At 66.4% G+C, this 461373-nt stretch carries 392 protein-coding genes, 8 tRNA genes, 1 other RNA gene and 2 riboswitches (2 of these 403 only partly in view); of the genes, 198 read left to right on the forward strand and 203 right to left on the reverse strand.

From position 1 onward, the window contains the following. From lapB to cmk, 5 genes are all read right to left on the reverse strand, one after another. Positions 1–997, reverse strand: the 5' portion of a protein-coding gene (gene lapB / locus SOM47_RS01330) for a lipopolysaccharide assembly protein LapB (RefSeq protein WP_042615400.1). It extends 182 nt beyond the left edge of the window; 997 of the gene's 1179 nt are visible here — the first part of the coding sequence; the start codon lies at positions 995–997; its stop codon lies off the left edge, out of view. Positions 998–1003: 6 nt separating this feature from the next. Beyond that, positions 1004–1285: a lipopolysaccharide assembly protein LapA domain-containing protein gene (locus SOM47_RS01335; RefSeq protein WP_042615401.1), complete on the reverse strand. Its 282-nt coding sequence runs from the start codon at positions 1283–1285 to the stop codon at positions 1004–1006. A 75-nt stretch (positions 1286–1360) separates the two neighbouring features. After that, a complete protein-coding gene (locus SOM47_RS01340; RefSeq protein WP_042615402.1) occupies positions 1361–1666 on the reverse strand; it encodes an integration host factor subunit beta in 306 nt (101 codons plus the stop codon). 87 nt (positions 1667–1753) lie between these two features. Then, positions 1754–3436, reverse strand: coding sequence for a 30S ribosomal protein S1 (rpsA, locus tag SOM47_RS01345; protein ID WP_042615403.1), 1683 nt, complete (start codon positions 3434–3436; stop codon positions 1754–1756). A 212-nt stretch (positions 3437–3648) separates the two neighbouring features. Further along, on the reverse strand, positions 3649–4326 hold the full coding sequence (gene cmk / locus SOM47_RS01350) for a (d)CMP kinase (protein WP_042615404.1): 678 nt from the start codon (positions 4324–4326) through the stop codon (positions 3649–3651). 209 nt (positions 4327–4535) lie between these two features. On the opposite strand from cmk, the gene ykgO reads away from it, so the two are divergent. The 6 genes from ykgO (at position 4536) to SOM47_RS01380 (ending at position 9469) form a co-directional block, all read left to right on the forward strand. Continuing rightward, positions 4536–4661, forward strand: a complete 126-nt coding sequence (gene ykgO, locus SOM47_RS01355) for a type B 50S ribosomal protein L36 (RefSeq protein WP_005409283.1) — start codon at positions 4536–4538, stop codon at positions 4659–4661. A 129-nt stretch (positions 4662–4790) separates the two neighbouring features. Beyond that, on the forward strand, positions 4791–5120 hold the full coding sequence (locus SOM47_RS01360) for a hypothetical protein (protein ID WP_042615405.1): 330 nt from the start codon (positions 4791–4793) through the stop codon (positions 5118–5120). A gap of 42 nt (positions 5121–5162) precedes the next feature. Beyond that, positions 5163–6206 (forward strand): agmatine deiminase family protein, encoded by a 1044-nt coding sequence (locus SOM47_RS01365; protein WP_320504572.1) that lies wholly within the window; start codon positions 5163–5165, stop codon positions 6204–6206. 567 nt (positions 6207–6773) lie between these two features. Continuing rightward, positions 6774–7661 carry a carbon-nitrogen hydrolase gene (locus SOM47_RS01370; protein ID WP_192083765.1) on the forward strand — a complete coding sequence of 296 codons (888 nt, stop codon included), beginning with the start codon at positions 6774–6776 and terminating at the stop codon, positions 7659–7661. A 22-nt stretch (positions 7662–7683) separates the two neighbouring features. Then, positions 7684–8214 (forward strand): GNAT family N-acetyltransferase, encoded by a 531-nt coding sequence (locus tag SOM47_RS01375; protein ID WP_042614928.1) that lies wholly within the window; start codon positions 7684–7686, stop codon positions 8212–8214. Positions 8215–8218: 4 nt separating this feature from the next. Then, positions 8219–9469, forward strand: coding sequence for a TraB/GumN family protein (locus SOM47_RS01380; protein WP_320504573.1), 1251 nt, complete (start codon positions 8219–8221; stop codon positions 9467–9469). A 120-nt stretch (positions 9470–9589) separates the two neighbouring features. On the opposite strand, the gene SOM47_RS01385 is transcribed toward SOM47_RS01380, so the two are convergent. Genes SOM47_RS01385 through SOM47_RS01395 form a run of 3 tightly spaced genes read right to left on the reverse strand, consistent with a single transcriptional unit; the run spans position 9590 to position 17351 of the window. Continuing rightward, a complete protein-coding gene (locus tag SOM47_RS01385) occupies positions 9590–12670 on the reverse strand; it encodes an efflux RND transporter permease subunit (protein ID WP_192083768.1) in 3081 nt (1026 codons plus the stop codon). Continuing rightward, entirely contained in the window at positions 12667–16200 is a 3534-nt protein-coding gene (locus tag SOM47_RS01390; protein WP_320504574.1) for an efflux RND transporter permease subunit, read from the reverse strand. Before SOM47_RS01390 ends, SOM47_RS01385 begins: the two co-directional genes overlap by 4 nt. After that, positions 16197–17351: an efflux RND transporter periplasmic adaptor subunit gene (locus SOM47_RS01395; protein WP_192083770.1), complete on the reverse strand. Its 1155-nt coding sequence runs from the start codon at positions 17349–17351 to the stop codon at positions 16197–16199. Before SOM47_RS01395 ends, SOM47_RS01390 begins: the two co-directional genes overlap by 4 nt. A gap of 203 nt (positions 17352–17554) precedes the next feature. Here SOM47_RS01395 and SOM47_RS01400 point away from each other — a divergent pair, with 203 nt between their 5' ends. Both SOM47_RS01400 and SOM47_RS01405 read left to right on the forward strand, forming a co-directional pair. Next, positions 17555–17962, forward strand: coding sequence for a c-type cytochrome (locus tag SOM47_RS01400; protein ID WP_042614923.1), 408 nt, complete (start codon positions 17555–17557; stop codon positions 17960–17962). Between the two features lie 11 nt (positions 17963–17973). Further along, complete coding sequence (locus SOM47_RS01405) at positions 17974–18438, forward strand: c-type cytochrome (RefSeq protein ID WP_042614922.1); 465 nt, start codon at positions 17974–17976, stop codon at positions 18436–18438. Positions 18439–18590: 152 nt separating this feature from the next. On the opposite strand, the gene SOM47_RS01410 is transcribed toward SOM47_RS01405, so the two are convergent. Next, complete coding sequence (locus SOM47_RS01410) at positions 18591–20486, reverse strand: ATP-binding cassette domain-containing protein (RefSeq protein WP_042614921.1); 1896 nt, start codon at positions 20484–20486, stop codon at positions 18591–18593. Between the two features lie 37 nt (positions 20487–20523). On the opposite strand from SOM47_RS01410, the gene dbpA reads away from it, so the two are divergent. Then, on the forward strand, positions 20524–21900 hold the full coding sequence (gene dbpA, locus SOM47_RS01415) for an ATP-dependent RNA helicase DbpA (protein ID WP_320504575.1): 1377 nt from the start codon (positions 20524–20526) through the stop codon (positions 21898–21900). 80 nt (positions 21901–21980) lie between these two features. On the opposite strand, the gene SOM47_RS01420 is transcribed toward dbpA, so the two are convergent. The 5 genes from SOM47_RS01420 to SOM47_RS01440 form a co-directional block, all read right to left on the reverse strand. Beyond that, the gene (locus SOM47_RS01420) at positions 21981–22517 is read right to left on the reverse strand and encodes an adenine phosphoribosyltransferase (protein ID WP_042615061.1); all 537 of its coding nucleotides are present in this window, start codon (positions 22515–22517) and stop codon (positions 21981–21983) included. An 80-nt stretch (positions 22518–22597) separates the two neighbouring features. Next, positions 22598–24166, reverse strand: coding sequence for a protein adenylyltransferase SelO (locus tag SOM47_RS01425; protein ID WP_320504576.1), 1569 nt, complete (start codon positions 24164–24166; stop codon positions 22598–22600). Between the two features lie 42 nt (positions 24167–24208). Next, positions 24209–24898 (reverse strand): glutathione S-transferase, encoded by a 690-nt coding sequence (locus SOM47_RS01430; protein ID WP_320504577.1) that lies wholly within the window; start codon positions 24896–24898, stop codon positions 24209–24211. 182 nt (positions 24899–25080) lie between these two features. After that, positions 25081–25290 carry a cold-shock protein gene (locus tag SOM47_RS01435; RefSeq protein ID WP_042615064.1) on the reverse strand — a complete coding sequence of 70 codons (210 nt, stop codon included), beginning with the start codon at positions 25288–25290 and terminating at the stop codon, positions 25081–25083. Between the two features lie 284 nt (positions 25291–25574). Continuing rightward, on the reverse strand, positions 25575–26477 hold the full coding sequence (locus SOM47_RS01440) for a pseudouridine synthase (RefSeq protein WP_320504578.1): 903 nt from the start codon (positions 26475–26477) through the stop codon (positions 25575–25577). Between the two features lie 42 nt (positions 26478–26519). Between SOM47_RS01440 and SOM47_RS01445 the strand changes: the two genes are divergently transcribed. The 3 genes from SOM47_RS01445 (at position 26520) to SOM47_RS01455 (ending at position 30392) form a co-directional block, all read left to right on the forward strand. Beyond that, positions 26520–27068: a YaeQ family protein gene (locus tag SOM47_RS01445; protein WP_320504579.1), complete on the forward strand. Its 549-nt coding sequence runs from the start codon at positions 26520–26522 to the stop codon at positions 27066–27068. 5 nt (positions 27069–27073) lie between these two features. Beyond that, positions 27074–28258 (forward strand): BaiN/RdsA family NAD(P)/FAD-dependent oxidoreductase, encoded by a 1185-nt coding sequence (locus SOM47_RS01450; RefSeq protein WP_320504580.1) that lies wholly within the window; start codon positions 27074–27076, stop codon positions 28256–28258. A gap of 64 nt (positions 28259–28322) precedes the next feature. Next, entirely contained in the window at positions 28323–30392 is a 2070-nt protein-coding gene (locus SOM47_RS01455) for a GGDEF/EAL domain-containing response regulator (protein WP_042615067.1), read from the forward strand. A 49-nt stretch (positions 30393–30441) separates the two neighbouring features. Here SOM47_RS01455 and fabV read toward each other — a convergent pair whose 3' ends face one another. From fabV to queA, 6 genes are all read right to left on the reverse strand, one after another. Continuing rightward, positions 30442–31701 (reverse strand): enoyl-ACP reductase FabV, encoded by a 1260-nt coding sequence (gene fabV, locus SOM47_RS01460; RefSeq protein ID WP_320504581.1) that lies wholly within the window; start codon positions 31699–31701, stop codon positions 30442–30444. Positions 31702–32020: 319 nt separating this feature from the next. Continuing rightward, complete coding sequence (gene secF, locus SOM47_RS01465) at positions 32021–32995, reverse strand: protein translocase subunit SecF (protein ID WP_320504582.1); 975 nt, start codon at positions 32993–32995, stop codon at positions 32021–32023. A 19-nt stretch (positions 32996–33014) separates the two neighbouring features. Next, complete coding sequence (gene secD, locus SOM47_RS01470; RefSeq protein ID WP_320504583.1) at positions 33015–34868, reverse strand: protein translocase subunit SecD; 1854 nt, start codon at positions 34866–34868, stop codon at positions 33015–33017. Positions 34869–34930: 62 nt separating this feature from the next. Next, a complete protein-coding gene (gene yajC / locus SOM47_RS01475; RefSeq protein ID WP_042615071.1) occupies positions 34931–35275 on the reverse strand; it encodes a preprotein translocase subunit YajC in 345 nt (114 codons plus the stop codon). A gap of 131 nt (positions 35276–35406) precedes the next feature. Next, positions 35407–36537 carry a tRNA guanosine(34) transglycosylase Tgt gene (tgt, locus tag SOM47_RS01480; RefSeq protein ID WP_042615072.1) on the reverse strand — a complete coding sequence of 377 codons (1131 nt, stop codon included), beginning with the start codon at positions 36535–36537 and terminating at the stop codon, positions 35407–35409. A gap of 452 nt (positions 36538–36989) precedes the next feature. Then, positions 36990–38054 (reverse strand): tRNA preQ1(34) S-adenosylmethionine ribosyltransferase-isomerase QueA, encoded by a 1065-nt coding sequence (gene queA / locus SOM47_RS01485; RefSeq protein ID WP_320504584.1) that lies wholly within the window; start codon positions 38052–38054, stop codon positions 36990–36992. A 212-nt stretch (positions 38055–38266) separates the two neighbouring features. On the opposite strand from queA, the gene SOM47_RS01490 reads away from it, so the two are divergent. Both SOM47_RS01490 and SOM47_RS01495 read left to right on the forward strand, forming a co-directional pair. After that, complete coding sequence (locus tag SOM47_RS01490) at positions 38267–39763, forward strand: aminotransferase class III-fold pyridoxal phosphate-dependent enzyme (RefSeq protein ID WP_320504585.1); 1497 nt, start codon at positions 38267–38269, stop codon at positions 39761–39763. Positions 39764–39874: 111 nt separating this feature from the next. Continuing rightward, positions 39875–40468 (forward strand): LOG family protein, encoded by a 594-nt coding sequence (locus SOM47_RS01495; RefSeq protein WP_057687281.1) that lies wholly within the window; start codon positions 39875–39877, stop codon positions 40466–40468. On the opposite strand, the gene SOM47_RS01500 is transcribed toward SOM47_RS01495, so the two are convergent. Continuing rightward, the gene (locus SOM47_RS01500; RefSeq protein ID WP_320504586.1) at positions 40465–43293 is read right to left on the reverse strand and encodes a bifunctional diguanylate cyclase/phosphodiesterase; all 2829 of its coding nucleotides are present in this window, start codon (positions 43291–43293) and stop codon (positions 40465–40467) included. The genes SOM47_RS01495 and SOM47_RS01500 overlap by 4 nt on opposite strands. Before the next feature lie 245 nt (positions 43294–43538). Here SOM47_RS01500 and SOM47_RS01505 point away from each other — a divergent pair, with 245 nt between their 5' ends. The 5 genes from SOM47_RS01505 (at position 43539) to SOM47_RS01525 (ending at position 47641) form a co-directional block, all read left to right on the forward strand. Continuing rightward, on the forward strand, positions 43539–44057 hold the full coding sequence (locus tag SOM47_RS01505) for an RNA polymerase sigma factor (protein ID WP_042615415.1): 519 nt from the start codon (positions 43539–43541) through the stop codon (positions 44055–44057). Continuing rightward, positions 44054–44968: a hypothetical protein gene (locus SOM47_RS01510; RefSeq protein WP_320504587.1), complete on the forward strand. Its 915-nt coding sequence runs from the start codon at positions 44054–44056 to the stop codon at positions 44966–44968. The genes SOM47_RS01505 and SOM47_RS01510 overlap by 4 nt, the downstream gene beginning before the upstream one ends. A gap of 52 nt (positions 44969–45020) precedes the next feature. Next, positions 45021–45626: an IMPACT family protein gene (locus SOM47_RS01515; RefSeq protein ID WP_320504588.1), complete on the forward strand. Its 606-nt coding sequence runs from the start codon at positions 45021–45023 to the stop codon at positions 45624–45626. Then, positions 45619–47382: an ABC transporter transmembrane domain-containing protein gene (locus SOM47_RS01520; protein ID WP_042615413.1), complete on the forward strand. Its 1764-nt coding sequence runs from the start codon at positions 45619–45621 to the stop codon at positions 47380–47382. Before SOM47_RS01515 ends, SOM47_RS01520 begins: the two co-directional genes overlap by 8 nt. 67 nt (positions 47383–47449) lie before the next feature. Next, positions 47450–47641 (forward strand): hypothetical protein, encoded by a 192-nt coding sequence (locus SOM47_RS01525; protein ID WP_192083785.1) that lies wholly within the window; start codon positions 47450–47452, stop codon positions 47639–47641. Positions 47642–48102: 461 nt separating this feature from the next. On the opposite strand, the gene SOM47_RS01530 is transcribed toward SOM47_RS01525, so the two are convergent. From SOM47_RS01530 to hrcA, 6 genes are all read right to left on the reverse strand, one after another. After that, complete coding sequence (locus tag SOM47_RS01530; protein ID WP_320504589.1) at positions 48103–49218, reverse strand: prephenate dehydrogenase; 1116 nt, start codon at positions 49216–49218, stop codon at positions 48103–48105. After that, a complete protein-coding gene (pdxY, locus tag SOM47_RS01535; RefSeq protein ID WP_042612300.1) occupies positions 49215–50123 on the reverse strand; it encodes a pyridoxal kinase in 909 nt (302 codons plus the stop codon). Before pdxY ends, SOM47_RS01530 begins: the two co-directional genes overlap by 4 nt. 130 nt (positions 50124–50253) lie before the next feature. Then, positions 50254–51384 carry a molecular chaperone DnaJ gene (gene dnaJ / locus SOM47_RS01540; RefSeq protein WP_042612301.1) on the reverse strand — a complete coding sequence of 377 codons (1131 nt, stop codon included), beginning with the start codon at positions 51382–51384 and terminating at the stop codon, positions 50254–50256. Between the two features lie 155 nt (positions 51385–51539). Beyond that, on the reverse strand, positions 51540–53462 hold the full coding sequence (dnaK, locus tag SOM47_RS01545; protein WP_042612302.1) for a molecular chaperone DnaK: 1923 nt from the start codon (positions 53460–53462) through the stop codon (positions 51540–51542). A gap of 167 nt (positions 53463–53629) precedes the next feature. Further along, positions 53630–54139, reverse strand: coding sequence for a nucleotide exchange factor GrpE (gene grpE, locus SOM47_RS01550; protein ID WP_320504590.1), 510 nt, complete (start codon positions 54137–54139; stop codon positions 53630–53632). 63 nt (positions 54140–54202) lie between these two features. Continuing rightward, a complete protein-coding gene (gene hrcA, locus SOM47_RS01555; protein WP_320504591.1) occupies positions 54203–55267 on the reverse strand; it encodes a heat-inducible transcriptional repressor HrcA in 1065 nt (354 codons plus the stop codon). A 115-nt stretch (positions 55268–55382) separates the two neighbouring features. Between hrcA and recN the strand changes: the two genes are divergently transcribed. Next, positions 55383–57044 (forward strand): DNA repair protein RecN, encoded by a 1662-nt coding sequence (gene recN / locus SOM47_RS01560; RefSeq protein WP_320504592.1) that lies wholly within the window; start codon positions 55383–55385, stop codon positions 57042–57044. A 169-nt stretch (positions 57045–57213) separates the two neighbouring features. On the opposite strand, the gene fur is transcribed toward recN, so the two are convergent. Next, complete coding sequence (fur, locus tag SOM47_RS01565) at positions 57214–57630, reverse strand: ferric iron uptake transcriptional regulator (protein WP_042612306.1); 417 nt, start codon at positions 57628–57630, stop codon at positions 57214–57216. A gap of 103 nt (positions 57631–57733) precedes the next feature. Here fur and SOM47_RS01570 point away from each other — a divergent pair, with 103 nt between their 5' ends. Further along, positions 57734–58126, forward strand: coding sequence for an outer membrane protein assembly factor BamE (locus SOM47_RS01570; protein WP_192083788.1), 393 nt, complete (start codon positions 57734–57736; stop codon positions 58124–58126). Positions 58127–58252: 126 nt separating this feature from the next. Here the strand turns inward: SOM47_RS01570 and SOM47_RS01575 are convergent, their stop codons facing one another. Then, the gene (locus SOM47_RS01575) at positions 58253–58516 is read right to left on the reverse strand and encodes an RnfH family protein (RefSeq protein ID WP_042612308.1); all 264 of its coding nucleotides are present in this window, start codon (positions 58514–58516) and stop codon (positions 58253–58255) included. A 4-nt stretch (positions 58517–58520) separates the two neighbouring features. Then, positions 58521–58949 carry a type II toxin-antitoxin system RatA family toxin gene (locus SOM47_RS01580; protein WP_192083789.1) on the reverse strand — a complete coding sequence of 143 codons (429 nt, stop codon included), beginning with the start codon at positions 58947–58949 and terminating at the stop codon, positions 58521–58523. A 57-nt stretch (positions 58950–59006) separates the two neighbouring features. Between SOM47_RS01580 and smpB the strand changes: the two genes are divergently transcribed. Next, positions 59007–59510: an SsrA-binding protein SmpB gene (smpB, locus tag SOM47_RS01585; RefSeq protein ID WP_042612310.1), complete on the forward strand. Its 504-nt coding sequence runs from the start codon at positions 59007–59009 to the stop codon at positions 59508–59510. Between the two features lie 223 nt (positions 59511–59733). On the opposite strand, the gene SOM47_RS01590 is transcribed toward smpB, so the two are convergent. Then, positions 59734–60255 (reverse strand): hypothetical protein, encoded by a 522-nt coding sequence (locus tag SOM47_RS01590; RefSeq protein ID WP_320505043.1) that lies wholly within the window; start codon positions 60253–60255, stop codon positions 59734–59736. A gap of 267 nt (positions 60256–60522) precedes the next feature. Between SOM47_RS01590 and ssrA the strand changes: the two genes are divergently transcribed. Then, positions 60523–60915: a transfer-messenger RNA gene (gene ssrA / locus SOM47_RS01595) on the forward strand. A 251-nt stretch (positions 60916–61166) separates the two neighbouring features. Here the strand turns inward: ssrA and SOM47_RS01600 are convergent. After that, positions 61167–61289: a hypothetical protein gene (locus tag SOM47_RS01600; RefSeq protein WP_265182983.1), complete on the reverse strand. Its 123-nt coding sequence runs from the start codon at positions 61287–61289 to the stop codon at positions 61167–61169. A 316-nt stretch (positions 61290–61605) separates the two neighbouring features. On the opposite strand from SOM47_RS01600, the gene SOM47_RS01605 reads away from it, so the two are divergent. Together SOM47_RS01605 and SOM47_RS01610 are read left to right on the forward strand one after the other, a co-directional pair. Continuing rightward, positions 61606–62058, forward strand: a complete 453-nt coding sequence (locus tag SOM47_RS01605; RefSeq protein WP_042612360.1) for a response regulator — start codon at positions 61606–61608, stop codon at positions 62056–62058. A 214-nt stretch (positions 62059–62272) separates the two neighbouring features. Further along, positions 62273–62656: a VOC family protein gene (locus SOM47_RS01610; protein ID WP_192083791.1), complete on the forward strand. Its 384-nt coding sequence runs from the start codon at positions 62273–62275 to the stop codon at positions 62654–62656. Between the two features lie 69 nt (positions 62657–62725). Here the strand turns inward: SOM47_RS01610 and SOM47_RS01615 are convergent, their stop codons facing one another. Beyond that, a complete protein-coding gene (locus SOM47_RS01615) occupies positions 62726–62899 on the reverse strand; it encodes a DUF1328 domain-containing protein (RefSeq protein WP_042612362.1) in 174 nt (57 codons plus the stop codon). Positions 62900–63264: 365 nt separating this feature from the next. Between SOM47_RS01615 and SOM47_RS01620 the strand changes: the two genes are divergently transcribed. The 10 genes from SOM47_RS01620 to SOM47_RS01665 all read left to right on the forward strand — a co-directional run bounded on the left by SOM47_RS01620 (position 63265) and on the right by SOM47_RS01665 (position 71583). After that, positions 63265–64116: an FAD-binding oxidoreductase gene (locus SOM47_RS01620; protein WP_192083792.1), complete on the forward strand. Its 852-nt coding sequence runs from the start codon at positions 63265–63267 to the stop codon at positions 64114–64116. Between the two features lie 61 nt (positions 64117–64177). Beyond that, positions 64178–65446 carry a beta-ketoacyl-[acyl-carrier-protein] synthase family protein gene (locus SOM47_RS01625; protein ID WP_320504593.1) on the forward strand — a complete coding sequence of 423 codons (1269 nt, stop codon included), beginning with the start codon at positions 64178–64180 and terminating at the stop codon, positions 65444–65446. Positions 65447–65448: 2 nt separating this feature from the next. Further along, positions 65449–66279: a MaoC family dehydratase gene (locus SOM47_RS01630; protein ID WP_320504594.1), complete on the forward strand. Its 831-nt coding sequence runs from the start codon at positions 65449–65451 to the stop codon at positions 66277–66279. Then, a complete protein-coding gene (locus SOM47_RS01635; RefSeq protein ID WP_192083795.1) occupies positions 66266–66532 on the forward strand; it encodes an acyl carrier protein in 267 nt (88 codons plus the stop codon). Before SOM47_RS01630 ends, SOM47_RS01635 begins: the two co-directional genes overlap by 14 nt. Before the next feature lie 46 nt (positions 66533–66578). Next, the gene (locus SOM47_RS01640; RefSeq protein WP_320504595.1) at positions 66579–67469 is read left to right on the forward strand and encodes a diiron oxygenase; all 891 of its coding nucleotides are present in this window, start codon (positions 66579–66581) and stop codon (positions 67467–67469) included. After that, positions 67469–69004: a phytoene desaturase family protein gene (locus SOM47_RS01645; RefSeq protein ID WP_320504596.1), complete on the forward strand. Its 1536-nt coding sequence runs from the start codon at positions 67469–67471 to the stop codon at positions 69002–69004. The genes SOM47_RS01640 and SOM47_RS01645 overlap by 1 nt, the downstream gene beginning before the upstream one ends. Positions 69005–69063: 59 nt before the next feature. Next, positions 69064–69819, forward strand: a complete 756-nt coding sequence (fabG, locus tag SOM47_RS01650) for a 3-oxoacyl-ACP reductase FabG (protein WP_320504597.1) — start codon at positions 69064–69066, stop codon at positions 69817–69819. Between the two features lie 34 nt (positions 69820–69853). Further along, complete coding sequence (fdxA, locus tag SOM47_RS01655; RefSeq protein WP_192083799.1) at positions 69854–70192, forward strand: ferredoxin FdxA; 339 nt, start codon at positions 69854–69856, stop codon at positions 70190–70192. Positions 70193–70205: 13 nt separating this feature from the next. Continuing rightward, positions 70206–70640 carry a hypothetical protein gene (locus SOM47_RS01660; protein WP_192083800.1) on the forward strand — a complete coding sequence of 145 codons (435 nt, stop codon included), beginning with the start codon at positions 70206–70208 and terminating at the stop codon, positions 70638–70640. Between the two features lie 91 nt (positions 70641–70731). Beyond that, positions 70732–71583, forward strand: a complete 852-nt coding sequence (locus tag SOM47_RS01665) for an endonuclease/exonuclease/phosphatase family protein (RefSeq protein WP_320504598.1) — start codon at positions 70732–70734, stop codon at positions 71581–71583. Positions 71584–71876: 293 nt separating this feature from the next. Here SOM47_RS01665 and SOM47_RS01670 read toward each other — a convergent pair whose 3' ends face one another. From SOM47_RS01670 to SOM47_RS01695, 6 genes are all read right to left on the reverse strand, one after another. Then, on the reverse strand, positions 71877–73295 hold the full coding sequence (locus SOM47_RS01670; protein ID WP_320504599.1) for an efflux transporter outer membrane subunit: 1419 nt from the start codon (positions 73293–73295) through the stop codon (positions 71877–71879). Beyond that, entirely contained in the window at positions 73289–74026 is a 738-nt protein-coding gene (locus SOM47_RS01675; protein WP_320504600.1) for an SDR family oxidoreductase, read from the reverse strand. The genes SOM47_RS01670 and SOM47_RS01675 overlap by 7 nt, the downstream gene beginning before the upstream one ends. A gap of 69 nt (positions 74027–74095) precedes the next feature. Further along, positions 74096–77266 (reverse strand): efflux RND transporter permease subunit, encoded by a 3171-nt coding sequence (locus SOM47_RS01680; RefSeq protein WP_042612371.1) that lies wholly within the window; start codon positions 77264–77266, stop codon positions 74096–74098. 98 nt (positions 77267–77364) lie between these two features. Next, complete coding sequence (locus SOM47_RS01685) at positions 77365–78612, reverse strand: efflux RND transporter periplasmic adaptor subunit (RefSeq protein WP_042612409.1); 1248 nt, start codon at positions 78610–78612, stop codon at positions 77365–77367. A 112-nt stretch (positions 78613–78724) separates the two neighbouring features. Next, on the reverse strand, positions 78725–79495 hold the full coding sequence (locus tag SOM47_RS01690) for an SDR family NAD(P)-dependent oxidoreductase (RefSeq protein ID WP_042612372.1): 771 nt from the start codon (positions 79493–79495) through the stop codon (positions 78725–78727). Further along, positions 79492–79719, reverse strand: a complete 228-nt coding sequence (locus SOM47_RS01695) for a hypothetical protein (RefSeq protein ID WP_042612373.1) — start codon at positions 79717–79719, stop codon at positions 79492–79494. The genes SOM47_RS01690 and SOM47_RS01695 overlap by 4 nt, the downstream gene beginning before the upstream one ends. Before the next feature lie 146 nt (positions 79720–79865). Between SOM47_RS01695 and SOM47_RS01700 the strand changes: the two genes are divergently transcribed. Further along, entirely contained in the window at positions 79866–80885 is a 1020-nt protein-coding gene (locus tag SOM47_RS01700) for a LysR family transcriptional regulator (RefSeq protein WP_101098414.1), read from the forward strand. A gap of 81 nt (positions 80886–80966) precedes the next feature. On the opposite strand, the gene SOM47_RS01705 is transcribed toward SOM47_RS01700, so the two are convergent. The 6 genes from SOM47_RS01705 to SOM47_RS01730 all read right to left on the reverse strand — a co-directional run bounded on the left by SOM47_RS01705 (position 80967) and on the right by SOM47_RS01730 (position 89063). Continuing rightward, positions 80967–81662 (reverse strand): YiaD family glycine zipper/OmpA-like lipoprotein, encoded by a 696-nt coding sequence (locus SOM47_RS01705; RefSeq protein WP_042612375.1) that lies wholly within the window; start codon positions 81660–81662, stop codon positions 80967–80969. Positions 81663–81797: 135 nt separating this feature from the next. Continuing rightward, positions 81798–83213 carry a cryptochrome/photolyase family protein gene (locus SOM47_RS01710; RefSeq protein WP_320504601.1) on the reverse strand — a complete coding sequence of 472 codons (1416 nt, stop codon included), beginning with the start codon at positions 83211–83213 and terminating at the stop codon, positions 81798–81800. Positions 83214–83378: 165 nt separating this feature from the next. Then, positions 83379–83981: an inorganic diphosphatase gene (locus tag SOM47_RS01715; RefSeq protein ID WP_414715764.1), complete on the reverse strand. Its 603-nt coding sequence runs from the start codon at positions 83979–83981 to the stop codon at positions 83379–83381. Between the two features lie 26 nt (positions 83982–84007). Next, positions 84008–85390 carry a purple acid phosphatase family protein gene (locus SOM47_RS01720; RefSeq protein ID WP_414715765.1) on the reverse strand — a complete coding sequence of 461 codons (1383 nt, stop codon included), beginning with the start codon at positions 85388–85390 and terminating at the stop codon, positions 84008–84010. Further along, positions 85384–86505 (reverse strand): NHL repeat-containing protein, encoded by a 1122-nt coding sequence (locus tag SOM47_RS01725; RefSeq protein WP_320504603.1) that lies wholly within the window; start codon positions 86503–86505, stop codon positions 85384–85386. Before SOM47_RS01725 ends, SOM47_RS01720 begins: the two co-directional genes overlap by 7 nt. Further along, entirely contained in the window at positions 86505–89063 is a 2559-nt protein-coding gene (locus SOM47_RS01730; protein WP_320504604.1) for a TonB-dependent receptor, read from the reverse strand. The genes SOM47_RS01725 and SOM47_RS01730 overlap by 1 nt, the downstream gene beginning before the upstream one ends. Before the next feature lie 166 nt (positions 89064–89229). Between SOM47_RS01730 and upp the strand changes: the two genes are divergently transcribed. Beyond that, positions 89230–89865, forward strand: coding sequence for a uracil phosphoribosyltransferase (gene upp, locus SOM47_RS01735; RefSeq protein ID WP_192083810.1), 636 nt, complete (start codon positions 89230–89232; stop codon positions 89863–89865). Positions 89866–89946: 81 nt separating this feature from the next. Here the strand turns inward: upp and SOM47_RS01740 are convergent, their stop codons facing one another. The 6 genes from SOM47_RS01740 to rsmD form a co-directional block, all read right to left on the reverse strand. Beyond that, a complete protein-coding gene (locus SOM47_RS01740) occupies positions 89947–90834 on the reverse strand; it encodes an MBL fold metallo-hydrolase (protein WP_042612380.1) in 888 nt (295 codons plus the stop codon). A gap of 80 nt (positions 90835–90914) precedes the next feature. Continuing rightward, on the reverse strand, positions 90915–92636 hold the full coding sequence (ggt, locus tag SOM47_RS01745; protein WP_414715743.1) for a gamma-glutamyltransferase: 1722 nt from the start codon (positions 92634–92636) through the stop codon (positions 90915–90917). Then, entirely contained in the window at positions 92633–92914 is a 282-nt protein-coding gene (locus SOM47_RS01750; RefSeq protein ID WP_042612382.1) for a YfhL family 4Fe-4S dicluster ferredoxin, read from the reverse strand. Before SOM47_RS01750 ends, ggt begins: the two co-directional genes overlap by 4 nt. Positions 92915–93070: 156 nt before the next feature. Beyond that, positions 93071–93565: a hypothetical protein gene (locus SOM47_RS01755; protein ID WP_042612383.1), complete on the reverse strand. Its 495-nt coding sequence runs from the start codon at positions 93563–93565 to the stop codon at positions 93071–93073. A gap of 82 nt (positions 93566–93647) precedes the next feature. Continuing rightward, positions 93648–94157, reverse strand: a complete 510-nt coding sequence (coaD, locus tag SOM47_RS01760) for a pantetheine-phosphate adenylyltransferase (protein WP_042612384.1) — start codon at positions 94155–94157, stop codon at positions 93648–93650. A gap of 26 nt (positions 94158–94183) precedes the next feature. Continuing rightward, on the reverse strand, positions 94184–94762 hold the full coding sequence (rsmD, locus tag SOM47_RS01765; RefSeq protein ID WP_320504605.1) for a 16S rRNA (guanine(966)-N(2))-methyltransferase RsmD: 579 nt from the start codon (positions 94760–94762) through the stop codon (positions 94184–94186). 662 nt (positions 94763–95424) lie between these two features. Here rsmD and htpG point away from each other — a divergent pair. The 4 genes from htpG to SOM47_RS01785 all read left to right on the forward strand — a co-directional run bounded on the left by htpG (position 95425) and on the right by SOM47_RS01785 (position 100214). Then, complete coding sequence (htpG, locus tag SOM47_RS01770) at positions 95425–97332, forward strand: molecular chaperone HtpG (protein WP_320504606.1); 1908 nt, start codon at positions 95425–95427, stop codon at positions 97330–97332. A gap of 122 nt (positions 97333–97454) precedes the next feature. Beyond that, the gene (ftsY, locus tag SOM47_RS01775) at positions 97455–98798 is read left to right on the forward strand and encodes a signal recognition particle-docking protein FtsY (protein ID WP_192083814.1); all 1344 of its coding nucleotides are present in this window, start codon (positions 97455–97457) and stop codon (positions 98796–98798) included. Then, the gene (gene mutY, locus SOM47_RS01780; RefSeq protein ID WP_414715744.1) at positions 98791–99888 is read left to right on the forward strand and encodes an A/G-specific adenine glycosylase; all 1098 of its coding nucleotides are present in this window, start codon (positions 98791–98793) and stop codon (positions 99886–99888) included. The genes ftsY and mutY overlap by 8 nt, the downstream gene beginning before the upstream one ends. 56 nt (positions 99889–99944) lie before the next feature. After that, a complete protein-coding gene (locus SOM47_RS01785) occupies positions 99945–100214 on the forward strand; it encodes an oxidative damage protection protein (protein ID WP_042614005.1) in 270 nt (89 codons plus the stop codon). Here the strand turns inward: SOM47_RS01785 and SOM47_RS01790 are convergent, their stop codons facing one another. The 10 genes from SOM47_RS01790 to SOM47_RS01835 form a co-directional block, all read right to left on the reverse strand. Beyond that, a complete protein-coding gene (locus tag SOM47_RS01790) occupies positions 100215–100652 on the reverse strand; it encodes a DUF6491 family protein (protein ID WP_042614006.1) in 438 nt (145 codons plus the stop codon). Positions 100653–100758: 106 nt separating this feature from the next. Further along, on the reverse strand, positions 100759–101472 hold the full coding sequence (gene lolD / locus SOM47_RS01795) for a lipoprotein-releasing ABC transporter ATP-binding protein LolD (RefSeq protein WP_042614007.1): 714 nt from the start codon (positions 101470–101472) through the stop codon (positions 100759–100761). Next, the gene (locus SOM47_RS01800; RefSeq protein WP_320504607.1) at positions 101465–102706 is read right to left on the reverse strand and encodes a lipoprotein-releasing ABC transporter permease subunit; all 1242 of its coding nucleotides are present in this window, start codon (positions 102704–102706) and stop codon (positions 101465–101467) included. Before SOM47_RS01800 ends, lolD begins: the two co-directional genes overlap by 8 nt. 35 nt (positions 102707–102741) lie before the next feature. Further along, positions 102742–103107: a hypothetical protein gene (locus tag SOM47_RS01805; RefSeq protein ID WP_320504608.1), complete on the reverse strand. Its 366-nt coding sequence runs from the start codon at positions 103105–103107 to the stop codon at positions 102742–102744. 25 nt (positions 103108–103132) lie between these two features. Further along, the gene (locus SOM47_RS01810; RefSeq protein WP_042614010.1) at positions 103133–103381 is read right to left on the reverse strand and encodes an FAD assembly factor SdhE; all 249 of its coding nucleotides are present in this window, start codon (positions 103379–103381) and stop codon (positions 103133–103135) included. Between the two features lie 70 nt (positions 103382–103451). Continuing rightward, positions 103452–104237 carry a succinate dehydrogenase iron-sulfur subunit gene (gene sdhB, locus SOM47_RS01815; protein WP_042614011.1) on the reverse strand — a complete coding sequence of 262 codons (786 nt, stop codon included), beginning with the start codon at positions 104235–104237 and terminating at the stop codon, positions 103452–103454. Between the two features lie 69 nt (positions 104238–104306). Continuing rightward, on the reverse strand, positions 104307–106097 hold the full coding sequence (sdhA, locus tag SOM47_RS01820) for a succinate dehydrogenase flavoprotein subunit (protein ID WP_042614012.1): 1791 nt from the start codon (positions 106095–106097) through the stop codon (positions 104307–104309). Positions 106098–106128: 31 nt separating this feature from the next. Beyond that, on the reverse strand, positions 106129–106515 hold the full coding sequence (gene sdhD, locus SOM47_RS01825; RefSeq protein ID WP_042614013.1) for a succinate dehydrogenase, hydrophobic membrane anchor protein: 387 nt from the start codon (positions 106513–106515) through the stop codon (positions 106129–106131). Continuing rightward, on the reverse strand, positions 106512–106907 hold the full coding sequence (gene sdhC / locus SOM47_RS01830; protein ID WP_042614014.1) for a succinate dehydrogenase, cytochrome b556 subunit: 396 nt from the start codon (positions 106905–106907) through the stop codon (positions 106512–106514). The genes sdhD and sdhC overlap by 4 nt, the downstream gene beginning before the upstream one ends. A 57-nt stretch (positions 106908–106964) precedes the next feature. Then, the gene (locus SOM47_RS01835) at positions 106965–107138 is read right to left on the reverse strand and encodes a DUF1674 domain-containing protein (RefSeq protein ID WP_080335156.1); all 174 of its coding nucleotides are present in this window, start codon (positions 107136–107138) and stop codon (positions 106965–106967) included. A 39-nt stretch (positions 107139–107177) separates the two neighbouring features. Here SOM47_RS01835 and ygfZ point away from each other — a divergent pair, with 39 nt between their 5' ends. Beyond that, positions 107178–108050 (forward strand): CAF17-like 4Fe-4S cluster assembly/insertion protein YgfZ, encoded by an 873-nt coding sequence (gene ygfZ / locus SOM47_RS01840; protein ID WP_320504609.1) that lies wholly within the window; start codon positions 107178–107180, stop codon positions 108048–108050. A 103-nt stretch (positions 108051–108153) separates the two neighbouring features. Here ygfZ and SOM47_RS01845 read toward each other — a convergent pair whose 3' ends face one another. Next, the gene (locus SOM47_RS01845) at positions 108154–109242 is read right to left on the reverse strand and encodes an ABC transporter ATP-binding protein (protein ID WP_042614016.1); all 1089 of its coding nucleotides are present in this window, start codon (positions 109240–109242) and stop codon (positions 108154–108156) included. Positions 109243–109584: 342 nt separating this feature from the next. On the opposite strand from SOM47_RS01845, the gene zwf reads away from it, so the two are divergent. The 5 genes from zwf (at position 109585) to eda (ending at position 115563) form a co-directional block, all read left to right on the forward strand. Further along, positions 109585–111021 (forward strand): glucose-6-phosphate dehydrogenase, encoded by a 1437-nt coding sequence (zwf, locus tag SOM47_RS01850; RefSeq protein WP_320504610.1) that lies wholly within the window; start codon positions 109585–109587, stop codon positions 111019–111021. Then, the gene (glk, locus tag SOM47_RS01855; RefSeq protein WP_101099858.1) at positions 111018–112025 is read left to right on the forward strand and encodes a glucokinase; all 1008 of its coding nucleotides are present in this window, start codon (positions 111018–111020) and stop codon (positions 112023–112025) included. The genes zwf and glk overlap by 4 nt, the downstream gene beginning before the upstream one ends. After that, positions 112025–112747 carry a 6-phosphogluconolactonase gene (gene pgl / locus SOM47_RS01860; RefSeq protein WP_042614019.1) on the forward strand — a complete coding sequence of 241 codons (723 nt, stop codon included), beginning with the start codon at positions 112025–112027 and terminating at the stop codon, positions 112745–112747. The genes glk and pgl overlap by 1 nt, the downstream gene beginning before the upstream one ends. A 41-nt stretch (positions 112748–112788) precedes the next feature. Continuing rightward, complete coding sequence (gene edd / locus SOM47_RS01865) at positions 112789–114705, forward strand: phosphogluconate dehydratase (RefSeq protein WP_320504611.1); 1917 nt, start codon at positions 112789–112791, stop codon at positions 114703–114705. A gap of 198 nt (positions 114706–114903) precedes the next feature. Next, entirely contained in the window at positions 114904–115563 is a 660-nt protein-coding gene (eda, locus tag SOM47_RS01870) for a bifunctional 4-hydroxy-2-oxoglutarate aldolase/2-dehydro-3-deoxy-phosphogluconate aldolase (RefSeq protein WP_042614021.1), read from the forward strand. A 134-nt stretch (positions 115564–115697) separates the two neighbouring features. Here the strand turns inward: eda and SOM47_RS01875 are convergent, their stop codons facing one another. The 3 genes from SOM47_RS01875 to ispG form a co-directional block, all read right to left on the reverse strand. Continuing rightward, positions 115698–116345, reverse strand: a complete 648-nt coding sequence (locus SOM47_RS01875; protein WP_042614023.1) for a response regulator — start codon at positions 116343–116345, stop codon at positions 115698–115700. A gap of 194 nt (positions 116346–116539) precedes the next feature. Then, positions 116540–117265 (reverse strand): phosphatase PAP2 family protein, encoded by a 726-nt coding sequence (locus SOM47_RS01880; protein ID WP_320504612.1) that lies wholly within the window; start codon positions 117263–117265, stop codon positions 116540–116542. Further along, positions 117246–118511 carry a flavodoxin-dependent (E)-4-hydroxy-3-methylbut-2-enyl-diphosphate synthase gene (gene ispG, locus SOM47_RS01885; RefSeq protein WP_123699359.1) on the reverse strand — a complete coding sequence of 422 codons (1266 nt, stop codon included), beginning with the start codon at positions 118509–118511 and terminating at the stop codon, positions 117246–117248. Before ispG ends, SOM47_RS01880 begins: the two co-directional genes overlap by 20 nt. 113 nt (positions 118512–118624) lie before the next feature. Here ispG and SOM47_RS01890 point away from each other — a divergent pair, with 113 nt between their 5' ends. Next, positions 118625–119854, forward strand: coding sequence for an ATP-binding protein (locus SOM47_RS01890; RefSeq protein ID WP_042614038.1), 1230 nt, complete (start codon positions 118625–118627; stop codon positions 119852–119854). Next, the gene (locus SOM47_RS01895) at positions 119851–120432 is read left to right on the forward strand and encodes a response regulator transcription factor (RefSeq protein ID WP_057508156.1); all 582 of its coding nucleotides are present in this window, start codon (positions 119851–119853) and stop codon (positions 120430–120432) included. The genes SOM47_RS01890 and SOM47_RS01895 overlap by 4 nt, the downstream gene beginning before the upstream one ends. Before the next feature lie 220 nt (positions 120433–120652). Here the strand turns inward: SOM47_RS01895 and pgi are convergent, their stop codons facing one another. Then, the gene (gene pgi / locus SOM47_RS01900) at positions 120653–122164 is read right to left on the reverse strand and encodes a glucose-6-phosphate isomerase (protein ID WP_320504613.1); all 1512 of its coding nucleotides are present in this window, start codon (positions 122162–122164) and stop codon (positions 120653–120655) included. Beyond that, positions 122161–122541, reverse strand: coding sequence for an aspartate 1-decarboxylase (gene panD, locus SOM47_RS01905; protein ID WP_042614028.1), 381 nt, complete (start codon positions 122539–122541; stop codon positions 122161–122163). The genes pgi and panD overlap by 4 nt, the downstream gene beginning before the upstream one ends. Positions 122542–122712: 171 nt before the next feature. On the opposite strand from panD, the gene SOM47_RS01910 reads away from it, so the two are divergent. Continuing rightward, a complete protein-coding gene (locus SOM47_RS01910) occupies positions 122713–123315 on the forward strand; it encodes a hypothetical protein (RefSeq protein WP_320504614.1) in 603 nt (200 codons plus the stop codon). Positions 123316–123352: 37 nt separating this feature from the next. On the opposite strand, the gene panC is transcribed toward SOM47_RS01910, so the two are convergent. The 4 genes from panC to pcnB are packed head-to-tail and all read right to left on the reverse strand — an operon-like array spanning position 123353 to position 126909. Further along, positions 123353–124192, reverse strand: coding sequence for a pantoate--beta-alanine ligase (gene panC, locus SOM47_RS01915; RefSeq protein WP_042614030.1), 840 nt, complete (start codon positions 124190–124192; stop codon positions 123353–123355). Continuing rightward, positions 124189–125004 carry a 3-methyl-2-oxobutanoate hydroxymethyltransferase gene (gene panB / locus SOM47_RS01920; protein ID WP_320504615.1) on the reverse strand — a complete coding sequence of 272 codons (816 nt, stop codon included), beginning with the start codon at positions 125002–125004 and terminating at the stop codon, positions 124189–124191. The genes panC and panB overlap by 4 nt, the downstream gene beginning before the upstream one ends. Before the next feature lie 31 nt (positions 125005–125035). After that, on the reverse strand, positions 125036–125524 hold the full coding sequence (folK, locus tag SOM47_RS01925; RefSeq protein ID WP_042614032.1) for a 2-amino-4-hydroxy-6-hydroxymethyldihydropteridine diphosphokinase: 489 nt from the start codon (positions 125522–125524) through the stop codon (positions 125036–125038). A gap of 5 nt (positions 125525–125529) precedes the next feature. Continuing rightward, positions 125530–126909 carry a polynucleotide adenylyltransferase PcnB gene (gene pcnB, locus SOM47_RS01930; RefSeq protein ID WP_320505046.1) on the reverse strand — a complete coding sequence of 460 codons (1380 nt, stop codon included), beginning with the start codon at positions 126907–126909 and terminating at the stop codon, positions 125530–125532. Between the two features lie 53 nt (positions 126910–126962). Between pcnB and SOM47_RS01935 the strand changes: the two genes are divergently transcribed. Beyond that, positions 126963–127037 (forward strand) — tRNA-Glu (locus SOM47_RS01935). 117 nt (positions 127038–127154) lie between these two features. Here SOM47_RS01935 and SOM47_RS01940 read toward each other — a convergent pair. The 3 genes from SOM47_RS01940 to xylB are packed head-to-tail and all read right to left on the reverse strand — an operon-like array spanning position 127155 to position 131493. After that, the gene (locus SOM47_RS01940; RefSeq protein ID WP_042614033.1) at positions 127155–128579 is read right to left on the reverse strand and encodes a sugar porter family MFS transporter; all 1425 of its coding nucleotides are present in this window, start codon (positions 128577–128579) and stop codon (positions 127155–127157) included. Positions 128580–128611: 32 nt separating this feature from the next. Next, complete coding sequence (gene xylA, locus SOM47_RS01945; RefSeq protein WP_042614034.1) at positions 128612–129952, reverse strand: xylose isomerase; 1341 nt, start codon at positions 129950–129952, stop codon at positions 128612–128614. Beyond that, positions 129949–131493 carry a xylulokinase gene (xylB, locus tag SOM47_RS01950; protein ID WP_320504616.1) on the reverse strand — a complete coding sequence of 515 codons (1545 nt, stop codon included), beginning with the start codon at positions 131491–131493 and terminating at the stop codon, positions 129949–129951. Before xylB ends, xylA begins: the two co-directional genes overlap by 4 nt. A gap of 451 nt (positions 131494–131944) precedes the next feature. Between xylB and fdxA (SOM47_RS01955) the strand changes: the two genes are divergently transcribed. Next, positions 131945–132268, forward strand: coding sequence for a ferredoxin FdxA (gene fdxA, locus SOM47_RS01955; RefSeq protein WP_042615187.1), 324 nt, complete (start codon positions 131945–131947; stop codon positions 132266–132268). A gap of 82 nt (positions 132269–132350) precedes the next feature. Here fdxA (SOM47_RS01955) and SOM47_RS01960 read toward each other — a convergent pair whose 3' ends face one another. Both SOM47_RS01960 and dapA read right to left on the reverse strand, forming a co-directional pair. Continuing rightward, positions 132351–132905, reverse strand: coding sequence for a hypothetical protein (locus SOM47_RS01960; protein ID WP_320504617.1), 555 nt, complete (start codon positions 132903–132905; stop codon positions 132351–132353). 28 nt (positions 132906–132933) lie between these two features. Then, positions 132934–133827, reverse strand: a complete 894-nt coding sequence (gene dapA, locus SOM47_RS01965; RefSeq protein ID WP_192083831.1) for a 4-hydroxy-tetrahydrodipicolinate synthase — start codon at positions 133825–133827, stop codon at positions 132934–132936. A 164-nt stretch (positions 133828–133991) separates the two neighbouring features. Here dapA and SOM47_RS01970 point away from each other — a divergent pair, with 164 nt between their 5' ends. From SOM47_RS01970 to SOM47_RS02010, 9 genes are all read left to right on the forward strand, one after another. Next, positions 133992–134552, forward strand: a complete 561-nt coding sequence (locus tag SOM47_RS01970; protein ID WP_042615184.1) for a glycine cleavage system transcriptional repressor — start codon at positions 133992–133994, stop codon at positions 134550–134552. A 98-nt stretch (positions 134553–134650) separates the two neighbouring features. Then, positions 134651–135130, forward strand: a complete 480-nt coding sequence (locus tag SOM47_RS01975) for a peroxiredoxin (RefSeq protein WP_320504618.1) — start codon at positions 134651–134653, stop codon at positions 135128–135130. Positions 135131–135215: 85 nt separating this feature from the next. Continuing rightward, the gene (locus SOM47_RS01980) at positions 135216–136613 is read left to right on the forward strand and encodes a PhoH family protein (RefSeq protein ID WP_042615182.1); all 1398 of its coding nucleotides are present in this window, start codon (positions 135216–135218) and stop codon (positions 136611–136613) included. After that, entirely contained in the window at positions 136610–137104 is a 495-nt protein-coding gene (locus tag SOM47_RS01985) for a hypothetical protein (RefSeq protein ID WP_192083833.1), read from the forward strand. Before SOM47_RS01980 ends, SOM47_RS01985 begins: the two co-directional genes overlap by 4 nt. A 50-nt stretch (positions 137105–137154) precedes the next feature. Next, complete coding sequence (gene thiD, locus SOM47_RS01990) at positions 137155–137964, forward strand: bifunctional hydroxymethylpyrimidine kinase/phosphomethylpyrimidine kinase (RefSeq protein ID WP_320504619.1); 810 nt, start codon at positions 137155–137157, stop codon at positions 137962–137964. Next, entirely contained in the window at positions 137961–138815 is an 855-nt protein-coding gene (locus tag SOM47_RS01995) for an alpha/beta hydrolase family protein (protein WP_320504620.1), read from the forward strand. The genes thiD and SOM47_RS01995 overlap by 4 nt, the downstream gene beginning before the upstream one ends. Positions 138816–138878: 63 nt before the next feature. Beyond that, positions 138879–138955 (forward strand) — tRNA-Arg (locus tag SOM47_RS02000). 56 nt (positions 138956–139011) lie between these two features. After that, positions 139012–139088, forward strand: a tRNA-Arg gene (locus SOM47_RS02005). A gap of 54 nt (positions 139089–139142) precedes the next feature. Continuing rightward, positions 139143–139219: transfer RNA gene (locus SOM47_RS02010), tRNA-Arg, on the forward strand. Positions 139220–139313: 94 nt separating this feature from the next. On the opposite strand, the gene SOM47_RS02015 is transcribed toward SOM47_RS02010, so the two are convergent. After that, entirely contained in the window at positions 139314–140228 is a 915-nt protein-coding gene (locus SOM47_RS02015) for a LysR family transcriptional regulator (RefSeq protein WP_320504621.1), read from the reverse strand. Positions 140229–140368: 140 nt separating this feature from the next. Between SOM47_RS02015 and SOM47_RS02020 the strand changes: the two genes are divergently transcribed. Then, positions 140369–141070 (forward strand): pirin family protein, encoded by a 702-nt coding sequence (locus SOM47_RS02020; RefSeq protein WP_320504622.1) that lies wholly within the window; start codon positions 140369–140371, stop codon positions 141068–141070. A 77-nt stretch (positions 141071–141147) separates the two neighbouring features. Here SOM47_RS02020 and SOM47_RS02025 read toward each other — a convergent pair. The 15 genes from SOM47_RS02025 to rlmE form a co-directional block, all read right to left on the reverse strand. Beyond that, positions 141148–141240: transfer RNA gene (locus SOM47_RS02025), tRNA-Ser, on the reverse strand. Between the two features lie 81 nt (positions 141241–141321). Beyond that, positions 141322–141522 carry a carbon storage regulator CsrA gene (gene csrA / locus SOM47_RS02030; RefSeq protein ID WP_042615469.1) on the reverse strand — a complete coding sequence of 67 codons (201 nt, stop codon included), beginning with the start codon at positions 141520–141522 and terminating at the stop codon, positions 141322–141324. A gap of 145 nt (positions 141523–141667) precedes the next feature. Beyond that, entirely contained in the window at positions 141668–144319 is a 2652-nt protein-coding gene (alaS, locus tag SOM47_RS02035) for an alanine--tRNA ligase (RefSeq protein WP_320504623.1), read from the reverse strand. Positions 144320–144424: 105 nt separating this feature from the next. After that, positions 144425–144919, reverse strand: a complete 495-nt coding sequence (recX, locus tag SOM47_RS02040; RefSeq protein ID WP_042615467.1) for a recombination regulator RecX — start codon at positions 144917–144919, stop codon at positions 144425–144427. 108 nt (positions 144920–145027) lie between these two features. Further along, positions 145028–146068, reverse strand: coding sequence for a recombinase RecA (recA, locus tag SOM47_RS02045; RefSeq protein ID WP_042615466.1), 1041 nt, complete (start codon positions 146066–146068; stop codon positions 145028–145030). 154 nt (positions 146069–146222) lie between these two features. After that, positions 146223–146867, reverse strand: coding sequence for a transcriptional repressor LexA (gene lexA / locus SOM47_RS02050; RefSeq protein WP_042615465.1), 645 nt, complete (start codon positions 146865–146867; stop codon positions 146223–146225). A gap of 493 nt (positions 146868–147360) precedes the next feature. Continuing rightward, entirely contained in the window at positions 147361–149040 is a 1680-nt protein-coding gene (locus tag SOM47_RS02055; RefSeq protein WP_042614902.1) for an ABC1 kinase family protein, read from the reverse strand. A gap of 36 nt (positions 149041–149076) precedes the next feature. Beyond that, positions 149077–149571, reverse strand: coding sequence for a CinA family protein (locus tag SOM47_RS02060; RefSeq protein WP_042614903.1), 495 nt, complete (start codon positions 149569–149571; stop codon positions 149077–149079). 73 nt (positions 149572–149644) lie between these two features. Next, complete coding sequence (gene hflX, locus SOM47_RS02065) at positions 149645–150955, reverse strand: ribosome rescue GTPase HflX (RefSeq protein ID WP_042614904.1); 1311 nt, start codon at positions 150953–150955, stop codon at positions 149645–149647. A 14-nt stretch (positions 150956–150969) separates the two neighbouring features. Then, on the reverse strand, positions 150970–151248 hold the full coding sequence (gene hfq, locus SOM47_RS02070) for an RNA chaperone Hfq (protein WP_042614905.1): 279 nt from the start codon (positions 151246–151248) through the stop codon (positions 150970–150972). Between the two features lie 102 nt (positions 151249–151350). Next, complete coding sequence (miaA, locus tag SOM47_RS02075) at positions 151351–152304, reverse strand: tRNA (adenosine(37)-N6)-dimethylallyltransferase MiaA (RefSeq protein WP_320504624.1); 954 nt, start codon at positions 152302–152304, stop codon at positions 151351–151353. Continuing rightward, positions 152304–153200, reverse strand: coding sequence for a dihydropteroate synthase (gene folP, locus SOM47_RS02080; RefSeq protein WP_320504625.1), 897 nt, complete (start codon positions 153198–153200; stop codon positions 152304–152306). Before folP ends, miaA begins: the two co-directional genes overlap by 1 nt. A gap of 92 nt (positions 153201–153292) precedes the next feature. Continuing rightward, entirely contained in the window at positions 153293–153478 is a 186-nt protein-coding gene (locus tag SOM47_RS02085; RefSeq protein WP_042614908.1) for a hypothetical protein, read from the reverse strand. Positions 153479–153600: 122 nt separating this feature from the next. Further along, positions 153601–155550, reverse strand: coding sequence for an ATP-dependent zinc metalloprotease FtsH (gene ftsH / locus SOM47_RS02090; protein WP_042614909.1), 1950 nt, complete (start codon positions 155548–155550; stop codon positions 153601–153603). 63 nt (positions 155551–155613) lie between these two features. Then, entirely contained in the window at positions 155614–156246 is a 633-nt protein-coding gene (gene rlmE / locus SOM47_RS02095) for a 23S rRNA (uridine(2552)-2'-O)-methyltransferase RlmE (RefSeq protein ID WP_042614910.1), read from the reverse strand. A gap of 65 nt (positions 156247–156311) precedes the next feature. On the opposite strand from rlmE, the gene yhbY reads away from it, so the two are divergent. Next, positions 156312–156617, forward strand: coding sequence for a ribosome assembly RNA-binding protein YhbY (gene yhbY / locus SOM47_RS02100; RefSeq protein WP_042614911.1), 306 nt, complete (start codon positions 156312–156314; stop codon positions 156615–156617). 15 nt (positions 156618–156632) lie between these two features. Then, positions 156633–157007 carry an Mth938-like domain-containing protein gene (locus tag SOM47_RS02105; protein WP_042614912.1) on the forward strand — a complete coding sequence of 125 codons (375 nt, stop codon included), beginning with the start codon at positions 156633–156635 and terminating at the stop codon, positions 157005–157007. Between the two features lie 485 nt (positions 157008–157492). On the opposite strand, the gene SOM47_RS02110 is transcribed toward SOM47_RS02105, so the two are convergent. Both SOM47_RS02110 and SOM47_RS02115 read right to left on the reverse strand, forming a co-directional pair. Then, complete coding sequence (locus SOM47_RS02110) at positions 157493–159595, reverse strand: phosphoglycerol transferase I (RefSeq protein ID WP_320504626.1); 2103 nt, start codon at positions 159593–159595, stop codon at positions 157493–157495. A gap of 233 nt (positions 159596–159828) precedes the next feature. Beyond that, entirely contained in the window at positions 159829–161469 is a 1641-nt protein-coding gene (locus SOM47_RS02115) for an ABC1 kinase family protein (RefSeq protein WP_320505047.1), read from the reverse strand. A 188-nt stretch (positions 161470–161657) separates the two neighbouring features. On the opposite strand from SOM47_RS02115, the gene SOM47_RS02120 reads away from it, so the two are divergent. After that, complete coding sequence (locus SOM47_RS02120) at positions 161658–162599, forward strand: DUF808 domain-containing protein (protein ID WP_320504627.1); 942 nt, start codon at positions 161658–161660, stop codon at positions 162597–162599. A gap of 83 nt (positions 162600–162682) precedes the next feature. Here SOM47_RS02120 and SOM47_RS02125 read toward each other — a convergent pair whose 3' ends face one another. After that, a complete protein-coding gene (locus SOM47_RS02125) occupies positions 162683–164212 on the reverse strand; it encodes a GGDEF domain-containing protein (RefSeq protein ID WP_320504628.1) in 1530 nt (509 codons plus the stop codon). A gap of 112 nt (positions 164213–164324) precedes the next feature. On the opposite strand from SOM47_RS02125, the gene SOM47_RS02130 reads away from it, so the two are divergent. From SOM47_RS02130 to SOM47_RS02140, 3 genes are read left to right on the forward strand one after another with little or no spacing between them, the layout of a single operon-like run. Further along, complete coding sequence (locus SOM47_RS02130) at positions 164325–164957, forward strand: Rossmann-fold NAD(P)-binding domain-containing protein (protein WP_320504629.1); 633 nt, start codon at positions 164325–164327, stop codon at positions 164955–164957. A gap of 10 nt (positions 164958–164967) precedes the next feature. Beyond that, a complete protein-coding gene (locus SOM47_RS02135; protein WP_320504630.1) occupies positions 164968–165675 on the forward strand; it encodes a helix-turn-helix transcriptional regulator in 708 nt (235 codons plus the stop codon). 57 nt (positions 165676–165732) lie between these two features. Continuing rightward, positions 165733–166122, forward strand: a complete 390-nt coding sequence (locus tag SOM47_RS02140) for a VOC family protein (protein WP_042615248.1) — start codon at positions 165733–165735, stop codon at positions 166120–166122. Between the two features lie 105 nt (positions 166123–166227). On the opposite strand, the gene SOM47_RS02145 is transcribed toward SOM47_RS02140, so the two are convergent. Genes SOM47_RS02145 through pdhA form a run of 4 tightly spaced genes read right to left on the reverse strand, consistent with a single transcriptional unit; the run spans position 166228 to position 170107 of the window. Further along, on the reverse strand, positions 166228–167613 hold the full coding sequence (locus tag SOM47_RS02145; protein WP_320504631.1) for a dihydrolipoamide acetyltransferase family protein: 1386 nt from the start codon (positions 167611–167613) through the stop codon (positions 166228–166230). Continuing rightward, complete coding sequence (locus tag SOM47_RS02150; protein ID WP_042615246.1) at positions 167610–167963, reverse strand: SH3 domain-containing protein; 354 nt, start codon at positions 167961–167963, stop codon at positions 167610–167612. The genes SOM47_RS02145 and SOM47_RS02150 overlap by 4 nt, the downstream gene beginning before the upstream one ends. Before the next feature lies 1 nt (position 167964). After that, positions 167965–169032, reverse strand: a complete 1068-nt coding sequence (locus SOM47_RS02155) for an alpha-ketoacid dehydrogenase subunit beta (protein ID WP_101099354.1) — start codon at positions 169030–169032, stop codon at positions 167965–167967. Beyond that, positions 169025–170107: a pyruvate dehydrogenase (acetyl-transferring) E1 component subunit alpha gene (gene pdhA, locus SOM47_RS02160; RefSeq protein ID WP_042615244.1), complete on the reverse strand. Its 1083-nt coding sequence runs from the start codon at positions 170105–170107 to the stop codon at positions 169025–169027. The genes SOM47_RS02155 and pdhA overlap by 8 nt, the downstream gene beginning before the upstream one ends. Before the next feature lie 397 nt (positions 170108–170504). On the opposite strand from pdhA, the gene SOM47_RS02165 reads away from it, so the two are divergent. The 4 genes from SOM47_RS02165 to SOM47_RS02180 all read left to right on the forward strand — a co-directional run bounded on the left by SOM47_RS02165 (position 170505) and on the right by SOM47_RS02180 (position 174845). After that, a complete protein-coding gene (locus tag SOM47_RS02165; protein WP_320504632.1) occupies positions 170505–171359 on the forward strand; it encodes a tryptophan 2,3-dioxygenase in 855 nt (284 codons plus the stop codon). A gap of 166 nt (positions 171360–171525) precedes the next feature. Further along, the gene (locus tag SOM47_RS02170) at positions 171526–173025 is read left to right on the forward strand and encodes a peptide MFS transporter (protein WP_320504633.1); all 1500 of its coding nucleotides are present in this window, start codon (positions 171526–171528) and stop codon (positions 173023–173025) included. 12 nt (positions 173026–173037) lie between these two features. Further along, positions 173038–173631: a thioredoxin family protein gene (locus SOM47_RS02175; protein ID WP_042615241.1), complete on the forward strand. Its 594-nt coding sequence runs from the start codon at positions 173038–173040 to the stop codon at positions 173629–173631. 101 nt (positions 173632–173732) lie between these two features. Continuing rightward, positions 173733–174845, forward strand: a complete 1113-nt coding sequence (locus SOM47_RS02180) for a hypothetical protein (RefSeq protein ID WP_320504634.1) — start codon at positions 173733–173735, stop codon at positions 174843–174845. 65 nt (positions 174846–174910) lie between these two features. On the opposite strand, the gene SOM47_RS02185 is transcribed toward SOM47_RS02180, so the two are convergent. Further along, positions 174911–175399 carry a MarR family winged helix-turn-helix transcriptional regulator gene (locus SOM47_RS02185; protein WP_042614260.1) on the reverse strand — a complete coding sequence of 163 codons (489 nt, stop codon included), beginning with the start codon at positions 175397–175399 and terminating at the stop codon, positions 174911–174913. Between the two features lie 126 nt (positions 175400–175525). On the opposite strand from SOM47_RS02185, the gene hppD reads away from it, so the two are divergent. Further along, positions 175526–176638, forward strand: a complete 1113-nt coding sequence (hppD, locus tag SOM47_RS02190) for a 4-hydroxyphenylpyruvate dioxygenase (protein WP_042614261.1) — start codon at positions 175526–175528, stop codon at positions 176636–176638. Between the two features lie 63 nt (positions 176639–176701). After that, complete coding sequence (gene hmgA, locus SOM47_RS02195; RefSeq protein WP_320504635.1) at positions 176702–178000, forward strand: homogentisate 1,2-dioxygenase; 1299 nt, start codon at positions 176702–176704, stop codon at positions 177998–178000. A gap of 20 nt (positions 178001–178020) precedes the next feature. On the opposite strand, the gene SOM47_RS02200 is transcribed toward hmgA, so the two are convergent. After that, entirely contained in the window at positions 178021–178611 is a 591-nt protein-coding gene (locus SOM47_RS02200; protein WP_320504636.1) for a hypothetical protein, read from the reverse strand. 123 nt (positions 178612–178734) lie between these two features. Between SOM47_RS02200 and SOM47_RS02205 the strand changes: the two genes are divergently transcribed. Together SOM47_RS02205 and SOM47_RS02210 are read left to right on the forward strand one after the other, a co-directional pair. Beyond that, complete coding sequence (locus tag SOM47_RS02205; protein ID WP_192085202.1) at positions 178735–179358, forward strand: hypothetical protein; 624 nt, start codon at positions 178735–178737, stop codon at positions 179356–179358. Positions 179359–179503: 145 nt separating this feature from the next. Beyond that, positions 179504–180460 carry a sodium:calcium antiporter gene (locus tag SOM47_RS02210; RefSeq protein WP_042614264.1) on the forward strand — a complete coding sequence of 319 codons (957 nt, stop codon included), beginning with the start codon at positions 179504–179506 and terminating at the stop codon, positions 180458–180460. A gap of 86 nt (positions 180461–180546) precedes the next feature. Here the strand turns inward: SOM47_RS02210 and SOM47_RS02215 are convergent, their stop codons facing one another. The 8 genes from SOM47_RS02215 to SOM47_RS02250 all read right to left on the reverse strand — a co-directional run bounded on the left by SOM47_RS02215 (position 180547) and on the right by SOM47_RS02250 (position 188311). Next, positions 180547–180981, reverse strand: coding sequence for a Na+/H+ antiporter subunit G (locus SOM47_RS02215; RefSeq protein WP_042614265.1), 435 nt, complete (start codon positions 180979–180981; stop codon positions 180547–180549). Next, positions 180978–181262, reverse strand: coding sequence for a K+/H+ antiporter subunit F (locus tag SOM47_RS02220; protein WP_042614266.1), 285 nt, complete (start codon positions 181260–181262; stop codon positions 180978–180980). Before SOM47_RS02220 ends, SOM47_RS02215 begins: the two co-directional genes overlap by 4 nt. After that, positions 181259–181765: a Na+/H+ antiporter subunit E gene (locus SOM47_RS02225; RefSeq protein ID WP_042614267.1), complete on the reverse strand. Its 507-nt coding sequence runs from the start codon at positions 181763–181765 to the stop codon at positions 181259–181261. The genes SOM47_RS02220 and SOM47_RS02225 overlap by 4 nt, the downstream gene beginning before the upstream one ends. Further along, a complete protein-coding gene (locus SOM47_RS02230; protein WP_320504637.1) occupies positions 181762–183297 on the reverse strand; it encodes a monovalent cation/H+ antiporter subunit D in 1536 nt (511 codons plus the stop codon). Before SOM47_RS02230 ends, SOM47_RS02225 begins: the two co-directional genes overlap by 4 nt. Continuing rightward, a complete protein-coding gene (locus SOM47_RS02235; protein WP_042614269.1) occupies positions 183294–183671 on the reverse strand; it encodes a Na+/H+ antiporter subunit C in 378 nt (125 codons plus the stop codon). Before SOM47_RS02235 ends, SOM47_RS02230 begins: the two co-directional genes overlap by 4 nt. Then, positions 183671–186499: a monovalent cation/H+ antiporter subunit A gene (locus SOM47_RS02240; protein ID WP_320504638.1), complete on the reverse strand. Its 2829-nt coding sequence runs from the start codon at positions 186497–186499 to the stop codon at positions 183671–183673. The genes SOM47_RS02235 and SOM47_RS02240 overlap by 1 nt, the downstream gene beginning before the upstream one ends. A 331-nt stretch (positions 186500–186830) precedes the next feature. Next, a complete protein-coding gene (locus tag SOM47_RS02245; protein ID WP_320504639.1) occupies positions 186831–187313 on the reverse strand; it encodes an Mpo1 family 2-hydroxy fatty acid dioxygenase in 483 nt (160 codons plus the stop codon). 71 nt (positions 187314–187384) lie between these two features. Further along, entirely contained in the window at positions 187385–188311 is a 927-nt protein-coding gene (locus SOM47_RS02250; RefSeq protein WP_042614272.1) for a phosphoribosylaminoimidazolesuccinocarboxamide synthase, read from the reverse strand. A 142-nt stretch (positions 188312–188453) separates the two neighbouring features. Here SOM47_RS02250 and SOM47_RS02255 point away from each other — a divergent pair, with 142 nt between their 5' ends. From SOM47_RS02255 to SOM47_RS02300, 10 genes are all read left to right on the forward strand, one after another. After that, entirely contained in the window at positions 188454–188783 is a 330-nt protein-coding gene (locus SOM47_RS02255; RefSeq protein ID WP_042614273.1) for a J domain-containing protein, read from the forward strand. 38 nt (positions 188784–188821) lie between these two features. After that, positions 188822–189493, forward strand: coding sequence for a ribulose-phosphate 3-epimerase (gene rpe / locus SOM47_RS02260; protein WP_042614274.1), 672 nt, complete (start codon positions 188822–188824; stop codon positions 189491–189493). Between the two features lie 60 nt (positions 189494–189553). Next, positions 189554–190027 carry a GNAT family N-acetyltransferase gene (locus SOM47_RS02265; protein ID WP_042614275.1) on the forward strand — a complete coding sequence of 158 codons (474 nt, stop codon included), beginning with the start codon at positions 189554–189556 and terminating at the stop codon, positions 190025–190027. Between the two features lie 181 nt (positions 190028–190208). Beyond that, on the forward strand, positions 190209–191150 hold the full coding sequence (gene yegS, locus SOM47_RS02270) for a lipid kinase YegS (protein ID WP_320504640.1): 942 nt from the start codon (positions 190209–190211) through the stop codon (positions 191148–191150). A 77-nt stretch (positions 191151–191227) separates the two neighbouring features. Then, positions 191228–191554 (forward strand): hypothetical protein, encoded by a 327-nt coding sequence (locus SOM47_RS02275; protein WP_042614277.1) that lies wholly within the window; start codon positions 191228–191230, stop codon positions 191552–191554. 457 nt (positions 191555–192011) lie between these two features. Beyond that, a complete protein-coding gene (gene trpE / locus SOM47_RS02280) occupies positions 192012–193502 on the forward strand; it encodes an anthranilate synthase component I (protein WP_320504641.1) in 1491 nt (496 codons plus the stop codon). Positions 193503–193568: 66 nt separating this feature from the next. After that, on the forward strand, positions 193569–194147 hold the full coding sequence (locus SOM47_RS02285) for an anthranilate synthase component II (RefSeq protein WP_320504642.1): 579 nt from the start codon (positions 193569–193571) through the stop codon (positions 194145–194147). Positions 194148–194175: 28 nt separating this feature from the next. Continuing rightward, complete coding sequence (gene trpD / locus SOM47_RS02290; protein WP_042614280.1) at positions 194176–195207, forward strand: anthranilate phosphoribosyltransferase; 1032 nt, start codon at positions 194176–194178, stop codon at positions 195205–195207. 56 nt (positions 195208–195263) lie between these two features. Beyond that, positions 195264–196058, forward strand: coding sequence for an indole-3-glycerol phosphate synthase TrpC (gene trpC, locus SOM47_RS02295; RefSeq protein WP_320504643.1), 795 nt, complete (start codon positions 195264–195266; stop codon positions 196056–196058). Then, positions 196055–196771 carry a haloacid dehalogenase-like hydrolase gene (locus SOM47_RS02300; RefSeq protein WP_320504644.1) on the forward strand — a complete coding sequence of 239 codons (717 nt, stop codon included), beginning with the start codon at positions 196055–196057 and terminating at the stop codon, positions 196769–196771. Before trpC ends, SOM47_RS02300 begins: the two co-directional genes overlap by 4 nt. A 53-nt stretch (positions 196772–196824) precedes the next feature. Here SOM47_RS02300 and SOM47_RS02305 read toward each other — a convergent pair whose 3' ends face one another. Then, complete coding sequence (locus tag SOM47_RS02305) at positions 196825–197586, reverse strand: sulfite exporter TauE/SafE family protein (RefSeq protein ID WP_042614282.1); 762 nt, start codon at positions 197584–197586, stop codon at positions 196825–196827. A gap of 127 nt (positions 197587–197713) precedes the next feature. Beyond that, complete coding sequence (crp, locus tag SOM47_RS02310; RefSeq protein WP_042614302.1) at positions 197714–198403, reverse strand: cAMP-activated global transcriptional regulator CRP; 690 nt, start codon at positions 198401–198403, stop codon at positions 197714–197716. Between the two features lie 149 nt (positions 198404–198552). Between crp and speD the strand changes: the two genes are divergently transcribed. After that, positions 198553–199347: an adenosylmethionine decarboxylase gene (gene speD / locus SOM47_RS02315; RefSeq protein ID WP_042614283.1), complete on the forward strand. Its 795-nt coding sequence runs from the start codon at positions 198553–198555 to the stop codon at positions 199345–199347. A gap of 163 nt (positions 199348–199510) precedes the next feature. After that, positions 199511–199831 carry a quaternary ammonium compound efflux SMR transporter SugE gene (gene sugE, locus SOM47_RS02320; RefSeq protein ID WP_042614284.1) on the forward strand — a complete coding sequence of 107 codons (321 nt, stop codon included), beginning with the start codon at positions 199511–199513 and terminating at the stop codon, positions 199829–199831. A gap of 33 nt (positions 199832–199864) precedes the next feature. Here sugE and coq7 read toward each other — a convergent pair whose 3' ends face one another. Continuing rightward, complete coding sequence (gene coq7 / locus SOM47_RS02325; protein WP_042614285.1) at positions 199865–200509, reverse strand: 2-polyprenyl-3-methyl-6-methoxy-1,4-benzoquinone monooxygenase; 645 nt, start codon at positions 200507–200509, stop codon at positions 199865–199867. A 196-nt stretch (positions 200510–200705) separates the two neighbouring features. Here coq7 and rplM point away from each other — a divergent pair, with 196 nt between their 5' ends. Next, positions 200706–201134: a 50S ribosomal protein L13 gene (rplM, locus tag SOM47_RS02330; protein WP_042614286.1), complete on the forward strand. Its 429-nt coding sequence runs from the start codon at positions 200706–200708 to the stop codon at positions 201132–201134. Positions 201135–201136: 2 nt separating this feature from the next. Then, the gene (rpsI, locus tag SOM47_RS02335; RefSeq protein WP_042614287.1) at positions 201137–201529 is read left to right on the forward strand and encodes a 30S ribosomal protein S9; all 393 of its coding nucleotides are present in this window, start codon (positions 201137–201139) and stop codon (positions 201527–201529) included. 333 nt (positions 201530–201862) lie between these two features. Here rpsI and SOM47_RS02340 read toward each other — a convergent pair. Both SOM47_RS02340 and SOM47_RS02345 read right to left on the reverse strand, forming a co-directional pair. Next, a tRNA-Gln gene (locus SOM47_RS02340) sits at positions 201863–201937 on the reverse strand. 51 nt (positions 201938–201988) lie between these two features. Further along, positions 201989–202065: transfer RNA gene (locus SOM47_RS02345), tRNA-Met, on the reverse strand. A gap of 120 nt (positions 202066–202185) precedes the next feature. On the opposite strand from SOM47_RS02345, the gene SOM47_RS02350 reads away from it, so the two are divergent. From SOM47_RS02350 to bfr, 3 genes are all read left to right on the forward strand, one after another. Then, positions 202186–202800 (forward strand): RNA pyrophosphohydrolase, encoded by a 615-nt coding sequence (locus SOM47_RS02350; protein WP_042614288.1) that lies wholly within the window; start codon positions 202186–202188, stop codon positions 202798–202800. Between the two features lie 116 nt (positions 202801–202916). Continuing rightward, entirely contained in the window at positions 202917–203126 is a 210-nt protein-coding gene (locus SOM47_RS02355) for a (2Fe-2S)-binding protein (protein WP_042614303.1), read from the forward strand. A 102-nt stretch (positions 203127–203228) separates the two neighbouring features. Then, positions 203229–203699, forward strand: a complete 471-nt coding sequence (bfr, locus tag SOM47_RS02360; RefSeq protein WP_042614289.1) for a bacterioferritin — start codon at positions 203229–203231, stop codon at positions 203697–203699. Between the two features lie 45 nt (positions 203700–203744). Here bfr and SOM47_RS02365 read toward each other — a convergent pair whose 3' ends face one another. From SOM47_RS02365 to SOM47_RS02375, 3 genes are read right to left on the reverse strand one after another with little or no spacing between them, the layout of a single operon-like run. Then, positions 203745–205931 (reverse strand): ATP-binding protein, encoded by a 2187-nt coding sequence (locus tag SOM47_RS02365; RefSeq protein WP_320505048.1) that lies wholly within the window; start codon positions 205929–205931, stop codon positions 203745–203747. Between the two features lie 58 nt (positions 205932–205989). Beyond that, on the reverse strand, positions 205990–207894 hold the full coding sequence (locus tag SOM47_RS02370) for an EAL domain-containing protein (RefSeq protein ID WP_197974454.1): 1905 nt from the start codon (positions 207892–207894) through the stop codon (positions 205990–205992). Continuing rightward, positions 207884–208498, reverse strand: coding sequence for a DUF4126 domain-containing protein (locus SOM47_RS02375; protein WP_042614305.1), 615 nt, complete (start codon positions 208496–208498; stop codon positions 207884–207886). Before SOM47_RS02375 ends, SOM47_RS02370 begins: the two co-directional genes overlap by 11 nt. A 220-nt stretch (positions 208499–208718) precedes the next feature. On the opposite strand from SOM47_RS02375, the gene SOM47_RS02380 reads away from it, so the two are divergent. The 5 genes from SOM47_RS02380 to ampE all read left to right on the forward strand — a co-directional run bounded on the left by SOM47_RS02380 (position 208719) and on the right by ampE (position 212227). Next, positions 208719–209462 carry a DUF6776 family protein gene (locus SOM47_RS02380; protein WP_320504645.1) on the forward strand — a complete coding sequence of 248 codons (744 nt, stop codon included), beginning with the start codon at positions 208719–208721 and terminating at the stop codon, positions 209460–209462. A gap of 4 nt (positions 209463–209466) precedes the next feature. Next, positions 209467–209937, forward strand: a complete 471-nt coding sequence (locus SOM47_RS02385) for a bactofilin family protein (protein WP_320504646.1) — start codon at positions 209467–209469, stop codon at positions 209935–209937. A gap of 31 nt (positions 209938–209968) precedes the next feature. Continuing rightward, positions 209969–210358, forward strand: a complete 390-nt coding sequence (erpA, locus tag SOM47_RS02390; RefSeq protein WP_042614293.1) for an iron-sulfur cluster insertion protein ErpA — start codon at positions 209969–209971, stop codon at positions 210356–210358. Positions 210359–210428: 70 nt separating this feature from the next. Next, positions 210429–211340, forward strand: a complete 912-nt coding sequence (gene nudC, locus SOM47_RS02395) for an NAD(+) diphosphatase (RefSeq protein ID WP_042614294.1) — start codon at positions 210429–210431, stop codon at positions 211338–211340. Beyond that, on the forward strand, positions 211340–212227 hold the full coding sequence (gene ampE, locus SOM47_RS02400; protein ID WP_042614295.1) for a regulatory signaling modulator protein AmpE: 888 nt from the start codon (positions 211340–211342) through the stop codon (positions 212225–212227). The genes nudC and ampE overlap by 1 nt, the downstream gene beginning before the upstream one ends. A 48-nt stretch (positions 212228–212275) precedes the next feature. Here the strand turns inward: ampE and SOM47_RS02405 are convergent, their stop codons facing one another. The 5 genes from SOM47_RS02405 to yccS all read right to left on the reverse strand — a co-directional run bounded on the left by SOM47_RS02405 (position 212276) and on the right by yccS (position 218181). Further along, positions 212276–212701: a DUF2752 domain-containing protein gene (locus SOM47_RS02405; protein WP_042614296.1), complete on the reverse strand. Its 426-nt coding sequence runs from the start codon at positions 212699–212701 to the stop codon at positions 212276–212278. 46 nt (positions 212702–212747) lie between these two features. Continuing rightward, on the reverse strand, positions 212748–213026 hold the full coding sequence (locus SOM47_RS02410; RefSeq protein ID WP_042614297.1) for a CD225/dispanin family protein: 279 nt from the start codon (positions 213024–213026) through the stop codon (positions 212748–212750). A 33-nt stretch (positions 213027–213059) separates the two neighbouring features. Further along, entirely contained in the window at positions 213060–213350 is a 291-nt protein-coding gene (locus SOM47_RS02415; RefSeq protein ID WP_042614298.1) for a CD225/dispanin family protein, read from the reverse strand. A 153-nt stretch (positions 213351–213503) separates the two neighbouring features. Then, positions 213504–215390, reverse strand: coding sequence for an MFS transporter (locus SOM47_RS02420; RefSeq protein ID WP_320504647.1), 1887 nt, complete (start codon positions 215388–215390; stop codon positions 213504–213506). A 592-nt stretch (positions 215391–215982) separates the two neighbouring features. Next, positions 215983–218181 carry a YccS family putative transporter gene (gene yccS, locus SOM47_RS02425; protein ID WP_320504648.1) on the reverse strand — a complete coding sequence of 733 codons (2199 nt, stop codon included), beginning with the start codon at positions 218179–218181 and terminating at the stop codon, positions 215983–215985. A 249-nt stretch (positions 218182–218430) separates the two neighbouring features. Between yccS and SOM47_RS02430 the strand changes: the two genes are divergently transcribed. After that, complete coding sequence (locus tag SOM47_RS02430) at positions 218431–219207, forward strand: S1 family peptidase (protein ID WP_320504649.1); 777 nt, start codon at positions 218431–218433, stop codon at positions 219205–219207. A gap of 105 nt (positions 219208–219312) precedes the next feature. On the opposite strand, the gene SOM47_RS02435 is transcribed toward SOM47_RS02430, so the two are convergent. From SOM47_RS02435 to SOM47_RS02445, 3 genes are all read right to left on the reverse strand, one after another. Next, on the reverse strand, positions 219313–222435 hold the full coding sequence (locus SOM47_RS02435) for an efflux RND transporter permease subunit (protein ID WP_042614915.1): 3123 nt from the start codon (positions 222433–222435) through the stop codon (positions 219313–219315). A gap of 31 nt (positions 222436–222466) precedes the next feature. Further along, positions 222467–225721 carry an efflux RND transporter permease subunit gene (locus SOM47_RS02440; protein WP_042614916.1) on the reverse strand — a complete coding sequence of 1085 codons (3255 nt, stop codon included), beginning with the start codon at positions 225719–225721 and terminating at the stop codon, positions 222467–222469. Between the two features lie 75 nt (positions 225722–225796). Continuing rightward, positions 225797–227038, reverse strand: coding sequence for an efflux RND transporter periplasmic adaptor subunit (locus SOM47_RS02445; RefSeq protein ID WP_320504650.1), 1242 nt, complete (start codon positions 227036–227038; stop codon positions 225797–225799). Positions 227039–227222: 184 nt separating this feature from the next. Here SOM47_RS02445 and SOM47_RS02450 point away from each other — a divergent pair, with 184 nt between their 5' ends. The 7 genes from SOM47_RS02450 (at position 227223) to SOM47_RS02480 (ending at position 236157) form a co-directional block, all read left to right on the forward strand. Then, a complete protein-coding gene (locus SOM47_RS02450) occupies positions 227223–228542 on the forward strand; it encodes a M20 family metallopeptidase (protein WP_320504651.1) in 1320 nt (439 codons plus the stop codon). A 482-nt stretch (positions 228543–229024) separates the two neighbouring features. Continuing rightward, on the forward strand, positions 229025–229843 hold the full coding sequence (gene queF, locus SOM47_RS02455; RefSeq protein ID WP_042615108.1) for an NADPH-dependent 7-cyano-7-deazaguanine reductase QueF: 819 nt from the start codon (positions 229025–229027) through the stop codon (positions 229841–229843). Between the two features lie 92 nt (positions 229844–229935). Beyond that, entirely contained in the window at positions 229936–230226 is a 291-nt protein-coding gene (locus tag SOM47_RS02460) for a LysM peptidoglycan-binding domain-containing protein (protein WP_042615109.1), read from the forward strand. 56 nt (positions 230227–230282) lie between these two features. After that, the gene (locus SOM47_RS02465) at positions 230283–230792 is read left to right on the forward strand and encodes a hypothetical protein (RefSeq protein ID WP_042615110.1); all 510 of its coding nucleotides are present in this window, start codon (positions 230283–230285) and stop codon (positions 230790–230792) included. Between the two features lie 310 nt (positions 230793–231102). After that, positions 231103–233334: an NADP-dependent isocitrate dehydrogenase gene (locus SOM47_RS02470; protein WP_320504652.1), complete on the forward strand. Its 2232-nt coding sequence runs from the start codon at positions 231103–231105 to the stop codon at positions 233332–233334. 162 nt (positions 233335–233496) lie between these two features. Continuing rightward, complete coding sequence (aceK, locus tag SOM47_RS02475) at positions 233497–235227, forward strand: bifunctional isocitrate dehydrogenase kinase/phosphatase (protein ID WP_320504653.1); 1731 nt, start codon at positions 233497–233499, stop codon at positions 235225–235227. Positions 235228–235404: 177 nt separating this feature from the next. Then, positions 235405–236157: an energy transducer TonB gene (locus tag SOM47_RS02480; RefSeq protein ID WP_320504654.1), complete on the forward strand. Its 753-nt coding sequence runs from the start codon at positions 235405–235407 to the stop codon at positions 236155–236157. A 108-nt stretch (positions 236158–236265) separates the two neighbouring features. On the opposite strand, the gene SOM47_RS02485 is transcribed toward SOM47_RS02480, so the two are convergent. The 6 genes from SOM47_RS02485 to trxA form a co-directional block, all read right to left on the reverse strand. Beyond that, complete coding sequence (locus SOM47_RS02485) at positions 236266–237834, reverse strand: sensor domain-containing diguanylate cyclase (protein WP_320504655.1); 1569 nt, start codon at positions 237832–237834, stop codon at positions 236266–236268. A gap of 619 nt (positions 237835–238453) precedes the next feature. Beyond that, positions 238454–239485 (reverse strand): cupin-like domain-containing protein, encoded by a 1032-nt coding sequence (locus SOM47_RS02490; RefSeq protein ID WP_414715745.1) that lies wholly within the window; start codon positions 239483–239485, stop codon positions 238454–238456. Positions 239486–239491: 6 nt separating this feature from the next. After that, positions 239492–242482 (reverse strand): TonB-dependent receptor, encoded by a 2991-nt coding sequence (locus SOM47_RS02495; RefSeq protein ID WP_320504656.1) that lies wholly within the window; start codon positions 242480–242482, stop codon positions 239492–239494. Between the two features lie 317 nt (positions 242483–242799). Next, the gene (locus SOM47_RS02500; protein WP_320504657.1) at positions 242800–243813 is read right to left on the reverse strand and encodes a LacI family DNA-binding transcriptional regulator; all 1014 of its coding nucleotides are present in this window, start codon (positions 243811–243813) and stop codon (positions 242800–242802) included. Positions 243814–244114: 301 nt separating this feature from the next. Continuing rightward, on the reverse strand, positions 244115–245896 hold the full coding sequence (rho, locus tag SOM47_RS02505; RefSeq protein ID WP_320504658.1) for a transcription termination factor Rho: 1782 nt from the start codon (positions 245894–245896) through the stop codon (positions 244115–244117). 226 nt (positions 245897–246122) lie between these two features. Next, complete coding sequence (trxA, locus tag SOM47_RS02510; RefSeq protein ID WP_042612690.1) at positions 246123–246452, reverse strand: thioredoxin; 330 nt, start codon at positions 246450–246452, stop codon at positions 246123–246125. 524 nt (positions 246453–246976) lie between these two features. On the opposite strand from trxA, the gene rhlB reads away from it, so the two are divergent. The 5 genes from rhlB to ung all read left to right on the forward strand — a co-directional run bounded on the left by rhlB (position 246977) and on the right by ung (position 252162). Then, on the forward strand, positions 246977–248716 hold the full coding sequence (gene rhlB, locus SOM47_RS02515; protein ID WP_042612689.1) for an ATP-dependent RNA helicase RhlB: 1740 nt from the start codon (positions 246977–246979) through the stop codon (positions 248714–248716). Positions 248717–248953: 237 nt separating this feature from the next. Then, a complete protein-coding gene (gene ftsE, locus SOM47_RS02520) occupies positions 248954–249640 on the forward strand; it encodes a cell division ATP-binding protein FtsE (RefSeq protein WP_042612688.1) in 687 nt (228 codons plus the stop codon). Next, complete coding sequence (ftsX, locus tag SOM47_RS02525) at positions 249637–250611, forward strand: permease-like cell division protein FtsX (RefSeq protein WP_320504659.1); 975 nt, start codon at positions 249637–249639, stop codon at positions 250609–250611. Before ftsE ends, ftsX begins: the two co-directional genes overlap by 4 nt. Positions 250612–250621: 10 nt before the next feature. Then, on the forward strand, positions 250622–251461 hold the full coding sequence (locus SOM47_RS02530; RefSeq protein ID WP_042612686.1) for a response regulator: 840 nt from the start codon (positions 250622–250624) through the stop codon (positions 251459–251461). Then, positions 251461–252162, forward strand: a complete 702-nt coding sequence (ung, locus tag SOM47_RS02535; RefSeq protein WP_197974447.1) for a uracil-DNA glycosylase — start codon at positions 251461–251463, stop codon at positions 252160–252162. The genes SOM47_RS02530 and ung overlap by 1 nt, the downstream gene beginning before the upstream one ends. A gap of 110 nt (positions 252163–252272) precedes the next feature. On the opposite strand, the gene SOM47_RS02540 is transcribed toward ung, so the two are convergent. Next, positions 252273–252635: a helix-turn-helix domain-containing protein gene (locus SOM47_RS02540; protein ID WP_080335052.1), complete on the reverse strand. Its 363-nt coding sequence runs from the start codon at positions 252633–252635 to the stop codon at positions 252273–252275. A gap of 375 nt (positions 252636–253010) precedes the next feature. On the opposite strand from SOM47_RS02540, the gene SOM47_RS02545 reads away from it, so the two are divergent. From SOM47_RS02545 to rpoH, 4 genes are all read left to right on the forward strand, one after another. Next, the gene (locus SOM47_RS02545; RefSeq protein WP_320504660.1) at positions 253011–255104 is read left to right on the forward strand and encodes a hypothetical protein; all 2094 of its coding nucleotides are present in this window, start codon (positions 253011–253013) and stop codon (positions 255102–255104) included. A gap of 117 nt (positions 255105–255221) precedes the next feature. Next, the gene (locus SOM47_RS02550; RefSeq protein ID WP_320504661.1) at positions 255222–270335 is read left to right on the forward strand and encodes an Ig-like domain-containing protein; all 15114 of its coding nucleotides are present in this window, start codon (positions 255222–255224) and stop codon (positions 270333–270335) included. A gap of 3 nt (positions 270336–270338) precedes the next feature. Further along, on the forward strand, positions 270339–273989 hold the full coding sequence (locus SOM47_RS02555; protein WP_320504662.1) for a hypothetical protein: 3651 nt from the start codon (positions 270339–270341) through the stop codon (positions 273987–273989). Between the two features lie 340 nt (positions 273990–274329). Beyond that, a complete protein-coding gene (gene rpoH / locus SOM47_RS02560) occupies positions 274330–275205 on the forward strand; it encodes an RNA polymerase sigma factor RpoH (protein ID WP_042612682.1) in 876 nt (291 codons plus the stop codon). Positions 275206–275309: 104 nt separating this feature from the next. On the opposite strand, the gene purD is transcribed toward rpoH, so the two are convergent. The 5 genes from purD to prmA form a co-directional block, all read right to left on the reverse strand. Further along, positions 275310–276593: a phosphoribosylamine--glycine ligase gene (gene purD / locus SOM47_RS02565; RefSeq protein ID WP_320504663.1), complete on the reverse strand. Its 1284-nt coding sequence runs from the start codon at positions 276591–276593 to the stop codon at positions 275310–275312. Between the two features lie 86 nt (positions 276594–276679). Next, on the reverse strand, positions 276680–278263 hold the full coding sequence (gene purH / locus SOM47_RS02570; protein WP_192085181.1) for a bifunctional phosphoribosylaminoimidazolecarboxamide formyltransferase/IMP cyclohydrolase: 1584 nt from the start codon (positions 278261–278263) through the stop codon (positions 276680–276682). Between the two features lie 76 nt (positions 278264–278339). Further along, complete coding sequence (fis, locus tag SOM47_RS02575) at positions 278340–278615, reverse strand: DNA-binding transcriptional regulator Fis (protein WP_042612679.1); 276 nt, start codon at positions 278613–278615, stop codon at positions 278340–278342. 117 nt (positions 278616–278732) lie between these two features. Beyond that, on the reverse strand, positions 278733–279506 hold the full coding sequence (locus SOM47_RS02580) for a DUF3426 domain-containing protein (protein WP_320504664.1): 774 nt from the start codon (positions 279504–279506) through the stop codon (positions 278733–278735). A gap of 49 nt (positions 279507–279555) precedes the next feature. Continuing rightward, on the reverse strand, positions 279556–280476 hold the full coding sequence (gene prmA, locus SOM47_RS02585; RefSeq protein WP_320504665.1) for a 50S ribosomal protein L11 methyltransferase: 921 nt from the start codon (positions 280474–280476) through the stop codon (positions 279556–279558). A gap of 159 nt (positions 280477–280635) precedes the next feature. Here prmA and SOM47_RS02590 point away from each other — a divergent pair, with 159 nt between their 5' ends. From SOM47_RS02590 to SOM47_RS02605, 4 genes are all read left to right on the forward strand, one after another. After that, the gene (locus SOM47_RS02590) at positions 280636–281610 is read left to right on the forward strand and encodes a hypothetical protein (protein WP_042612676.1); all 975 of its coding nucleotides are present in this window, start codon (positions 280636–280638) and stop codon (positions 281608–281610) included. Then, a complete protein-coding gene (locus SOM47_RS02595) occupies positions 281607–281981 on the forward strand; it encodes a hypothetical protein (protein ID WP_042612675.1) in 375 nt (124 codons plus the stop codon). Before SOM47_RS02590 ends, SOM47_RS02595 begins: the two co-directional genes overlap by 4 nt. A gap of 143 nt (positions 281982–282124) precedes the next feature. Further along, positions 282125–282862, forward strand: coding sequence for a fimbrial biogenesis chaperone (locus SOM47_RS02600; protein ID WP_320504666.1), 738 nt, complete (start codon positions 282125–282127; stop codon positions 282860–282862). 214 nt (positions 282863–283076) lie between these two features. Beyond that, on the forward strand, positions 283077–284177 hold the full coding sequence (locus SOM47_RS02605; protein WP_192085178.1) for a fimbrial protein: 1101 nt from the start codon (positions 283077–283079) through the stop codon (positions 284175–284177). A gap of 38 nt (positions 284178–284215) precedes the next feature. On the opposite strand, the gene accC is transcribed toward SOM47_RS02605, so the two are convergent. From accC to SOM47_RS02625, 4 genes are all read right to left on the reverse strand, one after another. Then, positions 284216–285583: an acetyl-CoA carboxylase biotin carboxylase subunit gene (gene accC / locus SOM47_RS02610; RefSeq protein WP_192085177.1), complete on the reverse strand. Its 1368-nt coding sequence runs from the start codon at positions 285581–285583 to the stop codon at positions 284216–284218. A gap of 10 nt (positions 285584–285593) precedes the next feature. Beyond that, a complete protein-coding gene (accB, locus tag SOM47_RS02615) occupies positions 285594–286076 on the reverse strand; it encodes an acetyl-CoA carboxylase biotin carboxyl carrier protein (protein ID WP_042614743.1) in 483 nt (160 codons plus the stop codon). 62 nt (positions 286077–286138) lie between these two features. Beyond that, on the reverse strand, positions 286139–286582 hold the full coding sequence (gene aroQ / locus SOM47_RS02620) for a type II 3-dehydroquinate dehydratase (RefSeq protein WP_042614744.1): 444 nt from the start codon (positions 286580–286582) through the stop codon (positions 286139–286141). Between the two features lie 177 nt (positions 286583–286759). Continuing rightward, a complete protein-coding gene (locus SOM47_RS02625) occupies positions 286760–289312 on the reverse strand; it encodes a TonB-dependent receptor plug domain-containing protein (protein ID WP_320504667.1) in 2553 nt (850 codons plus the stop codon). A gap of 394 nt (positions 289313–289706) precedes the next feature. Between SOM47_RS02625 and SOM47_RS02630 the strand changes: the two genes are divergently transcribed. The 3 genes from SOM47_RS02630 (at position 289707) to SOM47_RS02640 (ending at position 293452) form a co-directional block, all read left to right on the forward strand. Next, on the forward strand, positions 289707–291998 hold the full coding sequence (locus SOM47_RS02630) for an ATP-binding protein (RefSeq protein WP_320504668.1): 2292 nt from the start codon (positions 289707–289709) through the stop codon (positions 291996–291998). A gap of 62 nt (positions 291999–292060) precedes the next feature. Further along, positions 292061–292660 (forward strand): TetR/AcrR family transcriptional regulator, encoded by a 600-nt coding sequence (locus tag SOM47_RS02635; RefSeq protein WP_320504669.1) that lies wholly within the window; start codon positions 292061–292063, stop codon positions 292658–292660. Between the two features lie 108 nt (positions 292661–292768). Next, positions 292769–293452, forward strand: coding sequence for a type 1 glutamine amidotransferase domain-containing protein (locus tag SOM47_RS02640; RefSeq protein ID WP_320504670.1), 684 nt, complete (start codon positions 292769–292771; stop codon positions 293450–293452). Positions 293453–293476: 24 nt separating this feature from the next. On the opposite strand, the gene SOM47_RS02645 is transcribed toward SOM47_RS02640, so the two are convergent. Continuing rightward, positions 293477–294790, reverse strand: coding sequence for an acetamidase/formamidase family protein (locus SOM47_RS02645; protein WP_320504671.1), 1314 nt, complete (start codon positions 294788–294790; stop codon positions 293477–293479). 134 nt (positions 294791–294924) lie between these two features. On the opposite strand from SOM47_RS02645, the gene SOM47_RS02650 reads away from it, so the two are divergent. Further along, entirely contained in the window at positions 294925–299676 is a 4752-nt protein-coding gene (locus tag SOM47_RS02650; RefSeq protein ID WP_320504672.1) for an ATP-dependent helicase, read from the forward strand. 12 nt (positions 299677–299688) lie between these two features. Here the strand turns inward: SOM47_RS02650 and SOM47_RS02655 are convergent, their stop codons facing one another. Further along, on the reverse strand, positions 299689–300303 hold the full coding sequence (locus tag SOM47_RS02655) for a DNA-3-methyladenine glycosylase (protein WP_320504673.1): 615 nt from the start codon (positions 300301–300303) through the stop codon (positions 299689–299691). A 124-nt stretch (positions 300304–300427) separates the two neighbouring features. Here SOM47_RS02655 and SOM47_RS02660 point away from each other — a divergent pair, with 124 nt between their 5' ends. From SOM47_RS02660 to SOM47_RS02675, 4 genes are all read left to right on the forward strand, one after another. Further along, complete coding sequence (locus SOM47_RS02660; RefSeq protein ID WP_414715766.1) at positions 300428–301174, forward strand: DUF72 domain-containing protein; 747 nt, start codon at positions 300428–300430, stop codon at positions 301172–301174. Beyond that, positions 301167–301895 (forward strand): DNA-formamidopyrimidine glycosylase family protein, encoded by a 729-nt coding sequence (locus SOM47_RS02665; RefSeq protein WP_042614525.1) that lies wholly within the window; start codon positions 301167–301169, stop codon positions 301893–301895. Before SOM47_RS02660 ends, SOM47_RS02665 begins: the two co-directional genes overlap by 8 nt. Continuing rightward, positions 301892–302479 (forward strand): GIY-YIG nuclease family protein, encoded by a 588-nt coding sequence (locus tag SOM47_RS02670; protein ID WP_320504675.1) that lies wholly within the window; start codon positions 301892–301894, stop codon positions 302477–302479. Before SOM47_RS02665 ends, SOM47_RS02670 begins: the two co-directional genes overlap by 4 nt. 151 nt (positions 302480–302630) lie before the next feature. Next, positions 302631–303890 carry a carbohydrate porin gene (locus SOM47_RS02675; protein WP_320504676.1) on the forward strand — a complete coding sequence of 420 codons (1260 nt, stop codon included), beginning with the start codon at positions 302631–302633 and terminating at the stop codon, positions 303888–303890. Between the two features lie 6 nt (positions 303891–303896). Here the strand turns inward: SOM47_RS02675 and SOM47_RS02680 are convergent, their stop codons facing one another. Next, the gene (locus SOM47_RS02680) at positions 303897–304550 is read right to left on the reverse strand and encodes a response regulator (RefSeq protein ID WP_320504677.1); all 654 of its coding nucleotides are present in this window, start codon (positions 304548–304550) and stop codon (positions 303897–303899) included. Next, positions 304547–307585, reverse strand: coding sequence for a sensor histidine kinase (locus SOM47_RS02685; protein WP_320504678.1), 3039 nt, complete (start codon positions 307583–307585; stop codon positions 304547–304549). Before SOM47_RS02685 ends, SOM47_RS02680 begins: the two co-directional genes overlap by 4 nt. A gap of 103 nt (positions 307586–307688) precedes the next feature. Here SOM47_RS02685 and SOM47_RS02690 point away from each other — a divergent pair, with 103 nt between their 5' ends. The 8 genes from SOM47_RS02690 to SOM47_RS02725 all read left to right on the forward strand — a co-directional run bounded on the left by SOM47_RS02690 (position 307689) and on the right by SOM47_RS02725 (position 315354). Beyond that, the gene (locus SOM47_RS02690; RefSeq protein ID WP_042614520.1) at positions 307689–308030 is read left to right on the forward strand and encodes a hypothetical protein; all 342 of its coding nucleotides are present in this window, start codon (positions 307689–307691) and stop codon (positions 308028–308030) included. A gap of 80 nt (positions 308031–308110) precedes the next feature. Beyond that, a complete protein-coding gene (locus SOM47_RS02695) occupies positions 308111–308500 on the forward strand; it encodes a helix-turn-helix domain-containing protein (protein ID WP_042614519.1) in 390 nt (129 codons plus the stop codon). 30 nt (positions 308501–308530) lie between these two features. After that, positions 308531–309187 carry a hydrolase gene (locus SOM47_RS02700; RefSeq protein WP_101101405.1) on the forward strand — a complete coding sequence of 219 codons (657 nt, stop codon included), beginning with the start codon at positions 308531–308533 and terminating at the stop codon, positions 309185–309187. A gap of 2 nt (positions 309188–309189) precedes the next feature. Next, complete coding sequence (locus tag SOM47_RS02705) at positions 309190–309618, forward strand: DoxX family protein (protein ID WP_192085165.1); 429 nt, start codon at positions 309190–309192, stop codon at positions 309616–309618. 122 nt (positions 309619–309740) lie between these two features. Then, the gene (locus SOM47_RS02710; protein ID WP_320505050.1) at positions 309741–311588 is read left to right on the forward strand and encodes an amidohydrolase; all 1848 of its coding nucleotides are present in this window, start codon (positions 309741–309743) and stop codon (positions 311586–311588) included. Next, entirely contained in the window at positions 311567–312865 is a 1299-nt protein-coding gene (locus SOM47_RS02715) for an alginate export family protein (RefSeq protein ID WP_320505051.1), read from the forward strand. Before SOM47_RS02710 ends, SOM47_RS02715 begins: the two co-directional genes overlap by 22 nt. Beyond that, positions 312859–314493, forward strand: a complete 1635-nt coding sequence (locus tag SOM47_RS02720; RefSeq protein ID WP_320504679.1) for an MFS transporter — start codon at positions 312859–312861, stop codon at positions 314491–314493. Before SOM47_RS02715 ends, SOM47_RS02720 begins: the two co-directional genes overlap by 7 nt. Positions 314494–314529: 36 nt before the next feature. Then, positions 314530–315354, forward strand: a complete 825-nt coding sequence (locus tag SOM47_RS02725) for an alpha/beta fold hydrolase (RefSeq protein ID WP_320504680.1) — start codon at positions 314530–314532, stop codon at positions 315352–315354. Here the strand turns inward: SOM47_RS02725 and SOM47_RS02730 are convergent, their stop codons facing one another. Further along, entirely contained in the window at positions 315355–315588 is a 234-nt protein-coding gene (locus tag SOM47_RS02730) for a hypothetical protein (protein WP_320504681.1), read from the reverse strand. It lies immediately after the preceding gene. Positions 315589–315730: 142 nt separating this feature from the next. Here SOM47_RS02730 and SOM47_RS02735 point away from each other — a divergent pair, with 142 nt between their 5' ends. Beyond that, positions 315731–318295, forward strand: coding sequence for a methyl-accepting chemotaxis protein (locus SOM47_RS02735; protein ID WP_320504682.1), 2565 nt, complete (start codon positions 315731–315733; stop codon positions 318293–318295). Positions 318296–318314: 19 nt separating this feature from the next. On the opposite strand, the gene SOM47_RS02740 is transcribed toward SOM47_RS02735, so the two are convergent. Beyond that, positions 318315–319073: an SDR family NAD(P)-dependent oxidoreductase gene (locus tag SOM47_RS02740; protein WP_320504683.1), complete on the reverse strand. Its 759-nt coding sequence runs from the start codon at positions 319071–319073 to the stop codon at positions 318315–318317. Positions 319074–319174: 101 nt separating this feature from the next. On the opposite strand from SOM47_RS02740, the gene SOM47_RS02745 reads away from it, so the two are divergent. Next, positions 319175–320080, forward strand: a complete 906-nt coding sequence (locus tag SOM47_RS02745) for a LysR family transcriptional regulator (RefSeq protein WP_042614509.1) — start codon at positions 319175–319177, stop codon at positions 320078–320080. A 183-nt stretch (positions 320081–320263) separates the two neighbouring features. On the opposite strand, the gene SOM47_RS02750 is transcribed toward SOM47_RS02745, so the two are convergent. From SOM47_RS02750 to SOM47_RS02765, 4 genes are all read right to left on the reverse strand, one after another. Next, complete coding sequence (locus SOM47_RS02750; protein ID WP_320504684.1) at positions 320264–320827, reverse strand: redoxin family protein; 564 nt, start codon at positions 320825–320827, stop codon at positions 320264–320266. After that, positions 320824–323211: a protein-disulfide reductase DsbD domain-containing protein gene (locus SOM47_RS02755; RefSeq protein WP_320505052.1), complete on the reverse strand. Its 2388-nt coding sequence runs from the start codon at positions 323209–323211 to the stop codon at positions 320824–320826. The genes SOM47_RS02750 and SOM47_RS02755 overlap by 4 nt, the downstream gene beginning before the upstream one ends. Positions 323212–323240: 29 nt before the next feature. Continuing rightward, on the reverse strand, positions 323241–323579 hold the full coding sequence (gene cutA, locus SOM47_RS02760) for a divalent-cation tolerance protein CutA (protein ID WP_320504685.1): 339 nt from the start codon (positions 323577–323579) through the stop codon (positions 323241–323243). 69 nt (positions 323580–323648) lie between these two features. After that, complete coding sequence (locus SOM47_RS02765; RefSeq protein ID WP_320504686.1) at positions 323649–325442, reverse strand: endonuclease; 1794 nt, start codon at positions 325440–325442, stop codon at positions 323649–323651. A 268-nt stretch (positions 325443–325710) separates the two neighbouring features. On the opposite strand from SOM47_RS02765, the gene SOM47_RS02770 reads away from it, so the two are divergent. Together SOM47_RS02770 and groL are read left to right on the forward strand one after the other, a co-directional pair. Next, the gene (locus tag SOM47_RS02770; RefSeq protein WP_042614504.1) at positions 325711–326001 is read left to right on the forward strand and encodes a co-chaperone GroES; all 291 of its coding nucleotides are present in this window, start codon (positions 325711–325713) and stop codon (positions 325999–326001) included. A gap of 89 nt (positions 326002–326090) precedes the next feature. After that, on the forward strand, positions 326091–327740 hold the full coding sequence (gene groL, locus SOM47_RS02775) for a chaperonin GroEL (RefSeq protein ID WP_042614503.1): 1650 nt from the start codon (positions 326091–326093) through the stop codon (positions 327738–327740). Positions 327741–328325: 585 nt separating this feature from the next. Here groL and SOM47_RS02780 read toward each other — a convergent pair. Both SOM47_RS02780 and SOM47_RS02785 read right to left on the reverse strand, forming a co-directional pair. After that, positions 328326–329939: an FGGY-family carbohydrate kinase gene (locus tag SOM47_RS02780; RefSeq protein WP_320504687.1), complete on the reverse strand. Its 1614-nt coding sequence runs from the start codon at positions 329937–329939 to the stop codon at positions 328326–328328. Position 329940: 1 nt separating this feature from the next. Further along, positions 329941–330669, reverse strand: coding sequence for an SDR family oxidoreductase (locus SOM47_RS02785; protein ID WP_320504688.1), 729 nt, complete (start codon positions 330667–330669; stop codon positions 329941–329943). A 556-nt stretch (positions 330670–331225) separates the two neighbouring features. Between SOM47_RS02785 and SOM47_RS02790 the strand changes: the two genes are divergently transcribed. After that, a complete protein-coding gene (locus SOM47_RS02790) occupies positions 331226–331816 on the forward strand; it encodes a hypothetical protein (RefSeq protein ID WP_320504689.1) in 591 nt (196 codons plus the stop codon). 710 nt (positions 331817–332526) lie between these two features. On the opposite strand, the gene SOM47_RS02795 is transcribed toward SOM47_RS02790, so the two are convergent. The 8 genes from SOM47_RS02795 to SOM47_RS02825 form a co-directional block, all read right to left on the reverse strand. Then, positions 332527–334656, reverse strand: coding sequence for a hypothetical protein (locus SOM47_RS02795; RefSeq protein WP_320504690.1), 2130 nt, complete (start codon positions 334654–334656; stop codon positions 332527–332529). Continuing rightward, complete coding sequence (locus SOM47_RS02800) at positions 334656–337004, reverse strand: ATP-binding protein (RefSeq protein ID WP_320504691.1); 2349 nt, start codon at positions 337002–337004, stop codon at positions 334656–334658. Before SOM47_RS02800 ends, SOM47_RS02795 begins: the two co-directional genes overlap by 1 nt. A gap of 488 nt (positions 337005–337492) precedes the next feature. Then, on the reverse strand, positions 337493–338650 hold the full coding sequence (locus SOM47_RS17635) for a cysteine desulfurase family protein (protein ID WP_414715746.1): 1158 nt from the start codon (positions 338648–338650) through the stop codon (positions 337493–337495). Positions 338651–338662: 12 nt separating this feature from the next. Next, a complete protein-coding gene (locus SOM47_RS02805) occupies positions 338663–339502 on the reverse strand; it encodes a phosphoadenosine phosphosulfate reductase domain-containing protein (RefSeq protein ID WP_320504692.1) in 840 nt (279 codons plus the stop codon). After that, complete coding sequence (locus SOM47_RS02810) at positions 339495–342839, reverse strand: hypothetical protein (protein WP_320504693.1); 3345 nt, start codon at positions 342837–342839, stop codon at positions 339495–339497. The genes SOM47_RS02805 and SOM47_RS02810 overlap by 8 nt, the downstream gene beginning before the upstream one ends. Further along, entirely contained in the window at positions 342805–343737 is a 933-nt protein-coding gene (locus SOM47_RS02815; RefSeq protein WP_320504694.1) for a DUF4007 family protein, read from the reverse strand. Before SOM47_RS02815 ends, SOM47_RS02810 begins: the two co-directional genes overlap by 35 nt. A 666-nt stretch (positions 343738–344403) precedes the next feature. Then, complete coding sequence (locus SOM47_RS02820) at positions 344404–346542, reverse strand: hypothetical protein (RefSeq protein ID WP_320504695.1); 2139 nt, start codon at positions 346540–346542, stop codon at positions 344404–344406. A gap of 384 nt (positions 346543–346926) precedes the next feature. Then, positions 346927–347457 (reverse strand): aldehyde dehydrogenase family protein, encoded by a 531-nt coding sequence (locus tag SOM47_RS02825; protein WP_320504696.1) that lies wholly within the window; start codon positions 347455–347457, stop codon positions 346927–346929. Positions 347458–347626: 169 nt separating this feature from the next. On the opposite strand from SOM47_RS02825, the gene SOM47_RS02830 reads away from it, so the two are divergent. The 5 genes from SOM47_RS02830 (at position 347627) to SOM47_RS02850 (ending at position 353812) form a co-directional block, all read left to right on the forward strand. Beyond that, positions 347627–348097 carry an NIF family HAD-type phosphatase gene (locus tag SOM47_RS02830; RefSeq protein ID WP_320504697.1) on the forward strand — a complete coding sequence of 157 codons (471 nt, stop codon included), beginning with the start codon at positions 347627–347629 and terminating at the stop codon, positions 348095–348097. Between the two features lie 2 nt (positions 348098–348099). Further along, on the forward strand, positions 348100–348918 hold the full coding sequence (locus tag SOM47_RS02835; RefSeq protein ID WP_320504698.1) for a metallophosphoesterase: 819 nt from the start codon (positions 348100–348102) through the stop codon (positions 348916–348918). A gap of 1388 nt (positions 348919–350306) precedes the next feature. After that, positions 350307–351323 (forward strand): hypothetical protein, encoded by a 1017-nt coding sequence (locus SOM47_RS02840; RefSeq protein WP_320504699.1) that lies wholly within the window; start codon positions 350307–350309, stop codon positions 351321–351323. 773 nt (positions 351324–352096) lie between these two features. Then, positions 352097–353191, forward strand: a complete 1095-nt coding sequence (locus SOM47_RS02845) for a 3-deoxy-7-phosphoheptulonate synthase (protein WP_320504700.1) — start codon at positions 352097–352099, stop codon at positions 353189–353191. 222 nt (positions 353192–353413) lie between these two features. Continuing rightward, a complete protein-coding gene (locus SOM47_RS02850) occupies positions 353414–353812 on the forward strand; it encodes a DUF6984 family protein (RefSeq protein ID WP_320504701.1) in 399 nt (132 codons plus the stop codon). 11 nt (positions 353813–353823) lie between these two features. On the opposite strand, the gene SOM47_RS02855 is transcribed toward SOM47_RS02850, so the two are convergent. The 4 genes from SOM47_RS02855 to SOM47_RS02870 all read right to left on the reverse strand — a co-directional run bounded on the left by SOM47_RS02855 (position 353824) and on the right by SOM47_RS02870 (position 361997). After that, the gene (locus tag SOM47_RS02855; protein ID WP_320504702.1) at positions 353824–356886 is read right to left on the reverse strand and encodes an efflux RND transporter permease subunit; all 3063 of its coding nucleotides are present in this window, start codon (positions 356884–356886) and stop codon (positions 353824–353826) included. Further along, positions 356883–359999: a multidrug efflux RND transporter permease subunit gene (locus tag SOM47_RS02860; protein WP_320504703.1), complete on the reverse strand. Its 3117-nt coding sequence runs from the start codon at positions 359997–359999 to the stop codon at positions 356883–356885. The genes SOM47_RS02855 and SOM47_RS02860 overlap by 4 nt, the downstream gene beginning before the upstream one ends. Then, a complete protein-coding gene (locus tag SOM47_RS02865) occupies positions 359996–361162 on the reverse strand; it encodes an MdtA/MuxA family multidrug efflux RND transporter periplasmic adaptor subunit (protein WP_320504704.1) in 1167 nt (388 codons plus the stop codon). The genes SOM47_RS02860 and SOM47_RS02865 overlap by 4 nt, the downstream gene beginning before the upstream one ends. A 217-nt stretch (positions 361163–361379) precedes the next feature. After that, entirely contained in the window at positions 361380–361997 is a 618-nt protein-coding gene (locus SOM47_RS02870; protein ID WP_042614497.1) for a trimeric intracellular cation channel family protein, read from the reverse strand. Between the two features lie 81 nt (positions 361998–362078). Next, positions 362079–362172, reverse strand: a riboswitch (glycine riboswitch). A gap of 12 nt (positions 362173–362184) precedes the next feature. Then, positions 362185–362275, reverse strand: a riboswitch (glycine riboswitch). A 40-nt stretch (positions 362276–362315) separates the two neighbouring features. Here SOM47_RS02870 and SOM47_RS02875 point away from each other — a divergent pair. Further along, the gene (locus SOM47_RS02875; protein WP_320504705.1) at positions 362316–362579 is read left to right on the forward strand and encodes a GIY-YIG nuclease family protein; all 264 of its coding nucleotides are present in this window, start codon (positions 362316–362318) and stop codon (positions 362577–362579) included. Positions 362580–362670: 91 nt separating this feature from the next. Here SOM47_RS02875 and SOM47_RS02880 read toward each other — a convergent pair whose 3' ends face one another. Then, the gene (locus SOM47_RS02880; protein ID WP_042614495.1) at positions 362671–363954 is read right to left on the reverse strand and encodes an NAD(P)/FAD-dependent oxidoreductase; all 1284 of its coding nucleotides are present in this window, start codon (positions 363952–363954) and stop codon (positions 362671–362673) included. 103 nt (positions 363955–364057) lie between these two features. Between SOM47_RS02880 and SOM47_RS02885 the strand changes: the two genes are divergently transcribed. Together SOM47_RS02885 and SOM47_RS02890 are read left to right on the forward strand one after the other, a co-directional pair. After that, a complete protein-coding gene (locus tag SOM47_RS02885) occupies positions 364058–364894 on the forward strand; it encodes an NYN domain-containing protein (protein ID WP_320504706.1) in 837 nt (278 codons plus the stop codon). A 60-nt stretch (positions 364895–364954) separates the two neighbouring features. Further along, positions 364955–365575 (forward strand): glutathione S-transferase family protein, encoded by a 621-nt coding sequence (locus tag SOM47_RS02890; RefSeq protein WP_320504707.1) that lies wholly within the window; start codon positions 364955–364957, stop codon positions 365573–365575. Positions 365576–365769: 194 nt separating this feature from the next. Here the strand turns inward: SOM47_RS02890 and SOM47_RS02895 are convergent, their stop codons facing one another. Further along, positions 365770–367947 (reverse strand): primosomal protein N', encoded by a 2178-nt coding sequence (locus SOM47_RS02895; RefSeq protein ID WP_320504708.1) that lies wholly within the window; start codon positions 367945–367947, stop codon positions 365770–365772. 416 nt (positions 367948–368363) lie between these two features. Here SOM47_RS02895 and SOM47_RS02900 point away from each other — a divergent pair, with 416 nt between their 5' ends. From SOM47_RS02900 to sppA, 4 genes are all read left to right on the forward strand, one after another. After that, a complete protein-coding gene (locus tag SOM47_RS02900; protein WP_320504709.1) occupies positions 368364–369365 on the forward strand; it encodes a hypothetical protein in 1002 nt (333 codons plus the stop codon). Then, positions 369358–369930, forward strand: a complete 573-nt coding sequence (locus tag SOM47_RS02905) for a DUF3106 domain-containing protein (protein WP_320504710.1) — start codon at positions 369358–369360, stop codon at positions 369928–369930. Before SOM47_RS02900 ends, SOM47_RS02905 begins: the two co-directional genes overlap by 8 nt. 182 nt (positions 369931–370112) lie before the next feature. Beyond that, positions 370113–371477 (forward strand): MATE family efflux transporter, encoded by a 1365-nt coding sequence (locus SOM47_RS02910; protein ID WP_042614490.1) that lies wholly within the window; start codon positions 370113–370115, stop codon positions 371475–371477. A gap of 121 nt (positions 371478–371598) precedes the next feature. Then, complete coding sequence (gene sppA / locus SOM47_RS02915; protein WP_042614489.1) at positions 371599–373521, forward strand: signal peptide peptidase SppA; 1923 nt, start codon at positions 371599–371601, stop codon at positions 373519–373521. A gap of 50 nt (positions 373522–373571) precedes the next feature. Here the strand turns inward: sppA and SOM47_RS02920 are convergent, their stop codons facing one another. Then, positions 373572–373787, reverse strand: a complete 216-nt coding sequence (locus SOM47_RS02920) for a hypothetical protein (protein ID WP_192085152.1) — start codon at positions 373785–373787, stop codon at positions 373572–373574. Positions 373788–373861: 74 nt separating this feature from the next. Here SOM47_RS02920 and SOM47_RS02925 point away from each other — a divergent pair, with 74 nt between their 5' ends. Further along, entirely contained in the window at positions 373862–374638 is a 777-nt protein-coding gene (locus tag SOM47_RS02925) for an SDR family oxidoreductase (protein WP_042614487.1), read from the forward strand. A 6-nt stretch (positions 374639–374644) separates the two neighbouring features. Here SOM47_RS02925 and SOM47_RS02930 read toward each other — a convergent pair whose 3' ends face one another. From SOM47_RS02930 to SOM47_RS02975, 10 genes are all read right to left on the reverse strand, one after another. Then, positions 374645–375865: a M60 family metallopeptidase gene (locus tag SOM47_RS02930; RefSeq protein ID WP_320504711.1), complete on the reverse strand. Its 1221-nt coding sequence runs from the start codon at positions 375863–375865 to the stop codon at positions 374645–374647. Positions 375866–376236: 371 nt separating this feature from the next. After that, complete coding sequence (locus tag SOM47_RS02935) at positions 376237–376917, reverse strand: hypothetical protein (RefSeq protein WP_192085149.1); 681 nt, start codon at positions 376915–376917, stop codon at positions 376237–376239. 29 nt (positions 376918–376946) lie between these two features. Further along, a complete protein-coding gene (locus tag SOM47_RS02940; protein ID WP_414715747.1) occupies positions 376947–377651 on the reverse strand; it encodes a DUF4124 domain-containing protein in 705 nt (234 codons plus the stop codon). Between the two features lie 39 nt (positions 377652–377690). Continuing rightward, positions 377691–378251: an L-threonylcarbamoyladenylate synthase type 1 TsaC gene (tsaC, locus tag SOM47_RS02945; RefSeq protein ID WP_042614483.1), complete on the reverse strand. Its 561-nt coding sequence runs from the start codon at positions 378249–378251 to the stop codon at positions 377691–377693. A 144-nt stretch (positions 378252–378395) separates the two neighbouring features. Further along, a complete protein-coding gene (locus SOM47_RS02950; protein WP_101101344.1) occupies positions 378396–380870 on the reverse strand; it encodes a DNA topoisomerase I in 2475 nt (824 codons plus the stop codon). A 190-nt stretch (positions 380871–381060) separates the two neighbouring features. Then, positions 381061–381990 carry an RDD family protein gene (locus SOM47_RS02955; RefSeq protein WP_320504712.1) on the reverse strand — a complete coding sequence of 310 codons (930 nt, stop codon included), beginning with the start codon at positions 381988–381990 and terminating at the stop codon, positions 381061–381063. Between the two features lie 52 nt (positions 381991–382042). After that, positions 382043–382777 (reverse strand): GYF domain-containing protein, encoded by a 735-nt coding sequence (locus SOM47_RS02960; RefSeq protein WP_042614481.1) that lies wholly within the window; start codon positions 382775–382777, stop codon positions 382043–382045. Positions 382778–382816: 39 nt separating this feature from the next. Then, on the reverse strand, positions 382817–383290 hold the full coding sequence (locus tag SOM47_RS02965; RefSeq protein WP_042614480.1) for a DUF494 family protein: 474 nt from the start codon (positions 383288–383290) through the stop codon (positions 382817–382819). 16 nt (positions 383291–383306) lie between these two features. Then, positions 383307–384458, reverse strand: a complete 1152-nt coding sequence (gene dprA, locus SOM47_RS02970) for a DNA-processing protein DprA (RefSeq protein WP_320504713.1) — start codon at positions 384456–384458, stop codon at positions 383307–383309. Positions 384459–384548: 90 nt separating this feature from the next. Next, positions 384549–385688, reverse strand: a complete 1140-nt coding sequence (locus SOM47_RS02975; protein ID WP_042614478.1) for a LysM peptidoglycan-binding domain-containing protein — start codon at positions 385686–385688, stop codon at positions 384549–384551. A 131-nt stretch (positions 385689–385819) separates the two neighbouring features. Between SOM47_RS02975 and def the strand changes: the two genes are divergently transcribed. From def to SOM47_RS03000, 5 genes are all read left to right on the forward strand, one after another. After that, positions 385820–386332, forward strand: a complete 513-nt coding sequence (gene def / locus SOM47_RS02980) for a peptide deformylase (RefSeq protein ID WP_042614477.1) — start codon at positions 385820–385822, stop codon at positions 386330–386332. Between the two features lie 119 nt (positions 386333–386451). Next, on the forward strand, positions 386452–387375 hold the full coding sequence (gene fmt / locus SOM47_RS02985; RefSeq protein WP_320504714.1) for a methionyl-tRNA formyltransferase: 924 nt from the start codon (positions 386452–386454) through the stop codon (positions 387373–387375). A gap of 4 nt (positions 387376–387379) precedes the next feature. Further along, positions 387380–388711, forward strand: coding sequence for a 16S rRNA (cytosine(967)-C(5))-methyltransferase RsmB (rsmB, locus tag SOM47_RS02990; RefSeq protein ID WP_320504715.1), 1332 nt, complete (start codon positions 387380–387382; stop codon positions 388709–388711). Between the two features lie 25 nt (positions 388712–388736). Beyond that, entirely contained in the window at positions 388737–390458 is a 1722-nt protein-coding gene (locus SOM47_RS02995; RefSeq protein WP_320504716.1) for a glycosyltransferase family 39 protein, read from the forward strand. A 163-nt stretch (positions 390459–390621) separates the two neighbouring features. Then, positions 390622–391872 carry an O-antigen ligase family protein gene (locus tag SOM47_RS03000; RefSeq protein ID WP_042614531.1) on the forward strand — a complete coding sequence of 417 codons (1251 nt, stop codon included), beginning with the start codon at positions 390622–390624 and terminating at the stop codon, positions 391870–391872. A 6-nt stretch (positions 391873–391878) separates the two neighbouring features. On the opposite strand, the gene SOM47_RS03005 is transcribed toward SOM47_RS03000, so the two are convergent. After that, positions 391879–392673, reverse strand: a complete 795-nt coding sequence (locus SOM47_RS03005) for a glycosyltransferase family 2 protein (protein WP_320504718.1) — start codon at positions 392671–392673, stop codon at positions 391879–391881. Between the two features lie 100 nt (positions 392674–392773). Here SOM47_RS03005 and SOM47_RS03010 point away from each other — a divergent pair, with 100 nt between their 5' ends. Beyond that, a complete protein-coding gene (locus SOM47_RS03010; RefSeq protein WP_101101328.1) occupies positions 392774–393808 on the forward strand; it encodes a CDP-glycerol glycerophosphotransferase family protein in 1035 nt (344 codons plus the stop codon). Between the two features lie 22 nt (positions 393809–393830). On the opposite strand, the gene SOM47_RS03015 is transcribed toward SOM47_RS03010, so the two are convergent. The 4 genes from SOM47_RS03015 to SOM47_RS03030 all read right to left on the reverse strand — a co-directional run bounded on the left by SOM47_RS03015 (position 393831) and on the right by SOM47_RS03030 (position 398024). Beyond that, positions 393831–395375, reverse strand: a complete 1545-nt coding sequence (locus tag SOM47_RS03015; protein ID WP_320504719.1) for a PH domain-containing protein — start codon at positions 395373–395375, stop codon at positions 393831–393833. Next, positions 395372–395845, reverse strand: coding sequence for a PH domain-containing protein (locus tag SOM47_RS03020; protein ID WP_042614471.1), 474 nt, complete (start codon positions 395843–395845; stop codon positions 395372–395374). The genes SOM47_RS03015 and SOM47_RS03020 overlap by 4 nt, the downstream gene beginning before the upstream one ends. A gap of 84 nt (positions 395846–395929) precedes the next feature. Further along, positions 395930–397045: a GTP cyclohydrolase II RibA gene (ribA, locus tag SOM47_RS03025; RefSeq protein WP_320504720.1), complete on the reverse strand. Its 1116-nt coding sequence runs from the start codon at positions 397043–397045 to the stop codon at positions 395930–395932. 61 nt (positions 397046–397106) lie between these two features. Further along, positions 397107–398024 (reverse strand): lauroyl acyltransferase, encoded by a 918-nt coding sequence (locus tag SOM47_RS03030; RefSeq protein WP_320504721.1) that lies wholly within the window; start codon positions 398022–398024, stop codon positions 397107–397109. Between the two features lie 60 nt (positions 398025–398084). Between SOM47_RS03030 and dtd the strand changes: the two genes are divergently transcribed. The 4 genes from dtd to SOM47_RS03050 all read left to right on the forward strand — a co-directional run bounded on the left by dtd (position 398085) and on the right by SOM47_RS03050 (position 401899). Then, complete coding sequence (gene dtd / locus SOM47_RS03035) at positions 398085–398525, forward strand: D-aminoacyl-tRNA deacylase (protein ID WP_320504722.1); 441 nt, start codon at positions 398085–398087, stop codon at positions 398523–398525. A 91-nt stretch (positions 398526–398616) separates the two neighbouring features. Next, complete coding sequence (gene rpoD, locus SOM47_RS03040) at positions 398617–400467, forward strand: RNA polymerase sigma factor RpoD (RefSeq protein ID WP_101101316.1); 1851 nt, start codon at positions 398617–398619, stop codon at positions 400465–400467. A gap of 332 nt (positions 400468–400799) precedes the next feature. Beyond that, entirely contained in the window at positions 400800–401711 is a 912-nt protein-coding gene (locus SOM47_RS03045) for a cyclic nucleotide-binding domain-containing protein (protein ID WP_192085138.1), read from the forward strand. Positions 401712–401823: 112 nt separating this feature from the next. Next, a tRNA-Ile gene (locus SOM47_RS03050) sits at positions 401824–401899 on the forward strand. 31 nt (positions 401900–401930) lie between these two features. Here the strand turns inward: SOM47_RS03050 and SOM47_RS03055 are convergent. The 4 genes from SOM47_RS03055 to SOM47_RS03070 form a co-directional block, all read right to left on the reverse strand. Next, a complete protein-coding gene (locus SOM47_RS03055; protein ID WP_320504723.1) occupies positions 401931–402509 on the reverse strand; it encodes a GNAT family N-acetyltransferase in 579 nt (192 codons plus the stop codon). Positions 402510–402520: 11 nt separating this feature from the next. Further along, positions 402521–403135, reverse strand: a complete 615-nt coding sequence (locus SOM47_RS03060) for a hypothetical protein (RefSeq protein ID WP_320504724.1) — start codon at positions 403133–403135, stop codon at positions 402521–402523. A 386-nt stretch (positions 403136–403521) separates the two neighbouring features. Next, positions 403522–404295, reverse strand: a complete 774-nt coding sequence (locus SOM47_RS03065; RefSeq protein ID WP_320504725.1) for an EAL domain-containing protein — start codon at positions 404293–404295, stop codon at positions 403522–403524. 80 nt (positions 404296–404375) lie between these two features. Then, complete coding sequence (locus SOM47_RS03070) at positions 404376–405155, reverse strand: hypothetical protein (protein ID WP_320504726.1); 780 nt, start codon at positions 405153–405155, stop codon at positions 404376–404378. Between the two features lie 52 nt (positions 405156–405207). On the opposite strand from SOM47_RS03070, the gene SOM47_RS03075 reads away from it, so the two are divergent. Continuing rightward, positions 405208–405642: a BLUF domain-containing protein gene (locus tag SOM47_RS03075; protein ID WP_320504727.1), complete on the forward strand. Its 435-nt coding sequence runs from the start codon at positions 405208–405210 to the stop codon at positions 405640–405642. Between the two features lie 21 nt (positions 405643–405663). Here the strand turns inward: SOM47_RS03075 and treA are convergent, their stop codons facing one another. Then, positions 405664–407283, reverse strand: coding sequence for an alpha,alpha-trehalase TreA (gene treA / locus SOM47_RS03080; RefSeq protein ID WP_320504728.1), 1620 nt, complete (start codon positions 407281–407283; stop codon positions 405664–405666). A 352-nt stretch (positions 407284–407635) separates the two neighbouring features. On the opposite strand from treA, the gene SOM47_RS03085 reads away from it, so the two are divergent. The 5 genes from SOM47_RS03085 to SOM47_RS03105 all read left to right on the forward strand — a co-directional run bounded on the left by SOM47_RS03085 (position 407636) and on the right by SOM47_RS03105 (position 412315). After that, positions 407636–408322, forward strand: coding sequence for a hypothetical protein (locus SOM47_RS03085; RefSeq protein ID WP_320504729.1), 687 nt, complete (start codon positions 407636–407638; stop codon positions 408320–408322). A gap of 251 nt (positions 408323–408573) precedes the next feature. Further along, positions 408574–409215 carry a hypothetical protein gene (locus tag SOM47_RS03090; RefSeq protein WP_320504730.1) on the forward strand — a complete coding sequence of 214 codons (642 nt, stop codon included), beginning with the start codon at positions 408574–408576 and terminating at the stop codon, positions 409213–409215. 318 nt (positions 409216–409533) lie between these two features. Next, a complete protein-coding gene (locus SOM47_RS03095; RefSeq protein ID WP_320504731.1) occupies positions 409534–410244 on the forward strand; it encodes a hypothetical protein in 711 nt (236 codons plus the stop codon). Positions 410245–410432: 188 nt separating this feature from the next. After that, positions 410433–411194 (forward strand): meso-2,3-butanediol dehydrogenase, encoded by a 762-nt coding sequence (gene budC / locus SOM47_RS03100; protein WP_042614454.1) that lies wholly within the window; start codon positions 410433–410435, stop codon positions 411192–411194. A 173-nt stretch (positions 411195–411367) separates the two neighbouring features. Next, entirely contained in the window at positions 411368–412315 is a 948-nt protein-coding gene (locus SOM47_RS03105; RefSeq protein ID WP_320504732.1) for an LAPAL motif-containing putative phage structural protein, read from the forward strand. A 29-nt stretch (positions 412316–412344) separates the two neighbouring features. Here SOM47_RS03105 and SOM47_RS03110 read toward each other — a convergent pair whose 3' ends face one another. Next, on the reverse strand, positions 412345–413301 hold the full coding sequence (locus SOM47_RS03110) for a LysR family transcriptional regulator (RefSeq protein WP_320504733.1): 957 nt from the start codon (positions 413299–413301) through the stop codon (positions 412345–412347). A gap of 164 nt (positions 413302–413465) precedes the next feature. On the opposite strand from SOM47_RS03110, the gene SOM47_RS03115 reads away from it, so the two are divergent. The 11 genes from SOM47_RS03115 to hemC all read left to right on the forward strand — a co-directional run bounded on the left by SOM47_RS03115 (position 413466) and on the right by hemC (position 427174). Continuing rightward, positions 413466–414587 (forward strand): MFS transporter, encoded by a 1122-nt coding sequence (locus tag SOM47_RS03115; protein ID WP_414715767.1) that lies wholly within the window; start codon positions 413466–413468, stop codon positions 414585–414587. A 66-nt stretch (positions 414588–414653) separates the two neighbouring features. Then, complete coding sequence (lexA, locus tag SOM47_RS03120) at positions 414654–415259, forward strand: transcriptional repressor LexA (RefSeq protein WP_320504735.1); 606 nt, start codon at positions 414654–414656, stop codon at positions 415257–415259. 1 nt (position 415260) lies between these two features. Continuing rightward, a complete protein-coding gene (imuA, locus tag SOM47_RS03125; protein WP_101101239.1) occupies positions 415261–415887 on the forward strand; it encodes a translesion DNA synthesis-associated protein ImuA in 627 nt (208 codons plus the stop codon). A 9-nt stretch (positions 415888–415896) separates the two neighbouring features. After that, positions 415897–417315, forward strand: a complete 1419-nt coding sequence (locus SOM47_RS03130; RefSeq protein ID WP_320504736.1) for a Y-family DNA polymerase — start codon at positions 415897–415899, stop codon at positions 417313–417315. Then, positions 417312–420527: an error-prone DNA polymerase gene (locus SOM47_RS03135; protein ID WP_320504737.1), complete on the forward strand. Its 3216-nt coding sequence runs from the start codon at positions 417312–417314 to the stop codon at positions 420525–420527. Before SOM47_RS03130 ends, SOM47_RS03135 begins: the two co-directional genes overlap by 4 nt. 186 nt (positions 420528–420713) lie before the next feature. Continuing rightward, on the forward strand, positions 420714–420887 hold the full coding sequence (locus SOM47_RS03140) for a hypothetical protein (protein ID WP_320504738.1): 174 nt from the start codon (positions 420714–420716) through the stop codon (positions 420885–420887). 391 nt (positions 420888–421278) lie between these two features. Further along, a complete protein-coding gene (gene mdoH / locus SOM47_RS03145) occupies positions 421279–423189 on the forward strand; it encodes a glucans biosynthesis glucosyltransferase MdoH (RefSeq protein WP_320504739.1) in 1911 nt (636 codons plus the stop codon). Between the two features lie 39 nt (positions 423190–423228). Further along, positions 423229–423888 carry an alpha/beta hydrolase gene (locus tag SOM47_RS03150; RefSeq protein WP_042614446.1) on the forward strand — a complete coding sequence of 220 codons (660 nt, stop codon included), beginning with the start codon at positions 423229–423231 and terminating at the stop codon, positions 423886–423888. Between the two features lie 3 nt (positions 423889–423891). After that, positions 423892–424935 carry a sensor histidine kinase gene (locus SOM47_RS03155; protein ID WP_042614445.1) on the forward strand — a complete coding sequence of 348 codons (1044 nt, stop codon included), beginning with the start codon at positions 423892–423894 and terminating at the stop codon, positions 424933–424935. Then, entirely contained in the window at positions 424904–425674 is a 771-nt protein-coding gene (locus SOM47_RS03160) for a response regulator (protein WP_200888426.1), read from the forward strand. The genes SOM47_RS03155 and SOM47_RS03160 overlap by 32 nt, the downstream gene beginning before the upstream one ends. Positions 425675–426265: 591 nt before the next feature. Further along, positions 426266–427174 carry a hydroxymethylbilane synthase gene (gene hemC / locus SOM47_RS03165; protein ID WP_320504740.1) on the forward strand — a complete coding sequence of 303 codons (909 nt, stop codon included), beginning with the start codon at positions 426266–426268 and terminating at the stop codon, positions 427172–427174. Between the two features lie 51 nt (positions 427175–427225). Here hemC and SOM47_RS03170 read toward each other — a convergent pair whose 3' ends face one another. Together SOM47_RS03170 and SOM47_RS03175 are read right to left on the reverse strand one after the other, a co-directional pair. After that, positions 427226–428002 (reverse strand): DUF481 domain-containing protein, encoded by a 777-nt coding sequence (locus tag SOM47_RS03170; RefSeq protein WP_042614557.1) that lies wholly within the window; start codon positions 428000–428002, stop codon positions 427226–427228. 100 nt (positions 428003–428102) lie between these two features. Continuing rightward, the gene (locus SOM47_RS03175; RefSeq protein WP_320504741.1) at positions 428103–428777 is read right to left on the reverse strand and encodes a hypothetical protein; all 675 of its coding nucleotides are present in this window, start codon (positions 428775–428777) and stop codon (positions 428103–428105) included. An 83-nt stretch (positions 428778–428860) separates the two neighbouring features. On the opposite strand from SOM47_RS03175, the gene SOM47_RS03180 reads away from it, so the two are divergent. Both SOM47_RS03180 and SOM47_RS03185 read left to right on the forward strand, forming a co-directional pair. Then, complete coding sequence (locus SOM47_RS03180) at positions 428861–429826, forward strand: helix-turn-helix transcriptional regulator (RefSeq protein WP_042614559.1); 966 nt, start codon at positions 428861–428863, stop codon at positions 429824–429826. Positions 429827–429851: 25 nt separating this feature from the next. Then, the gene (locus SOM47_RS03185) at positions 429852–430643 is read left to right on the forward strand and encodes a MetQ/NlpA family ABC transporter substrate-binding protein (RefSeq protein ID WP_320505054.1); all 792 of its coding nucleotides are present in this window, start codon (positions 429852–429854) and stop codon (positions 430641–430643) included. Positions 430644–430688: 45 nt separating this feature from the next. On the opposite strand, the gene glpK is transcribed toward SOM47_RS03185, so the two are convergent. The 4 genes from glpK to SOM47_RS03205 form a co-directional block, all read right to left on the reverse strand. Continuing rightward, entirely contained in the window at positions 430689–432179 is a 1491-nt protein-coding gene (gene glpK / locus SOM47_RS03190; RefSeq protein ID WP_320504742.1) for a glycerol kinase GlpK, read from the reverse strand. A 57-nt stretch (positions 432180–432236) separates the two neighbouring features. Then, positions 432237–433070 carry an MIP/aquaporin family protein gene (locus SOM47_RS03195; protein WP_192082856.1) on the reverse strand — a complete coding sequence of 278 codons (834 nt, stop codon included), beginning with the start codon at positions 433068–433070 and terminating at the stop codon, positions 432237–432239. Between the two features lie 21 nt (positions 433071–433091). Next, positions 433092–434597: a glycerol-3-phosphate dehydrogenase gene (glpD, locus tag SOM47_RS03200; RefSeq protein ID WP_320504743.1), complete on the reverse strand. Its 1506-nt coding sequence runs from the start codon at positions 434595–434597 to the stop codon at positions 433092–433094. A 159-nt stretch (positions 434598–434756) separates the two neighbouring features. Further along, the gene (locus SOM47_RS03205) at positions 434757–435410 is read right to left on the reverse strand and encodes an OmpW/AlkL family protein (protein ID WP_042614563.1); all 654 of its coding nucleotides are present in this window, start codon (positions 435408–435410) and stop codon (positions 434757–434759) included. Between the two features lie 155 nt (positions 435411–435565). Here SOM47_RS03205 and SOM47_RS03210 point away from each other — a divergent pair, with 155 nt between their 5' ends. The 3 genes from SOM47_RS03210 (at position 435566) to lpdA (ending at position 439963) form a co-directional block, all read left to right on the forward strand. Then, the gene (locus tag SOM47_RS03210) at positions 435566–436120 is read left to right on the forward strand and encodes a DNA-deoxyinosine glycosylase (protein ID WP_042614564.1); all 555 of its coding nucleotides are present in this window, start codon (positions 435566–435568) and stop codon (positions 436118–436120) included. Between the two features lie 181 nt (positions 436121–436301). After that, positions 436302–438041: a dihydrolipoyllysine-residue acetyltransferase gene (gene aceF / locus SOM47_RS03215; RefSeq protein WP_320504744.1), complete on the forward strand. Its 1740-nt coding sequence runs from the start codon at positions 436302–436304 to the stop codon at positions 438039–438041. 107 nt (positions 438042–438148) lie between these two features. Beyond that, a complete protein-coding gene (gene lpdA / locus SOM47_RS03220) occupies positions 438149–439963 on the forward strand; it encodes a dihydrolipoyl dehydrogenase (RefSeq protein ID WP_320504745.1) in 1815 nt (604 codons plus the stop codon). 88 nt (positions 439964–440051) lie between these two features. On the opposite strand, the gene SOM47_RS03225 is transcribed toward lpdA, so the two are convergent. Continuing rightward, the gene (locus SOM47_RS03225; protein ID WP_320504746.1) at positions 440052–440870 is read right to left on the reverse strand and encodes a porin family protein; all 819 of its coding nucleotides are present in this window, start codon (positions 440868–440870) and stop codon (positions 440052–440054) included. A gap of 527 nt (positions 440871–441397) precedes the next feature. Here SOM47_RS03225 and SOM47_RS03230 point away from each other — a divergent pair. From SOM47_RS03230 to SOM47_RS03280, 11 genes are all read left to right on the forward strand, one after another. Continuing rightward, positions 441398–441763 carry a hypothetical protein gene (locus tag SOM47_RS03230; RefSeq protein WP_182657364.1) on the forward strand — a complete coding sequence of 122 codons (366 nt, stop codon included), beginning with the start codon at positions 441398–441400 and terminating at the stop codon, positions 441761–441763. A 32-nt stretch (positions 441764–441795) separates the two neighbouring features. Further along, a complete protein-coding gene (gene atpB / locus SOM47_RS03235) occupies positions 441796–442584 on the forward strand; it encodes a F0F1 ATP synthase subunit A (protein ID WP_192082861.1) in 789 nt (262 codons plus the stop codon). A 65-nt stretch (positions 442585–442649) separates the two neighbouring features. Continuing rightward, positions 442650–442952 carry a F0F1 ATP synthase subunit C gene (atpE, locus tag SOM47_RS03240; RefSeq protein WP_042614569.1) on the forward strand — a complete coding sequence of 101 codons (303 nt, stop codon included), beginning with the start codon at positions 442650–442652 and terminating at the stop codon, positions 442950–442952. 114 nt (positions 442953–443066) lie between these two features. After that, on the forward strand, positions 443067–443537 hold the full coding sequence (locus tag SOM47_RS03245) for a F0F1 ATP synthase subunit B (RefSeq protein ID WP_042614570.1): 471 nt from the start codon (positions 443067–443069) through the stop codon (positions 443535–443537). Position 443538: 1 nt separating this feature from the next. Continuing rightward, on the forward strand, positions 443539–444066 hold the full coding sequence (locus SOM47_RS03250) for a F0F1 ATP synthase subunit delta (RefSeq protein ID WP_057508091.1): 528 nt from the start codon (positions 443539–443541) through the stop codon (positions 444064–444066). Positions 444067–444110: 44 nt separating this feature from the next. After that, positions 444111–445658, forward strand: a complete 1548-nt coding sequence (atpA, locus tag SOM47_RS03255) for a F0F1 ATP synthase subunit alpha (RefSeq protein WP_042614572.1) — start codon at positions 444111–444113, stop codon at positions 445656–445658. 58 nt (positions 445659–445716) lie between these two features. Continuing rightward, the gene (gene atpG, locus SOM47_RS03260; RefSeq protein WP_042614573.1) at positions 445717–446580 is read left to right on the forward strand and encodes a F0F1 ATP synthase subunit gamma; all 864 of its coding nucleotides are present in this window, start codon (positions 445717–445719) and stop codon (positions 446578–446580) included. Positions 446581–446617: 37 nt separating this feature from the next. Further along, complete coding sequence (gene atpD / locus SOM47_RS03265; protein WP_320504747.1) at positions 446618–448024, forward strand: F0F1 ATP synthase subunit beta; 1407 nt, start codon at positions 446618–446620, stop codon at positions 448022–448024. Positions 448025–448137: 113 nt separating this feature from the next. Then, complete coding sequence (locus SOM47_RS03270) at positions 448138–448560, forward strand: F0F1 ATP synthase subunit epsilon (RefSeq protein ID WP_042614575.1); 423 nt, start codon at positions 448138–448140, stop codon at positions 448558–448560. Positions 448561–448828: 268 nt separating this feature from the next. Continuing rightward, complete coding sequence (aroQ, locus tag SOM47_RS03275) at positions 448829–449302, forward strand: gamma subclass chorismate mutase AroQ (RefSeq protein ID WP_320504748.1); 474 nt, start codon at positions 448829–448831, stop codon at positions 449300–449302. 66 nt (positions 449303–449368) lie between these two features. Next, positions 449369–451522: a putative glycosyltransferase family protein gene (locus SOM47_RS03280; RefSeq protein ID WP_320504749.1), complete on the forward strand. Its 2154-nt coding sequence runs from the start codon at positions 449369–449371 to the stop codon at positions 451520–451522. A 178-nt stretch (positions 451523–451700) separates the two neighbouring features. On the opposite strand, the gene SOM47_RS03285 is transcribed toward SOM47_RS03280, so the two are convergent. After that, on the reverse strand, positions 451701–452084 hold the full coding sequence (locus tag SOM47_RS03285; RefSeq protein WP_042614576.1) for a GtrA family protein: 384 nt from the start codon (positions 452082–452084) through the stop codon (positions 451701–451703). An 83-nt stretch (positions 452085–452167) separates the two neighbouring features. Between SOM47_RS03285 and glmU the strand changes: the two genes are divergently transcribed. Continuing rightward, positions 452168–453535 carry a bifunctional UDP-N-acetylglucosamine diphosphorylase/glucosamine-1-phosphate N-acetyltransferase GlmU gene (gene glmU, locus SOM47_RS03290; protein ID WP_320504750.1) on the forward strand — a complete coding sequence of 456 codons (1368 nt, stop codon included), beginning with the start codon at positions 452168–452170 and terminating at the stop codon, positions 453533–453535. Positions 453536–453584: 49 nt separating this feature from the next. Here the strand turns inward: glmU and SOM47_RS03295 are convergent, their stop codons facing one another. From SOM47_RS03295 to SOM47_RS03320, 6 genes are all read right to left on the reverse strand, one after another. Next, on the reverse strand, positions 453585–454931 hold the full coding sequence (locus tag SOM47_RS03295) for a sensor histidine kinase (protein WP_320504751.1): 1347 nt from the start codon (positions 454929–454931) through the stop codon (positions 453585–453587). Next, on the reverse strand, positions 454928–456271 hold the full coding sequence (locus tag SOM47_RS03300; RefSeq protein WP_320504752.1) for a sigma-54-dependent transcriptional regulator: 1344 nt from the start codon (positions 456269–456271) through the stop codon (positions 454928–454930). The genes SOM47_RS03295 and SOM47_RS03300 overlap by 4 nt, the downstream gene beginning before the upstream one ends. 111 nt (positions 456272–456382) lie before the next feature. Beyond that, complete coding sequence (locus SOM47_RS03305) at positions 456383–457597, reverse strand: ABC transporter permease (protein WP_042614580.1); 1215 nt, start codon at positions 457595–457597, stop codon at positions 456383–456385. A 21-nt stretch (positions 457598–457618) separates the two neighbouring features. Beyond that, positions 457619–458923, reverse strand: coding sequence for an ABC transporter permease (locus SOM47_RS03310; protein WP_320504753.1), 1305 nt, complete (start codon positions 458921–458923; stop codon positions 457619–457621). An 8-nt stretch (positions 458924–458931) separates the two neighbouring features. After that, positions 458932–459648, reverse strand: a complete 717-nt coding sequence (locus SOM47_RS03315) for an ABC transporter ATP-binding protein (RefSeq protein ID WP_042614582.1) — start codon at positions 459646–459648, stop codon at positions 458932–458934. 30 nt (positions 459649–459678) lie between these two features. Continuing rightward, the gene (locus SOM47_RS03320; RefSeq protein ID WP_042614583.1) at positions 459679–460956 is read right to left on the reverse strand and encodes an efflux RND transporter periplasmic adaptor subunit; all 1278 of its coding nucleotides are present in this window, start codon (positions 460954–460956) and stop codon (positions 459679–459681) included. 204 nt (positions 460957–461160) lie between these two features. Here SOM47_RS03320 and glmS point away from each other — a divergent pair, with 204 nt between their 5' ends. Then, a protein-coding gene (gene glmS / locus SOM47_RS03325; protein ID WP_320504754.1) for a glutamine--fructose-6-phosphate transaminase (isomerizing) crosses the window boundary here: on the forward strand, positions 461161–461373 show its start. It continues 1626 nt past the right edge of the window; only the first 213 of its 1839 coding nucleotides appear in the window; the start codon lies at positions 461161–461163; its stop codon lies beyond the right edge, outside the window.

A 461373-nucleotide genomic window follows, 5' to 3' on the forward strand; every position in this document is an offset into this window, starting at 1 on the left:
CGGCCAGGGTGAGGTCGATCAGCGCCGACTCGCCACGTACCGACGGGCGGTCCTTCAGCTGCCGGCCCAGATAGGCACGGGCGGGCGAAATGCCCTCTTGTTCTTCCATCAGGCGGGTCAGTGCCAGCACCGGGGCGATGCCGCGGTAATGCTCGGTCATTTCCGACAGGAAGCTGCGGGCGCCGCCCATGTCACCGACCTTGCGATAGTTCTGCATCAGCGGCTGCAGCACTTCGGGCAGGTATTCCGGATCATTGCGTGCGGCGCGCTCGAAGGCGCGCACGGCGGCTTCGGCATTGCCCGCGTCGGTTTCCAGCCTGCCTTCGATGATGCCGGCACGCACCGACATCGCATCAGCCTGGTAGGCGCGCGCAATGGCCGCCCTCGCCTCCTCGACGTTGCCGGCACCACGATGGCGTTCGGCCAGTTCACATTCAAACTGTCCCACCAGTTTGCCCATCGGCTCGCCGGTCACTTCCTCAAAGCGCAGGGCGTTGTCGATCGCCTTTTCCCAGTCGCGCTCAGCCTGGTAGATGCCGATCAGGTGCTTGAGTGCCTGCGGGGCGCGCTGGTCGATCTGCGCCAGCTCGCTGAACACCGTTTCGGCGCGGTCCAGCAGGCCTGACTTCATGTAGTCCTCGCCGAGCGCCAGCAGCGCCTGTACACGCTGGGCATCACTCAGGTCGGTACGGTTGACCAGCCCCTGGTGCAGGCGGATGGCACGGTCGACCTCGCCACGACGGCGGAACAGATGGCCCAGCGCGACCTGGGTCTCGAAGGTTTCCTTGTCCAGCTCGGCGATGTGCAGGAACAGCTCGATCGCCTTGTCCGGCTGCTCGTTGAGCAGGTAGTTCAGGCCACGGAAATAGGTGCTGGACAAGCGGCTGACCTGGTTGTCACCGTGCCGCTGCCCGCCGCGACGGCCGATCACCCAGCCGGCGACGGCGGCCAGCGGTACGCAGAGAAAGAACCAGAAGTACTGGGAAACGAATTCCATGCGTGATCAGCGTCCGGCAAAAGGAGGATTGGGGGTCGCCACCGGGGTCACCAGGGCGGCCTTGTTGGCGCGGCGCAGCTGGGCATAGAGCGGAACGACCACGCTCACCAGCACCAGACCGGCACCGACCACGACCCCGACCAGCAATGCGGCGATCATCGCCACGCCAACCGAGGTATGCAATTGGGTAAATACAAGATTGATCGACATCTCGGTCATGTTGACCGCGCCGATGATGAGTCCAAGGACCAGAACGGCCAGCAGGACCAGCAAACGGAAAACCTTCATGCGACAGCTCCAGTCATGCCCGGTCTGTAGCTTATCCGACCCGGCGGGGGGATCGCACGCGCAACGTCACTGCCGTCAGGCAGGATCAGCATCCTGCGGAACCACGTCGCTGACGCGTTCGCGCAGCTCCTTGCCCGGCTTGAAATGCGGTACATGCTTGCCCGGCAGGGCGACCGACTCCCCCGTCTTGGGGTTGCGGCCCAGTCGCGGCGGGCGGTAATGCAGGGAAAAACTGCCGAAACCACGGATCTCGATCCGGTCACCGGCCGACAACGAACCACCCATCATTTCCAGCAACGACTTGACCGCCAGATCGACATCATCGGCCTTCAGGTGCGCCTGCCGGCGCGCGAGGATTTCGATCAGTTCCGATTTGGTCATTGCAGGCTCTGCTTGGGGGGCTCCAACCCTGAAACGGCCCGGACAAATGTCCGGGCCGTCCAGGAAACTACGACAGCGTAAGGCCGATTACTCGGACTTGTTGCCGCCCAGCTGTGCACGCAGCAGCGCGCCAAGCTGGGTCATGCCACCTGAAGCGGCGGACTGGTAGTCCTCCAGCACTTCGCGCATTTCGGCATCGTCCTTCGCCTTGATCGACAGCTGCAGGGTACGGCCCTTGCGGTCCATGCCCACGAACTTGGCTTCGATCTTGTCGCCAACCTTCAGGTGCTGGGTTGCATCGTCGACGCGGTCGGCGGAGATATCGCGGGCAGCCACATAGCCCTCGATGCCGTCGGCCAGTTCGATGATGGCGCCCTTGGCGTCAACTTCCTTGACCACACCTTCGATCTTCGAACCCTTCGGGTTCACGGCCATGAACTGGCCGAACGGGTCCTGCTCCAGCTGCTTGACGCCCAGGCTGATGCGCTCGCGTTCCGGATCGACGGCCAGGACGACGGCGTCCAGGTTGTCGCCCTTCTTGAAGTTGCGCACGATGTCTTCACCAGTGGTCGCCCAGCTGATGTCGGACAGGTGGACCAGGCCGTCGATGCCGCCGTCCAGGCCGATGAAGATGCCGAAGTCGGTGATCGACTTGATCTGGCCCGACACCTTGTCACCCTTCTTGTGGGTGGCAGCGAAGGTTTCCCACGGATTGGCGGCAACCTGCTTCATGCCCAGCGAGATGCGGCGACGCTCTTCGTCACAATCCAGCACCATCACTTCGACTTCGTCACCCACCTGCACAACCTTGGACGGGTTGACGTTCTTGTTGGTCCAATCCATCTCGGACACGTGCACCAGGCCTTCCACGCCCGGCTCGATCTCGACGAACGCGCCGTAATCGGTCACGTTGGAGACCTTGCCGAAGACGCGGCTGTTGGCCGGGTAACGACGCGAGATGTTATCCCACGGATCTTCGCCCAGCTGCTTCAGGCCCAGCGAAACGCGGTTGCGCTCGCGGTCGAACTTCAGCACGCGCACGTCCAGCTCGTCGCCGACATTCACGACTTCGGACGGATGGCGCACGCGCTTCCATGCCATGTCGGTGATGTGCAGCAGGCCGTCGATACCGCCCAGGTCCACGAATGCGCCGTAGTCGGTCAGGTTCTTGACGACACCCTTCAGGATCGCGCCTTCCTGCAGCTTGTCCATCAGCTGCTCGCGCTCTTCCGAGTGCTCGCTTTCGACGACAGCGCGGCGCGAAACCACGACGTTGTTACGCTTGCGGTCCAGCTTGATGAGCTTGAACTCCAGCTCCTTGCCTTCCAGGTAGGCCGGATCGCGCACGGGGCGCACATCGACCAGGGAACCCGGCAGGAACGCGCGGACATCCTTGATGTCCACGGTGAAACCACCCTTGACCTTGCCGCTGATGCGGCCGGTGATGGTTTCGTTCTTTTCCAACGCTTCTTCCAGCTCGTCCCACACCATGGCGCGCTTGGCTTTCTCGCGCGACAGGACGGTTTCACCGAAGCCGTTCTCGATGGAATCGAGGGCGACCTTGACGATATCGCCTTCAGCGACATCGATTTCGCCAGCGTCGTTACGGAACTGTTCGATCGGCACGATGCCTTCGGACTTCAGCCCGGCGTTGATCACCACGACATCGCCGCGGACTTCCACGACGGTACCGCTGACGATCGAGCCCGGCTTCAGCTTGGCCAGATTGGCCTGGCTGGCTTCAAACAGTTCGGCAAAAGATTCGGTCATTAGATTTACTCTGTTGATCACATGGGTCAGCGGCTTCCATCAAGGAGTCCATCTGCCCGCCTGTTGGTCGACCCCGGAAAAGCAGGCCGTGTGTGAAGTGGTTAAACCGCCACGCATCATTGCGCGACGGAGCATTTACTACCTTGCAGTACGGATCGCCTTGCGGCGGCGACAACCGCCACGAACGCTGGCGGTACTCCTGTACGAACGGATCAGGCAGCCGAAACCGGAAGCAGATCCATCACTCGTGCAACGACATCATCGATGCCGATACCAGTGGTATCGATGAGGACGGCATCGTCTGCCGGCTTCAGGGGCGCCACAGTGCGCTGTGCATCACGGGCGTCGCGGGCCATGATCTCGCGCAGGAGGTCATCAAAGTTAACAGAAACCCCTTTGTCATTCAACTGCTTATGCCGGCGCTCGGCGCGCTCCTCAGCGCTGGCGGTCAGGAAAACCTTGAATGGGGCGTCGGCGAAGATGACCGTGCCCATGTCGCGACCGTCCGCGACCAGGCCGGGCGCCGACCTGAATGCGCGCTGGCGCTCCTTCAGTGCGCTGCGCACCTCCGGAATGGCGGCAATGGCCGAGGCCAGCGCCCCGGTGGTCTCCAGCCGCAGCTCGTCGGTGGCGTCGGTGCCGTTGACCAGCACCCGCATCGCCTCGCCCTGCTCTACGAACTGGACCTTGGTGTCAAAGGTGCAGCGCACCAGCGCGGAGGCGTCGGAGGTATCGATGTCGGCCCAGCTTGCCGCCACGCCCACGGCCCGGTACAGCGCACCCGAATCGAGGTAATGCCAGCCCAGCCGACGGGCGACGATGCGGCTGATGGTACCCTTGCCAGCCCCGGAAGGGCCGTCGATGGTGAGGACGGGAACGAGTGCGGACATGGGGTTTCCAGCGGGTGTGAAGGCCCCATTCTAGCCCCAGCCTGAGCGCCTGCCACGATTGTTCTGTGCAACCACTTGAAACGATGGAGAAAAGCCCGGTAGAATGGCGGGCTTGAACGAGCGTCAACGCAGTATTGTCTCTGGCATATCGCGGCCGCGCTCCATCTGAACACTTACTTTTACACTCAACGTGTACGCCGAGGTATGCCATGAAAGTCCTGTCCTCCCTGAAGTCGGCGAAGGCCCGTCACCGTGACTGCAAGGTCGTGCGTCGTCGTGGCAAGATCTTCGTCATCTGCAAGTCGAACCCGCGTTTCAAGGCGCGCCAGCGCTGAGTCGGCCGGCCTGACGGCCGTCCACGGTTCCTTCGCGGGGCCGGTTTGATGCAGAAAGCCGCCTCCGGGCGGCTTTCTGCTTTGTTTGTGCTGTAATCGCCGTTCTTGACCACTGGGGAGTAGCTCGAGATGAAGCGTTACCTGATGTCCCTGGCCGTGCTGGCCATGCTGGCCGCCGCCACGCCGGCGCTGGCCGATACCCTGCTGATCGACCGTGCCGCCGACAAGCCGGCCGGCGCCCTGCCCGTCCGCGGACAGAGCATGCAGCAGGTGCAGAGCCAGTTCGGCTCACCCGCTGAACAGCTCGATGCCCGCGGCGGCCAGAAGCGCCAGTGGCCGACCATCAACCGCTGGGTCTACCCGCAGTTCACCGTCTACTTCGAAAGGCAGAAGGTGATCGACGTGGTGGCCAACAAGGCGGCCCCTAACGAGATCGGCCCCAAGCCGCCGATCCGCTGACGAACCCGGCCCGCGCCTGCGCGGGCGCATCCAAGCGAGACCATGAACCAGACCCTTCGTTTTCCTGCCGAATGGGAAGCCCAGAGCGGCATCCTGATTGCCTGGCCGACCGCCGACACCGACTGGGCCGATCGCCTGGGCCAGGTGGAAGAGACCTACATCGCCCTGGTCGCGGCGATCACCCGCTTCCAGCCGGTGCTGATCTGCGTGGCCGACGATGACGTGGAGACCTACGCCGAGATGCGCCTGCGCTCCAACCGCATCGACATGGACCGCGTGCTGTTCGTCACCGCCGCCTACGATGACACCTGGCTGCGCGACTCCGGCCCGATCACCCTGCAGCGCAAGGACGGCGGCTTCCAGCTGCTGGATTTCCGCTTCACCGGCTGGGGCGGCAAGTTCGACGCCACCCTGGACGATCAGCTGGTCGGCGTGCTCGATGCCGCGCGCGTGTTCAACGACGCCCCAGTGCGCAGCATTGCCTTCGCGCTTGAGGGCGGTGGCATCGAAACCGATGGCCAAGGCACCCTGCTGACCACCTGGAAATGCCTGCACGAGCGTCACCCGGACCGCGACCGCGACAGCCTGTCCGCCGACCTGGCCGACTGGCTGCAGCAGGACCGCGTGCTGTGGCTGGACCACGGCTACCTGGAAGGTGATGACACCGACGCGCACATCGACACGCTGGCGCGCTTCGCCTCGGCCGACAGCATCGTCTACCAGGCCTGCGACGATGCGTCTGATTCACACCATGCAGAGCTGCAGGCGATGGGTGCTGAGCTGGCCGCGCTGCGCACCGCCGATGGCCAGCCGTACCGCCTGTTCCCGCTGCCGTGGCCGCAGCCGGTGCTGGATGAAGGGCGCCGCCTGGCAGCGTCCTACGCGAACTTCCTGATCATCAATGGCGCGGTGCTGATGCCGGCTTACGGCGCCGTGGCCGACGACGCGGCGCGTGACGTGCTGGCGGCGGCGTTCCCGGACCGGGAGATCGTGCAGGTGCCGTGCCGGTCGTTGATCTGGCAGAACGGCAGTCTGCATTGCATCACCATGCAGCTGCCGGCGGGGTTGCTGGCCGCAAACGGCTGAGCCCTTCGTGGCTGGCTGGAAAGCCGCATCCTGGGGCGGGCCGGGCGGTGGGGCTGGTCGGGGGACGGCAAGGGCTGCATCCATGCGGGCCTCGTTTCGCGCCATCCATGGCGCTCAACGCCCCCGCCCAGCCCCACCGCCCGACCCTCGGGCACGTTCCATGGGCCGCCAGCCACGAAAGAAAAAAAGCGGTAGCGCCGACCCATGGTCGGCGGAGTCCGTCAGACCTCATTCCCCCTACCATCCGCCGACCATGGGTCGGCGCTACCGAAGGCCCCATGGCCGCCATGGACCTGTCGGAGGTGGGGCGGGAGGGGGTGCTGGGAACGCTCATCGCCATGGATGGCGATGGCGAGCCTACAGGGACGTATTCACGGCGATTCCCAGCAGCCCCTCCCGCCCCGCCCACGCCAACGCAGCAGCGCTGTTGCTCTACGCAGTTGACGTTGCTCACGCCTCTGCCGGCCGCAGGCCAGAACACCCTCATACCCGTCATTCAGCCGCCGCCACGCCACCCTCCCCCATCCGCGTTAACATGCACGTTTTCCCCCGCAGGAACGCTTCCGGATGAGCCCCCGCCAGCCCCTTACCGTCGCCCTGATCCAGGAGCGCAACCACGGTGATGCCGCCGCCAACCTCGCCGTGATCGAATCCCGCGTCGCTGAAGCGGCCGCACAGGGTGCCAAGCTGATCCTGCTGCAGGAACTGCATAACGGCGCGTACTTCTGCCAGCACGAAAGCGTCGACGAATTCGACCTGGCCGAGCCGATTCCCGGCCCCAGCACCGAACGCATCGGCAAGCTGGCCAAACAGCATGGCGTGGTCATCGTCGCCTCGCTGTTCGAACGCCGCGCCGCTGGCCTGTACCACAACACCGCCGTGGTGTTCGAAAAGGACGGCAGCCTGCTCGGCAAGTACCGCAAGATGCATATCCCGGATGACCCGGGTTTCTACGAGAAATTTTATTTCACCCCCGGCGACCTTGGTTTCACCCCGATCGACACCTCGGTCGGCCGCCTCGGCGTGCTGGTGTGCTGGGACCAGTGGTATCCGGAAGCGGCGCGCCTGATGGCGCTGGCCGGCGCCGAACTGCTGCTCTACCCCACCGCCATCGGTTGGGATCCGGACGACCAGCAGGATGAAAAGAACCGCCAGCGCGACGCCTGGATACTCAGCCACCGCGGCCATGCCGTGGCCAATGGCGTGCCGGTGCTGAGCTGCAACCGCGTCGGCCATGAACCCTCCCCGATGGGCGCCTCGGGCATCCAGTTCTGGGGCAACAGCCACGTGCTGGGTCCGCAGGGCGAGTTCATCGCCGAAGCCGGTGGCGAAGAAACGGTGCTTATCTGCGAGGTCGACCTGCAGCGCAGTGAACACGTGCGGCGCATCTGGCCGTTCCTGCGCGACCGCCGCATCGACGCCTACGGCGACCTGCTGAAGCGCTACATCGACTGATTCCCTGCCGGAACCTGCGCCTATGGCCGTGCTTATCCGTGATGTCAGCGAGGCTGACATCACCGCGATCACCGCGATCTACGCGGTGGAAGTGACCGACTTCGTCAACACCTACGAGTACGACATCCCGGAAGCGGCGGAGATGCTGCGACGGATGCAGGACATCGTCGCCCGCGGCTTTCCGTACCTTGTCGCCGAAGTCGACGGCGAGGTGGCCGGCTATGCCTACGCCAATACCTACCGCACCCGCGTGGCCTACCAGTGGACGGTGGAAAACTCGGTCTACGTCGATGCGCGCTTCCAGGGCCAGCGCGTCGGGACCACGCTGCTGCAGGCGCTGATCGATGCCTGCACCGCGCGCGGCTACCGGCAGATGGTCGCGGTCATCGGCGAACCCACCAATACCGCCTCCATCAAGCTGCACGAGCGCTTCGGTTTCCATCTGGTCGGCGTGTTCCAGGGCCTGGGCCGCAAGCACGGCCGTTGGCTGGACACCGTGCAGATGCAGCGTGCACTGGGCGACGGCGCCGACAGCGCCCCTACAAACGAGTAATTGCATGACTGACACTCTCCCCCTGTCCATCGACGGGACTGCAGACGATGCGCTGTTCGCCGGCCAACCGGTGCGCATCGTCGAACGCGATGGCGTGCGCTATACCCTTCTGGGCACCGCGCACGTCTCGCACGCCAGCGTGGAAGCGGTGGAAAAGGCCATCCACAGCGGCCGCTTCGACGCGGTCGCGGTGGAACTGGATCCGCAGCGCCTGCAGGCGCTGACCGAGCCGGACACGCTGGCCAAGCTGGACCTGGTGGAGGTGATCCGCAAGGGTCGCGTGGCGCTGTTCGCCGCCAACCTTGCGCTGTCGGCATACCAGCGTCGCCTGGCCGAACAGCTGGGCATCGAACCGGGCGCCGAACTGAAGCGCGCGGTGCTGCTGGCCCGGGAACAGGGCCTGCCGGTGCACCTGATCGACCGCGAGGTCGGGCTGACCTTCAAGCGCGCTTCGGCGCAGCTGGGCTTCTTCGGCAGGATCAAGCTGATGACCGGCCTGGCCGCTGGCCTGTTCTCCTCCGACGAGGTCGGTACGGACGAAATCGAAAAGCTCAAGCAAGGCGACATGCTGGAGTCCAGCTTCGGCGAGTTCGCCAAGGAAAGCCCCGCGCTGTATGACGCCATCATCGGCGAGCGCGACCGCTACATGGCTACCCGCCTGCGCGAGGAACGTGCGCTGCAGGGCACCGAGCCCGCACAGCGCGAGGTGCTGGCGGTGGTCGGCGCCGGCCATCTGGCCGGCCTGGCAACATATCTGGAAACCGACCACGAAGCGCCGGTAGCGCTGCGCGCGCAGCTGGAAGAAGTGGCGAAGAAGCGCAACATTCCGTGGTTCACGCTGGCCATCCTGGCGATCGTGGCGACCGGCATCGGCGTGGGCTTCTACCGCGGCGGGCTGGGGGTGGGCGGCGAGCTGCTGCTCACCTGGGCGATGTACACCGGCGGCCTGGCCGGCCTGGGCTGCCTGCTGGCCGGCAGCCATCCGCTGAGCATCCTCACCGCGATCGTGGTGGCCCCGTTCAAGCCGTTCCGCCTCAGCATTCCCACCGGCGCCTTCGCCGCGCTGGTGGAAGCGCGCCTGCGAAAGCCCGCCTACGAGGATTTCCTCAAGCTGCGCGACGATGCGCAGAGCCTGAAGGGCTGGTACCGCAACCGCGTGACCCGCGTGGTGCTGACCTTCATGCTGACCAACCTCGGCAGCATGCTGGGCCTGTGGCTGACCGGCTTCCAGGTATGGGGCAAGGTCGCCGGATGAAACCAGTGGGTGACGACCGAAGGTCGTCACCTGGTAGCGCCGACCCATGGTCGGCGAGCGCGGCGGGCTTCTCGCCCGGACATCCCGCCGAGCATGGCTCGGCGCTACCCATTCCGCGGTTCAGGCCTCCACCACCGGGGCGTCCACACCCCGGCCGCGGGCCTTGCCGATGAGCCGCGTCGCCGCACTGCGCGCATCATCCAGCACCGCGTAGATGGTCGGCAGGAACAGCAGGCTGACCACCGTGGAGAACGCCAGGCCGCCGGCAATCGCGCGCGCCATCGGGTAGTACGGCGGGCCGTCGCCGAACATCTGCGTGTCGGTCAACGAAATCGGCACCATCGCCAGGATTGCCGTACCCATCGTCATCATGATCGGGCGCAGGCGTTCGCGTGAGCCTTCCACCAGCGCTTGGGTGCGGGCCATGCCGCGCCGGCGCAGGTTGTTGATGTGCTCGATCATCACGATGCCGTTGTTCACCACAACGCCCATCAGCACCAGGATGCCGATGAAGGACATGATGCCGAACGAGGTGCCGGTCAGCCAGAACAGCCAGAACACCCCGAAGATCGAGAACAGCACCCCGCTCATGATCGCCGCCGGGAACAGCAGCGATTCGAACACCGCCGCCATCACCACGTAGATCATCAGCAGCGCGATGACCAGGTTGAACAGCATCTGCTGCATCGCTTCGTCATCGTTGCCGAAGTCGCCACCGTCGAAGCTGAAGCTGTAGCCGGCCGGGAAGTTCATCGGCTTGAGCACCGCCTCGATCGCCTTGCGCCCATCCGGGGCGGTGACCTTGTCAGCCAGGTTGGCCTTGATGGTCAGCGTGGTCTGCCGGTTGGTGCGGCCGATCTGCGTGGCCGAGGACAGGATCTCCACCGATACCAGGCTCAGCAGTGGCACGGTGCGGCCATCGCCGGTGCGCACGCTGAAGCCGTCCAGGTCCTCCGGCGTGCTCTGCTCGGCGCCGGCGAAACGCACCCACACCGGCACTTCGTTGTCGCCGCGGCGGAACTCGCGCATCGGGGCGCCACGCAGTGCCAGGCCGACGAAGCTGGCCACCTGTTCGGCATTGAAGCCGAACGCGGCCGCTCGCTCGCGGTCGACCTTGATCGCCAGCTCGCTGCCCTTCTCGCCGTTGTCGATGCGTACATCGCGCAGTTCCTTGCGCTGCGCCAGCAGTGGCAGCACTTCCTCGCCGATCTCCTGCAGCATCGAACTGGAATCGCCGACCAGCTGCACCTGCACGCCGCTGTTGCTGCCACCGGAATCGCCGCCCTGGTTGCCGACGAAGTAATCGGCACGCGCGGATTTCGGCAGGCCCTTGCGCAGTTCTTCCTGGATCGCCTTCAGGCCCCCGGCGTGCGCTTCGTCCAAGGTCACGATGGTGGAACTGCCCTCGTCTTCGCTGTACCAGGAATACACCTGGGCGATGTGCAGGCGCTCGCGGTTGGCATCGAGCCAGTCTTCCACGCGTTTCACTTCATCGGACATCTGCCGGTAGGTGTAGGCGCTTTTCCACATGTAGCCGATGAACACGTCCTTGCCACCATCGCCGCCGAACATGTCCACCTTGGTCAGCTTCATCGGCACCAGGCTGACCAGCACCACCAGCAGGATGCCGAGCAGGCTCCAGCCACGGTGGCGCAGGGTCCAGTCCAGCAGCACCGCATAGCGGCCCTGCAGGCGCGCGATGACGCCGGTCTTTGAATGCAGCAGCTTCGGGGTGTCCATGCGCGCGGACAGCATCGGGATCAGGCTCACCGCCACCAGCCAGGACGCCAACAGGGACACCGAGATGGTGATCGCGATCTGCGACATGAATATGCTGATGTTGTTGGTTTCACCGAACAGGTTCGGGATGAACACGATGCAGTGGCACAGGGTGCCGGCGCTGAGCGCGATGGCCACGTTGCGGGTGCCGATGATCGAGGCCAGCCGCGGTTGGTCGGGCATCCGCTCGCGTTCCTGGTAGATGCTCTCCACCACCACCACGGCGTTGTCCACCAGCATGCCCACCGCCAGCAGCAGGCCCATCATGGTCAGGATGTTCAGCGTCACCCCGACGAAGTACATGAAGCCCAGGGTGATGATGAAGCAGATCGGGATGGCCAGGGTCACCATCAGCGTGGAGGGCCAGTGGCGCAGGAAGAAGAACAGCACCGTCACCGACAGGATCAGGCCGACCGCACCGGCTTCGGCCAGTTCCAGCAGCGAGGACGTCACCGTCTTGCCCTGGTTGTCGATGACCTTGATCTGCACATCGCGCATGCTCGGCTGTGCACGGATCGCCTCCACTTCGGCCAGCGCAGCGCGCGAGACTTCCACCAGGTTGGCGCTGCGCTCCTTGAAGATGTCCAGGCCGATCGCCGGGTTGCCATCCAGGCGACGACCGTAGCTCATCCGGGTCGGTTTCAGGCGCACCTCGGCGATGTCGCCCAGACGCAGTCCCTTGGCGTTGATCACCAGGTCGCGCATCTCCTGCAGGTCGGTGATCTCGCCCACCGGCTGCACACGTACGCGCTGGCCGTTGTCGTCGATCTGCCCGGCCGACAGCGAGAAGTTCAACGTGCGCAGGCGTTCGCTGAGTTCGTTGATGCTCAGCCCATGCGCGTTCAGCCGGTTCGGGTCGATGGCGATCTCGACTTCGTTCGGCGGTGCGCCGGAGATGTTCACCCGGGCCACGCCGGGGATGCGTTCGATGCGCCGCTTGAACTCGCGGTCCAGCATGTCATACGCGCCGGTCAGGTCGGTATCGCTGGCCAGGCGTACCTTCAGCACCGGCTCGTCACTGCTGGACCACTTGAACACGTTGTAGCGCTGCAGGTCATCGGGCAGGTCGGTGCGGATGGCATCGATGCGCTCGCGTGCATCGGATGCGGCGATGGCGATGTCGCGGTCCCAATCACTGAACTCGATGAAGATGTTGGCCCCTTCGGAGGTGGCCGACGAGCGCATCCGCTTGATCCCGGTCATCGTCGCCAGGCTTTCTTCCACCGGGCGGATCAGGGTGCGTTCCACCTCTTCCGGGGTGGAACCGGTGTATGGAATCTGCACGAACAGGAAGGGTGCAGTGATGTCCGGAAGCGCCTCCAGCGGCAGCCGGAACGAGGCGATCAGGCCCACCACCACCAGTGACACGAAACACATGATGGTGGTGACCGGGCGACGAATGGAGAACTCTGCGATGCTCATGCCGGCTCCCCTTGGCCCTGCCCGGCCTTGGGCGCGTCAAAGCCCGCGTCGTGGTCCAGCTTGCGCCCGCGCTCGCGGTAATAGGCATCGCCCTTGCGGTCCATCAGGTCATACACCACCGGGATCACCAGCAGCGTCAGCAGGGTGGACACCAGCAGGCCGCCGATCACGGTGATCGCCATCGGCGCGCGCACTTCGGCGCCCTCGCCCATCGCCACCGCCAGCGGCAGGAAGCCGAACAACGTGCACAGCGTGGTCATGATGATCGGCCTCAAGCGCGAGCGTGCGCCTTCCACCAGCGCCTCGTGCTTGGCCACGCCGGCCTCGCGCAGCTGGTTGACCTTGTCGATCAGGATGATCGCGTTCTTGGTCACCAGCCCCACCAGCAGGATCAAGCCGATGAACACCACCACCGAGATCGGCTTGCCGCTCAGCAGCAGCGCCAGCACCGCCCCGACCAGGGCCAGCGGGATGGTGAAGAGGATCACGAACGGATGCAGCAGCGATTCGAACTGCGAGGCCATCACCAGGTAGACCAGGAAGATCGCCAGCCCGAAGGCGAAGATCAGCGATCGCGCCGACTCGGCGAGTTCTTCGCCCTGCCCGCCGATGTGCATGCCCACCGCAGCGCCCAAGGGTTGTTCGGCCACCATCGCCTGCACTTCGCGCATGGCACCGCCCAGGTCGATGTCGCGCAGGTTGGCCGATACCACTGCCACCCGCGTCTGGTCGGCACGATGGATCTCGCTGGGGCCGGTGGTGGCGACCACTTCGGCCACCGCGTCCAGGGTCACCGGGCGGGTGCTGCCCGGGTTGACGATCAGCCGGCGGATGCTGTCCACGCTGGCCCGGTCGCCCTGCTGCGCACGCACCAGCACGTCGATCTTGCGGTCGCGGAAGCTGTAGCGGGTGGCGACGTCGCCGCGCACTTTCTTGACCACCACATCGGCGATCTGGCGGGTGGTGAGGCCCAGCGCACCGGCGCGCTCCTGGTCGAAGCGGATCTGGATTTCCGGGAAGCCTTCTTCCACCGTGGATTTGACGTCGGCGTAGTGCGCGTTGTTGCGCAGCATCGCCGCCAGCCGCTGCCCGGCCTGCTCCAGCGAGGCCATGTCCTGCCCGCGCAGCTCGATTTCCAGCGGCGTGGAGAAGCTGAACAGTGCCGGTCGTGCGAAGTCCACCTGTACGCCCGGATGCGAGGCCATGGTGCCGCGCAGGCGTTCGGTGATGGCCGCTTCGCTGCGTGCATCACCGCCCCCTTCCATCACCACGGTCAGCTTGCCGATGTTCTCCCCGCTTTCGGTCGGGCTGGCATCCAGCCGGGTGCCGGCGCCACTGACACCGTACAGCGAAGCAATGCCTTCGCCGGCCGCCTGCTTGCCGTCGCCGTGCTCCAGCTGCAGTTCGCGCACCAGCGCATCGGTCTGCTTCAGCGGCGTGCCGGCCGGCAGCTTCACCGTCATCTCGAAGCGGTCCTGTGCCAGCTGCGGGATCAGGTCCGCGCCGAGCATCGGCACCAGTGCCATGGTCGCCACGAAGGCCAGTGCCGCCAGTCCCAGCACCTTGCCCGGATGAGCCAGTGCGCTGGGCAGCAGGCGCAGGTAGCCGCGTTCGGCGCCGCCGTAGGGCTTCATCGCCACGTCGCTGGCCTTGCGCATCACCGGGCCGACCACCGCCACGATGCCGCGCCACACCCGCACCACCAGCCAGGCCGCGCCGAAGAAGCTCCAGCGGATGCCCGCCACGAAGCCGCGACGGCCACCGGCCACCGGTTTCAACCAGCGGTTCTGCGGACGCCTGGCTTCGCCAGCCGGTTCTTCCGGGAACGCCAGCGGCGGGCGGCCCTTCAACGAACTCAGCATCGGAATCAGGGTCATCGACACCAGCAGCGAGATCGCGATGGCGATCGCCACGGTGAGTGCCTGGTCGCGGAACAGCTGGCCGGCGATGCCATCGACGAACACCAGCGGCAGGAACACCGCGATGGTGGTCAGGGTGGACGCCACCACCGCCATGCTCACTTCCCGCGTACCCGCGATGGCTGCCTGCAACACGCCCAGCCCGCGTTCGCGCGCCTTGGCGATGCTTTCCAGCACCACGATGGAATCATCCACCACAAGGCCGGTGGCCAGTGCCAGGCCGCCCAGCGACATCACGTTCAAGCTCAGGCCCAGCTGGCCCATGAAGAAGAACGTGGCGATGATCGACACCGGCAACGACAGGCTGATGACGAAGGTGCTCCAGCCATCGCGCAGGAACAGGAAGATGATCAGGATGGCCAGCAGGCCACCGATCACCGCATCCTTCTTGACGTCGCTGATCGCATGCTCGATGAAGCGCGACTGGTCCTCGACGGTGGTGAGCTCGGCATCGGACGGGAAGGTGGTCTTGATCTGCTCCAGCCGCGCGCGCAGGGCCTCGGCGGTGGCTACGGTATTCGCGTCGCCCTCCTTGTAGATCGCCAGCTCCACCGCTTCCTTGCCGCCCAACCGGATGATCGCCTCGCGTTCCTTGTAGCCCTGGCGCACCGTGGCGACATCCTTCAGCCGCACCGGCACGCCATTGGCCACCACGCTGGAGTTTCCGCCCGATGCACTCTGCGCCGCCGATGCCGCCGACATCGCCGCGTCCGAGCCGGTTGCCGCAGCAATGGCGAACATCTGCGCCATCGCCGAATCGGCTGCGCTGCCGTTGGAGGACTGGGTGGTGATCAGCAGGTTGCGGATCTCTTCCAGATCGACGAACTGGTTGACGGTACGCACCAGGAAACGCTGCGAACCCTCTTCCAGGCGCCCGCCGGAGATGTTGATGTTTTCCTCTTTCAGGCGCTGGATGACGGTGTCGATCGGCAGGTTCAGCTGCGCCAGCTTCTGCTGGTCGATGTCGACCTGGATCTCATCCTCCAGGCCACCGCCGACCTTCACTGCGGCCACGCCGGTGACCGGTTCCAGCTTCTTCTTCAGGTCTTCGTCGGCATAGCGGCGCAGGCCGGTGAGCTCGCGGATCGCCTCGGCGTCGCTGGCCGGTGCGTCCTTGCTGGAAATCACCAGCCGCATGATCGGTTCGGTGGACGGATTGAAGCGAAGCAGCACCGGGGCCTTGGCTTCCAGTGGCAGGTTCAGCGCTTCCATCTTGTCGCGCACCTCCAGGCTGGCCTGGTCCATGTTGGTGCCCCAGGCGAACTCCAGCACCACATCGCTCTGGCCGGTGCGCGAGATAGACTTCAGCTTGCGCAGGTTCTTGACCACCCCGACCGCCTCTTCCACCGGCTCGGAGATCAGGGTTTCGATTTCAGACGGTGCCGCGCCGGTGTACTCGGTGCGCACGGTCAGGGTGGGATAGCTCAGGTCCGGCAGCAAGTTGACCTTCAGGCTGTTCAAGGCGATCAGCCCGAACAGGATGAGGGTGACCGTGCACATGGCGATGGTCACGCGGCGGCGCGTGGCGAACTCCACCAGGCCTCCGCCCATGCTGCCGGGGCCGTGACCCGGGTGCGGGTCGCGACCGTGGTCGTTACCGGCCGGTGTCATGGGGCGCTCCCTGCCTTGGCAGCCGGCGTGGCCCTGGTCACCTGCTTGGGATCGGTAGGCACGATCACCTGTACCGCGGTGCCATCGCGCAGCGCGACCTTGCCGGCGGTGACCACCTGGTCGCCTGCGGCCAGGCCCTCGCGCACTTCCACCCAGGCGCCCTCGGCGTAGCCCAGCGTCACCGGTACGCGCGCGACCTTGCCGGCGCGCACGCGGAACACGGCTGGGTCACCGTCGTCCAGCAGCGCCAGGCGCGGCACCACCAGCGCATCGGCGCGCTGGTCGTAATCGATGCGGATGCGGCCGAACATGCCCGGCTGCAGCGACTGCGCGCCGCCGTCGAAAGTGCTCACCACACGGAACGTGCCGCTGCCGGAATCGACGACCGGCGAGATGCGGTCGACCTGACCGGTGAAGCTCTTGCCCGGCAGTGCATCGGCCAGCAGGGTGACCGGCTGGCCGGCACGCAGCGTGGCCAGCTCGCGCTCGGGCACGTTGAGCGTGGCTTCCAGCCGCGCGTTGTCGACGATGCGGAAGATCGGGGTGTTGATCTGCACGAAGTTGCCGGTCTTGATCGAACGCGAAGCGATCACCCCGGAGATCGGAGCGGTAACCGTGGTGTAGGACAGTTCCAGCGTGGCCAACCGGTACTGCGCGCGGGCGTTTTCCACGTCATAACGCAACTGGTCCACGTCTGCGGCGCTGACCATCTGCTGGCCCACCAAACGGTTGGCGCGCTGGTAGTTGTTTTCCAGCTTGCGCATCACCGCTTCGCTCTGCGCCACCGCCAGCCGCGCGCGGTCCGGGTCCAAGCGCACCAACGGCTGCCCCGCACGCACCTGCTGGCCTTCTTCCACCAGTACCGCCAGCGCCACGCCGGAGGTCTTGGCCACCACCTGCGATTCGGCGCGCGGCTCCAGTGCGGCGGTGCCGGTGTAGCTGGCAGCCACGCCGCGATGGCTGGCCACCGCCACTTCCACCGGCACGGCATCAACCTTCTTTTCTTCGGACTTGCCGTCCTTGCCGTCCGCTGCCTTGGCTTCGTTGTTGGGGCCACCCGCGCAGCCGGACATCAGCAGGGTGGTGGAGATGAGCAGCGCGGCGGCGCAGATTCCGCTGCGGCCGGCGGGCAGGAAGGCATGGCGTGACATCGTCGGGTCCCTGGGGATGCGTGAACAGGTGTGGTAGCAAAGTAATGCACCACCTCACGGGTACACCATATCCCAAAGGTCACGGTGACTTCACGCCGCCGGTCGGGCCGACCCCATTTCAGCAACATGAAACGAGCCGCTATACTCGAGCCGTTCCGTACCCCACGCCGGAACGACCAGACCCGTAGCCCGGAAACGACATCATGCGCCCGCAGCCGCTCGCCGCTTGTCTTGCTCTGGCCGTCCTCCTGCCCTTCGGGGCCGCCGTGGCCGCTCCTGCTCCTGCTTCACCTCCGTCCGCCCCTGCCGCTCCAGCGCCGCTTCCGGCGCCGCAGGCACCGGCGCCGGCCGCCGCCCTCACCGGCAATTTCGACAACGGCCGGGTCCTGGCATACACCTGCCAGGGCTGCCACGGCATCACCGGTTACAAGAACGCCTATCCCAGCTACCGCGTGCCGAAGATCGGCGGGCAGAGCGAGCAGTACCTGCTGCAGGCCCTCACCGAGTACCGCCATGGCAAGCGTCGTCATCCGACCATGCAGGCGCAGTCGATGAGTTTCAGCGAACAGGAGATCGCCGATCTCGCTGTTTACCTGTCCACCGTCAAGTAAGGCACGCCTACATGTCGAAAGCCGCGCAGTTAACGCGTCATGCCATCGCCTTGTCCGTCGCCGTCCTGATGGCCGCCTGCTCGCCGTCGCACGAAGACAGCAGCACGCAGTCGCCCGACCAGCCGGGCCAGGCCAGTGGCGATCTTCCCGCTCCTTCATCATCTGCCGGACTGCCGGCCGGTCGCCCCGCCGCCGGTGAGGCTCGTGCGCAGGTCAAGGGCAAGGCCACCGGGCAGAGCTGCATCGACTGCCACGGTGCCGATGGCAATGCGCCGATCGACCCGACCTACCCCAAGCTGGGGGGGCAATACAGTGATTACCTGGCGCACGCGCTGCAGGCGTATCGCTCCGGCGATCGCCAGCACGCGTTGATGACCCCGCAGGCGACCGGCATCAGCGATCAGGAGATCGCCGACCTGGCCGCCTATTTCGCTTCACGCCCGACCCAGCTGCGTGACCTGCACGGAGTGAAATAAGCCCCCCTGGCAACGCGTGACGGCCGGCGGCCGTCACTACCGCGGGGTGACCCGGCTAGCGCCGACCCATGGTCGGCGAGCGCAGCGGCAATCTGACAGAAGGGGTCAGAGTCCTTTTCCTCCGGAAAAGGACTCTGACCCCGTCGAGCGGTTCAGGCGTCCAGTTCCTGCCAGCGCGCGTAGGCGGCATCCAGCTCGGCCTGCACCTTGGCCAGTTTCTGGTTGTGCGCGGCCATGTCCGGCGCGCTGCGCTGATAGAACGCCGGATCGTTCATCGCGGCAGTCAGCCCTTCGACGTCCTTTTCCAGCGTTTCGATCTTCAGCGGCAGCTGGTCCAGTTCGCGCGCGTCCTTGTAGCTGAGCTTGCGCTTGGCGGGCGCCGGGACTGCGGCCGCTGCCGCGGCAGGGGCGGCCGCGGCGGCCGGACGACTCGCCACCACCGGCGCATTGGCCTGCTGCGCGGCCACGAAGGCCGCATGGCGCTGCCAGTCGCTGTAGCCGCCCACGTAGTCACCGACCACGCCCTCGCCTTCCATCACCAGCGTGGAGGTCACCACGTTGTCGAGGAAATCACGGTCATGGCTGACCAGCAGCAGCGTGCCGGTGTAATCGCCGAGCAGCTCTTCCAACAGCTCCAGCGTTTCCACGTCCAGGTCGTTGGTCGGTTCGTCCATCACCAGCAGGTTGGACGGCTGCGCGAACAGCTTGGCCAGCAGCAGGCGGTTGCGCTCGCCACCGGAAAGACGGGTGATCGGCGCGCGCGCGCGTTCGGGGGTGAACAGGAAATCCTGCAGGTAGGCGTGCACATGCTTGCGCTTGCCGTTGAACTCGATGAAATCGCGGCCTTCGGCCACGTTTTCGATGGCGGTCCAGTCTTCGCGCAGCACCGAGCGGTACTGGTCGAAATAGGCGATTTCCAGATTGGTACCGGCGCGCACTTCACCGCGGTCCGGTGCCAGGTCGCCCAGCAGCAGCTTCAGCAGCGTGGTCTTGCCGCTGCCGTTGGGACCGATCAGGCCGATGCGGTCACCACGCAGGATGGTGGCGGAGAAATCGCGCACCATGCAGCGCTCGCCGAAGGAGAACGACACGTCCTTGATGTCGATGACCTTCTTGCCGGAATTGGCAGCCTGGGCCGCTTCCATCCTGACGTTGCCACTGATCTCGCGGCGCGACGAGCGCTCGTTGCGCATCGCTTCCAGGCGGCGCACGCGGCCTTCGTCGCGGGTCCGGCGGGCCTTGATGCCCTGGCGGATCCACACTTCTTCCTGCGCCAGCATCTTGTCGAAACGAGCGTTTTCCTGTGCCTGTGCGTTGAGGCGCTCCTCGCGGCGGCGCTCGTAGTTGGCCCAGTCGCCCGGCCAGCTGGTGACCTGCCCGCGATCGATTTCCACGATACGGGTGGCCAGCGCGCGCAGGAAGCGACGGTCATGGGTGACGAACACCACGCTGCCGTTCCAGTTCTTCAGGAACATTTCCAGCCAGTCGATGGCTTCGATGTCCAGGTGGTTGGTCGGTTCGTCCAGCAGCAACAGGTCCGGGCTGGACACCAGCGCGCGGCCCAGCAGTACCCGGCGCTTCATGCCGCCGGAAAGGCGGGCGAATTCGGCATCGCCGTCCAGGTCGAGCTTGGTCAGGGTTTCGCTGACACGCTGGTCCAGGCCCCAGCCGTTGGCGGCGTCGATCTTGGCCTGCACCGCGCCCAGCGCATCGCCGTCGAACTCTTCGGCCACGCTGAGGTGGTGGAATTCGGCCAACCACTGGCCCAGTTCGCCCAGGCCTTCGGCGACCACGTCGAACACGCTGCCGGCGGCGCCGTGGGGCACCTCCTGTTCCAGCCGGGTCACGCGGACGCCCTGCTGCACGCGGACTTCGCCATCGTCGGGCTTGTGGTCGCCGGACAGCAGCTTGAGCAAAGTGGATTTGCCGGCGCCGTTGCGGCCGATCAGGGCGATACGCTCGCCCGGCTCGATCGACAGTTCGGCTTTTTCCAGCAACAACGGGCCGCCGACGCTGAAGTCGACGTTCTGCAAGGTAATCAGAGGCATGCGGGTATTGTAAGGGGTTAACCCCGTACAATGCGCCATGAATGAATTCTCGACCCTGCCGCTGAGCCCGGCCCTTCAGCCTGGCCTGGAAGCGCTCGGCTACACCACCCTCACCGCCATCCAGGCGCGCAGCCTGCCGGCCATCCTCGACCGCCGCGATGTCATCGCCCAGGCCCCCACCGGCAGCGGCAAGACCGCCGCCTTCGGACTGGGTCTGCTGCAGGCGCTGGATCCGGCCACCCAGCGGGTGCAGGCGTTGGTGCTGTGTCCTACGCGCGAACTGGCCGACCAGGTCGGCAAGCAGATCCGCAAGCTGGCCACCGGCATCCCGAACATGAAGCTGCTGGTGCTGACCGGCGGTTCGCCGCTGGCGCCGCAGTTGGCCTCGCTGGAAGCTCACCATCCTCACGTGGTGGTCGGCACCCCCGGCCGCGTGCAGGAGCTGGCCCGCAAGCGCGCGCTGAACCTGGGCGCGGTGCGCACCCTGGTGCTGGACGAAGGCGACCGTATGCTGGACATGGGCTTTGAAGAGCCTATCCGCGAGATCGCCGGGCGCACCCACAAGGATCGCCAGACGCTGCTGTTCTCGGCCACCTTCCCCGATGCGATCCGCGCGATCGGCCGCGACGTGCTGCGCGACCCGGTGGAAGTAACCGTGGACGGCGCCGACGATGCTCCCTCCATCCGCCACCTGTTCTGCGAAGTGGAACCGGCGCACCGGCAGAAGGCACTGGCCGGACTGCTGCTGAAGTACACACCGGAATCGGCGGTGGTGTTCTGCAACACCCGCAAGGATGTCGACGAAGTCGCCAATTCGCTGCAGCAGTTCGGCTTCTCCTCGCTCGCCCTGCACGGCGACATGGAACAGCGCGACCGCGAAGAAGTGCTGGTGCGCTTCGCCAACCGCAGCTGCAACGTGCTGGTGGCCAGCGACGTGGCCGCGCGCGGGCTGGACGTGGAAGACCTGGCGATGGTGATCAACTACGAATTGCCAACCGATATGGAAACCTACCAGCACCGCGTTGGCCGTACCGGTCGCGCCGGCGCCAGTGGCATGGCGATCAGCCTGGTGGCCGGCCGTGAGAAGTCCCGCGCCGAGGCGCTGGAGGCGCAGCGTGGCCAGCCGCTGGACTGGCAGAAGACGCCGCTGGCGACCTCGCGCCCGGCCGAACTGCCGCAGGCCGCCATGCGCACCCTGCGCATCGACGGCGGCAAGACCGACAAGCTGCGTCCCGGTGACATCCTGGGTGCGCTGACCGGCGATGCCGGCCTGGCCGGCAAGCACATCGGCAAGATCGCGATCTACCCGACGCGCTCGTACGTGGCCATCGCCCGCGAGCACGCCAACCGGGCCGTGGCCAAGCTGGAAGAAGGCAAGATCAAGGGCCGCAGGTTCCGTACCCGCGTGATGTAAGCCAGCAGCGGTGACGACCAGCGGTCGTCACTACCGAAGCCGGGACGGTAGCGCCGAGCCATGCTCGGCGGCCATGGACCTCAATAAACCAGTTCAGTGTGCAGCGGCAGCCCGGCTTCCCAGCGACCACGGCCGCCCAGTCCGTCCAGCTCCACCAGCACGCCGGCGCCGACCACGTCCACGCCCAGTCGGCGCACCAGCGACAGCGCCGCCACCAGCGTGCCGCCGGTCGCCAGCACGTCATCGATGATCGCCACGCGGGCACCGGCCGGCAGCGCGTCGGCATGCACTTCGATGCAGTCGCTGCGATATTCCAGCGTGTATTCCTCGCGCAGCACCTTGCCCGGCAGCTTGCCCGGCTTGCGCACCGGCACGAAGCCCACACCGAGCTCCAGCGCCATCGCCGCGCCCAAGATGAAGCCACGCGACTCGATGCCGACCACGGCATCCAGCTGCAGGTCGCGCCAGCGCGCGCTCATGGCCTGGATCGCCGCGCGGAAATCATCGCCATCGGCGAGCAGCGGCATGATGTCCTTGAACAGGATGCCCGGCTTGGGGAAATCAGCGATGTCGCGCAGGCGCGATGCCCACTGCGGTTCGACGTGTGCGTCGGTCATTGCAAGGCCAGCGTTGTAGGGCGGCATAGGGTAACAGGCCGGTCGGCGGGCCGCTGTTGGTGAACTCGATGGCCGGCCGCTCAGGAACTGCAGGACAGCATCGAACAGCCTGCCTTGTGATCTGCCCACGCCGGACGTCTGCCGGCGTAATGCTCCAGCCCGGCACGTTCGGTGTACGGATCACGCAACACCTCCTGCAGCGCCTGCACGCCCCCCATGTCGCCCTGGCTGGCGCGCTCGATCGCCTCCTGGGCCAGCCAGTTGCGCAGCACGTACAGCGGGTTGGCGAGGGTCATCCGCGCGATGCGTTCGGATGCCTCGAGCGGATCCGCATGCAGGCGCGCGGCGTAGTCGTGCAGCCATTGCAGCAGCGGCTCGCGCACGGCCGCCTGGCGTGCGGGGTCGTAGAACACGCCATCGAGCACCGCCGCATCCGGCGCAGCCACGTCCAGCCGGATCAGCGCGCGGTAGGCCAGGGTCATGTCCATCGCCCCGTCCTGCATCAGCTGCTGCCAGCGCTGGTGCAGCTGCAGGTCGGCCTCATCGGCTGCGGACAGGCCCAGCTTTGCCGCCACGTCGCGCCGCGTGCAGGCGGCCAGCGTGGCCTGGAAGGCATCCAGTCCGGCCTGCAGCGGCTGCACGTCGGCAAACAGCGGTGCCAGCGCCTGCGCCAGCCGGGTCAGGTTCCAGAACACCACCTGCGGCTGGGTACCGAAACGGTAACGGCGTCCCTGCGCATCGGTGGTGTTGGGCGTCCAGTCCGGATCGTAGTCTTCCACCCAACCGTACGGGCCATAGTCGATGGTGAGACCGAGCACGGACATGTTGTCGGTGTTCATCACGCCGTGGACGAAGCCCACGCGCATCCAGTGCGCCACCATTTCCGCACTGCGCACGGCGATCTGGGCGAACCAGTCGCCCAGCAGCGATTCGCCACTGCCCTGCAGCTCGGGGAAATCGCGCGCGATGCAGGTTTCAGCCATCTGCTGCAGCAGCGCCTGCTCGCCGCGCAATGCGGGCAGCTCGAAGCTGCCGAAGCGCAGGAACGACGGTGCCACGCGGCACACGATGGCGCCGGGTTCGATCTCGGGATGACCGTCGTAGAACATGTCGCGCAGCACGCCCTCGCCGCTGCCGACCAGCGACAGCGCGCGCGTGGACGGCACGCCCAGATGGTGCATTGCCTCGCTGCACAGGAATTCGCGGATCGACGAACGCAGCACCGCGCGCCCATCGGCGCCACGTGAATAGGGCGTCGGTCCGGCGCCCTTCAGCTGCAGCTCCCAGTGGCGACCGTCGGCAGCAACCAGTTCACCCAGCGAGATCGCCCGTCCATCGCCCAGCTGGCCGGCCCAGCGGCCGAACTGGTGTCCGCCATAGTTGGCGGCCCACGGCTGCATGCCCTGCAGCAGCGCGTTGCCGGCGAACACCTCGGCGAAATCCGTGCTGCCGACGAAGTCGGCCGGCAGTCCCAGCAGGTCGGCCACTTCAGGCCACACCGCCAGGGTGGACGGTGCCGAAACCGGCGTCGGCATGACCGCCGACCAGGCGGCACCGCGCACCTCACGGCGTTGGTTGGACGGCTCCGGGTCGCCGGGCAGGCGCTGGATCAGGCGGTTGTCGAAACGAAGGGTGTCAGCAGTATCCATGCCCCCGACATGGGGGCGGCCGGACGCAGCGGCAAGACGCACTCAACGCCCGCTGAGCGCCTGCAGGCTGCCCCCGCGGGCCACCGCGCGCTGGTAGCCCGGGCGCTGTTCGATGCGCTGCAGAAAGCCGCGCAGTGCCGGCTTGTCGGCCAACCCATCGCCGCGGCTGGCGGCGGCCTGGATCGGGAAGCTCATCTGGATATCGGCGGCGGTGAAGCGCTTGCCGGCAAACCACGGGGTTTCCACCAGGCGCTGTTCCATCCAGTCCAGGTGCAGGCCGCGCTGCGGCCCGACGAAGCCTTTCTCGGCCTTGTCGGCGATGGCGCGCGCGATGGGTTTTGCGAAGAACGGCATCGGCGCGTTGCGGATCCTCGACATCACCAGGGTCAGCAACATCGGCGGCATCGCCGAGCCTTCGGCGTAATGCAGCCAGTAACGGTAGGCCATGCGCTCGTCCGAACCAGCCGGCAGCGGCGCAGGCGACAACACGCGCTCACTGTCGTAGCTGTCGGCCAGGTAATCCAGGATGGCACCGGATTCGGCCAGTATCCGCGTGCCGTCCTGCAGCACCGGGGCCTTGCCCAGCCCGTGCACTTGGCGCAGTTCCGGCGGCGCCAGCATGGTCTTCGCGTCGCGCGCGTACTGCTTCAGCTCGTAGGCCAGCCCGAGTTCTTCCAGCATCCACAGCACGCGCAGCGAACGGGAGTTGTCGAGGTGGTGGACGGTGAGCATGCGGGCGATCCGTGTAGTCAGGTGGGTACAGGGTAGAGAGGGGGGATTGGGGAAAGCGTGACGACCAACGGTCGTCACCCACCACGACCAGCAGGCGGCGTCCACCGCCGCAACGCGGGCAAAAAAAAACGCCGGAAGCTTTCGCTTCCGGCGTCTTTGGCTACCTTACGGCAGCAAGCGGATCAGACCGCCTGCACCTGGTCAGCCTGCATGCCCTTCTGGCCCTGCACGGCGACGAAGGTCACCTTCTGGCCTTCCTGCAGCGACTTGAAGCCGTTGCCCTGGATGGCACGGAAATGCACGAACAGGTCCGGGCCGCTTTCCGGGGTGATGAAGCCGAAGCCCTTGGCATCGTTGAACCACTTGACGGTACCGCTCTGACGATCAGACATCTTTGAAACTCCTGAAACAATGTGAAATAAATCGCAGCCACCGGATATCGGGGCCGAGACTGAGTTGCAGGCGTTGGCAAAGCGGATCGATGGAGCAGATCGTGAGATCAACTGCACCAGGCCACGATTTACGGTGACCCTAGCAAACACAGTGAGACGGACGATACGCGTGTTTGCTCCAAAAAGCGATAGGCAGTGCGTTCATGGTCTACCGCCCCGGCGCAGCTGTGCCAAGGCGCGAGGCCGGATCGGGGTCCAGGCAAGCTCCCAATTCAGCTTTCCGCCTACTCTCTGCCCGGCCCACGCAGCGTGAAGCTGCTGGTGAACCGGCGCGGCTCGCCGTCGAGGGGATCGCTGAACGACAGACCGCAGGCCAGCAGTTGCAGGGGGCGGCGATAGTCACCCGGCGGCTGAGGCGCGTAGCCCGGATACAGGTCATCGCCAAGGATCGGCGCCCCCAGGGCCGCCATGTGCACGCGCAGTTGGTGCTTGCGCCCGGTCACCGGCTGCAGCCGGTAGCGCCAGACCGGGCCCTGGCGATCAAGCACGTCGATGAGGGTCTCGCTGTTGGGATCGCCCTCCTCTTCGCGCATGCAATGGAAAGGCTCGCCCTTCTGCAGCCGGCTGCGGTGCTGCAGCGGGAAGGACCGCCGCGGCAGCGCAGGGGCCAGCGCATCGTAGACCTTGGCGATCCGCCGCTCACGGAACAGCCGCTGGTACGCATCCCGGCTTTCAGGGCGGGTGGAGAACAGCACCAGCCCGGCGGTGAGGCGGTCCAGCCGGTGCAGCGGCACCAGGTCCGCATTGCCGGTGGCAGCCACCAGCCGCGCAAGCAGGGTCTGCTGGACGTGGCCGCCGGCCGGCACCACCGGCAGGAAATGCGGCTTGTCCGCCACCAGCAGGTGGGCGTCGTGGTGCACGATGCGCTCGGCGAAGGGGATGACCGGTTCATCTTCGACTTCACGGAAGTAGCGGATCTCCAATCCCACCTGCCACCGTTGGCCGGGGAGCAGTGCCCTGCCCTGCGCATCCTGCACCCGCCCGCGCGCGAAGCGATCCTGCCACTGGGCGCGGCTGATGCGCGGAAAGCGGGCGCAAAGCCCGTCCAGCAGGCTGTCCCAGTCGCCGGGGGGCAATTGCAGACGGCTGGCGGCAACGATGGGAAGGATCGGATCGGACGGGGTCATGGCGCACCCATTATCATGGTGCTCTTTGTCCACGGAAGCCTCATGGCCCTCACCGCCACCATCCGCAAGGCCGAGTTGCAGATCAGCGACATGGACCGCGGCTACTACGCGACCCACAACCTCACCCTCGCCCAGCACCCGTCGGAGACCGACGAGCGCTTGATGGTGCGTCTGCTGGCTTTCGCGCTCAATGCCGAGGACCGGCTGGAGTTCGGCCGCGGGCTGAGCACCGACGACGAACCAGATCTTTGGGAACAGGACTACACCGGTGACATCCTGCGCTGGATCGACCTGGGCCACCCGGACGAATCGCGCGTGCGCAAGGCCAGCAACCGCAGCCGCCAGGTACAGGTGGTGACCTACGCCGGGCATGCTTCGGACGTGTGGTGGCAGAAGCAGGGCAAGGCGCTGGAGCGCTTCAGCAACCTGTCCGTGCTCGACCTTCCTGGCACCTTCGTGGAGCAGTGGAGCCAGCAGATCCAGCGTGCCATGCGCTGGAGCGTGCTGATCCAGGACGCCGAAGTGCAGCTGATCAACGACCAGATGCAGTTGGATGTCATCCCCGTCTGGCGCAAGCGCGCCAAGGAGTGAGCGGCGTGGCGGCAACGCGGTGCGATGTGCTGGTGATCGGCGCGGGCGCGGCCGGCCTGATGTGTGCGCTCACCGCCGGCCAGCGCGGCCGCGTGGTACAGGTGATCGACCATGCCAACAAGGTCGGCAAGAAGATCCTGATGTCCGGCGGCGGCCGCTGCAACTTCACCAATACCGGCACCACCCCGGCCAACTTCGTGTCGGCCAACCCGCATTTCTGCAAATCCGCCCTGGCCCGCTACACGCCTGCGGACTTCATCGAGATGGTCGAGCGGCACCGCATCGCTTACCACGAAAAGGAACTCGGCCAGCTGTTCTGCGACGTGTCGTCCAAGCAGATCGTCAAGATGCTGGTGGATGAATGCGTGGAGGCCGGCGTGCAGGTCCGCACCGACTGCGCGGTGCAGCGGATCGAACGCGGCAGCGACGGCTTCCACGTGCAGACAACCCACGGGACGTTCTTCGCCGCCTCGCTGGTGGTGGCCACCGGCGGGCTGTCCATCCCCAGCCTGGGCGCCACCGGCTTCGGCTATGAGGTCGCCAGGCAGTTTGGCCACGATGTACTGCCGACGCGCGCTGGACTGGTGCCGCTGACCCTCAGCGGTACCCACCAGCAACGCCTGGCGGACCTGTCCGGGGTGGCGCTGCCGGTGGAAGCGCGCAGCAATGGCATGGCCTTCCGCAACTCGCTGCTGATCACCCACCGCGGCATCAGCGGCCCGGCGATCCTGCAGATTTCCTCGTTCTGGCAACCTGGTGATGCGTTGGAACTGGACCTGCTGCCGGGCCAGTGCGCCGAGCAGTGGCTGCGCGCGATGAAACGCGAGCGCCCGGACGCGGCCCTGCGCACCGTGCTGGCCGAGGTGCTGCCCAAGCGCCTGGCGCAGCGCCTGTGCGAGCACTGGCTGCCGGACCGGCCGGTCAAGCAGATCGATGAGCCGCAGCTGCGCCAGGCCGCCGCCCTGCTCGCCGGCTTTCCGCTGGTGGCCAGTGGCACCGAGGGCTACCGCACCGCCGAAGTCACCCTGGGCGGGGTGGACACCGCGCAGGTGTCCTCCTCCACCTTCGAATCGCGCAAGGTGGCCGGCCTGTATTTCATCGGCGAGGTACTCGATGTCAGCGGTTGGCTGGGCGGTTACAACTTCCAGTGGGCGTGGGCCAGCGGCCATGCCGCCGGCAGCGTGGTGTAGGGGCCTGCGCATGGACCTGCGGGCGCGCATCGTGTATCTAATGGGCAGCTTGGGGAGCCTTTGAATGCAGAACTCGAATGACATCACGCTGCGCCTGGTGATCGTGGATGACAGCGGCGAGAACGCTGAAGCGATCGTCAGCGCGCTGCGCAACAGTGGCATCGCGGTGCGGCCTTCGCGGCCGCAGGACGTGGGCGAACTGGGACAGGTACTGGCGACGCAGCCGATCGACCTGGTACTGGCCGCGCCGCAGCAGTCGATCAGCCTGCCGCAGGTTTCGCAGCAGATTGCCGCCAGCGGCAAGGACGTGCCGCTGATCCTGCTGGTGGACCATATCGAAGAGGACGCGCTGGTCGAAGCCAGCGCGCACGGCCTGCGCGCACTCGCGCTGCGGCCGCGGCCGGAACACCTGCTGGCGGTGGTGCGCGACCAGTGGATCGACCTGCAGGCACGTCGCGGACTGCGCCGGATCGAGGCGCAGATGCGCGAGACCGAACGCCGCTGTGACGCGCTTATCGCTTCTTCGCGCGACCCCATCGCCTATATCCACGAGGGCATGCACATCCGTGCCAACGATGCCTACCTGGAGATGTTCGGGTTTGAAAGCTTCGACGACGTGGAAGGCATTTCGCTGCTGGACATGGTGGCCGCCCAGCACGTGGAAGGCTTCAAGCAGCTGCTCAAGGGCCTGAGCAAGGGCGAGGCGCCGCCGCCGCAGTACCAGATCGATGCCCGCCACCAGGATGGCAATGCGTTCGCAGCCACCATGGAGTTCACCAGTGCCAGCTACGAAGGCGAATCGTGCCTGCAGGTGGTGTTCCGCCGCCGGCTGGAACTGGACCCGGAGCTGGCCCGCGAAGTGGAGGAACTGCGCCAGCGCGACCAGGTCACCGGCCTGCTCAACCGCCCCACCTTCATGGTGCAGGTGGAAAACGCGGTGGCCCAGGCCAGCCGCGGCGAAGGCCGTTCCGGCCTGCTGCTGGTCGAGCCGGACCATTACGCCCGCCTGCTGCCGGACATCGGGCTGGATTCAGCCGATGCGCTGATCGCCTCCATGGCCGCGTTGCTCAACGATACGGTGGGCAGCCAGGCGCAGCTGGCCCGCTTCGGCGAGCACAGCTTCGCGGTGCTGCTCGACGGCGCCTTCGCCGATACTGCGGCCTTGGCCGAACGCATCCGCAGTGCTTACGCCGCGCATGTGTTCAGCATCGGCGAGCGCTCTGCCACGGTTACCGTGAGCATCGGCGGCGTGCAGGTCGGCGAGAAGATCGCCAGCATCGGCCAGGTGCTGGCGCGTGCCACCACCTGCGTGCAGGCCGCGGCCGAACTGGGCAACAGCGTGCGCATCTTCGATCCGGCCGCCACCGATCGGGTGGAAGAAGAGCGCATCGCCCGCTGGGTCGCGCGCATCCGCGAAGCGGTGGAAGGCGATGGCTTCCAGCTGCATTACCAGCCGGTGCTGAACCTGCAGGGCGAAGCACGCGAACTGTACGAGGCCTACCTGCGGCTGGACAACAACGGCGAACTGATGAGCCCGGTCGCCTTCCTCGGCATCGCCGAGGAACACGGCCTGCTGGCCGACATCAACCGCTGGGTGGTACGACGTGCGATCGCCATCCTGGGCGAACGCCAGCGCGCCGGCCATGCCACCCACATGCTGGTCAAGATCACTCCGGAATCATTCGCCGATCCGCTGCTGATCACCACCCTGCAGGAAGAACTGCAGGCGCATGGCGTGCCCGGCGACAGGCTGTGGCTGCATGCCCCGGAGTCCAAGGTCTTCACCCACCTGCGCAACGCCCAGCAGTTCCTGCAGGCGGTCGCCCCGCTGGGCTGTCGGATCGGGCTGGAGCAGTTTGGTTCAGGACTGGATTCGTTCCAGCTGCTGGCGCATTTCCAGCCGCAGTTCCTGAAGCTGGATCGCGGCTTCACCCGCGACGCGGCGAGCACGCGCGAGAACTTCGACAAGATCAAGGAAATCACCGAACGTGCGCAGGCGGCCAACATCGCCACCGTCGCCGAGTTCATCACCGATGCCAATTCAATGACCCTGCTGTTCAGCGCAGGGGTGGATTACGTGCAGGGTGAGTTCGTCGGCGAGGCTACGCCGCGGATGGACTTCGACTTCGGCTGAGGCACCGGCCCGCAGCGGGTGACGACCGGTGGTCGTCACCCGCCCGACTTCAGGTCATGTCGACCAGATTATCGATCTTCACGTCCGGATCCACGTCGGCGTCATAGTCCACGCCCTCCACGCCGAAGCCGAACAGGCGCAGGAAATCGGCCTTGTAGCCTTCCAGGTCGCTGATCTCATACAGGTTCTCATCGGTCACCTGCGGCCACAATTCCAGCACTTCGGCCTGCACGCCCGGCGCCATTTCCTTGTAGTCCGCGCGCAGTCGGCCGGCATCGTCGATCAGCTCGACGTGGCGGCCATCGGCATCGGTCAGCTCATGGCGCAGGCGCTCCACCGCCGTGCCTTCGGCCTTGCCGCCGTAGAGGATGTCATACAGCACGTCGAGCTGCTCGATGCAGCCCTCATGGGTGCCCTTCTCCTTCATCACCTTGAACAGCAGCGACAGGTACAGCGGCATGGTGGGGATTGCCGAACTGGCCTGGGTGACCACTGCCTTCAACACCGATACGCGGGCATCGCCGCCGATCGCCGCCAGCTTTTCGCGCAGGCCGAGCACCTTCTGGTCCAGGTCCTTCTTGGCCGCACCGATGCTGCCGTTCCAGTAGATCGCCTGGGTGATTTCCTCACCGACGTAGGTGAACGCGGTGGTGGTGCAGCCTTCGGCCAGCACGCCGGCCGCAGCCAGCGCGTCGATCCACATCTGCCAGTCTTCGCCACCCATCACCGCCACGGTGCCGGCGATCTCTTCCTCGGTGGCAGGCTCCAGGTGGGTTTCGGTCAGCTTGATCTTGTCGGTGTCCAGGCCGCGCAGGGTGATCGGCGCGCCGATCGGCTTGAGCGTGGAGTTGATCACTTCGCCGGTCCTGGGGTGCTTGCGGCGCGGCGACGCCAGGCTGTAGACCACCTGATCGACCTGGCCGAGGTCGGCCTTGATCAGCGCGATGACCTGGTCCTTCACTTCATCGGAGAAGGCATCGCCGTTCACGCTCTTCGCATACAGTCCGGCCTGGCTGGCGTACTTGTGGAACGCGGCCGAGTTGTACCAGCCGGCGCTGCCGGGCTTGGTCTCGCTGCCGGGTTTTTCGAAGAACACGCCCAGGGTGGCGGCGTCGCTGCCGAAGGCGGCGGTGATGCGCGCCGCCAGGCCGTAGCCGGTGGAGGCGCCGATCACCAGCACGCGCTTGGGACCGTTGACGATCTTCGGCCGGGCGCTGATGTAGTCGATCTGCTGCTTGACCGCCGCATCGCAGCCGGTGGGATGGGTGGTGACGCAGATGAAGCCGCGGACGCGCGGTTTGATGACCATGGATACCTCGGTGTGGGACAGGTGCGGCGCGCAGGCGCGCGTGCACGAAACGCTGGAATCGTAGTGTGCGGGGGGAATATGCACAACCGACGGGGGCGTATCGTGGCTTCACGCTTGAGGCAGCGGGTGGGCCTGGGCGGGACACGCCGCAAGTACGTCCTTGTAGGCTGCGTCGCCGCATCCATGCGGCTCAGCGTCCCGCCCAGGCCCACCCGCTGCCTCTGCTGACAATTCGGCGCCCGTGGCGTGTGCGGGGGAGCAAAAAGGCAAAAAAAGCCGCACTTTCGTGCGGCTTTTTCTGTGTCTTTCCGGCTGCTTTTTATGGGCGGCGGGCCAGGGCTTCTTCGTCCTTGGCCTTGGGCAGCAGGTCCTGCTTGGTCACCGCCAGCATGCCCATGGTCAGCAGTGGGCAGGCGATGAAGATCGAGGACAGGGTGCCGATCACCGCGCCGATCATCTGGCTCAGGGCCAGCCCTTCCAGCGAACCGCCACCGTAGAGGTACAGCGCCAGCACCGACAGGAAGAACACCAGCGAGGTGATGATGGTGCGCGACAGGGTCTGGTTGATCGAGCGGTTCATCACTTCCAGCGGCTCTACACGCAGGCTGCGGAAGTTTTCACGGACACGGTCGAACACCACGATGGTGTCGTTGATGGAGAAGCCCATCACCGACAGCAGGCCGGCCAGCACGGTCAGGTCGAACTCGCGGCCGCTGAAGGAGAAGTAGCCGGCAACCACCAGTACGTCGAACAGGGTGGTGATGATGGCCACCACCGCGAACTTCCACTCGAAGCGGAAACCGATGTAGATCAGGAAGCCGACCAGCACGAACAGCGCGGCGTACAGGCCGTTCAGGGCCAGCTCCTTGCCGACCTGCGGACCGACGAACTCCGAGGACAGCACGGTCGCCGCATTGCCTTCCAGCGACACCGCCGAGCGTACCGCCTCGGCCGTGCGGTTGTTGGCTTCGCCGACGCTCTCGCCTTCGGCCTGGGCCTGCGGCTGCAGGCGGATCAGCAGGTCGCTGCCGCTGCCGAAGCTCTGTACCTGGGCGCCACCATAACCGGCGGTCTCCAGGTGCTCGCGCACCGCGTCGACATCGGCCGGGCGGTCGAAGCGCACTTCCACCACGGTCCCGCCGGTGAAATCCAATGCGTAGTTGAAGCCCTTGCCGATGATGCTGCCGAGCGCGGCGATGAACACCAGCGCGGCGATGCCGACGGCGATCCATCGGGTGCGCATGAAGTCGAACTTGGTGTCGTTCGGGATCAGGTGGAGCGGAAACAATTTCATGGTATCGATCCTTTTCCCGTCAGATGGCCAGGGTCTTGAGCTTCTTGCGGCTGCCGTACAACAGCACCGCAAGGGCGCGGGAAACGGTAATGGCGGTGAACATCGAGGCGAGGATGCCGACGATCATGGTCACGGCGAAGCCCTTCAACGGACCGGTACCGAACGCATACAGCGCCACGCCGGCCAGCATGCCGGTCAGGTTCGCGTCGAGGATGGTGCCCGATGCTTTTTCATAACCGGCCACGATGGCAGCCTTGGCGGGCATGCCCGCACGCAGCTCTTCGCGGATACGCTCGTTGATCAGCACGTTCGCATCCACCGACAGGCCGATCGACAACGCCAGGCCGGCAAAGCCCGGCAGGGTCATGGTGGCACCGAACAGCGACATCACCGCGACCACGATCAGCAGGTTGAACAGCATCGCCACCGAGGTGATGACACCGAACATGCGGTAGTAGACGGTGAAGAACACCAGCGTGAACAGGAAGGCGAAGCCCACCGCGGTGACACCGCGCTGCACGTTCTCCGCACCCAGGCTTGGGCCGACGATCTTTTCTTCCACGAAGTCCATCGGCGCGGCGAGCGAGCCGGATTTCAGCAGCTTGGCGAGGTCTTCGGATTCACGCTTCTCCAGGCCGGTGGTCTGGAAATTCTTGCCGAACACGCCGTTGATGTTGGCCACCGAGATGACCTCTTCCTTGACCCGGAAGCTGCGCACTTCCTTGCCGTCCACCGTTTCCACGGTGGGGATGCGCTCGGTGTAGACCACCGCCATCGGCTTGTTCACGTTGGCGCTGGTGAAGTCGAACATGCGCTGCCCGCCGACGTTGTTCAGCGTCACGCTGACCGCCGCCGAACCGTTCTGGTCGGTGGTGGCCTGCGCGGCGACCATCTGGTCACCGGTGACGATCACCCGCTTGGCCAGCAGCACCGGGCCGCGGTTGTCGCGCAGCTGGTAGACCTTGGCTTCGGGCGGAATACGGCCGCTGGCGACGGCGTCCTGCGCGTTGCCTTCGATGACGGCGCGGTATTCCAGGGTGGCGGTGGCACCGATCATGCGCTTGGCTTCGGCGGTGTCCTGCACGCCCGGCAGCTGCACGACCACGCGGTCGGCGCCCTGGCGCTGGATGATCGGCTCGGCCACGCCGAGCTGGTTGACGCGGTTGCGCAGCGTGTTGACGTTCTGCTCGATGGCGCCGTTGGCGATGGCGGCCAGTTCGGCATCGGGCAGGCTGACGGTAACGCGGTTGCCGGTGACTTCGAAGCCCAGCGTCGGCTGCGACTTGAACAGCGCATCACGGGCACGCAGTCCAGCGCCCTCGCCTGCACTCGGGCTCAGGTTGGCGACGATGGTGTTGTCCGCGCGGCGCTCGACCGACTGGTACGGAATACGCGCATCACGCAGGGTGGTACGCACGTCTTCGGTGTAGCTGTCCATGCGCTTGTCCAGCGCGGCCTTCTGGTCCACCTGCAGCACGAAATGCACGCCGCCCTGCAGATCCAGGCCCAGCGTCATCGGGCGCGCGCCCAGGTTGGACAGCCAGTCCGGCACGGTGGAGGCCAGGTTCAGCGCCACCACGTAATCCTCGCCGACGCTCTGCTTGAGCACGTCATTGGCGGCGGTCTGCGCCTGGATGTCGGGCAGGCGGACGATCAGGCTGTCGCCTTCCACTTCGGCCGCCATCGGGGTGACGCCGGCCTGCTTGAGGTCGGCCAGCACGCGGTCGCGCAGCGCTGAATCCACCAGGCCGCCGCGGTTGGCGGTGATCTGGATGGCCGGATCCTTCTGGTAGATGTTGGGCAGCGCATACAACGTGCTGATCGCCAGGACGATCAGGATGACGACGTACTTCCAGCGTGGAAATTCGAGCATTGCGAGGTTCCCGCGCGGCGCCATCCCCGGCGCCGCGGTTGTGCTTCAGAAAAGGGAGTGGATCAGACAGCCGACTTCAGGGTGCCGGCCGGCAGCACGTTGCCGACAGCGCCCTTCTGCACGCGGATGCGCACGTTGTCAGCCACTTCCAGGGTGACGAAGTTGTCGCCGATGTCGGTGACCACGCCGGCGATGCCACCGTTGGTCAGCACTTCGTCGCCGCGCTTGATCTTCTCCAGCATGGCCTTGTGCTCCTTCTGCCGCTTCATCTGCGGGCGGATCATCAGGAAGTACATGATGGCGATCAGGATGACCGGGAACAGCAGGGTGGTCATGGTGAAGCCCTGCGGTTGGCCGCCGGCAGCCTGGGCGTGGGCGGCGGGAATCAGGAAAGCAAGCAGGTTCATCGTGGAGTCCTTTGGTTGGGCGGCGCTGCGGTGCCACGAGTGGCCGGGCGCGACCGCAGATCGGTGTCAGCCGTGAAGTATGCCACGGGCCCAGGGATTCGTCCTTGGGCCCTTCGGCAGGGGGCGGCCGCTCAAAGCGGCGGGACGGCAGCCCCCCGGGCTGCGTAGAAAGACCCGCGGAAGGCCTCGAAGGTTCCCGCGGCGATGGCGGCGCGCATATCGGCCATCAACTTCTCGTAGTAGAAGAGGTTGTGGATCGTGCCCAGCATCGGCGCCAGCATTTCGTTGCAGCGGTCCAGGTGGCGCAGGTAGGAGCGGGTATAGCCGCCACTGCAGGCGAAGCAGCCGCAGCCCGGTTCGATCGGGTCCATGTCGCGCTCGTAGCGGGCGTTGCGGATGCGGACCGTGCCGAAAGAGGTGAAATAGTGGCCGTTGCGCGCGTTGCGGGTGGGCATCACGCAGTCGAACATGTCCACGCCGCGGGCCACGCCTTCCACCAGGTCTTCCGGCCGGCCCACGCCCATCAGGTAGCGCGGGCGGTCTGCCGGCAGCACTGGATTGAGGTGATCCAGCATGGCGTTGCGTTCATGCTCGGGTTCGCCCACGGCCAGCCCGCCGATGGCGTAGCCGTCGAAACCGATCTGCTGCAGGGCCTCGGCCGAGCGGCTGCGCAGGTCGGTATGCACCCCGCCCTGGACGATGCCGAACAGCGCGGCGTCGTTGCCCAGGGCATCGTGGGCATCGCGCGAACGCTGGGCCCAGCGCAGGCTGAGCTCCATCGAGCGGCGCGCGACGTCCTCGGTGGCCGGGTACGGCGTGCATTCGTCGAAGATCATCACCACGTCCGAATCCAGCACCTTCTGGATCTTCATGCTTTCCTCCGGACCGAGGAAAACCCGGGCGCCGTCGGTAGGCGAGGCGAAGGTCACGCCCTGTTCGGTGATCTTGCGGCGATGTGCCAGCGAGAACACCTGGAAGCCGCCGGAGTCGGTCAGGATCGGGCCATCCCAGCGCGCGAAGCCGTGCAGGCCGCCGTGGTCGGCGATGACATCCAGGCCGGGGCGCAGGTACAGGTGGAAGGTATTGCCGAGGATGATTTCCGCGCCCAGGGCACGCACCTGGTCGGGAAAGATGCCCTTGACCGAGCCATAGGTGCCGACCGGCATGAACGCAGGGGTTTCCACGGTTCCGCGCGGGAAGGTCAAGCGGCCACGGCGGGCACGGCCATCAGTGGTCTGGAGCTGGAACTGCAGTCGGGACATGGTGCGGTTGTTCGGGACAGATAGTTTTCTATTGTCTCGTACTTTTGGGGTTCCCGCGAAAGGCGTGGCGCCTCGGGTACTTGCGAGGGGCGCGGGGGGGGGGGCAGGCTGCACGGGACACGCCGTGAACCCGTCCATGGGGGCTCCAGTTCGGCTCCTGCCTCACAGGGTCCCGTGCAACCTGCCCCACCCGCACCTTCCGCATTCCGCGCCCGCCGCGGTGGCCGGCCGCAGGCCGGCCGCTTTTCATCCCCCACCCCACCGCACGGGCGCTCTTCGCCGGCCGCGCGCAGCCACCTGTCCGGCGAGCCGGGAACAGGCCCCACGGGACCGTTGGAGCCCCGGACGGGCGGAAACGAGACTCCATGGATGGATTCACGGCGTGTCCCGTGGGGCCTGTTCCCGGCTCGCAACACGGGGAGACAGAAACGCGCAGACCAACAGACACCCGATCAGCCCTGCGGGAACAACAACATCGCATCGCCGTAGCTGAAGAAGCGGTAGCGCTGCTCGATCGCATGCCGGTACGCCTCGAACACCCGCTCTTTGCCGGCAAACGCGGAAATCATCATCAACAGCGTGCTCTCCGGCAGATGGAAGTTGGTCACCATCGCGTCCACGCTGCGGATCCGGTACCCCGGCGTGATGAAGATCTGGGTCTCCCCGGCAAACGGCAGCAGCTCACCGTCGCGCATCGCGCTTTCCAGCGCCCGCACTACCGTGGTCCCCACCCCGATCACCCGGCCACCGGCCTCGCGCGTGCGCCGCACCTGTTGCACCAGCTCGGCGCCGACGTTCAGCCATTCGCGGTGCATCACATGGTCTTTCAGATCGTCCGCGCGGACCGGCTGGAAGGTACCCGCGCCCACATGCAGGGTGACGTGGCCAAAGCCCACGCCCTTGGCCTGCAGGGCCGCCAGCAGCGCATCATCGAAGTGCAGCCCGGCGGTCGGCGCGGCGACTGCACCGATCTCGCGCGCAAACACGGTCTGGTAGCGCTCGCGGTCGTCCAGCCCCGGCTCGCGCTGGATGTACGGCGGCAACGGCAGCCGCCCGGCATGCAGCAGCCACTGCTCCAGCGGCTCGGGCACATGGAACCGCAGCACGTAGAACTCGCCATCGCGGCCCAGCACTTCCACCTCGCCACCGGCGTCCAGCGCGATCCTGCTGCCCGGCTTGGGGGTCTTGCTGGCCCCGACCTGCGCCCTTGCCTGCTGCGCGCCCAGCAGGCGTTCGATCAGGATCTCCACGCGGCCGCCGGTCGCTTTCTGGCCGAACAGCCGCGCCGGGATCACCCGGGTATCGTTGAACACCAGCAGATCACCTTCGCGCAGCAGCGCGGACAGGTCGCGCACATGCGCATCCTGCAGCGCGCCCGGCGCCGGCGGCACCAGCAGCAGGCGGCTCGCCGAACGCTCCGGCAGCGGCGCCTGGGCAATCAGTTCAGCGGGAAGGTCGTAGTGGAAATCGGACTTCTTCAAGGGAACACGCAGCAACAGGTCGGCAATGGCGCGCATTGTACGACCGGCCACCGATGGACAGCGCAGTTGGCGGCAAACGCCCACGAAAATGCTGCCATGCAGCAGCGAACGGACGGGGTTATCGCGCAAAAAACCGCGTGCTAGCATCGAAACGGAAGTCCGAATGCACGAGCCATGACCCGACGCGCGCGCTTGCCGCGCGTTGTGCTTTTACGGGCCGTGCGACCTATCGTTTCAGGAGATCTGCAATGAGCTTCATCGAACGCCTCGCCCCCCTCCGCGCCCAGCCCGGCACCCGCCTGACCACCGGCCTGGATGACGCCACGCTGGAGCGTCTTGCCGCCTCCCACCCCGCGCTGGTGGCTGCGGCCGATGCCGCCGCGGCCGAATTTTCCCGCCTCCAGGGTGAGCTGGGCGAGGTGCTGGCGCTGGACGAACAGGCCCAGATCGACGCCATGCAGGACGGCTTCATCAACTTCTACGCCGACGATGCGGTGACCCCGTATGTCGCCTTGACCGCACGCGGCCCGTGGGTGGTCACGCTCAAGGGCGCGGTGCTGTACGACGCCGGTGGCTACGGCATGCTCGGCTTCGGCCACACCCCCGATGCGGTGCTGGAGGCGATGTCGCAGCCACAGGTGATGGCCAACATCATGACCCCGAGCCTTTCCCAGCAGCGCTTCGTCAAGGCGCTGCGGGCGGAAATCGGCCATCGCCGTGGCGGTTGTCCGTTCACCCGTTTCATGTGCCTCAATTCCGGTTCGGAAGCGGTCGGCCTGGCCGCGCGCATCGCCGATGTGAACAGCAAACTGCAGACCGATCCGGGCGCCCCGCATGCCGGTGCCGCGGTCAAGCGCGTGGTGATCAAGGGCAGCTTCCACGGCCGTACCGACCGCCCGGCCCTGTACTCCGATTCCAGCCGGCGCACCTACCAGCAGCACCTGGCCAGCTATCGCAACGAAGACTCGGTGATCGCCATCGCCCCGTATGACGAAGCCGCCCTGCGCGCGGTGTTCGACGAGGCAGCGCGCAGCAACTGGTTCATCGAAGCGGTGTTCCTGGAGCCGGTGATGGGCGAAGGCGATCCGGGACGCTCGGTACCGCCGGCGTTCTATGCGCTGGCCCGCGAACTGACCCGGGCCCACGGCAGCCTGCTGCTGATCGACTCCATCCAGGCCGGGCTGCGCGCCCACGGCGTGCTGTCAGTGGTGGATTACCCCGGCTTCGAAGGCCTGGATGCGCCGGACATGGAAACCTATTCGAAGGCGCTCAATGCCGCCCAGTACCCGCTGTCGGTGCTTGCAGTGAACGAACGCGCCGCACAGCTGTACCGCAAGGGCATCTACGGCAACACCATGACCAGCAATCCGCGTGCGCTGGACGTTGCCTGCGCCACGCTGGCCCAGCTCACCCCGGAGGTGCGCGGCAACATCGCCGAGCGTGGCCGGGAGGCACTGCGCCGGCTGGAAAAGCTCAAGGACGAACTGGGCGGACTGATCACCAAGGTGCAGGGCACCGGCCTGCTGTTCTCCTGCGAACTGGCTCCGCAGTTCAAGTGCTACGGCGCCGGTTCCACCGAAGAATGGCTCCGCCGCCAGGGCGTCAATGTAATCCACGGCGGTGAGCGCTCGCTGCGCTTCACCCCGCACTTCGGCATGGACAGCAGCGAACTGGAACTGCTGGTCGGCATGGTCGGCCGCGCCCTGCGCGAAGGTCCGCGCCGCGAGCAGGCCCAGGCCGCCTGAACCCCGCCTCTGCTGGCACCGGGCAGCCTCCGGTGCCAGCAGGTAAAATACGCCGCACACTGATCCCGCACCCCGCCCCCGGCGGGGCGCTTTCGTTCCAAGGAATACCCGATGAAGTCCCTCTGTGTTTACTGCGGCTCCAACGCGGGCAGCAAGCCGATCTATACCGAACGCGCGATCGCGCTGGGTGACCGCATCGCCCGTGACGGCCTACGTCTGGTCTACGGCGGCGGCAACGTCGGCCTGATGGGCACGGTGGCCAATGCCGCGCTGGAAGCCGGCGGCGAAGTCACCGGCGTGATCCCGCAGCAGCTGGCGGACTGGGAAGTCGCGCACCGCGGCCTGACCACGCTGGAAGTGGTCGGTTCCATGCACGAGCGCAAGTCGCGCATGTTCGAGCTCTCCGACGCTTTCGTGGCGCTGCCCGGTGGCTTCGGCACCATGGAGGAAATCTTCGAGATGCTGACCTGGCGCCAGCTCGGCATCGGCAACAAACCGTGCGCCTTCCTGGACGTGGACGGCTTCTACGCCCCGCTGATCGGGATGATCGACCGCATGGTCGAAGAGCGCTTCCTGCACCCGGCCCAGCGCGCCGATCTCTGGTACGGCTCGGACATCGACGCGATGCTGGACTGGATGCGCAGCTACGAGCCCGCGCAGGCCTCCAAGTGGATCGACGAGAAGCGCCGCAACGCCCTGGTCTAACGCGGTGCCGGGCGGCCGAGCAGGTAGCCCTGGCCGTAGTCGCAGCCCAGGTCCAGCAGGATCTGGCGCTGGCTTTCGGTTTCTATGCCTTCGGCAATGGTATTGATGCCGAGCGTGCGCGCCAGTGACACCACGCCTTCCACCAGCGCCAGCGTGCTCTGCGCTTCCGGGCCGTTGAGGCCGGCGATGAAGCTCTGGTCGATCTTCAACGTGGAAATCGGGAATCGATGCAGGTAGGACAGCGCCGAGAAGCCCGTGCCGAAATCATCCAGCTGCACCAGGATGCCGCGCTCGCGCAGCGCCTGCAGCACGCGCAGGGTGCGTGGACCTTCATCGAGCAGGGCGACTTCGGTGATCTCCAGGCGCAACCGGTGCGGGTCGGCGTCGAAGGCTTCGATCAAACCGAACAACCGGTTGCTGAACTCGGCCGAGCGGAAATGCCGCGGTGATACGTTGACCGATACATAGCCGGTACCGCCGCGTGAGAGGCCGGCGATCACCTGTTCGTAGATCAGCCAGTCCACCTGCTCGATCAGGCCACTGCCCTCGCCGAGGTCCAGGAACGCGCCCGGCAGCAGCATCCCGCGGGTTTCGTGCTGCCAGCGCAACAGCGCCTCATGGCCTACCACCACGCCATCGGTGAGCCGCACGATGGGCTGGTAGTACGGCAGGAAGTCCTGGTTGATGATCGCCCGCCGCAGGTCCGATTCCAGGTCCAGGCTGCGCATCGCCTGCTCGCGCATGTCCTCGTCGAAGATCGCACAGCGGTCGTGGCCCTGCGCCTTGGCGCGGTACATCGCCGCATCGGCATCCCGCAGCAGCTCTTCGCCGCGCTGGTAGCGCGCATTCCACAGCGCGATGCCCAGGCTGCCGGACGGGAACAGCTCGCGCCCGGCCACCCACATCGACTCCTGCAACGCCAGCAGCATGCGCTGGGAGAACTCCAACGCCTGCGCCAAGCCGTGCGGGCACTGCAGCAGGATGGCGAACTCATCCCCGCCCAGCCGTGCCACCACGTTGTCCGGGCCCAGCATCGAGACGATGCGCTTGGCCACCTCGACCAGCATCTGATCGCCAGCCGCATGGCCGATGCTGTCGTTGACCAGCTTGAAGCGATCCAGGTCAAGGAACAGCACCGCGAATTCGCCGCCCTCACCTTTGCGCGCGCGCAGCAGCGCATCTTCCAGGCGATCCAGCAGGTGGATGCGGTTGGGCAGGCCGGTCAGGCCATCGTGCATGGCCTGGTGGGTCAACCGCTGCTCGGCGCGCAACCGCTCGGCGATCTGTCCGAGCAGCTTCTCATTCACTTCGCCCAGTTCGCGGGTGCGTTCCTCCACGCGTTGTTCCAGTCCGGCATGGGCCAGCCGCAGCCGCTCCTGGTCACGTTGCCGCGCCAGTCCTGCGCCGATGTTCTGCGCCACGAAGGTCAACAGGCGCTGGTCGTGCGCGGTGAAGGCCACGTCCGGGCTGTAGCTCTGCACCACGATAACCCCGACCACTTCGTCATCGCGCAGCAGGGGCACGCCGAGCCAGCACTGCGAGCGCACGCCCGACTCTCGCACCTTGCCGGCTTCGATCATCGCGTCGATGTCGGCGCGTGCGGCCAGCAGCGGTCGCCGCTCGCGCACTACGTGTTCGGTCAGCCCCTGGCTGAAGGCGCGCGGCGCGCGCGTGACCGTGTATTCGTCGACCGAGTAGACGAACTCGAGCCCATCACCCGCCTCGTTGACCAGGGCGATGTAGAAGTTGCGCGCATCCAGCAAGGTGCCGACGATGCCATGGACCTGCGCATGGAACTGCGACAGGCTTTCGGCCTGCATCGCCAGTTCGGCGATGCCATACAGCGCGGCCTGCAGCTTTTCGGCACGGCGACGTTCGAAGACCTCATCCTGCAGGCTGCGGTTGGCGCGCTGCAGTTCCAGCGTGCGTCGTTCCACCTGCCGCTCCAGCTGCACCTGCGCCTGGCGCCGGTCCATCGCCGTGCGCACGTGCTGGGCGACGAAGCCGAGCAGCGCGCGGTCCGCCTCGCCGTAGCGGTCATGCTGGTCATAGCTCTGCACCACGATCGCCCCGCACACGCGCCCTTCGCGCAGCATCGGCACGCCCAGCCAATCCAGGCTTTCCGGCCCACGCCAGTGCTGCCCGTCCTGGCCCACGCTGGCCAGCAACTGGCGCGAGGGGCCACTGAGCGGGTGCCCATGCTGCAGCAGCGCGAAGGTCAGGCTCCCGGGCAGCTCACTTTCCGCATAGGCGCGCGAAGGATCGGCGATGAAATCATCGATCTGGTCGGCGAAGTACAGGAAGCGGATGGTCTGCCGGATATCGTCATATTCGACGATGAAGCAGTTGTGCGCGTACATCAGCGTGTTGAGGACGCGATGGACATGCCGCAGCATCTCGGCCATTTCCAGTTCGGCCCCGGACAGATCGGCGATCTCATACAGCGCCTGCTGCAGCCGCTTGGCATCTTCAAGGGCGTGGATCTGGCCGGCCTGGCGGGCCTGCTGCAGCCCCAGTTGAAGGGCTTCGCGGGCGACCGACCACCAGCCCGCGGGCACCGCTGCGCCTTCGACACGCAGGCCGATGCGCGCACCGTCGTGCTGCCATTGCTCGTGCTGCGCCTGCTGCGTCCCGGCCGCGCGCAATGACGGCATCGCCTGCGGCGGATGGCATTGGCTCCCCTGCCCCAGCAGCGGATCGTCCCAGTCCACCCACAGACAGGCGTGGCCCGGCAACAGGCCACACAGGGCCTCCAGCAAGCCGCTGGTCACCACCGCATTGCCCGGTGTTTCCATCGTGGATGCAACGATCTGACTGGACAACATGACGACCCCATGGCGCGGGAACTCCCGACACCTCCCCTGTGCGCGGAGCATAGCGCTTTCCGCGACCTGAATTTGTCGTGCCGCAACCCCGTTCCGCCCCTGCGCGCGTTGACGCTCCGGACATGCCCATTCCTGCTCCCTCGGCCACCTCCCTGCGCCCCCTGATGAGCGGCTATGCGCCGCCGCGGGCAGGCCTTACCCTGTCCCCCGTGGATACCGCCGCCCTGCCAACCGATGAAGCCTTGATGCTGGCCTGGGCCGGCGGCGACCTGCCCGCCTTCCAGGCGCTGTACGAGCGCCACCGCCGGCGCCTGCACGGGTTCCTGGTGCGCCAGCTGCGCGACCCCGGCTTGGCCGAGGAAATGTTCCAGGATGTGTGGCAGCGGGTGATCGCCGCCCGCGCCGGCTGGCAACCGGACGCCGCCTTCAGCACCTGGCTGTTCCGTATCGCGCATAACCGCCTGAACGATCATTGGCGCGCGGCGCGCCACCGCCCACCCGCACCGGCTGACGCCGAAGCGCGGGTGGAAGGGGTGGTCGACGGCCACACCCCGGAAACCGAACTGAGCGGCTTCGAACAACGGCGCCGGGTGCAGCAGGCGATGGATGCCTTGCCGGCGGAGCAACGCGAGGTGCTGCTGCTTCGACTGGAGCAGGAACTCAGCCTGGAGGAGATCGCCGAGGTCACCGGCGTCGGCCGGGAAACCGTCAAGTCGCGCCTGCGCTATGCGATGGACAAACTGCGTGCAGGATTGGCCCCATGAACAGCCGCGATCCCCTCACCCCCGAAGAGCGCGAACTGGCCCGGCTGCTGGGTGGCCGGCTGGACAAGGCACCGCCGCCCGCCGTGGATGCCGCCGTGCTGGCCGCCGCGCAGGCCTCGGTGCAGTCCGCGCCCGCCGGGCAGGATGCCGGGCCCATGGGCGCGGACGAGGCACCGACGCAGGCTCCGCGTCGGCAGCGTCGTCGTGCGCGTTGGCCGACGGTGGCGGGCATCGCCGCGTCGGTGGTTTTCGCCGTCGGGCTGGCCTGGCAAATGCAGCCGCAGCGGGAGCCGCCGCCGGCCCCATCGCTGCAGGAAATGGCCACGCCCGCTCCCCGACCGGAAGCTGATCCACCTGCGCCAGAACCCATCGCAGATACAGCACCTGCAACGCCCGCCAGTGCCGCCATGCAGCGCGTGCAACCAAAGCCAGCGCCGAGGCCGCCCCTGCAGGGGCAGGTACCGGAGGCACCGGAGCAGGCAACCGCGCCCGCCCAAGTGGACGCCGCGCCCGTGCCGCAGGCATTCCGCGCACGCGCAGCGGAATCGGCGCGCATCGCCCCATCACGGCCGGCGCCGCCAGCCGCACCGTCGCCTGCCGCAGCGGTGATGGCCGCACCGGCGCCTGCCGCGGAGGCGTTCGCCAAGCCTGCACGCACGCCGCAGGACATGGTCGCGCAGGATACCGCCGAGGTGGCTGCTGCGACGGCATCGGCACCACTGAGTGCAGCGGCGGTGCAGCAGGAAGTGGAGGCCGATGCACGACTTACGCGGCGGCAGTGGTTGCAGAAGATCCGCCATCGGCGTGATGCCGGTGACGTGGATCTGGCGCGGGCCAGCCTGGAGCGTTACCTGGCGCAGTACCCGGAAACCCGCCTCCCGCGTGACCTGCAGCCGCTGCTCGCCGACTGACTCCGCGCCCTGGTCGGCACGTGCCTGGCGTGCGCACGGTAAGATCGCAGGGATGCTCGATACCCTCGCCGCTGCCGTCGACCACTGCCTGGAGATCAAGCACAGTCGTTTCCTGGCCCACGCCGCGCCGATCCGTGATGCCGGCCACGCCCTGGAGTTCCTGCAGCAGGTCGCCGTGGCCGATGCCACGCACAACTGCTGGGCCTACCGGCATGGCAATGAGTACCGTTCCAGCGATGACGGCGAGCCATCAGGCACCGCCGGCCGCCCGATCCTCGCGGCCATCGACGGCCAGGGGTTCGACAGGGTCATGGTGGTGGTCACCCGCTGGTATGGCGGCATCAAGCTGGGTGCCGGCGGGCTGGTGCGCGCCTACGGCGGTACTGCCGCCGAGTGCCTGCGGACCGCGCCGCGTGAGCCGCTGGTGGCGCTGGCACGGCTGCAGATCCACGCGCCTTTCGAGGACCTCGGCGCACTGCACGCTGCCCTCGCCGCTCACCTGGCGGTCAAGCAGGAAGAAACCTTCACCGCCGATGGCGCCAGCATGCGGGTCGAACTGCCGGCCGACCAGTGCGATGCATTGAAAACACGCCTGCGCGACGCCACCCGTAACCGGGTACGCCTGCACTCTCCTTCCGAGTCCCACCCTGATGACTGACACCGACGCGTCCCGCCCCGCCCTCAAGCGCCTTGGCAGCCTGGGTACGCTGTGGCCTTTCGTGCGCCGCCACGCGGGGTTGTTCAGTGCCTGGCTGGTGGCGCTGGCGGTGTCCTCGGCGGCCACGCTCAGCCTGCCACCGGCGGTCAAGCAGATGATCGACCATGGCTTCACCGGCGGCGGCCAGATCAACCGCGCCTTCGCCTTGCTGATGGTGGTGGCGGTGGTGATGGCGCTGGCAACCGCCGCGCGTTTCTTCTTCGTCTCGCTGCTCGGCGAAAAGGTCGTCGCCGACCTGCGCGCGCAGCTGTACGGCCACCTGATCACGCTCGGCGCCGGCTTCCATGACCGCAATCGCAGTGGTGAACTGGTCTCGCGCCTGACCGCCGACAGCGAACTGCTGCGCAGCGTGATCGGCTCCACCATGTCGGTGGCACTGCGCAGCAGCGTCACCGTGGTCGGCAGCCTGGTGATGCTGTTCGTGACCAGCCCGCGGCTGGCCGCCTGGGCCCTGCTCGGGATTCCCCTGGCGGTATTGCCGATCGTGCTGGGTGCGCGCCGTCTGCGCGGGATTTCGCGCGACAGCCAGGACCGCATCGCCGACGCCAACAGCCTGGCCGCTGAAACCCTGGGCGCGGTCCGCACCGTACAGTCACACGCACGCGAGCCCTACGAACGCGGCCGCTTCGACCATGCGCTGAAAGACTCGATCCGTGCTGCCCGGCGGCGCATCCGCGCGCAGTCGCTGGTCACCGCCAGTGCCATCCTGCTGGTGTTCGGCGCCATCGTCGGCGTGCTCTGGCTGGGCGCGCATGACGTGATCGCCGGTCGCCTGTCTGCCGGTACGCTCGGACAGTTCGTGCTGTACGCGCTGATCGGTGGCGGGTCGGTGGGGGCGCTGGCCGAAGTGTGGAACGAACTACAGCGCGCGTCCGGCGGCATGGGGCGCATCAGTGAACTGCTGCAGGAAGACGTTGAGATCCGCGCGCCGGCCTCGCCGGCGGTATTGCCGGTTCCGTTGCGCGGCGAGATCCGTTTCGACGACGTGGTGTTCCACTACCCGCAGCGCCCGGACACTGCCGCGCTGGAGCATTTCAGCCTGCACGTGCGGCACGGCGAAACGGTCGCGCTGGTGGGCCCCTCCGGTGCCGGCAAGAGCACCGTGCTGCAGCTGCTGCTGCGTTTCCACGATCCGCGCTCCGGTGCGTTGAGCGTGGACGGCATCGACCTGCGCGCGATGGACCCAGCGGCGCTGCGCGCCCAGCTGGCGCTGGTGCCGCAGCAGCCCACCCTGTTCGCCGCCAGCGCACGCGACAACATCCGCTATGGACGACTGGAAGCCAGCGATGCCGAGGTGGAAGCCGCTGCCCGCGCCGCCGAAGCCGATGAGTTCCTGCGTGCGCTGCCGGAAGGGTATGACAGCGAGCTGGGCGAGCGCGGCGCACGCCTTTCCGGTGGTCAGCAGCAGCGCATCGCCATCGCCCGCGCCCTGTTGAAGGATGCCCCTATCCTGTTGCTGGACGAAGCGACCAGCGCGCTGGACGCGCAGAGCGAACGCGCCGTGCAGCAGGCGCTTGAACGCCTGATGGCAGGCCGCACCACGCTGGTGATCGCGCATCGCCTCGCAACCATCCTCAAGGCCGACCGCATCGTGGTGATGGACCACGGCCGCATCATTGCCCAGGGCACCCACGAACAGCTGCTGGCCGAAGGCGGCCTGTACGCGGAACTGGCTCGCCTGCAGTTCATCGACTGACCACGCGCGGATAACAAGCGGCGGCGCACGCTTGCCCCGCAGACCCGTGGAGTGAAGGAGGTAGACGATGTCGTTCCGTCAGTTTCCCGCGACCGATTCCAATGGCGAAAGCCGCATCATTCTCGAGTTCAAGCCGGAAGATGCATCTGCGCAGGACCAGCGCGCCGAGCCACGTTACGAACTGGAGGATGGGCGTGTGCTGGTGCGCAGCGGGCGAGAGTTCGTGACGCCCGGCGGTGATGTCCGGTTGAGCATCTGAGCGGTCGAACGGGTGCGCCCCCTCGCGGGGTGCTGCGTATAGCGGTTTACGTGTGTGGCGCCGGGCGGGTGGCCCATGCAGGACACGCCGTAAACCCTTCCATGGGGGCTCGCTGTTGCCATCCATGGCAACAGACGGTCCTGCATGAGCCACCCGCCCGTCGCCCTGACAGGTTCCGGTGGCTGCACGCCGCGTAATGAAAAAAAGAAAAGCGGTAGCGCCGACCCATGGTCGGCGAGCGCAGCGGGCCGTTGGCGGGAACATTCCGCCGACCATGGGTCGGCGCTACCAATGCCGACACGGGCACCGTGGACGTGTCGCCGGGCCGCAGGCCCGGCAGACCTCGACAACCTGTGGCGTAATTTTCGCCACCCATCTTGACAGCGTTTGGCCGCAAGGGCTGCGGCCTGTTATCCACATGTTTGTGCGATAACCATCCACACCGCCTGTGGATGAAACCGTCAGCGTGTCAGTACCCGACCAATCCCGCTGTCGTCCACTTCTGCCGCCGCCGCGGCGATCGCCATGTCGCTGCTGCCGGGCACGAAACCGATGCGGAAATGCACGTCGCCACCCGGCGTGCGCGAGGAATGGATCGAGGCCAGGCTCACCTGGTGCTGCTCGAACACATGCAACAGCGCGCGCAGGGAACCGGGACGATCTTCCGGCAGGTGTACCGACAATGCTTGGCGTTCGGTCAGGTCGGCCAGCAGGTAACCCATACGCTCGAAGGTGTAGTTGCCATCGGCAAGCACCTGTTCGCCGAACGCATCACGATTGGCCTGCAACATCTGCTGGCGGAACCCCGCGCGTGCCGCGTCGTCGCCCTGCTGCACCTGCAGCTGCAACTGCTGCAGCTGGCCGATCAAGCGCTCCAGCATCGGCGCCACGTGCGGATTGCCGAACTGGATATCCTCGTAGATCGCCGGGTTCAACGACAGGATCCGCGAGATGATCGCCGTATCCAGCTCGAAGGACGCCGATCGATACGGCAGCAGCGCGGAAAGTTCGCCGAGTTCGGCCGCATAGCCGCGCAACACGCCGGCCTGCGCCAGGTGCCCCGCATGCACCATCGCCTGCACCAGCGCCATCACCTTGTCGTGGTGGGCAGGCGTGGCACGCACGCACTCGGCCTGCAGGGCCGCGTACAGCTCGTTGAGCCACGGCTGCCAGCGCTGCACGCGGGCTTCGCAGACCACCATCACCCTGCCCTTCAGCGTCGGAGACTTGGGCGGCGCGGTCATCGGATGCAGGCCCACGACGTCCGCCTGCGAGGCCAGCATCGCCTGCACCGGGGCCTCTTTCACCGAGGTGACGTCCAGCCACAATCGACCCGCCTCGCGGCCTGCCGATGCCTGCACGTACTCGGCCATCAGCGCGGGCGTATGCCGGATCGGCGCTGAGAACAACAGCACGTCGGCCCGTTCCAGCAACTGCTCTGGTGTGTGCGAGGTGGCATCGGCAGGATCATGGCCGATCACCTGCAGCTGCAGGCGCTGTTCGAAGAAGCGGGTCAGCCAGCGGCCATACGCGCCGGCGCTGCCGACGATACCGATCACCTGCGGCGATGCGCTCATTCCAGCTGCTCCACGGCAAATCGATGCGGCTGCGCCAACGCAGCCGGTGCAGCGGCATGCACGTCGAACTCTTCGTGGCCGTTGGCCAGCGTGGCTTCCAGTGCCGCATGGGTGCCCGACACGGCGCGGCCTATCGCCTGCTGCATGTCCTCGCCGCGCAGCAGGAACGCCACGATCAAGGCCATCAGCACATCGCCGGTGCCAGCCACGTCCACCGGCAGCAGCGGCGAGGTCCAGCGCCAGACGCCGGACGCGCTCACCGCCAGCGTCACCAGTTCGCCACCGTCGCCGGAAACACTGTGCGCCAACACCCACGTCGGCCCACGGCCCAGCAGCACGCGGGCGGCGGCAATGGCGTCGTCCTGCGCCAGCGCGGGCATGCCGGTCAGGCGGCCCAGCTCGAAGGCATTGGGCGTGACCAGCCACGCATGCGGCAGCAGGCGCTCGGCGAAGACTTTCTCCAGACCCGGTTCGACGTAGGGGCCGGTGTGGGTATCGCCGATCACCGGATCCAGGCAGTAACGCAGTTGCGGGCACGCCGGCAGGGTCTGATCCAGCCAATCCGCGAACGCCGCGCCGTTGTCGACGCTGCCGAAATAGCCGGATACCAGCATCCGCGCCCGCTGCGGCAGGCCGCGTTCGCTGGCACCGCGCAGCAGGTCGGCAAACCAGTCCGCCGGCAAGACGCGCCCGCGGGTGGTTTCGTAAAAGGGCGCGTTGCTAAGCAGCGTGGTCGGCACTTCGGCCACACGCAGGCCCAGTGCCCGCAGCGGAGGTGCTGCGGCGCTGTTGCCGGCGTGGCCGTAGACAAGCTGGGACTGGACCGAAATGACATCGACCGGCGACGGGCCGTCCGGGCGCTGGCGACGGCCGTGGACCAGGTGGTTTTCGAGGGATTCGCTCATCAGCCCATTTTACGCCCGTGACGACCAACGGTCGTCACCCACCGGAAGCGCAAGGGCAGGACGGCCAGCGGCCGTCGCTACCAGAGCGGTGGCGTCGGGCGGGACGGCCAGCGGCCGTCACTACCGGGCGTCAGGAGGTCATCCGGTCCCAGAAGCCCTTGACGCCATCGATGAACGTCGCCGACTTCGGCGAGTGCTTACGGGCGTCTTCGCCGACAAAGGTGGCTTCGAACTGTTCCATCAGCTTGCGCTGGTCCGGCGTCAGGTTGACCGGGGTTTCCACCACCACGCGGCAGTACAGGTCACCCTCGGTGCGGCTGCGCACCGAACGCACGCCCTTGCCGCGCAGGCGGAACAGCTTGCCGGTCTGGGTTTCAGCCGGAATGCGGATCTCCGCTTCGCCGCCCAGCGTGGCCACGCGGATGCTGTCGCCCAACGAGGCCTGCGAAATACGGATCGGCACTTCGCAATGCAGGTCGTCGCCGTCGCGCTGGAAGATGGCGTGCTCGCGCACCCGCACTTCCACGTACAGATCGCCCGGCTGGGTACCGGCCGGACCGGCTTCGCCTTCACCGGCCAGGCGGATGCGGTCGCCGGTATCCACGCCGGCAGGCACCTTGACCGACAGCACCTTGTCTTCTTCCACGCGGCCATTGCCGTGGCAGGTCTTGCACGGCTGGGCGATGGTCTGCCCGCGCCCGTTGCAGTGGTGGCACGCCTGCTGCATGGCGAAGATGCCGCGCTGGATGCGCACCTGGCCACGGCCGTGGCAGACGCTGCAGGTTTCCACCTTGCCGTCTTCCGAACCGCTGCCATCGCAATCGCCGCACTCGGCCAGGGTCGGGATCTCGATGCGGCGCTCGATGCCGCGCACGGCTTCTTCCAGGTCCAGTTCCATCACGTAACCGATGTCGGCCCCGCGACGGGCCTGGCGCTGGCCACCGGCGCCACCTCCGAAAATGTTGCCGAAGATGTCGCCGAAAATATCATTCATGTCCGGACCACCCGGACCGCCGCCGCCACCGCCCATGCCGTGTTCGAACGCGGCATGCCCGTGGGCGTCGTACATCCGTCGCTTGTTGCCGTCGGACAGGATTTCGTAGGCTTCCTTGCACTCCTTGAACGCCGCTTCGGCGGCCGCATCACCCGGGTTGCGATCGGGATGGTGCTTCATCGCACAGCGGCGGTAGGCCTTCTTCAGCTCTTCGTCAGTGGCAGTGCGGGCAACGCCCAGGACTTCGTAATAATCGCGCTTGCTCATGGAGTGGATCGCTTTCCGGTACGTCGGGATTCGTCAAAGCAGAAAAGCGGACAAGGTCCGCTCCTGCGTCGGGCGCCCCGACTCGCCTCGCGGCGGCCAGGACCCTGATGCGACGACGGGACGCTGCGCGAGGCAACGTCCCGCGTCGGTCTGGATCAGGACTTCTTGTCGTCCTTTACTTCGGTGAACTCGGCATCGACGACGTCGTCGTGCTTGGCACCGGCGCCGGCGTCGGCCCCCGGGGCGCCGCCCTGGTCACCGGCCGAAGCGGCGGCGAACAGCGCCTGGCCGGCTTCTTCCAGTGCCTTCGAGCGCGATTCGATCTGCGCCTTGTCGTCACCCTTCATCGCCGTTTCCAGGTCGGCCAGTGCCGCTTCGACCTTGCCGATCACATCACCGCCGACCTTGCTGCCGTGCTCGGTGATCGCCGAACGGGTGCCGTGGATCAGGGCATCGGCCTGGTTGCGGGCCTGCACCAGTTCCTGGAACTTCTTGTCTTCTTCGCGGTTGGCTTCGGCGTCCGCCACCATGCGTGCGATCTCGTCCTCGGACAGGCCCGAACCGGCCTTGATCTCGACCTTCTGTTCCTTGTTGGTCTTCTTGTCCTTGGCCGACACGTGCAGGATGCCGTTGGCGTCGATGTCGAAGGACACTTCCACCTGCGGCAGGCCGCGCGGTGCCGGCTCGATGCCGGACAGGTCGAACTTGGCCAGCGACTTGTTGAAGCGGGCCTGCTCACGCTCACCCTGCAGCACGTGCACCGTCACCGCCGACTGATTGTCCTCGGCGGTGGAGAACACCTGCGAGGCCTTGGTCGGGATGGTGGTGTTCTTCTCGATGATCTTGGTGAACACACCGCCCATGGTTTCGATACCCAGCGACAGCGGGGTCACGTCCAGCAGCAGCACGTCCTTGACGTCGCCGCCAAGCACGCCGCCCTGGATGGCCGCACCCAGTGCCACGGCTTCGTCCGGGTTGACGTCCTTGCGCGGCTCCTTGCCGAAGAACTCGGTCACCGCCTGCTGCACCTTCGGCATGCGGGTCTGGCCACCGACCAGGATGACCTCGCTGATGTCGCTCGAGCGCAGGCCGGCGTCATTCAACGCAACGCGGCACGGCTCGATCGACTTGCGGATCAGCTCGTCCACCAGCGACTCCAGCTTGGCGCGGGTCAGCTTGATGTTCAGGTGCTTCGGGCCGGACGCATCGGCGGTCACGTACGGCAGGTTGACTTCGGTCTGCTGGGCGCTGGAGAGCTCGATCTTGGCGCGCTCGGCGGCGTCCTTCAGACGCTGCAGGGCCAGCGGATCCTTGCGCAGGTCGATGCCCTGGTCCTTGTTGAACTCTTCAACCAGGTACTCGATGACGCGGTTGTCGAAATCTTCGCCGCCGAGGAAGGTGTCACCGTTGGTGGCCAGCACTTCGAACTGCTTTTCACCGTCGACGTTGGCGATCTCGATCACCGACACGTCGAAGGTGCCGCCGCCCAGATCGTAGACCACGATCTTGCGGTCCTTGTTGTCACCCTTGTCCAGGCCATAGGCCAGCGCGGCCGCAGTCGGCTCGTTGATGATGCGCTTGACGTCCAGGCCGGCGATGCGACCTGCGTCCTTGGTGGCCTGGCGCTGGCTGTCGTTGAAGTACGCCGGCACGGTGATGACCGCTTCGGTGACCTTCTCACCGAGATAATCCTCGGCGGTCTTCTTCATCTTCTCCAGCACCTTGGCGGAGATTTCCTGCGGCGCCATCTTGCGCGCATCGCTGGTGGACACCCAGGCATCGCCATTGTCGTGGGCCAGGATGCCGTACGGCACGTGGGCGATGTCCTTCTGCACTTCGGCGTCGGTGAACTTGCGGCCGATCAGGCGCTTCACCGCGTAGAAAGTGTTCTTCGGATTGGTGACCGCCTGGCGCTTGGCCGAGGCACCCACCAGGACTTCGCCGTCCTTGGTGTAGGCCACGATCGACGGGGTGGTGCGATCGCCTTCCGAGTTTTCGATGACGCGGGCCTTGCCGCCGTCCATGATCGCCACGCACGAGTTGGTGGTGCCGAGGTCGATACCAATGATCTTGCCCATGGGGGACTCCTGAAGATTATTCGGTTAATCCGGCCGCAGCCGGTGTATGAATGGGATGTGGGGGAGGCTCGTGGAACATTCAAGCCATCCCGGGACGCTGTATTCCATGATTCAGGATCCAGGCCACGCCGGGCCATGCCCGGCGCACCGGCATTCCCGATTCGCGGTCAGTCGCGCGCGACCACCACCAGCGCCGGGCGCAGCAGGCGGTCGTTGAGCAGGTACCCCTTCTGGAACACCTGCACCACGCTGCCCGGGGCGGCGCCGTTGGCATCGACCTGGCTGATCGCCTGGTGGTGCTCCGGGTTGAAGGGCTGTCCGGTCGGGTCGAGCAGTGCCAGTCCGTTGTCTGCGGCCACCTTCAGCAGCTGCCTGTAGGTCATTTCAAGGCCGTCGCGCAGCGGGCTGGCGTCCTCGCCTGCGGCCTTCAGGCCGGCGTCCAGGCTGTCGAACACCGGCAACAGCTCGCCGAGCAGCTTCTCGTTGGCGAAACGGCGGGCCTGTTCCACGTCCCGGGTCATGCGCTTGCGCTGGTTGTCCAGGTCGGCGCGCTCACGCAGCGCATCGGCCTTGACCTGCTCCAGCTCACCGCGCAGCTGCTCCAGCTGGTCGTGGTGGGCCGCAGCGGCCTCGTCGGCGGCCGGGTTGGATTCGATATCGTGATGATTTTGGTTCATGTGCGTTTCCCTGGCGGTGACTCCCCGCCTCCATCCCACCTAGTGTGGGCGGGAAACTGCGTTTCAAGCGCCGCGGGTCATCGCGTTGCCCGTTCCCGGCGAAAAGGCCGCCCCGAGCACCTCGGCGGTGGCCTGCACCAGCGGGATCATCCGGTCGTAGGCCATCCGCTTCGGCCCGATCACCCCCAGCACGCCCAGCACCTGGCCATCGGCGATATACGGCGCAGTGACCAGCGAGACGCCTTCCAGCGGCACCACCCCGGTTTCTTCGCCAATGAAGATGCGCACGCCCGGCGCCTGGATGGTGCGCTCCAGCAATTGCAGGATCTCGCGCTTGCTCGAAAACAGCTCGAACAACTCGCGCAGCCGTTCCAGGTCGGACAGGTCCTGCACGCCCATCAGGCGGGTCTGGCCGGCTACCAGCATGTCGTTGGCCGGCGGCTGCAGCGCCTGCTCGGCCAGCTCGATGCTGTGCGCCAGCAGCTGTTCCATCTCGCTGCGGGTATCGCGCAGCTCGTGCAGAAGGCGGCGGCGTATCTGCGCCACCGGAAGCCCGGCGAAGTGGGTATTCAGGTAGTTGGCGACCTGCTCCAGCTCGCCCGGCTCCCAAGGCCTGCGGGCCTCGATCACCCGGTTCTGCACCTCGCTGTCGGCGAACACCACGATTGCCAGCACGCGATAGGCGTCCAGCGCCACGAAATCGATCTGGCGGAAGGCGAACTGCTCCCGCGTGGGCGCACTGACCACGCCGACGAAATGGCTCATCGCCGACAGCAGCTCGGAGGCACTGCCGAGCAGCGCCTGGGTGCCGGCGCCACTGGCCAGCTCGCTGCGCAGGCGGCTCAGGTCCTGCTCGCCCGGCGGATGCATCTGCACCAGGCTGTCCACGAACACCCGGTAGCCGTGCGCGGTGGGAATGCGCCCGGCCGAAGTATGCGGCGAACTGAGCAGCCCCAGGTCTTCCAGGTCGCCCAGGATGTTGCGGATGGTCGCCGCGCTGACATCCAGCCCCGCCGTGCGCGCAAGCGTTGCCGACCCTACCGGCTCGCCATCCTGGATGTGGCGGGCGATCAGGGTACGCAGCAGGTGCCGCGAACGTGGGGCAAGTTGGTCGAAAGACGGCGGCATTGGATCAGCCTGTGAGACTCCCCTCCTAGATAATGCCGGGAAGGACGCTTGGCAAGTCATTGGTACATGCCATCGTGCGTGCTAGCGTTGCGCGGCTTGAGAGACCTACTGGACCATGCTCAGACACTTATCAATCAAGGATTTCGCTGTTGTCCGCGCCACTGAACTGGAGTTCGGCCCCGGCATGACCGTGGTATCGGGCGAAACCGGCGCGGGCAAATCGCTGATGGTGGACGCGCTGGGCTTCCTGTCCGGCCTGCGCGCCGACAGCGGCGTGGTGCGCCACGGCGCCCCGCGCGCCGAGTTGTCGGCCGAGTTCGCGCTGGAACAGCTCGCCGGCGCCCGCCGCTGGCTGGCCGACAACGAACTGGACGACGACGAACAATGCCAGCTGCGCCGGGTCATCCGCGCCGACGGCGGCTCGCGGGCCTGGATCAACGGCCGCCCGGTGACCATTTCGCAGCTCACTGAACTGGCCGGCCTGCTGGTGGAAATCCACGGCCAGCACGAACAGCAGGCGCTGCTGACCCGGCCTTCGCAGCTGGCCCTGCTCGATGCCTATGCCAGCAACGCCGAGCAGCGCCGCGCCGTGCGGGTGGCTGCAGCCGGCTGGCAGACGCTGGTCGACGAAGCCGCGGCGCTGTCACGGCAGGGCGATGTCAGCGACCGCATCGGCTTCCTGGAACACCAACTGCGCGAACTGGAACGCGAAGAGCTGGAACCCGAATCGATCATCGCGCTGGGCGCCAGCCATCGCCGCCAGGCCCACGCCAGCGCCCTGCTGACCACCTGCGATACCGCCACCACCCGCATCAACGGAGACGACGACGCCTCCGCGCTGGGGCTGCTGGCGCAGGTGCGCGGCGATCTGGGGCGGATGATTGAACACGATGCCCGGCTGGGCGAGGTGGATGCGCTGATCGACAGCGCCAGCATCCAGTTGCAGGAAGCGCTGAGCCTGCTGGACCGTGTGCACGACGACCTGGACGCCGACCCGGAGCAGTTCGAAGACAACGAGCGCCGGCTGGGCCGCCTGCATGACCTGGCCCGCAAGCACCGCGTGCCGATGGAAGAGCTGGCCGCCCAGCGCGACCGCATGCAGGCCGAAGTCGAGCAGCTGCGGGGGGCTGACGTGCGCCTGCAGAAGCTGGCCGGGGAAATCGAAAAGGCTGCGGCCGCCTGGCGTGAACAGGCGGCGGTGCTCAGCGCCGGGCGCCAGCGCGCAGCGGCCGAACTGTCCACCACCACCACCGGGCTGATCGCCGAACTGGGCATGGGCGGCGGCCAGTTCCTGATCCAGCTGGAACCGCAGGACCTGGCCAAGCCGGATCCGCAGGGCGCCGAACGGGTGGAGTTCCTGGTGGCCGCCAATGCCGGCCAGCCGCCGCGCCCCCTGCGCAAGGTGGCTTCCGGTGGCGAGCTGTCACGTATCTCGCTGGCCATCGAAGTGGCCGCGCTGGACCTGGATGCGGTGCCGACCATGGTGTTTGACGAAGTCGATTCGGGCATCGGCGGCGCGGTGGCCGACATCGTCGGGCAGAAGCTGCGCGCGCTCGGCGAAAAGCGTCAGGTGCTGTGCGTTACCCACCTGCCGCAGGTCGCGTCGAAGGGCCACGCGCATTACCGCGTCAGCAAGGCGCCGGTGGAGGGCATGACCCAGAGCGCGGTGGAAAAGCTGGACACCAAGGCCCGCGAAGAAGAACTGGCGCGCATGCTGGGCGGGGTGGAAGTCAGCAAGGAAGCACGCGCGGCGGCCAGGAAGCTGCTGGCGGGCTGACCTGCGGGCGGGCCGCCTGACGGCCCGCTGGCGCCACGGTCCGCTGCGCTCGCCGACCATGGGTCGGCGCTACCGCTCACTCTGGTAGCGCCGAACCATGCTCGGCGGAATGCCTGAACGAAAAACCCCGGGCACGCCCGGGGTTTTTCGTCAACGCTCATGCCAGGACTCAGCGGCGCTTCTTGCGCACGTAGAGAACCAGCGAGTGCTCCTCCAGCTCATACCCGTGATCGGCTGCGATCTTGCGCTGCAGCTCCTCGATTTCAGCACTTTCGAACTCGATCACGTTGCCCGAATCCACGTCCACCATATGGTCGTGATGGCCGCCGCGGTCCAGTTCATAGACGGCCTGGCCGCCTTCGAAATTATGCTTCAGCACCAGGCCGGCGGCCTCGAACTGGGTCAGGACACGGTAAACCGTGGCCAGGCCGATCTCATCACCGTGCTCCAGCAACTGGCGGTAGATGTCTTCGGCGGTCATGTGGTGCTGGTGGTTCTGGGCATTGCGCTGTTCGAGCAACGCCAGGATCCGCATCCGCGGATGGGTCACCTTCAGGCCGACTTTGCGCAGGTCGTGGGTTTCCATATGTCTCCGTTCATTGGCGATTTAGCGCCAGCTGCCTCGGATTGGGTCGCGGTGGCACGCCGGGAGTGTATCATCGGATCGATTTCCCCAAACGCGATTCCCGATGCGCAATCTCCTGCTGGTCGCCGCCGTTGCCCTGTCCACCACGGGCTGCGGCATCATCTATAAGCAACCCATCTATCAGGGCAACCTGGTCCGGGAAGATGCCGTGTCCAAGCTGCAGGTCGGGCAGAGCAAGCAGCAGGTCAACGCCCTGCTGGGCACCCCCTCGGTGGCCGACCCGTTCCATGCCCAGCGCTGGGACTACATGGCCAGCCAGCGCATCGACCGCGTGGGCCGTACCGAAACGAAGAACTTCACCGTGTACTTCGAAAACGATGTGGTCACCCGCTGGGAAGGCGATTACTTCCCGGCCCAGGATTCCAAGCTGGCCACGCAGACGGTGCGGCAGTTCGGCCGCAACCTGCCGAAAGAAAAGAAGAAGGGCGGCGGCTGACCCGGTAGTGACGGCCGCTGGCCGTCAACCGCGCCAACCTGAACCTGGCGGATGATGCACAACCTGGTGGGTGATTCCCAGCCTGGTGGGTGACGACCGTTGGTGGTCACAGCCTCACCGCCCCACCTACCTGGGCTGCGCCTTCGCCCGCCGCCGACGGTTGTCCTTCGGGTCGGCCAGCAGCGGGCGCAACAGCTCTACTCGGTCGCCGTCCTGCAGCACCTGGTCGGTACGCGCCATGACTCCGTGAACCGCCACCGCAGGGCATGCGTCGCCGCCTTCCAGCGCCGCAGCCACGACGGCTTCGGCCACCGTGGCGCCTTCGGCCAGCTCCAGCGTGCGATCAAGCACCCGCTCCGGCCAGGCCAGCACTACCTGCACCCGGATCACCAGCTCACTCCTGCTCGTCAGCCACACGCACGAAATCGTTGACCATGCGGTCGGCCAGCCCTTGGAAGCCCAGCGCCAGCGCCGGCGCCAGCAGCCGTGACTTCGGTTCGAATTCCAGTTCCAGGCTGACCTTGCAGGCGTCTTCGGCCAGCGAATGGAACTCCCAACGCCCGTGCAGGCGCTTGAACGGACCATCACGCAGCTTCATGTCGATGGATGCAGGGCGTACCAGGGTGTTTTCGGTCATGAACCAGGTCGAGAACGAGCCCAGTCCAAGGTCCAGCCGGGCGACCAGGCGCTGTTCGCCCTCTTCCAGGATCTGCGCGGCCGAACACCAACGGAAGCGACGCGGATAGGCGGCGATATCGTTGACCAGATCAAACATGCGCGCCGCGGAGTGTTCAACCAGGGCGCTTCGACGGATGGTAGGCATTTCAGGTTCGGCTGCAGGTGATCGACCGGGCGGGCCCGAATCGGAGACAATAGGGGAATGAGCAAGAACAGCAGCAAGGATAAAGCAAAGAACGCGACGGCCAACAAAACCATCGCGTTGAACAAGCGTGCCCGGCACGAATACCACATCGAGGAGCGCTTCGAGGCGGGCCTCGCCCTGCAGGGCTGGGAAGTGAAATCGATCCGTGCAGGCCGCGGCAACATCGTTGACGCATATGCCTATGTGAAGCAGGGTGAGATCTTCCTGATCGGCGCGCAGATCACCCCGTTGATCCAGGCGTCCACCCACGTGGTGGCCGAAGACCGCCGCGAGCGCAAACTGCTGCTGCATCGGAGCGAGATCGACAAGCTGGTCGGCAAGGTGGAGCGCGATGGCTACACCATCGTCCCCACCGCGATGTACTGGAGCAAGAACAAGATCAAGCTGGAAGTGGCGCTGGCAAAGGGCAAGCAGGACCACGACAAGCGTGACGCCGCCAAGGACCGCGAATGGGCGATTGAAAAGTCGCGGGTCATGCGCCGCGGCAACCGCGACGCCTGACCGCCCCGTGCTATTGGGGTGGGTGACGACCGTTGGTCGTCGATTCTTCGCTCCGGTGCGTGACGACCGTTGGTCGTCACGCGGTTGCTGTCGCCCGGGCCGCTACGCTCGCCGAGCATGGCTCGGCGCTACCACCCAGATAGTCCGGTAGTGACGGCCCTTGGCCGTCAATGCTTCGCTCTGGTGGGTGACGACCGTTGGTCGTCACGCCCTCCCCGCCCGCTCAGACGTCCACCGCCCCGCCCTTCATCCGCGGCGACAACGCCGCGTGCATCACGGCCAGGTGCATCACCACGGCCAGCTCGTCGGCATGGCTGTCATCACCCGCGCGCCAGCGATTCGCCAGCGTCGCCGCTTCGCCCGGCAGCAACGCCAACAGCCGCGAGTCATCCATCGCATCGGCCGCCTGCTGTAGACGGCGCGACAACCGACGCGCCTGCAGCACGTGGATCAGTGCGCTCACCATGGCCAACGCCAGCAGCGCGATCGCCAAGCCATGCTCGAACCATTGGGACAGAACGTCCGGCTCCGGCGCCCACGCCAGCACCGCCAGCAACAGCAGGCCCAGCAGGCGCCAATAGCCCAGCGAGGGTCGCTTGCGGCGTGGCCAGTGCACCACCACCGCACTGGCCACCAAGGCCGCAGCCGCCGTCACCGGCAGTTCGATCAGGCACCCGGCCGCCACCAGGGCAACCAGCGCCGTCCACACCCACGGCGGCGGCACGGCCCTGCGCAGGTAGCCCATTCCCACCGGGCCGACCAATTGCCGGAGGCTGCGCTTGTTGCTTACGTCCACCTGTTACCTCGCCTGCAGAGCCAGTCCCAATGGTCACCCGGCGGGCGTCGCAAATAGGTCGGCAAGAAGTTAACAGTTCGAGATGCACACCCGCTACCGGAAGTCGCGCATTTGCGTGACTGTTCAGCCGGATTGGCGTAGCATCACCCTCGTTGGGCAGCCCTGCTCCAGCGTCATCGGAACTGGGCCAGTACTTGCAAGCACTTGTTAGAAACCGGGGGTGCATTGGTTTCGACGGGGGTTGTGAAGTCGCTTGGCGCATGCCGAGGGGGTAGCTTTCCTCGTAAATCCAGCTGCAAAACTCTAGTTGCCAACGACGACAACTACGCTCCGGTCGCACTCGCAGCCTAAAAGCTGTTGAGTTAGACCTTCTGCCGACTTAGGCGGAGCCTCGAAACTGCTTGTGTCCATGCTCGCAGCGTAGAGTCATTATCATGGGATCGAGCTGGGCGGCTGCCTGTCAGTCCGGCACTAGAACACAACAGGCTTGTTCCGGGATGTGCTTCGCACACCGTGCTGTTCCGGGACGAGACTCAACGGTGAGCTAAGCATGTAGAGCTGGGGATGGAGTGCCTTCGGACGGCGGTTCAATTCCGCCCACCTCCACCATTGATGGGACCGAGAAGGTCCGCGAGAGCCCGGAAACCCCCGTAATTCAAGGGTTTCCGGGCTTTTTCGTTTACCGCCTCACTCCTCCTCTTCCAGCGAACCTCGATGGATGCGCGACAGCCTCCAGCCCGCATGGGAGCGGAAATACCCCGTGTCGCCGGTCAGGGCGTAACGGACTGCCGCCCAGGCCGACACCAGCGGAGACGCACGCCAACGTCGGGCTTTTTCATATGCATAACGGACCGCACGCATCAGGCCATCGATCTCCTGATGGCATCACGCCGCACGCGGAGCTTTTTCCATACCAGTGTGGCCGCCTGCAGCGCGACCAGCGTCGCGGCAAAGGCTGCGGCGATGCCGAGCAGCGCAATCATGAGCTCCATGAGTGAGTCCTGTGTGTGGGGGGCTTTCACGCCTACGCAGGTTTTCACCTACGTGTAGAGTCCCCCTGCCGACCCTTCGCGCACCGTCAATTTGTCGACGCGGCGGTTAAACCCGCGTGATTCTGGCGCATTTGCCTTACCGGGAAGTTCAGGGTGGGAGCTAGGTCACAGAACAGTCTGAACGCGGATCCTGAAGCATTAATATTAACCATTCATCAAAGTGCTGACAGCGGGGCAGCCTCATGCAAATCTATGCGCCCCCACGCCAGACCAGTGACGCTGGCAAACCGATCCTGAAGGACGCTGCATGAGAGACCTGCGACCGATACTGCTCGTAGAAGACAGCCTGCAGGACGCAGAGCTGACCATCGCTGCACTGGCACGCTGCCAGTTGCTCAATCCGGTCATCCATGTACGCGATGGCGAAGAAGCACTGGATTACCTGCGCAGCACCGGCCGCTACAGCGGGCAGCACCACGGTGGCCCGGTCGTCGTGCTGCTGGACCTGAAACTGCCCAAGCTGACCGGCCTGGAAGTGCTCGCCGAGATCCGCCGCGACGAAACCCTGCGACATACCCCGGTGGTGATGCTGACCGCCTCCCGCCAGGACCGCGATCTGGTGAAAAGCTACGAGGTGGGCGTGAATGCCTTCGTGGTGAAGCCCCTCGACTTCGATGAGTTCCTGTCTGCCGTGCAGGAGCTCGGCATGTTCTGGGGAATGACCAACCAGCCGCCGCCCCCGTTCGTGCCGGCCGCCTGAGACGGGCCACCCGCGCAGTCGGGTCCGCAGGTGGCGACAGGCTTTCGCCCCCGCCAGCGCGTGCAGGCATGCCTTGCGCGCCCTACCCCGCCCGCGCGGTTTCCCCATGACGCGGACGGATCTGCAGAAAGAGAAGCAGCCAGCGCTGCACCCATCGCAGCGGCGCAGCCGAGCCACCGCTATGCTCGGTGTCCGATCCCCACTGCGATGTCCGATGTTCCACCATCTTTCTCTGGGCGTAGGCGACCTCGCCCGCGCCGGCTGCTTCTACGACGCCGCCCTCGGTGCACTGGGTTATCGCCGCGTCTTTGAGGGCGAGCAATCCATCGGCTATGGCCTGGTCGACGATCAGGACCTGTTGCTGCTCAACCTCACCGACGATGCCGCCCCGCCGCGCGACGGCTTCCACATCGCGTTTGCCGCGACATCGCAGGAGGCGGTTGATGCCTTCCATCGTGACGGTGTCGCCGCCGGCGGCCAGGACAATGGGGCGCCCGGCGCCCGCCCCGATTACGGCCCCCACTACTACGCGGCTTTCCTCATCGATCCCGACGGGCACCGCGTGGAAGCGTTGATCAACAGACCCGGCATCGGCTGATCCCACACAGCAAAAAAGCCGCATCGTCACCGATGCGGCTTTTTGATTGCACGTGCGCGAAAGAACCGGTCAGGTCACTTTCTTGGCAATCGTCATGCCGAGCAGGAACAGCACCACGGCAATGATGATGCCCGCCCAGAACAGGAACTTGGCGATGCCGACCGACGCGCCGGCGATGCCGCCGAAGCCGAGGGCACCGGCGATGAGGCCGATGATGGCGAAGATGATGGCCCACTTGATCATGACAGTCCTTTCCGACAGGGAGTTACGTGTTGGCCCAAGCGTAGCGGGAGAGATGTCGTGCACTGGTGATCCTGTCGATTGCGTCGGGTGAAGAGGCTCGACAGCCATTGCCGACGACGTTGCACGGAAACCGCTACTGCCTGCCCCGCACGATGTCGGATTCGGTACAAACCGGGCTCGGTCATCAGGACTTTCCGAACTAAATGGCGCGCGCGTTGCGACACTTTATGAAATCAAAAACACAGCGATGACGTCTTGAACATTATGTATATACCTTGACGATTAACACTGTGACCGACCGCACACCCGACGCGCGACTCCACAACTAAGGTCGCACTTCCTACATTCACGCGGTCACAGTTTGAATGAATGCCCCCGACGTTGTGCAGCATGCGACCCCCGCCCTTCCGGCGCCGGAAACTACAGCGACACCGGCTGCAGGAAGATCAAACAGGGTAGAAAGCGTCCTCGCCGTTCGTCATTGGAACGACAGCCTTTTCAGTTTCACCACCACCCGCTCACCATCGTTCCGGTTTGAAAGTGGCCAGTTCGTGATGGTGGGACTGCTACGCGAAGGGCGCCCACTGATGCGCGCCTACAGCCTGGCCAGTCCCAGCCATGAAGACTATCTGGAGTTCTTCAGCATCAAGGTGCCCGGGGGCCCGCTCACCACTGAACTCCAGCATCTGCGGCCCGGCGATGGGGTGCTGGTGGGTAACAAACCGACCGGCACGTTGATTCTTTCCGACCTGCGGCCAGGCCGGGTGCTTTACCTGCTCTGCACGGGCACCGGACTGGCTCCATTCCTCGGCCTGGCAGGCGATCCGGAAACTTACGCCGCCTTCGAAAAAGTGGTGCTCGTGCACGGCGTGCGAACGGCGGCCGACCTCGCCTATCGCGAATATCTCCAGCAGGAGTTGCCTCGCCATGATTATCTCGGCGAGGCGGTCCGTTCGAAACTTGTGTATTACCCGACCGTCACCCGCGAGCCATTCCTGCACCAGGGCCGCATCACCGACCTGATCGCCGACAACCGGCTCTGCGACGACCTTGGCCTGCCTGCGCTATCGCCCGGAAGCGACCGGGTAATGATCTGCGGCGGGCCGGCCATGCTGGCAGAAACACGCGCCCTGCTCGATGCCCGTGGCTTCGCCGTTTCCCCGGGACGCGGTCACCCCGGCGACTACGTCGTGGAACGCGCCTTTGCAGATGCCTGATACCCGATTGCCGCCATCACGCGGCGACATCCCATGCCCCTTGCTGCAGGAGACCAGCACCATGGATATGCCCGTTACCCCTCCCCCGCGCCGCGTCGCCATCACCGGATACGGCGCCATCAGTTCGATGGGCGCCACCGCCGACGCGATATGGCAAGCGATCATGGCCTACCGCGTGGGCTACAAGCGGTATACCCACGACGATCCAGCCATCACCGCGCGCTATTTCGGCTTCATCGATGACTTCGGACGCGAGCAGATGCGGCCGTTTCCGAAGAAGACCTCAAAGATGCTGCCGCTGTTCGCCAAGTACTGCCTTGTCGCGGCCGAGGAGGCCATCGGCATGGCATTCGGTGACACCGGGCTCGACGAGATCTGCACGCCGTTCGAGCGTGGCGTGATGCTCGGCACCGGCTGGGGAGGTCTGGATACCGCCAATGCCAACAACAATGACTACCGCCAGACCGGCGTGGCAACGTCGTTCGCCACGGTCATGTCGATGTGCAACGCGGCAACCGCCGGCGTCACCATGCACTGGAACTTCCGCGGCGTGCAGAACAGTCCGGTAGCCGCCTGCGCGACGGGCACCATCGCCGTCGGCGAAGCCTACGAGGCCATCCGCAGCGGGCGTGCCAAGGTCATGCTGGCCGGCGGCAGCGAGTCATTGAAAGAACAGTTCAACGTCTGGTCGGTCGATGTGATCCAGGCCCTGAGCAAGGAGCAGGACGACATCCGGCGCGCCTGCTGTCCCTTCAGCCAGGACCGCAGCGGCTTCGTGCTTTCCGAAGGCGCAGCCGTGCTGTGCCTGGAGGACTACGAACTGGCACGGCAGCGTGGCGCCCGCATCCTCGGCGAGATCACCGGCTACGCGAATTTCTCCGACGCCTACGACATGACCGCACCGGCCGAGGACATGCAGGCACGCGTGCAGGTGATCCGCCGGGTGTGCGTGCAGGCTGGCGTGGCGCCCGAAGACATCGGCTACGTGAACCTGCATGGCACCTCCACGCCGCTCAATGATGTCAACGAAACCAACGCGCTGAAGGAAGCACTGGGCCAGGCCGCGCATGCGATCCCGATGTCCAGCACCAAGTCCTATACCGGCCACCTGATCGGTGCAGCCGGCGCGCTGGAGGCGGTCCTGTGCCTGAAGGCCATCGAGCATCGCACCATCCCCGCAACGATCCATCTGGACCGCCCCGACCCGGAGTGCGATCTGGATTACGTGGCCAACCAACACCTGCACGACCGTGACATCCACAACGCCTTGAACCTGAGTTTCGGCTTCGGCGGCGCCAACGCGGGCGTGATGATCGCCCGGGCGGAGTAAGCATGGACCTTCGTTTCGACAGCCAGGACATCGAGGCCTGGGCGCGGCTCTCAGGCGACCGCAACCCCATCCACTTCAACCGTGAAGCCGCCCTGCGCATGAATGCCGCCGACGTGGTGGTCCACGGCATGCTGGCGATGCTGCCGATCAAGCAAGCGCTGGGCCGCGCGGCGGCAGCGGAGCCGGGGCAGGACACCGCCCCTTGGATCCACTTCAAAACGCTGTTGAAGGCGCCTGTCCTGCGCGACCGCGACGTCAGCCTGGCACTGGTCCATCGCGTGGACCGGACCGGATTCAAACTGCGTCCGTGCACGGGCGCTGCGGAACATTTCATCGGCGGGGCACGCCGCATCGAAGCGCCTGTCTGGGACTCCGACGCGCGTCGCATCACCCTTCCGGTGGGCGAAACCGAAGCCTGGCTGCGCCATTTCGAAGACGGCCTCGGCAAGCAACTGGATCAATGGGTCGCGCTGGATGCGCTGGTATTCGGTGACTTCGTCCGGTACCGCCTCTGCGCCGTATTCGATCGGCTTGGACCGGCCTTGCGGCTGGACGAGCCGCTCGACCACATCCAGTACCTGAGCTCGCACCTGCTGGTGCAGACCACGCACCAGACCGTATTCGCTGGCGGACTCTGCTGCGCCGGTGCGCTTCCCCCCGTCGTTGATTACCAGATCGACAACATCGACCTGGTCGAACGTGACGATGAAGCAGTGGGCACGCTGGATCTCGGCGTGCACCTGCAGCAGCGCCACGTCATGACCATCACGCTGGGTCTGATGATCCGGAAACTGGCCTACCCACAGGAGAACGATACCCATGAACACCACTGAATCCGTATTCAACATCATCCGTGAGCTGATCCTGGAACTGAAGGATGAGGAGATCGAGAACATCACCCTGGAGAGCACCATCGAAGCCCTGGACCTGGACAGCCTGGATTTTGTGGAAATGCAGGTCGTGGTGAGGAAGAAGCTGGGCGTGGCGATGGATCCCAAGGCATTTGCCAGCCGCAACATCAACACGCTCCAGGCGCTCTGCGACTACATCCTGGAACTCACCCAGGCAGCGCAGGGGACGGCTTGACCGGGCGTTGCTTGCCGCCTCACCAACGCGCCGCAAAGGAACCACCATGCAGACAGAAACCACGCTCACCATCGCCCCGTCCCGTATGGAGAAAGTGCTACGCCTGAGCGAAGCCTCGCACCTGGATACGATGGACCACGCCACGGTACTGCCGTGGAATGAGCCGATCGACAAAGGCATCGCGCCGAAGAACCTGGACCACCTGTGGATCACCGGCACTCCCTTCGCCGAGGCATTGACCAAGGCCAACCGGCTCGAACTGGCATGGCTGGAAACAGCGCGCGACATCTCCATGTTCATCTGGCTGGAACAGACCCTGCCACCGTTGTACATGGGCTACATCACCCGCGACCACGCACGCATCGCGCCGGAGCTGCAGGAATACCTGATGGTGTTCTCCAAGGAGGAAATCGTCCATACGCTGACCTTCAAGCGATTCATGGCCAAGGCCGGCCTGCCCTTGTTCCAGCCGCCGCAGGGACTGTACACGCTGCTCACCGATACGCTGCCGGCCATGGCACCACCGGTGGGGGTGCTGTTCACCCTGTTGCTGGAATGGGTAGCGGAGATGGGCGCGATGCATACGACCCAGGGTATGGACGTGGAGCCGATGACCCGCACACTGTTCCGCGCGCACCACCATGACGAAGCACGGCATATCGCCTTTGGTCGCTGGATCGCCGAATCCTACTTCGAGACCACCAGCGCGGAGGAGGTCGAACAGGTGCGCGCGATGGCCCGGCAGATCTTCCCGCGGCTGGTCGACATGTACACCTACAATCCGGAGATCGCGCTGCACACCTCGTTCGACTTCCCGGTCCAGCCGGACAATCCCGAGGCGATCGAAGCGGTGTGGCGGTCGGAGCACAACGTCCGCTTGAACGCCGAACGTTTCTCCGCGCTGTATGCGTGGATGGACAAACTGGGCCTGCGCTGATGACACAGCAACGCTGGGACGCCATCTTCGTGGGCGCCGGCATCACCAGCCTGGCCTGTGCGGCCTTGCTGGTGAAGCGGGATCCCTCCGCGCGCCTGCTGCTGATCGACAAGCACATCGCCGTCGGCGGCTATGCGTCCACGTTCTCACGCCCTCGCCTGGAGGCCACGTTCGACTGCAGCCTGCACAAGCTCAGCGGCATGGACGAGGAAGGCAACCTGCTGCGGATCCTGCGAAGCCTGGGCCTGGAAGCGGCGCTTGGGCTGGTTCGGCCCGCTGACTACTTCTGCGCCCGCCGTGCCGAGCAGACGCTGGTACTGCCCAATGATGCGGCCGGCGTACAAGCCTTGCTGACGGCACGCTTCCCCCACCAGGAGGCGGGCATCGCCGCCTTCTTCGAGCACGTGCTGACACATGGCCGCAATGGCTATTACCAGTTCCAGATGCAGGACGGCAGCTTCGAACCGGACATGGCACAGCTGCGACATGCCCACCGCCACCTGAAGTCCAGAACCGTGTACGAAGGCCTGGCCGAGCTGGTCGACGATCCTTTCCTGGTCGAACTGCTGGCCGCCCCGGGCATCTACGTGGGCGGTTATCCAGAGGATCTCGGCTATCTGTACTACCTGCACGTGGTATATGCCACCTTGTGTCGGGGCAACGCGTACGTCACCGGCTCCTCGCAGCACCTGTCCAACCTGCTGGCGCAGCAGGTGATCGACGCCGGTGGTCAGGTGCTGCTCGGCACGGCGGTCGAGCAGGTGCTCACCGAGGGGGGCGGGCATGTGACCGGGGTGCGCACCCGCCGTGGCGTGTTTCACGCCGACCAGGTCTACATCAACGCATCCCCCCACTACGCTGCGGGCAACCTGTTCGGCGAGGACGTCGCGCTGGAGGACACGGTCAGCAGGCTGGCCGCACTCAAGCCTGCGCGTTCGACCACCACGGTCTACCTGGTCACCGACGTGGACCCGTCCACGCTGGGACTGCCCCACACCGAATCGATGCTGTTCGCCGACGACCCGTCTGCGGCGTTCAGCGCGCGCAGGACCGCGATGCAGGCCGGTGCCGGCGAGGCCGCCAGCGAACATGCGTACTGGCAGTGCTCGCCCATGGAGGTCACCAATTACCGGGCGCTGGATGCGCGGGGCGGCAACGTGCTGTGCCTGAACGTGCTTGACTCGGCCGCGCACTGGCCGCAACGGCGCACGCCCGCCTATCGCGAGAAGAAGGCCCGCGCTGCGGCGACGCTGGTGGAGCGGCTGGTACGCCATGCACCCGCGCTGTGCGGGCACATGCTGCACACCGAGGTGGCGACCCCGCATACCTATGCCCGGTTCACCAACAACACCGAGGGCTCGGGCTACGGCGCCATGGTCGGCACCAGCCTGAAGGGCCACACATTCCACAACGGGTTCCCCGTACGCGGCGTCCATTTCCTCAGCGCGTGGGTTGCCGGACCCAGCTACGAAGCGGCATTCGGCTATGCCGAAATGACAGCCAGGCAGTGGACCAGGGTGGCCGCCCGCGCATGACCGCCGCAGCATCGAGCAACGCGCAACGCACCTCACAACGAGTCGAACGGGAGACCGACATGCACACAACCACTTCATCCAACACCCGCTGGGTGCTGGTGACCGGGGGCAGCCGCGGCATCGGCAAGGGCCTGGTGAAGGCACTTGCCACCGAAGGCTATACCGTGGCCTTCACCTACCAGTCCTCCGCCGAAGCGGCCGGACTGCTTGAACAGGACGTCGCCGCTGCGGGCGGGCAAGCGCACGGCATCCAGTGCGATGGCCGCGACGCTGCTGCAGTGGAGCAGGCCTGCGAACAGCTCATCGCACGCTTCGGCGAGCCGTATGGCCTGATCAACAACATGGGCATCACCGGCGACCAGTTGATGTTCAACCTGGATGTGGAGCGCTACCGCGATGTGGTGGCCACCAATCTGGATTCGGCGATCTATTTCAGCCGGTTCATGTCCTCGGCGATGGTTCCGGCGCGCCGGGGCCGCATCATCCAGATGTCCTCGGTGACCGGCCTGAGAGGCAACAAGGGCCAGGTCGGCTACGCCGCCACCAAGGCCGCGATGATCGGCATCACGCGGACCCTTGCAGTGGAACTGGCGCGCTTCAGGATCACCGTCAACGCGATCGCGCCGGGCTTCATCGCAACGGAAATGGTCGAGCAGATCGATCCTGCCATCCGTAGATCGATCACCGCCGACATCCCGCTCAAACGCCTGGGTGAGGTCAGCGAGGTCGCTGCATTGGCCAACTTCCTGCTGTCGTCCAGTGCCGGCTACCTGACCGGCCAGACCTTCGTGATCGACGGTGGCCTGACCGCTTGAGCTTCATCACTCCCTCAACTGCAGGAGGTTTTCCATGACCTATGTCGTGACCGAGAACTGCATCCAGTGCCGGCACACCCTTTGTGTGGACATCTGCCCGACCGACGCCTTCCACGTGGGTCCCAATTTCATCGCCATCAATCCGCAGGAGTGCGTGGACTGTGGCCTTTGCGTCCCGGAATGTCCGGAAGATGCCATCCTCGCCGACAACGCGCTGGATGCAGGCAACCAGCACTTCCTGCACCTGAACGCCCGGCTGGCGCAGCGCTGGCCGGTGTTGCTGGAGCGCATGCAACCGCTGCCGGACCATGCTCTATGGAGCGGTCGCAGTGACCGCCTGGCGCTGCTTGAAGACGCCGAGGCCCGTGCATGAAGCAGGCCCGGTGATGCCCTCTTCCGGTACGCCCCTGCTGATCACCGCCGCAGCACTGACCGCACTGGCCGCGCTGCTGCACCTGGTGGTGATCCTGCAGGGCCCGCGTGGCTACCAGTGGTGCGGTGCGGGCGACCGTATCGTGGCGGCAGCCCGCAACGGCAGCCGCGTTCCGGCGGCGCTGACCAGCGTGATCTGCGTCGTGCTGCTGGCGTGGGCGGCCTATGCGCTGTCCGGGGCGGGGCTGATCGGTCCCCTGCCCCTGTTGCGGCCGGTGCTGGTTGGCATTTCCAGCGTCTTCCTGCTGCGCGCGCTGCTGGGCCCGTTCGTACTGGTTGGCAACGGGCGCAGCGCGCGGTTCGTCTGGGTCAGCTCGGCCATCTGCCTGCTGTACGGGCTGGTCTACCTGGTCGGGCTGGTACAGCGATGGGACGCGCTGCCCAGTTGATCCGGCCAACCAGCCGGAACGGCACATCCCCTCCCCTCCCTTCCGTGCGACCCTTGCCACGACCGTGTTTCCTTGGAATGGAGGGATTCTCATGTTGCATCGTCTGCGGCGCCCTGCCGCTTTGCTTCTGCTTGCGCTTGCGCTGCCTGCTGCGGCGGCCACCGCGCCCGCACCGCTGAAGGTGATGTCTTTCAACGTACGCACGCCCGCCGATACCGCGCCGCAGAAGCGCTGGCCGGATCGTCGTGAGGCGCTGGTGGCCACCATCCGCACTGCGCACCCGGACGTGATGGGTACGCAGGAACTGGTCAAGGAACAGGCCGATTACCTCGCCGCGCAGTTGCCGGACTATCAGTGGTTCGGTGAAGGGCGGCGTGGCGGTGATGGCGATGAGCACATGGGCGTGTTCTACGACAGCAAGGCGCTGGCGCTGGAGCACTCCGGCAACTTCTGGCTGTCCGATACGCCGGATGTGCCAGGCAGCATCAGCTGGGGCAACCTGTTCCCGCGCTTGGTGACCTGGGGCTTGTTCCGTCGTGTGACGGACGGCCGGCGCTTCTACCTGTTCAACACCCACCTGCCCTACCGCGAAGAAGACGAGCCGCAGCGCGTCCGCGGTGCACAGGCGATCGTGGCGCACCTGAAGACGCTGTCGCCGGATATCCCGGTGGTGGTGACCGGCGACTTCAACAGCGAACCGGGTGGGCCGACCTACGCAGCGTTCACCACCGCGTTGCAGGATGCACGCACGCAGGTGGCTGCGCCGCGTGGACCGAAGAAGACCTTCCATGATTTCACCGGAAAGGCGACCACGGAACTGGACTGGGTACTGGTGCGCGGCTTCAAGGCGCGCAGCTTCGCCACCCTTGACGGGCGGGTGGACGGCATCCTGCCGTCCGATCATTTCCCGTTGCTGGTGGAGCTGGAATGGGATGCGCGGTAACAGCGTGACGGCCAGCGGCCGTCACTACCGGGGTGTCGCCTGCGCTGGGTAGCGCCGAGCCATGCTCGGCGAGCGCAGCGGCAAGCGCGGGAGCGTGACGACCAACGGTCGTCACCCACCAACGGCAGGAGTGTGACGGCCAGCGGCCGTCACTACCGGGGTGTCGCCTGCGCTCGGTAGCGCCGAGCCATGCTCGGCGAGCGCAGCGGCAAGCGCGGGAGCGTGACGACCAACGGTCGTCACCCACCAACGCGGGAGCGTGACGGCCAGCGGCTGTCATTACCGGTGCTGCGTCAGTTGGCCAGCGCGACGGTTGGCTGTGCGGCCTGGCCCCAGCCGCCGAGTGCCTTGTACACACCGACCACGCTGACGTTGACCTCCGCTTCGGCGGCGGCCAGTGCATCGTCGGCCGACAGCTGCGTGCGCTGTGCATCGAGCAGGGTCAGGAAGTCTTCCGACCCTTCGCGATAGCGGATCTGCGCCAGCGTTTCCGCACGCCGTGCGGCCTGCGCCTGCTCGGCGACGATCGCCAGCCGGGCCTGCTGCTTGGCGTAGCGGGTCAGCGCGTTCTCCGTGTCTTCCAGCGCCAGCAGCACGGCCTGTTCGTACTGCGCCGCCACGCCATCGGCTTCAGCCTTGCTGGCCTTCAGGCGCGCACGCACGGTGCCGAAATCAAACGCGGCCCAGCTCAACGACGGGGTCAGCGACCACGCTTTGTTGTTGCCGTTGACCAGGCCGCTGGCATCGCCACCAAGAAAGCCGACGAAGCCGCTCAGTGACAACCGCGGGAACAGATCCGCGGTGGCAACGCCGACCCGTGCCGTGGCCGCGGCAAGCCGGCGTTCGGCCACGCGTACGTCCGCTCGCTGGCGCAGCAGCTCGCGCGTGTCGCCAAGCGGCAATGCCTTGGCGAAGGCCGGTACATCGCGCGGGGCGAGCAGGCCGTCCAACGCATCCGGACGCAGGCCCAGCAATACGGCCAAGCGATGCCGCGACTGGGTCTGTGCCACTTCCAGCAGCGGAATGTCCGCTTCGATGGCCTTCAACCGGGCGCGGCTGCTCTGCACGTCCAGCTCGCTGCCAGCGCCCAGGTCCCAGCGGGTTTCGGTCAGCTTCTGGGTGTCACGCAGGTTGCCCAAGGTCTGTTCGGCTACTGCGATGCGCTTCTGCGTGCCGCGCAGCTCGAAGTAATTGCGTGCCACTTCGGCGGCGACCAGCACCTGGGCATCGGCGAGGTTGGCCCACTCCGCATCCAGGTCCGCGCGCGCGGCTTCGGCGGCACGACGCTGGCGACCGAACAGATCCAGCTCCCAGCCGGCGTCGAAGCCGAGCTGGTAGGTCTCACTGAACACCCGTTCGCCACCGGCCAACGCATCTGGCTGCTTGCGGCGGTCGTACGAACCGCCTGCGGTGACATGCGGGGCCTGGTCCAGGCGGCTTTCAACGAACACCGCACGCGCCTGCTGCACGCGCGATACCGAGACACGCAGATCCAGGTTGTCGGCCAACGCGCGGTGCACCAGTTCCTCCAGCACCGGATCATCGAACTGTGCCCACCAGGTCGCCACCGGCGACTCGGTGCTGTACACCGGCGCCGCCGATCCCTGCAGGGTCACCGGTGCTTCCACCGGCGCCTTGTAGTTGGGTCCGACGGTCACGCAGCCGGCCAGCAGCACGCTGGCCAGGGCAACCACCAGGGTTTTGATCACCACGGCAGCACCTCACCCAGGTAGGTGAAGCTGCCGTTCGGGCCATCCGCATCCAGCAGCGCCATCTGCACGCTGGACTGCGCGCCCACGGACACTTCCACTTCGCCCTCGCCACCGTTCATGTCGGTCTTCACGTAGCCCGGATGCACGGTGTTGACCTTGTGCGCGGTGTCGCGCAGTTCGTAGGCCAGCTGTGCGGTCCAGGCATTCACTGCACTCTTGGACACGTTGTAGGCCGGCACCTTGAAGTCATAGATAGGCGAACCCGGCTGGCTGTGCAGGGTGACCGAACCGAGCAGGCTGGACACGTTGACGATGCGCGCAGCGGCCGATTCGCGCAGCAGCGGCAGGAACGCCTGGGTCACCGCCACCAGCGCGAACACGTTGGTGTCGAAGGTGCGGCGCCAGGCATCCAGCGACTGCTGCGACGGCGCCTTGCTGATGTCATCAAGCAGGATGCCAGCGTTGTTGACCAGGATGTCCAGGTGGCCATGGCGCGCGCGGACCTGCTCGACGGCAGCGGCGATGCTGGCTTCGTCGGTGACATCCAGCTCGATGGCTTCCACCGGCAGCCCTTCGGCCTGCAGCTTCAGGACGACTTCCACGGCGGTGTCGCGCTTGCGACCGGCCAGCAGGGTGTGCACGCCGGCCTGCGCCAACTGGCGCACGGTCTCGGTGCCGATGCCACGGGTGGCGCCGGTGACCAGTGCAATCTTGGGGGTATTCGCGTTCATTGTGGGGTTCCAGGTTGGGTCAGGGGGTAGCGCCGGGCCATGCTCGGCGGCTACCGGGGGAGGAACAGGTCAGTGATGCAGCGTGGATTCGCCGTGGGCCACCAGTTGGCCACCGCCATTGCGGGTGACGAACTTGCGCAGGGCCACATAGAACACCGGGGTCAGGAACAGGCCGAACAACGTTACGCCCAGCATGCCGGCGAACACCGTGATGCCGGTGACCGAACGGACCTCGGCACCTGCACCATGCGACAGCACCAGCGGCACGGTGCCGGCGATGAAGGCGATGGAGGTCATCACGATCGGGCGCAGACGCAGTCGGCAGGCTTCCAGCGCCGCTTCGACGATGCCCTTGCCGCCCATTTCCAGCTCCCGGGCGAACTCGACGATCAGGATCGCGTTCTTGCACGCCAGGCCCATCAGCACCACCAGGCCGACCTGCACGAACACGTTGTTGTCACCGCCGGTCAGCCACACGCCGAACAGGGCCGACAGCAGGGTCATCGGCACGATCAGGATCACCGCCAGCGGCAGCGACCAGCTTTCATACAGCGCGGCCAGCACCAGGAAGGCCAGCATCACCGCCACCGGGAACACGATCAGCGCGGCATTGCCCTGGGTGGCCTGCTGGTAGCTCAGGTCGGTCCATTCGGTGACCATGCCCGGCGGCAGCACCTGCGCGGCGATCTCGGTCAGCTTGGCCATGCCTTCGGTGGACGACAGCAGGCGTGGATCGGTTTCACCGGCCAGGTCGGCGGCCGGGTAACCGTTGAAGCGCAGCACCGGGTCGGGGCCGAAGGTCTGCTTGACGGTGACCATCGAACCGATCGGCACCATTTCGCCACGGTCGTTGCGGGTACGCAGGCGGCCGATGTCTTCCACGCTGTCACGGAACTGGCCATCGGCCTGGGCGATCACCTGCCAGGTGCGGCCGAACTGGTTGAAGTCGTTGACGTAGGACGAACCGAGGTAGGTCTGCAGCGTGTCGAACAGTTCGGTCAGCTGCACGCCCTGGGCCTTGGCCTTGACGCGGTCCACTTCGGCATCCAGCTGCGGCACGTTGGCCTGGTAGCTGGTGATCGGGAAGGCCATGCCCGGGGTCTGCGAGACAGCGCCCTGCATGGTCTGCACGGCCGTCTGCAGCGCACCGTAACCCAGGTTGCCGCGGTCTTCGATGAACATCTGGTAGCCGTTGCCGTTGCCCAGGCCGAGGATCGGTGGCGGCATCATCGAGAACGCAAAGCCCTCCTGCAGCGCGGCGATCTTCTGGTTGATCTCCGCGTTGATCTGCGCTGCGGTGCGGCCATTACGCTCGCTGAAGGGCTTCAGCGGTACGAAGGCCACGCCGGTGTTGGGCGTGTTGGTGAACTGCAGTGCATTGAGGCCGGGGAAGGAAATGGTGTGTGCCACGCCATCGGTTTCCATGGCGATCTGCGCGACCTTCTTCAGCATCGCGTCGGTCCGGGCGATGGAAGAGCCTTCCGGCAGCTTCACGCCGGCGATCAGGTACAGCTTGTCCTGGGTGGGGATGAAGCCCGGCGGGACCAGCTTGAACATCACACCGGTGCCGACCAGCAGCAGCGCGTACACCACGAACACCGCGCCACGCTTGCCGAGGATGTTGGACACGCTGCGCTCGTACTTCTCCGAGCTGGACTTGAAGAAGCGATTGAACGGACGGAAGATCCAGCCGAACAGGCGATCGATGATGCGTGTCGGCGCATCCTTGGCGGCGTCATGCGGCTTGAGCAGGCGCGCGGCCAGGGCCGGCGAAAGGGTCAGCGAGTTGATCGCCGAGATCACCGTGGAAATGGCGATGGTGACCGCGAACTGCTTGTAGAACTGGCCGGTGACACCGGACAGGAAGGCCATCGGCACGAACACCGCACACAGCACCAGCGCGATGGCGACGATCGGGCCGGACACTTCCTTCATCGCCTGGTGGGCGGCGGCGGTGGGTGACAGGCCTTCTTCGATGTTGCGCTCGACGTTCTCCACCACCACGATCGCATCATCGACCACGATGCCGATCGCCAGCACCAGGCCGAACAGGCTCAGCGTGTTGATCGAGAAGCCCAGCAGGTACAGCGCAGCGAAGGTACCCACGATGGACACCGGCACGGCGATCAGCGGAATGATCGAGGCGCGCCAGGTCTGCAGGAACAGGATCACCACCAGCACCACCAGCGCGATGGCTTCCAGCAGGGTGGACACCACCGCCTTGATCGAGTCGCGCACGAAGATGGTGGTGTCATACACCGCCTCGTACTTGACGTCGTCCGGGAAGGTCTTCTGCATCTCGTCCATGGTGTTCATGACGGCATCGCGGATTTCCAGCGCGTTGGCGCCGGGAGCCTGGAAGATGCCGATACCCACCGCGTTCTTGCCATCCAGCTGCGAACGCAGGGTGTAGTCACCGGCGCCCAGTTCCAGCCGGGCGACATCGGACAGACGCACCACTTCACCGTCGACGCCGCTCTTGAGCACGATGTCGTTGAATTCCTGCTCGCTCTTCAGCCGGCCCTGCGCATTGATCAGGGTCAGGAACTGGCTGTTGGGCATCGGCTCGGCACCCAGCTGGCCGGCCGAGACCTGCACGTTCTGCTCGCGCATCGCCCCGACCACGTCGCTGGCGGTCAGCCCGCGCGCGGCGATCTTGTCCGGGTCCAGCCAGGCACGCATGGCGTAGTCACCGCCACCGAAGATCTGTGCATCACCCACGCCCTGGATGCGCGACAGCGCGTCCTTGACGTGCAGGCGGGCGTAGTTGCGCAGGTACAGCGTGTCGTACTTTCCGTTCGGCGAGGTCAGGTGCACCACCATCAGGAAGGTCGGCGACTGCTTCTGGGTGGTCACGCCCTGCCGCCGCACGTCTTCGGGAAGACGGGCCTGGGCCTGCGCCACGCGGTTCTGCACCTTCACCGCCGCCGCGTCCGGGTCGGTGCCCGGGCGGAAGGTGATGGTCATCTGCAGCACGCCGTCGGAGCCGGCGACGGACTTCATGTACATCATGTCCTCCACGCCGTTGATCGCTTCTTCCAGCGGCGTGGCCACCGTTTCTGCGATCACTTTCGGGTTGGCGCCCGGGTACACGGTGCGCACCACCACCGAAGGCGGGACGACGTCGGGATACTCACCGGTCGGCAGCAGCGGGATGCTGATCAGGCCGGCGGCGAAGATGATGATCGACAACACCGCCGCGAAGATCGGCCTGTCGATGAAAAAGCGGGAGAAATCCATGGGAATGTCCTTGGGTTTGGCCGGCGCGGGGGTGCAGCCACCCTGCCCCTGCCGTGCTGGCAGGGGATCGGGGTTCGCGGTGACGCTGGCCGGATGGATCAGTTCAGTGCGGCGGTTTCACTACCAACGCGTGCCGGTGCGGGTGCCGGGACGGGGGCCTTTGCAGGGGTGGCGGCGGGCGCGGTGCCTGACTGCATGGCCACCGGCTTGGCCTGTACCGGCATGCCCGGCATGAAGACCTTCTGCACGCCGTCGACGATCACCTTGTCGCCGGCCGCCAGTCCATTCTCCACGATGCGCAGGCCTTCGGCACTGCGACCCAGCGCGATGTCGCGACGCTGCGCCTTGCCGTCCTTGTCGACCACGTAGACGTACTTGCGGTCCTGGTCGGTCAGCACCGCGCGGTCGTCGATCAGCATGGCCTGGAACTGGCCGCTGCCGAGCAGCTGCACGCGGGCGAACAGGCCCGGGGTGAACTGGCGGTCGGCATTGTCCAGCAGCGCGCGGACGCGGATGGTGCCGGTGCTGCGGGTCACCTGGTTGTCCAGGAAGTCGACCTTGCCTTCGTGCGGGAAGCCCTGCTCGCCGCTCAGGCCGATGCGCACCGGCAGCGATTCGTCGCGCTCGCTGGGGCGCTCACCCTTGCGTGCCATCTGCGCATAGCGCAGGAAGGTGGCTTCGTCGGCATCGAAGTACACGTGCACCTTCTCCAGCGACACCAGCGTGGTCAGCACGCTGGCTGCATCACCGGCGCTGACCAGGTTGCCGGCGGTAACCATCGCGCGGCCCGCACGGCCGTTGATCGGCGCGCGCACCTTGGTGAACTCCAGGTTGAGCGCCGCCGCATCCAGGGCCGCCTGCGCCGCCTGCAGCTGGGCGCCAGCCTGGTCGGACGCCGCACGGCGCTGTTCCCAGGTTTCGGTGGAGATGGCCTGCTGTTCGGACAGGCGCTTGGCGCGCTCGGACTCGCCGCGGGCCAGCGTGGACTGGGTGCGGGCGCGGGCGACCTCGGCGCGGGCGCGGTCGTACTCGGCCTGGTAGCTGCGGGCATCGATGGTGAACAGCACATCGCCCTTCTTCACTTCCTGGCCTTCGATGTAGTTGACCTTGTCGATGTAGCCGGAGACGCGTGGACGCAGGTCGACATTCTCGACCGCTTCGACGCGCCCACTGAACTCATCCCACTGGCTGACCTGCTTGACCAGCACCGGCGCGGCGCTGACTTCCGGGGCAGGCGGTGCGCCGGCTTCTTCGGCATGACTGCCACTGCAGGCAGTAAGGATGGCCAGGGCCAACGCCGAAACCGTGGCGAAGGCCAGGCGGCGGGTGGTGCGGTGGAGGGGCATCATGGTGTTCATGGCATGTATCCGTAGGGGGTGGTGATACGGGTGTTCTGTCGTTCGTGGTGCCGGTCGGGCCGGCGGCCGGGGGATGGTGCGACCTCAACAAAGGTTGAGGTCAAGCACTCCCGGCCGATTCGCGCCATCGCGGCGGCGCGTCCAGCCGCAGCAGCCCGCGAGGCAGCTGCGCATCGCGCGTATCGCAACGCACGATCGCGCGGTTGTCGTGGCACTGGTCCAGCAGCGAGACCAGGCGGCGGCCGACCAGCAACGCGCTCGGCCACTCGATGCAGGCGTTGGCGGCGTTGCTGGGCGTGCACACCGGCGCACCGACTTCCAGCAGCTGCGCGCGCACGCCCATCGCCTGCGCCTCCTGGTGCACCACCTGCGCGTACATGCGCAGTGCCGCGGCAGTGATCGAGGAATCACCATGCGCGGCCCACGGCTTGAGGCCGGCGGGGCTGCCGATGATCACGAAGCGGCGCGGGTGGTGGTGGTCCTGCAGCAGCGGCAGCAGGTGGCGGACGGCGTGTACGTGCGGCATCAGGTCCAGCTGCAGGGTCTGCATCAGCGCATCGCCGGGACGGTCGATGACCCGGCCACGTGCATACGGCCCCCCGAGCGCTGCGACCACCGCGCCCAACGGGCGCTGGCGTGCGGCGACGCGGTCGGCGACCACCTTGGCCGATTCGTCATCGGCCAGCGAGCCGAGCATGGTCTCCAGGCCCGGCTCGTCGTCGAACTGCAACCGCAGTGCGGCCAGCCGGCCCGGATCGCGGCCGACCACCAGCACCGGGCTGCCGGCTTCCAGCAATGCACCGACCACGCCCTGGCCCACGGCACCGGTGCCGCCGAGGACGAGGACCTCCGGCGCCAGCGTCCCGTTCACGGGATATTTCCTCCCATCTGCGGGACAATACCGATACGGCCCAGGCGATCCATGCCACGCGGGCGGATACGCAGGGCACCGCCACGCTGCTGCCGCGGGACGGCGGTGAACTCGCGAAAATCCTTGTTAACCAAGGAGCTGGGACGATTTTCGACCGTCATCGCCTGGTCCAGGTCGTGCTGGTCGGCGGAGCGGAAAAGGTTGAGAATGTTGCGCAGGCTCATGGCTGATGGCCTCCGGTTCGGGAATGGCGCCATGGTGCGCTTCTAACTCCTACTTGATTAGTCCTCTTTTAGGGGAATAATCATCCCGCACCCGGTCCAATCTTTTTGTCACGATAATCCCGTCCCCGACGTCCAGGAATTCGACCATGTCCCACGATCTCAACGAAACGCTGATCTTCGTCAAAGTGGTCGAGCAAGGCAGTTTCATTGCTGCAGCCAAATCGCTCGGCCTTCCCAAGACCACTGTCAGCCGCAAGGTGCAGGAACTGGAAACGCGCCTCGGCGCGCGCCTGCTGCACCGGACCACGCGTCGGCTGGGCCTTACCGAGGCCGGCTCGATCTACCACGAGCACTGCCAGCGCATCGCACGCGAACTGGAAGAAGCGGAGAGTGCGGTGAGCCAGCTGCAGTCCGGCCCGCGTGGCTGGTTGCGCTTCACCGTGCCCTATTCGCTGGGCATCACCTGGATCGCGCCGCTGATGGGCCAGTTCCATGCGATGTATCCGGAAATCCGCCTGGACATGCATCTGGGCAACGAGAAGCTGGACCTGATCGCCGGCGAGGCCGACCTGGCCCTGCGCGTGGGGTCGCTGCCCGATTCCAACCTGGTGGCGCGCAAGCTCGGCACGCTGCGCACGCAGGTGTTCGCCAGCCCGGCGTACATCGAGCGGCATGGTGAGCCGCTGCACCCGGACGAGCTGCAGTTCCATCGGATCCTGGCGATGCGCAAGGCGTACCACAGCCATCCCAACCGGATTACCTGGCAGCTCGGCGAGAACGGCGGCGAACTGCGTGATTTCCCGGTCACGCCCCTGATGGTGGCCAACGATGTGTCCGCGCTCAATGGCGCACTGGTGTGCGGCGAAGGCCTGTTGCTGACCGGTGACGTGATGGCCAAGCCGTTCATCGAGACCGGCATGGTGCGCCGCGTGCTGGCCGGCTGGACCGGCCCGGAAGTGGACTTCAACGCGGTGTTCGCCGGCGGCAAGCTGGTGTCGCCGAAGGTGCGCGCGTTCGTGGATTTCCTGGTGGAGAAGCTGAACTTCGACGCCAACTACATGATGGCGCAGTGCCCGGCGGCGAAGTACGCGCAGCAGCAGACCGAGAAAGCCGAAGCAGAAGCGGCCGCCGAAGGAAAGCGGATCCTGGAAGTGGTCGCTGCCTGATCGGGTGATGACGGCCACTGGCCGTCACCCACAAAAAATGCCGCCTGCAAGGGCGGCATTTTTCAGCACTAACGCTGCGCGTTATTGCTGCAAAGGAATCACGCGGATCTCGACGCGGCGGTTCTGTGCGCGGCCCGCGTCGGTGCTGTTATCGGCAATCGGATAGGCCTTGCCCGCGCCCAGCGTTTCGATACGCGCACGCTGCACGCCCTGCGCCGTCAGGTAGGACGCCACGGCATCGGCGCGTTCCTTGGACAAGCGGTTGTTGACCGCGTCGCTGCCGATGCTGTCGGTATGGCCGACCACTTCGATCATCGTCTGGTTGTATTCGGACAGCGTGCTGGCCACGCCGTTGAGCGAGCCGTAGAACTGCGGCTTCAGCGCCGACTTGCCGAAATCGAAGGTGATGCCGTCCGGCAGGTTCAGGCTGATGTTGTCGCCCTGGCGCACCACGTCGATACCGGTATTGGCGGTACGTTCGCGCAGCGCGCGTTCCTGGCGGTCCTGGTACTGGCCAACGGCCGCGCCACTGAGCGCACCGATGCCAGCGCCGATCATGGCGTGCTGGCGGCGCTCGGTCGCGCTGCCACCGGTCAACAGGCCAGCTGCGACACCTACTGCGGTGCCGATCAGCGCGTTGCGGCCGGTGCGGTTCTGCTGCTGGGTTTCATTGCCGTACTGGTCACTCTGCACGTAGGAACCGCCAGTGGCGCAGGCGCTGAGCGCTGCGGCGGTCATCAGGGCAAGGGCCACATTGCGGGGAGCGGAACGGATCATGGAGTTCTCCTTGGAAGCCGGCTGGTCCGGCGTGCGTCGGGGTGAGCATATACAGCCTGACGCGATGCGGGGATGAGGGCGCCGCGTGGGGACAGCGCCCCGTTCAGCTTGTTCCCCAAGGCGTGCAAAAGCGCCCTACTCCGCGCCGGTGCGGCGATACGCCGCCAACGCCGCCTCGCGGCCTTCCGTCAGGTCGATCAACGGTGCGCGCGGATAGCCGGGGGCCTTAGCTGCCAGCAGCGCGGCGTGCTGCCAGGGGGCAAAACGTGCCTTGACGGGCAGAGCGGCCAATTCAGGCACCCAGCGCGTGATGTAACGCGCCTGCGGATCGAATTTCTCGGCCTGGGTCACCGGGTTGAACACCCGGAAATACGGCGCGGCATCGGCCCCTGTGCCACCGACCCACTGCCAGCCCATGGAATTGTTGGCGAGGTCGGCATCGACCAGGGTGTCCCAGAACCAGCGCGCGCCGACGATCCAATGCGTCCGCATGTGCTTGCACAGGTAACTGGCCACGATCATCCGCACCCGGTTGTGCATCGTCCCGGTATGCCAGAGCTGGCGCAGGCCGGCATCGACGATGGGCACGCCGGTGCGGCCCTGCTGCCACGCCTGCAGGTCGGCGGCACCGGGCGTGGCCCAGGCAAAGCCGTTGAAACGCGGGTTGAGGTTCTCGTCGCTGGTCTTCGGAAAATGGTGCAGCAGGTGATGGGCGAAATCGCGCCAGCCCAACTGGCGGATGTAGGCATCGATGTCGGCGCTGCGGCCGGCGCTGCGCTCTGCTTCCAGCGCATGCACGATGCGCCACGGCGCGATCTCGCCGAAATGCAGGTGCGGTGACAGCAACGAGGTACCGACCCGGTCCGGCAGGTCGCGCTGCTCGCGATAACCATGCAGCGCGCCGTCGACGAACACCGTCAGCGCCTCGCGCGCGCCGGCCTCGCCGGGCTGCCAATGCTCCCAGAAGCCGGCATCCCAGCCCAGCGTGGGGGCCAGGCCCAGCGCGTCCAGCGCGAGCCCCTGTACGGCATGCGCGGGCAAGCTCGCCGGCGCCTGGCTGCCCGGCTGCAGCCTCCAGTTACTCAGTGCGTTACGCCAGAACGGGGTGAACACCTTGTACGGACCGCCCTGCTTGGTTTCCAGCTCCCACGGTTCAAACAGCAGGCTGCCGTTGCAGCTGTCTGCCTGCAGGCCCTGCTCGCGCAGCGCGCGCTTGATCTTCGCATCACGCGGTTGCGTCGCCGGTTCGTATCTGCGGTTCCAGAACACCGCTTGCGCGCCGGTCTCCCTGATCAGCTGCTGCAGCACGTCCAGGCTGTCGCCTTGCCGCAGGACCAGGTGCGAGCCGCGTGCGCGCAGGTCCGCATCCAGCGCAGCCAGCGAACGGTGCCGCCAGGCATTGGATGCCGCGCCGGGTGCCCAGTTGCCCTCCTCGTGCGGAGCGTGGATGTAGACCGGGACGACGTCATGCCCTGCCTCCAGCGCAGCCTGCAGGGCCGGGTTGTCGGCAAGGCGGAGATCACGGCGAAACCACACCAGGGCTGATGACACGCGCTGCATCCAAGGCAAAAACAGGAAGCGCCATCATAACGATGGCGCGTGACCTGGCTGTAGAGCCGACTTGGGTAGCGCCGAGCCACGCTCGGCGGCTTTCCGGGCAGGCGATGCCACGTCTGATACAGGCCGCGCTGCGCGCTCGCCGAGCATGGCTCGGCGCTACCTGCCCTTTCCTGCGCGGTCGAAACGCTGCATCGACTGCTGGATCAACACCTTCGCTTCGGCGGCGTTGCCCCAGCCGCTCAACTGCACCGGATTGCGGCCTTCGGGCAGGTCCTTGTACACGCGGAAGAACGCTTCGATGCGCTGGCGCTCGATCGGCGCCAGGTCGTCCAGGTCGCGGATGTGCGCGTAGCTGGGATCGACCTTGTCGGTCGGCACGCCGATCACCTTCTCGTCCTGCTCGCCATCGTCGACCATCTTCAGATAGCCGATCGGCCGGAAACGCACGATTACCCCCGGATGCAGCGGTTCACGCGTCAGGACCAGTGCATCGAGCGGATCGTTGTCACCGGCCAAGGTGCGCGGCATCGAACCGTAGTTGGCCGGGTACGCCACCGGCATCGACTGGAAGCGGTCCACATGCACCAGTCCGTCTTCCTTGATCTCGTACTTGGTGAAGCTCCCGGCCGGAATCTCCACGGCCAGGTGCACCTCCTCAGGAGCCTGCCTGGGCTGTGCGGCCAGGAACGGATGCAGCACCGTGTCGGCGCCGATCGCCGCGCCGGTGATCAGGACCAGGCCGGCGGCCAGTGCCAGCATTGGCAGCGCGTTGCGCACGGGGGCCTTCATTCCCAGCACCGGTCCTTGCGCCCGGTCGGCGCATGCGGGCGCAGGCAGCGGCGCGGTTCGATGCGGCCTTCTTCCAGCTCCACTTTCCGGGTGCTGCCATCGGCCTGGCGCACCAGCTCGAAGGCATCGTAGAGCTTGCCGGTCACCGTGCGCGCTTCGTAGTGCAGGCGTTGCGGGTCGATGCGCAGCACCTGGAACAGCTGGGTGTCCTCGGCCACCGGTGACATCGTCTGCAGGGCTTCCTTCGACAGCCGGTACTGCTTCGGACTGGCGTTGCTGACCACGAACTGCGGGGTCGCCATGCCGTCTTCGCCGCGGCGGCCATAGGTGTGGTCATGGCCCTGCAGCACCAGGTCCACGTCGTGGCGGCGCACCACCGGCAGCAGCGCTTCCTGCAGCACCGGGTTGTGGCGGCCTCGCGCCGGCGAATAGAACGGCTGGTGCACCACCACGATCGTCCACGGCTGGGTGTTGGCCGCCAGCACGCCGTCCAGCCACTGCGCCTGCGCCTGCGCGGTGCCCAGGTCCATTGCCGAGGTGCCATCGAGCACGGCGAAGCGGACGCCCTGGTAGTCGAACCAGTACGTACTCTTTTCTGCGCCCTTCGCCCCGTTGTCCGGCAGCGCGAACGTAGCAGGCCAGTGCCGCGCCATCACCCGGCGCTCCTGCGGGGTGTCTTCGAACTCTTCGAAATACTCGTGGTTGCCGATCGCCGGGGCCAGCATCGTTTCCTGCGCCAGCCAGCCGGTGGCGGCGAACCACTCGCCCCACTCGCTGTCATCGGCGTCGTAACCGCCACTGACCAGATCGCCGGCGAACAGGCTCAGGTTGGCGTCCGGCGCGGCTTTCTGCGCGGCCCGCACTACCCGCGTGACATGGCTGAGGTTCTTGTTCTGGGTATCGCCGAAATACAGGAAGGTCATCGGCTGATCGGCACTGCCAGCGGTACGCAGCTGGTTCCAGGCACTCCAGGTGTCCTTGCCCTGCACGCGGTACACATACAGCGTACCGGGCGTCAGGCCGCTGACATCGGCACGGTGGTGGTGCGACAGGCCGTTCTCGGTCTGCAGCGGCTGGCTGCTGGCGGTGATACGGGTGATCGGTCCGAACCCGGGGGTGTCGTCGGCCGGGGCGATCTCCAGCAGCGGTGCCTGCACGCTGCCATCGGTGCGCCAGCGCACGGCGAAGCCCTGCGCGGCATCGGCCGCCGGCGAGGCGACGATGCGGTCCGGGAAGCCGGTGGCGGCATAGTGCCGGTTGCCCGCCGGCACCTGGCTGTTGGGCTCCACGCGCGAGGCCGGCTCATCGGCCAGCGCCGGCACGGCAGACAGCGCCAGCGCGACACCCAAGGCCAGGGACGCCAGGCGCGCGATCACGATGCACACTCCAGCGGCAGCGCCAGCGCCTTGGCGATCTGTTCCCAGTCGAAAGCCACCACGCCCTGGTCGTCATGCACGGCGTACAGCGCGCCATGCGGGAAGCGCGGCGTTCCCTGCTGCATCATCCAGATGCCATCCGTATTGGCCACCTTGTTGCCCTGGAAGGATCCCACCGGCTTCAGGCTGTGGCGGTCGAACAGGTGGAACACACTGCGCTCCTTGCCCTGTTCGGTGGTGATCCACCAGCCGTCCTTGCCGCAGGTACGCAGCATCACGCCTTCGGCCTGTGCCTTGAATACATCACGGCCGAAGGTGGTGCCGGTGAAGCGGCCCGCCATCGTGTACACCTTGAACTCGCTGGCGTAGGTTTCGTCTTCTTCTGCCACCAGCAGGCGATCATTGGCCGGGTCACCCCAGATCGATTCCACCACGCGCAGCGCGCCGGCTTCGCTGGTGTCGCCGATGCTCGCGGCCAGCGTTGCGGTCAGCTCCGCGCCATCGCGGCGCACGTGGTACTGGCGCACGCGTTTGTCCAGCTCTGCCAGTGGCGGCAGGATGTCATTGCCCTGTGCGTCCTCGCCGTTGTCCCAGGAATCGGTCACGTAGACGGCGTAGCCATCGGCGCGCTTGTCCACCCACAGGCCGTACGGCTTGCGCAGATCGTCCGCACCGAACACTGCCAGCGGAGTGAAATCCGGCAACGAGAACACCTGCACGCGGTGGTTGTCACGCTCGACGATCCACAGCAGGTCATCGGTCACCGATATGCCGTTGGGGCGGTCGAACTGGCCGAGCGCGGCGCCCGTACTGCCGACCCCACGCAGCGGCGAACCGGTGCTGCCGTCATACACCACCAGCTTGTCGGTGGCCTTGGCCGTTGCGATCAGCCAGGTCTTGCCGTCCGGTGCCTTCCAGGCCGCCGGGGAATCGATGTTGTCGTCCGGGGTCATCGGGGTCAGGAAGGCTTCGGCCAGCGTGGCGACCTGGCGCGCCGCGCTGGCGTCTACGGCGGCAGGCGCCTTGGTGGCGGTATCGTTCGCCGGCGGCACGGCGGGCGTGCAAGCGGTCGCCAGCACCAGCGTCATCGCGCTGGCCAGCAGCATGCGGCGCGCCATCACAGCGACACCTTCAGGCCAACGGCATACGTGCGGCCGTATTCTTCCAGCTGCAGGGTGCGCGAGCGCGTGCCCTGGTAGAGCTCAAGCGGCTTGTCCAACAGATTCTGTGCCTCGAAGTACATGCTGACGCGGGGGCTGAACTTGTAGTCCAGCGAGAAATCCAGTTGGGTGTGCGGTGCGACGAACACATCGAACGCGCGGCCGGCACCGATGCTGTCCAGGTATTCGCTGCGGTACACCGCGGCAATGCGCGTGCTCAGGCCGTACTTTTCATAGCCGACATGCGCGCTGTACACATGCTTGGAGGCACGCGGCAGCATGAAGTCATCGCCGGCGCGGTCGTCCAGGCCCGGATCGAATTGGGTGTCCAGCCAGGTGCCGCTGGCGCCCACCAGCAGGCCATCCAGTCCCGGCGGCAGGAAGGCGAGCTGCTGCTGGTAATTGAACTCGGCGCCACGCACCTTCGCCTTGTCGCCGTTGATCGCCTGGGTCACGTCGAAGCCTGCGTAGGCCGGATCATTCTGGCGCACGGTCTCCACGATGTAGCCGTCGATGGACTTGTGGAACAAACCCAGCGAGACGATGCCGGTGCTGCCCAGGTATTTCTCCACCGACAGGTCGATGTTGGTCGACTCGTACGGATCCAGTTCCGGGTTGCCCAGCCGCACTTCCTCATCGCCGCGGCTGTAGCCCACGCGCGGGGAGATGTCGCCGAAGGACGGACGCGAGACGGTCTTGTTGGCCGATGCACGCAGCACCCAGTCATCAGCCGCGTCGTAACGCAGGTGCAGGCCGGGCAGCACGTTGGTGTAGCTGCTGTTGGCCAGGCGCGGGGTGACGGTGAAGCTACGCTCGTCTTCGGCCACGTCGACCTGGTTGCCGACGGCGCTGAACTGGGTGTTTTCCACGCGCACGCCGCCGATGATGCGCAGTGCGCCGATGTCCCAGGTGCCCATCGCATAGGTGGCGAAGATGTCTTCGCTGGCGGTGTAATCCTCTTCCAGCGAGCTCACCGCATTGGCCCCGGTTTCCTGCGGCCGTGCACTGTACAGGCCGCTGTTGGCCGCCCAGTAGCGGCGCATCAGCGCCGAGCTCATGCCCTGCCCCAGCGACCCATGCCGGTGCTCGGGCGCACCGGTGGTCCAGCTGTCCAGGTCGATCGCCGGCCCGCGGCGCAGCTCCACTTCGTTGACGTCCACGTCGCGCTCGCGCCAGCGCCCGAGCAGGCCGATCTTGTAGCTGGCGTTGTCTGCGTCGAAACGTACGTTGACCTGCGCGCTGTGTTCCTTGTCGTCCACCCGCTTGGGCGACAGGATCATGCGATCGTAGGCGAAGTTGGCGTTGTCCATCCACTCGTTGTTGGACAGTGTGTAGCGCGGCAACCGGCTGCGCTGGTCCAGGGTGCCGGACAGGTCGTCGGCATCCAGTTCGAAGCGCGCTTCCATCTCATCGTCCACGCGCTCTTCGGTCTTGGTATAGCCCACCTTGTAGTCGACCACGGCCGAGCTCAAGCGGTTCTCGCCACCCAGGCTGGCCGCGAAGGTGTTCTCTTCCTTGGTGCGGTAGCGCATGCGCTTCTGGATCGCATCGGACGGCAGGTCGTCCAGCCGGAACTGGTCGGTACCGGTGGCCGCCATGTCCGCATCTTCGAAGTTGAAGATGGTGCGCTGGCGCGTCTCCGCATCGTCGAAGCGGCTGTACAGCGCGCGCAGGTAATAGCTGCTGTCTTCGCTGGGACGCCAGTCCAGGTTGAGGTTGGCGCCGATCCGCTTGCGCTCGATTTCGTACTTGCGGTGCTGCAGGTTGATCGCGGTGACATCCCCCGGCGTGGCATCGTCTTCGCCGTCGTACTCCACTTCGGTGTTGTCCGATTCGAACTTGCGGTTCTGGTAATTCACGCCCAGTGCCACGCCGAACGTATCGGCGAAGACTTCGCTGTAGTTGATCGCCGCCTTCGGGCTGGTGTGGCCGGACAGCTGCTGGTGGCTGCCTTCGATCTTGCCGCGCAGGCTGCGGCCGTCGCGGTCGAAGGCCGATGCGGACTCGACCAGGATCGCGCCACCGATGGCATCGCCCGGCATGTCCGGGGTCGGCGATTTGACCACGCGCAGGCGCTCGGTGGAATCGGACGGGATCACATCCAGCGGTGCGGCGCGGCTGGAATCCTCCGGGGTGCCCACCGCGATGCCGTCGATGCTGACGCTGTTGAGGTTGGCATCCAGGCCGCGCACCACCACGAAGCGCCCTTCGCCCTGGTCGCGGGTGACGCTGACGCCGGGCAGGCGCTGCAGCGATTCGGCCACGTTTTTGTCCGGATACTGGCCCAGCGCATCGGAGGACACGGCGTCTTCGATGGCATCACTGCTGCGCTTGAGGTCCACCGCGCGCAGCTGCGATTCCAGCTGGGCGCGCACTTCGATGCGGTCCAGGTCGGTGGCATCAGCGGCGAGGGCACTGGTGGCGGCCACGTCCTGCCCGGCGGCATGCAGCGGTGCGGCAGCCCCCATCGCCAGGGTCAGGGTGATGGCGATCGCCAACGGTGTCTTGGTCTGCACGGGTGTCCCCATTCGGTGTGAAGAATGGGAGGGCAAGGTATGTCGGCGAGGTTTCACGGGCATGACACCGGGGCACCGGATCGGTCATGGACGCGTCCCCGCGCTGGCCGCGACCTGCGCGCTGCGGCAGAATACAGGCCTCTGCCTTTCCCCTTTCCCGCCCCCCATGAACATCGTCGAAGTGCGCCATCCGCTGGTGCAGCACAAGATCGGCCTGATGCGCAACGCTGCGCTCAGCACCAAGGATTTCCGCGAACTGGCCAACGAGCTGGGCACGCTGCTGGCCTATGAGGCCACCGCCGACCTGGACACCGAATCGCACACCATGGACGGCTGGTCCGGCCCGGTGACGGTGCAGCGCATCGCGGGCGCCAAGATCACGGTGGTGCCGATCCTGCGCGCCGGCCTGGGCATGCTCAGCGGCGTGCTGTCGCTGATCCCGGCGGCCCGGGTCAGCGTGGTCGGCCTGCAGCGCGACGAAGAGACGCTGCAGCCGGTGCCCTACTTCGAGCGCCTGACCGGCCGCCTGGAAGAGCGCGATGCGCTGATCCTCGACCCGATGCTGGCCACCGGCGGCACCCTGATCGCCACCATCGACATGCTCAAGCGTGCCGGCGCCCGCCGCATCAAGGGCATCTTCCTGGTCGCCGCACCGGAAGGCATCGCCGCGGTGCAGGCCGTCCATCCGGACGTGCAGATCTACACCGCCGCCATCGACGACCATCTGAACGAAAAGGGCTACATCCTGCCGGGCCTCGGCGATGCCGGCGATCGCATATTCGGCACCCGCGTGATCGGCTGACAAAAAAAGGGGACGGAGGGAATTAAGTCGCAATTGGCGGTGATCCGGCCGATTGCGCCTTAATTCCCTCCGTCCCCTTTTTCAGGCGAGGGCGCGGGCCTTGAGTTCGCTGTGCTCGTGCACGGTCACGAAACGGCCCTTGTCGTCGCGCTGCAGCTGCGCAAGCGCCACCTGCGGGTCGTGGGTGAAAAACAGGTGGACGTTGCGCGCCAGCTTGTCTTCGAGGAACTGTTTTTTCTCGTCGATCAGCAGTTCGGCATTGCGGTCGTAGCCCATGGTGATCGGCACGTGCACCCAGGAACGACCCGGCACCAGGTCGGCGCAGAACACCACCCCGCCATGTGCCTGCCCGTCCCTGCCCGGCTGGCCGACGATCTCCGCCAGCATCAGCCCCGGGGTATGGCCGTCGCTGAAGCTGAAACGCACGCTGCGGCCCAGCACCCTGGAATATTCGCCCTGCACCACCTCCAGCCGGCCGCTCTGCTCGAGCAGTGCAGGCAATTCGGGGATGAAGCTGGCACGGTCGCGCGGATGCGGCTGCAGTGCACGCTGCCAGTGTTCGGCGCCCACCACGAAAGTGGCATTGGGGAACAGCAGTTCCGGCGCACGCCCTTCCACCCACGGCGCCAGCAGGCCGCCAGCGTGGTCGAAATGCAGATGGCTCAGGACCACCACGTCGATGTCTTCGTGCTCGAAGCCGGCTTCCCGCAGCGAATCAATCAGCACGTGCTGGTTTTCCTGCACGCCGTAACGTTCGCGCAGGCGCGGCTCGAAGAACGCACCGATGCCGGTTTCGAACAGCACTGTCTTGCCTTCCAGCGGGCTGGCCAGCAGCGCACGGCAGGCCAGTTCGATACGGTTGAGCTCGTCGGGCACTGCCCATTTTTCCCACACCGCGCGCGGTGCGTTGCCGAACATCGCACCGCCGTCCAGGCGCTGCGTGTTGCCGCGGATCGACCATAGTTTCATGCGGCAAGTATCGGTCAGCCAGCGTTAAATAATCGCTAGCCCCGCCCCGCCGGGCAGGGCTCGGCACGACCGTGACCGGATCACTTCACCTCGGCGCTGCCGACCGGGTTGCGCGGGTCGCTGCCGCCGTACAGCGTGTTGCTGCGGCGATCCCATTCGACGGTCTGCAGGTTGCCCCAGACGTGGCTGGATCCGCGACCGCCAGCGGCGCTGTCACCCGGCAGGTCGATCTTGTGGCCCATCGCCTGCAGCTGCTTGATGGTGCCGGCATCGAAGGCGTTGGTTTCCGCTTCGATCGCATCGGGCAGCCACTGGTGGTGGTAGCGCGGCAGCGCGGCGACCTGCTGTGCGGTCAGCCCCTGGTCGTACCCCAGGATGCCCAGCAGCACCATGGTGATGATGCGGCTGCCACCGGGCGTGCCCAGTACCACCACCTTGTCAGCGTTTTCCATGAAGGTCGGGGTCATCGAGCTGAGCATGCGCTTGCCCGCCTTCGGTGCGTTGGCGGCGTAACCCATCACGCCGAACGCGTTGGGGGTGCCCGGCTTAAGCGCGAAGTCGTCCATCTCGTTGTTCAACAGCACCCCGGTGCCCTTCGGAATCAGGCCCGAGCCGTAAAGCAGGTTCACTGTCTGGGTCGCGCCGACGCGGTTGCCATCGCGGTCGATGATCGAGAAATGCGTCGTTTCGTCGTCTTCCAGCGGGGTCGGATTGCCCGACAGCAGGTCGCTGGGGGTCGCCTTCTCCGGATGGATGGTGGCACGCAGGCCCTGTGCGTAATCCTTGCTGGTCAGCACCTTCTGCGGGATGTCGACGAAATCCGGATCGCCCAGGAAGAAGGTGCGGTCGCGGTAAGCGCGCCGCATCGCTTCCACCACCAGGTGGGCGCGGTGCGCCTCATCCATCGACTTGATGTCCCAGCCTTCCAGGATCTGCAGCATGCCCGCCAGCGCGATGCCACCGGACGACGGCGGCGGTGCGGTGGTGATCTTCCAGCCGTTGTAGTCGAACACAATGGGCTCGCGCGCCTTCACCGTGTAACCGGCCAGTTCTTCGGCGGTCCAGCGGCCACCGGCCTGCTTCACGCCCGCCAGCAGCAGCGTGCCGGTCTGGCCGCGGTAGAACCCATCGAAGCCCCCTTCCGCCAAACGTTCCAGGGTGCGCGCCAGTTCCGGTTGCTGGAAGGTGTCTCCCTCGGCGATCGGCTTGCCGTTGCGCAGGTACACCTCGCGCGTACCGGCATAACGCTCCATCACTTCACGCCGCGACTGGTAGCCCCTGGCCATCCGCGCATATACCGGGAAGCCTTCGCGGGCAATGCGGATGGCCGGCTGCAGCGAGGTCTTCAGCGGCAGCTTGCCGTGCTTGGACGACAACTCCACCAGCGCGGCGGGCAGCCCGGGGATGCCGGCCGACCAGGCGCCGTTGACCGAGCGGTCACGATCCAGCTTGCCGTCCTTGTCCAGGAACGCCGACTCGGTGGCGGCGGCCGGCGCGGTCTCGCGCGCGTCCAGCATCAGGTCCTTGCCGGAGGCCGCATCGTGCAGCAGGAAGAACCCACCACCGCCCAGCCCGGAGCTGATCGGCTCGACCACGGCCAGCGTGGACGACACCGCCACGGCCGCGTCGAAGGCATTGCCGCCCTGCGCCAGGATCTGCATGCCGGCCTGCGTCGCAAGCTGGTGGCCACTGGCGATGGCGGCACCATCGGGATGGGCGGCACGTGCCGGGGCATCAGCGTGGGCCAGCGGCGCGGACAGCAGCAGGCCCAGCAGCAACAGAGGGCGCAGAATCGGGTTCATTCGGATGGGGGCTCCGCGTAGAGTTCGGGGTGATCGTGCTGCAGGCCACGCAGCTTGGCCATCAGCTGGTCATGTGTCTCGACGATGTCCGGATCCGGGTCGATGCACTCGACCGGACAGACGACCACGCACTGGGCTTCGTCGAAATGGCCCACGCACTCGGTACAGCGCGCAGGGTCGATCACGTAGATGGTTTCACCCATCGAGATGGCCTGGTTGGGGCAGGCTGGCTCACAGACGTCACAGTTGACGCAGAGCTCGTTGATTTTCAGCGACACGGCGATGACTCCTCGCCCGCGCACCGCATCCTGCCGCAGGGGGCCGGGATGCTGGACTGGCACCGGCCTGCGCGGGCGCGCGGGCCGGTCAGGGGCGCCGCCACGAAGGCGCCGCCCACGACCACGCCGGTTGGCGTGGCCGCTACCGCACGGGAATTACTTGGCTTCGACGAAAACGTAGTCGGCACCGGTGGGCTGCACGACCGACTGCACGCGGGCATTGTCAGCGGCGTCGCCGATGAACAGCACGCGCACGTTCTTCATCGAATCCGGCGACACGTCCTTGAACACGACCTGGATCATGTCGGCCATCTTGCCCGATGCCGAAGAACCGAAGGCCAGCATGTTGCCCGGCTGTACGCCACGGGCGACGGCCTGGGTGGCGCTCTCGGTCTGGCGCTCGAACTTGGCAGCGAACTCCGGATCCGATTCCGGTGCGAGGTAATACAGGAACGGGCTGTTGGTCACGGTGCCCATGTTCTGCACGGCGACGGTCTGCAGGTACTTCTTCCAGCCGGCATCGTCGTCCTTGGCCGGGGCGACCAGCGCCTGCTGTGCATCGGCAGCGGCGGCCGGGGCTTCTTCCTTCTTGCAGGCAGTGAAGGCCAGGGCCAGCGAGGCCAGCAGCATCGCGCGCATGGTGGTGTTCATGGATGATCTCCCGTGGTGGTTCTGTGGATTGCGGTGGATACAAAAAGGTGCCGACGGCGGTCATCCGCCACGGGCGGGTGGATCAGGCCTGCGCCGCCTTGGCTTCGCGGGCCTTGCGCAGCGCATCGAGCACCGACGCCGGCACGAAGCCCGACACGTCGCCACCCAGGCGTGCGATTTCACGTACCAGCGAGGACGAGATGAAGCTGTGCTGCTCGGCTGGCGTCAGGAACAGGGTTTCGACTTCCGGGATCAGGTGGCGGTTCATGCTGGCCATCTGGAACTCGTACTCGAAATCGGAGACCGCGCGCAGGCCGCGCAGCAGGATGCCGCCCTGGACCGAGCGCACGAAGTGCGCCAGCAGGGTGTCGAAGCCGATCACTTCCACGTTGTCATGGTGCGACAGCGCCCCGCGAGCCAGCTGCACGCGCAGCTCCAGCGGCAGCGTCGGGCCCTTGGACGGACTCTGTGCGACGCCCACCACCACCTTTTCGAACAGCGGCGCTGCCCGGTTCACCAGGTCGATGTGACCGTTGGTGATGGGGTCGAAGGTGCCCGGATAGACAGCGATGCGACGATTGGCGACGGTCATGTGCGGTCGTGAACGTTCAGATTGGGTCAAAGTGTAGCAGCGGCGCGCCGGTACAGCGCAAAGCGCACCTCGCGGGTGCCGCCTTCGCGGTGCAGCAGCCACTCCGCCGGCAAGGCCGGAGCCTGCCCGTCCGGCGATTCCAGGTACAGCCAGGCATCGGCGGCCAGGTGCCGTGGCAGCAGCGCCAGCGTGCTGTCCCACAGCCCAGCGGCGAACGGCGGATCGACGAAGGCGATGCTGGCCTGTGCCGGTGCGGCGGACTGCAGCCAGCGCAGCGCATCGGCCTGCACCACCTGCACGCGGGCCTCGGCCTTCAGCTTGGTGACCACGGCGGTCAGGTTGGCGACCAGCTGCGGATCGCGTTCGACCAGGGTGGCATGGGCCGCGCCACGCGACACCGCCTCCAGCCCCAGCGCGCCGCTGCCGGCGAACACGTCCAGCACGCGCGCGCCGCCCAGCCGGGGCATCAGCCAGTTGAACAGGGTTTCGCGCACGCGGTCGCTGCTGGGGCGCAGGCCGGGCAGGATCGGCACCGGCAGCCGGGTATTGCGCCACTGCCCGCCAATGATGCGGACCTGGCCTTCGTTTCCGTTGCGGCCGCTCACGGCGCGCGGCCGGGATTGACCCGTGCACGGGTCTGGTTCATGGAATTCAGCATGGTGGGATTGTAGCGGCAGCGCCGTCTGCAGCGAACGGCGGAGCCCCTCGTGGTGGTCCGCGTAGAGCTTGGGTGTCCTGAGATTGGGCCGGGCGGGAGGGGTTGGTGGGGGACGGCAGAAACTGCATCCATGCGGGCCTCGTGTCGCGCCATCCCTGGCGCTCCACGCCCCCACCAACCCCTCCCGCCCGGCCCTGACAGTCCGCGCGCGCGCCGCCACGTAAGAAAAAAAAGAAAAGAAAAAGCGGTAGCGCCGACCCATGGTCGGCGGACTGTATCCGTGGCCCTCAGCGGGGCGCGGCCGGCCATCCCGCTCTTCTTTTTCTTTGCCGTGGTGGGCGCACCGGACATGTCTCAGGGCCGGGCGGTGGGGCTGGGCGGGGGCGTTGAGCGGCAAGGATGCCGCGAAACGAGGCCCGCAGGAGCGGCTCTTGCCGTCCCCCGACCAGCCCCACCGCCCGGCCAATCACAGTAAACCGCTCCCAGCGACCCACCACGAGGGGCTGCGCCGTTCGCTGGCCAACCGGAGGCCTTGATAACGGGACAATCACCCTCACCCCTTGCCCAGGCCGCACATGCTGGCGCGGCGATGACACGGAGCCCCACGCAATGACTGAAACGACCCAGACCGAAACCCTTGGCTTCCAGACCGAGGTCAAGCAGCTGCTGCAGCTGATGATCCATTCGCTGTACTCGAACAAGGAAATCTTCCTGCGCGAACTGGTTTCCAATGCCGCCGACGCTGCCGACAAGCTGCGCTTCGAGGCATTGACCCAGCCGGCGCTGCTGGAAGGTGACAACGAGCTGCGCGTGCGGGTCAGCTTCGATGCCGACGCCCACACGGTGACCATCGAAGACAACGGCATCGGCATGAGCCGCGAGGAAGCCATCGCCCACCTGGGCACCATCGCCAAGTCCGGTACCGGCGAGTTCCTGCGCCAGCTGTCCGGCGACCAGAAGAAGGATTCGCAGCTCATCGGGCAGTTCGGCGTGGGCTTCTACAGCGCCTTCATCGTCGCCGACCAGGTCGATGTGTTCTCGCGCCGTGCTGGCGCGCCGGCCGCCGAAGGCGTGCGCTGGTCCTCGCGCGGCGAAGGCGAGTTCGACATCGCTGCGGTGGAAAAGACCGAGCGCGGTACCCGCATCGTGCTGCACCTGAAGGATGGCGAGCATGATTTCGCCGATGGCTGGCGCCTGCGCAGCATCCTGAAGAAGTATTCGGACCACATCGGCCTGCCGATCCAGATGCCGAAGGAAGCTGCCCCGGTCGAAGGCGAGACCGACGCACCGGCGGTGGAATGGGAGACCGTCAACCGCGCCAGCGCGCTGTGGACGCGCCCGCGCACCGAGGTCACCGACGCCGAGTACACCGAGTTCTACAAGCACGTGGCGCATGACCACAGCGACCCGCTGGCCTGGAGCCATAACAAGGTCGAAGGCAAGCTGGAATACACCTCGCTACTGTACGTGCCCGGCAGCGCGCCGTTCGACCTGTACCACCGTGAGGCCCCGAAGGGCCTGAAGCTGTACGTGCAGCGCGTGTTCGTGATGGACCAGGCCGAGCAGTTCCTGCCGCTGTACCTGCGCTTCATCAAGGGCGTCGTCGATTCCAACGACCTGTCGCTGAACGTTTCGCGCGAAATCCTGCAGTCCGGCCCGGTCATCGATTCGATGAAGTCCGCGCTGACCAAGCGCTCGCTGGACATGCTGGAGAAGCTGTCCAAGGACAAGCCGGAGCAGTACGCCACGTTCTGGAAGGAGTTCGGCCAGGTGCTGAAGGAAGGCCCGGCCGAGGATTACAGCAACCGCGAAAAGGTCGCCGGCCTGCTGCGTTTCGCCTCCACCCGCGGCGAAGGCGATGCGCAGACGGTGTCACTGGCCGATTACCTGGGCCGCATGGCCGAGGGCCACGACAAGATCTATTACCTGACCGGCGAGAGCTACACCCAGGTGCGCAACAGCCCGCACCTGGAAGTGTTCCGCAAGAAGGGCATCGAAGTGCTGCTGCTGACCGACCGCATCGACGAGTGGTTGATGGGCTATCTGACCGACTTCGACGGCAAGCGCTTCGTGGATATCGCACGCGGCGACCTGGACCTGGGCGCGCTGGAAAGCGAGGAAGACAAGCAGGCGCAGGAATCGGCGGCCAAGGACAAGCAGGCGCTGGTGGAGCGGCTGAAGACCGCGCTCGGCGATGACGTGGCCGAAGTGCGCGTGTCGCACCGCCTGACCGATTCGCCGGCGGTGCTGGCCATCGGCGAGCAGGACCTGGGCCTGCAGATGCGCCAGATCCTGGAAGCGAGCGGGCAGAAGGTGCCCGAGAGCAAGCCGGTGCTGGAGATCAACCCCGGCCATCCGCTGATCGCCAAGCTCGATGCTGAAGCCGATGGCGAGCGCTTCGATGACCTCGGCCGGGTGCTGTTCGACCAGGCCGCGCTGGCCGCGGGTGACAGCCTCAAGGATCCGGGTGCCTACGTGGCGCGCCTGAACAAGCTGTTGCTGGAACTGTCTGCCTGATCTGGCGGCCGCTACGCTCGCCGAGCATGGCTCGGCGCTACCCCTGCATTGATCCCCCATCCACACGGGCCCTGACGGGCCCGGTGGTAATCTACCCCCTGATCTAAAGCCGTTACCTGCCAATGCTCAGTTTCTTCCGCCGCAAAAAAGCCCAGGACGCCTCGCAGGTCGATGCGCCCAAGACCCAGCACTATTCGGCTGAAGAGCTCGCCGCTGCGTTTCCTTCGGCCAGGCCGGCGCCGCCGCCGGAGCCGGTCGCCGCGCCGGTAACGGAGGCCCCTGCACCCGTAGCGGAAGCAGCACCGCAGCCGGTTGCCCAACCGCCTGCAGCAGCGCCTGTCGTTACCCCGGCACCTGCCGCTGCACCTGCCGCACCCGTGGCCACGCCCGCGCCGGAGCGCGTGCTGGCGCCAGAAGATTTCGAAGCCGAAGCCCTTGCCGCCGCCGCGGTACTTGCGCCGCTGGCCCCGGTTACCCCGGCACCGGCACCGGCCGCCCCCGCCGCCGACCTGCCCGTGCTGGTCGATGCCGAGCCCGCCCCGGCCGGTAAGACCGGTTGGCGCGAGCGCCTGCGCAACAGCACCTTCGCACGCAGCTTCGGTGGCCTGTTCTCACGCAATCCCAAGCTCGACGATGACCTGCTGGATGAAATCGAGACTGCTTTGATCACCGCGGACGTGGGCGTCACCGCCAGCACGACCCTGGTGGAAAGCCTGCGCAGGCGCATGAAGTCGCGCGAGTTCGCCGATGCCAATGCGCTGCTGGCCGCCCTGCGTGCAGACCTGATCGCCATCCTGAAACCGGTCGCCAAGCCGTTGCTGATCGACCGCAACGCAAAGCCGTTCGTGGTACTCACCGTGGGCGTCAACGGCGTCGGCAAGACCACCACCATCGGCAAGCTCGCCAAGCGCTTCAAGGACGAAGGCCACAGCCTGATGCTGGCCGCCGGCGATACCTTCCGCGCTGCCGCCGTGGCGCAGCTGCAGGCCTGGGGTGACCGCAACGGCGTCACCGTGATTGCCCAAGGCCAGAACGCCGATGCCGCATCGGTGGCATTCGATGCGCTGCAGGCCGGCAAGGCACGTGGCACCTCGGTGTTGATCGCCGATACCGCCGGGCGCCTGCACACCCAGTCCGGCCTGATGAACGAGCTGGGCAAGATCCGCCGCGTGCTCGGCAAGATCGATCCCGGCGCGCCGCATGAAGTGCTGATGGTGATCGATGGCACCACCGGCCAGAACGCACTCTCGCAGCTGCGCCAGTTCAACGCGGCGGTGAATGTCACCGGCCTGGTGGTGACCAAGCTGGACGGCACCGCCAAGGGCGGGGTGGTGTTCGCACTGGCCCAGGAGTTCGGCATCCCGATCCGCTTCGCCGGCATCGGCGAGCGGCCGGAAGACCTGCGCGTGTTCGATCCGGAAGCCTTCGTCGACGCATTGCTGCCTGAAGCACTCGGCAGTGCCTGAGGCCGCCACCGCGGTTGCGGCCACGCCACCGCAGGCGTCGGCCGCCGGCGGTGATGACCGGTTCGTCGCTCGGCTGCTGCACTGGTTTGAACAGCACGGTCGCCACGACCTGCCTTGGCAGCATCCGCGCACGCCGTACCGGGTGTGGCTGTCGGAGATCATGCTGCAGCAGACCCAGGTGGCGACGGTCATCCCGTACTTCCTGAAATTCCTGCAGCACTTCCCCACCCTGCCCGACCTCGCCGCGGCCGACAACGATGCGGTGATGGCGCAGTGGGCCGGGCTCGGCTATTACGCCCGCGCACGCAACCTGCATGCCGCCGCCACGCGCTGCGTGGACGCCCACGGCGGCGAGCTGCCGCGTGATTTCGATGCGCTGCACGCACTGCCGGGGATCGGCCGCAGCACCGCCGGGGCGATCCTCAGCCAGGCCTGGAATGATCCGTTCGCCATCCTGGATGGCAACGTCAAACGCGTGCTGACCCGCTACCACGGCATCGAAGGATTCCCCGGCCTGCCGGCTGTCGAGCGGCCGCTGTGGACGTTGGCCGAAGCGCACGTGGCACACGTGCCGGCCGGACGGATGGCCGATTACACCCAGGCGCAGATGGACCTGGGTGCAACGCTGTGCACGCGCAGCCGACCGGCCTGCGTGATCTGCCCGCTGCAGGACCACTGCGTGGCGCGCCGCGACGGGCGCACCGCCGAGCTGCCGACGGCCAAGCCGGGCAAAGTGCTGCCGGAGCGGGAAGCGATGGCCCTGTGGCTGCACGACAGACACGGCCGCGTGCTGCTGCAGAAGCGACCGGAGACCGGCATCTGGGCATCGCTATGGACCCTGCCGCAGGCCGACAGCGGCATGGCGCTGCAGGCGTGGTTCGATGGGAACGTTGATGGGGCCCTGGAAGATGCCGAGGAACTGCCCGTGCTGCAGCACACCTTCAGTCATTACCGCCTGCACCTGCAAGTACTACGCACCCGCGTGGAAGGCCTGAAACACGAGCATCCGATGCTGCGCTGGGTGGCGGCCAAGGACCTGCCCGCGCTGGGCCTGCCCGCGCCCATCCGCAAGCTGCTGCAGGCGCGCTGAAGGCCGCCGAGCGTGGCTCGGCGCTACACTATTGCTTCGAACACGAGTACCTGCCCATGCCCCGCACCATTTTCTGCCAGTACCAGCAAGCCGACGCCGAAGGCCTCGATTTCGTGCCCTACCCCGGCGAGCTCGGCCAGCGCATCTTCGCCAACATCGGCAAGCCGGCCTGGAGCGCCTGGCTGGCCCACCAGACCATGCTGATCAACGAAAACCGGCTGTCACCGCGCGATCCCAAGCACCGCGCGTTCCTGGAAGAAGAACTGGTCAAGTACCTGTTCGCCGGCAATGCGGAAAAGCCGCCGGGCTTCGTGCCCGAAGCCTGATCATTCCTGGCGCGCTTCGGCCTGCGCGTGCCGAAGCTGCTGCTCTGAAGCGCGCAGCGCCTTGACGTCCAGCGGGCGGATACTGCCGATGTAACACGGCATCTGCGGCCCCGGGCCCGGCCCGCGCACCAGCACTTTGTCCAGCCGCGCCGATACCCGCCCGACCCGGCTGGTCAGCCCGATCGCCTGCGCGTACGGCAGGTCCGGGCACGGCCCGGTGAGCTCCAGCAGGAACGCCTGGCCCGGCCGCGTCCAGACCGCCAGTGCGCTGTCGCCCAGTTCGTTCCAGCCGTTCAGGCTGCCCTGGAAGGGCATGTCGTTCTGCGGCGCACCGGCGTGGGCGCGGTACAGCGCCAGCCGCTCAACGCTGCTCAATCGCCCGCTGCTGGCACAGGCCGCAAGGCTGACGCACAGGAAGACAAGGATCAGGCGTTTCATGGCGGGATTCCATGGAGATGAAGCTGATGATGCAGCACGCCCGTGAACCCGGTAGTGACGGCCGCCGGCCGTAAAAGCATTGACGGCCAGCGGCCGTCACTACCCGTCAAACGTCGGCGTGGGCCAATGCGTGCAGCTTGCCTTCGCGCAGTTCCAGCACGCGGTCCAGCTTGCGCGCCAGGCTGCGGTCATGGGTGACCAGCACCAGCGAGGTATGCCGGGCGCGGTTGAGTTCCAGCATCAGCTCGAACACGGTGCCGGCGGTGCGGTCATCCAGGTTGCCGGTGGGTTCGTCGCCGAGCACGCAGGCCGGCTGGTTGACCAGTGCGCGGGCCACGGCGGCCCGTTGGCGCTCACCACCGGACAGCTCACCGGGCTTGTGCTGCAGGCGATGGCCGAGGCCGACCGACTCCAGCAACTGCCTGGCGCGGTCATTGGCCGCCGCCACTTCGCCGCCGCCCAGCAGCACCGGCATCATCACGTTTTCCAGCGCGGTGAACTCCGGCAGCAGGTGGTGGAACTGGTACACGAAGCCCAGCGCCCGATTGCGCAGCAGGCCACGGGCGCCGTCGGACAGCGTGGACATCTGCTGGCCGGTGACGAACACCTCGCCCGCACTCGGCGTGTCCAGCCCGCCCAGCAGGTGCAGCAGCGTGCTCTTGCCGGCACCGGAGGCACCGATGATCGCCACGGTCTCGCCGGCGCTGACCTGCAGGTCCAGGCCATCGAACACCGGGGTATGCATCCGGCCTTCGGCGTAGGTCTTGCCCAGCGCCTGCGCGCGGATCACTTCCTGGCCGGGGGAGAAAACCTCATTCATAACGCAGCGCCTCCGCGGGCTGGGTGCGAGCGGCGCGCCACGCCGGGTACAGGGTGGCCAGGAAGCTCATCAGCAGCGCCACCACGGTGATCACCACGATGTCGGCGGTCTGCATGTCGGTTGGCAGGCCGGTGATGTAATACACATCTTCCGGCAGCAGCTTGACGTTGAACACCGCCTCGATGGCGCCGAGGATGCGTTCCAGGTTGAGGGTCAGGGTGATGCCGCCGATCACGCCGGCCACCGTGCCGATGATGCCGATCAGCGAACCCTGCACCATGAACACTCCCATCACCCCGCGCGGGGTCAGCCCCAGCGTGCGCAGGATGGCGATGTCGGCCTGCTTGTCGGTCACCAGCATCACCTGCGAGGACACCAGGTTGAAGGCGCCCATCGCGATGATCAGCGACAGCAGGATGCCCATCACCACCTTCTCCATGCGCAGCGAGTGGTACAGGTTGGCGTTCTGCTGGGTCCAGTCACTGACCCGGTAGGCACCGCCCAGGCGCTGCGCCAGGTCCACCCCGACGGTGAGCGCCTGGTCCATGTCATGCAGCTTCAGGCGCACGCCGGTGGCGCCATCGATGCGCAGCACGCGCTCGAGGTCCTTCATGTTGGCGAACGCCACGCCGCGGTCGATCTCGTTGTAGCCGGCTTCGAAGATGCCGCTGACGGTGAACCGCTTCATGCGTGGGATCGCGCCCATCGGCGTGCCCTGCACTTCGGCCAGCGTCGCCACCACCTGGTCACCGACGTCCACGCCCAGCCAGGTCGCCAGCTCCTGGCCGAGGATGATGTTGTAGCTGCCCTGCGTGAGGCTGTCGAAGCGGCCTTTCTTCATCTTCTCGGCAACCACCGAGACCTTCGGCTCCATCGCCGGGTCCACGCCCTGCACCAGCGCGCCCTGCACGCGGGGGCCGCTGATCATCGCCTGGATCTCGATGTACGGCGCGGCACCGGCCACGCGCGGATCCTGGTAAGCCACGTCCACGGCGCGCTGCCAGTCGCTCATCGGCTCGCCGTCGCGGCTGATGGTGGTATGCGCGGACATCTGCAGCAGGCGGTCGCGGATTTCCTTCTGGAAACCACTCATCACCGCCAGCGTGGTGATCAGCACCGTCACGCCCAGCGCGATGCCGAGGATCGATGCCATCGAAATGAAGGAGATGAAGCCGTTGCGGCGCTTGGCCCGCAGGTAGCGCAGGCCGATGGACACGGGAATGGGTTTGAACATGCAGGTGCGCCAATAGATTCAGCGTATGGTGCCACCTACGGCGGCTTACGGGAAACCTGGCGTGCACGGACGGCCAGACGCAGTTCACGTCGTTGCCCGGGAGACAGCACATCCGGCCAGAAAAGCAGCACGCCGCGCGTTTTCCCCGGACCCTGCCAGCGCAGCTGCAGCCACGGGCCGCGCACGTGCAGCGCAGGATCTTCCAGCTCCAGTCCGTCCAGCAGCAGGGGGCGCGTCGCGTCCTGCAACCACAGCACGCGACGCGGCGCACCCAGCCGCCGCCACAGCAGCACTGCCTGCACAAACCAGCACAGCAGCACGGCCGGCGGCTGCAGCCGCACCGGCATCCCACTGGCGCTGATCAACCACGGTGCGGCCAGCAGCACCACCGCCTCGGCCACGGCCTGCAGCCGCGATGGACGCCATTCAAGCCTTGAGGGTACGGATCCGGTCGAGCAAGGGGACGGCGTGTGCATGCGGGCAGGCCTCGTAACCCATGAACCACCGCCACAACTTATCGTCCTCGCAATCGAGCAGGAACAGGAAAACCTCGCGTTCTTCGGCCGGGGCCGTGGCCCACTCGCGGTCGAGGTAATGCTCGAACAGCTGGTCCAGCTCACGCATGCCGCGGCGGCAACGCCAGCGCAGCTTCTTCAACAGGATCGCTTCGTCCATCGTCATTCCCGGATAGCGCAACGCCGAGCAGGGCTCGGCGTCGCGGGGTACTTCACGGCAACCGCACCACTCAGGCGCGACGCGCCATCATCAGCTTCTTGATCTCGGCAATCGCCAGCGCCGGGTTCAGGCCCTTCGGGCAGGTTCGTGCGCAGTTCATGATGGTGTGGCAGCGGTACAGCTTGAACGGATCTTCCAGATCGTCCAGGCGCGCACCAGTGTCCTCATCACGCGAATCGATGATCCAGCGATAGGCCTGCAGCAGGATCGCCGGGCCCAGGTAACGCTCACCATTCCACCAGTAGCTCGGGCAGCTGGTGGAGCAGCAGGCGCACAGGATGCACTCATACAGACCGTCCAGCTTCTTGCGGTCTTCCGGCGACTGCAGGCGCTCGCGGTCCGGCGGTGCCGGGGTCTGCGTGCGGATCCACGGCTTGATCGAAGCGTACTGCGCGTAGAAGTGGGTCAGGTCCGGCACCAGGTCCTTGACCACGCTCATGTGCGGCAGCGGGTAGATCGGCACTTCGGCCTTGCCGCAGTCGGCGATGGCGCGGGTGCAGGCCAGCGTATTGGTGCCGTCGATGTTCATCGCGCACGAACCGCAGATGCCCTCGCGGCACGAACGACGGAAGGTCAGCGTCGGATCAATCTCGTTCTTGATCTTGATCAGCGCGTCCAGGACCATCGGGCCGCACGCGTCGAGGTCGATCTCATACGTATCGGTACGCGGGTTGCTGTCGTCGTCCGGACTCCAGCGGTAGACCTTGAAGGTACGCAGGTTCTTCGCACCGCTGGCGGCGGCGAAGTGCTTGCCCTTCGTGATCTTTGAATTCTTCGGCAGGGAAAACTCGGCCATGGCTGCTCTCGTTGGCTCAGGCGGCCCGCGCCGTCAAGGCGCGGATTGCATGGTAGGCGGGGGTCGCGATCAGTACACGCGCGGCTTCGGCGGCACCACGTCAACCTCATCGGTCAGCGTGTACATGTGCACCGGACGGTAATCAAAGCTGCACTTGCCCTTGTCATCGACCTTGACCAGCGTGTGCTTGTGCCAGTTGACGTCGTCGCGGTCCGGGAAGTCTTCGTGCGCATGCGCACCACGGCTTTCCTTGCGCTGCTCGGCCGAGTTGATCGTCGCCACTGCGTTGAGCAGCAGGTTGTTCAGCTCGTAGGTTTCGATCAGGTCCGAGTTCCAGACCAGCGAGCGATCGCTGACCTTGACGTCCTGGAACGAATCGAAGATGCCGGCCATCTTCTCGCAGCCTTCCTTCAGCGTCTGGCTGGTGCGGAACACCGCGGCATCGGCCTGCATGGTCCGCTGCATGTTGTCGCGGATCACCGAGGTCGGCGTATCGCCCTTGGCGTAGCGCAGCTTGTCCAGCAGGCCCAGTGCCTTGTCGCAGGCATCGGCCGGCAGCGGCTTGTGCGTAGCGCCCGGCTTGATCGTCTCGGCGCAGCGGTTGGCCACCGCACGACCGAACACCACCAGGTCCAGCAGCGAATTGGAACCCAGGCGGTTGGCGCCATGCACCGACACGCAGGCCGCTTCGCCGATGGCGTACAGGCCCGGGATCACCGCATCGGGGTTGTCGCCGTCGATGCGCACCACTTCACCGTGGAAGTTGGTCGGGATGCCGCCCATGTTGTAGTGCACGGTCGGGATGACCGGGATCGGCTGCTTGTGCACGTCCACGCCGGCGAAGATGCGCGCGCTTTCTGCGATACCCGGCAGCTTGTCGTCGATCACGCCCGGGCCGAGATGGGTCAGGTCGAGAAGGATGTGGTCCTTGTGCTCGCCGACGCCGCGGCCTTCGCGGATTTCCACGGTCATCGAACGTGCGACCACGTCGCGCGATGCCAGGTCCTTGTAGTGCGGTGCGTAGCGCTCCATGAAGCGCTCGCCGCTGCTGTTGCGCAGGATGCCGCCTTCGCCGCGCACGCCTTCGGTGATCAGGCAGCCCGCGCCGTAGATACCGGTCGGGTGGAACTGCACGAACTCCATGTCCTGCATCGCGATGCCCGCGCGCATGGCCAGGCCGCCGCCGTCGCCGGTGCAGGTGTGGGCCGAGGTGGCGCTGAAGTACGCACGGCCGTAGCCGCCGGTGGCCAGCACCACGCCCTGGGCGCGGAACAGGTGCAGCGAACCTTCGGCCATGTCGATGGCCAGCACGCCGCGGCAGGTCCCGTCTTCGTCGAAGATCAGGTCCAGCGCGAAGTACTCGATCATGAAGCGCGCATCGTGCTTCAACGACTGCTGGTACAGCGTGTGCAGCATGGCGTGGCCGGTACGGTCGGCCGCCGCGCAGGTGCGCTGCGCCGCCGGGCCTTCGCCGTACTTGGTGGTCATGCCACCGAACGGGCGCTGGTAGATCTTGCCCTCTTCGGTACGACTGAACGGCACGCCGTAGTGTTCCAGCTCGATGATCGCCGGGATGGCCTCGCGGCACATGTACTCGATGGCGTCCTGGTCACCCAGCCAATCCGAGCCCTTGATCGTGTCGTAGAAGTGGTAACGCCAGTCGTCCTCGCCCATGTTGCCGAGCGCGGCGGAGATGCCGCCCTGGGCGGCAACGGTGTGCGAACGGGTCGGGAAGACCTTGGTCAGGCACACGGTCTGCAGGCCCTTGGCAGCCAGTCCGAAGGTCGCGCGCAGACCGGCACCGCCGGCGCCCACCACGACCATGTCGTACTTGTGTTCGGTGATCTTGTAAGCGGACATCTACTCTGTATTCCTGTCTTGGTGCCTGGGTTCAGGCCGCGCCGAGCGCGATGCGGACCACAGCGAACACACTGACGATGGCGCCGAGCACGGCGATGAACTTCACCGTGGTCTGCAGCGCGACGGCCAGCAGCGAATTATGGATGTAGTCCTCAAGGACCACCTGCAGGCCGATCTGGGCATGCCAGAACATGGCCACCAGGAAGCCGACCACCAGGATCGCATTCCACGGCTTGGCGACGGCGGCCATGGCGGTCGCATGGTCGTCGCCCATCAGGCCGACCACGAACACCAGGAACCAGATCGACAGCACGACCAGCGCGGTGGCGGTCAGGCGCTGGTTGACGAAGTGTTCGGTGCCGGTCTTGGCGGCACCCAGGCCACGCACGTTCTTCAGCGGGGTGCGGAAACGGCTCATGCAGCACCTCCGGCAAGCAGCACGTAGCCGAACACCAAGGCGGTGATCAGCAGCGAGCCGATCACCGAAATCCACGCGCTGCGCACGAACGAAGGAATGCTCATGCCGATGGCGAAGTCCTGGCACATGTGGCGGATGCCGTTGAGCAGGTGGTAGGCGAAGGCCCAGGTCCATCCGAACAGGATGAGCTGGCCGTACCAGGCACCGGCGTGGTCGGTGAAACAGGTCCAGGACGCGGGACCCATCATCAGGGCGAGCAGGCCGCCGGCAATGATCAGGGCGCCCACCGACAGGATGATGCCGGTGGCTCGATGCAGGATCGAGGCAACCATCTGGATCTGCCAGCGGTACACCTGCAGGTGCGGGGATAGGGGACGTTCTCTGCTCGCCATTCGCTGGGCTCGTTGTCTCGGCTGGGCGGCACAATGCCGCGTTGGCTCAATGCTGGATCAGAAATCGATGCAGCGTCCGTTTTTCTCCCAATCACCGTAGCGCACCGGATCAAGTCCGCCGCGGCCACCGTATTCCTTCTGCTCGGCAGGCATGCCTTCGGGCGCGGGCGCCGTCGGATCCAGCGGGGCTTCAGTTTCGGTGTCGGGAGTGGGGGTTGTTTGGCCTATCATCAGGATTCTCGCAACGCACAAATTCTAGACCTCGTTCACGTGCCTGACAACCTTTCCCCTGATTTAGTTGCATATGCCCTGCTGGAAGACCGCCAGCTGGTCTCCCTTTCCGGCCCCGATGCGGCGACGTTTGCGCAGGCGCAGTTCTCCAGCGATGTGGCCGCGCTGAGCGATTCGCATTGGCACTGGAGTGCGTGGTTGACCGCCAAAGGCCGCACGATCGCGGTGTTTCAGCTCATCCGGCTGAGCTCCGACGCGCTCCTGCTGGTCTTCGCTGACGGCGATGCAGATGCGATTGCTTCGCAGTTGCAGCGTTTTGTGTTCCGTCGGAAGGTGAAAATCACGCGCCGCGACGACCTTCAGGTGCGGGCTGCTTTCGCTGCACCGCAGGCCGCGGTCGGCGCAGCCGTGGCCGGTTCGCTGGAAAAACTGCTGGAACTGGACCTTGGCGGAACGGATCTGTTGCGGGTGATGCGCATCACCCCGACGGAGGCCGACATCAAGACGGCGGACGCCGATGCGGCATTGACCGCCGCGTGGCGCCAGGCCGACCTGCGGCTGGGCCTGCCCCGCCTGGTGCCGAGCCAGCGCGAACACTGGACCCCGCAGCAGCTGGGACTGGATCGGCTGCACGGTTACAGCGTCCGCAAGGGCTGCTACCCCGGCCAGGAAATCGTCGCGCGCACGCATTTCCTTGGCAAGGCCAAGCGTGCATTGCAGCTGCTGCAGCTGTCGGCGCCCGCAGAGCCCGGCACCAGCGTCGAGCAGGACGGCAGCGTGCTGGGCAGCATTGCCAGCGTGGCCGATGGGCTGGCACTGGCGGTGTTGCCGCTGGAAACCAGCGATGGGACGCTCAGCGTGGGCGGAGAACCGGCGCAGCGGTTGCCGCTGCGCGATGGCCTGGCGCGCTGACCGCGCTTGGGTAGTGACGACCGCTGGTCGTCATGCAGCCTGCTGACGGCCAGCGGCCGTCACTACCGATGTGGCTGACGGCCAGCGGCCGTCGCTACCCCGATCAGGCGCCCAGGCGTTCGCCGGTTTCCGCATCGAAGAAATGCAGCGCATTGGGCTGCACGGCCAGCTTCAGCGTCTCGCCCACTGCCGGCAGCGCACGCGGCGCCACCCGCATGGTCAGCGCATGCTGGCCGCTGACCAGGTTCACGAAGATTTCGTTGCCTACCGGCTCGATGCCTTCGATGCGCGCATCGAACGTCCATTCGGCACCGGCGTCGGCCGGCTGCAGGTGCTCCGGGCGCACGCCCACCGCGATCGCCTTGTCCAGCCAGCGCGGATCGATGGTCGCCTGGCCCAGCGGCGCCGTCCAGTCGCCATCGCGCACCACCACACCGGCCGCACTACCCTGAAGGGTGCCACGCAGCACGTTCATCGCCGGGCTGCCGAGGAAGCCCGCCACGAACAGATTGGCCGGACGGTCGTACAGTTCCATCGGCGTGTCGATCTGCTGGATCACGCCGTCCTTCAGCACCACGATGCGCTGGCCCAGGGTCATCGCTTCGACCTGGTCATGGGTGACGTAGATCATCGTGGTACCCAGCTTGCGGTGCAGCTGCGCGATTTCGGTGCGCACGCTGTGGCGCAGCTTGGCATCCAGGTTGGACAGCGGCTCGTCCAGCAGGAACACCGCCGGCTCGCGCACCAGAGCACGGCCCAGCGCCACGCGCTGGCGCTGCCCACCGGACATCGCCTTGGGCAGCTTGTCCATCATGTCGGTCAGGCCCAGCGTCTGCGCCGCTTCGCTGATGCGCTTGTCGATGGTGGCCTTGTCGTGGCCGCGCAGCTTCAGCCCGAAGGCCAGGTTCTCCGCCACGGTCATGTGCGGATACAGCGCGTAGCTCTGGAACACCATGGCGATGTCGCGGTCTTTCGGCGCCACGTCGTTGACCACGCGCTCGCCGATGGTCAGCGTACCGCCACTGATTTCTTCCAGCCCGGCGATCATCCGCAGCAGGGTCGACTTGCCGCAGCCCGACGGGCCGACCAATACCATCAGCTCGCCATCGGCGACCTCGAAGGTAGCGTCCTTCACCGCGACCTGGCCGTTGTCGTAGACCTTGCGCACACCCTGCAACTGCACTTTTGCCATATCACTCTTCCAGTCCGCCCGTCACCGGGGCTGTTGCACGTGGACTGCCTTCGGCCCTCCCGACGGCAGTGTTTTTGCCTCAGTGCCGCATGACGGCGCCAATGCAATCGAATACAGTTGCACATTCTGCCATGTAAACGTTTTCACGTGGCAGTATCCCTAGGTCGGAACGCATCATCTGCGTCACGATGTACGGACAGTACCCCGCCCGCCCGTGGCGGGTCGTATCGGCAGACGCCGGATGGCCCGTTGCAGCAGGCGGACAAAGCAGTGCCAAACCTTCCCCGGAACCCAGCCAGGCAGCGATTGACAACGATGTCACCCGGATCTGAAACTCGAGCGATGCACGATACCCTCTTCCTGTTCGGCGCCACCGGCGATCTGGCCCAGCGCTACCTCTTCCCTTCATTGCTGCGCCTGCTTGGCGACGGCCTGTTGCCGGAAGACTTCAAGGTCCGCGCCCTGGCGCTCTCACCGCATGACACCGCGGCGTTCCGGGACATCCTGCGCCCGCGCCTGCAGCAGGCCATGCCCCTGGCCACCGGCGAGGACATCGCCTCGCTGCTGCAGCGCATCGACTACCGCTCGGTGGACCTGCGCAACGCCGATTCGGTGGCCGAAGCGGTGTCCGACCTGGTCGACCGCCGCTGCGTCAGCTACCTGGCCATCCCGCCGGGCCTGTACATCTCCACCTGCGAAGGGCTGGCCAAGGGGGGCGCGCTGGCGGCACCGCACAGGTTGATGCTGGAGAAGCCGATCGGCAGCGACAGCGAAAGTGCCGAACAGATCATCGGCACCATCGGCCAGTGGATCGACGAAGACCGCGTATTCCGCCTGGACCATTACCTGGGCAAGGCAGCGGTGCAGAACCTGATCGCACTGCGCTTCGGCAATACGCTGCTGGAAGCGGTCTGGAACCGCAACTACATCGAATCGGTGCACATCCTGGTGTCCGAGAGCGAAGGCGTGGACGGCCGCGATGCCTACTACGCACGCTCCGGCGCGCTGCGTGACATGGTGCAGAGCCATATCCTGCAGCTGCTGTGCCTGGTGGCGATGGAGCCGCCGGCATCGCTGGAAGCCGACCGCATCCGCGATGAAAAGGTCAAGGTGCTGCGCTCGCTGCGTCCGCTGGATGCCAAGCACGCCGCGCGTGACAGCGTCCGTGGCCGCTATACCGCCGGCACCATCGACGGCCAACCCGCACAGGCCTACCAGCCGCCGGAAGGCAGCGACGTGGAAACCTTCGCCGGCGTCACCGCGCACATCGACAACTGGCGCTGGAGCGGCGTGCCGTTCCACCTGGTCACCGGCAAGCGCCTGCCCGAGCGCACCAGCCGCGTGGTGGTGACCCTCAAGCCGGTCACCCACTGGCTGTTCGAACGTCCGCACCGCGGCCAGGCCACGCCAAACCGACTGGTGTTCCAGCTGCAGCCGCAGGAGAACATCGAACTGGGCCTGATGAGCAGCCTGGCCGGCCCGGAATGGGGCGCGCTGGAACTGCAGCCGCTGGAACTGGAGCTGTCCGTGCCGACCGGCCTGCACCGCCGCATCGCCTATGAACGCCTGTTCCTGGATGCCTTCAACGGCAACCATGCGCTGTTCGTACGCGATGACGAAGTGCGCGCAGCCTGGCAGTGGATCGACAGTGTGGCCGATGCCTGGAAGGACGCCGCGCTGCCGCTGCAGCCCTACCCCGCCGGTTCGTGGGGACCGGACGCCGCAGCCGGCTTCCTGCCCGGCGATGTCGATGGCGGCACGGCCGGGGACAAGGCATGACGGTGCTGGCGCAGCCGATCCTGGTCGCCGACATCGGCGGCACCAACGCGCGCTTCGCGCTGGCGGACACCGCGCATGACACGCCGCTGCTGGAAGACAGCATCCGCGAATTCCCGGTGGTGGACTTCCCTTCGCTCGGCGATGCCGCCCGCCACTACCTGCAGGAAGTGGGTGCCGAAGCCAGCCGCGGTGTGTTCGCGGTGGCCGGCCGCGTGGACGGCGATGAAGCCCGCATCACCAATCACCCCTGGGTGATTTCGCGCAGCCGCACCGCCGCCATGCTCGGTTTTACCGAGCTGCACCTGATCAACGATTTCGCTGCCCAGGCGATGGCCATTTCGCTGCTGCAACCCAAGGACGTGGTGCAGATCGGTGGCGCCAGCTGGAGCCCACGACGCAGCGGTGCGCCGGCCAACTACGGCGTCATCGGCCCGGGCACCGGGCTGGGCGTCGGTGGCCTGGTGATCCGCCACGACCGCTGCTTCCCGTTGGAAACCGAGGGCGGCCATGTCAGTTTCCCGCCGGGCACGCCGGAAGAAATCCGCATCCTGGAAATCCTCTCGGAAACCTTCGGCCGTGTCTCCAACGAACGCCTGATCTGCGGCCCCGGCCTGGTCAACATCCATCGCGCCGTATGCGAGATGGCCGGTTTCGACCCGGGCCACCTGAAGCCGGCCGACGTCACCGCACGCGCCGGCGCGGGTGATCCGCAGGCGATGCGCGCGGTGGACCTGTTCTGCGCGATCTTCGGCGCCATCGCCGGCGACCTGGTGCTGATACAGGGCGCATGGGACGGCGTATTCCTGACCGGCGGACTGGTGCCGCGCATGCTGGAATCACTGCAGCATTCCGGTTTCCGCCAGCGCTTCGAACACAAGGGGCGCTTCTCTTCGATCATGGGCCGGGTGCCGTCGCTGGCGGTGATCCATCCCAATCCGGGCCTGCTGGGTGCGGCGGCGTACGCCGTCGATGCCGAGTGCGCCGTCGCTGGAGCTGCTGCCTGATGCCTACCCCGTTCTCTTCTGATCGCGTCGAGTTCATCGCCCACCGCGAGGCCGACGGCTGGATCGAAGCGGTCGCCGCCGACATGGCGAAGATCCTCAACACCGACATCGCCGAACACGGCCGCGCGCGCATGCTGCTGTCCGGCGGCACCACGCCGGCCCCGGTGTACCAGGCACTGGCCGAACTGGACGTGCATTGGGACCGGGTGGAAGTGAGCCTGGCCGATGAGCGCTGGCTGTCGCCGCAGGATCGCGACAGCAACGCCCACCTGGTCCGCGAAAGCTTCCTGCAGCGCGCCGAAGGGGCTCATTTCGATCCGCTGGTGCGCATCGGCAAGCCGTTGCCGGAGTGCGTCTATACCGCCAACCTGCAGGCGCAGTACAGCCTGCCACCGAGCGTGGTCGCACTGGGCATGGGCAATGACGGGCATACCTGCTCGCTGTTCCCGGGATCGCGCGATCTGCAACGCGCGCTGGAAAGCACCCTGCCCTATGCCGCACTGGACGCGACCGGTTGCCCCGGCTCGAACCAGTGGCCGCTGCGCATCACGCTGACCCCGCACGGCCTGCGCGCCTGCCGCCAGCGCCTGCTGCTGCTGCGCGGCAAGCAGAAACTGGAAGTCCTGCAGCACGCACTGGACAGCAACGATGTCCAGCAGTACCCGATCCTCGCCGCCATCGACCAGCCCGGCCCGCGCCTGCGCGTGCACTGGGCCGACTGATCCGACGTTCCCTCTCGCCACCTCTTCCACGCTGGTAGCCAATGAGTCTGCATCCGCAACTGCACGCCATCACCGAGCGCATCGTGCGCCGCAGCGCCGCTTCGCGCGCCGCTTACCTGGCCGGCATCGACGCCGCCCTGCGCGATGGCCCGTTCCGCAGCCGCCTGAGCTGCGGCAACCTTGCCCACGGCTTTGCCGCCTGCGGTGGCACCGACAAGGGCCGCCTGCGTGGCGGGGTGACGCCGAACCTCGGCATCATCACCTCCTACAACGACATGTTGTCGGCGCACCAACCGTTCGAGACCTATCCCGAGCAGATCCGTGAGATCGCCCGCGAATGGGGCGCGACCGCGCAGGTGGCCGGCGGCGTGCCGGCGATGTGCGACGGCGTGACCCAGGGCCGCGGCGGCATGGAGCTGTCGCTGTTCTCGCGCGATGTCATCGCCCAGTCCACCGCGATCGGGCTCAGCCACGACATGTTCGATGCGGCGATCTACCTCGGCGTGTGCGACAAGATCGTGCCGGGGCTGCTGATCGGCGCGCTGGCCTTCGGCCACCTGCCTTCGGTGTTCGTGCCGGCCGGGCCGATGACTCCGGGCATTCCGAACAAGCAGAAGGCCGAAGTGCGCGAGCGCTATGCCGCCGGCGAAGCCACCCGCGAGGAACTGCTGGAAGCCGAAGCGGCCTCCTACCATGGCGCGGGCACCTGCACGTTCTACGGCACGGCCAACTCCAACCAGGTGCTGCTGGAAGCGATGGGCGTGCAGCTGCCGGGCGCCTCGTTCGTCAACCCGGAACAGACCCTGCGCGGCGCGCTGACCCGCGAAGCGACCGTGCGTGCACTGGAAATGACCGCGCTGGGCGATGACTACCGGCCGATCGGACGGATCATCGACGAGCGCGCGATCATCAACGCGATCGTCGCCTTGATGGCCACCGGCGGTTCGACCAACCACACCATCCACTGGATCGCGGTGGCCCGCGCCGCCGGCATCGTGGTGACCTGGGACGACATGGACCAGCTGTCCCAGCTGATCCCGCTGCTGACCCGGGTGTACCCCAATGGCGAGGCCGACGTGAACCGCTTCGCGGCCGCAGGCGGCCCCGCCTTCGTGTTCGGCGAGCTGATCCGCGCCGGGCTGATGCACGGTGACATCGTCACCGTGGCACGCGGTGGCATGGCCGACTACGCGCGCGAGCCACGCCTGCAGGACGGCCAGGTGGTCTGGGTGGACGGCATCATCCGCAGTGCTGATGAAGACGTCGCGCGCGGCGTGGACAATCCCTTCGAAAGCCAGGGCGGCCTGCGCCTGCTGCGCGGCAACCTCGGTCGTTCGCTGATCAAACTTTCGGCGGTGAAGCCGCAGTACCGCAGCATCGAGGCCCCTGCGGTGGTCGTGGATGCGCCGCAGGTGCTGAACAAGCTGCATGCCGCCGGCCTGCTGCCGCAGGACTTCGTGGCCGTGGTGCGCTACCAGGGGCCGCGTGCCAACGGCATGCCGGAACTGCATTCGCTGGCACCGCTGCTGGGCCTGCTGCAGAATCAGGGCCGGCGCGTGGCGCTGGTGACCGATGGTCGCCTGTCGGGTGCGTCGGGCAAGATTCCGGCGGCGATCCACATGACCCCGGAAGCCGCCCGCGGCGGCCCGCTGGGCAAGCTGCGCGAGGGCGACATCATCCGCCTGGATGGTGAGGCGGGCACGCTGGAGGTGCTGGTCGACGAGGCCGAATGGACGGCACGCACGCATGCGCCGAACACCGCGCCAGCGGCCAACGATCTGGGACGTAATCTGTTCGCGGTGAACCGCCTGGTGGTGGGGCCGGCCGACCAGGGCGCGATCTCCATTTCGTGCGGGCCGGCGGCGGCCGATGGCAGTGCGTGGGATTACGATGCGGAATATGAGCTGGGGCATGACGCCGCGGCGGCGGATGCACCGCACGAGTCGAAGGACGCCTGAGCGCGTTGCGCGGCGGGTTGGTCGGCTGGCGGTGGCGGTGGGAATGCCGCCGCCAGGACACGCCGTGAACCCATCCATGGGGGCTCGCACTCGCGCGTCGTGCGCGAGAGCGGTCCCGGCGGCGGCATTCCCACCGCCACCTCGGACACACGTCGGCGCATCCACGCGTCGCAGATAAATAAAAAGGAAAAGCAGGGCATGAGCATTCAGCAGCATCAGGTGCGGGCGGCGGAAATGTTGACGGCGGCGGGGATCCTGCCGGTGGTCACGGTGCATACGCTGGATCAGGCGCGGGCGGTCAGTGCGGCGCTGCTGGAAGGCGGCTTGCCGGCCATCGAGCTGACCCTGCGTACGCCGGTGGCGATGGAAGCGCTGGCGATGTTGAAGCGCGAGCTGCCGGGCGTGGTCGTCGGTGCCGGCACGGTGCTGACGGTGGAGCAGATGCAGCAGTCCATCGATGCCGGTGCGGACTTCCTGGTCACCCCGGGCACGCCGTCGCACATGGCCGATGCACTGGCTGCTGCGCCGCTGCCGGTGGTGCCCGGTGCGGCGTCGCCGACCGAACTGCTGGCGCTCTACGCGCGCGGTTTCCGGGTCTGCAAGCTGTTCCCGGCGACCGCCGTGGGTGGGCTGGCGATGATCAAGGGCCTGGCCGGACCGGTGCCGGACCTGAAGCTGTGCCCGACCGGTGGCATTACCGAAGACAGCGCCGCGGAGTATCTGGAGCAGAAGAACGTGGTCTGCATCGGCGGTTCGTGGATGGTGCCGGGCAACTGGATCGCCGACGGGGCGTGGGACAAGGTGCGCGATGCGGCCGCCGGCGCGGCGAAGATCGTGGCGCGGGTGCGCGGTCGCTGAGCGATAGCTCCCGGGTCCGGCGAGTGGTAGCGCCGAGCCATGCTCGGCGGGGGCAAGAGCGTGACGACCAACGGTCGTCACCCACCACGACCAACGGTCGTCACCCACCACCCATCACCCACCACCCATCGCGATTACATCGGTCGTGCCGGGTCCACCAGGCCGTACTGGCTGGCCATGCGGGCCAGTGCGATGTTGTCGTGGATTCCCATCTTTTCGAACAGGCGCGCCTTGTGCGTGTTGATGGTCTTGGCGCTCAGGCTCAGCCGGCGCGCGATGTCTTCCTGGCGCAGCCCCTGGGTCAGCAGCAGGGCCACTTCCAGTTCGCGCGGCGAGAGGCTGTCGAACGGCGAGGCGCTGCCTTCCACCGTGGACAGGGCCAGGTTCTGCGCGATGTTGCTGCCCAGGTAACGCCGTCCCAGTGACGCATCGCGGACCGCGCGCAGCAGTTCCTGCGCGTTGCAGCCTTTGCTGATGTAGCCCGATGCACCGGCTTCCAGCAGGCGCTTGGGCATCGGCCCGTCTTCCAGCACCGACACGATGACGACCCGCGTGGCTTCCTGGCCGCGCACGATCCGTTCGGTCACTTCCAGCCCACTGACGCCCGGCAGGTGGAGATCGCACAGCACCACATCCGGCTTCAGTTGCCGGATTTCGCGCAGCGCGTCTTCGCCGCACTCCGCCTCGCCGATGACCTCCATATCGGTTTCGCCGGACAGGATCATCTTCATGCCGGTGCGGACCAGCGCGTGGTCATCCACCAGATAGACACGAATCGTCATGCATCTTCCCCTTTCACTACCGCTTCCGACTTCCACGGTAGGTACCGGGAAGAGGTCCCACAAGCGCAATACCCGACAGCAGGTTCCGAAATGCGGCCGGAATCACACTGCCCCGGCTCCGCGTTCGAAGGTCCGCCGTGAATCCACGTTCGGGATCAATATAGCCTACTAACGATCCGATCTTTATGATTCATTCACGCCACCGGAACATCTGCACCCCGGCGCCACGGTCGGCGCTGGCGGAACATCACCAGGTAACACCCCACCACCCAGACCAGCGCAGCGCACCAGCCGGCCAGGATGTCGGAAGGGTAATGCACGCCCAGGTAGACCCGGGACACGCTGACCAGCACCGCGAACAGCGGCGCCAGCACGGCAACCGGCCAGCGCCAGCGGGTGTTCCAGGCCAGCAGCACGGCCACGCAGGCGAAGGTCATCGACCCCATCGCGTGGCCACTGGGGAAGCTGTAGGTCGATTCTGGTGCGATCGATTCCCACAGGCTCGGCCGGTCACGCTGGAAGAACTGCTTGCTGCCCATGTTCAGCAGCGCCGAGCCGACGAAGCCGATGGCGGCAAAGGCGGCTTCGCGCCATCGTTTGAACCACAACAGCGCTGCCACGATGACCACGTCGGCCGGGATCAGGAACCACTCGTAGCCGAGCCGGGTGATGATCACCACCACCTGGTCCAGTACCGGCCCGTGCCAGCCGTGCAGGCGCCACAACAACGGCGCGTCGAAATGGAAGGCCTCGAACTCATGCACCTCTTCGGCGAGCTCGACGAACACCGCCAGCGGCAACAGCACGCCGGCAAACAGCAGCACGAACCGCCAGGCGTTGCGCGACAGCCAGTGCCGGACGCCGGCAGCCTCTTCCTCCGACCCGGCCAGCATCCCGGGCTTATCCGGCGTTTCGGACATAGTTCTGTTCGACGTAGTCGTCGATCAGCTTGACGAAATCCTGGGCGATGTTCTCGCCGCGCAGGGTGATCTTCTTTTCACCATCGACGAACACCGGCGCGGCGGGCGCCTCACCGGTACCCGGCAGCGAAATGCCGATGTTGGCGTGACGCGACTCACCCGGCCCATTGACGATGCAGCCCATCACGGCCAGCGTCATGTTCTCCGCCCCGGGATGTTCGATCTTCCACAGCGGCATGCGTTCGCGCACGTGGTTCTGAACCACTTTCGCCAGCTCCTGGAAGAACTCGGAGGTAGTGCGGCCACAGCCCGGGCAGGCGGTGACCAGCGGGGTGAACGCACGCTGCCCGGTGGTCTGCAGCAGCTCCTGGGCGACGATCACTTCCTGGGTCCGCGACTGGCCCGGTTCGGGCGTCAGCGAGATCCGGATGGTGTCACCGATGCCTTCCTGCATCAGCACCGCCAGCGCCGCCGCCGAAGCGACGATGCCCTTGCTGCCGATGCCGGCTTCGGTCAGGCCCAGATGCAGGGCGAAGTCCGAACGCTGGGCAAGATCGCGGTACACCGCGATCAGCTCCTGCACCCCGCTGACCTTCGCCGAGAGCACGATGCGGTCGCGTGGCAGGCCGAGTTCGACCGCGGTTTCGGCTGAATCCAGCGCCGACCGGATCAGTGCTTCGCGCAGCACGCGGCCGGCATCCCACGGCTGTTCGCGCTGGGTGTTCTCATCCATAAGCCGGGCCGCCAGCGACTGGTCCAGCGAGCCCCAGTTGGCACCGATGCGCACCGGCTTGTCGTAGCGGATCGCGAACTCGATCAGCTGCGCGAACTGCAGGTCCTTCTTCTTGCCGAAGCCGACGTTGCCCGGATTGATACGGTACTTGGCCAGTGCCTCGGCACACGCCGGCTCAGCGCTCAGCAGCTGGTGGCCGTTGTAATGGAAGTCACCGATCAGCGGCACCTCGATGCCCATCATCGCCAGCTTGTCGACGATGCGCGGAATGGCCGCGGCGGACTCGGGGTTGTTGACGGTCAGGCGCACCATTTCCGAACCGGCCCGCCACAGCTCGGCGACCTGCTTGACGCTGGACGCCACGTCGGCGGTATCGGTGTTGGTCATCGACTGCACCACCACCGGCTTGCCACCGCCCACCACCACGCCGCCGATGCGGACAGGCTGGGTCAGTCGGCGCGGCCAGGAGGTGGGCTCGGCGGGCGGTGTCGGTCGGGAAACGGCGTCATGCATCGCAATATTCTAGCGCTGCTGCGCGACCGTCGGGTGACTCCCATTCAGCCGCGGTGGCATGTGCGGCCGATTGTCGCAGGCGGTACACGCGGGCAACGCATACGATGGCCATCATGACCTCCCCCGATGCCCCCTTCCTGCAGACCCTGTGCAGCCTGCGCTGGCTGGCCACCGCTGGCCAGGCGGCCACCATCCTGGTCGCCACCTGGGTGCTTGGGCTGCCGCTGCCGCAGGTTCCGCTGTGGGCCGGCGTGGCCGTGCTGGCGCTGTTCAACACCTACGCCCAGCTGCGCGTCCATGGCACCGATACCGCCCCGGTGACCGCATTCGGGCACATTCTGGTGGATGTGACCGTGCTGACCTGGATGGTCGGCTGGAGTGGCGGCATCACCAACCCGTTCGGCTCGCTGTTCCTGATCCTGATCGCCCTGGCGGCGCTCGCTCTGCCGGCACGCTGGACGCTGGCGGTGGCCGCTGCCTGCCTGATCGGCTACTGCGTGAGCGCAGCGTTCGGCCTGCCGCTGCCCGCAGGCGGCTACTTTGCGCCGGAAGTCCTGCAGCAATGGGGCGTGGTGGCCAACTTCCTGATCTCGGTGACGGTGGTGCTGGCGTTCTCCACCCGGCTGGCGATCGCCCTGCGCCAGCGCGAACACGAACTGTCGCTGCTGCGCGAGCGCTTCGCACGCAACGAAGGCATCGTCGCACTGGCCACCCATGCGGCCTCGGTCGCCCACGAACTCAATACGCCCCTGGCGACCATGACCCTGCTGGCCGACGACATCGCCGAACAGAACCAAAGCACCGACGTGCGCGACGACGTGGAAACCCTGCGCGAGCTGCTGGTGCAGTGCCGCGAACGGGTGTTGGCGCTGGCCGCGCCCGCGTCGCCGGATGCCCCGGGCCGCGGACCGTCCACCGCCCTGCAGGTGCTGGAACAGTGGCGGCTGGTGCGCCCGACCATCACCCTCACCCGCAACCCCGACGCCCCGCTGACCCGGCCGCTGGACGCCGGCGTGGGCCATCTGCTGATGGTCCTGTTGAACAACGCCGCCGAAGCCGGCGAACAGGTCGGGCGCGCGGAAGTGGAGCTGTCGCTGCGCATCGAGGGCGAAGATCTGGTCGGCGAGGTGCGCGACTTCGGCCCCGGCTTCGACACCCGCAAGGCCGTACTGCCCGGCACCTTGTTCAGCTCCAGCAAGAGCGAAGGCATGGGGGTGGGACTGGCCCTTTCCCACGCCACCATCGAACGCCTGCACGGTGAAATGTGGATGCGTCCGGCGCAGGGCGCCGGCAGCCGCGTCGGCTTCCGCATCCCCCTGGTCCCCCGCGAGGAAACCCCATGAACACGCCCTTCCCCACCCCGGCCTCGCTGCACGGTGATGGCCTGCTGGTTGATGATGACGAGCTCTACCTGCGCACCCTGCAGCGCAGCCTCGCGCGCAAAGGGCTGGAAACGCGTACGGCGCAGGATTCGGCAAGCGCATTGCTGCTGGCCCGGCAGCAGCCGCCGGCGTTCGCCCTGATCGACCTGAAGCTTGGCAGTGAGTCCGGACTGGCGCTGATCCAGCCGCTGCGCGCGCTGCGCGCGGACATGCGCATCCTGCTGGTGACCGGCTATGCCAGCATTGCTACCGCGGTGGAGGCGATCAAGCTGGGCGCGGACGATTACCTGCCCAAGCCGGCCACGGTGCCGATGATCCTGCGCGCACTGGGCGAAGAAGATGACGGCCCGGACGACGACGGCGAGCTGGAGCTGCCCGATGCGATGACACCGATCAGCCGGCTGCAGTGGGAGCACATCCAGCAGGCGATGCATGAGACCGGTGGCAACGTGTCAGCCGCCGCGCGCCTGCTGGGCATGCACCGGCGTTCACTGCAGCGCAAGCTGGCCAAGCGGCCGAGCCCGGAGCCTTCGCGGTAGGCACGGTAGCGCCGAGCCATGCTCGGCGAGCGCAGCGGCCGGGGGACGGCGTGACGACCAACGGTCGTCACCCACCAAGGACCTGACGGCCAGCGGCCGTCACCCACCAGGATCCTGACGGCCAGCGGCCGTCACTACCGGTACCGCGGGGGCGCCCATTCTGTAGCGCCGAGCCATGCTCGGCGAGCGCAGCGGCCGGGATGGCGACCGCGCCCGGGTTTTACTTCAGCAGGCCCAACACTTCGCGGGTCATCGGATCGGTGATGTCCACCGCCTCGCCCTGCAGCGCCGGCAGCAGCTGCCCGGCGAGCTGCTTGCCCAGCTCCACGCCGAACTGGTCGAAGGCGTTGATGTTCCAGATCACCGACTGCACGTACACCGCGTGTTCGTACATCGCGATCAGCGCACCCAGCGCCTGCGGGGTCAGCGCATCGAGCAGGATCAACGTGCTCGGCCGGCCGCCGGGATAATCGCGGTGCGGATCGTCGCTGGACTGGCCATTGGCCAGCGCTTCGGTCTGCGCCAGCAGGTTGGCCAGCAGCGCCTGGTGGTTGACCGTGTAGGGATTGTCACTGCGCACGCAACCGATGAAATCGGCCGGGATCACGCTGGTGCCCTGATGCAGCGCCTGGAAGAAGCTGTGCTGTACATCGGTGCCCGCCCCGCCCCACCACACCGGCACGGTATCGCTGGCGACCGGCTGGCCATCGCGCTGCACGCGCTTGCCCAGGCTTTCCATCACCAGCTGCTGCAGGTAGGCCGGCAGCAGCGCCAGGCGCTGGTCATAGGTCATCACCGCGTGCGTGGCATGGCCCAGCACGTTGCGGTTCCAGATATCGGTCAGGGCGTGCAGCACCGGCAGGTTGCGCTCCAGCGGCGCATCCAGTGCGTGCGCGTCCATCTGCGAGGCGCCTTCCAGCAAGGCTTCGAAACGCTCGAAGCCGATTGCCAGCGCGATCGGAAAACCGACCGCCGACCACAGCGAATAGCGGCCACCGACCCAGTCCCACATCGGCAGCACGCGGCTGGAGGCGATGTCGAAGGCCTTGGCCGCACGCTCGGGGTTGGCGCTGACCGCGTACAGGCGTTCGCTGCCGCCCAGCCAGTCATGCAGGATCTGCCCGTTGAGCAGCGTCTCCTGGGTACCGAAGGTCTTGGAAATAAGGATGCCGGCAGTGCGTGCCGGATCCAGCGTGGCCAGCGTGCGCTGCATGGCGGCGCCATCCACGTTGGACACGAAATGCACGCGCAGGCAGCTGCCATCCACCGGACGCAGGGCGTCGGCAACCAGCCGCGGACCCAGGTCCGAGCCGCCGATACCCACGCTCACCACATCGGTGACGCCGCTGTTTTCCAGCGCGCGCACCAGCTCGCCCATCCGCTGGCGGACCTCGCGCGCGGTGGCATAGGCATCGGCAGCCACCGGCGCATCGACCACATCACCGCGCAGCGCGGTGTGCAGCGCGGCGCGGCCTTCGGTGAGGTTGACCTGCTCGCCGCGGAACAGGCGCGCGATGGCGCCGCCGACATCGCGTTCGGCAGCCAGCGACAACAGCGCCTGCAGCGCCGCGGCATCGTATTTCTGCCGTGCGAAATTGACGTACAACGGACCGACCCGCAGTGCCAGATCCTTTACCCGGCCGGGTTCGGCCGCGAACAGGTCGGGGATGCGCGCGCCACGCAGGCGCTGGGCATGGGAGTGAAGCGTGTCGAGTCCGTTGTTCGTTGTCATGCGGCCTGGGTCGGAATGCTGTCGTTGGTATGGGAGATCTGGTTGTTGCCGTCCACATATACCAGCTTCGGCCGGAAGCTGTCTGCTTCCTGCTCACTCATCGTGGCAAAGGCAGCGATGATGATGATGTCGCCGACCTGCACGTGACGGGCGGCGCCGCCATTGAGCGAGACCACGCCGCTGCCGGCTTCGGCACGGATGGCATAGGTGCTGAACCGGGCGCCATTGGTGACGTCCCAGATGTGCACCTGCTCGAACTCACGGATGCCCGTGGCCGCCAGCAGGTTGTCGTCGATCGCGATCGACCCTTCGTAGTTCAGCTCCGAATGGGTGACGGTGGCGCGGTGGATCTTGGTCTTCAGCAGGGACAGGTGCATGGCAGCAGGTGGTACGGGTGAGGAAAGCCGCAATTCTACCACCGGGCGGATTGGCGACAGGGCCATCCCGCGCCGGTCAGGCAGCGGTTCAGCTCCCGTCCGCCACGCACGATTCCCGCAAGCGCGATGGCGCCCCGTACGGTGAACTGGGCCTTCCATCGAGGAGTTTCCATGTTCGCCACCCTGAGCCGTGCCAATAATTTCGACCAGCTTGTCCGCCGCTTCTCCGGCCCCAGCCGGATCGGCGATGCCCCCGCAGAACCCCGGCGGAGACCGCTGCGCTCGGTTGCCGTACGCAACCGGCACCGACCGACGGCCGCGCCGCTGCAGCGCTGCGCCGAGGCGCCGGCCGCTGCGCCGGTGGAGGGCAAGGCCATGGCGAAGGCCAAGGCCACGGCCACGGCCAAGGCAAAGGATGCGCTGCAGTTTCCAGCCACCGGGATCTACGCCGCGCACCCGATGTTGCGCAGGATCGCGAACCTGGAGGCAAAGCTGGCGCAGGCGGCCTGGGCCGAAGCCGAACAGGCGGACAAGGCGAGGTCAGTGGCCAGCGGCTTCCGCTACTGCGTGTGCGGTGCTGCTCCCGTTGCGGCGACCGGCAGCGGGCAGGCCGATGCGCCGCCCGAGCCGACCAGGCTCGATCTGGAATCAACCAGGGCGATGGAGATCGCAGTGCAGATCCATGAAGCACGGATAGCCTGCGGGCAGCCGGTCTACCCTGATAGGACCTGGTACCGCGAGGGCCTGGTCCGACGGGCGCTCGAACAGCTGTAGAGAAGAGCGGTCAGGACCCCGTTTCGTAGCCTGGGTGTCAGAACTCAAGGTTGTCGATCAGCCGGGTGCTGCCCAGCCGCGCGGCGATCAGCGCCACCCGCGGCCCGCCCTCGTGAGGTGGCTCGATCAGGTCCGGCGTACGCAGCGCGGCGTAGTCCACCTGGAACCCCGCGGCCTGCAGGGCAGCGGCCGCATCGGCTTCGATGCGCTCACGCGACAGCCCGGTGATGTAGCCCTCGCGCATGCCCTGCAGCACACGATGGATGGTGGTCGAAGCCGGGCGCTGCACGCCGTCCAGGTACTGGTTGCGCGAACTCATCGCCAGGCCGTCGTCCTCGCGCACGATGTCCCCGCCGACGATCTGGATCGGGAAAGCCAGGTCGGCCACCATCTGGCGGATCACCGCAAGCTGCTGGTAGTCCTTCTTGCCGAAAGCGGCCACGTCCGGCTGCACCTGGTTGAACAGGCGCGACACTACCGTGCACACACCATCGAAGTGACCAGGACGATGCGCGCCTTCGAGCAGCCCACTGATGCCGGGCACGCTGACGTTGGCCGCCAGTTCCACGCCGAACGGATACATCGATTCCACCGTCGGCAGCCACAGCACGTCGCAGCCGGCCGCTTCCAGGCCACTGGTATCGGCCTCGGGCGTGCGCGGGTAGCGGGTGAAGTCCTCGTTCGGCCCGAACTGGGTCGGGTTGACGAACACGCTGGACACCACGCGATCAGCGTACTGCCGCGCCAGCGCGACCAGCGAATAGTGGCCTGCATGCAAGTTGCCCATGGTAGGCACCAGCGCCACGCGCAGGCCTTCGCGCTTCCAGCCGCTGACGGTCGCGCGCAGCTGGGCAAGTTCGGTAATGGTCTGGATCATGAGGCGTAGGCGTGCTCGGTGTCGGGGAAGGTGCCGTTGCGCACGGCATCGGCGTAGGCGCGGGTGGCGCCGGCTACCGAACCGCCTTCGGCAAGGAAATCCTTGACGAATTTCGGCCGGCGATGGCCGCTGTCCAGGCCCAGCATGTCATGCATCACCAGCACTTGTCCGTCGCACTGCGGGCCTGCCCCGATGCCGATGGTCGGCGCCGCAACGGCGGCGGTGACCTCGGCGGCAACCGGCGTGGGCAGGCATTCAAGCACCACCATGCTGGCACCGGCGGCGACCACGGCCTTTGCGTCGTTCACCAGCTGGCGGGCGGCATCGCCGCGGCCCTGCACGCGGTAGCCGCCCAGGCGCAGCACCGACTGCGGAGTCAGTCCAAGATGCGAGCATACCGGGATTTCGCGCTCCACCAGGTGGCGGATGATATCCAGCTTGAAGCCGGCGCCTTCGATCTTGACCATCTCCGCGCCCGCCTGCAGCAGCTGCAGCGACGCATCGAAGGCACGTTCCGGGGTGGCGTCGGCGCCAAACGGCAGGTCGGCGATCAGCAGCGCGCGCTGCACCACGCGGGCCACCGCGCCGGTGTGGTAGACCATCTCGGCCACGGTCACCGGCAGGGTCGAATCGTGCCCCTGCACGACCATGCCCAGCGAATCGCCGACCAGGATCAGATCGACCCCGTTGGCGTCGAAGGTACGGGCGAAACCGGCGTCGTAGGCGGTCAACATGACCAGCTTCTGGCCATTGCGCTTGGCCTCGGCCAGCGCCGGGACGGTCCAGGGCTTGCTGTCTGCGTGGGTGCTCATCAGGAAATAACCGGGGGTGATAACCGCCCCATTATCTCCTTATCGGCACGATCCCGCTGGCCGTTACCTGCATCACTGCATCCCGCACGCGACCCTGCCCGGGAATCACCAGGTCCGGCGCTACTTCAGCCAGCGGCACCAGCACGAACGCGCGCTGGTGCAGGTACGGATGCGGCACCTGCAGGCGCGGCAGGTCGATCACCTGGTCGCCATACAGCAGCAGGTCCAGGTCCAGCAGGCGCGGGCCCCAGTGCACGGCCGGATCACGCACCCGACCGAAGCCGGTTTCCAGCGCCAGCAGGGCGTCGAGCAAGGCCAGCGGCGGCAGGTCGGTCTGGACGCAGGCCACCGCATTGACGAACGGCGGCTGGTCCGGGTTGCCCCAGGCGGGGCTGGCATACAGCAGCGAAGCGCGGGTCAGTTCGGTACCGGCCAGGCCGTCCAGCGCCTCGATCGCCGCACTGACCGTGCTGGCGGCGTCACCGAGGTTGGCGCCCAGGCCGATCCATGCCCTGACCACGCCGCTTACTCGGCAGCCGGTGCGCCGGGGGCACCCGGGCGACGACGGCGACGACGGCGCTTGCGCGGCTCGTCGCCCACCTCTTCAGCGTCATGCGTATGCAGATCGTCCAGCGCACTTTCCAGCTCACGGCCGGACTGCTGCTGGGCTTCGCGCCAGAACGCCACGTCGCCGGCGTGTTCGCTGGAAGCCACCTGGCGCAGGATCAGGAAGTCGAACGCCGCGCGGAAACGCGGGTGGGTCAACGTGCGGAACACGCGCTTGCGCTGGCGTGAGCCAAAGCGCGCCTGCAACAGCCAGATCTCCTGCATCGGCAGCGAGAAGCGCCGCGGCAGTGCGATGGTGGTCAGCTGGTGCAGGGTCACCCGGTCAGCGGCGCGACGCTGCGCTTCTTCTTCGGCCACACCCTGCTTGAGCAGCGTGGCCTGGGTGCGGCAGAACGCTGGCCACAGCAGCAGCGCGAACAGGAACGACGGCGACACCGGCTCGTCGTTGGCCACGCGCTGGTCGGTGTTGGCCAGCCCTTCGATGAGCATGCGGCGCAGCGCGCCACTGCGGTTGGAACGCAGCGCCTTGCCACTTTCCGGGAACATCACATCGAACAGGCCGTAACGCTCCAGGCCTTCGAAGCTGGCCACGCCATGTCCGCCCAGGAAGAGCTTGAGCACTTCTTCGAACAGGCGCGCCGGGGCGGCTTCGTTGAGCAGGTTGGCAAGCTGCGGGATCGGCGCGGCGGTCTTTTCCTCGATCTGGAAACCGAGCTTGCCGGCCAGTCGCACGGCACGCAGCATGCGCACGGGGTCTTCGCGGTAGCGCTGTTCCGGATCGCCGATGAGCTTCATCAGGCGGGCCTGCACGTCCTCGAATCCGCCGGTGTAATCACGCACCGAGAAATCCTCGATCGCGTAGTACAACGCATTGCAGGTGAAGTCACGGCGGATGGCATCGTCTTCGATGGAGCCGTACACGTTGTCGCGTACCAGCATGCCGTTTTCCATCTCGCGGTCGCCGCTGCCGTCATCGATGTTGGCGCGGAAGGTGGCCACTTCGATGATCTCGCGGCCGAACACCACATGCGCCAGGCGGAAGCGTCGCCCGATCAGGCGGCAGTTGCGGAACAGCTGCTTGACCTGTTCGGGCGTGGCGTCGGTGGCCACGTCGAAGTCCTTGGGGTGGCCATTGACCAGCAGGTCGCGCACGGCGCCACCCACCAGGTAGGCGCCGAAGCCGGCATCGCGCAGGCGGTACAGCACGCGCACGGCGTTGGGGCTGATGTCCTTGCGCGAGATGGTGTGCTGGTCGCGCGGGATCACGCGCAGGCTTATCGGGGTTGTCACGGAGGGAATGATGTTGGCGCTTCCGGTTGAAGTTTCGGGATTGCCCAATGGCATCGAGATGCATATACTAGCGCGCCTGCCCCGGCAGTGACACTTCAAACGCTCCCTTCGTCTAGAGGTTAGGACGTGGCCCTCTCAAGGCTAAAACAGGGGTTCGAGTCCCCTAGGGAGCACCAGTCACTGCAGCAGGAAGCAAGAAACCCGCCATGAGCGGGTTTTTTTGTGCCTGTGCGCTGCGGGTCGAGGCCGGCCGCCGAAGGCCCGGCGCCGAAGCGCCGGACCTGCGGCACAGGTCAGCCTTCCATCTGTTCCAGTTCCTTGCCCTTGGTCTCGCGCACATAACGGAAGACGAAGAAGATCGACAGGAACGCGGCCACCGCATAGATGCTGTACGCACCGGCCAGGCCGATGCCGGCCAACAGGATCGGGAAGGTCACGGTGATGGCGAAGTTCGAGGTCCACTGCGCCGCGCCGGCCACGGCCAGCGCCGAACCGCGGATCTGGTTGGGGAACATTTCGCCCAGCATCACCCACATCACCGGGCCCCAGGACATGTTGAAGAACACCACGTAGACGTTGGCTGCGACCAGCGCCAGCCGTCCCATGCCATCGGACAACTGCAGCTTGCCATCGACCAGGCTGCCGCTGGAGAACGCCACCACCATCAACGCCAGCGACAGCGCCATGCCGACCGAGCCCACCCACAGCAGCGGCTTGCGGCCGATGCGGTCGATCAGCACCACCGTCACCAGGCACGCGCCGATGCTGAGCGCACCGGACAGCACGTTGATCAGCAATGCATCGTTTTCGGAGAAGCCCACCGCCTGCCACAGCACCGCGCCGTAGTAGAACACCACGTTGATGCCGACCAGCTGCTGCAGCACGGCCAGCCCGATGCCCACCCAGACGATGCCGCGCAGCTTGCCGGTGGCCTTGTCCTTGAGATCGGCAAACGAAGGCCGGTGCTGGTCCTGGGCCAGGCTGGACTCGATTTCACCGAGCTTGGCCTGCGCCTCCACCGCGCCGTACAAGCGCGTCAGCACCGACAAGGCGTCCGATCTGCGGCCCTTGGCCACCAGGAAGCGCGGGCTTTCCGGGATCACCAGCAGCAACGCCAGGAACAGCAGCGAAGGTATGGCCTGCATCCAGAACATCCAGCGCCATGCCTCCTGTCCCAGCCACAGCACTTCAGTGGACGCGCCGGCCGCGCGCGCCAGCAGGAAGTTGCTCAGGAAGGCTGCGAACAGGCCGCTGATGATGGCGATCTGCTGCACCGTGGCGAGCTTGCCGCGATAGCGCGCCGAGGCCACTTCGGCGATGTACGCCGGGGCCATCACGCTGGCCGCGCCGACCGCGAACCCGCCGATCACGCGCGCCGTGACAAACAGCCATGACGCGTGTGCGGCACCGGCCCCCAGCGCCGACAGCAGGAACAACACCGCCGAGATGATCAGCACGCTGCGCCGTCCCAGCAGGTCACCGAGCCGCCCGGCCAGGAACGCACCGATGGCACACCCCAGCAGCATGGAAGCCACCTCGAAGCCGAGCGCGGCTTCGCTGGAATTGAACGCACTTCGAAGGCCGTCGACGGTGCCGTTGATGACGCCACTGTCGAAGCCGAACAGGAAGCCACCAATGGTGGCCACGCAGCTGATCAGCACGATGAAGGCGGTGTTCTCGCCCTGCGTGCCGGAGGAAGCAGATATCGCTGTGGACATGGGTTTACCCGGTTGCGATGGACGCCTGCCGCTCAGCGCAGCAGGTACTGGTTGAGCAGGTTCTCATACGCTTCCTGCCGTCCGCTACGCTGGCCAGGCTCGCCGGCCTGCTGCGCGTGTGCACACAGATCCTGCAGGGTCAGCTGGCCATTGGCAAAAGCCGCACCAGCGCCACTGTCGAAGCTGGCGTAGCGCTCGCCGCGCCACCGCTCCAACGGCGACGCGGTGAGCAGGGCATGGGCGACTTCCAGTCCGCGGGCAAAGGTGTCCATGCCGCCGATGTGGGCGATGAACAGGTCCTGGGGATCGGTGGATTCGCGACGGACCTTGGCATCGAAGTTGAGCCCGCCATCACCGAAACCGCCCTGCCGCAGCACCACCAGCATCGCGCCCACCGCATCGTACAGATCGGTCGGGAACTGGTCGGTATCCCAGCCGTTCTGCGGGTTGCCGCGGTTGGCATCGATGCTGCCCAGCAGGCCGGCATCGGAGGCTACCTGCAGGTCATGGGCGAAGGTATGCCCGGACAAGGTCGCGTGGTTGGCTTCGATGTTGAGCTTGAAATCCTGGTCCAGGCCATGCGCACGCAGGAAGCCCACCACCGTGGCGCTGTCGAAATCATACTGGTGGTGCATCGGCTCCATCGGCTTGGGTTCGATCAGGAACGTGCCCTGGAAGCCGATGCTGCGCCCGTAATCGCGTGCCGCCGCGAGGAACCGCGCAAGATGGGCCTGCTCGCGTTTCATGTCGGTGTTGAGCAGGCAGGCATAGCCTTCGCGACCACCCCAGAACACATAGTTGCTGCCGCCCAGCGCCACCGTGGCATCCAGCGCCGCCTGCACCTGCACCGCAGCGCGCGCGACCACGGCGAAGTCAGGATTGGTCGCCGCGCCGTTCATGTAGCGCGGGTGCGAGAACAGGTTGGCGGTCCCCCACAGCAGCTTGACCCCGGTCTGGCGCTGGCGCTCGCCGGCGATCTCCACCATGTGGCGGAGGTTGTCACGGTACTCGCCGATGTCGTCCGCATCCGGCGCCAGGTCGACGTCATGGAAGCAGTAGTACGGCACGCCCAGCTTGGTGACGAACTCAAAGGCGGCATCGGCCTTGGCCTGCGCACGCGCCAGCGGCGTGGCGCCCTGGTCCCACGGATAGGCGCGCGTACCAGGCCCGAACGGGTCGTGCCCTGCCCCACAGAAACTGTGCCAGTACGCCACCGCGAAGCGCAGGTGCTCGGCCATGCTGCGTCCGCCGATCTGCTTGTCGGCGTCGTACACCTTGTAGGCCAGCGGATTGTCCGAGTCGCGGCCCTCGAAGGGAATACGACCGACACCGGGGAAGAACTCGCGCTGGCCAACATAGAACGAAGAACTCATGGGCAACATCCTCTGGGGGAAATCCAGGGCAGGCGCTGGCGGTACAACGGCAGCGAGGCCTGCAGGTAATGGTTGAAGCGCTGGTAGCCACGCGCATATGCGGCACCGCGGACGGGGTCGGGCTGCGCTGACAGGGCCGGGTCGAACACCACGTGCGCATCGACCAGATCGGCCAGCGGCATGCTGGCGCCAGCGCAGGCCCAAGCCGCCTGCAGTGCCGCACCGAAGGCCGCGCCTTCGGCCTGCACGGGCACTTCGACCGGCAACTGGAACAGATCGGCGATCAGCTGGCGCCAGGCGGCGCTGTTGGCGCCGCCACCGGTGAGCACCACCCGCGCACCCTGCAGGCCCGCCTCGCGCATCGCGTCATAGCCCAGCTTCAGGCTGTAGCTGGCACCCTCCATCGCGGCGCGATACAGATTGGCCGGGGACAGGTTGTGCAGGTCCACGCCGTGCAGGGCGCCCTTGGCCAGCGGCAGGTCCGGGCTGCGCTCGCCGTTGAAGAACGGCAGCAGCACCAGCCCTGCCGCGCCGGGCGCGCTGGCCTGCAGCAGCGTCTCGGCCTGGCCGTGGTGCAGGCCGAGCAGGGTGGCCGCCTGGTTGGTGGCAACCGTGCAGTTCATCGTGCAGATCAACGGCAGCCAGCCGCCATCGGAGGCACAGAACGCGGCCCAGCGCCCCTGCGGATCGATCTTCGGGCTGGCGCTCCAGGCAAACAGCGTGCCCGAGGTTCCCAGGCTCATGCTCAGGCGCCCTTCGCGCACCGCACCGGTGCCGATCGCCGCCATCATGTTGTCCCCGCCGCCGACCGCCACCCGCACCCCGGCCGGCAATCCGAGTGCATCGGCCAGGGCAGGCAGCAAAGCGAACGTGGCATCCGCGGCGACCAGCGGCGGCAGCAGCGCGGCGAGATCGCGATCCGGATCAGTCGCGGCCAGCATCGTCGGCGACCACTGCCGCGTGCGGATATCCAGCCACCCCGTGCCCGACGCATCCCCGCACTCCATGAAGCGCGCGCCGGTCAGCCACAGATTGAGGTAGTCGTGCGGCAACGCGATGCCATCCAGCGCCGTATACGCCTGCGGTCGGTGCTGCTTCGTCCAGGGCAGTTTGGAGGCGGTATAGCCCACCCGCAGCGGATTGCCGGCCGCGGCGATGCAGGCGCCTTCGCCACCGACGGCGGCCGTGATCGCATCGCACTCGGTGGTACTGCTGGTATCGCACCACAGCTTGACCGGTGCCAGCACCGAATCATCGGCCGCCAGCGCCACCAGGCCGTGCTGCTGGCCCGACACCGCCAGCCCCCTGACCCGCGCACGCACCGCGTCCGGCAGCGCCAGCACGCATTCCTGCAGCGCCCGGGTCCAGCTGGCCGCGTCCTGTTCGCGACTGCCATCATCGGCGCTGTCCAGCGCCAGCGAACGCGACTGCTGCCCCACCATCTGCCGCGCTGCCGGATCGTAAGCCAGCACCTTCAGGCTCTGCGTCCCCGCGTCGATTCCCAGATAGACCGCCCCTTCCCCGCTGTTTTCCTGCCGCACCCGCCACTCCCGTGTCGCATTGTCTACCGATGGACATCGAGTGTTGCCGCCGCTCCCTGCCTTGGCAATGTGCAGTGCATCAAATGCCACGGTCCCGGCCGCCTCCCGCCGACCATGGGTATGCCGGTCGTCCTGACCGGCACCCTTGCGGGCCGTCGCAGGCGACGTTGGCAGCGGCTCCTGCCGCTGCCTTCGGCGCTACCGCGTAATTGCAGCGCACGGAACTGTCAGGGGGTCGGGCGGTGGGGCTGGGCGGGGGCGTTGAGCGCCATGGATGGCGCGAAACGAGGCCCGCAGGAGCGGCTTCTGCCGTCCCCCGCCCAGCCCCGCCGCCCGACCCATGCACCGGCATCGTTCCAGCCAGCCGCGAGGGGCGGAACCACCGGTTCGACCACCCCCACCCCAACCTGTTCTAGAATTAGCGGCTTGAAAGACGGATCCGCCTCCCCCCATGCCCTTTGTCGTCACTGAAAACTGCATCAAGTGCAAACACACCGATTGCGTGGAAGTGTGCCCCGTGGACTGCTTCCACGAAGGCCCCAACTTCCTGGTGATCGATCCGGATGAGTGCATCGACTGCACCCTGTGTGAACCCGAATGCCCGGTCAACGCGATCTTCCCCGAAGACGACGTCCCGGCTGGACAGGAAGTATTCGTGGGGTTGAACGCCGAACTGGCGAAGGAATGGCCGGTGCTGACCGTGCGCAAGGACCCGCCTGCCGATGCCGGCGACTGGGATGGCAAGCCGGACAAACTGCCGCTGCTGGAGCGCTGAACCCCGCGCACGGCAACGAAAAAGGGCGCCTGAGGGCGCCCTTTTTCGTTGCTGCCACCAGGCCCGCCAAGGCGGGCGCGGGTTACGGAGCCAGCTTGGCCTTCAGCGCAGCGATCAGCTTGACCGGCGCATCGGCGGTAGCCGGGAGGCCGCGCGGATCGACCGCCGACACGTACGAGCCGCCGTTGACGGCAACCACGCGGACCAGGAAGTTGCTGCCTTCGAAGGCCACGTCGTAGGAACCCAGCAACTGGGCGCGGGTGGCGATGGTCAGCCCGTCGATGGCCTCCAGTGCGGTACCGACGTCGGTGAAGGCCTGGTCCTTGCCAGCGGTGACGTTGAAGCCGGACGCATTGTTGGCCGGCGCGGCCGGGGCCTGGCCCGCGGCAGCGGCCGGGGCCGGGGCCGGACGCGACGCCTGCGAGGCCAGCACCGAGCCGGTCTCACCGGTGGTGGCGGCCTTGCCGGCACCCGCCGGTGCGGTCAGGTCCGGCGGCACTTCCAGCGGGCGCATTTCCGGGGCCAGCGCGTAATCGCCGCGCGCACCCTTCTTGAAGCAGCCGGTGGTGGCCACGACGGTGCCCAGGGCAAGGATCGCGATGGACAGCACGCGGAAGGTGGAAACGGATTGACGCATGGGAATCTCCTGGAAAGCCACGAGGGGGTCAGTGGCTGGAAAGGGCTTCGAGCGCGGCGATGTCGCCGGCCAGATGCTCGGCCGCGGGCTGGTGTGCTGCCGACAGCGGCAGCAACGGCAGGCGCAGGTCATGGCCGATGCCGATCCGGCGCAACAACGCCTTGACCGGGATCGGATTGGGTTCGACACCACAGAAATCATGGAACGGCTGCAGGCGCGCGTCCCAGCTTTCGGTCGCATCATGATCGTGGGCGGCGGCAAGCTCGCACATGCGGCGGTAAGCACCTGGCAGCGCGTTGGAGCCTACCGAGATCAGGCCATCCATGCCGGCCTGGATCGAGCGCGCGGCGCTGCCGTCGTCGCCGCTGAGTACCACGAAGCCGTCGCTGCGCAGCGCCAGCAGGGCCTTTACCCGGCCGTTGTCGCCCACCGCTTCCTTGATGCCGACGATGTTCGGATGGCCCGCCAGTTCGGCCACGGTTTCCGGCAGCATGTCGCAGCCGGTGCGGCCGGGCACGTTGTACAGCACCACCGGCAGGCCGCCGTTGTCGGCCACGGCGCGGTAATGCGCGATCAGCCCGGCCTGGGTCGGACGCACGTAGGGCGGGGTCACCACCAGCGCGTGGGTCGCCCCGGCCGCGGCGGCGCGGCGGGTCTGTTCGATGGTCTTGGCGGTGCCGGACAAGCCGGTACCGGCCAGTACCGGCACGCGGCCGGCGATGCGCTCGACCGCACTGGCCAGCAGCTGGTCGTACTCCGTATCGGACAGGGTGGCCGCTTCGCCGGTGGAGCCCGCCACGACCACGCCGTGCACGCCTCCTTCCAGCTGCAGGTGCAGCAGGCGCTGCCAACCATCGGTGTCGAGGGAGCCGTCGGCCCGGAAGGGGGTCGCCAGCGCGGTGATGAGGCCGGAAAGGGACAAGGCGTGCTGCTCGTGGCTGTAGGGGGGAGAAACCGGACGGCAGGGAGCACCGGCCGCCCTGCATGTTACTTGCGGCGCGAAAGCGCGGGCAAGTATGCTGGACGCCGGTGAATCCCCGCCCGTTGGGGGCATTCAGACTCACGCACGCATTACCCGGAATCGCCTTGACCGACACCACTCCGCGCCCTTCGCCCAGCGAAAACCATCTCCTGATCAACGCCTATACGACGCATCCGGAGTCCCCCCTGCTGCCCGTCACCCGCCGCATCGCTGACAGCGGCTGCAATCTGGTGGACGCACGCCTGTCCACGGTGGGCCGCGATGTTTCGGTCACCGCGCTGGCGACCGGCTCCTGGGATTCGGTGGCCAAACTGGAGGCCATGCTGACCCGTCTGGAGCGCGAAGAAGGCCTCAAGCTGGTCTGGTACCGCACCGAAGCCAAGCAGGCGCAGTCCAACCTGCTGCCCTACATCGTGGAAGTGATCGCCGCCGACAAGCCGGGGATCCTGTTCCAGCTGGCCGATTTCTTCGACCGCCAGGGCATCACCATCGAGAGCCTGCAGAGCACCCGCTACCGCGCGATGCAGACCGGCGCGGAAATGTTCAGCGCGCAGGTCACCATCGGCGTACCGGCGAACATGCACATCGCCGCGCTGCGCGATGATTTCCTTGAGTTCTGCGACCACCTGAACCTGGACGCGATCATGGATCCGATGAAATTCTGACGGTTTTTCGCACGTCCGTCACGGGCGTGCGATGTTTCATGAAGCGGTAGCGTCGAGCGTGCTCGATGTACGCTCCACCCAGGCTCTGCAAGGACCCCATGAACAACGGCGACACCCTGGACCGCACCACCCTGTCCCTCCCGCTGGCACTGTCCGGCGGTGCCCACGCCACTCTCGGCGACTTCGCCGGCCAATGGCTGGTGCTGTATTTCTACCCGAAGGACAGCACCCCGGGCTGCACCACCGAAGGCCTCGATTTCAATGCCCTGCTGCCTCAGTTCGAGCAGGCCGGCGCGGTGGTCCTCGGTGTTTCGCGCGACTCAGTGAAATCGCACGACAATTTCTGCGCCAAGCAGGGTTTCCGCTTCCCGCTTGTCAGTGACAGCGATGAGGCGCTGTGCAGCGCCTTCGACGTGATCAAGCTGAAGAGCATGTACGGCAAGCAGGTGCGCGGCATTGAACGCAGCACCTTCCTGGTCTCACCGGAAAGCCGCATCGTGCAGTCCTGGCGCAAGCTCAAGGTCGCCGGCCATGCCGATGCGGTGCTCCACGCACTGAAGGCCGCCCAGGCACAGTGACTCCCATCGCCTACTTCGTCCGCCACCTCCCTGCCCACGTGCAGGCCGGGGTGGTTTTCCCCTGCCCGTCCACCAGGAACCGATGATGACCCGAGGCAAGCGCATCTACGTGCTGGATACCAACGTGCTGATGCACGATCCCACCGCGCTGTTCAAATTCGAGGAGCACGATGTCTACCTGCCGATGCAGGTGATCGAAGAACTGGACAATGGCAAGAAGGGCACCTCCGAAGCGAGCCGCAACGCCCGCCAGGTAAGCCGTTTCCTCAATGAACTGGTACAGGCGTCCGGGCTGGACAACCTGGCCGAAGGGATCCCGCTGCAGCGACCGAACGGCCTGCAGCTGCGCGGCATCCACAGCGCCGGCAAGCTGCGCTTCCAGACCAGCCACTTCGACGCCGGCAAGAGCTTCGGCAAGGTCATCCCGGACAACGCCATCCTCGGCGCGATCCTCGCCCTGCAGGAGGAATCACCGGACGTGCCGGTGGTGTTCGTTTCCAAGGACATCAACCTGCGGATCAAGGCGGCCATCGCCGGGATCGTGTCCGAAGACTACGAGAACGACCGCGCGCTGGATGATTTCAGCCTGCTGTATACCGGCGCCACCGAACTGCCGGAAGACTTCTGGAAGCGCCACGCAAACGACCTGCGCAGCTGGAGCGACAAGGGACGTTCGCATTACGAAGTGGAAGCGCACGAAGACGAGGACTGGTATCCCAACCAGTACGTCTACCTGCCCGGCGAGGACGAGGTGGAGCTGCGCGTCAGCAAGGTCACCGGCGACACGGTCAACCTGGCGCTGGTCGATGATTTCCGCCATGGCAGCCATGCGGTGTGGGGCATCAGCGCGCGCAACCGCGAACAGAACTTCGCGCTCAATGCCCTGATGGATCCGGACATCGATTTCGTCACCCTGCTCGGTACCGCCGGCACCGGCAAGACCCTGCTGGCACTGGCTGCCGGCCTGGCGCAGACCCTGGACCAGCAGCGCTACCGCGAAATCATCATGACCCGTGCCACGGTCAGCGTCGGCGAGGACATCGGCTTCCTGCCCGGTACCGAAGAAGAAAAGATGACGCCGTGGATGGGCGCGCTGACCGACAACCTGGAAGTGCTGACCCAGCCGCAGGAAGGAGGCTCGTGGGGCCGTGCCGCGACCAACGACCTGCTGGCCAGCCGGATCAAGATCCGTTCGATGAACTTCATGCGCGGGCGCACGTTCCTGTCGCGCTACTTGATCCTGGACGAAGCACAGAACCTCACCCCGAAGCAGATGAAGACCCTGATCACCCGCGCCGGCCCCGGTACCAAGATCGTCTGCCTGGGCAACGTGGAACAGATCGATACGCCCTACCTGACCGAAACCACGTCCGGCCTGACCTACGCGGTGGACCGCTTCAAGAACTGGCCGCACAGCGCGCACATCACGCTGCGCCGGGGCGAACGTTCGCGCCTGGCCGACTACGCCTCGGAGGTGTTGTGAACCGATTGACGCATGTGTTGTTGCCACTGGCTGCCGGTGCCCTGCTGGGCGCCTGCAGCACCGTGCAGGGTCCGCCCAGCATTCCCACGGCGGTCAAGACCGGACAGTCCTGGGTGGTGACCCGCCCGGTGGTCGCCGCGCAGGTGCTGGATACCTGCTCGCGCCCCAGCCCGGGCCGCGATGCCGGCCGGGTGACCGGTTACTGGGCGCCCAGCCGCGTGCAGATCGAACAGCTGGAGGCGCAGCTGCCGCAGCTTGCAGGCCAGGTCAGCGCACCGCAGGACTTCGACCGGCAGTACGTGGGGATCGAGGCCGACGGCCGCGAGCTGATCTACGTCAATGCCTTCAAGCTGCCTGATGGCAGCGGCCTCAACCCGGCACGCGAGGCGATGCGCGCCTGCGATGGCGGGTCGATGTTCTGGGGCGCGGTGTTCGATCCGGAACTCGGCACGTTCTCCGAGTTCCATGCCAACGGCGGCAAACAGGGCTAGCGGCAGATGCTATCGAGCAGGCGGGCATGGCGGGGCCCTACAATCGGCCCATGAGCCCGAACACGCCCGCTTCCGCCCTCACCATCGCCGGATCCGATTCCGGCGGTGGTGCCGGCATCCAGGCCGACCTGAAAGCCTTCGCCGCGCATCGCGTGCATGGCCTTTCGGCGATCGCCGCGCTGACCGCGCAGAACACCCGCGGCGTTACCGCCGTGCATGTGCCACCGATCGATTTCCTGCAGGCGCAGATCGCCGCCTGCTTCGACGATTTCGACGTGCATGCAGTCAAACTGGGCATGCTGGCCAACGCCGAGGTGATCCACTGCGTGGCCGATGCACTGGAGAAACACCGCCCGCCGCACATCGTGCTGGACCCGGTGATGATCGCCACCAGCGGCGCGCGCCTGCTGGAAGACAGCGCGCTGGATGCGCTGCGTACGCGCCTGCTGCCGCTGGCCACGCTGGTCACCCCGAACACCCCGGAAGCCGAGCTGCTGGCCGGCCGGCGCATCCTCGACGGCGATGATGCCGAACACGCCGCGGCCATGCTGCTGGACTTCGGTGCGGGCGCGGTGCTGCTCAAGGGCGGCCACCTGCACGAGGGAAACCGGGTCATCGACCGCTTCTTCGACGGCGTGAGCAGCGAGACCTTCATCCATGCCCGGCTGCCGGTGGACGCGCACGGCACCGGCTGTACGCTGGCATCGGCGATCGCCGCCCAGCTGTGCAACGGGCTGAGCCTGGCCAACGCCTGCGAGGCCGCCATCGATTACGTGGCGCGCGGCATGCAGCAGGGCTATACGCCCGGCCGCAGCACGGTGCTGGTGCTGGACCACTTCGGCGCTGCGTCCCACGCATGACCCTGGACGCGCACAGCACGCCGCTGCAGGCCGCCGACGGACACGCCTTCGCCCTGCTGCACTGTCTGCCCGCGCAGCCGGCAGCGCGCCTGCTGTGGCTGCCTGCGCTGGGCGTGGCCGCGCGCCACTACCTGCCGTTGGCCCAGGCGCTGGCTGCGCAGGGCATCGCGGTATACCTGCATGAGTGGCGCGGCAACGGCAGCAGTTCGCTGCGGCCTTCGCGCATGCAGGATTGGGGCTACCGGGAAATCCTCGAACAGGACCTGCCGGCCAGCCAACAGCTGCTGTTCCAGCATGACCAGCAAGACCGCGTGCTGCCGTGGATCGTAGGCGGCCACAGCCTGGGCGGGCAGTTGGCGTGCCTGCATGCCGGGCGTTTCCCCGCCGATTTCCAGCATCTGTGGCTGGTGGCCAGCGGAACGCCGTGGTGGCGCAGCTTCCCTGCCCCGCGCGGCTGGTTGCTGCCACTGGCCTACCGCTTCCTGCCGTGGCTGGCGCGACGCAACGGCGTGCTGCCAGGCCGCCGACTCGGCTTTGGCGGCAATGAAGCACGCGGCCTGATCCATGACTGGTCGCGCGTGGGGCTGTGCAACCGCTATGCCGCCGCAGGCATGGCCGAGGACCTCGAAAGCCAGCTGCGGCTCGTGCAGGGACAGGCGCGCGCCGTGCTGATGGTCGATGACTGGCTGGCGCCCATGGGATCGATGAAGGCCCTGCTGGCCAAGCTGCCCAACGTGCAGGTGACGACCTCCGTGCTGGATGCCGCCATGCTGCGTACGCGTGCCGACCACTTCCACTGGATGAAGGCGCCGCAGGCGGTTGCACAGGCGCTGTTGCGTTCATTTGACTGAAATTCTTCACAAAGGCGTTGACGGATGCAGCGGTAATCCGCATAATTCCGCTCCTGTTGCAGGGCGCCCGTAGCTCAGTTGGATAGAGTACCTGGCTACGAACCAGGCGGTCGGGAGTTCGAATCTCTCCGGGCGCACCATCAACAGGAACACCAACCCGCCGTTGGTGTGAGTAACAGGAAAATCGCTGTCACATGCGCCCGTAGCTCAGTTGGATAGAGTACCTGGCTACGAACCAGGCGGTCGGGAGTTCGAATCTCTCCGGGCGCACCAGTGACGCGATCATCAACGCCGCCGTTGATGCAGCAGTAGAAGGCAGTACACCGTGCGCCCGTAGCTCAGTTGGATAGAGTACCTGGCTACGAACCAGGCGGTCGGGAGTTCGAATCTCTCCGGGCGCACCACTATTCGAAGAAACAGCAGGCCTCGGCCTGCTGTTTTTTTTTGCATGCGCCACCTACCGCTGCGCTCGCCGACCATGGGTCGGCGCTACCGGGGTCACTGCATCGCGTGCCACCAGGCCTCCAGCGTGCCCGGCGTGCGTAGCCGTTCGCGCCACCAGCGCAGGGCCGCGCCATCTTCGCCCGTGCGCCATGCCAGCCAGAACGTTTCCTCCGGCTTGTGCTCTTCGACCTCACGGATCACCAGTTCACCCCGGTCCACCGCTGCACGCGCGCACGGCGCCGGCAGGAAACCAAAGCCGATGCCCTCGCGCTGCAGCCGCAGCTTGCTGGCCATGTCCGGCACGCTGAGGGTTTCCTGCCCCATCAGCAGGCCAACGGTGCGCGGCAACAGCCGACGCGCCGAATCAGAAACGGCGATCGCACAATGCTCCACCAGCTGCTCGCGACGCAGCACCCCAGGCACCGCGGCCAGCGGATGGCCCGGCGCGATCGCGAACACGAATTCGACGCTGCCCAGCGGTTCCACCACGTAGCCCCCGCCGCTGGGGCCCTCGCCCGCCGCGCCCACCAGCAGGTCCGCGCGACGATCCAGCAGCGCTTCCCAGGTGCCCGACAGGGCCTCGCCGATCAGCCGCAGGCGGGTCTGCGCCGCGACGTCACGGAAAGCCCGGATATCCGGGCCCAGCAACCAGGTCGGGAACATCGAATCCACCGCCAGGGTCAGTTCGGCCTCCCAGCCAGAGGCTACCCGGCGTACCCGCAGCTCCAGCTCGCGCGCCGCCCGCAACAGGTGCCTGCCCTCATCCAGCAGCGCCCGGCCGGCCGGTGTCATCTCTGCACGCGGCCCGACCCGGTCGAACAACTGCACGCCCAGATCCTCTTCCAGCTTGGCCACTGTGTAGGAAATGGTCGAGGGCACCTTGTGCAGCGCCTTGCCGGCCGCAGCGAACGAGCCGCGGCGGTCGATGGCATCCAGGATCTGCAGGGCGTCGAGGCTGAGCTTGAGCATTCGAAAATTTCGATGATGGCTTGCGAAACTATCCGTTTTTCAAAGCGCGAGGGCAAGCGGATACTTCTCCGCAACGGGAAACCACAGGCCTGCACGGCCGCGAGGTCCCACGTCGAAACCATCGAACAAGGAGCACCACCATGATCCAGATCCGTAAGAGCGCCACCCGCGGCAAAGCCGACCATGGCTGGCTGAACTCCATGCACACCTTCTCCTTCGCCAATTACTACGACCCGCGCTACACCAGCTTCGGCCCGCTGCGGGTGATCAACGAAGACAAGGTGATCGGCGGGCAAGGCTTCGGCACGCACAGCCACAGCAACATGGAAATCATTTCCTACGTGCTCGGCGGCGCGCTGGAACACAAGGATTCGATGGGCACCGGTTCGGTGCTGCGCTACGGCGATGTGCAGCGCATGAGCGCCGGCAGCGGCGTCAGCCACAGCGAGTTCAACCATTCAGCCGATGAGACGGTGCACTTCCTGCAGATCTGGCTGTTCCCGGACCAGGAGAACATCGAGCCGTCCTATCAGGAAACCAACTTCAGCCCCGAGGACAAGCGCGGCCAGCTGCGCTTGATCGCCTCGCCGGACGGCACCGAAGGGTCGCTGCTGATCCACCAGGATGCACGCATCTACGCCACCATCCTGGATGGCGCACAACGCCTCAACCACACTCTGGCGAGCGGTCGCGGCGCCTATGTGCAGGTGGCGCGTGGCCAGTTGCAGGTCAACGGCATCACCTTGGAAGCGGGCGATGCGCTGCAGGTGCGCGACGAATCCCAGCTGACACTGGAAAACGGAAATGATGCCGAGGTGCTGGTGTTCGATCTGGCGCTGTAATGCCCCGCATTGGACGACGCGGCATCAAGAGCACAAAAAAAACGCCCGCAGACAGTATCTGCGGGCGTTTTCATATATGGCGGAGCGAGAGGGATTCGAACCCTCGATAGAGCTTTTGACCCTATACTCCCTTAGCAGGGGAGCCCCTTCAGCCGCTCGGGCATCGCTCCGGGGTGTTGCTACCGCTGGTGGAGGAGTACTCCGCAGCGGGGACGCGAATAATAGCTTTTTTCGCGGCCGGAGGTAAAGCCTTATTCAGCAGAATCTTCACTGCTGGTCGCAGCTTCATCACCGCGCTGGATGCGCTGGTAGATTTCCTCGCGATGCACGGCCACGTCCTTCGGCGCCGTGATGCCGATACGAACCTGGTTTCCCTTGACGCCCAGGACAGTCACGCTGACCGAGTCGCCAATCATCAGGGTTTCGCCAACGCGGCGGGTCAAGATCAACATTGTGGTAATTCTCCATGAAACCGTGTGGAAGGGTATCCCCCACCGGCCTGACGCGCCGTCAAGGCCCGCCCCACTACGAAGGGAAAAAGATTGCCAATGGTACCGTCAGCCCTCCCGCAGCTTCAAGGCGCGGAAGGGCTGCGGTTCATCCCAGACGCGGACGGACCCAGTCGATCGCCGCAGCCAGGGCAGTCGCAAGGGCGGGCCCGTCCTCGCCACCACCCTGGGCGAGATCGGGACGACCACCGCCCTTGCCCCCGATCTGACTGGCAATGTGGGACAACAGTTCCCCGGCCTTGACCCGGCCCATTGCACTGCCGTTCACGCCAGCAACCAAGGCGACCTTCCCGTCCTGCGCACCGGCCAGCAGGATCACCGCATCACCCAGTTGCTGTTTGAGGCGATCCACCGCATCGCGCAGGGCTTTTGCGTCAAAGCCCTCCAACCGCGCGACCAGCACCTTCACCCCGGACACGTCCACGGCCTGGCTGGACAGGTCTGCGGTGGCGCCGGCGGCGAGCTTGGCCTTCAGCGATTCCAGTTCACGTTCGAGCTGCTTCTGGCGCAGGATCTGGGTGCGGATCTTCTCCACCACGTCGCCCGCACTGCCGCCGAGCAGGCTGGCCGCTTCGGACAGGCGTGCTTCTTCGTCCGCGACGAAATCCAGCGCACCCTGGCCGGTGACCGCCTCGATGCGGCGCACGCCAGCGGACACACCGCCTTCGGAGGTGATCTTGAACAGGCCGATGTCACCGGTGCGGCTGACATGCGTGCCGCCGCACAGTTCGGTGGAGTAATCGCCCATTTTCAGCACGCGCACGTTTTCGCCGTACTTTTCGCCAAACAGAGCCATCGCGCCGAAATCGAGCGCTTCCTGCATGGCCATGTTGTGCACTTCCACGGCGTTGTTGATGCGCACCTGCTGGTTGACCTTGCGCTCGATGATCGCCAGTTCCTCGGCGCTGATCGGCTGGAAATGCGAGAAATCGAAACGCAGGCGGTCCGGCGCGACCAGCGAACCCTTCTGCTGCACGTGGGTGCCCAGTACTTCGCGCAGGGCCGCATGCAGCAGGTGGGTGGCGGAGTGGTTGAGGATGGTTGCGCCACGGCGCTGGGCATCGACCTGGCCGGCCAGCACGTCACCGATCTTCAGGCTGCCCTCGGCCAGGGTGCCGACATGGCCATGGAACTGGCCGGCGAACTTCTGCGTCTCGGTTACGTCCACGCGCACGCCAGCGGCCGACAGCACGCCGGTATCACCGACCTGGCCACCGGATTCGGCGTAGAACGGGGTCTGTTCGGTCAGCACGATCACCGCATCACCGGCGGCGGCGGCCTGCACCGGACGGCCGTCCTTCAGCAGCGCCACCACGCGCAGGCCATCGGCCTGCAGCGCGTCGTAACCGAGGAACACGGTCGGCTTCAGGGTGGCGACCAGGTCGGCCGGCAGGCTGACGCCGCCGCCGAACTTGCCCGCCGCACGCGCGGTTTCGCGCTGCTGCTCCATCGCCACGTCGAAGCCAGCGGTGTCCACGGTCATGTCACGCTCGCGCGCGATGTCCGCGGTGAGGTCCAGCGGGAAACCGTAGGTGTCGTACAGACGGAACGCGTCGACGCCGGGAATGATGTTGTTGCTGGCCTTGCCCGCGATGTCTTCGAAGATCTTCATGCCGGCGTCCAGCGTTTCGGCAAAGCGCTCTTCTTCGGCCTGCAGGGCGCGGGTGACGGTGTCGGCGGTGGCCGGCAGTTCCGGATAGGCCGCGCCCATCTGCTCGACCAGGGTCGGCACCAGCTTGCTGAAGAACGGCTGGCGCACGCCCAGCATCCAGCCGTGGCGCAGCGCGCGACGGATGATCCGGCGCAGCACGTAGCCACGGCCTTCGTTGGACGGCAGCACGCCGTCGACGATCAGGAACGAACACGCCCGGATATGGTCGGCAATCACCCGCAGCGACTTGTTCTCCAGGTCGGCCATGCCGGTCAGTTCGCTGGCCTTGCGGATCAGCGCCCGGAACAGGTCGATTTCGTAGTTGGTGTGTACATGCTGCAGGATCGCCGCCAGGCGCTCCAGGCCCATGCCGGTGTCCACGCAGGGGGCCGGCAGCGGCACCAGGCTGCCATCGGGCTGGCGATCAAACTGCATGAACACCAGGTTCCAGATCTCGATGAAACGGTCGCCATCTTCATCCGGCGAGCCCGGCGGACCACCGGCGATGTGGTCGCCATGGTCATAGAAGATCTCCGTGCACGGACCGCACGGGCCGGTGTCGGCCATCTGCCAGAAGTTGTCCGAGGCGTACGGGGCGCCCTTGTTGTCGCCGATGCGCACGATGCGCTCTTCCGGGATGCCGACCATGTCGCGCCACAGCGCGTAGGCCTCGTCATCGGTCTGGTAGACGGTGACCAGCAGGCGCTCGGCCGGCAGCTTCCAGACCTGGGTCAGCAGTTCCCAGGCCCAGGCAATGGCGTCCTTCTTGAAGTAGTCGCCGAAGGACCAGTTGCCCAGCATTTCAAAGAAGGTGTGGTGACGGGCGGTGTAACCCACCTGGTCCAGATCGTTGTGCTTGCCGCCTGCGCGCAGGCAACGCTGGACGTCGGCAGCGCGCACGTAGCTGCGCTTCTCCGCGCCCAGGAACACGTCCTTGAACTGGACCATGCCCGAATTGGTGAACAGCAGGGTCGGGTCGTTGCCCGGCACCAGCGGTGCCGACGGCACGATGGTGTGGCCCTTGCCCTTGAAGAACTCAAGGAAGTCGCTGCGGATCTGTGAGGTAGTGAATTTGGCGGATGCGGTCATGGGGGCTGGCAGTCTGCGTGCCGGAGGCGCCACCGCCTCCAGCCACACTGGCCAGGGTCGGGTTTCGGACCTCCGAAACGTTGAAGGGTAACAGGCCAGCGCCGCTCAGTCCTCTGCATCGAAGCGGGTGGCGCGGCGGATCGTGTCGCCATCGAACCCGCGACGGGCCAGCAGGTCGGCGGCCTTCCGCCGCTGCGGCAGGTCCTGCGGTCCTTCCTCGCCAAACCGGCGGCGTACCAGGTCACGGGCGTTGTCGAGGAAATCGCCCTCGTAGCTGTCCATCGCGGCGCTTATGGCATCACTGTCCAGCCCATGGGTGCCCAGTTCGGCCTGGATGTGGCGCGGTCCATACCCGCCATTGGCGCGGTTGCGCACCAGGAACTCGGCGAAGCGCTCATCGTCCTGCCAGCCCTCGCTGGTCAGCTTGTCCACCGCGGCCTGCGCCAGCTCCGGCTCGACGCCGCGCGCAACCAGTTTGCGTCCCAGTTCCTTGCGCGAATGATCGCGCCGCACCAGCAGGCCAAGCGCCCGCTGCAGGGGCGTCAATTCGGGCCGGCGGCGTTTACGTGCGCCCGGCGGGGCATCGGATTCGTCGTGCATGCTCATCCTTCACTCAGCGCCGTCCCTGACGCCACGCCTTCATCAGCGTGAAAATCCTGCGGGGCGGGACGACGTCACTGACGGCGCCGCCCTGCCCCACAGCATGTCTTACGCTTCGTCGGCGTCGTCTTCGTCGCCGGCTTCCTTCGGTGCTTCAGCCGGCTGGAACTTCTCGCGCAGCTCCGCTTCCAGGCGCTGGGCCACGGCAGGGTTGTCGCGCAGGTAGCCGCGGGCGTTGTCCTTGCCTTGGCCGATGCGCTCTTCGCCGTAGCTGTACCAGGCACCGGCCTTCTCGACCAGCTTGGCTTCCACGCCCATGTCGATCAGCTCGCCCTCGCGGCTGATGCCTTCGCCGTACAGGATCTCGGTGATGACCTGCTTGAACGGCGGCGCCAGCTTGTTCTTGACGACCTTGATCTTGGTCTGGTTGCCGATGATCTCATCACCCTTTTTGATCGCGCCGATGCGGCGGATGTCCAGGCGCACCGAGGCGTAGAACTTCAGTGCATTGCCGCCGGTGGTCACTTCCGGGCTCTGGCCCGGCATCATCACGCCGATCTTGTGGCGCAGCTGGTTGATGAACACCACCAGGGTGTTGGAGCGCTTGATGTTGCCGGTCAGCTTGCGCAGCGCCTGGCTCATCAGGCGGGCCTGCAGGCCCGGCAGCTGGTCGCCCATCTCGCCTTCGATTTCGGCCTTCGGGGTCAACGCGGCGACCGAGTCGACCACCACGATGTCCACCGAGTTGGAGCGCACCAGCATGTCGGCGATTTCCAGCGCCTGCTCACCGGTATCCGGCTGCGACAGCAGCAGGTCGTCGACATTGACGCCCAGCTTGGCCGCGTAGATCGGGTCCAGGGCGTGCTCGGCATCGATGAAGGCTGCCGTGCCGCCCTTCTTCTGGCACTCGGCGATGGCCTGCAGCGTCAGGGTGGTCTTGCCCGAGGACTCCGGACCATAGATCTCCACGACCCGGCCCTTGGGCAGGCCGCCGATGCCCAATGCGATATCCAGCATCAGCGAACCGGTCGGGATGATCTCGACGGGCTCGACAACGCGATCGCCCATCCGCATCACCGAGCCTTTACCGAACTGCTTTTCGATCTGGCTCAGGGCGGCGGCCAGGGCACGCTTCTTGTTCTCGTCCATCGTCTTGGTCCTTGGGGAAGTGGTCATCTTTTTAATCGTGGTCAACTCGGGTTCGGGGGTGACTGTAGCGGCAGCGCATCGCACAGGATGAGACGCGCGCCGGGCAAGTCGAACATTATCGCCGCAGACGTCAGCGGCAGCCGCCCCCGGGCATTCAACGGTTGGGTCGCAGCAGGCCGCAGTACAGGCCCTCAATGGCGAAATCCTGGTCCGGCAGCACTTCAATGGGGGCGTAATCCGGATTGCGCGGCAGCAGGCGGATACGATCCTTGCCGATCTTCAGCAGCTTGACGGTGATCTCTTCGTCGATACGCGCCACCACGATCTGCCCGGTACGGGCGTCGCGGGTACGGTGCACGCCGATCAGGTCACCATCGAAGATGCCTTCGTCGATCATCGAATCGCCCTGCACTTTGAGCAGGTAGTCCGGTGCTGGGGAGAAGAACACGCGGTCGAGCACGACGAAATCGTCCGAGCCGATGTCCGCGCCGATCGGCAGTCCGGCCGCGACACGGCCCAGCACCGGCAGGCGCAGCACGCTGTCATCCCGCGTCGGTTCGGCGATCTGCTTCACCGGCGGTGCCTGCACCAGGCGGATGCCACGGGCCTGGCCGGGAACGCGGCGAATGGCGCCGGCCGCTTCCAGCGCTTCAAGGTGATACTGCGCCGCGCGCACGCCCTTGAAGCCGAAGGCACGGGCGATTTCGGTCTGCGAAGGCGGTGCGCCTTCCGATTCGATGCGCTCGGCGATCAGCTGCAGGATGGCCTGCTGGGTTTCGGTCAGGTTCGTCGTGTCCATGGTTAGTAGTAATACTACTAACTCTTTCGTGTCGCAAGTGCCGTGCTGGATTACAGCGAACGGCGGCGCCCCTCGTGGTGGTCGCTGGAGCCAGTGTGTTGGGCAGGGCCGGGCGGGAGGGGTTGGTGGGGGACGGCAAAGACCGCATCCATGCGGGCCTCGTTTCGCGCCATCCATGGCGCTCAACGCCCCCACCAACCCCTCCCGCCCGGCCCTGACAGTCCGCGCGCGCGTCCCGCCACGTAGAAAAAAAAAGAAAAACGGTAGCGCCGGGACGTGTCGGGTGGAGGGAGCCCCTGAGTCAGGGGCGGCCGCGAAGCGGCGGGGTGTGGGTGTTGGTGAGGAGGGGCCCACGGTTTGCGCAGCAAAGCGTGGGAGCGGCAGCGCGAATGCGATGACGTGTTCCCGTCCCCCACCAACCCCTCCCGCCCGGCCAAACCCAGAGACCCGGCTGTAGCGCGACCCACCACGAGGGGCCTTGCCGCTCGCCGCCTCAGCGCCTGTGGCCGCTGCGCCATATCGAGAACAGGATCCACACCCCGCACAACCCGGCCCCGATGAAACCGCCCACGCCCAACACCAGCAGCCAGCGGCTGGAGAGCCCGCCTACGCTGTGCATCACGATCGATGAGCCGATGATCAGCGCAGCCGTCACGATACCCACCACCATGCGGTTGGCCGCCTGGTTCACCTGGTCGCCGAAGCCTTTCAGCGCATTGGTTTCGACCTTGATCTGCAGGCGTCCGCGGCGTGCGGCCTGCACCAGTCGGCGCAGGTCGCGCGGCAGTTCGCCGGCCAGCTCGATCATCCCCAGCAGACTACGCCGGCCGCGCTTGAGCAGCGCTCGCGGGGCATAGCGCTGCAGCACCACCTGCTCCAGGAACGGGCGTGCCGCGCTGGCCATGTCGAACTCGGGATCGAGCTGGCGGCCCATGCCCTCCAGCGTCAGGAACGCCTTGATCATCAAGGCGAGGTCGGCCGGCAGCATCAGGTTGTAGCTGCGCAGCAACAGGGTGATGTCGCTCAGCATCAGGCCGATGCGCAGGTCCTTGAGTGGCACGCCGCGATAGCGGTCGACGAACTGGCTGATGTCCTGCTGCAGCCGCCCTTCGTCCACCGCCACCCCGCCTGCCCAGTCCAGCAGGATGTCGGCAACCGCTTCGGGTTCCTGCTCCACCAGCCCGTGCAGCAGCTGCGCCACCTGGAAGCGACGCGACTCGGACAGCGTGCCGATCATGCCGAAATCGATCACGCCGATCCGGCCATCGCGCAGGTAGATGATGTTGCCCGGGTGCGGATCGGCGTGGAAACAGCCGTCCTGCAGCACCATCTTCAGCACGATGTCGGCACCCCGCGCCGCCAGTTGGCGGCGATCCAGTCCGGCCGCGTCAACCGCCGCCAGGTCCCGCCCGGCGATGCCATCGACGAAGTCCTGCACGTTCAGGCTTTCGCACGTCCACTGCCAGTGCACGGAAGGAATCAGGATGTCGGTGCGGCCGCCGAAGTCGCGCGCGATGCGCTCGGCGTTGCGGCATTCGGCGGCAAAATCCAACTCACGTCGCAGTGAGCCGGTGAACTGTTGAACGACCTCTGCTGGCCGGTAACGGCGCAGGTCGGGCAGCCGCGCCTCGATGATCTCCGCCAGCCGCGCCAGCAGCCGCAGGTCCGCTTCCACCACGTCGCGGATACCGGGACGGCGCACCTTCAACACCACCTCGCGGCCGTCGTGCAGGCGCGCACGATGCGCCTGCGCCAACGAGGCGGCCGCCATCGGCACCTCATCCAGCCAAGCGAATACCTGCGCCGGATCGCCGCCGACATCCCGTTCCAGCTGTTCGCGGATCTGCGCATACGGCAGCGCCGGAACCGCGTTCTGCAGCTCGGAGAATTCGGCGATCCAGTCGGGCGGAAACAGGTCCACGCGGGTGGCCAACACCTGGCCCAGCTTGACGAAGGTGGGTCCCAGTTCTTCCATCGCCCGGCGCACGCGCATCGGGGCGGTCAGCGGCGTGCGCTGGGTGTCGTCGCCCCAGTGCAGCAGGCGCCCCGCCCGCTCCAGCACGTCGGCCAGGCCGATCCGCCGCACCAGGTCGCCGAAGCCGTTGCGGATCAATACCGATGCGATTTCCTGCAGGCGGCCGAGATCACGGACAGTGCCGAGCGTTTCCCACATCGATGCATGCTCCAGGCTGTGCGAGCGCGCAGCATCTCACAGCTGGGCGAGCAGTCCGTTCAATGCCGCCGAAACGGTCTGGCGGCGGATCGCATCGCGATCACCGTGGAAGTGGAACAGCTGGGCCTGCGCATACCCGCCACGGCGTTTCCAGCCGATCCAGACACTGCCGACCGGCTTGTCATCGCTCCCGCCGCCGGGGCCGGCGATGCCGGTGACTGCAACGGCAATACCCGCACCGGAGTTGACCAATGCGCCGGACACCATCTCCAACACGGTTTCGCGGCTGACCGCACCGAACGCTTCCAGCGTCTGCGCGCGTACGCCCAACAGCCGCTGCTTGGCTTCGTAGCTGTACACCACCATGCCGCAGTCAAAGAACGCCGACGAGCCGGCGATATCGGTCATCACCTTGGCGATCCAGCCGCCACTGCAGCTTTCAGCGGTAACCAGCTGCAGGTTCGCTGCCTGCAGCGTGCGGCCCAGTTCGCTGGCCAGGCCGGCCAGCATGTCGTCGGTGGGGAGGGTCATGGGGCATTCCTGGAACGCGGGGTCAGCGTCCTTTTACTACGAAAAGGCACGCTGACCCCAACCGCAGGTGAAATCACCACTCCGGCAGCTTTTCCGGCAGCAATGCCTGGATCGCGGCCCCGTCTTCGCCGGCGGCCAGCTTCTCCGCCTCCGCGATCGGGATTTCCACCTGCAGCAGCCAGCCTTCTTCGTCCACGGTTTCGGCGCGGACCACTTCCAGCTGGTGCAAGCGCGCGCGCAGGCGCCCCTGCGAAGCGGGCAGGCGCAGCTCGCCGGTCACATGCTGCAGTCCCAGGCGCTTGCCCAGTGCCGCTTCCAGCACGTCCAGCCCGCGGCCGTCGCGCGCGGAAATCCAGACCCGCTCGCGGCGCGATTCATCGGGCACGCCGTCGTGGCCATCGTGACGCACCTCGGCCCCTTCAATGCGGTCGATCTTGTTGAACACCAGCAGCTGGGGCAGGTCGCCCGCCCCGATGGCGGCCAGTACTTCGTCCACCTGGGCGATGCGCTCTTCGCGGTGGGGATCGGCGGCGTCGACGATATGCAGCAGGAAATCAGCCTCGCGCGCTTCGGACAGGGTGGACCGGAACGCAGCCACCAGGTCATGCGGCAGGTCGCGCACGAAGCCCACCGTATCGGCCAGCACCACGTTGCCACCGGGCAGCGCGATGCGCCGCACGGTCGGGTCCAGGGTCGCGAACAGCTGGTCGGCGGCATAGGCCTCCGCGCCGGTCAACGAATTGAACAGCGTCGACTTGCCGGCGTTGGTATAGCCGACCAGCGCCACGCGCGGCAGCTCGCTGCGCAGGCGGGCGCGGCGCATCTGGGTGCGCTGCACCTCCACTTTTTCCAGCCGCTTCTGCAGCTGCTCCACGCGCTTCTGCAGCAACCGGCGATCGGTTTCCAGCTGGGTCTCACCCGGGCCGCGCAGGCCGATGGAGCCACCACGCTGGCGCTCCAGGTGGGTCCAGCCGCGGATCAGCCGGGTCGACATGTGGCGCAGCTGCGCCAGCTCGACCTGCAGCTTGCCATCGTGGCTGCGCGCACGCTGGGCGAAGATGTCCAGGATCAGCCCGGTGCGGTCGATCACGCGCCGCTCCAGGAACTTTTCCAGGTTGCGCTCCTGGCCCGGCGACAACGCGTGGTTGACCAGGATCAGGTCCGCACCGGTTGCGTCGGCAGCCGCCTTCACCTCGTCCAGCTTGCCGCTGCCGATCAGGGTGGAGGGATTGGGGCGGTCGATCCGCGCGGTGATGGTGGCCGCGATGCTGGCACCGGCCGAGCGTGCCAGGTCGCCGAACTCTTCGAGCACGTCCTCTTCCAGCTTGCCGAAATGGGGCTGGATCAACAGGGCGTTCTCACCCTTTTTCGAGCGATCAAACACGTACCACTCCAGGATTATTCAATGGATTCATCACCCGCCGGTTGGCCATCTTCATTGGCCTGCACGAAACCACCGCCCGGACCGAGCTTGACGTTGCGAGCCGGGACCACGGTGGAGATGGCGTGCTTGTAGACCATCTGGCTGACGGTATTGCGCAGCAGCACCACGAACTGGTCGAACGACTCGATCGTGCCCTGCAGCTTGATGCCGTTGACCAGATACACCGAAACCGGCACGCGCTCGCGCCGAAGTGCATTCAGAAACGGGTCCTGCAGCGATTGCCCCTTGGACATTGCTAACTCCTGATTATTGTTTTTATGGGTGTCGGCAGATGCCACGGCCCCCCAGCCGCCCACCGACTGGTCGATGGTACACGGCAGGCGCCCGGCACGCTTTCAGGACGCGACGAAGGCGGAAACCGCCGCCATCAACCGCTGCTGGTCTACATGGGGGTCGAACCAGCGCGCATCAAGCTCGCCGCGCAGCCAGGTCAGTTGCCGTTTGGCCAACTGCCGGGTGGCGAAGATCGCTTTGTCACGGAACGTGGCGGCATCATCGCGGCCGTCAAGGAACTCCCAGGCCTGGCGGTAGCCGACCGCGCGCACTGCAGGCAGGTCCAGCGGCGCGATCACCGCGGCCATGTTGGGCAGCGCTCGCAGGGCACGTACTTCGTCCAGGAAGCCCTTCCCCAGCATCGCATCGAAGCGCTGTTGGATGCGCTGGTGCAGCACGGTGCGGTCGCGCGGGGCGATCACCAGCTTCAGGGTCCGCACCGGCAGCCGCCCATCGCCGGGCAGCCGTTGCCATTGGCTGATCGGCCGGCCAGTCAGCCGGTAGACCTCCAGCGCACGCTGGATCCGCTGCGGGTCAGTGGCGTGGATGCGCGCGCCCGCTGCAGGATCCACCGCCGCCAGTTCGGCATGCAGTGCCGGCCAGCCGCGCTCGGCGGCCTCGGCCGACAGCTGCAGGCGGGTGGCCTCATCGGCCGGTGGCATCGGCGACAGCCCTTCCAGCAATGCGCGGAAGTACAGGCCGGTTCCGCCGGCCAGGATCGGCAGCTTGCCGCGCGCGATGATGTCATCCACGGCAGCGCGTGCGGCGCGTGCGAATTCGGCGGCGGAAAACGACTGCCATGGATCGCACAGGTCCAGCAGGTGGTGCGGCGCCTGCGCGCGTTCGGCGGCATCCGGCTTGGCCGATCCGATATCCAGATGGCGATAGACCAACGCCGAGTCGACACTGACGATCTCACCGTCCAGCCGCCGGGCCAGGTCGATCGCCAGCGCGGTCTTGCCGCTGGCGGTCGGTCCCATGACCGCGATCGCCAACGGCCGACGGTCCTCTGCCATCAGCCTTCGTCCGGCCAGCGGATCGCAGGCGCGGCGTCTTTCCGCGGCGCCGGCACGGCATCAACGGCCGCCCACACCTTCAAGGCATCCACGGTGGCGGCCACGTCGTGCACGCGCACGATCCGCGCGCCGCGCTGAACGGCCACCAGGTGCGCGGCGACCGATGCCGCCACGCGGTCGACAGGCAGCTGGCGGCCGGTCAACTCACCCAGCGTGCGCTTGCGCGACAGGCCGGCCAGCATCGGCACGCCCAGTTCCAGGAAGCGGTCCGAACGGGCGAGCAGGGTCATGTTGTGGTCCACGCGCTTGCCGAAACCGAAGCCCAGGTCGACCACCAGGTTCTTCTTCGCGATGCCGGCCATTTCAGCGGCGAAAAGACGCTGGACCAGGAAGCGATGCACTTCGGCCACCACGTCGTCGTACTGCGGGTCGGCCTGCATGCTGCCGGGCTCGCCCTGCATGTGCATCAGCACCACCGGCACGCCGGCGTCGGCCGCGGCGTCCAGTGCGCCGGGCTGCCGCAGCGCGTGGATGTCATTGATCATGCCGGCGCCGGCCGCCACTGCCGCCCTCATCACCTCCGGCTTGAAGGTATCGATGCTGATCGGCACCGTAGTGTGCGCGGCGAGCTGCTCGATGACCGGCAGGACGCGGCGCAGCTCTTCGTCCAGCGGCACCGGCGCGCTGCCCGGGCGGGTTGATTCACCGCCGATGTCCAGCAGGTCGGCGCCCTCTTCCACCAGCTTCAGGCCGTGCGCTACGGCCGCCTCGGTGCTGTCGTGCTGGCCGCCATCGGAAAACGAATCCGGGGTGACGTTGACGATGCCCATGACCCGCGCACGATCAAGGCGCAGTACGCGACCGGCGCAATCGAGCTGGGGAGAAATGTCGAACATGGCGGTCCCTCGAACGTAGTGACGGCCGCTGGCCGTCAACAGGAAATTCAACCGATCCGCCGGGCATGCCGCGGCGCGACCCGCCGTGATGGTCAGCGTCTGCGACGCTTGCGATCCAGATACAGCGTCTTGCCGATGCTGAGCACCACGCCCAGCGCGATGCCGACCACGCATCCGAGCAGCAGGTTGTCCAGGCCCAGGCCGACGGCCACGCCGACCACCGTGGCAATGACCATTTCAGCGGTATGGGAAATCGGCTCGGGCGGGGGCGTGGACATGCAGTTTCCGGTCAGTAACCAAACGTAGTCCTATTGTCCCGCAGCCGCCTCCTGCGTGCACGGGCTGGCTGAACGGAAAAAGCCGGGTTTCCCCGGCCTTTTCCCTCAACGCGCAGCAGCGATCAGATCTGCTCGGCCGGGCCGCTGATCGGCGGCACCGGACGGGCGTCGCCGCCCTTGTCGTTGCCACCGCCATTCTTGCCATCGTTGTTGTTCGACCTGCCCCAGCCCATCGGCGGCGGCGGATCGCGGCCTTCCATGATCGCGTCGATCTGCGGCGCATCGATGGTTTCGTACTGCAGCAGCAGCTGGGTCATCGCGTGCAGCTTGTCGACGTTGGCGGTCAGCAGCTCGGTGGTACGGGCATAGGCCTTGTCCAGGATGCTGCGGACTTCTTCGTCGATACGGCGCGCGGTGTCGTTGGACACGCTCTTGTGCTGGGTCACCGAACGGCCCAGGAAGACCTCGTCGTCCTCTTCACCATAGGCGATCGGGCCGAGGGTTTCGGACAGACCCCACTTGGTGACCATGTTGCGCGCCATCTTGGTCGCACGCTCGATGTCGTTGGAGGCACCGGTGGTGACCTTGTCGGCGCCGAAGATCAGCTCTTCGGCGACGCGGCCACCGTACAGCGAGCACAGCTGCGAATTGATCGCCACGCGGTTGATCGAGTACTTGTCACCTTCCGGCAGGTACATGGTCACACCCAGCGCACGACCGCGCGGAATGATGGTGACCTTGTAAACCGGGTCATGCTCGGGCACCAGGCGGCCGACGATGGCATGGCCGGCTTCGTGGTACGCCGTCAGGGTCTTCTCTTCTTCGCTCATGGCCATCGAGCGGCGCTCGGCACCCATCAGGATCTTGTCGCGCGCCCGATCGAAGTGGTCCATGCGGACTTCCTTCTCGTTGCTGCGCGCGGCGAACAGTGCCGCTTCGTTGCACAGGTTGGCCAGGTCGGCACCGGAGAAGCCCGGGGTACCGCGCGCGATCACCATCGGCTCGACATCATCGGCCAGCGGCAGCTTGCGCATGTGCACCTTGAGGATGTGCTCGCGACCCTTCACGTCCGGCAGGCCGACCACCACCTGGCGGTCGAAACGGCCCGGACGCAGCAGCGCCGGATCCAGCACGTCCGGACGGTTGGTCGCGGCGATGACGATCACGCCTTCGCCGCCTTCGAAGCCGTCCATCTCCACCAGCAGCTGGTTGAGGGTCTGCTCGCGTTCGTCGTGTCCGCCACCCAGACCGGCACCACGGTGACGACCGACGGCGTCGATTTCGTCGATGAAGATGATGCACGGCGCGTGCTTCTTGGCCTGCTCGAACATGTCGCGCACGCGGCTGGCGCCGACGCCGACGAACATTTCCACGAAGTCCGAACCGGAGATCGAGAAGAACGGCACCTTGGCTTCGCCGGCGATGGCCTTGGCCAGCAGGGTCTTGCCGGTACCGGGCGGGCCGACCATCAGCACGCCGCGCGGAATCTTGCCGCCGAGCTTGGTGAACTTGGAGGGGTCGCGCAGGAAATCGACCAGCTCGCCGACTTCTTCCTTGGCCTCGTCACAGCCGGCCACGTCGGCGAAGGTCACCTTGACCTGGTCTTCGCCCTGCAGCTTGGCGCGCGACTTGCCGAAGGACATCGCGCCCTTGGCGCCGCCACCGCCACCCTGCATCTGGCGCATGATGAACAGCCAGAAGCCGATGATCAGGATCACCGGCAGGAAGTTCATCAGGATCGCGCCCAGCGAGATGCCGCTGGACGGCTCCTGCTGGACGATTTCCACGTTCTTGGTGCGCAGCACGTTGATCAGGTCGCGATCGAACGGTGCGGTGATGGTGGAGGTCTGGCCGCCACGCGTGGTGTAGGTGATTTCGTTGGTGCCGCCGCGCATGTCGCCGGCGAAGGTCACCTTCTGCACCGCGCCGCTGTCCACCTGGTCCAGGAACTGCGAATAGGTCGCGCCCGGCGCACCGGCGCCGCTCGTTTTTGGCGAGAAGCTCTGGAATACCACCATCAGCACGACGGCGACGACCACCCATAGCAGGAGGTTCTTGGTCAAGTCGTTCATCCTCATTGGCTCCGGTATTCCTCTTGTGCGGGCTGGTGCATGGGTCGGGCTTGCTTGACGAGCTTACTTCATCACGGCGCGCTTGCCCTGTCCGAGGGCATAGACCTCGGGGGAGCGCTTGCGCGAGGCGTCCGGCTTGCGGATGGAGACCTTGTCGTACCGCCTGCGCATTTCACGCACGTAGTCGTCAAAACCCACACCCTGGAACAGCTTGATCAGGAACGCCCCACCGGTCTTCAGGTGGTTGTCGGCGAAATCCATGGCCAGCTCTGCCAGGTGCATCATCCGCGGCTGGTCCACCGCGTCCATTCCACTCTTATTGGGGGCCATATCGGACAGTACAAGGTCTACCGGCTGGTCCCCGACCATGGCCTCGAACTGCGATAGGACGGCTTCCTCCCTGAAGTCTCCGTGAAGGAAGTCCACACCGGCCAGCGCAGGCATCTCCAGGATGTCCAGCGCGAACACCCGCCCGGTGTCGCCCATCTGCCGCCTGACCTGCTGCGACCAGCCCCCTGGGGCAGCGCCGAGGTCGACCACCAGCATGTGCGGCTTCAGCAGCCGGTCACGTTCGAGCAGCTCTTCCAGCTTGTAGGCCGCGCGCGAGCGCATGCCTTCAGCCTGCGCTTTCTTCACGTAGGGGTCGGAAAAGTGTTCTTTCAGCCAGCGCTGGCTGCTCTTGCTGCGGGAAACCATGGTAAATACAGCCGGATGGGGTGGCCATGATACCCTGAACCCCCCAAGTCACAGCGCTTTCCTGCATGTCCACTGCCCTGACCGCATCCCAGACCCGTTTCCTTCGCGGCCAAGCCCACGACCTCAAAGCCCTGCTCCAGATTGGCGGCAAGGGCGTGACCCCGGCCTTCCTGGCCGAGCTGGAAGAGGTGCTGGAGCGCCATGAACTGATCAAGGTGAAGGTGGCGGCAGAGGATCGCGAAGCCCGCGACGCCATGGTCGCCGAGCTGGTCGGTACCACCGGGGCGGCGCTGGTCCAGCGCATCGGCCACGTGGCCGTGCTGTACCGGCCGAGCAAGGAAAACCGCCAGATCGTGCTGCCGCGCGGCTGATCGAACGGGCCTTTCATGCAACTGAGCCACGAAGCCCCTGATTACGCCTACACCCTGCGCGGTGCGGATGGTCGCTCGGCGCGGATCAACGACCGCGAGCTGGCGGCCAGTTTCATCGTCACCCCGCAGGTGCTGGTGGAAGACTGGCCGGTGGGTTCGGTTGCCGAGCTGCAGCCGGCCCATCTGGAGGCGATCCTGGCGCTGGAACCGGTGTTGATCATTCTCGGCACCGGCGCCACCCAGGTGTTCCCGTCGCAGCAGCTGATGGCGGCGTGCCTGTCACGCGGCATCGGGCTGGAAGTGATGAACAATCCTGCTGCGGCACGCACCTTCAACATCCTGGCTGGCGAAGGCCGCAAGGTCGCTGCGGCGTTCATTCTCGAACGTTGAGGGTGGGTCGCTGAGAGCGGGCTTTGGCCGCTGGGTTCAGTGTGTTGGGCGGGATAGGGGGCATTGGCAGGACACGCCGTGAACCCGTCCATGGGGGCTCGCTTTTCGCATCCATGCGAAAAGACGGTCCTGCCAACGCCCCCTACCCCGCCCCCCGACAAATCCCGGTGGCGTTGGGACCTGCGGGCATCGGTAGCGCCGACCCATGGTCGGCGAGCGCAGCGGGCCGCTGGCGGGAACATTCCGCCGACCATGGGTCGGCGCTACCAGAGCATCGTGAAGTGTCGGGTGGAGGGAGCCCCTGAGTCAGGGGCAGCCGCGAAGCGGTGGGGTGTGGGCGCTGGTGAGACGGGGCCCACGGTTTGCGCGAAACGAGGCCCGCATGGATGCGGTTTTTGCCGTCCCCCGACCAGCCCCACCGCCCGGCCCAGACCAAGGCTGCTGCTTTCAAGCCACCCGCGAGGGGGTCTCACCCGTTCGACCCACTACCCACGCGGACGCCGCGAAGGCACCAGCGCAAACGTATCCACCGCCAGCTTCTCGGCATGGTTCAACCACGCCCGGATCTCCAGGTCATCCACCTCGTGATCCAAACCGAAGCTCAGATTGATGCGCCCGCTGGCATCGGGCTGCACCCACTGCTGGGCCAGCACCACCTGCCGTTGCGAGGACACCGCTTCGATCCAGAAACCGCGCTGCGGCTGTGTGCTTGCCACCAGTTCCAACATGTACTGGCCCGCGCGCGTGCGGCGGCCCTTGTCGGTGATCATGTGCGCCTGGCGCACGCTCGGGCGTGGGCCAGCGAAGGCGTCCAGCGCGGCATCCACCTGCACGCCGCCGCGCAGTTCGTCATCGCGGTACAGCTTGATGCCGTTCTCGCGGTTGACCAGCAGCGCGCACCAGTCACCATCGGCGGAACCGTCTTCAAAGGCGGTACAACGGTCCACGTAAGCCAGCGTGCTGTCCTTGTCGGCCTCGTCGAACTGACGCGAGGTGTTTTCCAGATAGACCGTCTTCAGGGCCCAGTCCTTGTCGTACTCCAGCAGTACCGGCGGCTGCACGTGCTGCACGCCGACGATCACCTGGTTGCCGTCATCGATGCGCAGTTCACGGGTGGGCTCACCCAACCACAGCGAACGGGCGAAGGCGAGATACTTCGGATACTCGCGGCCGTTGTCCTTGCGCGCGGCAACGCTGGCGCTGGCGGGACGCTGTGGATCCAGCAGCGAGCGGCCGAAACCGATCCGCTGGATCGAAGGGTCCAGCAGGCTCAGCAGCGTCGCCCCGCTGTCCAGCGTGGTCGCATCGTCCACCTGCAGCTGGCGCGGTTCGATGCCATTGCCCACGAACAGCAGCAGGTTCTCGCGCTCCTGCTTGGCCAGCACGTGGCTGAGGTCGTTGGGCATGGCCAGGTGATCGGACGACACCACGATCAACGTGTCCTTGCCATACGGGCTGGCCTGGATGCGCGCGACCAACTGGGAGATCAGGCGGTCGGTGCACTTGAGGGCATTCAGCAGGCCGATGTTGCCGTGCTCGCTCTCATAGCGCTCATTGCGGCACGACACCGGCAGGTGGCCCGCAGGATGATGGGTGTCCATGGTCAGCGTGGTCAGCATGAACGGCTCTTTGCCACGCGAGAGCTGCTCGAAGCGGCGATACGCGGTGTCCAGCAGCACGTCGTCGTGCACGCCCCAGGCCGAGTAGTGGATACGGCCGACCTTCTTCTGCTGCTTGAACCACGCCAGATCATGCACTTCATCGAAACCGTGGCTGGCCAGGAACTGGCCTTTGCCGGCGAACTGCCCGTTGGCGCCGCCGAGATAATGATTGGTGTAACCCTGCTGCTTCAGGTAATCCCCCAGGCACACCGCCTTGGGGAGGAAGCTGCCCATGCGGTCCATGCTGTTTTCATCGCCCTGGGCGGTGGTCAGCGGCACGCCGCACATCGAGGAGACCAGTCCGGCGATGGTCCAGCCGCTGCCTTCCGGTGAATCCAGCCCACGCACGTCGAGCGAGCGCGCCGCCAACTTGCTGAGGTTGGGCATCAGGCCGGGGAAGACCTTCTCGTCCAGATAAGTACGTTCCAGGCTTTCGCCGTAGATCCACACGATGTTGCGCGGACGTTGCAACGGCTGCGTGGGCACCTGGTACTCGGGCGCGATCCTGGCAAAATCCACGGGGCGCAGCTGGTAATACAGGCGCTGGCCATCGGCGAACAGCGGGCTGATGAATACCGCCAGCAGCCACACGCCGGCAAAGCCAACAAACAGTGCCCGGCCATTGCCTGGGCGCTGCCAGCGCTTGATGCGCACCAGCGCCAACGGAAGCAGTGACACCAGCAGCAGTGCGACATAGCCGGCGATGACACGCTTGAAATCCGAAACACCCGCGCCTTCCATGTCGGCGCCGAGGTGGTACAACGTGGCCGCATTCAGGCCGTCGCCGGACAGCTGGTCGATCACCCACCAGCTGCTCAATGCGACCAGCAGCATCGAAAGCAGCCCGGCCTTCCACCACAACCATTTGCTGGAAACCAGCAACAGCCAGGCAAGCACGAACAGCGTAAGCAACAGAATCCAGAGCATGGGCGTATTCGGCAGTGACGGAGGTGTTGATGGACGTCGTACCGACGCGTGTCCATCCGACCGGAACTGCCAAGCACATCTGCATGACAGCCCGATGACCGGATCATGCCTGCACGAACCTGACTGAAATGTTTGTTGAAAACGACGACCGCTGCGATGCCGTCAGCTTTGTGCAGCGTGCGTGAATGCGTAGTGTCGAGCACGGCGTGTGTCGAGCAGGCTCGACACGACGCTTACCGGTGGCCGCGCTCTTCGCGGGCGCGTGCGCGGCGGTCGAACAACAGCGCGCTGGTGATGATGCCGAGGCCGAGGAATACGCCGATGAGCATCAATATCATCGCAATGGCGGGATAACCGAACAGGTGCACGCCGTTGTCCACCTTCATCATCAGCGCCGACGCCAGGATCAGCGCGGCAGTGACGATGCCGGCAGACACGCGGTTGGCGATCTTCTGCAGGTTCTCCATCAGCCGCGATTCTTCCAGCCCGGTCACCTTCATCTGCAGGCGGTTCTCTGCCAACAGCGCCAGGATGTCGGTCATCTTGCGCGGACCGACCCGCAGCAGTTCCTGCACTTCCATCGCTTCGCTGGCCAGGTTGGCCGCCGACAGCGATTTCTTCAGGCGCGCACGCATCACGTGTTGCAACTGCTTTTCCACGGTGCGCCGCGTATCCAGCGTCGGCGACAACAGCCGGCACACGGTCTCCAGGTTCAACAGCGCCTTGCCGATCAGGCTCAGCTCCGGCGGCGTGCGCAGGCCGCTGGCGGTGGCGATGCGCACCATGTCCAACACCACGCGACCTTCGGAGTAATGGTTGCTGGCGGCGTAGCGCGCGATCATCTGGCCGGTCTCGCGCAGGTAACGCTCTTCTTCGAAGGATTCCAGCCGCGTGCTGATGGCGATGATCTCATCGGCCACCTCCTCACCCCGTCCATCCACGGCAGCGAACAGCACCTTCAGCAGGCGCTCGCGCAGCCGCGGTGGCATGTGCGCGACCATGCCCAGATCGAAGATCGCCAGGCGTCCGTCATCGGTGACGCGCAGGTTGCCGGGGTGTGGATCGGCATGGATTTCGCCATGCACGAAGATCTGGTCCAGGTAACCGCGGATCAACGCGGCCGCCAGAGGATCCATCGATTGTTCGGTGCGGCGGATGTCCGGGATCATGTCCACGCGCACACCATCGGCCAGCTGCATGGTCAGCACGCGATGGCTGCAGTAGTCCCACACCGGCTGCGGCACCCACAGTGGCTTGAACGGACGCAGGTGCCGGCCGAAGCGCTGCAGGTTCTCCGCTTCGGCCTGGTAGTCCAGCTCCTGCATCAGCGTCTTGGCGAACTCGTTGAGCCAGTCGCGCAGGCGCACCCGGCGGCCGACCTGGGTCAGGTGGTCGGCGGCCAGCGCGAAGCTGCGCAGTGCTTCCAGGTCCGAACGCAGCTGCGCGGCAACCTCCGGCTTCTGTACCTTCACCGCCACTTGGCGGCCGTCGCGCAGGGTGGCACGGTGGACCTGGGCGATCGATGCACAGCCCAGCGGCACCGGATCGAAGCTGGCGAACAGGGTGGATACCGGGGCGCCCAGCTCCTTTTCGATGATGGTGTGGATGCGTTCGACCGGGATCGGCGCGACGTTCTCCTGCATCCGTTCCAGCGCCGTGGCGAACTCCACCGGCACCATGTCCGGACGGGTGGACAGCATCTGGCCAAGCTTGACGAAGGTCGGGCCGAGCGATTCCAGATCGGTGACGAACTGCTCCGGGTTGCCGTCCGGCGGCACGTCGGGGGCGCCGGCAGCTTCGAGGTTCATCCCGGAGAAAACGCCGGAATTGCGATAGCGCATCAGCAGGCGGAGGATCTGGCTGCGACGGTTCATGCCGGTGATCAGGGGCGGGTTGGCGGGCGCGGAAGACGGGTTGTTCAAGCAGGACTCCGCGACGGTACGGGAGGCCCAGTGTGGCCGCGCCCAGGTGGTGGAGTGGTGAATCCGGAAGCCGTCTTTCAGGATTCACGTCTTTTCGGTCAGAATCCAGCCTCGACCCTTCCTCCCAACATGGACCTTTCATGGCCGGCGCCAGCCTGTTCACCCTGCTCGACGACATCGCCACCCTGCTGGACGATGTGGCGGTCCTGACCAAGGTCGCGGCAAAGAAGACCGCCGGCGTGCTGGGCGATGACCTGGCGCTCAACGCGCAGCAGGTCACCGGCATGAGCGCCAACCGCGAACTGCCGGTGATCTGGGCGGTGGCCAAGGGGTCGCTGGTGAACAAGGTGATCCTGGTGCCGGCGGCGCTGGCGATCAGCGCGCTGGAAGCCTGGCTGAAGTCGCGCGGCTACAACGTGCCGCTGATCGTGCCGCTGATGATGCTGGGCGGTGCTTTCCTTTGCTACGAAGGCGTGGAGAAGCTGGCCCATCGGTTCCTGCATCCGGCCGAAGAAGATGAGGCCAAGCAGGCCGAGCGGCGCCAGGCATTGGCCGATGAGCAGGTGGACATGGTCGCTTTCGAGAAGGACAAGATCAAAGGCGCGATCCGGACCGATTTCATCCTTTCGGCCGAGGTGATCGTGCTGACCCTGGGCGTGGTGGTCACCTCCGGCGCGGCATTCACCCAGCAGCTGCTGACCCTGAGCGTGGTGGCCGTGGCGATGACCGTCTTCGTCTACGGGCTGGTGGCCGGCATCGTCAAGATCGATGACGCCGGGCTGTACCTGACCAGGAAGGGCGGCGCGGTAGCGGCCTTCGGGCGCGGCATGGTCGCCAGTGCGCCATGGTTGATGAAGTTCCTGTCCATTGCCGGCACTGCCGCGATGTTCCTGGTCGGTGGTGGCATCCTGGTGCACAACGTGCCGGCGCTGCACCACTGGGTGCTGGAGCACGGCGGTGAAGGGCAATGGGCGTGGCTGGTGAATGCGCTGGTGAACGTGGGCGTGGGCCTGGCGATCGGTGCGCTGGTGCTGGGCGCGGTGATGCTGGTGCAGAAGCTGCGCGGCAAGCCGGCGCACTGACGGGTGTTGACGGCCGCTGGCCGTCAACACGGAAAGCCTGACGGCCACCGGCCGTCACTACCGGGCCAGCGGCGGCAGTACCGTCAGCCGGCCTGCACGCGGTTGCGGCCCAGCCGCTTGGCCGCGTACAACGCTTCGTCGGCACGTCGCAGCAGCGACTCTGCGGTATCGCCGGCGCTCCACTGCGCCAACCCGGCGCTGAAATGCACCGGAACGCGCTGGTCCTGCACGTTCAATACGCGCTGGGCGAATGAACGCTGCAGGCGGTGCAGGGTCGACATGCTGTCCGCACCCGGGGTATCCGGCATGACCAGCACGAACTCGTCGCCGCCGAGCCGTGCCACGCTGTCGCTGGCGCGCAGCAGCAACTGGCAGACACTGACGAAATGCTTGAGCACGGCGTCGCCACCGGCGTGCCCGAACTGCGAGTTGGTCTGGCTGAACTCGTCCAGATCGATCACCGCGACCGCCAGCGCACTGCCTGCCCGGCCCGAACGTGCCAGTTCGGACTGCAGCAGCTCGTCCAGTCCGCGGCGGTTGAGCGCGCCGGTCAGCGGGTCGGTACGGACCAGGTCGGTCACCTCGCGCAGGTCCTGTTCCAGCTGGGCGATGCGCTGTTCGGCCACTTCCACTTCCAGCCGCGCGTTGGCCAGGTGGTCACGTGCCTGCGCAGCCTGCTGCTGCACCCGGCCGGTGTCCTGCAGCACGCCCTGCAGCAGCTGGTTGAGGTCGGCGATGCTGCGTGCTTCGCGCAGCGCCAGGGCATAGCTGCTGATGCGGTCGTGGTACTCGCCGGTGCTGTTGGCCATGCCGTCCAGCTGCTGCACGAAGTCGCCCATCAGCCCGCGCATGGCAGCCTTGGATTCGCTGATGCCCTGCTTGAGCAGGCCTTGCTTGTAGATCACCTGGCGCAGTTCACTGCGGGTCCGTTCGACCGCCGCGGTATCCAACGGACCGGACAACAACTGACGCACGGCATCGATCTGCCCGTGCAGCCAGGCACCGTCGTCGAGCAGCTCGCTGATGTTTTCCAGCAGCAGGTCGAACAGGCCCAGCAACAGCTCGTCCCGTTCCTGCCAGGCCTCGCTGCGCACGCCGATCTGGTGACCCAGTTCGCGCTGGCCCTGTTCCAGCGCATCCAGCGGCTGGCCGGGCTGCCATTGCTTCCAGGCGGCTGCCTGCGCCACGGCCTGCTCACGCAGCTGCGGATCGTGCTGCAGCAGGCCGGCCACGGTGATGCCCAGCACCTGGCGCAGCTGTTCGCGCAGGCGATCGCCGTCGGGCGGCGCATCCGGGGCATGCAGTTCGATGGTGCGGATGTACTTGTCGATCAGCTGGCGCATCGCGCGGCCGTAGCGCGGCCAGTCCGCATCGGCCTGCGCCGACTGCAGGCGGTCGCCCATGTCGCCGAGCTCGCCGGGCAGGGTCGCCATGCCATCGGCGAAGGCCGCCAGCAGGGATTCCGGGTGTGCGGCGTGCGCGAACAGCTGCTGCAGGCTGAGCCCGTTGCCACCGCGGGTCACCGCGCGGGGACCGTCGCCGCCCGCACGGACCAGCGCCAGCGGTCCAGGCTGGGTGCCGGGGGCGGGGCGGGAATCGCGGCGGTCCGTCATGCGGGGTGTCCGGGGAGAGGCAAAGGCTGGTGACAGCATATCGGCGCGGCCGACGTTGGCTTTATACCTGCCCAGCGTTCACGATGGGGAAAATCAGCCAGGGGAGAAGGCGATGCGGGTGATGTTGCTGGGCGCGACCGGACTTGTAGGGGGCCAGGTACTGGCGTTAATGCTGGAGGATATGCGCTGCACGGAGTTGGTCGCACCAAGCCGGCGGCCGCTGCCGGTGACCGCGCCCAAGCTGGACAACCCGGTGCTCGATTTCGAGCACCTGCCAGGCACCGCGCCGTGGTGGGCGGTGGATGCGGTGATCTGCGCGCTGGGCAGCACGATGGCCCAGGCCGGCAGCCGCGAAGCCTTCAAGCGCATCGACCACGACTACCCGTTGACCTTCGCCGGGCAGGCCCATGCCCACGGCGCGGGCACCTTCGTGCTGAACTCCGCAGCGGGCGCGGATGCGGGATCGCGGATCTTCTACAACCGGGTCAAGGGCGCGCTCGAACAGGACCTGCGCGGACTGGATTTCGATTCGTTGACGCTGGTGCGGCCGGGGCTGATTGGTGGCCAGCGTGCGCACAAACGCACTGGCGAACACCTGGCGCTGCAGGTGCTGGGCGTGCTGGGTCCGCTGTTGCCGCGCGGCTGGCGGATCAATCCGGCGGAGAACATCGCCGCCGCGCTGGTGGATGCTGCGTTGGAGCCACTGCCCGGCGAACACGTGGTCAGCGCGGCGCAGTTGGCCTGAGCACGGCCTGATGTCCCGCTCGCTGCGCTTGAACCGGCTGCTGCAACTGTTGCGCCGCCACCGACGGCCGGTGCGCGGCCAGCTGCTGGCCGATACGCTGGGTATCAGCCTGCGCACGCTGTACCGCGACATCGCCACCCTGCAGCAGCAGGGCGCGGACCTGCGTGGGGAGGCGGGCATCGGCTACGTGCTGCAGCCCGGCGATACGTTGCCGCCGCTGACCCTGCCGCCGGAAGAGATTGATGCACTGGTGCTTGGCCTGCGCTGGGTGGCCTCGCGTACCGATCCCGCACTGGCCGAAGCGGCGCGCGATGCGCTGGCCCGTATCGGCCACGCCCTGCCTGCCGACCGCCGGCTGCAGCTGCAGACCAGCGGCCTGCGGGTTGGTCCCGCGCGACCCCTGGAGGCGGCCGTTGCCGCATCGCTGCAGGTGGTCCGCGAAGCCATCGGCTCGCAGCGGCGCGTGGACATCGACTACCGCGACCTGGCCGGGCATCGCAGCCAGCGGACGGTGTGGCCGTTCGCGCTGGCCTACTTCGACGAGGTGCCGATGCTGGCGGCATGGTGCGAACTGCGCGGCGGCTTCCGCCATTTCCGGCTGGACCGCATCGATTCGGCGCAGTCGCAGGACAAGCGCTATCCCACCGCACGCAGCACGCTGCTCAGGCGCTGGCAGCGCGAGCAGGGCATTACCCCCGACTGGCTGCCACCCTGCTGACCGGAACTGTCAGCAGGGTGGCAGCAGGATGGATGCTCTTCCCAGCGAGAGATACCCATGTTCAAGCCCGACGCCGTCATGCAGTACGTACGTGATGTCCGCCTCAGCGCCGCTTTCTATGCCGGCATCATGGGCCGGCCGGCAAGCCAGCTCGCGCCCGGATTCGCCTTGTTCGTGGTACCCGGAGCGCCTGCACTCGGTCTGTGGGAGCGCGACGGGGTACAGCCGGAGGCGCTGGGCGCGCCCGGTGCGTGCGAACTGACCATGGTCGTGGACAGTCCCGCCGCCGTGGAACGCATGCATGCGGAGTGGACGGCGCTCGGCGTGGAGATCGCGCAGGCGCCGGTGACCCTGGCCTTCGGCCATACCTTCGTTGGCCTGGATCCGGATGGACACCGGCTGCGCGTGCACAGCCGCGCCGAGGACCTGCCGCCGCGAGAGGCATGAATTGAAAAGGGTCGGATCGCCTGGCGGCAGCCCGGCGATCCGACCCTTGGTTGACGGCCAGCGGCCGTCACTACTCTCTGACGGCCAGCGGCCGTCACTACCGCGTCAGTTGGCCAGGGCCAGGTCGTCCATCATCGCGCGCAGGAAGCGGGCGGCTTCGCCGCCGGTGGCCACGCGGTGGTCGAAGGTGACCGACAGCGGGATCACCTTGTGCGATTCCACGCCGCCCATCACCGGGGTCATCTGGTAGCGGGCACGCCCGGCACCGACGATGGCCACGCACGGCGGCACCACCACCGGGGTGGCGTAGCGTCCGGCGAACATGCCGAAGTTGGACAGCGATATCGTGTAGCCACTCAGTTCCGAGGCGGCGATCGAACGCGCTTCGACCTGCTCACGCAGGCGGTTGACGCCTTCGCGGATCCCACGCGCATCCAGCATGTCGGCGTTGCGCAGGGCCGGCACGAACAGGCCTTCCTCGGTGTCCACCGCGATGCCCACGTCCACGTGCGCGTGCAGGGTGCGGGTCAGCGCTTCGCCGTCGAACCAGGCGTTCATCGCCGGGACCTTCTGGCAGGCGACCACGATCGCGCGTACCAGGCGGGCGGTGACATCGTTGCCCGGCAGCCAGGCATGCAGGTCCGCATCATCGTTCAGCGTGGTCGGCACGACCTTGCTGTGCGCATCGGCCATCACCCGTGCCATGTTGCGACGCACGCCCTTCAGCTGTTCCGGCTGGCCCTTGGCGGACACGCCCGGCGGCTGGGTGCGTATCGGCTTGCCGGCGGCCGACATCGGCGCGCGCTGGCTTTCAACACGTGCCGGCGCCGGTGCGGACACCTGCGCGGCCTGCGCTCCAGCCGGCGCAGCGCCGACCTTGGCGCTGCCATCGGCGGCAGCCTGCTTGACGTCGGCCATGGTCACCGCGCCATCGGTACCGCTGGCGCGCACGCGCGACAGGTCCACGCCCAGCTTGCGCGCCATCGCACGCACCGCCGGCACGGCCTTGACGCCGCCCACAGCGACCGCCTGTTCGGCGTGCACGGTGTTGGAGCTCTGCATCGCGCCGACCACGGTGCCGGCGTCATCGCGCTCACCGGCTTCCTTGATCTCGCCGCCTTCATCGGAGGCCACCACGGCATCGGCCTGCGCCGGCGCCGGCTGGCCGGTGCTCGGCGTCGCGGCCGGTGCGGCGTGGCCGTGGCTGTGGCCGGTGTCCTGGCCGTCCGCACGCTGCGGCAGGTTCGGGTCCAGTTCGAAACTGGCCAGCACCGCGCCGGTCGGGATGATGTCACCGGCCGCGCCGGACAGCTTCAGTATCTTGCCGGACACCGGCGAAGGCACTTCCACCACGGCCTTGGCCGTCTCCATCGATACCAGCGGCTCATCCAGGCGGATGGTGTCGCCTTCCTTGACGAACCATTCCACGATGGTGGCGTCCGGCAGGCCTTCGCCCAGGTCGGGCAGGTTGAAATTCTTGGTCTGGCTCATGTGCAGTTCTCTTCCAGCAGTTCCAGTTCGTGGGCCGGCAGCCAGCCCGTCGCGCCATTCGCGCGCTCGGACCACCACCAGCCCCCATGTTCATGATGCAGCCGTACCATCTCGCCGTTTTCCACGTCCAGCTCGCGGGCGTCGTAGTCACGCAGCGCTTCTGCGTGGCCATCGTCCAGCAGCTGCAGCCAGGCGACCGGCGCCCAGCCTGCGCCACCTTCGCGGGTGCGCACCCAGGCAAACGCCGGCCATTCCTCGTCGCGCACACCGACCTCGACGATCTGGCCGGTGCGCAACCGGAGCGGGTTGGGGTACTGGCTGCGGTACGGGCCGAGAAGACGGGCCCGCATGTCAGCCTGCCGCAACGGCGCGCTTGGCCGCCGCCACGATCCGCTCCACGCTGGGCAGGTACTTCATCTCCAGGCGGAACAACGGAATGTGGGTGTCATAGCCGGTGACCCGCTCGACCGGTGCCAGCAGGTCGTACAGCGATTCCTCGGCCAGCCGCGCGGCGATCTCCGCGCCGAAGCCCGCGGTCTTCGGGGCCTCCTGCACGATCACGCAGCGGCCGGTCTTGGCCACCGATTCGGCGATGGTGGCGAAGTCCAGCGGGCGCAGCGTGGCCACGTCGATGACTTCGGCACTGATGCCTTCGCCGGCCAGCTTGTCGGCCGCTTCCAGCGCTTCCTTCACCTGTGCGCCCCAGGTCACCAGGGTCACGTCGGTGCCGTCGCGCAGCACGAAGCAGACGTCCAGCGGCAGCGCTTCGCCATCGTTGGCCACCACTTCCTTGTACTGCCGGTAGATGCGCTTGGGCTCCATGTAGATGACCGGATCCGGTTCACGGATCGCCGCCAGCAGCAGGCCGTAGGCGCGCTGCGGTGAGGACGGCAGCACCACGCGCAGGCCAGGCACGTTGGTGAAGATCGATTCGTTGGCTTCGCTGTGATGTTCCGGGGCACGGATGCCACCGCCCCACGGCACGCGCAGCACCATCGGGCAGTGCAGGCGACCGCGCGTACGGGTACGCAGGCGCGCGGCATGGCAGATGATGTGGTCGACCATCGGGTACATGAAGCCGTCGAACTGGGCTTCGGCGATCGGCTTCATGCCCTGCGCGGCCAGGCCGATGGTCAGGCCGGCGATGGTGGTTTCATCCAGCGGAGTATCGAGGATGCGGTTGGCGCCGAAGCGCTGCTGCAGGCCGGCGGTGGCGCGGAACACGCCGCCGTTGACGCCCACGTCCTCGCCCAGCACCAGTACGGATTTGTCGTGCTCAAGCTCCCAGGCCAGCGCCTGGGTGATGGCTTCGATCAGGGTGATGGGGGTGCTGGTCATGACCGTGTCTCCACCGGCGACAGCGGCGCTGTCGGCGGCATTGGTGCGGGAAGCAGGAACGCCGTGCTTGATGTCATCCATGACGCTGCTCCAGGGCAATGGCGGCAGCGCGCTGGGCCAGCAGGTCCGGTGGCGGATCGGCATACAGGAAATCAAACATCGCTTCGACCGGCTGCACCGGGGTGTTGAGGTACTGGTTCACGTCCTCGTCCACGCGCGCGCCGCACTGCTCGATCCAGGCCTTTTCCTCGGCTTCGCTCCACACGCCCTGGTCGGTCAGGTACTTGCGCAGGCGCAGCATCGGCTCCAGCAGCCAGGCATCCTTCACTTCGGCGTCGTCGCGATAGCGGCGCGCGTCGTCGGCGGTGGTGTGGTCGGACAGGCGATAGGTCATCAGTTCCAGCACCGTGCCGCCGTTGCCGGACAGGCCGCGCTCGCGAGCCTGTTCCATCGCCGCCAGCACTGCGATCAGGTCGTTGCCATCCACCTGCAGGCAATGCAGGCCACCGGCCAGGCCCTTCTGCGCCAGCGTTTCGGCACCGGTCTGGGCCGAACGGGGCACCGAAATGGCCCACCCGTTGTTGACGATGCACAGGATCAGCGGCAGCTTGTAGGCGCCGGCCGAATTCAGTGCCGCGTAGAAGTCGGTCTTGGAACTGCCACCGTCACCGCACACCGCCACGGCGATCTGCTTCTCCTCGTTGAGCTTGAACTTCAGCGCCGCACCGGCCGCGTGCAGGCACTGGGTGGAAATCGGCACGCAGAACGGGAAGTCCTTGGCGGCATTGCCGCCGTAGTCGTTGCCGCGCTCGTCGCCGCCCCAGTACATCAGCACGTCGTAGGGGCGCACGCCGCGCATGAACATGGCGCCGTACTCACGGTAGCTCGGCGCGAACACGTCGCCGGGATGCATGGCTGCACCGATGCCGACGTGCGCGGCTTCGTGCCCCAGGCAGGCGGCATAGGTGCCCAGCTTGCCGGTGCGCTGCAGGGCGATGGACTTGCTGTCGAAGACGCGCACGTAGAGCATCTGCTTGAACAGCGGGACCAGCACCTTGGGATCCCGCAGCGAAGCGGGCAGGTCATCGCGGACGAGCTTGCCGTCTGCGTTGAGGTACTGGAGGTATTCGATCTTGAACTCAGCGGCAACTGTCATTGCGGACTGCACCTTCGACAGGAAGTTACAAATGATATGAATCGCCATGTTAAGGACGGCGTATGAAAAAGCCGTCCTGCGGCGCAGCAAGGGTTTCACCGGCGGGGCCCCTGCCGGCAGGTTGGCGGCCCGTGACAGCAACGTATTCAGCCGTTGCTGCAGAGCACCAGAATACGCCCGTGAGGATGGGGATGGGACCCTTCGGAAGCGGTTCCACGCGCCGGGATGCGGGTTTGTGCGTTCCACGAGGTCCCTGTGACGACCAACGGTCGTCACCCACCGAAGCCAGCGACAACGGTCGTCACCCACCGAAGCCGGCGGCCCACGGTCCTCACCCGCCGCACCGGCGATCCGCGGTCGGCCTGCTACGCTTTCTCTTTTCAGCCGGTCCCGCCCCATGTCCGTCGACAACAACCAACGTGATCTCGAAGCCGGCATCCTGACCGACCTGCAGGACCGGCTGACCTATGGCGGCTACCTGCGGCTGGACCAGTTGCTCGCCGCGCAGCAGCCGCTTTCCAGCCCGCCGCACCACGACGAGATGCTGTTCATCATCCAGCACCAGACCTCCGAGCTGTGGCTCAAGCTGCTGGCGCACGAGCTGGGCGCGGCGATCGGCTTCCTGCAGCGTGACCAGGTCTGGCAGTGCCAGAAGGTGCTGGCGCGCAGCAAGCTGGTGCTGCGCCAGCTGACCGAGCAATGGTCGGTGCTGGAGACGTTGACCCCGTCCGAATACATGGGTTTCCGCGATGTGCTGGGCCCTTCCTCGGGCTTCCAGTCGCTGCAGTACCGCTACATCGAGTTCCTGCTGGGCAACAAGAACGCGCAGATGCTCAAGGTGTTCGAGCACGATGAGGCAGGCCAGCAGCGGCTGCGCCAGGCACTCCAGGCGCCGAGCCTGTACGAGGAATTCCTGCAGTACCTGTCGCGCTTCGGCCACGACATCCCGGCGCAGTACCTGGACCGCGACTGGTCGCAGCCGCACGTGGCCGACGATGCGCTGCACCCGGTGTTCGAGCGCATCTACCAGGACACCGACCGCTACTGGCGCGAGTACGCCCTGTGCGAGGACCTGGTTGATCTGGAGACCGCCTTCCAGCTGTGGCGATTCCGACACATGCGCACGGTGATGCGGGTGATCGGCTTCAAGCGCGGCACCGGCGGCTCGTCCGGGGTGGGCTTCCTGGCCAAGGCGCTGGAGCTGACCTTCTTCCCCGAACTGTTCCAGGTGCGGACCACGCTGGAAGGTTGAGTGGCCGATGTCCCCCATTCAGATTGTTGCAGATGCAAGTTCCGCGACCGGGCGGTCACCTGCTGCGATCAGTGTGTATTTGACGTGAACGCCAGAAGTCGGTGATCCTCGCGCGTTAGCTCGGCACAGCGGACGTGCCTGTCATCCACCGAACCAGGAATCCCGCATGAGCCTGAACGCCACTGCGAATACCCCCGAACCGGCCGTGCCGGAATTCAAGACCACATTGGGCCACCCACGTCCGCTGTGGATGTTGTTCATGACCGAGTTCTGGGAACGTTTTGCGTTCTACGGCATCCGCTGGGCACTGGTGCTGTACATCGTGTCGCAGTTCTTCAACGGCGATGCCGGCGGTGAAGCCGCGGCCAGCCGCACCTACGGCGCCTATCTGGCGCTGGTGTACGCAGCAGCCATCTTCGGCGGCTACATCGCCGACCGCGTGCTGGGCTACCAGCGCTCGATCCTCACCGGCGCGGTGATCATGGCGGCGGGCCTGTTCATGATCTCCCTGCCCAACCACCAGGTGTTCGAACTGGGCCTGGCCACGATCATCGTGGGCAACGGCCTGTTCAAGCCGAACATCTCGACCATGGTCGGCAAGTTGTACGGCCTGAACGATCCGCGTCGCGACTCCGGTTTCACCATCTTCTACATGGGTATCAACATCGGCGCGATGATCGCCCCGGTGCTGACCGAATACCTCGCACGCAAGGTGTTCGGCACCAGCGCCATGCCGTCCTACAAGGTGGTGTTCATCGCCTCCGGCGTGGGCATGCTGATCAGCCTGGTGTGGTTCTACATCGGCCGCAAGGGCCTGAACGGCATCGGCGCACCGCCGGTCGGCGCCGAAGGCTACGGCCGCATCGTGATGGTCGCGGTGGGGTCGCTGGTGGCCATTCCGGTGGCGTTCTTCCTACTCTCCACCGGCGCCACCGCGCTGGCCTGGATCCTGCTGGTGCTGTTCATCGCGCTGGCCGTCCTGCTGCTGGTGGAAGGCATCCGCAACGGCAAGGTCGCGCGCGACCGCGTGATCGCCATGCTGATCATCTTCGCCTTCAACGTGATGTTCTGGATGTTCTTCGAACAGGCCGGCAGCTCGTTCACCTTCCTCGCCGACAACATCGTCAACCGCAACCTCGGCGGCTGGGAATTCCCGACCGCCTGGTTCCAGTCGGTGAACTCGGTGGCCATCATCACCCTGGCCCCGATCATCGCGTGGATCTGGGTGGCGATGGGCCGTGCCAACCCGTCCATTCCGCGCAAGTTCGGCCTGGGCCTGCTGTTCAACGGCGCGGCCTTCGCCCTGCTGATGTTCGCGTTGTCGCAGCTGGTCGTGGACGGCAAGATCCCGTTCTGGACGCTGTTCATGGTCTACGTGATCCAGTCCATCGGTGAGCTGTGCCTGTCGCCGATCGGCCTGTCAATGGTCACCAAGCTGGCCCCGGTCCGCCTGGTCGGCTTCGGCATGGGTGGCTGGTTCCTGTCCACCGGCATCGGCAACAACCTGTCGGGCATCTTCGCCGGGGTGGTCAGCGGTGAAGGCGGCATGACCGTGGAATCGGCGCTGAAAGGGTATACCTTCGGCTTCTGGGCGTTGATCGGTTCGGGTGTGATCCTGTTCCTGCTGGCGCCGCTGATCAACAAGCTGATGCACGGCGTCAAGTAAGAGGAAGAGCGAATGCGCAAGACCGCAGGTTGGATGTCCATGGGGGTTCTGGCCGCTGCACTGGCAGCGTGCTCGCAACCCGGTCCCGATACCGCCAAGGCGCCTGCGCAACCGCTTGATACGCGTCCCACCGAGGCACCGGCCGCTGATCCCAGCGTGCCGGTGGCCTCCGGCAATACCCCGGCGGCCGCGGACATCGCGGCCATCGCGGCACTCAACGCCTCGTTCGATCCGGCCCGCGACCCAGCCGCAGACTTGGAAACGGCCAAAGTGGAGGCGCAGCGTGGCAACAAGCGCATCATCCTGGACGTGGGCGGTGAGTGGTGCCCGTGGTGCCACATCCTGGACAAATTCGTCGAAGGCGATGCCGAAGTGCGCCGCCTGCGCGATGCGAACTACGTGTGGATGAAGGTCAACTACAGCGAAGACAACGAGAACAAGGCGTTCCTGTCGCAGTTCCCGGAAGTGAAGGGCTACCCGCACCTGTTCGTGCTGGATGCCGAGGGGGGATTGCTGCATTCGCAGTTCACCGGTGAGCTGGAACAGGGCAAGTCCTACGACCGCGCGAAGTTCCTCGCCTTCATGAAGGAATGGGCGCCGCGCTGAGGCGCGATGCCGGGAGGCGGCGCTCAATTCCGCCGCGCTGCGGCCGCTAACGCCAAGGTACCGACGCCACGCTGACCGTGGCGCACGACCTGGAGCGTCCAATGCACAGCGAGCTGATCGACCGTCCCCCTGCCGACACCGTGGCACTGCCCGCGGTGGATGTGCTGATGGACGATGGCGCTGCGGTGGCTGCGGTGGCTGCGGTGGCGATACCGCCCGGCACGCACAAGCTGCCCGTGGTGGCGCTGCCGGACAACCCCGCGTTGGCGGCTGCGGTGCAGAAGCTGGTCGAACAGAAAGAACGCCTGGACCTGCTCGCCCGTGACCCGAAGCTGGCCGGCCTGCTGCCGCCGGAATGGCTGGGGCAGGGGGGGCGGGCGGTGGATGTGGCGGCCTTCGTGCAGGGCGTCCTGCCGTTCCTGCAGGTCGCCGAACGGGGCGAAACCGCACCGATGCGCCTGCCGCTGCGGCATGTGCTGGGCGACAGCGGGCGCTGGTCGGTGGCCGATGTCGCCGAGCCGCAGTCGCTGGCCTGGTTGCTGGCCAGCGATGATCGCGCAACGGTCGGCAGCCGCGATCATGCCGACGCCTTGCTGATCGGCGCGCTGGGGCTGGCGTGGATGCAGGAAGGACGCAGCCGTCCGGGCTTCCTGCGCGCGATGGGCGTGGATACGCTGGCCGCGCGCACCACCATGCTCGGCTATCCGCCGCCCGAAGAACTGGCCCTGTACGAAGTGACCGCGCATGGCCAGCGCGAGGTGTGGTGCGTACACGGACGGCGGCGCCTGCGACCGCTGCCGGCGCCCTGGCTGAGCGTGCCGCTGCTGGTCGCCTACGGAGTGAAGCCGCCGCAGCCGTGGCCGTCCAGCTATCCCGCCATAGAGGCGGTGGCGCGCGAGCTGGCCACCGCACGGCAGGGCCGCGCGCTGCCGGAGATCAGCCTGCCGATGGTGGTGCGGAAGATCGCGGAGGACGCCAACGGGGACATCTGGCAGCCGGTCAGCCTGCTGCAGCTGGGCACCTGGGTGCCGCGATGGCCGTTCTTCCTGGCCATCTTCGTCGGCTTGCCCTCGCTGCTGCTGGTCACCGCGGCCCTGGCGCTGCCGGGGGCGATCGAAGCGGCCACGGTGGCGGCCTCGCTGGGCTTCGCCGCCGGTGCCATCGGCGCGCTGGCCGCGCCCTGGGTCTACGCCCGCCGCAAGCACCTGAGCTGAGGGTCGGCTCTACCGGGCGTCCAGGAGAAGCCGACTGAAGTCGGCTCTACGGGGCGCTCCCTTGGTTATTCGGCCATCCGCTGCAGGCCTTCACCGGCCAGGCGCAGGATCAGCTTTTCCAGCAGCTGTTCTTCGTCTTCGCTGAGCACGGACATCAGCTTGCGGGTGGTCTCGATGACCAGCGGGGCGATGGTCTCGTACACCTCGAAGCCGGCCGCCGACAGCGCCAGCACCGAGCGGCGGCGGTCATCGCCATGGGTTTCCCGCTTGATGAAACCGCGTTCGAGCAGGCGCGCCACCGCGCGGCTGACCGCGACCTTGTCCATCGCCGTGCGTTCGGACACTTCGCTGGCCGACGAGCCCGGGTACAACGCCAGGATGGTGATCACCCGCCACTCCGGAATCGCCAGGCCGTAGCGGTCGCCGTACAGTTTGGCGATGTTGCCACTGACCCGGTTGGAGAGCACGCTCAGCCGGTAGGGCAGGAACTGTTCCAGGTCGAGCAGGACGTGCGAGGCACGCACGCTGGTGGAAGCGGGATCGGGTGGGCTCATGCTGCGGTGCACCTTGCTGGTGGTTTCAGGTGTAACTATAAAGGGGATGTACTAGCCCTGCATTGTCGCGGGTCCCTCTGTCGCCCGCACCTGGTTTGATGCGGAAAAGATTCGGAGCCTTATGCCATGAATACCACCGTCCAGACCGCCTCGCATCCCAATCCGGGCATGCAGGTGACCACGTTTGAAAACCCGATGGGCATCGACGGCTTCGAGTTCGTCGAATTCGCCGCCCCTGCCGGGCGCGGCCAGGAGCTGCATGCCTACTTCCGCAGCATGGGCTTTACCGCCGTGCTGAAGCACAGCACCCGCCCGATCACCGTATATCGGCAGGGTGGCGTCAACTTCCTGGTCAACGAAGACCCGGATTCGTTCGCCGCCGACTTCGCTGAAAAGCACGGGCCGTGCGCCTGTGGGTTCGCCATCCGCTTTCAGAAGCCCGGTGCCGAGGTCTACCAGACCGCGCTGGGCAATGGGGCCGAGCCGGTCGACTTCAAGCCGGACTCCAAGGCGGTGGATGCGCCAGTGATCAAGGGCATCGGCGACTGCATGCTGTACCTGGTGGACCGCTACGGCGACGCCGGCAGCATCTACGGCGATGACTACGAAGCCATCGAGGGCGCAGACCAGGCACCGAAGGGCTTCGGTCTGACCTTCATCGACCACCTGACCCACAACCTGTACTTCGGCAACATGCAGCAGTGGTCGGACTACTACGAGCGGCTGTTCAACTTCCGCGAGATCCGCTACTTCGACATCAAGGGCCTGAAGACCGGCCTGGTGTCCAAGGCGATGACCGCCCCGGACGGCATCGTGCGCATCCCGCTCAATGAATCGTCCGATCCGAAGAGCCAGATCAACGAATACCTGGACGCCTACAAGGGCGAAGGCATCCAGCACATCGCCTGCTTCACCGAGAACATCTACGAGACCGTGGAAGCCATGCGCGAGCAGGGCGTGCAGTTCCTCGACACGCCGGAAACCTACTTCGACGTGATCGACCAGCGCGTTCCGGGGCATGGCGAGGACGTGGCGCGGCTGGCCCGTAACAAGATCCTGATCGATGCCGATCCGGAAACCCACCAGCGCAAGCTGCTGCAGATCTTCACCCTGAACTGCATCGGTCCGATTTTCTTCGAGATCATCCAGCGCAAGGGCAACGAGGGCTTCGGCGAAGGCAACTTCACCGCGCTGTTCGAGAGCATCGAGCGCGACCAGATGCGCCGCGGCGTACTGTAAGCGGTAGATCGCTCGGGTAAGGTAGGTGCCGGCCACGCGCCGGCACATGACGGGATGCCAGACATGACCAGCACCATCGAAGCACGCGGCTACCAGACCGGGTTCGGCAACGAGTTCGCCAGCGAGGCGCGGGCCGGTGCGCTGCCGATCGGGCAGAACGCGCCCCAGACCGTGGCCCACGGGCTGTATGCCGAGCAGTTGTCCGGGACCGCGTTCACCGCCCCGCGTGGCAGCAACCGCCGCAGCTGGCTGTATCGGATCCGCCCGGCGGTAACCCATGGCGAGTTCACCGCGTTCGCGCAGGATCGCCTGCAGGGCAGCTTCCACGGGTTGCCGGCGGCGCCGAACCAGCTGCGCTGGAGCCCGCTGCCGCTGCCCGAGGCACCGACTGATTTCGTCGAAGGCCTGTACACGATGGGCGGCAACGGCGGCCCGGATGCGCATGCCGGCGTGGCCATCCACCTGTACGCCGCCAACCGTGACATGCAGGGGCGTTACTTCTACAACGCCGATGGCGAGCTGCTGATCGTCCCGCAGCTGGGACGCCTGCGCCTGCTCACCGAAATGGGCGTGGTCGAGATCGAGCCGCAGCAGATCGCGGTGATCCCGCGCGGCGTGCGTTTCCGCGTGGAGCTGCCGGACGGGCAGGCGCGCGGGTATGTCTGCGAGAACTTCGGTGCGTTGCTGAAGCTGCCCGACCTGGGGCCGATCGGCTCCAATGGCCTGGCCAATCCGCGCGATTTCGAAACCCCGCATGCGGCGTTCGAAGACCTCGACGGCGAGTTCGAACTGGTGGCGAAATTCGACGGCCAGTTGTGGAGCGCGCGCATCGACCATTCGCCGCTGGACGTGGTGGCCTGGCACGGCAACTACGCGCCGTACCGCTACGACCTGCGCCGTTTCAACACGATCGGTTCGATCAGCTTCGACCACCCGGACCCGTCGATCTTCCTGGTGCTGCATTCGCCGAGCGATACCGCCGGCACCAGCAACATGGATTTCGCGATCTTCCCGCCGCGTTGGCTGGTGGCCCAGCACACGTTCCGGCCGCCATGGTTCCACCGCAACATCGCCAGCGAGTTCATGGGCCTGGTGCACGGTGCCTACGATGCGAAGGCCGAAGGTTTCGTGCCCGGCGGCGCGTCGCTGCACAACTGCATGAGTGGCCACGGCCCGGATGCGCCGACCTTCGACAAGGCATCGGCGGCCGACCTGTCCCGGCCGGACGTGATCAAGGACACCATGGCTTTCATGTTCGAAACGCGCGGGGTGATCCGCCCGACCGCGCAGGCCCTGTCGGCCGCCCATCGCCAGGGCGACTACCAGCAATGCTGGAACGGCCTGCGCAACAACTTCCGCTGACAAAAAGGGGACGGAGGGAGTTAAGTCGTTTCCGGCACCGCCGGAAGTGACTTAACTCCCTCCGTCCCCTTTTTGAACGTGCTGAGGTGTTCATGCGGGATGACTTCCAGCAGCCGGGCGTGGACGCGTTCTGCGTAGCCGGCCGAGGTCAGGCCGGTGAGGGCGTCGAGGGCGCCCTGCATGGCGTCCACCACGTCGCCTTCCTGGCGGGCCTGCTGCAGTTCGCGGAACACCGCGGCCGCCTGCGGATGACGCTGCATTTCCAGGATGCCCAGCAGGTAGATGCGGGCGGCGGCCATCGAACGCCGACGCTCAGTGGATGGCGCGGTCGGGGCAGCTGCCGCCGAGGGCGCCGCCATCGGTGAGGCCGGGCGGGCAGGCGACATCGGCGTGGGAGCTGGCGTTTCCAGCACGTCCGGTGTGGTCACCAGATAGCCGGCCTGGACCAGCTGGATCACCATCGCCGGGGCATCCGCACCGATCATCGTGGTCAGCGCGACGAGGTCGCGTTGGCCATCGCAGAGGATCAGCAGGCGGCGCTGGCGCATGTCCAGCGGGGCGCGGTGGGCCTGCAGCGCGGTTCGGGCTTGGTCGGTCTTGCGCGGGAGCATGGGCGGCTGCAGAGAAGGCGGTGCAGGCCGAGCCTGAATGCCTGCCGTGAAACCATGATGACAATGCGGCGCGTGCACATCCGGCGCGGTAGCGTTCGCGCACAGCCTTCCAGGAGATGTCCAATGAAAGCCTTCCCCGTAGCCGGTCTGCTGGCCCTGTCCCTTGCTGCCTGCAGCCAGGGCCCGGAAGCGAGCCCGGAGGTGACCTCTCCGATGAACGAAGCAGCCACCAACCCTGCCAAGGACGCCGACCTCGCCGCCGATCCCGACCTGAACAACGCCTCGCCGATCGATCCGCGGCGTGACAGCCCGGCGCGCCTGGACGGCTTCGGTGCGGTGGACCTGGGAGCGAGCCTGGACGATGTCCGCGGTCGATTCGGTGCGCCGCTGCAGGGCGACGTACCGAACGATGAATGCCACTACATCCGCCCGCAGAAGGAGTCGGCCGAAGGCCCGTTCCTGATGATCGAAGGCAACCGGCTGGTGCGCTACGACGTGCGCGGTCCGGGCATCGTCGCCCCCGGCGGCGGTCGCGTGGGGATGAGCCTGGGCGAGCTGCAGCAGCTGTATCCCGAACGCGCCGACCTGGGCCCGGACAAGTACGATCCGCAGGCCCAGCATCTGCGCGTGCGTCCGGAGCAGGAAGGGCACGGCATCATCGATTTCGCGCTTGGCGCCGATGGCAAGGTCAGCGCGTGGCGGGTGGGCCTGCCGCCGCAGGTGGACTATGTGGAAGGGTGTGGTTGAGGGGTGAGGGGTGAGGTGGCCCTGTGACGACCAACGGTCGTCACCCACCAGAAGCGGGGCCTCACCCACCAGGGGCGGGGCGTCAGCCACCGGGACACGGGGATCCACCGTAGAATCGCCGTGACTCCCGCTCAAGGACTGCCTGATGATCGCCCTCGCCATCGCCTGGTTCGTGCTCGGCATCATCCTGCTGGGTCTCGGCGGCGACACCGTCGTCAAGGCCGCTTCCGGGCTGGCCCAGCGCTTCGGCGCATCGCCCTTCACCGCCGGCCTGTTGCTGCTGGGCATCGCGACGTCCGTGCCGGAGCTGGCAGTCAATGCGCGCGCGCTGGCCGTTGGCCAGCCCGAGCTTGCGCTCGGCAATGCGGTGGGCAGCACGCTGGCCAACCTGGGCTTGACCCTCGCGCTGGCCGCACTCGCCGTGCCTCTGCTGATGCGCGCGCGGGTGACCGTGGCGAGCTGGTTCGGCGTGCTGGCGGCCGCGCTGCTGCTGATCGTATTCGGTCTGGACGGACAACTGCTGCGCTGGGAAGGCGGCGTGCTGTTGGCGGCCTTCGTCCTGTTCTTCGTGCTGCTGCTGCGCCGTGGCCGGCATGAGGTGCCGCAGGTACAGGCGCTGATCGCCGACGCGGCGGTGTCACGCCCGGGACTGGCCTTGAACCTGGTGCGCATGGCGATCGCCGCATTGACGTTGTACTGGGGCGCCCGGCTGGTTGTGGGGGCCGCGGCGGACTTCGGCGCTGCGCTCGGCTGGACGCCATTGCTGGTGGGCCTGTTGCCGGTGGCGATCGGCACCGCGCTGCCTGAAGTCGCCGCTGCGGTGATGGCCGCGCGGCGCGGACAGGGCGACATGGTGGTGGGCCACGTGCTGGGTTCCAGCGTGGTCAACCTGCTGCTGGTGATCGGCGTGATGGCGCTGGTGCAGCCGCTGGCACTGCCGGCGTCGTTCGTACGGCTTGAACTGCCGGCCGTGCTGGCCTTCGCGCTGGTGCTGTACCCGATGCTGCGCGGTGACCTGCGCATCAGCCGCGCCGAAGGCGGTGTGCTGCTGGGCGCGTTCGTGGCGTGGGTGGGGTTGGAGCTGGGACTGCTGGTGGCCTGAGCGGGGCAGTGTCGAGCGTGCTCGACATCCAGGCGCCCCGGGACGCGTGGCGCTGCATCGGCGGGCGCATCGCCCGGCCGGCGGAATCAGCGCTCGCGCTCGTCCGTCTTGCTCTCGTTGGAGGTATACACATCGTCGGTCGCTTCCACGACCTTCTCGCGTACCGGCTCAGGCGGCGGCAACTGTTCTTCTTCGGCGCGCTCGTTGCCCGGCAGCGTGGGGCGCGTTTCCATCAGCAGCGACAGCGCCGCCTTGGCCATCAGGTGCGCACTGATCGGTGCGGTGATGAACAGGAAGATGGTGATCAGCAGTTCGCGCGGCTGCGGGTCCTGGCCGAGGAAGATGTGGTAAGCCACCGAGGACACCAGTACGCAGCCAACGCCCAGCGTGCTGGCCTTGGTCGGGGCGTGCAGGCGCTTGAAGAAAGTGGACAGCTTCACCAGGCCGAGCGCGCCCACCAGGATGAAGAAGCAGCCGAACAGCAGCACCACCGACAGCACGATCTGGATGGCGGTGATCATTCGACGATATCCCGGCGCAGCACGAACTTGCTCAGCACCACGGTGCTGCCAAAGCCGAGCATGGCGATGATCAGCGCGGCCTCGAAGTAGATCGCCGAATTGAGGTACATGCCGAACAGCATCAACTGCGCGATGGCGGTCACCGACAGGGTGTCCAGCGCCAGGATGCGATCAGGTACGGTGGGGCCGCGCAGCAGGCGCCAGGTCGACAGCAGCATGGCCAGCCCGACCACGTGCATGCACACCACCAGGGTGTTCTGGATGACATCGAAACCGGTCATGGGAAGATCTCCATCAGCGGGGCCTCGTAGCGGCGTTTGATTTCGGTGATCAGGTGCTGCTCGTCGTCCAGGTTCAGTACGTGGACCAGCAGGTATTTGCGGTCATCGCTCAGTGCAGCCGACACGGTGCCCGGTGTCAGTGTGATCATGCTGGTCAGCGCAGCGATGCCGTGCACATTGGCGATGTCCAGCGGAATCCAGACGAAGCCTGGATGGATCCTGCTTTCCTTGCCCAGCACCTGGCCGGCCACTTCGATGTTGGATACCAGGATGTCCCACAGGGTGGTCATCAGCAATTTCGGCACGGGCCGCAGCGTCCCGATGCGGGCGAACTCACGGTCCAGGCGCGCGGCAAACAGCGGCACGACCAGGCCCAGCAGCAGGCCCAGTGCGAGCAGGCCGACGCTGAAGCTGTCCGACATCAGCAGCCAGAACACGATGACCATGACGGTGAGCGGCAGCGAGGGAAAGATCCGGCGCAGCAGGGGGCGTTTCTGGTTCATGGGTGACGGATCTCCGGCTGTTCGCCACGCACCTGGTCCACATAACCGGAGGGCTGCAGCAGGTCACTGGCGATGGCATCGGCGTGGCGCAGCAGCGGGGCCGCGAAGACGGTCATGCCGATGCCGTACAGGAGGAGCAGGCAGGCGGCCAGCAGTTCCACCCGGCGCGTGGGCGCCTTGCGCGGCCGGGGACCATCGGGTTCGGCATGCGGCACGCGCCAGAACAGCCGGATGCCACCCCGCGCCAGCCCCATGATGACCAGCAGGCTGCTGCCCAGGACCGCCGTCCACACCGGTGCGGTCAGCTGCGGCGGCATGCCCTGCAACAGCGCGGCCTTGGCCAGGAAACCGGACAGCGGCGGCAGGCCGGCGATCGAAATGGCGGCGATCAGGAACAGCACCGCCGGTGTCTGCTTGCCCGGCATCGGCGCGATGACTTCCTTGCGGTCGCTGGCACCGCCGCGACGACGGCGGATCAGGTCGGCGATCAGGAACAGGGCGGCCGCCACGAAGGTGCTGTGCGGCAGGTAGTACAGGCCGGCTGCCAGCACCTGCTGGTTGCCGACCGAGAAGGCGATGAACAAGGTGGCGGCCGACACCACGACCAGGTACGAGATCAGCACCCGCAGGCGCACGGCGGCGAGCACGCCCAGCCCGCCCAGCACCAGCGTGGCGATACCGGCCCACAACAGCCAGTCGCGGCCATACCCGGCCATGGCACCGGCCTCATCACCGAACCACAGGCTCTGGATGCGCAGCACGGCGTACAGGCCGACCTTGGTCATGATCGCGAACAGCGCAGCCACTGCCGCCGGTGCACGCGCGTAGGATTCGGGCAGCCACAGGTACAGCGGCATCAGCGCCGCCTTCGCGCAGAAGACAAGCAGCAGCAGGCCCATGGTCGCCTTGACCAGTACCAGGTGCGAGGGCGGTACTTCGGCGATGCGCTGGGACAGTTCAGCCATGTTCAACGATCCCAGCGAGGCGTACAGCAGCCCCAGCGCGATCAGGAACAGGGTGGAGGCGGTCACGTTGAACACGACGTAATGCAGGCCGATGCGCATGCGCAGGCCACGCCCGCCGCTGAGCAGCAGGCCATACGAAGCGATCAGCATCACTTCGAAGAACACGAACAGGTTGAAGATGTCGCCGGTCAGGAACGCACCGTTCAGGCCGACCAGCTGGAACTGGAACAGTGCATGGAAATGCGGGGCCCGCCGGTCCCAGCCGGAACAGGCATGCATCAGGCAGCCGATCGCCAGCAGCACGGTGGTCAGCAGCATCCATGCTGAAAGGCGGTCGGCCACCAGCGCGATGCCCAGCCGCGCCGGCCAGTCGCCGAGCAGGTAGACCATCGCCGCGCCATCGGCAGTGCGCGCGAACAGCAGCAGCACCGAAGCGAACAGCGCGGCCATCGCCGTCCACGACACCGCGCGCTGTACGCGCGGACCGTAGCGGCGGTGTTCAACGAACAGCGACAGCGATGCGCCTAGCAGCGGGACCAGGATCGGCAGGATCACCAGATGGTTCATGCGTGGTCCTCGTCACGGCGCGGCGGAGCATCGTCGTCAGGCTCGTGCGCGTCGACGTGGTCGCTGTGGTTGTCGCTGCGGCTGCGGATGGCCAGCACGATGGTGACCGCGGTCATCGCGAAGGCGATCACGATGGCGGTGAGCACCAGCGCCTGCGGCAGTGGATCGGTGTAGTTGCCCAGGTTCGCGTCCAGGCCTTCCTTCAGCACCGGCGGCCTGCCGGCGACCAGTCGTCCGCCGGCAAAGATCAGCAGGTTGGTGGCATAGGACAGGAAGGTCATGCCCAGGATCACATCGAAGCTGCGCGCGCGCAGCAGCAGGTACACGCCGAGCATGGTCAGCACGCCGATGGCGCTTGCAATGGCCAGTTCCATCAGTGCATCTCCCCGGTCAGTGCCGAACGCTTCTGTGGATCGATCTCGCCGCGACGCGCGGTCCGTGTCCGCGACGGCTTGATCGTGCCCATCATCGACAGCATCAACATCGCCCCGCCAAACACCACCAGGTAGACGCCGGTATCGAAACCAATCGCACTGGCCAGCGGCACTTCGCCGATGATCGGCAGGTGCAGGTCCAGGTGGCCGCTGGTCAGGAACGGCACGCCGAACAGCATCGAAGCCGAGCCACTGGCCACGGCGATCAGCAGGCCGATGCCGATGCAGCGGACGTAATCGAAGCCGAAGCGCGACTCGACCGAGGCGGTGCCCTGGATGACGTACTGGATCAACAGCGGTACGGCCAGGATGAGGCCGGCGATGAAGCCGCCGCCCGGCGAGTTGTGGCCGCGCAGGAACATGAAGATCGACACGGTCAGGGTCAGTGGGAACATGATCTGCGCCAGGTCGGCCGGCACCGGCAGTTTGATCGGCGGGCCGGGCATGATCTGCTCCGGCGCCATGCGCGAACGCCGCAGCATGGCATGCACCACCAGCGCGGCGATGCCGAACACGGTGATCTCGCCGAAGGTATCGAAGCCGCGGAAGTCGACCAGGATGACATTGACCACGTTGCTGCCGTAGGCCTCCGGCAGGGAACGGGCAAGCATCTCGCCGGCCATCGTGTTCGGGGGCAGGGTCATCGCGGTGTAGGCCAGCGCGGCCAGGCCGACGCCGGCGACCAGCGCGATCGCGGCATCGCGGTATTTGCGCAGCCTGGAGCGCTCGGTCACCGACTGGGCGGGCAGGTAATTCATGCCCAGCAGCATCAGCACCAGGGTGACCATTTCCACCAGCAGCTGGGTCAGCGCCAGGTCCGGTGCGGACAGGAACACGAAGGTCATCGCCACCATCAGGCCCACCCCGCCCACCAGCAGCACCGCCAGCAGGCGCTGCTTGTACATGCGCAGGGTGGCCATGGCGCAGGCCATCATCACCGCCCACAACGCCCAGCCGAGCAGCGGCATCGGCTGCGGAGAGGGCCAGTTCGGCCACGCCGGGGCGGCCAGCCAGGGCGCTGCGGCAGCCACCACCGCCACCACCACCAGGCCGAGCAGCATGCGCTGCAGGCTGCCGTTGGCGATGGCCCCGGTCAGTTTCTGCGCCAGCGCGGAAAGCAGGTCCAGCTGCAGATGGAAGGCATCGCGGCCCGGCGTGGTGTTGCGCACCGCATACAGGTCGATCAGCCGGCGCAGGCCGAAATACAGCACCACGCCGCCCAGCACGCCGGCCGCGCTCATCGCCAGCGGCAGGTTGAAGCCATGCCAGATGGACAGGCTGTACTCGGGCATCTGCGCGCCGAGGATGGACGCCGCACCGGCATGCAGCACCGGGGCGATGGTCAGCGCCGGGGCGATACCCACGGCCACGCAGATCACCACCAGGATCTCCACCGGCACCTTCATCCAGCGTGGCGGCTCATGCGGCACGCGGTCCAGGTCATGCGGGCCCTTGCCGAAGAAGGTGTCGTGTACGAAGCGCAGGCTGTAGGCCACGCCGAAGACACCCGCCAGCAACGCGGCGATCGACATGGCCATCTGCATCAGCGCCGGACCGCCTGCATCGAGTGCCTCGGCGAACAGCATTTCCTTGGACAGGAAGCCGTTGAGCAGCGGAATGCCGGCCATCGCCAGCGAGGCGATGATCGCCAGCGCACTGGTGAACGGCATCAGCCGCCGCAGGCCGCCCAGCTTGCGCATGTCACGCGTGCCGGTTTCATGGTCGATGATGCCGGCGGCCATGAACAACGACGCCTTGAACGTGGCGTGGTTGAGGATATGGAACACACCGGCCACCACCGCCATCGGCTTGGACAGGCCGAACAGCATGGTGATCAGGCCCAGGTGGGAGATCGTGGAGTACGCCAGCAGGCCCTTCAGGTCGTGCTGGAAGATTGCGTTCCAGGCCCCGATCAGCAGGGTCAGTGCACCGATGCCGCTGACGGTGTAGAAGAACAGGTCGGTGCCGGCCAGGGCCGGGTGCAGGCGGGCCAGCAGGAACACACCGGCCTTCACCATGGTGGCCGAATGCAGATAGGCCGACACCGGCGTGGGCGCGGCCATGGCCTGTGGCAGCCAGAAGTGGAACGGGAACTGCGCGCTCTTGGTGAAGATGCCGGCCAGCACGAGGAACAGCGCATATGGGTACAGCGCGCTGGCGCGGATCTGGTCGCCGGCGGCCAGCACCACGTCCAGGTCGAAGCTGCCGACGATGCGCCCGATCAGCAGCACGCCGCCGAGCAGCGCCAGGCCGCCGCCGCCGGTGATGACCAGCGCCATGCGGGCACCTTCGCGGGCGTCCTGGCGGTGCGACCAGAAGCCGATCAACAGGAACGAACTGATGCTGGTCAGCTCCCAGAAGATCATCAGCAGCAGCAGGTTACCGGACAGCACCATGCCCAGCATGGCGCCCATGAACAGCAGCAGGTAGCAGAAGAAGCGGTGCGCGTTGTCCTGCGGGCTCAGGTAGTAATGGGCGTACAGCACCACCAATGCGCCTATGCCCAGCACCATGCCGGCGAACATCCACGCCAGGCCATCCAGGCGCAGGGTGAAATCCAGGCCGATCTGCGGCAGCCATTGGCCACTGCTGCGCAGCACCTCTCCGTCCAGTACGGCGGGGGTGAGCGTGGCGAGGATGGCCAGGCCAGCCAACGGCGCGGCCGCGGCCAACCAGGCGGCCGTGCGGCGGGAACTTCGGGAGAATGCGGCAACCGCCACGGCCAGGATGAAGGGCAGGGCGAGCAGCAGGATCAGGCTTGGGATCATGCAGGGAATACGCGATTCACGAGCAGGTCATGCAGTCTAACAGGCCGACATTTGCTGCCGATACCCACGAATAGGCCACCAATTGCACCGAACGTGTGCTGATTCATTTTTTTGCCCTGTCGATGCCGGGCCGGAAGGGGTTGACCTCACCGGCGCAACCACTTTGCCGGATCTGTCGCGAATGGCGCGTGCAGCTCCAAGGTGCCCGTACGGCAGGGGCTGCAAAGGGATGGTGCGGTGTGTTGTGGGCCCCGATGGCGCGTGGATGGGGATCTCGCGTCGCCACGACGGGCGTCGAAAACGGCTCGTCCGCTCGTTCAGGGAAAAGAGGTCAGTAACGCCAATCGAGGCGGCGATAGACCTTGGCCAGCACCCAGGCCGGGCCGATCAGCAGGTAGGTGAGGTCGGTCAGGAAGCTGGGCTTGCGGCCTTCGAGCTTGTGGCCGAGGAACTGCGCGATCCACGCCAGCACGAACACCGCGCCGGCCAGGCGGGCCAGGTTGCCCAACCCTATTTCCGCTTCCAGCAGGCGGCAGGTGCAGCCGATCACGAACAGCACGGCCAGCATGCCCAGCCCCAACGGGCGCGACAGGCGGTTGTAGAAGCACCACGCGCCGAACATCGCCAGGCCCGCCCAGATGCCGTTCTGGAACCAGGTGATCAGCGGCGGCAGGCACCACAGCAGGGCCACCACCGACCACAGGATGGCCGGCACCGCGACCACGTGGATGCGCTGGTTGGTGAGGTTGCGGTGGTCGTCGGAATAGCTGGCGAAGTAGCGGTCTACGGGGCGGGCAAGCGAGGTGCTGGACATGGTGCCTCCGATCGTGCCGGCACGTGGCCGGCGAGCTTTCCAGAGGAGGGCGGGCAGCGCCCGCCGCCGCCTCAATCGACGCTGATGCCGGCCAGTCGCTGCAGGGCTTCGGCGTACTTGGCACGCGTGCGCTCGATCACTTCTGCCGGAATGGACGGGCCCGGTGCGGTCTTGCCCCAGTCCAGCGTCTCCAGGTAATCGCGCACGAACTGCTTGTCGTAGCTCGGCGGGCTGGTGCCCACTTCGTACTCGTCGGCCGGCCAGTAGCGCGAAGAATCCGGGGTCAGCATCTCGTCCATGATGTACAGGCGGCCGTCTTCATCGGTGCCGAACTCGAACTTGGTGTCGGCCAGGATGATGCCGCGCTCACGCGCGTAATCGGCGGCGAAGGCATAGATGCGCAGGGTCGCATCGCGCACGCGCTCGGCCAGGTCCACGCCGACCGCCTTGACCATCGCATCGAAATCGATGTTCTCGTCGTGGTCGCCGACGGCGGCCTTGGTGGACGGGGTGAAGATCGGCTCGGGCAGCTTTTCGGCCTGGCGCAGGCCGTCGGGCAGTTCAATGCCGCTGACCTTGCCGGTGCGCTGGTAATCCTTCCAGCCGCTGCCGATCAGGTAACCGCGGGCGATCGCTTCCACCGGCACCGGCTTCAGCTTCCGGGTAACCACCGCGCGCTTGGCGTACAGCGCCGCGTCCACGCCGTCGGGCAGCACGCTGGCCACGTCGATGCCGGTCAGGTGGTTGGGCATCAGGTGCGCGGTCTTGGCGAACCAGAAGTTGGACACCTGGCAGAGCATTTCGCCCTTGCCGGGGATCGGGTCGGGCAGCACCACGTCGAAGGCCGACAGGCGATCGGTGGCTACCATCAGCAGGTAGTCCCCCGGCGGCGTGCCTTCGGGCAGGCGCTCGCGCGGAATATCGAAAACGTCACGCACCTTGCCGCGATGGCGCAAGGGCAGGCCGGGAAGATCGGATTGCAACAACGTGGTCGGCACGGGCACTCCTGGGGGCTTCGTCGATACGAGCTGCCCAGGGACCCGGAGGGCCCGCCGGCCAGCGGGCGGCCTAGTGTAAAGCCGTCCGGGGCGGCTGTGACGTAAAATGGAAAGCCAATTGGCCAAATCTGCCCGGAGCGCCATGCGCTGGTACGGAAAACTGCTGGGTTTCATCGCCGGGGCCCTGCTGTTCCGGCCCAATCCCTTGTTTGGCGCGGTGCTGGGCCTGCTGATCGGCCATGCGTTCGACGCCGACTGGTTCCGCCTGAACAAGGAAAACCCCTACCGTGAGCTGGGACTGACCTCGTCGGCGACCGAGTCGGAAATCGACCTGGCCTACCGCCGCCTGATGTCGCAATACCATCCTGACAAGCTGGTCGGCGCCGCGCCGGAACTGCTCAAGCAGGCCGAGGCCAAGAGCCGCCGCGTGAATGCCGCCTACGACCGCATCAAGACCCTGCGCAAGCGCTGAGTCCTGCCCCTCTTTCTTCCTGCTTCGAAGGCCTGGCCATGTCCAACTGCATCATCGCCCCGTCCATCCTGTCGGCCAACTTCGCCCGTCTCGGCGAAGAAGTCGACAACGTTCTCGCTGCCGGCGCGGACTGGGTCCATTTCGATGTGATGGACAACCATTACGTGCCCAACCTGACCATCGGCCCGCTGGTCTGCCAGGCGCTGCGCAAGCACGGCGTCACCGCGCCGATCGACGTGCACCTGATGGTGGAGCCGGTGGACCGGATCATCCCGGATTTCGCCGAGGCCGGTGCCACCTATATCAGCTTCCATCCGGAGGCCAGCCGCCACCCCCACCGCACCATCCAGCTGATCCGCTCGCTGGGCTGCAAGCCGGGCCTGGTGCTCAACCCCGGCACGCCGGTGGACATCCTGGACTGGGTGCTGGACGACCTGGACCTGGTGCTGCTGATGTCGGTGAACCCGGGCTTCGGTGGGCAGGCCTTCATTCCGTCCGCGCTGGACAAACTGCGCGTGGTGCGGCAGAAGATCGATGCCAGTGGCAAGGACATCCGCCTGGAGATCGACGGCGGGGTGAAGGCCGAGAACATCGGGGCGATCGCCGCGGCCGGCGCCGATGCCTTCGTGGCCGGCTCGGCGATCTTCAACGCCCCGGATTACCAGCAGGTGATCAGCGCGATGCGCGCCAACGTCGCCGCGGCGCGATGAGATAAAAGGGGACGGAGGGAATTAAACTCGTTTAATTCCCTCCGTCCCCTTTTTCTGCCCATGAACATCCGTCCGGCCACCGTCGCCGATGCAGGACTGATCCTGCGCTTCATCCGCGAACTGGCGATCTACGAGAAGGCCGAATCATCGGTGCAGACCGACGAAGCGGGGATCGCCGCCAGCCTGTTCGGGCCCGATGCCAGTGCCCAGGCGCTGGTCTGCGAAGCCGACGGCGAAGCGATCGGCTATGCGGTCTATTTCCATAACTATTCCACGTGGCTGGGCCGCAAGGGCATCTACCTGGAAGACCTGTACATCAGCCCGGAAAAGCGGGGATCCGGCGCCGGCAAGGCGTTGCTGAAGCACATCGCGCGGCAGGCGGTGGCCGAGGGTTGCGGGCGTTTCGAATGGTCGGTGCTGGACTGGAACCAGCCTGCGATCGATTTCTACGTCGCCGCCGGCGCGCGGCCACAGGACGAATGGACGGTGTACCGGCTGGAAGGCGATGCATTGCGCGCCTTCGCCGCCGCCTGAAAAAAAGACCACGCCGCTGCCGGCGTGGCCCTGCTGGAATAGTGGGAGGCTGATCCTGCCTCCATCCGTCTTCCCTGCTATGGCCTCCCATGTTCCGGGCTGTCGGTGACACGCTGATGACATTCACCAGCAAAGAACGCACGGCTGCTAGCCTGTGCCGCCCCCACCCCCGGAACCCCCCATGAGCCTTTCGCGCTGGCGCTTGATCCTGAACGGAAAATCCGCCGGGGACGTCGATGTGCGCGAGGCGGTCACGGCTTGGCGCGAACGCGGGATTAACCTTGAAGTGCGGGTCACCTGGGAGGCGGGCGATGCCGAGCGCTACGTGGCCGAAGCCATCGACAACGGGGTGGAGGTGATCATCGCCGGCGGCGGGGATGGCACCCTGAGCGCGGTGGCGGAAACGCTGGCGCACCGCGATGAGCCCGCCGATGCGCTGCCTTCCCTGGCGCTCTTGCCGCTGGGCACCGCCAATGATTTCGCCACCGCGGCGGGCTTCCCTGAGACCCCCGCCGATGTGCTGGCGCTGATCACCGCACAGGACCCGCGCGCGATCGACCTGCTGCGCATCGAAGCCGATGGCAAGGTCTGGTGGTGCGCCAATGTCGCCAGCGGTGGCTTCGGCACGCAGGTGACGGTGGAAACCGATGAGGGCCTGAAGAAGGTGCTGGGCGGCCTGGCCTATGTGCTGACCGGCATCTCCAAGCTGGGCCGCATCGAGCCGATCCTGGCGCGCGTGCACGGCCCCGGCTTCGACTGGGAAGGCGGCTTCATCGCGCTGGGCATCGGCAACGGCCGCCAGGCCGGTGGTGGCCAGGCGCTGTGCCCGCAGGCGGTCATCGATGATGGCCAGCTGGACGTCACCATCATTCCGGAACTGACCGGCGAAGTCGGCGCGATGCTGGGCCAACTGGTGACCGGCGGCAAAGAGGCGGCGCTGGAGCATGTCGCAACCCGCACCCGTTTGACCCGGGTGGAGATCCGCGCCGAAAAGCCGCTGACCCTCAACCTGGACGGTGAGCCCGTGGAAGCACGGCATTTCCGCATCGAATGCGTGCCGCGCCGCGTGCGCATGCATCTGCCTGCGGATTGCCCGCTGCTGTCCCGGTCGACAAGCCGATAGGTCTGGCATACTGGATTTGACCCGCGCAGCACGTCCCTGCGGTCAGCTTCATAACTCACTCACAAGGAGTACATGCCGTGAAATCAGCTGTCATCTCATTGGCTTCGATCACCCTGTTGGTTGCATTGACCGGTTGCAGCACGATCGCCGCGAAGACGAACGTTTTGGATGACGACAAGATCAAATCGCAGTCGGCCGGCGCCCTGGGCTACGAGCCGTCGCAGTTGACCCTTGTCAGCCGTCGCACCGAAGGCACTAACACCTACGCCAATCTGAAGGCATCGGACGGCAAGGAGTTCGTCTGCATCATCAATGGGGGCAACCTGCTCTCGATGGGCATGACCAATCCACCCGCCTGCAATAAGAAGGGTGAGCCGATCAAGGCCAGCCCGTTCCAGCGCTGATCAACGCACCTCGATCGGCGTAGTGGCGGCGCCGTCCCGGAAAGGGCGGCGCTGCCATGGCGCAATCTGTAGCGCGGATTGCGGCAGGTTGAGGGGGTCGCCGCCCCAAAGCAGCGGGAACAGGAGCAGCAGGGCACGCGAACGGTAGCGCCGAGCCGTGCTCGGCGAGCACAGCGGCAGGGCCCATGACGGCCAGTGTCGTCACCCACCCGAGCAGAGGCTGACGGCCAGCGGCCGTCACTACCAGCGAGCCGCCCTGCGCATGGTCCAGGCCCCGGGGGAGGGGCAGTCACGCGCGCGGCGGACGGCTTCCGCCTGGGGCGGCCCATGCGGTACAGTGACCGGGTGTCCATCCTGACGACCCCGCGATCCGTTTCTTCCGCACGCCGTAACTGGCGATGGTGGCCCGTAGCCGTCGTCCGCCCAGAAAACGCCGTATCCCGGAAGGAAAGTCGTGTTGAACACCCCCGCCCAGTTCCAGCAGCAGGCCGCTGAAGGCCACACCCGCATCCCCGTCGTCCGTGAAGTGCTGTCCGACCTGGACACGCCGCTCTCGGTCTACCTGAAGCTGGCCGACGGCCCGCACACCTATCTGTTCGAATCGGTCGAAGGCGGCGAGCGCTTCGGGCGCTATTCCATCATCGGCCTGCCGGCGCGCCGCGTGTACACCTTCCGCGGCCGCACCCTGACCATCGCCGAACACGGCCAGGTCGTGGAAACCCGGGAAGTGGCCGACCCCTTCGCCGAAGTCGAGGCGCTGCGCAGCGCGCATTCGGTGCCCAAGCTGGACGGGTTGCCCGGCTTCACCGGCGGGCTGGTCGGCTGGTTCGGCTTCGAATGCATCGGCTACATCGAACCCCGCCTGGCGCCGCCGGCCGGGCGCGATGAACTGGGCACGCCGGACATCCTGCTGATGCATTCCGAAGAGCTGGCGGTGTTCGACAACCTCAAGGGACGGCTGTACCTGATCGTGCATGCCGACCCGCGCCAGCCCGGTGCCTGGGACGAGGCGCAGGCGCGGCTGGACGCGCTGGCCGGCAAGCTGCGTGCGCCCGGCGCCGGCTATCCCGCGCCGCTGCACAGCGACGTACTGGACGAGGGTGACTTCATCTCCGGCTTCACCCGCGAGGGTTTCATCGACGCGGTGGAACGCAGCAAGGATTACATCCGCTCCGGCGACATCTTCCAGGTGGTGCTGAGCCAGCGCCTGAGCGTGCCGTTCAAGGCGCGGCCGGTGGATGTCTACCGCGCGCTGCGGGCGCTCAATCCTTCGCCATACATGTATTTCCTGGATGTCGGTGACATGCAGGTGGTGGGCTCGTCGCCGGAGATCCTGGTGCGCCTGCAGCACGACGCCGACGGCGTGGGTCATGTCACCGTGCGGCCGATCGCCGGCACGCGGCCGCGTGGCGCCACGGTGGAAGAGGACAACGCACTGGAAGCCGAACTGCTGGCTGATCCGAAGGAGCGGGCCGAACACCTGATGCTGATCGACCTGGGCCGCAACGATGCCGGCCGCGTTTCCAGCGCTGGCACGGTGGAGGTCGGCGAGCAGTTCGTGATCGAGCGCTACAGCCATGTGATGCACATCGTCAGCGAGGTGACCGGGCAACTGCAGCCGGGCCTGAGCTATGCCGACGTGCTGCGCGCCACGTTCCCGGCCGGCACGGTCAGTGGCGCGCCGAAGATCCGCGCGCTGGAAGTGATCCGCGAACTGGAGCCGATCAAGCGCAACGTGTATGCCGGCAGCATCGGCTACATCGGCTGGCATGGCGATGCGGACACCGCCATTGCGATCCGCACTGCGGTGATCAAGGACGGCCGCCTGCACGTACAGGCCGGCGCCGGCATCGTCTACGACTCGGACCCGCAGAAGGAATGGGACGAGACGATGAACAAGGGCCGCGCGCTGTTCCGCGCGGTCGCCCAGGCGGCCAAGGGCCTGTAACGCGCTTCATTTTCCTGGCGCGCGTCCTGCGCGCCCGTCTCCCCTACGAAGTCTGGAACCTGATCCATGTTGTGGATGATCGACAACTACGACAGCTTCACCTACAACCTCGTGCAGTACCTGCAGACGCTGGGTGCCGAGGTCAAGGTGGTGCGCAACGATGCGATGACGGTCGATGAGATCGCCGCGCACAAGCCCGAACGCATCGTGATTTCGCCCGGCCCATGCACGCCCAACGAGGCCGGCATTTCGCTGGAACTGATCCAGCGGCTGGGCCCGACCACGCCGATCCTCGGCGTCTGCCTGGGCCACCAGGGCATCGGACAGGTGTATGGCGGCACGGTGATCCGTGCGGGCAACATCATGCACGGCAAGACCTCGCCGATCCGCCATGAAGGCAAGGGCGTGTTCGCCGGTCTGCCGGATCGCTACCATGCCACGCGTTATCACTCGTTGGTGGTGGACAAGGCGCGGCTGCCGGCGTGCCTGGAGGTCACCGCCTGGACCGAGAACGAGGACGGTACGGTGGAGGAAATCATGGGCCTGCGCCATCGTGAACATCCGGTGGAAGGCGTGCAGTTCCATCCCGAATCCATCCTTACCGAGCACGGCCACGCGCTGCTGCGAAACTTCCTGCAGCGCTGAGCTGCACGCCGACCCCAGGAGTCCATCGATGCGCTTCTCCCCCCAGGAAGCCCTGCAACGCACCATCGAACACCGCGAGATCTTCTTCGAAGAGATGGTCGACCTGATGCGGCAGATCATGCGCGGCGATGTGTCGCCGATGATGACCGCCGCGATCCTGACCGGGCTGCGGGTCAAGAAGGAAACGGTGGATGAGATCGCCGCCGCTGCGACCGTGATGCGCGAGTTCGCGCTGCCGGTACCGGTCACCGATACCCGCCACATGGTCGATATCGTCGGCACCGGCGGCGATGGCTCGCACACCTTCAACATCTCCACCTGTTCGATGTTCGTGGCCGCCGCTGCCGGTGCGCGCGTGGCCAAGCATGGCAACCGCAGCGTGTCGTCCAAATCCGGAAGCGCCGATGCGGTGGAAGCACTGGGCGCGGTGATCGAACTGCAGCCGGCGCAGGTGGCGCAGGCCATCGAACAGACCGGCGTGGGCTTCATGTTCGCGCCCATCCACCACCCGGCGATGAAGGTCGTGGCGCCGGTCCGGCGGGAGATGGGCGTGCGCACCATCTTCAACATCCTGGGCCCGCTGACCAACCCGGCCAGCGCACCGTCGGTGCTGATGGGCGTGTTCCATCCGGACCTGGTCGGCATCCAGGCGCGCGTGCTGCGCGAGCTGGACACCGCGCGTGCCATGGTGGTGTGGGGCCGCGACAACATGGACGAGATCTCGCTTGGCGCCGGCACCCTGGTGGGTGAGCTGCGCGACGGCAAGGTCCGCGAGTACGAGATCCACCCGGAGGACTTCGGCATCGCCATGTCGGCCAGCCGCAACCTGCGCGTGGATGGCCCGGAACAGTCCATCGCGATGCTGCGTGCGGTGCTGGACAACGAGCCGGGCCCGGCGCTGGACATCGTGGCGCTGAACGCGGGTGCGGCCCTGTACGTGGCCGACGTGGCCAGCGACATCGCTGATGGCCTCGCACGTGCCCGCGCCGCGATCGCCGATGGCAGCGCCCGCGCGCGCCTGCAACAGTACGTCGACATCACCCGCGTGCTGGCAGGCTGAGGCGGCAACGCCGGAAACGACTTAACTCCCTCCGTCCCCTTTTTCGTGTGAACACCATGAGCGACATCCTGCAGACGATCCTGGCCCGCAAGGCCGAAGAAGTGGCCCAGCGCCGCGCCGCCGTGCCGCTGGAACAGCTGCAGGAACGGCTGGCCGATGCGCCGCCGGTGCGCGGGTTCGTGCGTGCATTGCAGGCAGCGATCGCCAACGGCGACCCGGCGGTCATCGCCGAGGTCAAGAAGGCCAGTCCCTCCAAGGGCGTGATCCGTCCGGATTTCCATCCGGCCGATATTGCGGTCAGCTACGAATTCGGCGGGGCCAGCTGCTTGTCCGTACTGACCGACATGGACTTCTTCCAGGGCAGCGATGCCTACCTGCAGCAGGCACGCGAAGCCTGCACGCTGCCGGTGCTGCGCAAGGACTTCGTGGTCGACCCGTACCAGGTGGTCGAAGCGCGCGTGCTCGGCGCCGACTGCATCCTGTTGATCGTCGCCGCGCTGGAAGACACCCAGTTGGCGGAGCTGTCCGAGCTGGCGATCAGCCTGGGCATGGACGTGCTGGTGGAAGTGCACGACATCGATGAACTTGAGCGCGCGCTGCAGGTGCCGGCGCCGATGATCGGCATCAACAACCGCAACCTGCGCACCTTCGAGGTGTCGCTGCAGACCACGCTGGACATGCGCAACGCGGTGCCGAAGGATCGCCTGCTGGTGACCGAAAGCGGCATCCTGGGTCCGCAGGATGTCGGCCTGATGCGTGATGCCGGGATCAACGCGTTCCTGGTGGGCGAAGCGTTCATGCGGGTGGAGGAACCAGGCGAGGGCCTGCGTCAGCTATTCTTCGCGGCATGAGCACGATCTATCCAACCCCGCAGGACGATGCGCCGCTGGTGGTGTTCGATTTCGACCACACCCTGTATGACGGCGATTCCGGCAGCCATCTGTTTGCCACCCTGATCAAGCGCAATCCCTTGCGGTTGCTGGCTGCGCTGCTGGTGACGCCGGTCGCCGGCCCGCTGGTGGCGATGCTGCCCACGCGCCGCGCCGGCATTTCGATCTACGTTTGGATCGCCACCTTCGGCATGCACCGCGCACGCGAGTTCAACCGCGTCATCGATGCCTATGTGCTGAAGCACGAACCGACACTGCGCGCGAAACTGCTGCCGCAGGCGCTGGAGGTGTTCGCCGCGCACCGTGCCAGGGGCGACCGCGTGGTGGTGGCCACCGGCGCGCCGCCGGAGCTGGCGCGGGCGATCCTGGCCTTCGTCGCGCACGTGGACGTGCCGGTGATCGGCAGTGAAGTCGGGCCGCGCTTCGGTGCCGTCGGCGCCACCCGGCACTGCCACAACGAAGAGAAGATGCGCATGCTGCGCGAGCGCGGCTACGGCAACATCGATGTGGCCTACTCCGACAGCACCGCCGACCTGCCGCTGCTGGTGGCGGCCAGGGCACCGGTGGTGGTCAATCCCAAGCGTGGCAGCGTGGACTTCTTCCGTCGCGTGTTGCCCGAAGGTACGCGCATCCTCAACTGGGGTTGCGAAGACCGCGGCGGCGAAAAGGCCTGAGGCCGCTGCATCCGGTAGTGACGGCCGCTGGCCGTCAGCCCTTGCCTTCGGCGCTACCGCTCCAGCAGGCCGAACACCGTATGGCCGATCTGATACAGGCTGATCGCCAGCACCAGCACGCCTACGGCGACCAGCACCCAGCGTTCCTTGACCCGCTTCACCAGCACCGCGGCCAACGGGGCGGCCATCATGCCGCCGATCAGCAGGCCGGCGACGATCTGCAGGTGGTGCAGCCCCATCGACAGCAGGAAGGTCGCGGAGACCGTCAGCGTCACTACGAACTCGGCTGCATTGACGGTGCCGATGGTGGTCCGCGCCTCACCGCCCCGCGCCAACAGCGTGGAGGTGGCCACCGGGCCCCAGCCGCCGCCGCCGCTGGCATCCAGGAAGCCTGCGACGGCACCCAACAGCGGCACGCGCTTGATGTCGCCCTTGGGCATCAGCCGACCGGCCGCGCGCAACAGGATGACGATGGCGAGCACCAGCAGGTACAGATAAATCAATGGCCGGATGATGTCGCCAGGCAGCTGGGTGAGTCCGTATGCGCCGACTGCCCCGCCGATCGCGCCGGGTATGGCCAGGCGCACGAACAATCGGCGGTCCACGTTGCCGGCCATCAGGTGGGAAACCCCCGACGCGCCGGTGGTGAAGACTTCGGCGGTGTGGACGCTGGCGCTGACCTGTGCCGGTGGCAGGCCCATGCTGAGCAGCACCGAAGACGACACCAGCCCGAACGCCATGCCCAGCGCGCCGTCGACCAGCTGCGCGCCGAGGCCGATCAGGATGAACCACCAGAATTCGCTGCTCAGCTCCATCACATCATCCTGCAGGACTGCCGTGCACCGGCAGGTGACGGCGGGGGTGACGCAGTGACGGCCAACGGTCGTCACCCACCAGGGGCAGGGTCACCCACCAGGGGCGGCGTCACCCGTCAGGAGACCTTCAGCGCGTGCCGTACAGCACCACGGTCTTGCCGCGGGCATGCAGCAGGCCGTCCACCTGCAGCTTCTTCAGCACCCGGCCGGCCATCTCGCGCGAGCAGCCGACCAGGCGCGCCAGTTCCTGCCGGGATACCCGCAGCTGGCTGCCCTGCGGGTGGGTCATGGCCTCCGGTTCTTCGGCCAGGTCATGCAGGGTGCGCACGATCCGGTCGGTCACGTCCAGGAAGGCCAGGCGGCTGGCCTTGCGGCTGGTATCGAGCAATCGCTTGGATATCTGCTGGCCCAGCGCGTACAGCAGGCGCGGGGCATCGTTGGACAGCGGGCCCAGGAACAGCTGGTGCAGGCGTTCGTAGCTGATCTCGGCCAGCTCGCAGGCGGTCCGGGTGCGCAGGATGACCTCGCGGCGGTCCGATTCCACGAACAGGCCCATTTCACCAACGAACTCGCCGGTGCCGAAGTAGCCGAGCACCAGCTCGCGCTCCTCGTCCTCTTCAGCAATTATTGAAACCGACCCACTGATCACGTAGTACAGGGTCCCGGCCGGATCACCGGGGCGGAACACATCGGTTCGGGCAGGGTAGCGACGCCGGTGGCTGTGGGCCAGGAAGCGGTCGATGGTAGCGATGTCCAAAGCCAAAGGACTGGTAGCAAGGCGCACGGTTGACACGATGGTGGCGCTCCCTCTGCGCATGAACGGATTCACGGGGTGGAGAGCAGCTTAGCGGAGCGCAAATGTTAAGAGCAAACAATTAGCTGTTCACGGCAGCCCGTTCAGGTCCCCCCTCGGGGAACAATTGCCTCATAATTGATCCTTTCCCCGCTCTTACAGGATCGCCGCCCGTGGTCAAGCCGTTGCCTCGCCTGAGGTTGCAAGGTTTCAACAACCTCACCAAGGCGCTGAGCTTCAACATCTATGACGTCTGTTACGCCCGCACCGAAGAGGAGCGTCAGCGTTACATCGACTACATCGATGAAGAGTACAACGCCGACAGGCTGACTCAGATTCTCACGGACGTCGCCGAGATCATCGGCGCGAACATCCTCAACATCGCGCGCCAGGATTACGATCCGCAGGGTGCCTCGGTGACGATCCTGATCTCCGAAGAGCCGGTGATCGACAAGAAGCAGGCCGGCAAGGAGTTGATTTCCGACGCCGTGGTCGCGCACATGGACAAGTCGCACATCACCGTGCACACCTATCCGGAAACGCACCCGCAGGAAGGCATCGCCACCTTCCGCGCCGACATCGACGTGGCCACCTGCGGCGTGATTTCGCCGTTGAAGGCGCTGAACTACCTGATCGAGAGTCTGGAATCGGACATCGTGATCATGGATTACCGCGTGCGTGGCTTCACCCGTGATGTGAAGGGCAAGAAGCACTACATCGATCACAAGATCAACTCGATCCAGAACTTCCTGGCCAAGAACATCAAGTCGCGTTACGAGATGTTCGACGTCAACGTCTACCAGGAAAACATCTTCCACACGAAGATGCACCTGAAGGACTTCGACCTGGACCAGTACCTGTTCGAAGAGAAGGCCAAGAACCTGTCCTTCAAGGAACGCATGAAGATCGAGGCGCTGCTGCGCCGTGAAATCGAAGAGCTGTTCCACGGGCGCAACCTGTCCGAGTGAGACCGGCAGGGTCCTCCGGGGCCGTGCTTATGAAGGCGGGACGTCCCGCCCCGTGGAACCGCGATCTGCGCAGATCGGCGTTTCACGGCAGTTGACCGACCCACGGCCCGGTGTGAAGACACCGGGCCGTTTTGTTTTCGTTTAGAAAGTTGAGGAGCACCCCATGCCTTGGATCTATCTGCTGCTGGCCGGCATCTTTGAAATCGGCTTCGCCATCGGCATGAAATATTCCGATGGTTTCAGCAAGCCGTTGCCGACCGTTGCCACCGTGGTGGCCGCGTTGATCAGCCTGTTCCTGATGAGCCAGGCGATGAAAACCATCCCGGTCGGTACCGCCTACGCCATCTGGACCGGCATCGGCGCGCTGGGCGTTGCGGTGCTGGGCATCTTCCTGTTCAACGACAGTGCCTCGCCGGCCCGGCTGGGCTGCGTGGCGCTGATCGTGGCCGGTGTGATCGGGCTGAAGCTGGTTTCCACGCCCTGACCCCGGTTTATTGGAGCCACGCTCGGCGCCGCCTCACAACCGGTACGCGATCGTCTTCATCACCTTCGATGCCAGCGCCATCGCGCCGGGAATCGGGAACGGCAGTCGGCGCGCACCGGCCTGCTCAGCGTGCTCGGCATGCCGGGCTTCGTCTTCCTTCATCACCTTGATCACTTCGCGGCTGCGCAGGTCGGCTGGCGGCAGCGTCTCAAGGTGCTCGTCCAGGTGGGCTTCCACCTGGCGTTCGGTCTCCACCACGAAGCCGAGGTTCCAGCCGTCACCGCGCAGCCCGGCCAGCGTGCCGATCGCATAGCTGCCGGCGTACCAGACCGGATTGAACCGGCTGGGGCGGCTGTCCAGTTCCCCCAGGCGGATCGCGCACCAGGCCAGGTGGTCGGTTTCTTCCTGCGCCGCCTCCAGCAGGTGGGCGCGGGTTGCCGGATCCCGGGCGACAGCCGCCTGGCCGAAGTACAGCCCCTGCGCACAGACCTCGCCGACATGGTTGATCCGCATCAGGCCGGCCGCATGCCGTCGCTCGCCCGGGCTCATGCCGGGCTCGGCCGCGTCGGTGGCCGGGTAGGGGCGTTCTGCCGGCGGATTGCCGAACACCGTGTCCAACGCACGCTGTGCCTCGGTCAGCAGGTGATCCAGCGGGGTGGTCTGGCGGAGCGCGCTCATGGTGGGGCCGGTGACGTCAGGGGATCCCTGATTCTCGCCGCCCGGCGCGCCCCTGCCAACCCATGGGCATGGGCGAACTTGCGCGGCGGGACGAAGCTGGGTAAAATCCCGCCTCTTGCGTTTCACCTTCACAACGCGTGGCAGAGTTCCGGCCCTCCTGGCCGCAATGAGCCCGACGACCTACATAGAGTTCTTCATGAGCACTTTCACCGCTAAGAACGAGACCGTCCAGCGCGACTGGTACCTCGTTGACGCCGAGGGCAAGACCCTGGGCCGTCTCTGCACCGAGCTGGCCCGCCGTCTGCGTGGCAAGCACAAGCCGGTCTACACCCCGCACGTTGATACCGGCGACTACCTGGTCGTCATCAATGCAGAAAAGATTGTCGTCACCGGCAAGAAGCTGCAGGACAAGATGTATCACCGTTTCACCGGTTACATCGGCAACCTGAAGACCGAATCCCTGGCCCAGGCGCTTGAGCGTCACCCGGAGCGCGTGATCGAGATCGCCGTGAAGGGCATGCTGCCGAAGGGTCCGCTGGGTCGCCAGATGTACCGCAAGCTCAAGGTCTACGCAGGCACTGAGCATCCGCACGCCGCACAGCAGCCGCAGGTTCTGGATATCTAATCATGGCTATCACTCAAAACTACGGCACTGGCCGCCGCAAGTCCTCCACTGCCCGCGTGTTCCTGCGCAAGGGCTCTGGCAAGATCACCGTCAATGGTCGTCCGCTGGACGAGTTCTTCGGTCGTGAGACTGCGCGCATGATCGTGCGCCAGCCGCTCGAGCTGACCAAGAACACCGAAAGCTTCGACATCCTGGTCACCGCCGCTGGCGGCGGCACCACCGGCCAGGCCGGTGCGATCCGCCTGGGCATCGCCCGCGCGCTGGTCGAGTACGACGAAACCCTGAAGTCCGAGCTGCGCAAGGCTGGCTTCATGACCCGTGACGCCCGTGAAGTCGAGCGTAAGAAGGTCGGCCTGCACAAGGCACGTCGCGCCACCCAGTTCTCCAAGCGCTGATTTGCCGCGCCTGGCGTGGGGCCTTCGGGGCCCTGCTGGGAGGAAAACAAAAACCCGGCTTCGGCCGGGTTTTTGTTTGCGCGTTGTTTGGGTTTTGACCCTGCGTGTCGAGCAAGCTCGACACTACGGGACCCCATCCGGAGTAGAGCCCCCTTGTTGTTCAAGGGGGCGCGCCAACGGCGCGGGGATAAGGTGGAATGCGCGGACATTTCCGCGGCGCCGCAGGCGCGGCGAAAATGCTCAAGGGGGCGCGCCAACGGCGCGGGGATAAGGTGAAATGCGCGCCCAAATACTAAAAAAGGCCTGATCAAAGATCAGGCCTTTTTTAGTATTTGGCTGCCCCGGATGGATTCGAACCACCGAATGCCTGAGTCAGAGTCAGGTGCCTTACCGCTTGGCGACGGGGCAAAATAGGTGAAGCAATTGTCTCACTTTCCAAGTCGAAAACCAACCTCGACATGGTGGCTATGGGTGGACTCGAACCACCGACCCCAGCATTATGAGTGCTGTGCTCTAACCGGCTGAGCTACATAGCCTTGTGTGAGCCGGCTATTCTGGGCATGTGTACGAAACATGTCAATAGTTTTGTGTGCTGCTTGTGGGCCGACAGACGGCATGGGATAGTCCCTGTCAGTAGATTTCTAGGAGTCCGCATCGTGATCGATCCGGACGGCTATCGACCGAACGTCGGCATCGTGTTGATGCGCCAGGACGGTCAGGTGTTCTGGGCACGTAGAGTGCGCCGGGATGGCTGGCAGTTCCCACAGGGCGGCATGAACACCGATGAGACGCCCGTCGAGGCCATGTATCGTGAACTGCAGGAAGAGACCGGCCTGCTGCCCGAACACGTTGAAGTGCTCGGTGCTACCCCCGGTTGGCTGCGTTACAAGCTCCCTGCGCGCGCGATCCGCCGCAATGAGCGACAGGTGTGCATCGGCCAGAAGCAGGTCTGGTTCCTGCTGCGCCTGACCGGTGACGAGTCGCACGTGCAGCTGGACCTGACCGAGACGCCCGAGTTCGACAACTGGCGCTGGGTCGATTTCTGGTATCCGGTCGAGCACGTGGTGATGTTCAAGCGCGGTGTGTACGCGCGTGCGTTGCGCCACCTCGCACCGATGGCGCGGGGCGTTGCCGGCGCAGGGGTGACGCAGATGCCGACGGGTGCGCAGGAAGCCTGGATGCCGGGGCATGCGGCAGGCCACGATCGGCCGCGCAAGCGTCCGACCAAGCGCGGTTACTGGCCCAAGAAGGTGCTGGGCGATCCCACCTGATGATCGTCCCAGGCTGAACTCCATCGAGAATGATTCAGCTTGTCAATTGACAACCATTCGCGTTTGAAGTGGAATATCGGCAGGCCAGCATCGGCCTGCCAGCCCCGGCCGCCCTCGTGTACGTCTGCATCTGCAACGGAGTCACCGACCACCAGATCCGCGAAGCTGCGGTGGATGGCTGCATGACGGTGGCCGAACTGACGATGCGGACCGGCTGCGGCGCTACCTGCGGGTCCTGCCTGGACATGGCCGGCGACCTGCTGGCCAAGGCACGCAACACCCACGACCTGCCGCTGCCGGTTCTCGGCGGCCTGCAGGCCGCCTGAGCGCCTGCGCCGCAACGCGCAACTGAGCACGATTCGCGTTCCTTCATCGCCGGCGCAAAGCCGCTACAGTGCCTGCGTTTTCAGCGTGCAGGAGCACCCCTCATGAAAGGCGACGCCAAAGTCATCCAGTACCTCAACAAGGTGCTGTACAACGAACTGACTGCGATCAACCAGTACTTCCTGCACGCCAAGATGCTGAAGAACTGGGGCATCAAGGAACTCGCCGAGCACGAGTACAAGGAATCGATCGAAGAGATGAAGCATGCCGACATGCTGTCTGATCGCATCCTGTTCCTTGAAGGGCTGCCGAACTTCCAGGCGCTGGGCAAGCTGCGCATCGGCGAGAATCCGTCGGAAATCCTGCAGTGCGATCTGGCGCTGGAAAGCGAGGCGGTCGAGGTGTTGCGCGAAGCGGTGGCCCATGCCGATTCGGTTGGCGACTACGTCAGCCGCCAGCTGTTCACCAAGATCCTGGATTCCGAAGAAGAGCACATTGACTGGCTGGAAACCCAGCTGGAACTGATCGGTCGCCTTGGCGAGCCGAAATACCTGCTCAGCAAGCTGGAAGACTGAGCGGGCCGTGATGGGTGCCGACCAAGGTCGGCACTACGGTCGGCACTACCGCCGCTGCCAGCCGGCCAGTGCCATGCGTGCACGCGCGAACTCGGCGACCACGCGCGCGGCGGCGACTACCGGCATCTGCAGCGTGCCGTTGCGCGCTTCCAGTTCGATGCGCCGCGCAGCAGAGGACAAGGCCATCGCGCCGACATTCGCACTGGATGACTTCAGGCTGTGCGCCAGTGCGCGCAGCTTTTCCTGATCGTCTTCCTGCGCCGCCGCCTGCAGTTGCTGCACCGCGATCGGTGTGTCATGCAGGAACGCGTCGATGATCGCCTGCGTGCTCGCCCCGATCACCTCGTGCAGTTCATCCAGCACGGTCGGGTCCAGTGCGGCCTGCGAAGCTTCCGCATCCTCGTCCGCTGCCACCAACTGGTGCTGCGCTTCGGTGCTGCCGATGTCCTGCGCGCCCAGGGTCCAGCGCTTCAGCATGCTTCGCAACGCCGAAAGTTCAACCGGTTTGGACAGATAGTCATCCATGCCGGCCTGCAGGCAGCGCTCACGGTCACCGGCCATGGCATTGGCGGTCATGGCGATGATCGGCATCCGGGGGCGGGTGGATATTGCTTCCTGCGCGCGCCATTGGCGGGTGGCGGCGTAGCCATCCAGCACCGGCATCTGGCAGTCCATCAGCACCACGTCGATACCCCCTGCGTGCAGTTCACCCAGCGCCTGTTCGCCATCGTGCGCGGTGCGCACCGTGCAGCCCATCACTTCCAGCACGCGCTCGGCCACCATCAGGTTGACCATGTTGTCTTCCACCAGCAGCACCCGCAGGTCCAGGCGGTCCGGCGTAGTGGCAATGGAGGGAGGCAGCGTTGCATCGCCAAGCAGCGCCGCAGGCCGCGCTGAGCGCGTGGCAGCCGGCACCAGCACCGCGTGCAGTGCCGCGTCGGCCTGCAGTTCGTCCACCCAGTGCTGGCCGTTGCGTGCGGGTGCGTTGCCCAGGTGCAGCCACAGCACCTGGGGTGCTTCCGTACCGCGTTCTGCGAGCGCCCGCTGCACGGACGCATCGCCGTTGCGCAGCAGGCGTCCATCGACCACCAGCCAGGCCAGTGCACGGGTCGTCGCGCGGACGGCCTCCAGTGCCAGCGCCAGCGTCTGCACGGCCTGCACCTGCAGGCCATGCTGCGCGCCGACGCGCTGCACGCGCTGCTGCAGCAAGGGGTCGTCGCTGAGCAGCAGCAGGTTGCCCAGTTCCGGGCCGTGCCCGCTGCGGGTGTCTCCCAGCGCCTTCAACAGCGGGATCTCGAACCAGAACGTGGCGCCTTGGCCGGGCGCCGAATGCACGCCGATCTGGCCCTGCATCAGCTCGATGATGCGGCGGCAGATCGCCAGCCCCAGGCCGGTGCCACCGTACATGCGCGTGGTGGACGCGTCGGCCTGGCTGAAGGACTGGAACAGGCGCGACTGCTGTTCCTGGTCGATGCCGATGCCGGTGTCGACGACCTCCAGACGCAGTTCGTGCCGGAACGCGGTCTCGCCCAGCCGGCGCACCTTCAGCGTGACCTGGCCGCGGGCGGTGAACTTGATCGCGTTGGCCAGCAGGTTGCCGAGTACCTGGCGCAGCCGCACCGGATCGCCGCGAACCGACAAGCGCACGGCAGGGTCCAGCTCCAGCACGATGCGCAGGCCCTTGGCCTCTGCCGCACGCTGCATCAGCTGCACCACGCCTTCCAGCAGTTCGCGCAGGTTGAAGGTGGTGGTCTCCAACACCAGTGCATTGGCTTCCAACCGCGAGTGATCGAGGATGTCATCGACGATGCGCAGCAACTGCTGCGAGCTGGTGACCGCGGTGCCCAGCATCTGCCGCTGCTCCGGCTCCAGGCTGCCGCGCCCGATCAGGTCGAGCACCGGGATGATGCCGTTGAGCGGCGTGCGGATTTCATGGCTCATCGTGGCCAGGAACTCACCCTTGGCCAGCACCGCTGCTTCGGCCGCCTGCTTGGCCAGCAGCAACTGCTGCTCCAGCTGTCCCTGCTGCTCGTGCAGCCGTTGCAGGCGCTCCAGTTCCTGCTGCAGCTGGCGCAGGCGCTGCTCGGCTTCGGGCGGGGCTGCCCCGTGCGCCCCGTGCTGCTGCGCCGCCAGCGGCCACAGCAGCAGCGCCACGCAGGCCGCTACCAGCCCCAGCCACGGCCAGGGGCCGTTCCAGCGCAGGGTTACGGCCAGCAGGCAGCCAACGCTGATGGCCGCCGCTGCCAGCCCGGCCCGGTAGATCCATCGGCCCCGTCCGTGGGTCACCGGGTCAGAGCACCGCGTTGAGGAAATCGAAATCCAGGTCGCTGCCGGCCGACTGCACCATGTTGCCCTGGATGAAATCCACGCCGCCTACCCACATCGCCGCCGCGGCTTGGGGATCTTCGATCTGCTGGCCGATGATGAGCAGGTTGGCGCGGTGCGCCACGTCGATCGCAGCGCGCATTTCATCGCGCGTCTGCGGGTTGGCGTGGCTGCTGGAGAAACGTCCTGCCATGCGCACGAACGACAGCGGCAGCTGGGTCAGCAGGGCATTGGCCTCCGGCCCGGGTTCGAACTGGCTCAGGCAGAAGCGCACGCCCAAGGCACTGACCCGCGTGCAGAACTGCTGCAGGGTGACGGTGTGGATCAGCGCATCGGGCAGGCGCACGTCGACCACCAGTGCACTGCCGTCCAATTGCCGCTGCTGCAGCGATTCGATCAGCCAGTCGGCGAACGCATCGCGCGCCAGCGTGCGCAGCGACTGCGATACGAACAGATGCAGTGGCGGAGTGGCATGGCGGTAATGGTCGAGCAGGCCCAGCGCATGGTCGATCACCTGCTGGTCGAGGTCGGCGATGCGGCCAGCCGCCTCGGCGGCAGGTATGACCTGGCCGGCGGTCAGCACGCTGCCATCGGCTTGGCGCAGCCGCAGCAGGACCTGGTACTGCGCGTTGCCGCCACCGGCCACGGCGACGATCGGCTGGTAAGCCAGTTCCAGCTGGCCGTCCAGCATCGCCAGGTGTTCATCGCTGCTGGTTTCTTCGTGCGGCACGAACCCGGCTACACCGGCGGTCAGCAGGCGTGCCTGCAGCGTGGTGCGCTCGATCGCCTCCAGCGCGCTGCCGACGTCCGGGAAGCCCGGCGACAGCGCCGCGAAACCGATCACCCCGCGCAGGTGCACCGATTCATCGTCGCGGATCACGAAGGCACGGCTGGACAACTGTTCGCGCAGCGACTGCGCGGTGGCGTCCAGCTGCTCTTCGTCGACGCCGCGTGCCAGGGCAAGGAAACTGTTGTCGTTCAGGCGCGCCAGCAGGTGCGGCTGCGCGGCTTCGGCCAACCGTTGCCCAGCCTGCACCATCAGGCGCTCGAAGGCGGCATAGCCATAGCGCTCGCGCAGGCCCAGCGCGCTGGCGATTTCAATGAAGAACAGACCGCCGCGGTCGCGGTGGCCGAGCGCGGCAGACAGCTGCTGCAGCAGGTGGTGGCGGGTCGGCAGCCCGGTTTCCGGGTTGTTGAGCAGCGGACCGCCGCGGTCACCGGTCTGCGCTGCCGCCTGCGCACGTGCGCGACGGATGCGGTTGGAGACCGCCGCGATCAGGTGGCGCGGGCGGATCGGCTTGCTCAGGTAATCATCGGCGCCGCTGTCGAGGACTTCGAACTGGCGTTCCGGATCGGGATCACCGCTGAGGAAGACGATCGGCAGCATCTGCAGGCCGGGCAACTGGCGGATCATCGCAGTGAGCCGCATGCCATCCAGGCCGGGCAGGTGCAGGTCCATCAGGATCAGGTCCGGCGCATGCTCCTTCAGGGCCGGCTGCACGCTCTCCGCATCGCCCACCACGATCGCTTCCATGCCGGCGCCATGCAGCACGCTCTGTGCGAACAGGGCCTGCGCCCGGTCGTCTTCCACCACCAGGATGCGATACGGCGCGTCGCTGGGGAGGAAGCCGGTTGGTAGATCGTCCTGTGCATCCGCGGCGGTGTGCAGCGGCGGTGGGGTCGCACCGGGCAGCGCGATGACATTGTCGTCTGCCGCAGCCGTCGTCGCAGCGCTGGACGGCGCCTGCGAAGGCACGCTGGCCCAACGCTGCCAATGATCGGCGGGCGGGGTTTCTGCACGCGCGTTGCGTGGCGGGTGGGTATCGTTCACGGAGTCGCCGGCAGGGGGAGTAGGGGGATTATGCGGCAGGCCCGGTGCGGGGCGCGTCGCGATCGTTACCGGCCAGCCAGCGCATTCCTCTCCAGAGCGCGCGCCATACCAGCCAGACAGTCAACGCGCCGGCCAGGCTGCAGGCCAGCACCACGCCCAGCGCAAGCCAAGGATGGGCCAGTGCCAACGCAAGGCCGCCGACCACCACGGTATCTTCGGCCGCCGAGGCAACCCAGTTGCTGGCCGGTTCGGGCGAGGTATTGAGCAGTGCGCGGGTGCCGGATTTCAGTCCGTGGCTGGCCAGCGCGACGCCCGCACCGGCCAGCAGCGTGCCGGTGCCGAGGTCCCCGTCAGGCGACAAGGTAGCGGCGGCGAGGAACGCGCCGGCCGGCACGCGGGCCAGGGTCTGCAGCAGGTCCCATGCCGAATCCACGCCGGGGATCTTGTCGGCGAAGAATTCGGCGACGGCCAGCACCGCCGAGGTGCCCAGCACCCACCACGATTCGGTGGCCTGCAGGGCCGGTGGCAGGTCGACCCAGCCCAGCAGCCCGGCCAGACCCACGCCGAACACGGTGAGGTAGACACGGATGCCGGCCAGCCAGGCCAGCAGGATGCCGATCACGAACAGGTGGGCGTCGGTCATGGCGAAGGCTCCGGTCAGCGAGGTGGACATGCCTGCCGCGGGTAGCCGGCCAGCACGAACGGCACGTTCGAAGGCTGCACTATCGGCGATGGAGAGGCTGAACGCCACAGCTGCGCTCCTGGACAGCCGCCGGTGTCACCTGCGTCCTGAATTACAATGGCCTGACTGATCCGCCGAGGCCGAGCCTGCATCGCACTGACCGATGCTCCGGAGACCTGCCATGAACAACCGTCCGCCTTCGCGCGTCCAGATCCGCATGCCCGGCCAGGCCGCCGGGCCGCATGACCGTCGCCGTCTCTGGGTGCTGGCTGCCGGCGCCCTCGTCGCGCTGCTGCTGGCCGGCCTGCTCGGCTTCTGGCTGGGTCGTCCGGGCGGTGAAGTAGGCGATACCCTGGAAGGCGCGCAGCAGCGCGCCGAAAGCCTGCAGCAGCAGCTGGTCGAACTGCGCCAGAAGCAGGCCACGCTGGAAGCCTCCGACCGCATCAGCCGGGCAGCCAACAACGAGGTGCAGGCCTCGCTGGCCGAGCGTGATGAGGAGATCGCCGGTCTGCGTGCCGATGTCGCGTTCTATGAACGGCTGGTCGGCGCCACCAGCCAGCGCAAGGGCCTCAACACCCATTCCATTGAGTTCCGCCCTGAAACGGCGGGTACCTGGCAGTACAGCGTGGTGCTGACCCAGAACCTCAACCGCGGCGCCATCAGCCAAGGGCAGATGCGCTTCACCGTGGAAGGGGTGAAGAACGGCCGGCTGGCCACGGTCAGCTGGGATGAGCTGCACCAGCGCAGCAACGTGCCGGGGCAGGAGTATTCTTTCCGGTACTTCCAGCAGCTGGGCGGCAGCGTGATCCTGCCGGCGGACTTCACCCCGCAGCGGGTTAAGGTGACACTGGGAAGTGGGACGGGGGGTTCCACGCAGGTATTTGACTGGAAACAGGCCGGGGCACCGGCCGCGAACGGGGAGTAGGCAGATGTTTGGAAGCAGCAAGTCCAGCCGTGACGGACAGCTGGTGGTCGATGCATTGATCGGCAGCCAGGTGGTGATCCGCGGCGACGTCGAATTCAGCGGTGGCCTGTACGTCGAAGGCCGCATCCACGGCAAGGTCATTGCCCAGGAAGGTGCAAGCAACGCCAACATCACCCTGGCCGACAATGGCGTGGTGGAAGGCGAGATCCGCGCCCAGGTGGTGGTCATCAGTGGCCGCATGGACGGCGACGTGCACGCCAGCGAGCGGGTTGAACTGACCCCTAGCGCGCGGGTGAACGGCAATGTTCATTACCAGGTGGTCGAAATGGCCGCCGGCGCGCAGCTGAATGGGCGGTTGATCCACGCCAGCGCTCCGATGGCCGCGCTTCCGCCGCCGAAGGGCGCTGCCGACGAGGCGGGCACCGGCAAGGGCGATACCGCCGCGCGCCGCAAGCTGGCCGAGGCCATGGCTTGAAAGCCGGCGCGAGCGGCCCCATGCTGACCGCATGAGCACGCTGATTTCACTACCCGGTACCGCCGAAGCGGCGCCGGGCTACCAGTCCCTTGACCGCCCGTTGAACTTCACCGAGTCCGCTGCGGCGAAGGTGCGCGAGCTGATCCAGGATGAAGGCAATGCCGAACTGGCGCTGCGCGTCTACATCGAGGGCGGTGGCTGTTCCGGCTTCCAGTACGGCTTCGAATTCGACGAGAACCGCGCCGAGGACGATCTGGCCGTGCAGACCAGCGGGGTCACCCTGCTGGTGGATCCGTTGAGCCTGCAGTATCTGATGGGCGCTGAGGTGGATTACACCGAGAGCCTGACCGGTGCGCAGTTCGTGATCCGCAATCCGAACGCCAAGACGACCTGCGGCTGCGGTAGCAGTTTCAGCATGTAAACGGCTTCCGGCAGCACTTCGCGTGCTGCCGAGGCTTGCCAGCAACCGTCCATCCGGGCAGGCTTGCCGCATGTCTACCCCTCTTTCGCCGCTGTCCGGTTTTTCCTTCGTTGGTGAGCCGCTCGAGCGCGCCGATGCCCTGCGTGCCGACGCCGATGCCCTTGCGCGTCTGTGGCCGGATGCCCGCCTGCTGGTGCTGGACCGCGACGGCACCGCGTTCACCGGCGCCGATGACCAGCCATTGCCGTTGACCGGCGCCGATATCGGTGGAGGTCCCGGCACCGCGGTGTTCCTCGGCCTGCGCGGCGATCAGGCGTGGTTCTCCGTCGAAGCCTCCGTGCTTGACGTGGCCGCGCCCGGGCGCATGGACCTGCGCCAGGCCGCGCTGTCCTGGTCGGTGGCCGATGCCAGCGCCTTCAGCTACGCACGTGGAATGTCGTACTGGCATTCGCGCAACCGTTTCTGCGGGGTGTGCGGCGGCGATGTGCGCTTCGAACGCGGCGGCTTCGTCGGCCGCTGCCAGCAGTGCGCGGTGGAACATTACCCGCGCGTGGATCCGGCGGTGATCGTGGCGGTGGAAAACCGCGGGCGCCTGCTGCTGGGCCGCCAGGCCAGCTGGGCCCCGCGGCGTTATTCGGTGCTGGCCGGCTTTGTCGAACCTGGCGAAATGCTCGAGCAGACCGTGGTGCGCGAAGTGTTCGAGGAGAGCAAGGTACGCGTCCGCGCCTGCCAGTACCTCGGCACCCAGCCGTGGCCGTTCCCCGGTGCCCTGATGGTCGGTTTCAGCGCCCAGGCCGACGATGGCGAACCGGAAGTGGACGGTGAGCTGGAAGACGCGCGCTGGTTCACCGCCGAAGAAGTGGGCGCGGCGATCGCGCGCGACGTGCACGACGACGGCGAAGGCATCCGCCTGTCGCCGCCGATCTCCATCTCCCGCAGCCTGATCGAACACTGGTACCGGCAGCAGCCTGGGAGCGCCTGATGTTCACCACGCTGGTCGCCGTGCTGGTCGCCCTGGCCCTTGGCCATGTTGCGCCAGCGGCTGCCGCAACGCTGCGCCGATTCGATGGCTTCCGACGCTGGCTGGGATGGCTGGACCTGCACGCCGGCCCGTCCGGGCGCGGTCCGCTCGGGGTCGTCCTGGCGGTGCTGCCGCCGGTGCTGCTGCTCGGGCTGCTGGCGTGGTTGCTGCGCGGCACGCTGTTCGGCCTGCCATCGCTGTTGCTGGGCATTGCCGTGCTGGCGTGGTGCTGGGGTCCGCGTGACCTGGACCGCGATGTCGAAGCGGTCATCGACGCCGACGAACCGGCGCTGCGCCACGCTGCCCTGCACACCCTGCAGGCGGCCGGTGGCAGCCTGCGTGATGACCTGCCTTCGCTGGTCGATGCCACCGTCTACAACGCGCTGCGGCGCTGGTTCGCGGTGCTGTTCTGGTTCCTGCTGCTGGGGCCGGCCGGTGCGCTGGGTTACCGCCTGCTGGCCCTGATGTCGATCAGTCCGATGCGCGCGCGGGTGGCGCCGGAAACGCTGCTCGCTTCGCAGCGGGTACTGGGGTGGCTGGAATGGCCAGTGGCCCAGTTGATGGCGTTGTCGATGGCGCTGGTGGGCAATTTCGATGCCGCATGGAAGGCATGGCGGCAGGCCCATGGCGAACGCTGGCGGCATGACATCGGCTTCCTCGGTGCGGTGGCGCGGGCCAGCGTGAATGCCGAACTGCGCGAAGAAGCACACGACTACACCGAAGCCGGCCTGCTGCCGGTATGGCAGCGCCTGCCGGAACTGCGCGATGCGATGAGCCTGGTCTGGCGCATGCTGCTGCTGTGGCTGGCGGTGCTGGCGCTGCTGGTGATTGCCGGCTGGGTGACGTAGCGCGGCGGCAAAGGCGTGACGACCAACGGTCGTCACCCACCGGGGGAATCAGCCCGGTGCCAACCCGGTGAACGGCGCCCACGGCAGGTTGCGCAGCACTGCATAGCCCACCAGCACGATCAACCAGAACATCGGCTTGGCCAATACGCGCATCAGCGGGTCGAACAGGCGCGGACGGACGCCGGCGCCATTGAGCAGCATCAGCAGCAGCAACGGAAGGCTGAGCACCAGCAACGGGTTCATCGCCATCGCGCCGGGCAGGTCGAAATGCACGAGGGAATAAAGGCAGCGCGTACTGCCGCAGCCAGGGCAATAGAGCCCGGTCAGCGCATACAACGGGCAGGAGGGCAGCGGATTGCCCGCGGCGTAGGGATCGACGTTGTGCAGGACCAGCGTGGCGCCCACGGCGAGCGTGGCCACGGTTGCCAAGGGCAACCAGCGTTGCAGCGAAGGCGGGAGGGTGGGCACGGGCATGGCGGAAAAACGGGACCCGGCGCGATGCCGGGTCCCGTCAGGCAACTCAGTAGCCGCTGTTGCTCAGCGCGCCCATGCCACCCAGGGCAACGACGAAGATCGCGTACAGCACGATGACCACGACGCCGGCGATTGCCGCCCACATGGCGAACTTCTTGGCTTTGTCCGAGGCCTCGCGGGCGCCGGCGATATCGCCGGCAGCGACCTTGCCGTTGACCTGCGCGGCGAAGACGATCGACACGATGCCCAGCGGCAGGCAGCAGAACAGCGTGCTCAGGATGGCCCACACGAGGTGGTTCGGGATCTGCGGGGTGGTGGCATTCATTGCATAAGCTCCTTGCGGGTGGATGGTGGTGACTCAGTTACCGGAGAGCGCGCCCAGCGCGGCAATGCCGCCGAACAGCCCGAACCACAACAGCAACAGGACCGGCAGCGCAGCAGCCGAAGCCACTGCCCACCACCCCGCCTTGCGCGATGCCTCGTGCGCACCCACCAGGTCACCGGCAGCGCGGCGGCCATCAACCTGGGCGGCATAGACGATCGACACCACACCCAGCGGCAGGCAGCAGAACAACGTCGACAGGATCGCCCAGACCAGATGGTTGGGGATGTAGACCGACGAGGTGCCGATTGGCGGTGGGTGATTCAAGTACGAGACTCCATTCCTTGGTGGCCGGCGATTGCGTGGCGTGCCGGTGCGCCCCCCTGTGGCTGGGTAATCTACAGCAACATGCGTCATCTGTATGCGGTTTCGGCACGAATGCTGGAAACGCTTACAGGCTCGCCAAACGGACTCGTCAGCTCAGGCGTGCTCGCCGCGCAAGGTGCGCACCCGTGCTTCCAGCAACTCGGCGGTAGCGGTGCTGCCCTCCACCGGCGGCGCGGCCACCACGTCGATGGTGGCGCGGAAACGGCGCGGCACGCGCATGCGGCCGAGGCGGCTGTCGCGCCGGCTCCACATGCTGCTCCACATGCCGCGCAGGGCCATCGGCACCACCGGTACCGGGCGCCGTTCCAGGATCTTTTCCACGCCGCTCTTGAAGGCGCCCATCTGCCCGTCGCGGGTCAGCGCGCCCTCCGGGAAGATGCATACCAGCTCGCCCTCGGCCAGCGCCGCGTCGATCTCATCGAAGGCGCGCAGCATCAACGCACGGTCCTCCTTGGCACCGGCGATCGGGATGGTCTTGGCGGTGCGGAAGATCCAGCTCATCACCGGGATGTTGAAGATGCGGTAGTACATGACGAAGCGCACCGGACGCGGGATGCTGGCCGACAGGATCAGCGCGTCCAGGTAACTGACGTGGTTGCAGACGATCAGCGCTGCGCCTTCATCGGGCACGTTGGCCTCGATGCCGTGCGGGCGCAGGCGGTACAGCATGCGCACCATCAGCCAGCTGAGGAAGCGCATCAGGAACTCGGGCACGATGGTGAAGATGTAGATCGCCACGAGCGCGTTGGCGATGGCCAGGCCCAGGAACAGCTGCGGGATGGTCACCCCGGCTGCATGCGCAGCCAGACCGATCCCTGCGGCGGCCACGATGAAGCCGGAGTTCTGGATGTTCAATGCGGCGAACACGCGCGACATCTCCGACTTCGGCGTGCGGCTCTGTATCAAGGCGAACAGGGGTACCACGAAGAAGCCGGTGAACAGGCCGATGCCGAGCAGGTCGAGGATGATGCGCAGGCTGCCGGCCTGCTGCACGAAGGCCGTCACGGACAACCCCTGCGCGGTGGCTTCACCGGCGCGGGCGAAGTACAGGTCGAGCAGGAAGGCGGTCATGCCGAAGGCACCCAGCGGCACCAGGCCGATTTCCACCGTGCGGCCGGACAGCTTTTCGCACAGCAGCGAACCCACGCCGGTGCCGATCGAAAACAGGGCCAGCGCGAAGATGTACAGCGTGGGCTCGCCGCCCAGGTTGGTGATGGCATAGGTCGGCAGCTGCGACGTCAGGATGGTGCCGACGAACCAAAACCAGGAGACGCCGAGAATCGCGTTGCGCACCGCCTTCTGTTTCTTCGCCATGCGCAGCACGGCCAGCGATTCGGGCAGGGGATTCCAGTTGATCTTCAGGTCCGGCGCGCCGGCGTCGACCTTGGGGATCATCCGCGCGCAGACATTGCCGAGCACGGCCAGCGCGATCACCGCGGTGGCCGCGACGGTGGGTCCCTGGCTGCCGGCCAGGGTGAAGATCAGGCCACCGACGATCATGCCGGTCAGGATGGACATCGAGGTGCCCATCTCCACCAGCCCGTTGCCGCCGGTCAGCTCTTCCGGCTTGAGCACCGAAGGCAGCACCGAGTACTTCACCGGGCCGAACAGGGTGGATTGCAGTCCGGTGCAGAACAGCGCGATCAGCAGCAGCGTCATGTTCTGGGTGAGGAAGCCGGCCGCGGCCAGCGTCATGATCACGATCTCCATGGTGGTGGTGATCACGATCAGCCGCGATTTCTCCAGCTTGTCGGCGATCTGCCCGGCCAGTGCGGAGAACAGGAAATACGGAAGGATGAAGATGGCCGGCGCCAGGTTGGTATACAGCGTGCGTTCTTCGTCGGAGACACCGAGGTAGAACAGCAGGCCGATGATGGCCTGGCGGTACACGTTGTCATTGAACGCGCCGAGCGACTGCACGATGAAGAACGGCAGGAAGCGGCGCTGGCGGAGCAGGGCGAACTGGCTGTGGCCTGACATGGAAACTCCCTTCGGACCGGCGAAGCCTAGCATTCGCGCGTGTGAGGGTGTTTGCCTGCGGCAGGCTTCAGGCAAGGTCAACGTCAAGTTCAACGTCAACGTCAGAAGCTGCAGGGCTGTTTGTTGGCGGGGCGGGGTGGGTTTGCGGGAATCGCCGTGAATCCGTCCATGGAGGCTCGCCATCCGCATCCATGCGGATGAGCGTTCCCGCCAACCCACCCCGCCCCGCCTTCGACAGGTCCATGGTGGCCCCTTGGTAGCGCCGACCCATGGTCGGCGGATGGTGGGGGAATGGGGTCTGATGGATTCCGCCGACCATGGGTCGGCGCTACCAGAGCGCCGTGCCGTGTCTGGTGGAGGGAGCCCCTGAGTCAGGGGCGGCCGCGGAGCGGCGGGGTGTGGGTGCTGGTGAGACGGGGCAGGCGGTTTGCGCAGCAAAGCGTGGGAGCGACAGCGCGAATGCGATGGCGTGGACCCGCGCCATGGATGGCGCGAAACGAGGCCCGCATGGATGCGGTCGTTGCCGTCCCCCGACCAGCCCCACCGCCCGGCCCCCCCAGCTGCAGCTGCAAACGCCACCCGCGAGGGGGGCTCACCCGTTCGCAGTCCGCTCCCGCACCGGCCCCTGCACCGCCTCATCGGCCGCCCTGCGCAGCTTCGGCAGCAACCGCAATGCCAGCGCCACCTGCGTGCGGATCAACTGCAGCTTCGGGGGCATCGCATCCTCAAACTGCTCCAGTTGCGCTGCAATGCCGCGGTCACCCTCGCCGTCATCCTCTACGATCGGCTGGCGTTCGGCCAACGCGGTGGCCAGCTGCTTCAGTGACTGCTGCACGCGTTCGCCGGCGGACAACGCCAGCGGATCCTGGGCGAAGCTGTCGACCTGGTCGCGATGCGCGCCCAGTGCGGACAGATGGCCCAGCAGCGTGTTGGACAACGCCAGGAAGCGGAAGCTCGCATCGAGGTTGCGGCGGACATGGCCCGGCTCGCGCAGCATGTTCGACAACGCCGTGGACAGTGCTGCGTCCGCGTTGTGCATGTCACGCCGGGCGATGCGGTAGGCAAGGTCATCGCGCATGCCGCTGCGGTACTGGCCCAGCACCGCTTCCAGGTAGCGCGCGGCACTGTCCAGTACGCGCGCCAGCACCTTGTTGAGCTGGCGTCCCTGCCAGTCCGGCAGGATCAGGAAGGCCGCAGCGGCGGCGATCGCACAGCCGAGCACGGTGTCCACCATGCGCGGCACGATCAGCAGGAAGCCATCGCCGATCAGGTTGAAGCAGGTCAGCGCCATCACCGTGATCGCGCCGGAGGCCACCAGGTAGCGGTCGGTACGGGTAAAGAAGAACAGCAGCGCAGACAGCAGCGCGATCAGCAACTGGCTGTGCAGGTCCTGGAACAGCTGCAGCAACGCCCAGGTCAGCACCAGCCCCCCCAGCGTGCCGGCGATCCGCTGCGCAAGCCGTTGCCGGGTAGCGCCGAAGTTCGGTCGGCACACGAACACGATGGTCAGCAGGACCCACGAACCGTTCTGGAAATTGAACAGCGAGATCGCGGCGAAGCCCACGACCAGTGCGATGGCCATGCGCAGGCCATGGCGGAACAGCACCGAGCCCGGGGTCAGCTGCTGCCGCAGGCGCGTGGCCATCTCGCGCAGCGTGTGCGGATTGTTGTCGCGCAGCCGGGTGTCGACGTTGTCCAGCGTGGCGTCCGAATTCTCGGCGTCCAGCAGGCGGCGGCCGATGCTCTGCAGGTTGTGCACCAGCAGGTCCAGCGAGGCCAGCAGGCGGCGCCACTGCGGACGATCCTGCGCGCGCAGGAAGGCCAGCGAATCGACCAGATCGCGTGCCGCCTGCTGGTTGCTGTCGCCGTATGCGAAGGGGCGACGCACGCGGATCGCCTCGCCCAGGCGGGCGCACGCCTGGCCCTGCAGGTCCAGCAGGCGCTGGCAACGGTACAGCACGTCGCTGTGGAAGAACGCATCCACCAGTGTCCCGTACGGATAGTGCGAGGAGCTGGCGCGCTCGTGGAAATCCTGCGCGGTGTAATACAGGCGCAGGTACAACCCGGAGTTCACCGCCGGCCGTCCAGAGCGGCCGAAGCGGGCCAGGATGGCGGTCTTGGCGATGTTCAGCGCCTCGACCACGCGGCGGTTCTGTTCGGCCAGCGCCAGCTGCCTGCGTTGCAGGTCGGCCTCGCGCACCGGTTCGAACAGGGTGGCCTTCAACTGCAGGTAGCGGCCCAGTTCGACATACAGCCGGGCCACCCGTTCGCGCACCGGGCGGTTGGCGAACAACGCGGTCCACAGGATCGACAGCAGGCCGTACCAGGTCGCGCCTGCCAGCAGGTGGCTGACCGCGTCCAGCGCCGTACGCCAGTCACCGGCGCCATGCTGTTCCAGCCCGATCATGGTGTAGATGGCCAGGGTCACGGTGGCCTGGGCAATGGAGGCGTAGCGCTCACCCAGTCCGCCAAGCAGGGTCAGGCAGAAGGTGGACAACGCCAGCGCGCTGATGAACACCCACGGCAGCGGGAACAGCCACACCACCGCAGCGGCGGCGATGCAGAAGCACAGCAGTGAAAGCACTACGGCCTTGGTACGACCCCAGGCGTTGTCATCGGTTTCGGCGATGGCGCTGGCGATGATGCCGAGGAACACGCCGGGCAGTGCGGGAAGCGCGTCGAAGTGCCAGCACACGGCCATCGCCGTACTCAGGGCAATGAAAACACGCAGGCCATAACTGGCCTTCTCGTGCGCCCACAGGCGGCTAAGACGGGATTCGCGGGCAGACATGCGGGCTCGTTCACAGCATCAGTCCCCATTATTGCGGCACCTGTGTGAAAAAGGGGACGGAGGGGCTCGATGATCCGGTCGATGCGTCAGTGCCGCGTTCCAAGCGGAGACGCCACCACCTCCCGCTCCCGTGCGAGGACTCGACTGACGTTGAAAATCAAGTGCGCCTGCGACGTCCGCTGCCGTGTCCGCCGCCATTGGCCGCTTGGCAACCACGTACCCTCAGGGGCTCAACAGGAGGATGAATCCATGCACGTCCAAGCAGGTTGCCTGAAGATGGTACTCGCCGCTGCCCTGCTCGTCATGGCAGGACCGTCCGCGGCGGGTACGATGATCCCGTTTGTCGACGGAGGCCGTCCGGTGCCGGATGGTGAACTGCCTTTCCTTGTCGATATAGAAGCCAGAAGCCTGGGTTCTCAGGCTTGGCTGCATGGCTGTGGTGCGTCGATGATCGCCGACGACCTGGTCATCAGCGCGGCTCACTGCTTCTTCAATCCGCAGACCGGTCTCCCCCACGAGGGTGTGGAGTGGCGCCTGGTGTTTGATCGCACCGACCGCTCGCAGCCTGCCGACCAGGCGGTAGAAGGCGCCGGCTTCAGCATGGTGGCGCATCCGCGACGGGATGTTGTGTTCATCCGGCTGCACGCCGCACGCGAGGGCGCCGCCACGGCACGTCTGCCCCCTGTGGGCGTGGCGCCGCCGGCCGGTCTGCTCGCGACACTGGCGGGTTGGGGTTTCACCGAGAATGAGGTCATTCCGGACCGCTTGCACAGCGTCGAGTTGCCGATTGTCGCCCCGGAGCTGTGCGACGTGCCCTATGAGCAGCACAGCAAGCAACAGGGTGAATTTCCCCGGCTCTGCGCCGGCAGTCCGGGCAAGGGCTCCAGGGCGGGGGACAGCGGCGGGCCCCTGTTCACCCGCGATCCGCAAAGCGGTGGTTTCGTCCTGCGTGGCATCGTAAGCGGCGGACGGCCCGGCTACCCGGGCGGCTACGTCAACCTTGCCGATCCGGACCTCTGGGAGTAACGCTGGCGCGCATCTCAGCAAAAAGGGGACGGAGGGGATTAAGTCGTTCATGGCCCTTTACGAGCTGAAAGCGACTTAATCCCCTCCGTCCCCTTTTTTGGCAACTCAGGCGCGGGCGGCGCGCCTGAGCTGTTTCTTCTCGCGGCGGCGGTTGCGCCAACTGCGCCAGTGCTGGGCCAGGCAGGAGAAGATCACGTACAGCGCCGGGGTGCTGAGCAGGGTCAGGCTCTGCGAAAACAGCAGGCCACCGATCATCGCGATGCCCAGCGGGCGGCGCAGTTCGGAGCCCTCACCAATGCCGATCGCCAGCGGCACCGCGGCGAGGATCGCCACCATGCTGGTCATCATGATCGGGCGGAAGCGCACGATGCTGGCTTCGCGCGCGGCTTCCAGCGCACTCTTGCCGTGCTCGCGCTGGGCCACCACCGCGAAGTCGATCATCATGATCGCGTTCTTCTTGACGATGCCGATCAGCAGCACCAGCGCGATCATCGATATCACCGACAGTTCGGTGTTGGTGCCGTACAGCGCCAGCAGCGCACCGACGCCCGCAGCGGGCAGGGTGGACAGGATGGTCACCGGGTGGATCAGGCTTTCGTACAGCATGCCCAGCACCAGGTACACGGTCATGATCGCGGCCATCACCAGCACCAGCATCTCCATCGGGTCCGAATCAAAACCGAATCCACCGCCTTCAGCCAACCGGATGTCGCCGGGCATGCGCATGCCGGCCACGGTGCTGTCGATGATCGCCTTGGCCTCGCCCATGCTGGTACCGGGTGCCAGGTTGTAGCTCAGCTCCATCGTGGTGTACTGGTTTTCGTGCGTGATCTGCGAAGGCGCCAGCCCGGGGACCTGCTCGGCCACCGCGGTGAGCGGCACCATCTCGCCATTGCCCGCCCGCACGTACACCTGGTCCAGTGCACCCGGTGTTGCGGTCTGCTCGGGCAGCGCGTTGACCACTACGCTGTACTGGTTGATGTCCGAGTAGATGGTGGAGATCTGGCGTTGGCCGAACGCGCCGTACAGGGCACCGTCGATGGCGCCGATCGAGATCCCCAGGCGTGCGGCCTTGGCGCGGTCGATGACGATGTTCTGGCGCAGTCCGGCATCGTCGACATCGGTGCCCACGTCGGCCAGCTTCGGGTTCTTCTTCAGCACTGCCTGCAGCTTGGGCAACCACTCCTGCAGCTGTGCCAGGTCGTTGCCCTGCAGGGATACGCGGTACTGCGCGCCCTGGCTGGAGCCGCCGCCATCGTTGCTGGGCAGGTCCTGGATGGCGCGCAGGCGCAGCTGCAGGTCGGGGTAGCGGTCGGCCTTGGCGCTCAGCCGCGACAACGCCTGCGCGGTGGTTTCGCGGCGGCCGTCCTTGCGCGCTTTCAGTTCGATGTTGAACTGCGCGCTGGACCCTTGCCGGCCACTGCCCAGGCGCACACCGACGGTCTTCACCGCCGGGTCGGCCATCAGCATGTCGGTGATGCGGCGCTGGCGGTTGACCATGTCTTCGAAGGACACCGTCGCACTGGAGTTGGCACGGCCCCAGATCAGGCCGGTGTCCTGCGGCGGGAATGCGCCCTTCTTGACTGCGCCGAACAGGAAGATGGTCACCCCGATCAGGATCAGCGGGGTCAACGACAGCAGCAGCGCATGCCGCAGCGAGAAATCCAGCAGGCGGGTATACACGCGCAGCATGCCGTCGTGCCCGGCGTCCAGCCAACGGCCGAAGCGGGTCGGCTTGCCGGCATCGGCGTGCGGGTCCAGGAAGCGGCTGCACAGCGCCGGGGTCAGCGTGAGCGAGATGATCATCGACACCACGATGGCCGCCACCAGGGTGACGGTGAACTCACGGAAGAACGCGCCCATCATCCCCTTGGCGAACAGCAGCGGGATGAACACCGCCACCAGCGAGGCGGTGATCGAGACGATGGTGAAGCCGATCTCGCGCGCACCGGTGAAGGCCGCCTGCATGCGCGGCATGCCCTCGTCCAGGTGGCGCATGATGTTTTCGATCACCACGATCGCATCGTCGACCACGAAGCCGATGGCGATCACCAGCGCCAGCAGGCTCAGGTTGTTCAGGGTGAAGCCAAGCGCGTACATCACCAGCGCCGCACCGGCCAGCGACAGCGGCACGGTGACGGCGGCGATCAGCGTGGGCGCCAGCCGGCGCAGGAACAGCGCCATGGTCAGCACCACCATCGCCAGGGCGATCAGCAGGGTGATCTGCACTTCATGCAGCGAGCCGCGGATGGTCGGGGTGCGGTCGAAATACGGGGTCAGCGTGGTGCCCGGCTGCAGGTAATCACGCAGGGTGGGGATCTGCTCCTTGACCCGGTCCACGGTCTCCACGATGTTCGCGCCGGCGCGGGTGAACACATACATCACCACCGCGGGTTTGTGGTTGAACCACGCCGCCTGGTAGGCATCCTGCTGGCCGTCGTAGACGTTGGCGATGTCCTGCAGGCGGATGATGCGCCCGTCCGCGCCGGTTTTGATGATCAGGTTGGCGAAGTCCGCCGCACGTGCCACCGAATCGTTGGCGATGATCGCGGTGGTGGTGTTGCCATCGCTGAGGAAGCCGGTGGGCGAGGTGACGTTGGCCGCGCGTACCGCATTGCGCAGGTCATCGGCGGTCAGCCCCAGGGCATTCATCAGCCGCAGGTTGACGTCCACGCGCACCGCCGGCGTCGAGGCGCCGGCGATATCCACCGACGACACCCCGGTGATCTGGCGGATGCGCTGGGCCAGCAGTGAATCGGCGACGTTGTACAGGTCGTCGGCCGACTGCGTTTCAGAGGTCAGCGCGATGGCGATGACCGGGTCATCGTTGGGGTTGGCCTTGGAGAACATCGGCGACCCCAGCCCGGACGGCAGGTCGGCCTGGGCCGAATTGATCGCCGTCTGCACGTCCAGCGCGGCCGAATCGATGTCGACGTCGCTCTGGAAGATCATGAACACCAGCGAGCTGCCTTCCGAGCTCGACGAGCGCATGCGGTCGATCCCCGGCAGCTGGCCCAGGTGGCGTTCCAGCGGCGCGGTGACCGTGGAGGCCATGGTCGAGGCATCGGCGCCGGACTGGTTGGCATGCACGAAGATCACCGGGATCTGGATGTTCGGCAGCGCCGAGACGCCCAGTTTCAGGTAGCAGATCAGGCCGATGATGAACAGGCCGATCGCCAGCAGCGCGGTGCCGATGGGGCGGCGGATGAAGGGGCCGGAGATGTTCAATGCCACGCTCCCGCCAGCACGTCGGTCGTGCTCACGCCTGCGGCTCCTGCACCTGCGGTCCCTGTGCCGGACCTCCGCCGCGACGTGCCGCACGCTGTTCGCGGCGTCGCGCCAGCCATTCGGAGAACCGCTCCATGTACAGGTAGATCACCGGCGTGGTGTACAGCGTCACCAGCTGCGACAGCAGCAGGCCGCCAACGATGGCGATGCCCAGCGGGCGGCGCAGTTCCGAGCCGATGCCGGTACCCAGCGCCAGCGGCAACGCACCCAGCATCGCCGCGGCGGTGGTCATCATGATCGGGCGGAAGCGCAGCAGGCAGGCACGGCGGATCGCCTCGTGCGCGTTGGCGCCGGTGCGCCGTGCTTCGATGGCGAAGTCGACCATCATGATGCCGTTCTTCTTGACGATGCCGATCAGCAGCACGATGCCGACGATGCCGTCCACCGAAAGGCTCAGGCCGCTGAGCATCAGCGCCAGCAGCGCGCCGACGCCGGCCGGCGGCAGGGTGGAAATGATGGTGATCGGGTGGATGTAGCTTTCATACAGCACGCCCAGCACGATGTAGATCACCACCAGCGAGGCCAGCAGCAGCCACACCACGTCGGTCTGGCTGCCGGTGAACTCGGCGGCCTTGCCGATGAACTGTGCATGCACCTGCGAGGGCAGCTGCAGCTCGGCCTGGGTCTCTTCGATGGCCTTCACCGCGGCGGACAGCGAGTAGCCCGGGGCCACGTTGAAGGAGATCGTCACCGCCGGCAGCTGCTGCTGGTGGCTGACCACCAGCGGGGCGCTGGTCACCTTGCTGTCGGCCAGCGCGGACAACGGGATGATGCCGCCGCCGCCCACGGTGATGCCGGTGTTCTGGTTGCCGATGCCGGTGGCCGTGGACGAGTTGGACGAGGTCACCTGGCCGAAGCTGGTGGCGTTGGTGCCGGTCAACGCGCCGGTGCCGTTGGAGGCCACCGCCAGCTGCTCCATCAAGGCAGTGCTGGTGCGGAACTCCGGCGCGACTTCCAGGACTACGCGATACTGGTTGAGTTCGGTGAAGATGGTGGAGATCTGCCGCTGGCCGAACGCATCGTAGAGCGTGTCGTCGATGGTCTGCATCGGCACGCCGAGCACGCTGGCCTTGTCGCGGTCGATGTTCAGCTCCAACGCGCGGCCCTGGGTGGACAGGTTGTTGTCCACGTCGGCCAGCTCCGGGCGCTTGCGCAGCGCTTCGGTCATGCGCGTGGCATGGGTGGCCACTTCATCGGCCTGCACGTCCGACAGCACGAACTGGTAGTCGGTGGCCGCCACGCGCGTATCCAGGGTGACATCCTGCACCGGCTTGAGGTACAGCGCGATACCGGGGATGTCACGCACGGCGTCCTGCAGGCGCGGCAGGATCGCGTCCATGCCGTCGCGCTCGCCGCGCTCTTTCAGCACGATCGACAGCTGGCCCTGGTTGAGCGTCGGGTTCATGCTGCCGGCGCCGATGAACGCCGACACCCCGGTCACGTCCGGATCCTTGCGCAGTGCCTCGGCCACGGCCTTGGTGCGCTGTTCCATCTGCGGGAAGGCCACGTTCTGGTCGGCCTGGACCACGGCGGTGATCATGCCGGTGTCCTGGTCGGGCAGCAGGCCCTTGGGGATCAGCAGGTACAGCACCACGGTCAGCACCAGCGCAGCGCCGGCCACCGCCAGGGTGATCGGCTGGTGGGCCAGCACCCAGTCCAGGCTGCGCTCGTACAGCCCGACGGTGCGGCTCCACAGGTTCTGCCTGCCGGCCGCCGCCGAGCGCTCATGCGCGTCTTCGCCTTCCGGCAGTTCATCCGGCTTGAGCAGGTAGGCGCACATCATCGGGGTCAGGGTCAGCGAGATCAGCATCGACAGCGTGACCGCGATGCTCAGCACCCAGGCGAATTCATGGAACAGCCGGCCGGTGACACCGGGCATCAGCAGCAGCGGCAGGAACACCGCCACCAGCGAAACGGTCAGCGACAGCACGGTGAAGCCGATCTGGCGGGCGCCGATCTCCGCTGCTTCCTTGCCGCTCTTGCCCTGTTCGATGTAACGGACGATGTTCTCGATCATCACGATCGCATCGTCGACCACGAAGCCGGTGGCCACCACCAGCGCCATCAGCGAAAGATTGTCCAGCGACATGCCGGCGAAGGCCATCACCGCGAAGGTGCCGGCCAGCGACAGCGGTACCGCCACCGACGGAATGATGGTGGCCCACAGGCGGCGCAGGAACAGGAAGATCACCGCGACCACCAGTCCGATGGTCAGGATCAGGGTGAACTGCACTTCATGCACCGAGGCACGGATGGTTTCGGTCCGGTCGGAGAAGATCTCCAGGTGCACGTCGGCGGGCAGCACGCCCTGCAGCTGCGGCAGCAGGGCGCGCACGCGCTCCACCGTCTGCACGATGTTGGCGCCGGGCTGGCGGCGCACTTCCAGCAGCACCGCAGGCTTGCCGTCGGCCCACGCGGCAAGCTGATCGTTCTCCACCCCGTCCACCACGTTGGCGACGTCGGACAGGCGCACCGGCGCGCCGTTGCGGTAGCTGATGATGGTGTCCCGGTATTCGGCGGCACTGGTCAGCTGGTCGTTGGTGCCGATGCTGTAGGACTGGGTCTTGCCGTTCAGCGAGCCTTTCGGCGCACTGACGTTGGCCTGGGTCAGCGCGCTGCGCAGGTCTTCCAGGGTCAGGCCCATGTTGGACAGCTGCGCCGGATTGACCTGGATGCGCACGGCCGGGCGCACGTTGCCGGCGATCGACACCAGCCCCACGCCCTGTACCTGCGACAGGCGCTGGGCGAGGATGGAATCGGCGTAGTTGTTGACCTCGCGCAGCGGGCGCGTATCGGAGGTCAGCTTCAGGGTGACGATGGCTGCATCAGCCGGATTGACCCGGTTGTAGACCGGCTGGTAGGGCAGCGAGGAGGGCAGGGTGGCCTGGCGGATCGCCGCCTGCACGTCCTGCGCGGCGATGTCGATGTCCCGTTCCATCGAGAACTGCAGGATGATCGTGGACAGTCCGGCCGACGAGTCGGAGGTCATCAGCTCCAGTCCGGAGATCTGCCCGAACTGCCGTTCCAGCGGCGTGGTCACCAGTGATGCCATGGTGGTGGCGTTGGCACCGGGATACTGCGTGGTGACCACCAGGCTGGGGGCATCGATTTCCGGAAGGGCCGATACCGGCAACTGGCGGTAGCCGAGGATGCCGAGCAGCAGCAGGCCCGCCATCAGCAGCGAGGTGGCGATCGGGCGGCGGATGAAGAGGGTCGAAAAGCCCACGGGCGGATCCTTGCTGGAACGTCATGACAGCGCCGGCAGAAGTGCCGGCGCCGGTAACTCAGGCGATCACCGCGCTCAGCGCGGGCCACCGCCGCGGCGGCCGCCGCCGTTCTGCTGCTGTGCCGCCTTCAGTTCGGCTTCGGTTGGCGCGGCTGGGGTCTCGCCCGGCTTCAGCGCATTGACCTTGGCGCCCGGCTTGAGCCGGAACTGGCCTTCGCTGACAACCCGCTCGCCGCCCTTCAGGCCTTCGGTCACCTGCACGTGGCTGTCACCGACTTCCACGCCGCTGCGCACGGTCTGCATCTTGACCGTGTTGTCGGCCTGCACGACATAGACGTACTCGCCGTCCGGGCCGCGCATCACGGCCTGGGTCGGGATGACGATGCCGCCGCCGATGGTCCGCAGCTGCAGCCGCACGTTGACGAACTGGCCGGGCCACAGGATGTTGTCCTGGTTGGCGAACAGGGCACGCGCGCGGAAGGTCCCGCTGTCGCTGCTGATCAGGTTGTCCACCACGTCCAGGGTGCCGTCGCCGCTGATCACGTGCGCATCGGTGCGGTCCAGCGCGGCGATCTGCACCGCGCCGGCCTGCTGTGCGGCGCGCACGTCGCCCAGCTGGCGCTCGGGCAGGTTGAACACCACGTGGATGGGGTGCACCTGGGTCAGGGTGACCAAAGCTGTGCCGGCGCTGACCACGTTGCCGGCGTCCACTGCACGGATGCCGGCAACGCCGGTGATCGGCGCGGTGACCCGGGTGTACTGCAGCTGCACCTGGGCGGCGCGCATGCTGGCCTCGTTGGCGGCCACCGCGCTCTCGTACTGGGCCACCTGGTTGCGCTGGGTGTCCAGGTCGGTCTTGGCGACGTACTGGGCATACTCCGGTGCGCTGGAACGCTGGTAATTGGAGCGTGCGGTGGCCAGCAGGGCCTGGTTCTGGCGCTTGGCGGCCGCGGACTCGTCGTAACTCGCCTGGGCGCTGCGCGGGTCGATCACCGCCAGCACCTCGCCCTTCTTCACTTCCTGGCCTTCGCGGAAGTTCAGGCTCATCAGCTGGCCGCCGATCTGCGGACTGACGGTGACGGTGTTCATCGCGCTCACCGTGCCCAGCGCGCTGGCGTACACCGGCACGTCCTGGCGCTGCGCTTCAACCACGGTCACCGGTACCGGGCCGGCGTCGGCCTGCGGTCCGCCGCGCTCAGCGCTCGCGGCGGCGTCGCCGGACGGTTTTTCCTTGCCCCCACCGGCCATGCGCAGGCCAATGAAGACGACCACCAACACTGCCACCACCAGCAGCACGATCTTCCACAAACGCGACATTCCAATCACTCCTGGGGCTGGGCCGGGCAAGGCGCACGGCTGGCAAGGTGCCAAGCATACCTGCGGGCGGTGCCGCTGCCTGCATGCCAAAAGGGCCGGATGCTCCGACCCTCCCAAGGGCAGAAGGTTCCCGAAAGCGACAGCTTGGCCTACATTCAAGCGCAACCCTACCGTGGAGATCCCGATGCCCCGTCGCGCGCTGCTGTCATCCGCCTTGTTGCTGGCCCTGCCGATGCTTGCCCACGGCCAGACCGCCGAGCGTCCCGAAGTGGCCGCGGCCGCCGAGCGCCTGCAGGCCCAGGTGGTGGAATGGCGTCGCGATTTCCACCAGCATCCTGAGTTGTCCAACCGCGAGGAGCGCACCTCGGCCGAAGTCGCCAAGCGGCTGCGCGCGATGGGCCTGAAGCCGAAGACCGGTATCGCCCACCACGGCGTGGTGGCGATCATCGAAGGCGGCAAGCCCGGCCCGAAGATCGCGCTGCGGGCGGACATGGACGCGCTGCCGGTGACCGAGCAGACCGGCCTGCCGTTCGCTTCCAAGGCGACCAGCACGTACCGCGGCCAGCAGGTCGGGGTGATGCACGCCTGCGGCCACGACGCGCATACCGCCACGCTGCTGGGCGTGGCCGAAGCGCTGGTGGCGATGCGCAAGGAGCTGCCGGGCCAGGTCATGCTGATCTTCCAGCCCGCAGAGGAAGGCGCGCCGCCGCCGGAAGAGGGCGGTGCGGCGTTGATGCTGAAGGAAGGCGTGTTCGCCGATTTCAAGCCGGAGGCGGTGTTCGGCCTGCATGTGTTCTCCAGCGTGCAGGCCGGCAAGATCGCCGTGCGTGGTGGACCGCTGATGGCAGCCTCGGATCGCTTCGGCATCAAGGTGATCGGCCGCCAGACGCATGGTTCGGCGCCATGGAACGGAGTGGACCCCATCGTGGCCACGGCCGACCTGATCGGAACCGCGCAGACCATCGTCAGCCGTCGCACCAACCTGTCCCAGCAGCCGGCGGTGGTGACCTTTGGTGCCATCAACGGCGGCATCCGCTACAACATCATCCCCGACGAGGTGGAGATGGTCGGCACCATCCGCACCTTTGACGAGGGCATGCGCCAGCAGATCTTCGCCGACCTGCGCAACGTGGCCGAGCACACCACGGCGGCGCATGGTGCGACCGCTGTGACCGAAATCTACGAAGACGAAGGCAACCCTGCCACGGTCAACAACCCGGAGCTGACCGCTCGCATGCTGCCCAGCCTGCAGGCGGTGGTGGGCAAGGACAATGTGTACGAGCCGCCGCTGCAGATGGGTGCGGAGGATTTTTCGCTGTTCGCCGAGGAAGTGCCGGGGATGTTCTTCTTCGTCGGCTCCACCAGCGAGGGCATCGACCCGGCCAAGGCGCCGGCGAATCATTCGCCGAAGTTCCTGCTGGATGAGAAGGCGCTGGATGTCGGCCTGCGGGCGCTGCTGCAGGTGAGCCTGGATTATCTGCACGGCGCGCCGGCACAGGGGTGAGTGGGTATGCCGGGTTGCGCCCGGGGTCCACGCCATCGCATTCGCGCTGTCGCTCCCACGCTTTGCTGCGCAAACCGTGGGCCCCGTCTCACCAGCAGCCACACCCCGCCGCTTCGCGGCCGCCCCTGACTCAGGGGCTCCCTCCACCCGACGGGTAAACGGGTCCTTCGGTAGCGCCGAGCCGTGCTCGGCGGAATGTTTCCGCCAACGGCCCGCTGCGCTCGCCGACCACGGGTCGGCGCTACCGCTTTTCTTCTTCTTTTTTTTACGCGGGTGACGGCCACCGGAACCTGTCGGGGGGTCGGGCGGTGGGGCTGGGCGGGGGCGTTGAGCGCCATGGATGGCGCGAAACGAGGCCCGCATGGATGCAGTTTCTGCCGTCCCCCGCACAGGCCCACCGCCCGGCCCAAGCCCAGCTCCAGCTTGAAAGCCACCCGCGAGGGGGTCTCACCCGTTCGACCCGCTCATTTACAATGAGCGCCATGAACACCCCCCAGGATTCCAGCCTCGGTCGCGAGGTCAGTTACCCGTCGCAGTACGACCCCGGCCTGCTTTTCCCCATTCCCCGCGCCGCCGCGCGGGCCGAGATCGGGCTGGACGACAGCGCCCTGCCGTTCGTCGGCCATGACCGCTGGCATGCTTTTGAACTGGGCTGGCTGGACAATCGGGGCAAGCCCTGCGTCGCCGTGGCGACCGTGCAGGTTCCCTGCACCTCGCCGAACCTGGTGGAATCGAAGTCCTTCAAGCTGTATCTCAATTCGCTCAACAGCGCTCGGTTCGCCGATGCCGAAGCCCTGCGCACGACCATCGTCAGCGATCTCTCCGCCTGTGCAGGCGTTGCGGTGCAGGTGACGTTCGGGCTGCCCGCCCTGCGTGATACCCCGCATGGCGAATCGATCGACGGGCTGGACGTGGACATCGACTGCTATGGCCCGCCGCAGGCGGACTATCTTTCGGCTGACCCGATGAAGATCGTCGAAGAGACCCTGGTGTCGGCGCTGCTGAAATCCAATTGCCCGGTCACCGGGCAGCCCGACTGGGCCACGGTCAGCGTGCGCTACCGCGGCGCACGCATCGATCGCGTCGGCCTGCTGCGCTACCTGGTCAGTTACCGCGAACACGCGGAGTTCCACGAACAGTGCGTCGAACGCATCTTCAATGAGGTCAGCCAGCGCTGTGCGCCGGACGTGCTGGAAGTAGAAGCGCGGTACACCCGCCGCGGCGGGCTGGACATCAATCCGTGGCGCGCCAGCCCGGGAATCGTTGCGCCTGCAAGCATGGACCGCGAGCTGCGGCAGTAACTCCGGCTTCGGCTTCACACGAAAACCATCCCCATTTAACAACCTGTGTGAGAACGTGCCTTCCACGTAGTCACGCAGATGGGAGTGTGTGGATGAGTACCGAGAAGAAAGCCGATTTCTCCGGTGTCACCGGCAGCGTCGACAGCACCGCCGAGCAGGTTCCCAAGGCCGATTTTTCCGGCGTCTCCGCTTCGGTGGACAGCACGGCAGAGGTGGTCGATGCGACCTACACGGTGGAGAAGGGCGACACGCTGTCGAAGATCGCCAAGCAGCACCTGGGTGATGCAAACGCCTGGAACAGGATTTTCGAAGCCAATCGTGACCAGCTTGACGATCCAGACAGGATCCAGCCAGGCCAGGTCCTGAAGCTTCCGTCGAAGTAATCCCCGCAGCACGTCCCGCACACGTTTTGCTGCTTTACCCCCTTGGAGGAAACCCTATGATCCATACCAATACGCTTCGCAATGGGCTGCTCGTTGCACTGCTCGGCAGCGTGGCGCTGGTCGGCTGCAAGAAGGACGAACCCGCCGTCGATACCACTGCCACCCCGGCTGCCGATACCGCGCCGGCTGCTGCCCCCGCCCCGATGACGGGCGCACCGCCGCCGATGGCAGAAGCCGCCTCGGTCAACGTTGCCTCGGTCACCGTCGGCAAGAGTGCAGCGGCGGACAAATCAGTCGCCACCACGGCGATGTTCGCGCCCAAGGACGAGATCATCGTCTCGGTTCGCACCGACGGCGCGGCAAACAATGCAAACGTGGGCGCCAAGCTGACGTTCCAGGATGGCCAGGTTGCCGGTGAGCAGAGCGCGACGCTCAACACCTCCGGTGCCGAGACCACCAACATCACGTTCAAGAATGCCAATGGCTGGCCTGCGGGCAAATACCGTGCGGAAGTCATGGTAGATGGCAAGGCGGCCGGAACGCCGCAGGAGTTCGAGGTCAAGTAAGTCCACGCGCTACCGACTCTCTCCCGGTAGTGGACTCACGATGGACGCAGCCGCGAGGCTGCGTCTTTTTTTTCGTTGCAGCCAAATGCGGCCGCCTGCGGTGACCTCCATGTCAGTACGCAATCGTATGGGCCGCCTTTGCTCCTCGCCGGCTAAAGCGTGACAATGCAGGGGTTTTCCTGCGGCACAGCCGGGACGGTGCGCGGCAGGGAATGGGGCCGTGCGCTGTGCGCGCCCGGCTGATACGGCCGCACCCGTCCAGCGCTGGCGCTGGATGTTCCCCCGATCGCTCAAAGAGTCCTAGTCCTCCATGTCGAATACGCCCAAGATCCTCTACACGCTGACCGATGAAGCGCCGTTCCTGGCCACCCAGTCGCTGCTGCCGGTCGTCAGTGCATTCACCGCTACTGCTGGCATCGCGGTCGAAACCCGCGACATCTCGCTGTCCGGCCGCATCCTGTCGCTGTTCCCGGAGCGCCTGAAGGACGAGCAGAAGGTCAACGATGACCTGGCCGAGCTGGGCCAACTGGCGACCACGCCGGAAGCCAACATCATCAAGCTGCCGAACATCTCGGCGTCGGTGCCGCAGCTGAAGGCGGCGATCACCGAACTGCAGCAGCAGGGCTACGCGCTGCCGGATTACCCGGAAAACCCGGCCGACGACGAACACCGCGACATCAAGGCGCGCTACGACAAGGTCAAGGGCAGCGCAGTGAATCCGGTGCTGCGTGAAGGCAATTCGGACCGTCGCGCGCCGCTGTCGGTGAAGAATTACGCACGCAAGCACCCGCACCGCATGGGCGCCTGGGCGAAGGACTCCACCTCGCACGTGGCGCACATGGCGTCAGGCGATTTCTATGGCAGCGAGAAGTCGGCGACGATTGCCGGCGCCGGCAGCCTGAAGATCACCCTGCACGCTGCCGATGGCACCGACGTGGTGCTGAAGGAAAAGACTGCGGTCAAGGCCGGTGAGATCGTCGATGCCGCGGTGATGAGCCGCAAGGCACTGGCGGCGTTCATCGCCGAGCAGATCGAAGATGCCAAGGCGAAGAACGTGCTGTTCTCGCTGCACCTGAAGGCGACCATGATGAAGGTCTCCGACCCGATCATGTTCGGCGTGGCCGTCAACGAGTTCTACAAGGACGTGCTGGCCAAGCATGCCGACGTGCTGAAGCAGGCCGGTTTCGATGCCAACAATGGCATCGGCGACCTCGCCGCGCGCCTGCCCTCGCTGCCCGAAGCCACCCGTGCGGCCATCGAAGCCGACCTGAAGGCCGAGTACGCGCACCGCCCGGGCGTGGCCATGGTGAACTCGGACAAGGGCATCACCAACCTGCACGTGCCCAGCGATGTGATCGTCGACGCCTCGATGCCGGCGATGATCCGCGACTCCGGCAAGATGTGGAATGCCGAAGGCAAGCTGCAGGACACCAAGGCGGTGATCCCGGACCGCTGCTACGCCGGTGTCTACCAGGCGGTGATCGACGACTGCCGCACGCACGGTGCCTTCGATCCGGCCAGGATGGGCTCGGTGCCGAACGTCGGCCTGATGGCGCAGAAGGCCGAAGAATACGGCTCGCACGACAAGACCTTCCAGATCACCGCCGATGGCGTGGTAAAGGTCACCGACGAAGCCGGCGCGGTCGTGTTCGAGCACGCCGTGGAAGCCGGTGACATCTGGCGCATGTGCCAGACCAAGGACGCCCCGATCCAGGACTGGGTGAAGCTGGCGGTGGAGCGTTCGCGCCTGAGCGGCACCCCGGCCGTGTTCTGGCTGGACGCCGGGCGCGCCCACGACGCGCAGGTCATCAGCAAGGTCGAGACCTACCTGAAGGACCACGACACCAACGGCCTGGACATCCGCATCCTGCCGCCGGTGGAAGCCACCGCGTTCTCGCTGGATCGCATCCGCAAGGGCGAGGACACCATCTCGGTGACCGGCAACGTGCTGCGCGATTACCTGACCGACCTGTTCCCGATCATGGAGCTGGGCACCAGCGCCAAGATGCTCTCCATCGTGCCGCTGATGGCCGGTGGTGGCCTGTTCGAGACCGGTGCCGGTGGTTCGGCCCCCAAGCACGTGCAGCAGTTCGTCGAAGAGGACTACCTGCGCTGGGATTCGCTCGGTGAGTTCCTCGCGCTGGCCGCGTCGCTGGAACACCTGGGTAACCGCTACGACAACGCCGCTGCGCGCGTGCTGGCCAAGGCGCTGGACGTGGCCAATGGCGAATTCCTGGACAACGACAAGTCGCCCTCGCGCAAGCTGGGTGGCATCGACAACCGTGGCAGCCACTTCTACCTGACCCTGTACTGGGCGCAGGCGCTGGCCGCGCAGGACGAGGATGCCGCACTGAAGGCCCGCTTCGCCCCGCTGGCCAAGGCGCTCACCGACAACGAAGCGAAGATCGTCGAAGAGCTGGTGGCGGTGCAGGGCAAGGCCGTGGACATCGGCGGCTACTACCGTCCCGACCTGGCCAAGGTGGCCGCCGCGATGCGTCCCAGCGCCACGCTGAACACCGCGCTGGAACTGATCGCGGGCTGATCATCGCCGCACGGTGTAGACGGGGGGCCCACGCATTGCGTGGGCCTTTCGCGTTTGCGGCCCGTGGCCGGTGGCCTGCGGGCGCTGCCAGCCATCGGCCAAGGCTGGGCAACGGGCGCGCCGGCATCGTAAGGTGGATGCGATTCCGGCCGTGAGCCTGCCATGTCCCCCATCGACATCGATCCTGTACTGGCCGAACGGATGGCGCATGCCATCGGCGATGGTTTCGAGGACTACCATGCACGCTTTGCGGCGATCACCGCCCGCGCGCAGGGGCGGTTCGAGCAGCGACAGTGGGAGGCTGCGCAGCGCGATGCGGTCGAGCGCATCGGCCTGTACGACCAATGCATCGCCGCGTGCATGCACGACCTGCGCCGGCTGGCCGGTGATGCCATCGGTGATCGCGCCTGCTGGTTGCAGGTACACGCGCGTTACAGCCTGCTGTTGCGCGGGCTGATCGACGCCGAGTTGTACAAGACGTTCTACAACACCTTGGCGCGGCGCCTGTTCGGCACCCGTGGCGTCGATGCGCAGGTGGAGTTCCTCGCCTTCGACGTCGAACCTTCCGATGCGATCACCCATCCGGTGGCGCGGCACGCGTATGCGGTGTCGGCCACGCGCCCGGCCGATGCGCTGATGCGCGTGCTGGGTGACTACCGCTTCGACATCCCCTATGCGCATCAACTGCGGTGCGCGGCCGCCATCGCGGTCCGCTTGCAGGATGACCTGGCGCACTGGGGAGCGCATGCGGTCCGCGGCATCGAGCTGCTGGACACCGTGTTCTACCGCGAGCGGCGCGCCTATCTGGTGGGGCGCGTGTTTGGTGAGCACCGATTTTCGCCCTGCGTGATCGTGCTGGTGAACGATGGCCAGGGCCTGCGCGCCGATGCAGTGCTGACCCGGCGTCGCGACGTGGCGCACCTTTTTGGCGTGTCGCGCAGTTATTTCCAGGCCAACCTGGCTACGGTCGGTGATGCGGTGGTGTTCCTGCGCAGCCTGCTGCCGGGCAAGCCGGTCGATGAGATCTATACCGTGCTCGGGCGGGCCAAGCAGGGCAAGACCGAGCGCTACCGCGCCTTCTTCGGACACTTCCTGGAACACCCGCAGGAGCAGCTGGTGCACGCCGAGGGCACCCCGGGCATGGTCATGGCGGTGTTCACCCTGCCCAGCTACCCGCTGGTGTTCAAGCTGATACGCGATCGTTTCGCCTGGCCGAAGGCGATGTCGCGCCAGCAGGTGGAAGACAAGTACGCGCTGGTGTTCAACCTGGATCGCGTGGGTCGCCTGCTGGATGCACAGCCCTATCGGCACCTGCGTTTCCCCGCCACGCGTTTCGCCCCGGCGCTGCTGCAGGAACTGCTGCAACACTGTGCGCAGGGCGTGCGACTGGACGGCGAGGAGGTGGAGATCGCGCTGTGCTACGTGCAGCGGCGTTTCCGTCCGTTGAACCTGTACCTGCGCGAGCAGGGTCCTGAAGGCATGCGCGCGGCGGTGCTGGACTACGCGCAGGCGATCACCGACATGGCGCGCAACAACATCTTTCCCGGCGACATGCTGCCGAAGAACTTCGGCGTCTCGCGGCATGGACGCGCGGTGTTCTACGACTATGACGAGCTGTGCCTGGTCACCGAGTGCGTGTTCCGCGACTGGCCCGAGCCGCGCAATGCGGAAGAGGCATTGGCCGACGAGCCGTGGTTCCACGTCGGGCCGCGTGATGTGTTCCCCGAGCGCTTCGGGCCGTTCATGGGGCTTCCCGCTGCGGAACTGGCGGCGGTGCGTGAGCACTTCGGGCATCTGTTCCAGCCGACGTGGTGGCGCGCGCTGCAGGACCGCTTCGCCGCGGGCGAGCATCCCGATACGCCACCCTACGCGCGTGGGAACCGCTTGGCCTGAGTTGGACGCGGCACCGGCCTTTGCTACCCTCGGGGCACACATCGACACGGAGCAGTCAACATGCGTACCTCGCTTTTCCTTGGAGTGGTTCTGGCACTGGGCGCCGGTGGTGCGCTGGGTCCCGTGGATGCCAATGCGCAGAACGCGCGCGCGGCCCGTGCGCAGACCGAAGGCAGCATGGTCCTGAGCGGCAGCATCGACATCGCGCCGGACGGCTCGGTCGAAGGCTTCACGCTCAAGAATGAAGACAGGATCGAGCCCTACATCCAGGATTTCCTTAAGCAGAATGTCGCCAGGTGGCGGTTCGAGCCGGTGCTGCGCGAGGGCAGGGCGGTTGCGGCGAAGACGCCGGTGAACCTGCGGCTGGTGGCCCGGCGAGCGTCCGGTGATGGAATGGACGTCGTGCTGAGCAGCGCCAATTTCCGTAATTTCGATCCCAAAGCGACCGACGCGGTGGCCATTGATCGCATGCCGCCGCCATCCTTCCCGCGCGAACTGATTGAGATGGGCGGTGCGGGCGAGGTCCAGCTGTTGCTGCGGGTGGCGCGCGACGGCACGGTCGACGATGTGATCGCCGAACAGGTCAACGCCTACGTGGCCGGGTCGACGCGCGCGATGCAGCGGATGCGTGACGTGATGGCGCGCAGTGCGGTCACCGCTGCGCGGAAGTGGGCCTTCATCGCACCGTCTACCGGCGCCAGTGTCGACGATCCGTTCTGGACGGTACGCGTGCCGGTGCGTTTCTTCTACGGTGGCAACGGGGACCGCTACGGCAAATGGCAGGTTTACATTCCGGGCCCGAAGCAGAGCGCGCCGTGGAGCGTAAAGGATGTGGCCGCCGATGATGCCCCCGATATGCTGCCCGATGGTGGGGTCTACATGGTCGGGGTCGACAATGGACCGAAGCTGCTGACGCCGCTGCAGGGCTGACGGCGGCGGTAGCGCCGAGCCATGCTCGGCGGCTCTCCGTTCCGGCAACGCGCGGTCTCGTGCAGGCCGCGCGCTGCGCTCGCCGAGCATGGCTCGGCGCTACCGGGGTCAGCGGTAGGGGTAGGTTACGCTGCGGTTGCGGCCCTGTTCCTTGGCCATGTACAGCGCTTTGTCGGCCATGCGCAGGGCCTGCTCGGCGTCGGCATCGAAGGTGGGGTAATGCGCGACGCCCACCGAGACACTGACATGGCCCACGGGGTCCAGCGGCTGGGTTGCGATCTGCTGCCGCAGCCGCTCGGCGATCAGCAGGGCATCGTCGGCGTCGGTGGTGGGCAGCAGCATCAGGAACTCCTCGCCGCCATTGCGGCACAGCACGTCCCCATCGCGTGAGTAGCGGCGCATCTGCTCGGCGATGTGGCTGATGACCTGATCGCCAACCGCATGGCCATGCTGGTCGTTGATGACCTTGAAACGGTCGATGTCCAACGCCAGGATCGCGAAGGACTGCCCCTGCGCTTTCCAGGTTTCCAGCGCCTGCTGCAGCCCACGGCGGTTGAGCAGCCCGGTCAGCGGATCGGTGCGGCTGGCCCGGTTGAGGGTGCCGATGCGGTCCTGCAGCGCCGTGAAGCTGTACAGCACGGCCTGCTTCAGCTGGGCTACTTCGAAATACCAGGCGCGAATGCCGCCCACGTCGGAGATCGCGCGGCCGGTGTCGCCTTCCTGTACGTTGCGCGCCAGCTGCCACAGCGGCAGCGAGATGCGCCGCGCGAACCACCAGGTCACCAGCAGCGAAAGTACCCCGAGCGGGATCGCGCGCCAGATGATCGATGACATCACCTGCGACAATGGCTGCAGGGTGGCCGCCGTCGGGCGCTGGGCTACCACGCCCCACCCGGTGGCGGGTACCGGCGCGTAGCCGGCAAGCATGGAAACGCCACGGCTGTTGTTGACCTGCGCCGAGCCCCGTTGCCCGCGTGACACCGCTTCGATCACCGGGTTGCCCGGCGCGTACGCGCCGACCCGTTCGGGATCGACGTGGTACAGCAGCCGGCCATTGCGATCCACAACGTACAGATAGGACCCGTCACGGTAGTAGTGCGTGCCCAGCAGACTCTGCAGGATGCTGCGCTGGCGCAGGTAGATGGTCGCGCTGACGTAGCCGCGGTAGTGTCCCTGCCCGTCGAACACCGGATGCGACATGGCGACCAGCAGCTTGCCGGTGGCCGATTCGTAGGGATCGCTGACCATGGGCTGGCGGCGCTCCAGCGCGATGCGGTTGCCTTCGCTGCGCAGGGTATCGCCCTTCAGGTGCAACGTCTGTGGCGAGGTGGCCAGGACCAGGCCGGTGTGGTCGACGATCAGTATCGAGTTGAAGCTGTTGGTCTGCAGTTGCAGGCGCGTGGCTTCGTCCTGCGCACGGCGGTCCTGCAGGCCCTCCCGGCCCAGCAGCATCGCGGTATAGGCCAACTGCTGCTGCGAGGACAGCACGAAGTTCTGGGTGGTTTCGGCCAGCTTGTTGGCGTACACCCGGTTCGCTTCCAAGGTGCTGCTGACCAGTTGGTCACGTTGCACGCGGTAGCTGGCCAGCAGGGTGTTGGCCAGCGCCACCACGGTGCTGAGCAGGGCCAGGGCAAGGATCAGTGAACCCAGGTTGAGGCGTTTGGAAAGCGAGCGCATGCGGGCAGGTCAGCCAGTTCTGATGCTGGCCCGACCGGTCTGTCCGGAGGGTACGCCAGCGCGGGACGGCGCCCGCACGCAGCAGCCTGCGCACGGTTCGGTGGGGACTGCGCGGGCATTATCGCTGAAAGAGACGGGTCACGTGCGGAGCGTGAGCAACGTCAACGTCAACGTCAAGGGCTGCAGGGCCCTGGGATGGCGGGGCGGGGCGGGTTGGCGGGGGACGGCAAGAGCCGCTCCTGCGGGCCTCGTTTCGCGCCATCCATGGCGCTCTACGCCCCCGCCAACCCACCCCGCCCCACCTTCGTCAGGTTCATGGCGGCCTTGGTAGCGCCGACCCATGGTCGGCGAGCGCAGCGGGCCGCTGGCGGGAACATTCCGCCGACCATGGGTCGGCGCTACCAGAGCGCCGTAGCGTGTCGGGTGGAGGGAGCCCCTGAGTCAGGGGCGGCCGCGAAGCGGCGGGGTGTGGGTGGTGGTGAAACGGGGCCCTCGTTTTGCGCAGCAAAGCGTGGGAGCGACAGCGCGAATGCGATGGCGTGTCCCCGTGCCCCGCATAGCCTCCCCGCCCGGCCCACCCCCAGCTGCGGCTTCAAACAACAACCACCCGCGAGGGGGTTCACCCGTTCGACCCCCGCAGCAACCGCGTGCGCAGCACTTCGCGCAGCCGCGCGGCGGATGCCTCGTCCAGCTCGCCCAGCACGCCACGCGCATGCTCCGGCACGTGTGCGGCAACCTGGTCATCTGCGTCGAACACGTAATGCTGGAACATCGCCTGCCAGGCCGCGCGTTGTTCCACAGGCAGGTCACGGATCGCCAGCAGGGCCAGCATCAAGGCGTTCATCGGCGCATCGCGCCATGCCTCTACCGGGCGCCACCAGTAATTGACCAGGATGTTGAACGCCTCGAGCCCTTCCATGTGGTGCCACCACAGGGCCGGAATGAATACCGCGTCGCCCGGTTCCAGCACGGCGCTCTGTGCCGCCTGCATGGCCAGCGCGAAGCGTGGGAACCGCTGCAGGTCCGGTGCGGCGAAGTCGACCAGGCTGATGGCCTGTCCGGCGGGGGTGAAGTCCAGCGGACCGACGTACAGGTTGCCGACCTGGCCGGGAGGAAACAGCGTGACCCGTCGCCGTCCTGCCGCCACGCAGGCGAGATTGTCCGGCGCATCATGGTGCGCGGCGATCCGTGAGCGGTTGCCGATCCAGATGCTGGCCAGTGGATCGGCCTGGCCCAACGACAGCGGATTCTCCTCGCGCAGGCCAGGCAGGTAGGTGTCCAGCGTGGTGGATGCAACATAGATGGTCGGTGCGTCCGCTTCGCTGCGGTACTTGAGCAGGGTGTCCAGCACCACGCGCAGCGGTACCTGTTCGCGACGGAAATTGAAGCCGGTGAGGTCGTCGTTGTAGAACACCCGGCCCTGCGTGCCGGGTGCCGCCGTGGTGGCGGTCACCGGCATGCCACCGTGGTCGAACCGCTTCAGGTAGTCCACCGCGGCGGTGTCGGCGTGCCGGGCGGCCTGCACCAGCGGCCACCCGGCGGCCAACCCCCGCACCACCTTCGGCGTGGTCCAGCTACGCAGCGCGGCAGGCAGTGCCGCAGGGTCCGCGAGCTGGACCTCGTCGATGGGGCGGGGTGGGGGCAGGGTCATCGCCACTTAGAACTTGTAGCGCACACCGAACATGTAGCGCGGACCGGTCTGGGTGGCATACCGCAGCATGTTGCTGTGGCGTGCGTAGGTGCGCATCGTCTCGTCGGTCAGGTTGATCGCTTCCACGCTCAGCGTCAGCTGTTCGCTCACCGCGTAGCTGATGTTCAGATCAAGCTGCCCATAAGCTTCGGTGTAGTTCGGGTTCGGGCCCTGGCCACCGATACCGTTGAGGAACTTGTCGCGCCAGTTATAGGCCGCCCGGACCTGCCATGCGTTCTTGTCATAGAACAGAACCGCGTTGGCCGAATCGCTCAGGCCGACCATCGGGTACTGGTCGCCCAGGCTCAGGTTGTCGAAGGTCAGCCCGGACTTCACCTTGGTGTAGTTCGCCGCGACACCGAAACCGGACTCGCCGAACAGGTGCTGCACCGCCACCTCCCAGCCTTCCAGATGATCCGAGCGCTGGTTGGCCGGCAGGGTGATGTCGAACCCGGCGATGGGATCCCCCGGCTGGCCGACGATGCTGCCGGTCTGCTGGCCGGCCGAGTTGACGCCGGTGGAAACCACGCCCGGGTCGCCGGCATGGTTGGTGAAGATGTAATTGCGGATGCACACCGTGTCGGTGGTGACGCAGCCCGACGCCAGCGCTTCGTTCCAGTACGCACCGCCGACCGGCGTGTGCAGGTTGCCGGCATCTTCGCGGGCGATGGTGTTGCTGATGAAGTTCTTGATGTTCTTGCGGAAGAAGCCGACCGAGGCGTAGCTGGCCTCACCGTAGTACCACTCCAGGGACAGGTCGAAGTTGTCCGACAGCAACGGCTCCAGTGCCGGATTACCACGCGAACCGGTGCCGCCCTGGGTGCGCACGATGTTGTCCAGGCGTTGCCCGCTTTCGATCTGCGTCCACCCCGGACGGCCCAGGCTGCGGCTGTAACTGCCGCGCAGTGCCAGCGACTCGTTGATGTCCAGCTTGAGGTCGACATTGGGCAGCACGTAATCGTACTTGCCTTGGCCGCCGATGAACGCGCCGTCGTCGGCGTAGGTGATGTTGAACTCGTTGAGGGAGTTCCAGCTGATCGAAGTCGGCACGCGCACCAGCGCCAACGACTCCACTTCGGTCTGCTCATAGCGCACGCCGGCGGCGACATGAAGCGGCATGTTCCAGTCGAAGGTGGTGCGGTACTGCAGGTAGGCGCTCTTGGATTTTTCGGTGGTGCGGATGTCCTCGGAGTACTCGGTCGGGGCGAGATAGCACGTCGGGCAGGCCGGCTCGGCGCCATTGGCTACCTGCGCCGCCCGGTCACGCAGGCGGTCGAAATCGAACACAAGGAACTGGCCCGTCAGGCGCGGATCGTCGTGGCCGGAGAACGCCTTGAAGTACTTGCCCATGTCATCGGCGTACCAGATGCTGTCGTCGTAGTCCGCCGGCGTACCGACGCCGCCCCAGCTGTCGCGTTGCTGGATGGCCGCCGCCGAGCGGTTGTCCACCTGGGTGTGGCCCACGCCGAAATCGAGCGCGGAATAGTCGGCGAAGCGGAACACGCCCTTGGCCTGCAGCTGTTCCACTTCCGACTTGTTGTAGCTGTTCTGGAATACCGAACCGGTGACCAGTGCATCGGCGGCCTGCACCCCACCCGGCGGCAACGCGATGTTGATGATCGGCAGGTCGCCGCTGTAATCCACCGTGGTGGTGCCGCGCACGTACGCCGCCACGCCGAGCACGCCAGCCGAGCCATAGGGGCCGTCGGGCTGCGATTCGGCACTGGCGCGGTGGTAGTCGAAGGACATGTCCAGTGCATCGTTGACTTCCCAGTCAACATTGAAGCCGAGCGAATCCATGCTGTTCCGGGTAGCCAGCTTCATGCCGCCCATCGCCACGTCGCCGTTCACCACGTCCTCGCTGTACACGATGGGGGCGGCAACCGGGCCATTGGTCCATGTACTGTCACCGGGGCCGTAGTTGAACCACACCGACAGTTCGCTGCGCTGCTGCTGCACCTTGTTTTCGACATAGGTGTAATCCAGCGTGGTGGTGACGTTGTCCAGCGGCTTCCACTGCAGCGTGGCCTGGCCGTTGGTGCGCTGGCGCTGCACGGCGTTGACGTTGTACGCGGTGTTCTGCGGACGGCCGTAGATATCATCGGCACCTGGCCGGTTGGTGATGCGGTCCGAATAGCCCGTGCCCGGCTGCGGCAGTGCGCGCCAGTCGCTGGTGTCGTCACCGCGCAGCGTCGCCCAGCCTTCGGCCACGGTGGCCTGGTTGAAGCCGGAATCGCGTTCCTGGTGGCTGGCGCTGAGCGCCACGCCGAAGCGTCCGTCAGCGTAGGTCTGGCTGAAAACACCGGACAGCTCACCGGTGACATTGGATCCCTGCAGCGTGCGCGGTACGTTGTCGTTGGAGGTATCGTGCACCGCCTTCATGCCGAGGCTGACCACCGGTGCCGCTTCCAGGGGGCGCAGGGTCTTGATGTTGATCGTCGCACCGATGCCGCCGGTCGGGTTGTCGGCGCGGGTGGTCTTGTAGACCTCCACTGCGGAGATCGATTCGGAGGCGATGTTGGCGAAATCGAACGAGCGCGAGCCGGACAGTCCACCGCCGCCGTTGCCCAGGTTGGAGGCCGGCATCTGGCGGCCGTTGAGCAGCACCAGGTTGTAGTCCGGGCCGATGCCGCGCACGGTGACCTTGGAACCTTCGCCGCTGGAGGTGCGGTCGATGGACACACCGCTGATGCGCTGCAGCGATTCGGCCAGGTTGGTATCGGGGAACTTGCCGATATCCTCGGCCACGATGCCGTCCACCACGCCCTGGCTGTCGCGCTTGAGGTTCATCGACGAGGTGAGGCTGCCGCGGATGCCGGTCACCTGCACGGTGTCCAGGGTGGCCGGGTCGGTGGGTGCGGCGGTGGCAGCGTCCTGCGCCCAGGCGGGGCCGGCGATGGCCGCCAGCAACGCGGAAGTGAGCAGTGTCTTGCGGGGTACGGCCTTGTACATCCTCATTGCGGATCCCTCCCCAGGGAGTGCGGAAACAGCGGGTTTGACTTCGGCTGGAGCGCGGCAACTACATGACGGGAGCGATTTGGGGATGCGTTGACAGCGTTGTCAACAAACCGTCTCCGCCGGTGGTCGGGCGGATCCCGGGGAGAGGGTGCTGGAGGTCCCGGAAGCCTTGTCATTGCAGTGTCATCAGCCCGCGCGTAGGCGGTGGGCATGCGCGGCGCCTCGCGCATGATCGTGTTGCGATGCGGAACGGTTCTGCGCAGGGTGGGTAGCGCTAACACTGACAGCGCTCGACAAAACGCGCCGTCACCGGGCGCTCAGCGCCTGCGTTTGCGAGGTGCGGCCGTGGATTCGCGGACCAGCACAGCATGGTCCAGGGTGATCATCCTGCCGGCGCCCGGCGAGCGGATGCGCTCCAGCAGCTGCAGCGTCGCCAGCCGGCCCATTTCTGCAGTGGGCTGCCGCACCGTGGTCAGCGCAGGGAAGATATGGCTCGCGATCGGGGTGTCATCGAAACCGCATACGGACAGATCGCGGGGGACCTGCAGGCCGCGGCCACCGGCGACCCGGTACACGGCCGCCGCCATGTCATCGTTGGCCGCGAAGATCGCCGTGGGCGGATCGGCCAGGTCCAGCAGGCGGTGTGCGGCCGGGATGCCGGATTCGAAAGAGAACTCGCCGCCGACCACCAGCGCGGCATCGTAGGCGATGCCGGCTTCGCGCAGCGCCGCGCGATACCCGGCGTGGCGCCACTGGCAGGCGCCGTGTGCCCGTGGTCCCTTGATGTGGCCGATGCGCCGATGGCCCAGCGCGACCAGGTGGCGCATCAACTCCACTACGGCGGTGGTCTCGTCCATGCGCACCCCGATGGCGCCGGTGGCGTCACGCGGGGCGATGCTGGCAAAGGGAATGTCATGTTCCTGCAGGTAGGACAGCACCACCGGATCATCGCTCAGCGGCGGGATCAGCACGACGCCGTCGGGGCGTGAGTTGTCGAACAGCGCGCTGAGGTCGGGCAGGGCATGGCGGCCGATCCCCACCGGGCCGAGCAGCAGGTTGTAGTGGTTGCCGTGGCAGGCATCCAGCATGCCGTTCTGGATCTCCATGAGGTAGTTGCGCGAAGGATTGTTGTAGGCCAGCGCCAGCGAATACGAGCGCTGGCCAGCCAGGCTGCGCGCGGAAGGATTGGGCTTGTAGCCGAGCCGTGCGACCGCCTCGCGCACCCGCGACTGGGTCTGCTCACGCACGTTGGGCTCGTTGTTGAGCACCCGCGACACGGTCTTGATGGAGACTCCCGCCGCCGCAGCGACGTCTTCGATTCGACTACGCATGATGCAGGTGGTCCTCGATGTGCCAGCGGCGGCCAGTGCGCGCCGAGCGATGGTGCAGCGTCGGGCGGATATTGCCACGGCGCAGCGCAGCACGGTTGCCGGCAGCCATGTCCCTGCCAGGCCCGCTGCGCTCGCCGACCATGGGTCGGCGCTACCAAGGAGCCGGCTTCTGGCGGCGTACGGATACTGTCTGCCCGCCCACCCGTCGCAGGCACGCAGCCGGCTCCTGCCCGGCCCCGCCCCGGAAACAACAAAGCCCCGCAATGCGGGGCCTCGTCGTGGATCGTCCGGCGCCAGGAACTCAGCGCTTCATCGAACCGAAGAACTCGTCGTTGGACTTGGTGTTCTTCATCTTGTCCAGCAGGAACTCCATCGCGGCCATTTCATCCATCGGATGCAGCAGCTTGCGCAGGATCCAGATCTTCTGCAGCAGTTCCGGTTCGATCAGCAGGTCTTCGCGACGGGTACCCGAACGGTTGATGTCGATCGCCGGGAACACGCGTTTTTCAGAGATGCGACGGCTCAGGTGCACTTCGCTGTTGCCGGTGCCCTTGAACTCTTCGTAGATCACCTCGTCCATCTTGCTGCCGGTGTCGACCAGCGCCGTGGCGATGATGGTCAGGCTGCCGCCTTCTTCCACGTTGCGTGCCGCACCGAAGAAGCGCTTCGGACGGTGCAGCGCGTTTGCATCCACACCACCGGTCAGCACCTTGCCCGAGCTCGGCACCACGTTGTTGTAGGCACGTGCCAGGCGGGTGATCGAGTCCAGCAGGATGACCACGTCCTTCTTGTGCTCGACCAGGCGCTTGGCCCGCTCGATCACCATTTCGGCAACCTGCACGTGGCGCGCGGCCGGCTCGTCGAACGTCGAACTGATGACCTCGCCGCGCACGGTGCGCTGCATTTCGGTCACTTCTTCCGGGCGCTCATCGATCAGCAGCACGATCAGGTGCACGTCCGGATGGTTGGTGGTGATGGCCGTGGCCACCTGCTGCATCATCATCGTCTTGCCGGCCTTCGGCTGGGAGACGATCAGCGAACGCTGGCCCTTGCCCTGCGGTGCCATCAGATCGAGGATGCGGCCGGTGATGTCTTCGGACGAGCCGTTGCCGCGTTCCAGGGTGAACCGCTTGCGCGGGAACAGGGCGGTCAGGTTCTCGAACAGCACCTTGTTCTTGGATGCTTCCAGCGGCTCACCATTGATGGTGTCCACGATGGACAGCGCGAAGTAGCGCTCGCCGTCCTTGGGGAAGCGGATGCGGCCGGACAGGTGGTCGCCGGTGCGCAGGTTGAAGCGGCGGATCTGGCTGGGCGAGATGTAGGTGTCGTCCGGACCGGCCAGGTAGCTGGCTTCGGCCGCGCGCAGGAAGCCGAAGCCGTCGGGCAGGATTTCCAGCACGCCGTCGGCAGCAACGCCATCACCGTGGCGGGTCAGCACCTTCAGCAGCGCGAAGATCACGTCCTGCTTGCGGGCACGGGCGACACCTTCGGAGATCTGCAGCTGCTCGGCGATTTCCAGCAGCTTCTGCGCCGGCATGCGCTTGAGGTCGCTCAGCGAATACACCGGGAAGCCTTCCGGCACGTTCGGCTGGGTGGTGCGCACGAACGGCTGCTGCTCGTTGTTGTCCTGCGGCATGCCATCGTCGCGTCCACCACCACGTGCCGGGCGGTCACGGTCGCGTCGGTTGCGGAAGCGGTCACGGCGATTGCCCTGACCCTGCGGGTTGTTCTGCTGGTTGCCCTGGTAGGGGCCCTGGTTCTGGCCGCCTGCGGTGTTCTGCTGGCCACCGGACTGGTTGTTGTTCTGCTGCGGGCGACCCTGGCCGGATTCGCGGCCTTCGTTGCCGTCACCGCCGTTGGCGGCGGGTGCATCGGCAGCGGGCGCGCTCGGCGCCGCCGCAGCGGGTGCGGGGGGCGGAGTGGGGCGGGGTGCTTCGGGCGCATTGGCCAGCGGCAGGCCGGCCTGTGCCGGGGCACTGGTTTCGGCGGACGCGGGTGCGGCGGCCTTGGTCACGCGCGGCTTGCGCACACGCTTTTCGGCGGGCGCATCAGCGCTGCCGGTTTCAGAAGTGGTATCGGACAAGAGCGTTATTCCTCGCTTGAAGGTGCGAGCGCCCGGCTGGGGCGGCGAACGAAGGGATGGGGTCTGGAGTGAACTGCATCCAGCGGGTGCGGCACGCGAACGCGGACCGGATGTGCCGACACTATCACCGGCGCGCGGCGCCTTGCAAGCACCGCGATGCCGCGACATTCAGGCAGCGCAGGGGCTGCAGGCAGCCGGCGTCACCGGCTGCCAGGAAACACAGGCCTCAGGCCAGCGCCTTGTCGAGCAGGCCAGCCAGCTGGGCCTTGCCCACCGCGCCTACCTGCTCACCGACCTTCTCACCGTCCTTGAAGACGACCAGGTAGGGAATGGAACGGACGTGGTACTTCACCGCCAGGTCGCGCTCGTGGTCGACGTTGACCTTGACGATCTTCGCCCGTCCACCGTACGCCACGGCCAGTTCGTCCAGAGCCGGTGCGATCATCTTGCACGGGCCACACCATTCGGCCCAGAAATCAACCAGGACCGGCTCTTTGGAGTTCAGTACGGTGCTTTCGAAGTCAGCGGTGCTGACATGTACAACGTTGTCGCTCATCTTGGTTTCTCGTCTTGTGGGGCACCCGGCTGGGGCCGGAGGTGGGTGAACTGGGCTGGACCAGAGTGGCGCAACCCTCGTCGTTGCCTGGTGGAGCAGGCTCCACGGTGCGCTGGGCAGGATGCCTGGACGCTCACGGCCGGCAGTTTACCCCTATCGGCACAGGGAGACAGGGGGCGGCTGGAACCCAGCGTATCGCGATCAACATGACCGACGGAATGTGTCGGATTTCACTGTCCACGCCTATGGGATAGGGTCCTGCTGACACCGCACAAGGGACGCTCCGGCAACGATTCAGCGTGCGGTGGCCTGGATGAATGCGCGATCGGCCGGGAGTCTCCGCGGCCCGTGAGACGCACGGGCCCGGTTGCTGGCCTGATTACGCTAAACTGCTTCATTGAGCGGCAAGGGACCCGAGGGTTCCAAGGCCCGCCGACCCGCCGCAGGGGCCGCAGTTTGCGACGGAGCCCCCAGATGACGCCGAGCCGCCCGATTGCAGGTGGCGGCCAGACCAAGACGGACACATGAGCGACAAACCGCTGACCGATTTGACCTTTTCCTCCTTCGATCTGCATCCGGCATTGCACGCCGGTCTTGAAGGAGCCGGATTCACCCGCTGCACCCCGATCCAGGCGTTGACGCTGCCGGTCGCACTCGCCGGTGGCGACGTCGCAGGCCAGGCACAGACCGGTACCGGCAAGACGCTGGCCTTCCTGGTCGCGGTGGTGAACCGCCTGCTGACCCGCCCGGCACTGGCCGACCGCAAGCCGGAAGATCCGCGCGCGCTGATCCTGGCACCCACCCGCGAACTGGCCATCCAGATCCACAAGGATGCGGTGAAGCTGGGTTCGGACCTGGGGCTGCGCTTCGCGCTGGTGTACGGCGGCGTGGACTACGACAAGCAGCGCGAACTGCTGCAGCAGGGCGTGGACGTGATCATCGCCACCCCCGGCCGCCTGATCGACTACGTCAAGCAGCACAAGGTGGTTTCGCTGCATGCCTGCGAAATCTGCGTGCTCGACGAAGCCGACCGCATGTTCGACCTGGGCTTCATCAAGGACATCCGCTTCCTGCTGCGCCGCATGCCCGAGCGCACCACCCGGCAGACCCTGCTGTTCAGCGCCACGCTCAGCCACCGCGTGCTGGAGCTGGCGTATGACCACATGAACGAGCCGCAGAAGATGGTGGTGGAGAGCGAATCCATCACCGCCGCCCGCGTGCGCCAGCGCATGTACTTCCCGGCCGACGAAGAGAAGATCCCGCTGCTGCTGGGCCTGCTGTCGCGCAGCGAAGGCGCGCGTACGATGGTTTTCGTCAACACCAAGGTGTTCGTCGAGCGCGTCGCGCGCGCGCTGGAACGTTCCGGCTACCGCGTCGGCGTGCTGTCCGGTGATGTTCCGCAGAAGAAGCGCGAAAGCCTGCTGAACCGCTTCCAGAAAGGCCAGCTGGAAATCCTGGTGGTCACCGACGTGGCCGCCCGCGGCCTGCACATCGACGGCATCAAGTACGTCTACAACTACGACCTGCCGTTCGACGCCGAAGACTACGTGCACCGCATCGGCCGCACCGCCCGCCTGGGCGAGGAAGGCGATGCGATCAGCTTCGCCTGCGAACGCTATGCGATGGGCCTGCCGGACATCGAGGCCTATATCGACCAGAAGATCCCGGTCGAAGCGGTGACCGCCGAACTGCTGACCTCGCTGCCGCGTCCGGAACGTGCGCCGCCTGCGCCGGGCGAGGAAGGCGACGAGAACGAAAGCGTCAGCCAGATCTTCCGGGAAGCGCGCGAAGCGCGTGCCGCCGAAGAAGAGCGTCGTGGTGGCGGTCGTGGTGGCAAGCCGTCGGCTGGCCGCGGCGAACGCAGTGGCGAGCGTAGCGGCGAGCGCCGCCCGCGTCCGCCGCGCAAGCCGCGCGTGGAAGGCGAAGTGGTCGCTGCAGCCGAAGCTGCCGTTGTCGCCGGTAATGGCGAGGCCGCTGCCACCGCCCCCGTCGATGCCGTGCAGGCACCGCGCCCGCCGCGTGCCGACGCTGCTGTCGCGCAGGATCCTGCAATGCAGGACGGCGAGCGCAAGCCGCGCAAGCGCCGTCGCCGTCGCAACGGCCGTCCGCTGGAAGGTGCCGAAGGAACGAATCCCCAGGGCGCAACCACGGCGCAGGGTGCACCGGTGCAGGTGGTGGCCAAGCCGGTCCGCAGTGCGGACCCGGGCGACTCCTTCCTGACCCGCATCGGCCGCAAGATCCGCCGGATGCTGGCGGGCGGGTAAGCGGGTAAGCGGCATCGCATTCGCGCTGTCGCTCCCCCGGTTCGCTTTGCGAACCGCGGGCCCCGCGTCACCAGCTCCCACACCCCCGCGCCTGCGGCGCTGCCCCCGGACTCCGGGGGCGGCGGTCTCTCCGTTCTGCCTCGCTGCGGGGCCTGACCCGGCCGCGATGCCGGAAGGTTTTCGCCGGGCAGGGCCCGGCGCTACCGATCCGCCGCGCCGCTCCTGCATAATCAGGGGATGAGCGTCCTGCGGTTCGACAACGTAAGCAAACAGTACGCCGGTGGTCACGAGGCGCTGACCGATGTCAGCTTTGACGTGGCACCGGGCGAGATGGTGTTCGTCACCGGCCATTCCGGCGCGGGCAAGAGCACCCTGTTGAAACTGATCCACCTTGACGAGCGGCCCAGCCGCGGCGCGGTGGTGTTCAACGAGCGCAACCTGCTGAAGGTGCGCGGCGGCGACGTGCCACGGCATCGGCGCGAGGTGGGCGCCGTCTACCAGGACCACCGCCTGCTGATGGATCGCAGCATTTCCGAGAACGTGGCGCTGCCGCTGATCCTGCGCGGCACCCGCCGTGCCGACATCGGCAAGCGTGTACGTTCGGTGCTGGAGCGCATGGGCCTGGGGCACCGCGAAAAGGCCCTGCCTTCGCAGCTGTCTGCCGGCGAACAGCAGCGCGTGGGCATCGCCCGCGCCATCATCGGTGAGCCGCGCCTGCTGGTGGCCGACGAACCGACCGGCAACCTCGACCCGACCCTGGCTGCGGAAATCATGGCGCTGTTCGCCGAGCTGCCCGCGCGTGGCACCAGCGTGCTGGTGGTCAGCCATGACCTGGCCCTGCTGCGGCGCATGCGCAAGCGCGTGCTGATCCTCGACCATGGTCGCCTGGTGGACGACATCTCGCCGCAGGACCTGGCCGAATGAGCACCGAATCCACTCCCGCGCCCGAGCGCAATGCCAACGCCCCGGCGGCGGCGCCTTCGAAGCTGGGCATCTGGTGGCAGCACCACCTGCACAGCGTGGTGTTCAGCCTGGGCCGCGCTTTCCGCAAACCGTGGGCCACGCTGCTGACGGTGATGGTCATGGCGCTGGCGCTGGCACTGCCGCTGGGCCTGTCGATCGCGCTGGACAACCTCAAGCACTTCACCGGCAGCGTGCAGCAGTCGCGCGACATCAATCTGTTCCTCAAGGCCGAACTGGACGGTGCCAGTGCGGATGCCCTGGCCACCGAGCTGCGCGCGCGCGATGACGTCGCCGCGGTGACCCTGCGCACGCCGGAACAGGGCCTGGAAGAACTTCGCGGAAACGCCGGCCTCGGCGAGGCGATCGACGCGCTGCAGTCCAATCCGCTGCCCAGCCTGCTGGTGGTGACGCCGGCCGAGAAGGCCGACGATGCGCGCCTGGCACGTGCGCTGGGCACGCTGCCGCAGGCCGACCTGGTGCAGCACGATGCGCTGTGGCGCACCCGCCTGGACGGCTGGCTGGCCTTCGGTGCACGGCTGGTGCAGGTGCTGTCGTTGCTGCTCGGCCTCGGCGCGGTGCTGGTGGTGGGCAACACGGTGCGGCTGGACATCCAGGCGCGCCGCGAAGAGATCGGCGTGCTGCAGCTGCTGGGTGCCAGCGATGGCTTCATCCGGCGCCCGTTCCTGTACCTTGGCGCGTGGTACGGCCTGGGCGCGGGGCTGGTGGCGCTGGGTCTGATCGCCGGCGCCGGCGCCGCACTGGCCGGGCCGCTTGCCCAGTTGTCGCAAAGCTACGCCAGTCCCTTCGCGCTGAAGGGGCTGGACCTGCTGCATTCGTCGGTCGTGCTGCTGGCCATCGTGCTGGTGGGCTGGCTGGGTGCATGGCTGGTCACCGGACATTTCCTGCGCCAGACGCGCCCCACCGAGACCTGAGCCCTTCCGCATGCAGCCGCAAGCACTGAAGCATCTGCACGATGATGCCACCCGGGTCATGGTGGTCGACGGCTCGCGGCTGGTCCGCAAGCTGATCGCCGACGTGCTGCAGCGCGACCTCCCCGGCGTGCAGGTGGTCGGTTGCGCGAGCATCGCAGAGGCACGACAGGCCTTGGCGGACGGGCCGGTCAACCTGGTGACCACCTCGCTGTCGTTGCCCGACGGCGACGGCCTGGCGCTGGCCAGGACCGTGCGCGAATCGGCGGGGCAGGCCTACGTGCCGGTGATCGTGGTCTCAGGCGATGCCCAGTCGCATCTGGAACAACGCCGCTTCACCGACTACGTCACCGATTACTTCGACAAGTCGCTGGGCCATGAAGCGCTGGCCGCTTTCATCCGCGGCTACGTGCAGCCGGCGATCATTCCCGGCGCCACGCTGCTGTACGTGGAAGACAGCCGGGTAGTGGCCGAGGCCACCAAGCGGATGCTCGAGCGCCAGCAGCTCAACGTGCTGCACGTGATGACTGCCGAAGAGGCCGTGACCCTGCTGACCGCCGAGTCGCTGGGCCGCAACCAGCACCGCATCGACCTGGTGCTCACCGACGTGACGCTCAAAGGTGAGCTCAGCGGACGTGACCTGGTGGAACGGGTGCGGGTGGACTTCGGCTACGGCAAGCGCCGCCTGCCGGTGCTGGTGATGACCGGTGACGGCAATCCGCTCAACCAGACCGCGCTGTTGCAGGCCGGTGCCAACGACCTGGTGCTGAAGCCGATCGAAGAGCGCCTGCTGGTGACCAAGGTCCTGTTCCAGCTGCGCCTGTCCCGATTGAATCCAAGATCCGTGGTGTGATGAACGAAGCAGTACCTCCTTCCATCCAGCTCGAACCAAGCTGGAAAGCACATGTCGGCGATTGGCTGCTGCAACCGCAGATGCGCGAGCTGTCCAGCTTCCTGCGCCAGCGCAAGGCCAGCGGCGCGAACGTGTTCCCGCCCGGCCCGCAGATCTTCGCCGCCTTCGATGCCACCCCTTTCGATGCCACCAAGGTGGTGATCCTGGGGCAGGATCCGTACCACGGTCGCGGCCAGGCGCATGGGCTGAGTTTCTCGGTGCAGCCCGGCGTGCCGGTGCCGCCGTCACTGTTGAACATCTACAAGGAAATCGAGCGCGACCTTGGTATCCCGCGGCCGGACCATGGCTGCCTGCTGCCTTGGGCGCGGCAGGGCGTGCTGCTGCTGAACGCGGTACTGACGGTGGAAGAGGGCAGTGCCGGGGCGCACCAGAAGCGCGGCTGGGAAGGCTTCACCGACCACGTGGTGGAAGCGCTCAACCGCGAACGCGAAGGCCTGGTGTTCCTGCTGTGGGGCAGCTACGCGCAGCAGAAGGGCAAGGTCATCGACACCCAGCGCCATCGGGTATTGAAGGCGCCGCATCCCTCACCGCTGTCCGCCCACCGCGGCTTCCTCGGCTGCGGTCATTTCTCCGCGGCCAACGAGTACCTGCAGCGCCGGGGACAGACGCCGATCGACTGGTCGCTGCCACCGGCAGGGTAACGGTGGGTGACGAACGGAGAGGGTGGGTGACGACCGTTGGTCGTCCCGCCTTTGCCTTTCCCGCTGCGCTCGCCGAGCATGGCTCGGCGCTACCGGTCAGCCACCCAGACTCAATCCTCCAGCATTTCGATGATCGCCCTCGCCACCTGGCGTTTACGCGGCGTCATTCGACGCAGCAGGCAGAGAATCTCGGTTTCATGTGGATGACGACCGACATCGGGTTTTGGTTCCGGCAGCGGCAGGTCGATTCCGTCTTCCGGACGTCCCGGTCCTCTGCCCGTCGCCAACCATTCAAAATAAACCTGCGTCACAACCGCTATTTTCGCCAAATGGGTCACACTTGGAGACGTCCCACCCTGGCGCTCCCATTGCGCAACGGCGCTGCGGTTTACACCGGTCTCCTGTGCCAACTGCGATTGAGATAGTCCGGCGGTCAATCGCGAGCGTCGGATTCTGTCGCACATGTCCTTCATTCAGCACCCCTCTCCATGTCTTGGTAAGCAGCGCTTACCGGGAAGCGATTCTTTTTCCGGCTGTACAGAAACGCTGTCCTGCGCATCCGTAGCAACCGTGCCGGCCTTCCCCTGGACTACAGGCCAGCAATACTACCCTCCACTTTCACGCGGTCGTGTTTGACGGTTTTCCTGCGCCCCGTATTAATCAGCTCGAACCGGGCTTAAACGTAATCCCGGGAATAACTGGCCAGTATCGAGTTTGTTCAGGTGACGGATTCATTCCGCCGCCGGGGCGTGGTGCTGCCGCTGGAAACTGCACGGAGCACGGGAATGGTTGATGTGAATGGCGTGAAAATATCGTCATTAGGGCGGCATATTTTTGTGATCGCCGTCATGTTGATCGCGCTGTCCTGCATCGGCAGGGCCCATGCGCAAGGCACATCGGCCTGTACCGCAGGCGCCTGCGTCAGCGCCGGCCCTCGGCTGGCTTCGGTCGATTCCACCCAGAGCCCGATCCTCAATCTGCTGTTCGGCGCGCTGCTGCCGGGCACCACGCTGAATCTCACCGCCGCCGACTGGAACAGCCTGGCCGGCGCCAATCTCAACCTCAACGCACTGATCACCCAGCTCAACGGCGGGGTGGAGGTCAGCGATCCCGGCCAGGTGTTGAATACCGCCATCAGCCTGGGCACGCTGCGCGCAGCGATGGTGGCGGTGCTGCAGGCCGACAACCAGGCGCTGGCCGCCAACATCCTCAACGCCCTGCCGCTGGGCGTGGCCGGCGCCACCGGCAGCATCCGCCTCGGTGACCTGCTGCAGATCGCCCTGCCCACCGGCTCACTCACCACCGTGCGGCTCAACGTGCTGGACCTGCTGACCGGCAGCGTGCAGCTGTACAACTTCAGCAACGTGTTGACCACGCCGACGCCGATCACGGTCAACACCGCAGCACTCGGCCTGACCGGCGTGGCCAACGTGCGCCTGTGGCTGCAGGTGGTGGAACCCCCCGTGTACACCTGCGGCCCGCTCGGCAGCGCGTTCCACAGTTCTGCGATCCGGGTCAAGCTGGACCTGGACCTGGCGCAGGGACTCAACACCGCCGCGCTCACCGGCCTGCTGAACAACCTCAACGTGCTCGGCCTGGTGAGAGTATCCAACGCCAACATCAGCGCCAGCGTGCTGCACCTGCAGGTGTACGCGGACATCGCCCGCGCCGAAGGCACGATCTCGGCAGTCAACCTGGTCGGCAATGCGGTCACCCTGCAGGCGCGCCCCGGACTGGTGAACCTGTACGTCGGCCAGATCAGCGACGCGACGTTCTTCAACCGCTCCACCGTGCTGACCGAAAGCGCGCTGACGCCCGCCACGCTGACCTCGCTCAACGTCACCGTGCGGGTCACCACGTTGCTGAACATTCCCGTCGCCGATGTCTCGGTCCCGTTGGCGGTCAGCATCCGCGGATTCGCCACGGCAACGCCGGGCCTGCAGGCGGCCAGCTTCACCGGCCCGTATCCACAGACACGCACCTTGTCGGCCGGCACCGTCAGTGCGGCGACGATGGTGTCCACACTGGTCAACTCGCTCAACATCCAGGTCACCAGCGGCAACCCCACGGTCACCCTGCTGGGCGCGCTGCCGTTGCCGCTGCCCGTGGCCGACCTGGTCAACACGCTGGTGAACACGCTGCTGCAGCCGATCCGCACGGCGGTCAACACGCTGGTGACGCCGGTATTGACCACGCTGCTGGGCGGGGTGGTCGACAACCTGCTTGGGCTGCTCGGCATCCGCATCGGCCAGGCAGTATTCACTGTCGAAGGCGTGACCCAGGCCTGCGCGGCCACCCTGCAGCTGGTCAAGGAACTGCAGCCGAGCAGCGACACCGGCCGCTTCAACCTGGCCATCAACTACAACGGCAGCGTGGTCGGGTCGGCGGCGAATGTCGGCAACAACGGCGCCACCGCGGCGGTGGTGACGGTGGCCGGCGGCACCTATGCGATGGCTGAAACCGCGGCCGCCGGCACGGTGCTGGAGCGCTACGCCAGCACCTGGCAATGCACGAACCAGGACGGGACGGTGATCAGCTCCGGTACCGGGAACAGCTTCAACCTGCAGGCGCCGGCAGTCACCGCCACGCCGGTGGCGCTGGTCTGCCGCATCGTCAACCGCACCCGCCAGGCCGATCTTTCCATCACCAAGACCGACGGCAGCGGCAGCTACACGCCCGGCGGGGCCAGCACCTACACCCTGGTGGTCAGCAACGCGGGGCCGGATGCGGTCACCGCCGCGGTGGTCAACGACACGTTGCCCAACGGCGCGACGCTGAGCGCTGCGTGGACCTGCAGTGCCAGCGCGGGCAGCGCCTGCGCGGCGGCCAGTGGCGGGGCGGTGGGCGGCACCGGCATCAGCGTCGGCGTGGACCTGCTCAACGGCGGTAGCGCCACGATCAGCGTGCCGGTGGTGTTCAGCAGCAATCCCGCCGCGTACTAGCGGCAGGTCGACGCAACGGAACGGGCGTGCAGCGGATCGCGCGCTACCCGCAACGAGGAGTGACCGGCGCGACGCGCATCCAGCGCAGTGCCGGCCGCAGCAGGCGAGGAAGAGGGCATGGCCATGGTTGACCAGCACGGCACGCGACACACGGCACGCCACGCCCACGCACGATGGGGTGCCTGCCTGCTGGCGCTGCTGATGCCGGCCACGCTGCTGGCGCAGACCTATCCCAGCCCGTTGAGCAACACCGCCAACGTCGCCCCCCCGGCGGACATCGGTGACATCGCGCTGGGCAACAACAGCGCCACCGACAGCAACGTGCTGGCCCTGCAGGCGCAGCTGAGCGTGTCCAAGAGCATCCTGGGGCCGACCACTGTGATTGCCGGGGGGCAGGTGCAGTACCAGATCCAGGTGGGCAACCAAGGGCCGTCCAGCGCGCTGGGCGTCACCATCACCGATGCCGTGCCCGCACTGCTCACCAACGTCAGCTGGACCTGTACCGCGGCGTCGCCGTTGTCTTCCTGCGCGGTGGCCAATGGCACCGGCAACAGCATCAATGCCCTGGTAAACGTGGGCGTGGGTGACAGCGTGTCGGTGCGGGTCACCGCCACTGCGCCGTCCGCTACACCGGCCACCATCCCGGCCAACACCGCCGCGCTGATCCTGCCGCCCGGCACCACCGATCCAACCCCGGGCGACAACAGCGCCAGCACCCCGGCGATCACGGTGCAGCCCGCCGCGCTGCTGGCGGTGGCCGACAGTTTCGCCGCCGCGCTGCCGGCTACCGGCGGTGCAACCCCGAGCGTGCTGGCCAATGACACGCTGGCCGGCGTGGCGGTGGTGGCGGCCGACCTGATCGTCACCCTGCAGGACGCGCCCACCGGTTTCAGCATCGATGCGAATGGGGTGATCAGCGTGCCCAGTGGTGCACCTGCCGGCCGCAATGGGCTGACCTACCAGATCTGCGAACGCATTTCGCCGAGCAACTGCTCCGCCGCGACGGCGACCTTCGCGGTGGCGCCGTCAGCGGTGAACGACAGCTACAGCGTGGCCGCCAGCACGCCGAGCTATGCGCAGACGGTGGCCACCAATGACAACGCGGCCGCCACCGCAGTGTTCTCGCTGGTGGGCGCGCCGCCGGCAGGGTTGACCTTCAATGCCGATGGCAGCTTCGTGCTGGCCCCGGCGGGTGGCATCACCGCACCGGTGTCGTTCCAGTACCAGGTGTGCCTGCCTGCACCGGATGCGACCGCCTGCGCCACGGCCACCGCCTCCATCCTGGTCAACGCCAATCCGCTGGTCGCCGTCGACGATGTCGTCGCCACGCCGTTCGCGCCCGGTACCGGGGGCAGCACGCCGTCGGTGATCGGCAACGACACCCTGGGCGGCGCGCCGATCACCGTGCCGGCCACCGTGCAGCTGAGCCTGGTGGGTGCGCCTACCGGTTACAGCATCGCCCCCAGCGGCGTGATCACGGTTGCGCCCACGGCCGCGGCGGGCGCCGTGGATTTCAACTACCAGATCTGCGAAACGGCGGTTCCCGCCAACTGCGCCACCGCCAACGTGGCGCTGGTGGTCAGCCCGGACGCGGCCAATGACAGCGTCACCACGCCCGGTGCCGGGCAACCGGTGGGCGGCAGCGTGGCCGGCAACGACAACACCCCCAGCGGCTCGCTGTTCAGCGTGCCGACCCAGCCGACGCGCGGCACGGTGGTGATGGATGCCTCCGGCGCGTTCACCTACACGCCGACCGGTGGCAACACCGGAGCCGATACCTTCGTCTACCAGGTCTGCCTGCCTGCACCGGATGCCACGGTCTGCGACACCGCTACGGTGAGCGTGCAGGTCGCGGCCAATACGATCGATGCGCTGGACGACATCGTGAGCACGGTGTTGCCGCCCAGTGGTGGCACCACGCCCAGCGTGCTGGCCAATGACCTGCTCAACGGCGTGCTGGTCACGCCGGCACAGGTGGTGGTGTCGCTGCAGGGCGCACCGGCGGACTACAGCATCGACACGAACGGACAGATCACCGTGGCCGCGGGTGCCGCTGCCGGCGCGCAGACGCTCACCTACCAGCTGTGCGAGGCGGCGGTGCCCGCCAACTGCGACCTGGCCAGCGTGCAGCTGGTGGTCGCACCGGATGCGGTGGGCGACACCTTCAACGCCACCGCCGGCGTCCCGCTGCCGGGCGTGCTGACCACCGGCGACAACGCGCCGGCGGGCAGCAGCTACAGCCTGCTGGTCGGCCCGGCCAACGGCACCGCCACGGTGGAGGCTGATGGCAGCTTCAGCTACACCGCGCTGGCCGCCTACAGTGGACAGGACAGCTTCCAGTACCAGCTGTGCCTGCCTGCGCCGAATGCGGCGGTATGCGATACCGCCACGGCGACCTTCACCCTGGCCGCTGCCGTGGTGGCGGCCAATGACGATGATTTCAGCGCCGCCCCGTTCGGCGTGGCCGGTGGCCTGACCGCCCCGGTCACCGGCAATGACACGGTCAACGGCGTGCCCGTGGTCCCGGCGCAGGTGACCCTGGCGCTGACCGGCGCGGCGCCGGTGGGCTTCACCCTGCAGCCGACCGGCGAGCTCAGCGTGCCGGCCGGTGCGCAGGCCGGCATCGTCGCCCTGACCTACCAGTTGTGCGAAGCGGGTACCAGCAACTGCGACACCGCCACCATCACCGTGGTGATCACCCCGGACGCGGTGGACGACGTGCTGTCGACCAACGCCGGCCGCGCGGTCAGTGGCAACGTTGCGATCAATGACAATGCCCCGGCGGGCTCGACGTTCAGCGTACTGGGCGTGGGCCCCGCCGGCCTGGTGTTCGCCGCAGATGGAGGCTTCACCTATACGCCGGCTGCCCTGTTCACCGGTCCGGCCACCTTTGATTACCAGGTCTGCCTGCCCGCGCCGGAAGCCGCCGTGTGCGCCAGCGCGTCGGTGACGATCAACGTCAATGCCGGCACGCTGCAGGCCAACGATGATGATTTCCGCTCGCTGATCCTCGATGCCAGCGCAGGCGGCACCACCAACAGCGTGCTGGCCAATGACACCCATAACGGCGCCATTCCGCCGGATCCGTCCGAAGTCCTGCTGACCCTGGTCGGCGCCCCGGCCGGCTTCGTGGTCAATCCCAACGGGACGATCTCGGTACCAGGTAGCGCTGCCGCAGGGCAGGTGGAATTCAGTTACCAGATGTGCGAAGTCGCACTGCCCAGCAACTGCAGTTCGGCGGCGGTGCTGTTGCTGCTGAGCCCGGCTGCCAGCAACGACAACTTCAGCACCCAGGTCGGCGTACCGCTGGCCAACAGCGTCGCCAGCAATGACAACGTACCGCCGGGCAGTGCCTTCGAGGTCAGCGGCACGCCGCCGGCCGGCCTGCTGTTCAATGCCGACGGCAGCTTCGTCTATACCCCGCCGCTGGGCACGCAGGGCGCGGTCACCTTCGCCTACCAGGTGTGCCTGCCTGCGCCGAACACCACCGTGTGCACCACCGCCACGGTCACCTTGAACGTCAACGCCGGCACGCTGGTGGCCAACGACGATGATTTCCGCGCGACGCCGGTGGATCCGGCATTGGGCGGCAGCACCGGCAGCGTGCTGGGCAACGACAGCCTGGACGGCAGCACGCCGCCGGCATCGACCGCAGTACAGCTGAGCCTGCTCAATGCACCGGCCGGCTACACGCTGGCCGCCGATGGCACGGTGTCGGTCGCCGCAGGCGCGGTGGCCGGCGCGGTGACGCTGACCTACCAGCTGTGCGAGGCCGCGCTGCCGAGCAACTGCGATACCGCGCAGATTTCCCTGCTGGTGGCGCCGCAGGCGCAGGCCGATGTGTTTTCCACACCGGCCGGGCAGCTGCTGGCCGGCAATGTAGGCACCAATGACAATGCGCCGAACGGTGCGGTGTACACGGTCAACGGCATCGCGCCGGAGGGTCTGTCCTTCAGCCCGGATGGCAGCTTCCTGTTCACGCCCACCGACGGATTCACCGGAGCGGTGACCTTCAGCTACCAGGTGTGCCTGCCGGCGCCGGACACCGGCCTGTGCAGCACCGCCTCGGCGACGATCAACGTCAACGCCGGCAACCTCATCGCGCTGGACGACGACTTCAGCGGCGCGCCGCTGGCGCCGGGCGGCAGCAGCACGGCCAGCGTGCTGGCCAATGACACCTTGAACGGCGTGTCGCCGCCTGCGGCCGCCAGCGTGGGCTTGAGCCTGGTGGGCGCACCCAGCGGCTACGCACTGACGGCGGCCGGCGTGCTGCAGGTGCCGGTGGCGGCCACCGCCGGGGTCAACGTGTTGACCTACCAGGTGTGCGAGAACGCCGCCAGCGGCAACTGCGCCAGTGCGCAGATCACCCTGGTGGTGACCCCGCAGGCGCAGGACGATGCACTGTCCACGCCGGCCGGACAGGTGCTCAACGGCAGCGTTGGCGACAACGACAACGCGCCGATGGGTTCGCAGTTCAGCGTGACCGGCACCACGCCTGACGGGCTGCTGTTCAATGGCAACGGCACCTTCAGCTACACCCCGCCGGTCGGCGTGCCGAGCCCGGTCAGCTTCGGCTACCAGGTGTGCCTGCCGGCGCCGTATGCGGCGCTCTGCACGAGCGCCAATGTCAGCATCAACATCAATGCCGGCACCTTGCTGGCAGGCGATGATGACTTCACTGCGACACCGATCAACCCGGTCAGCGGTGGCAGCACGACCTCGGTGCTGACCAACGACGCACTGAGCGGCGTGAGCCCGCCCGATCCGGCCGGCGTGCTGCTGTCGCTGCAGGGCGCGCCTGCCGGCTTCAGCATCGGCAGCGACGGCGTGGTCAGCATCGCCGCCGGCACCCAGGCCGGTGCGATCAGCCTGACCTACCAGCTGTGTGAAGCGGCGCTGCCGTCCAACTGCGATACCGCCAGCATCGCGCTGCTGGTGTCGCCGCAGGCGGTGGCCGATGGGGTGTCCACCCAGGTCGGCCAGCCGGTGTCCGGCAACGTCGGCAGCAACGACAACATTGCGCCCAGTTCGACCTTCGCGGTGACCAGTACCAGCCCCGCCGGGCTGGCGTTCAACGCCGATGGCAGCTTCACCTACACCCCCCCGCTGGGCGTGGTCAGCCCGGTGAGCTTCGATTACCAGGTGTGCCTGCCGGTGCCGAACGCTGGCCTCTGCTCCAGCGCGACGGTCACCCTCAACGTCAACAACGGGGCCCTGGTGGCTGCCGATGATGACTTCAGCGGCACCGCGCTGCTGCCCGGTGGCGTCACCGGCAGCGTGCTGGCCAACGACAGCCTCAACACGGTCAGCCCGCCGGCCCCGGCGGACGTGGTGCTGTCCCTGGTCGGCGCGCCGAGCGGCTATGCCATTGCCAGCGATGGCGCGATCAGCATTCCTGCCGGCACCGCGAGCGGCCGCGTGCAGATCACCTACCAGCTGTGCGAAGCCGCCGCGCCGACCAACTGCGATACCGCCACGGCGTCCTTGCTGTTGGCCCCGCAGCCGGCCGACGACATTGCCTCCACGCCGGCGGGGCAGGCCGTCGGTGGCTCGGTCGGCATCAATGACAACGTACCGGCCGGCTCCGCCTATACGCTGGTCGGCGCCGCACCGGGCGGGTTGGTGTTCAACCCCGATGGCAGTTTCACCTTCACCCCGCCAGCGGGGGTCATCAGCCCGGTGACCTTCGATTACCAGGTCTGCCTGCCGGCACCGGATGCCACCGTATGCGGCGCCGCCTCGGTGACGATCAACGTCAACAACGGCGCACTGTCTGCGGTGGGCGATGATTTCAGCGCCACGCCGCTGTTGCCGGGTAGCATCACCGCGAGCAGCGTGCTGGCCAACGACAGCTTGAACGGCACCACGCCGCCGGCCGCCGCCAGCGTGATGCTGAGCCTGGTCGGTGCGCCCACCGGCTATGTGATCAACGCCGATGGCACGCTCACCACGCCGAGCGGCGCGGTGGCTGGTGCGGTGAGCCTGACCTACCAGGTCTGCGAAGCCGCTGCACCGACCAACTGCGATACCGCACCGGTGTCGCTGGTGCTGACTCCCGTACCGGCCGCCGATGCCTTCACCGTGCTGGCCGGGCAGAGCGTGCTGGGCAATGTCGGCGTCAATGACAATGTGCCGGCCGGTACGGTCTTCAGCGTGATCGGCGCCGCGCCGGCCGGCCTGTCGTTCAACGCCGATGGCAGCTTCAGCTACACCCCGCCGGTGGCCACGCCCGGCCCGGTGAGCTTCGATTACCGGGTCTGCCTGCCCGCACCGAACAGCGACGTATGCGGCATCGCGACGGTGACGCTGACCATCAACAACGGCGCGCTGCTGGCCGCCGACGATGACTTCAGCGGCGCGCCGCTGCTGGGCGGTGCCACCACCGCTGGCAGTGTGCTGGCCAACGACGCGTTGAATGGCGTGAGCCCGCCGGCCGCGGCCGATGTGACTCTGCGCCTGGTCGGCGCGCCGGCCGGCTATGCCATCAATGCCGATGGCACGATCTCCACCCCGCTGGTCACCCCGTCCGGCGCGCTCACGCTGGTCTATGAACTGTGCGAAGCGGCCGCGCCGGGCAACTGCGCCACCGCCAACGTGGCGCTGGTGCTGGTCCCGCAGCCGGTCGCCGATGTGGTGTCCACGCTTGCCGGCCAGCCGGTCAGCGGCACTGTCGGCGGCAACGACAACCTGCCCGCTGGCGCACTGTTCGCCGTGGCCGGCAGCGCGCCGACCGGGCTGGTGTTCAATGCCGATGGCAGCTTCACCTTCACCCCGCCAGCCGGCGTCAGCAGCCCGGTGGTGTTCAGTTACCAGGTCTGCCTGCCGGCGCCGAACGGCACGTTGTGTGGCACCGCAGCGGTGACCATCAACGTCAACAATGGTGCATTGGATGCGGTGGCCGATGATTTCCGCGACACGGCCCTGTTGCCCGGTGCCAGCACGCCCAGCGTGCTGGACAACGACGTGTTGAACGGCACCACGCCGCCGGCCGCTGCGGCCGTGCAGCTGTCGCTGATCGGTGCACCGGCCGGCTATGCGATCAACGCCGACGGAACCATCGCCATCCCCAGCGGCACGCTGGCGGGCACGGTGATCCTGACCTACCAGCTGTGCGAAGTGGCCGCGCCTGGCAACTGCGACAGCGCCGATGTGTCGCTGCTGCTGACGCCGGTGCCGCAGGATGACGTGCTGTCGACCTCGGCCGGCCAAGCGGTTGCCGGGAGTGTTGGCGGGAATGACAACGTGCCTGTCGGTGCGCTGTTCTCGCTGGTTGGCGCGCCGCCGGCCGGGCTGGTCTTCAACGCCGATGGCAGCTTCAGCTTCAACCCGCCGGTCGGCGTTGCCAGTCCGGTGACGTTCGCTTACCAGGTCTGCCTGCCGGCACCGGATGCCTCGGTGTGCGGCACCGCTTCGGTGACCATCAATGTCAACAACGGGGCGCTGTCGGCGCTCGCCGACGATTTCACTGCGACGCCACTGCTGGCTGGTGCGAGCACGCCGAGTGTGCTGCTCAACGACACCCTGAACACCGTCACCCCGCCCGCTGCCGGCACGGTGAACCTGAGCCTGGTCGATGCCCCGGCCGGCTACCTGATCAACGCCGCCGGCGTCATCAGCACGCCGATCGGCGCGCTGTCCGGTGCGGTCACGCCGACCTACCAGCTGTGCGAAGCCGCAGCGCCGACCAACTGCGATACCGCCACGGTGTCGCTGGTGCTGCAGCCGCAGCCGGTCGCCGATACGGTATCTGTTGCGGTCGGCCAGACGGTCAACGGCAATGTCGGCAGCAATGACAACGTGCCGGCAGGCGCACTGTTCAGCGCGGTTGGCAGCACGCCGGCCGGGCTGCTGTTCAACGCCGATGGCAGTTTCAGCTACAGCCCGCCGGTGGGCGTGTCCGGGCCGGTGACCTTCACTTACCAGGTCTGTCTGCCGGCGCCGAACGCGGCCGTGTGCGGTAGCGCGTCGGTCACCTTCAACGTCAACACCGGCACGCTGGTGGCGGCCGACGATGATTTCAGCGGCACGCCGCTGGTGCCCGGCGGCAGCACGCCCAGCGTACTGGGCAACGATGCGCTGAACGGCGCGACGCCGCCGCTGGCCAGCGATGTGCTGCTGAGCCTGGTCGGCGCACCGGCCGGTTATGCGATCAACGCCGATGGCACGATCTCCACGCTGGGCAGCACGCCATCCGGTGCGGCGACGCTGGCTTACCAGATCTGCGAAGCGGCGGCGCCGACCAACTGCGATACGGCAACGATTGTGCTGCTGTTGACGCCGGTGCCGGTGGCCGACGTGGTGTCCACCCTGGCCGGCCAGCCGCTCTCCGGCAACGTCGGCAGCAATGACAACGTGCCGGCCGGTTCGTTGTTCAGCGTGGTCGGCACGCCGCCGACCGGCCTGCTGTTCAATGCCGATGGCAGCTTCAGCTACACCCCGCCACCGGGCGTGGCCAGCCCGGTCACCTTCAGCTACCAGGTGTGCCTGCCTGCGCCGAACGGCACCACCTGTGGCATCGCCACGGTCACCATCAACGTCAACAACGGCGCACTGAGCGCGGTGGATGATGACTTCAGCGGCATCGCGGTGGTGCCCGGCGGCAATACGCCCAGCGTGCTGGCCAACGACACGCTCAATGGCGCCACCCCGCCGGCCGCCGCGGCGGTGGCACTCAGCCTGGTCGGCGCGCCTGCCGGCTATGCGATCAATCCCGATGGCACCGTCAGTGTGCCCACCGGCACGCTGTCCGGCCTGGTCACGCTGACCTACCAGGTGTGCGAAGTCGCCGCGCCGAGCAACTGTGACAGCGCGTCGATCACGCTGCTGGTGAGCCCGGCACCGGCCAACGACGTGGTCTCCACGCCTGCCGGCCAGCAGGTGGTGGGCGACGTTGGCGGCAACGACAACGTACCCGCCGGCTCGCTGTTCTCGGTGGTCGGCATCCCGCCCGATGGGCTGGTGTTCAATGCCGACGGCAGCTTCAGCTATACGCCCCCGCTGGGCATTACCGGGCCGGTCAGCATCGGCTACCAGGTGTGCCTGCCGGCGCCGAATGGCAGCGTCTGCGGCAACGCGATCCTGGTCATCAACGTCAACAACGGCGCCCTTGCCGCGGTGGCCGACGATTTCAGCGGCACCCCATTGCTGCCCGGCAGCACCACGCCATCCAGCGTGCTGGCCAACGACACCTTGAACGGTGCCACGCCGCCTGCGCCGGGCACGGTGACGCTGTCGCTGGTCGGCGCGCCGGCCGGTTATTCCATCAATGCCGATGGCACGATCGTCACCGGCACCGCCTCCGGTGCGGTGACCCTGACCTACCAAGTCTGCGAAGTGGCCGCGCCGACCAACTGCGATACCGCCGCGGTGTCGCTGGTGCTGCAGCCGCAACCGCTGGCGGATTCGGTGTCGGTGGCTGCGGGCCAGACCGTCACCGGCAACGTCGGCAGCAACGACAACGTGCCGACGGGGTCTGCTTTCAGCCTGCAGGGCGCCGCGCCTGCCGGCCTGTCGTTCAACGCCGATGGCAGCTTCAGTTACACGCCGCCGCTGGGCACCACCGGGCCGGTCAGCTTCAGCTACCAGGTCTGCCTGCCGGCACCGGATGCCAGCGTGTGCGGCATCGCGAGCGTGACCATCACACTGGGCACCGGTTCGCTGGTGGCCGGCAATGACGACTTCAGCGTGACGCCGCTGCTGCCGGGCAGTGCCACGCCCAGCGTGCTGGCCAATGACGCGTTGAATGGGATCAGCCCGCCGGCTTCCTCGACCGTCCTGCTGAGCCTGGTCGGTGCGCCGTCCGGCTTCGTGATCAATCCGGATGGCAGCATCGCCACCCCGGCCACGGCGGTGTCCGGCCCTGTGCTGCTGACCTACCAGATCTGCGAAGCCGCCGCGCCGGGCAACTGCACTACCGCATCGGTGTCGCTGCTGTTGGCGCCGGTTGCGGTGGCCGACGTGGTGTCCACGCTGGCCGGACAGCCGGTGAGCGGCAACGTCGGCAGCAATGACAACGTGCCCGCCGGTTCGCTGTTCAGCGTGGTCGGCACCCCGCCCAGTGGCCTGCTGTTCAACGCAGATGGCAGCTTCACCTATACCCCGCCGGTGGGCACCACCGGTGCGGTGGTCTTCAGTTACCAGGTCTGCCTGCCTGCACCGGACAGCACGGCATGCAGCACCGCGTCGGTCACCCTCAACGTCAACAACGGCACGCTGGTGGCGACCGCCGATGACTTCAGTGGCACCGCTGTCGTGCCGGGCGGCTCCACGCCCAGCGTACTTGCCAACGACACCTTGAATGGCGCCACGCCACCGGCGGCTGCAGCGGTGTCGCTGTCGCTGGTGGGTGCACCGGCTGGCTATGCGATCAATGCCGATGGCACGCTCAGCGTGCCGAGCGGGACGCTTTCCGGACCGGTCACGCTCACTTACCAGATCTGCGAAGTGGCGGCGCCAGGCAACTGCGACAGCGCGCCGGTCACGCTGCTGATCAGCCCGGCACCGGCCAATGACGTGGTGTCCACGCCGGCCGGGCAGCCGGTTTCCGGCAACGTCGGTGGCAACGACAACGTGCCGGTGGGCTCGCTGTTCTCGGTAGTTGGCACTGCGCCTGCCGGCCTGGTCTTCAATGCCGATGGCAGCTTCACTTACACCCCGCCGCTGGGCATCACCGGCCCGGTGACCTTCAGCTACCAGGTGTGCCTGCCCGCGCCGAACACGGCGGTGTGCGGCACTGCTTCGGTGACCATCAACGTCAACGACGGGGCGCTTGCTGCGCTGGCCGACGACTTCAGCGCCACGCCGCTGCTGCCCGGTGCCAGCACCTCCAGCAGCGTGCTGGCCAACGACACCTTGAACGGTGTCAGCCCCCCGGCCGCCGGCAGCGTCACGCTGTCGCTGGTGGGTGCGCCGGCCGGCTATGCGATCAACCCCGATGGCACCATTGCCACCCCGGCCGGCACGCTCTCCGGTGCGGTAGCACTGACTTACCAGGTCTGCGAAGTGGCGGCACCGGGCAACTGCGATACCGCTACGGTGTCGCTGCTGCTGACGCCTGCACCGGTGGCCGACAGCGTTGCCGTGGCCGCTGGCCAGACCGTCGGTGGCAACGTTGGCGGCAACGACAACGTGCCCGCCGGATCGACCTTCAGCGTGGTCGGCACGCCGCCGGCCGGGCTGTCGTTCAACGCCGATGGCAGCTTCAGCTACACGCCGCCGGCCGGCACCAGTGGTCCGGTGGGCTTCACCTACCAGGTGTGCCTGCCGGCGCCGAACGGCAGCGTCTGCGGTACGGCCAGCGTGACCTTCAACGTTGGCATCGGCTCGCTGGTGGCTGGTAACGATGACTTCAGCACGACGCCATTGCTGCCTGGCGGCAGCACGCCCAGCGTGCTCGCCAACGATGCATTGAACGGCGTCACGCCGCCGCCGGCCGCCAGCGTGGTGCTCAGCCTGGTAGGTGCACCGGCGGGCTATGCGATCAATCCCGATGGCACCATCAGCACGTCGACCAGCAGCACATCCGGTGCGGTCACGCTGACCTACCAGGTGTGCGAGGCCGCCGCGCCGACCAACTGTGCCACCGCCAGCGTGGCGCTGGTGCTGTCGCCGGTCGCGGTGGCCGACGTGGTGTCCACGCCGGTCGGCCAGCCGGTCAGCGGCGACCTCGGCAGCAACGACAACGTGCCGCCGGGTTCCACCTTCAGCGTGGTCGGCAGCACGCCGGCCGGGCTGGTGCTGAACGCCGACGGCAGCTTCACCTACACCCCGCCGGCCGGCGTCAGCGGTGCGGTGGGCTTCACCTACCAGGTGTGCCTGCCGGCGCCGTTCGCATCGACCTGCAGCACGGCAACGGTGACCATCAACGTCAATACCGGCACGCTGCTGGCCGCAGATGATGATTTCAGCGGCGCGCCGGTGCTGCCCGGTGGCACCACGCCCAGCGTGCTGGCCAATGATGCGCTCAATGGCGTGTCGCCTCCTGCCGCCGCCAGCGTGGTGCTGAGTCTGGTGGGTGCGCCGGCCGGCTTTGCGATCAACGCCGATGGCACGCTGGTGGTGCCGTCTGGTGGCATCAGCGGTCCGGTCACGTTGACCTACCAGGTCTGCGAAGCGGCGGCACCGGTCAACTGCGCCAGTGCCTCGATCACCCTGGTGCTGACCCCGGTGCCGGTCGCCGACGTGGTGTCCACGCCGGCCGGCCAGCCGGTCAGCGGCAATGTCGGCAACAATGACAACCTGCCGCCGGGCTCCACCTTCAGCGTGGTAGGCAGCACGCCGCCGGGGCTGGTGTTCAACCCCGATGGCAGCTTCACCTACACCCCGCCGGTGGGGACCACCGGGCAGGTCGGCTTCACCTATCAGGTCTGCCTGCCCGCGCCGAACGGTGCGGTGTGCGCGACCGCTCCGGTCACGCTCAACGTCAACAACGGCGCGCTGTCGGCGCTGGCTGATGACTTCAGCGGTGCGCCGCTGCTGCCGGGCAGCACCACGCCCAGCGTGCTGGCCAACGACACGCTGAACGGTGCGACGCCGCCGGCCTCCGGCACCGTCGTGTTGAGCCTGGTCGGTGCACCGGCCGGGTATGTGATCAACGCCGACGGCACCATCAGCGTCCCCGTCGGCACGCCGAGCGGCGTGGTTTCGCTGACCTACCAGGTGTGTGAGGTAGCGGCGCCGACCAACTGCGATTCGGCACAGGTATCGCTGCTGCTCACCCCCGCACCGGCGGCCGACAGCGTGTCCGCGGCCGCCGGTCAGACCACCAGTGGCAATGTCGGCAACAACGACAACGTGCCACCGGGGTCGACCTTCAGCGTGGTCGGTGGCACCCCTGCAGGGCTGGTGTTCAACGCCGATGGCAGCTTCAGCTACACCCCGCCGGCCGGTACCAGCGGCACCGTCAGCTTCACCTACCAGGTCTGCCTGCCGGCGCCGAATGCGGCGGTGTGCGGCACCGCCACGGTGAACATGACGGTGGCGACCAACGTGGTGCTGGCGGTCAACGATGACTTCAGCGCAACGCCGGTGGATCCGTCGGTGGGCGGCACCATCGCCCGTTCGGTGCTGGAGAACGACACCTGGAACGGGGCGGCGCCGCCGCCGGTCGGCAGCGTCACCGCGACCCTGCTGGGCAGCACGCCGGGCTACACGATGAACAACCAGGGCCAGGTGATGGTGGCGCCGGGCGTGCAGCCGGGCCAGGTGCAGCTGAGCTACCAGCTGTGCGAAAACGGCGTGCCCGGCAACTGCTCCACCGCGATCATCACCGTGCTGGTGCAGGGGCCGGTGGGGGCCCTGCTGGCGGTGGATGACATCGGCGGTCCGCTGCCGGCAGGGCAGGCTGCGCCGACCCTGTTGAATGTCTTCAGCAACGACACGTTCAACAGTGCCCCGCTGGATCCGGCGCAGGTCGACTTCGCCCCGGTCAACACGGCCGAGCTCAGCTTCGCCGCCGATGGTTCGCTGAGCGTGGCGGGCGGCCTGTCACCGGGCAGCTACAGCACGACCTACACCGTCTGCCTGACAAGCCAGCCGACCGTGTGCGACACCGGCACGGTCACCGTCACCGTGGTGGCCAGCACCGACCGGGTGGTGGCGCAGGACGATGCGATCGACATGCCGCAGAACGGCGTGGTGGAAATCGACGTACTGGGCAACGACCGCATGGATGGCAATCCGATCGATCCGGACGGCGTGGTGCTGACCATCACCTCGCCGCCGCCGTTCGGCACCGCCGAGGTCATGGCGCGCGCCCGCATCCGCTTCGCGGTGCTGGCCAACTTCGCCGGCCAGCAGAGCTTTGATTACCAAGTCTGCGAAGCCGCCAATCCGGCCATGTGCGGCAGTGCCACGGTGAGCGTCACGGTGGAGGAAAACGTGCTGGTGCTTTCCGACGATGCGATCACCACCGAAACGAGCGGCCCGCTGGTGATCGATGTGCTGGCCAACGACAGCACCCGCAGCGCGGCGCTGGATCCGGCTTCGCTGCAGGTGGTGGTCGCCGCTACCCGCGGCAGCGTCCAGTGTGCCAATGGCAGTTGCACCTACACGCCGTCTGGAGGCTTCTTCGGCACCGACAGTTTCCGCTACCGGATCTGCGACGTGTCGATCCCCACCCCGGTGTGTGCCGAAGCCAACGTGTCGGTCACGGTGGCTGGGCAACAGGCCACGCTGCGGCTGACCAAGACCGCCGCCAAGCGCAGCGCGCAGATCGGTGACCTGGTGCGCTACACGGTCACCGTCGAAAACGTGGGCGAGGTGGACGCCAACGGCGCCACCCTGCTGGACACGCTGCCGCCGGGCTTCAGCTTCGTCAGCGGAGGCTTCTCGGTAATCGATGCCGACAATGTCGCGCGCACCAGTGGCGTGCAGCCGCTGCGCATCGACGGCATCGACATCGCCGTCGGTGAAAGCGCCACGGTGGTGTACTACCTGCGGGTCGGTGCCGGCACCGGTACGGGTATGCACACCAACCGTATCACCGCAATCGATGGGCAGAACCGCAGCATCGGCAACATCGCCTCGGCCGACGTGGACATCAGCGCCGATCCGCTGCTTGACGAGAGCCTGGTGGTCGGCACGGTGTTCGATGACCGCAACGGCAACGGCGTGCAGGAACCGGGCGAGCGCGGCATCCCGGGCGTGCGCGTGGCGGCCGTGGAAGGCCTGCTGATGGAGACCGATGCCTTCGGCCGCTATCACCTGGTCGGCATCCAGGGCGGCGGGGCGCGGGGCCGCAACTTCATCCTCAAGGTGGATCCGTCCACGCTGCCGTCCGGGGCACGCTTCACCACGCCCAATCCGCTGGTGCGGCGGATCACCCCGGGCCTGCCGGTCCGCTTCGACTTCGGCGTGGTGATGCCGGCGGGCGAAATCGTCGCCCCGGCGGACGCACCGCGCGGGGCTGCCATCGAACTCGGCGAAGGCCTGTTCGAGCGCGGCTCGGCACGCCTGGTCGAGGGCTCCGCGACGGTGCTGGACAAGGCCGCGCAGGCGCTGACGGCACGCAACGGCGGCCGCCTGCTGCTGGCGACGGACGAAGGCCAGCAGGCGCTGGCGCTGCAACGTGCGGCCAGCCTGCGCGCGGCCTTGGCCGGCCGGCTGCGCCCGGACGTGGCGGCGGCCACGCGCATCGAGGTGGTGCGCAGCGGCGACGAGCAGGTGCTGCACAGCCTGCGTATCGATGATCCACCTGCTGTGCCGCCTGTCACCGGCGGGGAGGGGCGCTGAGCCATGGACAAGACCTGCAAACCCTATCGCCCGATTCTGCCGCTGCTGATGCTGGCGGCCTTCGTTGCGCATCTCCCCGCCGCGGCCCAGCAGGTGCTGCCGCCGGCCACGCCGGCACCGATCCGCTGCGAAGCGGACAGTTGCCGCAACGACGAGGGCCTGCTGCTGCGTATCCGTGACGACGGCCCTTCCGCAGGTGCGACGCGGCCCGCTGCGAGCAGCGCCGACGCGGTGCCCGTGGCGCCTGCCACGCTGGCCGGTGGCTTCATGTCCGAACTGCCGAACGGCGGGGTGGTGTGGGCGACCGAAGATCCCTCGATGGTGCCGCCGAGCCTGAGCGTGCAGTCCGCCGCTACCGTGCCGTTCGAGAACGGTCGGCTGGTGCGTCCGCTGCGCTTCCACAGCTACAACAACTACGCCTCCTTCATCGAGAAACTGGAGGTCACGTTGTACCGCGGCACCGACACCGACCTGGTCACGCCGTTGGCGCGCATCGAACTGCCGGTGGGCTACGTGTCCGAAGCCGAGTGGGACGCGCAGCTGCCGGAGCAGATCAAGCTGCGTACCGGCGATGACCTGATCTACGTGGCGCGCGCTTATGGTGCCGGCAATTCCTTCGATGAAACACAGCTCCAGCGCATCCAGCTGGTCACCCCGGCCGACTTCGATCGTGGCCTGCAGGTGACCCGTGACAATGTGCAGAAGACCCTGGGCCAGTCGCTGGATGGCGAAAACGCGCAGGCGTTGCAGCTCAGCAACGGCATCTACGGCCAGAGCCAGCTGCGCCTGCAGAACATCCCCATCCATGGCTCGCGCGTGCGGGTATACGGCCGCGGGCTGGAACCGAACAGCCGGGTGACCATCAACGGCCAGAGCTTCCCGGTGGACTTGGAGCAGAAGTTCGCGGCCGAGTTCCTGGAGCCGGTCGGCGGGCATCGCTACCAGGTCAAGGTCGAAGCCAAGGACATGCCCAGCGCCGAACGGCAGCTGGACGTGGACGTCACCGGCCGCTACCTGTTCGCGGTGGCGATCGCCGATGTCACCGTGTCAAAGAACAGTGCCAGTGGAAACCTGCAGCCGCTGGCCGCCGATGACCGCGACGACGACAGCTTCCTCAGCGAGGGGCGGCTGGCGTTCTACCTGAAGGGCAAGATGCGCGGCAAATACCTGCTGACCGCACAGGCCGACACGCAGGATCGCGAGTTGAAACACCTGTTCCGCGATTTCTGGGAGGCCGATCCGACCGATGTGTTCCGTCGCCTCGACCCGGATCTGTACTACCCGGTGTATGGCGATGATTCCACCACCTGGCGCGATGTCGATACGCAGGGGCGGTTGTACCTGCGCGTGGATTGGGACCAGAGCCAGGCGATCTGGGGCAACTATGCGACCGGCATTACCGGCACCGAATACGGCCAGTACGTGCGTTCGCTGTATGGCGGCGCATTGAACTGGCGTTCGCTGGAAGCCACGCCGCTGGGAGAGGCACGCTCGCAGCTGAAGGTATTCGGTTCCGAAGCGCAGTCCGCGCCGGGGCACAGTGAGTTCCTCGGCACCGGTGGCAGCCTGTACTACCTGCGCCACACCGATGTATTGCCCGGTTCGGAACAGGTGGTGCTGGAAGTGCGTGACCGCACCACCGGCCGTACCGAAACCCGCGTCACCCTGCAGGAAGGCGTGGACTACGAGATCGATGACCTGCAGGGCCGCCTGATCCTGACCCGCCCGCTGGCGATGCTGACCCGCGAGAACGTGCGCAGCATCACCCGCGACATGCCGCTGGATGGGTATGACCAGCTGCTGCTGGTGGACTACGAATACGTGCCGTTGGGCTTCAGCAGTGATGACGTGACCATGGGTGCGCGGGGCCGCCAGTGGATCGGTGACCACGTGGCCATCGGCGGCACCTGGGTGGAAGAAAACCGCAGCGGTGAGAACTACACGCTGAAGGGCGCCGACCTCACCCTGCAGGCCGGGCGCGGCACGTATGTAAAAGTGGAACACACCGAGACCGATGCCACTGCCGCGCCGGTGTTCTATTCGGACAACGGCGGCCTCAGCTTCATCCGCCGCAATCCGTATGAAGTGCAGCGATCGGGCAGCGCAACGGCGGTGGAAGCACGTGCGAACCTGCGCGAGCTCGGCTGGACCGCGCAGGACTGGAGCGTGGGCGCGTGGTGGCGCGACGTGGATGCGGGCTTCTCGGTGGCGCGCCAGGACACCGGGCTGGCGGTGGAAGAATACGGCGCTGAGTTCCTCGGCTACCTCACCGACGACTTCAGCCTGTATGGACGCCACACCCGCACCGAGCAGGGCGAACTGGCACTGGAACAGACCCAGCTGACCGCAGACTGGCGGCTGGGCAATGACGGCCAGTGGACCGGTGAACTGCGCCGCGTGCGCGAAGAGCAGAGCCTGCAGACGGTGGATGCACTGTTGGCGGCGATCGGCTACCGGCAGCGCTTCGGCTCATCCTGGGAGCTGTACAGCACCGGCCAGGTCACCGTGGATGACGACGGCGGGGCCTACGAGAAGAACGACCTGCTGACCTTGGGCGCGCGTTACCTGTTCGGTGACCGCAGCAGCGTGGGCGCCGAAGTCAGCGGGGGTAGTCGCGGCCACGGCGGCAAGGTCGATGCGGAATACCGCATGGCGCCGGACCACAGCCTGTACGGCAGCTACAGCTACAGCAGCGACCGTACCGGCACCGACCCACTGTTCGACACCGGCCTGCAGTCCGGCTGGACGCTGGGCCAGCGCTGGCGCCTGAGCAACCAGGTCAATGTCTACAACGAAAGCCAGTACCTGAAGGATCGCCGCCAGGACAACGCCGGGCTGGTGCATACCTTCGGCATGGACTTCTATCCGGCGCAGGGCTGGAACCTCGGCTTCACGGTAATGGACGGCGAACTGGAATCGACGCTGGGCCGGATCGACCGCCGCGCGTACAGCGTCAGTGGCGGGCGCACCGATGCGGTGGCGCAGTGGAACAGCAAGCTGGAATACCGGCACGACTCCGGTGCCGAACAGCGCGAGCAGTGGGTCACCACCAACCGCCTGCTGTACAAGGTCAACGAAGACTGGCGCGTGGCGCTGCGTGCGAACTACGCCGATACCCAGGACCGCATCAATCCGGTGGCCGACGCCAAGCTGGTGGAAACCAACATGGGCGTCGCCTGGCGTCCGCACGACACCACCCGCTGGGCTGCCTTCGGCAAGTTCACCTACCTCTACGACGTGGCCTCGCTGGGGCAGGAGGGCGGCAACCTGTACGACCAGCGTTCGCAGGTGCTGTCGCTGGAAGGCATCCGCCAGTTCGGCGCGCGCTGGGAAGTGGCCGCCAAGCTGGCTTCGCGTTGGGGCGACTACCGCACCGGGCGCGGCGAGGGGTCGTGGCTGGACAGCCGCGCCGACTTCGCCGCGCTGCAGTTGCGCTATCGCCTGTTCGAGAAGTGGGAAGGGCTGGCCGAGCACCGCTGGTTGAAGGTGCGCGACGGCGGCGTGCGCAAGGGCTGGCTGGTCGGCGTGGACCGCCGGGTGGGCGAGAACTTCAAGATCGGCGGCGGCTACAACTTCACCGAGTTCAGCGACGACATGACCGAGCTGCGCTATGACCAGAAGGGGTTCTTCCTGAATCTGGCAGGGTATTACTGAGGCGAATGGTCGCGTCGAGCCGTGCTCGGCAGATGCCGCCCGGGAGCCTGCCGAGCATGGCTCGGCGCTACCGGTCTACAGCCGCTGAACGCCTGACAACTTTTTCCGGCTGAATGCGGGAATTCCTCAGCCCGTTCAGCCCGCCTGCACGTGATTTGCACCCTATTTAAAGTCTATGCTCCTGTTGGATAAGGGTTTTATAGTGTTCCGAACCGCTATCGCCACTGTCACCAAATCGCGGTAGGGTAGACGAGTAGTCAGCGCCATTGTTCTGTCAACGGAACACTGGAACTTTTTAGACCTTTAGCAGTCGAAGTATTGGACTGCTAAGATGAGACCCATGAGCCAGAACACCTCTACTGCCCTTGTGGCAAACAATCTCCCGATTCCCAGTGCGCTCGGTTCGCTGGACGCCTACATCGGTGCCGTGCACCAGATCCCGGTGCTGTCGGTCGATGATGAGCAGGACCTGGCGCGTCGTTTCCGTGATCAGACCGATCTGGACGCGGCCCGCGAGCTGGTGCATTCGCACCTGCGTTTCGTGGTGCACGTGGCCCGCGGCTACAACGGTTACGGCCTCGCCCTGGGCGACCTCATCCAGGAAGGCAACATCGGCCTGATGAAGGCGGTCAAGCGCTTCGACCCGGACATGGGCGTGCGCCTGGTGTCCTTCGCGGTGCATTGGATCCGTGCCGAGATGCACGAGTTCATCCTGAAGAACTGGCGCATCGTGAAGGTCGCCACCACCAAGGCGCAGCGCAAGCTGTTCTTCAACCTGCGCCGTTCGAAGAAGCGCCTGGGCTGGATGAACGCGGCCGAAGTGACCGCGGTGGCCAAGGACCTCAACGTCTCCGAGCGCGAAGTGATGGAGATGGAGTCGCGCCTGTCCGGTCGTGATATCGGCTTCGACGCCCCCAGCGACGAAGACGACGACCACGCGCCGCCGTCGCCGGCCGCCTACCTGATGGCCAATGAAGAAGATCCTTCGATGGCCTACGAGCGCGCCGACAGCGAAGACAACCAGCTGCAGCTGCTGCGCGAAGGCATGGCCGAACTGGATGCGCGTTCGCGCGACATCATCGCCCGCCGCTGGCTGGATGCTGACAGCAAGGTCACGCTGCAGGAGCTGGCCGATGAGTACGGTGTTTCCGCCGAGCGCATCCGCCAGGTTGAAGCGAACGCCCTGAAGAAGATGAAGGCGCTGTTTACCGCGTAAGTGGAAACAGCCGCTGCACACGAAAACGCCGGGCACTGCCCGGCGTTTTTCTGTGTGATCGGAGGTGGTGGGTGACGACCGTTGGTCGTCACGCCGTTACCGCCTCAGTTCTCGCGGGCGATCGCACGCCAGCCGATGTCGTTGCGGTGGAACTCGTTCGCCCAGCTCACCTCGGCCACCCCGGCATACGCATTGGCCTGCGCGTCGCGCACGCTGTCGCCCAGTGCGGCCACGCACAGCACCCGTCCACCGGCACTGACCACGTTGCCCTGCGCGTCCAGCGCGGTGCCTGCGTGGAACACCTTGGCAGTGGCTGGCACGCGGTCCAGGCCGGAAATCACATCGCCGGTGATCGGCGCTTCCGGATACGGCGCAGCGGCCAGCACCACGCCCAGTGAAGGACGCGGATCCCACTGCGCCTGCACCTGGTCCAGCCTGCCGTCGATCGCCGCCTGTACCAGGTCCAGCAGGTCCGACTGCAGGCGCAGCATCACCGGCTGGGTTTCCGGGTCGCCGAAGCGCACGTTGAACTCGATCACCTTCGGCGCACCGCTGGCATCGATCATCAGCCCCGCATACAGGAAGCCGGTGAACGGCACGCCGTCGGCGATCATGCCCTGCACGGTCGGCTCGACGACTTCACGCATCACCCGCGCGTGTACTTCCGGGGTCACCACCGGGGCCGGCGAATACGCGCCCATGCCGCCGGTGTTGGGGCCGGTATCGCCGTCGCCGACGCGCTTGTGGTCCTGCGAGGTGGCCATCGGCAGCGCATGCACGCCATCGACCATCGAGATGAAGCTGGCCTCTTCGCCGTCGAGGAATTCTTCGATCACCACCCGTGCGCCGGCGTCGCCGAAGGCATTGCCGGACAGCATGTCGCGCACCGCCGACTCTGCTTCGGGCAGCGACATCGCCACGATCACGCCCTTGCCGGCGGCCAGGCCATCGGCCTTGACCACGATCGGTGCGCCCTTTTCGCGGAGGTAGGCCAACGCCGCATCGACATCGGTGTGCACGGCGTAATAGGCGGTCGGGATGCCGTGCCGGGCCAGGAAGTCCTTGGCATAGGCCTTGCTGCCTTCCAGCTGCGCAGCAGCCGCGGTGGGGCCGAAGATGCGCAGGCCGGCTTCACGGAACGCATCGACCACGCCGGCCACCAGCGGCACTTCCGGGCCGACCACGGTGACGGCGACGCCTTCGGAGCGTGCCAGCGCCAGCAGGCCATCCAGATCAGTGACCTTGACGGCCGCGTTGCGGCATTTCGCTTCGGTGGCGGTGCCGGCGTTGCCGGGCGCGACCAGCACTTCGGTGACCTGCGGAGACTGCGCCAGCTTCCAGGCCAGCGCATGTTCGCGGCCGCCGGAGCCGATGACGAGGATCTTCATGCTGAGGGATTTCCGATACGCGGGGAAAGGAAAGGAGACGCGGGATGACGGCGAGCAGGCCGGCACCCCCAGGAATCCACTGTCCGTCAGTGACGGAAGTGACGCACGCCGGTGAACACCATCGCCAGGCCGGCTTCGTCGGCGGCCGCGATGACTTCGGCGTCGCGCATCGAACCGCCCGGCTGGATCACCGCCTTGATGCCGGCCGCAGCGGCGGCATCGATGCCGTCGCGGAACGGGAAGAACGCATCGGAGGCCATCACCGATCCTTCCACCACCAGGTTCGCATCGGCGGCCTTGATGCCGGCGATGCGTGCCGAATAGACGCGGCTCATCTGGCCGGCGCCGACGCCGATGGTGCGGTTGTCCTTGGCGTACACGATGGCGTTGGACTTCACGAACTTGGCGACCTTCCAGGCGAACAGCAGATCGGTGAACTGCTTGTCGGTCGGCGCCAGCTTGCTGACCACCTTCAGTTCGTCACGGGTCATGCCGCGGTTGTCGGAGGACTGCAGCAGCAGGCCCGATCCGATCCGCTTGCTGTCGTAGTTGTTCAGGCCTTCACCGTGCGGAATGCGCAGCACGCGCACGTTGGCTTTCTTCGTGGCGTATTCCAGCGCGGCCGGTTCGTACTCCGGGGCGATCAGCACTTCCACGAACTGACGGTCCAGGATCACCTGCGTGGTGGCCAGGTCCAGCGGCTTGTTGAAGGCGATGATGCCGCCGAAGGCGCTGGTCGGGTCGGTGGCATAGGCCAACTCATAGGCGTCGCCGTTGCCGGCGCCGACGGCCACGCCACACGGATTGGCATGCTTGACGATCACGCAGGCCGGCGCCTCGAACTGACGCACGCATTCCCACGCGGCATCGGCATCGGCCAGGTTGTTGTAGCTCAGTTCCTTGCCCTGCAGCTGCTGGAAGGTGGCAAGAGTGCCCGGCACCGGATACAGGTCACGGTAGAAGGCGCCGCTCTGGTGCGGGTTCTCGCCGTAGCGCAGGTCCATCACCTTCACGAAGGAGGAATTCATCTGCGCCGGGAACTCGCTGCGCACCGGCACCGCGGTCTCGCGCGAGGCAACCGCCGACAGGTAATTGCTGATCGCCGCGTCGTACTGGGCAACGCGGTTGAACGCGGCCACCGAGAAGGCGAAGCGCTTGGCGGCAGACAGCTGGCCATCATGCGCGGCCAGTTCGGCCAGCAGTTCGTCGTACTGCGACGGGTCGGTCGCCACGGCGACGCGGGCGAAATTCTTCGCCGCCGAACGCAGCATGGCCGGGCCGCCGATGTCGATGTTCTCCACTGCATCGTCGAGCGCGCAGTCGGCTTTGGCGGTGACCGATTCGAACGGATACAGGTTCAGCACCAGCAGGTCGATCGCGCCAATGCCATGTTCGGCCATCACCGCATCGTCGGTGCCCGCGCGACCCAGCAGGCCGCCATGCACCATCGGGTGCAGGGTCTTGACCCGGCCATCCATCATTTCCGGGAAGCCGGTGACGTCGGCGACATCCTTGACCGCCAGGCCCGCCTCGCGGATCGCCTTGGCGGTGCCGCCGGTGGACAGCAGTTCCACGCCGCGTGCGGACAGGGCAGTGGCCAGCGCGATCAGGCCGGTCTTGTCGGAAACGGAAAGCAGGGCCCGACGGACGGGCAGCAGGTCAGCACTCATGGGGGCAGGGCAACGGCAGCAGGCGGGGCCGATATTGTAGGCCTTGGGGCGCCCTCACACGTAATGCAGTGCCGCCTCAGGCCGTGATGCCGTATTCCTTGAGCTTCTTGCGCAGGGTGGCCCGGTGGATGCCCAGCATCGCCGCAGCGCGGCTCTGGTTGCCCTCGCAATGGTTCAGCACTTCAACGAACAGGGGAATTTCCATCTCGCGCAGCACGATCTCGTACACGTCATCGGCATCGCAGCCATCCAGGTCGCGCAGGTAGCGGCGCACGGACTGGGCAACATGTTCGCGGAGCGGAGGACGCGCAGCGCCACGACTGGTGTCAGGACGAGAGAGTACAGCGTTCAATGGGAATCCCGATCTGGTGGCCGCGCCGGGGCGAAGGCTGGCGCTGGCGAAGAAGGTGGTGGCGGCCAGTCTAGCGCGAGCAGGCCGCCCCTGCACGGGGCAGGCGCCCGGCCGGCCTCACAGGAATTCGAAATTGAAGGCGACCGTGGACGCCGACGGCTCTTTGACCTGGAAGGCGATCTGCGCGCTCTGGCCGGGTTCCAGCAGCCCCGCCGTGCGTGCCCCGGCACCCAGATAGTCCGATGCCGCGAACACACCACTGCCGATCACCCGACCGTCGGCGTCGGACAGTGACAGTCGCAGCACGGGCCAGTCCTGTGCCCACCGTGCGTCATTGCGGATGCTCGCCTGTACCTGCAGTGCGCCGGCCTGCTGCGGCATCGGCCGCACGTCGCGGCTGATCATGGTGAAGGCCGCCGGTTCGCGCCAGGCCGGCAGGTCGCAGCGCAGCACACTGCACAGGCCTGCGACCCAGGGACGGGTGCTGGCATCTGCCGCCAGGCGGGCGCGGTCGGCCAGCGCGATCTGCAGCAGCAGCAGCAGCGACAGCGCAGCCACCATGGCCCATTGCCAGCGCGGCGTGCGCAATCGATGCCCGCCACCGCGCAGGAACACCGGCTCTGCCTGGGACCGCATGGGTTCCGCGGCCGCAGCAGGGACCTGCCCGGAGATCGTCGCGGTGGGCTGCACCGGTACTTCCTCGGGCATCGCGGCAGCCTCCGCGACGGCGTCCACTGGCGCTTCGGCGGTGTCGTCTGCGGTGACCGGGGACGCGTCGGCTGAAGGCAGCGACGGCTCCGCCAGCGGGGTCGCATCGACGTCGGCCTGAGACCCGGCGTGTGGACGCAGGAACGTTGACAACGGTCGACGGGGCGGGTTCGGTTCGGACATGAATGTACCGGCTCGGATCCAGGGGCTATTCAATCACGTCTGCGCGCGATCAGGCGCGTCGCACGCCGGTGATGCGTATCCAGTCGCCGTCCTGGGTCGCCTGCAGGTCATCGAACCAGGCGGCGTATCGCTGCAGCAGTTCGTCTTCCTGGCCGTGCAGGATGCCCGACAGCGCGATGCGGCCCCCGGCGGCCACGCGGGCAGCCAGCAGGTCGGCCAGTGCGTCCAGCGCGGAGGCCAGGATGTTGGCGACTACCACCGGGTAGGTGGCCACCGGTTCGTCCTGTGGCAGGTAGACATGCAGGCGCGGCAGTTCGCCATTGCGCTCGGCATTGTCGGCGGTGGCGATCAGCGCCTGCGGATCGTTGTCCACGCCGATCGACTCGGCCGCGCCCAGCTTCAACGCGGCCAGCGCCAGGATGCCCGAACCGCAGCCAAAATCGAGCACGCGCTGTCCCTGCAGCAGGCCCTCACCGGCCAGGCCATCGAGCCAGCGCAGGCACAGCGCCGTGGTCGGGTGGGTGCCGGAGCCGAACGCCAGGCCCGGGTCCAGCCGCACCACGGCCGCATCCGCAGCCTGCGCGGCGTCTGGCAGTTCATGGTTCCACGGCACGATCCAGGTGCGCTCGCCGAAGGACAAGGGCTCGAACTGGTCCAGCCAGACGCGCTCCCAGTCCTGGTCTTCCACTGCACGGAAGCTCACCGTCGACCAGTCCAGGCCATCGTCGAAGGCTTCCAGCGCGGCCAGCAGCAGCAATCCATCGGCGTCATGCGGGAACAACGCGCTCAGGACCAGCGTGTCCCACATCGGTGTCTCGCCGACGCCGGGCTCCAGGATGGCCTGTTCGTTGCTGGTGTCGGCCTCGGCATCGAGCAGGGTCACCGCCAACGCGCCGACGTCCTCCAGTGCGTTTTCGTAGCGGGGCTGGGTGGCTTCGGTGCAGCGCAGGGTCAGTTCCAGGAACGGCATGGTGGCAGGCGAGGTCCGGCAAAGAAGGGAATGCTAGTCGATCCTGGAGGGCGGCAGCCATCTCAAGGCATGCAGAGAATGAATGGGGCGGGCCAGACAGAGGGCAATCCCCTTGCTAGACTCACGTTCCTGCCTTGCCTGTCAATGGCTTGTCTCCTGATGGCGTTTGCCCCGGCCCTTAAAACCTGGTTGCTCGTGGTGCCGGCCGTGGCCTTGCTCGGCGCAGCGGGCATGCGCATGGGCGGCCAGCTGCTGCATGCACAGGAATCCGGTCCTGCCGCGATGGACGCTGGAATGTCGCAGCCAGCGGACACGCAGGCCACGCCCACCGCGCTGCCCGCGGCCCTGGCACGCCGGCTTGGGGCCAGCGAACGTTCGCTCAATGCGGTGCCTTCCGGCCTGCCGCTGGACATCCGTGCCGACATGGAAGGCGACACCGATCTGTTTGCCTTCGCCCAGCGCTTGCGCGGCCAGGCCGACAGTGGCAACGTCGAGGCGCGCTGGATGCTGAGCCGGGTCTATGACTACTGCAGCCAGTACGCAAACGATCCCGGCGGTTACCAGTTGGACAACAGCGTGCTGACCGGGATGGGCGAGCGTGCATCGACCGCGATGGCCTCGGCGCGTCAGCGTGTCGCCGCGCGCTGCGGCGGCTTCGTGGCCAGTGATGGCCTGGGTTACCCGCTGGTGTTCGCGCAGCGCCGGCAGGCCGCGCAGGGCGGCAACCTGGCCGCCGAAGCCTCCTTGCTGGCCGACGGCCAGCCGCTGCAGAGCGACGAAGACTACCGGCGCGGCCTGGTCGAGCGCGTGCGCGATTCGCATGATCCGGAAGCCTACATGGCGCTGGCCCCGGCAATGGGGCTGCGTGCGTCCGGCGACCGGGCCATGACCGGCATGGTGGCCGGCGAGGCACTGAGCGAACTGGCCTGGCGCGTGGCGGCCTGCGAACTGGGCATGCCCTGTGGCAGCGACAGCGTGCTGATGAACAGCTTCTGCGCCAACGGCGGCATCTGCAGCCAGGATGAAGGGCAGGACTTCACTGATTTTGTATACGACGCTGCGGTATCGCGGCAGGGTGCCGAAAAAATGACCGAATGGGTCGAAGAACTGATTGGAAAGAGGAAAGGGCGATGAAGTACCGTCGAATCCTGCACGGGGCGAAATTCTGGTTCTGGGTGGCGTTGTTCGTCGCCTATTCGGCAGGTGCGGTCGGCCTGTTGATGATCGATACCCAGGAAGATCGTTACCGACGATTGTCCGCGGTGGAGCTGACCAAGGTGCAGTCCACGCCGGAAGCGCGTCGCGTCGGCGCCAGCCAGGTCGCCGCGGTGTTCCGTGCGCAAAGTGCCATGCCATTCACCTCGCTGCCGGCAGGCAGCACCTTCCAGGTGGTGTGGCCGGATGGGTCTACTGAAACCATGGTGATCGTCGACCCGTCCTCGCCCAATGGCGTGCGCCCGTTGGCGGGCAGCCAGGTTCCGGCCGAAGCGGCCGATCGTCGCTGATCCTGCGTCGCGGCGGATCGGACCCCAGCCGACATGATTGGGTCCGGTCCTATTCCAAGGGTTGGCGTGAAGCAGCGTTAATGGATCCATCCTGACGGTGTTGCCCGCGCTTGCGCGGTGACACTGCCCTGTCGGAGAAGACCATGGTTACTGCTGTCATGCGGATGCTGCCTGCACTGGTGTTCCTTGCCGCATTGTTGCCCGTCACACCGGCGCACGCTGGCGTGGTGATCGCCGGCACGCGGGTGGTCTATCCCGCGCACGAAAATGAGGTCACCCTGGGGCTGAACAACGAGGCGCAACGCCCTGCGCTGGTGCAGTTGTGGATCGATGACGGTGACCAGGACACCCCGCCGGAAGAGGCCAAGGCCCCGTTCGTGATGACGCCGCCCCTGCTGCGCATGGACGCCGGGACCCGACAGGCGGTGCGTATCCGTTTCACCGGCCCGGCGCAGCCTGGCGACCGCGAATCGCTGTACTGGGTGAACGTGCTGGAGATCCCGCCGTCCAGCGCCGGGGAGGACAAACTGGACCTGGCCTTCCGCAGCCGCATCAAGCTGTTCTATCGTCCCGCCGGATTGCCCGGCGAAGCAGACAGTGCCCACCGCCAGCTGCGCTGGTCGCTGCAGCAGCGCGTGGGCGGCCTGGCCGTGCAGGTCGACAATCCGACGCCGTGGCACGTCAGCTTCGCGGCGATCTCGCTGACCGTCGACGGCAAGGTATCGGCTGATACCGGAAGCGGCATGGTCGCGCCGCGTGCCGCCCAGGTGTTCCCGCTGGACGGGCTTGCCACACGGCCGCCAGGCGCGATCGGCATCGAGTACAGCACCATCACCGACGTCGGCGCGGTGCATGAGGCCAGCGCATCGCTGGCCCACTGAGGCGGCGCCCTCGCATTTCGGACGCATCCGATGGGAGGCCACACGGCACCGGCTGACACTGTGCAGGCGCGGGGCTGACCTCGGCGTGGCAGACCGGCAAGGAGGGGCGGACCAGGCGCGCGGAGGGCCAGAGGGGTGACATTGCGCTAACAACAGCGCGGAATCAGACCCATCCGATGTCGTGTATGGCGGGGGTTGGTGAAACTTCTGGTGAGTGAGCCCGGTCGACGCCCGGCCTACTTCCACAACTGGTGATGACATGAAGCAAATTCTTTCCTACCGCCTGCTGACCGCGCTGGCGCTGTGCAACGCAGGCTCTGCGTTGGCGCAGAGCTGCGAACATCCCTCTGAATGGCCGACTCCGTTCCAGATCAACCTGCCCCTCCAGGGCACGATCACCGTGGGAGCCGATGTGCCGGACGGCACGGAGATCTATACCGCACGGCATAACAGCGGCTCAGGTGCTTTCATCAGGTGCACGGGTGGACCCGGTCGTGTGCAACGGGAGAATGGCTACATAGGGGTCCCGGGCGAACCATCGGGGTTGCCCGGGATCTACAAGACCTCCATTCCCGGCGTCGGCATTGCGGTGTGGTACGCCGGGAACAGGTTCCCGTTCGATCCGGGTGCCTACGACGTCGGTACCGCCCCGCTCCGTGTGACCTTCAACAAGCAATTGGATTTCAGCCTGTACAAGATCGGTCCGATCAGTGCGGGCGTGTTGCAGGGCAGTTCGCTTCCACGCGCGCGCCAGTCCACCCTGGGCACGGGCGGCATCAATATCTGGGAAGCGCAGATCGTCGGGCAGTTGAACATCGTGACCGGCACCTGCCGGGTGGGCGATGTGACCGTGTCGATGGGCCGCCGGGCGCAGCGCGAGCTGAACGCACCGGGTGCGGCCACGCCATGGACGATGTTCATCGTCCCGCTGAGCGGGTGCCCGGCGTTCTTCGGCAGGCAGCCGGCGTATTTCCAGGATGACAGCGGTACGGGCGAAGTAGGCGGCCGCCGCGTGGCCAACCGCATCGGTCTACGCGTGGATCCCAGCACGCCGGTGCTGGATGCGGCCCAGTCGATCATGGCGCTCAGCAACAAAGACCATCCCGACACGGCTAAAGGCCTCGGCATCCAGGTGGCGCTGCCGGACAACACACCGGTGGGCTACGGCGTGTTCCGTGACAGTGGGTTGACGCTCACCACGACACCGAATGGGACCTACGCCGTGCGGATGCGCGCGCGCTATGTGCAGACCGAAGCGCGGGTCAGGCCCGGCATCGCCAATGGCGCGATGGTGGTGACGCTGCGGTACGAATGAGTGCCGGCGCCGGCCTGCTGGCCGGCGCCGCGGTGCGATCAGGTCAACGCGATCGACTTGGTCTTGCGCTCGGCCAGGCGCTTTTCCAGGTAGTGGATGTTCTGTCCACCGGCCTGGAAGCCCTTGTCGCGCATGATGCGCTGCTGCAGGGCGACGTTGGTCTTGATGCCGTCCACCACCATCTCGCTCAGCGCCACCCGCATGCGGGCGATGGCGGTCTCGCGGTCCGGTCCGTGCACGATCAGCTTGCCGATCATCGAATCGTAGTTCGACGGCACGCGGTAGCCGGCGTAGATATGCGTATCCACGCGCACGCCGGGACCACCCGGTGCGTGGAAAGCGGTGATCTGGCCCGGGCTCGGCACGAAGGTTTCCGAATCTTCCGCATTGATGCGGCATTCGATGGCATGCCCGGTCAGCACGATGTCGCTCTGCTTGATCGACAGCTTCTGGCCGGCGGCGATCTTCAGCTGCTCCACCACCAGGTCGATGCCGGTGACCATTTCGGTGACCGGATGCTCTACCTGGATGCGGGTGTTCATTTCGATGAAGTAGAAGCGGCCGTCTTCGTACAGGAACTCGAAGGTGCCAGCGCCGCGGTAACCGATGCGGATGCAGGCTTCCACGCAGACCTTGCCGATCTGCGCGCGGGCCTCCTCGCTGATGCCCGGTGCCGGTGCTTCTTCCACCACTTTCTGGTGGCGGCGCTGCATCGAGCAGTCGCGCTCACCGAGGTGGATGGCGTTGCCCTGGCCGTCGGCCAGCACCTGGATCTCCACGTGGCGCGGATTCTCCAGGTACTTCTCCATGTACACCTCACCGTTGCCGAATGCTGCCTTGGCTTCGCTCTTGGTGGTTTCGATGGAGGTCTTCAGCGACGCTTCGGCATGCACCACGCGCATGCCGCGGCCGCCGCCGCCGCCGGAGGCCTTGATGATGACCGGGTAGCCGATCTCACGCGCGATCTTGGTGTTGGCGACGATGTCTTCGCCCAGCGGACCGCCCGAGCCCGGCACGCACGGCACGCCGGCGGCCTTCATCGCGCGGATCGCTTCCACCTTGTCGCCCATCAGGCGGATGGTGTCGGCCTTGGGGCCGATGAAGATGAAGCCGGATTCTTCCACGCGTTCGGCGAAGTTCGCGTTTTCCGACAGGAAACCGTAGCCGGGATGGATCGCCTGGGCGTCGGTTACTTCAGCAGCGGCGATCAACGCCGGGATGTTGAGGTAGCTGTCGCTGGAGGCGGCCGGGCCGATGCAGACGGACTCGTCGGCCATCGCCACGTGCTTCAGGTTGCGGTCGACGGTGGAGTGCACGGCCACCGTGCGGATGCCCAGGGTGTGGCACGCGCGCAGGATGCGCAGCGCGATTTCCCCTCGGTTGGCAATGACGATTTTATCGAGCATGGCCGGCCCCTCAGCCGATCACGAACAGCGGCTGGTCGAACTCAACCGGCTGGCCGTTCTCGCCGAGGATGGCGACGATGGTGCCCGACGCATCGGCTTCGATGGGGTTGAACATCTTCATCGCTTCGATGATCGCCAGGGTCTCGCCTTCCTTGACCTGCTGGCCGATGCTGACGAAAGCCGGCTTGTCCGGCGACGCCGACGCGTAGAAGGTGCCGACCATCGGCGAACGCAGCACGTGGCCTTCCGGCAGCGCGTTGCCTGGCTTGGCGGTGCCACCGGTGGAGGCTTCGGTCGGCGACTGCATGGGCATGGCCGGGGCGGCAGCGGCGGCCGGCGCGGCGATCATCTGCGGCTGCACGGCCATCTGCGCGAAGGTGCCCACCGGGGCACGCGACAGGCGCACCGACTCTTCGCCTTCCTTGATCTCGATCTCGGCGAGGTTGGATTCTTCCAGCAGGTCGATCAACTTCTTGATTTTGCGCAGATCCATGAGGGCCTCTTCTTCTGTTTTGATTATCTGGGGTGGGAAGGGCGCAGGCGCCCGTTCGAAGCTCAGGCGTTGGACAACCGCTGCAGGGCGGCATCCATCGCATAACGGTAACTGTCAGCACCGAAACCGCAGATGACACCGACCGCCTTGTCGCTGAAATAGCTGTGCTGGCGGAAGGGTTCGCGTGAATGCGGATTGGACAGGTGGATTTCGATGAACGGCACGTCCACCGCGGCCAGCGCATCGCGCAGGGCCACCGAGGTATGGGTGAACGCGGCCGGGTTGATCAGGATGAAGGCGGTGCCGTCCAGCCGCGCGGCCTGGATGCGGTCCACCAGCACGTGTTCGGCATTGGACTGCAGGCTTTCCACCGCGTGCCCGGCCGCCGCCCCCTGCGCGTGCAGCGCCTGGTCGATCTGCGCCAGGGTGGTGTGGCCATAGACCCCCGGCTCGCGCGTGCCGAGCAGGTTGAGGTTGGGGCCGTGCAGTACCAGCAGTTTCGCCATGGGAGCCGAACAACGGGAAAGGGCGGCAGTCTGGCGGAAGCTGGAGTTGATGTCCAGTTCGGCGAAGTTATGCGCGTTTCAAGCGACTGTTTGAAATATCACGGGCGCGTGGCGGTTCGCTGGAGCAGGCGGCGGCCCATCATGGCACGCCGCCGCCTGTCCCTCTGTCCACTCAGGTCAGAACGTCCAGCCCAGGCGGGCGTAGTAGAAGCCGCCGTTGAAGCCATATGGCGAATGCACCGGGTATTCCGCGCCGGCCACGCCGGCCCAGGGGTTCTTCGAGGGCACCCGGTCGAAGAGGTTCTGCGCGCCCACGCTGAAGTACAGCCCGGAAGCGAACTTCCAGCCCACTTCGGCATCCACGATCAGCGCGCTGCCGGCGTGGATCGGCAGGCCACCGTCATCGGCGGAGACCACCCCGCTGTCCAGGTGGTCTTCGTACCAGCTGCTGTAATAGTTGAAGCGCAGGTTGGCATGGAAGACCTGGCGCTGGTGGTTCACGCTGAAGTAGCCCTTGGTGCGCGGCAGCGACTCTTCCAGCTTGTAGACGCGGGCGGCATCGATGAAGTCGGTATCGAAGCGGTCCACTTCGGTGCGGTTCCAGTTGGCCGCCAGCGCATAGGTGGTGGTGCCACCGAAATGATCGCTGCGGTAGCTGGTGACCACGTCCACGCCGGTGGTGGTGGTGTCGAAGGCGTTGCCGAAATAGGTCACCTGGGAAATCGACGCGGCTTCCGGATTACCGCCGGCCACCAGCGCGGCACGCTCGGCCGGTGTCACCGCGAAGCTGGTGCTCAGCGCGATGCGGTCCTCTACCTTGATCTGGTAGCCGTCCACGGTGAACAGCCAGTCGCCCTGCGTCCAGACCGCACCCAGCGATACGTTTTTCGACTCTTCCGGGGTCAACGGCTGGGCGCCCTTGAGCTGGGCAATCGGATCGGTCGGCGGCAGGGTGGCGATGTCTTCCAGCGCGGTCCCGCCGAACACGGTGCTGATCTGGCTGATGTTGGCCTGGCCGGGGGTGGGGGCGCGGAAGCCGGTGTTGTAAGCGCCACGGACGGCGAAGTTCTCGTTGAAGTCGAAGCGACCGGTGAGCTTGCCGGTGGTGGTGCTGCCAAACGAATCGTAGTCCTCGTAACGCAGTGCACCTGCCAGCAGGAAGCGTTCGGTGAGCTGGGCTTCCAGGTCCGCATAGGCGGCCCAGTTGCGCCGGTCGAACGTGCCGGCGGTGCGCGCGCTGAAGCCGTTGAAGCCGTTGGAGCCCAGCGCGAAGCCCTGCTCGGTCAGCGGGCCGATGGCGGTGGACGGGCCGTCACCGGGGCTGATGGTGAAGCTTTCCTCGCGCCATTCCGCGCCCATCGCCAGGCGCAGGGGCTGGCTGGTGAAGCCGGTGGCGATATCGCGGCTGACATCCACGTTGAGGTTCTTTTCGGTCTGGGTGTTGCCGCCGGGCTTGAAGGACAGGCCGGCCGGCTGCACCGGGCCCATCGAGGCGTTGACGGTGTTGTAGATGGTGAAGTCGATCTCGTTGCGGCCCCACGAACCGCTCACATCCCAGTACCACTCATCCCAGGTGCCCTTGGCACCGGCAAAGACCGAGGTGTCCTCCAGCGATCCGCCGAAGCGCGGGGTGAAGCCCCCCGGCAGGCTGGACAGGAAGGTGTAGCAGTTCGCCGGCAGCGCCGCGACCGCGGTGCTGACGCCGGCATACGGCAGCAGGTTGCCCGCGCCGTCGCGCAGGGCGATGGACGGGCAGGCGCCGGCGCCGGTCAGGTTGCCGACCAGCAGGGTGTCGCCGCCGTCGTTGGAGTACACGCCCGAGCGCGAGGTGGGATCGCGGTAGTAGAAGCCGCCGTCCACGTCGCGTTTGGCATGGTTGCCGAACAGATAGAAGTCCACGTTGTCGGTGGACAGGCCCAGGTTGTAGACCAGCTTGAAGTCGTCATCAACCTTCGGCGAGCCCCACACCTGCGCCGGCTGGCCGACCCCGGGATAGCCCGCCGCGATCGCGGCGGCGGCGTCGTCCCGCTGCACGCTGCGCGAGGTGTCGTCGGCGTTGCGCCATTCGGCGGTCAGCGTGGCAAACCCGCGTTCGGTCAGCGGCAGGCCGATCTGCGCCGAGTACTGCGTGGTCAGGCCGTCGCTTTCGTAGTATTTGCCGGTGAACACTTCGGCGGTGCCGCCTTCGCGCAGCTTCTTCAGACCGAAGTTGATGACCCCGGCGATGGCGTCCGAGCCGTACTGGGCGGCGGCGCCATCGCGCAGCACCTCCACCTGTTCCAGCGCCAGCGATGGGAATACCGACAGGTCCGGACCCTGCGCACCGTCGGACAGGCCATGGCCGAGGAAGGTGATCACCGCCGCACGGTGGAAGCGTTTGCCGTTGACCAGCAGCAGGGTGTTGTCCGGCGGCAGGCCGCGCAGGTTGGCTGGTCGTACCAGGCTGGCGGCGTCATCGATGGGAATGGTGCTGACGTTGAAGGAGGGCACCAGCACCTTCAGCTGGTCCAGCGCATCGGTAGCGCCCTGGTTGCGGAATTCTTCACCGCTGATGATGTCGATCGGTACCGCCGAGGAGGACACGGTACGTGGTTTGGTGCGGCTGCCCAGCACCGACACGGTGTCCAGGTTGGTGGCCGCTTCGGGCGTGGTCGGACTGTCCTGTGCCAGCGCTCCCGTGCTGGTGACCAGCAGGGCGGTCGCCAGCGCCACGTTTACTGCAGATGCCAATGGCGAAAATGCTTTCGGAGCGTGAACACACTTGCCAATGCGGTCGTTCATGCGTGCACCTTGCAGTCGGATTGTTGAGTTGTCGTTCGGTTAGTGGCTCATCCTGTTGGTTCTCCCTGCGCGTCAGCGGATCTGTTGCGCTGCATCAATAATTAACAGAAGATTAACCGTACTGCAACGAATGTGTGCCGACTTTGGCGGTTCACTGGCGCGGTGGTCGATGGGCCGACGTGCCGTACCCGCCGCCAGCGGGCCTTTCGCGGCGTATCCTTGACGCATGGGGAGTCCTTTTCCGACGCACCGACGGTCGCGCCTTCGTGCTTGCGCCTGCGCGGCGTTCTGCCTGCTGGTCGGGGCCGCGGCGCCGCCGGCTGCCGCCGCGCCGCAGGCGACGGTGCTGCTGGACCCGTCTGAACAAGCCTGGATCGCCGCCCATCCGGTGATCCGGGTGACCTCCGATGCCACCCTTCCGCCATTGGAATATGTCCGCGATGGGCAACTGCGGGGCCTGTCGGGGGATTACCTGCGGCTGATCAGCGCGCGCACCGGGCTGCAGTTCCAGTTCGTGCAGGCCGCCGACTGGCCGGCCGCGCAGCGGGCGCTGCAATCGCGCGAAGCGGACATGCTGCTCAATGCCATGGACGAACGCCTGACACCAGCCACCCGTGCGGCAGTGCGGCTGGGCCGGCCGTATCTATCGGCCTACAGCGTGGTGTTCACGCGACCGGATTCGCCGGCCGTGTGGGACCTGCAGGAACTGGCTGGGCGTCGGGTCGCTGCACGTGCTGCGGGTGATTACGCGCGGATCCTGCAGGGCCGTTACCCGCACTTGGTGGTGGTGCCGACCGACACGCCGCAGGCCTCCATGCAGATGGTGCTGGACGGCCAGGCCGACGCCGCGATGGGCACCAACGCGACCTTCCAGCCGTTCGTCGCGCGCCGGTATCTCGACGAACTGCATATCTCCCGGCCGCGCATCGACCTGGTGATGCAGGCCCAGTTCGGCGTGCGCAGCGACTGGCCGCAGCTGGAGGCGATCATCGGCAAGGCGATGGCGTCGATCAACACCCAGGAGGAATCGCAGATCCGCCAGCAATGGCTGCGCGAAGAGGACTACGGTGCGCCCAGCGTGGCCACCGTGCTGCGCTACAACTGGCCGTGGCTGCTGGCGATCGGCCTGCTGGTGCTGGCGCTGGGCGTGGTCGCACGCTGGGCCTGGCGCGCACGCGCGGCGGCGATCGAAAGCGAACGGGTCAAGGCGCGCTTCCTGGCGACCATGAGCCACGAGATACGCACCCCGATCAACGCCGTGCTGGGGGCCATCGAAGTGCTGGCCGACCACGTTCCGGCCGGCCGGCCGCGCGCGCTGGTACGGGCCGCCGAGGAGGCGGCCGAGTCGCTGACCGGCCTGCTGGACAACGTGCTGGACCTGTCCAGGCTGGACGAAGGCCGCATGCAGCTGGAGAAGATCCCGGTCGAGGTGCGCGCGCTGGGGCGCACTGTCGCGGCGGTGTTCGAAGGCGAACTGGAAAAGCGCGGCATCGCGCTGGTCGTCGAGGTCCCCGCCCACGACAGCTGGCTGATGCTCGACCCGACCCGGCTGCGCCAGGTGCTGATGAACCTGCTCGGTAATGCGCGCAAGTTCACCGAGCGCGGCAGCATCCGGTTGACGCTCCAGGTGCAGGAGGCCCCGGCCGGAACCTGGCTGCACGCGGCGGTGACCGACACCGGCTGCGGGATTCCCGCAGCGCTGCAGGGCCGCCTGTTCGACCCCTACACGCAGGCCGACGGCAGCATCTCGCGCCAGTACGGCGGCACCGGCCTGGGGCTGTCGATCAGCCACGACCTGGTGCAGCTGATGGGCGGCCAGATCGAGCTGCACAGCGTGGAAGGCGAAGGCACCACGGTGTCGCTGCGGATCCCGGCCGAGCGTGCCGATGCCGCGGCCGCACCTGCCGTCGCCACGCCGGGCGGCGCGCTGCGGGGCGTACGAGTGCTGGTGGTCGATGACCATGCCCCCAACCGCATGGTGCTGGAGGAACAGCTCGGCCGGCTGGGCGCGGTGGCGATGCTGGCAGACAGTGCCGCGCAGGCGTTGGCCACGCTCACCGCGGACCTGCCGGACATCGTGCTGCTGGACTGCTTCATGCCGGACATCGACGGCTACCAGGCAAGCCGGATGATCCGCGCGACCGGCCTGCCGGGCGTGGCCGAATTGCCGATCATCGCCATATCCGCCGCCACCGACGCCGCCCACCTTGCGCGCTGCCAGCAGGCTGGCATGAACGGCGTGTTGAAGAAGCCAATCCGCCTGGCCGAACTGCAGGGCATGCTGGCGCTGTGGACCGGCCGCGCTGCCGCAGCGGGATCCGCCGACAGGGCGGGGCAGACAGCCGCGCTGGAGGCCATCGAACGGGACACCGTCGACCGGCTGGAGCCGGACCTGCGCGTGCTGCTGGCCGACGACCTGCGCAAGCTGCGCGAGGCGATGGATGCCAGCGACCTCGCGCGCATCACCTTCTACGCGCATCGCCTGCATGGGGCCGCCGGGCTGGTCGGGCAGCCGGCGCTGGCCGCGTTGGCCGCCAGGCTGGAAGCCGATCCGGAAATGGATCCCGACCAGGGGCTGGCTGAAATCGACGTGCAGTTGGACAGCCTGTCGCGGGCGGCGCCGATCCGGGTATGAGCGGGACGTGGCTTGCAACCTCGCACTAGACGACTGGTCTAATCGGGTGTAGGGTGACTCCCATGAACGCCGTCCCCGCCACCGCCAACGTCCGCGAAAAGATCCTGGCCACTGGCCAGCGGATCATGGGCGGCAAGGGCTTTTCGGCGGTGGGGCTCAATGAAGTGCTGGCCGCGGCCGGCGTTCCCAAGGGCTCGTTCTACCACTACTTCGGCTCGAAGGATGCGTTCGGCGAGGCGCTGCTGGAAGGGTACTTCGAGGCCTATGTGGCCGACATGGAGCGCATCTTCCGCCAGCCCGGCAAGAACAAGGCCGTGCAGTTGGAAGACTACTTCGCCGCTTGGCAGGACAACCAATCCTTCGAGGACTGCCAGGGCAAGTGCCTGGCCGTGAAGCTGGGTGCTGAAGTGGCAGACCTGTCCGACAGCATGCGATCGGCGCTGGATCGCGGCACCGCGGCGATCATCGCCGGCATGGCCGAAGCGATCGAAGCCGGCCAGGCGGAAGGCTCGTTGCCGGTCCAGGGCGACGCCAAGGCGCTGGCACAGAGCCTCTACCAGCTGTGGCTGGGCGCAAGCATCATGGTCAAGATCGTCCGTACTCCGCAGCCGTTCGCCAACGCGCTGCGCACCACCCGTCACCTGCTGGGTCTTCCCCGCTAACACCGCCGCTCCCTGAACGCAGGGGACGGCACCTTGTCCCGTTTCACGCGTAATTATCTAGACGACCGGTCTAATTCCTATTGTATTGCACCTCACTGGAGCACAGCCATGAAAGTCCTCATCGTTCTCACCTCCCACGACCAACTCGGCGACACCGGCAAGAAGACCGGCTTCTGGCTGGAAGAACTGGCCGCGCCGTATTACACCTTCAAGGACGCCGGCGCGGAGATCGTGCTGGCCTCGCCGAAAGGCGGGCAGCCGCCGCTGGATCCGAAGAGCAACGAGCCTGACTTCCAGACCGCGCTGACCCGGCGCTTCGAAGCCGACGCCGAGGCCAATGCACAGCTGGCCCGCACCGTGCGCCTGGACAGTGTGTCGCAGGCCGACTTCGACACCGTGTTCTATCCCGGTGGCCACGGGCCGCTGTGGGACCTCGCCGAAGATCGTGATTCCATTGCCCTGATCGAATCGTTCATCGCAGCGGACAAGCCGGTCGCGCTGGTCTGCCACGCCCCCGGCGTGCTGCGCCATGTAAAGGCCGCCAATGGTCGTCCGCTTGTCGAAGGCCTGCAGGTCACCGGTTTCACCAATACCGAAGAGGAAGGCGTGGGCCTGACCCAGGTGGTGCCGTTCCTGGTCGAGGACGAACTGAAGGCCAACGGTGGCCACTATTCCAAGGGCCCGGACTGGGGTTCGTACGTGGTCCGCGATGGCCTGCTGATCACCGGGCAGAATCCCGCCTCTTCCACCGAAGCGGCGGAAGTACTGATCAAGCAGCTCGCGCAGGGCTGAGTCCGGTCGGGTACCGCGCGGCTTTCAGTCCTTCGCTGGCGCTGCTGTTGGCGTGATGTTCCGCAGCAGCGCCTTGTCGATCTTCGCCGCCACGCCCACGCTGCGGCCGGCAAGGTTGGCGACGTGGTACTGCACGCCCACGCCGAGCACCTGCGCGGCTTCGGACAGGGTCAGCCCATACGATTGGCGCAGCCACTGCAGCATGCCTGCGGTGGCGATGCGCAGCGCATCGTCGCTGGAACCGCCCTGGCCCAAGGTCATGATCTGGGTCGGCGATTCCACCCGCGGCGTAGCGAACGCCTGCTGCTTCACCAGCTGCACCTGCAGCACCACGTCCAGCGAAGTCTCCAGTGCCCATTGGGTGGTCTCGCCATCGCCCTGCAACGCATGCCCATCGCCCAGGTACAGCAGGGCACCGGGCTGCTGCACCGGTAGGTACACGGTGTTGCCTTCGACCACGGCATTGAAGTCCATGTTGCCGCCGAACACATCGGTATCGCCGGTGGAAATCGGCGGGTAGCCGAAGCCGGGGGCCAGCGCCAGCCCGCCCAGCATCGGCTTCACCGGCACCTCGAAGTCTTTCAGCGCACCCGTCGCGCCCTGCGGACGCGCCATGCCGCGCACGCGGTCCAGGTGCCATCGCACCGGCTTGCCCAGCGCGGTGGTTTCCGCTGCCACGCGTGCGGTCTTCAGCCGTCCCACCAGCCCATCCAGACTGTCGGCGTGGTCGCGGTTGAGCTTCAACGAAGTCAGCGTGATCGCCAGCGTGTCGCCCGGCTCCGCACCGGCCACGAAGAACGGCCCGACCTGCGGATTGCCGAACAGCGCCCGGGTCACGCCGTGCTCGTCCACGCCGCCGGAGTCCAGGGTCCTGGTCTGCACCGAATCGCCGGGATGGATCACCAGCACCGGCGCCCGATCCGCGCTGAAGGTGTTGGAATAATCGGTCGGCGTGAACACGTGCCGCTGCGGCGTGGCCTGGGTGCGCTGCGGAACGCGCCAGGCGGTGAATGCATGCGACGCACGCGCCGTGCGATCGTTGGTGTCGGGCTGGTCGCTGTCGCCGTGCATCCGTGCATCGTCGATGCGCGCGGTGTAGTGACTTTCCTGCCCCTCGCTGTCGGTGGCGGTGAAGGTGAGCCTGTGGTCGGCCAGCGAACCCGCCACCGGATCCCCATCAAGCGTACCCTGCACGCGTCCGTCGCGTACCTCCATCTGCAGGGTCTGGTAACTCCTGTTCCCCCACAGATCGGTGGCCATGATCCATTGCTCGGCCGCGAGGGCATCCAGCGGTGTGACCAACAGCAGCAGCGAAGACAGCTTCCAGGCGATCGTCATGGCAGGGCACTTCGGCAGGGCACCATGGGGTGCATGCAGCGCACACTAACGGCTGCACTGGAGGCGTCCCAGTGTCCAAGGTAACCCCACGGTGTCCCGCAGCAGCGTGCACGCCGGGCCTCGCATAATGGGGCATGCCCAGCTCCCTCCACGCCCTTCCCGCCGTCTTCGCCCCCGCCACGCGCGCGTGGTTCAGCGGCGCGTTCCCCGCCGCAACGCCAGCGCAGGTGCAGGCCTGGGCGGCCATCAGCCAAGGCCAGCACACGCTGGTCATCGCCCCTACCGGTTCGGGCAAGACCCTGGCCGCGTTCCTGCATGCCATCGACCAGCTGTTCACCGAGCGCGACCAGCAGTCGCGCGCTGGCATGCTGCCGCAGCGTGGGGCCACCCGCGTGCTGTACATCTCGCCGATCAAGGCACTGGGGGCGGACGTGCAACGCAACCTGCAGGTGCCGCTGCAGGGCGTGCGCGCCGAACGCGCGCGGCGCGGCGATCCGGACGTGGACCTGTCGGTGGCGATACGCAGCGGTGACACCACCGCCTCCGAACGCGCGCGGCTGGCGCGGCGTCCACCGGACATCCTGATCACCACGCCGGAATCGCTGTTCCTGATGCTCACCTCCAACGTGCGCGAGACGCTGCGCCACGTGCATACGGTGATCATCGATGAAATCCATGCGGTGGCCGGCAGCAAGCGCGGCACGCACCTGGCACTCAGCCTGGAAAGGCTGGAGAACCTGCTGCAGGCCCCTGCACAACGGATCGGCTTGTCGGCCACGGTGCGCCCGGTGGACGAGGTGGCGCGCTTCCTCGGTGGCGGCCGTGCGGTCAGCGTGGTGCAGCCACCGTCTTCGCGCCAGCTGGCGATGCGCATCGTAGTGCCGGTGGAGGACATGGCCGACCTGCCCACGCAGGGGCCGGGGTCCGGTGCGGGCGAGTCGTCCACGCGGGTGGGCTCGATCTGGCCGCACGTCGAAGCCAGCATCCTCGATGAAGTGCTGCGCTGGCGCTCCACCATCGTGTTCGCCAATTCGCGCGGCGTGGCGGAAAAGCTGACCGCGCGGCTCAACGCACTGTATGCCGAACGCTTGGAGACCGATGCGGGCGGGGGGGCGTCGGGCCAGCGCGATGCCACGGCGTTCGGTTCGTTCAATGGCGGCACCGCGGGGCGCTCCACCGGTGCCGAGCCGCTGCTGGCGCGCTCGCATCACGGCTCGGTCAGCAAGGAACAGCGGCGCGAGATCGAAGAAGCGCTCAAGTCAGGCGCACTGCGCTGCGTGGTCGCCACCTCCAGCCTGGAACTGGGCATCGACATGGGGCTGGTGGACCTGGTGATCCAGGTCGCCGCGCCGCCTTCGGTGGCCAGTGCGTTGCAACGGGTCGGGCGCGCCGGCCACCAGGTGGGTGGCATCTCCACCGGCTTCGTCTACCCGCGTACCCGGCGTGACCTGATCGACGCGGCGGTGATCGTCGACAGCATGCTGGCCGGTCGCATCGAAGCGCTGGACCCACCACGCAATCCGTTGGACGTGCTGGCCCAGCAGACCGTGGCGGCCGTGGCGATGGATGCGCTGGACGTGGAGGACTGGTACGCCTGCGTACGCCGCGCCGCACCCTATCGGGAGCTGCCACGCAGCGCCTTCGATGCGGTGCTGGACATGCTGGCCGGACGCTATCCCTCGGATGATTTCGCCGGATTCCGGCCGCGCCTGGTATGGAACCGCGACACCGGCCAGCTCACCGCGCGGCCCGGCGCCCGCCAGCTGGCGGTGACCAGTGGCGGCACCATCCCCGACCGCGGCATGTTCAGCGTGGTGCTGCCCGAAGGTGAGGAGCGCGCCGGTTCGCGTCGGGTCGGCGAGCTGGACGAAGAGATGGTGCACGAGTCGCGGGTGAACGATGTGATCACCCTCGGCGCCACCTCGTGGCGGGTGGAACAGATCACCCATGACCAGGTGATCGTCACCCCGGCACCGGGTCGTTCGGCACGATTGCCGTTCTGGCGCGGCGAAAATGCCGGCCGCCCCGCCGAACTCGGCGCGGCGATCGGCGCGTTCCTGGCTGACCTGGATGGCGCGGCGGCGGACGATGGAAGCATTCCCGGGCCATTGGCCGCACGCCTGCAGGCCAGCGGTCTGGATACGCGCGCCATAACCAACATCCTCGGCCTGCTCGGTGAGCAGCGGCAGGCGACCGGCGTGCTGCCGACGGACCGGCAACTGGTGGTTGAACGTTGCCGCGATGAACTGGGCGACTGGCGGGTGATGCTGCATTCGCCCTATGGCCGCCGCGTGCATGATCCGTGGGCGCTGGCGATTGCCGAGCGGATCCGGGAACGCTGGCCCGTCGATCCTTCCGTGGTATCCAGCGAGGACGGCATCATGGCGCGCATTCCGGACAGCAGCGGGCAGCTGCCGGGTGCGGACCTGTTCCTGTTCGAGGCCGAGCCGCTGCGACGCCAGGTGACCGCTGCGGTCGGCAGCTCGGCACTGTTCGCTGCCCGCTTCCGCGAATGTGCTTCGCGCGCGTTGCTGTTGCCACGGCGTACGCCAGGACGCCGCTCGCCGCTGTGGCAGCAGCGCCTGCGCGCAGGCCAGTTGCTGGACGTGGCGAGCGCCTATCCGGATTTCCCGATCCTGATCGAAACCGCGCGCGAGTGCCTGCAGGATGTCTACGACCTCGAGGCGCTGGGCGGGCTGATGCAGCGCCTGGAGGCCGGTCAGGTGCAGATCGCCGAGGTCACCACGGCGGTGCCATCGCCGTTCGCGGCCAACCTGCTGTTCGGCTACGTCGCCGAGTTCATGTACGGCACCGACGTGCCGCTGGCCGAGCGTCGCGCCTCGATCCTGTCGTTGGACAGTGGCCTGCTGGCTGACCTGCTGGGCCAGGTGGATATAGGCGAGCTGCTGGATGCCGGCGTCGTCGAGCGCGTGGTGGACGAGCTGCAGCGGTTGGCGCCGGATCGGCGTGCCGCGGGCAAGGAGGGCGTTGCCGACCTGCTGCGCGAACTGGGTCCGCTGTCTGCCGGCGAGCTTGCCGCGCGGCTGCTCGATGCCGATGGTGAAGTGGGCGCGCATCTGGCGACGCTGCAGCAAGAGCAACGCATCATCGCCATCGCACTGGCGGGTGAAGCGCGCTGGGTGGCGGTCGAAGATGCCGGCCGGTTGCGGGATGCACTGGGCATCGCGCTTCCCAAACGGATTCCCGCAGTGTTCCTGCTGCCGTCGCTGGATCCGCTGGGCGATCTGGTCGCCCGTTTCGCGCGCACACGTGGTCCGTTCACCACGGCCGATGTCGCCGCCCGGTTCGGGCTGGGTATCGCGGTGGCCGACAACGCACTGGCACGCCTGGCCGAGCAGGGCAAGCTGCTCAGCGGCCAGTTCGGTGCAACCACGCCGGAGCACGGCACACCCGTCGCGCGCCACGAATGGATGGCCGAAGCGGTGTTCCGCCGGCTGCGCGTGCGCTCGCTGCAGGCGGCACGCGAGGCGACCCGGCCGGTGCCAGCAACCGCGTATGTGCGGTTGTTGCTGGAACGCCACGCGTTGCTGGGATCGGCGGCCGGGCATGCCGCGCTGGGTTCCCCTGTGCAGGTCACCGGCACGCTGGAAGGCAGCGAAGGCGTGCTGCGGGTGGTGGAACAACTTGCCGGCATGCCGCTGCCGGTCTCTGCCTGGGAAAACCAGATCCTGCCGGCGCGCGTGCGGGATTATGCGCCTGCGTTGCTGGACCAGCTGCTGGCCACCGGCAGCGTGCTGTGGTGTGGGCATGGCACGCTGGGCGAGGACGATGGGCTGGTGTCGCTCCATCTGCAGCAGGTGGCTGCGGAGACGCTGCCGGTGATCAGCGAAGGCGCCCTGTCACCCCTGCAGGAAGTGATCCTGTCGGTGCTGGCGGACGGCGGTGGATTCTTTGCACGGCAACTGGCGACGAGCGTACATGCCCGGATGCAGGCGGCGGAGCACCTTGCAGCAGGCATCGATCTGTCTCCGGAATCATTGCATGCTGCACTGTGGGGGCTTGCCTGGCAGGGCCGCGTGGCAACGGATATCTGGGCGCCGCTGCGTGCGCTGTCAATGGTCCGCACGCCATCTCGTGCGCGGGCATCGCACGTGTCGCGGCGCCGCCGCGGGTTCATGGGCGTGCCGATGGGCGATGCAGTGCCTGCCGCCGGGATGCCGTCGTCCGGCCCGGCGACCTACGATGCGCCTTCGTTGGCCGGCCGCTGGTCGCTGCTGCAGCGGGATGCTGCCAGTGACACCGTGCGCGCGGTCGCACTGGCCGACGCGTTGTTGGATCGCCACGGCGTGGTGACCCGCGGCGCTGCGGTGGCAGAAGGCATCGCCGGCGGTTTCCCTGCGCTGCAGCAGGTCTACCGGGGCATGGAGGATGCCGGCCGGGTGCTGCGTGGCCGTTTCGTGGAAGGTCTGGGCGGTGCGCAGTTCGCCGAACGCTCCAGCGTCGACCGGCTGCGCGATATCGCTGAGGACACAACGCTTGCCGCATTGGCACCGGCCATCGGCCTGTCGGCGGTGGATCCTGCCAATGCCTACGGCACGGTGCTGGCGTGGCCCGTGCATGCGGCGCGGCAGCGGCCGGTACGGCGCCCGGGCGCGCTGGTGGTGCTGGCAGGCGGTGCGCTGCGGGTGTACCTGGCGCAGGGCGGACGTTCCCTGCTGCTGTATTTCGACGGCGAGGATCCCGCTCACGCCGATCTGCTGGCTGCTTCGGCCTGCGCGTTGGCCGCGGCGCTGCGACGGGGCCGGCGTCAGTCGTTCACCCTGGACCGGATCAACGATGCGGAAATCGGTCGTGGCCCGGTTACCGAGGCACTGCGTACGGCGGGCTTCCGCAATGCACCGCGCGGGCTGAGCTGGGAGGGCTGAGCGCTTGCCTGCTCAGCGACGCCGTGGACGGACGGAAACATGTTCATGGTCGGCCACGTGCCAGCGCCACGGAAAGTCCATGGCCCGGCTGATTCCGATACGCGGGCCCACCACCGGATTGCACGGCGGCGCGGTCCCATCATCGGCCAGCACGATGCCGCGGTCGGCGCCGACCAGATCGGCGCCATCCATCGCGCCGGTGATGCCGAAGGCCTGCGAGAGCTTGCCGGGACCACTGGCGAGATCGCGGTCGCGCTTCGCCTTGGGCCGGGCCTGGCGCATCGCGTCCAGGCCCAGCAGGGGCTCGGCAGCGCGCAGCAATACGCCCACGCCCTCGCCGACCTCGCCGCAGACCGCGTTGCTGCCCCAGTGCATGCCATAGGTGAAGTACACGTACAGATGGCCTGGCTCACCGAACATGGTGGCGTTGCGCGCGGTCCTGCCCCGATAGGAGTGCGCCGCCGGGTCTTCGCTGCCCGCATAGGCTTCCACCTCGACGATGCGCGCGGCGCGGCCATCCGCGCGCAGCAGCACCTTGTTCAACAGCTCCGGAGCCACCTGCGTGGGATGGCGGCGATAGAACGCACGGGGCAGGACCGACCACTGCAGGGGAAGAAAATCGAGCATGCCGACAGGCTGCACCGGCAGTGGTGTGCACGGAGTCAAGGCGGCCTCTGCACAGGCTGCGCATGCAGGCTTCGCTTGTTTCTCACGGCCGCGGGGAGACGCTGCGTGCAGGTGCGATGGAGGACTGGCAGTGGCAACCGAGGTGCGGGTGGGATGCGCGGGCTGGTCGATACCGGGCCGCTACCGCGAAGCGTTTGATGCGCAGGGAAGTGCGCTGGAGCGTTACGCTTCGCGTCTGTCGGTGGCCGAGATCAATTCCTCGTTCCATCGCCCGCACCAGCCGGCAACGTATGCGCGCTGGGCGGCGGCGGTGCCGGCGCACTTCCGGTTCACCGTGAAGCTGCCGCGCACGATCTCGCATGAGCTGCGGCTACGCGGCACGGGCGCGTCGCTGGACCGGTTCCTTGATGAAAGCGGCCACCTGGGCAACCGTCTCGGCGGCCTGCTGCTGCAGTTGCCGCCATCACTTGCCTTCGATGCGCGCTTGGCCTCCACGTTCTTTGCCATGCTGCGCCGGCGTACTGCCGTGCCCGTGGCGTGCGAGCCCCGCCACGCAGGCTGGTTCGGTGAAGCGGCGGGGGCGTTGATGGACCGCCACGGCATCGCGCGTGTCGCAGCCGATCCGCCGCGCATGGAGGCAGGCGCCGCGCCTGCCGGAGCGACGTGTTGGCGCTACTGGCGCTGGCATGGCAGCCCGCGGACCTATTACAGCGACTATGACGAGCAGGCACTGCATCGGCTGGCGGCAGAGGTGCGTGCGGCGTCCACCGAGGGGCACCCTTGCTGGGTGATCTTCGACAACACCGCGCACGGCTTCGCCACGGCCAACGCGTTGCGCCTGCAGGCGCTGCTGGAGTGCGCCGATGCCTGAAGGTCCTTCCATCGTCATCCTGCGCGAAGCGGCGGCGCGTTTCCGCAACCACACGGTGCGCGTGACCGCCGGCAACAGCAGCCTCGACCTTGCCCGCATGCAGGGCCGACGCGTGGTGTCCGTGCGTAGCTGGGGCAAGCATTTCCTGCTGGAGTTCCGTGGCTTCAGCCTGCGCGCCCATCTGCTGATGTTCGGCACCTGGCGCATCGATGAAAGGAAGCCGACGACCGCGCGTGCCTCGCTGACCTTCGACAACGGCGAGCTCAATCTCTACACCTGCTCGCTGAAGTACATCGAAGGTCCACTCGAGGATGCCTACGACTGGCGCGCGGACGTGATGAATCCCGCGTGGGATCCCAGGCTGGCGCGGCGCAAGCTGAAAGCACGGCCGGACACGCTGATATGCGATGCGTTGCTGGACCAGGACATCTTTGCCGGGGTAGGCAACATCATCAAGAACGAGGTGCTGTTCCGCACGCGCGTGCATCCGGCTGCGACCATCGCCAGCATCCCGCCGCGAAAGCTGGGGCAGGTGATCACCCAGGCACGCGAGTACAGCTTCGACTTCCTGGCGTGGAAAAAGGCGTACGAACTCAAGAAGCATTGGCAGGTACATACCCGCCGGACGTGCCCCCGCTGTGGCGGGCCGGTGTCCAAGCAGTACCTGGGGACCACCCGGCGCCGCACGTTCTTCTGCCCGGTCTGCCAGCCGCCGCCATGAACGTGCGCATCGACGGCCAATGGTTCACTTATGTGTTTCCCTGCGCATGGGAGGACTACTGCAAGATAGGCTTCTCGCGCGATCCACTCGGGCGCATCGGTGCGCTGCACCGGCGATGGTTCGAATTCTTCGACCTGGAGCATGGGTGGCTGGTGGAGACGGAAACCCAGCGTGATGCGCGTGACCTGGAACTGGAGCTGCGCCGTCCGCTGAAGCTGCACCGTTCGCCTGCGCCGTTGACCGTGCAGCAGAAGGCGGGCGGCAAGACCGAATGGGTCCGTGGCGCCAGCGAGGGATTGGACGCCGCCGTGCGCGGGTTGGCGGCGCGCGGCCATCATGTGTATCCGCTGCGTGCCTGGTTGCAGGCGATGCTGCTGCAGCGCGTTGACCGGCTGTACGCATGGTCTGCCGCGCAGGTGCCTGAAGAAGACGATCTCTGCCACGTCCGCCACGACCGTATCGAGGTCGAGGCGGCGCTGCGCGACGCGCTCGACGCCTACGCCGCGTTGGGCATTGATCCGCGGCCCTGGTTGCCGGAGCACGTGGCAAGCTGGTACGCCGGAGAAGGGGTATGTCGCTTCTGACTGCGCGTCGTGCCAGTCACGCGGACACACGCTGACACTCTTCGCCCTTCCTGCAGCGCAGGCTGTGACCTTCTCCGCAGACCCGTAGTGCTGCGCAGGGTGAACGAAGCGCGGCGTGCCACGTTGAGGCTCCTTGCAGCAAGGAGTCGACGTGGACAATTCTTTCATCGGGCTGCGTGTTCTGGCCGGCCTGAGCTTCGCCGCCGCAGCGCAAGGTGCGCTCGCACAGGGTGTCACCGGTGACTGGGGCGGACGCCGCCCGGCATGGCAGGACAACGGCATCACGCTGGATCTCGGCTACACCGTGGAAGCGGCGCGCAACACATCCGGTGGCCAGCGCCGCACCAGTGCCCATGCCGGCCAGCTGTCCGCAAGCGCACGCTTCGACCTGGAGCGGTTGTGGGGATGGTCCGGCACCCGTGCCCAGCTTTCCCTGAGCCTGCGCGACGGAGACAGCGTCACCGCACGGGCCGGCCTGGGCAGCCTGATGGCAAGCCAGGAAATCCATGGGCGTGGCCACATCCCGCGGCTGGGCAGCCTGTGGCTGGGCCGGCAGTCCGCCGATGGCCGCTTCGATGCAAAGGCGGGGCGGCTCGCGGTGGGGGAGGACTTCAACATGCTCGACTGCGTCGCCATGAACCTGGCGCTGTGCGGTGGCCAGGTGGCGCTGTTCGGGGGCGACTACTGGTTCAATTCGCCGCTCAGCCAATGGGGCGCAGTGGTCACCTACCGGCCGCTGCCCGCGGTCTACCTGCGTGCGGCTGCCTACCAGGTCAACCCCCGCTATGCCGATGAACGTGGGGGTGGCCTGCGCCTGGCACCGGCCGGCACGGTCGGCACCCTCACACCGCTGGAACTGGGCTGGGAGCCGTCATTCGATGGGCGCAAGGGCCGGTATGCGGTGGGGGGCTGGTACAGCAGTGCGCCGCGTGCGGACGCGGTGCAGCCGCTACCGATCCATGCGGCCGGCGGCATGGCGTTGCTGCGCACCGGTGCCTACGGCGGATGGGCCAGCGCGCAGCAGCAGCTGACCCACGGCAACGCAAGCAGCGAATCATCGGGATTGCGGACCCAGCTGGCCTTCGCACAGGGCGACCGCCGTACGGGCGAGATCGACCAGATGGTCAGCCTGCAGCTTGTCCACACCGGAACCGTACGCTCACGGCCGGAGGACCGCATCGGCCTGGGGCTGGCCAGTACCCGGGTCAATCCGCGCCTGGCCAACAGCCAGCGACAGCGCCACGGCGGCCCGCCCGCAAGGCGCGAACAGGTCGCCGAGGTCTTCTACGGCTGGAAGCCCGCCGCCGGACTGGACCTCCAGCCCGGTGTCCAGTACGTGCGCCATCCCGGTGGGCTGGCATCGCGCGAGGATGCGGTGGTGGTAGGCATCAAGGCGGACGTGCGCTTCTGAGCCGGCTCAGCGTTCGCCGGTGTCATCATCCAGGCTGATGATGCCGCGGCGCAGGGCCATGGTGACTGCATGCGTGCGGTCACCGACGCCCAGCTTCTCCATGATGCTTTTCATGTGCGCTTTGACAGTCTGCTCGGAAATCTGCATCTGCTCACCCACGCGCCGGTTGGACATGCCGGCCGCGACGTGGACCAGCACTTCGGTTTCGCGCGGGGACAACCGGTCTTCCACCACGTGGGCCGCGATACTGGCCGCCAGTTGAGCCGGAATGGCAGCGCGACGACCGCCAGCGACGCTGCGGATGGTGTCGATCAGTTCATGCCGCAGCATGTCCTTGAGCAGGTAGGCACTGGCGCCGGCCTGCAGCGCACGTACCGCGCGGACATCGCCGCGGTACGTCGTCAATACGATGATGCGGGCTTTGGGATCCTGTGCACGGATGCGCATGATGGCTTCAACGCCATCGATGCCGGGCAACTGCAGGTCCATCAGCACCACGTCCGGGTGCAGCCGCAGGTAGCATTCCACTGCCTGTTCGCCGTCGGCGGCTTCGCCCACCAGATGCATGTCCGACTGGGTGGACAGCAGCGCGCCCAGCCCATCGCGCAGCAGCGGATGGTCGTCGACGATCAGCACGCCGATGGAATCTTTGGGGTTCATGCGGGAGGTTTCCTGTTGGGCAACCAGCGTCGCCATGGCGAGGGGCGTTGCCGGTAGATGCGATTGGCGGGCACTGACAGCGCGATTTCGGTGCCCAGCCCGGGGCGCGACCAGACGCGTAGTTCCCCGGACAGTCGGCGTGCGCGCTCGCGCATGCCCTGCATGCCCCAGTGGCCGTCGGCGGCGCCGTGGGTGTCGGTCATGCCGCGACCGTCATCGCGCACGTGCAGCAGCAGGCAACTGCGCCCGTAGGCCAGTTCCACTTCGATCGCCCCCGCCTGGGCATGGTGCAGGGCGTTGCGGATCGCTTCGCGACCGATCAGGAAGACTTCTTCGGCCGCGTGGGCCTGCAACGGCGGTGCCGCTCCTTCCACCGTCAGCCGCAGTGGGTTGACGCCCTCGCCGGCATATTCCTCATGCACATGGGCCAGCGCGGTCACCAGGTCCTGTCCGGCAGCCGGGCCATCGCGCAGCGCCGCAACGCGTTCGCGGCCTTCGGCGAGGTTCTGTTCGGCCAGCTGCATGGCCGCCTCCAGGCTGCTGCGCACCTGCGGCGTTGCCTGCGCCGATTGGCTGATCGCATGCAGGCGCAGAATCAGGCCCTGGCTGCCCTGCAACAGGGTGTCGTGGAGGTCGCGCGCGATCCGCTCGCGTTCGCCATGGCGCTCCTGCAAGCGGGCCCGCACCAGCGCGGCAAGCTGGCCGCTGCGGATGCGCACGGCCATCACCAGCAGCGCCAGTACGGCCAGCACGCACAGCAGCTTGAACCACAGCGTCTGGATGAAGGTGGGGGCGATCTGGAAAGTGCGTACCGCCGGGTTGCTGCTCCAGACCCCGTCTTCGTTGGCGGCCATCACCTCGAAGCGGTAGGTTCCAGGCACGAGGTTGGTGTAGTGCGCGCGGGTCTGGCTGCCCGCCTCCTGCCAGCTGCTGTCCACGCCGGACAGCTGGTATCGGTAGCGGGTGCGCTCGGGTCGCGCCAGTGACAGCGCCACGTAGTCGATCTGCACCTGGTCGGTGCCGGCGGGAAGCCGTAGCCCGTCGCGCAGCAGCGCATGCTGCCCATCGAAGGACACCTCGCCGATGCGCACGTCCGGTGCACGTTCATTGCGATGGGGCAGGGTGGTGTCCAGCCACGCCAGGCCCTGGTTGGTCGCCAGCCACAGCAACCCATCATCGGCCAGCATTGCCGTGGCGGTGGGGCTGCTCTGCAGGGCGATGCCCGGCATGCCGTCGGCATCGTCGAACAGGCGCGGGGAGAGCGCGCGTGCGCTGCCCGCCGCCACCCGCAGCGCATCGGCATCGGTACGCACCAGGCCGCGGCTGCCGTTCAACCAGCGCGTACCCGATGTTTCACCAGCGATGCCGGTGATGCCTTCCAGCACGCCGGGGATATCAGCCTGCAGCACGTGGAAGCGCGCGCCTTCCAGTGCAGCAAGGCCGGACTCCCCGGCGACCAGCAGTTCCTCACCGCGTGCGTACACGGCGGTGACCGGACCGACATTCAGTCCCTGCGCCGGACCGTAGGCCCGTACCGAGCGGCCATCGACCACGTGCAGCGTGCCATCGTCATGCCCGACCAGCACACGTCCGCGTTCATCCACGCTGACAAGGCTGCAACTGCGCGTGGGCAGGCGATGATCATTGCGCCATCGACCGTCCTTGAAGTGCAGCGTGTAGGGGCCGGCACACGCCCACGCTTCGTCCTGCGTGGCGAAGAACACCGAATTGAAGGAGTGCCCGGCGGTCCAGCTCGGCGCGGCGAACGATACCGTCCTGCCAGCGTAGCGTCGGTACAGCCTGTCATCGTGGAACAGCCACAGCGGATCAGCCGACTGCAGGCTGGCGCGCTGCATGGCCGCAGGCCCGGCGCGGACCAGGCTGCGCTGCAGGTCGAACATCCGCAGGTCGTCATCGTAGCCCTGCACCTGGCCGCCTGCAGTGCGGTACAGCGTCCGGTACGGACCCGACGGGCCGACATCCAGCAGCGCATGCACGCTTCGCGCACGGAACCGGTTCAGGCCCAGGTTGGTGCCGATCCAGATGTTGCCTTCGCGGTCTTCCAGCAGCGGCGAGGCCGAGGTCGACGTCAGTCCCTGCGCCACGTCGAAGTTTTCCAGCAGCGTGGGCTGCGTGCCGTCGAAGCTGAGCCGGAACACGCCGCCACTGCCGATGCGGGTGCCCCACAGGCTGCCATCGCGCGCGAACAGGATGCGATCGGCGCGCAGGTCGGGCAGGCGTCGGGATTCGCGTTGCGCGGCCGACAGCGGGGTGCCGTCGCGCGCCACCGGCAGGATGCCGCGTCGCCGGTCGGCCAGCCACAGGCTGCCATCGGCGCGCTCGGCCAGCACCGACTGCGGTGACGCCTCCACCTCGGTGGGCTCGAAGTGACTGGCGCCACGCGGAAGCCGCCACAGTGCGTTGCCCGCCAGCAGCCACAGCGTTCCCTGGTGGTCGCGCTGGAGCCAGTGCGCGGGCAAGGCAGGTACCTGCATCGCCGGCGTGGGCGGCTGCCACTGTTGGCCGTCGTACCAGCGCAGGCCGCCCTTGAGCGCCGCCCACAGCCGGCCATCGCCATCGCGCGCCATGCGCGGCACCGGGCCGTTGGGCACATCGCGCCCCGTAAGGAAACTGCGCAGCCGGTCTGCCTGTAGATGGCTGATGCCAGCCTGGAAATAGCCGATCCACAGGCTGTCGTCGTGGTCCAGCAGCAACGACACCATGTTGGTGGATGGGAAGCTGCTGCCCGGCGGCGCCACGTCGCGCTCGAAACGGTGGCCATCGAAGCGGTAGAGACCCGAGCCCGTGGCCAGCAGCAGCGTGCCCTGGCGGTCCTGCGCGATGTCCCAGACATCTCCCGGCGCGCCCTGGCCGACGCGCCAGGCGCTGTGCTGGAAGCCCGGCAGTCCGGCCTGCGCCTGCGGTGGCACCGGCAGCGCCGCGCGCGCCGCCATTGGCAGTGCGACCCACAACAACGCGACCTGCAGCAGGCAGGTACTCACGTGGCGCAGCAGCGGCGGAAGAGCAGGAGGCATGCTGCATTCTCGCAGGCCGGGGGCACTGCCGGCCTACCCGATCGGGGCAGGTGGGCCGGTGCTGGATCAGGTAACCATGAAGGCCTGTCCACGGGAGGGTGGAATGCAGCGTCTGTTCGTGATGTTTCCTGATCGTGCGCCGGGTATCGGCCTGCTGTGGATACGGCTTTGCCTGGCGGTTGCGATGTGCTGGCCCTGGCCGGTGGCCGCGTGGCACCAATGGGCCGCTGCCTCGGCGGCGCTGCTGCTGGCCCTCGGCGGGCTGACTCCACTGGCCGTGGCGTTGGCCACGTTGGTGTTGTGGACCGGGACGGGCAGCACGGCGCTGGTCCTGCTGCCTGCTTGCTTGTTGCTGCTCGGTCCCGGTGCCTACTCGCTGGATGCCTGCCTGTTCGGTCGGCGGGTGCTGCTTGCCGCCCGGCGGGCGCCTCCCCCGAAAGAGTGAGCGCGCTGCCCACCCCGTCGGGGGTAGGGCGCCAGGGCGTCTGCCGCCACGCTATGCACTCCCCACAACGAGCGCTGCCGATGGCCACCGACACCCCGTGCCGCGGCACGCCTTCGGCCCTGCCTGGCCTCAATGAGGCGCAGGCCGCAGCCGTTCGCCGCGCGCAGGCCTTCATGGAGCAGAACCTGGGCCAGCCGATCGACGTGGTGCAGATCGCCGCCGCTGCGTGCGTCAGCCGCTTCCACCTCGCCCGCTTGTTCCGCAGCGCCACCGGGCTCAGCCCGACCGGGTGGCTGCGCCAGCGTCGCATCGACCAGGCCCGCCACTGGTTGCGCGAAGGCTCGCAGCCGGTCGGCCGCATCGCCAGCGAACTGGCGTTCTTTGACCAGAGCCACTTCATCCGCAGCTTCCGCGCCGCCACTGGCTGCAGTCCGCGCCGCTACGCGCTGCACGCCGCGTCCTCGTACTGATTCCCTCCCACCCTCCCTGGAGCCAACCGCATGAACAAGGCCACCGCCGTCCCCGGCAACGCGCTGCTGTCCCCGACCGACCACGCCCTGGTGCTGATCGACCATCAGTCGCAGATGGCGTTCGCCACCCACACCATCGACATCTCCGCGCTGCGCAACAACGTCTCGCTGATCAGCAAGGGCGCAAAGGGCTTCAAGGTGCCGGTGGTGCTGACCACCGTGGCCGAAAAGTCGTTCTCCGGTCCGCTGTTCCCGGAACTGCCGGCGATCTTCCCGGGCCAGCCGGTGTTCGACCGCACGTCGATGAATGCCTGGGAAGACCAGGGCGTGATCGATGAGATCAACCGCATCGGCAAGCAGCGCCTGGTCATCGCCGGCCTGTGGACCAGCGTCTGCATCGTCGGCCCGACCCTGTCGGCGATCGAGCAGGGCTTCGAGATCTATGTCATCACCGACGCCTGCGGCGACGTGAGCGAGGAGGCGCATGAGCGCGCCGTCACCCGCATGGTGCAGGCCGGCGCGGTGCCGATCACCAGCGTGCAGTACCTGCTGGAACTGCAGCGCGACTGGGCGCGCGGTGAAACCTACGACCTCACCACCGGCATCGCCCGCGAGCATGCAGGGGGCTATGGGGTGGGCATCCAGTACGCCAAGACCATGTTCGGCGCCCAGGAAGGCGGTCACTGAGCATGGGCAGCAGCCATGCCCTGGACGTGGCGCTGCTGATGCTGCGCGTGGCGGCGGGAGGATTCCTGTTGCCACATGCGCTGGGCAAGTTGTTCGGCTGGTTCAACGGCCCGGGCCTTGCCGGCTTTGCCGGCGAACTGCGCGGGTTCGGCCTTCCTGCCAGCGCACCGCTGCCGCTGCTGCTGGCGGTGCTGCAGGTGGTGGCTGGGTTGGCGGTGCTGCTTGGCTGGCAGACCCATGCGGCGGCGCTGGCGGGTGCCGCCTTCATCGCCTTCACCGCGTTGCTGGCGCTGCCACGCGGGTGGTTCTGGATGCACGGCGGCATGGAGTACCCGGTGATGTGGACCTTGCTGCTGCTGTCGGTCGCGCTGGCTGGCGCTGGCACGTTCTCGCTTGATTCTTTCCTTGCTTCCCCTGGAGTGCCCTCATGAGTCCCGATCCTTCCCAGCCCGGTCGCCGCGAGGTGCTGCTGGGGGCTGGCGCGGCACTCGCGCTGGGCCTGGCCGGCCGCAGCCTGGCGGCGGCTTCTTCCCCCTCATCTCAGGAGCGTCGCATGAGCACGCTGGTCATCCGCAATGCCCGCATCACTACCCTCGACCCGGCACTGCCGCATGCACAGGCGCTGGCCGTGCAGGACGGGCGCATCGTCGCCGTCGGCAGCGACGACGACATCATGCGCGGCTGGGCGGCCGAGGCTACGATCATCGATGCGCAGGGCCGCCGGCTGGTGCCCGGGCTCAATGACAGTCATACCCACCTGATCCGCGGCGGGCTCAACTACAACCTGGAGCTGCGCTGGGATGGGCTGCGCTCGCTGGCCGATGCGCTGGCCATGCTGAAGGTGCAGGTCGATCGCACACCGGCGCCGCAATGGGTGCGCGTGGTCGGTGGCTTCACTGCCGCACAGTTCACCGAAAAGCGCCTGCCGACGCTGGAAGAGATCAACACCATCGCACCGGATACGCCGGTGTTCCTGCTGCACCTGTATGACCGCGCGTTGCTCAACCGCGCCGCGCTGCGGGCCTGCGGCTACGACAAGAACACGCCGGACCCGCCCGGTGGGCAGATCGTGCGCGACAAGCTGGGCAATCCCACCGGCCTGCTGCTGGCCAAGCCGAACGCGGTGATCCTGTACGCCACGCTGGCCAAGGGCCCCAAGCTGCCGATCGAGTACCAGGCCAACTCGACACGCCATTTCATGCGCGAGTTGAACCGGCTGGGGATCACCTCGGTGATCGATGCCGGCGGTGGCTTCCAGAACTATCCCGAGGACTACCAGGTCATCGAACAGCTGCACCGCGATGACCAGCTCAGCGTGCGCATCGCCTACAACCTGTTCACCCAGAACAAGGGCGGTGAAGTCGGTGACTTCCAGCGCTGGAGCGAGATCCTGCAGCCCCGCCAGGGCGACGACCTGCTGCGCCACAACGGCGCGGGCGAGATGCTGGTGTTCTCCGCGGCGGACTTCGAACTGTTCAACGAACCACGACCGGAGTTGCCGCCGGAACTGGAGCCGGAACTGCACGACGTGGTCCGGTTGCTGGTGGAAAAGCGCTGGCCGTTCCGCATCCATGCGACCTACGACGAAAGCATCTCGCGCATCCTGGACGTCTACGAGCAGGTCAACCGCGAGGTGCCGTTCGACGGCCTGCACTGGTTCATCGACCACGCCGAGACCATCACCCCGCGCAACATCGAACGCATCCGCGCGATGGGTGGCGGCTTGGCGATCCAGCATCGCATGGCCTACCAGGGCGAGGCCTTCGTCGAACGCTACGGCGTGCAGGCGGCACGCCACACGCCGCCGGTGAAGCGGATGCTGGCCGAAGGCGTTCCGGTAGGCGCGGGTACAGACGCCACGCGGGTGGCCAGCTACAACCCGTGGGTCGCGCTGTCGTGGCTGGTCACCGGGCGCACCGTGGGCGGGCTGGCACTGTATGGCGATGAGAACCTGCTGGAACGCGAACAGGCGCTGCGCCTGTGGACGCAGGGCAGCGCGTGGTTCTCTGGTGATGAAGACCGAAAGGGCACGCTGAAGGTTGGCCAGCTGGCTGATTTCGTCGTGCTGTCGGCCGATTACTTCCGCGTGGACGACGACCAGATCGCCGACATCACCAGTGTGCTGACCGTGCTGGGCGGCCGTATCGTGCACGCCGCCGAGGACTACGATGGGCTGGCACCGGTACTGCCGCCGGCGATGCCGGACTGGTCACCGGTCAACCGCTTCGGCGGCTACCACGTCGGCGGTACGGCCACCGGCCTGGCGATGGCGCATCACCATCACCATGGCGCGCCCTGTTCCACCCACGGCGCACACGGCCATGCCGCCCACCATGCGGCACCGGCCGGTGACCTGCAGGCGTTCTGGGGTGCCATGGGCTGCTCGTGCTTCGCGTTCTGACCCTCGCGGTGCTGGCGCTGCCCGCGCTGGCACAGGCACGCGTGCAGGCCGGCTGCGAGGCGGGCCATTGCACCGCGCTGGGCAACGGCGACCTGCAGTGGGACGCCTCGCTGCGGTTGCGGGGAATGTACTTCGACCCCACCCGCTTCGGCATTGGTGGCGGCGAAGATGGCTATGGCCTGCTGCGCGCGCTGGGATCGGCGACGTATCGCCGCGATGACTGGCAGGCACGCGTGCAGCTGGGCGTGCATGCCGAACAGGGACGCGCCGGTGGGCCCGGTGGCACCGATCAAGGCGCGCTGGACGTACAGCAGGCCTACTGGCGCTGGCAGGGACGGCACGCTTGGCTGCAGCTGGGACGGCAGGAAGCCAGCTACGGCAGTTCGCGGTTGCTGTCGGTGCGCGATGGACCGAACATCCGACTGGCGTTCGATGGCGTGCGGCTGGGCTGGCGCGGCGCGGCCGGCCGCCTGGATCTGCTGGCGCTGCGCGCGGTGGACAACCGTCCCGGCGCGTTCGATGACCGCAGCGAGCCGGGCGCCCACCTGTGGGGCGCGTACGCGACCAGCGCCGCGCAGGGTCGTCGCGGGCAATGGGATGGCTATCTGCTGGATTACCAGCGCGACGGCGCACGCTTCGCCGACGGCAACGGGCGCGAACGGCGGCAGACGCTGGGCACGCGCTGGTTCGGCCAGGCCGACGCACTCGACTGGAACGTGGAAGCGGTGGCACAGCGGGGTCATCTGGATACCGCCATGCAGCGGCTGGACGTCCGTGCCTGGACGCTGGCCAGCGATACCGGCTGGCGCTGGCACCAGGCGCCGCTGCAACCACGGCTCGGGGTGAAGCTGGACATCGCCAGCGGTGACCGCGATGCGGGCGATGGGCGCCTGCAGACCTTCAATGCGTTGTACCCGAAGTCGTCCTATTTCAGCGAGGCCAGCCTGCTGGCGCCGGCCAATCTGGTCGACGTGCAGCCGACCCTGGACCTGCAGTTCAACGAGCGCCTCAGCACCCAGCTGGGCGTGCAGCTGGCCTGGAAACAACAGCGCAGCGATGCGGTGTACACCACGCCGGCACCGCTGGCGCCGTTGCCCGGCAGTGCCGGTGGCGCGCGTCGCATCGGCACCCAATACAAAGCGGAAACCCGCTGGCAGGCCAGCGAAGACTGGCTCTGGCAATGGCAGCTGGCCTGGGTGGATGCCGGTCCGGCACTGCGCCAGGCCGGTGGCCGCAACACTCTTTTTGCCTCCATCGTAGGAGCGTGGCAATGGTAAAGACCTCTTCCCCCGCTGCGCCCGGCGCCTGGGCGCCGCTGCAGATCGGCATGTTCCGCGCGTTGTGGCTGGCCATCATGGGCAGCAACATCGGCACCTGGGTCAACGACGTGGCCGCGGCCTGGGTGATGGCAGAACGCACCGGCTCGCCGCTGATGGTCGCGCTGGTGCAGTCGGCCACCACCGTGCCGATCGTGCTGCTGGCGCTGGTGGCCGGCACCCTGGCCGACATCGTCGACCGTCGCCGCTACCTGCTGGCCACCCAGGGCTGGATGCTGGCGGTGGCCGGCACCATGGCGGTGCTGACCCACCTGGACATGCTCAGCCCGACCCTGCTGGTGGTGCTCACGTTCTGCATGGGTTGCGGCGCGGCGATGGCGATGCCGGCGCAAGCGGCGATCGTGTCCGAACTGGTACCGCCGCCGATGCTGGCCTCGGCGGTGGCGCTGAACTCGATCGGCATCAACATCGCGCGCTCGCTCGGCCCAGCCATCGGCGGGGTGATCGTCGCCCAGCTGGGGGCCACGTGGGCGTTCGGCTTCAATGCGATCAGCTTCGCCGCCATGCTGGTGGTGCTGCTGCGCTGGCAGCGTGATCCGAAGGCCTCCAGCCTGCCGCCGGAGGGCTTCGGCGCCGGGCTGAAATCCGGCCTGCGCTATGCCAGCCGGGCCGGCCACCTGCAGGCGGTGCTGATCAAGTCCGCAGGCTTCTTCTTTTTCGCCAGCGCCATGACCGCGCTGCTGCCGGTGGTGGTGCGCGGGCAGATGCAGGGTGGGGCAGGGCAGTACGGCATGTTGCTGGGCTGCGTGGGCATCGGTGCGGTCAGTGGTGCCCTGCTGCTGCCGAAACTACGTGCGCGGCTGGACCGTGACCTGCTGGTGCTGCTGGCCACGCTGGCGCTGGCGCTGAGCCTGGTCGGGCTGGCGCTGCTGCGCAGCTGGGTGCTGCTGCCGCTGGCGATGCTGGTCAATGGCTTCGCCTGGATCACCGTGCTGTCTTCGCTGCAGATCGCCGCGCAGACCGCGGTGCCGGCGTGGGTGCGGGCGCGTGCGCTGGCGCTGTACATCATGGTGTTTTCACTGGGCATGGCCGCCGGTGGGCTGTGCTGGGGCGCACTCGCCCAGCGCAGCACGCCCACCCTGGCGCTGCTGGTGGCGGCCGTCGGTTCGGTGGTGGCGGGCCTGCTGGTCTGGCGCGTGCGCATTTCCGGTACCGAAGAACTGGACCTGCGTCCGGCCGGCCACTGGCCTGCACCGGAGCTTTCGGTGGCGGTGGCGCATGACCGCGGACCGGTGCTGGTCACGGTGGAATACCGCATCGATGCGGCCGACCGCGCGGCTTTCCATGCGTGCATGCGCCTGCTTGGCCGCGTGCGCCGCCGCGATGGTGCGGTGCTGTGGGGCGTGGCCGAAGATGTCGCCAGCCCGGGCGTGCACCTGGAGTACTTCGTCACCGCGTCGTGGCTGGAGCACCTGCGCCAGCACGAACGCATCACCTCCGATGACAAGGCCGTACAGGAGCAGCTGCGCACGCTCCACCGCGGCGAACGGCACCCGGTGGTGCGCCATTTCGTCGGCGGCAGCGATGCCTTGGATGCCGCCGTGCCGCACACCCACAGTGACATCTGACCCACTGTTCCATCCACTTCGACAGGAGCCAATCGCATGAGCCACTTCGTTACCGTCACAGACGGCGCCCGCATCTTCTACAAGGACTGGGGCACCGGCCAGCCGATCGTGTTCGCGCATGGCTGGCCGCTCAGCTCCGACGCCTGGGAACCGCAGATGCTGTTCATGGGCCAGAACGGCTTCCGCGTGATCGCCCACGACCGTCGCAGCCACGGACGTTCCAGCCAGACCTGGGACGGCAACAACATGGACACCTACGCCGACGACCTGGCCGCCGTGCTGGAGCAGGCCGAGGTCAAGGACGCGATCCTGGTCGGGCATTCCACTGGTGGTGGTGAAGTGGCGCATTACGTAGGTCGCCATGGCAGCAGCCGCGTCGCCAAGGTGGTGCTGGTCGGCGCGGTGCCGCCGTTGATGCTGCAGACCGCCGGCAACCCGGAAGGCACGCCTCTGGACGTCTTCGACGGCATCCGCAAGGGTACTGGAGGGGATCGCTCGCAGTTCTTCCAGGACCTGGCCACGCCGTTCTTCGGTGCCAACCGCGATGGCAACGCGGTCACCCAGGGCATGCGCGATTCGTTCTGGCTGCAGGGCATGCTGGGCGGGGTGAAGGGCCAGTACGACTGCGTGCGTGAGTTCTCTGAAGTGGACTACAGCGAAGACCTGAAGAAGATCGACGTGCCGACGCTGGTGATCCACGGCGACGACGACCAGATCGTGCCGATCAAGGCTGCTGCCGAGAAGTCGATCAAGCTGCTCGCCAACGGCACGCTGAAGGTCTACCCGGGCGCGCCGCATGGCCTGACCTCGACCCACGCCGATCAGTTCAACGCCGACCTGCTGGCCTTCGCCAGGGCCTGATCAGGCCCCACCTACGAGCGATACATCGAAATGGCCGGAGCGTGCGAACGCTTCGGCCAGTTCGTTTCCGGCCTTCAGCTTTTCTACTCCCGCGTGCAACGTGGCGATCGCGCGTGCATTACGACCGGAAGGCACCGCCACCGCCTGGCGGATCGCGGTGAAGCGGTCGGCGGGCGATCCACGCCTGCAACGTCGGCGCGCGCCCGCCGCAGCGAACCAGGCCACAGCAGGCACCGTGCGCTGTCATCGATGCGACTTGCGGCGCTGTTACAACGAGCAGCGTGCCGCGTGCAGCGCGGCACATTCCCGCATCAGCGGGCTAAAGTCCGGCCAGGGCAGGCCGATACCGATGCGTCACTCCGCCTCGGATCCCGTCATGCCGGCTGCCCCCCACATCCTGCGTTCTGCCTTCCCCCGCCTGCGCAACCTTGCGGCACGCGCGCGGCCTTCCCTGCGGCACCTGGCGCGGCTCAGCGTGGCCGCCAAGATCAAGGCCAGCCTGCTGGTCTGTGGCCTGGGCCTGATCACCATTGCCGCGATGTACGGGTGGACCAGCCACGGCAGCGAACGCGCCGCACGCAGCTTCGCGGTCTACCAGCAGGGCACCGGACTGGCCGCCACGCTGGCCGCCGATATCGCCGAAGCACGCCGCCTGCAGACCCAGTATGCACGCAGTTTCGATGCCGCCGATCGCGATGCGCTGCAGGCTGCCCAGCAGCGCCTGCGGGCCACCTTGCAGCAGCTGCGGGCGCTGCCGATGGACGCGGCGCGCCGGCAGGCATTGGCCGAACTGACCACCCAGGCCGACGCGTTCGCCGAAGGCATCGCCGCGCTCAACGCGCGCGTGGACGAAATGGGACGTGGCGACGAAGCGATGTCGGCGCAGCTGGAGCAGGCGGCCGACGCCCTGCAGGCGGCGGTGGAGGCAACGCAACGCCCGCTGCTGGCCCTGCACGTGCAGCGGATGCGCCGTGAGGAAAGCCTGCTGCTGTTGAGCGGCGACTCCCGGCATGCCGACCGCGCCAGCGAGGAGAAACTGCCGTTCGACCTGGCGCTGGCGGGCCTGCCGGCCGATACCCAGCAACAGCTGCGCGATCTGATGGATACCTACCAGGGGGCCCTGCTGTCCTATACCGCCGCCCGCATGGGGCTGGACGTGGAAGCGCAATCGCTGGTGGATACGGCGGCCAGCATCACCCCCGCGCTGGAGGCGTTCCAGCAGGCGCAGGCAGCCAGCCTGGAGCAGGCGCGCAGCCGCCAGCAGGCGCAGGCCACACGCCTGGGGGTACTGTTTGCCGCCTCGCTGCTGACCGTGGCTGTGGTGCTGATCGGCACGCTGTTGATGGTGCTGCACGCCGTGCGTCGACCGATCCAGGACACCCTGCGCTTCGCCCAGGATATTGCCGAGGACCGCCTGGATACCGTGTTGCGCGTGCATAACCCACACGATGAAATCGGCCAGCTGGCGCAGCGGCTGGGCCACATGCAGCAACAGCTGCGGGCACGCATCGAACGCGAACGGGCGGTGGCGCAGGAGAACGCCCGTGCGCGGCAGGCACTGGACAGCGCCTCCACCGGCCTGATGGTGGTCAATCCGCAGGGCGAAGTGACCCATGCCAATCCGGCGTTGCTGCAGACCCTGGGCGCGGGCGGGAACGACGTGCTGGGCCGGCCTGCGCGACAGCTGCATCCGGCGCTGGCGCGGATCGACGGCAGCGTTCGCCAGGAGTACGACATCCAGCACGGCGGCACGACCTGGCAGCTGGTGACCACGCCGATCTTCGACGACGGCCGGTCGCTTGGCGAGGTGGTGGAGTGGCGCAGCCGCGCCCTGGAAGTGCTGCTGGAGACCGAAGTCGGCGCGCTGGTGGATGCGGCGGCGCAGGGAGAGCTGGCCGGCCGCATCCCGCTGCAGGGAAAGCAGGGCTACGTGCATCGCCTGTCGGCCAGCATCAACCACCTGCTGGCGACCTTCGAACACAACCTCGGCGATCTGCAGGTGCTGCTGGCGGCGTTGGCGCGGGGCGACCTGCGCGTACGCATGGACGGGGACCTGGACGGTGTGTTCGCGCGCATGCGCGACGACGCCAACGCGACCGTGGACCAGCTGGCGGGCATCGTGGCGGGTATCCAGAACGCGGCGCGCTCGATCGGCGACGCGGCCGGTGAAATCAGCGCCGCCAATGCGGATCTTTCCACCCGTACCGAGCTGCAGGCGGCCAACCTGGAAGAGACCGCCGCGTCCATGCACGAGCTGACCGATACCGTATCGCGCAACGCCGATGCCGCCGGGCAGGCGGACACACTGGTACGCGCCAGCGCGGAAGTGGCCGCGCGCGGTGGTGATGCGGTGGGCCAGGTGCAGCGTTCGATGCAGGACATCAGCGCGTCGTCGCGACGCATCGGCGAGATCACCGCGCTGATCGATGGCATCGCCTTCCAGACCAACATCCTGGCGTTGAATGCCGCCGTCGAGGCGGCACGTGCCGGCGAGCAGGGTCGCAGTTTCGCGGTGGTCGCCAGTGAAGTGCGGCTGCTGGCGCAGCGCAGCGCCGATGCGGCCAGGCAGATCAAGGGACTGATCGAGGACTCGGTGCAGCAGGTGGGGCAGGGCACGCGTGCGGTCAGCCAGGCCGGTGCCACCATGGAAGAACTGCAGGCCAGCGTGCAGCAGGTGGCCGCGATCATGGCGCAGATCCGCGATGCCTCGTTGGAGCAGCGTAACGGCATCGGCCAGGTCAACCAGACCATCGTGCAGATGGACGCCAGTACCCAGCAGAACGCGGCGATGGTGGAAGAGGCCACGGCCTCGGCGCGTGCACTGGAAGCGCAGGCGGAGGTGCTGGCCGAGGCGGTCGCGGTGTTCCAGCTGCGCAGCGTCGGCGATGCGCGGTCGGCGTCCCTTTCCCCATCCGGAAAAAGGATGCCGGTCGCCGGTTGAGCCCGCCGTTGCGGATCGCCTAGATGAACATGCCGCCGGAGGCTTCCACGCGTTGGGCATTGATCCAGCGCGTGTCCGCCGACATCAGCGCGACCACGGCCGGGCCGATGTCATCGGGCTTGCCGGCGCGGCCGAGCGCGGTGGACGAGGCGACCATCGCATTGATGCCGGCATCGTCACGCACGCGGCCGCCGCCGAAATCGGTTTCGATCGCACCCGGTGCCAGCGTGTTGGCACTGATGCCACGCGCGCCGAGCTCCTTGGCCAGGTAGCGGGTGAACACTTCGATGCCGCCCTTCATCATCGCGTAGGCCGAACTGCCCGGCAGCGAGAAGCGCGCCAGCCCGCTGGACACGTTGAGGATGCGACTGCCATCGGCGAGCAGCGGCAGCAGCGCCTGGGTCAGGAAGTAGGGGCCTTTCAAGTGCACGTTGACCAGGTGGTCGAACGAGGCCGGGGTGGTGTCGGCGATCAGCGCATAGTGGCCTTCGCCGGCATTGTTGACCAGGCCATCCAGGCGCTCACGGCCCCAGTCGGCAAGCTGGGCCTGCAGCCGTTCGACGAAGGCGGCGAACGAGGCGCTGTCGGCCACGTCCAGCGGCAACGCGGCGGCGCGCCGGCCCAGTGCTTCAATCTGCGCCACCACCTCGTCGGCGGCGGACGACTGGCTGCGGTAGGTCAATACGATGTCGGCGCCGTCGGCGGCCAGGGCGAGGGCGGCGTTGCGGCCGAGGCCACGGCTGCCACCGGTGATCAGCAGGGTGCGGGAAACGGACATGTCGTACTCCAACGGACGGGTAGGTGACCAGCCTATTGGGCTTGCGAGGACCAATAAACTGCGTGATCCTGATATGACTGTTCAATCAGGGGCGACAATCAATGGACAACGTGGCGCCGCTGCGTATCTTCCTGCACGTCGCCGAGCGTGGGTCCTTCACCCGTGCGGCAGAAAGCCTGGGCCTGCCCAAGGCCAGTGTGTCGCTGGCGGTGCAGCGCCTGGAGGCGGCGCTGGGCACCCAACTGCTGCACCGGACCACGCGCCGCGTGCAGTTGACGGCCGATGGCGAGCAGCTGTTCCAGCGCGCCCGTGACCTGCTGGATGACATGGAGGACCTGCAGGGCATGTTCCGCCGCGATACCGCGCAGCTGCGCGGACGCCTGCGGGTGGACATGTCCAGTGGGCTTGCCCGCCACCTGATCCTGCCGCAGCTGCCGGCCTTCCTTGAACAGCATCCGGGGCTGGAGATCGAACTCAGCGGCACCGATCGCCGTGTCGATCTGGTGCGCGAAGGCTTCGACTGCGTGCTGCGGGTCGGTGCGCTGGACGACAACACGCTGGTGGCGCGACCGCTGGGCAGCATGGACATGGTCAACTGTGCCAGCCCCGCTTACCTCGCCGCGCGTGGCACGCCACTGACCCTCGACGCGCTGGATGAGCATCGCCTGGTGCACTACGTGAGCACGCTGGGGCAACGGCCTGCAGGGTTTGAATACCGCGATGGCGACCACTACCGGAGCCTGCCGATGGCCGGTGCGGTAACCGTCAACAGCGGCGATGGCTACACCGCCGCCGCGCTGGCCGGACTGGGCATCATCCAGGTGCCACGGCTGGGCGTGCGCCAGGCACTGGCCGATGGAACGCTGGTTGAGATCCTGCCGCAGCTGCCGTCCGAACCGATGCCGGTGACCCTGCTGTATGCGCAGCGCCGGCACCTTCCCGCGCGGGCGCGGGTGTTCATGGACTGGGTGGCCGCGCTGCTGCAGCCACACTTGTTGCCCCAGTAGGCACCGTCGGCGATCCAGTGGCGCAGGTCCGCGCTGGCGGCGCGCAGCAGATCCTGCACGTACATCCGGTTGCTGTCCTCGCGCGACCGTCAGGCAGCGTTTAGAAGAAAACGGCCTTGAAAATCGGGGGAGGAGGAAACCGGTAACGCCTGTTCCGGTCGGCGGCCGCCGGGTCAAGCACGCTCAGCCGCCGCTTGCCCAGCCTTCTATCTCACCCTTGGCGAACGGCCCCAGCTTCTGCCGCACGATGCGGCCCTGCGCGTCCACCAGCACCGTGTAGGGCAGCAGCCCCTGCGTGTTGCCCAGGCGCACGCTGGCATCGGCCGGGCCAGGGGTCTCCAGCACGATGGGATAGTCCACCGGCACCCGCCGCAGGAAGTCCTGCACGCCTTCGGCGGTATCCAGTGCCAGGCCCAGCACCTGTACGCCCTGATCGCCCTGGGCGGCGGCAAAGCGCGCCAGCTCCGGCATTTCTTCCACGCAGGGGCCACACCAACTGGCCCAGACATTGATCAGCAGCGGCCGGCCACGGAACCGTTGCAGGTCCAGCGGCGCGCCGGACATATCCGGCAGCACGAGGGGCGGGAGCGGATCGCCGATGCCCACTGCGGCAGGGGCGGATAGCGTGCCGGGCATCGGCACGGGTGCCGGTTGCTGCGTTGTCGCGGTGTCCAGCTGTTGCCCGGCCCACAGGCCCAATCCACCGGCCAGCACCGCTGTCCACAGCAGTGCCGGCCTCAGCTTCATCGTGCGGTACGCAGCAGCGCTTCTTCGGCCAGCGCCTGGGTCAGCACGCTGGGTAGCACGATCGGCGGTGCGCCGGGGCCGTACACCACGTAAAGCGGCACGCCCACGGCTTTGTGTTCATCCAGGAAGGCGGTGATCTGCGGGTCCACGTTGGTGTAGTCGCCACGCATGTACACCGCGTTCGTCCGCCGCAGCAGCTCCTGGAAATCAGGCCGCGACAGCACTGCGCGTTCGTTGGCCTTGCACGTCACGCACCAGTCTGCGGTCATGTTGACGAACACCACGCGGTTGTCCGCGCGCAGCCGGTCCAGCATTTCCGGCGAATAGGCCACCACGTTTTCGCCGGCGGCCTGCGCTGCCGTTGCCGGCGGGGCCAGCCGGGCAACGCCCCATACCGGCACCAGTGCCGCCAGGATCACCACGCAGGCCAGCAGCGCACCGACGCGCTGGCTGCGCCAGCGGCTGCGCTCGAACCACCACAGGCCCAGCGCCAGCAGCACCAGTCCACCCAGCACCAGCGCCATCGCATCCACGCCGCGCTGCTTGCCCAGTACCCACAGCAGCCACAGCGCAGTGGCGTACATCGGGAACGCCAGCACGTGCTTGAGCGTTTCCATCCACGCACCGGGCCGCGGCAGGCGACGCGCCAGCGTGGGCACGAACCCGACCAGCAGGAACGGCAGCGCCAGGCCCAGGCCCAGTGCCAGGAACACCAGCATCGACTGCAGCGCGGGGGCCGCGAACGCATAGGCCAACGCCGGGCCCATGAACGGCGCCACGCACGGGCTGGCCACCACGCAGGCCAGTACCCCGGTGAAGAAGTCACCGACCGGACCGCTGCGCGAGGCCAGCGACTGGCCGATGCCGCCGACATTGCCGCCCAGGGTGAACACCCCGGACAGGCTCAGGCCGACGGCGAACATCAGGTACACCAGCGCGGCGATGAACCACGGATGCTGCAGCTGGAAGCCCCAACCTGCGGCCTGGCCAGCCGCGCGCAGGGCCAGCACCAGGCCACCGATCACCGCGAACGCCACCAGCACGCCGGCGGTGTACCAGAGCGCATGCGCGCGTGCACGCTGGCGGCTCTCACCGCTCTGCGCCAGGCCCAGCACCTTCAGCGACAGGATCGGCAGCACGCACGGCATCAGGTTCAGCACCAGGCCGCCGGCCAGCGCCAGCAGCAACACCACCAGCAGGCCTTTGGCGCTGGTCGGTTCCGGTGGGCGCGTGCGCTGTGCGTTGTCCGCGCTGGCATCCGGGCTGGGGGCCGTGGCGCCCGCGGTGGCCGCATCCAGGCCTGCAGCGTCAGCGGGAATGCTGTCGGGAATGATCGGCACCACGCGACGGTTGTCGGTCTTTTCGCCGCCCGTGCCGTCGCTGCGCTGGGCCTCACGCGGCAACGCGGCCGGCAGTTCATTGCTGGCCGCGGTGGTCGCCGCCGTTGCGTCGACCTTGCCCGCGGGAACATCCAGCCGCACCCGGCGGGTCATCGGGGGGTAGCAGATGCCATCGGTCTGGCAGCCCTGGAAAGTCACCACAAGGGTGGCATCCAGTGCCTCGGGGCGGCTGCGGTGCAGCGGCAGGGTGGCGTCGGTCTGGTCGAAGAACACTGCCACGTCGCCGAAATGTTCATCGCGGTGCGACTGTGCCTGCGGCCAGCGCAGCGCATCCACGCGGATGCCGTTGGCCCCTTCCAGCTTCAGCGAAGTGCGGTCGCGGTACAGGTAATACCCCTTGGCCGGGGTGAAGCGCAGCAGCAGAGTGTTGCCATCGTCGACGATGGCTTCGAAGCCGAAGGCCTTCTCCGAAGGCAGCGGCAGGCCCTGCACGGCCGCGGCGGTGCCGGGCAGGCGCAGGCCGCCGCTGTTGCCCCCCAGCGGGGTGGCCAACGGCGAAGCACCGGTTGCTGCGGCAATGCCGGTGGAAGCGGTGCCGGCGCCTGCACCGCCGCCGGGCAGCGCAACCTGGATCACGCGCTTCTGCGGCGGGTAGCACACCCCCGCATCGGCGCAGCCCTGGAAGCGCACCTCCACGCTGACGGTGCCGGTGGCCGCAGCGGGTTGGCCGGGCAACGTCGCGGTCAGGCGCTCGCGATAGGTCTCTACTTCGCCGAAGAAATCATCGTGGTGGCGCTCGCCGGCCGGCATTTTCAACGCGCCGGCATTGAACGCCGGATCGGCCTTGACGCTGGTGCGATGGCGATACAGGTAATACCCCGGGGCGATCTTCCATTGCAGCTGGATCTGGTCGCGCTGGGTCGCCGTGGCACTCAGCGTGAACGCTTCGTCCACCGGAAGCAGGTCCTTCTCGCTCAGTGCCCACGCGGGCAGGGACAGCGCCAGCAGCGCGCACACCGCAGCGCCACGACGCAACGACGCCATCCATGCTGATTTCATGAAACCTGCTTTCATCAACTGTGTTCCTCCCGGGACTGTGCCCGGATCCAATCCAGATAGGCCGGCAAGCCGGCGCGTGCTTCGACCGCGATGCACTCGGGGAGTTCATACGGATGCAGTTCGACCAGCCGCGCCATCGCGGCATCAAGCCGGCTGGCGGTGGTCTTGACCAGCAGCTGCAGTTCGCTGTCGGTGGTCACTTCGCCCTGCCAGCGATACGTGGAGCGTGCACCCTCCTGACGGGTGACACAGGCCGCCAGCCGCTCGCCGACCAGCGCATGCGCGATGCGCTCGGCGCTGGCCAGGTCAGGGCAGGTGGTGAACAGCAGCAGGACGGGATCGGCGGTCGACATCGCCGCCGAGTATAGGGCCCCGGTCCGGGCAGAAGGCCGGACCGGGGCATGAGGCAAATCGGAAAATGATCAGTTGGCCAGCTGGCAGCTGCTGGGCTTGGCCGAGGTGAACAGGGCCGGGGTGGCCCATTCGGGGTGGTCGATGAACGGATTGCGGTTGCCCTGGAAGCTGTAGATCACCTCGTTGCGGGCCCGCTCCGCGTCGGTCGGCGGGTCGGCGAGGTGCCAGTCGATCAAGGTGGACAGCAGGCCCATGTAGGCTGGCGAACTGCTGGTCTTGACGATCCTGCTGCGGTCGTCGGTCAGCTCCAGGTCCGGCTCGGACTGGCCAGTTGCGGCATCCTTGCCCCCTTCATAACGGATCGCCATGTACATCACCGCACGCGCCATGTCGCCCTTGCGCTTGCCCCACACCTCGAACGTGCCCTGGTTGCCGTCAGGGGTGCGCACCCAGTTGGAGTTGCCCGGATAGGCACCGCTGCCGCCGCCCTGGCCGTTGTTGGGCTCGGTGGCGCGCTCGCCGCAGTTGCTGTCGCACTTGGCGAAGGGCTTGTTGCCGCGGTCGGCATTCCACTGCGCATCGGTCAGGTACAGCATGTGGGTGTCGGTGTAGGGCGCATACGGCAGACCCTTGTCGCCGGTGGTGCTGGCAAAGCCCAGCGAGTTCGGCCAGGTGTGCTCGCGGTTGTAGGTCAGCCCGCTGCCGGTGCCCGCGCGGCCGCTGCCCTTGACGTAGCTGCGGTTGCGGTAGGCGTCGAGCACGTTGCCGGCGTTGTTGGGATCTTCGTCGGCGATTTCCAGGATGGTCCAGGTGCTGGTGCCCGAGCCGCTGTACGGATAAGCGGTGTGGCCCTTGATGGTTTCATGCAGCGAACAGCGCAACTGGCCGGGACTGGAGGTATTCACCCGCGAGTAGTACTCGCCGGGATTGCCGGGGTTGCCCGGGTCCGGGTCGCCGGTACTGCTGGCCACGGTGAAGGCGATGCGCGAATCCGCAGCCGGGCGGGCGCCCTGGCTGTCGCTGATGCGGCTGGCGCGGATATCGAAGCGGCAGGCTTCCCCGGCCACCAGCGCGGTGTTGGTGGAAATCTTCAGCGTGCGGCCACTGGACGGGTGGCTCAGCGGCACGCTGCCGGACTGGCCGCAGCTCAGCGCGAAGGCGCCGCTGGCCAGCGTGACATTCTCGCTGAACACCACTTCCAGGTCACCGGCGGCGGGGAAGCTGCTGCTGCCCTGGGCCGGGATGGTGGTGGACACCGACGGCGGCGTATTCGGGCCCGGGGTGCCGGGGCTGCCGCTGAAGGTCTGGCCGGCGTTGCAGGCGCCGAAGGTCTGGGCGGCGGACGCGGCCCAGGTGAAATGGGCGTACTGGCTGCCATTGCCGGTGAGCTGCAGCGAGGTGCCGGGCGCGGTGCTGTTGCTCTCGGCGACGGGGATGTTCTGGCTGGTCAGGCCGGCGGCCGGGCCGCTGGCGGCAGTGATGGTGCCCTCGTAGCTGAGGAACTGGACCACCGCACCGCTGGCATCGACCAGCGCAATGCCATCGTTGGACCCGTTCTGCAGGCCATTGGTCGGGTAGCTGACCACCGCGATGCGGGCGCTGCCACAGGCTGCCGCGGTGCCGGCCGGGACCGCGTTGTTGGCATACACGCTGGCCGCCGACGGGGTGCTGCCGTTGTACAGGTACAGGCGGTAACCGGACAGGTCCTCGCCAGCGGTGGCGACCACTTCAATCGCCTCGCCGACGTCCCCGGCCGGGGTGCTGTCGTCGTAGTGCAGTTCGTTGATGAAGACCTCGGCCCGGGCGGGCGAGATCGCCAGCGCCAGCAGGCAGCCAGCGGCAAGTGGTGACAGCATTCGCATCGACTACTCCTTGTGAGCGGATCCCCTGAGGGGAATCTAAGCCGATTGCGTGACACTTCTGTCGTATTCGGCACGGGTGAGCCCAATGCCGTGACGGTGGTCACCAAAAAAATTCTTTCCGAGGCCCTTGAAAGGGCAGGTCCGGGCTCCATCTCTGCTGTGTCCCGGTCTGCCGGGCTTTTTTCTCGCGCGGTTCTGGCAGTCACCTGGGGTGAGTGCTAAAGTCGCCGGAATACTTCCGTACAATCAACAACTTGAGAGGTCTCACATGAGCAACTTGAAGCCGCTTCACGACCGCGTCGTAGTCAAGCCGATCGAAGCCGACGAAATCTCCGCCGGCGGCATCCTGATCCCGGATTCGGCCAAGGAGAAGTCGACCAAGGGTGAAGTCGTTGCCGTGGGCCCGGGCAAGGCGCTGGACAACGGCAGCGTGCGCGCCCCGTCCCTGAAGGTCGGCGACAAGGTCATCTACGGCCAGTACGCCGGCAGCAGCTACAAGGAAGCCGGCGTGGAATACAAGGTCCTGCGCGAAGACGACGTGCTCGCCATCATCGGCTGAGCTGCGGTCGCGCAATCCGTTACCCCGTAGACCCCTTTCATTATCAATGCTGCCGGGCCTGTCCCGGCGCTACATAACAGGTGAATTCAATGGCTGCCAAAGATATTCGTTTCGGTGAAGATGCCCGTGCCCGCATGGTGCGTGGTGTCAACGTGCTCGCCAATGCCGTGAAGGCAACCCTGGGCCCGAAGGGCCGCAACGTCGTGCTCGAAAAGAGCTTCGGCGCCCCGACCATCACCAAGGACGGCGTGTCCGTTGCCAAGGAAATCGAACTGGCTGACAAGTTCGAGAACATGGGCGCGCAGATGGTGAAGGAAGTTGCTTCGCGCACCAATGACGACGCAGGCGACGGCACCACCACCGCCACCGTGCTGGCCCAGGCCCTGATCCGCGAAGGCGCAAAGGCCGTTGCTGCCGGCATGAACCCGATGGACCTCAAGCGCGGTATCGACAAGGCCGTGATTGCCGCCGTCGCCGAGCTGAAGAAGATCTCCCAGCCGACCGCTGACGACAAGGCGATTGCCCAGGTCGGCACGATCTCGGCCAACTCGGACGAGTCGATCGGCAACATCATCGCCGAAGCGATGAAGAAGGTGGGCAAGGAAGGCGTGATCACCGTTGAAGAAGGCTCGGGCCTGGACAACGAGCTGGACGTCGTCGAAGGCATGCAGTTCGACCGCGGCTACCTGTCCCCGTACTTCGTCAACAACCAGCAGGGCCAGACCGCTGACCTGGATGACCCGTTCATCCTGCTGCACGACAAGAAGATCTCCAACGTGCGTGACCTGCTGCCGGTGCTGGAAGGCGTCGCCAAGTCGGGCAAGCCGCTGCTGATCGTGGCTGAAGAAGTCGAAGGCGAAGCGCTGGCCACCCTGGTGGTCAACACCATCCGCGGCATCGTCAAGGTCGTGGCCGTGAAGGCTCCGGGCTTCGGCGACCGTCGCAAGGCGATGCTGGAAGACATGGCCGTGCTGACCGGCGGCACCGTGATCTCCGAAGAAGTGGGCCTGTCGCTGGAGAAGGCCACCATCACCGACCTGGGTCGCGCCAAGAAGGTGCAGGTTTCCAAGGAAAACACCATCATCATCGACGGTGCAGGCGACGCTGCAGGCATCCAGGCGCGCGTCACCCAGATCAAGACCCAGATCGAAGACACCTCGTCCGATTACGACCGTGAGAAGCTGCAGGAGCGCGTTGCCAAGCTGGCCGGCGGCGTTGCAGTGATCAAGGTCGGTGCATCGACCGAAATCGAAATGAAGGAAAAGAAGGCCCGCGTTGAAGACGCCCTGCACGCAACCCGCGCAGCCGTCGAAGAAGGCGTGGTCCCGGGCGGCGGCGTGGCCCTGGTGCGTGCGCTGGTCGCCGTCGGCGATCTGAAGGGTGCCAACGAAGACCAGACCCACGGTATCCAGATCGCCCTGCGCGCCATGGAAGCCCCGCTGCGCGAAATCGTGGCCAACGCCGGTGAAGAGCCGTCGGTCATCCTGAACAAGGTGAAGGAAGGTACCGGCAACTACGGCTACAACGCTGGCAACGGCGAGTTCGGCGACATGGTCGAGTTCGGCATCCTGGATCCGACCAAGGTGACCCGTTCGGCCCTGCAGAACGCCGCTTCCATCGCGGGTCTGATGATCACCACCGAAGCCATGGTGGCAGAAGCCCCGCGCAAGGAAGAAGCGGCCGGCGGCGCCGGTGGTGGCATGGGTGGCATGGGTGGCATGGGCGGCATGGACTTCTAAGTCCAGCGCTTCCCGTAGCACCTGCAGCATCAAAAACCCCGCCGGAAACGGCGGGGTTTTTTGTTGGGTGGTGTCCGGTGGGTGACCACCCGAGCCCCGGTGGGTGACGACCGTTGGTCGTCACGCTGTTGACTCCCGGTTCCAACATCGCGATGCCTGAAACACGCCGCGCTCCGCGCTCGCCGAGCATGGCTCGGCGCTACCAACGGCGGCGCCACGTAATCCCGGTAGCGCCGAGCCATGCTCGGCGGCTTTCCGTTCCGACATCGTGATGCCTCAAACACGCCGCGCTCCGCGCTCGCCGAGCATGGCTCGGCGCTACCACCTCTCGTCACCCATTCGACTGCGTTCCGCAGGACGTCGTCCACTCGCGCGGAAGAATGTGGCCTTCGTTGATCGGCATGTGATCCAGAAAGCACACGATGTGCTCATTTTCGAAAACGACACGTGCCTCCAGCAGGCCGGTGGCGATGGCGCAGGCAACGCAATGTGGCATCAATTCAGTCCATCAAGACGGAGCATAAGGACCTTCTTCACAATGCATGCAGGCCTTGCGACGTGCCGAAAGAGAACCTACGGGAGCCATCAGCTGTCACGGCCAACGCGCGACAGCGCCTGCAGCCGTCCGAACATCGTGAAGCGCTGCTCGTGGACTTCCTTCCAGGTCGACGACGGCTGCGTGATCTCGCACACGTGGCTCATCGCGCGCATCGCGGTGGCGACGTCATCAAACGCACCTGCCGCTACGGCGCCCAGGATCGCCGACCCGAGTAGTACCGGTTCCTCGCAGGTGACAGTGACGATGGGGCGCCTCGCCGCGTCCGCCAGAAACTGCCGCGCCACGGACGAACGGCCAGCGCCACCGCTGATCATCACGCGCTCGATGTCCGCACCGTGAACGGCCTGCGTATCGATGATCTGGCGCAGCCCGTAGCCTATGGCGCAAACGCCGGCAAGATACAGCGTAACCAGGCTGGACACGTCGCGCTCCATCCCCAACCCACATACGACCGCACGTGCGCGCGGGTCCGCATGTGGCGCCCGGTTACCGAGGAACTCCGGCACGATATGCAACCCGCACAGACGCTCGACGAGGTCTTCGTTGGGACGTTCCCCCAGGTCCGCAAGCGCCTGCTGGACGAGCCAATCCGGCAAGCTCAGCCCCGCGGCGGTGGCCAGCGTAGTGGCCTCGGCATGGGCAGGATGGAGAGACAGCAGGTGCTCGATCGCGGCGCCCGCCGCTGACTGCCCACCCTCATTGAGCCACAGGCCGGGCACCATCGCGGAAAAATAGGGCCCCCAGACACCTGGCACGAAGACCGGCCCGGTGGTCGTAGTCATCGTGCAGGCGGAGGTCCCGAAAACATACGCCAGATTGCCGGTAACATCGCCCGTCGCACCAACCGTGCCGATCCCCCCGGCATGTGCATCGATAAGCCCTGCCGCCACCGGCGTGCCCGGCCTCAGTCCGAGCTGGGCGGCCGCTTCCACGGTAAGCCCTCGGCTGAGCGGTGTCCCGGCCACCACGATTTCCTGCCCTATCCGCGACAGATCATCGGCAAGCTCGCCCAATCCGATCGCTTGCAGATAGTCTTCATCCCAACGGCCTTCATGGCCGAGATGGTTCCACTTGCACGTCAGCGGGCAGGACGACCGCTGCAGACTGCCTGTCGCGCGGAAGGTCAGGAAATCAACCAGGTCCATGAAATGCGAAGCGGCATCGTAGACCGCGCGTCGATGCTCTTTCAGCCAGAGCAGCTTGGGCATCTGCATTTCCGGCGAGATCGTTCCTCCCACAAAGCGCAGTACAGCGTGCCGTCCCGCATTGATGCGCTCGGCCTGGCGCATGGCGCGATGGTCCATCCACACCACGATGTCCCTGTCTGGATGCTGCGGATCGCCAACAGGCAGGCCGTTTTCATCTGCGCCGAGCACGACGAGCGAGCAGGTTGCATCGAAACCTATTCCCTCTATCTTTTCCGCTGCGATGCCGGCATCGGAGGAGGCCAAACGGACCGTCATGCAGACGGCCCGCCAGATCTCGCTGCTGGACTGCTCCACGTGACCGTCGGCAGATCTGTACACCGTGATGTCCTGCGTGGCGACGCCCAGCAGACGTCCGCTCAAGTCGAATACGCCAGCACGAACGCTCGCCGTGCCGACATCCACACCGATCACGTGCCGCTGGATAAGCGGCACCTCAGAGATTCGTCATGTTGGGCAGGATCACCAGGTCGCGGACCACCACCCCGCGCGGGCGCGTCAGCATGAAGAGCACCGCCTCGGCCACCTCTTCGGCCCCCATCAACGAACCATCGGCAAGCGCCTGCTCGAGCTTGGCCTTCGGCCAGTCCTCGACCAGTGCGGTCCGCACCGGACCGGGAAGCACCGCGCCCATGCGGATGCCGAACTGCGACACCTGCTGCCGCGTGGCGTGGAGGAAACCCTGCACTGCGAACTTGGAAGCGGTGTAGACCGGCTCCCACACTACCGGCACCACCCCGGCAACCGAACTGGTGAACAGGATGTCACCTGTTTTACGCTCGATCATTCCAGGCAGTACGGCCCTTACGCAACGGAATGCTGCCTTGACGTTGAGATCGAGCATCCTGTCCCACTGCTCCGGATCCCCCTCCGCTGCAGCGCCACCGACATACGTTCCGGCGTTGGCATGGAAAATATCCAGCGGGCCGACGAGATCGGCGATCCGCGCGTCCAGTGCCGACACTGCCCCGGTATCGAGCAGATCCACAACGAGCGGCCTGGCCCGCTGGCCCAGCTCCGCGCATACCCGTTCCAGCTGCGATGCATCGCGATCGATCAAGACGACGTCGGCACCCGCCTCAAGCAGTCGCTTCGCACACGCAAGGCCGATGCCTGCGGCGGCGCCGGTGATCGCTGCGGTTTTATTGTCCAGTCTGTAGTTCATCGGGAGACTCCGGTTATCAGGCATTTCCATCTGCCTGGTCTTTCATCTGGAAGGCGAGCTGCGTCGCGTGCGGGGCGGCCGTTGTCAGGCCGGGGGGCGATGCAGCAGAGGTAAACGTCAAGGAAGTTGACGGCGTCACGCGTACCTGCCGGCGCGGTGACCAGCGTGCGCATGATTCCGCCTGCGCGTTGTTTGGAACGCCGAATCATCGTGGGTAGCCGGCCGAGAATCAGTCAAGGCGGCAAAGGGAGAAATGATCGATTTCCGCGAAACAACGTAGCATCCACGACATATCCCACGCGCGCGGGGAGGGGATGAAGTCAGCTCCTGCTCACACGTAACATGCTACTGCGTTCGCGCCAACGTAACACGCTATGATGGACAAGTGGCCGTGTTGGAGCGTGTGGGACTGTCGTCCTATGCAGAAGCGGGATGAACTAAGACGTACTCAGGACCTCTGCCGACGATCTTCTGGCGGGACAATACCCCTTGGCGAGAAGTCAATTTATGGATCGCCCAGAAGAATAATGTTGATGGCGCGACACTAAAGTCTTTAATGACTCATCTCCTCGCATATGCCAAGTGGCTTGAGGAGACAGATACGAGCTGGTGGCACTTTCCAGCAGAGAAGGAAAAGAGGTACCTGTTTCTCTACCGATCATTTCTAATTCGGGAGATAGGTGCCGGCGGCATCAACCGGCGAACAGCGGCATCCAGAATTCGCGCCATCGTCCAATTCTACCGCTGGGCGAACACCCACCGCCTCATTTCCCCTGAGTGGCCAATGTGGGAAGACAGGCATATCGGTGTACGTGTCTCAACAGACTTCGGCTTTGAAAGAACTATCCTGAAGCTAAGTACGGACCTTCGTATTCCAGCTAGGCCCGCACCCTGTTCCATAGCCCTGGAAGACAACCTGGTCCCCGTTTCTGCAGACGACCAAGAATCAATCCAGGCATACGCGCAGCAGCACGGAACGGAGGAGCTCCAGCTGTTCCTGAGCCTCGGATTCCGCACAGGACTTCGGCTCGGAACAATATCGGACCCCAAGATACAAACACTGTACAGAGCTACGCCAGATCCGAACATGACTGGATTCATGAGGATCAGCGTTGGTCCACGAGCGCAACCGCCCGTCCTCGATTGATTCCAGAGCTGCTCGACTGGGACATCAAGCGACCGACGAAAGCCCAGGTCGCCTACGCCCGCTGCATTTGCTACCAACAGAAGATCGAACTTCCAGAGCAAGCGATGGAGTCCCGCCACGCGATGCACCTCTTTATCGCTTCGCGAGGCAAGTGGCCTTGAGTCACCACCGACGCGGACGATGTCTGTACAGAGGGCAGTGGCCCCTCTCCCCTAGCGAGCAGCAGCTCATCTCAGTTGAAGCAGTGGGCGTCGGGATGGACTTGGCGGGCGCCGCCGGGCTACGACGGGCGGCAGTATGAGACAGACATCGGCTTGGGCCCACTGCAACCTCTCGGCGCCGGCCCGGAAAGCGTTCACGCGTATTGCCCAAGCCTGGTGTCTGACAGATCAGGAGCAGTCCGCAATTCTGGGAAAGCCCCTTGACGCAGCTTTCGCCTCACTCGAGCCAGAAGGTGCCGATGCCTCACATCGCGAGACCCTTGAGCGAGTAAGTTTCATAATCGGAATCTACATTGCACTCCATACGATCTTTCCAAATGCCCAGCAGGCAAACAGCTGGGTTCGTCGCACAAATAATGCCCCATTTTTGAATGGCGCCACTGCTCTCGAACACATGTGCAGTGGCAAGGTCGGCGCCCTTGCCTCAGTACGCCAGCACTTAGAATCCCAAGGGCTGGCTCCCTAGGCCTAGCCGCCAAAATGCAAGCGCTAGCTGGCCGGCTCCGAAATCATGTACAGAGAGACTTTGCCCTTCGGAGCAGCTCTGCCCTTCCAGAACCCCGGAACATTACCGAACATGCACTCTTCAATCGCAAGAGTGACATTTCCGACAACAGGCTGCCCCTTTCCAATTCCAACGCTAAGTGTGTTGCATACCTCTTCCAGATCAACAGACTGATTGAAGTGGGCCTTCAATTTCTCGCCGATCCAGAGCCCGAGCCAGACACAGTTGTCGTCCTGCAGAAAGACATTCTCTCCGTTATGACGACTCACCATGACCTGGCGGGCTTTTTTTCCATCCCTATCAAGGAAAGCGATCGGCTTGTTGTCAGGAGCACCTGCTCCCCAGAGATAGAACTGCGCCGGCCATACTTCAAGCCTAGTTGTCTTTAGTGAGGCAGGCCTAGTCATATGATTGGACGTTGCAGTCAAGAACTGACTGGCAATATCGTGGCGCAATCGACCGACGACACGCCGTCCTGATTTAACAGCAAAATCAACAAAATCGGAGACGGGCATCGATATCAGAGTACCCTTCTCCCACTTCAAATCATACTCCTTTCCACCGAACGCAAGGCCTCGGGCAACAAGGTCACCGTTGTCATGCTTAGGTACTGATCGATCATGCACCTCAACAGCCTTTGCGATGCAGAACGTTGCAGACTGAGTGGAATCGAGTGACTGACCGGCTTGTTTCACTCGGACTGCACCATTCAGATCGCACTGCTGCGTAATGTGAATCCAACACTGCGTCCCGTTTGTAATCTCATCAGGCGACAACACGGCGCCAAAAGGCACGAGTCGGTTAAAGCTATTTCTCAGAGTCTCATTGCTGACTTCAGAAAAAACCGTGGAGATCGCAAATCCAGTCCAATTATAGTGTGATACAACGTCGCGACCTGGCTTGGAATCAACATGAGGGGTCATAAACCGATCGCGAATGACGAGCTTGCCGCCTGGGGAATGTAGGCAGGATCTGAATGAATCATCCAAGGCTTCAATTGCTTCGACAACTCTCGCGGTACCCTCAACGTGCCAGATGTATTCCCTTGCCACCAGCTCAGTCAGATGCTCATCGTAAGGGTCATCGTCCCTTGAAGCACTCAAGTGGATCTCCTGCATTGCTGCCGCATCAAGATTCCAGAGAGTTCTACTGGCCTGAATCTTTGCAGCATCAAGAGCGGACGTCCATTCGCGAATGAAGACGCGCATCCCTTGCGCTACATCGCGCTGTTTGTTCAGCTGCTGGTAGCACAGCCGCAAACCAGCCGCGCCAAACTCTGCGAGACGCACGTGGCGCTTCTCTAGCAATAGCAAGCCCGCCGCGCTGATGAATGACTCAGTACTAAACCTTAAGCGCTGGTCAACCATCTCCTCTCTGCTAGAAAGCACGATTAGAAGTGGCAGTCTTTCAGGATAGGCTGAGTTACCGAGATTGTGTAAGTATCTGACGAGCTCGTCGACTGCATCTGCACTATTGGTTAAAACCAGATCCAACAAGACCAGATCGTACGCAAGCAGCTCCCTGTGAGCCGAAGGACGAGTGTTTCTAAACTCAATCGAGAAGTCTGGCGACGGGTAGGCGGCTTCGATATGCGCCCTGAGCACGCTTACCGAGTCAGATCGCTCATAAAAACCTCTCAAACCCTCTGTTCCGGCGACGTTAGCGTCTCGAAATTTCTGAGAAAGAAGTACCTCAGTAACAAAGCCGTCCGAAGAAAGATACTCCTGGATGAGGTCCGGATCGTTGTTTTCAAAGGGCTTCGCGCCGCAATGCTTATGCATATACGACCAAACGGCTTCAGTCGTCGGGCTTGTGAGATCCTCGATGTCAGCCACGAAGTCTGCAGCTGACTCGCGTAGATGAGCAAACGACATCCCATGCAACTCATCGTCAATGACTAGCACTCTTCGAGGCTGAATCGCTGCCGCCACGCCAGTACCTGCTGCCCCAGCCATCGCTGCCGTAGACGAGAGTTTTTCATCTGTCGTTGGCACCGACTCATCGACGAGGGCTGCAGTATCTCCGGACTCCTCTGCGCCGCCCTCCCTAGCAGAGGCGAGATCTGCTGATACCACCGCGTGCTCAGCATCTTGAGAGGATTTGCAATTATTCATTAGGCTCCATCCTTGGGTAGTTCGAGTACGAAAGTCCTAAGACGGCCGTCGTCTTCGGGAAGGGAATCTAGATAAAGGCGACCACCGTGATATTCGACGAGCTCCGATGCAATGTATAAGCCCAGCCCCTTGCCCTTCTTTCTCGTTGAGTAGTATGGCCTGAAGATTTCCTTCGCGTAGTGGGGGTCGATACCAGGGCCGTTGTCTGATATGTACAGCGTCAAGGCCTTCGAGTCCAAATTGATCCGGATCTCGCGCTTGTTAGACCCCGGCTTTAGCCCCTGTTGCAACCAATACACGGAATTGGCGAGAAGGTTCTCCAGAGCTTGCGCAATCAGCCCCTTCACCATGTAAACCTCAACACTCCAATTCTCAGCAGGCTCGTCATCTACCGTTACAAAGTGATGTATGTCGTGTCGAGCGAACCTATTCTTGAAGCCACTTACAATGCCTCTCGTCTGTGCCACGGCATCGTAATGCTCTTTACGTTGACGCCCCGATGGACTCATTGCGTCAACCGTGCGTATGCGCTTGTTCGTGGCCACGATCTGCGCTCGCAAGTTGTCCACGACGTCGACCACGTTACTGTTCCCGTCGCGCTGAAGGTCCGCGAGCAGCTCTCCCGTACGCTCGGTCAGGCGGGTCAACTCATGTATGACAATTTCGACCACCAGGCCAATGTTGGCCAGCTCAAGGAGCTCAACCCTGGTCTCGCGCGCCATGTTGAGCGAGTTCTTAATTGTCTTTACGTATTCGACCTGCCCCTGGAGCGTTGCGCGGATATCGGTAAGCCCCTGACGCTGCTCTTTTGGCAGCAGCTTTCCAATCCGATCAACTTCCGCCAGTGTCCTCTTGAGCGCATCTTCGGACGCTTTCAGCGACGCCGTCGTGGACTCTTCAGCGATTCCAATTTTCGCCTCCGCCTCTCTGACAGTGTTGATATGCATTCGCAGATCCCCCACCAGCACTTCACCGAGCAATTTCTTGAGAAGCTCCTGCTCCGGACAGGCGATGAGTCGCTCGCGATTTGCAGAGTCAACCAGGCGAGGATTTGTGCTGGAAGAAATGCTCACGCTTCCGATAGTCTGATAGCGATTTAGTGCATAGCCTTTGTTCTTCAGAGCGCCACTGTCCCACTCGAGCCAATCATCCTCCATCCCACCAGTCTTGCCGACGCGAAAATTGTCTCGATAAACCGCGAAACCGCCGCACCACTGATTGAGCTCCTCGGCAATCTCGGCTCGCGTTCGGTCCACCTCGTTGACGGCGAGCATGCTTCGATTGAACCACAGGCACGTCGCTGTAAAAGGTCCGAGACCCTTGAAGATTGCCGAGGCAACTTCAAGTTGGCTAACTAGTTCCTTCATCGACCAACTGCGGACTTCGGACGTACTGCTAGTGCGCCACTTGATGCTACGGCGGAAAACTTGGTCGCTCCCATCAATTCCGTCGGGATTAAATTGGATATCAGCACGAAACTGCGCCGTCTGCGCCATCCATTTCGGAAGCGCTGTGATCGACAACCGCTTTGCGTTGAGATAGATGTCTACGGGATAAGGGTGCCGCTTCTTCGCGAAGGGATCCTGAAGTCGGCGCATATATCGGTGGATGAACGACTGAACCTTCTCGGTGTTCCAGTTTGCTGTTAACTCTTTGATCTCAATTCGGGTTCCGCTCTCATCTTCTGAAGAGGCGCCAGCGCGTTCGACGTCGACATCAATGTCGTCCAAGAATAGGGACGGATCATTGAACTTGCTCCATATGAAGTGGATCTCGTTCCACCGAACGGAGCCTAGCTGCGTTGACCTAACCGTTGCCTGATTCCCGAGCCGCATCATTGAGAGACGGCCAATTCCCTTATCACCTAGCAGGGGCTTACCATCATCATCACCGTCTTCGCGCTCTTTCAGCTTTCCAGGAGTTCCAATCACTAGGAATCGATCCGAGAGATCGGTTCTCGACATCCCTTTGCCCGTGTCGATGACCGAGATGGACTGAGCTACGCGCAAGCTTTCGATGTGTTCAAGAAGCTTCTGTTTTCCAAGCGATGTCGCCCTATCGAACTTTGAGAGGACTGCGCTGCGATCATCTGGGCCAAGTTCGGCGGCGAATGCCCGCACAAACATCTCCCTTGCATTGCCAGAGGTGATGTCGCCGGCACGAAGGCGCTGCTCGATCACAGCAAGAACTTGGACATCTACCATCGCGTTGATGTGCACAGCCACACGAGGAGAGCGGGCGTCGAAAGCGTTCTTAATAAGTTCGTTTAGCGCGACGTCATCCGACGTTATCAGCTCAGCCCCTAGCTGCCGTAGAGCTCTTGCTGCGATCCTGAATCCCTTCGCCATATCGAATCCGCCCCTCGTTAAGCTATTTGCACAGCTTATTGCAAATGCCATCCGGGGGCGACAGGGGAGCGCCGCTTGGCGATACGCCTTCGAAGCGGCCGCCAAATAATTGACACTTGCTCCTTGTGCCCACGGCGGCGACTTAGGCGATCAAGGTTCAATCTCTCAAAGAGGCGTGTGGAGTTGCGGGCGGATACTGCGAGTAGTCGCACAGGTTCGATGCAACCCACCGTACCTGTCCGCACGTACCGTACAGGTGACCGCAACTTCCGCTAGACGCCTTTGCTGTGCCGACATGCGCTGGGATGGAAGACCGTTTTGACAAGGTCGGTTGTTGCGGGCGGTAGGGGGCTGGTATCCGGTGAGGGCGCGCAGTTGCGCAGGTAGCTGTAGACAATGCTCCGCGCGTCGATCGCGAAGCCGTATGGACTTCTCGCCACTTTAGGAGCTGAATCGGCCTCTCAATTGCAGTCCTTTCGACGCTCTGGTCAATTGAGATCCAGGACAGCACGGACCGCATTGGCTATGTGTCCAGCCGCCTGCTTTGCTTCTCGTCGAGTGGTCGAGCGACCAAAGCTTACCCTCACCCCCTCCCCAGCGCTTTCTTCATCCATGCCTAAGGCTCGAAGGACTCTTGAGGCCCGAAGCTCGCCAGACGAGCACGCAGCCCCCGTGGACAATGCGACATGTGGAGCCAGTCTTGATAGCAAATCGGGCGCAGTGGCCCCAGGGAAACGAAGGCTGAGATGCCCTGGCAATCGCTTTGTTGGATGGCCAATGATGACTGGATCTATCCCGTTCCCGTGAAGTGCCTCCAAGAACAGAGTTGTCATCGACGCAAGATGCGCCCGGGACTCAGTCATTCTGTCTAGCGCAAGCTTAGCTGCTGTACCGAGCCCGACGGCTAGATAGGCAGGGACGGTGCCCGAGCGCGCGCCCCCTTGTTGCCCTCCCCCATGTAGCAGTGGGAGCAGCTCATCATTGAGTTGAGAGTCCATCCAAAGCGCACCGATGCCCGCGGGTCCGTAGAGCTTATGGCCGGATATGCTAAGAGTGCTGATCCGCATTTCGTGCACAGATATCGGAACATGCGCCGCTGTCTGGGATGCGTCTACATGAAACAGATGACCTCCATCCGAGATAGCTCGCCCAATCGCGGCGACCTCTTGAATCGTACCGATCTCGTTGTTTCCGTGCGCAAGCGCCACAAGCGCTCGCCCCCCCCCGGAAGACAACGACGCCTTCACCGCGTCTGGAGAGACACTCCCGTACAGGTCGTGCTGCAACTGCCCACCTCGACATTCTCCGTTATCGTTGAGGTAACGGGCCACCTCAACGATGGAGCTGTGGTCGAGAGAGCTGACGTATAGCCCTCCAAGACAGGTTCCGGCCAGGCCCTTCAGCGCCAGATTGTTCGACTCAGTTGCGCCGGAGGTGAAGATCACTCCTTCCGGGTCGGCGCCGAGAAGATCACCGATTCGCTGCCGAGCATCATCGATCGCTCTTGCGGCCCGATGCCCAGGCAAGTGATCGGCATGAGGATTCGCATGAGAGCTGCCCAACCATTCCATCATTGCCTCTACCACCTCAGGGAGCGGAGGCGCAGAAGAGGAATAGTCGGCGTAGATTGGCAGAGAGAACTTCATCGAAAATCCCTCTTACTTCTGGCAGATGACGCAAGCAGTGGTCTCGCCAAAGACTTCCTCCATCTCAACGCCTGCTGGCAGGTCAACACCCTGTCGCAGTGGATTAATCCTGCCACGGCTGACAGATTTCTCCTTTCGCCGCTCGAAATCTCGCTCAATGGCGTCCATTCGCTCCGGCTGCTCAAGGTCGGTCAATGACTCTCGGTCGCTCCAGGTGAAAGGCGACCCGTGTTCCAAAGCCGTCTTCTCATACTGCTTTGCCTCCTCAAACCGCTCTGGATGCTGCTGCTTGAGTCGAACCCACTCGATCTTCTGCTGGAAGAAGCAGAAGGTGCATCCACTGCGCGATCGCCACTGGTAGTACTTGGGCAGACCGACACCAGCACCGTCAAGCAACTCCATCACCCCCGAGTGATCGATACCCGCCTCACGAAAAGGGAGATGAACGGTCAAGTTTCGATGGCCTGAGTCATAGCCCTCCCGGTGATTCTCATCCGATCGGATGGCGACGTAACTGTGGACTTTGTCGCCGGCCTCCAGCCAGGGCTTGATCCAGTTCCGGAATGGCGTGAGCTTCAGCTGCCGAGTGCACCAACGGCTCCTTGGAGACGGCAGGAAGTTGTTGTACTCCCGCAGCCAGAAGTCAAAATCCCGCTGTGGATTGAGCCTCAGAATCTCCTTTCCAAGAAATCCCTCAAGGCTTCCCAAGAAGTCGTAGACCTCTGGCAGCTCTTTGCCGGTGTCGGTGAAGAAGTATTTGAGGTCCAGCTCCGGGCGATTGAGCCGCATATACACAGCAAGCGCAGCGCTATCCTTGCCGCCGGAAATCCCTAGAACGTGATGCTCAGCCATTGTGACTCTCCGATTCCATTCCTTCTTCCAGGATTACTGCTCCTGCCTCAGCCAAAGCTGCGAGGTAGAGCTCCTTCGAGAGACCCTCTCGCTTGGCCGCAGCTAGGATTACATCGCGAACCTGTAAGATCACGTCTCGATCTTCATCCCCCACATCGATCGTAGCGCTGACCGTTCTCTGGCTGCCAAAGGCAACAGCGAGCGCATGACGACCCGAGGGGCGCCCTTGGACCGATGCCAGCAGCTCCAGCCTGCGAAACTGGAATGCCCAGTCGGCCAGCTGAATTCCCGCACGCTCAACATCTTGATCCGTGAAATCACGGGCGGCGCGATTTGTTGCCAAGGACGCCAGGCTCTCATTCTGCGTTGTGAGTCCTTCGTACTCAGCTAACCGGGATACGAATGCGTCGATTCGGAAGTCACCGGTCCTGCCTGCGATTGCTTTAGCGCGAGATCGGATTCGCGACAGGGGCCCACTGTGAGCCAGCGCAATCAGGAGCTGATCCCCAAGCCTTTTCAGCACTTGCTCATAGGCAGAGTCAAGCTCATGGACGACGCTGATGATCACCTCGACGATCTCCTTTCCGGGCTTGAGATCAAGCGCCTCGGGGAGATCCACGAAGATTGTCTTCAGCGGGTCCGATGCACGCAGCAGCACCGAGCGCACGCTTCGAGCAGCGTCGCTGACGGACGTTGTCTTTCGACTCCAGGTCGGGAGCGAGAATGCCCAGGCTACCAACGCCCTAGCCGAATCGAGGGGATCAGCCTGCACAGGCCTACCAGCAATGGGTTCCATGCGGCGAGCGAGCTGCCGGAGCATCTTCCGGGAACTATCGTCGATGTGAAGCCACTTCCAACCAATTCGCGAGGCATCTTGGAGCCATGCATCCGAGTCGGCGTCGCTCATCTCAGGCGTGAACATGCCATCGATATACAGAGTAATCTCACTGCGATGAGCTAGGAAGAAGGCCAGAGCGAAAATGGGAAGCAATCCATTACGTACGCCGTAAGGTGCGCGCCGAGCCGTATCGAATAGGGACGAAAGACGGACCTCCGATCGCGACTGGACAAGTTGGGCCTTCCACTCCTGCCATAGTGCCACGATGCTTGAGCTACCCATCTCCTCTAGCTGATCTAGCGTTCGGAAGCCCGCCGCACCATCACTGACTCCATGAAGCTGAAGCGGAGCAACGATGGTGTGATACAGACCAGCTTCAGCTGGGTAGCCTTCAAAGCCGAGCTCAGCTTGGCCCGCATGCGAGAGCATGCGATGCATTAGAAGGCGCTGGGCCTTCGCAGCGCTTGACGAAAGAGTGTCACGGTTCACCAGCTCACTAAACACAAGAGGCGATTTGAAAAATGCCTTGTCGCATATAGCGCTCGCGATAGGTGCGAGTCCATCATCTACAGTGCTGGTCAGCACCTCGGTTCCGATATGCCAGGTCGCTGTGGAGAATGCTTCGCGCAGATTTGCATCCAGCGTATGGCGTGCGTGCTCCAATCGCGCCGACACTTCGCGCCTGGCCACAGTATCGCCATCAAGCTTCGGGGTTGCCTTTGCGACTTGTTCCAGTGCAGCAAGCTCGGTAGCTTGCTCAGCCAAGCCGAGATGAAGCTTCGGTACGCCAATGGCATTAAGCGAGTCCAAGCACCGCGCAGCCAGGGCTACTGCTGCCTCGCGAAGAGCTTGCGGTGATGTGTCGTCGTCGGGAACAAGAAGGATGAAGCGTCCGGCGGTCGTCTCCCTGGATGCATCAAGCAGCGCTTCGGCGGCCTTGGGAGTGGAGACAACACGCTCAAACCAGCGCAGCGTGCCGGTGAGAAAGTAGTGCTTGCGCGCGCTCAGTGCGGGCAGTGCGCCGACCTGCTTAAACTGCTGATCGATGGATAGCGTGCGCTTGGCTTTGGCAAGCTCAACTGCCGCCTCAATGTCGAAGTCGCTACCGGCGTAGACCGCCCAAGCCGAAAGGTGCTTCCGATAGACAGCGACGCTCGATTTCACAAGATCAGACAGAGCTGCCGCGATCTCTTTGGCACCGTGGCCAGGAACGCTCTGCTGCAGAACATCATTGGTTGCCGCAACGCCAGACCCGTTTCTGAACATGTCGATCAATGCGATCGTCTTGATCAGAGCAACGTGGGGCTCCTGGAAGCGCGCCTCCACCCGTTCAATTGCATCGCTGGCGACCGCCCACCGATGGCCATCAGCCGAAGCAAGAATCGCCGGCTCAAAGTTAACTCGCAAGTAGTTCCAGAAGCGAGCAGGGCTGTAGACCGCAGAGATCTCGCCCGCCTGACCTCGCAAAAACTCCTGAAATCCCATCGGCTCAGCCGAGCTCAGGAAGCCAAAAACGCTGCGCTCGTTCTGGCCGAAACGCCTGCGCGAGCAGGGACCGAGCAGGGCCGCAGTCACGGGATGAAGCGGCCAGCACGCATCCAGGGAGGCGGCAAGTGTCGGGGGGGAGGAAGGGCGCCGCAGCCGGATCTGATCTGCGATTAGTCGACTGACTTTGAGGGACTTGGGATGCTCCTGTGCGGACTCGATTGCGCCACCAATCAGCCCAATCACTTCGTCCGTACCAGCGACGACCGGGATGTCAACAAAGCGGCCCTGCACCTTGGCCCATTCGGCTTGAATGCCTCGGTGCGACCTGCCTACGTACTGCTCAAAGGCCTGATGCAGTACGCCCACAATGACCAGACGCCCTTCACAGCGACTCGCAGCCTCGGCGAGCTCCTGCAAAAGGTAGATGTCCTCGCCGGCAGCGGCAGCGGCTTCGAGTAATTTGCCCATTTCATCAAGCAGGACCAAGACCCCGCCAACGTCAGGGTTCTCGGCACGCTTTGTCAGCTCGCCAATGACGTCACGCACGCCGTCGCGCATACGCTTAGCTCCGCGCATGGGAGCGTATTTGTCGATTGCCTGGCCCAGAGCAGACTCTAGCGACTGCCGCCTTCCCACAAGGGGAATCACGGTCCACGGCTTGCGGCCGCCGAATGTGCGAGCAACGTCGCCGGCTCCATCGAGCCTGAGCACCGCCTTCGCGCGCTTACGTGCGCTTGGTGAACCACCAGCAAGTTGTGCCAGCGCCAATGCAAGGGTCGACTTACCCCCGCCATATGGCCCGGTCCAAGTGAAGGCGCGCTGCTGAGATGTGCCCACATAGCGCGCTGTCGTCTCAAGAGCGAGCTGACCGCTGCCATGAAGCACATACCCGTCCAGAGCATCCTCTCGGCCTAGATCGGACTCCAGCTGCACAGAGCGCTGGAAGCGCGAGGCAACCTGAACCAACGGACGCACATTACTTGCCATAAGCCTTCCTGAAAAGGTCGACATGAAGCTCGTCTTGAGCTCCACGAATCTGCCGGCTGACCTGTCGTACGCCGGCAGTATCAGTCCACCGAAGCTGACCATCTGTCAGCGATTCAAGCCCAGAGAGTCGATCCTCGATCCCCCTTTCATCGAGCTTGAATACTCTTCCAGGAGATCCGTATTCGTGCGCAATCGCCTCAAATGAAAGTGTGGCTTGCCCGGTGCTTAGGCGAGCCTCACGCTCCGTCCAGAACTCCATCAGAGCCATCGCGAAGATTCCTTCAGGTAGTGAGTTCTGAGGGCCTCGCAAGAAGGAAAATGTCGCTCCGCTTCCTTCATTCAGAAGACCCAATTCAGACAAAAGCGGCTCAGCTGCATCATCTCCACCTCGGCCATCACGCTTGGCCGCGTAGCATCGGACGCAGACCTCAACATCACGCTTCAAGGTCACTCTGGAGGTTTTGTGCCCAGCCTGCTCAACGGCGGCTTTGAGCGAGTCCGTCAGCAGTTCCACGTCAAATGACTGTTGAGCCCCCTGATTGAAGACCCACCACCACGAAGTCGAGCGTCGCGCTCTCCCTGCTAGCAGCCAATGAATCCACCAAGCGGATGCAGGACGCTCGAGGAATGGGTCTAGTCCAACATTACCGAACAGGGCCTCGCCGGTAGGAGCGATGGAAATGCGTCCATCGCGGGACTCCGAGATGATGTCGCACGCCATCGCCCAATGGCGAATGGCTGCGACCATGTTCTTTCCCACTCCAAAGCGGCGAATTCCTACTTCTGGCGCAAAGACTTCCTTGGCGGGCCGCCCCACGCCGTCGGCGGCAGCATCGTAAGCCTTTCGCAGCCATAGTTGACGCAGAGGGAAGGTTTCGTGGCCTGAAAACTGAACAGGGGTTGGAAGCGAGATCGAGGTCATAGGGGGGAGTCTACTGGCGACACCCACCAGTTCAAAGTTGCTGCTGGCAACAGTCGCCAGCCACCAAGCGCCCCACAGAAGATTATCTCAATAACTGATTGATCTTATTGGCATTTTTGAATTGACTGTCGGACGACGTCCCATGGCCTATCTCGCTGGATGGCCTGTCTAGGTAACAAATTCCTCCAGAAATGCCGCAGAACGGGGGGACCGTAGGGTCTGCAAGGAGCCATCCTGGCCACGCGCTGCTCCTCCCGTGAGGACGTGATCGCCCCTCGACGCAGTCATTCGCCCGCCCAGTCGCCGCCACATGTAGCGCCAACCGTGCGAGCAGGTCCTCAAGCAGCATCGACAGTGCCCGCAAGGGCTCAGGGCACTGGCTGCGCAGCGAACACGTCGCTTGCCTGGCTCAGGTTGTCACGTACGTCCACAGCAATTTTTCATTGGGGATTCTGCCCCCACGCATTACGGATGCTCCAAGCGAGTCCACACGCCTTGTCATATGCGGTGCACGGCGACCCCAGCGGGCTCTGTCCCTCATCAACCACTTCGTCTTTATGCGGCGGGATCAGCCCCAGCCCCGTAGCGTACCCACGATGTATCCCCATTGGTGCATTACAGCTAAAGGCGCCCTGCTCGGCACGCAAGCAGGGCACCTCTGGTCCGTCAGGCGGTGTGCTCAACCTCGCGGGTGTAGCGCGCCCGGGTGACCTCGAGTAGCTTCTCCGGAGCAAGCTTCCAGCTTACAAAGCCAACCTGGAGAGACCCAAAGTCATAACCATAGTTGCTCGGAACCAGCGACTCAAAATAGTCAGCCAGCAGCCCATCAGATCCAAGGTAGCGATCGAGGTCTGAAGTCGAGACCTGATCGCCATCCCAAACGCAATAGTTGGTCCCATCCGCTGAGACTACGCCTCGAAGCAGTACGTTGATGAACTCATGAGCTTGGCGAACAGGATGGCCCTCAACGGTTGCACCGGTAAACACGCGGTTGGCAATGAGAATTCCTGTACGGATAGCGGTGGGCGTCGGCACGGTCCAGCCAAGCTTCGCCCAGATCTGGTCGCGATGGGAGTCCTCTGCGAACTTCTTCATGCGCAGGGTCAGCTGCTTCGCTCCCTTCTCAATATGCATGTAGCTGTTGCGCATCTCATGCACGTTACAAGGGAGATAGGCGTTCTTGCACTCAAAGAGATAGAGCACACCATCTTTGTATGCAACGATGTCCGTATCGCCAATTTTACTAGCCTGGGAAGTGACCACCTCTTCCTCAACCAGGAAGCCAGCCTCTCGCAGTGCACCGGCAACGGCTGTCTGCATGGGATCCTTGCCTTTGATCCGAGTTGCGTTCAGTCCATTAAGCACTGCGAGATTGCGAACCAAGTTGGAGTGTGCAATCAACGCTGGCGCAAGCAGGTAGGAGTCACCCACCTTGATAAAGGGGGTGTACTGAAGGTCTACAACCGCTCTCGACTCGTTCATCTCCAACAGTTCCAACACCTTCTCTGCCTTGTCGCGGGGCAGAACGAATCCCAGGACCAAAAGCAGCTGCTGTCGCTTCAGCGGGAAGACCGAAGAATGAACGATGACGCGCTGCCGCTCCTGGGCATCCTCGATCTTGGCGAACTCCCGCCTGAAGACGTAAGAGATGAGCGCGAACAGACGATTGACCTTCAAGACATCAAAGGCGAGCAGACCAGGAGCGACCTCGACAGGATCTGCATCCGCGTCTCCGTAGTGCTCTACGCTAAGCTGCGCAAGAAAGAGAAGGTCCTCTTTGAAGAGACGCTCTTGCGCGAGTGTCGCGAAATCATCGTGGTTGCCCGTCAGCGTAAAGGTTACACGCCGGTTCACTCCCCCCTTGATTTCAGCGTAGTCCGAGAACTTCTCATCATAGTATTGCTCAAACAGCTCAAAGATCGAAGGCGGCGATGGGTCACCATCCGCCCAGCTATTCAAAAGGTGATGCTGACGGAGAGCGACCTGCGACTCCATTTGGATGTATCCAAGTCGAACAGATTTCTCCAGATCGGGGTCAATTGAGCTTATAACCACCCCCCCGACATGATCCTCCGCGCGATACGGCAGTCCGTCGATCATTGTCTCCGCGGTATGCAGCACCTCAATGCAGCGAGCGTCCTCATAGGCTCGCTCGTATGTCCCGTTGAACTTGCTCACAACATCCGAGTCAGCCAGCCTGAGATCTTGCGGTCGAAGTCCGCCCTCTTCCTGGACCAGCGAGATGATCCGCGAGACGATCGTAGACTGATCTGATGCACCATTTCCTAGTGCACAAGTGTCGGAACTGTCCATCATCCCACTTGCAAAGGCGTCGTCCACCACCGCTAGCAGGCTCTTTAGGGCCTTACCTCGGCGATCTGCCAAGCGGGTAAGTAATGAGTTCCTCATACGCTTGGCTTCGGGCGCAAGCTTGTAGAGAGCAGCAACGGAGGCCAGGTATTCTGACCACGTCTTCTCAAGCCCGAGATCATCTCCAAGCCCCTGCAGGACGCTGACAAGCTCCCGGATTGGTCCCACGTTGAAGCCATAGCGTGAGCTGCGGAAGTATCCGAGTCGTCGCAACTCGACTACGAGCTCATTCACCCCACTAGTTACAGCCATAGCAAGAGCAAGAGCGAATGCCGGCTGCCTCTGCCTGCCCTTGAGCAAGTCATGCAGTCGAGCGGCATCTGCTTTGGAGATCGCAAGCTTCGGACCCGCACTTGCTTGCGTGCGAACCCAAGCCACCTTTGCTGCGGTGGTGACATACCACTGCAACTGTTGCTCTACTGCTTCCGCGCTCATGCTTCTGACTCCGTTCTTTGACTTTATAGGGTTGGGACGGTATAGCTTAGATCAGGACCTTGACTGCTCCGAAGAAGGTTGAAGGACTGAGATTGCCGTCAGACTGACTCGACAATCTCGTCGATTCATGATTGGCAGAAATTCTCAAGAGAGTTCATGCCAGTCCGATAACGAAACCTATGCCTGTCGTGCAGTCGTTCCCGCAGACTCCTCTTCAGGAGCCTTGAGTTCCTGCGTTTAGCAAAAGACCCTCTATGCGCTCCATAGAGGGTCTTGTCTTCGTGGCCGCACCTAAAAATTGCATCGGCCTTGTGGCTTCAATCCCGCCTGGTGGATAGAGCCTGCTTCTCGGATCCATCCTGCCTTCTTCAATGGAGGCGGCTCTCAGCTCCTGCTGATCACTACAAGCTTGGATTTTACGAACTCCTTCAGGCCGTAATCGCCCAGTTCGCGCCAGTAGCCCGAGCGCTTGACACCACCAAAGGGGAGTTCCGGTCGGGAGGTCGTGGAGGTGTTGATGAAGACCATGCCGGTCTCAATTCGCGACGCCAGCGCTCGTGCGCGGTCAGTGTCACGACTGAATACCGATCCACCCAAGCCGTAGGGCGAATCATTCGCCAAGCGAACAGCATCGTCTTCGTTATCCACTACGTAGATCTGTGCGACGGGGCCGAAGAACTCCTGACTGTACGCAGGGTTGTCCTTGGAAACGCCCGCGAGGACGAGGACTGTTGGCTCGTAGAAGAACCCAGTCCGCTCAGCCGGCTTGCCACCCGCGAGTACGGTTGCACCATTGCTCACAGCTTTGGCCACCTGTGCCTCCAGATCCTGGAGTGCTTCGCGCGAGGCAAGCGGCCCCAGGCTCTCCCACGCGCCGCTGCTTACGCACTCAGAACTTCCGCCTGGAACCACCACCGCGCCATCCAATGAGCTCGCAAGGTCGCCATCGCCTCACCTGGCCGGAGACCGTACCAGTAGGCTCACACCTCCACTGGTAGTGGGCGTACCAGTAGGGTCACGATGTGGATAAAGTCAATTCCTGCGAGCAAGGTATGTGCTCTGCTCCAGTCGTCGAGTTTTCCCCGTGCGTCCAACCATACTTGCATTGGATCTTGAGGGAACGCTGATCTCCAATGCCATCAGCCAGATCCCAAGGCCGGGACTCAAGACTTTTCTAGAGGACATGCGAGCCGAGTTCGATCAGCTGGTGATGTTCACTACGGTTCCGGAAGAGCGCGTACGGAGCATCTCGAAGCTTCTGGTGGACGAGGGGTGCGCGCCGACATGGTTCTCTGAACTCCGTTGCACAAGCTGGTCGGGCAAGACTAAGGACCTCCAGTACGTATCTCGCGTCATTGGCAGTGCGCTGTTGCTCGACGATCACGGCCCATATGTCCATCCGGGACAGAGTCATCTGTGGGTGGAGATTCCACTCTTCGAGTCTCCGTACTTGCCGGACGATGACGGACTCATAGTTGCTTCTAAGCGCCTGTACCAACGCATCCGCGAACTCGAGGTTAAAGGCGCAGCCGGCGCCAAGCCGGAGATGCCTTAGTCATGCGACTGTTGATCCTGTCTGATCTGCACAGAGAGGTGTGGCGCGATGCGCCAGAACAAGCAAACAAGTTTGTAAGAGCGCTACAGCCTGACATAGGCCAAAGCCGACCGGACGCCGTGATTCTGGCTGGCGACATTGATGCATCTGAGAAAGCGGTGGCGTGGGCGACTAGAGAATTCCACGACATCCCGGTGATCTACGTCTCGGGAAATCCGGAAGCGTACGGACAGAAGTATGACTCCACCCAGGAGAGGATCGCGAAAGCGTGCTCCTCAAGCGGAAATGTCCACTTCCTGAGTAAGGGCGAGCTAATCTTGGGTAGTGTTCGGTTTTTGGGGGCAACCCTCTGGACGGATTTCCAGCTCCTAGGTGCCGACTCGTATCAAGAAGCTCTACAAGCGGCCGCGGCCGGGCTAAATGACTACCGGAAGATCCGGTTGGCAAAGGCGGGCTACCGGCCTATCCGACCATTGGATACAGCACAGTGGCATCAAGAGGAAAGAACATGGCTGCAGCGCATGCTTGAGGTTCGCTTCGATGGCGGCACAGTTGTGGTGACGCATATGGCATCGCATGCACGTTCGATCCCTGAGCGGTTCGCGAACGAGCTGCTGTCGGCCGCATTCGCATCGGACTTGAGCTCACTTATCCAAAAGTCAGACCTGTGGATCCATGGCCACGTGCACGATTCAATGGACTACTTCGTCGGTGACACGCGGATCGTCTGTAACCCTCTGGGATATCCGCATCAGGACAGCGCGGGATTCTGGCGTCAAGAGAATCTTGCGTTTGACCCAAATTTCGTCGTCGAGGTGTAGTAGCGGCGCCTCCGGTTCACTCTCTGCAGGAGGTATCAACGTCCTGACTCACGGCTATCCAAGCCGCGAAGCCAAAGTCCGACAGCGCAATCAGCATTCGCTCTCGAATTCGATGCGGGCAGCACGTAGTACGAGAGCAGGGTCAGTGGTCAACATCTCCGCTGGCGACTTGCCATCGAGCAGCGCGTGCGGGGAAAAAGCACTCGACCTCGCCCCACCCGGTGGTGCGATGAAGGCCACTCGACTCGCGATGAAAGAACCCACAGTCCCGTAGCACTCTCAGAATTGCGGCCAACTGATCGATGGGCCGGCCATCGGGGAGGAACTGCCAGCCGGGGTAGCGGTAACCGGGCACAGGGTGCGTAACGAATGCCCCTAGAAGTTGACCATCGCGTCGTAGTTGGCTTGCACTACGGCAGTTTCTCAAGGCATCGAAGCCAAGTCTGGCACTCACCTGGGCAGCACTGAGCCATTGTGCAGAGAGCCACTCGCGTTGCCCTGCGGCGTCTATCAGGATCTGCTGGCTTGGGCCAACGTTCTCTATCCTAGCTGAGCCTGGGCGGACAGCAGCCCCTGGATCCATATCCGCAACCTTCAATGCTCCGTCGCGGCGCAGAATATGCTTGGCCAAGCCGTCGCGCAAACGGGTATAGGACGGTTCAACGTCGGGAGCAATCGCAGTCGCCGCTGCCGGCGGCGGACCTTGTAGCTCAATCAATACACACTCCTTAGTAGTCCCACTCCTCTGCAGCCAAACTGCGAAGCTTTCGGTAAGCGAGAGACCCTCTAGCCTTTGCAGAACGCCCGCCTTCCACAGTGCTACTGAGGGGCCAGGCACACCTTGCTCTTCGCTGTCACGGCACTTTGCGAGCTGCTCCAAGCTGGACAGAGCCACACGTTCCAGGAGCGCTCGAACGCTTGGTGGCACACTAGGCACACCATTGCCGGTCTGCGCGAACAGACGGCAGCAAATCACCTCCCCTTTCGTGGATTGAAGCGGCCACGCAGTTGCCTCGGCGAATGTGACGACAACTAGCCGCTCCAGCACGTCGCCGTTGGCATGCTGGGTCAACTCAAGCAGGGCTATTGCCATGGCATCCTCCGGCTCTGAGGAAAAGTTCTTGCGTCACGCATCTTGCATGATATTCCCCTGAAAGGATCATGGGGAACAAATAGCCGCCGCGCCCCTGTTAGGCAGAGCATCCGGAAGGACCACTGACATGGGGGAAGCGGGCTGTACGGCACCGTATACAGAGTGGATCCGCCAAGCGACGCTTCGGACAACGCTCCAACCTATTGCCACGTCGGAAGAAGTAAGTGTGGCTTCCTATGGAACTGGCGGTAGCCAGCAGAGATACTAGCCGCTCACAGGGGGAAGAGAAAATAATATGGATTTGGCATGGCAATTGGTGATGGGACTGGCGCTCTCAAGTTCACCAGCGCAACATGATTCCGGCGTGCACGCGCTAGCGTCTGACCGCTTGAGCACATCAGAAACAGAAGCATCTACAGTGGCAACAGCAATTATCCGTCGCGGCACACCAGCGCTGCCGGCCGGGTTGCCAGAAGCCAACAGAACGCTCACTCCAACGGATGCCAGCGCCAGCGAACTCAGGTTGATGCAGGCGATTCGCGACAACAAGTCCAGTTGGCTGGAGAGGCTGCTACCAGCAATACTGGGATTTGCAGGTGTCTTCGTTGGTAGTGCGATAAATGCTCGATCGCAGAGCAAGCAACGTGCGTCAGCAGAAAGGGCGAATCGGGCCGATGCTGCATTCGGAGCGCAGACAAAGATCATTGAGTATCGATCCCAACAGGCCCATGAGTTCTATTACCCACTATTTCTCAGCCTGCAGAGAAGTTCTGGAATTCGGCGCCAGCTCTGTGATCACCTGAATGCCAAGGACCCTCTTCGCTTTGACTTTCGACACGAAGACGATGGAAAGGATCATCTTTTCATATACGATGCCGGGTCATCATCACCGATCCGGTTCAGGCTGATTGAGGCAATGCACGAGCTTGCCACACAACACCCAGAAACCCTGCCGATGGTCAATGACATCGTTGATATTGGCGAACAGATGTCCACGCTAATTCATGAGAAAGGCGGGCTAGTTCTCGCGACGAGCGAGACGCTCACTCAGGTCTTAGGACGCTATCTGGCGCACTTCAGCATTCTTCGAGAAGTCTCACAGAAGGCAAAGGTTCCGCATACATTGGTCGGCATACGATACAACGTTCTATACCCGAATAATCTTGAAGAGCTTTTGCAAACGGATATCGCATTTCTTCAGATGAGCATAGCGAGGTGGTCTGAATTTTCCGCTGAGCTCTGGGACGCAAATATGCCCGACGTTAAGATGCCAGTTCTAACGCCATCTCCGAACCTACCCCCACAGAGTTGACGAATGCACGACACCAAGAACAGGTGCTGCTTTGTCGTGCACACCCTTGCGGCAACGGAGGTGCCCTTGGTCTGACTGCCTCTGCCCAGTGGCCATGCCCAGGACAGGAACACCTGCGGCTGCCGGATCATTTTTGCTCGTGCCGCTTGGCCAAGGCATCCGGCTGCTATCTGGCAACCAGAGATGCTGGCGCCCACAGCAGCCGAGCGCCCGACTCAGACGTCTGAAATTCCGCAGACGTTGTCCATCCTCGAAAGTCATCGACAATGGACCGTGCGCGAGTCGCTAACGCATTGAATTTTATTAATATTGCGGGATGTCCACAGCGATGATGTTACATGTGCCCTTGGGATTCGAAAGGCGAGCAGGGAGGTGGTAGTGCGGTATGCGGCAGGCAGCCCGCAGCGCTACCGGCTTCTGTTGAAGGGAACGATTCGCGGGTCACCCGCTTCGGCAGGGGACGCGTGGATCCGGCCTGGATAAGGCCGGTGCGTTGGCGATGGACGAAGCCCGCCCGTCAGCCTGAACCTTTTCCGCAGTTGCCGATGTAACAGTTGGCAGCCCTGAAACCCTGTGTTATCAATACTCCCCAATGAACGCACGCCACGCCAACTCGTACTTTTGGTATTACTTTCCGAAGCCACCGGCGGAGGAAGGACTGCGTTCACCCTGAAGAAACCCTTCAGCCGCATTCCCGAAAGCCGCCAGCGACCCTGGCGGCTTTTTTGTTGCCGCCACGCTGGGGACCCCCACACGTTCGAGAGACCCCCGCCATGCCCCCCCATACCGACGACCTCCGCATCCGCAAGATCGAGCCCCTGACCCCGCCGGCGCAGCTGCTGGCGATGCTGCCCTGCGACGATGAAGCGTCCGATACGGTCAGTGCCTCGCGCGCGGCGCTGCACGCCATCCTGCACGGAACTGATGACCGCCTGGCGGTCGTCGTGGGCCCGTGTTCGATCCACGACCCGGCCGCGGCGATCGAGTACGCCCAGAAGCTCAAGCCCCTGCGCGATGCGCTGGCCGGCGAACTGGAGATCGTCATGCGCGTGTACTTCGAAAAGCCGCGCACCACCGTGGGTTGGAAGGGCCTGATCAACGATCCGGACCTGGACGGCAGCTTCAACATCAACAAGGGCCTGCGCATCGCGCGTGGCCTGCTGCGCGACATCAACAAGCTGGGCCTGCCCGCCGGCGTCGAGTTCCTTGATGTGATCTCGCCGCAGTACATCGCCGATCTGGTGGCCTGGGGCGCGATTGGTGCGCGTACCACCGAAAGCCAGGTGCACCGCGAGCTGGCCTCGGGCCTGTCGTGCCCGGTGGGCTTCAAGAACGGCACCGATGGCAACATCAAAATCGCCGCCGACGCGGTGGGCGCGGCGACCAATCCGCATCATTTCCTGTCGGTGACCAAGCAGGGCGACACGGCCATCGTGGCCACCGCCGGTAATCCGGATTGCCATGTGATCCTGCGTGGCGGCAAGCAGCCGAACTACGACGCGGCCAGCATCGCCGATGCCTGCCAGGTGCTGGCCAAGGCCAAGCTGCCGAACCGCCTGATGGTCGATGCCAGCCACGCCAACAGCCTGAAGAACCCGGACAACCAGCCGAAAGTGATCGAAGACATCGCGGTACAGATGGCCGGCGGCGAGCAGCGCATTGTCGGGGTGATGATCGAAAGCAACCTGGTTGGCGGACGCCAGGAACTGGTCGAAGGCCAGCCGCTGGTGCATGGCCAGAGCATCACCGATGGCTGCATCGACTGGGCCACCACCCAAGTCGTGCTGGAACGACTGGCGGCGGCCGTGCGTGAGCGCCGTGGAGCGATCGCGGCGATGTCCGAAGAAGCACAAACCGAAGCCGCCTGAGCAGTGCAACGGGTGTGGGTGACGGCTGCTGCCTGCGGGGGCGCGCCGTCATCAGCGGTGGCTGGCGGAGTTGGCAGCCACCGCAGCCGCACCGGCGATGCGCCTGGCGCTGGGCAATGACCCGGCGCCAGGTCCATCGCCGGGGGGCGGGTTTCTTCCTGGGATTCAACGGTTGTCAGCGGGTGACGCCGAGCATGGCTCGGCGCTACCGAGGCAAGTGCGGTGCACACCAACACGCGTATCCTGCAGCGCATGCAATCCCCTGACATCGCCAGTCCATTACGCACCCTGCAAGCACACGAACGCCTGTTGATCGAGGCCGTCGCCGCTGTGTTGCCTGCCGGACCGGCAGCGCAGCTGCGCGTGGATGTGGGCGTTGCGATGGCGGTGGATGAAAGCACGTTGCTGGTGGGCTTCGTGCTGGCCGGCCATGCGCGTCCAACGCCGCCCGGCGATTATCCCTATCCGGTGGAAATCGAGGTGCCCGACGCCGATGGCGAGGCGCTGAGCATCATCCTGTTCGCCGATGAAGACGGCCGGTTGCTGCAGATGGAGATCATCCGCTGGGACGACGAGGCGGTGCGGGCGCCGAAGTGGGATGAGGCGACGTACGCGGTGTAGGTCCGTTCGGGTCAGGCCGGAACCCTGCGCAGCCTGGCCAGCGCCAGGTACATCGCCGGCGTGGTGTACAGGGTGAGCAGCTGGCTGACCAGCAGCCCGCCGACTATCGCGATGCCCAGCGGGCGCCGCAGTTCCCAACCTTCGCCACCGCCCAGCATCAACGGCAGGGTGCCCAGCGATGCGGCAACGGAGGTCATCAGGATCGGCCGCAGGCGCAGGCGCGCCGCTTCCAGCACCGCATCGTGCGCACTCAGCCCGCGCCGCTCCCCGGCCAGCGCGAAATCGACGAGCAGGATGGTGTTCTTCATCACCACGCCCACCAGCAGGAACAGGCCCAGCAGCGAGATCAGGTTCAATTCGTTGTTGAACAGCAGCAGCGCCAGCAGCGCGCCGACGCCGGCCGACGGCAGCGTGGACAGGATCACCAGCGGCTGCAGGAAGCTTTCGTACAGCACGCCCAGTACGAGGTACACCGCCAGCGTGGCGCCGAGCAGCAGCCACAACTGGCGCGCGCGCATCTGCTCCAGCCCGGCCGCCTCGCCGGACAGCTTGGCCTGCACCGTGCGCGGCAGCATCAAGCCGGCCATCGCGCCGTTGATGGCGGTCACCGCCTGTTCCAGCCCCACGCCCGGTGCCAGCGCGAACTCGATCCAGATCGAGGCGAACTGCTGGCTGTGCGACACGCGGTCCGAGGCCATGCCATAGCGCCAGCTGGCGATGCTGGACAGCGGAATGCGCCGGCCCTCGCCATCCAGCACCTGCAGCTGCTGCAGGGTGGTCGGGTCCTGGGTATGGCGCGGGTCCAGCTCCATCACCACCCGGTACTGGTTGAGGTTGTCGTACAGCGTGGCGACCTGGCGCTGGCTGAAGGAATTGTTGAGCACGGTGGCGATCGTGCGCAGGTCAACGCCATGCCGCGCGGCGGCTTCGCGGTCGATGTCCAGCACTACCTGGCGCATGCCGGCTTCGCCCTGCGCCTCCACGTCCACCAGCTCCGGCAACGCCTTCAGCGCGGCACTGACCTTGGGTGCCCACTCGCGCAGCGGGGCCAGGTCGGCGGCCATCAGCTGCAGCTCCTGGTTGCCGCTGTCGCCGGACCCTTCCAGGCGGATGTCCTGGTCGACCCACATGTACAGGTTGCCGCCCGGCAGCGGCGGCAGGTTCGCGCGCAGCCGGTCGATGACCTGCTGGCTGGAGACCTTGCGCTCGGCCAGCGGCTTCATCTTGATCATGATGAAGGCGTTGTTGACCCCCATGCCGCCGCCGATGTACCCGATGATGTCCTCGATCGCCGGATCGTCCAGCAGCAACTGGCGGTAGGCACTGATCTTGGGCTGCATGGCCTGGAACGAGAGGCCGTCGTCACCGCGCGCGAAGCCGCGCAGCTGCGCGGTGTCCTGCTGCGGCACCATGCCCTTGGGCACTTTCTGGAACAGCCAGGCGTTGATCGCGATGACCGCGACGAAGGCCAGCAGCGGCCAGCGCAGGCGCAGCAGGCCCCGGTCCAGCGTGCGCAGGTAGCCGTCGCGCACGCGTTCGAACAGCGCATTGCTGGCGCGCTGCCAGCGTGATGGCGCGTGCTCGGCATCGGTGAACAGGCGGGCGCACAGCATCGGCACCAGGCTCAGCGCCACCACCACCGATACCGCCATCGCCGCCACCAGGGTCAGCGAGAATTCGCGGAACAGGCGCTCGACGAAGTCATCCATGAACAGGATCGAGACGAACACCACCGCCAACGCCAGGTTCATCGAAATCAGCGTCGCGCCGACTTCGCCCGCGCCGCGGATCGCGGCCTGCCAGCGGTCCGCGCCCAGCTCGCGATGGCGGGCGATGTTTTCCAGCACCACGATCGCATCGTCCACCACCAGCACGGCGCCGACGATCAACGCCATCAGCGAGAGGGTGTTGAGCGAGAAGCCGAGCAGCGCGATCAACGCCAGCGTGCCGAACAGCACCACCGGGATCGCCACGCTGGGCACCAGCGCCGCGCGCCAGTGGCCGAGGAAGCCAAGCACCACCAGCACCACCAGCACGATCGCCAGCAGCAGGGTCAGTTCGGCTTCGTGCAGGGTGGCGCGGATCACCGGCGAGCGGTCCATCACCAGCTGCATGTCCACGTGGGCCGGCAGCAGCGCATGCAGCTGCGGCAGCTGCTGCTGGATGGCATCCACGGTGGCGATGATGTTGGCGCCGGGCTGGCGGCTGACGATCAGCAGTACCGCCGGGCGTTCGTTGTGGAAGCCACTGGAATAGCGGTCCTCCACGCCGTCGGCGACCTGCGCGACATCGCCCAGCCGCAGCGGACGGCCGTCCTTGATGGCCAGCGCGAGGTCGCGGTACTGCGCGGCCTCGCGCAGCTGCAGCGGTGCTTCCAGCTGCCATTGCCGCGCGTCGTTGCCGAGCGCACCCAGCGGACGCATCGCATTGGCACGCGCGATGGCCTGGGCCACGTCATCCAGCGCCAGCCCGGAGTGGTTCAGTGCGTTGGGATCCAGCGATACGCGCACCGCCGGCAACGCACTGCCGCCCACGTGGACTCGGCCAACGCCCGGTACCTGCGACAGCTTCTGCGCCAGCACGGTGGAACCGATGTCATACAGCTGGCCGGGCGAGAGCACGTCCGAGGTCAGTGCCAGCGCGAGGATCGGGGCCTGCGAGGGATTGACCTTGCGGTATTCGGGCATGCCCGGCATGCCGCTGGGCAGCTGCCCGCGCGCGGCGTTGATGGCCGCCTGTACTTCGCGCGCGGCTTCGTCGATGTTGCGGCCGAGCACGAACTCCAGTTCGATCCCGGTCTGTCCCTGCGAGCTGGATGACTCCAGGCTGGTGATGCCGGGGATGCTGCCGAGCGCGCGCTCCAGTGGGGTGGCCACCGTGGAGGCCATCGATTCCGGCGAGGCACCGGGCAGGCTGGCACTGACTTCGATGGCCGGGTAATCCACCTGCGGCAGCGGCGCCACCGGCAGCAGGCGCAGCGCCATCAGGCCGGCCAGCACCAGTGCCATGGCCAGCAGCAGGGTCGCCACCGGCCGCTGTACGCAGGCCTGGGCGATGCGCGCGGCCAGGTTCATGCGTCGGCCTCGTCGCCTGCGGTGGTGGCGTCCACGCGGGCGGCAGGACGGCGTCGCTGCAGGCGATCGAACGCCAGGTAGATCACCGGCGTGGTGAACAGGGTCAGCACCTGGCTGACCAGCAGCCCGCCGACCATCACCCAGCCCAGCGGCTGGCGCAGTTCGGCACCGGAGCCGGTGGCCAGCATCAGCGGCACCGCGCCGAACAGGGCGGCCAGGGTGGTCATCAGGATCGGCCGGAAGCGCAGCAGCGCGGCCTGGTGGATGGCTTCGCGCGGGGCCATGCCGCGTGTCCGCTGCGCGTCCAGCGCGAAGTCGATCATCATGATCGCGTTCTTCTTGACCAGGCCGATCAGCAGGATGATGCCGATCACCGCGATCAGGTCCAGGCTGCGTCCGCTGAGCCACAGCGCGGCCAGCGCGCCCACCGTGGCCGAGGGCAGGGTGGACAGGATGGTGATGGGGTGGATGAAGCTCTCATAGAGCACGCCCAGCACGATGTACATCACCACCACCGCGGCCAGGATCAGCCACAGCGTGCGCGACAGCGAGCCGTTGAACGCCGCCGCCGCGCCCTGCAGGCGCAGCTCGATGCTGGCGGGCAGCTGGACCGTGGTGCGCGCCGCTTCCACCGCGGCCACTGCCTCGCCCAGCGAGGCGCCGGGGGCCAGGTTGAACGACAGCGTGGCGGCCGGGAACTGCCCGACATGGTTGCGCAGCAGCGGGGCAGGGCCTTGTTCGATGCGTGCCACCGCACCCAGTGGCACGGTCTGCTCCTGCGCATTGCGCACGCGCAATCCGGCGATCGCCTCCGGCCCGGGTTGCTGGGCCGGGTCGGCTTCCAGCACCACGCGGTACTGGCTGGCCTGGGTGAAGATGGTGGAGATCTGGCGCTGTCCGTAGGCGTCGTACAGCGCATCGGCGACCGCTTCCACCGACACGCCCAGCCGCGCGGCGGCATCGCGGTCGATCACCACGCGCGCCTGCCGGCCCTGCATCTGCAGGTCGCTGGCCACGTCGCGCAGGGCCGGCGAAGCACGCAGTTCCTGCAGCAGGGTCGGCGTCCACTGCTGCAGCGTGTCCAGCTCCGGGCTGGTCAGGGTGAACTGGTACTGGCTGCGGCTGATGCGGTCTTCGATGCCCAGCTCCTGCACCGGTTGCAGATACAGGGTGATGCCGGGAATGTCGGCTACGCGCTGTTGCAGGCGCGCCATCACGCTGGCGATGTCACCGGCGTCGCCGCCACGTTCGCCATGTGGCTTGAGTTCGATCAGCAGCCGGCCGGTGTTGAGCGCGGCGTTGTTGCCGTCCACGCCGATGTAAGAGGACAGGCTGGCCACCGCCGGGTCCTGCTCGATCGCCGTGGCCAGGGCCAGCTGGCGCTGGCGCATGGCCTGGAAGGAAATGGCCTGCGGCGCTTCGCTGATGCCCTGCACCAGGCCGGCATCCTGCACCGGGAAGAACCCCTTCGGCACGGCCAGGTACAGCGCCACGGTGAGCAGCAGGGTGGCCACGGTGGCGACCAGCATCAACGGCTGGCGCTGCAGCACCCACTGCAGCTGGCGGTCGTAGAGGGCGATGATGCGGTCGAAGATGTCGCCCTTCCTCCCGCCGGCACCCTCGTGCCTGTGCGCGCCGGGCCGCAGGAAGCGCGCGCACAGCATCGGGGTCAGCGTCAGCGAGACCAGGAGCGAGATGCCGATCGCCACCGCCAGCGTGATTGCGAATTCGTGGAACAGCGCGCCGACCAGGTCGGCCATGAACAACAGTGGGATCAGCACCGCGATCAGCGAAACGGTCAGCGAGATCAGCGTGAATCCGATTTCCTGCGCGCCCTTCAGCGCGGCGTTCATCGGGGTCTCGCCTTCCTCCAGGTGCCGCGCGATGTTCTCCAGCATCACGATGGCATCGTCCACCACGAAGCCGGTGGCAATGGTCAGCGCCATCAGCGTGAGGTTGTTGAGCGAGAAGCCGGCCAGCAGCATCACCGCGAAGGTGCCCACCAGTGACAGCGGCACCGCGATGCTGGGGATCAACGTGGCCGATACGCTGCGCAGGAACACGAACGTCACCAGCACCACCAGCCCGATCGCCAGCACCAGTTCCTTCTGCACGCCACGCACCGAGGCACGGATGGATTCGGTGCGGTCGCTCAGCACCTCCAGTTTCACTCCGGCCGGCATCGATGCCTGCAGCTGCGGCAGCAGCAGGCGTACCTGTTCCACCACCGCAATGACGTTGGCGCCAGGCTGGCGCTGGATGTTCACCAGCACTGCCGGGGTGGTGCCCGACCACGCCGCCAGCTGCCGGTTTTCAGCGCCGTCGGTAATGTGGGCCACGTCGCCCAGCCGCAGCGGCGCGCCGTCGCGCCAGCTCAGCACCAGGGCGCGGTATTCGTCCACGCTGCGCATCTGGTCGTTGGCATCCAGCATCACCGCGCGGATCGGACCATCGAAGCTGCCCTTGGGCAGGTTGACGTTGGCCGCGGCAATGGCGGTGCGGATGTGGTCCATGCCCAAGCCGTTGGCGGCCAGCGCGGCCGGGTTGACCTGGATGCGTACGGCCGGGCGCTGGCCACCGGCCAGGCTGACCAGGCCGACACCGGGAAGCTGCGCCAGCCGCTGCGCCACGCGGGTGTCCACCAGGTCGTGCACCTGCGGCAGCGCCATGCCCTGCGAGGTCACCGCCAGGGTCAGGATCGGGGTGTCGGCCGGATTGACCTTGCGGTAGACCGGCGGCACCGGTAGGTCATCGGGCAGGAAGCCGCCGGCCGCGTTGATCGCCGCCTGCACGTCCTGTTCGGCGACGCCCAGTGACACGGCCAGGTCGAACTGCAGGGTCACCACCGACGCGCCGCCCGAGCTGGTGGAGGACATCTGCTTCAACCCGGGAATCTGCCCCAGCTGCTTTTCCAGCGGCGCGGTCACCATCCGCGTGGTCAGTTCCGGGCTGGCACCGGGATACAGCGTGGTGACCTGGATGATCGGATAGTCCACCTGCGGCAGTGCGGCCACCGGCAGCAGCCGGTAGGCCAGCACGCCGGCCAGCAACAGCGCCACCATCAGCAGCGTGGTCGCTACCGGACGCAGGATGAAGGCACGCGACAGGTTCATGCGCCGGCCTGCGCAGCGTCCTCGCTGATGATGCGCACGGCACTGCCGTCTTCCAGTCCGTCGATGCCTTCCACCACCACCTTTTCGCCGGCCTTCAGGCCACTGCGCACGGATACGCGCGTGCCGTCGGCCGGGCCCAGCACCACGTCGCGGCGCTGTGCCTTGTCGTCCTTGTCGATCACGTGCACGTAGTTGCCCTTGCTGCCGAACTGCACCGCGGCATCGGGGATCACCACCGCATCCTGCGCACCCAGCTGCAGCCGGATGTTGACGAACTGGTTGGGGAACAGTGCGTCGTCGGCGTTGGCGAACTGTGCACGCAGCTTCAGCGTGCCGGTGGCGGTATCGATCACGTTGTCCACGCTGGACAGTTCACCACGGCCCAGTTCGGCGCGTTCTTCGCGGTCCCAGGCCTGCACGGCCAAGACGGGCTGGCTGCGCACGGCGCCCAGCAGGGCAGGCAGTTCCGGTTCGGGCACGGTGAACAGCACGCTGATCGGCGCGGTCTGCGCCAGCGTCACCAGGCCGTCGGCATCGCTGCTGCGGATCAGGTTGCCGACATCCACGCGGCGCAGGCCGACGCGTCCACTCACCGGCGCGGTGATGCGGGTGTACTGCAGCTGCAGCTTCGCTTCATCCACGGTGGCCTGGTCGCTCAAGCGGCGGCCCTGCAGCTGGCGCACCTTGCTCTGCTGGTCGCTCAGCTCCTGCCCGGAAACATAGTTCTGTGCCTGCAGTTCGCCGAAGCGCCGAAGCTGGCGTTCGGCGTTTTCCAGTTCGGCCAGGTTCTGCTGCTGGGTGCCTTGGGCCTGCGCCAGTCGGACCTCGTACGGCCGCGGATCGATCTGCGCCAGCAGGTCGCCGGCATTCACGTGCTGGCCTTCGTTGAAATGCAGTTTCAGCAGTTCGCCATCCACGCGGCTGCGCACCACCACGCTGTGCAGCGGGGTCACCGTGCCGATCGCCTTCAGCCGCAGCTGCAGCGGTTCTGCGCTGGCGCGGGCGATGCGTACCGGGGTCGGCTTGCGGCCGCCCGCATCGTCTGCCACTACGTCGGCGCGCGGCCATGCCCACCATGCCAGCAGCACCGCAAGCACGATGACGGAAGCTGCCAGCAGCAGCGTGCGGTGACGGCGGGGGCGCGACGGTGGGTCAAGCGGCATGGGTCATCCTGCACCCTGCGATGGCGCAGGGAAGTGCTGCGCCAGGATCATCACTGCAGGCCTGGCAACGTGGGGAGGGTTGTCTGGCGGGGCCGCAGAAGCAGCGTGGCTGGATGCCGCCGCTCGCGCGACGGGCCTCCATGGTAGCCAATTGCGCGGCAGGTTTCCGCATGACCTTGGTCATGGTAGTGACGGCCAGCGGCCGTCACTACTCGTCTCAGTGCACTTCGTCGTGGTAAACAAACTTCGGCATTTCCCAGCGATAGTGGATCGCCAGCAGGCGCAGTGCGAAGCCGCCGGCCAGGCAGCACAGGATGGCGGTGTTGTCGGCCACGTTCCAGTGCAGAAGCGACAGGTAGGACGCGCCGGTCAGCAGCGAAATGATCGCGTACAACTCCTTCTGGAAAATCAGCGGCACTTCGTTGCACAGGATGTCGCGCAGCACACCACCGAAGGCACCGGTCAGCATGCCCGCGATCAACACGATCGGCGTGGCATGGCCACCATCGCGGGCGATCGCGCACCCGATCAGGGTGAAGGCGATCAGGCCCAGCCCGTCCAGCACCAGGAAGGTGCGGCGGAAGTGGTGCATCCAGCGCGCCACCCAGGTAGCGATCAGCGCGGCGCACACGGTGAAGCCGAGATACTCGGGGTGCTTCACCCAGGCCAACGGGTAGTGGCCAAGGATGATGTCGCGCAGCGATCCGCCGCCGAGGGCGGTGACGCAGGCGATCATCACCACGCCGAACAGGTCCATGCGGCGGCGGCCGGCGGACAGGGCGCCGGTCATGGCTTCGGCGGAAATGGCGATCAGGTAGATGATGGACAGCAACATGTGCAGGCTCCGGATGCGGTGGGGCCGGCCACGCGATACGCACCACCGATGCAGGCGCATCGACGAACGAAGGTGACCGGTGCCGCTCCCGCTGTCCTTTTGCCTGAGAGTTCAGCGGATGAGTCCGCGTGCCCCTTCGGCGGATCCTTGCGGATCTCTCTCCAGCTCGGCGATTGAGATACATGGTTGGTGGAATGCCATTCCACCGGCCTGAGCGATCATGGGAGCCTGCGCCTTCGGCGGGTGCCAGCGTGGCACCACTCTCCTGCATCCGGCACGTAGTGTAGCCGCTGGCGGCGGCTGGGCGATAATCGCGGCATGGCCCGCCCCGACACGCCCTGGTTCCTGTACCTGCTCGAATGCCGGGACGGCAGCTATTACGCGGGCATCAGCACCGATGTGCAGGCGCGCTTTGCCGCCCACCAGGCAGGCAAGGGCGCGCGCTATACCCGTGCGCGCCCACCGCTGCAGATCCTTGCGGTGCGCCAGTACCCGGACCGCGCCGAAGCCTCGCGTGCGGAGTGGCAGCTGAAAAAGCAGCCGCGTGCGCGCAAGCTGGCGTGGCTGACCGAAGCGCTGTAACACCGCCTTTCGTCCGCCGAGCATGGCTCGGCGCTACCACGGCAACCCCGGAGCGCCGAGCCACGGTCGGCGAGCGTAGCGGGTGTGCCGGTCACCCGCGCGGTGGGTCCTTCGGCGGTTTCACGTCGCCGAAAATGATCCGCGCGCTGCGCTGGTAGCTCCAGTACGCGACCGCCCAGTTCAGCAGCACCACCATCCGGTTGCGGAAGCCGATCAGGAAGAACACGTGGGCGGCCAGCCAGAACCACCACGCGAGCACGCCGGACAGCTGCAGTTTGCCCAGGTGCACGATCGCGGCCATGCGCCCGATGGTGGCCAGGTTGCCGTAGTCGGCGTATTTGAACGGACCCGGCGCCGGCTTGCCGTGCAGGCGCGCACGGACGGTGTCGGCCACGTGCTTGCCCATCTGCTTGGCGGCGGGCGCCACGCCGGGCACCGGCCGGCCATCGGCCTGGCTCAGGGCGGCCAGGTCACCGGCCACGAACAGTTCCGGGTGGCCGGGCAGGGTCAGGTCGGGCTCCACCAGCACGCGTCCAGCGCGGTCCAGCGGTGTGTCCAGCGTGGCGCCGAGCGGGCTTGCGGCCACGCCAGCGGCCCAGACCACGGTACGCGCGGGGACGAACTGCTCGCCCAGCTGGAAGCCCAGGCTGTCGATGGAGGTCACCGGTGTGCCGGTCAGTACCTCCACGCCCAGCTTTTCCAGCTGCCGGCGGGCCTTCAACGAAAGCACGTCCGGGAAGGTGGACAGCACGCGCGGCCCGGCTTCCACCAGCCGCACCTTGGCCGACGCCGGGTCGATGTGGCGGAACTCGTTGCGCAGGGTGTGGCGGGCGATTTCGGCCAGGGTGCCGGCCAGTTCCACGCCGGTGGGGCCGCCGCCGACCACCGCGAAGCTCAGCCAGGCGGCCTTCTTCTCCGGGTCCGGCTCGGCCTCGGCGCGCTCGAAAGCCAGCAACAGTTTGCGGCGCAAGGCAATGGCGTCGTCCAGGGTTTTCAGGCCGGGCGCATCCTTGGCCCATTCGTCATGGCCGAAGTAGGCGTGGGTGGCACCGCTGGCCAGCAGCAGGGTGTCGTACTCCAGCGATGTGCCATCCACCAGATGTACGCTGCGTGCCTGCTTGTCGATGCGGGTCACTTCGCCCAGGCGCACTTCCACGTTGCGCTGGTGGCCGAGGATATGCCGCAGCGGCGCGGCGATGTCCGGTGCCGACAGGCCGGCGGTGGCGACCTGGTACAGCAGCGGCTGGAACAGATGGTGGTTGCGGCGATCGACCAGGGTGATACGGATGCGCTCGCTGGCCAGGGCGCGGGCGGCCCAGAGGCCGGCGAAACCACCGCCGACGATGACCAGGTGGGGGGTGCGCTCGCGCGTCATTCGCGTGGCTCCAGTAGGGGGGCGTTGGGATGATCGCATGTCACACGGGCTGCTGCCGGTGTGGACCATACTGTCCGCACACCATCGTCAGCCTGGAGCAGGTATGTCCGAGCCGGAAAAGCGCATTGCCCTGTTGATCGACGCCGACAACGCACCCGCGTCGAAGATCGAAGAGGTGCTGGCCGAAGTGGCGCGGCACGGCGTGGCCAACGTCCGTCGCGCCTACGGCAACTGGAAAAGTCCCAGCCTGAAGGGCTGGGAAGCGGTGCTGCACGAGTACGCGATCCGTCCGATCCAGCAGTTCGCCTACAGCCGCGGCAAGAACGCGTCTGACATGGCGATGGTGATCGATGCGATGGACCTGCTGTACGCCCGCAACCTGGATGGATTCGCCATCGTGTCCAGCGATGCGGACTTCACTCCGCTGGTGATGCGCCTGCTCACCGACGGGGTCAAGGTGTATGGCTTCGGTGAGAAGAAGACACCAGATCCGTTCGTCAACGCGTGCTCGAAATTCACCTACCTGGAAGCGCTGGGGCAGGCCCATACCAGCCCGCCGGATGCCCATCCGGAAGGCGCGACCACGGGCGAGGCCGGCGAGACCGGCGAGGCGGGCAGCGAAGCACGGCCGCGCAAGACCGGTGCGGAAATGCGCAGCGATACCAAGCTGGTCAACCTGCTGCGCCGTGCGGTGGCCTCGGCCGAAGGCGAGGACGGCTGGTCGCACCTGGGGCCGGTGGGCAGCCAGATCGGCAACCAGGCTTCGTTTGATCCGCGCAATTATGGTTACGGCAAGCTCAGTGACCTGCTGGCGGCCATCGGCCTGTTCGAGATGAAGAAGGACGGCAAGTCTTCGTACGTGCGTGCATTGGCGAAGAAGCCGGTGGCCAAGCAGGCGACCAAAAGGGCCGCCAAGACCGGCAACACCACGGTAGGCTGACCGGCGTATCGTAGCGGTCCCGCGCCACGCCGGCGCACGTTTGCTTGCAAGGAAAACCACATGCTGAAGATCTGGGGCCGCCGCAATTCCAGCAACGTGCGCAAGGTGCTTTGGTGTGCCGAAGAAATCGGACTGGCATATGAGTCGATCGAAGTCGGCGGCAGTTTCGGCGGCACCCAGGCCGCCGACTACCAGGCGATGAATCCCAACGGGCTGGTGCCGGCGATCGAAGACAACGGCCTGCCGCTGTGGGAATCCAATGCGATCGTGCGCTATCTGTCGGCGCGTTATGCGCTGGGCACGCTGTACCCGGAAGATGCGGCCGAGCGTGCGCGCGGTGAAAAGTGGATGGACTGGACCACCTCGCGGATGGCGCCGCTGTACAGCGAGCTGATCTGGGGGGTGATGCGTACCGCACCGGCTGATCGCGATGAGGTCCGCATCAATGCCGCGCTGGTCAAGGCCGGCGATCTGCTGGCGATGGCCGATACCGACCTGTCGAAGCAGCCGTGGTTGTCCGGTGACCGCTTCGCGATGGGGGACATCCCGTTGGGTGCGCTGGTGTACGCCTGGTTCGAGATGCCGATCCAGCGTCCGGACCTTCCACACCTGGCGGACTGGTATGCACGCCTGCGCGAACGCCCGGCGTACCAGCGCGGCGTGATGACCGGGATGAGCTGAGGTACGCCCGCGGGATTGACGGCCCGCGGCCGTCACTACCAAAAGCGCCGTGACGGCCAATGGCGGGGTAGCGCCGAGCCATGCTCGGCGAGCGCAGCGGCGTGACGACCAACGGTCGTCACCCACCAGAGACGGTCGTCACCACCAGAGCCGGTCGTCACCCCCCAAGGCGGGCCGTCACCAACGATGGCCGGTCAGTACAGATCCACCGGGTCCACATCCAGCGACCAGCGCACTTTGCGGGCCTCCGGCAGGCCCTGCAGAAGGGGCGCCACATGATCCAGCACAGCGTGCAGCGCGGGGCGCTGTGCGCTGGACAGCAGCAGCTGCGCGCGCTGGTAACCGGCCCGTCGCGGCATCGGCGCGGGCATCGGCCCGAACGCTTCCAGGTGCGGCTGTTCGCCCACCAGCGCCCGCACGGCGAGCAGGAATGCATTGGCATGCTCGACCTGCTGCGCTTCGGCGCGCAGCAGCGCCAGGTGGGCAAACGGCGGAAAGCCGGCAGCCTGGCGCTGGTTGAGTTCGGCCGCGGCGAAGGGGTGGTAGCCGCCGTTCACCAGGGTTTCCAGCAGCGGATGCCCGGGATGATGGGTCTGCAGCCAGACCTCCCCCGGGTCACGCGCGCGCCCCGCGCGTCCGGCCACCTGGATCAACTGCTGGGCCAGCTTCTCGGTGGCGCGGAAGTCCGAAGAGAACAGTCCTTCGTCGATGCCCACCACCACCACCAGGGTCAGCTTGGGCAGGTCGTGGCCCTTGGCCAGGATCTGCGTGCCGACCAGGATGCCAGGCTGGTCGCCGAGCCGCGCCAGCTGTTGTTCCAGCGCGTCGCGGCGCGAAGTGGTGCTGCGGTCGATGCGCAGCACCGGCACGTCCGGGAACGCCTGCACCAGATGTTCTTCCAGCCGCTCCGTACCAATCCCCTGCGGCTGCAGCGCCAGGCTGGCGCAGGCCGGGCAGGCCAGCGGGGCGGCCTGGCGCGCACCGCAGTGGTGGCACTGCAGGCGCCGGCCCGCGCCATGCACGGTCATCGGCGCATCGCAGCGCTGGCAGGGCGCAGTCCAACCGCAGTCGTGGCACAGCAGTACCGGTGCATAGCCACGGCGGTTCTTGAAGACCAGCACCTGCTGGCCGTTGCGCAGGTGTTCGGCGATGCCTTCCAGCACCTGCGGTGACAGACCATCGCGAAGCGGACGCTTGCGTACATCCAGGATGCGCACGCGCGGCGGCATGGCATCGCCGGCACGCACCTTCAACCGCAGGTGGGTGAAGCGGCCGGCATGCGCATTGTGCAGGGTCTCCATGGCCGGGGTAGCGCTGCCCAGCACCACCGGAATGCCCAGCGCCTTGGCCCGCACCAGGGCGAAATCGCGGGCGTGGTAGCGGATGCCGTCTTGTTGTTTGTAGCTGTTGTCGTGTTCCTCATCGACGATCAGCAGGCCAGCTTCAGGCAGCGGCATGAAGATCGCCGAGCGGGTGCCGACGATCACCCGCGCTTCGCCGCGCGACGCCGACGCCCAGACCCGGGCGCGCTCGTTGTCGTTGAGGCCAGAGTGGAAGGCGTGCACGGCAATCCCCAGCCGGCCGCGGAAGCGCGCCAGGGTCTGCGGAGTGAGGCCGATTTCCGGCACCAGCACCAGTGCCTGCCGACCCTGGGCCAGGCACTGGATGATGGCCTGCAGATAGACCTCGGTCTTGCCACTGCCGGTGACGCCGTCCAGCAGGAACGGGGCGAAACCCTGCGCGGCAGTGATCGCCTGCACCGCGGTGGCCTGCTCCGGGTTCAGGGTGGGGCCGCCCAGTGGGCTGGCCAGCAGCGGCGCCACCGCCAGCGCCACGCGCTCGGCCAGACCGCGCTTGGCCAGGCTGCGCGCAGGCGTGCGCCAATCGTCCATCCGCGCCGCGATCACGTCTTCGTCAACCACCGCCTCGCCCAGCAGTTCGGCCAGCTGGCGCGGCCGGCTGCCGGCGCGCAGGCTGCTCCGCTGTTCGTGCCCGGCGGCAGTGAGCTGCCAGCCCCAGTGGTGGGTATCCGGCAGCGGCTCACCGTGCCGCAGCGGGCCGGGCAGGGCGGTCGACAGTACTTCGCCCAGCGGCGCGTGGGTATAGCGTGCCAGCCATTGCAGGCTTTGCCACAGTTCGCCCTGCAGCAGCGGTGCGGGATCCAGCCAGTCAAGCGCTTGGCGCAGGCTGGGCGCCGGCTCCGCGCTGCCCTGTTCCACCACCAGCCCGACCAGCTCGCGCGGGCCGAACGGCACCCGGATCCGGCAGCCAACGACCGTTTCCGGTGCAGCACCGTCGGGCGGCAGATAGTCGAACAACTGCGGCAACGGGACCGGCAGGGCGATGCGCAGGGTGGGCAGGGGAGCATCCATGGTGCGCAGTGTACCGACCCGTTTGGGGCCACCGCAGCCCGCATTCAGGAGCATCGATCCTCAGTGAAGACAGTCTAAACAAGAGGTAAATATCGGACTGCATTGGAGATTCAGGGTTATCCACATCTTTTGTGGATAAGTCTGTGTGTTAGCGAGGGTGGAACACGGCAAGTGCCGATGCCGACAGCCTTCATGTTTGCATGGTCAAAAAATAGCCACATGATATTGATCATTAAAATCAATCAGTTAAGTGTGAAATGCCGCTGAAACATGAGGTGGGAGGGGATTGGGCATGAGTGTCGGCAGGATTTCTTGACGCTGTGCACAACGTGCAGCACGAACGCCTGTGAGTAGCAAGCCCTCGGCGTCTCTGGTTGGGAGCGGCTATCATTCCGCGTGAATTCCTGGAGTCCCCGATGACGGCAGCGTCCGCCTCTTTATCCCCTACTGCGGCCGGTGCGTTGTCGGCATTTCTACGTGGCGTCGAGCGCCGTGCCCTGGTGGTCGCCGAGCTGCAGACCGGTGACGGGGCGCGTGCCGAACAGGCGTTGGTGGCGGTCATGCGCGCGTTCGCCGCAGTGGCCAGTGATCTGCCGATGGCCCAGTGGCCACCCCGCTTCTGGGCGCTGCTGGCAGCCCGCCAGGCACTGCGCGACACCCCCACCGGGCGCTGGCAGGGGCCATTGGCCCATCTGGGTAACCTGGAGCCACTGATCCGCCTGGCGCTGCTGCTGCGGATCGGTGCCGGCCTGGATGAAGACACCGCCGCACGCCTGCTGGATACCGATGTGGACGGTTACCAGGAGGCATTGGCCGCTGCCTGCCCGCGCGATCGGCAAGGCAACCCCGACGCGCAGGCCTGGCGGGGGCTGGCCGAGCAGGTCCAGCAGCAGATCCGGGAACTGCCCGCGCAGCGACTGAAGGAACTGCAGCAACCAGTGGCGGCGGGCAGGAAGGACGATGCGCCCAAGACCTGGCGCGCCCCCGCAGCGGAACAGCGCACGCCCGCGGCACCGCCACGCCGTCGGTCCTCGCAGCAACGCCGTTGGCGTGGGCCGGCGATCCTGCTGGGCACCGTGCTGGTGCTGCTGCTGGCCGGGCTGGGATGGCGCGCCTGGCAGGGGCGGGTGCCCGATGCACCTGCCGTCGTCCCGGAAGGCGCGGTAGGCGAGGCCGGTCCGGTCACCGTGGAAGCCCTGGAAGGGGATGCGCCGAAGGTCGCCGCCGCCGCCGCCGATCCGATGGCGACAGAAGATGCGGCCATGCTGGCCGACCGGGATTTCCCGCTGCTCGCCGATGCCGACCTGCATGCCTGGTCGGCCGCGGGTGGCCCGCTGCCCGTCGATGAGTCCCAGGCCAGGCCGACCCGGCCGGAGCCGGTGGCGGCCGCGCTGGAAACGGCGGCAGCCGATGAGTAAGCGTCTGTGCGCGCTGGTGTTGCTGGGCGTCGCCGGGCTGGCACACGCCGCCCCTGACCGCACCGCGCTGCCGCTGTCGGGGCTTGGAGGCCCCGGCGCCATCGGCAGTCCCGCCGCCCCGGTGGCCATGCCGTGGCAGCAGCTCAGCGCGGAACAGAAGCGCGAGCGCCGCAGCCAGTACGCGGCGTGGCGGGCCATGAGCGAGTCCGAGCGGGCGCGCGTGCGCGAGGCCGCGGGGCGTTTTGCTGCCCTGCCGCCCGCCAGGCAGCAGGAGCTGCGTGATCAGTTCACTGCACAGGACCAGGCATTCCGTGATGGCTGGCGCCTGGGGCCGCTGCTGGGCGAGCACTTCAGCCGGCTGCAGGGGATGTTCGGCTACGTGCCCGAAGACCAGCGCGATGCTACGTTGGCGATGCTGCGGCAGTTGACTCCGGCGCAGGTGTCGCAATTGACGCTGGTGGCTCAGCGCACGCCGCCGCAACAGCGCGATGCGGTGCGAACGGAGTTCCTGTCCGTGGCGCCGGCCCAGCGTGATGCCTGGCTGGCCAGGCAGGTCGGACGCTAGCGGCAGGCTGACCGGCTCCGGCGGGAGAAGCGTGACGACCAACGGTCGTCACCCACCAGGGCAACGCTTTTCACCCACCAGGGCAACGGTTGCGATCTCCCCGGAACGGGTAAGATGACGCCCCGCAACCCGGTGTCTGTGCCCTTCGTGCGCAGCCGTAGTCGCCGACCCTCTGCAGCACCATGTCCATCACATCCCCTGCCCCGCGCTTCAGCCGCGAAGTGCGCGCCACCGGCATCCTTGCCCTGCCGCTCGTCCTGGGCCATGTCTCCACCGGCCTGATCTCCTTCGTCGACAACGTGATTGCCGGCCACCACGGCACCCACACGCTGGCGGCGGTGACCATCGGCACCGCGCTGCTGTGGCTGCCGATGCTGATCCCGATCGGCACGCTGATCTCGCTCACCGCGTCGGTCTCGCAGCTGCACGGCGCCGGCCGCGAGCGCGAAATCGGGCCGTTGTTCCGCCAGGCCCTGTGGCTGGCGCTGGGCTTGGGCCTGATCATGTTCACCTTCCTCAGCGTGGTGCCGCCGCTGTTGCCGGCCTTCGGCATCGCGCCGGATATCGTGCCGGGCGCCACCGCGTTCCTGCATGCGGTGCGCTGGGGCGGCCCGGCGCTGACCCTGTACTTCTGCATGCGTTATCTCAGCGAGGGCATGCACTGGACCCTGCCGACCATGCTGATCGGCTTCGGCGGGCTGCTGGTGCTGGCGCCGATGGGCTACGTACTGGCCAATGGCAGACTGGGCTTCCCGGAGCTGGGCGCCGAAGGCCTCGGCATCGCCTCGGCGATCATGATGTGGCTGCAGGCGCTGTGCTTCGCCGCCTACCTGTGGAGGACCAAGCGCTTCGAACATCTGCAGTTGTTCAGCCATTTTGAAGGGCCGCGCTGGCGTGCCATCTGGGACCTGCTGCGCACGGGCCTGCCGATCGGCATCACCGTGCTGATGGAAGGCGGACTATTCATCGTCACCGCATTGCTGATCGGCCGGCTGGGTGCCAACGAGGCCGCCGCGCACCAGATCGCCATCAACGTCGCCCAGCTGTGCTTCATGATCCCGATGGGCGTGGCCGAAGCCACCACCGTGCGCGTGGGCCATTCAGTCGGGCGCGGCGATGGTCATGGCGTGCGCCGCGCGGCATGGGCCGGCTACGCGATCATCATGGGCACACAGACCGTGTCCGCGCTGGCGCTCTTGTTGGGCCACGACGCCATCGTCGGGGTGTACACCAACGACCTGGCGGTCGCCGGGTTGGCCTCCACGCTGCTGCTGTACGCGGCTGCCTTCCAGTTCCCTGATGGCGTCCAGGTGCTGTCGGCCGGGGCGCTGCGCGGGCTGAAAGACACCCGCGTGCCGATGTTCATCGCCATGTTCGCGTACTGGGGCCTGGGCATGCCGCTGGGCGCCGGGCTCGGCCTGGGGCTGGGCATGGGGCCGCAGGGCATGTGGATCGGCCTGATCGTCGGGCTCACCGCTGCCGCCATCCTGATGGGCTGGCGCCTGCATCGCAGCGGCGCGCGCGTGGGCCAGTCCGCGCTGTCCTGAATGCTGGTACTGTCCGCGCCGCTTCACGGCGGCACCCTTACTTGTGTCCGATGCTGCCGGCAACCACACCCGTTATGCTGATCCCGCAATTTCCACGGCAAGACGCCAACCGGAGCAATCCATGAACCAAACCGTGCCACCGCTGCCCCCCGCGCGACGCAATCCCATCGCGGCATTCTTCATCGGGCTGTGGGACGTGATGAACTTCACGCGGCGGCTGATCCTCAACGTGCTGTTCTTCGGCCTGTTGTTCTTCATCCTGGTCGCGCTGGTCGTGGCGGCCGGCATGGGTGCGGGCGCAAGCAAGTCGCTGCAGGACCGCACCACCCTGGTGATCGCCCCGGAAGGCCGCCTGGTGGAGCAGTTCAGCGCTGATCCGGTCAGCCGCGCGTTTGCCAAGGCGATGGGCGATACCAGTGCCGAAGAGATCCAGCTGCGCGATCTGATCCGGGCGATCGACGCGGCGCGCGAGGACAAGAAGATCGAGCGGGTGGTGCTGGAACTGGACAAGCTGCAGCCGTCCGGCTTCGCCTCGTTGCGCGAAGTCGCCGCTTCCCTGCAGCAGCTGCGTGCGTCCGGCAAGCAGCTGGTGGCCTACAGCGAAAGCATGGGCCAATCGCAGTATTTGCTCGCCGCACAGGCCGACGAGGTCTACCTGGACCCGATGGGCGCGGTGCTGCTGGAAGGCCTTGGCCGCTATCGCCAGTACTTCCGCACCGGCCTGCAGGACAAACTGGGCGTGGACGTGCACCTGTTCAAGGTGGGCGAGTACAAGTCCGCCGCCGAACCGTACGTGCTGGACGCCGCATCACCGCAGGCCAAGGAAGCGGACCTGTACTGGATGAACGATGTCTGGCAGCGCTACCTCGGTGACATCGCCAAGGCACGTCGCCTGGATCCGGCGCAGCTGGCTGCCGGCATCGATACGCTGCCGGAAGGCGTAGCCGCCGCCGGCGGTGACCTGGCCAAGTTCGCCCTGCAGCAGAAGCTGGTCACCGCGCTGAAGACCCGCGAAGAGTTCGAAGACCTGATGGTTGAACGCGGCGTGGCCGACGGCGATGCCGAAGGTGGTTTCCGCAGCATCAACCTGGGCGCCTACCTGGGCCAGGTCGACGCACGTCGCAGCCCGGTGGATTCGCGTCCGCAGGTGGCCGTGGTGGTGGCATCGGGCGAGATCAGCGGCGGTGACCTGCCGGCCGGCCGTATCGGCGGCGAGTCGACCTCCGCGCTGCTGCGCGAAGCCCGCGACGACGATGACGTGAAGGCCGTCGTACTGCGCGTGGATTCGCCGGGTGGCGAAGTGTTCGCCTCCGAGCAGATCCGCCGCGAAGTGGTGGCCCTGCAGGCCGCCGGCAAGCCGGTGGTGGTGTCGATGGGCGACCTGGCCGCCTCCGGTGGCTATTGGATCAGCATGAATGCCGACCGCATCTATGCCGACGCGTCGACCATCACCGGTTCGATCGGCATCTTCGGCATGGTGCCGAACGTGGCGCGCGCGCTGGACAAGATCGGCGTGCATACCGACGGCGTGGGCACCACCCGTTTCGCCGGGGCGTTCGACATGACCAAGCCGCTGGACCCGGCCGTGGGCCAGGTGATCCAGTCGGTGATCGACAAGGGTTACGCGGACTTCACCGGTCGCGTGGCCGATGCGCGCAAGAAGCCGGTCGAGGCCGTGGACGAAGTGGCCCGTGGCCGCGTCTGGTCCGGTGCCCAGGCCAAGGAGCGCGGCCTGGTCGATGCCTTCGGCGGCCTGAAGGACGCCGTGGCCGACGCTGCGGGCCGGGCCAAGCTCGGTGCCGATGACAAGTACCGCGTGCGTTACATCGAAAAGCCCGCTACCCCGTTCGCACAGTTCCTGGGCGGTTTCGCCGGCAGCCACGCCGGTGCCTGGATGCTGGCCGAATCCGGCGTGGGCCGGATGGTGCTGGCGCGGACGATGCCGGAAGTGGATACCCAGCTGCGCTTCGTGCAGAACGCCGCGCGCGAGCAGGGCAAGGGCACCCCGGTCAAGGCGCTGGCATATTGCTTCTGCGGTTTCTGACCGCCGTCCGGCGATAGCAGCCGACCTCGGTCGGCTCTACCTGGCCATGATCATTCCTTCTCGGCGCGCTCTTCCTGGGCGCGCCGTTTTTGTTCGGCACCCTCCAGCGTCTGTTGCACGCCGCGCGCTTTTTCCAGTGGCGCCTGTACGTTGCGCGCCAGCGCCTTGGGCTCCGGTGGCTTGTCCTGCGGCGGGACCGCGGGGCGCTGGCAGGCGGCCAGCGGGGCCAGTGTCATGATCAGGGCGAAGGTTTTCAGCTGGTGCATCGAAGATCTCCCGGCGACGGCGCTATGCTTGCCGCATCGTTACACGGGCAGCGCCCGGATGGGAGTTCAAGATCGTGACTGCGCAGCGCTGGCGGCTGGATGGACAGACCGCCCTCATCACCGGAGCCAGTGCCGGCATCGGCCTGGCCATCGCACGTGAACTGCTCGGCTTCGGTGCCGACGTGATGATCGTGGGCCGCGATATCGACATGCTGGAGAGCGCCCGCGACGACCTCGCCGACGAGTTCCCCGCACAGGCGATCCACGCCCTGGCCGCCGACGTGTCCGATGACGAAGACCGGCGTGAGATCCTGGACTGGGTCGAAGACCATGCCGACGGGCTGCATATCCTGGTCAACAATGCCGGGGGCAACATCACCCGGCCGGCCATCGATTACACCGAAGACGAATGGCGCAACATCTTCGAGACCAACCTGTTCTCGGCCTTCGAGCTGTCGCGCTACGCGCATCCGCTGCTGGCACGGCATGCCGCTTCGGCGATCGTCAACGTCGGCAGCGTGTCCGGCCTGACCCACGTGCGCAGCGGGGCGGTCTACGGCATGACCAAGGCCGCCATGCACCAGATGACCCGCAACCTGGCCGTCGAATGGGCCGAAGACGGGATCCGGGTGAATGCCGTGGCGCCGTGGTACATCCGTACCCGACGCACGTCCGGGCCGCTGGCCGACCCGGATTACTATGAGCAGGTGATCGACCGCACGCCGATGCGCCGTATCGGTGAGCCGGAAGAGGTCGCCTCCGCAGTGGGTTTCCTGTGCCTGCCTGCCGCCAGCTATGTCACCGGCGAGTGCATCGCGGTGGACGGCGGCTTCCTGCGCTACGGGTTCTGACGCGGGTCACAGCGGCGGCAACGCATTTTCCACCACATCGGTGGCGCGGTCGTGGTTGTTCCAGATCGGGTGGCGCAGGGCAGGCAGTCGTGCCAGCCCTGCCCGCGTGCTGCTGTCCAGCGCGATGCCCCACTGTTCGAAGAAGGGGGTCATGTTGCGCTCAGCGACCTGGCCGACGGTGAGGGCGAACAGCTGCCGCTTTTGCTCGTCGGTACGCGGATTGATCCCGTCGCGTCGCAGCTGGCGATAGCGGGCCGACAGGCGCGGGTAGAACCCTTCGCCAAACGAACGACGCAGTTGATCGAACATCAGCAGCTTGAACCAGACGTCTGTCTGCTTGTCGAAGTCGCGCTGTGCCGGTGCACGCCCGAAGTATGCCGTGCGCTTTGCCCGATAGCCGGTGGTGTCCAGCCGGTTGCGGCCGGTCAGGCGTTCGGCGATCGCAATGGAAGACAGGTTGACGGTTACGTCCGTCAATCCGGCCCAGCGGTATTGCGGGGTCTGGTAAGTGTGCCCGATCTCGTGCCAGAGCCCCCACAGGGCATCTGCTTCACGCTGCAGCAGCACCGCGCCGCCGGTGCTATGGAAGGTCAGGCGATAGTTGGTGGCGCTGGCGGCGCCGGGTCCGGTGTCCGGATTGGTTATGTGGATGCGGTTGCTGGACTTGCGGTCCAGGCCGCTGGCCATGGCGGACAGTCCGTACACTTCGTTGGTGAGTCTGGCCGCCTGATCCCAGCCCGCGATGCGGCCTGCGGTGACCGACGCAAGGTTGTCGCGCACCCAGTGGTACTGGATGTCGGCGAAAACCTGGTCGCCGATGAAGGTCGCGAACGGAGCCCGCGGCCAGCGCGTCATCTGTGCGTCGAAGCCGGCTTTCGTCGTTATCCCGCCCACGAAGGTTGGTATCGGCTCACCGCCTTCGAGGGTGACCTGGAGCGGCTGGCTGCCCTCGTTCTTCACGTAGACCAGTCCATCAAGCGGTGCGTTTACCCACGTGGGGACGCCGGGCGGCACGGTCTGGTGGTTGAACGAAGACTGCGCCACGCCGCCATTGAGATCCTTGTAGACGCCGAACAATCCGATCGCGATGACGGCGGCGTGGGGCCCTGCGACGGTCACGCTCAGGCGCTGTCCACGGCGGACGAAACGTCCGGTCGGCTGCAGGTTGCTGTGTGCGAACCATCGGTTCTCGCGATCAGCTTCGGCGCGTGGAACGGCCCATGGCACCGCGACAACCACTGAGTGATCATCCGTTACGTCCAGAGAGGGCGGTTCTGCCTGTGCGGCGGATGTGAACAGGATCAACGCCGGGGCGAAAAGAAGCGGGCGGATGGCCCGGGCGATGGGGGACGGTTCAAGCTGATCCACGGTGCGGTTCCTCGTGCAGTGTGGCTTCGCCGCAGGGGCGCGGCGAGGCTACACTGGATGCGCACGCCGGAACGTGGAAGCGCCGTGCTGCCGTGCTGTGATCCTTGGCACTGTCTGGCGCGGCCGCTGTCCTGCGCACGACGAGGCATGGCGCGGCTGCAGGGCAGGCGCAGCGACAAGGCGGGGGCGGCGCGTCAGCTAGGCCGCGCCAGGCCACCGATGCCGACGGCTCAGGGTACCGCGCAGCTGCTGGCTTCCAGCACGGCCTGCACGCGCAGGCGCTCGTCGCGTGCCTGCGGCTGGGTGTCGGCGGTTGCAAAGCTCTCGCGACCGCGTGCATCGCGCAGTCGTTGCTGCCAGGCGCCGCAGCGCTGCGCCAGCTCCACTTCGCTGCAGGCATCGCGCACGACTTCGCAGCTGGCCGCGTTGTGGGGGGCGATGCCGCCGCCCAGGCCGGCGATCGGCAACACCGTGCAGTGCGACGGCGCGGCCTCGTATTCGTGGAAGTACTGGCCGCCGCCGCTGGAGGTGCAGCGGAAAATCACAGGCGGCGGTGGCCTGTCCGGAACGGCGCTGGCTTCGGCGATGGCACGCGCGCGCAGCACGTCGCTGTCCAGGATCGCCTCGCCGCTGCCGGCCTCTGCACCGGCCACCGGGGCGCTGAGCAGGTCGCTGTCGAGCACGGCCGCCGCCGCGGCCGGCGCGGGCGGATCACCCAGCGCGGTGGATGCGGTAGATGCCGCCGACGCGCCACGCCGCTGGATGATCTGCGCCGTGCCGGACGGACACGGCGCATCCTGTACGGTCACCTTCGCATTGGCATCGGTGCAGCGGAACACGATGTCCTCGTTGGCCGACACCGGCAGGGCGGTCAGCAGCGCCAGCGCGGCCAGGCAGATCCAGGTCTTCATCCGCTGATTGTAGCGGCGCGGGCGCGCGATCAGCGTCCGCCGCAGTCCTGGTCCAGGCGCGCGTCGATGCCGCGCTGCTCGCGGGTGATCGCCTGGCGCTCGCCCTGCAGGGCGCTGTTGTAGCGTCGGTCCAGCTCCCAGCGCTGGTCACGCAGGCGCGCACAGACCTCTTGTGGGGGTAATGCGTTGCACGTATCGCGCACCAGGATGTTGCCCGCCGGGAAACTGATGCCGTGGCCGATGCCGTGCGGCGGCCGCTGTCCGGGCCCTGCGTTGCCGCGGCCTTCGGCGCGGATCGGCGGCAGTCCGGGCTGGCCTGGGCCGTGCCACGGACGGTGCCCGCCGCCGACCCACGCGCTGGTCCACAGCGGCACCCAGCGCGGATTGCCCTCGTTGCTGTCGCTCAGGTACCGCCGGCCTTCTTCGGTCACGCATTCGTACATCGGCTGCGGTGGCCGCACGTAGACATGGCGGATTTCGCGCTGCACCTGCGCGCTGCTGGCGGCAGGCGTGGCGACGTCGTCGGTGCTGGCACGGCGCGGCGGTGGATCCTGCGGCCGCTGCATCTGCCGCACTTCCTGTCGCCCGCTGCTGCAGGGGCTGTCCTGCAATGTGACCGCACCATCGCTGCCCACGCAGCGGTAGATCCGCACGCTGTCAGCGGCAGGGGGCGGCGGGGCCACCATGGCTAGTGCCGGCAGCAGGACGATCAGCAGGGCAGGGGATGCGCGCATGGCCCATCGTGCGGTATCGGGCGCGGCGGCGCCAGCGGGTCAGAAGCGCAGTACGTTGCCGCTCAGGCCATCACGGATCGGCGTGGGCTGGGCCAGGCCGCCGGTATCGCCATCCAGCAGGCCGTCGAGCAGCGACAGCAGGCGCGGGTCCAATTCGGCACGGGTGCGTGCAGGCGGCTCGCCGGCCAGGTTGGCGCTGGTGGACACCAGCGGTCCGCCCCATGCCCGGCACAGCGCTGCCACCAACGGGTGCGCGCTGATGCGCACGGCCAACCCGCTGTGCTCCCCGGTGACCCACTTCGGGGCGCGGGGGCCGGCGGGCAGGATCCAGGTGTTGGCGCCAGGCCAGCTGGCCAGTACTTCGCGCTGTCGTTCGTCCGGCAAGGCGTCCAGCACGGCCCAGCCCTGCAGCTGCTGCAGCTCGGCGGCGACCAGGATCATGCCTTTCTCCACCGGCCGCTGCTTGAGCTTGAGCAGGGCATGCACCGCCATCTGGTGGCCGGGGTCGCAGCCCAGGCCCCACACCGCTTCGGTGGGATAGGCAATGACACCCCCGGCGCGCAGGCTGGCCACCGCACTGATCAGGTTGAGTTCTTTCATGTCGCCAGTATCCGCCTGCCGCGCGCAAACCGGTAGCGCCGAGCCATGCTCGGCGAGCGCGCAGCGCGGGGGTTGATTCCGCCGAGCATGGCTCGGCGCTACCAGGAAACCGGGGATGCCCCGGCGCTACCAGAGCCTGCCAGCTCAGCCGGCGGTCTTCTTCGCCACGGCCTTCTTGGCGACCTTCTTCACCGCTTTCCTGGCGGTCTTCTTGGTCGCCTTCTTGGTGGCCTTCTTCACCGCGATCTTCTTGGCGGCGACCTTCTTCGGCGCGGCCTCCTTCTTCACGGTCTTCTTGGCGGCCTTCTTGCCGAAGCCCTTGCGCACCGGCTTGCCGGTTTCTTCCATGAACTGCTGCGCTTCGGCCAGGGTCAGCGAGGCCGGCTCGCGATCCTTGGGGATCTTGCCGTTCATCTTGCCGTCGCTCAGGTACGGGCCGAAGCGACCGTTCAGTACCTGGATCTCGCTGCCGTCGAATTCCTTGATGATCCGGTTGCGCGCGATCTCTTCCTTTTCCTCGATCAGGAAGACCGCACGGTCCAGGTCGATCGTGTACGGGTCATCTTCCTTCTTCAGCGAGGCATAGGTGCTGCCACGCTTGGCGAACGGACCAAAGCGACCGATGCCGACGCTGACGTCCTCGCCCTTGTCCTGGCCCAGCGCGCGCGGCATCAGGAACAGCTCCAGCGCGTCTTCCAGGCTGATGGTGTGCATGCTCTGGCCGGGGCGCAGCGAAGCGAACTTCGGCTTGTCCTCGGCATCTTCGGCGGTGCTGCCGATCGCCGCATACGGCCCAAAGCGGCCCAGCCGCACGCTGACCGGCTTGCCGGTCTTGGGATCGGTGCCGAGCTCGCGCGCGCCACTGGCTTCGGCGCGGTCGACCGATTCGTTCTTCTCCACCACCAGCTTGTTGAACGGCTCCCAGAAGCGGGCCATCAACGGAATCCAGTCCTCTTCGCCACGCGACACCGCATCCAGCTCATCTTCGAGCTTGGCGGTGAAGTCGTAATCCACGTACTGGGTGAAATGGCTGGACAGGAACTTGGAGACCGCGCGACCCACGTCGGACGGGCGGAAGCTGCGCCCTTCCATTTCCACGTACTTGCGGAACTGCAGGGTCTGGATGATCGAGGCGTAGGTCGACGGACGGCCGATGCCATACTCTTCCAGCGCCTTCACCAGCGCCGCTTCGGTGAAGCGCGGCGGCGGCTGGGTGAAGTGCTGGTCGGCGACGATGCGGTCCAGCGGCACGCGGTCGCCGGGTTTCATCAGCGGCAGCTTGCGGCCTTCGTCTTCGTCATCGGCGCTCTTGGTGTCCTTGCCTTCTTCGTACACGGCCAGGAAACCGGCGACCACCACGGTGGTGCCACTGGCGCGGAACACATGCTCGCTGCCGGCCGACAGGTCCACGCTGACCGTATTGAGCGTGGCCGGGATCATCTGGCAGGCCACCGACCGCTTCCAGATCAGCTCGTACAGTTTGCGCTCGTCGTCGGTCAGGAAGCGCGACACCTGCGCCGGGGTCCGCAGCGCGGAGGTCGGACGCACCGCTTCGTGGGCTTCCTGCGCGTTCTTGGACTTGGTCTGGTAGGTGTTGGGCTGGTCCGGCAGCGAGGCGATGCCGTAATCACGGGCGATCACGTCGCGGATCTCGGCCAGCGCGTCCTGCGACAGGTTGACCGAGTCGGTACGCATGTACGAAATCAGGCCGACCGTGCCTTCCTCGCCGATCGCCACGCCTTCGTACAGCTTCTGCGCGACCTGCATGGTCTTGCGCGTGGTGAAGCCCAGCTTGCGCGATGCTTCCTGCTGCAGGGTGGAGGTGGTGAACGGCGGTGCCGGGCGGCGCTTGCGCTCCTTGCTGGCCACGTCGGTGACATGCAGGCTGCCTTGGGCGGCCTGCTGGATGCGCAGGCGTGCGGCTTCTGCGGTATCACCGTCGGTGACGGTGAACTGTTCGAACTTCTGCCCGTCCAGCTTGATCAGCTTGGCATTGAACGGCTGCGAAGGATGCGCGCAGGCCGCGGCGATGGACCAGTACTCGCGGGCGATGAAGGCTTCGATCTCTTCCTCGCGCTCCACGATCATGCGCAGCGCCGGGCTCTGCACGCGGCCGGCGGACAGGCCGCGCTGCACCTTGCGCCACAGCACCGGGGACAGGTTGAAGCCGACCAGATAGTCCAGCGCGCGGCGGGCCTGCTGCGCATCGACCAGGTCGGCGGCAATGGCGCGCGGCTGGTTCATCGCCTCCTTGATGGCCCGCGGGGTGATTTCGGTGAACACCACCCGCTGCATCGGCTTGTCGCCGACCAGGCCACGTTCCTTCAGGATCTCGGCGATATGCCAGCTGATCGCTTCACCCTCGCGATCCGGATCGGTCGCCAGGAAGATGTCGTCGGCGCCCTTTGCGGCTTTGGCAATGGCATCGACGTGCTTTTCGTTCTTGTCGATGACGTCGTAACGCATCGCGAAGTTGTTGTCCGGGTCGACCGCGCCTTCCTTGGGTATCAGGTCGCGCACATGCCCATACGAGGCCAGGACGGTGTAGTCCTTGCCGAGGTATTTGTTGATCGTCTTGGCCTTGGCGGGCGATTCGACGATGAGCAGGTGCTTGGGCATGGGGTCGCTTTTGTGTGCGCACGGCCGGGAAGGGCCGCTAGGGTGGAGCAAATGGCCGCATTAGTGAAGCGGCCGGGTCGATTTCCATAAACTGAACGCCCGGGGATGAGCCGGGCGTTCAGCTTTTACCTTATTAGAGGAATCACGTCGTGAGCGCGCTGTCAAGCGCTCCAGCCGCATCCGACGGTATTCAGCCGGCCATCCTGGCGATCGCGCCGACCGCCACGACCATCGCGATGATCAGGCCGACGAACAGGATACCGGTCAGTACCAGCACCACCACGCCGACCGCGCCGAGCTGCGGACGCTGCAGGTGCGGCTGGTCGGTGAAGGCCCATTTATCGACCACGACGGTGTCGCAGATCATGTCGTGCAGGGCCTGCTTGCGCTCGGTGAAGGCGGCCATGATGTAGCCGACCAGCAGGGTCAGGCTGCTCAGCAGGGTGGCGAAGTAGCGGCCGATAGAGCGCGCGCCGGAGATCCGGTCGCCATCGCTGCGCACCACCTTGATGCCCAGCGCCATCTTGCCCGGGGTCGCCCCGCCGACTGAGGCGTGGAACCAGCCGTAGTAGGCCAGGCTGATGCCGAAGCCGATCAGCGCGCCGAGCAGCTGGCTGAGCACGCCTGCGGTGGTCGAACCCCCACCGGCCAGGCTGGCCGCGCCACCGATACCCAGTCCGACGATGGCGCCGATGATCATCGAGCTCGCGGTCAGGATGACGTAGTCGATCATGTAGGCGGCGAACCGCTTCCAGAAGCCGGCATACAGCACCTCGGCACCGTGTACCGGCACGGCATTGCCGTAGCCCACCGATGCGGCCGATGCGCCATACGGCGAAGCGCTCAGCGGGCCACTGCCCGGCAGCGGCGCGGTGCCGTTGTCGATCGCCGCGTAGTCGCCGCGCAGGTCGAAACCGGTGCTCGGCTCGGCGGCAACCGACGCCAGGGTCTGCAGCTGCAGTTCATCGACCACCGTGCGCAGTGCGGCCCATTGCGCCATTCCCTCGCGCCATACCAGCGTATCCAGCGTGATCTGGCTGCGCTGGAACAGCTGGCGGATTTCCTGCTCGGCTACCGGGCCCTGGCGTTGCTGGCCTTCGGCGTAATACCACTCACTCATCATCATCCCCTGTGGGTCTTCCTTGGAAATCGGTCCATGCCCGCCTGCCGGCTCAGTCGCGGCAGTGCACGGGCAGGTATTTGTCGGCGCCGTCACCGCTGCATTCCCAGCGTGACGCCTGGGGATCGTACTCCTGCCAGAGCAGGTCGCCATCGACCCGCGACTCGCCGACCGCCAACGTGGCTTCGATGCCGCAGTGATCATTCTCGAACTGGCCGAACTGCACGCTCGACAGACCCTGCGCGGTGAGGTGGTCATGCGCCGGGAAATCGGGGTCGGCGCGGGTCGGGCAACGGCCTTCGCGATTGACGAATTCCGCTACCTGCACCTGCAGGGGCTGCAGCGCCCCCACCGAGTGCGCCACCTTGGCGCGGATGGTGTAGTCCTTGTAGGCCGGCAGTGCGATGGCCGCCAGGATGGCGCACACCGGCACCAGCACCAGCAGCGCCGCACCGCCGATGACGGCGGTCATCGCACAGCCGGACAGCGGCTTCTTCTGGGCCTGCATCGGCAGCGCGCGCGCACCGGCATAGGGCGCCGCGGGCGACGGAGGGGCAGGCGGACTGCCCGGCGGCAACGGCGGGACGTCGGTCGCAGCGGCGGCGGCCGGGACCGCGGTCAGCCCCAGTTCGTCCACCACGGTGCGCAGCGGCTGCCATGCCGGCAGGCCCTGGCGCCACACCAGCGTGTCCAGCCCGATCCGGTTGCCCCGGAACAGCTCCCCCATGTCATCAGCCGAAACTGGGCCAACCTGGCGGCTGCCCTCGGCGTGGAACCACTCGCTCACGTGAACGCCCCCTGTATGCGCAAGGGATGCAGTGTACGGTCAGTGAAGGGGTTCTGGCTCGTCCATGAACATCTGTGTTTCCATCCAGGCATACGCGGCTTCCGAGCCGGGCTGGTTGAACAGCACCATGAGGACCACCCATTTGAGGTCGTCCAGATCCAGTTCGTCCTGGTCCAGGGCCATGGCACGGTCCAGCACCAGCTCGCGCTGGTCGGCATCCAGGATGCCGTGCTGCTCCAGGTACAGGATGAAACCGCGGCATTCCACGTCCAGCTTGTCCAGCTCCGGACCGTGGTAGACGCGCACCGGGCCGTCGACCCGGGCCTGCGACACGCTGGGACGCTGGGCGGCCAGTGCATCCAGCCAATCGAACGCTTTTGCGGTCTCGGCCGGGCTGAAGCCCGCTTGGATCAGACCATTCTGGAGGGAGTCGCGGTCGCGGATGAGATCAGCGTCTTCGCTGAAATAGTGTTCAAACAGGTACAGCAGCACATCGAGAATGCTCTCTTTCATTGCCCCTCGGCCTGCGTCATCTGGACGCTGTGGAGGTTGGGAAACCAGGGTTTCGACAGTAGCGGCCGTGTTCGCACACCACGATACCCGCCAGTTCCATGGCCAGCAGCATGGAGGACAGCCGGGCGGCCGTCAATCCACAGTGCGTGATCAATGAATCCATAGGGATTGGGTCGTGGTCGAGCGCTTTCCACAAGGTCTGGTAGTCCGGTTCGGACGCCATGTGCGCAGGAAGATGGGCTCGCCGTCCCTGTTCAGTGGGGGCCTGGAGGCGACATTGCAAGTCGGGCAGGGCGGTGGCCAGCTGCGGGGCAATCAGGGCCATCACTTCGGCGGGGGTTTCCACCAATGCGGCACCGTCTCGGATCAGCCGGTGGCAACCGGCGGCCCGCGGATTGCGGACCGAGCCGGGCAGTGCGCAGACCTCGCGTCCGGCTTCGGCGGCCAATCGTGCGGTGATCAGGGCACCCGAGCGGTTGGCTGCCTCGATCACCACCGTTGCCAGCGCCAGCCCAGCCACCAGCCGGTTGCGGGCGGGAAAATGCGCTGCCCGGGCCGGCGTGCCGGGAGGATATTCGCTGACGACCACGCCGTGGTCGGCGATCTCGCGCTGTAGTGCGACGTGGTGCGACGGAAACACCGCGTCCGGTCCGCTGCCGATCACCGCAATGGTAAGGCCGTCGGCGGCCAGGGCGGCACGATGGGCCGCCGCATCGACGCCGGCGGCCAGTCCGCTGATGACGGCCAGGCCGGCATCGCAGAACGCCGTACTGAACTCGGCAGCCAGTGCGCGCCCGCTCGGTGTGGGGGAGCGGCTGCCCACCACGGCGATTGACGGATGCCATAGCGGCGCGGGGTCTCCGTGCACGAACAGCGCCAAAGGAGGCTCCGGGATCGTGCGCAGCAAGGCCGGGAAGCGTGGATCGCCGAGCGGCAGCAGGTGGTGACCAGCTTGCTGCATCCAGCGCAGGGCGGCCTCCAGTGCAGCGGCATCCGGCGCGGCCAAGCGGCGTTGCTGGCCGGGTGAGCAGCCCGCCTGCCGCCACGCGACCGGCCCGGCGTCCAGCGCGGCGGCCACGCTGGGGCGAGCGCAGGCCAGCGCGCGGCGTGCCGGCAGTCCGCCGCCGGCAAGGACCAGGGTCAACAGGGCTTGGGTTTCCTCATCCATGGCCCAGCCTGCCGCGCATACGACAACGGCGCCCTAGGGCGCCGTTGCGGTGTGCTGTCAGTGGGAGAGGGCCGCCGGCCGTCAGTCCACTTACTCCGTCGCGTCGGGGTGGCGGGCGTTGTAGCCCACCAGCACCGGCTTGATGCCTTCCATCACCAGTGCATAGCTGACGTTGTCGAAGGTACGGAACACCATGGCATGGGCGGCATATTCGTCCGGCATGGTCAGGCGGTTGTTGCCGTCGACGCGCGAATCGTCCATCTGCGACGAATTCGGCGCCTTCATCACGTGCTTGACGTGGCTGCCCTGCCGCCACAGCGAGAACACCGTGCCGTTGTCCACGCCCTGCGCGCTGCCCGCGGAAAGGGCGATGACATCACGTGCGCCGCCGGACAGCAGCATGTCCGCTACCGCCAGTACCCGGACATCCAGCCCATCGGTGCCCGGCGCCGGGACATGCGGGAAGAACTGCAGGTCGTACGGCGTGGCTTCCACCGGGACCAGGCGGTCACCGGCGCGCACCTCGCGGCCATCGCCGGTGCCCTGCAGGGCCAGCGTGGCGACATCCACGTTGCCCGACGGCACGCGCGTGATGGTGCCGACGTTGACCTTGGCCAGTTCATAGCCCAGCTGCTGGTGCGGACGCTTGTTCGGGACAGTGAAGTCCTTCCACAGGTTGCCGCTGCCCGGCGTGGTGCGGCCGCTGGCGTCCAGGTCCTCGGTGGGCTTGGGCAGTGCATAGCGCACCGTCGGCCGCACCACCGCGTAGCGCTGGCCCACGGCGGCGCCGTCCAGCCCGTGCACGTAAGCCAGCTGGCCCGACGTGGCGCGCAGGCGGTTGTCTTCCAGCCCGGCCACGTAGGGCAGGTGATCGATGCGATCGACCACGCTCAGTTCTTTCAGGAAAGGCTCGACTTCGGACAGCGGAATGCCGGTGATCGGCGCTTCCTGGCGCGGTCCGGGCTCCTGGCGCGCCACGACGCGGTCCAGGTAGGCCAGGCTCAGCACATCGCCCGGGTAGATCAGGTGCGGGTTCGCCACCTGGGGATTTGCCTGCCAGATTTCCGGCCAAAGCCAAGGCTTTTTCAGGAATCGCGCAGAGATATCCCACAGTGTGTCGCCCTTCTGGACGACATAGGTGGTCGGGTGCCCGTTCATTTCAACGGCGGTAGCATAGGCGGCAACGGTCAACATCGCCGCGGCGACGACCGTGCGGATTCGTAGCAACATAGGAGTGGTCAGCCCGGTTCCCCAACAGGTTGGCGCACTATAGTCCAGAAACCGGGGCGCAGGGCAAGCGTTGGCGATAGAATTACAACGCAGGCCGGCGTTGACCGGCCCCCACCCAGATGATTACTGCCATGGCACTGCTCCCAATTCTCGAGTTTCCCGATCCGCGCCTGCGCACCAAGGCCGTGTCGGTCGACGCCGCCGAGGTCACCACGCCGGCCTTCCAGGCCTTGCTGACCGACATGTTCGAGACCATGTACGACGCACCCGGCATCGGCCTGGCGGCCAGCCAGGTGGACGTGCACAAGCGCTTCATGGTCATCGACGTGAGTGAAGAAAAGAACCAGCCGATGGTCTTCATCAACCCGGAGATCGTCCAGCAGGACGGTGGCCAGGTGTACCAGGAAGGCTGCCTTTCGGTGCCGGGTATCTTTGCCGACGTCACCCGCGCCGACCAGATCACCGTGCGCTACCTGGACCGCCAGGGCCAGCCGCAGGAGCTGGCCACCGACGGCCTGCTGGCGGTCTGCGTGCAGCATGAAATGGACCACCTGGACGGCAAGCTGTTCATCGATTACCTGTCGCCGCTGAAGCGCGAGATGGTGCGCAAGAAGCTGGCCAAGGCGCGCAAGCACGTCGCCTGATCCATCACCCGGCACGGCCGCTGCCGTGCCGACCGTCCGCGCCTGCGCGGACCCTGCGGCACCGGAGCGCGGTGCCGTTTTCTGACCTGCAGGTCGCTGGCCTGCGCAATGGGGTGACCATGAGGATTGTCTTTGCCGGTACGCCGGAGTTCGCGGTGTCGTCGCTGCGCGCGGCGGCGCGCCATCACGAAGTGGTGGCCGTCTACACCCAGCCGGACCGTCCGGCCGGGCGCGGGCGCGGCCTGGCGCCGTCGCCGGTGAAGCTGGAAGCGGTCGCCCGCGGAATCCCGGTGTTCCAGCCGGAAAACCTGAAGGATGAGGCCGCCCAGCAGCAGTTGCGCGAGCTGCAGCCGGACCTGATGGTGGTGGTGGCCTACGGCCTGATCCTGCCGCGCGCGGTGCTGGCCATTCCCACCCACGGCTGCTGGAACGTGCACGCTTCGCTGTTGCCGCGCTGGCGTGGCGCGGCGCCGATCCAGCGTGCCATCCAGGCCGGTGATGCGCAGACCGGCGTGTGCCTGATGCAGATGGAAGCCGGCCTGGATACCGGCCCGGTGCTGCTGCAGCAGGCGCTGCCGATCCTGCCCACCGATACCGGCGGACAGCTGCATGACAAGCTGGCCGAACTGGGCGCGCAGGTGCTGGCCGATGGCCTGGGCCTGCTGCGCGCGGGGCTGAAGCCGGTGGTGCAGCCGCAGCCGGTTGAAGGCGTGACCTATGCGCACAAGCTGGACAAGGCCGAAGCAAGACTGGACTGGAGCAAAGATGCCGCCTCGCTGGCGCGCACCGTACTGGCGTTCAATCCCTGGCCGATCGCCGAGGCGCAGCTGGCCGGCGAACGCGTGCGCATCCATGGCGCGGTGGCGCTGGACGACAACGGAGGCCATGCGCCGGGTACGGTGATCGGCGCTGCCCGCGAAGGCATCGACATCGCCTGCGGGCAGGGCGCGTTGCGCCTGCGCGTGCTGCAGCGCGAAGGTGGCAAGGCGATCACCGCAGCCGACTACCTGAACGCGCGCCGCGACCTGCGCGTGGGAGCCTGAGCCGGTGAGCAAGCAGGATGACCTCAAGATTTCCCACGCCGCGCCGGGTGCCGCCACGCGCATGCTGGCCGCGCGCGTGCTGGCGCAGGTGTTCACCCGCGGGCGTTCGCTGAAGGCCGAGCTGGCCTGGGCGCTGCCCAAGCTGGCCGACACCCGCGACCGCGCGCTGCTGGAAGCGCTGTGCTTTGCGGTGCTGCGCCGGCGTAGTACCTACGACGCGGCGCTGGCCAGCTGGATGCAGAAGCCGTTGTCGGCGCGCGATGCCGACCTGCGCACGCTGCTGATGGTCGGCTTCGCGCAGCTGGACGTGCTGGAACTGCCGGCCCATGCCGCGCTGTCGGCCACGGTCGACGCCGCCCGCGCGCTGGGGCGTGAGCGCCAGGCAGGCCTGGTCAACGCGATCCTGCGCCGGGCGCAGCGCGAAGGATTCCCGGTACAACCGCCGCGTGATGCGTTCCCCGCCTGGCTGGCCGAAAGCATCGAGCGCGACTGGCCGATCCAGGCCGAGGCGATCTTCGCCGCCAGCCTGCAGCCGGCCCCTCTGTGGTTGCGCGTCAACCGCCAGCAGGGCGACCGCGACGCGTCGCTGGCCGCGCTGGAGGCCGCTGGCATCAGCGCCGAGGCCGGTCCGGTGAGCGCGGATGCGATCCGCCTGGCCTCCTCGGCGGCGGTCAACCAGCTGCCCGGCTTCAACGAAGGCGCGCTGTCGGTGCAGGACCTGTCCGCGCAGTGCGCCGCCGATGCGCTGGCGCCGCCGCCGGGCGCGCGCGTGCTCGACGCCTGCGCGGCGCCGGGCGGCAAGTCCGCGCACCTGCTGGAACGTGATCCGTCGCTGCGCCTGCTGGCGCTGGACATCGACGCGCGCCGGCTGGCGCGGGTAAAGGACACCTTCTCGCGCACCGGCGTGGGCGCCGATGCGCAGGTCAAGGTGGCCGATGCCAGTGATCCCGGTTCGTGGTGGGACGGGGTGCCGTTCGACGCGATCCTGCTCGACGCGCCGTGTTCGGCCACCGGCATCATCCGTCGCCAGCCCGATGTGATGTTCCATCGCCGTGCCGAGGACGTGGACGCGCTGGTGGGCGTGCAGGCACGCCTGCTGGAAGCCTGCTGGTCGATGCTGCGTCCGGGCGGGGTGCTGCTGTATGCGACCTGCTCGATCCTGCGCGCGGAGAACATCGACCAGGTGCAGGCCTTCCTGAAGTGGCATCCGGATGCCTCTGCCGACGCGCTGGATGACGGATTCGGCATTGACTGCGCGGGAGTGGCACGCCAGCGCCTGCCCGGTGATGATGGCGGCGACGGCTTTTTCTATGCGCGTCTGCTAAAAAGCGCCTGATACCTTTTCCGATCCTGCGGTGCCCATGCTGACCACACGCGCTTCACGTGAGACCTCGTTGCTGGTCCTGATGGCCCTGCTGGTGCTGGGCGCGGGCCTGGGCCTGCGCGATCCCTGGCCGTCGGACGAGCCGCGTTTCGCACTGGTCGCCAAGCAGATGGTGATCAGCGGCGACTGGCTGTTCCCACATCGCGGGTTGGAGCTGTATTCGGACAAGCCGCCGATGCTGATGTGGCTGCAGGCCACGCTGTATTCGGTCATCGGCAACTGGCGCATCGCCTTCCTGTTGCCGTCGATGCTGGCCGCGCTGGGCACGCTGTGGTGCGTGCATGACCTGGGGCGGCGGCTGTGGACGCGGCGGGTAGGGCTGTACGCGGCCTGGCTGCTGCTGTTCGCACTGCATTTCACCTTCCAGTCGAAGAAGGCGCAGATCGATCCGCTGATCGTGTTCTTCATCACCTTGGCCAACTATGGGTTGATCCGGCACCTGCTGCTGGGCCCGGCGTGGGGCTGGTGGTGGTTCGGCTGGTTCGCCGCCGGGCTGGGGGTGATCACCAAGGGCGTGGGCGTGGTCGCGTTGCTGATGATCGTCCCGGCCGCGCTGGCCTCGGTCCGGGGCTGGCGCGGGGTGGGCCTGAGCGTGCGCCATTGGCAGTTCTGGCTGGCGCCGCTGTTGTTCCTGCTGGCCATCGCGCTGTGGCTGGTGCCGATGGTGGTCGTCGCCCTGTCCACCGGCTCGGTCGAGTACCGCGCCTACATGGACGACATCCTGTTCCGGCAGACCGCTGGCCGCTATGCGCAGTCCTGGGACCACCACCAGCCGTGGTGGTACTTCCTGGGCATCATGCCGTCGATGTGGATTCCGGCGTTCCTGGCCGTTCCCTGGGCACTACCCGCCTGGTGGCGGCGGCTGCGCCGGCGCGATCCGCGCTATCTGGTTCTGCTGGGCTGGTGGGCGCTGATCGTCCTGTTCTTTTCCATCCCCGACGGCAAGCGCGATGTCTACATCCTGCCTTCGCTGCCGATGTTCTGCCTGGCGCTGGCGCCGCTGCTGCCCGGCCTGCTGCGCAAGCGCGCGTTCCAGTGGCTGCTGGCGGCCTTCACTGCCGGGCTGGCGCTGTTCACCCTCGGCGCAGGCGGCGCGCTGTTGACCGGCCAAGGGGGCCTGGAGGCGAGGTTGATGGGCTCGCGCGGCATCGACCAGGCCGCCATCGCCTCACTGGCCTGGGCCGCCGTGGCGATGGGCTGCTGGGGCATTGTCAGCTTGCTGGCCTGGGGGCATCGCCGCGCGCATCTGGGCGTGGTATCCACGCTGACCGGGGTCTGGTTGCTGTACAGCCTGGTCGGGTATCCGTTGTTGAACAGCGCCAGTTCGGCCAGTGGACTGATGCACGCCGTTGGCCAGCGCATCGGGCCCGATGCCGAACTGGGGCTGGTGGCGTGGAAGGAGCAGAACCTGCTGATGGCCGACCGCCCGGCGGCGACCTTCGGCTTCCAGAAGGACTGGGATGCACAGCTCCGCGATGGCGTTGCCTGGCAGGCGCAGGCGCCTGCCACGCGCTGGCTGCTGGTGCAGCAGGACGCCCTGTTGCCCTGCGTGGACCGCAGCCGCGCCGAGTTGGCCGGAATCTCCAACCGCCGTCGTTGGTGGCTGGTGCCGGCCGCCGCTGTCCACGGTGCCTGCGAGCTGCCTGCCGATGCGCGCGAGCGCGAGCGTGCGCTGCAGGCGCGGCAGTTCGAAGAATGACCGCGTACAGCCAGCTGCCTGCAGCGTTCCAGCGGACAGCGCGCGTTCTGTATCGGCTGGCCAGAATCGCTGTCCGTTGCCGCCCTGACCTGATGAGCCTCCCGTGAGTCTGCCTCCCTACGGCTACGCCAACGACCTGCACCGATCCGGGGCGCCGCAAGGCATGCGTGCGCGCATTGCTCGCGGCATGGGCCAGCTTGGGCTGCTGCTGATGCCGGCGCTGGTGGTTTCCACGCCGGTCAACCTGCTGCCGTTCGGGCTGCTGTTGCTGGCCAGCACCCTGCTGGTGCCCGGGCTGCTGTGGGATGCCCGCCGCGACGCGGGGCCGACGGTGAAGGTGCTGGCGCTGCTGATGCTGGCGGTCCTGGCGGGCGGGGTGGTGTCGATGCTGCTGTTCGAGCATGGCTTCCGCGACGTGGACAATCGCTCGCGGTTCTTCGTCATGCCGTGGATCGCGCTGTGGGTGTGTGCGCTCGACCTTCGGCTGCGCTGGCTGTGGCGTGGTGCCCTGGTGGGCCTGGTGCTGGTCTTCGTACTGTCGTTGCGACAGGTGCTGGGCGGCGCGCCGCGTGCGGAGCTGTTCACCAATGCCATCGTGCTGGCGGACATCGTGGTGATGCTGCTGGTGCTCGCATTGTTCTGCCGGCCCCACGGGGTACGCGGTTGGGCCTGGGGCCTGCCGGCGCTGGCCCTGGGGTGCGCGGCGCTGGTGCTGACCGGCAGCCGCGGTGCGTTGCTGGCGCTGCTGGCGGTATTCCTGGTGATGGCGCTGAGCCTGCGCTGGCGTACCTTGCGCCTACGACTGCTGATCCTGGCGGCGATGCTTGGCGTGGCCGGCGTGGCGCTTGTCGCCGTACCGGAGCTGCGCCAGCAGGTGCGGCTGACCGAGCTGCACAACGACGTGCGGCGGCTCGAGCACGGTGATACCGATTCATCGGCAGGTGCGCGCGTGGAGCGCCTCCAGGTGGCCTGGGACACCTTCGTCGACCATCCGTTGACCGGCGTGGGCGTGGGCCATTTCGACACCGCCATGCAGCGCTTGCCGGAGTGCCGCGACAACCCGATGGAACCGCGTTGCCACCTCGGCCATGCGCACAACGACCTCGCCGAATGGGGCGCCACCCAGGGCGCGCCGGGCGCCCTGCTGCTGCTGGCCGTGTACGGCGTGCCGCTGTGGCTGTTCCTGTGGCTGCACCGGCGCAGTGGCCGTTCCACCTTCCGCGGGCCGGCGGCCGCCGGGGTGATGATCGTGGTCAGCTACATTCTGTGCGGGCTGACCCAGTCGATGTTCGCCCACCAGATCACCGCCAGCTTCTACGCTTCCATCGTCGGCGCGCTGGCCGGGCTGTCGCGCCTGGAAGCCCTGCGCCACCAGCGTCGGCTGTCCGCCGCTGCGGCGCCCGACGCGGCCTGAGCGGGGTTACTTTCCGCCGACCGGCTGCCCGTTCTGCAGCAGCCACAGCATGATCGTCTTCTGCCGCACGTAGTTGGCGCTGACGAAGGATTCGATCAGCCCCGGCCATCCATCCAGCATGCCACCGCGCAGCACGTAACCACGGAAGAACCGCCATGCCGGGGCCAGCACCAGCTTGGCCAGGGTCGCCCTGCGGCCACGCGCGAACTCATGTTCGGCCATCATCCGCGCGTACTTCTGCTTCTTGTCCAGCAGCTGCATGAAGTTGCGGAACGGATGGTGCAACAGGTCGCCTGCCAGCAGGCCGGCCGGTCCGTCCAGTGACACTGCTTCGTGGATTTCGCGGTCGCCGCGCCAGCCGCCACGACGGCGGTCGAACAGCCGCAGCACCCGGTCGGGGTAGGCGGTGCCGTGCTTGAGGAAGCGTCCGTAGTATTCCGAGCAGCGCGCGAAGCGATAGCCGGCGACGCTGCCAAAGCCGGCCGCGCGCGCCGCTTCGATGCTCTGGCGCAGCGGTGCGGACACGCGCTCGTCGGCGTCCAGGCACAGCACCCAGTCATGCGCGGCCTGCTGCACGCAGAAGTCCTTCTGGTTTCGGAAGCCATCGAAGGGGCGCTGCAGCACGCGGGCGCCGGCGGCACGGGCGACCTCCACGGTGGCGTCGGTGGAAAAAGAATCCACCACTACGATGTCCTCGCAGAAGGACAGCGAGGCCAGGCAGTCGGCCAGCCGGTCGGCCTCGTTGAAGGTGATGATGCAGGCCGACAAGGGCGCGCGCGGTTCGGGTCGGGCAGAGGTCATGCAACCGGGCCTTGGGCGTGTTCGTCGCAGAGCCTAGCAGCGACACCGCCGATTGGCGATGCGATACTAGCCGCCGGCCATCGAAGAGGAGCTGACCGACGTGCCACGCCACTACCTGTTGTACGGATCGGAACGTTACGCGCTGGCCATCCTGCGGCCCGTGCAGGCGGCGATCCGGGCGCGCGGCGACGAGACGGCCTGGTTCTTCGACGGCCCGGGCGCGGAAGACCTCGCCGCGGATGAAACCCTGCTGACGGTGGAACAGGTACGCGCCTGGGACCCCTATGCGGTGATCACCTCGTCCAATGCGGTGCCGCACTTTTTTCCCGGCGTGAAGGTGGAAACCTTCCATGGCTTCGATGCGGGCAAGCCGCGGCACATCTACGTGCGCGGGTTCTTCGATCTGTACTGCACCACCGGCCCGCGTGACACGGCCGCGTTCTCGGCGTTGGCCGAGGCGCAAGGCCATTTCGCGGTAGTGGAGACCGGATTCCCGAAGATCGACCCGTTCATGAGCCAGCTGCCGGCACAGCCCGAACCCGTGCGTGAACCGCCGGTGGTGCTGTACCACTCGACATTCTCGCCGTCCTGGAGCGCGGCCGGCGTGTTGCATGACGAGATCGCTCGGCTGTCGCGCACCGGCGAGTGGCGCTGGATCGTCACCTTCCATCCGAAGATGGATCCGGAGATCGTGGCGCGCTACCGCGCGCTGGAAAACGAGTACCTGCGTTTTGCAGACAACGACAACATCCTGGAGCTGTTCCCGCAGGTCGACCTGATGTGTTCGGACACGTCTTCGGCATTGAACGAGTTCCTGCTGACCTACAAGCCGGTGGTTACCTTCAAGAACCGTCGCCCCGGCCCGCAGCTCATCGACATCGATGACCCGGCCGAATTCGAAGGCGCGATCCGGCGTGCACTCGCCCGGCCGCCGGAGCTGATGGCAGCCATCCGCGAGTTCGCCGATACGTTGCATCCCTATCGCGACGGGCGTTCCAGCGAGCGGATCCTGCAGGCGATCGATGACTTCGTCGCCAAAGGGGGGCGCAACCGCAAGCCCAAGCCGCTGAACTTCTGGCGCAAGATCAAACTGCGCCGGCGCATCGGCTACTGGGGTCCAGCGCGCACCCGCTGACCCCGCGTGCAGCGCTGGATCATCACCAGCGCAGCTTGCGCCGGGCGAGCGCCGCACCGAGTGTTTCCAGCACCTCCGCGGCCTGCGCCTGCGGCAGATAACGCAGGCACAGCGCGACGTCGCCGCGTGCACCGGCGGTATCCAGCCAGACGCTGCTGGTGCCCAGCAGACGGTCCAGCGGCGAGCGTGAAAGCCGCAGCGCCTGCAGCTTGTCCAGTTCTGCCCAGCGCCACCAGCGACGCCACCAGCCACCCCGCAGCGCCACATGCTGGCCGTCCAGGTGCCAGCCGATGCGCGCCATCTGCAGGCGTGCCGTCCACAGCGCCACCGGTATCCAGGCCAGCACCAGCAGGCCCAGGTAGCCCCAGCGCCAGGTCAATCCTGCCGCCAGCACCGGGGTCAGCCACAGGCTGGTAACGCACAGGCGCCAGCTTCCGCGCAGCGGCACCGGCTGCCACTGCGCAGGCGGCCACTGCACCTGTGGCAGCAGGTGGCTCACCAGCGCATCGCAGGCCTGCGGGGTGGCCAGTGGAGCCAGCTCGCGCAGTCCCCGTTGCTGGTGGTCTTCAGTGCCCTGGCTGGCGGCGCTGTCAATGCGCAGCTGGCGCCGGCCGGCCCACCGCTGCAGCAGCGTTTCACTGAGTGTCCAAGCCTGGATGCGGCGCAGTGCCACGCTGCTGCGCACCTTGCTCAGCAAGCCACTGCTGACGGTCAGCCGCCGCTGCTGTTCGCTCAGCTCGAAGCCGTAATAGCGCAACAGGGCCAGCAGCACCGACAGTGCGCGCAGGGTCAGCCAGCCGACGATCAGCAGCCCCGCCGCGATCAGCAGCAGGCCACTGATCCCCGGCTGCAGGCCGCTGGCATAGCCGAAGGCCTGGCGCCCTCCCTGCTCGACGAACGCATCCATGCTGCGCCGGGGCACCACCTGCACCAACGCCGCCAGCGCTGCGGCCACCATCACCCAGCCGCGGTTGGACAGCAGGCCCAGTTTTACGACTTCGCCAGTGGTCATGCGCAGCAGGAGGTGGCGCTCGTCGGCCTCCGGCAACGGCGGTGGCGTGCCGTCATCAGTGCGGCCAGCGTCCACCTGCGGCGCCGGGCCGCGGTGGCGTACGCGCTGCTCCAGCGCCAACGCCTCATCCATCCGAAGCACCCGCATCTCAGCTTCAGGGCGGTTGCCACCGGCCGATTCCAATCGCAGTTCGGCCACCCCGAACAGCCGGTGCAGCAGGTTCTGGTGCACCACCACGTTATGGATGCGCGCGAACGGAATCTCGCGCCGGTTGCGCGAAAACACGCCGCTGCGGATGCTGATGCCGTCCTCGCCGATCCGGTAACGGTAGCTCAGGTACTGCAGCACCGAGGCCAGCACCAGCACCGCGATGACGATCAGCGGGCCCAGCTGGGCCCACAGCGGATCACGGTCGCCGCGCTGGCCGAACACCAGCAGCGCGACCAGCGGCAGCAGGTACTGGCGCAGCTGCAGGATCAGCACGAACAGCCAGGACCACGGATGCAGCCGGCGCTCCTGGTCGGCGCGGGGCAGGGGCGGAGGCGGGGTGCTCACAGGGCGTCGGCGTCCTGGTCCAGCTGGCGCGCGAGCGTGTCGCGCAGGTGCTCGGCATCGGCCTCGTCCAGGCCGTCCAGCACCACCGCACTGAAGCGGCTGCCGGCGGTGTGGACCACCAGCGTGGCCAGCCGCGCGCGGCGCTGCAGCGGGCCGCGACGGACGTCCAGATGCTGCACGCGGGAGGTCGGCACGCGGGTGTCGCGCTGCCACCACAGGTCGCGGCGCAGGCCCAGCCCGGTGCCATCCAGCCGCCACCAGGTGCGGCGCATCCTGCGCCAGCCGATCCGTGCCCCCAGCAGGGCACCGGCCAGCAGCCAAGCGACGGCCGCTGCGATACCGCCCGGCAGGTCCAGCAGCCACCACGCCGCGGCGGCCGGCAGCCCGGGGAATACCGCACCGGCCGGCAGGCCGCCGAGCGCGGCCAGGCGTGCGGCGCGCAGCGGCAACAGCTGCCAGCCGTCGGGCATGTCAGTGGAGGTTGAAGGTGAGGTCACGCAGGCTCCGGGTGCAGGCAATGGCGACAACGTTAGCAGGGCCAGGCCTGCGCCATGCTACTGGGCGGCCTGGATCAGTGCGTCCACGTCCAGCAGGTGGCCGGCGCGCTCGGCCTTGGTGCGCAGGTAGTGCTCGTTTTCGGTCGTGATGTCACCGGTCACCGGAATGCACTCGACCACGTCCATGCCCGCATTGCGCAGGCGCTGTGCCTTGGTCGGGTTGTTGCTGAGCAGTGCGATCCGCGCGATGCCCAAGCCCCGCAGCATCGCCACCGCGCTGCCGTAGCGGCGCTCGTCGGCGCCGAAGCCCAGCTGCGCATCGGCGTCGATGGTGTCCAGTCCGTCGTGCTGGTAACCGTAGGCGCGCATCTTGGCGGCGATGCCGGTGCCCCGGCCTTCCTGGTCCAGGTACAGCAGCACACCGCCGCCGAGTTCCTTCAGCTTGTGCAGGCCGCGCCGCAGCTGGTCGCCGCAATCGCACTTCAACGAGCCGAACAGATCGCCGGTCAGGCAGGACGAATGCACGCGCACCGGCACCACGGCGGCAAGGTCGGGCTGGCCGACGATGATCGCGACCTGGTCGCGCTGCGCCACGCCACCGCGGAACACCGCGAAAGTGGTCATGCCGATGTCGCGCAGCGGCACCGGTGAGCGTGCCACCAGTTCGTAATCATGGGCCGCATGCGCGGCGCCCTCGGCAAGGTCGCACAGGGCGACCTGGGCGGCTGCTTCAAAGCGCGAATCCGCCGGGTCCAGCGGCAGGCCGACCATTGCCGGCAGCAGCAGCCCCAGCCTTGCCAGCTCCACCGCACCGGCATCCAGTGCATCGCCGGCGCTTGCGTCTGCCGGCATCGGACCGGGCTCGCGCAGGTAGCCCAGCGAAGGCAGGGCATCGAAGTCGACCCCCTGCAGTGGCAGGCGCACGCCGTGCGGCGTCTCCATTCCCAACACGCGGGCACGGGTCTCGGTCAGGAACAGGTAATGGCGGCCGGCGGCCAGGCCGGCAAAGGCATCGAAGCTGCGCCGGGTGGCGCTGTCCAGCGCGATCGCCGCCAGCCGCTGCTGAGCGTCGCCGGTGATCACCACCGGACGCCCGGATCGCAGCTCGGCGACCGCGCGTTCGCAACGGATCGCCGCCGGGTCACCGAACAGGGAGGAGAAGGCAGCAGGCATGGCAGGACCGGGCAGGGAGTAAGCAAGCGATAAATGGGGGCCACGACGACGGAATCAACCGTCAGTGTGGATGCCTGACGGTGGCATACGGGTTGGGCTCCTGGTCGTCTGGACGCAGGGTATAGCGCTTGTAGGTCCACTGGTACTGTGCCGGGTCGCGCCGTGCGATGCGCTCGATGCCGGCGTTCAGTGCGGCGGCGGCCACGTGCAGGTCCGGGTCGGCCACCGCCGGATCGGCGGCCTCCAGGTGCAGGGCGAACTGCATGTCCGGGCCGGTGCGTTCGCACCAGCCGTACAGCACGGTGGCGCCTGTGCGCTCGGCCAGCCGGTTGACCAGGGTCATGGTCAGGGCGGGCATGCCGAAGAACGGCACGAACACGCCGTCGCCGGCCTTGGGCTGCTGGTCGGGCAGGATTCCGGTGGCGCCGCCGTCCTTGAGCACCTTGAACAACTGGCGCACCGCAGGGCCTTCGGCACGCACCTGCTGCACATTGTGGCCGCCGCGTACGATCTGCAGGAAGGCATCCCCGGCCGGATCTTCTGGCGCCTTGTAGACGATGGCGATCTGCCCGCGCGAGGCCAGCCACTGGTTCAACAGCTCCCAGTTGCCGAAGTGCGGAGCGGCCACGATCACGCCCTTGCCGGAAGCCAGCGCGGCGTCGTACAGCGCCTCGCCGTGGCGTTCCTTCAGGTGATCGCGCAGGTTGCTCGCCGCGGGGCGGGTCCACAGCCAGAGCGTCTCCACCGCCTGCAGGGCAGTGGAGCGCAACACGTCGCGGTGCATCCGCGCGCGCTGTGCGCCGTCCAGTTCCGGGTAGGCCAGTTCCAGGTTGCGTCGGGTCACCCGGCTTTCCCGCGCGTTGCCGCGGATCCATGCCCAGGCCAGGGCGTGGGCGAAGCCGCGCAGGACCGGCCACGGCAGGCGGGTGAACAGGGTGGCGGCCCGGTAGGCCAGCCGGGCTTTGCGTTCCGGATTCATCCGGCCAAGTTTAGCGTGGCCGCTGCTAAGGTGGCGGGCTGCCCTTGCTTCGAGGTCCCCATGCTCGTCCTGATCCAGCGCGTCAGCCAGGCTGCCGTCCACGTCGATGATCTGGCCGTGGGGCAGATCGGCCCGGGCCTGCTGGCCCTGGTGGGCATGGAGCCTGGCGATTCGGAGGCCCAGCTGCAGCGGATGGCCGATCGGTTGCTCGGCTACCGTGTATTTGCTGACGAGGCGGGAAAAATGAACCGGTCTCTTCGCGACACGGGCGGCGGATTGCTGCTGGTCAGCCAGTTCACGCTGGTCGCAGACACCGCCTCCGGCATGCGTCCGAGCTTCACCACGGCGGCGCCGCCGGCCGAGGCTGAACGAGGGTTCAACCGTTTTGTGGAGATATGTCGTGAAAAGCATGCCTTCGGGGTGGAAACGGGACGCTTTGGCGCCCATATGGTCGTCAGCCTGGTCAACGACGGTCCTGTGACCTTCCTGCTCAGGCCCTGACCCCCCGGGACCACCGCCCGGGCAGGCCGGGCGAGGGGCTGGTATAATGCTACGTTCCCTTTTCCTACTCCAGCCGGTGGCGCGAGCATCCATGGCCAACGAACGTCCTGCCCAATCCGAAATCAAGCAACTGATCAGCAAGGGCCTGGAACAGGGCTACCTGACCTATGCCGAAGTCAACGATCACCTGCCCGACGACATGGTCGATCCGGAGCAGATCGAAGACATCATCGGCATGATCAACGGCATGGGCATTGATGTCCATGAAGTGGCCCCTGATGCGGAAACCCTGCTGCTCAATGACGGCAACACCGGCAACCGCGAGGTGGATGACACCGCCGCTGAAGAAGCCGCTGCCGCACTGACCGCACTCGACACCGAAGGTGGCCGCACCACCGACCCGGTGCGCATGTACATGCGCGAAATGGGTACGGTCGAGCTGCTGACCCGCGAAGGCGAAATCGCCATCGCCAAGCGCATCGAAGAAGGCCTGGGCCAGGTCCAGGCCGCCCTCGGCCTGTTCCCGGTATCGGTCGAATCGCTGCTGTCCGATTACGAAGCGCACAAGGAAGGCAAGAAGCGCCTGGCCGAAGTAATCGTCGGCTTCAACGACCTGTCCGAAGAAGTGCCGGCCCCGGCCGTTGTCGAGGACACCAGCGACGACGCTGATGCCGACGAGGACGACGACGAGGAAGAAGACGGCGACGACGCCGAGGAAGAAGCCGGCCCGACCGGCCCGGATCCGGAAGAAGTCGCCGCGCGCATGCAGGCGCTGGCCGATGCCTTCAATGCCTTCAAGAAGGCGGCCGCCAAGGGCGATGGCAAGAACCTGCTGAAGCTCCGCGAGGAGATGTCGGCGGTGTTCGTCACCCTGAAGCTGCCGCTGCCGCTGACCGACGTGCTGACCAAGCAGCTGCGCGACACCATGGCCGGCATCAAGTCGCATGAGCGTCGCGTGCTGAACCTGGCGACGGTCACCGCGCGCATGCCGCGCAAGGACTTCATCCGTTCGTGGGAAGGCAACCAGACCAACCTTGAGTGGGTGGAAGACGCACTGAAGCGCAAGCAGAAGTGGTCGTCGGCCCTGCGTGACGTCAAGGACCAGATCATCTCCGAACAGCAGGCCACGATCGATATCGAGAAGGGCACCCTGCTGAGCCTGGATGACCTGAAGGAAATCAGCCGTGCGATGGCTTACGGCGAAGCCCGTGCGCGCAAGGCCAAGAAGGAAATGGTCGAGGCCAACCTGCGCCTGGTCATCTCCATCGCCAAGAAGTACACCAACCGCGGCCTGCAGTTCCTCGACCTGATCCAGGAAGGCAACATCGGCCTGATGAAGGCCGTGGACAAGTTCGAGTACCGTCGCGGCTACAAGTTCTCCACGTATGCGACCTGGTGGATCCGCCAGGCCATCACCCGTTCGATCGCCGACCAGGCGCGCACCATCCGTATTCCGGTGCACATGATCGAAACGATCAACAAGTTGAACCGCATTTCCCGCCAGATGCTCCAGCAGTACGGCCGCGAGGCCACGCCGGAGGAGCTGGCCAAGGAAATGGACATGCCGGAAGACAAGATCCGCAAGGTGATGAAGATCGCCAAGGAGCCGATCTCGATGGAAACCCCGATCGGCGACGACGAGGATTCCCATCTGGGCGACTTCATCGAGGACACCAACGTGGAGTCCCCGATCGAGAACACCACCAACATCAACCTGTCTGAGACCGTGCGCGACGTGCTGGCCGGCCTCACCCCGAGGGAAGCCAAGGTGCTGCGCATGCGCTTCGGCATCGACATGAACACTGATCACACGCTGGAAGAAGTCGGCAAGCAGTTTGACGTCACCCGCGAGCGCATCCGCCAGATCGAAGCGAAAGCGCTGCGCAAGCTGCGTCACCCGAGCCGTTCCGAGCAGCTGCGCAGCTTCCTGGATATCGACTGATCCCTGTCGGTGCGTGAAGCGTTTTGAAGAACCCCGCTCCGGCGGGGTTTTTTGTTTGTTGCCAAGGACTTCATTACGTAACAATAAAATTCATAAGTCACTGTTTTTAAAAGAATCAAACGAAACAATGTCGAATTTTACGTAACATATTTCGTAACATGGACTGCCGTATCAGGCCCCCTGGATTCCAGCGGATCCTTGATGTGTATGACCGTATTCAGGTTGTTCAGCTGCTCCACATGAATTTGCCAAAAACGTGTGCTCTACGTCACAGATCAGGGGTTAATCTGCACATGCCATCCATGACGGATGCAGTCCACAGGGGGACTTCAATGTTGGCTCGCTTCACCGGTGACGAAGGTCGCCGCAATCTGCTGTACACGCTGTCCGAGCAGAAACTGGTACGCGGCGACAAGGCGCTCGCCGAAGCTCTCGCCAGCAGCGTGACCTTGCTGGAGGCCCAGACCGGTGCCGCCGTCATTCACCAGGGTGGAGTGGACAATGACGTCTACTTCATCGTGACCGGATCCTTCGACGTGTTCGTCAATGGCAAGCGCGTCGCACGACGCCATGCCGGCGAGCACGTGGGCGAGATGGCCGCCGTGCAGCCGACGCAGATCCGCTCGGCCACGGTGGTGGCCGTCGAACCCAGTGTCGTCGCACGTGTCAGTGCGGCCCGCCTGGAGGACCTTGCCGAGCAGTTCCCGCAGATCCACCGCTACGTGGCGCAGGAACTGGCGCGCAGGCTGTACCAGCGCAACGACCACATCGGCAGTGCCCGCGACCGCACCAAGGTGCTGGTGCTGGCGTCGCCGCAGTCAGCCGCGGCGGCGCAGGTGGTGCAGGAAACGTTGGCCTGCGAAGGCTTCACCGTGCGCCAGTGGCAGGATGGCCTGGCCCGCAATGGCGGCTTGTCCGTGCAGCGCCTGCAGGAACTGGCGGCGGGCGTGGACTTTGCGGTGGTGATCTCCGGCGACGACAACGCACCGGCATCGCCGGATGCGTGGCCTGCCACGCGTGATGCGCTGCTGCTGGAAACCGGCGTGCTGCTGGGTGTACTGGGCAGCGACCGCACCGTGCTGCTGGAAGCGCGCGGTGAGCATGCCGGCGTGGAAGACCTGCCGGGCGTGGTCAACGTGACGTGGCAGCCGGACCCCAGCGATGAGCTGGAGGCCGTGCTCGCCCCGGCCTGCACCCGCCTGCGACGTTACTTCGAGCGGCAGGGGCCCTTCGCGGTGGCGTGATGGGTGGTGACGTGCCGACCATCACAGGTCGGCACGTTGTGGGTAGTGCGCGATGACGCACCGGTGTCTGGAGTACGGCCGCGGGCTTGCATTAGACTGGGCGGCCGCAAGCGGGCCTATAGCTCAACGGTTAGAGCAGAGGACTCATAATCCTTTGGTTCCAGGTTCGAATCCTGGTGGGCCCACCACACGGCGTCTCCTGCCTTCGCGGCGCGCCGCTCAGCAGCCCCGCGCGCTGGATAGATCCAGGATTCCCGCCTCCCGCCACGCTCCTTCCGGCCGCACGACACACAGCGCGGGGCTGTCCACGGTGATGGCGTCGATGGCGGGCATGAGATCCTTGATGACCTCCATGTACTCACGGTCCGAGTAATGGAAGCGTGGCCGGCCCTCGCGTGGCTGGAATCCGTAGCGCAGGTAGTACTGCGCCAGGCCGGGTTCGATGTGCAGCAAAATGTGCCGATACCCCTTGTCTTCGGCAAGCGAAAATGCCGACTGCAGCAGCGCTTGGCTGACCGTACCGCCCCGGAATCGCCGGCGCACCGCCACGCGTTCGACCTTGGCGAAATCGGCGAACCAGCGGACGCGCAGTACGCCCGCCGCTTCCTCGTCGAATGTCGCCAGCAGGTGGGTGGAGCCGGCCACGTCGTTTCCATCGAACTCTTCGCGAAGCGGACATTGCTGCTCTTCCACATAGACGATGGAGCGCACGGCAATGACCTCGGTGAGATCGTGCAGCGTACGCGCGATGCGGATGCTGATCGGTGGCGGTGTCGACATGTTGATCTGCTCGGTCATCATCACGGTAATCAAAGCCGGAAGCCCTGCAGTGGCGCATCCAGCGGCGGCAGCTCCATGTAACCCACGGGCCCGGCGGTGGGCTGGAAGCCGAACGAGGTCAAGACGCGCGCTCCGTCTGCGGTGACAGCGCGTGCGCACGCCACCAGTTGCCAGGTGAGCAGCGAATGGATGGCGGCCATGCCCTGTACCAGCGCTTTTGCACTGGTAGGCGACGATGCCGCGACGATCCAGGTATACGAAGCTGCAGCGGGCTGGTGCGGCTTCAGCAGCTCGTCCGGTGCAGGGTTGCGGGTATCCAGTGCGCCAGCGCGAAGTCGTGCCAGCGCCTCGGCGGACAGCGGCAGGGTGGCAAGCAGGCCGGTCACCTTTCCATGCGGCCGATGCACCAGTATCGCGGCCGGCGCCACGGCCTGCACTGCCGTAAAGGTGGCCGCCGAAGCGAGTGGCGCGTCCACCCGGCTGGAGGCCAAGGCCAGCCCGTCGACGATGTCCGTCGCGGACGCCTGCCGGAGGTCGAAGAGCGCGGCGACCTCGAGGATCGCGGTCGGGTTGCTACAGCGTCCACCCGGATCGGCGCTTTGCAGCAGAAGGTCCAGGGTGAGGGGCGGGCAGGGACTTGGCATGATCGAATCCTCGGGCGGCGAAGGGCGCATTGAGCTGCAGGCGTGCTGTCTGCTCGCGGCATCGGTCAACGCCGGAGGGTCGTGCCTGTCAGCTTCAGATCCTCCGGGATTGCAAGCGTTGAGAACCGTTGTTTCTCTCAATGGCCGGTAATCGGGCTGATGCACGGTGCATCTCCGGCATCCGTCGTGCACATATGAATCTTGATCGTCGCAAACAGCGCGATACATGTCTCGGAACGGCGCCCCGCGGGCGACCACGGTCGGCCTGGACACGACACTGGGTGATTAGCGGGAGCCTGGTCCACGGTGATGGCCAGGTTCTTTTGCAACTCCGGCCATGCAAACACGCGCTCTTGGCGGGTGTTGTCGCCAGTTCTTCGTTGGGGTTATCGACCCATGTCTGGCAGGGCAATGTCGGCCTCGCGCACGGCGCGCTCGAACTGCGGCCGACCGAACCAATAGCCCTGCATCAGGCGGATGCCGAGATCCGACAGACACTGCGCCTCGTCGCGGGTCTCTATGCCCTCGGCGATGACATCGATAGCCAACTGCGCGCACATGGAGACCACGCCCGCCACGATCGCGCGTCGTGCAGGGCTGTGGTCGATCCCGCGGATCAGCGCCATGTCCAACTTGACCAGGTCCGGCTGAAAGTCGGCCAGCAGGTTCAGGCCCGCAAACCCGGCCCCGAAATCATCGATCGCCGTCTTGAAGCCGATCCGCTTGTACTCGCTCAGGATCTCGGCCAGCCACTTGCCATCGCTGACCTTCTCTCCCTCGACGGTTTCAAAGATGATCCGCTCTACCGGAAAGCCATGCCGGGCCGCGGCCTGAAGCGTAGAGCGTATGCACACCTCTGGCCGATAGATCGCATTTGGCAGGAAGTTGATTGAAAGGTGTGATTCCAGATTCAACGACGCCGCGATCCGGATGGCTTTCTCACGACAGGCCTGGTCAAACGAATAACGGTTTTCCGCCGTGATACGTGACAGTACCGAGCTTGCCGGCTCGCCCGCCGGACCGCGCACCAGCGCTTCGTGCGCGAACACCCTGCGAGCCTGCACATCAACGATGGGCTGAAATGCATAACTGAAATCGAACTGCAACGGATCCGCGTCGCGGCATGAGCTGCATCCAACGCGCAGATCGGTGGGGGGCATGCGGTTGATTCCGTTCTCGGGTCGAGACAATGAGAATAGCCGACGCCCATCACGGTCATGTCGACGCCGACATCATTCAGTCAGCCTCCGCTGCTTGACCTGATCTGCGCGGTCAGCAGGCGGGTCAGGTTGCGGCGGGCAAAGTAACCCTGCAGCTGTCGTGCCTTGATGGTCATCGCTTTCAGCCGGGGTTGGGCGTCCGGCCGGTGCTCCACCCGGTAGCAACGCGATGCCCCACACAGCTCGGCCTGGCTGGCGGTGACCAGAATCACGGTAACCTCCAGGCTGGAGAAAGCAGCCTCGGTGGCGATGTCTGGGTTCTCCATGCTGGCGCGCTCGATCAGCGTGCGGAATCGTCCCAGGTCGCGTTCGCCGCCGCTGTTGAGTGCCCCTACGGTAGTCGCGCGGCGGACGTCATCGTCATCACCGGGAACAGCCTGGCGCCAGCGCTCCGTGCGTTCGGGAATGACAGCGCGAACGACCCTGCCGGTGGGCTCGATCAGGTCGATGACCACATCGAGCAGATAGACCGGTTCCAGCCCCAGGTTGGTCACGAAGCAATGCGCATCCAGGTCCTTCCCGGCGCCGGACGTGATCAGGATGGAAGGCCGCTGCTGGCGACGGTAACTGCGCAGGAAGAAACTGAGGTAGACGACCCAGATCAAGGCCGTCACGCAGGTCATGGCTGCGGTTATCAGGGGGGCGAAATGGAGAAGCTTTTGAAGCACGGTGAAGTTGATCCAGTGGAGCCGACGCATGCCAGCACGCTGGCGCACATCATCGCCCTTGAACAGCCTGCATCCTGTGAAGCGTCCACCAGCAGGGACGGGGCAGCATGCGCCTGCAGACGCGATCATCACGATTCTTTATTCAACTCCGGGCTAAGGTCTGTCTCCGCCACCGGAGAACGCCGTGCCGCTCCATGCCCTTGTTTATGCAAGCCAGATGGCTGCCGACCTTCCGGCCGGACGACTCGAAGGGCTCGTCCAGGATGCGGCGCGGTTCAATCAGTTGGCGGGAGTGACCGGGCTGCTCCTGTTCGATGGTGAACGCTTTCTGCAGTATCTGGAGGGCCCGCAGCAGGGCGTGCACGCGGCCTACGGGCGGGTGCTCGCCGCATCGAGCCATGTCGACATCCTGCAGCTCGCCGGGGGGCTGGTCGGGACGCGGCTATGTCCCTTCTGGTCCATGACGCGGGTGGACACGGAGCGACGGGACCTGGGAAAGGTGGCAGCGGCAGACTGGAACAGCTTCGTACGCCGGGGAACCGCGGTACGGCCTACGGCGGTCGACCATCTGGACCGTATCGTGGCGCGGCACCGGCAGGAAATGCGCACTCCGGGCTGAAGCGATCCGAGCCCGGACGCTTCAGCCATCCGCCTCGACGTCCGCCGCGCTTTCGCATTTCTGCTTCTTCGGCGCACACAGCCGATCCAACAGCGCCAGCGTGACCCCGTTGCTCCAGCCGAAGCCATCCTGAAGCGGATACTCGCCACCGCCGCCACCGCCGGCCGATCCATCCACCACGTACTTCTCCACCAGCTTCTGTTCGCGGTCGTACACCGATTGCACGGTGCGCAGGAAGCGTGTTCCCAGCTGCCGTGCCAGCCGGTCCTGGCCGTAGCGCTGCAGGCCATCCACCGCCACCCACTGCAGCGGTGCCCACCCATTGGGCGCGTCCCACTGCTGGCCGGTGGTCAGCGTGGTGGTCAACAGGCCTCCCTGTTTCACCAGCTGCGCCTCCACGGCAGCGGCCGTGCGTCGTGCCTGCGGCTTGCTGGCGACGTCCAGCCACAGCGGGAACAGCGCAGCAGCCGTGAGGGCAGGGCGGGTATGGCCGGTCTGCAGGTCGCGGTCCACGTACCAGCCCTGCGCCGGGTCCCACAGCTGGGTATTGATGGCGCGTTGGCGTGCCTGCGCCTGCCGCTTGAAGTCACGCCGTGCCCGCGTGTCCTTGGCCACGCCGCTGGCGTGGGCAAGCGTGCGTTCCAGGTGGAACAGCAGGCTGTTCAGATCCACCGGCAGGATGTCGGTGGTGCGGATGCTGGACAGCGCGGCCGGATCATCCAGCCAGCGCGAGCTGAAATCCCAGCCGGACTCCGCGCCCGCACGCAGGTCGCGGTAAACCTGCGATGGCGCGCGCTGCGGTGCCTGCGCCGCCGTGGCCAGGTCATCGGTCCAGGATTCGGTGCGTGGCACAGCGCGGGCATCGTAGTAGCGGTTCAAGACACTGCCATCGGCCAGCCTCACTACGCGCGCATGCGCCTGTCCCGGCGCCAGCCCGTCGGCACCGCTCATCCAGAATGCATGTTCCGCGCGTAGCTGGGGCAGGTAGCGCCGATACGCCTCATCGCCTTCGTGGGTGGCCAGCAGGTCCACCATCAGGCTGAAGAAGGGCGGCTGCGAACGGCTCAGGTAATAGCTGCGATTGCCATTGGGAATGTGGCCGTGGGTGTCGATCTGGTAGGCGAAGTTGTCCACCATGTCGCGCACCCGCTGCCACTGGTCGCTGGCCGCCAGCCCCAGCAGGGTGAAATAACTGTCCCAGTAATACACTTCGCGGAAGCGTCCGCCGGGCACCACGTAGGGCTTTGGCAGCGGCAGCAGGGAACCATTCGGATCCACCGTGCCGGTCTGGCGGGTCAGTACCGGCCACAGGCTTTCGATATGCGCGCGCAGGGTTTCGCCTGCGGGTGGCACGTAGGGCGCTGCGTCGCGGGGGATATCGAAGTTGTCGTTGACGAAGGCGTGCAGCGAAAAACCGGACTGGGTGTGCTCGCGCTGCCAGGCCTGCACGATCGCCTCGGGTGCGCGGCGTGGCACCGCATCGGCGAAGGTTTTCTGGTCCGGGAACAGGTGCGCACCCTGCACCTGCTGGAACAGCGGCTGCAGGCGCTGGTCCGGTGGTGTGGGGTCTGCGGCGTGTAGCGCCGTACTCCACACCATCGGGACCAGCAGCAGAGTGGCCAGGCAGTTGCGTGCGCGCATGTGAGAGCCTTGGGAGGAGCGTGGCCTCAACTCTAGTACAGCGGCGCGCGTCGGGCAGGTGATGGCCGTTGGTCGTGATTGTCTTTGTCTGTACAGTCCATCACAGGGAACCCCTCGAGGAAGCAGGTTGGCCATGGACAGCACAACGCCCCGGAACGCCCGTCGACTGCTGATCGGGGCCATTGTGGTGGTACTTGCGGCCATCGCCGCGCTGCTGTGGCCTGAGCGCCCGAAGGCACCTGAAGCAGCTGGCGCGGCCAGCGTCGACGCGGTGCCACCGAACGAGCCGCCGCCAGCCGCCGCCACCCCGTCCGACACGCCACCTGCGGTGGGTCAATCCGCGCAGGCACGCATGCTGGCGCTGCGCCGGGACGCCGCCGCCGGGATCCCGGCGGCGATGCGCGATCTCGCCGATGTGATGCAGCGCTGCGGATTCGGCAAGCTGCACGGCCCGCTGTTCGAAAAACATGTGGACGAGATGGCGGCTCAGATGAAGGCTGACCAGGTGCACCTGCTGCGTGCCGCTGCGGCGCGGCGGCAGGCGCAGTGCGAAACCATCCCGGGCACCTTTGACGAGCAGGTGCAGCAGCAGCGGCAGCTGTTGCAGGATGCAGCGGGCAAAGGCGACCTGTTGGCACGGCTGCGCCAGCGCACCCGTGCCTTTACCCAGCAGGCCAAGGCGGGGTTGCCGGATGATGCCGATGCGCTGATCGACGAAGCCTTGATGTCCAGCGATCCGCGCGCGCTGTTCGAGTTGGCTAGCCTGCATAACACGTCACCGGAACTGCTGGCCAAGGCCGGCATGCGTACCACCAGCAGCGATGGCGCTGCCTTGGTCCTGGTGGCTTGCGAGCGCGGCCTGGACTGTAGCGCGAGCTCTGAATTCGGCGATGATCTGTGCATTGCCAGTGCAATGTGCACGGAGGATCTCGATACAGTGGTGTTGAACGCCGCTGGTGCCGAGGGCAGGACGGAGGAGGTCCAGGCCCGCTTGCAATGGATGCGCACGATGCTCGACGAAGTGGATCGCGCGCGCTGAGCGTGGCACGGCGCTACCGGTTGCTGATCGGCTTGACCGCCGTGCTGCTTGCGGTCATCGCCGTCCTGCTGTGGCCCAGGCCTGCGGCGACGTCCGTAGTCCCTGCGGTTCCGGCTGCCGAAGCCGCTGTGCAGCGCAACGACAGGCCACGTCCCACGGCGCCACGCGAGATCCAGGTAGCGCCTGCCGAGTCCGGCGCAGAGCGCGTCCTGACGCTGCGTCGTGATGCTGCGGCCGGTGATCCAGTGGCGATGCGCGATCTCGCCGAGTTGATCCTGAACTGCGGCTTCGGCACCTCGCACGGAGCGGGACTGTGGTCGCAGGTCGATTTTCTGGCTGGGCGTATGAGGACGGATCACGTGCCGTTGCTGCGTGCTGCGGCCGCGCGACGTGGCGCGCAGTGCGAGAACCTTCCTGGGGAGCGCAAGGCGCTGGCGCTTGAGTACCGCCAGCTGCTGCAGGATGCAGCGAAGCAGGGGGATCTTTTGGCGCGCCTGCGGCAGCGCAGCCGCGCCTCGCATGCCCAGCGTGAAGCCGCGCTGCCTGACGATGACGCGGCGCTGGTCGAGGATGCGCTGATGTCGGATGATCCGCGGGCGCTGTATGAAATGGCGCATCTGTACACGCTGATGCCGCGTGCCCCCATGCAGGCAGGTGTCGGCTCCAGCCGGCATGACCACACCGCGTTGGTGCTGCTCGCCTGCGAGCGCGGCCTGGACTGCGGCGTGGGGTCTAACTATGCAGACGGTATATGTCTGAACAGTGGCGACTGTGCAGGAGGCTTGGATTCGCTTCTGTGGCGGGCGGCTGGCGCAGAAGGTGCCACGAAGGACGTGCAGGCCCGCATGCAGTGGCTGCGCACGCTGCTTGATGAAGTGGATCGCGCGCGCTGAGCTGCGTGGGGTGGGGCCGCCGAGCATGGCTCGGCGCTACCGCGGGTTACGGCTTTTGATCGGGCGGTGGTATCTGCCTTTGCTAGCATTGCGCGCGTACGACACCTGGAAAAAGGGCGCGCGAGCGTGGTGAAGCGCAGTGCAGGATCACGTTCAAGGGCAGGGTTGCTCGCTGCGCTGGTGTTGCTGGCGGCAGGTGGAGGATGGTTGTCGCGCGTAGGTGAGGGTGTGGGATCGACGCCCGTTGCTACTGCAGTTGGCGCACCACTCAGGCCTGTCGATTCGCATGACGCGCCATCTGGTCCTGAGGCATCCCAGGTGAACGGCGGGCTTTCAGATGTGCATCACCTGTGGGCGTTGAAGCAGGCTGCCGATCATGGCGACGCCGCGGCCATGCGCGAGATCGCGTTCACCAGTTCACGCTGTGCCGGCATGGGGCACAGCAGGCAGGGGATCCAGCACACTCTGGATAACGTATCGGCCAATCTGGCAACCCATTCCCCTGAGAGGGCCGCGGTGTACCGCAGCGCGGGACAGCGGCTGAAGGCGCAGTGTGATGTATTGGCCGGCTGGAGCAACGACCTGCGTGTGTTCGGAGCGGTGTGGCGGGACCGTGCTGCGGAGGCCGGCGATCTGACGGCTTCCATCCGCAAGGCGATGTATGACGCGCCGCGTGATCCGCAGGTGGCGGCGGCACTGCTGGACAGGGTGGTTGTCAGTGGCGATGCAGCAGCGACTGCGGAGATCGGCCTGCTGCTTCTCCGGGTGAGCAATGATGGGAAGTCATTGCCGGGATATGAAGGTCTGTCTTTCGACGTATTCGATTTCTACGCGATGCAGATGATTGCCTGCGAACGCGGTGTAGCCTGCGGCGTGGGGTCGGTGATGCTGGATGACATCTGCCTGGGTGGATTGGAGTGCACGACTGCCGATTTTCCTGCGTTGTTGTGGCACAGCGTTGAAGAGGATGGTGAGGCGCGTCAGCTCGAGCAGGCACTGAAGAAGATGCGCGGTTTGCTGCAGGGCTGAGGTGCCGCCGAGCATGTCTCGGCGCTACCAGGAGCAGATGCCGCCCGTTGCGGTCGGGGCCCATTCTCCCGGCACGATGCGGCCGTGGCGGCGTTCGTAGTGTCGTGCCGGGGTGAAGTGCGTCTCACCGTCAGGTCACTGCTGGTCTGCCATCGTGGGAAGCCTCTTTCAACGCAAGAGGACATGCCATGAACTTCAACGACAAGACCGTGATCGTCACCGGCGCAGGCTCCGGTATCGGCGCCGCTACCGCGCGCGCCTTCTCGCAGGCCGGCGCCAATGTCGTGCTCGCTGACCGCGACCATCCCGACGTGGCTGCGCTGGCCGACGGGCTTTCCGGTGATCGCACCCTGGTGCATGACGTGGATGTCAGCGACGAAGCGCAGGTGCAGGCACTGGTCGATGCCACAGTGAAGCGCTTTGGTGGGCTGGATGTCATTTTCAACAATGCGGGCATCCTGGTTGAAGGGCCGGCGGAGGAGACCTCCCTTGAAGACTGGAACCGTATCGTTGCGGTCAACCTGACCGGCGTGTTCCTGGGCTGCCGCGCGGCATTGCCGGAGCTGCGCAAGCGCAAGGGCTGCATCGTCAATACGGCATCGGTCTCCGGCTTGGCCGCCGATCGCAACATGCCGGCCTACAACGCGGTGAAGGGCGCGGTGGCGAACCTGACCCGTGCGCTGGCGATCGATAACGGTCGCCATGGAGTGCGCGTCAACGCGGTCTGCCCGACCTTCACCCGCACCTCGATGACGGCGGAAAAGGAAAAGGACAAGGCGCTGGTCAACAACTTCCTCAACCGCATCCCGATGGGTCGTCTGGGTGAGCCGGAAGACATCGCAAACGCGGTGCTGCTGCTGGCCAGCGAGCACGCTGGTTTCATCACCGGAGTCAACCTGCCGGTGGATGGTGGCGTGAGCGCGTCGAACGGGCAGCCGTTGTTCGAGTGAGCCAGCGCACGCGCATCCGGCCAGTGTCATCGGTGCAAGCAATTCTCTGAGGGTGTGACCAGCCTCCAGGATAGTGACTGTCGGCCACGCGGCCTGCAGCAGAGCCCGCTCGGGTTGCTACACTTCGCGCCGCAGGTACCACGCTGCGACGGAGCAACAGTCACGTGACAGATATGGCCCAGCACGCCCGCTTCCACCTTGTATATGACGGCCCTGCTCTCGTTCAGCACCAGATGGACGTGCGTGCGCTCGCTCCTGCGCTTCTGGCCATGGGGGACCTGGTCGAGCGCGCCAACGAGCTCTTCAACGGCAGCCATGCCAAGGTTTCCGTCAACGTGCATGCGTCGTTCAAGTCTGGCTCGTTCGGAATTGATCTGGAGTTGGCCCAGTCGCTGTGGCAGCGAGCACTGGATTTCGCCAACAGCAATCCGGTGACGGGCATATTGAGCATCGTCGGCCTGCTTGGGATCGGAAAGACCACCTGTATCGGCATGGTGCAGGCGATTGTCTGGTTGCGCGGCCGCGGGGTAAAGCGCATCGAGCCAATCAGCGATGGCGTGGTGCGTCTGTATGTTGATGAGGAGCATCTGGACGTAGAGGAGCGTGTCCTTCAGTTGCTGCAGGATTATCGTATCCGTCGCGCCCTCGAAGGTGTCATCGCCGACCCGCTGAGCAAGGAGGGAATCGACACGGTTGCCGTGGTCGATCAGAAGGCCCAGCAGGTATTGATTTCAATTGATCGCACGCAGGCGGCGTACTTCAAAGCGCCCAACCCGGAAGAAGAAACCCTGCAGACCGATGAATACGTCACCACGTTGCAGGTGCTCACCCTGGCCTTCCAGGATGGCAACAAATGGCGCTTCACCGAGGGCGGTGGCAACACCTACTTTGCCGTGGTGCTTGATGAGGAATTTTTGAGCCGAGTGCACCTGAATCAGGAACAGTTTGCCAAGGACGACATCATCAAGGCCCGCATCAAGCGCATCCAGCGCCTGACCACAGACGGATTGAAAGCCGATTACGAGGTGCTGGAAGTACTTGAGCACCGCAGCGCCTCGCCCAAGGTGCAGCTGCGCATGAATTTTGGAGGCAATGAGGAGCGCAAGCCCCCGGGGCCCTGATCCGCGCGGCCGGGTAGTCAGGGGTCAGTTCACCGGGCTTCCTGGCGCACCCGCATCCCTTCAATGCCCGGGATGCTTTCGCGTATCGCATCCAGGAACAGCTGCAGGCGTGCGGGCCGGTGGCGTCCGGCCGGGAACACCAGGTGTACCGGCAACGGCGCGGCTTCCCAACCGGGCAGCAGTTGCACCAGCCGCCCGCTGCGCAGCTCTTCGGTCATCATCCAGGCCGATCCGATGCCCACGCCGAGTTCATTGCAGACCGCCTGGTGCAGCACGAACAGGTTGTCGGTGAGCAGGCGGGGCTGGATCGCGATGCGCTCCTGGCCCTTGCCGATTCCGGCGCCCTGACAGCGCTGCAGCTGTACGCTTTCACGATAGAAATTGGTCAGGGACACCCACGGCAGCGTTGCCAGCGCGGCGGGCGTGGTGGGCAGCGGATCGGGCGCGATCGACGCGGCGCACACCACGATCCGGGGCACCTCGGCTACCTGCACGGCCACCACGTCCTGCTGTTCCAGCGGGCCTACGCGGATGGCGCAGTCGATGCCTTCGGCGACCAGGTCGGACAGGCCATCGTGCAGGCGCCATTCCAGGCTGATCTGCGGGTAGCGGCGCAGGAAGGCCAGCATCGGCGCCATCAGCTGGCCTTGCCCGAACGCATGCGGCACCAGCACGCGCAGGCGTCCACTGGGCTGCTGGGCGGCACCGCGCAGGTCCTGTTCGATGCCTTCCCAGCTTTCCAGCAGCTCACGCGCATGCTGCAGGCAGCGTTCGCCATCGTGGGTGAGCTGCATGCCATGGGTGGAGCGCTGCAGCAGGCGCAGGCCGAAATGCTTTTCCAATGCCTGCAGGCGGCGGCTGATGGTCGGCTGGGTGGTGCCCAGTTGTACGGCTGCGGCGGACAGGCTGCCGGCATCCACGATGCGCACGAAGGTGCGCAGCAGGTCGATGCGGTCTGCATTGGCGGGGGCGGAAGAATGGCTCATGCGCAGTACGTATGGGGCTGATGCGGCCGAGCCTACTACACCGGCCGCCCTGGCAGGAGGAAACTGCGCGCCATCACACCAACAAGGCTCCTCCCATGTCTACTGCGCATGACGCAACCCTGCCACTACCGCCGCCCGCCTTGCCCGGCCTGTTGGTTCCGGTCATGGCCGCCGGCGCTGGCTTCAGCGTGGCCTCGCTGTACTACGCCCAGCCGATGCTGGGCGCGATGGGGGCTTCGCTGGGTGCCAGCGACGCGTCCATCGGCCTGGTGCCGACCCTGACCCAGCTCGGCTATGCGGCCGGCATTGCGTTGCTGGCCCCGCTCGGTGACCGCTTCGAACGCCGGCGCATCATCCTGGTCAAATCATTGCTGCTGGGCGCAGCGCTGCTGGCCGCCGGCCTGGCTGGGCAGCTGCCCGGGGTGCTGCTGGCCAGCCTGCTGGTCGGCCTGATGGCCACCGTGGCGCAGGACGTGGTGCCCGCCGCCGCCACCCTGGCACCGCCGGAACACCGCGGTGCGCTGGTTGGCAAGGTCATGACCGGCCTGCTGCTGGGCATCCTGCTGTCACGCGTGGTCAGTGGCGTGGTGGCCGAACAGTTCGGCTGGCGCGCGATGTTCATCGCCGCCGCAGTGTCGGTGGTGCTGATGGGGCTGCTGCTGCGTGCCACGCTGCCGCGCTTTGCGCCCACCACCACGCTGGGTTATGGCGCGCTGCTGCGTTCAATGGGCGGGTTGTGGATGCAGTTGCCGCCGCTGCGCCGTGCGGTACTGGCCCAGGCACTGCTGGCAATGGGCTTCAGTGCGTTCTGGTCGACGCTGGCGTTGATGCTGCATGCCCGCTTCGGCATCGGCAGTGCGGGCGCCGGGGCATTCGGAATCGCCGGCGCGGCCGGTGCACTGGCCGCGCCGCTGGCCGGCCGTTTTTCCGACCGCATCGGTACCCAGCGGGTGGCCCGGCTGGCCATTGGCATCGCCCTGCTGGGCTTTGCCAGCCTGCTGCTGGATGGCCTGTTCCCGGTGTCGCTGCAGCTGGTGCTGCTGGCGGTGAGTGCGGTGATCTTCGACTTCGGTTTCCAGGCCGCACTGGTGTCACACCAGACGCTGGTCTACGGTCTGCAGCCGCAGGCGCGCAGCCGCCTGAATGCCCTGCTGTTCACCGGCGTGTTCGTGGGCATGGCCGCAGGCGGTGGCTTGGGCGCCATGGCGCTGGCCCAGGGGGGCTGGCATGCGGTGGTGCTGCTGGCCTGCGCGACCAGTGCATTGGCGCTGTGGGTGAGGCGGTAAAAAGCCGTTCTCGCTGAACATGGCCGAGGTCGCTTTTCTGAAAGCGGGGGTGTACAAATGTACACCATGGATCCCATCGACCTCCCTCCCCAACGTGCGGCCGTGCTGGCCTGGCTGCGCCAGTCACTGGCTTCGGGCCAGTCGCCCAGCCTGGCCGACATCGCCGCCGCCTTCGGTTTCGCTTCGCGCAATGCCGCGCAGAAGCATGTGCAGGCGCTGGTCGAAGCCGGCCTGCTGGACCAGGCGCCGGGCCGCAAGCGCGGGCTGGCCCTGCCCGGTGGCCCGACCGAGCTGCTGCCGCTGGCAGTGCTGGGCCGGGTGGCGGCCGGCCAGCCGATCGGCGCGGATATCGGCCTGGACCAGCAACTGTGGCTGGACCGGCGGATGTTCTCCCCGCGCCCGGATTACCTGCTGAAAGTGCAGGGCGATTCGATGATCGACGACGGCATCCTCGATGGTGACCTGGTCGGCGTGCACCGTACCCCCAGCGCCCGCGACGGCCAGACCGTGGTGGCGCGCATCGATGGCGAGCTCACCATCAAACGCCTGCAGCAGACCGCCGATGGCGTGCGCCTGCTGCCGCGCAATCCGGCGCATGCGCCGATCGTGGTCGAGGCCGGCCAGGACTTCGCAGTAGAAGGCGTTTACTGCGGTCTGGTCCGGCAGGGCTGAGATGAACACCGCGCCCGAACTGCAGCAGCTGCTGTCCGCCCAGACCCTCTGGCATGCGGGGCGGGGCAGTGCGAAGGAGGGTGTGGAAGGCCAGTCCACCGGGCATCCGGCACTGGATGGATTGCTGCCGCAGCGCGGCTGGCCGCGTCGCGCGCTGACCGAGCTGCTGCTGCCCGCCGATGGCGTGGGCGAACTGCAGCTGCTGCTGCCCACGCTGGCGCGGCTCAGCCAGGCTGGCGCGGCGGTGGCGGTGATCGCCCCGCCCTACCTGCCGTATGCACCGGCGTGGCAGGCGGCCGGGGTGTCGCTGCAGCATCTGCAGTTGATCGACGCGGCCCCGCGCGATGCGCTGTGGGCGTTCGAACAGTGCCTGCGCAGTGGCGCCTGCGCGGCAGTGCTGGGCTGGCCGAAACAGGCCGATGCCCAGGCGCTGCGCCGGCTGCAGGTGGCCGCAGATACCGGCCAGTGCCTCGGCTTTGCCCTGCGTGACCGCAAGCATGCGGCCAATCCATCGCCGGCCGCGCTGCGCCTGGAGGCGGTGCGTGACGGCCAGGCCACCCAGTGGCAGGTGCGCAAGTGCCGTGGCGGCCCTGCGCCGTCGCAGGCATTCGCGTTGAGGGCAGGGTGAGGTACGCCGATGCTCTGGGCCTGTGTACTGCTGCCGCAGCTGGCGCTGGATGCCGTCCTTCGCCGCCACCCTGATCCGGATACGCCGCTGGCGTTGGTCGGCGGGGCGGTGCAGCTGCGCACCCTGCATGCGGTGAATGCCGCCGCCGCGCAGGCGGGGCTGCAGGCCGGCATGCGGCTGACGGCTGCGCTGGCGCTGCTGCCGGATTTCCAGATGGTGGAACACGATCCGCAGTCCGATGCGCGCTGGCAGCGCTTCCTGGCTGCCTGGGCATATCGGCACAGCTCGCTGGTGAGCGCGCAGTGGCCGGGCTGCATCGTGCTGGAAGTGCGCGCCAGCTTCCAGCTGCTGGGCCCGTGGCCGGTGCTGCAGGCACGCCTGCGCGAGGAACTGCAGGCACTGGGCTTCCAGCACCGCATCGCGTTGGCGCCGACGCCGCGTGCGGCGATGGTGCTGGCCGGCATTCGCGATGGTTTTTCGGTGCAGGACATCGCGGCGATGCGGGCCCTGCTGGACCGCGTTCCGGTGCGCCGTGCGCGGTTGCCCGATGACGGCGGCACGCGCCTGAAGCAGATGGGCATCGACACCCTGCAGGCGCTGCGTGCGCTGCCGCGCGATGGCCTGCGCCGGCGCTTCGGATTGCCGCTGCTGGAACACCTGGACCGGCTGTACGGCCAGGCCGATGAGCCGTTGGCCTGGTATGCGCCGCCGGACCATTTCGATTCGCGGGTGGAGCTGGGCTATGAGGTGGAAAACCACATGGCCCTGCTGTTCCCGTTGCGCCGCCTGATCGGCGATCTGTGTACCTGCCTGTCGATCCGCGATGGCGGCGTGCAGCGCTTCGTGCTGCGGTTGGAACACGAAGAAGGCCATACCGACGTGGAGGTGGGCCTGCTGGCCGCCGAACGCGATGCCACGCTGCTGTTCGAGCTCACCCGCAACCGGTTGGAGCGCGCCAGCATCGACCAGCCGGTGGTCGCCGTGCGCCTGCTGGCACGTGAACTGCCGACCTTCGTGCCGGCCAGCCGCGATCTGTTCGATACCCGCAACCAGCAGCAGCTGCCATGGCCGCAGCTGCGCGAACGCCTGCGTGCGCGGCTCGGTGATGGCTCGGTCTATCGCGTGGGGCCGGCCGGTGACCCGCGCCCGGAGCGTGCGTGGCAGCGCGTGGAAGGCGATGGCATGGCCATTGCCGAAGCCCCGCTGCGTCCACCGCGTCCGTGTTGGCTGCTGCCCACGCCGGTGCCGCTGCGCGATCCGCGCGCGCGCATCGTGTCCGGTCCGGAGCGGCTGGAAAGCGGCTGGTGGGATGGCCAGGAAGCGCGGCGTGACTATTACGTGCTGGAGACTTCGCAGGGCCAGCAGGCCTGGGCCTTCGCCCTGCCGGGCCAGCAGGGCGACTGGATGCTGCACGGCTGGTTCGCATGAGCCGTATCGAAGAACGTGACGATGCCCCGTGCAAGCGCATGCCGCGTGCGTGGGAAACCCGCGAGCGACTGGCCGCGGCCAACGACGATGTACAGCATGAAGACATGCTGCCGGCGTATGCCGAGTTGCACTGCCTGTCTGATTTCTCGTTCCTGCGCGGCGCGGCCAGTGCCGAAGAACTGTTCACGCGTGCGCACCAGTGCGGCTACGAAGCCCTGGCGATCACCGATGAGTGCTCGCTGGCCGGGATCGTGCGCGGGCTGGAAGCCTCGCGGGCCACCGGCGTGCCGCTGATCGTCGGCAGCGAGTTCGTGCTGGAGTGCGGGCTGAAGCTGGTGCTGCTGGTGGAGAACCAAAGCGGCTACGTGCGCCTGTGCGAACTGATCACCACCGGGCGGCGTGCGGCAGGCAAGGGCAGTTACCGGCTGGCCCGGCAGGACGTGGAACGGGTGCTGGGCGATGCGTCCGGTGAAGGGCTCGGCCTGTTTGCGCTGTGGGTGCCGGGTGCACAGCCTGATGCCGGGCAGGCAGTCTGGATGCAGCAGGTATTCGTGCAGCGGACCTGGCTGGCCGTGCACCTGCAACGCGAACGCGACGATGCCGCACGCCTGGCCCAGCTGCTGGCGCTGGCCACGCAGCTGGGCATCGAGGCACTGGCCTGCGGCGATGTACACATGGACGTGCGCCGCCGCCGCGTCCTGCAGGACACCATGACCGCGATCCGCCATGGGCTGCCGCTGGCAGAATGCGGGGCGTTCCTGTTCCGCAATGGCGAACATCACCTGCGCACCCGGCGTGCACTGGGCAACATCCATCCGCATGCGCTGCTGCACACCGCCGTGGTGCTTGCCCGACGCTGCCGGTTCCGGCTTGACGAGGTGCGCTACCAGTATCCGGCCGAGCTGGTGCCCGATGGACATACGCCCAGCAGCTGGCTGCGCGAGCTGACCCTGCGCGGCATGCGCGAGCGCTGGCCGGAAGGCGTGCCGGACGCGGTGGCCATGCAGATCGACAGTGAGCTGGCGCTGATCGCCGACATGAAGTACGAAGCCTTCTTCCTTACCGTGGAAGACATCGTGCGCTTCGCGCGTTCGCGCGACATCCTGTGCCAGGGACGGGGGTCATCGGCGAACTCGGCGGTGTGCTTCGCATTGGGCATCACCGTGGTCAACCCGGCCGAAAGCCGCTTGTTGATGGCGCGCTTCCTGTCCAAGGAACGCGACGAGCCGCCGGACATCGACGTGGACTTCGAACACGAGCGGCGCGAGGAAGTGCTGCAGTACGTGTATGGAAAATACGGGCGCGAACGCGCGGCGCTGGCCGCCACGGTGATCCGTTACCGGGGGAAAAGTGCAGTGCGCGACGTGGCCAAGGCGTTCGGGCTGCCGTCGGACCAGGTGGCGCTGCTGGCCGAATGCTTCGGTTGGGGAAACGGCGAAACCCCGATGCAGCAGCGACTGGCCGAGGCCGGTTTCGATGCGGAAAATCCGCTGCTGCAGCAGGTGATGGCGGTGACCGAGCAGTTGCGCGACCATCCGCGGCATCTGTCCCAGCACGTGGGCGGCTTCGTGATCAACGATGCACCGTTGAGCACGTTGGTGCCGGTGGAGAATGCCGCGATGGCCGACCGCACCATCATCCAGTGGGACAAGGACGATCTGGAAACCATGAAGATGCTCAAGGTCGATTGCCTGGCGCTGGGCATGCTGACCTGCATCCGCAAGGCGGTGGCGCTGGTCGAAAAGCACCGCGGCCATCGCATCGACCTGGCCCGCCTGCCGATCGATGATCCACCCACCTTCGCCATGATCCGGGCGGCCGACACCGTCGGCGTGTTCCAGATTGAATCGCGTGCGCAGATGAGCATGCTGCCGCGCCTGAAGCCGAGAACGTTCTACGATCTTGTGATCCAGGTGGCGATCGTGCGGCCCGGGCCGATCCAGGGCGGCATGGTGCATCCGTTCCTGCGCCGCCGCCAGGGCCATGAAGCGGTGACGTACCCGTCCGAGGGCATCCAGGACATCCTCGGAAGTACCCTGGGCATTCCATTGTTCCAGGAGCAGGTGATGGAGCTGGTGATCCATGCCGGTTACGAGCCGCACGAGGCCGACCATCTACGCCGCTCGATGGCGGCTTGGCGCAGCGGGGGTGACATGAACCCGCATCGCGAGCGCATCCGCGGATTGATGGAGAAAAAGAACTACAGCTCGGAGTTCATCGATCAGATCTTCGAACAGATCAAGGGCTTTGGTGCCTATGGTTTCCCGCAGAGCCATGCCGCTTCGTTCGCCAAGCTGGTGTACATCAGCTGTTTCCTGAAGCGGCATGAGCCGGCCGCGTTTGCCTGCGCGCTGCTCAATGCGCAGCCGATGGGCTTCTATTCGGCCAGCCAGATCGTGCAGGACGCGCGCCGTGGCAGCGCCGAGCGGGGCGGCGTGGCCGTGCTGCCGGTGGATGTATGCATCAGTGATTGGGACAACACGCTGGAAGGCGGCGATACCCGCAACCAGCCGGCGATACGGCTGGGGCTGCGGCAGCTGGCCGGCTGCAGCGAAGCGGCCGCACGGGCGGTGATGGCGGCCCGTGCGCAGGCTCCCTTCGCCGATGTGGCCGACCTGTGCCGCCGTGCGCGGCTGGATGCAAAGGCCCGCCAGGTGCTGGCTGATGGTGGGGCACTGGCCGCGCTGGCCGGCAACCGCAATGCCGCGCGCTGGGCGGTGGCCGGCATCGAACGCGCGATGCCGTTGCTGGACGGCAGTCCGGACGAGCAGGACATCATGCTGCCGGCGCCCAACGTGGCCGAGGAAATGCTGTCCGACTACCGTGCCAGCGGGCTGACCCTGGGTGAGCATCCATTGGCGCTGTTGCGCACGCGGCTGCAGCAGGAGCGCGCGCTGGATTCGCGCCAGCTGCGCGCCACCGCGCATGGGCGCGGCGTGCACACCATCGGGCTGGTGACCCAGCGGCAGAAGCCCGGCACGGCCAACGGCACGGTGTTCGTCACCCTGGAAGACGAGCACGGCATGGTCAACGTGGTGGTCTGGTCGCACCTGGCGCTGCGTCGGCGCAAGGCGCTGCTGGGGTCGCGGCTGCTGGGAGTGCGCGGGCGCTGGGAGTGCGTGGACGGGGTCCGCCACCTGATCGCTGGCGACCTGCACGACTACAGCCACCTGCTGGCCGGCCTGAACGCACCATCGCGCGACTTCCGGTAGTGACGGCCGCTGGCCGTCAACCGCCTTGCTGACGGCCAGCGGCCGTCACTACCGGACACAGCACGGCCGTCACTACCGGGCGGGGTTGCACCCTACACGCAACAGTCACGGTTTTAGGGTAGGGTGCGCAATCCGTCGGCCCTGCGCCCCGCTGCCCGGGTCCGCCGGATTGTCCTTGGAGGATGCATGAGCAAGTCCGCTTCAGTGGAAACCACCCCCGGTCCGGTGCTGCTGCCGACCCCGGAAGTACAGCAGGCGCAACACCTGCTCGCCCGCCAGCAGATCGCGGCGGCGATGGAGCGCGCCCGGCGCGCGGCCGACGCCGATATCGCCGAACGCCAGGCCGTACTGTCGCGCTGACCCGCGCGTGATGGAGGCGATGACGGCCAACGGTCGTCACCCCCGATCAAGTCGTCATGCCGTGGGCGCTACGGCACGGCCTGCCCCACCCTCTCAAATGGTAACTGTTATCATTATCATCCATCTTCAGGGGGAGTGCGTCAGCGCGTGCCGCGGTTTATCCTGAATGGGGGAAAACCCCAGCGAGACCCCTTCGCGCTCGGCTTACACGCAGCGACCTAGACTGAGGCGCAATTTTTTTGAATCTACCGGGTGAGCGATTCGTGGGCTCCTGTAATGAGAGAGATCGGTTGCGGGCCCTGAAGCGCGATGTGCGGAACGGGGAAGCGTGGGATGGATCGTGTTGCGCAGGCAGCACGGCAGGCCTGCGCGTTGACGCGAGGTAACCTGGATGACTGAGACCCCCCCCCGCGTCCGGCTTGATGCAGGCCTGGCGATGCTGCCCGATGGCGGCTCGCCGCTGCCCATGCCCGAACAGGAACTGCACCGGGGCGAGCTGAAGATCCGCCGCCACCGTACCTCGCCGCGCCTGATCGGGCTGCGCCGGGCCTACCTGTTCGGTGGCACCGCGCTGATGACCGCTGCGGCCACCGTGATGATGTGGCGGGTGCTGTCGCCGAACGGGGTCAGCGTGCTGGAGGCCTGCCTGCTGGTGCTGTTCGTCGGCCTGTTCGGCTGGATCGCGCTGGCCTTCGCCAGTGCCGTGGCCGGCTTCCTGACCGCGGTGTTCGATCGTGGCTACCGGCTGGGCATCGACCCGGACGAGCCGCTGCCGCAGCTGCATACGCGTACCGCGTTGCTGATGCCCACCTACAACGAAGACCCGCGGCGGCTGCTGGCCGGCCTGCAGGCGATCTACGAATCGGTGGCGGCCACCGGCCAACTGGCCAACTTCGATTTCTACGTGCTCAGCGATACGCGCCGCGAAGACATTTCGCATGCCGAAGAGCAGGTATTCGCCGAACTGCGCGAAACCCTGGATGCGCACGACCATCTGTTCTATCGCCGCCGCGCCGACAACGGCGGGCGCAAGGCCGGCAACATCGCCGACTGGGTGCGCCGTTTCGGTGGCGACTATCCGCAGATGCTGATCCTGGACGCCGACAGCCTGATGACCGGGGACACCATCGTCCGCCTCGCCGCCGGCATGGAACACAACCCGGACGTGGGCATCATCCAGACCCTGCCGGTGGTGGTCGGTGGCCGCACGCTGTTCTCGCGCATGCAGCAGTTCGGCGGCCGCGTGTACGGCCCGGTGATCGCCCGCGGCGTGGCGTGGTGGCACGGCGCGGAAAGCAATTACTGGGGCCACAACGCGATCATCCGCACCGTGGCCTTCGCCGAGAACGCCGGCCTGCCCGCGCTGCCCGGGCATGAGCCCTTCGGTGGCCACGTGCTCAGCCACGACTTCGTGGAAGCAGCGCTGATGCGTCGCGGTGGCTGGGCCGCGCACATGGTGCCCTACCTGAAAGGCAGCTACGAAGAAGGCCCGCCGACGCTGACCGACATGATGGTGCGCGACCGCCGCTGGTGCCAGGGCAACCTGCAGCACGGCAAGATCGTCGGCAGCCGCGGCCTGCACTGGATCAGCCGGGTGCACATGCTGATCGGCATCGGCCATTATTTCACCGCCCCGATGTGGGCGATGCTGATGCTGATCGGCATCGCCATCCCGCTGTTCCAGGAGGGTATCGACCTCAACGGCGTGCTGCATCTTTCGCCCAGTGTCTACTGGCGCACCCAGGACGAAACCCACGTGGTGCGGCTGTTCGCGGTGACCATGGGCGTGCTGCTGATGCCGAAGATCCTCGGCTACCTGGCCACCCTGCTGGAACCGGCCTGCCGTCGCGGCTGTGGCGGGGCGGTGCGGATGTTCATCGCCATGCTGCTGGAAACCGTGCTGGCCGCGCTGATGGCCCCGGTGGTGATGTACGTGCAGTCGCGTGGCGTGGCTGAAGTGCTGGCGGGCAAGGATTCGGGCTGGGATGCCCAGCAGCGTGACGATGGCCGCGTGGACTGGTTCGCACTGGTCAAGGCCTACGGCGGGCTGAGCCTGTTCGGCGCCTTCATGGGCGTGCTGGCCTGGGCGGTTTCGCCGGCGCTGGCGGCCTGGATGGCCCCAGTGGTGATCGGCATGATGCTGTCCATCCCGGTGGTGGCGCTGACGTCCTCACGCGGCCCGGGCAGCTGGCTGCGCCGGTTGAAGCTGATGGACATCCCCGAAGAACGCGATCCGCCGCAGGTGCTGGTGCGTGCCGCGCAGCTGCGCCGCGAAGCGCTGTCAAAGCCGCCGCTGTACTGAGTCGCGCATAATGCGGCTTCGATACAGAGGAGCCGCAACATGCTGCAGACGGTGGAACAGGAAACCGGCGCATCGCCGCAATGGGCAGTCATCTGGCTGCATGGGCTGGGTGCGGACGGCAACGACTTCGCCCCGATCGTGCCCGAGCTGGTGCGTCCTGGCTGGCCGGCGCTGCGCTTTGTGTTCCCGCATGCGCCGGTGCGTCCGATCACCATCAACAACGGCGTGCCGATGCGCGGCTGGTACGACATCGTCGGCATGGACTTCCGTTCGCGTGCGGACATGGACGGTGTGCGTGCCTCGGTGGTTGAACTGGATGCGCTGATCCAGCGCGAGATCGACCGTGGCATTCCGGCCGAGCGCATCTTCCTGGCGGGCTTCTCGCAGGGCGGGGCGGTGATCCTGACCGCTGCCCTGCAACGTACCGCACCGCTGGCCGGGCTGATCGCCCTGTCCACCTACCTGCCCGAAGCCGAGACCGCCGCGCGCATCGATGGCGCCGTGCAGGTGCCGGTGTTCATGGCGCACGGCACGCAGGATCCGGTGATTCCCCTGCAGGTGGCCGAACACACCGCCGCCACGCTGCGCACGCTGGGCGTGGAGGTGCAGTGGCAGTCCTATCCGATGGCCCACCAGGTGTGTGGCGAAGAGATCAACGCACTCGCTGACTGGCTGCAGACCCGCCTGCAGGCTGGCTGACGCATGAGCACGCCTGCCGCCACGCCCTGGATGCCCGAGCTGTGCCGCCTGCCGCGGCTTGCCGCGATGTGCGGCCTGGCGTTGCTGGTGGTGGTGGTGCTGGCGCTGGCGCCTGACGACGGACGCCACTGGAGTCTGGGCCGGTTGCTGTCGGCCAGTGGTTTTGCGCTGTGGCTGGCGCTGGCAGTTACCGTGGCGCTGTGTGGGCTGCGCAAGCTGCTTTCGAGCCTGCCTGCGCTACCGGGATCGGTGGCGGCCATCGCGCTGACGGCGGTGATCGCGGTGATCGGCGCGGGCATCATCCATGCCCTGTATGCGGCACTCGGCGATGACTTCGCCAACGGCATCGGCTTCTGGCGCTTCACCCTGGGCAGTGCGGCCACCACCGCACTGATCAGTGCGGTGGCGCTGCGCTACTTCTATGTCAGTGACCGCTGGGCGGCGCAGGTGCAGGCACAGGCCCGTGCCGAGGCCGATGCCCTGCAGGCACGCATCCGCCCGCATTTCCTGTTCAACAGCATGAACCTCATCGCCAGCCTGGTACGGCGCGATGCGGTGGTGGCCGAACGCGCGGTGCTCGACCTGTCCGACCTGTTCCGCGCCGCATTGGGTGCGGGCGAGGGCGATTCGACGTTGCACGAAGAATGCGAGCTGGCCGAGCGGTACCTGTCCATTGAATCGCTGCGGTTGGGCGAACGTCTGCAGGTACGCTGGCAGCGACCTGCCGAACTGCCCTGGCAGCAGCCGATGCCGCGGCTGGTGCTGCAGCCGCTGGTCGAAAACGCGGTACTGCACGGCATATCGCGACTGCCCGAAGGCGGCCTGATCGAACTGGAACTGGCCTGCGTGGACGCCGTGCTGCAGATCCTGATCCGCAATCCGGCACCGGACCCCAGCGCACCGGCCTTGTCGCTGTCACGCGGTACCGGGCATGCCCTGCACAACATCGCCCACCGGCTGGCATGGCGCTTCGGTCCGGCCGCGCGGATGACGGCAGGCTGGAGCGGGGGCTACTATGAATGCCGCATCGCCATACCGGTTCGATGAGGGGAGCGCCGTGAGGGTAGTGATCGCAGATGACGAACCGCTGGCGCGCGAGCGCCTGCAGTCGCTGCTGGCCGATCTTCCCGATGTCTCCGTAGTGGCCGAAGCGGCCAATGGCGAGCAGGCGCTGCACGCCTGTGCGGAGCTGCAGCCGGACCTGGTACTGCTGGATATCGCCATGCCCGGGCTGGATGGGCTGGAGACCGCGCGGCATCTTGCGACCTTCGAACCGCGCCCGGCGGTGGTGTTCTGCACCGCCTACGATGCACATGCGTTGTCGGCCTTTGAAGCGGCGGCGATCGATTACCTGATGAAGCCGGTGCGGCCGGAACGGCTGGCGGCGGCGATCGAGCGGGCGCGTGTTTTCCTGGCCGGGCGCGGTGACTCGCAGGGCAATGGCGATGGCCGTGCGCGCACGGTGTTGTGCGCGCGCCTGCGCGGCGGCCTGCGTCTGATTCCGGTGGAGGACATCCACTACCTCCAGGCCGAGGAAAAGTACGTGGTGGTGCACCATGCACGTGGCGAAGACCTGATAGAGGAATCGCTGAAGTCGCTGGAAGAAGAGTTCGCTGCCCGTTTCGTGCGCATCCACCGCAATTGCCTGGTGGCCCGCCACGAGCTGATCGAACTGCGCCGCGGCACGGCCGGGCAGGTGCAGGCGGTACTGCGGCATGGCAAGCAGCCGTTGGAGGTAAGTCGCCGCTGCGTGGCGACCCTGCGGCAGGATCTGCGTCACCTGTAAGAACGTCGACATCACTATCAACGGCAAAAGCTGCAGGGCTGTGTGTTGGCGGGGCGGGGTGGCTGTGCAGGACACGCCGCAAGCACGTCCATGTAGGCTCGCTTTTCGCATCCATGCGAAAAGACGGTCCTGCACAGCCACCCCGCCCCACCTTCGACAGGTCCATGGCGGCCTTGGACATGCGGCTCTGGTAGCGCCGACCCATGGTCGGCGGAATGTTCCCGCCAAAGGCCCGCTGCGCTCGCCGACCATGGGTCGGCGCTACCGCTTTTCCTTCTTTCATTACGTGGCGGGCGGCCCCGGAACCTGTCAGGGCGCCGGGCGGTGGGGCTGGGCGGGGGCGTTGAGCGCCATGGATGGCGCGAAACGAGGCCCGCATGGGTGAGGGCGCTTTGCTTGCGAAGCACGGCTTCGCAAGCGCCCGAACGCACAGCCGCCCAGCGGCTGGGCCGGACCCCGGAGGGGTAGTTTTTGCCGTCCCCCGACCGGCCCCACCACCCGGCGCCAAGCACGCAGCCTGCTTTTCGCAGCAGCCCGCCACGAGGGGGTTCCACCCGTTCGCCCCCCATCCCGATGCGCGATAATGACCGCATGGATACCCTGCGCATCGCCACCCGCAAGAGCCCGCTCGCCCTCTGGCAGAGCGAATACGTCGCTGACCGGCTTCGCCACGCCCACCCCGGCCTGCATGTCGAACTGATACCGATGAGCACCCGCGGCGACGAAGTGCTGGACCGCTCGCTGGCCGCCATCGGCGGCAAGGGCCTGTTCCTGAAAGAGCTGGAGCTGGCGATGCTGCGCGGCGAAGCGGACTGCGCGGTGCATTCGCTGAAGGATGTGCCGATGGAACTCGACGCGCCGTTCGTGCTGCCGGCGATCCTGCCGCGGCATGACCCGGCCGACGGCTTCGTTTCCAATCTGTACGCCTCACTGGATGCACTGCCGCTGGGCGCGCGCGTGGGGACCTCCTCGCTGCGCCGCCAGGCCCAGTTGCGCGCGCTGCGCCCGGACCTGGAACTGCTGGACCTGCGTGGCAACGTCAATACCCGCCTGGCCAAGCTGGACAACGGCGGCTACGACGCCATCGTGCTGGCCGTGGCGGGACTGGAGCGGCTGGGACTGGGGCAGCGCATCGTGGCACGCCTGCAGCCGCCGCACTGGCTGCCGGCACCGGCGCAGGGGGCGGTGGCGGTGGAATGCGATGGCGGCAATGCCGAGCTGCTGCGCTTGTTCGCCGCGCTGGACGACGCGCGCACCCGCAGCTGCGTGGAGGCCGAGCGGGCGATGAATCGCACGTTGCATGGCAGCTGCCATGTACCGGTGGCGGCGATCGCGCAGTGGCAGGGCGAGGACCTGCACCTGCAGGGACTGGTTGGCGGCGTGGCCGATGGCGGTGCGGTGCGTGCCGAAGCCGTGGGCCCCGGCACGGATCCCGAGGCGCTGGGCAGGACCGTGGCGCAGCTGCTGCTCGATGGCGGGGCAGGCGAACTGCTGGTGTAGCGCCGGGCGTAGTGCCGACCAAGGTCGGCACTACCGGGGAGTGCGGTCGCCTTATTTGAACTTGTAGACCACGTTCATGGTGGTCAGCGTGTCGGTCTTCTGCTTGTCGTCGGCCACGTCGCTGTTGTGGCGCGCCTGCCAGGCGGCCTTCAACGCGAGATGTTCGTTCATGCTCACCGACACGCCGAAATCGTTCTGCGCGAAGGTGTTGTACGAACCGGATTCGACCAACAACGTGTTGACCAGGTCGGTGTTGGGGGTCAGCGAATACTTGATGTCGAAGAAGCCACGACCGATCAGGCCGGTGCGGGTCTGATCGTCTTCGGTGCTGTGGGTGCGGCGCACACCGGGGCCGACCTGGGCGTCCAGCGAGAAGCGGTCATTGCCCCACAGCCGGGTGCCGTAACCCAGACCGAACGAGCTCTGCCGATCGTAGGTGGCGAAATCGTCGCGCTCGTAACGGACCGTGGCGGTGATCTGGCGGTGTTCGCCCAGTTGCAACGCGCTGCCGGCACTGCCGGTGTAGCGGTTGGCGGTGGTGTTGCTGACCTTGCTTTCGGTGCCGTCGTCGTTGGTCTGGATCGATTCCGAACGCGAACGCAGGCCGAACAGGTCCATGCTGTGCACCCAGTCGTCATCGGTGTAGCGCAGGCGCAGGCGACCGTTGGCGCTCTCGGTGGTGCTGTTGCCGCGTGCCGAAGCGAAGCCCAGTTCACCGCCGCTGCCACTCCACGGAGAGGTCATCGCCGCCAGTTCGGCGGGGTCCTGGGCGAATGCCGCAGGAGCGGCCAGCAACAACGGAACCAGCAGGGAAACACGCAGGGACATCAGGAATTCTCCGGGGGCGGGGATCGAACGCAGTGCGTGATGATAGCGTTAACCCCTCGCTGCCTCGACCGCAGACGACGCCGCGCTTCAGTCGGCGTTTCTACAAATCCCCATTCAGGACAGAGGGAGCTGCGTCCCCCGGTGGCGGAACCTGCAGCGTTGGATCATTCAAACGGGAATAGCGCAGGGTGATCCGGTAGGGCTGCTGCTTGTTGAAGCCATCGCGCTGGATCTGCCGCGGAAGCCCGTCGCCGCCGATCCAGTACTGCAGCGTCTCGCCGCTGCCGGCAGGGCCGTCGATCCGGTACACGCGCGTGGCCGTGCCGTCGATGTCGGCCGGCCCACGGTCGTCCACCCGCAGGTCCTGCAAGCTCGCTTCGGAGGGCAACGGGCTGCGCCATTGTTCCAGCGTGCCGGCCGGCAGCGGGACCTGCTGCATGCGGCCCTCCGCCTGCAGGAAGAAGGTGTCGCCGATGATCGTCTGCACGCCGGCCGGTGTGTCCAGCCGATAGCGGTCCGGGGCCACGAAGTCCATGCCGCTGCGGTTCACCTGGCCCGCCTGTGCGCCGTGCAGTGTCATCTCGGCGTGGAAGCTGCGCAGGCTGGCGAAACGTCGGCTGGCCTCCAGCACGGCCGACGCTGGGTCCGCCGCCGGCGTTGCCGCCGGGTGCGCGGCATCAGCCAATGGCACGCTGGCCGGCGGCGGGGTGGGGTGTTCGCAACCCACCAACAGCGCGGCAGCCAGGACCAGGGAGAAGCAGGGAAGCAGGCGCATGCGGGGCAGGCCGAGGCGTGGGGATCGACACGATAGCCGATCATGGCCGCCACAACGGTCGCGAGTCGGACATAATCGGGGTCATGGACCGATACGAACGCATCACCGCCCTGCATCGTCTGCTCAAGTCTGCCCGCTATCCGGTCACGGTGGCGACGCTGCAGGACAAGCTTGGCTGTTCCCGTGCCACGGTCTACCGCGACCTGGCCTTCCTGCGGGATGCGCTGATGGCACCGATCGAAGGCGACGGCGAGGCGGGCTTCCGCTACATGGCCGATGAAAGCGATCGCTTCGAGCTGCCCGGGCTGTGGCTGAGTTCGGAGGAACTGCACGCGTTGCTGGCCTCCCAGCACCTGCTCGCACGCACCGGTGGTGGCGTGCTGTCCTCGGTACTGGCCCCGCTGCAGCAGCGCATCGAAGGCCTGTTGGCGGCCCAGGCCGGCGTTTCCAGCTGGCCGGTGGACCGGGTCCGCGTGATTCCGCACCGGGTGCGCAAGTTCGACGAAGGCAGCTTCCGCAGCGTGGCGTCGGCGGTGCTGGAACGCCGCCAACTGGCGTTCGAATATCGCGCGCGGTCCACCGACGAGGCCACCCGCCGCACCGTTTCGCCGCAGCGGCTGACCCACTACCGCGACAACTGGTACCTGGATGCCTGGGACCACGACCGCGATGCCCTGCGCAGTTTCGCCGTGGACCGCATCAACAAGGCACGGGTGGTCGATGCGCCGGCCACCGATGTCGATGACACCGTGCTGGACGCCCAGCTGGGTGCCAGCTATGGCATCTTCTCCGGCGCCCCGAAAGGCTGGGCGACGATCCTGTTCAGCGCCAAGGCCGCCCGATGGGTGGCCGACGAGCACTGGCACGCCAACCAGCAGGGCCGTTACCTGGCCGATGGGCGCTATGAACTGAAGGTGCCCTACAGTGTTTCCCGCGAATTGCTGATGGATGTGCTGCATTACGGTTCCGATGCCGAGATCATCGAACCGGTGATGCTGCGCGAACAGGCCAAGAGCCTGCTTGCCCTGGCCCTCAGCAATTACGAATGACCCTCTCCCCCGAGACCCTCCCATGATGAAGAAGTCCCTGTTGTTGTCGCTGTTCGCTGCCGTGGCCCTGGCCGCCTGTGGCAAATCCGGCGAACCCTCGCAGAAGCTGATCGTGGCCGCCACGGCGGTGCCCCACGCGGAGATCCTCGAGGTGGTCAAGCCGATGCTGAAGGAGCAGGGTGTCGACCTGGATGTGCGCGTGTTCAACGACTACGTGCAGCCCAACGACCAGCTGGTGCAGAAGCAGGTGGACGTCAATTACTTCCAGACCGAGCCCTACCTGGACGCGTACAACCGGGATCGCAAGTCCGGGCTGGTGACCGTTGCCGGCGTGCACATCGAGCCCTTCGGCGCCTATTCGCGCAAGGTCAAGTCGCTGGACGAACTGCGCGAAGGCGCCGACGTGGTGATCCCCAATGATCCCAGCAACAACAGCCGCGCGCTGATCCTGCTGCACAACGCCGGGGTCATCCAGCTGCAGGACCCGAAGAACGCGCTGGCCACCCAGCGCGACATCATCGCCAACCCGAAGAACCTGAAGTTCCGCGAGCTGGATTCGGCGATGCTGCCGCGCGTGCTGGACCAGGTCGACCTGGCGCTGATCAACACCAACTACGCGTTGGATGCCGGCCTGAACCCGACCCAGGATGCGCTGGCGATCGAAAGCAAGGATTCGCCGTACGTGAACTTCCTGGTGGCGCGCACGGACAACAAGGACGACCCGCGCGTACAGAAGCTGGCCCAGGCGTTGACCAGCCCGCAGGTGAAGGAATTCATCGCGCAGAAGTACAAGGGCGCGGTGCTGCCGGCGTTCTGATCCATCGGTCCGCCGGGCACGGCCCGGCGCTGACGGAACCCCGCGTCACCACGCCAGGGCCGCCTTGACGGCCCGTTGCCAGCCCGCATACAGCGCCTCGCGCTGGGCCGCCGACATCGTCGGCTCGAAGCGCCGGTCCACGCCCCATTGGGCCGCGATCTGCGCACGGCTCTCCCAGAAACCGGTGGCCAGCCCGGCCAGGTAGGCCGCGCCCAGCGCGGTGGTTTCCGCCACCTGCGGACGCAGCACCGGCACGCCCAGCAGGTCGCTCTGGAACTGCCCCATGAAGTCATTGGCAATCGCCCCGCCGTCGGCGCGCAGTTCCTTCAACTCGATGCCTGCGTCGGCCTGCATGGCGGCCAGCACGTCGCGGGTCTGGTAGGCCATCGATTCCACCGCAGCGCGGATGAAGTGTTCTTTGGTGGTGCCGCGGGTCACCCCGAACATCGCGCCGCGCGCATCGCTGCGCCAGTACGGCGCGCCCAGCCCGACGAAGGCCGGCACCAGGTACACGCCGCCGGTATCGGGCACGCGTTCGGCATAGGCCTGGCAGTCGCTGGACTTGCCGAACATGCGCAGCCCGTCGCGCAGCCACTGCACCACCGAACCGGCGACGAAGATCGAACCTTCCAGCGCATATTTCACCTGGCCGTCGAGGTTCCACGCGATGGTGGTCAGCAGGCCGTTGGCTGAAGTGACCGCCTGGCGCCCGGTGTTCATCAGCATGAAGCAGCCGGTGCCATAGGTGTTCTTGGCCATGCCCGGTTCGAAACAGGCCTGCCCGAACAGCGCCGCCTGCTGGTCACCGGCGATGCCGGCGATGGGAATCTGCCGGTCGAAGAAGAACTGCGGCCGCGTATGGCCGTACACCTCGCTGCTGCTGCGCACGTCCGGCAGCATCGCGCGCGGTATGTCCAGCAGCGCCAGCAGCTCCTCGTCCCAGGCCAGGGTATGGATGTTGAACAGCAGCGTGCGCGCGGCATTGGTCATGTCGGTCACGTGCACCGCGCCGCCGGTGAGGTTCCAGATCAGCCAGCTGTCGATGGTGCCGAACAGCAGTTCGCCGCGTTCGGCCCGCGCCTGCGCGCCGTCCACATGGTCCAGGATCCAGCGGATCTTGGTGGCGGAGAAGTAGGCATCCACCACCAGCCCGGTCCGGCTGCGGATCAGCGCCTCATGGCCATCGGCCTTCAACTGCTCACAGATCGCCTGGCTCTGGCGCGACTGCCAGACGATGGCGTTGTGGATCGGCTGGCCGGTCGCCCTGTCCCAGACGACCGTGGTTTCGCGCTGGTTGGTGATGCCGATGCCGGCGATGCGGCGCGGATCGACCTGCTGCTGGTTGAGCAGTTCGGTCAGGGTGGTATAGACGCTGGTCAGGATCTCGCGCGGATCGTGTTCCACCCAACCGGGCTGTGGGAACAACTGGGCGAACTCACGTTGCGCGCTGCCCGCGATACGACCATCACGGTCGAACAGGATGGCACGCGAACTGGTGGTGCCCTGGTCGATGGCAAGGATGAAATCAGGTTCCATGAAGGTGTCCTGGTCGGTTGGTGGGACGCTGCGGCAGCGACGCGCGCGGCAGGGAGTTCATTGTGCGCCGCGTTCGCTCGCAACGACCGTGGAATCCGCCAGCGCACGCTGGCGCGCCGGCAGGAACGGCAGGATGAGCCAGCGGTAGGCGGCCCCGCCGAGCGCGCCGCCGATCAGCGGGCCGAGGATGGGAATCCACCAGTAATGGTGTTCGGCCGGCAACGCGGCGCGGTCCCAGCCGGCGAGCCAGGCGAACACGCGCGGACCGAAGTCGCGGGCGGGATTGAGCGCCCAGCCCTCCAGATAGCCCATCGACGCGCCGATGCAGGCCACCAACAGGCCGATCATCAGCGCGCCGCCGTTCGCCCCCGGTGCGGCTTCGTTGTAACGCTCGGTGATGGCGAAGATGCCGAACACCAGGAACGCGGTCAGGATGACCTCGTTGCGCAGCGCATGCAGCGGCGTGACCGCCAGTCCCGGCGCAGTGAAGAACACCCCGGCCGCTCCTCCTTCAGCGCGGGTCATGCCGTGCAGGTCGTTGTAATGGTCGATGACCGGGCCATACAGCAGCAGCACGATCGCCGCGCCGAGGAAACCGCCCAGCACCTGCGCCGCCCAGTACGGCAGCACGCGTGACCACGGAAAACCGCGATACAGCGCAAGGGCCAGGGTCACCGCCGGATTGGCGTGGGTGCCCGATACCGACGCCGTGGCGTATATCGCAACGGTGACCGCCAGTCCCCAGGTGATGCACAACCCCCAGTAGGCATGCTGGTAGGGGCTGGGGTCGTACAGCAGGTACATGGCGGCTGCAGAGCAGCCGATGCTGATGATGATCGCCACCGCGACCGCCTCGGAAATCAGTTCGCCTGCAAGCTGCCGTGGTGACATGCGGTGTTCCTCATCGTGCAATCAGGGAGAGCCCACGGCGCGTCGGCCGGTGGCAGCGTGGGTGTCCAGCCAGCAGGCCAGCCGATGCTGCTGCGCGGCGTCCAGCGCCAGGCCCAGTCGGGTCCGTCGCCACAGCACGTCATCTGCCTGGCGAACCCATTCGTGCGCACACAGGTAGCGCATTTCGGCTTCATACAGATCAGCGCCGAAATGCGTGCCGAGCGCGGCCATCGAATCGGCCTGGCCGAGGATCAACGCGGCCCGCGCGCCATAGGTGCGGGCCCAGCGCGCCGCGAGCGCTGGCGGCAGCCATGGCCACTGCGTTGCCAGCCAGGCCGCGCCCTGCGCCGGCGTACCGCGTTCGGCCCCGGGCAGCGGCGCGCCGGTGGCTGTCCATGCAGGCGCTGCATTGCCGCCATGGCGCGCCAACAGGTCAACCGCCTCTTCGGCCAGGCGTCGATACGTGGTCAGTTTGCCCCCGAGTACGTTCAACAGCGGCGCGCCACCGGCATCCAGTTCCAGCCGGTAATCACGGCTCAACGTGCTGGCTTCCGCGTCCGCGTCGTCCAGCAATGCGCGCACCCCGCTGAACTCCCACACGATGTCGCGCGGGCTGGTCTGCTGGCGGAAGCTGCGATTGGCCGCCGCGCACAGATAGTCACGCTGGGCATCGTCCACGTGCACAGCGCCGGGATCGCCATCGAAGTCCACATCGGTCGTGCCGATGAGGGTGTAGTGGTCTTCAAAGGGAATGGCGAACACGATGCGGCCATCGGGTTGCTGCAGCAGGTAGGCATGGTCATGCGTGTACAGCGTCGGCACCACGATGTGGCTGCCCTGTACCAGCCGCAACGGCGTGCGCCGGGTCAGGCTGATGTCGTCGACGAACCCTGCCGCCCAGGGACCGGTGGCATTGACCAGCATGCGCGCGCGCACGCTGCGTGGGGTGCCGTCCGGATCCAGCAGGTCCACCGACCACCCGTCGGACTCTCGCCATGCCTGTTCGCAGCGCGTGCGCGTCCAGATGCGGGCACCACGCTCGGCCGCATCGATCGCATTGAGCACCACCAGCCGCGCGTCCGGCGCCTGCGCGTCGGTGTAGGTGAACCCACGGCGCAGGCCATCATGCAGCGGTGCGCCAAGCGGATGGTTGGACAGCCGCAGTGGACGCGATCGAGGCAGCAGCGGTGATCGTCCACCCAGGTGGTCGTAGAGCCACAATCCCAGGCCGATCAGCCACGCAGGCCGAAGGTGGGACTCATGCGGCAGTACGAAGGGCAGCGGCTGCACCAGGTGCGGCGCGATCCGCAGCAGGACCTCGCGTTCTTTCAATGACTTGCGGACCATGCCGAACTGGCGGTGTTCCAGGTAGCGCAGCCCGCCATGGATGAGCTTGGAGCTCGCGCTGGACGTGTGCGAGGCCAGATCGTGCTGTTCGCACAGGGCGACATCCAGCCCGCGTCCCGCCGCGTCGCGGGCGATCCCGGTTCCGTTGATCCCACCGCCCACCACCAGCATGTCGAGCATCTGCGGTCGCCCTCCGGCAGGCATCTGCCATCTCTGGGCCGAGCCTAGCGCACTGCGGCTGGCGGAAATGTGGCATGCGCACCGTTGCGCGTGCGCGGTGAAATGACAACGGGCCCCGAAGGGCCCGCTGCAGTAAAACCGATGGTGCTTGCGACGTGCTTAGAAGCGCGCGCCGATACCGAAACCGACAGTCCACGGATCCAGCTTGGCGTCTGCGCCGGTACCTTCGCCGCCGACCTTCACTTCCGGACGTGCGTGCATGTAGCGCGCATCGGCGCGGGCGAACCAGGTGGAGTTGATGTTCATGTCCACGCCGACGGTGCCGATGGCGCCCTTGGCGGTTTCCAGACCGATGTGCTCGGTGACGCCCGGCGCGGTCAGCTCTTCATTGCTGAAGTTCGACTCGTAGTAACCGACGCCGACGAACGGACGGAACACATTGTCCGCCTGACCGAAGTGGTACTGGCCGCTCAATGCGATCGGCTGCTGTTCCACCGTGCCCAGGCGCTCGTTGCCGACGCCGCGCACGCGGTGGTTGAACTTGTCGGCTGCGCCCCACAGTTCAACGGCCCAGTTGTCGTTGATGTAGTAGCTCAGGCTCAGGGTCGGTGCCGGGCCGCCATCGAACTTGCGGATGCCTTCAACCGGATCGTTCTTCGGCTGCAGCAGGGCCACACCGCCGACGACGGCGAAGTGCTTGCCCGACGCCGTGTCGGTGCTGCTGTCAGTGGCCGAATAGTCCTGCGCGAAGGCGCTCGGAGCAAACGCGGCGGCGGTCAGCAGGGAAAGGCTCAGGATACGGATGGAGCGCATGGGGGAATCTCCTCGGGGTTCTTGTTATGGGTCCCCTGTCGGGGCGCAGCCAACGTATTCCCGTGAACATGAATCAAGTCCGACGCGCGTTAAAAATTAGTTGGGTGTGTTCAGCAAAACGTGGGTTCTGCCTACTGCCATGTAGAGTGTCCTACATGGAAGATGTTCATGCAGATCGTCGAGATGTGACTGAAAACGACCTGTGCGTCGGGCTTGCTGCGCAGCTCGGTGCGCGCACACGTGTGCTGGTGCTGGGTTCGATGCCGGGCGTGGCGTCCCTGCGCGAGGCCCGTTACTACGCCCATCCACGCAACCGCTTCTGGCCGTTGATGTCCCTGTTGGCCGGGATCGATGCGCGGCTGCCGTACGCGGCGCGGGTGGCTGCGCTGAACGACGCCGGTATCGGCCTTTGGGATGTGATCGGGCGATGCCGCCGGCGGGGCAGCCTGGATGCGGACATCGTGCGCGGCAGCGAGGTGCCCAATCCGATCGCGGAGGTACTGGCGACGCTGCCGGCACTGCAGTTGGTGGCGTGCAATGGTGCCGCCGCACACCGCGCGTTCCAGCGCTTCATCGTTCCGGGCCTGCAGCGGCCGCTGGACGTACCGGTGCTGGCGCTGCCCTCGACCAGTCCTGCCAATGCGGCCGTCTCGCTCCCGGCGCTGCACCACGCCTGGCGGGCGGTAGGTGAGTCACTGGCGCGCCTGTAACGAAGGGACAATACGCCACCGACTGGAAGCTGTTGGTGGCATGCCGTTGCAGCGCAAGCGCCCTGCTACAACAGCGTGTCCCGGGACAGTGCGGACTGAAAACGCCATCAACGGTTGGCGAGGGGGCCATGCTGGCCGCACAATAGAGGATTCCCTACACCAGATTGCCGGAGTTATCCCCATGGCCGAAATCAAGGAAGCCCTCGTCCCCGATATCGGTGACTACAGCGATATCCCGGTAATCGAGGTGCTGGTCGCCGTCGGCGACACGGTCAAGAAGGACCAGGGGCTGGTCACGCTGGAAAGCGACAAGGCGACGATGGAAGTGCCCTCGTCGGTCGCAGGCGTGGTCAAGGAGATCAAAGTAAAGGTCGGCGACAACCTCTCTGAAGGCAAGGTCGTGGCGCTGATCGAGGTCGCTGAAGGCGACGCACCGGCCGCCAAGCCGGCCGCCGCCGCCGCTGCCGCACCTGCGCCGGCCCAGGCTGCCGCCGCCCCGGCGCCAGCCGCCCAGCAGAGCGCCCCGGCCGCTGCCGCCCCGGCCCCCGCCGCCGGTGGTGGTGGTGCGGTGGAAGCGCTGGTCCCGGACATTGGCGATTACTCGGATATCCCGGTCATCGAGATCCTGGTCGCCGTGGGCGACACGGTGAAGAAGGACCAGGGCCTGGTCACGCTGGAAAGCGACAAGGCCACGATGGAAGTGCCCTCGTCGGTCGCCGGTGTGGTCAAGGAAATCAAGGTCAAGGTCGGTGACACCCTGTCGCAGGGCAAGGTCGTGGCGATCATCGAAGCCGAAGGCGCGGCCAATGCCGCTCCGGCGCCGACCAAGGCCAACGCCGCAGCCAACGAAGCGGCCGAAACCGCCACCAAGGTCGAGCCGGTCGCCGTGCCGGCACAGCCGGACAAGCTGGCTGCCCGCGAGATCGCCAGCGCCCCGTCCGCCGGGGCGCCGACCAGCCCGCCCGTGCAGTTCAATGCCGACAGCGTGCTGCCGGCCAAGGTGCCCTATGCCACCCCGGCGGTGCGCGTGTTCGCCCGCGAACTGGGCGTGGACCTGCTGCAGATCAGCGGTACCGAAAAGGGCGGCCGCATCACCAAGGGCGACGTGCAGAAGTTCGTCAAGGCCGCACTCACCGGCGGCGGCGCTGCTGGCACCTCCGCGCCGGCTGCTGCCGGCGGTGGCTTGAACCTGCTGCCCTGGCCGAAGGTGGACTTCAGCAAGTTCGGTGAGGTCGAAGTCCAGCCGCTGTCGCGCATCAAGAAGATTTCCGGTGCGAACCTGGCGCGCAACTGGGCCATGATCCCGCACGTCACCCAGTTCGAACAGGCCGACATCACCGATCTGGAAGCCCTGCGCGTGGCGCTGAACAAGGAAAACGAGAAGGCCGGCATCAAGCTGACCATGCTCGCCTTCCTGGTCAAGGCCAGTGCCGCGGCACTGAAGAAGTTCCCCGAGTTCAACGCCTCCCTGGATGCCAGCGGCGAGAACCTGACCCTGAAGAAGTACTTCAACATCGGCTTCGCCGCCGACACCCCGAACGGCCTGGTCGTTCCGGTGGTGCGCGATGTCGACAAGAAGGGCGTGGTGCAGATCGCGCAGGAAAGTGGCGAGCTGGCCAAGAAGGCACGTGACGGCAAGCTGGGTCCGGCCGACATGAGCGGTGGCTGCTTCTCGATCAGCTCGCTGGGCGGCATCGGTGGCACCGCGTTCACCCCGATCGTCAACGCACCGGAAGTGGCGATCCTGGGTGTGTCCAAGTCATCCATCCAGCCGGTCTGGAATGGCAAGGAGTTCGCGCCGAAGCTGATGCTGCCGCTGTCGCTGAGCTACGACCACCGCGTCATCGATGGCGCACTGGCCGCACGCTTCACCACCTACCTGTCGCAGGTACTGGCGGACATGCGCCGCGTACTGCTCTGATCGAGCCGGCAAGCCCCCTCCGTGTGGCCGCCGCCCTGCGCGCGGCCGCGTGACGAACTGCAGCAGACGCCCGCCGGCCCTCCCGCGCGGGCATGAAGGAAACCACCATGGCCACGATTGAAGTCAAGGTTCCCGACATCGGCGATTACAGCGATGTGCCGGTGATTGAAATACTGGTCGCCGTTGGCGACACGGTGAAGAAAGACCAGGGTCTGCTGACCCTGGAGTCCGACAAGGCAACGCTGGAAGTGCCGTCTTCGGCCGCCGGCGTGGTCAAGGAGCTGAAGGTCAAGCTCGGCGACACGCTGTCCGAAGGCGCCGTGGTGGTGCTGCTGGAAGCCGAAGGCGAGGGCGCCGCACCGGCCGCGCCGGCCAAGGCGGCCGCACCCTCGGCGCCTGCCGCCCCCAACAGCAAGCCGCCGGTGACCCCGTCGCACCGCGCCCCGGCTGAGCCGGTCGCGCCGAAGCCTGCGCTGTCTTCCGGCAAGGCCGCCGACATCGAATGCGCGATGGTCGTGCTGGGCTCCGGCCCCGGCGGCTACACCGCCGCGTTCCGTGCCGCCGACGTCGGCCTGGATACCGTCATCGTGGAGCGTTACGCCAGCCTGGGCGGCGTCTGCCTCAACGTCGGCTGCATTCCGTCCAAGGCGCTGCTGCATGCCGCCGCGGTGATCGATGAAGTCGCCCACGCCGGCGATTTCGGTGTGGAATTCGGTGCGCCGAAGATCACCCTGGACAAGCTGCGCCAGTACAAGGAAAGGGTGGTCGGCCAGCTGACCAAGGGCCTGGCCGGCATGGCCAAGCAACGCAAGGTGCGCAGCGTGCAGGGCGTGGGCCGCTTCGTGTCGGCCAATGAGCTGGAAATCACTGCTGAAGACGGCAGCACCCAGCTGCTGCGCTTCCAGCAGTGCATCATCGCAGCGGGTTCGCAGGCGGTGAAGTTGCCGAACTTCCCGTGGGACGACCCGCGCGTGATGGACTCCACCGATGCGCTTGAACTGGCCGACGTGCCGGGTTCGTTGCTGGTGGTCGGTGGCGGCATCATCGGCCTGGAAATGGCCACCGTGTATGCCGCACTGGGCAGCAAGGTCACCGTGGTGGAGTTCATGGACCAGCTGATGCCGGGCGCCGACAAGGACCTGGTCAAGCCGCTCGCTGACCGCCTGAAGAAGCAGGGCGTCGAAGTACACCTGAAGACCAAGGCATCCGGCGTCAGTGCCGACGCCAAGGGCGTGACGGTCACCTTCGAAGCCGCCGCGGAAGGCGAGACGCCCGCGTTGCAGCAGGGCACTTTCGACCGCGTGCTGGTGGCCGTGGGCCGCTCGCCGAACGGTGGCAAGATCGGTGCGGAAAATGCCGGCGTGCAGGTGTCCGATCGCGGCTTCATTCCGGTGGACCGCCAGATGCGCACCAACGTGCCGCACATCTTCGCCATCGGCGACATCGTCGGCAACCCGATGCTGGCGCACAAGGCAACCCATGAAGGCAAGCTGGCTGCCGAAGTGGCTGCCGGGCACAAGAAGGAATGGGTCGCACGGGTGATTCCGTCGGTGGCCTACACCAACCCGGAAATCGCCTGGGTCGGCGTGACCGAAACCGAAGCGAAGGCCAAGGGCCTGAAGGTCGGCGTGGCCAAGTTCCCGTGGGCGGCCAGTGGCCGTGCCATCGGCATCGGCCGCACCGAAGGTTTCACCAAGCTGATCTTCGACGAAGAGACCCATCGCATCATCGGCGGCGCCATCGTCGGTGTGCACGCCGGCGACCTGCTCGCGGAAATCGGACTGGCCATCGAGATGGGCGCGGAAGCCGAGGATATCGGCCATACCGTCCATGCCCATCCGACGCTGAGCGAATCGGTGGCGATGGCATCGGAAATCTACGACGGCACGATCACCGACCTGTACATGCCGAAGAAGAAGTAAGCCGCCAGGCCCCGGGCGCAGCCCGGGGTGTTCCCGGCCCAAAAAAAACCCCAGGCATGCCTGGGGTTTTTCGTCTGCGCAGCGGGGATCAGAACGACAGGCTGACGCCGGCCACCGGGCCCTTGAACTCCTGCTTCAGGCCGATCACGCCGTCACTGCCCTTCTGGTCGACGTCCAGCTTGAACCAGTCGTAGCCGGCGAAGAGGCCGAAGTTGTCGGTCAGGCGGTACTCGACGATCGCGTTGGCGCGGCTCAGGTCGCCTTCGTAGTCATCGAAGCTGCCCCAGCTGGTGTTGAGGTACTGGCCCTGCAGGTTGATCATCCAGCGGTCAGCCGGGTTGAAGGTCAGGCGTGCACCGACCACCGGCGCCACGCCGTTTTCCTTTTCATCCAGGAAGCGGCCGTTGTAGACGTTGCCCAGATCGGCATAACCCTTGGCGCTGATCTGCGCCCATTCGGCACCGATCTGCAGGCCGAGGTCGAAGCGGTCAGTGTCCACGACCGAGTAGTCATACACCAGGGTGGCAACCTGGTACTTCAGCTCGGCCTTGACGAAGCTGCCTTCCGGAACGTTGATCTCGCCGAAGGCGATACTGTCGTTCAGCGTCTCACGGCGGTCCTTGTCCCACTTGAAATAATCGAAGATCAGGCGCTGGCGGTCGCTGAAGCGGAACACGCCATCCACGCGCGGCTCCCATTCCTTGCCGCCCATGCTGAAATCTTCGTTGAGGTTCACGTCCTGGCCGGCAACGGTGGTGCTGCCGCGGATCGTGTTGTCGGTATCGATGTTCATCGCACCCAGGCGCAGCGTGAAGCGGTCATCGCCTTCGGCAGCATGCGCGTTGGAGGCAAAGCCGGCGCCGACGGCGGCCAGCGAAAGAGCAAGCAGGGTGGTAACGGGGCGCATCGGCAGGAATCCTTGCAGTGGTTCAACGAAAGTTGCGCCACTATCGCTATCTCCGCGTCCACCATTCGTGAGCGTATTGTGTAGGCGGCGTCTTCACAGGTCGCTATCAAGCGTGACGACAAACGGTCGTCACCCACCGAAGCACGGTCGGCACCCACCACGGCACGGTAGCGCCGAGCCATGCTCGGCGAGCGCAGCGGCACAAAAAAAGTCCCGCCGGGCAGCGGCGGGACCCCGTGCAGACCTGCGCAACTGCGCCGACGAGGATGAGAGAGTGCAGGTCGAGGGGTTGGACACACCATCGCGACGAAAGTTCAATGCTGCATCGCCGCAAGGGCCGGAGCCCCGCTGGGCCTGATTGTCCCGCCCCCGGCCGGAAAATTCCCGGTCATCCGGCAACTTGCATCGATCCGGGATGAACACGCAGCGGTTGTCTCGCAAATTGTCCCATTGCTATAATTTGGCGGCTCGACGAGGCACCACGCTGCTGCCTCATGCCTTCCACTCCAAATGTGCGGGACGTCTCTGTGCTGAATTCCGTTGATCCGGGTCGGCGACTGATGCTGCGCGCCGCGGTCTACCCGCTGGCCGCGGTGATTGTCCTGGCCCTTGGCTTCCTGCTGGTGAGTCCGAAACATGCGCTTGGCGCACTGCTTTCCGGCCTCGCGGTTTCGGCCGGTGGCTGGGTGGCGGCACGGATGGCACTGGGCGGCGGGGTACAGGCAGCTGGCTCGGCAATGGCAAGGCTGATCATCGCCGTCGTTGCCAAGTGGGCCGTGGTATTTGGCGTGTTGATCGCAGGCATCCTGGTGTTCAGGCTGCCGGCGGTGGCACTGCTGGCCGGTATCGCGGTCGGCTTGATGTTCCAGGTCCTGGCTCTGGCCAGGCGTTGATCGAATTTCTTAATAACTAAGGTTCCGGACACATGGCAGGCGAGGCGCTGACACCCACCTCCTATATCCAGCATCACCTGCACAACCTCACCGTTGGGCACGGCAGCCCGTGGGCGCTGCATCTGGATACCATCGCCACGTCGGTCCTGATGGGTCTGGTGATGGTTTTCGCCTTCTGGATGGCGACGCGCAATGCCACGGCCGGCGTGCCGGGCAAGTGGCAGGCCTTCGTGGAGATCTGCCTGGAGTTCGTTGACCGCCAGGCCAAGGACACCTACCACGGCACCAGCAAGCTGGTGACCCCGATCGCCATCACGATCTTCTTCTGGATCCTCCTGATGAACCTCATCAAGATGATCCCGGCCGACTTCATCGCCATCCCGCTCGAACTGCTGGGCGTGCCGTACTGGAAGCCAGTGCCGACCGCCGACGTCAACGCCACCCTCGGTATGTCGATCAGCGTGTTCTTCCTGATGCTGTTCTTCGCGCTGCGCTCCAAGGGCATCGGCGGCTTCACCAAGGAATTCCTGACCGCCCCGTTCGGCAAGTGGATGCTGCCGTTCAACCTGATCCTGAACATCGTCGAGTGGCTGTCCAAGCCGATTTCGCTGGCGATGCGACTGTTCGGCAACATGTTCGGCGGTGAAATCGTGTTCCTGCTGATCTGGGTGCTGGGCGGTGCAGGTATCGCCGGCATCTTCGCAGGCGCGTTCGCCGGCTTCGGCTGGATGCTGTTCCACCTGCTGGTGATCCCGCTGCAGGCTTTCATCTTCATGATGCTGTCCATCGTGTACCTGAGCCTGTCGGAAGACGCTCACTGAGTTTCGCTGCACCCTTCATCCGTTAGTTTCCAAATCCCTTAGCAATCACGTTCCCGGAGAAAACCATGTACTTCGCCGTCCTGACCAATCTCGCCCAGGTCCAGAGCTCCACCGTCCTCGCCGTCGGCATCATGATCGGCCTGGCCGCGCTGGGCGCAGGCCTGGGTCTGGCCATCATGGCTGGTAAGTTCCTGGAATCGGCCGCGCGCCAGCCGGAACTGATTCCGGTGCTGCAGGTCCGCATGTTCATCACCGCCGGCCTGATCGACGCCGCGTTCATCATCTCGGTCGCCGTGGGCCTGCTGTTCGCCTTCGCCAACCCGATGGTCGGCGAGTTCGTCGCCCGCCTGCCGGCAGTGGCTGGCTGATCCAGCCCCAAGTGAAACGACCGGGCGCTTCGGCGCCTGGTTGCGGATGAAGGTTCGGAGGTGCCGCCCGCAAGGCGGCACGTCCACCCCGTCACCACTGACTGAGCGAAAACAATGGATATCGGTTTTACCCTCATCGCCCAGGCCCTGGCCTTTGCTGCCCTGATCTGGATCATCGCGACCAAGATCTGGCCGCCCCTGATGAACGCGATCGAAGAGCGCCAGCAGAAGATCGCTGAAGGTCTCGCCGCTGCCGATCGCAGCCAGAAGGACCTCGCCCAGGCACAGGACAAGGTCAACGAAGCGCTGAAGGAAGCCCGCGGCAAGGCCAATGAAATCATTGACCAGGCCCACGCGCGCGCCAACCAGATCGTTGAAGCCGCCAAGAATGAAGCGATCACCGAAGCCAACCGCCAGAAAGAACTGGCCCAGGCTGAAATTGACCTGGCTGCCAACCGTGCCCGCGAAGAACTGCGCAAGCAGGTTTCCGCGCTGGCCGTAAGCGGCGCAGAGAAGCTGCTCAAGCGCGAAATCGATGCCAACGCCCACAAGGCGCTGCTCGACGAGCTGGCTTCGGAGATCTGACATGAGCCAGGCCCTCACGCTTGCCCGTCCCTACGCCCGCGCCGCTTTTGCGACCGCGCGCGACGAAGGTGCGTTCGCGCCGTGGTCGGACGCCCTTGCGTTCTCCGCCCACGTCGCTGCCGACCCGCGCGTGTCGGCCCTGCTCGCCAACCCGGAGCTGGGTCGCGACGATGCCGTCGCCCTGCTGGCACCGGAACAGCGCAGCGAGACCTTCTCGCGTTTCCTGTCCATCCTGGCCGATGCCCACCGCCTGCCGCTGCTGCCGGAAATCGCTGGCATGTACGACCAGCTGCGTGCCGAAGCCGAACACGTGGTCAAGGCCACCGTGACCTCGGCCAACGAACTGGCCGCCGGTGAACTGGATGCGATCAAGGCTGCCCTGCGCAAGCGCTTCGGCCGCGACGTGGAAGTGTCCACCGCGGTGGATGCCTCGCTGATCGGCGGCGCCGTGATCGACGCCGGTGACGTGGTCATCGACGGTTCGCTGAAGGGCAAGCTTGCCCGCCTGCAGACCGCGCTCGCTAACTGAATTCAATTACCGTCCGGCCTCAACGCCGGCACTAGGACTCGACGATGGCAACCACGCTCAACCCCTCCGAAATCAGCGAACTGATCAAGAACCGCATCGAGAAGGTCAAGCTGGCCGCGGAATCGCGCAACGAAGGCACCGTGACCAGCGTGTCCGACGGCATCGTGCGCATCTTCGGCCTGGCCGACGTGATGCAGGGCGAAATGATCGAACTGCCGAACAACACCTTCGCCCTGGCCCTGAACCTGGAGCGCGACTCGGTCGGCGCCGTGGTCCTGGGTGATTACCAGAACCTGCGCGAAGGCGACGTGGCCAAGACCACCGGCCGCATCCTGGAAGTGCCGGTCGGTCCGGAACTGCTCGGCCGCGTGGTGAACGCGCTGGGCGAGCCGATCGACGGCAAGGGCCCGCTGGGCACCCAGCTGACCGCTCCGGTGGAGCGCGTTGCGCCGGGCGTGATCTGGCGCAAGTCGGTCGACCAGCCGGTGCAGACCGGTTACAAGTCGGTCGACTCGATGATCCCGATCGGCCGCGGCCAGCGCGAGCTGGTCATCGGTGACCGCCAGACCGGCAAGACCGCGCTGGCCATCGATGCGGTGATCAACCAGAAGGACACCGGCATCAAGTGCGTGTACGTCGCGATCGGCCAGAAGGCATCGACCGTGGCCAACATCGTGCGCAAGCTGGAAGAAAATGGCGCCCTGGCCCACACCGTGGTCGTGGCCGCCACCGCGTCCGAATCGGCTGCGATGCAGTACATCAGCGCCTACTCCGGCTGCACCATGGGTGAGTACTTCATGGACCGCGGCGAAGACGCGCTGATCGTGTACGACGATCTGTCCAAGCAGGCTGTTGCCTACCGCCAGATCTCGCTGCTGCTGAAGCGCCCGCCGGGCCGTGAAGCCTACCCGGGTGACGTGTTCTACCTGCACTCCCGCCTGCTCGAGCGTGCTGCCCGCGTGTCCGAAGAGTATGTGGAGAAGTTCACCAACGGTGCGGTGACCGGCAAGACCGGTTCGCTGACCGCGCTGCCGATCATCGAAACGCAGGCCGGCGACGTGTCCGCGTTCGTGCCGACCAACGTGATCTCCATCACCGACGGCCAGATCTTCCTGGAAACCGACCTGTTCAATGCCGGTATCCGTCCGGCCGTCAACGCCGGTATCTCGGTGTCGCGCGTGGGTGGTTCGGCCCAGACCAAGATCATCAAGAAGCTGTCCGGCGGCATCCGTATCTCGCTGGCGCAGTACCGCGAGCTGGCTGCGTTCGCGCAGTTCGCCTCGGACCTGGACGAAGCAACCCGCAAGCAGCTCGAGCGCGGCCAGCGCGTCACCGAACTGATGAAGCAGAAGCAGTACGCCCCGATGTCGATCGCCAACCAGGCACTGTCGATCTACGCCGTCAACGAGGGTTACCTCGACGACGTGCCGGTCAACAAGCTGCTGGCGTTCGAAGAAGGCCTGCACGCGCACTTCGCCAACACCCAGGGCGAGCTGATCGGCAAGGTCAACGCCACCGGCGGCTGGGACAATGACATCGAAGGTGCCTTCAAGAAGGGCATCACCGAGTTCAAGACCACCGGCAGCTGGTAACAGCGCACGTGGAGCGGGGCAGGTCCCCGCTCTACCGTTGAACATACGGGAATAAGAGATGGCAAGCGGACGCGAAATCAAAACCAAGATCAAGAGCGTGCAGAACACCCGCAAGGTGACGCGCGCGCTCGAGATGGTCTCGGCCTCCAAGATCCGCAAGGCGCAGGAGCGGATGAAGACATCGCGTCCGTACGCGCAGGCGATGAAGCAGGTGATCGGCCACCTGGCCCAGGCCAGCACCGATTACCAGCATGCGTTCCTGGTCGAGCGTGAACAGGTCAAGCGCGTGGGCTACATCGTGATCTCGTCGGATCGCGGCCTGGCCGGCGGGCTGAACAACAACCTGTTCCGCAAGACGCTGGGCGAAGCCCGTGCCTGGCAGGAAAAGGGTGCCGAAGTGGACATGGTGACGATCGGCCAGAAGGCATCGACCTTCTTCCGTCGCATCAAGGTCAACATGGTCGGCAGCGTGACCCACCTGGGTGACGTGCCGCGCCTGGAATCGCTGATCGGCGTGATCAAGGTGATGCTCGATGCATTCACCGAGGGCAAGGTCGACCGCGTCTACCTGGTGTACAACCGCTTCGTCAACACCATGACCCAGACCGCCAGCTTCGATCAGCTGCTGCCGTTGCCGGCCGCTGAAAAGCAGGTCGCGCACCACGACTGGGACTACCTGTACGAACCCGATGCCGCGACCGTGCTGGAGCACGTGATGACGCGTTACATCGAGTCACTGGTGTACCAGGCCGTGCTGGAAAACGTGGCCTCCGAGCATGCCGCACGCATGGTGGCGATGAAGGCGGCCAGCGACAACGCGAACAAGCTGATCGGAACCCTGCAGCTGGTCTACAACAAGGCCCGCCAGGCAGCGATCACCCAGGAAATCTCCGAAATCGTCGGCGGCGCAGCAGCAGTTTGACGCGCACGTCCAAAGCACAAATCTAGAGGATGCAGCAATGAGTCAGGGCAAGATCGTTCAGATCATCGGCGCGGTCGTCGACGTCGAGTTCCCCCGTGAGTCGGTTCCGAAGGTGTATGACGCACTGAAGGTCGACAACACCGAAATCACCCTCGAAGTCCAGCAGCAGCTGGGCGACGGCGTGGTCCGCTGCATCGCCCTCGGTTCCACCGATGGCCTGAAGCGCAACCTGGTCGCCACCAACACCGACCGCGGCATCTCCGTGCCGGTCGGCCCGGGCACCCTGGGTCGCATCATGGACGTGCTGGGTCGCCCGATCGACGAAGCCGGCCCGGTGGCCGCCAGCGACACGTGGGAAATCCACCGTGCTGCACCGTCGTACGAAGACCAGTCCCCGGCCACCGAGCTGCTGGAAACCGGCATCAAGGTCATCGACCTGATGTGCCCGTTCGCCAAGGGCGGCAAGGTCGGCCTGTTCGGCGGCGCCGGCGTCGGCAAGACCGTCAACATGATGGAACTGATCAACAACATCGCCAAGGCGCACAGCGGTCTGTCCGTGTTCGCCGGCGTGGGTGAGCGTACCCGTGAGGGCAACGACTTCTACCACGAGATGAAGGATTCCAACGTCCTGGACAAGGTCGCGATGGTGTACGGCCAGATGAACGAGCCGCCGGGCAACCGCCTGCGCGTCGCGCTGACCGGCCTGACCATGGCCGAGTACTTCCGCGACGAGAAGGACGCGTCGGGCAAGGGCAAGGACGTGCTGCTGTTCGTCGACAACATCTACCGCTACACCCTGGCCGGTACCGAAGTGTCGGCACTGCTGGGCCGCATGCCGTCGGCCGTGGGCTACCAGCCCACCCTGGCCGAGGAAATGGGCGTCCTGCAGGAGCGCATCACCTCCACCAAGAACGGCTCGATCACCTCGATCCAGGCCGTCTACGTGCCGGCCGATGACTTGACCGATCCCTCGCCGGCGACCACCTTCGCCCATCTGGATTCGACCGTGACCCTGTCGCGTTCGATCGCCTCGCTGGGTATCTACCCGGCGGTGGATCCGCTGGATTCCACCAGCCGCCAGATGGATCCGCTGGTCATCGGCCACGAGCATTACGACACCGCCCAGCGCGTCCAGCAGACCCTGCAGAAGTACAAGGAACTGAAGGACATCATCGCCATCCTGGGCATGGACGAACTGTCCGAAGAAGACAAGCAGGCCGTGACCCGCGCCCGCAAGATCGAACGCTTCTTCAGCCAGCCGTTCCACGTGGCCGAAGTGTTCACCGGTTCGCCGGGCAAGTACGTGTCGCTGAAGGACACCATCCGTGGCTTCAAGGCCATCGTCGATGGTGAGTACGACCACCTGCCGGAGCAGGCGTTCTACATGGTCGGCGGCATCGAAGAAGCGGTCGAAAAGGCCAAGAAGATGGCCGAAAAGGCCTGATCCGGATCGGGCGGGAGCGATCCTGCCCGACCTGACACCGGCGCCGGACACCCGTCCGCGCCGTGGCTCCTCCCCGGTGGCATCGTGCCGCCGCGAACAGTGAAGAGATTTGCATGAGCACGATCCGTTGCGACATCGTCAGCGCCGAGCAGGAAATCTTCCGGGGTGAAGCGACCCTGGTCGTGGCCACCGGTGAGCTGGGCGAGCTGGGCATCGCGCCCAAGCACGCACCGCTGATCACCCGCCTCAAGCCGGGCAAGATCGTGGTGACCCAGGCCAATGGCGAGCAGCTGGACTTCTTCATCTCCGGCGGCATCCTGGAAGTGCAGCCGCAGGTGGTCACCGTGCTGGCCGACACCGCGATCCGCGCGCAGGATATCGATGAGGCATCGGTGCGCAAGGCCAAGGAAGAAGCCGAGCGCATGCTGGCCAACCGTGGTGAAGGCATGGAGATCGCCGAGGCCCAGCAGAAGCTGGCCGAAGTGACTGCCCAGCTGCAGGCGCTGGAGCGCCTGCGCAAGAACCTGAAGCACTAAGCACCTGGGTGGGTCCGGAGGGTGACGACCGTTGGTCGTCATGCTCCATCTCCGATAGGTATTCCGACGCCGGCCCTGTGCCGGCGTTTGTACTTTCCGCGCATTGCCCATGACGCCGGCGGAACTGTGCGCCGGTTCCTCGTGCTGGCGACCCCGCGTGTTCACCCTGTGTGCTTCTTCTTCCGGAAGGTGCGCCATGCTTGTTCCACATTGCTGCCGGACAGTGCTTCTTGCCACGTTGCTGCCTGCTGCCGCGCAGGCCACTCCGATGGATCGCTTCGTTGCCGTCGCCGCCGAGCGCAACACCATCGCGTATCAGGTGGCGGCGTTCAAATACCCCGCCGCGCGCCCGGTGGAAGATCCTGTCCGCGAAGCACAGGTGCTGCAGGACAAGCGTGTCCGGGCGACTCAGCTCGGCCTGGACGCGGAGGCGGTCGTGAACTTCTATCGCCAGCTGATCGAGGCCAACAAGCTGATCCAGCATGTGGCGTTCCATCGCTATGCGGCAGGCGAGGTGCCGGCGCCCGCGCCTTCGCTTGAGGAACTGCGCGGCATGATCGACGTGGCAGACGAAAAGCTGCTCGCGCTATGGCCTGGGATCGCCCCGCAGCGCGGCCAGCCGGGCTGCACCAAGACCGTTGCGGAGGCGGTGGATCACGGCATGCAGGAGGCCGTCGGGCATGTCGCGCTGGTGCGGGCTATGATTGATCTTTGCCGCCCCGAGGCTGGCGGCATGCGCTGATAAGGCAAGGAGAGCAGGGTGCAGCAGATCATCGGGGCGGTAGGGTTTACAGACCGCTGGACACGCTTGCACGCAACGTCCGGCTTTGCCTGGTGCGTCCTGTGGCTGGTGCTGTGCCTGCCGTGGCTGCTCGGCGTCTGGACGATTCCCTTCGATGCCGTCCAGCAGTTCTTTCCTGCGGTGAGCTTCACCGCCCAGCAGCTGCTGCTGGGGGACGTGCCGTGGTGGAATCCCTACCTGCACGGTGGCTATCCGCAGCTGGCCGACCCGCAGATGATGACCCTGCAGCCGACCGTGGTGCTGCCGATGCTGCTGGCGCCGGCCTCGCTGCACTGGTTCACGGTGGTGATCCTGCTGCATGTGCTGGTGGCGGGGATGGGGGCGTTGAAACTTGCGGCCACCCAGGGATTGCAGCGGTTGCCGCAGCTGATGTTCGCACTGGTGTTCCTGTTCGGCGGGGTGGCGGCGGCGCGCCTGCAGCACACCCCGATGATCGTCAGTTACTGCCTGCTGCCTTGGCTGTGGCTTGCGCTGGACCAGCTGCGCCGTCATCTGCACTGGCGCCATGCCGTGCTGGCCGGCGTTGTCGGCGGACTGTGTGCGCTGCAGCTCACACAGGTCACTTACCTGATCGTCCTGGCGTGTGCGGTGTTCTCCATCGCCGCCGTGCTGATGGCACCGACACGGCGCATGCGCCTGTGTCTGCAACTGGCGGCCGTGGGCGCGATCGCCGCAGCGATCAGTGCCCCGCAATGGCTGTCCACGTTCGCGTGGCTGGCCCAGACCAACCGTGATGGCGTGTCACTGCAGGCCGCCCTGCCGGGTGCCATCCATTGGCAATCCCTGGTCACTTTGCTGTCCGGTAATGTGTTCGAGCAGGGACGCGGCGACAGCTGGGCGTTCGGTGATATCACCACCGACTATCTGTACATGGGCGCGGTGCCGTTGGCGGCGTGGCTTGCATGGGGTGGCGCGGTGGTGCGCAGCGACCCGCGCGGCGCGCGTATCGCGCTTGCGGTCTTCGTGCTGGCCGTGCTGTTCGCGCTGGGCGGTGCCACGCCCCTGTTCCCGTGGCTGTTCGGCTGGCTGCCGGGGCTGGACCTGTTCCGTCGCCCGTCGGATGGATTGTTCCTCGCCGTTCCGGCGGCGGCATGGCTGTCCGCGCATGCGCTGCAGTCGGCCCTGCAGCGCGATCGGCTGCGCCCGCACTTGCCATCGCTGCTGGTGGTTGCACTGCTGGCCGCAGCCGGTGTGTGGCTGGTCGTGGACAGTGGGCGCCTGCAGGGCAGTGCGTGGCTGGCAATCAGCGTCGCCATCGGGGCGGTCGCGGTACGCCAGTTGATACGCCACCGGTCGCCCTCGCGCTGGCTGCTGGGACTGATGCTGCTGGACCTGCTGATGTTCAACGTCAGTACGTCGTTCAACGCGCGCAGCGCCACCCGTCCGGTGCTGACCGCAACGCGGCCCGGGCCGGCGCAGAGTGCGTACCGGCTGCTGTCCGCGCAGCGCAGCGACGGCCTGCCGGTACGCGCACTGGCCTTCGGCGTGGGGCCGTTGACCAATGGCGCGGCCGTGTACGGCCTGGCACTGGCCAACGGCTACAACCCGTTGCTCGACCGTCGCGCCCTGCAGATGCTCGGCATGCCCGGCGATCCGCTGGACAGCGTGCAGCAGAAACCGGAAACGCCATGGACGCCGGACTTCGATGCGCCGCTGTACGATCTGATCGGCGTGCGCTGGGTGCTGGCACCGACCGCGTTCCCGGGTTCGCATGCCTACGACGCCGAACTGCAGGTGATGCAGCGTGACAGCGTGCTGCCGCGGATGCTCAATCCCACGGCAGTGCACCGTCATGATGAAGACCTGCCGCCTGCCGCGGCATTCAACCGGACCGACTTCAGCACCACGGTCTGGCTGCCCGGCGATACGCAGGCGGCGTGTGCCGATGCCGGTGCCGGCACGCTGCAGATGGGCGCGACGGTCTACCGGGCCAGCGGGCTGAGGGTGCAGGTGGACGCGGCCGCGCCGGCGTGGCTGGTGGTCAATGAGGTGTCCGCTCCGGGCTGGCAGGCCAGCGTGGATGGGGCGGCAACCCCGCTGATGCGCGCCAACGGGCTGTTCCGTGCGGTCTGCGTACCGGCCGGTCGCCACCAGGTGGCGTTCCGTTTCAGTCCGCTGCAGTTGTGGCGCGAAGGATTGGGGCAGCGCCTCGGCCGCTGAGGCCCGTGGGGCGTGAGATCGCCGGTCATGAAGCGGTAGCGCCGAGCCATGCTCGGCGGCATCGTTCAGGCCACGGCCCGCTGTGCTCGCCGAGCATGGCTCGGCGCTACCGATGTGCTGCGCGATGTTGCTCTGGTAGCGCCGAGCCATGCTCGGCGAGCGCAGCGGCCAGCCTGGGTCAGCGGAACACCAGGCGCCGCATCAGCAGGAACGACAACCCGGCCAGCCCGCCTTCCACCAGCGGCTTGGCCAACCATGCGTACTTCAGCCCCAACGCGTGATCGGCTGCAGTGACCAGTACGGTGCTGAGCACGGTGAGCACGGCCCACAGTGCGATGAAACGGCCAAAGCGCTTCCATCCCAGCCGTTGCTTGCCGGCATCGGCAAAGGTGTAGCGTCCGTTGAGCCAGAAGCCCAACAGCATCCCGCAGGCGCGTGCGATCACGTTGCCCGGCACCACCGGCACGCCCAACGCCGTCACGGCGACGAACACACACCAGTCCAGCAGCAGCTGGAGCAGGCCGACGATGAGGTAGGAGCCACCTTGGCGGAGCAGGGTCATGGACAGGTAGATGCAGGATGCGTGAGTCATGTTAACGGCGGCCGTTCTAGAATGGCGCGAAACCATCGCGGACCCTTTTTTCCATGACCCAAGCCCTGCACGTCATCATCCTCGCCGCTGGCGCCGGCAAGCGCATGAAGTCCGTATTGCCGAAGGTGCTGCAGCCGGTGGCTGGACAACCCATGCTGGCCCACGTGATCGCCACCGCACGCGAGCTGAAGCCGGATGCGATCCACATCGTCTACGGCCATGGCGGTGATGCCGTGCGCGCGCATTTTTCCAGCCAGCCCGACCTGCTGTGGGCCGAGCAGTCGAAGCAGCTTGGCACCGGACATGCCGTGGCGCAGGCGATGCCGGAGGTGCCGGACGCCGCGCAGGTGCTGGTGCTGTACGGCGATGTGCCGCTGATCCGTGCGCAGACCCTGCGCGAGCTGCTGGACCAGCCGGGCCGGCTGGCGGTGCTGGCGGCGGAAATGGACAACCCGACCGGCTACGGGCGCATCGTGCGCGATGCCGAGGGCAAGGTCGGCTCGATCGTGGAGCAGAAGGACGCCAGCGAGGAACAGCGCCGGATCCGCACCATCAATACCGGCATCATCACCGCCGAGTCCACCGCGCTGCGTCGCTGGCTGTCTCAGCTCTCCAATGCCAATGCGCAGGGCGAGTACTACCTGACCGATGTGTTCGCCTTTGCCGCCAACGAGTACACCGCAGCGGACATGACCCTGGTCGCCGATCCGCAGGACGCCGAAGGGGCCAATGATCCGTGGCAGCTGGCGCAGCTGGAACGGGCCTGGCAACAGCGCGCGGTGCGTGCACTGTGCGTGCAGGGCGCGCGCGTGCTGGACCCCGCCCGGCTTGATATCCGGGGTGAGGTGATCGTCGGCCGCGACGTGCAGATCGATGTCAACGTGATCCTGGAAGGTCGCGTGGAACTGGGTGACGGGGTCAGCATCGGTCCATTCACCCGCCTCAAGGATGTCACCCTGGGTGCGGGCACCACCGTGCTGGCCCACTGCGACGTGGAGGGCGTGGTGGCACAGGGCGCGGCGCAGATCGGGCCGTTCGCGCGGCTGCGCCCGGGCACCGTGCTGGCCGACGGCGTGCACGTGGGCAACTTCGTGGAAACCAAGAAGATCCGCATGGGCGTGGGCAGCAAAGCCAACCACCTGAGCTACCTGGGTGATGCGGTCATCGGCAGCAAGGTCAACATCGGCGCCGGCACCATAACCTGCAACTACGACGGGGTGAACAAGTCGCAGACCACGATCGGCGACAACGCCTTCATCGGCTCCAACAGTTCGCTGGTGGCGCCGGTGCTGGTGGGCGAGGGCGCGACCATCGCCGCTGGATCGGTGATCACCCGCACCGCGCCGGATGGCCAGCTGACCGTGGCGCGGGCACGCCAGCAGGTGGTCGAAGGCTGGCAGCGACCGCAGAAGAAATCCTGAGCGGTCCCCGGCATGCCCGGTAGCGCCGGGCCATGCCCGGCGTCGCGGGTCAGTTCTGCGGCAACAACAACGACACGCACAGCCCACCTTCGGTGCGGTTCTGCAGCGCGATGCGACCGCCGTGCGCTTCCACGATCTCGCGGGTCAACGCCAGCCCCAGGCCGGTGCCGTTGCGCTTGGTGGAATAGAACGGGGTCAGTGCGTTCTGCAGCACGGCCTCGTTCATGCCCTTGCCGCGATCCAGTACGTCCAGCCGCAGCCACTGCGGCAGGCGGGTGACCTTGATCCGCACGTCGTCGTTGGGCGGGTCGGCGTCGGCGCACGCTTCGTGTGCATTCTTGACCAGGTTCAAGAGCGCCTGGCCGAGCTGGGCGATGTCGACCCGGCTATGCAGGTCTTCATCCAGCGCGTCCATCTGGAACGGAATCTGCTGCTGCAGGCTGGCCAGGAACGGTGCCCAGTGCACCGTCTGCAGCTGCGGCTGCGGCAACTTGGCAAACCGCGCGTAGCCGCGGATGAAGCCCTCCAGATGGCGTGCGCGGTCTTCGATGGTAGAGAAGATCTCCGGCAGGCGGTCGAAGCGTTCACGCTTCACCAGTTCACCGCCGGAGTGCGCCAGGGACGCAATGGGAGCCAATGAATTATTGAGCTCGTGGCTGATCACACGGATGACCTTCTTCCATGTCTGTACTTCCTGCCGGCGCAGTTCAGCGGTGAGCAGGCGGATCAGCAGCAGGTCATGCGGCCGTCCATTCAAGTGGAACGCGCGGCGCGAGAGGTGGTAGATCTGCTCGTCCTCTTCGTCCTCGCTGTCCTCTTCGCGCACCGCGAACAGGCTGTCGCCGCCACGCGAAATAGCATCGCGCAGGGCGATCGGCATCTGTTCCAGCAGTTCGGCCAGGCGCTGTCCTTCGAGCTTGAACCCGCCGTGCAGCAGCTTGCGTGCGGCCAGGTTGGAGAACACCACGCGCTGCAGGCCATCGCCGCCGGCGGCCAGCAGCAGCATCGCCACCGGGGTGTTCTGCACCATCGTGTCCAGCAGCAGTTCGCGCTGCACCAGTGATTGACGCTGCTCACGCAGCACGTCGCCCAGTTCGCGGTGCGCCTCCACCAGGTGGCCCAGCTCGTCCTGTGCCGACCAGTGCACGCTGAAGTTGAACTCGCCGTCCTTGTAGCTGCTGACCACGCCGGACAGCGCGCGCATCAGCGAGCGGACCGGTGCGATGGCGCGGTTCAGGCTGAACCACATCAGCCCCAGCAGCACGATTCCCGACAGGATCGCCACGCCCCAACCGTGGTCCATCCAGTACGCCAGCAGCCATGGCAGTGCGGCCGCAAGGGCCAATACCGGCAGCAGGCGCAGGAACAGCTGGAAGGTGAAGGAGCGTTGCTTCATTCGCGCGGAATGCCGAAGCGGTCCATGCGCCGGTACAGGGCCTGCCGGCTCAGCCCCAGCTCGGCAGCGGCCTGGGCGATGATGCCGTGGTTGTTGGCCAACGCGCCTTCGATGCGCTGGCGGTCGGGGTCGATGGTCGCAACGGCGCCACGCGGGGCGGCGGGCGCGCGCGGCAGGTTGAGGTCGGCTACTTCGATGCGGTTGCCGATGGCCAGCAGTTCGGCGCGCTGGATCACGTTGCGCAGTTCGCGCACGTTGCCTGGCCAGGGGTGGCGCTGCAATGCCGTGCGCGCGGCGGCGGACAGTGGCTTGTCAGCTGCCAGGAAGTGCTCGGCCAGCGGCACGATATCGCCGGGCCGCTCGGCCAGTGGGGGCAGCGTCAGCTCGACCGTGTTGAGCCGGTAATACAGGTCTTCGCGGAAGCTGCCCTCGCGGATCATCGCGCCCAGGTCGGCATTGGTGGCGCTGACCACGCGCACCTTGACCTGGCGTTCGCGGTTGGAACCAAGCCGTTCGAAGCGGCCGGTTTCCAGCACGCGCAGCAGCTTCATCTGGCCGCCCAGCGGCAGGTTGCCGATCTCGTCCAGGAACAGCGTGCCACCATCGGCGGCCTCGAATTTGCCTTCGCGGGCCTTGTTGGCTCCGGTGTAGGCACCTGCCTCGGCACCGAACAGTTCCGCTTCGATCAGCTCGGCCGGCAATGCGCCACAGTTGACCGTGACGAACGGGCCCTTCGCTGCCGCCGAGTTGGCCTGGATGATCTGCGCGATCTTTTCCTTGCCGGCGCCGTTCGGGCCGGTGATGAGCACGGGCAGCGTCGACCGCGCGACCTGGCAGGCCAGCGCGATCACGCGCTCGCTGGCAGGATCGGCGAATACCGCACCGCACAGATCGTAGCGTTGCTCCAGGGCGCTGCGCTGGCGCTGCTCGCGTTGTCGCCGACGATCCAGCTCGCTGCGTGCTTCGGATAGTTCCAGCAGGTTGTTGACCGTGGTCAGCAGCTTGCGGTCATCCCACGGCTTGGGCAGGTAGTCGGCCGCGCCGGCCTTCACCAGCTCCACCGCCGTGCCGAGGTGGGTCCACGCGGTCAGCAGGATCACCGGCAGGTCCGGATGGGCTTCACGGATGCGGGCGAACAATGCCTCACCTTCTTCGCCGGAGGTGGTGTCCTCGGTGAAGTTCATGTCCTGGATCACCAGGTCCACGGGGTGTTCGCGCAGCAGGGCCAGGCCCTGTTCCGGCGACGTCGCCTGCAGGGTATCGATGTCGTGCAGCGAGAACAGCACGTCCAGCGCGGTGGCCACGCTGGTGTTGTCGTCGATGATCAGGATCGCGGGCATGCGGCAGCTTCAGTTGGCGCCGAGCCGTGCTCGGCCGAATGCAGGCGCCGGGCAGGGCACGGCGCTACGGACATCATGGCAGCAGGATATACAAGCCGGGGCGGGTATGCCTCAGCTGCCGCGGGTGGCCACCGCCGGTGGTACTGCGGCGGCGCGCCGTGCCGGCCCGAACACCGCCACCTGGCCCAGCAGCCACAGCAGCACCGCGCCCACCGGCAGGTAGACCAGCGGCATGCGCGGCAGCTCGTAGGTATTCATCAGCGCCAGGTTGATCGCGTAGGCGGCCAGCATGCCCAGCACGATACCCACCGTGGCCAGCAGGAAGTTCTCGGTCTGGAAGTAGCGCAGGATCTGTCCCCGCGTCGCACCCAGTGCGCGGCGGATGCCGATCTGCTTGCTGCGCTGCTGCACCCAGAAGCTGGCCAGCCCGACGATGCCCAGTGCGGTCACCACCAGTAGGGCCACGCACACGGTGATCAGCAGGCCGACCATCGCCCGGTCGTTCTTGAAGTAGCTGTCGCGCTGCTCTTCGTAGGTGAGCTTCTCGCGTACCAGCCGGTTCGGATCGTTGCGTTCCAGTGCCGCCAGCGCAGCGGTCAGCACTTCCTGTCGGCGCTGCGGATCGGTACGCAGCAGGTACAGCCCTTCAGTGAAGGTGGTACGCATCGGCAGCAGCAACGACATGTCGGTGTTGTCGTCCCAACCGGTAGGCGTCGCCAGGTGCTCCACCACGCCCACCACATGCACCGGCTGGGTACCGATGTAGAACGTCTTGCCGACGGCGGATGTGCCCGGCGACAACCGGTCGGCAGCGGCCTTGCTGAAGATGCCCGCCACGGCCTTGTCGTTCGGGAAGGCCTTCATGGCCTCTTCGCGATCAACGAACTCGCCGGGCTGGAAGTCCCGTCCGGCCACCAGGTTCAGGCCCAGCGTGGGCAGTGCGTTTTCGTTGACGAAGTACATGGTGGAATGGATGGTCGGCTTTTCCTGTTCGGGCGTGAGCGAGATCCCGCTGTTGGACGAACTGGTGCGGAACGGCAGCTGGCTGGCCCGGGTCACGCTGGTGACGCCGGGGATCGCGCGCAGCGATGCCAGGTCTTCGCGGGTGCGCGCCATGGCATCGGTCTGCTTGCCGATGCCACTGACCCGCACCACCACCAGTTCTTTTTCGGCCAGGCCACTGGGCTGGCTGATTTTCTCGATGCGCTGGCTGACCAGGAACAGCGCGTTGCAGACGATGGCGCAGGTCAGTGCGACTTCAAGCACGATCAGCGAGGCGGCGGTCTTGTGCCGGCGCAGCGTGCTGAGGATGGGGCGGATGTCCATGGTGATTCCTCGTTGACGTGCTTACTGCGACTTGAGCTGGATGGCCGGGGTGACCTGCATGGCGCGCCACGCAGGCAGCATGCCGGCGGCCAGGCTGGCGAACAGGGTCAGGCCGATGGCCAGCACCAGCATGCTGCCGTCCAGATGGGCGAGCTTTGCGTATTCCACCGGCTGCTGGCGCACGGCATACAGGCCGATCAACGCCAGTCCGATGCCCAGCAATCCGCCGGCCACGCCGACCGCGCCCGCTTCCACCACGCACTGCAGGAAGATCTGGCCACGGCTGGCACCGAGGGCGCGGCGCACGCCGATTTCGCCGCTGCGGCGCAGGAACTTGGCCAGCAACAGGCCGACGGTGTTGATCAGGCATACCACCAGGAAGCCGAGGGCCAGCCAGACCTGCAGGCGCACGTCACTGGGAACGGCCTTCTTGTAGTCCAGCCATTCCATCACGGTGGAAAGCCGGGTGTTGGCCGGGCGCTGGAATCGACCCGCTGCCCGCTGCTGGTCCGAATAGTTGACCAGGTACTGGCGGAAGTCATCGGCCTTGGCCGGGTCCAGTTCGACCCAGTACTGCAGCCAGGTGCAGGGGGCGTTGAGGTCGTAGCTGGAGCCGTCCGGGGAGCCGTCGCCGAAGCAGTTCATGTTGCCCGAGCTGCCCATCTTCAGGTCGACCGACGTGGAGAACGGCATCAGCACGTCTTCTTCCTGGCCGTAGGCGCTGAAGGACAGGTCGAAGAAGCGCGGCTGGGGCTGCCAGGCCTTCAGTACGCCGACCACGCGCAGCGAATGGCCACTGACGGTCAGGTTGCGGCCCACGCTGTTGGTACCGTTGAACACCTTGTCGTTGAGCGCCTTGGACAGCACCACCACCCGACCGCGCCCCTCGTCGTCGGCCGCGGTCCAGGGATTGCCGTACTGGAACGGTACGTCGAACATGGGGAAGAAGTCGGCCGAGGTGTAGCGCGAATCCACCGAGAACGGCTTCAGCGTGCTGCTCTCCGGCACGATCGTGGCGCCACCGGCGGTCATCACGGCCTGGCGCTGCGCGCGTTTGTCACGCAGCATCGCTTCCGCATCGAAGCGGGTCATCTGTTCTTCGGGTTCTTCGCCGGGAACGTACCCCGACTTCGGGCGCGGATCCAGCTGCACGTAGAACAGGCGGTCGCTCTTGCCCGGGATCGGATCGCCGGACAGCACGTGGAAGACCGTCAGGGTGGTCATCGAGGCGCCGATGCCCAGCGCGATGGCCACCACCATCAACGCGGTCAGCACCTTGTTGCGGCGGAAGCTGCGCACGGCCAGGCGGACGTAGTAGGCGAACATGGCCGACCTCACTCGTTGACGGCGGCGATGCGCCGCGCGGTGGCCAGCACCGGCTCGCGCAGCAGGTCGGTGACCTGGCCGTCGACGATGTGCACGTTGCGTTGCGCACGGGCGGCCAGTTCCGGATCGTGGGTGACCATCACGATGGTGGTGCCGGCGGCGTTGATCTCCTCCAGCAGCTCCATCACCCCGCGCGCCATGGTGCTGTCCAGGTTGCCGGTCGGCTCATCGGCCAGCAGCAGGCGCGGGCTGCCGGCCAGTGCGCGGGCGATGGCCGCGCGCTGCTGCTGGCCGCCGGACAGCTCACTCGGATAGTGCTTCATGCGCGAGCCCAGGCCGACCTGGCTCAGCGCCTTTTCAATGCGCTCGCGGCGTTCGGCCGCGGACATGCCGCGGTAGCGCAGCGGCACATCGACGTTGTCGAACAGGTTGAGATCGGGGATCAGGTTGAAGCCCTGGAAGATGAAGCCGATCTTCTGGTTGCGCAGGCGGCTGCGCGCATCGTCGCCCAGCTTGCTGACGTCTTGGCCATCGAGCAGGTAGGTGCCGCTGGTGAAGGTCTCCAGCAGGCCGGCGATATTGAGGAAGGTGGTCTTGCCCGAGCCGGAAGGACCGGTCACGGCGACGAACTCGCCCTCGTTGACCAGCAGGTCAAGCGACCGCAGGGCATGGGTTTCCACCTGTTCGGTGCGGAACACTTTGGCGACAGCGCGCATCTCAAGCATGGTTCTCTCCAGATTCCGTAAGGGGTGATGTCAGTTGATGGAAACGCGCTCGGCGTCCTTGAACAGGTCGCTGCCGGCGACCACGATGCGATCTCCCGGCTGCACGCCGGACAGGATCTCCACTTCGCCCAGGCTGCTCACGCCCAGCTGCACCGGGCGGCGCACGGCGGTGCTGCCATCCATGACGTAGGCATTGCCGGTGCCCTGTTCCACGAACGGGCCACGCTCCACTTTCAGCACGTCCTTGCGCGTGTCCAGCAGCACGCGCACGGACATGCGCTGGCTCTGGCGCAGGCCGGCCGGCTGCTTGTCGGCGAAGCGCACGCGCGCGTTGACCTCGCCGTTGACCACCTCCGGCGACACTGCGCTGATTTCCCCGGCGAACGGCTGGCCGCTGCCGCTGGTCAGCTGCGCCGGCATGCCGATTGCCAGGTCGCGGGCGAAGCTTTCCGGAACCTTGATCTCGATTTCGAAATTGGACAGGTCGACCACGCCCAGCACTGGCGCATTGGCGACCAGGTTGGTGTGCTGCACGGCCTGCACCTGGCCGACCTGGCCATCGAACGGTGCGCGCAGGGTCAGCGCGTCCACCTGGCGCTTGACCTCGGCCACCACCGCGCGCTGGCGGTCGGCGAGCAGGCGCTTGTTGCGCGCGTCCAGGTCGGCGCCCTGGCCCTGCAGGCGGGTGTCGGCCTGGGCGTTCACCAGGTTGATGTCGGCTTTCTTCAAGGCGTCCTGCGCGCGTGCCAGGTCGATCTGCGGCACCGCGCCGCCGTCGAAACCACGTTGGTAGCGCTGCAGGTCGCGCTCGGCGGCCACTTTCTCGATGCCGGCTTGGTCGGTGTCCTTGCGCGATTTGGCGCGGGTCAGGGTGGCATCCAGTGCGGCACGGCTGGATTCGGCTTCCAGCCCGGCCAGGGTTGCTTCTTCCTGGGCCAGCTTGCTGCGCAGTTCCGGACTGTCGATCAAGGCCAGCTCCTGGCCCTTCTTGACCACGTCACCGGCCACCACCTTCAGCGTGACCGTGCCGGCGGAGATCGCGTACAGCACCGGGCTGTTGGCTGCGATCACCCGGCCGTCGGCGGCGATGTCGCGCACCAGATCGCCGCGTTCCACCTGCGCGATGCGTACCCGGCTGCTGTCGAACGAGCGGCTCGCGTTGAGCCAGCCGTGCACGGCAAAGGCGATGCCGGCCAGCACCAGCAGCGCGGCGAGCGCCGGCCAGCGGTAACGGCGCCAGGTGCTGGCGGCCGAACCGGGCGTGGCGGTGGAAACGATCTGGTCCTGGGCGGAAGTGTCACGGATCATCGAAGGGCCTGGGTGGTAGGACTGCCTGTAGGGAAGCAGGGAGCGTGCCAACTTTTCATCCCTTTACGATCAAGCAGTTGCGCTACTCGCGCGGGTGTCCGTGTGTCCGCGGACAGCCGCGCGGACACTTTCGTTAAGCGGCCAGGCGGCCAGGGCGGACAGCCACGCTAGAATGTGCGGATCAACACCAAGGGATGCGGGACTATGTGCGGAATCGTGGGTGCGATCGCTGATCGCGATGTGGTGCCGGTGCTCATCGAAGGCCTGAAGCGGCTGGAATACCGCGGCTACGATTCGTCGGGCATCGCCGTGCTTGAGCCCGGAGAGCGAGCGGAGATCCGCCGCGTACGCCGCACCGGCCGCGTCTCGGAGATGGCCTCTGCCGCCGGTGCCGAAGGCTTCAACAGCGTGCTCGGC

Origin of the sequence: Stenotrophomonas sp. CFBP8980 (genome assembly GCF_034046095.1) — a bacterium.
Classification (GTDB): domain Bacteria; phylum Pseudomonadota; class Gammaproteobacteria; order Xanthomonadales; family Xanthomonadaceae; genus Stenotrophomonas; species Stenotrophomonas lacuserhaii.

Bases quoted from the DNA above. Each gene is read 5' to 3' on its own strand.
- SOM47_RS01500 (WP_320504586.1), bottom strand. From the start codon at position 43,293: ATGTTGTCCAGTCAGATCGTTGCATCCACGATGGAAACACCGGGCAAT.
- SOM47_RS01695 (WP_042612373.1), bottom strand. From the start codon at position 79,719: ATGAGCCTGCGCAACATTCTCAACCTTTTCCGCTCCGCCGACCAGCAC.
- SOM47_RS01420 (WP_042615061.1), bottom strand. From the start codon at position 22,517: ATGACCGACGCACACGTCGAACCGCAGTGGGCATCGCGCCTGCGCGAC.
- SOM47_RS02460 (WP_042615109.1), top strand. From the start codon at position 229,936: ATGAGTACCGAGAAGAAAGCCGATTTCTCCGGTGTCACCGGCAGCGTC.
- SOM47_RS02975 (WP_042614478.1), bottom strand. From the start codon at position 385,688: ATGTTGCTACGAATCCGCACGGTCGTCGCCGCGGCGATGTTGACCGTT.
- SOM47_RS02655 (WP_320504673.1), bottom strand. From the start codon at position 300,303: ATGCTCGATTTTCTTCCCCTGCAGTGGTCGGTCCTGCCCCGTGCGTTC.
- SOM47_RS02855 (WP_320504702.1), bottom strand. From the start codon at position 356,886: ATGAACCTGGCCGCGCGCATCGCCCAGGCCTGCGTACAGCGGCCGGTG.
- SOM47_RS01785 (WP_042614005.1), top strand. From the start codon at position 99,945: ATGCCCCGCACCATTTTCTGCCAGTACCAGCAAGCCGACGCCGAAGGC.
- sdhB (WP_042614011.1), bottom strand. From the start codon at position 104,237: ATGGCCGAGTTTTCCCTGCCGAAGAATTCAAAGATCACGAAGGGCAAG.
- hppD (WP_042614261.1), top strand. From the start codon at position 175,526: ATGAATACCACCGTCCAGACCGCCTCGCATCCCAATCCGGGCATGCAG.
- SOM47_RS02875 (WP_320504705.1), top strand. From the start codon at position 362,316: ATGGCCCGCCCCGACACGCCCTGGTTCCTGTACCTGCTCGAATGCCGG.
- secF (WP_320504582.1), bottom strand. From the start codon at position 32,995: ATGAAATTGTTTCCGCTCCACCTGATCCCGAACGACACCAAGTTCGAC.
- SOM47_RS02900 (WP_320504709.1), top strand. From the start codon at position 368,364: ATGACGGCAGCGTCCGCCTCTTTATCCCCTACTGCGGCCGGTGCGTTG.
- hrcA (WP_320504591.1), bottom strand. From the start codon at position 55,267: ATGCCGCCGTCTTTCGACCAACTTGCCCCACGTTCGCGGCACCTGCTG.
- SOM47_RS03250 (WP_057508091.1), top strand. From the start codon at position 443,539: ATGAGCCAGGCCCTCACGCTTGCCCGTCCCTACGCCCGCGCCGCTTTT.
- purD (WP_320504663.1), bottom strand. From the start codon at position 276,593: ATGAAGATCCTCGTCATCGGCTCCGGCGGCCGCGAACATGCGCTGGCC.
- trxA (WP_042612690.1), bottom strand. From the start codon at position 246,452: ATGAGCGACAACGTTGTACATGTCAGCACCGCTGACTTCGAAAGCACC.
- atpE (WP_042614569.1), top strand. From the start codon at position 442,650: ATGTACTTCGCCGTCCTGACCAATCTCGCCCAGGTCCAGAGCTCCACC.
- SOM47_RS02540 (WP_080335052.1), bottom strand. From the start codon at position 252,635: ATGAAGGACATGTGCGACAGAATCCGACGCTCGCGATTGACCGCCGGA.
- SOM47_RS02710 (WP_320505050.1), top strand. From the start codon at position 309,741: ATGAGCACGCTGGTCATCCGCAATGCCCGCATCACTACCCTCGACCCG.
- SOM47_RS02495 (WP_320504656.1), bottom strand. From the start codon at position 242,482: ATGAGGATGTACAAGGCCGTACCCCGCAAGACACTGCTCACTTCCGCG.
- fdxA (WP_192083799.1), top strand. From the start codon at position 69,854: ATGACCTATGTCGTGACCGAGAACTGCATCCAGTGCCGGCACACCCTT.
- SOM47_RS02205 (WP_192085202.1), top strand. From the start codon at position 178,735: ATGAAAGCCTTCCCCGTAGCCGGTCTGCTGGCCCTGTCCCTTGCTGCC.
- SOM47_RS02705 (WP_192085165.1), top strand. From the start codon at position 309,190: ATGGGCAGCAGCCATGCCCTGGACGTGGCGCTGCTGATGCTGCGCGTG.
- SOM47_RS02410 (WP_042614297.1), bottom strand. From the start codon at position 213,026: ATGAATGCCACCACCCCGCAGATCCCGAACCACCTCGTGTGGGCCATC.
- SOM47_RS01425 (WP_320504576.1), bottom strand. From the start codon at position 24,166: ATGGATACTGCTGACACCCTTCGTTTCGACAACCGCCTGATCCAGCGC.
- SOM47_RS02735 (WP_320504682.1), top strand. From the start codon at position 315,731: ATGCCGGCTGCCCCCCACATCCTGCGTTCTGCCTTCCCCCGCCTGCGC.
- dprA (WP_320504713.1), bottom strand. From the start codon at position 384,458: ATGGATGAGGAAACCCAAGCCCTGTTGACCCTGGTCCTTGCCGGCGGC.
- SOM47_RS03175 (WP_320504741.1), bottom strand. From the start codon at position 428,777: ATGCGCCTGCTTCCCTGCTTCTCCCTGGTCCTGGCTGCCGCGCTGTTG.
- SOM47_RS01610 (WP_192083791.1), top strand. From the start codon at position 62,273: ATGTTCCACCATCTTTCTCTGGGCGTAGGCGACCTCGCCCGCGCCGGC.
- recX (WP_042615467.1), bottom strand. From the start codon at position 144,919: ATGCACGACGAATCCGATGCCCCGCCGGGCGCACGTAAACGCCGCCGG.
- SOM47_RS03045 (WP_192085138.1), top strand. From the start codon at position 400,800: ATGTTGGCTCGCTTCACCGGTGACGAAGGTCGCCGCAATCTGCTGTAC.
- SOM47_RS02750 (WP_320504684.1), bottom strand. From the start codon at position 320,827: ATGAAGCTGAGGCCGGCACTGCTGTGGACAGCGGTGCTGGCCGGTGGA.
- pdhA (WP_042615244.1), bottom strand. From the start codon at position 170,107: ATGACAGTTGCCGCTGAGTTCAAGATCGAATACCTCCAGTACCTCAAC.
- SOM47_RS02820 (WP_320504695.1), bottom strand. From the start codon at position 346,542: ATGAGCGCGGAAGCAGTAGAGCAACAGTTGCAGTGGTATGTCACCACC.
- SOM47_RS01845 (WP_042614016.1), bottom strand. From the start codon at position 109,242: ATGGCAAAAGTGCAGTTGCAGGGTGTGCGCAAGGTCTACGACAACGGC.
- SOM47_RS02130 (WP_320504629.1), top strand. From the start codon at position 164,325: ATGCGGGTGATGTTGCTGGGCGCGACCGGACTTGTAGGGGGCCAGGTA.
- SOM47_RS02650 (WP_320504672.1), top strand. From the start codon at position 294,925: ATGCCCAGCTCCCTCCACGCCCTTCCCGCCGTCTTCGCCCCCGCCACG.
- csrA (WP_042615469.1), bottom strand. From the start codon at position 141,522: ATGTTGATCTTGACCCGCCGCGTTGGCGAAACCCTGATGATTGGCGAC.
- SOM47_RS01960 (WP_320504617.1), bottom strand. From the start codon at position 132,905: ATGCGTCAATCCGTTTCCACCTTCCGCGTGCTGTCCATCGCGATCCTT.
- SOM47_RS02215 (WP_042614265.1), bottom strand. From the start codon at position 180,981: ATGATCACCGCCATCCAGATCGTGCTGTCGGTGGTGCTGCTGTTCGGC.
- SOM47_RS01835 (WP_080335156.1), bottom strand. From the start codon at position 107,138: ATGATAGGCCAAACAACCCCCACTCCCGACACCGAAACTGAAGCCCCG.
- SOM47_RS02955 (WP_320504712.1), bottom strand. From the start codon at position 381,990: ATGAGTGAGTGGTATTACGCCGAAGGCCAGCAACGCCAGGGCCCGGTA.
- rplM (WP_042614286.1), top strand. From the start codon at position 200,706: ATGAGCACTTTCACCGCTAAGAACGAGACCGTCCAGCGCGACTGGTAC.
- SOM47_RS02185 (WP_042614260.1), bottom strand. From the start codon at position 175,399: ATGAGCCCACCCGATCCCGCTTCCACCAGCGTGCGTGCCTCGCACGTC.
- SOM47_RS03060 (WP_320504724.1), bottom strand. From the start codon at position 403,135: ATGCCAAGTCCCTGCCCGCCCCTCACCCTGGACCTTCTGCTGCAAAGC.
- ftsE (WP_042612688.1), top strand. From the start codon at position 248,954: ATGAGCGTCCTGCGGTTCGACAACGTAAGCAAACAGTACGCCGGTGGT.
- SOM47_RS02940 (WP_414715747.1), bottom strand. From the start codon at position 377,651: ATGCGCGCATCCCCTGCCCTGCTGATCGTCCTGCTGCCGGCACTAGCC.
- cutA (WP_320504685.1), bottom strand. From the start codon at position 323,579: ATGTCGACCGCCGATCCCGTCCTGCTGCTGTTCACCACCTGCCCTGAC.
- grpE (WP_320504590.1), bottom strand. From the start codon at position 54,139: ATGAACCAAAATCATCACGATATCGAATCCAACCCGGCCGCCGACGAG.
- SOM47_RS02445 (WP_320504650.1), bottom strand. From the start codon at position 227,038: ATGTCGCGTTTGTGGAAGATCGTGCTGCTGGTGGTGGCAGTGTTGGTG.
- ftsY (WP_192083814.1), top strand. From the start codon at position 97,455: ATGCTCAGTTTCTTCCGCCGCAAAAAAGCCCAGGACGCCTCGCAGGTC.
- SOM47_RS01445 (WP_320504579.1), top strand. From the start codon at position 26,520: ATGGCCCTCACCGCCACCATCCGCAAGGCCGAGTTGCAGATCAGCGAC.
- SOM47_RS02125 (WP_320504628.1), bottom strand. From the start codon at position 164,212: ATGACGGACCGCCGCGATTCCCGCCCCGCCCCCGGCACCCAGCCTGGA.
- SOM47_RS03065 (WP_320504725.1), bottom strand. From the start codon at position 404,295: ATGCCCCCCACCGATCTGCGCGTTGGATGCAGCTCATGCCGCGACGCG.
- SOM47_RS02150 (WP_042615246.1), bottom strand. From the start codon at position 167,963: ATGCGGGCCCGTCTTCTCGGCCCGTACCGCAGCCAGTACCCCAACCCG.
- htpG (WP_320504606.1), top strand. From the start codon at position 95,425: ATGACTGAAACGACCCAGACCGAAACCCTTGGCTTCCAGACCGAGGTC.
- budC (WP_042614454.1), top strand. From the start codon at position 410,433: ATGAACTTCAACGACAAGACCGTGATCGTCACCGGCGCAGGCTCCGGT.
- SOM47_RS03310 (WP_320504753.1), bottom strand. From the start codon at position 458,923: ATGTTCGCCTACTACGTCCGCCTGGCCGTGCGCAGCTTCCGCCGCAAC.
- ribA (WP_320504720.1), bottom strand. From the start codon at position 397,045: ATGCCTGCTGCCTTCTCCTCCCTGTTCGGTGACCCGGCGGCGATCCGT.
- SOM47_RS03225 (WP_320504746.1), bottom strand. From the start codon at position 440,870: ATGCGCCCCGTTACCACCCTGCTTGCTCTTTCGCTGGCCGCCGTCGGC.
- zwf (WP_320504610.1), top strand. From the start codon at position 109,585: ATGCACGATACCCTCTTCCTGTTCGGCGCCACCGGCGATCTGGCCCAG.
- SOM47_RS02420 (WP_320504647.1), bottom strand. From the start codon at position 215,390: ATGTCAGGCCACAGCCAGTTCGCCCTGCTCCGCCAGCGCCGCTTCCTG.
- fabV (WP_320504581.1), bottom strand. From the start codon at position 31,701: ATGGTCATCAAACCGCGCGTCCGCGGCTTCATCTGCGTCACCACCCAT.
- SOM47_RS03270 (WP_042614575.1), top strand. From the start codon at position 448,138: ATGAGCACGATCCGTTGCGACATCGTCAGCGCCGAGCAGGAAATCTTC.
- lexA (WP_320504735.1), top strand. From the start codon at position 414,654: ATGGATCCCATCGACCTCCCTCCCCAACGTGCGGCCGTGCTGGCCTGG.
- SOM47_RS02450 (WP_320504651.1), top strand. From the start codon at position 227,223: ATGCCCCGTCGCGCGCTGCTGTCATCCGCCTTGTTGCTGGCCCTGCCG.
- rpoD (WP_101101316.1), top strand. From the start codon at position 398,617: ATGGCCAACGAACGTCCTGCCCAATCCGAAATCAAGCAACTGATCAGC.
- SOM47_RS02405 (WP_042614296.1), bottom strand. From the start codon at position 212,701: ATGCCCGTGCCCACCCTCCCGCCTTCGCTGCAACGCTGGTTGCCCTTG.
- aceF (WP_320504744.1), top strand. From the start codon at position 436,302: ATGGCCGAAATCAAGGAAGCCCTCGTCCCCGATATCGGTGACTACAGC.
- hemC (WP_320504740.1), top strand. From the start codon at position 426,266: ATGGATACCCTGCGCATCGCCACCCGCAAGAGCCCGCTCGCCCTCTGG.
- SOM47_RS01755 (WP_042612383.1), bottom strand. From the start codon at position 93,565: ATGAACACCACCATGCGCGCGATGCTGCTGGCCTCGCTGGCCCTGGCC.
- SOM47_RS01810 (WP_042614010.1), bottom strand. From the start codon at position 103,381: ATGGACGAAGCGATCCTGTTGAAGAAGCTGCGCTGGCGTTGCCGCCGC.
- SOM47_RS01400 (WP_042614923.1), top strand. From the start codon at position 17,555: ATGCGCCCGCAGCCGCTCGCCGCTTGTCTTGCTCTGGCCGTCCTCCTG.
- SOM47_RS02305 (WP_042614282.1), bottom strand. From the start codon at position 197,586: ATGGAGCTGAGCAGCGAATTCTGGTGGTTCATCCTGATCGGCCTCGGC.
- sugE (WP_042614284.1), top strand. From the start codon at position 199,511: ATGCCTTGGATCTATCTGCTGCTGGCCGGCATCTTTGAAATCGGCTTC.
- SOM47_RS02145 (WP_320504631.1), bottom strand. From the start codon at position 167,613: ATGAGCCAGACCAAGAATTTCAACCTGCCCGACCTGGGCGAAGGCCTG.
- SOM47_RS02600 (WP_320504666.1), top strand. From the start codon at position 282,125: ATGGTTACTGCTGTCATGCGGATGCTGCCTGCACTGGTGTTCCTTGCC.
- sdhD (WP_042614013.1), bottom strand. From the start codon at position 106,515: ATGAGCCGTTTCCGCACCCCGCTGAAGAACGTGCGTGGCCTGGGTGCC.
- atpA (WP_042614572.1), top strand. From the start codon at position 444,111: ATGGCAACCACGCTCAACCCCTCCGAAATCAGCGAACTGATCAAGAAC.
- SOM47_RS02815 (WP_320504694.1), bottom strand. From the start codon at position 343,737: ATGACCTCGATCTCGCTTCCAACCCCTGTTCAGTTTTCAGGCCACGAA.
- SOM47_RS03055 (WP_320504723.1), bottom strand. From the start codon at position 402,509: ATGACCGAGCAGATCAACATGTCGACACCGCCACCGATCAGCATCCGC.
- SOM47_RS02810 (WP_320504693.1), bottom strand. From the start codon at position 342,839: ATGTCGACCTTTTCAGGAAGGCTTATGGCAAGTAATGTGCGTCCGTTG.
- fur (WP_042612306.1), bottom strand. From the start codon at position 57,630: ATGGAAACCCACGACCTGCGCAAAGTCGGCCTGAAGGTGACCCATCCG.
- SOM47_RS02670 (WP_320504675.1), top strand. From the start codon at position 301,892: ATGAACGTGCGCATCGACGGCCAATGGTTCACTTATGTGTTTCCCTGC.
- SOM47_RS01645 (WP_320504596.1), top strand. From the start codon at position 67,469: ATGACACAGCAACGCTGGGACGCCATCTTCGTGGGCGCCGGCATCACC.
- ung (WP_197974447.1), top strand. From the start codon at position 251,461: ATGAACGAAGCAGTACCTCCTTCCATCCAGCTCGAACCAAGCTGGAAA.
- SOM47_RS02800 (WP_320504691.1), bottom strand. From the start codon at position 337,004: ATGGCGAAGGGATTCAGGATCGCAGCAAGAGCTCTACGGCAGCTAGGG.
- SOM47_RS02155 (WP_101099354.1), bottom strand. From the start codon at position 169,032: ATGGATGACATCAAGCACGGCGTTCCTGCTTCCCGCACCAATGCCGCC.
- prmA (WP_320504665.1), bottom strand. From the start codon at position 280,476: ATGCCGTTCCTGGAACTGACCCTGCGCTGCACCGAAGCCACCCAGCCC.
- SOM47_RS01615 (WP_042612362.1), bottom strand. From the start codon at position 62,899: ATGATCAAGTGGGCCATCATCTTCGCCATCATCGGCCTCATCGCCGGT.
- fdxA (WP_042615187.1), top strand. From the start codon at position 131,945: ATGCCCTTTGTCGTCACTGAAAACTGCATCAAGTGCAAACACACCGAT.
- SOM47_RS02665 (WP_042614525.1), top strand. From the start codon at position 301,167: ATGCCTGAAGGTCCTTCCATCGTCATCCTGCGCGAAGCGGCGGCGCGT.
- SOM47_RS02835 (WP_320504698.1), top strand. From the start codon at position 348,100: ATGCGACTGTTGATCCTGTCTGATCTGCACAGAGAGGTGTGGCGCGAT.
- SOM47_RS02895 (WP_320504708.1), bottom strand. From the start codon at position 367,947: ATGGATGCTCCCCTGCCCACCCTGCGCATCGCCCTGCCGGTCCCGTTG.
- SOM47_RS03155 (WP_042614445.1), top strand. From the start codon at position 423,892: ATGAGCACGCCTGCCGCCACGCCCTGGATGCCCGAGCTGTGCCGCCTG.
- edd (WP_320504611.1), top strand. From the start codon at position 112,789: ATGAGTCTGCATCCGCAACTGCACGCCATCACCGAGCGCATCGTGCGC.
- SOM47_RS01435 (WP_042615064.1), bottom strand. From the start codon at position 25,290: ATGTCTGATCGTCAGAGCGGTACCGTCAAGTGGTTCAACGATGCCAAG.
- treA (WP_320504728.1), bottom strand. From the start codon at position 407,283: ATGCGCGCACGCAACTGCCTGGCCACTCTGCTGCTGGTCCCGATGGTG.
- SOM47_RS01895 (WP_057508156.1), top strand. From the start codon at position 119,851: ATGAACACGCCCTTCCCCACCCCGGCCTCGCTGCACGGTGATGGCCTG.
- SOM47_RS02225 (WP_042614267.1), bottom strand. From the start codon at position 181,765: ATGAACCAGAAACGCCCCCTGCTGCGCCGGATCTTTCCCTCGCTGCCG.
- erpA (WP_042614293.1), top strand. From the start codon at position 209,969: ATGAGCACGCTGATTTCACTACCCGGTACCGCCGAAGCGGCGCCGGGC.
- smpB (WP_042612310.1), top strand. From the start codon at position 59,007: ATGAGCAAGAACAGCAGCAAGGATAAAGCAAAGAACGCGACGGCCAAC.
- SOM47_RS02265 (WP_042614275.1), top strand. From the start codon at position 189,554: ATGAACATCCGTCCGGCCACCGTCGCCGATGCAGGACTGATCCTGCGC.
- SOM47_RS02210 (WP_042614264.1), top strand. From the start codon at position 179,504: ATGATCGCCCTCGCCATCGCCTGGTTCGTGCTCGGCATCATCCTGCTG.
- ampE (WP_042614295.1), top strand. From the start codon at position 211,340: ATGTTCACCACGCTGGTCGCCGTGCTGGTCGCCCTGGCCCTTGGCCAT.
- SOM47_RS02135 (WP_320504630.1), top strand. From the start codon at position 164,968: ATGTCCCGCTCGCTGCGCTTGAACCGGCTGCTGCAACTGTTGCGCCGC.
- SOM47_RS02725 (WP_320504680.1), top strand. From the start codon at position 314,530: ATGAGCCACTTCGTTACCGTCACAGACGGCGCCCGCATCTTCTACAAG.
- SOM47_RS02375 (WP_042614305.1), bottom strand. From the start codon at position 208,498: ATGACCGACGCCCACCTGTTCGTGATCGGCATCCTGCTGGCCTGGCTG.
- glk (WP_101099858.1), top strand. From the start codon at position 111,018: ATGACGGTGCTGGCGCAGCCGATCCTGGTCGCCGACATCGGCGGCACC.
- SOM47_RS02640 (WP_320504670.1), top strand. From the start codon at position 292,769: ATGAAAGTCCTCATCGTTCTCACCTCCCACGACCAACTCGGCGACACC.
- coaD (WP_042612384.1), bottom strand. From the start codon at position 94,157: ATGACCGTCGCCAATCGTCGCATCGCTGTCTATCCGGGCACCTTCGAC.
- ispG (WP_123699359.1), bottom strand. From the start codon at position 118,511: ATGCATGACGCCGTTTCCCGACCGACACCGCCCGCCGAGCCCACCTCC.
- lolD (WP_042614007.1), bottom strand. From the start codon at position 101,472: ATGAATGAGGTTTTCTCCCCCGGCCAGGAAGTGATCCGCGCGCAGGCG.
- panB (WP_320504615.1), bottom strand. From the start codon at position 125,004: ATGAGCACCCACGCAGACAGCAAGCCCTGGACCGTCCCGGCGCTGGCC.
- SOM47_RS03295 (WP_320504751.1), bottom strand. From the start codon at position 454,931: ATGAAGCAACGCTCCTTCACCTTCCAGCTGTTCCTGCGCCTGCTGCCG.
- SOM47_RS01665 (WP_320504598.1), top strand. From the start codon at position 70,732: ATGTTGCATCGTCTGCGGCGCCCTGCCGCTTTGCTTCTGCTTGCGCTT.
- SOM47_RS02740 (WP_320504683.1), bottom strand. From the start codon at position 319,073: ATGTCCGTTTCCCGCACCCTGCTGATCACCGGTGGCAGCCGTGGCCTC.
- SOM47_RS01455 (WP_042615067.1), top strand. From the start codon at position 28,323: ATGCAGAACTCGAATGACATCACGCTGCGCCTGGTGATCGTGGATGAC.
- SOM47_RS03210 (WP_042614564.1), top strand. From the start codon at position 435,566: ATGGAAGATGTTCATGCAGATCGTCGAGATGTGACTGAAAACGACCTG.
- ggt (WP_414715743.1), bottom strand. From the start codon at position 92,636: ATGAACCCGATTCTGCGCCCTCTGTTGCTGCTGGGCCTGCTGCTGTCC.
- SOM47_RS03315 (WP_042614582.1), bottom strand. From the start codon at position 459,648: ATGCTTGAGATGCGCGCTGTCGCCAAAGTGTTCCGCACCGAACAGGTG.
- SOM47_RS01340 (WP_042615402.1), bottom strand. From the start codon at position 1,666: ATGACCAAATCGGAACTGATCGAAATCCTCGCGCGCCGGCAGGCGCAC.
- SOM47_RS01335 (WP_042615401.1), bottom strand. From the start codon at position 1,285: ATGAAGGTTTTCCGTTTGCTGGTCCTGCTGGCCGTTCTGGTCCTTGGA.
- SOM47_RS02795 (WP_320504690.1), bottom strand. From the start codon at position 334,656: ATGAATAATTGCAAATCCTCTCAAGATGCTGAGCACGCGGTGGTATCA.
- SOM47_RS03150 (WP_042614446.1), top strand. From the start codon at position 423,229: ATGCTGCAGACGGTGGAACAGGAAACCGGCGCATCGCCGCAATGGGCA.
- SOM47_RS03300 (WP_320504752.1), bottom strand. From the start codon at position 456,271: ATGCCCGCGATCCTGATCATCGACGACAACACCAGCGTGGCCACCGCG.
- trpC (WP_320504643.1), top strand. From the start codon at position 195,264: ATGAGCGACATCCTGCAGACGATCCTGGCCCGCAAGGCCGAAGAAGTG.
- SOM47_RS01365 (WP_320504572.1), top strand. From the start codon at position 5,163: ATGAACCAGACCCTTCGTTTTCCTGCCGAATGGGAAGCCCAGAGCGGC.
- dtd (WP_320504722.1), top strand. From the start codon at position 398,085: ATGCTCGTCCTGATCCAGCGCGTCAGCCAGGCTGCCGTCCACGTCGAT.
- SOM47_RS02860 (WP_320504703.1), bottom strand. From the start codon at position 359,999: ATGAACCTGTCGCGTGCCTTCATCCTGCGTCCGGTAGCGACCACGCTG.
- SOM47_RS01980 (WP_042615182.1), top strand. From the start codon at position 135,216: ATGACCCGAGGCAAGCGCATCTACGTGCTGGATACCAACGTGCTGATG.
- SOM47_RS02480 (WP_320504654.1), top strand. From the start codon at position 235,405: ATGGTCCTGAGCGGCAGCATCGACATCGCGCCGGACGGCTCGGTCGAA.
- aroQ (WP_042614744.1), bottom strand. From the start codon at position 286,582: ATGGCGAAACTGCTGGTACTGCACGGCCCCAACCTCAACCTGCTCGGC.
- SOM47_RS01600 (WP_265182983.1), bottom strand. From the start codon at position 61,289: ATGATTGCGCTGCTCGGCATCGCCGCAGCCTTTGCCGCGACGCTGGTC.
- SOM47_RS02890 (WP_320504707.1), top strand. From the start codon at position 364,955: ATGCTGAAGATCTGGGGCCGCCGCAATTCCAGCAACGTGCGCAAGGTG.
- SOM47_RS01740 (WP_042612380.1), bottom strand. From the start codon at position 90,834: ATGAAACTATGGTCGATCCGCGGCAACACGCAGCGCCTGGACGGCGGT.
- SOM47_RS01570 (WP_192083788.1), top strand. From the start codon at position 57,734: ATGCGCAATCTCCTGCTGGTCGCCGCCGTTGCCCTGTCCACCACGGGC.
- ftsH (WP_042614909.1), bottom strand. From the start codon at position 155,550: ATGAACGACTTGACCAAGAACCTCCTGCTATGGGTGGTCGTCGCCGTC.
- atpB (WP_192082861.1), top strand. From the start codon at position 441,796: ATGGCAGGCGAGGCGCTGACACCCACCTCCTATATCCAGCATCACCTG.
- glmU (WP_320504750.1), top strand. From the start codon at position 452,168: ATGACCCAAGCCCTGCACGTCATCATCCTCGCCGCTGGCGCCGGCAAG.
- SOM47_RS01490 (WP_320504585.1), top strand. From the start codon at position 38,267: ATGAGCTTCATCGAACGCCTCGCCCCCCTCCGCGCCCAGCCCGGCACC.
- fabG (WP_320504597.1), top strand. From the start codon at position 69,064: ATGCACACAACCACTTCATCCAACACCCGCTGGGTGCTGGTGACCGGG.
- SOM47_RS01405 (WP_042614922.1), top strand. From the start codon at position 17,974: ATGTCGAAAGCCGCGCAGTTAACGCGTCATGCCATCGCCTTGTCCGTC.
- bfr (WP_042614289.1), top strand. From the start codon at position 203,229: ATGAAAGGCGACGCCAAAGTCATCCAGTACCTCAACAAGGTGCTGTAC.
- SOM47_RS02910 (WP_042614490.1), top strand. From the start codon at position 370,113: ATGTCCATCACATCCCCTGCCCCGCGCTTCAGCCGCGAAGTGCGCGCC.
- SOM47_RS01890 (WP_042614038.1), top strand. From the start codon at position 118,625: ATGACCTCCCCCGATGCCCCCTTCCTGCAGACCCTGTGCAGCCTGCGC.
- SOM47_RS01390 (WP_320504574.1), bottom strand. From the start codon at position 16,200: ATGACACCGGCCGGTAACGACCACGGTCGCGACCCGCACCCGGGTCAC.
- SOM47_RS02115 (WP_320505047.1), bottom strand. From the start codon at position 161,469: ATGAACCGTCGCAGCCAGATCCTCCGCCTGCTGATGCGCTATCGCAAT.
- dnaK (WP_042612302.1), bottom strand. From the start codon at position 53,462: ATGGGCAAGATCATTGGTATCGACCTCGGCACCACCAACTCGTGCGTG.
- SOM47_RS02770 (WP_042614504.1), top strand. From the start codon at position 325,711: ATGAGCAACTTGAAGCCGCTTCACGACCGCGTCGTAGTCAAGCCGATC.
- SOM47_RS03135 (WP_320504737.1), top strand. From the start codon at position 417,312: ATGAGCCGTATCGAAGAACGTGACGATGCCCCGTGCAAGCGCATGCCG.
- SOM47_RS01790 (WP_042614006.1), bottom strand. From the start codon at position 100,652: ATGAAACGCCTGATCCTTGTCTTCCTGTGCGTCAGCCTTGCGGCCTGT.
- SOM47_RS02465 (WP_042615110.1), top strand. From the start codon at position 230,283: ATGATCCATACCAATACGCTTCGCAATGGGCTGCTCGTTGCACTGCTC.
- SOM47_RS01700 (WP_101098414.1), top strand. From the start codon at position 79,866: ATGTCCCACGATCTCAACGAAACGCTGATCTTCGTCAAAGTGGTCGAG.
- SOM47_RS02530 (WP_042612686.1), top strand. From the start codon at position 250,622: ATGCAGCCGCAAGCACTGAAGCATCTGCACGATGATGCCACCCGGGTC.
- SOM47_RS02085 (WP_042614908.1), bottom strand. From the start codon at position 153,478: ATGTCCACGCCCCCGCCCGAGCCGATTTCCCATACCGCTGAAATGGTC.
- SOM47_RS01580 (WP_192083789.1), bottom strand. From the start codon at position 58,949: ATGCCTACCATCCGTCGAAGCGCCCTGGTTGAACACTCCGCGGCGCGC.
- SOM47_RS02920 (WP_192085152.1), bottom strand. From the start codon at position 373,787: ATGCACCAGCTGAAAACCTTCGCCCTGATCATGACACTGGCCCCGCTG.
- yajC (WP_042615071.1), bottom strand. From the start codon at position 35,275: ATGAACCTGCTTGCTTTCCTGATTCCCGCCGCCCACGCCCAGGCTGCC.
- SOM47_RS02550 (WP_320504661.1), top strand. From the start codon at position 255,222: ATGGCCATGGTTGACCAGCACGGCACGCGACACACGGCACGCCACGCC.
- queA (WP_320504584.1), bottom strand. From the start codon at position 38,054: ATGCGCGCCATTGCCGACCTGTTGCTGCGTGTTCCCTTGAAGAAGTCC.
- SOM47_RS01590 (WP_320505043.1), bottom strand. From the start codon at position 60,255: ATGGGCTACCTGCGCAGGGCCGTGCCGCCGCCGTGGGTGTGGACGGCG.
- SOM47_RS01520 (WP_042615413.1), top strand. From the start codon at position 45,619: ATGACTGACACCGACGCGTCCCGCCCCGCCCTCAAGCGCCTTGGCAGC.
- panC (WP_042614030.1), bottom strand. From the start codon at position 124,192: ATGATCCAGACCATTACCGAACTTGCCCAGCTGCGCGCGACCGTCAGC.
- yccS (WP_320504648.1), bottom strand. From the start codon at position 218,181: ATGTCTGCCCGCGAATCCCGTCTTAGCCGCCTGTGGGCGCACGAGAAG.
- groL (WP_042614503.1), top strand. From the start codon at position 326,091: ATGGCTGCCAAAGATATTCGTTTCGGTGAAGATGCCCGTGCCCGCATG.
- SOM47_RS02680 (WP_320504677.1), bottom strand. From the start codon at position 304,550: ATGAACCCCAAAGATTCCATCGGCGTGCTGATCGTCGACGACCATCCG.
- SOM47_RS01680 (WP_042612371.1), bottom strand. From the start codon at position 77,266: ATGGATTTCTCCCGCTTTTTCATCGACAGGCCGATCTTCGCGGCGGTG.
- SOM47_RS02240 (WP_320504638.1), bottom strand. From the start codon at position 186,499: ATGATCCCAAGCCTGATCCTGCTGCTCGCCCTGCCCTTCATCCTGGCC.
- SOM47_RS01880 (WP_320504612.1), bottom strand. From the start codon at position 117,265: ATGTCCGAAACGCCGGATAAGCCCGGGATGCTGGCCGGGTCGGAGGAA.
- SOM47_RS01725 (WP_320504603.1), bottom strand. From the start codon at position 86,505: ATGGCGCGCCGCATGCTGCTGGCCAGCGCGATGACGCTGGTGCTGGCG.
- SOM47_RS02995 (WP_320504716.1), top strand. From the start codon at position 388,737: ATGCTGACCACACGCGCTTCACGTGAGACCTCGTTGCTGGTCCTGATG.
- rlmE (WP_042614910.1), bottom strand. From the start codon at position 156,246: ATGGTTTCCCGCAGCAAGAGCAGCCAGCGCTGGCTGAAAGAACACTTT.
- dnaJ (WP_042612301.1), bottom strand. From the start codon at position 51,384: ATGAGCAAGCGCGATTATTACGAAGTCCTGGGCGTTGCCCGCACTGCC.
- SOM47_RS01975 (WP_320504618.1), top strand. From the start codon at position 134,651: ATGAACAACGGCGACACCCTGGACCGCACCACCCTGTCCCTCCCGCTG.
- SOM47_RS01995 (WP_320504620.1), top strand. From the start codon at position 137,961: ATGACCCTGGACGCGCACAGCACGCCGCTGCAGGCCGCCGACGGACAC.
- accC (WP_192085177.1), bottom strand. From the start codon at position 285,583: ATGCTCGATAAAATCGTCATTGCCAACCGAGGGGAAATCGCGCTGCGC.
- miaA (WP_320504624.1), bottom strand. From the start codon at position 152,304: ATGGCAGAGGACCGTCGGCCGTTGGCGATCGCGGTCATGGGACCGACC.
- aceK (WP_320504653.1), top strand. From the start codon at position 233,497: ATGTCCCCCATCGACATCGATCCTGTACTGGCCGAACGGATGGCGCAT.
- SOM47_RS02690 (WP_042614520.1), top strand. From the start codon at position 307,689: ATGCAGCGTCTGTTCGTGATGTTTCCTGATCGTGCGCCGGGTATCGGC.
- SOM47_RS02965 (WP_042614480.1), bottom strand. From the start codon at position 383,290: ATGAAAGAGAGCATTCTCGATGTGCTGCTGTACCTGTTTGAACACTAT.
- thiD (WP_320504619.1), top strand. From the start codon at position 137,155: ATGAGCCCGAACACGCCCGCTTCCGCCCTCACCATCGCCGGATCCGAT.
- SOM47_RS02490 (WP_414715745.1), bottom strand. From the start codon at position 239,485: ATGACCCTGCCCCCACCCCGCCCCATCGACGAGGTCCAGCTCGCGGAC.
- nudC (WP_042614294.1), top strand. From the start codon at position 210,429: ATGTCTACCCCTCTTTCGCCGCTGTCCGGTTTTTCCTTCGTTGGTGAG.
- xylA (WP_042614034.1), bottom strand. From the start codon at position 129,952: ATGAGTTCTTCGTTCTATGTTGGCCAGCGCGAGTTCTTCCCCGGTGTC.
- lexA (WP_042615465.1), bottom strand. From the start codon at position 146,867: ATGGACACGACGAACCTGACCGAAACCCAGCAGGCCATCCTGCAGCTG.
- SOM47_RS02580 (WP_320504664.1), bottom strand. From the start codon at position 279,506: ATGTCCGAACCGAACCCGCCCCGTCGACCGTTGTCAACGTTCCTGCGT.
- rpe (WP_042614274.1), top strand. From the start codon at position 188,822: ATGTCCAACTGCATCATCGCCCCGTCCATCCTGTCGGCCAACTTCGCC.
- accB (WP_042614743.1), bottom strand. From the start codon at position 286,076: ATGGATCTGCGCAAAATCAAGAAGTTGATCGACCTGCTGGAAGAATCC.
- SOM47_RS01360 (WP_042615405.1), top strand. From the start codon at position 4,791: ATGAAGCGTTACCTGATGTCCCTGGCCGTGCTGGCCATGCTGGCCGCC.
- recA (WP_042615466.1), bottom strand. From the start codon at position 146,068: ATGGACGAGAACAAGAAGCGTGCCCTGGCCGCCGCCCTGAGCCAGATC.
- SOM47_RS03005 (WP_320504718.1), bottom strand. From the start codon at position 392,673: ATGACCTCTGCCCGACCCGAACCGCGCGCGCCCTTGTCGGCCTGCATC.
- SOM47_RS02870 (WP_042614497.1), bottom strand. From the start codon at position 361,997: ATGTTGCTGTCCATCATCTACCTGATCGCCATTTCCGCCGAAGCCATG.
- SOM47_RS03105 (WP_320504732.1), top strand. From the start codon at position 411,368: ATGGCCCAGCACGCCCGCTTCCACCTTGTATATGACGGCCCTGCTCTC.
- SOM47_RS01375 (WP_042614928.1), top strand. From the start codon at position 7,684: ATGGCCGTGCTTATCCGTGATGTCAGCGAGGCTGACATCACCGCGATC.
- SOM47_RS01380 (WP_320504573.1), top strand. From the start codon at position 8,219: ATGACTGACACTCTCCCCCTGTCCATCGACGGGACTGCAGACGATGCG.
- secD (WP_320504583.1), bottom strand. From the start codon at position 34,868: ATGCTCGAATTTCCACGCTGGAAGTACGTCGTCATCCTGATCGTCCTG.
- panD (WP_042614028.1), bottom strand. From the start codon at position 122,541: ATGCACCTGTCCCTGCTGAAGACCAAGATCCACCGCGCCACCGTCACC.
- SOM47_RS03000 (WP_042614531.1), top strand. From the start codon at position 390,622: ATGCGTGCGCGCATTGCTCGCGGCATGGGCCAGCTTGGGCTGCTGCTG.
- pdxY (WP_042612300.1), bottom strand. From the start codon at position 50,123: ATGAGCGAATCCCTCGAAAACCACCTGGTCCACGGCCGTCGCCAGCGC.
- SOM47_RS02200 (WP_320504636.1), bottom strand. From the start codon at position 178,611: ATGCTCCCGCGCAAGACCGACCAAGCCCGAACCGCGCTGCAGGCCCAC.
- SOM47_RS02885 (WP_320504706.1), top strand. From the start codon at position 364,058: ATGTCCGAGCCGGAAAAGCGCATTGCCCTGTTGATCGACGCCGACAAC.
- purH (WP_192085181.1), bottom strand. From the start codon at position 278,263: ATGAGTGCTGACCTGCTGCCCGTCCGTCGGGCCCTGCTTTCCGTTTCC.
- SOM47_RS01495 (WP_057687281.1), top strand. From the start codon at position 39,875: ATGAAGTCCCTCTGTGTTTACTGCGGCTCCAACGCGGGCAGCAAGCCG.
- SOM47_RS01385 (WP_192083768.1), bottom strand. From the start codon at position 12,670: ATGAGCATCGCAGAGTTCTCCATTCGTCGCCCGGTCACCACCATCATG.
- SOM47_RS01800 (WP_320504607.1), bottom strand. From the start codon at position 102,706: ATGTTCAAACCCATTCCCGTGTCCATCGGCCTGCGCTACCTGCGGGCC.
- glpK (WP_320504742.1), bottom strand. From the start codon at position 432,179: ATGGAACCTGATTTCATCCTTGCCATCGACCAGGGCACCACCAGTTCG.
- SOM47_RS02485 (WP_320504655.1), bottom strand. From the start codon at position 237,834: ATGCGCTCGCTTTCCAAACGCCTCAACCTGGGTTCACTGATCCTTGCC.
- aroQ (WP_320504748.1), top strand. From the start codon at position 448,829: ATGGATCGCTTCGTTGCCGTCGCCGCCGAGCGCAACACCATCGCGTAT.
- SOM47_RS02555 (WP_320504662.1), top strand. From the start codon at position 270,339: ATGGACAAGACCTGCAAACCCTATCGCCCGATTCTGCCGCTGCTGATG.
- glpD (WP_320504743.1), bottom strand. From the start codon at position 434,597: ATGCTCGACATGCTGGTGGTGGGCGGTGGGATCAACGGAACCGGGATC.
- SOM47_RS03180 (WP_042614559.1), top strand. From the start codon at position 428,861: ATGGACCGATACGAACGCATCACCGCCCTGCATCGTCTGCTCAAGTCT.
- SOM47_RS03110 (WP_320504733.1), bottom strand. From the start codon at position 413,301: ATGAGCCATTCTTCCGCCCCCGCCAATGCAGACCGCATCGACCTGCTG.
- SOM47_RS01510 (WP_320504587.1), top strand. From the start codon at position 44,054: ATGAACAGCCGCGATCCCCTCACCCCCGAAGAGCGCGAACTGGCCCGG.
- SOM47_RS03170 (WP_042614557.1), bottom strand. From the start codon at position 428,002: ATGTCCCTGCGTGTTTCCCTGCTGGTTCCGTTGTTGCTGGCCGCTCCT.
- SOM47_RS03130 (WP_320504736.1), top strand. From the start codon at position 415,897: ATGCTCTGGGCCTGTGTACTGCTGCCGCAGCTGGCGCTGGATGCCGTC.
- SOM47_RS03285 (WP_042614576.1), bottom strand. From the start codon at position 452,084: ATGACCCTGCTCCGCCAAGGTGGCTCCTACCTCATCGTCGGCCTGCTC.
- SOM47_RS03320 (WP_042614583.1), bottom strand. From the start codon at position 460,956: ATGATCCGTGACACTTCCGCCCAGGACCAGATCGTTTCCACCGCCACG.
- SOM47_RS03305 (WP_042614580.1), bottom strand. From the start codon at position 457,597: ATGGACATCCGCCCCATCCTCAGCACGCTGCGCCGGCACAAGACCGCC.
- SOM47_RS02950 (WP_101101344.1), bottom strand. From the start codon at position 380,870: ATGCCCAAGCACCTGCTCATCGTCGAATCGCCCGCCAAGGCCAAGACG.
- SOM47_RS02905 (WP_320504710.1), top strand. From the start codon at position 369,358: ATGAGTAAGCGTCTGTGCGCGCTGGTGTTGCTGGGCGTCGCCGGGCTG.
- SOM47_RS01625 (WP_320504593.1), top strand. From the start codon at position 64,178: ATGGATATGCCCGTTACCCCTCCCCCGCGCCGCGTCGCCATCACCGGA.
- SOM47_RS02255 (WP_042614273.1), top strand. From the start codon at position 188,454: ATGCGCTGGTACGGAAAACTGCTGGGTTTCATCGCCGGGGCCCTGCTG.
- SOM47_RS03245 (WP_042614570.1), top strand. From the start codon at position 443,067: ATGGATATCGGTTTTACCCTCATCGCCCAGGCCCTGGCCTTTGCTGCC.
- yegS (WP_320504640.1), top strand. From the start codon at position 190,209: ATGAGCCTTTCGCGCTGGCGCTTGATCCTGAACGGAAAATCCGCCGGG.
- SOM47_RS02590 (WP_042612676.1), top strand. From the start codon at position 280,636: ATGGCGTTTGCCCCGGCCCTTAAAACCTGGTTGCTCGTGGTGCCGGCC.
- SOM47_RS02500 (WP_320504657.1), bottom strand. From the start codon at position 243,813: ATGCGTAGTCGAATCGAAGACGTCGCTGCGGCGGCGGGAGTCTCCATC.
- SOM47_RS02685 (WP_320504678.1), bottom strand. From the start codon at position 307,585: ATGCCTCCTGCTCTTCCGCCGCTGCTGCGCCACGTGAGTACCTGCCTG.
- SOM47_RS02230 (WP_320504637.1), bottom strand. From the start codon at position 183,297: ATGAACCATCTGGTGATCCTGCCGATCCTGGTCCCGCTGCTAGGCGCA.
- trpD (WP_042614280.1), top strand. From the start codon at position 194,176: ATGCGCTTCTCCCCCCAGGAAGCCCTGCAACGCACCATCGAACACCGC.
- SOM47_RS01620 (WP_192083792.1), top strand. From the start codon at position 63,265: ATGAATGCCCCCGACGTTGTGCAGCATGCGACCCCCGCCCTTCCGGCG.
- SOM47_RS02220 (WP_042614266.1), bottom strand. From the start codon at position 181,262: ATGACCGGTTTCGATGTCATCCAGAACACCCTGGTGGTGTGCATGCAC.
- SOM47_RS03090 (WP_320504730.1), top strand. From the start codon at position 408,574: ATGCGCGATCTCGCCGAGTTGATCCTGAACTGCGGCTTCGGCACCTCG.
- SOM47_RS01630 (WP_320504594.1), top strand. From the start codon at position 65,449: ATGGACCTTCGTTTCGACAGCCAGGACATCGAGGCCTGGGCGCGGCTC.
- SOM47_RS02165 (WP_320504632.1), top strand. From the start codon at position 170,505: ATGTCCGTCGACAACAACCAACGTGATCTCGAAGCCGGCATCCTGACC.
- SOM47_RS03030 (WP_320504721.1), bottom strand. From the start codon at position 398,024: ATGAATCCGGAACGCAAAGCCCGGCTGGCCTACCGGGCCGCCACCCTG.
- SOM47_RS02380 (WP_320504645.1), top strand. From the start codon at position 208,719: ATGAACAACCGTCCGCCTTCGCGCGTCCAGATCCGCATGCCCGGCCAG.
- SOM47_RS02595 (WP_042612675.1), top strand. From the start codon at position 281,607: ATGAAGTACCGTCGAATCCTGCACGGGGCGAAATTCTGGTTCTGGGTG.
- def (WP_042614477.1), top strand. From the start codon at position 385,820: ATGGCACTGCTCCCAATTCTCGAGTTTCCCGATCCGCGCCTGCGCACC.
- rpoH (WP_042612682.1), top strand. From the start codon at position 274,330: ATGAGCCAGAACACCTCTACTGCCCTTGTGGCAAACAATCTCCCGATT.
- SOM47_RS02695 (WP_042614519.1), top strand. From the start codon at position 308,111: ATGGCCACCGACACCCCGTGCCGCGGCACGCCTTCGGCCCTGCCTGGC.
- SOM47_RS02285 (WP_320504642.1), top strand. From the start codon at position 193,569: ATGTTGTGGATGATCGACAACTACGACAGCTTCACCTACAACCTCGTG.
- eda (WP_042614021.1), top strand. From the start codon at position 114,904: ATGAGCATTCAGCAGCATCAGGTGCGGGCGGCGGAAATGTTGACGGCG.
- SOM47_RS02120 (WP_320504627.1), top strand. From the start codon at position 161,658: ATGGCCGGCGCCAGCCTGTTCACCCTGCTCGACGACATCGCCACCCTG.
- rhlB (WP_042612689.1), top strand. From the start codon at position 246,977: ATGAGCGACAAACCGCTGACCGATTTGACCTTTTCCTCCTTCGATCTG.
- SOM47_RS01525 (WP_192083785.1), top strand. From the start codon at position 47,450: ATGTCGTTCCGTCAGTTTCCCGCGACCGATTCCAATGGCGAAAGCCGC.
- SOM47_RS02235 (WP_042614269.1), bottom strand. From the start codon at position 183,671: ATGGAACTGGCCATTGCAAGCGCCATCGGCGTGCTGACCATGCTCGGC.
- SOM47_RS02790 (WP_320504689.1), top strand. From the start codon at position 331,226: ATGACTCATCTCCTCGCATATGCCAAGTGGCTTGAGGAGACAGATACG.
- SOM47_RS02015 (WP_320504621.1), bottom strand. From the start codon at position 140,228: ATGCTCAAGCTCAGCCTCGACGCCCTGCAGATCCTGGATGCCATCGAC.
- SOM47_RS02720 (WP_320504679.1), top strand. From the start codon at position 312,859: ATGGTAAAGACCTCTTCCCCCGCTGCGCCCGGCGCCTGGGCGCCGCTG.
- cmk (WP_042615404.1), bottom strand. From the start codon at position 4,326: ATGTCCGCACTCGTTCCCGTCCTCACCATCGACGGCCCTTCCGGGGCT.
- SOM47_RS02545 (WP_320504660.1), top strand. From the start codon at position 253,011: ATGTTGATCGCGCTGTCCTGCATCGGCAGGGCCCATGCGCAAGGCACA.
- yhbY (WP_042614911.1), top strand. From the start codon at position 156,312: ATGTCCACTGCCCTGACCGCATCCCAGACCCGTTTCCTTCGCGGCCAA.
- SOM47_RS01395 (WP_192083770.1), bottom strand. From the start codon at position 17,351: ATGTCACGCCATGCCTTCCTGCCCGCCGGCCGCAGCGGAATCTGCGCC.
- SOM47_RS01505 (WP_042615415.1), top strand. From the start codon at position 43,539: ATGCTGGCCTGGGCCGGCGGCGACCTGCCCGCCTTCCAGGCGCTGTAC.
- SOM47_RS02140 (WP_042615248.1), top strand. From the start codon at position 165,733: ATGTTCAAGCCCGACGCCGTCATGCAGTACGTACGTGATGTCCGCCTC.
- SOM47_RS01705 (WP_042612375.1), bottom strand. From the start codon at position 81,662: ATGATCCGTTCCGCTCCCCGCAATGTGGCCCTTGCCCTGATGACCGCC.
- sdhA (WP_042614012.1), bottom strand. From the start codon at position 106,097: ATGTCCGCTTACAAGATCACCGAACACAAGTACGACATGGTCGTGGTG.
- recN (WP_320504592.1), top strand. From the start codon at position 55,383: ATGCTCAGACACTTATCAATCAAGGATTTCGCTGTTGTCCGCGCCACT.
- SOM47_RS03195 (WP_192082856.1), bottom strand. From the start codon at position 433,070: ATGTCACCACGGCAGCTTGCAGGCGAACTGATTTCCGAGGCGGTCGCG.
- queF (WP_042615108.1), top strand. From the start codon at position 229,025: ATGAACACCCCCCAGGATTCCAGCCTCGGTCGCGAGGTCAGTTACCCG.
- SOM47_RS01675 (WP_320504600.1), bottom strand. From the start codon at position 74,026: ATGAACGCGAATACCCCCAAGATTGCACTGGTCACCGGCGCCACCCGT.
- SOM47_RS02385 (WP_320504646.1), top strand. From the start codon at position 209,467: ATGTTTGGAAGCAGCAAGTCCAGCCGTGACGGACAGCTGGTGGTCGAT.
- SOM47_RS02020 (WP_320504622.1), top strand. From the start codon at position 140,369: ATGATCCAGATCCGTAAGAGCGCCACCCGCGGCAAAGCCGACCATGGC.
- SOM47_RS01715 (WP_414715764.1), bottom strand. From the start codon at position 83,981: ATGCTGGCACTGGCCGCCGGCCTGGTCCTGATCACCGGCGCGGCGATC.
- mdoH (WP_320504739.1), top strand. From the start codon at position 421,279: ATGACTGAGACCCCCCCCCGCGTCCGGCTTGATGCAGGCCTGGCGATG.
- SOM47_RS03160 (WP_200888426.1), top strand. From the start codon at position 424,904: ATGAATGCCGCATCGCCATACCGGTTCGATGAGGGGAGCGCCGTGAGG.
- SOM47_RS01515 (WP_320504588.1), top strand. From the start codon at position 45,021: ATGCTCGATACCCTCGCCGCTGCCGTCGACCACTGCCTGGAGATCAAG.
- lpdA (WP_320504745.1), top strand. From the start codon at position 438,149: ATGGCCACGATTGAAGTCAAGGTTCCCGACATCGGCGATTACAGCGAT.
- SOM47_RS03020 (WP_042614471.1), bottom strand. From the start codon at position 395,845: ATGCCCGACGGCTGGCAGCTGTTGCCGCTGCGCGCCGCACGCCTGGCC.
- folP (WP_320504625.1), bottom strand. From the start codon at position 153,200: ATGTTCGACATTTCTCCCCAGCTCGATTGCGCCGGTCGCGTACTGCGC.
- SOM47_RS02765 (WP_320504686.1), bottom strand. From the start codon at position 325,442: ATGCGAATGCTGTCACCACTTGCCGCTGGCTGCCTGCTGGCGCTGGCG.
- hmgA (WP_320504635.1), top strand. From the start codon at position 176,702: ATGACCAGCACCATCGAAGCACGCGGCTACCAGACCGGGTTCGGCAAC.
- SOM47_RS03140 (WP_320504738.1), top strand. From the start codon at position 420,714: ATGAGCAAGTCCGCTTCAGTGGAAACCACCCCCGGTCCGGTGCTGCTG.
- imuA (WP_101101239.1), top strand. From the start codon at position 415,261: ATGAACACCGCGCCCGAACTGCAGCAGCTGCTGTCCGCCCAGACCCTC.
- SOM47_RS01410 (WP_042614921.1), bottom strand. From the start codon at position 20,486: ATGCCTCTGATTACCTTGCAGAACGTCGACTTCAGCGTCGGCGGCCCG.
- SOM47_RS01440 (WP_320504578.1), bottom strand. From the start codon at position 26,477: ATGACCCCGTCCGATCCGATCCTTCCCATCGTTGCCGCCAGCCGTCTG.
- SOM47_RS02880 (WP_042614495.1), bottom strand. From the start codon at position 363,954: ATGACGCGCGAGCGCACCCCCCACCTGGTCATCGTCGGCGGTGGTTTC.
- crp (WP_042614302.1), bottom strand. From the start codon at position 198,403: ATGCGCAGAGGGAGCGCCACCATCGTGTCAACCGTGCGCCTTGCTACC.
- SOM47_RS03085 (WP_320504729.1), top strand. From the start codon at position 407,636: ATGCTGGCGCTGCGCCGGGACGCCGCCGCCGGGATCCCGGCGGCGATG.
- alaS (WP_320504623.1), bottom strand. From the start codon at position 144,319: ATGACCGCATCCGCCAAATTCACTACCTCACAGATCCGCAGCGACTTC.
- tgt (WP_042615072.1), bottom strand. From the start codon at position 36,537: ATGTCCCGACTGCAGTTCCAGCTCCAGACCACTGATGGCCGTGCCCGC.
- atpD (WP_320504747.1), top strand. From the start codon at position 446,618: ATGAGTCAGGGCAAGATCGTTCAGATCATCGGCGCGGTCGTCGACGTC.
- SOM47_RS02785 (WP_320504688.1), bottom strand. From the start codon at position 330,669: ATGAACTACAGACTGGACAATAAAACCGCAGCGATCACCGGCGCCGCC.
- SOM47_RS01430 (WP_320504577.1), bottom strand. From the start codon at position 24,898: ATGCTCACCGTCCACCACCTCGACAACTCCCGTTCGCTGCGCGTGCTG.
- pgi (WP_320504613.1), bottom strand. From the start codon at position 122,164: ATGACAACGAACAACGGACTCGACACGCTTCACTCCCATGCCCAGCGC.
- SOM47_RS02180 (WP_320504634.1), top strand. From the start codon at position 173,733: ATGCACAGCGAGCTGATCGACCGTCCCCCTGCCGACACCGTGGCACTG.
- pgl (WP_042614019.1), top strand. From the start codon at position 112,025: ATGCCTACCCCGTTCTCTTCTGATCGCGTCGAGTTCATCGCCCACCGC.
- SOM47_RS02105 (WP_042614912.1), top strand. From the start codon at position 156,633: ATGCAACTGAGCCACGAAGCCCCTGATTACGCCTACACCCTGCGCGGT.
- SOM47_RS03185 (WP_320505054.1), top strand. From the start codon at position 429,852: ATGAAGAAGTCCCTGTTGTTGTCGCTGTTCGCTGCCGTGGCCCTGGCC.
- coq7 (WP_042614285.1), bottom strand. From the start codon at position 200,509: ATGAGCGCGCTCCGCCAGACCACCCCGCTGGATCACCTGCTGACCGAG.
- SOM47_RS02845 (WP_320504700.1), top strand. From the start codon at position 352,097: ATGCCCCCCCATACCGACGACCTCCGCATCCGCAAGATCGAGCCCCTG.
- atpG (WP_042614573.1), top strand. From the start codon at position 445,717: ATGGCAAGCGGACGCGAAATCAAAACCAAGATCAAGAGCGTGCAGAAC.
- SOM47_RS01875 (WP_042614023.1), bottom strand. From the start codon at position 116,345: ATGACGATTCGTGTCTATCTGGTGGATGACCACGCGCTGGTCCGCACC.
- tsaC (WP_042614483.1), bottom strand. From the start codon at position 378,251: ATGAAAGAACTCAACCTGATCAGTGCGGTGGCCAGCCTGCGCGCCGGG.
- SOM47_RS01910 (WP_320504614.1), top strand. From the start codon at position 122,713: ATGTTCGCCACCCTGAGCCGTGCCAATAATTTCGACCAGCTTGTCCGC.
- SOM47_RS02245 (WP_320504639.1), bottom strand. From the start codon at position 187,313: ATGTCCAGCACCTCGCTTGCCCGCCCCGTAGACCGCTACTTCGCCAGC.
- SOM47_RS02430 (WP_320504649.1), top strand. From the start codon at position 218,431: ATGCACGTCCAAGCAGGTTGCCTGAAGATGGTACTCGCCGCTGCCCTG.
- SOM47_RS01685 (WP_042612409.1), bottom strand. From the start codon at position 78,612: ATGCCCCTCCACCGCACCACCCGCCGCCTGGCCTTCGCCACGGTTTCG.
- SOM47_RS01640 (WP_320504595.1), top strand. From the start codon at position 66,579: ATGCAGACAGAAACCACGCTCACCATCGCCCCGTCCCGTATGGAGAAA.
- fmt (WP_320504714.1), top strand. From the start codon at position 386,452: ATGAGGATTGTCTTTGCCGGTACGCCGGAGTTCGCGGTGTCGTCGCTG.
- SOM47_RS02700 (WP_101101405.1), top strand. From the start codon at position 308,531: ATGAACAAGGCCACCGCCGTCCCCGGCAACGCGCTGCTGTCCCCGACC.
- hfq (WP_042614905.1), bottom strand. From the start codon at position 151,248: ATGTCCAAGGGGCAATCGCTGCAGGACCCGTTTCTGAATGCACTTCGG.
- SOM47_RS02805 (WP_320504692.1), bottom strand. From the start codon at position 339,502: ATGGCTGAGCATCACGTTCTAGGGATTTCCGGCGGCAAGGATAGCGCT.
- SOM47_RS03115 (WP_414715767.1), top strand. From the start codon at position 413,466: ATGGCCGCCGGCGCTGGCTTCAGCGTGGCCTCGCTGTACTACGCCCAG.
- sdhC (WP_042614014.1), bottom strand. From the start codon at position 106,907: ATGGCGAGCAGAGAACGTCCCCTATCCCCGCACCTGCAGGTGTACCGC.
- SOM47_RS03205 (WP_042614563.1), bottom strand. From the start codon at position 435,410: ATGCGCTCCATCCGTATCCTGAGCCTTTCCCTGCTGACCGCCGCCGCG.
- SOM47_RS02110 (WP_320504626.1), bottom strand. From the start codon at position 159,595: ATGCTCTGGATTCTGTTGCTTACGCTGTTCGTGCTTGCCTGGCTGTTG.
- upp (WP_192083810.1), top strand. From the start codon at position 89,230: ATGAACATCGTCGAAGTGCGCCATCCGCTGGTGCAGCACAAGATCGGC.
- SOM47_RS02055 (WP_042614902.1), bottom strand. From the start codon at position 149,040: ATGTGGGAAACGCTCGGCACTGTCCGTGATCTCGGCCGCCTGCAGGAA.
- sppA (WP_042614489.1), top strand. From the start codon at position 371,599: ATGAACCAAACCGTGCCACCGCTGCCCCCCGCGCGACGCAATCCCATC.
- SOM47_RS02635 (WP_320504669.1), top strand. From the start codon at position 292,061: ATGAACGCCGTCCCCGCCACCGCCAACGTCCGCGAAAAGATCCTGGCC.
- SOM47_RS01660 (WP_192083800.1), top strand. From the start codon at position 70,206: ATGCCCTCTTCCGGTACGCCCCTGCTGATCACCGCCGCAGCACTGACC.
- SOM47_RS01940 (WP_042614033.1), bottom strand. From the start codon at position 128,579: ATGTCCACAGCGATATCTGCTTCCTCCGGCACGCAGGGCGAGAACACC.
- dbpA (WP_320504575.1), top strand. From the start codon at position 20,524: ATGAATGAATTCTCGACCCTGCCGCTGAGCCCGGCCCTTCAGCCTGGC.
- SOM47_RS01530 (WP_320504589.1), bottom strand. From the start codon at position 49,218: ATGAGCGCATCGCCGCAGGTGATCGGTATCGTCGGCAGCGCCGGCGCG.
- SOM47_RS02865 (WP_320504704.1), bottom strand. From the start codon at position 361,162: ATGCCGCTTGACCCACCGTCGCGCCCCCGCCGTCACCGCACGCTGCTG.
- SOM47_RS02300 (WP_320504644.1), top strand. From the start codon at position 196,055: ATGAGCACGATCTATCCAACCCCGCAGGACGATGCGCCGCTGGTGGTG.
- rpsI (WP_042614287.1), top strand. From the start codon at position 201,137: ATGGCTATCACTCAAAACTACGGCACTGGCCGCCGCAAGTCCTCCACT.
- SOM47_RS02645 (WP_320504671.1), bottom strand. From the start codon at position 294,790: ATGACGATCGCCTGGAAGCTGTCTTCGCTGCTGCTGTTGGTCACACCG.
- SOM47_RS17635 (WP_414715746.1), bottom strand. From the start codon at position 338,650: ATGAAGTTCTCTCTGCCAATCTACGCCGACTATTCCTCTTCTGCGCCT.
- ykgO (WP_005409283.1), top strand. From the start codon at position 4,536: ATGAAAGTCCTGTCCTCCCTGAAGTCGGCGAAGGCCCGTCACCGTGAC.
- SOM47_RS02745 (WP_042614509.1), top strand. From the start codon at position 319,175: ATGGACAACGTGGCGCCGCTGCGTATCTTCCTGCACGTCGCCGAGCGT.
- SOM47_RS02060 (WP_042614903.1), bottom strand. From the start codon at position 149,571: ATGACCCTCCCCACCGACGACATGCTGGCCGGCCTGGCCAGCGAACTG.
- SOM47_RS02470 (WP_320504652.1), top strand. From the start codon at position 231,103: ATGTCGAATACGCCCAAGATCCTCTACACGCTGACCGATGAAGCGCCG.
- SOM47_RS01605 (WP_042612360.1), top strand. From the start codon at position 61,606: ATGAGAGACCTGCGACCGATACTGCTCGTAGAAGACAGCCTGCAGGAC.
- SOM47_RS02755 (WP_320505052.1), bottom strand. From the start codon at position 323,211: ATGGCGTCGTTGCGTCGTGGCGCTGCGGTGTGCGCGCTGCTGGCGCTG.
- SOM47_RS01635 (WP_192083795.1), top strand. From the start codon at position 66,266: ATGAACACCACTGAATCCGTATTCAACATCATCCGTGAGCTGATCCTG.
- SOM47_RS02935 (WP_192085149.1), bottom strand. From the start codon at position 376,917: ATGAAGACCTGGATCTGCCTGGCCGCGCTGGCGCTGCTGACCGCCCTG.
- SOM47_RS01370 (WP_192083765.1), top strand. From the start codon at position 6,774: ATGAGCCCCCGCCAGCCCCTTACCGTCGCCCTGATCCAGGAGCGCAAC.
- rpsA (WP_042615403.1), bottom strand. From the start codon at position 3,436: ATGACCGAATCTTTTGCCGAACTGTTTGAAGCCAGCCAGGCCAATCTG.
- SOM47_RS02840 (WP_320504699.1), top strand. From the start codon at position 350,307: ATGGATTTGGCATGGCAATTGGTGATGGGACTGGCGCTCTCAAGTTCA.
- SOM47_RS02170 (WP_320504633.1), top strand. From the start codon at position 171,526: ATGAGCCTGAACGCCACTGCGAATACCCCCGAACCGGCCGTGCCGGAA.
- SOM47_RS02175 (WP_042615241.1), top strand. From the start codon at position 173,038: ATGCGCAAGACCGCAGGTTGGATGTCCATGGGGGTTCTGGCCGCTGCA.
- ftsX (WP_320504659.1), top strand. From the start codon at position 249,637: ATGAGCACCGAATCCACTCCCGCGCCCGAGCGCAATGCCAACGCCCCG.